Source organism: Bacteroides sp. HF-162 (genome assembly GCF_015679285.1).
Lineage (GTDB): Bacteria > Bacteroidota > Bacteroidia > Bacteroidales > Bacteroidaceae > Bacteroides > Bacteroides uniformis.
In genome coordinates, this window is record NZ_CP064937.1 from 1,038,086 (window position 1) to 1,499,458 (window position 461,373).

The following is a 461,373-nucleotide window of genomic DNA, read 5'->3' on the forward strand; positions in this document are numbered from 1 at the left end:
TTCTCGGAATGTGCAATAACCATGTATCCGAACACGTTCTGTTTGAGCGTGATCAAGAAACTACTTATCCAAAAGGAGATATTGAAATAGGCTTTTATTTGATGTATTCTGATAGCAAGGAAGTATTGCGGAATCCTTTCAAGAAGCCGTTAGAATTTATGTGGAGTCGATGGGGGCATACTGCATATGTGAAAGGTAATCCGGTGAAGGAGAGCCTGGAAAAGTATGTGCAACATACTTATAATTGGGCTTTTAATTCATGGTCAGAAAATGTGTGGCAGCAATTTGAGTTAGATGGGAAAAAAGTGGGTGCTCCCGTATTTATTGTGAATGTTACACAAAGTCCTAATTATCCGGGAGAGATTAATGAACGTGAATTTCGTTCTATCTGGAATCAGGCATGGTTCAGTTCATTGCGTTCTGCAAGTGGATTATATCGATATGCAAGAAGAATCGGTAATAGGGAGCTTCTTGCAAAAGCAAATTTGACAAAAGAACTGGCTCTGTCATTTCCGCAGAGGAATGGTTTTTTCTATGGACTTATCGGTACGGAAATGCATGAAGTAGAGATTGATGGTAAAAAGTATAATCGGAGCAAGGGGTGGAATACCTATTATTGGGGAAATTCCAACAGAAATCCTTATACCTGGAATCCGAAAGAATCTCCGTATCATATTTTTGATATGAGTTGGACAGCATTGCTGATGCTTCGGTGGTATGATGAATTAGAAAAAGATACCCGTCTTTTGGCTTATGCAGAAGATTATGCGATGGCTTTACTTGGAATACAGTATGAAAATGGTTTTTTCCCTGGCTGGCTTGACTTAAAGACAATGCAGCCGATGGACCATTTGAATGCTTCTCCTGAAACATCTTTATCAGTTACTTTTTTACTTAAACTGTATGAGCTTACACATAAGGAAGAGTATAAACGGGCAGCATTTAAAGCTATGAATGCAGTTATCCATGAAATTATCCCGGTTGGGAAGTGGGAAGACTTTGAAACCTATTGGTCTTGTTCTCGTTACGGTTCGGATAACTTGGTAGGTAAAAAGGTTTTGCGGAACAATATGCATAAACAGAATAATTTTTCAATGTTCTGGACAGCTGAAGCCTTACTGGAGTGCTATCGTCTTACCTCAAATAAAGAATATCTTGATTATGGGCAGCGTACACTTGATGAATTGCTGATGACTCAAGCATCGTGGCAGCCGCCATACATGTATGTAAATGTATTGGGTGGTTTTGGTGTGTTGAATGCCGATGGTGAATGGAATGATTCACGCGAAAGTCTTTTTTCCGAACTCATCATTCAATATGGAAAACTTCTTGATAAGCCAGAGTATATAGAACGGGGATATGCTGCACTTAAGGCATCTTTTGTAATGATGTATTGTACTGAAAATCCTCAAACCAAACAGCAATGGGAAAAAGTTCATCCGTTCTTTGCTTCAGAGGATTATGGATTCATGATGGAAAATTACGGGCATGGCGGCCGTACAAATCCGGCAGGTGAAGGTATGGGTGAGTTTACAATCTATGATTGGGGAAATGGAGCAGCAGCCGAAGCCTATAATCGTATCCTGGATAAATTCGGGAAAATAGAATAATAATACTAACTTTTAATAATTGTCATTATGGTAAAAAGGACTTTAGCTTTATTAGCCTTTTTGAATGTGGCTATGCTGTTTCCGGCCAGAACTCAGGCCCATAACAGTGGTGAGAGACTGTTTAACGATAAATACGGGCATGCATACCTGGATAAGATTGCATTCCCTATTGGTGGTATCGGTGCCGGAATGTTTTGTCTTGAGGGTACGGGGGCCATTTCCCATGTTTCGCTCAGAAACCATCCGGATGTGATGAACGAACCGTATACTTTTGCTGCTATTTGTGTGAAGGATGTACAGAACGGGGCAAAGGTGTTGGAAGGCCAAGTGCCGACTTGGAAGCTGTTCGGTCCTGACCAGAGTGGTCTGGGTAGAGGGGATAAGACATATGGCCTTCCTCGTTTTGAGGAGGCCGTTTTCCAGACACGTTTCCCCTTTGCCTTGATAGATTTGAAAGATAAGGATATGCCTTTGGAAGCCAGGATTACGGGCTGGAGTCCTTTTATCCCAACAGATGCAGATAACTCCAGTCTACCGGTGGGAGTGTTGGAATACCGTTTTACGAATACTTCGGATGAAGCCATTGAAGCAATATTTTCCTATAATACGAAGAATTTCATAGATGGGCAGGGAACTATCCAAGGCATAAGGAATGGATTTATTCTGGAATCCAATCAAGAGGGTTCCGGACTGGCAATCTATGTGGATAATGATAATGCGGTTGTAGACCATTGTTGGTTCCGTGGTGCGTGGTTTGATCCTCAGACAGTTGTTTGGGACAACATCCGTTATGGAAGAATTGCTAGTAATCAACCGGTTGACGGTGCTGTTCCAGGAGCTTCTGTTTATGTTCCGATGGCATTACAGCCAGGTGAGGCAAAGACAGTCAAAGTAAACTTCTGCTGGTATCTGCCGGATTCCAATTTATCTATCGGTTTTGCGCGAAAGGAGGGGCAGGCATTTGTTGGAAGTCCTTGCAAGGGTACAGCTTCCGGCCAGCAGCTTGTAAGCGGTTTTGTCGGTCGGCAATTGCTGAATTCATTCGATAAAGGTGGTGACGGATTGACGGGTATCATTCAGTCTTCGGAATTCAATATTGGAAAAAGATACTTGAAGTTTTTGGTAGGTGGAGGTAACCAGACAGACCGTACTTCCGTGAATCTTGTAGTGGACGGAAAGATTGTAGAAACAGCAGTAGGTAATCAGACGGAGACTCTGAATGAAGTGGTGTGGGATCTGAAGGCCTATCAGGGTAAGAAGGCCATTGTGAAGGTTATTGACCTGGATGTATATCCTTGGGGACATATTCTTGCTGACCAATTTGTCTTGACGGACAATAAGAACGAGAATCTTTATAGCTTGTCTTCCGCAGCAACATTGCTTGCTGATTTTGAGGGGGTCAATTGGGGTGATTGGCAGGTGATAGACTCTTCTGAAGAGGAAAAGCAATTTCTGGCGGATGAGGAGAATACAGAGACTGTGTACAGACCTTGGTATTCGGAACGTTTCAAGAACCTGCATGACGTTGTTGGTTATTGGGATGTGAATAGTGGAATGTTGAAGAAAAACAGTGAATTGTTCAGTGATGCATTTTACAGCTCCACTCTGCCGGCAGAAGTAGTGGAGGCAGTTGCCGCCAATCTGACTATTTTAAAATCTCCTACCGTGTTGCGTCAGTGGGACGGACGGTTCTGGGCTTGGGAAGGTTGCCAAGATTCTTTTGGTTCCTGCCACGGAAGCTGTACGCATGTATGGAACTATGCACAGGCCTTGCCTCATTTGTTCCCATCTTTGGAGAGAACTTTGCGCGAGACAGAATTCAACGTTGCACAGAATTCCGAAGGCCATCAGAACTTCAGAGTCAATCTTCCTATTTCTGCACCTCCGCATAACTTCCATGCTGCGGCCGACGGGCAGTTGGGGGGCATCATGAAGGTATATCGTGAATGGCGTATAAGCGGGGATACCCAGTGGATGAAAGAGCTCTTCCCCTTGGTGAAGAAGAGTCTTGACTATTGTATCCGTACCTGGGACCCTTTGCGTAAGGGCTATCTTGAAGAACCGCATCACAATACTTATGATATTGAGTTTTGGGGACCAGACGGAATGTGTACCAGTTTCTATTTGGGTGCTTTGACTGCATTTATTGAGATGGGAAAAACATTGAAGGAACCTGTTAAGGAGTATACAGCTATACTGGCTAAGGGCAAGAAGTATATGGAGACTTCTCTTTTTGATGGAGAGTACTTCATACAGAAAATCCAGTGGGAGGGCCTTCAGGCTCCCAATCCGGTGGAGGTAATGTCCTTTGGCGGCGGTTATTCGGAGGAAGCCATGGAACTTCTCAAGAAGGAGGGACCGAAATACCAATATGGTACCGGTTGTTTGTCCGACGGTATTTTGGGCATGTGGATGGCTTCTGTATGTGGTTTGGATGAGGTACTTGACAATGCAAAGGTAAAGAGTCATCTGGTAGCTGTTCACAAGTATAATCTGAAACATGATCTGACGGACCATTTCAATCCCCAGCGGCCAGTTTATGCTTGTGGGAAGGATGGCGGTCTTTTACTTTGCACATGGCCAAAAGGCGGCATGCTGTCATTGCCTTTCGTATATAGTAATGAGGTCTGGACCGGTATCGAGTATCAGGTTGCGAGCCATCTGATGATGAAGGGTGAAGTGGAGAAGGGTTTGGATATTGTCCGTGAATGCCGGAAGCGGTATGACGGAAGGGTGAGAAATCCGTTTGATGAGATAGAGTGCGGTCATTGGTATGCGCGTGCTATGGCCAGTTATGGCATGTTGCAGGGGCTTACGGGAGTAAGGTATGATGCTGTTGATGGTACGATGTATATAGATTCGAAGATTGGCGATTTCAAGAGCTTCATCAGTACTGATACTGGGTTTGGTACTATTGAATGGAAACATGGGAAGCCTTCTTTGGAGGTTGTCTATGGTACTATTGATGTGAAGCGCTATAGTGTTTCGGGCAAGATTATTGATTGAGTTCTCATTGGTAGAATACACTGTAAAAGTCAAAAGAAATGATACGGAATAAACTTTTTATTATATGCTCCTTTCTATTCTGCCTTGGTACCGCTTCAGCCCAGCAGAAGTTCTCTGTGGCATCTCCCGACGGGAAGCTGAAGCTTGTGCTGGACATAGCGCCTGAGAAAGTGGCTTACAGCGTGAAATACGGGAAACAGCAGTTGCTGGAGGACTCAAGGCTGGGATTCGAGTTCGACAGCGGGGAGTTCGGGGCAGGACTCAAGGCGGGAAAGGTACAAAGGAGGAAGATAGACGAGACATACGAGCTGGTAGTAGGAAAGGTCAGTAAGGCAAGAAACCACTGCAATGAGATGATAGTCCCCCTGGTGGAGAAGAACGGGAAGGAGAGAACGGTGAACCTGGCTGTAAGGGCATTCAATGATGGGATAGCATTCAGATACGAATTTCCCAAGCAGAAAACATGGAATTCATACGTGATGTACGATGAAAGGACACAGTTCAACTTACAAGGAAACCCGATGGCGTTGCTCATGTACCTGCCCGGGTATGTAAATACACACGAAGGGGTATACAGTCATGTAAGATATGACAAGGTCGCAAGGAAGAGGCTGATAGAGATGCCCGCCACATTCGAATTCGACAATGGGGTGGCCCTGGCAATAACAGAGGCGGCAATAAGGGACTACGCGGGAATGTACCTGGTGAAGGAGAAGAGTGGACTGGTGGGAAAGCTCTCGCCAAAACTCGGGCAGGAAAAAATAAAGGTTGAAATAGACAGTTTCCCACACCGTACCCCGTGGCGCGTGATATCCGTTGCAGACCGGGTAGGAGGATTACTGGAGACGAACATACTAACAAGTCTGAACGAACCATGCAGGATTGAAGACACTTCATGGATTAAGCCTTGCCGGACCACGTTCACATGGTGGAACGGGAATGTCGTGCCGGACAGCACGTTCTCTCCAGGGAACAATTTCGACACGAACAAGTACTACATTGATTTTGCTGCGCGCAATGGCTTGGATGTACATGGAATCTACGGATATGCGGAAACTCCTTGGTACTATGATGACAACTTCAATTTCGGATGGGCGGGACCCAATGCGGACATCACAAAACCGATACCATGCCTGAACATGCCAAGAATTGTGGAATATGCAAGGAGCAAGGGGGTGGGCATACATCTGTGGGTACACTGGAGACCGCTCTATGACAAGCTGGAGGAGGCATTCACGCTGTATGAGAAATGGGGGGTCAGGGGACTCATGGTGGACTTCATGGACCGCAATGACCAGGAAATGATCCGTATCCAGGAGGAGATACTGGAATGTGCGGCAAGGCACAGGCTCTTCATACAGTTCCACGGATCGAGCAAGCCCTCAGGGCTGGTGAGGACCTATCCGAATGAGTTCACGAGGGAGGGGACGCTCAACTACGAGGTATGCAAGTGGGACACGCTGGTGAATGCGGACCATGACATTGCGATACCCTTCACCAGGATGCTGGCGGGAGCGACGGACTATCACCTGGGAGGGTTCAGGGCACTGCCGCGCTCGGAGTTCAAGATACAGTATGTAAATCCTCATGTAATGAGCACACGCTGCCATATGTTGGCCATGTATGTGGTTTTGGAAAACCATCTCACCTCGTTGTGCGATACGCCAAAGGCTTATGAAGGTCAACCGGGGTTCGAGGTGCTCCGTACCGTGCCGGGAACGTGGGATGAGATAAGAGTTCCGCTGGCAAAAATGAATGAGCATGTCACGGTGGCCCGCAGGAGCGGTTCGGACTGGTGGGTAGGCTTGCTAAACAACGGTACGGAAAGGAATCTGAAATTGAAATTGGACTTCCTTAGTGAGGGGGGCTACCAAGCAACGATCTATACCGATGCGGAGGATGTGGAGCGGAATCCAAACAATCTGGACAGACTGGTGCGGAAAGTTACAAGAAAGGATATCATTGAACTGAATCTGGCAAGGGATGGAGGAGCGCTATTACATATCAGAAGGTTATAAGGGTGATGTTTATCAGTTGAAATTGTATTTCAATCAGTTGTTAGTTTGTTAGGATAAGAAGGTTGCTTCAGGATAATATTTTTAATCAATAGATTTATAACATGAACAGAAGAAGTTTTATAAAGAGAGTGGGCCTTTTGGGAGCGGGATATGCACTGAATGAAAGCTTGCTGTTTGCAAATCCAGGTTTAGCTTCGACAGCTACCTCTTTTTCATCGTTTCCAACAGTAAGAAAGCCTGAATCAGAAAGGAATTTCATGAGTGTTGCCATTGAAAAGGCCATTGCTACTTTTAAACAGAAGGTCAAGAATGAAGAACTGGGCTGGTTGTTTGGGAATTGTTTTCCGAATACGTTGGACACAACCGTTTTTTATTCAGAAAAGGATGGCCGACCGGATACATATGTGATTACCGGTGATATTGATGCCATGTGGCTAAGGGATAGTTCTGCCCAAGTATATCCGTATTTGGATTTCATGTCTGAAGATAAGAACCTGCAAAGACTGATAATTGGCGTTATCAATAAGCAGACTTCCTTTATATTGAAGGATCCGTATGCCAATGCCTTTTATGATGATGATACGAAGTATACAAGATGGAACAGCGACCATACGGAGATGAAACCGGGTATTCATGAGCGTAAATATGAGTTGGATTCGCTTTGTTATCCCATTCGCCTGGCATATGGATACTGGAAAAAGACAAATGATGCTTCTCCTTTCGATGCGCAATGGAAGAAGGCGATAGAAACCGTTTTAAGAGTCTGCAAGGAACAGCAGAGAAAAGATGGTAACGGGCCTTATAGCTTTCGCAGAACTTCGGAATGGGCTATAGATGCTGTTCCTATGGGTGGAGTGGGCTATAAAGTAAATCCGGTCGGATTGATTTGTTCTACTTTCAGGCCTAGTGATGATGCTACCATCTTTCCTTTTCTTGTCCCGTCCAATTTCTTTGCGGTGGCCAGTTTGAGGCAGGCTTCCGAAATGGTTCAAAAGATAACCAAAGACAATGTACTGGCTGATGAACTATTGGCGTTGAGTAAAGAAGTTTATAATGCTTTGCAGACTTATGCCGTGGTGAATCATCCGAAGTTCGGTAAAATCTATGCTTTTGAAATAGATGGCTTTGGATCGGCTTATCTTAGTGATGATGCCAACGTCCCTAATCTGCTGGCGTTACCCTATCTGGGTGGTGTTGATAGGGATGATGCAATTTATGCCAATACCAGAAGATTTGTATGGTCGGAATACAATCCTTACTTCTTTAAAGGTTCTTATTTTGAAGGGATAGGAGGACATCATATTGGTACGGACATGATATGGCCGATGAGCCTGATAATGAAAGCCCTGACTGCTCAAGACGATGAAGAGTTACAGCAATGTATCCAGATGCTCCAGAAAACGCATGCCGGTACCGGGTTCATGCACGAGTCGTTCCACAAGGATGACCCCAAGAAATTCACAAGGAGCTGGTTTGCATGGGCCAATACATTGTTTGGAGAATTGCTGTGGAAAACATTCAATGAGAAACCATATTTATTGGAATATTAATCATCTAATTAATCAATGTAAACAAAAATTTATGAGAAGAATTACAAAATTCAGTTTGTTACTCTCCCTTGTTCTGGGATTGTACTTTCCTACTGTTTTTGCACAGTCGAACATGACGAACGAAATGTTTGACTTGGCAAAGTTGAAGTCGGGTGTAAAAAACAAAAGAATCTCCAGTACAGATCCTACCGGAGGTAACAGAGATCACTTGGAGCCCTTCAAACCAGGTGAGAAACGCATCATTGCAGACATCAAGGGAACGGGAGTCATCAACCACATTTGGGTGACGATTGCGCCTCCACCTCCCACTTTGAGCAGAAACGACATTATCATTCGCATGTATTGGGACGGCAACGATTATCCTTCGGTAGAGTCTCCCATCGGCCCTTTCTTCGGACAAGGCTGGGATGAGAGATACAACTACGCATCCTTGCCTCTTTCGGCCGGTCCTGAAAACGGTACCGGTCTGTCGTGCTATTTCGCTATGCCTTTCGAGAAGGGCGCACGCATTGAAATTGAGAACCAGAGCGACCGCAACATAGATGCTTTCTACTTCTACGTGGATTATCTGGAGATGGCGAAGCTTCCCAAGGACATGGGCCGCTTTCATGCCTGGTATAACCACAACCTGACTGAAGCACTTCCCGAAGGCGAGACGGAGTGGGGAGTTACCGGTGCCCAGAAGCCGAACACCACCGGCGAACGCAACTATGTGTTCATGGAAACCCAAGGCAAGGGACACTTTGTAGGTATCAATTACTATGTGCATTGTCCCACTCCCATGTGGTATGGCGAAGGTGACGACATGTGGTTCATTGATGGAGAAAAGGTTCCCTCGCTGATAGGTACAGGTACGGAAGACTTCTTCAATACGGCCTGGTGTCCTAAAGAAGCCTTCTCGCATCCTTACTTCGGTTATCCCCGTGTGAACAATGATATAGGCTGGCTGGGTCGTACCCACGTTTACCGATTCTTCATTGAAGATCCCATTTTCTTTGAAAAGAGCCTGAAGGGAACCATCGAACATGGCTCCAACAACAACTTGACGTTGGATTTGTCTACCGTGGCTTATTGGTACCAAGATTCGGCTGTGGCTCTTCCCGAAGCTCCTACAAAGGCACAGCGTGCTCCGAAACCTTTCATCAACCATGTTGATATACATCGTTGGCGGGATGCCTGGCGTAAGTCCAAGGGTAACAAAGCCACTCTGTGGGGCAACGAGTAAACTTTTGTAACGCTCTTTTTTTATACGTTCATAGGCTGATATTTATATCCGGGGTTTTGCCATTATATTGGCAAAACTGTGTCTCTATATTGGCAAAACTGTGCCACTATATTGGCACGACTATGGAAAAATAGTTCTACGGAGCAGCAAATTCAATAAATCATTAATAAAGGTACGAAATGAAGAATATTCCCAAAAAGCAATTTGCGGGCTGGATGCTGATGCTACTGTTGTGCATCAGTATCTCGGCATTTGCCCAGTCGCCTAAGAAGGTGACCGGACGTGTGATGGATGCACAAGGTGAGTTACTCATCGGTGTGAATGTGACGGAGGCGGCAGACCCTTCTAATGGTGTGGTGACGGACATCAACGGTACGTATACGATTACGTTGAAAGGTAATAAGCCGTCATTAAAATTCTCTTATATTGGCTTTAAGGATAAAGTGGTAGCGGTAGGCTCCAAAGGAGTGCTTGATGTAGCTTTGGAAGAAGATGTGGCAGCCCTTGACGAAGTGGTGGTAGTGGGCTTCGGAACGCAGAAGAAAGCTTCTGTGGTCGGCTCCATTACCAATATAGAGCCGGCCAAACTTGCCGCGGCTCCCAGCCGTTCGCTTAGTAACAACTTGGCGGGTATGGTTCCCGGTGTGATTGCGGTTCAGCGTAGCGGTGACCCTTGGTTCAATAACTCCGACTTCTGGATTCGTGGTATCAGTAGCTTTACTGGCAATACCAATCCGCTGGTATTGGTGGACGGCGTCGAGCGTTCGCTCCACGACATCGACCCTGAAGAAATCGCCTCCTTTTCCGTGTTGAAGGATGCTGCCGCCAGTGCCGTCTATGGTGTGCGCGGTGCCAATGGTGTAGTGATGATTGAGACCAAGCGCGGCAAGATTGGAAAGCCGCAGGTGAACGTCCGCTTCGAACACTCCTTTACGCAACCCATCAAGATACCCGATTACATCGGCAGTGTGAAGTATCTGGAATTGATTAACGAAATGTATGCCGAGCAAGGTAGAGCCCCCTTTGCCAGCGAAGCCACCTTGCTGAACTACAAGAATCAGACCGACCCGGAACTCTATCCCGATGTGAATTGGTGGGACATCATCTCCAAAGACCATGCAGACAACACGAAGGCAAACGTTAGCGTCAACGGTGGTACGGACATCCTTCGCTATGCGTTGGTGGCAGGATATTACAATGAGAACGGTATTATTGAACGCGACAAGAACCAGGAGTGGGACTCTTCCCTGAAGGTGAGCCGATATACGGTACGTTCCAATGTAGATGTGAATGTGACTCCCACTACCTTGTTCCGTGCCAATGTGGGCGTGTTCCTGCAAACCCGTAACGCTCCTCCGGGAGACACGGAAACCAATCAGGGCATTTTCTATCAAGCCATGCGTGTACCTCCTTACGTGCATCCGGCCATCTATGCCGATGGACGCATTCCCCGTGTGATGCACAAGGAGAACCCTTGGGCGTGGGCCACACAGCGTGGATACGAAAAACTAAACCACAATAAGATTGAATCCCTAGTATCGTTGGAACAGGATTTGAAGTTCATCACACCGGGACTGAAGTTCAAGGGAACCTTCTCTTTTGACAAGTTCTCGGCAACTTCCGTGACACGTTCCAAGAACCCCTATTACTACAATCCCGCCACCGCACGCGATGCAGAGGGCAACATCATCACTGATGTGCAGACCACCGGACAAGAGTTCCTGGGCTATGAAAAAGGAGCTAAATGGGGCGATCAGTCCATCTATCTGGAAGGAATGTTCTCGTACAACCGCATTTTCGGCAAAGTGCACGATGTGAACGCCATGTTCCTCTACAACCAGAAGGAGTATGACAATGGTGATGCGCTTCCCTATCGTACCCAAGGCATAGCCGGAAGATTCTCTTATACTTACGACAGCCGCTATGTTGCCGAGCTGAACTTCGGTTACAACGGCTCCGAGAACTTTGCCAAAGGCAAGCGCTTCGGCTTCTTCCCCGCCGTGGCGTTGGGATGGATTGTATCTTCCGAGAAATTCATGGAGCCGGTTTCCGATGTCATCTCCAACTTGAAGCTGAGAGCTACTTGGGGTAAGGCCGGTAACAGTAACATTGGTGGTAACAGACGTTTCGCCTATATTTCTACCATTGTCAATACCGGTTCGTACAGATGGGGTACAGATGCGGAAATCTATCGCCTTGGACGTTCGGAAGGCGAAATCGGTGTGAACAACTTGACATGGGAAACCGTGACCAAGATGAATGCCGGTATCGACTTAGGTCTATGGAATGGTAGCGTGAACCTCGTAGTGGATGTGTTCAAGGAAAAGCGCGATGACATCTTCATGCAGCGTAAGAATGTGCCTGGTTCTGCCGGATTCAACCGCCCTGTTTGGGCCAATTATGGCAAGGTCGATAATCAGGGATTTGATGTGTCTTTGAATGTCAACCACAAGTTCAATAGCGATTGGGCCATTTCCGCTATGGCAAACTATACCTACGCACACAATAAGGTTGTGGAAATAGACGAACCTGCCGCCATCTTGGATACATACCGTTCGCAAACTGGTAAACCTGTAGGGCAATTGTTTGGCTTGATAGCGGAAAGGCTCTTTACGGAAGATGATTTCGATGAAAACGGTATGCTTAAGGAAGGGATTCCCGCACAAAAATTCAGTGATATGAGCAACCTGCGTCCCGGTGACATTAAATACAAGGATTTGAACGGGGATGGTGAAGTGACCGCAGTAGATGCAACAGCCATTGGCGGTACACGTATTCCCGAGATTGTCTATGGTTTTGGAGCTACGGTAAGCTACAAGTCGTTCGATTTGGGAGTATTCTTCCAAGGAACAGGTAAAACCTATCAGCTCTTGGGCGGAGAGACCTGGTTGCCGGGTTCCTCCTTAGGTGCTGGTAACATCTATTCGAACATTGACAACCGTTGGACACCTGAAAATCCGAGGCAAGATGTATTCTGGCCCCGTATGGGCGATAAGGCTGTGGCAAACAATGAACAAGCTTCCACATGGTGGTTGCGCGACATGAGTTTCCTGCGCCTGAAGAATCTGGAACTTGGATATACTCTTCCGCAACGTTGGACCACCAAAATCGGTATCCGCAGCTGCCGTTTGTTTGCAAGAGGAACCAATCTGCTGACGTTCTCCGACTTCAAGCTTTGGGACCCCGAACTGGAAACGACCGATGGATTGAGATACCCGCAGATGAAATCTGTATCAGTGGGCTTTAGCATCAATTTCAACAATTAATCAAGATACGAAGAAAATGAAAAAATATAAATCTATAGCAAAAGCTGTCTTATTGTCGTGCACCCTGGCATTGACAACAAGTTGTAACGATTTCTTGGACAAGGCTCCCGATGACCAGCTTACCATGGAGATGATTTTCACGGACAAGATAAGGACCGAGGACTGGTTGGCAGGTGTCTATTCATCCATTCCCAGCCCCATGTGGGGGTATTTCAAGGAACAGGGCTATAACATCATGGGCGATGATATCACCATTCCCCAAGACTGGTCGCCGTATGGGTGGGGCAATGTGTATGCCTACACCACCGGGAACTGGAGTCCTATCTCAAAATGGAACCCCTATTATTGGGTAGAATTGCACAAGCGCATACGTTCCGGCCTTATCTTCTTGCAGGAGGCAAAAGTACTTCCAGAAAAAGACCTGACGGAATCTTATGTCAACCAGATGAAGTACGAAGTCCGCTTCTTGATAGCCTACTATTACTCTTTGATGATTGAGTTGTATGGTGCCATACCGTTTACTCCCGGTGTGCTTGTTGCCGTCGATGCGCCCGAATCGGAGATGATGACGCCCCAAAGACCCTATGCCGAAGTGGTAGATTGGATTGATAAAGAGCTGCTGGAAGTGTCAGAACATCTGCCCGCTGTCTATCCCAATAATACCGATTGGGGCAGGGCCACCTCTATCATGGCTTTGGCAATACGTGCCAAAACACTGTTATTTGCTGCAAGTCCGTTGTTCAATGGCAATCCGGACCTCAAGGACTGGAAGAACTCAGAAGGAGAATTCCTTTTTGATGCCGAAGCCAAACCGGAAAGATGGGAAAAGGCTGCCAAAGCTCATCTGGACTTGATAAAGGCAGCCGAAGCAGCCGGACATAAGCTGTACTATGAATATAATGTGGATGGAAGCATTGACCCCTTCATGTCTTACTATAACATGTCGTTGAAACGCTTCTCAGAAGGTAATAAGGAGATTCTTTTCGGACGCCCCGAAAATGTGGACCTGAACTACTGGCAGGCTCATCATCTGCCGAAGGGTATCGGTGGAAATGCCGCTATGGGTGTCACTCAGGAGTTGGTGGACGCTTTCTATATGAAGAACGGTGAAATGCCTATATTGGGATATAACGAGGATGGTTCGCCCATCATCAACCCGGAATCGGGTTATGTGGAAAATGGATTCTCTACCACTACGGAGTATAGAACCACGAAGTGGCCGGGCGGAGGACCTTCGAATCTAGCCAATGAGGAAACCGGTGTAAGTCCGGTAACAGAAGAAGGTACTTACAATATGTATTGTAACCGGGAGCCTCGCTTCTATGTTTCCGTCATCTATAATGGCGCGTGGCTGGGAGTTGATAACCGTCGTGTGGACTTCCTTCAGGGTGGCCGCGATACGGATATGACTTTCGACTCGCCCCAAAACGGTTATAATATCCGCAAGCGAATCTCTTTGGATGTACTTCCCAGAGATGGGAAGCATGTATATCAGCCGGGTATCTTGTACAGAATGGCTGAGGCATATTTGGGCTATGCGGAAGCATTGAACGAGTCTTCGGCAGCTCCCACTCCCGATGTATATAAGTATGTGAATTTGATTCGTGAACGTGCTGGAATTCCCGCTTTGAAGGAAGGGCTGAGCAAGGAGGAGATGCGTGCCGCCATTCAGCAGGAGCGTCGGGTAGAGTTTAATTGTGAAGGTATCCGTTTCCATGACCTCCGTCGTTGGAAGATTGCCGACAAACACCTGGGTGGTAAGCTCTATGGTATGAATCATGACGGTTCTGAGAAGAGCGACGATGTGAACAATCCGAAGGCTTTCTATAAGAGAACCTACTACAAGAGCCGTACCTTTAACAAAAGGATGTATTTATGGCCCGTTCCACAGGCTCAGATGGACATCAATCCCAATTTGAGACAAGCTCCCGGATATTAATAAATAATTAGAGAACAAGTATGAAATCAATAAAATTCATTTTTTGTACGATGGCGTTAGCGTTTACCACATTGATGTCTTGCTCGGATGATAATGAGGTGGACTTGTCCAATCGTAAGTTTGTCCGTATCGATCAATCGGCAGTTTATGTGGAGATTGACGAGAATGTCACTGTCACCGCTTCCGTTGACACTTTGGCGGGTGATTCCTATCTGTTGAAATGGAGCGTGCTCGATTCCGATGTAGCGACCATTGAAGGTGTAGAAAACAACGCAGCCGTCATTACGCCTATTGCCGTTGGAAAAACGGTTATCAAGGTAGAGACAGCCGATGGCAAGTTGTGCTACTTTAGTGACTTGACTGTTACCAAGACTCCTAAAACGTGTTATATTGACTTTGGTGTCATTGATTCTCCGGCTCCGTTCAACAACTATCGGAATCCCAGAGACCCCGGATTGGTAAATATGCTCGACCATAGAGGTCGTCCTACTACTTTCGGCATCGAAGTGGACAAACCGTTTACTGGAGAATTGGTTCGTGGCTTGAATAATAACTTGGGCCTTCCGAAAACAGCTTCTGAAGATATGTTCTTCAGCGATGGCATTGCTATTCCGCTCAGTGGCTTCAAGGTGACAGGGCTTTCTCAGGGAACAAAGTATACGTTCAATTTCTATGGCCACATCAATGACCGTGGAACGGAGACCGAATATCATGTAATTGGAAAGAACGATGGTGTTGCTTATTTGGTCAATGACGATAATTTCGATAGAATGGTATAGATCAAGGGTATCGAGCCTAATGACGAAGGTGTGGTTTATATCGAAATGAAACCGGGTCCGAACAATGTGCAATGGGCCAGATTCTTTGGCGTAAATACCATGGTATTTACAGAAGAGGAGAATTGATGTGACTTTATGGACATAGGTAATTCTTTCTATTGAAATAATACTGTTAATGAGGAGAGATACCGTTTAAACAGGCATTCTCTCCTTGTCTTTTTAAAAAACATATAGTAAATAATTTATGAAAATAAATCTGAAAAAAATTTCTGTTTTTTTGTCTGCCATTCTGTTGGCAGGCTCGTATGCTGTGGCTCAGAACTCATATAGATGGACAGATGAGTTGGAATTATTGAAAAGAGTGGATAAACTGCCCGAGTATCGTACCGGTTCTTATGTGGAGCAGTTTTCGAGTTATGACAGAACATGGGGTAACGACGATGGTTTTGCCGGGACTTATTCTTTCCTCCGCAAGGAAGGGGATAAACTGGTGATTGCAGAAATGGAGGGTCCTGGAGTAATCAATCGTATTTGGACGCCTACACCGACAGATAATATGCTCTATTTTTACTTTGACGGAGAAAAGGAACCTGGTTTGAAAATAAAGTTCTCGGATTTATTTTCCGGTAAGGTTTATCCGTTTACAAAGCCCGTTTGTGGTAATGAAATTGGTGGTTTTTATTGTTATCTGCCCATTACGTACAAAAAGTCCTGCAAAATTGTTTTCGATGGACCTAAATTGGAATTCATTCAGATACAATACCGTAACTTGCCGGAAAAGAAGGTGGAAACCTATACCGGTGAATTCTCACAGCAGGATAAGGATTTGTTGGCTGAGGTGAATAGAATATGGGCTGACTTGTCTCCTGCTGTAACGAATTATACCTTTGGAAAATCAGCTGGTGTACAGACGGAAGAAAAGGTATTTACACTGAGTCCGGGAGAAGAAGTTTCTTTCTTTGAGATGGCAGAACCGGGACGTATTGTAGGTATGTCGATTGATGGCGGAACATCTTTCGAAGGTTTATACAAAGATGTGATTCTTTCAGCTAAATGGGATAATGAGAAGGTGGAGGCTATTTATGCCCCCGTTGCTGATTTTTTTGGATATGCCTATGGAAAAGGAGCAATGCGGAGTATCTTAATGGGTAAGCAAGGTACTTCCAACTACTGCTATCTGCCAATGCCTTTTGACAAGTCAGCTTCTATGAAGATGATTTATAAAAAGAGAGAAGGTATTCAGCAATCTCCTATTTCTGTAAACGTTAAAGTGTACTATAACAGTAATAAGCGTAATGTGAAGGAAGAGGGTAAGTTCTATTCTGTATGGCGTAGAGAGAAAACTCCTCTCGGCATTTTCCATAAGTTTGCTGCACAAAAAGGAAAAGGACATTATGTAGGAACCATCCATCAGGCACAAGGCCTGCGTCCGGGAATGACCTTGTTCTTCGAAGGGGATGACAGTACTTACGTAGATAATAAAATGCGTCTGCACGGCACTGGCTCCGAAGACTATTACAACGGTGGCTGGTATGCTTTATTGGATCGTTGGGACAGAGGAAACAGCCTCCCCCTCCATGGTTGCCTGGATTATTCGCTTCCGATGGCCAGAACCGGTGGATACCGTTTCTTCTTGGCCGACAAAATGTCCTATGAGAAGGAAATCTATCATGGAATGGAACATGGTGAAGTAAAAAATAATTTTCCGGTAGATTATACATCTGTTGGATTCTTCTATGCAGCCCAGCCATTGCAAGGCAGAGAAGAGCCTACTGCTGAATTACGCACTGTATATCAGCCGACAGAACATATCTATTTCCCTCAACTGATGCAGCTGAGTCTTGGTGGAGGTGTCCAGGTAACAAATGAGCGTGGAATCCGTATGACCACCCAGCATGGAGGAGTAGTGCGCATCATGCTGAACGATGTGCCCGAAGGAAAATATAAAGTGCTGATAAACTATTTTGAGAAACCGAATGGTGCCGACTTCCAGGTTTGGCAACGCCAGAAGCAACTGTCCGGATGGATCTCTACTAAGAAGGACAAAGAAGTGTCTAAAGACAGAGTACATGTAGGAGACATCAATTTGACGGAACAAACCAATTCAGTCACTTTCCATGTGAGAAATAATAACGGTGGGGACCAGTTTGAACTGGGACTGATTATCCTGGAAAGAATAAAGGAATAGATGTGGGAATGTGTACTTGTATATGGAATTGATAAGAATGAGAACTAAACAAATTTTACTGTTCGGGCTTGTTACCTGTAGTTTGACGGGCAATATGGCTTGTAAGGATGCTGATAGTGAAAAAACGCTGTGTATTGATAATGTACGTATGATATCCCGTGTCACGGGTGATCCTTTGCCGGGAGATACATTGCTGAATCCCAATAATACCGGACCTGACTTTGATGTATATGGAACGGATTTGGGGTTAATGTGGCATATGGATGGAAACCGTGTGGGCATGTTTTTCGGAGATACCAGTGGAGAAGGTTTTGTCGTGAATAAAAATGGTGGCAATGGTTCCAACTGGCGTTCCAACGTACTGGCTTTTTCATCGGATACAGAGCTTACAGACGGTCTTAAAATAGATTCAATGCTGCTTGATGCCGATGGTAAGGCGCTTGAGGTATGTGCGGGCGGTAAGACGAATCCGGAGGTATACCAGACTTCCATCCCTACGAGTGCTATTCGGGCCGGTAAAACGGATTGTGTCCATATTATGAACATCTATGATTGGGGAGCGCCTCATGGACGCTGGCTTACCAATTTTTCTTCTGTCTATACTTCCAATGATGACGGTCGGACATGGGAGCGGCGTGAAGAGGTGACTTTTTCTCCCGACAGTCATTTTTCGCAAGTGGCTTATGCCAAATGTGACGGATGGATTTATATGCTCGGCACACAGGCCGGACGTGGTGATGCTGCGTATCTGGCGCGTTTCCTTGAGAAAGATCTTCTGGATATGAAGGCCTATGAATACTGGAACGGTGAAAGTAAAGAGTGGATACGTGGAAATGAGGCTGCCGCTACTCCGGTATTGAGAGGTCCCGTAGGAGAAGCGTCGCTGATATGGCACAAGAAGTTTGAGCGTTGGATTCTGACTTATAATTATGATCCGAATCATGACGAGACTCCTTTGACCAAAAGGCATGCCATTCTTTATTGTACATCGAAGGATCTCGTCCAGTGGAGCGAGCCGAAAGTATTGGCGGAAGCGGACAGATATCCAGCTTTGTATTGCGCTTACATACATCCGTTGAAAGACAATGATGACCAGCTTTGGTTCATCATGTCCATGTGGGGGCCATACAATGCTTTCCTGATGTGTGCCGATATGAAGCTGGAATAATAATCACTTGACTTGAATTGGATATGAAGCTTAGGAATTTATTTTTATTAATAGCTCTCTCGTTACCGGTTTGCTTGTCTGCACAGACAAGCAAACAAATCTATCTGCAACGAGCCGATTTTTTGCTTCAGCAGATACTTACTCTCTATAAAGTGGAGAAGTATGGCCTGCTGACGGAAACTTATCCAAGAAACCCGGAGCAGAGAATTACATATACGGCCAATACCGGCGCTGTTGTTAACCAGCAGGAGGTCTCTTTCTTGTGGCCTTATTCAGCCTTGGTATCCGGTTGTGTTTCTTTGTATAAGGTTTCCGGGCAAAAGAAGTACAGAAAACTGATGGACCGGCAGATAAAGCCGGGACTGGACCTTTATTGGGACTCTACCCGGATTCCCCATTGTTACCAGTCGTATCCGGCTTTTGCAGGTCATAATGATCGTTATTACGATGACAATGACTGGGTGGCCATTGATTTCTGTGATTACTATGAACGGACTGGTGACAAGGAGTATCTGGAAAAAGCCATCCAGCTGCATGACTATATTTATTCCGGATGGTCCGAAGAGTTGGGGGGAGGAATCTATTGGTGCGAACAGAAGAAAGAATCAAAAAACACTTGTTCGAATGCTCCGGCTACTGTTCTTTGTATGAAGCTGTTTAAGTTGACTAAGGATGCAAAATACCTTGAGCAAGCTAAGAAGACCTATCAATGGACCCGTGACAATCTTTGTGACCCTTCTGACTTTGTATATTGGGACAACAAGAATTTGCAGGGAAAAGTGGATCCGGCCAAATATACTTATAACAGCGGGCAGATGATTCAGGCCGGTGTACTTCTCTATCAGGTAACTGGAGAGAAGCATTACTTGAAGGAAGCGCAGCAGACAGCCGAGGGTGCCTGCCGTTTCTTTCTGAAGGTACAGCCTATCGCAACAGGAGAGATGAAATTCTTCCCGGGAACTCCTTGGTTTAATGTAATCTTGTTCAGAGGTTTGAAGGCGCTATATCTGGTGGATAGGAATGAGGCGTACATAAAGACCATGATTGAGAATGCGGATTATGCCTGGAACTATACGCGTGATGAGAATGGCTTGTTTAGTAATGATTGGTCGGGAAACAGAAAAGAGCAGTTCAAGAGTCTACTGGAGAATGCCTGTATGATTGAGCTTTTCGCCGAGATCAGCGAATTGCAATGAATAAAACCTTTAAACACAATAAACAATAAATAAACAGAAAATGAAAAGACAGATTGCAGTATTGGTATCCGCCTTGCTAATGGGTGGCGGTACCTATGCTCAGAATGGTGCTCAGGCGTAAAGACCGAAAGCCTACATGGTGTCTGATGCACATTTGGACACACAGTGGAACTGGGATATCCAGACCACAATAAAGGATTATGTATGGAACACGATCAGTCAGAATTTGTTTCTGCTGAAGCAGTATCCGGAATACATCTTTAATTTTGAAGGTGCGGTCAAGTATGCCTGGATGAAGGAATATTATCCGGCGCAATACGAAGAGATGAAGAAATTCATAGAGAGCGGTCGTTGGCATATCAGTGGAGCCAGCTGGGATGCCACTGGTACGCTGGTTCCTTCCATAGAGTCTGCGATTCGTAACATCATGCTCGGCTAGGATTATTACCGGAAGGAATTCGGTGTGGAGAGCACGGACATTTTCTTACCGGACTGTTTCGGTTTTGGCTGGACACTTCCTGCCATTGCGTCCCATTGCGGACTGATCGGCTTCTCCTCCCAGAAGTTGCAGTGGCGCAACAAACCGTTCTACGGTAACGACAAATATCCTTTCACTGTCGGCTTATGGCAAGGTATAGACGGCTCTACCATCATGATGACCCATGGATATGATTATAACCAACGTTTTGAGGACGGGGACCTGTCGGAAAACAAGGACTTGTTGGAATTGACCGGCCACTCTCCGCTTCACATGGTCTACCGCTATTACGGTACGGGAGACATAGGCGGTTCATCTACATTGGAGTCTGTACGTGCCGTAGAGAAAGGCTTGCAAGGCAATGGTCCGTTGCAGATTGTCAGTGCCACGAGTGACCGGATATATAAAGACTTCCAGCCTTACGCAAGCCATCCGGAACTGCCCAAGTTCAACGGTGAACTGTTGATGGATGTTCACGGTACCGGATGTTATACTTCCCAGGCTGCCATGAAGCTGTACAACCGTCAGAATGAGCTTTTGGGGGATGCAGCGGAACGCTCTTCCGTTGTAGCCGAATGGCTGAACCAGGCTTCCTATCCCGGAGCTGCATTGACTGAGAACTGGCAGCGTTTCATTTTCCATCAGTTCCATGATGACCTTACGGGAACAAGTATACAGCGGGCTTATGAATTCTCATGGAATGACGAGTTGATTTCCCTCAAGCAGTTCTCCGGTATTCTTACTTCCTCCATTGACGCTGTGGCAAGAAAGATGGATACCAGGGTGAAAGGGATACCGGTGGTGCTTTACAATGCGCTTGGATTCCAGGTTTCCGATGTGGCAGAGGTAGAACTTGCCTTGCCAAAGAAACCGAAAGGGATTACCGTATATGATATGAATGGCCGGAAAGTGGCCGCCCAATTGCTGTCCTATGCTGACGGTAAAGCCAGACTCTTGATAGAGGCTATTGTGCCCGCTACCGGTTATGCGGTATATGATGTCCGTACTTCTGGTCCGTCGGCTGACACCCGGGTATCTGTGGATTCCAATGCATTGGAGAATTCCATTTATAAGATAACGCTGGATACAAAGGGTGATATCGTTTCGTTGTTTGACAAGAAGAACGGCAAGGAGCTGGTGAAATCCGGTAAATCCATTCGTCTGGCACTCTTCACGCAGAACAAGTCCTACATGTGGCCTGCTTGGGAAATCTTGAAGGAGACCATAGACCGGGAACCGGTTTCCATCACAGAGGATGTGAAGATGACACTGGTGGAGGATGGTGAGCTGCGCAAGTCACTCTGCATCGAGAAACGTTATGGAGAGTCACTCTTCAAGCAGTACATCCGTTTGTATGAGGGTAGCCGTGCCGACCGCATAGACTTTTACAATGAGGTGGACTGGCAGTTGTCCAATGCTTTGTTGAAGGCCAAATTTCCTTTGAACATGGCAAATACGGAAGCCACCTACGATTTGGGACTTGGAAGTGTGAGGCGGGGCAACAATACGGAGACTGCCTACGAAGTCTATGCACAGTATTGGGCCGATTTGACTGACCGTAGTGGAAACTATGGCGTGTCTGTCCTGAATGACAGCAAATACGGCTGGGACAAGCCGGACGACAACACCCTCCGCCTGACCCTGCTGCATACCCCCGAAACAGACAAGGATTATGCTTACCAGAACCGCCAGGACTTCGGGCATCATTGCTTTACATACAGTCTGGTGGGTCATGCCGGCGGACTTGACAAGGCTGTCACCATGGAGAAGGCGGAGATATTGAACCAGAAGCTGAAAGCTTTCCGTACCGATAAACATAGGGGTACATTGGGTAAGGAGTTCTCTTTCGTCTCTTCCAATAACCGCAATGTCATTATCAAGGCATTGAAGAAAGCCGAGAACTCGGATGAGTATGTAGTGCGTGTCTATGAGATGGGCGGTGAGAAGGTGCAGGATGCGGTACTTTCTTTTGCAGGCGAGATTGCCAGTGTCTGCGAAGCGGATGGCACTGAAAAGAGTATCGGTTCGGCCGAATTTAGTGGAAACGGGCTGTCTATAAGTATAAAGCCTTATTCTATAAAGACATTCAAGGTACGTTTGAAGTCATCGGGCGAGGACGCTTATCAATTGCAGTATGCCTCTTTACCGTTGTCCTATAACTATAAATGTTCCTCATTCAACGAGTTCCGCGGTGAAGCTGATTTTGAGTCGGGTTATTCGTTTGCGGCAGAACTGTTGCCCGAATCCCTGACTGTAAACGGGATTCCTTTCCAGCTCGGCGAGAAAGATGCCGCCAACGGAATGACGTGCAATGGTGATACTATTGTTCTACCGGAAGGTAAAAAGTATAATAAACTGTATTTTCTGGCTGCCGCTACGGACGGGGACTATGCCGCCATTTTCCGGTGCGGAGGGAACAAGAGTGAGGTCATTGTACCTTCCTATACCGGATTTGTCGGACAGTGGGGACATTCGGGACATACCAAAGGTTATCTGAAGGATGCCGAAGTGGCTTATGTGGGAACTCACCGCCACTCTCCTACAGCCGATGAGGCCTATGAGTTTACCTATATGTTCAAGTTCGGTGTTGATATTCCGGCAGGTGCTGCCAGCCTTATACTTCCGAAGAATGAAAAGGTTGTTCTTTTTGCTGCCACATTGGTGGAGGAAACTCTGAAACCCGTCCAGGTTGCCACTAGCTTGTTCCATACAGCCATCCGTGACAATGAGATGGAGTTGAACAGTGTGGAGGTGGAAAAAGAAAATCTGTTGAAGGACGCGAAGATTATCGCCTATTCCGGCTATTTTAATGATAATGAGAAGCCCGAACGCATCGTTGACGGGGATGTCGATACCAAATGGTGTGAAGTGGGAAGTGCGTTGAACTATGTGGATTTTGATTTGGGTGAGGCGAAAACTGTGAGCGGTTGGAAACTGGTGAATGCAGGCCGTGAGGACAAAGGGTACATTACTTCCGCTTGCTTCCTGCAAGGCAGAAACAGCCAGACTGAAGAATGGAAGACACTTGACAATATAGATGGAAACCGGCAGAATGTCGTATCACGTATGATTGACACTCCGGCGCAGGTACGCTATGTACGCTTGATGATAACCCGTCCTATGCAGCATGCAGGAGGAAAGGTGTTACGCATCAATGAGATGGAGATTTACTAAAATAATCGGTTATGATGAAAAAACTAGTTTTTGTAATTCAGTTGATATTTCTCTATAGCGGTTTGGCTATGGCCGACCCGGTTATCTCTCTTAAGACATTGTTGCATGAGATGACAGACCGTTCCGTGCTGGCGCGTTGGCCCGAAAATGCCTATACGTGTAAGCAGTTCAGCAGCTACGACCGTAGTTCGCATAACATGACGGATAAGCGTGCCTGGTTTGGTAATTTCGACCAAGGACAGTTTATCCGCCAGGAAGAGAACGGAGGGAGGACGGAATATGTGATGATGGATGCCGAAGGCCCCGGTGCCATAGTTCGTTTCTGGATGACTTTCTCCGGCATAAATCGGGGACAAGGGACTCTGCGTATCTACATAGACAATGAGGAAAAACCGGTAATTGAAGGCAATGTACGTGATATATTGAGCGGGCAAGTCCTTTGTGGAGAACCTCTTTCAACTTCAGTACCCGATGAGGCTCCGATGGAAGAAAGAGGGCATAATTTATATTTGCCCATACCTTATGCCAAGCGGTGCAAGGTGACTATCGAATCGCCGGACTTGAAGATTACTCCGGAGGGGAAAATTGAGAGTAAGACCATTGTATACTATGCTATCAATTACCGCACTTATACTTCTCCGGTCAAGGTGATTTCTTTCTCGGCCAAAGAGTTGAAGAAGAATGCCCGGCTGATAGCTGCTGTCAATAAGAAGCTGTCGGAAGGAACACCTGGTATTGATACTCCGCTTGCGGGAAGAGAAAGTACGCTCAATCTGGCGGCTTCTCTGGCTCCGGGTGAAAGCCGTAGTTTTACGATTGACGGCTCTCGTGCCATTCGTCGTCTTTCGATGCGGATTGATGCCGATGACCGTCGCCAAGCACTTCGCTCTACGGTCTTGTCCATTGCCTTTGATGGGGAACTAACTGTCTGGGCTCCGGTCGGTGAGTTTTTTGGGGTAGGCTATTATCCCGTTGCAACTGGTACGTGGTATACGCGGGCCGTGCAGGATGATGTGATGAGTGCGTGGTGGGTGATGCCTTTCGAGCGGAACTGTACGATTACCTTGACCAATTATGGGGAACAGCCGGTGGAGATATCCAAGGCTGCTGCAGTTAGTGGAAAGTGGCAGTGGGATGAGCGCTCCATGCACTTTGGTACCACATGGCAGCAGTTTACGCATATCCATGCCCGGGGCGATGAGTTTGCCCAGGACCTTACGTTTGCCGATCTTAAAGGTAGGGGCGTGTATGTGGGAGATGCGGTTACTGTCTATAACCCCAACTTGGGTTGGTGGGGAGAAGGAGATGAAAAGGTGTATGTGGACGGTGAAACCTTTCCGTCACACTTTGGAACGGGTACAGAAGATTATTATGGCTATGCCTGGGGGCGCTATGAACCGTGGATAAACCATCCTTTTGTTGCCCAACCCATAGGAGATGGTTGTTATGCTCACATAGGTTTGGCGCAGAATACCCGTGTTCGTAGTTTGGATGCGATTCCGTTTACCCGGAGCCTGCGCTTTGACATGGAGTTATTCGATTGGTCGAATATACACCTTAATTATGCTCCGATAACCTTCTGGTATATGCTTCCCGGAGGCGAAATACAGCCAAAACCCTTTGTGAGCGATGTACGCGAACGGGTTGCCAACCAACCGTCAGATATTTTCGGTTCAGGGATGAGTCTGGTTGTGGAGGGCGAAGTCATGCAGCCTCGTCCGGGGCATATGGGTTCCGTTGAATTGCAGACCAACTTCCACCCCTTGTGGAGTGAGGGTATGCAGCTCTACTGGAAAGAGTTTAAACCGGGAGATAAGCTGTCATTGGTTTTTGACAGTGAAGTGGAAGGAACTTATTATGCGAAAATACAGTTCACTGTGGCGCCTGATTATGGTACATTTGCCCTTCGTGTAAATGATAAGGTGATTACTCCAGAAGTCAGTCTGACCAATGGAGAAGTGTCTCTGCTTTTGGTGAATCTTGGGCGGGTCAATTTGAAAAAAGGAAAGAATGAGTTGCAGATTGAGTCGATTGCACTGGCTCCGGGACATGATACCGGTTTCTTTGGGATTGATAAGTTGACTCTTCGCAAATAATTCTGTAGACGTCTCTATCGCAGGGATTGTACTTGTATGGATAGCTTTGGATAAATAAAAGTCCAAGGCTATCTTTTTTGTATCAGTTCTTTTTCTATGATAAAATGCTATCTTTGTCCTCAAAATAATAGGTAAGATGAAACTTCGTTCACTCTATATCCTTTCTATTGTAGGGCTGCTACTGGTAATTGTGGTGCAGATTGGTGGTATGATGTATGCTTACGACAATACCAAGAAAGAGGCGGAACGCGCACTGAACGAATGTTTCCGTCTGGCTTTTATCGAAACGGTGGACAACGAGATTAATAATTTACCGTTTCCTGACATGACTATCCCTTTTTACTCGTATCTATCCAAAGACAGTATCAGGTCTTTCGAAGATGAGATGTTTTTAAACTATCAGCAGGCAGCTTCCTTTCTCGAAGATGTATATCATGTCGCCATTCCATTAGATGTGATGGCGAGGTTGGTAGAGAAGAAACTGAAATGGAAAAATATAGACCGGACTGTAAATATCCGTCCTGCGACGGACAGAAGCAAGCGTTCGGTATATGTACGGTTCAAGTCTGTTCTTTCGGAAAAAGCCTGGTTGAATGAGAAGAAAGGAGAGGCCATTGAAGCTGTCATGTTTTCTCCTTTTATACCGCTTGTCAAGGATATAGTCTTTTTGTTCCTTCCTACGCTTCTCTTGGTTGTTTTTCTGGTGTACAGTTGGGCCAGGCAAATGGATTCCATACTTAAACAAGGTAATGATATTGAGAAGCAGCGGTCTGCTTTTTATGTGCTGGCAGAGAAGATGAGGTTGCCGATAGGTGAGGTACGTAGTCAGATATCGGAGAGCCGGTGGGCAGATATAGAAGCCTCGGGGCAACATTTGCTGGACATGACAGAACATACGCTTACGGGAGCTAAGCAAAGCGAACGGCAGCGGCAGGTGCGCAAGCAATATTCTTTTAAAGTCTTTTCGATTGTCGGGTTGATTGCCGGCTGTCTGCTGATGGTAGTCTGGTTTGTCTATCTGTACCGTGCTTCTTTCAAAGAAACTGCCTATCAGGTAAATGATTGTTTTGAAGCGGCTTTTTATGACGAGGTCTTGAAACGCCGCCTTTCTTTGCTCTACGAACAGACTGATAGGGATGGAAAGGATGAATGGGAAGAGAGTGTTGAATCGCCTTTTGCAAAGGAGCAAAGGGAATTTCTGGAGAAAGAGCAGTCGAAGTATAAGGTGAACCGCTTTGGAGTGGTACATATGTACAATCCGGTCGATTTGAATTATCGACTACGCTCTGCTTTGATTATGCAGCGCAGCATCAATGAAAGCGGAATGGAACTTCCTCTCTCCGTGCAGTACCTCGATTCTGCTTTTGCTTCCAGGTTGGAAGCCTTGGGAATGACCTATAAGAGTGGTATCCGCCAGTACTACGCTCCCTCCGATAGTACAGTGGTGGAAGCAGGATATGCCTCGGCAAAATATCAGGATATTTCTTCCCGGTTTATACCGTTGAAGGAGGACAGCATCCTTTGTATACAAGGTGTGGTGAAGAATCCGTATCGCTACGTCATAAGTTCCGTATGGTATCTGTTTCTGCCTCTTTGGGTGATGTTTTTGGTGGTGTTGGACTGTATTCTCGGCCAGGTGAAAGTTTTGCGTACACAGCGGCATTTGGAGCAATTCCAGAAGGATTTTACTTATGCTATGATACACGACATGAAGTCTCCTCTGAGTTCCATCCTGATGGGAGCTCATATTCTGAATAGCGGCAAATTGTCCGGTAAGCCCGGAAAAGAAGAGAAATACCGGCAGGCGATGATGGAAGAGTGTGAGCATCTGCTTACCCTTTCCAATCGTGTACTGGTACTTACCAAGCTGGATGAGGGACATTTGGAACTCCATCAGGAAGAGGTGCCTTTGCGGCCTTTACTTGATGATATGATTGCCAAAATTTCTCTGAAAACCAGCAAAAGGGTAGAATTTACGACCGTTTATCATCGTTGTGAAATGGTGTATGCCGATGCCTTCTGTTTGCGTGAAGTGTTGGGCAATCTGCTGGACAATGCCATTAAATATTCCCATGAAGAGGTAAAGATAGATATTATTTGCGAATCGGAGAAAGGCTTCTGCAAGATAAAGGTGTGTGACAACGGATTGGGTATTCCCTTAAAAGACCAGTCTCTTATCTTCAACCGTTTTGAACGTTCTGCAGCAGTCGGGCGAAGTGGAAGGGGCGGTGCTGCAGGTTTTGGTCTGGGCCTGAATTATGTACAGCAGGTGATGCTGGCACATGGCGGCAGGGTAGAAGTGGAAAGTGAAGAGGGGCGCTTCAGTGAATTTACACTCTACTTTCCTATTGAGACTGTATAAATTTACCACACGTGGAAATTCAATCCTTCTGATTTGTCAGTAATATAGGAGTCTCCGCCGAATGAGCGTAATTGCCAGAGGATGTAAAGGTCGTCGAAACTCATGACAGCCAGTAATATTCCAAATCGTGTGACATCATAATTGCCACTTGTCATACCATATATAAGGGGCAATATACCCAGTAGCAGGAAGGGCAGCAGGCATGTGGTGCGATATTGCCACATGCGTATCGGCGAAAACAATCTGAACAACAGTTTATGTAGGAATAGATTTACCAGGACAGCTGCCAATATACACATGAAGAATCTGACCAGCGATAGATGGCTGGTTGTTTCTCCATGTATCGACTGAAACAGAATCAGCATTGGTACTGCAAATACTATGGCAGCTATGATGCCGTATTTATTAATCCTCTTGCCCGAAACTACTATCTCTGTCCCTTTTCGGCTTTTTGTTATTGAAATATCTGCTTTCATAGTGTGGATTTTTTGTATTGATGTTGCAAAGGTAGAGTGGGGCACATGCTTCATAAGTTATCGCTACGTTAATATTAGGTTAAGAGGCGTTGTTTTCCTCGTTTATTTTATAGCAATATGACTGTTGCATTCATTCTTTTCCTTATTTTTGCAATATATAATAAACGCATTATGATAAAGTTATTGTTGGTAGAAGACGATGCAAGCTTGAGATATATAGTTCAGGGCGGGTTGGAAGATATGATAGGCGGTTATGAAGTGATTGCTGCCGCCAATGGCGAGGAGGGCTTGAAACAGTGGAAAGAACAACATCCTGATGTGATAGTATCTGATATAGAAATGCCCGTTATGAACGGTTACGAGATGGTGAAGCGTATCCGCGAGACAGATGGGGAAACTCCGATTCTGTTCTCCTCTGCCCTGATATCTCCTAAAGATGTGGTAAAAGGTTATGAAATCGGTGCCAATAACTATATAAAGAAACCGTTCATTCCCGAAGAACTGGATGCACATGTCCACGCCTTATTGAAGCTTTCCAAAGGCGAAAAATCGAAAGACACGAGTCAATGCTACAAGATAGGCAAGGAATATGTGTTGGATGCCACACATGCCACTTTGAAACATGCTTCGGGTGTAAACAAGACTTTGACTGTGCGCGAGACAGGTTTGTTGCAGATGCTTTGTGAGAAGCGGGGAGACGTTATCCGCCGGGAAGCTATCTTGGATAAATTCTGGAATACGGAAGATGATTACTTTGCTTCCCGCAGCCTGGATGTATTTGTGACGAAACTTCGGAAATTTCTTTCGGAAGACGAGTCGGTAACCATTAAAACAGTGAAAGGAGTAGGATTGATACTGATAGAAAATTAATAATGTATCCTTCTATATTGCAATAATTTAGCAGTACATGTACTGTTCTTCTGGTTTATTTTCGTTATTTTTGTATAGCAGTATTATATGAATATAAAGAAGGAGGGTATATGCGTAGAAAACGGAAAGTCAGTATCTCTTGTCTTGGTGGCCGTTTGGGAATCTGCCTGCTGTTGGCTTTTGTGCCGCAATTGCTTTTTGCGCAGGAAGACAGTGTATGTTTCATTCGTGACAGTATACAGATACAGCCGGAATTCAATGAATCTCTATTCTCTCCTTTTGAGCTTCCTTCTGAAAACTCTGCCCCTTCTTCCATGTTTCATCCGGAGCACTCCTATTCCCTGCCCGATTTTTCACTGAAAGAGTCTCTTCGTCTGCCTTATCAGACCAATCCTTCCCTGCTATTTCGGGGAGATTACAGTACAAGCGGTGTATTAAGACAGTTTCCTCACGGCATGTTATTCGGTTCCGGTGGGCAGACCAGCGTACCGGGTATCGGACGTTTCAACAATGCTTCCCTGGGATATCAGCATGCCTTTAACCAAAGGCTGACGCTCCAGCTTGGCGTAGATGCCATGAAGATAAATATGATTCATTCCACCGGGCAGGCTTTCAGTACTTCGGGAGCTTTGCGGTATCAGGCTTCGGACCGTGTAGCTTTTAAGGTTTTCGGTTCGTATGCCATAGGAAATACTTACGGGATGGATACCCACCGCTACGGTGCCACCATGTCTTTGGATATGTCCGAACGTTTTGGTATGGAAGTTGGAGTACAACGTTATTACGATGCTTATCGCGGTCGTTGGGAGACGGTTCCCGTTGTGATTCCCTATTATAATTTCGACAAGTTTAAATTAAGTCTGGATGTAGGTGGAATTTTGTATGAGATTCTGCGTAACACCGTCTTTGATAATAGAGGGGGCAGTGGCGGAGCGACTATTGCCCCACCACGTTTTCAGATGCCGCCATTGAGATAAGATAAGTATAAATCAGCTTTTTGTAGGGACAATCATCAAACAATTTACTACTGTTACATAATATTATTGCTAATGTAGAAATACTTTCATGATATTTCGTTTATTTTTTGTTTTGCTGTTCGTTTTTGTGCGGACAGTTGTCCGAAAATGGACATTACTATAAAATAGTTATTCTTTGATAATCAGTGATTTAATTCTTTGGCACGCAGATTGACTATATATAGGCGAAGGCGGTTATGAAACAACAACCTCCTCAGAGAAAGAAGTAATAACAATAAAAAATAACGATTATGAAAGCAACAGTATTTTCAAAAGCAGTGGTAATGATGGCAGTGGTAATGGCAAGTGTAATGAACTTTTCTGCAAGCGCGACAACTCCTGCCGATTATGTGAAAAACGAGGAGATGACCGGAGAACTGATGACCGCCAAGACTATCTTCCGCAATGAGGACGGACACCTTTTCCGTCACCTCCGCTACACTTACACTTATGACAGTGAGAACCGTGTGACGAGCAAGGAAGCTTTCAAGTGGGATAGCGTAAAGGAAGCCTGGGTGCCTTATTTCAAGCTGGATGTTGAATACACTGACAGTGAAGTTGAGTTGAACTATGCCCGTTGGAACAGTAGAACTAATGGTTACGACAGCTATACGCAAACTACCGTTTACGAACTGAATGACAGCAATGCGGCTTTGATGTTGGCAAGTACCAAATAAAGGATAATATATCAAATACAAAAGAGCCAAGTATCGTGAGGTGACACACCTTTGATACTTGGCTCTTTTTCGTTGAGGAAATGTATTATTGTTTCTCTGTTATCAGTCCGACAGCATAATTCAGCACTGTATCTTCATCCTTCATGAAATCTGCTACGGTTTGGGATACTTGATGATGGGGCGGTATGCCTATACCTTCCATGGGGAAACCTTTAGAAGAGACGTCCGGCTGGCGGGTAGGGATACGGAAATAGGTCCGCTGTTTGGTACAGAAAGGACGGGGGCCATTGCCGGTATCCCCTCCGGTAGCTTCGCCGATGAGGGTGACATTTCCGCTTTCCTTCATGTCGAGTGTGAAGCTCTCGGCAGCAGAGAGCGTATATGTGTCGGTCAGCAGATAGATTTTACCTTTATAGGCGTCGGCTTCGGGCTGCATGATGTAGCTCTTGCTGACGCAGTGTGGTTGTGCTTCGCGGATGAAGTACTTGCAGATGTTTACTCCATTCATGCTGTTTCCTCCGCCGTTTCTACGTACGTCTATAATGAGGTATGGTAAATCCTTGACTTTGGGATAGACCGCCTTGAAATCTTCCATGACGGGGTTCATCATGGTTTTGATGGTAAGGTAACCAATGCTGTCTTGTAATATCCTGCTCTCCACAGTTTGTTCTTCGTTATCCGGAAAATAGTCCCTTTGTTTCAAGGGAAGGGTGGCGGTCAGAGTATCGCCCCCTCTCAGCAGTGTATAGTTTCTTAGGGTGTCTGCATAACTACGGAACGCATCATAGGCTGTACGGAGCCGTCTGTGGGGGACGGTAGATGCTTCGGTATATTTTTCGTTCTGTTCAATCCATTGTTTATAGGGGAGTCCGTTGATAGCTATAATCCGGTCTTTGTCCTGGAAGCCGTATTCTGTCAGATAGTCACTGGGTTTGTCAACGAACAAGGAATCCTCTATAAAGGCTACGCGCTGATTGGCTGTGTACCTCTTGTAGCAGGTAATGGCGTGGGCGCATTGTAAGGCAGAGATGTATTCCTGCACTATCAGTCCGTAGTCTGTGGTGGTCTGCGCCTGGCGAACGCGGGCGTCACAAGCTTGATACAATGAATCCATATTCAGATGCTTGGCCTGGTATAATGAATAATTCTCCATGACAATCTGGTGTATTTCTTTGAAATCTTCTTCAAACTGCGAGGGGGGTAACGGTAGTTCCGCGATGTAGAAGTTTTCTACATCAATCTGCTTGTCATTATAGAAATAGTTGGCATAAACATACAAACCACACCAAATGGTTGCCAGTACAGCCATTACGATGACTATTACTTTTGAAATTTTTTTCAGAATCTTCATGTTTTATAGAGTTTAGTCGATATTTGCTTTTTCGGCAAAAATAGTAATAATTTTTGTTAATCTTATTTTTCTAACTCCTTATTTGCCAATAATGGTAACATGGAGGTAACTAACTGAGCTTCAAGTGCCTTCTTGTACGATGTCTGGTAGTTGGCTAACTTTGCAGCCGTAAATCAAAACATACTAAGGAGAAGTGATTATGAAGAACTATCAGAAAGTAAATGTGCCTGCAGGCGAGGCACGTGTCGAGTTGCACGATTCATTGAATCTGACTGGTGCAGAAGTATCTATCAGCAATTTGCCGGCTGGTGCAGGAGTACCTTTTGTGCATTCGCACAAGCAAAATGAAGAAATTTATGCCGTCCTCTCCGGACGCGGCACCATGGTGGTTGACGGAGAAACCGTAGAACTGCAGGCGGGTGACTGGCTTCGCGTGGCTCCGGCAGGAGAACGCCAATTGTCGGCTGCGGCAGACAGCGCCATCAGTGTGATTTGTATTCAGGTGAAAGCCGGCTCTCTGGAAGGCTTTACGATGACGGACGGTGTGGTGAAGTAAGAGGAAGTCACACAAGTAGAATTAAGGTGATAGGGGATGGTCTGTGGTGCAGGCTATTCCCTATTGTCATATGATGTGCAGTGATTTATTGACTGCGATTTGTTTTAAGTCAAAATAATCATATATTTTGTACTATACCTAAGAAAACAGACTATGTCAACTGATGCAATAAAACAGAAATTATGATTAAATTGAAGAAAGAGCATTGTTTCTGTCACATAACGAGGACCCAATCAAAGAGCTTAAAACTAAAAATTGAAAACATAATATCATGACCCAGCATAATGCCATCAAGCTTTTCGAAGCGAAGAAAGTCCGAACCGTTTGGGACGACATAGAAGAAAGATGGTACTTCTCAATAGTAGATGTGGTGACAGTCTGCTGTATGCCTATCCAGTTACGTCTCCGATAGATTGGAAAAGGAAAGATATAAGAGGAAACGTGTTTTCATTTTGTTCTTGTTTTGGGCGCAAAAGTAATAAATATCTCCGTTAACCTAACATTAACGTAACGATAACCTAAAAGCTTTTTACCACCTCCTATCTTTGCAATGTCGAAAGGGAACAACTCCCCCAAAGACAAGAACTTGAAACAAAATGTATAACTTAAAAAATAGAACCATTATGAAGACTTTAGTAATTTCAGCAATCATCGCAATGACCTCTTTAGTAAACGTAGTAAGCGCAGCAGCCGTTAATCGTACAGACAACTTTGCCTATAATACCGAAACCAACGACGGCCGTGTGGAAACACAAACCGTATTCAAAGTGGAGAATCAGAAATTCCTGCACCACCACTTGAAGTACAATTACATTTACGACAACTCCGGTCGCATCTCCCAAAAAGAAGTGCTGAAATGGAACGAATCCACGCAAAGCTTTGAGAAGCACCACAGTCTTAACTTCTTCTATACGGATGACGTCACTGTGGAATACGCCCTCTGGAACGAGCAAAGCAATGCCTACACCGACATCAAGCAGAAAGCCGTCTATCGGCAGACCGACAGCAGTGTCCTGCGCTACCTCAGCTACGAATGGGACGAAAAGAACAATGACTGGAGCTTGACAGCACCATCACATGACGGGTGAATCTGTGCAGTTATTGGCAGAGAAATAAGAAAACACGATTTCTATTCTATTTATTTTAAAAACCAAGACATTATGGCAATATTATTTCGCAAACACGAACGTTTAAGTAATTTGGCACAGAATTCTGTAAAAAGGTATATCCTACAATTATATATAAATACAGCAATCCGGCAAGACTGAAAGAAGTGGCAAAGGAAATCAGCACCATGTCCAGTGGGAGTGAGGGTAATTCCTATAGTGTGCTGAAAGTTATCTGAAGAAATCACTGTTGGCAGGTCGTATCGTGACTGAGTAAATTCTGAAAATATAGAGACTATGGGCCTCCTTTCTACACTGTGTGCGGGAGGGAGGCCTTCTTCTCTTCCAAAAATAACCGGATTGCCTTTCTTGAACAAACAATTATAAATATCTTTGGAGCATTATTCACTCATTAAACTAACAGAAAACACCATGAAAGTCACAAACAAATCAACAGTGAGAGTAGGCGCGGCAGGAGTCGCAGTCATTGGAATTATAGTATTGTTCTTGGTCATGTTTGCCGTGGAGCGTATTGATTCGGGACAGACGGGCATCATCGTCAATCTGGCCGGTAGTGAGCGTGGAGTAGATGATGCCAAGGTGGAAACCGGATGGGTGGTTTACAACCGTTTTGCCAAGCAGCTATTCGAATATCCTGCATTTGCGCAGATTGTAGACTACGAACCTTTCGACATTCAGGACAAGAAGGGAACCATCTTCAAGACAGACCCTACTATAGAATACTTCATTGAGCGGGAGGATGCCAAAGTAGTTTTTCTACGCTATCGCAAGACTACCGAAGAATTGGAACAGAGTGTTATCCTGACAGAAGTGAAGAACGCTTATAAGGACGTGGCAGGACTCTATGAGACGGATTCGCTCATCAACAACCGTCCGGCTTTCGAGAAGGAGGTGGAGGCATTACTGAAGGAGCGTCTCAGTACCCGTGGCTTTACGTTTACCAACATACAGTCGTCCGTGAAACCCAACGATGTGCTGCAAGCTGCCATTGACGAAAAGAATACTGCTGTGCAGAATGCCTTGAAGGTGGAGAATGAAAAGAAAGCCGCTATAGCCGAGGCGGAAAAGGTAGTAGCTGCCGCCAAGGGTAAGGCAGATGCCAACCGTATCCTTCAACAAAGCATCACGCCGGAATTGATTCAACTAAAGGCTGTGGAGAAATGGGACGGGAAATTGCCGTTGTCTACCGGTGGAAATACGTTGCCATTCCTGAAGTTGCAATGACAATCTCTATGAGACCCCATTGGCAACTTGATTCTTTTGGGGAGGTACTGATTGTGTGCGCGGATAATCACAAATAAATCAAGCGGTAAGCCATCTATCTCTCTATTTGCTAAGATTTATTCGTCCGATACTTGTTGAATTATCGTCCGACAGCCGTTGAATTATCGTCCGACAATTGTCGGACGATAATTCAACGGCTGTCGGACGAATAAGTTTTAGTAAGCAAGAATTTAAAATGCAGTATTGCAGGAATTGTTGCTTAAATAGGGAATGTAGTAAATGGGAGACAACTGTTGCTCATCCTTGTTGGGATCGCATGAACAAGGTTTTCAAGAAGATAAAGGGCGTTTCGCCGAGTGAATATGTACTTTTGTAAGGGAAAAGGGGAAAGATACGAAAGGTATGGGCATAAAAAAAGGAGTACCGCTGTACTCCAACCTTTGTTAACCTTAAATCTAATACTATGAAAAATACATTGCAAAGGTACGAACTTTTTGCTTATCTCCAAATAAAGCAAATAAAAAAGACTGTTTTATAACATGTTTTAGGAAAATGCGTCTCTTTGTTAAGGCTTGCTAAGGTTTTGAAGCCTCTCCGTGGCTGTTTTCTAAAAAAGAATTATCTTTGTCACATTAAGTTTTGGGTCTTACTTGACGATTTCCTGCTCTCTTGGCTCAAAGCTTTGGAAATTAAAAATTAAAGACTTGTATGCACGAAGATATTGTCCTTACCCCGATGATGAAGCAGTTCCTCGACTTGAAGGCAAAGCATCCCGATGCTGTCATGCTGTTTCGTTGTGGTGACTTCTATGAAACCTATTCCACCGATGCCGTCGTCGCGTCCGAAATCCTCGGTATTACCTTGACCAAACGTGCCAATGGCAAGGGGAAAACCATCGAAATGGCGGGTTTCCCGCATCATGCGCTCGACACCTATCTGCCCAAGCTGATACGTGCCGGCAAGCGTGTGGCCATCTGCGACCAGTTGGAGGACCCGAAGCTGACGAAGAAACTGGTGAAGCGCGGCATCACGGAGCTGGTGACGCCGGGAGTTTCCATCAACGACAATGTGCTGAACTACCGGGAGAACAACTTCCTGGCTGCCGTGCATTTCGGTAAGGGTGCCTGCGGTGTGGCTTTCCTGGACATATCTACGGGCGAATTTCTGACGGCGGAAGGACCTTTCGACTATGTGGACAAGCTGCTGAACAACTTTGCCCCCAAAGAGGTGCTTTTCGAGCGTGGCAAGCGGCTGATGTTCGAAGGAAACTTCGGCAGCAAGTTCTTCACCTTCGAGTTGGACGACTGGGTGTTTACCGAGACATCTGCCCGCGAAAAGCTGCTGAAGCATTTCGAGGTGAAGAACTTGAAAGGCTTCGGTGTGGAGCATCTCAAGAACGGTATCATCGCTTCGGGAGCCATCCTGCAATACCTCATCATGACGCAGCATACGCAGATAGGGCATGTCACTTCGCTGGCACGCATCGAGGAGGATAAGTATGTCCGCCTGGATAAGTTCACGGTGCGCAGCCTGGAGTTGATGGGGTCGATGAACGACGGTGGCAGTAGTCTGCTGAATGTGATAGACAAGACCATCAGCCCGATGGGTGCCCGCCTGCTGAAACGCTGGCTGGTATTCCCGTTGAAGGACGTGCAGCCGATTAACGAGCGGCTGAATGTGGTGGAATACTTTTTCCGCCAGCCCGATTTCAAAGAGTTGATAGAAGAGCAGTTGCATTTGATTGGCGACTTGGAACGCATCATCTCCAAAGTGGCGGTAGGGCGTGTCTCTCCGCGTGAGGTGGTGGCGCTGAAGGTGGCTTTGCAGGCGATAGAACCCATCAAGGCGGCTTGCATGGATGCCGATAATGCCAGCTTGAACCATATAGGCGAGCAGTTGAATATCTGCCAGTTTATCCGCGACCGCATTGACCGGGAGATAGACAATGACCCGCCGTTATTGATTAATAAGGGAGGTGTCATCAAATCCGGTGTCAGTGCCGAGCTGGACGAGTTGCGCCGGATTGCCTACTCCGGCAAGGATTATCTGTTGCAGATACAGCAGCGCGAGAGCGAACTGACAGAGATTCCCAGCTTGAAGATAGGCTACAACAATGTCTTCGGCTACTACATTGAGGTGCGCAACACGCATAAGGACAAGGTGCCGGCAGAGTGGATACGCAAACAGACCCTTGCCAATGCCGAGCGCTATATTACCCAGGAATTGAAGGAGTACGAGGAGAAGATTCTCGGCGCGGAGGACAAGATACTGGTACTGGAAACACAACTCTATGCAGAGCTGGTACAATCTTTGAGCGAGTTCATTCCTGCCATTCAAATCAATGCGAACCAGATAGCACGGTTGGACTGCCTGCTCTCCTTTGCCACAGCGGCGCGCGAGAACAACTATATACGCCCCGTCATTGCCGACGACGACGTGCTGGAAATCCATCAGGGACGGCATCCGGTCATTGAGAAGCAGCTCCCCATCGGCGAGAAGTATATTGCCAACGATGTGATGCTGGACAGCCAGACGCAGCAGATTATCATCATTACGGGTCCCAACATGGCGGGTAAGTCCGCTTTGCTGAGGCAGACGGCGCTGATTACGCTGCTGGCTCAAATCGGCAGTTTCGTGCCTGCGGAGAGTGCCCATATCGGTTTGGTGGATAAGATATTCACCCGTGTGGGTGCCAGCGATAATATTTCCGTGGGCGAGTCTACCTTTATGGTGGAGATGAACGAGGCGGCGGATATCTTGAACAACCTTTCTCCCCGCAGCCTGGTGCTGTTCGACGAGCTGGGACGCGGTACTTCTACGTACGACGGTATTTCCATCGCCTGGGCGATTGTGGAGCATATCCATGAGCATCCAAAGGCGAAGGCACGCACCTTGTTTGCCACGCACTACCATGAGTTGAACGAGATGGAGAAAAGCTTCAAGCGTATTAAGAACTACAACGTTTCGGTGAAGGAGATAGATAACAAAGTCATCTTCCTGCGCAAATTGGAGCGCGGTGGCAGCGAACACTCCTTCGGTATTCATGTAGCCAAAATGGCGGGTATGCCCAAAAGCATCGTGAAGCGTGCCAATGACATTCTGAAACAACTGGAAACAGACAACCGCCAGCAGGGGATTTCCAGCAAACCGATGGTGGAAGTGGGAGAGACACGCGGTGGTATGCAGCTCAGCTTCTTTCAGCTCGACGACCCGGTGCTGTGCCAGATACGCGATGAGATACTGAATCTGGATGTGAATAACTTGACGCCGCTGGAGGCGCTGAACAAGCTGAATGATATTAAGCGGATAGTGAAGGGAAAGTGATTTTTACTTATAGGAGAAAACGTGGAATTTCAGGACTTGTACAAGTTTTTGCACAAGCCCTGAAACTCCATGGTTAATAGTTTTTCCTCTAAAATTATTCTTCCAAGATTATCTCTAATTCTGCTATGGCAGCTTTCTTTCCTTTGTCATGGGCCGATAATCCCAATAGTTTCACATAACGTGCCCGGCAAGGAGTAAATTCTATAGTTTGCGTTGCTGTACCTATATGGAAGGTGCCATAGATAATGGGCTGCCCCCAATTTTTTCCATCTTTGCTTGCATATACTTCATAGGAAGCTATCCGTCCTTCTTCGCTATCTTGTCGCGGAGTGTAGCGGATACCCTTTATAGTGGCCTCTTTGGATAGGGAAAGATGTATCTCATGAGGGTAGGGCTATGTAGAATTGGTTGTGTACCGTGTGCCAATAGGTGTTTATGTTACCGTCTGCCGCCAGCTTCATGCTGTTGTCTGCATCGCTGTCTACGGAGACCACTATTTGTCTCTGGGATGCTCCGCTGATGTTTTTCAGGATGCTCACATTCAGTTCGGCTGCCGAAGCCCATTTCCTGCCGTGCATTTCGGACAAGGGAACGAATTTGAAGTAACGGGCAGTGACGGGTGTTTCCAATGTTATGGTTTGGGCAGACGTCAGATTGGAGAATGTACCTTTGACGGTGCTTTCCCAATTTTTTCCGTCTTTGCTGAAGCTTAGCTCGTAGTCTTTGACGTGTCCGTTATCATTGGAATGTCGTGCTGTGTAGATGAATTTGTCCACTACCAGTAGGGAAGCCATGTCTACCACAATGCTGTGTGGAAACTCTGGAATGGGTTCGTGCCAACGGGTGTGCCAATACGTGGAAGGGTCTCCATCGATGGCGTTTTGCGCCTCTTCTCCTTGGCTGTCGCTGCTGGAGGAGACCACCTTCCATGCCGAGTGGTCTACGAATATGGGTAGTTCCATAGTATTGACCAGGCTCTTGCCTAATTTTCCAGAAACAGCGTATGTTTGTATCTTTCCACCGTCAATGAACTCGAATGGAGCTGTGTATTCCCGGTATTCGTTACCGTTAAGGCTGTAGAAGATGGTCGCGTCCGGAGTTCCGGTACTCATTTGCAGGTAACCGTTGTTATCGCGTTCTACCATTACGGGCATGCATGCAGGCATCTGTACGCGTGCTTTCTTGGTAAGCTCACTTTGCGTGTAGCTTCTTTCCAAAGGCATCATGATGAAGCTGAATGCTACGGGAGTTGCTTGCAGTTCGTATTTTTTCATCGGGCCTGGACCGCAGCTTGCGTTGCCCAGAGGACGATTGTGGGCATCAAGACAAAGAACTGTCTCCTTGCGCATCGGGATGTCGTATTTGTGAATCAGTTTTTGCAGATGGTCGGGGTCTGCCATGTCTTGTGCTCTGACATGCAGGGCAGAAGCCGCCATTTGGTCGCCTGCCACGAAAACGAAGCCCATACCGTCGGCGTTGGTGATGGAAATCCAGCGTACCTCTTCATGGTTACCCATCTCCTGAGGCTTTACATAGTTCACCCATTGGTCGGATACTGTACTTTCGTATACGCCTATTGGGGTGGCATCCTTGCGGTCTACGTAGTTTTCCCATGGGCCACGTCCATACCAACGCATACGCTCGAAGCCTTCGGGCAGTTCCATTCGATAGCCCACACGCGGAATGATTTCGCTGTCGGATACCGGGATGATGACACTGTTCACCATGATGGAACCATCGGCATTTACGGTGTATTCTATTTCTGTGCGATACTCAAAACCGAGTTTACCTTTGTGGCAGTTCCGGATGTGCAGGGTTATTCTGTCCTCTTCTTGGTGGGTTTCCCATTTGCCGGTTTCCGCTTGCAGCTGGTAAAGGCCTTTGCGTTGCCAATCGCCACTTACCTGTTTATCGTTGTCGGTGGGAGCACGGAAGAGGTTCAGTTCGAGTCCTTTACTTATCAGGGGGATATTATTCAATGTATATGCCGATAAAGTTCCTTCTTCCTTGGAGAAGACAGCTTCAAAACGTTCACCTTTCACCACCAATGCGTCGGCAGTTTCGTTTAGATTGATGTTTCCTTTTTCGGGTACGAATATAGGTTTCTCGCTGCTTGATAGCTTGAATTGTTCGGTGGCTACCTCGTAGTCGGCTTTTGCCCATTCGGTATCTCTTTTTTGGCAGAAACTGAAATTGATAAAGTATTCTGCTCCGGGTACCTTCGTTGCGGGTATGTCTGGCAGGGTGATGACTTTGCTTGCCTGTGCTTCCAGCTTCAAATCTTCCAGATTGCCTGAGCAGACGGTCCTTCCATCTTCCGTTATTTCGTATCTCCCGTAGAGGTCTTCCATATTGGCATGGAATCGCTTGTTGCTGATTCTATATTTGCCATTCCCTAATGCTTCTATGCGGATGGGTTGATGTATCTTCTTCATTTCATAGGATTTGGCAGATAATGTACGGTCGGAGAAGATGACGCCGTTGGTACAGAAGTTACCGTCGTTGGGCTTGTCACCAAAGTCACCGCCTACGGCCATGTAGAAGCCTTTGCCGTCGGGAGTGGGCATACGCAGGCTTTGGTCCACCCAATCCCAAATGAAACCTCCGATGAGTGCCGGATAGCGTTCGTAGGTTTCCCAGTATTCCTTGAAGTTTCCTATGGAATTTCCCATGGCATGGGCATACTCGCATACTACGTGAGGTTTCACGATCTCGCCCTTTTGTATTTTCTCCAATCGTTCACGGCCTACGTTTTCCAGCCAGTCCACACTTGGGTACATGCAACTGGTCACGTCGCAGAAGGAACTGTTTCCCTCGTAGTGGGTGGGGCGGGTAGTATCCAAACGTTTGATGGCCTTTTCAGCAGTGGAGAAGTTGTTTCCGTTTCCCGATTCGTTGCCCATGGACCACATTACGATGGAAGCGTGGTTACGGAAACGTTTCACTTGGTTCTCGTTGCGCTCGGTGAATGATTTTTCCCACTGTGGCTCGTGTGAGAGACGCATTTCGCCGTGGCACTCTACATTGGCTTCTGCCAATACATAGATGCCATAGCGGTCGCATAGGTCGTAAAAGTAAGGGTTGTTGGGGTAATGGGAGGTACGGACAGCATTTACGTTCAGCGCTTTCATTAGTTGTACGTCCTTTTCCATCTCTTCTTTGGAGACGGTACGGCCATTCAATGGGCTGTGATCGTGGCGGTTGACACCTTTGAAAAGAGTGGGTTTGCCGTTAATCAGCAGTTGTCCGTTTTTGGCAAACTCTATTTCGCGGAAGCCTACCTTTACACTACGTAGGTCTGTCACTTTTCCTTTCTGTTTTAGGGTCAGGGTCAGGTTGTAGAGGCTGGGTGTTTCGGCTGTCCATTTCAGTGGGTTCTTCACATCGAATTCCAGATGGGTACTACCTATTTTTGTGGCGTGGATAGTGCGTGATAGCACTTCCTTTCCTTCTGTGTCGGAGAGCTTCACTATGAGTTCGGCAGAACTTTTCTTACCGGTGATTTCCACGTCCAAAAAAACTGTAGCATTACGATAATCTCCGTCCAAGTCGGTTCGGAAGAAGAAGTCCCTAATTTGCGTGCGTGGTGCTGACCATAGGAATACATCGCGGAAGATACCGCTGAACCGCCAGAAATCTTGACATTCAAGAAAGCTTCCATCGGTGAAACGGTACACTTCAACTGCCAATGTGTTTTTTCCTTCTTGTAAATAGGGAGTCAGATTGAACTCGGCAGGTAAGTAGCTGTCTTCTGAATAGCCCACTTTTTTACCGTTCAACCAAAGATAGAAACCTGCTTCCACTCCATTGAAGCGAATAAATACATCTCTGCCCTTCCAAGATGTGGGCAAAGTGAATTCACGTCGGTAACTGCCTACGGGATTGGGCATGTTGGCAAAAGTATAGTCTGCCGGGCGAGGTTGGATGACGTTGGGTCATTGTACTCCTTTACTGTAATCACAGAAAGGGTAAATGGTATTACAATACAAAGGCTTGTCCCAGGGCTTATTATGGCGTACAGCCTCTATCTGCCATGTGGCGGGCACTTTGATGTTATCCCAGCCACTTACGTCGTAGTCGGGCTTGAAGAAATCCTTCGGCCGTTTTTCGGGATCGGCCACCCAATGGAATTTCCATGTACCGTTCAGAGTTTGATAATAGGGGGATTCCTCGATGCTCAGGCGTAGGGCTTGTCCTTCGTCGGCAAAGGGAATAGCGGTTTGGCATGCCGTTTCTTTGTTCACTCCCGAAATGTTCAGGTCATTCCATTCGGGTTGTTCGTGAGTTTGTGCTGTTGCGGTAGCAAGCAGCCCGGTGAATGCGATACTCAAAAAAGAGCTTCTTTTCATAAATACAGATGGTATAAGATGATTAAGTATTAGTGATTTCCTGTCCTTCCTTCACGTTCTTCTTTTGCTGTTCGCAGTATTGACGGGGTGGCATTCCGTAACGTTGTGAAAAAGCTTTATAGAAAGTGCTTCGGTTGGTGAATCCCGTGCGGTCCATCAGCTCTTCGATGGTGAAGTTGCTGGAGACTAACAAGCGTTCCGCCGTGGAGAGGCGGTATTCTTTGATGATGTCGGCAGGCGATTTGTCAGTAAGTGGTTTCAGTTTGCGGTAGAACTGCCGGCTGCTGTAGCCCATTTCCTTACTCAAAAGTTCTACTTGCAGGTCTGGATTGGCTAAGTTCTTTTCAATGACTTCTGTCATTTTCTCTAAGAATTCTTGTTCTTCTTTGTGCAAGCAGCTTCCTTCTTTCCAGGTAAAGGTGCTGAGTGCCGAACTATAATATTCCTTCAGGTTTTCTTCGCGGCGGATGAGATGATAGACCATCTTTTCCAAATATTTCACATTGAAAGGCTTGGTGACATAGGCATCCGCCCCCGATTCCAGTCCTTTTACTTGGTCGTCTTCGTGATGCAGTGCTGAGAGCAGGATTAGGGGAATATGGCTCCACAGCTTGTGTTGCTTGATGGTGGAGGTGAAGGATAACCCATCTATATCGGGCATCATCACGTCTGAGATGATGAGATCTGGCTGTCGTTGCTCCAGGCTGTCTAATGCCTTTTGGGCATTATTGAAAGAGAGTACGTTGTATTTCTCTGTGAATATTTCGGATACGAACCACAGCATAGAAGGGTCATCATCTATCACCATGACCGTCTGCTTGTTTGCGTCGAATTCTTGGGTGTATTTTTCGGGCAATTCTTGCACTTCTTCGGTGGGAATGCTTGGAGAAGCCGCTTCGTATGCAGTTTGCGGTACTTCTTGTCCGTTTGGGGGGAGCGAGGGAAGGCTTACAGTGAAGGTGGTCAGTTCGCCCGGTGTGCTTTCGATGTTTATGTCTCCTTCCAACAGGGTCACCATGTTTTTGCAGATGGCCAACCCCAGTCCGTTTCTTGAGTTTTTGCCGTTCATCTCCACGGAGTCGAGAATCTTATAGCGGTCGAATATCTTTCCGAGATTTTCCGGTGTGATGCCTTTGCCGGTATTGGCTATCTTCAAAATAAGACGTTCGTTTTTCGTGTACAATGTTACGCTGATGTTCCCCTTGTCGGGTGTGTACTTGAAAGCGTTGGATATGAGGTTTCCGGCTATTTTGTTGAAGCAGCTCAGGTCGGTGTTCCATGTCAGTTCGGGGGCTATGTCAAGGCAGTAGTTCATTTCTCTGTTTTCCGCCATGTCACCGAAGGATTCGGCGATGTCCCTTAACTTTTCGGAAACAGGTTGCGGCTGTATGGAGAGCATTTTGTTTTCCGTTTCCAGTCTTCTGAACTCCAGCAATTCCACAATGAGACCATTCAGCTTTTCCACATTTTGCTGAATCATCTTGGCGTAGCGGTGCGTGTAGATATCTGTCTCCTTGTGGGTGAGTATCTTCTCGCACGGTCCCTGAATCAGGGTGAGGGGGGTGCAAAACTCGTGGGTGATGTTGGTGAAGAAGCGTAGTTTTGATTCATAGACTTCCTCTTTTTTCTGTCGTTCCATTTTCTTCATCATGTGCTGCCGCTTCAGGCGGTAGGTATAGAATGCATAGGCGACTATGCCTGTACATAATAGTAACCCTAACAAAAAGTAGCCCACATAGGCCCAGGTACTGAGATACCAGGGAGGAGCGATGTAAATGGTGAAGGCTTGCGGATGGCTTTCTTTACCGTTGATGTTGTTGCGGTATTTCACAAACAGAGTATATTCTCCGGGGGAAAGGTTGGAGAAGATGGCATTGGGTGAAACTCCGTTTTCTATCCATTGGTCGCTTGCTTCCTTTAGTTTATAGGAGTAGAAATAGTCGTTTCCGTTAATGTAGTCTGTTATCCGGAAGTTGAGCTGGAAGAAGTTGTGTTTGTAGTCCAGTTGTAGCACGGGCTTCCCGTCTTTGTAATGTAAAAAGTCATGCAGGTTGTATTCCTTACCGAAGATGGAAAGTCCTTTCAGGCTGATTTCGGGCATATAGTCCGTGGTGATGTAAGAATCGGGCTTCACGGTGACGAAGCCGTTTACACCTCCAAAGAAAAGGATTCCCGTAGCATTGTCTTTGTAGAAGGCTCCATCACTAAATTCGGTCACGGCCAGTCCGTTTCCGTTGTTGTAGGTCTGCTTGGTCTGTTCTTGGGGATTGAGTCTCATTAATCCTTGATTGGTACTCACCCAGAGATTGCCTCGGTTGTCCTCCAAGATACCATGTACGGTGCTGTTGGTGTAGAGCTTTGCACTGATGCTGTCTGGGTTTCCGTCTTCGTTTGAGTAGAAGCGGAGAAGCCCTGATCCAGTGCCCAGCCAGTAGCCTTGCTCGTTTTTGTGTATGGCGAACACATCGTTGGCGGTTTGGCTGTTTACCAAGTTGTTGAAGCGGAACTGTGCCATTTCTCCAGTACGTACATCAATGCGGTAGGCTCCGAGCCCTCTGTTCCCGAACCACAGCGTAGAGCTGCTTTCACGGTAGGAGGTGAAAAAATAGTTTGATGCCATATGTCCGTTACTCACCAAAGTCCGTGTAGCATGCTTCACAATAGGATCTTTTCTCTGATTTTCTAGTGTCACCTTTACGATTCCTTCGCCCACGGTGGAAATCCAAAGTGTACTGTCATTGGTTTGATCAATGGAGTGCACATATTTCACTTTGGTTCCATTGGCTTGTACCGCCAGTTCTTTCAATTGGTGGGTAGAGTAGGAATAATAATTGATTCCGTTTTCCGTACCTATCCAAAGTCGGTCTTTTCCACCGGGTGCAAAACAGTAGACGGAGTTGTCGGTCAATGTGCTGTTACCGGTGATGAGACGATCATGTTTTTCGGGTGTATTGTTGACAAGATAATTCGGTATACGCAATATGCCACTGCCTTTGGTTCCTATCCATAAGGTTTGCTGTGGGTCGAGGTAAAGGCTGCGTACCGGGTTGTTCACCTGATATGCGGGAGTGTTGAGCAGGGTGTTGGTCATGGTGAATGTGTCATTGTAAAGCATGTATAACCCTTCTCCGTCGGTAGCTACCCATACGATATCTTGAAATTTGTCTTTCATCAGACAGAAGATGCCCGACTGTATTTCAGTGTATTCTATACGGTATTTAATCTTTTGGTTTGCTTCATATTTCAGTACTATCAAGCCGCTGCTTTTGAAACCGATACAGAAGTCATTTTCTCGTTTGATGATGGAAGATACTTCACCTCGTTTTTCTATTTCGTCTTTCAGGTCGGCAATGTAGTAACACTGTCGGTTGCTGAAACTATATTCGTAGAGGGCATAGGTTTCATCAATGAAGTAGGCTGAATCTTCTCCGATGAAGGCATGCTTCAAGCCGTGATGTCCAAATGGCTTTTCCGGAATCAGTGTCACGCTTTTTCCCGTGTGGTTCAGACGATAGCAACGAGTGTTGTTTCCAGTTGCGAATATCCAAAGCAGGTTGTTGGAATCAATGGTCATGGACAGTACTTTATTAAAATCCATGGAAGAGATGTTTAACTGGAGAAATTTCTGGTTCTCTTGTTGGTAGTGATACAGATTTCCGTCATCTTTCAGCACTAACATGCACTTGTTGTTGCTTCGTGCCAAGAAGATGTTGTCCTTGAATTCGGTAAAGGTCCGGCAGGTCTGTCGGTATGTATCCAATCTGTCTAACCCGTAGTTGGTTTGTAACCACAGTATGCCTGGCTCTGATTCTACGATCTGGCTGATAATGTTGCCTGACAATAGGTTGCGTGACACATCAACGGGCGTATATAGGTGGATATTGTTGCCGTCAAACACGTTCAGTCCGTCGCATGTTCCTATCCATAGTACACCTTGGCTATCTTGGTAAAGGGATTGGATGGCACTATTGGAAAGACCGTTTTTATTGGAGAATTGCCGTAGGCTGTAAGCGTACACAAAATCCGGAAAACAGCATAAGAGGCTGATAAGCAATAAAATCGTATGGCCTTTCCAGTATATGTCTTTCATGTGGCTTGTTGTATTGATTTTAAGTTGCAAAGATATATTTTAAGGTGGAAACAGTCAATATTTGCAATATATTTCTTTAGTTGTAGGCTTACAGTTTGCTTTGTATCTGCTCCGTATCCTTAGAAATGTATTTGTACGGAGCAGATAGGTATGGATATGATTAGCGAATGACCGCAGCGAATCCACCGTTGCGTGCCAAACGGACTGTGATATGGTCGCCTTTCTTCAAGGATTGTTCTTGCTTGCGGTAGTCCATGGCTTGGTGGTCAGCGTTGATGCCGTCTTCAAAAGAGGTCATGAGATAATTTTTTCCTTCTTGCAGGAAATCAAGGGAGATGTTAAAGACCCGTTCACGTTCGCGGTTGTTGGTCATGCCTCCTATATACCATTGTTCTCCTTTGCGTTTGGCCACGATGGCATATTCTCCTGCTTTGGCTTCGAGAGCGATGGTTTCGTCCCATGTTTGGGGTACTTGGGTGATGAAACGTGTACACTCGTCGTTGCGATAATAGAGGGTAGGATTGTCTGCCATCATCTGCAGGCCGGTTTCAAAAAGAACAAAGAGTGCCATCTGATAGGCACGTGTGCCGATGCTGGCGGAATTGGGACGTTCGGAATGGTAGACTTCAGGCTGCATGCTAAGCATGGCGCCGGGAGTATAGTCCATGGCTCCTACTGCGTTGCGTATGAAGGGGAAATAGACACTGTTGTCGGGACGGCATCCGCCCATTTGCTCCATACCTCTTACGCCTTCGTAGGAGAGTACGTTTGGGTATTTGTATTCTAATCCGGCAGGTTTGAAAGCACCGTGAAAGTCAACGAAGAGATGGTGTTTGGCGGCTTCATGTGCTACGCGTTCATAGAAGTTTACCATCCATTGGTCGCTACGATCCATGAAATCTATCTTTACGCCTTTCACACCCCACTTTTCGAAAGTTTCGAATAGGTCAAAGTGGTTTTCTACCGTAAGCCAAGTGAGCCATAACACAATGCCTACGTTTTTTTCTTTGCCGTAGCGGATGAGTTCGTGTATGTCTACCGAGGGATTGGGTTTATAGGGGTTGCGGGTGTTCATGGCCCAGCCTTCGTCCATTACTATATATTCTACGCCGTAGTGGGATGCGAAGTCGATGAAGTATTTGTAGGTGTCAAGGTTGCAACCTGCTTTGAAGTCCACGTCGGGGCCGTAGGGTGTGGCTCCGTTCCACCATTCCCAGCTGGCTAGTCCTGGTTTAATCCAAGAGGTGTTTTCTATGACATTCTTTTCAGCGAGGCGATAGGATAGAGTGTTTTCTATAAGTTTGCGGTCATCGTCGGTAATGACGAAGTAACGCCATGGATAACTGCGCTTGCCTGCGGTACGGGCTATGCAGTTGGCTTCTTTCAGAATCTTGAGACTGCGGTCACCGTCTTCTCCGAATTCAAGAGGCAGACGGGGGAAGACGGCGGTAATGCCGCCTTGTCCATCGTTTTTCAGAAACATGGCGGGATAGTCTGTCAGATTGGTTTCACTCATGAGGATTTTGTCACCTTTGGGTGTGCTGGCTAAAAGGGGAAGCAGAGCCATGCGATTGGAGTTTTTCCACTCGCTGCTTGTTTGGTGGCGATATTCTTCTTCATAGGAAGTCTTAAAGCCGTCAGGTTGCTGAAGATGTAGCAGGCAATCATCCACAAAGTTCAGGCGGAGGATTTCATTCATTATTTCTTGCTCGCCTTTCAGGTCAGTAAGGAAGCGGTAGGCGAATCCGTCATCAAAGGCACGGAACTCTACTGAATAGCCTCCTTTAAACTTCAGTAGCAATTGGTTGTAGCGGTTGGTTATAGTAGAGAATTTCAGGGGTACGATGGGAGTCAGTTCCTCGTTTACATTTTGGCGTACTACTTTGTTTAGTTTAGGATGGATGCCCAGCTGGTGGTTGGCAGTTTCCAGACCAATGACACAGTTGTCCATCAGTGTTTGATTTCCTTGGGTTACATCATATTGGATTTGATCGGTCAGCTCCACCGAGATGCGGATGTTTCCGCTGGGTGAGGCCAGTTGATGTACTTTCTGTCCGAAAGCGGTCAGTGAGAGGCAGAGAACTGCCGAGAGTAGGAATTGTTTTTTCATGTTCTTAGCTTTTGGATTTTTACAATATACAAAAGTAGTTTGTATTCTGTAGGAAATGTATGCTATTTATGACATAAATATATAAAATCATGCCACAGACGACTTTTTACATATCTATGTCGCGAATCTGTACAGTATGAGAGTGAAGGATGGGCTATTTTTGTTACCAACATTCCACATGTCAGAAAACTATTGTTGCCGGATGGAGGCTAAAGAGAGAAGGTGAAAGAGCGGTTTGCGGCTAGAGGAGGCAGCACATTTATAACAAAGAATGCGGTGGTTTATATCGAATTGACATTATCTTTTACGAAAAAACAATAATAACAAAACCATGAAAAAGAGACGAATACTGATGGGGAAGACCCATCTGATAGCGGGAGCCGTGATGTTGGCCGTTGCAGGAGGACAATTATCGGCTCAGACCGTTGCACCGAAGAAAGCAAAAGCGTACATGGTGGCAGATGCCCACTTGGACACGCAGTGGAACTGGGACATTCAGACTACTATTAAGGATTATGTTTGGAATACCTTGAATCAGAACCTTTTCCTTTTGAACCAGTACCCCGACTATATCTTTAATTTTGAAGGTGGAGTGAAATATGCTTGGATGAAGGAATATTATCCTCGTGAATATGAACTGATGAAGGCTTTTGTAAAGGCAGGTCGATGGCATGTGAGTGGGGCCAGTTGGGATGCTACCGACACTTTGGTGCCGTCTGTTGAATCGTTTATTCGCAACATTATGCTGGGGCAGGAGTTCTATCGTAAGGAGCTGGGGGTAGAAAGTACCGACATCTTCCTTCCCGATTGCTTCGGATTCGGTTGGACATTGCCTACTGTTGCTGCCCATTGTGGACTGATAGGTTTCTCTTCACAGAAGCTGGATTGGCGTAACAATCCTTTCTACGGTAAGAGCAAGCATCCCTTTACCATCGGACTGTGGAAAGGAGTGGATGGAGCGTCCGTCATGCTGGCTCACGGATATGATTACGGTCGTCGTTGGGATAATGAAGACCTTTCAGAAAATAAATATTTGATGGAACTCTCCAAATGCACTCCCCTGAATACCGTTTACCGCTACTATGGAACAGGTGATGTGGGCGGTTCACCTACCATCGCTTCTGTGGCTTCCGTGGAGAAAGGTATCAAGGGAGACGGTCCGTTGAAGATTATCAGTGCAGCCAGTGACCAGTTGTTCAAGGATTACCAGCCCTATGGCAGCCATCCCGAGCTCCCCGTATTTGACGGTGAATTGCTGATGGACGTTCATGGAACCGGCTGCTACACTTCACAGGCTGCTATGAAACTCTATAATCGTCAAAATGAACTTTTGGGTGATGCCGCTGAACGTGCTTCTGTGGCTGCTGCCCTTTTGGGGGTTGCCGAATATCCTGGCAAGAGCCTGACGGAGTCTTGGCAGCGCTTCATATTCCACCAATTCCACGATGATTTGACTGGTACCAGCATTCCCCGTGCCTATGAATTTTCTTGGAACGATGAACTTCTCTCTCTGAAACAGTTCTCCGGTATCCTGACTCATTCTGTGGGAAGTGTGGCAGGCAAGCTTGATACTCGTGTCAAGGGGATTCCCGTAGTGCTCTATAACGCTTCGGGCTTCAAGGCTGCAGATGTGGTGATCATCGAAGTGGAGGCTTCCCGTTTTCCCAAAAGTGTGGCTGTATATAACGAACAAGGCAAGTTGGTGGTTTCTCAGTTGGTTTCATATACTGATGGAAAGGTCCGCTTGTTAGTAGAAGCCACTGTACCCGCCAATGGATACGCAGTTTACGATGTCCGCCTCTCCGGCGAAGGAAAAGAGATGCCTGCTGTTGAAGCTGCAAGTGTTGAAAATTCGTTCTACAAACTGACATTGAATGAGAACGGTGACATTACTTCACTGTTTGACAAGAGAAACAACAAGGAATTGGTAAAGGCTGGTAAGGCTATTCGTTTAGCCCTCTTCACTGAAAACAAGTCATTCGAATGGCCGGCATGGGAGATATTGAAAGAGACTGTGGACGCTACTCCTATCTCCATCACCGAGGATGTGAAAGTGACTCTTTGCGAAAACGGCGCATTACGTAAGACTCTCTGCGTGGAGAAACGTCACGATGATTCTTTTTTCCGCCAGTACATCCATTTGTATGAAGGTGTATTGGCCCACCGCATTGACTTTACTAACGAAGTGGACTGGCAGTCTACCAACGCTCTGTTGAAGGCTGAGTTTCCCCTCAATTTGAATAATGAGGTGGCCACTTACGACTTGGGCGTAGGCAGCGTGCAGAGAGGAAACAACATCTTGACCGCTTACGAAGTATATGCTCAATATTGGGCAGATTTAACGGACGCTAACGGTTCTTATGGCGTTTCCATCATGAACGACAGCAAATATGGCTGGGACAAGCCTGATAACAACACCCTGCGTCTCACTTTGCTGCACACTCCGAAGACAAAAAAGAACTATGCTTATCAAGATCGTCAGGACTTCGGTCACCATACCTTTACTTACAGCTTGGTAGGTCATGTGGGCGCTTTGGATGTAGTTCAAACCCGCGAGAATGCTGAACTGCTGAACCAGCGCATCAAGGCGTTCGTTGTTGGAAAGCATCGCGGCGAATTAGGTAAGAGCTATTCATTGGCTTTTTCCGATAACCGGAATGTACTTATTAAAGCCTTAAAGAAAGCCGAAAGTTCAGATGAATATGTGGTACGCGTGTATGAAGCTGCAGGCAAGCAGGCGCAGAAAGCCTCGATTGTCTTTGCCGACAACCTTGTGGCTGCTGTAGAAGCAGATGGTACGGAAAAGACCATCGGTAAGGCTACATTCAGAGGAAATCGCTTGGAAGTGTCAGTCAATCCAAACAGCATTAAGACCTACAAGGTACGTTTCGCTTCCAATAAAAAGGTGCAGACGGTGGCCGAACCATTGCCCCTTGTTTATGATAAGAAGTGCTTCAGTTGGAACGAGTTCAAGGCTGCTGCCAACTTTGAGTCTGGTTATTCTTATGCTGCTGAATTGATACCTGCCGAGATGAATGTGCATGGAGTGCCTTTCAAATTGGAGACACGTGAAGAGCTGAATGGTATGGCTTGCAAGGGCAATGTACTGAAACTGCCCGCCGACTGTACTTATAACAGACTCTATATCCTTGCTGCTGCCGCTTCTGATAAAGATGTGAAGGGGATATTCCGCGTAGGCAAGTATGTGCAGGAAGTCATTGTTCCTTCTTATACTGGCTTCATCGGTCAGTGGGGGCACACCGGACATACGGAAGGTTATCTGAAAGATGCTGAAGTTGCCTATGTGGGTACGCACCGCCATTCCGGTGAAGGCGATCAGCCGTATGAGTTCACTTACATGTTTAAGTTCGCAATAGACCTGCCAGAAAGGGCTACTGAGGTGGTATTGCCCGATAATAAGGATATTGTTATTTTTGCCGCCACTTTGACTGATGTTGCTGCTACTTCTGTTTGTCCCGCTTCCGAACTATTCCGTACGGCAAACAAGTGCAATCGCTATCAGACGGAAAGCTCCACAGAGAGAGTGAACATTCTGAAGCAGGACATGGTAATGGGCTATTCAAGCTATGTGAACGAGAAAGAGAAGCCGGCTTTCATGGTAGATGGCGACGAAAACACAAAGTGGTGTGCTATTGCTGAAATGCCCCACTACGTAGACTTTGATTTGGGCGGTGAAAGAAGCATTAATGGCTGGAAGTTACTGAACGCTGCCGGCGAAAACCATTCCTACGTCACTTCCTCCTGCTTTCTGCAAGGTAAGAGCGACAAGAATGGTGAATGGCGCACACTGGACTATGTTTCGGGTAATGGTAAGAATGTACTGAATCGCACGCTAAATAAGTCTGAAAGTGTTCGCTACCTGCGTCTTTTAGTGACACAGCCCATGCAATCGGCTTCTGGTAAAGATGTGCGCATTTATGAAATGGAAGTATACGAATAAACAGTTATTATATTCCCATTTTTCAGATCCTTGTGTCTGTCACCACAGACACAAGGATCTGATGATTCTCAGGTGTAAGTGCTTAATGTGAGTAAGTTAACAACTCTATTGAAGTAAATTTATTGGAAATAACAAATACCTTGAAAAATGAAAATTAGAATATTTGCTGTTGTATGTTTATTAGCTGCTAATCTCTTTACAATATCTGCTCAAAAGTGGTTTACGCCTGAGGCGGAGAAACAAGTGGATGCTCTTTTGAGCCAGGTAGTAGAAGGAAACTACAAGAATAATCGCTATCCTCTACTCCGTAAGCCCTTAATGGAACTTCCTTTAGGCAGTATCAAACCTAAAGGCTGGTTGCACGAAATGCTGGTTCGTCAGAAAAATGGCGCCAGTGGTCAGATGGATGTTCTTTACCCTTCGGTTATGGGCAAACGCAATGGTTGGTTAGGTGGTGATGGAGACCAGTGGGAACGCGGTCCATACTGGATAGACGGTCTACTTCCTTTGGCGTATATACTGGATGATGATGTCTTGAAAGCCAAAGTGCAACCTTGGATAGAATGGGCTTTGCAGAGCCAGCGTGAGGACGGATTCTTCGGTCCTGAAAAAGATTATCCGGGAGAGCCTGGACTGCAACGTGATAACTCGCAAGACTGGTGGCCACGTATGGTCGTGCTGAAAATCCTACAGCAGTATTATTCGGCAACGAACGATAAGAGAGTCGTCGCTTTTATGACAAAATATTTCCGTTATCAACTGAATACCTTGCCGCAAAAACCTTTAGGACACTGGAGCAGTTGGGCAGAATTCCGTGCTTGTGACAATTTGCAAGCTGTATATTGGCTTTATAATCTTACGGGGGAGGATTTTTTGCTTGAATTGGGGCATTTGCTGCACCGGCAGAGTTTCAGTTTCATAGATATGGTAGATAGGGGAGACTTGCGCAGAACCTGCACTATACACTGTGTTAATTTGGCACAAGGCATCAAAGAACCGATTATTTATTATCAGCAAGATACCGACCGGAAATATATTGATGCTGTCAAGGAAGGCTTTCGAGATATTCGCCGGTTCCATGGACAGCCGCAAGGCATGTATGGAGGCGATGAGGCTTTGCATGGAAACAATCCTACACAAGGCTCGGAGTTGTGTTCGGCCGTAGAGTTGATGTACTCGCTGGAAAAAATGGTGGAGATTACAGGAGACATAGACTTTGCCGACCATTTGGAACGCATTGCTTTTAATGCTTTACCAGCCCAAATATCCGATGACTTTATGACTAAGCAATATTTCCAGCAACCGAATCAGGTGATGGTAACACGCCATCGTCGCAACTTCGACCAGGATCATGAAGGGACAGACCTTGCTTTTGGCACTCTGACTGGATACCCATGTTGTTTTTCGAATATGCACCAAGGTTGGCCAAAATTTACACAGCACTTATGGTATGCCACACCTGATAACGGCATTGCAGCCATTGTCTATTCTCCGTCGGAAGTAACAGCCAATGTGGGTGATAATGTACCGGTGGTTATCAGTGAAGATACTTACTATCCGATGGATCATCAGATAACTTTTACCATTAAAGAGGTGAGAAATAAGGTGAAACAAGTGAAATTTCCATTTCACCTGCGTGTTCCGAAGTGGTGCAAGCAAGCTGAAATACGGGTAAATGGAAAGATGGAGCAAACTGTCAAAGGTGGGAAAATAGCTATCGTAGACCGTATATGGAAGCGGAATGATAAGATTGAACTGTATCTGCCCATGGAGGTCTTTACTAGCACTTGGTATGAAAACGCAGTATCTATTGAAAGAGGTCCGTTGGTATATGCCCTGAAAATGGAAGAAAATTGGGAAAAGAAAGAGTTTAAGGATAGTTGGTATGGTTCTTATTATTATCAGGTGACTTCTTCGGATCCATGGAACTACGGATTGGTGGATTTTGACCGTAACAGAATGAACGAGGTGGCCCAAGTAAGTATCAATAGCCAAAAACAGCAATTGGACTTTCCTTGGAATCAGGAAAATGCACCGGTTGAAATAAAGATGAAGGCTCGTCTTATCCCTACTTGGACAGTATATAATGAAATGGCAGGGCCCCAGCCTTTCTCTTTCTGTGGCAGTGCCGAAGGAGGAGAGCAAGAAATCACGCTGATACCCTACGGTTGTACAACCCTGCGTATTTCAGAATTTCCAGTTGTTGGGAAATGATGTTTCCGAAGTATGGGGAAAACGGTGTGTCTGTTTTGTGACAAACTTGTTTTAGAATTCTGCCATGTCCGGAATGTGGACGGTTATGTCACGGATTTATAGTTGGCTTTTAACCTTACTGTCTATTTTTGCAATCGTTTTTAATAGGGTTTATATATTATATAAAAGAAGACTCCTGCAACGGAGTGAAAAACAAGTCGAACAATTTAATGCCGTAGAAAAAAGATGAAAAATTCCAAGAAAGCACTCCTCTGCCTATTGGCATGCGCCTTGGCAGTAACCGGATGCAAGACACAGAAAGAACCGGCTGTGGCAGATAACGCAATGCTGGTCAGATCTACACAAACACTTGATTCCTTATATGCTCACTATTCCGCACCGGGCACTTGTCTGTTGCGTGAGAATTATCCTTCGGACGTGGAAGGCTATACCGCTACTTATCTGGCTTCCGAGGAACAAAAGAACCGTCCCAATCTCTACTCTTATTTGTGGCCTTATTCCGGTTCCTTCTCCGCAGTGAATGCGTTGATGGAGGCCACTAAAGATAACAAGAAAGATTTCGGGAACTATCAGAAGTTGCTTGATGAGAAAGTGCTTCCGGGACTTGCTGAATATTTCGATACTCGTCGTATGCCCGAAGCGTATGCTTCTTACATCAAGGACGCTCCGTTGTCCGACCGCTTTTACGATGACAACGTGTGGCTCGGCATTGACTTCACAGACGTCTATCTGATGACTAGCCAAGAGAACTATCTGCAGAGCGCCAAGCTTATCTGGAAGTTTATAGAAAGCGGTATGGACGATTGTTTGGGAGGAGGTATCTATTGGTGCGAACAGAAGAAGGAATCAAAGAACACTTGTTCCAACGCCCCTGGTTCCGTCTTTGCCCTGAAACTTTTCAAGGCTACGCAAGACAGCTCCTATTTTGAGAAAGGGAAGAGTTTGTACGAGTGGACTAAAGCAACATTGCAGGACACAACAGACTGCCTTTACTTCGACAACATGCGTTTGGACGGTGAGATAGGACGTGCCAAATTTGCCTATAACAGCGGTCAGATGATGCAGTCGGCTGCTTTGCTCTATCAGCTTACCGGTAATGGGCAGTATCTGAAGGATGCGCAAGCGATTGCTGCTGCTTGTCATAATTATTTCTTCATGGAATTCACCCCCGGACAGGGAGAACCGTTCCATATGCTGAAGAAGGGTGATGTGTGGTTCACCGCCGTTATGTTGCGTGGTTTTATGGAACTCTATCAGGTGGACGGTAACAAGGTTTATCTTGATTCCTTTGCCCGCAGTCTGGACTATGCTTGGACGCATGCCCGTGAAGATAACGGCCTTTTCAATACTGATTTCACCGGCAAGAGCCGCGACAATCGTAAATGGCTGCTGACACAAGCCGCCATGGTAGAGATGTACGCGCGTTTGGCCGTGTTCGCTAATCAGTCTTTATAATTAAAACGAATCAGACCAAATGAAAAAGAGAAACATTACCTTGTGCGCTGTTGCCATGCTCTGTATGCAAGGCTATGCTAAGGCAGACACTTTTATCCTGAAAGGTGACAACACTTGTGTGGAGAACTATGCTCAGATGACTGCTGCTTACAAGAGCAATCGTCCAAAAATGAAGAAACGCCTTTTCACCTCAAAAGCGGTGGAAGCTGAGATTGTTCGCGTGAAGAAACTGCTTACCAATCCTAAGTTGGCGTGGATGTTTGAGAATTGCTTTCCTAATACGCTTGACACTACTGTACACTTTCGCATGCTGGACGGTAAACCCGATACTTTTGTTTATACCGGTGACATCCATGCTATGTGGCTGCGTGACTCCGGTGCGCAGGTGTGGCCATATGTGCAGTTAGCCAACAATGATGCGCAATTGAAAGAGATGCTCGAAGGTGTCATTCGCCGTCAGTTCCTTTGCATCAACATTGATCCGTACGCCAATGCTTTCAACGACGGACCTACGGGTGGCAACTGGATGACTGACTTGACAGATATGAAGCCCGAACTGCACGAGCGCAAATGGGAGATAGACTCTCTTTGTTACCCGCTTCGTCTGGCTTACCAGTATTGGAAAGTAACTGGTGACAGCAGTATCTTCGACGGTGAATGGATGAAGGCAATTACTGCTATCCTGAAGACTTTCAAGGAACAGCAGCGTAAGGACGGTGTAGGCCCTTACCGTTTCCAACGTAAGACGGAACGTGCTCTGGATACGCTGAATAACGACGGCTTGGGTGCTCCGGTCAACCCGGTGGGACTGATTGTTTCCGCTTTCCGCCCATCGGACGATGCCACTACGCTTCAGTACCTGGTCCCTTCCAACTTTTTCGCTGTCTCTTCTCTGAGAAAGGCTGCTGAAATTCTGACGGAAGTAAACAAGGAAACATCCTTGGCCAAAGAATGCACCGATTTGGCAGCCGAAGTGGAGGCAGCCCTGAAGAAATATGCCACTTACAATCATCCTGAGTTTGGGACAATCTATGCATTTGAAGTAGATGGATTCGGCAATCATCTGTTAATGGACGATGCCAATGTACCCAGCCTTCTTGCTATGCCTTATTTGGGTGATGTGGACGTAAACGATCCTATCTATCAGAATACACGCCGCTTTGTGTGGAGTGGCAGCAACCCTTACTTTTTTAAAGGTAAAGCCGGTGAAGGTATCGGAGGTCCGCACATTGGTTATGATATGGTATGGCCTATGAGTATCATGATGAAGGCATTCACCAGCCAGAATGATGAGGAGATAAAGATTTGTATCAAAATGCTGATGGATACGGATGCCGGTACGGGATTCATGCACGAGTCTTTCCACAAGGATGACCCCACTAACTTTACCCGTGCATGGTTTGCTTGGCAGAATACGCTGTTTGGAGAATTGATTTTGAAATTAGTGAACGAGGGTAAAGTGGATTTGCTGAACAGCTTGTAAAAACAGGAATTATTTAAAATCAATAAAGTGCGCTGGAAGGAGGATTAGGATACAAATTGCATGAATTGGTTGTTCGTTGGTATTATTTGTGTTCTTTTCCTTTTTTTATCGTGATTTATTATAATGTTTAATCTTAAAGAATATGAAAAAGAATCGAGTGTACACAGTAAATTCATTGCTGGCTCGGATAGGTGGGAACTATAAGTTCTGGCTTATTGCCTTGCCTGCTGTGACTATGCTGGCGCAGGCTCCTGCGGTTTATGCACATGCGGAGACTATTACTGTGGTGCAGCAAAACAATGCCACGGTGAGAGGTTCCGTTAAGGATGCCACAGGTGAAAGCCTGATTGGAGTGAGTGTTACTGTTAAGGGTAAAGAAGGTGTGGGTACCATTACAGATGTGGATGGAAACTATTCCATTGTTTGTAGTGCCCAAGATGTTCTCGTCTTTTCCTATGTGGGATATGCCACTCAGGAAATTGCTGTGAAAAATCAAAAACAATTGAATGTTGTCTTAAAGGAGGATACCAAGGTGCTGGATGAAGTTATTGTTATCGGTTATGGTACTACTACCCGCAAGAGTGCCGTAGGTGCTGTAGACCAGGTAAAGGCTTCCATGATCGAAGACCGTCCCGTGGCTAACATGACAGATGCTTTGCAAGGGGCTGCGCCCAACGTGGTTATCCAGCAGCGCAGTAGCAATCCTAATGATCGTAAGACTAACTTTAATATTCGTGGTATCAGCACTGTGAATGACAATAGTCCGCTTTTTGTCATAGACGGATTGGTAGCTGATGGCGGTAGTTTCGATAAATTGAATCCCAATGATATTGAGAACATTTCCATCTTGAAAGATGCCGGTACAGCTGCTATTTATGGTTCACGTTCTTCCAATGGTGTAGTTTTGGTTACTACTAAGAAAGGTAAGAAGAACCAGCGTGCGACAGTTCGGTTAAGTGGTATGATGGGATGGCAGAATCCGGATATCTTGTTTTCTCCGGTGAAAGGCTATCAGAACGCTACTTTGCGCAATTTAGCTGCCACCAATGCTGGAGAGGCTCCTTTGTATACACCCGATCAAATCCGTGACCTGGCTGCCCATCAAAATGAAGAAAGCTGGTTTTTTGATCAGATAGTCCGCACAGCCTTACAGCAGAATTACAATCTAAGCGTATCTGGAGGTAGTGATAAAACTACTTACATGGTGTCCATGGGTTATTATGACCAGGAAAGTAATTATGTGGGCAACAGTGATTTTGGCGTGCAGCGTTATAATTTTCGTACCAATGTTAGCACGGAAGTGGGACGTTTGAAACTGAATGCTATTTTGGCTTATACACGTAATAATAGTGTAAGTACCACCGGTGGGAGTTTGGAAGTGGATGCCGCCCGTGTACCTACTTATTATTATTACAAAATGAAATCGGAAGATGGAAGATATTTGTTAAATGATGTATTGACTGAATTTAACCCATTGGGAGCATTGGAAGCTGGTGGCCGTAACAAGTATCGTAACAATTATCTGAACGCTAATGTCAATGCTGAATTCCGGCTTATTGACGGATTGAAGTTGCGTGGAGTGTTGGGTGCGGATGTGATAAACGACATGCGTTCTACCCGCAATTTGGGCGTATCCTATTACTTGAATGAAGAGGCTACCGAACCACGTCCAGTGAAAGATACTGACTATCGGACCAGTAACTGGAATCATACGGCTTACCTTATTAATAGCCAACTTTTGTTGGATTACAACAAGACATTCGGTAAACACAATGTCAGCGGGCTTTTTGGAGTAACCAATGAATCGTTTACTTCGTCTAGCAATGAGATTGAGAAGAAGGGGGTAGATCCCGACTTGGGTATCGGTACAGACATTACCAATAGTACTGTGGGAAACATCACAGGAAAAACATTTGTAGATGAATCCAACCGTACCAGTCTGACTTCTCTGTTGGGACGTGTGGGGTATTCTTACGCTGACAGATATTATACAGAATTCAGCTTCCGTTATGACGCTTCTTCCAAGTTTCATAAAGACTACCGATGGGGTTTCTTCCCTTCTGTTTCATTAGGCTGGCGTTTGAGCGAGGAAAACTTTATGCAGGCTTACAAGGAACGTGTGGGTGACTTGAAACTGCGTACTTCTTTTGGTATCTTGGGTAACCAGTCTATTGGTACTTATGACCGTTTTACTGTTTACGAACTGTACAACAACTCTTACGCATACAACAACCAGACAGTATCGGGCGCAGGTTTTAAGTTAGGTAAGGATAATTTGACTTGGGAAAAGACCAAAACCTTCAACGTGGGTGTAGACGCCTCGTTCTTCAATAACGCTTTGAATGTGACGTTCGACTATTTCTACAAGCGTACGAGCGACATTTTAATGAAGCCCCTTGTGCCTTCGGTATTCGGTACGGATATGGCGATGGACAACATTGGTGAGATGCAGAATCAAGGTTGGGACCTCTCTATCAACTATCGTTTGAAAACGGGAGCCGCAAATCATAACTTCAACTTCAATCTTGGTGACTCTTGGAATGAAGTGCTGAAGTACCCTGGTCACGAAAGAATCTCACAAATAGAGGAGTTGAGCCGTATCACCCGTGAAGGATGTCCGTTGGAGTCTTACTACGGTTACAAGATGGACGGCTTTTTCCAAAGCTACGAGGAGATTGAGGCATCGGCTATTCCTGTAGGTGGAAAGGTACAGCCGGGTGATGTGAAGTTTGTAGACCGTAACGAAGATGGTGTCATCGACTCGAAGGATAAGTTTATCTTGGGTAATGCCTTCCCTCGTCTTACTTTCGGTTTCAACTACAATGTAGAATGGAAAGGATTCGATTTCGGTATGTTCTGGCAGGGTGTGGGCAAGCGTGACATGATGCTTCGTGGTGAATTGATTGAACCGTTCCACGCCAATTACTCTTATAATATCTATAAGCATCAACTGGATTTCTGGACTCCTACCAACACCGATGCACGTTGGCCGAGACTTACTGCCCCGGGTTCTACTTCCAACAGAAACAACTACGGAAGCGGACAAGGTTCCGACCTATTCTTGATGGATGGAAAATACCTGCGTCTGAAGAACTTGCAGATTGGTTACACATTCCCCAAAACATGGAGCCGCAAGGTGGGCATGGAAAAGGCACGTATCTATGTCAACGGACAAAACTTGCTGACTTTCAGTAATAACTCGTTTATTGACCCTGAATCTTCTGAGTTCGACTCTAAGATGGGTAATAGTGGCGCCAATTCTGGTAGAAACTATCCGACGCTCCGTTACTATGGTTTCGGTATAGACATTGAATTCTAAAAACAACAGATAACTATGAAACTAAAAAAATATATAGCTTTTGCCGGAATGGCTGTTCTGATGCTTTGCAGTTGCAACGAGATGGAGAACGCACCGACAAACAAATTTACGGATAACTCTTATTGGACTTCCACCACCAAAGCCCAGTATGTGGTGAACATGGCTTACAGCCAGATGTACAATGCAGGCCGTATGTGGAGCGATGAAAGTTTGAGTGACAATGCTTACGACGGTCGCAGTGTGGACGACCAACGTGCCATTCGCAAAGGTATGGCCACTCCCTCGCTCGACATCTTCAAGAATGAATGGAAAGACCTTTACGGAGGTATAAAGACCTGCCACGTGTTCCTTGAAAAGGTGGATCTGGTACCCAACATGGACGCATCTGTTAAAGCACGTATGATTGCCGAGATACGCTATATCCGTGCAAGCCTCTACTTCCGTCTGACTAACCTTTATGGTGCAGTACCTTTCTTTACGGAGGACATCACGCTGGAAGAATCGCGGAGTGTAAGTCGTACAGACCGCGAAACCATTATCAGCTTCATTCACCAAGAATTGGAAGACATCAAGGATGCGCTTCCCACTCGCGACCAATTGCCCGAAGAAGACAAGGGCAAAATTACTAAAGGTGCCGTTTGTGCTTTGCAGGCTCGTGTCTACTTGATGGATAGCGACTGGAACAATGTGATGCTTTATTGCGACAATCTGATGAACAAACAAGGCGAATATGGTACTTATGCTTTATTTCCTGATTATGCCGGGCTTTTTGATGAAGCCAATGAGTATAATGAAGAGATTATCATGGATCGTTCTTATGTACCCAATTTGATTACTTGGGGTGAGATGGTAGACATGATTCCTTTGTCAAGAGGCGGACGTGCCGTGAACCGTGTGCCGCAGCAATCGTTGGTAGACACTTATCTGATGCTTAGTGGAAAGACTATCAGTGAAGCCGGGACAGATTATAACCCTGCTTATCCTTACGATAACCGTGACCCACGTCTCACCGCTACTATCATTTATGATGGCTATGATTGGAGTGGCAATGTGGACGATGGCAGTAAAGACGTAGTCATCAACATTCGTCCGGGTTCGGGAACCGATGCCTACGATGGTGGTGGAAACGGCACTTCTACCGGTTATTTCACTCGTAAGTATTATAATCCGCAGGCTTCCGGTGATCAGAATTCCGGTATGAATATCATCACTATGCGTTATGCTGACATCTTGCTGATGTATGCTGAGGCTGTTCACGAAACAAGCGGTATGACTGAAGCGGTATGGAACAAGACTATCCGTCCCATCCGCGAACGTGCCGGATTCACTGCCGATGCAGCCTTGAACTTTCCTGCCGGAAAGAGTAAGGAAGAGATGAGGCAGATTATTCGCGACGAACGTCGTGTAGAAATGGCGATGGAAGGTTTGCGCTGGTATGATATTAAGCGTTGGAAGGCTGGCAACGAATACTTGTCGGGCAAGGTGCGCGGTGCAAGCTTCGTGGACGAGAATAAGCTTGACACTCGCAAGTTCGAAGAGGCAAGAGATTACCTTTGGGCAGTTCCTATCAGTGAAATCAATTTGAATCCCAATCTGGCGCCTAACAATCCGGGATATGGAAATTAACGTGTATCTAAACTCATTAAAAACAATAGAACAATGAAAACAATATTCTCAACAATAGCTCTTTTTTCGGCAGTCCTCTTTGCTACGTCTTGTACGGAAGACATGGAATACAAGGATTCCAAAGTTTCCTCAGTAAATCAGTTGTATGAACCCACTGACGGCAAGGAAGTAGTCTTGCAATCGTCGGCCAGCGCCAGTCTGTTCTTTGAATGGGAGTCGGCCAAGGCTGAAGATAGCGGTGCCCCTCTTTATGAAGTGGTATTCGATAAAGAAGGTGGAGATTTTTCTAAGCCTATTTACAAAGTGCTTTCTGACAATGGCGGTTCTTTGAGCTATGCTACCATCAGCCACAAGACATTGAACAAGGTTGGTGCGGCTGCCGGATTGAACAGTGGTGAGACGGGTACACTTGTTTGGACAGTAATGGCTTCCAGAGGTTTGAATTCTGTAATGGCAAAGGAAAGCAAGAAGCTCACCATCACTCGCTTGGTGGGATTTGAAGAGATTCCGGCACAGCTTTACTTGACCGGAAGTGCTACTGAAGGTGGTATGGATGCTTCTAAGGCCGTGGCGTGTGCTTCACCCGAAAAGGATAAGTTCGAAGTCTTTACGAAGTTGGAAGGCGGAAAGACTTACAAACTGGTAGATAGAGCAGCCGAAGGTGCCAAGGTGTTTTATATCAATGGCAATAAGATTATGGAAGGCGAAGGCGAGACAACCGTAGAAAAGACGGGAGTTTATCGCATTGAGATGGATTTCTCCATTGCATCTGTAACCGTCAGGGAAGTAAGTAAGATGGAATTCTACTTCTGCCCGAGTGGTGCCGCAACTTTTGAATTGCCTTATGTTGGAAACGGTGTGTTCTGCGGTCAGGATAAAATTGAGTTCAAGCAAGAAGGATGGGGGCGCGACCAACGCTATAAGTTCTTGATGACTTATGCTGATGGTAGTATACAGTATTGGGGAACCAAGAATACTACAGACTCTAATCCTGGTGCGGCTACTCCCGAAGATCCTTATTTCTACATTATGGAGACTCCTGATAACCAATGGGATCAGAAGTGGAAACTGAACAATGAATTCGATGGTGCGGCCGATGGCCACAATCCGGGTGCCATCACCAAGATTAGTGTGATATTCAATGTGGAGAACTATACTCATAAAGTGGAATTGGCCAACTAATTTAAGGAGAGATTATGAAAAAAATATTATTTTGTCTGCCCCTGCTTCTTTTGGCACTTCAATCGTGCGAGATAGAAGATGAGTATATGTATGATAAGGGGCTTTACACCATAGATTGGGATGCGGCTGCCGACAGCAGTTCTGTGACCCTGATAGATCGTTTCTGGAATACGGAAGAGAATTATTTCAACTACGGGAATGACGGTTCAATCAAGGATTTCCATTATTGGCCGCAGGCTCATGCTATGGATGTGATGATAGATGCTTACAATCGTACCGGAGATAGCAAGTACAGCGACTTGTTTGACAAATGGTATGTCGGTATCAAGGCAAAGAACGGTGGCAGTTATTGGAACAACTTTTATGATGATATGGAGTGGATTGCTCTCACCATGATTCGCTTGTACGAAGTTACTGATGAAAACAAGTATCTGGAAACTTCTCAAGAGATGTGGAATGAAATCAAGACCGGTTGGAACGATTACGCAGGTGGTGGCATTGCTTGGACTCACGACCAGCTATGGAGCAAAAATGCTTGTTCCAACGGCCCTGCTGCTTTGATTGCTGCTCGTCTTTACCGTATTAACGGGAATCAGGAGGATTTGGATTGGGCTGTCAATATTTATAAATGGGAGCGTGAAAATTTATTTAACCCTGCTACCGGCGCCATCTATGATAATGTGAACGGTGAGACGGGTGAGTTGAGTACACTTTCTCTTTCTTATAACCAAGGTACATTCTTGGGTGCTGCTTACGAACTGTATAAGATCACAGGAGAAGAGTCCTATTTGAAAGATGCTCGTAAGGCTGCCAATTTCGCTATCAGTAATAGCAGCATGATAGATACTGGAAACAATTTACTTCGTGATGAAGGCGATGGTGACGGAGGTTTGTTTAAGGGTATTTTCATGCGTTATTATGTGCAGCTGATTATGGAACCGAATTTGGACCCCATATATAAGAAGAAATTCATCACTTTCTTTAACAATAATGCTGAAATTTTGTGGCGAAAGGGAATCAATAAACTTGATTTGCTGTATAATACTAACTGGGCAATGAACAATAGCGGCAACAACCATCTGACTACGCAGACAAGTGGTTGTACTTTGATTGAAGCCAAAGCTCTCTTTGAAAAGAGCTTGAAATAAGTTAGCAATTAAAAGTGTGTCGAAACTCAATCTGGTTATTGGGTTTCGGCACATTTTTTTTAGAGCCATTTTTAATTGACAGTTATTTTGGAAATAATGTTTTTAGAGACAACAGTTTTTGATATAAAATAAACACAAAAGATGAAACAGAATCAATATTTATTTCTACTGTTCGCCCTGATTGTTCTGACGGGCTGTGGCGGTACGCAGAAGAAATTAACCGAATATGTCAATCCTTTCTTGGGTACGGCTACTTTGTGGGAGCCTGAGGACTTAGGGTATACGCGCAAAATAAAGTCACGTACATGGGGTGCGGAAACTTATCCGGGTGCTACCTTGCCCAACGCAATGGTGCAGCTCAGCCCCGTTACACAGTTTCGTAGCGGTGCGGGCTATCAATATGAGGACACTGTGATTTATGGTTTTTCACATACTGCTAAAGGGCATTGGAACTTGTTGCATGTCCCCATGTTGCCAGTGGTGGGAACTATCGCTCCGGGTAATTATTGCTCCGGGTTTAGTCACGAGAAGGAATCTGCGCATCCGGGGTATTACCAAGTTTATCTGGAACGCTATAAAGTGAACGCCGAGTTGACCAGTACCTTGCGTTGTGCCTACCATAAATATACTTTCGCGAAGGGCGACGATAAGTCGTTATTGGTAGACATCCGCCGTTCTAATAATGATGTCCGTGATTGGAAGATTGAGAAGGTTGACGATAATACGTTCACGGGTTATCAGGATGGCGACGGTAAAATCTACTTTTACGCTAAGACCAACTATAAAATAGGCCAAGTGGAAATGGTAAAAGACGACAAACATGAGGTGGCTGTGCTGCGTTTTATCGACAGCAAAGGTGTTGAACCTTTGGAAGTGAAGGCTGGTTTCTCGTTTGTGAGTATAGAGAATGCTCAAATGAATTTGAAGGCCGAAATGTTGAACAAAAGTTTTGCACAAGTGGCAGAAGAAGCTGATGCGGCTTGGGAAGCACTCCTCTCCAAGATTCAAGTTGCAGGTGGCACGGAACGTGAAAAGAGATTGTTTTATTCTACTTTCTTCCATGCTTTTAAATGGCCGGCTTTGCGTAGCGATGTGAATCATGAATATACTGATGTCCGTGGCGAAGTAGTGAATAACGGCTTCCACTATTACACTGACCCTTCTTTTTGGGACGATTATCGCAACAAACTGGTACTCATAGGTATGATTTCTCCCGATGTGACTACTGACATCATTAGGTCTATTATTGACAAAGGTGAGAAGCGTGACGGCTACATGCCCACCTTCTTCCATGGTGATCACGCTTCCACTTTTATTTCTGGTTCTTGGTTGCGTGGTTTGCATGATTTCGATCTAGAGCGTGCTTATAAGTTGATTCTGAAAAATGCTACGGTGCCCGGTAAAGGAGGACGTCGCTATTTGGATGAGTATATGGAGCGAGGTTGGATTGCTGAAAAAGACACAGTGAATGTACCCACATGGGACGAATACAAAGGGGCTGTGACCAAGACCCAGGAATATGCTTACGATGACTATGCCGTAGCCTTGGTAGCCAAGGAGCTGGGAGATGAAGCCAACTACAAACTGATGATGGAACGCTCCAACAACTACAAGACGCTATTCGACCCCTCTACCGGCTTTTGGAGAGGTAAGATTGACGATGGTAGCTGGATTCAGGATTTCGATCCGTATTATCCCTATTACCAGTACATGTACCGTGAGGCCAATGCATGGAACGCCCTCTTCTTCGCCCCCCACGACCCCGAAGGCATGATTAAGCTCTATCCCAGTAAAGAGGCGGTGGAGGCTAAACTGGATTCCTTATTCAGCGAACCGTGGAGAGGTTACGAGGCCCACAACCTGACCGGATTCATCGGAAACTATTGCCACGGAAACCAGCCGGGACACAGCATTCCTTACACCTATTATTTCATAGACAAACAAGAGAAAGCCCAATGCATTCTTGACAGTCTGATGAACCACTACTATGACATGGGTGCCGACAAGCTGGCTTATGCAGGGATGGATGATGCCGGCGAGATGTCTTCGTGGTATGTGCTCAATGCTATTGGACTTTACACTTATTCGCCTGCCGATCCTGAATATATTGTTACTGTTCCCTTGTTCGATAAAGTGACGTTCAATCTGAATGGTCGTCCCTTTACGATTGTGAAGAAAGGAAGCGGCAAGAAGATTATTGACATTACTTATGACGGTAAAAAGATTGACGGTTACTTTATCACCCATGACCAACTGAGGGAGGGCAAGGAACTGGTGATTACTACGGAATAGATAAACAATGGAGTTATGAAAAGAAATATACTGCTTCTATTCACATTCTTTGCTTGCATTACTGTACAAGGGCAGACTCCGGTTCGTTTGGTTGATCTGAGGAGCGAACATCTTGACAGACCTATAGGTTTGGATAATCCCGTTCCACGCCTTTCTTGGCGGATGGAAGATAGTAGGCAGGGAGCTGTGCAGACTTCCTGGCGGATTGTGGTAGACGAAGACTCGTTGAATGTGGTCAATGGCTGTGGCAGGATGTGGGATAGTGGAAAGAACGATTCCCGTAATCAGCTTGTGGCCTATGCGGGCAAAAAACTGCAGCCTTTCACTAGATATTATTGGAAAGTAATCTGCAGCGACATGGAATATAAGGAGACAGCTTCTCCTGTCTCTTACTTTGAAACGGGCATGATGGGGATGCAACATTGGCAAGGTGCTTGGATTGGCGATGGCAAGGATATTCATTATGGGCCTGCCCCTTACTTCCGAAAAGAGTTCAAGACCGGCAAAAAGGTAAAGTCAGCGCGTGCTTATATTGCCGCTGCTGGACTATATGAGCTTTACATCAATGGCGAGAAGGTAGGAGACCACTGCCTTGCCCCTCTCTATACCCGCTTTGATCGCCGCAACTTGTATGTGGCTTATGATGTGACTTCACAATTACAGAATGGTGACAACGCTATTGGCGTACTTTTGGGTAGCGGCTGGTATAACCATCAATCCAAAGCAGTGTGGGACTTCGACCGTGCCCCTTGGCGCAACCGTCCCGCTTTCTGTCTGGACTTGCGCATTACTTACACCGATGGAAGCGTGGAGACTATTCCCACCGATCTCAGTTGGCGGACAGCGTCGGGTGCAATCACTTTTAATAGTATCTATACTGGCGAGCACTACGATGCACGTCTGGAGCAGAAAGGATGGAGCACTCCGGAATTCGATGATTCCAAGTGGCGCGGAGTAGCCTATCGGAGTGTACCTTCTTCCAATGTCACTGCCCAGCAAGTACATCCCATCCGTAATGTAAAGATTTTCCCCGCCGTCTCTTTCCGCAAAGTGGACGAGAAAACATACATCTATGATTTCGGGCAAAATATGTCCGGTGTGACTTGTATTCATGTTTCGGGTGAACGGGGAACGGAGGTCAGAATCAAACATGGCGAACGCTTACATCCAAATGGCCGCCTCGATCTCTCGAACATTGATGTCTACTTTCGAGGCGATAAGGAGAAAGACCCTTTTCAGACGGACATTCTCATTCTGAGTGGAGAAGAGGATGAGTTCATGCCCCGATTTAATTACAAGGGATTTCGTTATGTGGAGGTAGTGGCAGATAAGCCTATTGAGCTTGACCAAAACAGCTTGATTGCTTACTTCATGCACAGTGATGTGCCGGCAGTAGGTAGCTTGGAATCTTCGAGTCCACTGATAGGCAAGCTGCTCCATGCTGCCAATCACTCTTACCTTTCCAATCTGATGGGCTACCCCACCGATTGCCCTCAGCGCGAGAAGAACGGTTGGACTGGTGACGGTCATTTTGCCATTGAGGCAGCATTTTATAACTTTGATGGAATTACCGTTTACGAAAAATGGTTGGCCGACCATCGTGACGAACAGCAGCCCAACGGAGTGCTGCCCGATATTATTCCAACTGGTGGATGGGGATATGGTACAGACAACGGGCTGGACTGGACTAGTACTATTGCCATCATCCCTTGGAATATCTACCTCTTCTACGGTGATAGCAAGCCCTTGAGCGATTGTTACGAGAGCATCAAACGTTATGTGGATTATGTGGAGCGTATCTCTAACAATCATCTCACTACGTGGGGGCGCGGAGACTGGGTGCCGGTGAAGTCAAAATCCAATAAAGAGCTGACTTCCTCGGTCTACTTTTATGTAGATACCAAGATTTTGGCCGCTGCTGCCAAACTCTTCGGCAAACAGGCCGATTACGAATATTATAATGCCTTGTCGGAGGAGATAAAGCAAGCTGTCAATGATAAGTTCCTGAATCGAGAAACAGGCATCTATGCCGAAGGTTCACAAACCGAATTGAGTGTTCCCTTGCAATGGAAGATTGTGCCCGAAGAGTTGATAGGAAAAGTGGCAGCTAACTTGGCACATAAGGTAGAGGAGGACGGTTTTCACTTGGATGTGGGTGTATTAGGAGCTAAAGCTATTCTGAATGCACTCAGCGAAAATGGTTATGCTGAAACAGCTTATAAGGTGGCTGTACAGGACACTTATCCTTCATGGGGTTGGTGGATGGTGAACGGTGCCACTACGCTGCTCGAGAACTGGGATTTGCAGGCTACTCGTGACATCTCGGACAATCATATGATGTTCGGTGAAATAGGTGCTTGGTTCTACAAGGGGCTGGGAGGTATTTTCCCTGATCCCGCGCAACCTGGTTTTCAAAACATTCTGCTCCGTCCCCATTTCATAAAGGGATTGAAACGGTTTGAAGCTCGTCATCGGTCGCCTTACGGTGAAATTGTTTCTCGCTGGGAATGGAAAGGGAAATGTGTGCATTATGAAGTTACAGTGCCCGCTAACAGTACAGCTACACTCACTTTACCTGACAAGGCCGAGAATGTACGGGTGGTGGAACTGGCGGCAGGAAGATATGAGTTTATTGTAAAGTGACCTTGTACTTCATTTATGCTTGCAAATATGTAATTAGCGGGTTTGCCACGTTGTTGTGGCATAACTCGCTAATTTTTATAGTCGGTATGTTAAGGGATGGCTTTTTCATTCTTATAGCCTGATCTTTCCCTCCAACCGTATATCTTCCGACGAAGCCCCTATCAGCAGCTTCACCGTTCCGGGTTCTACAACGAACATCTGCTTTCCTTCGTTCCAATAGCCGAGCTCCTCTTTGGGAACGGTAAGCGTCACTTCCCGGGTTTCGCCGGCCTTGATGGGGATACGCTTGAAGGCGCGCAACTGCTTGGAAGGACGTTCCACTTTGGAGTCCGGATAGCTGGCATAGAGCTGTACGACTTCTTCTCCGTCGCGTCCGCTGGTATTCTTCACTGATACCGTCACGCGGATGTTCTTCTTGTCTTGCTTGACGGATTCAATCTTCTCGTACGTAAAGTCGGAATAGCTCAGACCATAGCCGAAAGGATAGAGCACAGGGCCTTGGTGGTACATATACGTACGTCCGTTGCGGATGTCGTAGTCCATCATGTCGGGCAGGTCGATGATGTCTTTCACCCACGTCTGTACGGTACGTCCGGCTGGATTTACCTTGCCGAAGAGTACGTCGGCCAGTCCGTTGCCCTGCTCCTGGCTGCAGTGGGTGATGTGAACGATGGCAGGCACGTGCTCCTGGCTCCAGTTGATGGTGTAGGGGAAACTGCTGACGAGCACCAGTATGGTATTGGGATTGGCCTTGAGCACCAGCTTCACCAAGTCTTCATCGGGCAGCATCAGCGATTTGCGGTCCACGGCTTCGCGGCCGTCACTGGGGACGGGAGAGAACTTCCAGTCCGCACGCGTGCCGTAAGGATGGTTTCCTACACATACAATGGCGATGTCGGCGGCTGCGGCAGCCTTTTCTGCCTGGCCCATGCGGTTGTCTTCGGCGTGGATGATTTCGGTTCCTTCTTTCACAGCATTGCGTATGCCACTCAGAATCGTTGTTTCGTAAGGCGGGGTACCACTATACCAATCTTGCACGATTTTGTCCGAATACGGGCCTATAACGGCTATTTTACGCAGCTTTCCGGCATCGAGTGGCAGGAGTTTTTTGTTTTTCAATAACACCACGGACTTGGCGGTGACTTCCCGTGCCAGCCTGCGGGCTTCTGCTGTCATGAAAGGCGGTGTCTCCGTACTGTTCTTTCCGATAGAGAGATAAGGGTTACGGGAGTTGTCCCCGTCCAGCAAGCCGAGCTTGAGGGCGACGAAGATGTTCCCGCGGATAGCCTTGTCGATGTCGACTTCGGTCAGTAATCCCTTTTCCAGAGCTTCCTTGACGTAAGGAACGTATGCGTCGAGAAATTGTCCTGTGGTGGCTTTTACTACGGCAGCGGCACCCTCCGCAAAGCTCGGAAAACTCTTGTGCGCTTCAATCAGCAGTTTCAAGGCACCGCCGTCCGTACAGATGATACCGTTGTTGCCCCATTGCTTGCGGGTAATCTCTTCGAGGCAGGGATGGATGGACATGGGGATGCCGTTCCAACTGTTGTAGGCGGCCATGAAGGCGCGGCTGCCTCCCTCGGTGATGCCTTTATAGAAAGGATAAGCGTAGTATTCATGGAACAGCCGCGTGTCGAAGTCGGAGGAAGTGCTGTCCCGTCCGTCCTCGTTACTATTAGCAAGGAAGTGTTTCATCAGAGAGGCAGTTTTCCAGTAGCGGGGATGATTGCCTTGCAGGCCGCGTACGCTGGCAATGGTGAGTTGGGCGGTGAGGAAAGCATCTTCTCCGAAACTCTCCTCGGTACGTCCCCAGCGCGGGTCGCGGGCAAGGTCGGCATTCGGAGCGCGCATCACGAGGGCATGACGCTTGTTACCGGTGGTCTGCATGTAGTAGCGGGCTTCTTCAGCGGCTTGTTCCGCTACTTTCTGCACCAAATCGGTGTCCCATGTGGAGCCCAGACCGTAGGATTGGGGGAATATGGTGGTGGGGCAGTCTGTGGGGACTACTTTCCCATCTTCCGTTCTTTGGCGTCCGCCCCACATGGCAGGCCCGCCGAGGGTCAGCCCGTGCAGTCCTTCGTAGTGTCCGCAACGGGGAATGTTGAGGCGGGGGACACCGAGGTCGGTGGAAAGAAGGTTTATCTTTTCATCCAATGTCAGGATGGAAAGAAGATGGTCTACGCGCTGTTCGTCGGTGAGCGTGGTATCTTGGAAGGCTTGTGTTTGTTGTGCGCTTGTCTGCAGGCAAAGCAGCAGAGAGAAAATGAGGAGTAGTGACTTGTTTCTCATGGTTCATTAGGGTTTAATGGATTCAATGTAGTGAGTTGTCATAGCAAACATTCTTGGTTGTTATCTCAATCTATACCTTTTGTCTGCACGAGATGTTCATCTCATGATGTACGAGATGTATATCTCATGCAACTTGAGATGCGCATCTCGTACATGAAAGGATAGGGGATTATGGGATGGACATTCGTTGCAACCGTCCGTCCTGCGGCAGACAGAGCAACCCTTCGGCTTTCTTTTCGTCTGCCAGATACTTCTTCCACGTAATCTTGTCCCACTTCATTTGGTCTGTGCATTGTGCCACGGGGATATGGGGGATGGCCGAACCGTCCTTTACAAGAATGATGATGGGCAGGGTGCCGCACTCGATATGGTTCCATCCCGGAGCATACACCTTTCCGGTCTGGTAGTCTATCCATTTCTGCCGTCCGGGGAGGTAGACATCCCGTCCGCTGCCCTCTTCGAGCATGGGTGCCACGAGGAGATTGGAACCGAACATGTACTCGTCCTCTACCAGCCATGCACCCGGGTCGTCGGGATACTCCAGCAGCAGGGCTCGGAGCATCGGCCAGCCGTTTTCGGTGCACTCTTTGGATTGTGCATATACGTAGGGCATCAGTTTGTACTTCAGTTCGGCACAACGGCGGAAATAGTCTGTGAACTCTTTCCCGTAGTACCACGGCTCGGTGGGAGGTGCTCCGTGCACGCGGCTGTGGCTGGTGAGGAAGCCGAAGGGCAGCCAGCGGCGGTAGAGGCTTTCGGGGCTTTGGGTCACGAAGCCGCCTATGTCATTGCTCCAGAAGCAGAATCCGCTCAGTCCGATGGAGAGGCCGCTGCGGATGGTTCCCTCGAAACCGGTTTCGGTAGTGGCGGCGTCACCGCCCCAGTGCAGCGGGTAGCGTTGTGAGCCTGCCCATGCGGAACGTGCCCAGATAATGTTTTCGCCGTGTATCTTCTTGATTACCTCGGCCACGGTCTTGTTGTAGCGCAGGGGATAGAGGTTGTGTTCGTATAGTCCGCTACGGCCGTTGGCATAGATGGCATCCAGTGGGGCACCTTCGCCGAAGTCTACTTTGATGGCGCCTACACCCATTTCAATCAGGTTGCCGAGCTTCTCTTGATACCACTGCACGGTTTCGGGGTTGGTGAAGTCCAGCACCACGTCCTCGTAGGGGAGCTGTCCCTTGCCGTTGCGCACGTACAGACCGCGTTCTACCAACTCAGGGAAGAACTTGTTTTTCGGAGTGAAGTAGGGAAGTTGCCAGAGGCAGGTGCGGAAACCTTGTGACCTCAGGTCGGTGAGCATCTGCCGGGGATTGTCGAAGCGGTCGGCGGCAAAGGCGTAGTCGCATTGCCAGTCCACGCTGAACCAGCCGGTATCGAAGTGGATGACATCGCTCGGTATCTTGTTCTCACGCAGTTTCCGGGCTACGTCGCGGCCCTCTGCTTCGCTGAAGTAGGTGATGCGGCTCATCCAGGTGCCGAAGCTCCACAAGGGGGGCATTTCGGGCCGTCCTACCAGTGCGGTGTATTCGCTCAGCATCTCCTTCGGCGAACCTAGGAAGATGAAGATGTCCATCGCTTCGTCTGCCATGAAGAGTTTGGTGGCTCCGATGTAGGAACAGCCGAAGTCGCAGGTCACGGGGGCGGAAGTGTGCATGAACATGCCGTAGCCACGGTTGCTGAAGAAGAAGGGGATGGGCTTGTACATGTCCGGGGTTTCGGGGCCCTGCGGGTCGGTGACAAAGAGGTTGACCTTCTGCCCGGTCTTGTTCAGTGCGGTGGCGGACTCGCCGCAACCGTAGATTTTCTCGTTCGGCGCGAGGCTGAATACGGGATTGATGCTGCGTGAGTTATCCGAGCCGCGCTTGATGAAGCTGAATGGAGGTACCTTGACCTGCGTAGAGTCGTTGTCGCTCCAGCAACGGGTCTGTGTCAGCAGGCGTCCGTCGGCGTCTTTCAGTACCAGACGCCAGGGATAGTTCTGGATGAGCAGGCTGCCGTATCGGGAGGTGTACAGCGTACCTTTGTCCGTCTTCTCGGCTTTCCAGAAGGAGCGTCCGTCGGCGGGCTTTCCTATGAGCATGGGGTCGTCAGCATCTTCTTTCGGTACGATGGGCGAGGTGAGCATACGGATGCGGAGGGTACGTTCGCTGACCGGCTCGACGGTGAACGTCAGTTGCGGGTTATTGTCGTAGGCGGTCTCCGGGAAGTCCAGCGACTGGAGGGGCTGGTGCAGGTAAGTGTTTGCATTGAATGCCTGGCGGGGCATCAGTTGCTGGCGTTTCCACTGGACAGTTCCTTTACCGGTGGAGGTGTCGAACGATACCAGACTGTCGGCGAAGAAATAGGTGTTGCTGAGGTCCAGAAAATCCTGGCTCATGTCTTTCGACTGGGAAAGCAGGTATTGCACGCCGGCATTTGTTTTCAGTTGGGCATGCGCGGGCGGGGTGGCAGTTGCTGCCAGCAGCATAAAAGCTGCCCCTTTCATCAGTTGTCTCTCTTTCATGATAAATATATGATTTACGGTTACTGTTTCGATGCCGTAAAAGTAGAGAAATCCACACAGATGAAAGGGGCAGGTATGTTGCTTATGTGGGGCTGAAATGTTTATTTTGCTTCTATTTGTTTCCTTTAAGGATGCCGGTGTCCGTATCTTCGTTCTGTATGCGCTTGGCGGCAGTCTTGCGTTTTCGTCCGAAGTCCATGCCGTAGGTCACTTTCACCAGCAGCATACGCGAGGTTTCGTTGACGTATTGGTAGCTGGTATTCCCGGCCCGGCGGTTCCAGTTTTCGCTGCCTATGCGGTAGTTGTCCATGAAGGGATTGTTCATGGCAAGGGTAAGGCTGAAACGCTTCTTGAAGTAGGTCAGAGCGATGTCGTGCAGGTCTTCGCCCAAGGCCAGCGTTTCGCCGTAGAGGGTGGGACGGTGGGTGCGCAGGTTGAAGGTGAGAGCCATGCACTTGTAGGCAGCTTGGGCGTTGACCACGGCGTAGAGGTTGCAGTGCGTGTGGTGGTAGTCGGCGGCGCGGCTGTCAAAGTAGTCCATGCCGAGGGCGGCACGCAGCGAAATCAGTCCGTGCATCAGCTGGTAGCGGAATTCGTATTCGGCGTTCCATTTCTGCCAGCTGTCCTGGTTGGCCATCTCGCGTACAAAGAGGTTCTGCTCCTGCCGGGTCTGCTCCATGATGGGGTTGTTGCGGTAGTGGAAGCTGAGGTTGAGGGCGGTGCTCCAGTCGGTGCGGTGGTAGTCTAGGGTCAGCCGGTTGCGGTATTCGGTGGAAGGGGTGAGCAGGGCATTGCCGCGGCGCAGCTGGTAGTAGTCCAGTTGCTGCTCCACGCAGCTCAGCTCGGCCAGGGTGGGGGCGATGCTCTCCACGCTGCCCCGATATCGGATGGTGAAGCGGTCCGAGGGGGTGAATCCGGCACGGAGGATGGGGCGCAGCAGCAGGCGATGGTAAGACTGCTCTTCTTGGCTTGCCCGGAGGTAGCTGCCGCCCATACCTACGGACAGGTTCCATTTTTCCATCTTGCGGTTCCATTCGGTGTAGAGGTAGAGTTCTGAGTTGTGCAGGCGGTTCTCCGTGTTCTCGGTGCCGAAGTAGCGGTTGTTGGCGTAGCCGTAGGTCTGCTTCAGGCCGATGCTCCACGTGTCGGTGGGGGAGGCGGACTTCTCGTAGAGGGCTTCAGCGATGAGGGCGTACTTCTTGCCGTCCACGTTGTTGCTGAGGCGACTCAGGGGAGAAGAGGCATTGTCTTGGCTTATCAGATAGTCCAGGCGGCTGTCGGTGTCGGTGTAGCTGCCGGTGAAGTCGAGGATGAGCGTCTGTCGGCGGGGCAGGTTGTGTTGATAGTAGAGGTCGAGGGCGGTTGTGGCGGAGTGGTCGCGGCTGTGGTTGAGCAATTCCAAGGGGGAAGTGGAGAGTTCGGGGTTGTAGAGGCGGCTGTCCAGTTCGGACTTGGGCGTGTTGAGGTACTTGCCGCGCAAAGCCACGTTCAGCATCCGGTTGTCCGCTTTTAGGTAATTGTAGTTCAGGGTGAGCCAGTGGTGGTTATAGCGCAGGCGGCCGGGGATTCCTTCTTCTTGCTGCAGCACGTGGCGGTTGTCGTCGAAGAGGTATTCTTCGCGGTTCTCGTTGTAGAACTCTTTGAAAGCGGCATGTTGCATGTCGTAGTTTACGCTCCACTCCGATGCCTTGTGGTTGTATTTCCCGGAAACGCGGTTCACGCCATATACTGTGTTCACGGCCTCCATCAGGTCTGCCATGAATCCGCCTCCCTGCATGCTCTGTTTCAGCTTGTAGTTGATGACGACGGCTGCATCCTTGAAGCGTGCGCCGGGATTGTCGTTGTGCTCCACACGCGCCACTTCATCGGGCTTCAGGGCAAGGATGTCCTTCAGTTCCACAGGACGGCCGTTGATGCAGAAGACGGGAGTGCCGCCGCCCGATACTTCTACAGTGTTGAATAGACTGTTCACTTGCAGGCCGTTGAGCTGCATCTTCTCCAACAGTCCCAGTGCGTTGGTGGAAAGCTGCTTCTGCTGTGCGGTAGGGAAATAGATGTTCCGGTCGCCGCGCCGGAGGCAGGGAGAGGCTTGCACTACGACTTCTTGGGTTTCTACGTCTATCAGCAGACTGTCCTGATGATAGGTTTCTGTCATTTTCTGTGCGTGTGCGGCAGCGATGGTTGCTGCCAGTGCGAGGAGGATAAGTACGATTCTTCTGTTCATATAACTTTGCTTTTTAGTTTTTCGTTTTGAAATCCGTTGGCAAAGCTATGGATGAATCCCGGTAGGGGCAAGAATGTGGGACAGACGACGGCTGAAGGTGATGTGTGACGGCTGTTTGGGACGAATGGAGGGATGAATGGACTTAAATACGGATGCTCCGGTAGATGGCTGCGGCGTATTGGCGCGATACGGGGACTTGCTCTTTGGTGGCTTTCAGGGTCAGCCGATAACCTTGTCCGTTACCCGATACATGCTCTACGTGGGCTATATTCACAATGTAGGCTCGGTGGCAGCGCATGATGCCTTGCACTCCTTGCAGTTGTTCTTCCATCTGCTTCAGGGTGCAGCGCAAGGCTTTGTGTACTTCTTTTCCCTCATATAGATAGTGCACGAGGGCATAGTTCCCGTCCGACTCCACGAAGAGTAGTTCTGCAGGCGATTTCAGTTCCACTGTCTCCCGGCTGTTGCCTTCCAAATGCAGAGGGCTGTCGGCTGTTTTAATGTGTTCGGGGGAAGCGGCGCTTTCCGCGGAACCGGAAGCAGTGGGGTTACCGGAAATTCTGCAGGCTTCGGAGGAGGCTTCTTCCGGCATCTGCAGGTTCTGTTTCTTCTTTTCCTTGGCCAGTGCCTCGTTCAGTTCCATTACCTCCTGCAGGCGCTTGGCAAGCTGGCGGCTGTGTTCCATATAGTAGCTGAACAAAGTGAGGAAGAAAGAGATGATGAGTGTATATCCGCTGTTTATCCAGAACGCTTTCAGCGTGAAACGTCCGTCGGGATAAAACCAGCCTTGCCGGATGTCTCCGGCGTAGGCCCATGCAGAATAGCAACAGATGAAAGCTCCCATAATGGGGCAGATAAGCAGTCCGACGGCAATGTTGCGTTTGAAGTCCCATTCTTCCCGTCGCGGCATTCGCAGCGCGTAGGTTGTCAGCAAGCTCGCCAGCAGATAGGTGATGGCAGACAATACGGCATAGCCCACGATGATGGGGTACTTGTAGTGCTCCACCCGGTCTATGCCGAAGGGCTGTAGCAGCACCATGATAATGATGCATGCCACTCCGGTGTAGAGCGCATAGAAGAAGGGGCCGTGTTTCATTTCTTCTTCCCGTAGAAACACATGAAATACACCCCGATAATCACAAACGGGATACTGAGCCACTGGCCCATGTTCAGCGTCATGTTGTCCTCAAAGTTCACCTGGTTTTCTTTCAGGAACTCGATGAAGAAACGGAAGGTGAAAATCTCCGTCAGGCAGAGTCCGAAGAAGAAACCGCGGTGATAGGGCAGGGAGGCTTCGGCCTGCACGGTGGTTGATTTCCGCTTGGTGGTGCTGAAATCTGTTTCAAGTTTGCTCTCTTGTTTCTTCTGCCCGCGTTTGTATAGCCAGACCATCCCCAGGAAGAAAATGAAGTAGGCGATGGCTTCGTAGAGCTGTGCCGGATGGCGGGGCAACATGTCTTCCCGTTCGAAGATGAATGCCCAGGGCACGTCGGTCGGTTTGCCGATGATTTCGGAATTCATCAGGTTGGCAAGGCGGATGCAGCAGGCGGTGATGGGAGTGGCAACGGCTATCATGTCGAGCACGTCCATGTAGTGCATCTTCGTCTTGCGGCAGTACATCCAGAGGGCGATAATCAGGCCCAGCGTGCCGCCGTGGCTGGCAAGGCCGGTGTAACCCGTCATTTTCCATCCTGCGGCGGTCTGCTTGATGGGGAGAATCATTTCAACGAAGTGGTCTTGGTAGTAGGCCCAGTCGTAAAATATGCAGTGGCCCAGTCGTGCGCCTATCAGTATGCCGAAGAAGCAATAGAAGAAAAGAGGTTCGAATTTCTTTTCGTCTATTTTGCGGTCGCGGTACTGGTGTTGCACGATAAGGTAGGCAAAAGCGAGGCCGATAATCCATAACAAACCGTAGTAGCGGATGGATATGCCGAAGAAGTTGAATAGTTCGGGGTCGGGGTTCCAGTTGATGGTGAGTAGTGATAGCATATTTATGAAGAATTAAATTACTGAATTACGGGGTTGTTCGGGACAAAGGTATGAAATTATCTCGTTTGGCAGTTCATTGTGGCAGTTTATTTGAATTTCTCCGCCACCATCCTATACGTCGGCACCTCAATCCCTTGTGCCTCTGCAGCCGTAATCATGTCGAACAACAAGCCTTGTACTTCGCTCTGATGCCCTTTGGCCATATCTTTCTGCATGGAGGCGGTACTTTCGGGGGCGAGTTTGTCTATTACTTTGAGGTTATACTGCACGATGTCTTCCTTAAATTCTATACCCAACTTCCTGCCCAAAGCTGCACTCTCTTGTGACAGTCCGATAAAGGTGTCGCGCACTTTGCCCGGTTTCTGGACTTCGCCCATAGGTACGTCGTAATAGGCTCCGGTGACGGCCATAGCAGAAATGAAGGACCACTTGACGAATGTGTCCCGGTTGATGTCGTCGGAGATTTCGGCTTTGATGCCGCTTTCCTGCAAATCGCGTTGCACGGCTTCCAATGTTTCACGGGAAACAATCGTGCCGCGGTGTGCTCCGTAGACGAGCCGGAAAATCTTTCCCATCTGCGTGATTTCTCCCCGTCCGGATACGAATCCTACGATGTAGATGCAGCCGTCGAGCACTGTGACGCCGGGGACCAACCGTTGGATACGGGGACCGGTTCCGTAAACATTCAGGATGGGGATTACCACTGTACGCTCGTGTGAGGCACGTTTGATGAGTTCCGTAATGGAGTCTACGGAATAACCTTTGACGCAGACGAAGATAACATCCGCTTTGCCTTGGAATTCTTCTGCGGTAAATGTCGCCACTTTCAGACAATGTTCACCTTTCAAATCGGAGTGCAGTTGCAGACCGTTCCCGCGTATGGCGGCAAGGTGTTCGCCGCGTGCAATGCAAGTGACGTCTTTGCCGGATAATGAAAGAAAGGCGGCGATGCTTCCGCCTACGCCGCCGGTACCTGCTATGAGGTATTTCAGATTACTGTTTGCCATTTGTTGTGTATGGTTTATTGAACGTAGTTTTCCTTTTCCATATAGTAAAGCCCTTCGCCCCGGTCACCGTTCTCCATGTCTTCCAGCTCTACTTTGAAGATACGGTAGGGAAGGTCTTTTCTGGGATGCTTGGGCATGTCTACTGTCAATAGATAGGCGTTGCCATATTCGTTGCTGTCGAAATATTCTTTTATTTCCTGCTTCATCAGCACGGGGACTTTCTCGCCGTCTATCCAGACGGTGACTTTCAGTTGCCCGGGGCGGGGAGCCATCTGGCATTCTTTGGCTTCTTCGTTTTGTTCTTGTTGCTCAATGTCACTCAGGTTTTCACCGTGTACCAATGACTCGGGCTTTGTTTCTTTCATCCATTGGTAGGTACGTGTCAAGCTCATGGGACGGACGTATATCTGATAAGTAGGCATGGCTCCGGGGATGCGGAAAGCACGCAGGCCATAAGCTTCCATACGATGATAACGTATGTCGAGTGTAGTGTCGCGGTCGGCGATGAAATCCCAGGCCCAGAACTCCAGGCGGTGTTCAGTCTCGGGCAGCCCGCTTTTCATGGCAATGTGCGCATAGGAGGGCAGATAAATAGAGGCTGCACTTTGATATTTTCCTTTGGGTATACGGGCCGTGTAATGCCCGTCTTTGTCGGTTATGGCTTCTATGATGTCATTGAACTGCGGGTTTTGCCACCAGACGCTGGCACTGTCTATCGGCTGTCCGTTGTAATCAGTCACCCGTCCGTGAATGGTTACTGAGTCTTGCTGTTGTGCATAAACGGCAGTACAGGACAATAAGAATAAAAGGAAGATAATCTGTTTCATATTGTTATTGTATGGAGTTTATTAGAAAATGGCAATGTACAAAGAAAGTACATTGCCATCTGGAATGAATATCATTACACATTGAACCTGAAGTGCATGATGTCCCCATCCTGCACCACATACTCCTTGCCTTCCACACCCAACTTTCCGGCTTCGCGCACGGCTGCTTCGCTGCCATACTTGATATAATCCTCATACTTGATGACCTCTGCCCGGATAAACCCTTTCTCGAAATCCGTATGGATAACGCCGGCGCATTGCGGTGCTTTCCATCCCTTGCGATAGGTCCATGCCTTTACTTCCATCTCTCCGGCAGTGATGAAGGTTTCGAGGTTCAGCAGGCTGTAGATAGCTTTAATCAAACGGTTGCAACCGCTCTCTTTCAGTCCCAGGTCTTCGAGGAACATCTGTTTTTCCTCGTATGTCTCCAGTTCGGCAATGTCGGCCTCGGTCTGGGCGGAGATGATGATAAGTTCGGCATCCTCGCCCTTGATGGCTTCGCGCACCTGCTCTACGTACTGGTTGCCGCCGGCGGCGCTGACATCATCCACGTTGCAGACATAGAGCACGGGCTTGGTAGTAAGCAGGAACATCTGCTTGGCGCATTGTTCCTCGTCGTCGTTCTGCGGGATGACGGTGCGGGCGCTTTGTCCTTGTTCCAGGGCATCCTTGTAGCGGAGCAGGAGTTCGTACTCTATCTTTGCAGCCTTGTCGCCACCCACCTTGGCTATTTTCTCTACGCGCTTGATGCGGTTTTCCACGGTTTCGAGGTCTTTCAGTTGCAGCTCTGTGTCGATGATTTCCTTGTCGCGTACGGGGTTCACCGAGCCGTCCACGTGGACGATGTTGCCATTGTCGAAGCAGCGCAGCACGTGGATGATGGCGTCGCACTCGCGGATGTTGCCCAGGAACTGGTTGCCGAGTCCTTCACCTTTGCTGGCGCCTTTCACCAGTCCGGCAATGTCGACAATGTCGCACACGGCGGGTACGATACGCCCCGGGTGAACCAGCTCGGCGAGCTTCGTCAGTCGTTCGTCGGGTACGGACACTTGCCCCATTTGGGCGTCGATTGTACAGAACGGGAAGTTTGCCGCTTGTGCCTTTGCGCTGCTCAAGCAGTTGAAAAGAGTGGATTTTCCTACGTTGGGAAGGCCCACGATACCAGCTTTTAATGCCATAGTGTTATCTTGTTTTTTAGTTATTGTTCAGTTAATTGGATGCAAAGATAGTGCAAACCGAAGGCAGAATGAAATGAACGCGTTCATTTTTTATGCTGAGGTGCAGCCTATCTTCACTTTTTTAAGCAAAGATAGTACTTACCGGGGAAAGTGGGTATGTTAATTTGCATTAAAAGCACGAGAGTAAAATGATAAATTGATAGTTTTGTCGCAATTATAAATTTAAGTATCATTCTATAAATCAATGCGATTATGAAAAACAAAGTAAGAAAAATTCTGATGATTTTCTCATGTCTCATCGGTCTGTCTTTTACATTATCTGCACAGAATCCTTATCTGCCGCTTTGGGAATTTATTCCTGATGGTGAGCCCTATGTGTTTGAGGATCCTGACTGTCCCGGCAAGTACCGTCTTTATATTTATGGTTCGCACGATAATCTCAAGTGGATGTATTGCGGACGTGACCAGGTGGTGTGGTCGGCACCCGTAGAGGACCTGACCCGTTGGAGATATGACGGCGTGATATTTAAAGTCAATGAGTCGCCCGAACTGTATAAACTGAATGCTGATGGAACCGACGACGTGCTTTTTGCCCCTGACGTGACAGTAACTACCGATGCCGATGGTAAGAAAACTTACTACCTCTTTCCGAATAATCAAGGTGGTGGGCGCAATTCCATGATTGCCAAAAGCGACCGTCCCGATGGCCCGTTTACGGTATGCAACTGGCATAAGGAGCGTCCTCGCGAGACTTTCGGTTGTTTGGGATTCGACCCCGCAGTGTTTGTCGATGATGATGGACGTGTGTATGGTTATTGGGGATTTGGCATTTCGCATGGCGCGGAGTTGGACCCCACTACTATGTGCACGGTAAAGCCGGGTACCGAAGTGGTGGAGAACATGATTTCAGGCTATCGGCAGGAAGGTATATTCCGCTTCTTTGAGGCATCCTCCATCCGCAAGATTGAGGATAAGTATGTGTTTATCTATAGCCGTACTACCGCTGAGGGTGAAGATGGTCTGCCCAATGCAAGCAACTATACGTTGGCCTATGCCTACAGCGAGCATCCTCTGGGTCCCTGGACCTATGGCGGAACAATCATCGATGCCCGTGCGCGCGAATATGATGAAAAAGGCAATGTGATAGCTTCGGCCATGCCCGGTGGAAATACGCATGGCAGTATCTGCAAGATAGGAGGGCAATGGTACGTGTTCTATCATCGCCAGATAGGTACCGATTGCTATGCACGCCAAGCTATGGTGTCGGCCATTGATGTAAAGGTGGAAAAAGGAAAAGGCGGGAAAGTCGTGATTTCACGCGGAGAGTTCAATTCTGAAGGCTTCCTTCTTGAAGGGCTCAATCCTATGCAGCGCATCTCGGCCGGGCTGGCTTGTTGGCACACCAATCCCGGAGGAATCAAAGAGGTCTATCCCCATTATGTGTATACGGGGTCTTATATCCGGCCTGTGTACCGGGATAATAATCCCTATGCCGGCGATAACAACCACAAAATCCCGTTCGCTCCGGTGGTGAATAACACAAGTGGGTCGATTGTAGGATATAAATACTTGAATATGAATGCCGTTCCGCGAGATAAGTCTTTGCAGATGCAGTTAAGGTTGAAGGCTGAAGATACCGACGGGCGCATCCGCATCATGCTGGGTAGCCCTTGGACAACAAAAGGCGGTGTAGAGATAGGACTTGTGAATGTGAAGGCTGGCAGCACTTGCAGGGAGTTCTATGCTTCGCTCTCTATTCCGGCAAAGCTGCATAAGGGAAAGCAGCCGCTCTTCTTTGTCTTCGAATCAGAGACCGAAGGCCAGTCCATCTGTGAGTTTTATGATTTCCTCATGTTGGCACGCCTATAAGTCTTTATATTTATGGAGGCGGATACTTATCTTGTGAGACCTTCTAAATAGAGCTATTGTATTAGTTCACAGTACTGAACACTTTGTTACACCCCGTCGGAACAGATTGTTTCTCTTGTATGAAACGACTTGTTTCGACGGGATAAAACGATTTGTTCCGTTATAGGAAACACTTTGTTTCCTTATAGAGAACACTCTGTTCCATTATAGGAAACAAATCGTTTCCATAGTCGGAAATGAAATGGGGCATATGCTTCATTGATACCGCTATTACTTTTCCTCCTCGAATATTCGGTTGAAAACTTGCCGCAGCTGTCCTTCGTCTGCGATAATGGCTTGGAGCTTCTTCAGCTGTTCCGCATTCTTGCCCTCGGGAAACCAGAGCTTCAGATAACCGCCGGGTGCATATTTTGCCATGAGATGCTGATGGAACCGCTGGTAGTGCCACTCCTTGTCGGCGGCAGGATTCTGTTTCAATCCGTACTGCACGGTGCGGCGCAGGGTGATGTCCGGATCGATGATACGGTCTGCTTCGGCAACAATCTTGCCGTAGATGCTACGAGGTTCGTGGTCTGTAGAGGCCCGGTGGTCCTCTACGGCTTCTTTCATGAGGAGGATTTCCGTGTCGGAGAACCATTGCCGCAGGGTGGAGTCCGCCATCAGTATCTCGCCGGAGACAAGGTGGTGGGTGGCGCGGTCGCGGCACAGTCCCGTGTCATGGTAGGCGGCAATGACGTATGCCAGGCGTTCGTCCGCTTCGGGATATTGCCGGGCGAGGGCAAGGCTTTCTTCGATGACGGTGCGGACGTGTGAGAGGTTGTGTGCCTTGTCAAACTCCTTGTACCGGGGAATGATTGCTGTCTCGATGTAGGTAATGAGGGTCTTGGGTATCATGTGGCATTCCTTTTTCGGGTAAAGGTACGAATAATAACCGATAGCTGAATAACGAGGAGCAGGGAATGGCTCATAATCAGGTACCGATTACTATCTGTCTGTTTACTTAATGTTCCAAAGACTGCTCGTAGCTTTTCCCGTTGGCGTCAGTCACCACGATTTTTATTTTCTTTGCTTTATCGCTCGGTTTTGTAGAAAAAAAGAAATAAGCATTCTTGTTAGCTTGGCGACCACGTTCCTTCATATCCTTTCCCTCTGTGACAGCTTTGCGCTGCAGGAAGAAATCATAATCAGGATCCATGCCTTTATACTGCTTCATTTCGCCTTTCAACTTCCCGTCTTCGTAGTATTCCACTTTCCAGCGGTTATCCCAATTCCATACCTTGACGCAGAGTTCGTCTTCATGGCCGGGTACTGTACCCACGGGATAGTAACGGAACTGATAGTCACGGTCATGTCCTAATGACTTGAAATAATTTGCAATTCCGTTCTTGCCGGATTCGAATACTTGGTAGCCAATAGGGGTACCGTCTTTGCTATAGATGCCGTCCCATAACCACCACGCGCCTCCGATGGAGGCGATATTGTACTCACGAATGTTGTTTCTGATTTGTGTGTTGCATTGTACATGAGTGTGACCACTGAGAATATCTACCTTATAACCCTCGAAAAGGTCGAGTAACTCGGCTACGCGTCCCAACTTGTAGTTCTCGTTATAGAAGTATGCCGGAGCATGCATGCAAACAAACAGATGAGCCCCTTTGGGGACGTACTGCAGATAGCTCTTCACCCAATTGAGCTGCTGATCATTGAGCCCCACCTCATACTTCTTGTTTCCTTTATAAAGGATATTGTCCAAAACGATATAATAGTCTTTTCCAGCATTGAACGCATAGTAAGTGGGTCCAAAGAAATGCCGATAAAGATGTGCACTGGCATCATCGTCGCTCACCTCCTTGTCGTGGTCGTGGTTGCCGATAACCGGATAGATGGGAATTTGGATCTTTGCTATCTCTTGCTTGATGTGGGGAAACATTTCCAGGTTATCCCATAAGATGTCGCCCAAGAAGATGGCGAAAGCAGGAATATTCTGGCTCATATATTCAAAGCCCACTTGCTTGAGGTCGGGGAAAGCTTCCGTTTCAAGCCGATGGAATGCGTTCTCTCCGCGCGGTTGTGTATCGGCTGCTGCCATCATGGCGTATTTGCCTCCTACTGTTCCCCAGCGATGGAGCTGGAAATCGTGGCTGTTCTCGTTCAGAGTCTTATAGAAGACGGGAGTACCCCCGTTGCAAGGAGCCATATAGCCTGAAGGTGTCACTACATAGATAAAGTGGGCCTTCTCATCAGCATCAATCATATAGCTTCCGTCTTCACTGGTAAGAGCGAATGCGGTGCCATCGGTTACTACAACTTTGGCCAGCCCCTTGCCGTCGGCCATGACTTTGCCTTTAATCTCTTTAGCTTCTGCCCCTATTGCCATAAGCAGCAATGCGGCGTAAAAAATGTTCTTTTTGTTCATTGCTTTTCTCTTTCAATTATTTGTTGTTTGAATTGAGAGCAAAAATAGGTGAGTGAAATTACTTCGTCGTTTCTATGGGGTTACGTTCAAGTTACATATGTCGGGCTCTCATCCGGTGTCATATCAAAATCACAGAAGTGACACAAGTCTGTAATACAGCATCCATTCTTTTGCAGCCGAAATTAAAATCATCATAGAAACTAATGAAAACAAGAATGATTAAATCCTTTGTGTGTGTCTGTGGGCTGCTTGTTTCGTTGAATGTAGTCGCAGCTTCACTGAAACCCGTCAAAGGTAAAGTGGTGGACCGGTTCAATAATCCACTTCCCGGTGCTACAATTCAAGTGACCCATTCTCCCGAGAAAACCATTACCGATGTGGACGGCAACTTCAATTTTGAAACCATCGAAGACGCGGAACTCATCGTATCCTACATCGGCTTCCGTACCCTCAAGCTGAAGACTGCAGGGGAGAACTTCATTCATGTGGTACTGGATGAAGACTCACAATTGCTTAACGACGTGGTAGTGGTAGGTTATAGCACTAACAAGAAGGTTAATCTGTCAGGCTCGGTTTCTTCGCTTAACAGCGAGAAGCTTGCAAGCCGTCGAGTATCAAACGTATCTTCGGCTCTGCAAGGCATGGCTGCAGGTGTAACTGTCACTACACAGAGCGGTGAGCCAGGCGGCAATGGCGGTCATATACGTATACGTGGTATCGGAACCTTCGGTGGTGATAGTGCCGCCCCGTTGGTGTTGGTCGATGGCGTAGAAGGAACCATAGATGAAGTGGATCCTAACATCATCGAGTCAGTGTCCGTCTTGAAAGATGCTGCATCTGCATCCATCTATGGTTCACGTGCTGCCAATGGTGTCATTCTGGTGACTACCAAACGGGGTGGCAGTCAAGACAAGTTCAGCATATCCTATAAAGGATATTTTGGATTCCAAGGCGCAACGATGCTTCCTCAAAAAGTGGATGCATTGGAATATATGCAATTGGAAAATGTGGCAGCAGGTAACGACGGATCCGACCTGCCCTATAGTGATGAATATATAAGGGAATATGTGGCTGGCATGGCTACTGACCCGGACATCTATCCTAATACAGACTGGCAGGACTTGATTCTTACAGAAAACGGATTCAACCATGGGCATACGCTTACTCTGACTTCTTCATCAGAACGTATCAAGACACTTACTTCTATAGGGTATCTGGACCAGACGGGTATAGTGGTCAATTCCTCTTACCGTAAAATCTCTGTACGCAACAATATGGACATCAAGCTTAGCGACCGTCTGGACATGAAGTTTGACATACAAGTAAACAATGCCAATAAAAATAGTTCTCCCTACGAAGGACATGCCTTCAATTATATGAACACCCGAACCCCGAACATTGTCAATCAATTTACTACTGGTCTTTATAATGGGGCAAATGGTCTGATGGGCAATAACCCCGTGCTGTTGTTGCGTGAAGGCGGTATTGTGAAAAACAATGTTATCCGTGCTACCATGGCGATGGCTCTGACCTATAAGATTCTCGATGGATGGAATGTGTCAGTTCAAGCCACTCCACGTTATATCACCAAGAATAACCATAACTATAAGAATTCTGTCACCACGTATGGTGACCCGGAAGGTACTACCAGCTTCAAGAGCGGCGAAACCTACAACTCGCTTACAGAATCGGCCTACCGTTACTTCTACTGGAACACACAGGCACTGACCAACTATGAGAAACAGCTGGATGACCACTACTTCAAAGTAATGGCAGGTATGGAGTGTCAGACCTATACAGAAAAGACTCTTTCTGCCTATCGTCAAGTATTCAACTTCCCTCAATATGACCAAATTGATGCCGGTAACATTGAGAACATGAACAATGGAGGAGGGGAGTACCAATGGGCCATCAACTCCTTCTTTGGCCGCTTGAATTACAACTACAAGGAACGCTACCTTGTGGAGGCCAATATCCGTACCGACGGTTCTTCCAGATTTGCAGAGGGTAACCGATATGGCGTGTTCCCTTCATTCTCTGCAGCATGGCGCATCAGCGAGGAACCCTTTATGGAATCTATACGCGATAGAGTGGATAATCTGAAATTACGTGCCTCTTGGGGCAAACTGGGCAACCAGAATATCGGAAGTTCCTATTATCCCACTACTCAGCAACTCTCTACGGGCTCTATATCTATGGGAGGTAATCTTTACACGACCTCTGCTGTTACCTCGCTCTCCAATAGGGACCTTACATGGGAGACTTCTACCATGACTGACTTAGGCATAGATCTTTCACTGTTCGGCTGTATCAACATCACTGCCGACTGGTATAGGAAGATAACGGATGGTATCCTGATGAAGCTGGACATCCCCAACCACATTGGTATGGGTGCTCCCTTCCAGAATGCCGGCAAGGTAAGAAACCAGGGATGGGAGCTAAGCGTAGGCTACAGCAAGAAGCTGACGAGGGACTTTTCGCTGGATGCCGCCCTTACGCTGAGCGACGTGAAAAACACCATCACCGACATGCGGGGCACAAGCAGCACAAGCGGTGATATTCGTAACCAAGAGGGGTCTTCCATTAACTCCATTTACGGATTGATATGCGACGGTTTCATCAATTCACAAGAAGAAGCGGACGAAATCAATGCCAACTGTCCCCAATTCGGTACAACCGTATATCCCGGTGACCTGAAATACCGGAATGTCAGCGGAGACAACAAAATTACTACAGATGACAAGACGATTATCGGAAGTACAGTTCCACGCTATAGTTATAGCTTTAATTTAGGAGTGGGATACAAAGGAATTCGTCTTTCGGCTTTCTTGCAAGGAGTTGGCAAGGCCGACGGTTATCTCAATTCCTACTATGTGATGCCTTGCTATCAGGGAGGAACCTACCGCAAGGAACACCTTGACTATTGGACGGAGCAGAATCATGATGCATCCACGCCTCGCCTCTCTTATAAGAGCAGTAACAACACCTATACATCATCCTTCTGGATGAAGAGTGCCGCTTACCTGCGTCTGAAGAACCTGCAGCTGGGTTACGACCTGCCCTCCAAATGGATGAAAGCCATCGGACTGAAGTCTGCCTACATTTATGCCAATGCTGAGAATCTCTTGACTTTTACTGACTTTTGGGATGGCTATGACCCCGAAGTCAACTATAACGCATCAGCAACAGATGGGGTATCTCTGGGTGCGGCAAACAATTATCCCCAGACGAAAGCCTTCACTTTTGGCGTTGACATCAAATTCTGATTAGCCGGAATAGGGAAACCGTCTGTATTCAAGAAGACATAAAAAGAAAAAATGATATGAAACGAAACAATATTTATACAGCACTCCTTTCGCTGTCTCTATTAGGTCTCGGTGCTTGTTCACTCGACCTTGAACCACTCACTTCACCGTCTTCTGCCTCTTATCCTTCGAGTATGGAAGAGGCGAATTTCGGTTTGAACGCTGTTTACTCATCTCTGACAGCTTATAGTGCCAGCACCACCACCTGGTGGAAGGTGACAGACAATATTACCGATATTGGTGCTACACGTGTCAACACGGCTATGTATACGGAATTAATCACCTCCGGAGCTTCTGCTGAAAACGCGGTGGCAAACAAGCTTTATAATTGCGTGTATAAGACCGTGGCACGTATCAACCAGCTTCTCGATGCGCTGGATAATCTGCGTGGCACAGCCTCTGATACGGATATAGAGAGTATACGGGCAGAGCTGCTGTGCATACGGGCATTCTGTTATGATCAAGCTTGCCAGCACTATGGAGACTTGCCGTATGTGGTCCACACAGCGGGTATAAATGACAGCCAGACCCCACGTACACCGAGAGAGACCATTGTAGAGAATCTGCTTTCGGATCTTAGCGACGAGTGTTTGGCTAACCTTCCACTCCGCCATAAAGCAGAAAGCTATGGCAGTGCACGCATCGGACGGGTAGCAGCGTATGCGTTACGTGCCCGTATTGCCTTGAATTGGAAAAAGTATGACTTGGCTGCCAGTTCGGCCAAACAAGCCTTGAATTTGGCTAAGGAGGCAGGCTTTGAATTGGAATCCATCAATACACAGTATTGTGGAGAAAGTCATGAGGCAGGAGAGCCAACCGGTCAGACGGCTCTGTTTGGTTATGACGGTGAGGCAAGCAATGAGTGGCTCTGGTCCGTGCAGTATGATGCGGTAATATCCAGTAATAAAACCAAGGAGGCATATTACATGGCTCCACGTACACTGGGAGGATGCGCCTATTTTGGTCCTACACAAACATTTGTTGATATGTTTCAATGCAAGGATGGCAAATCGATTACGGAATCTTCTCTGTATGACTGGCAGAACCCTTGGCAAAACCGGGACCCTCGTCTGGATCTTTTCTGTTTGCGACCTGGTTCACGCATATTCAATCTAGAATTCCAGACTTCCACTACCAGTAAAAAGATTCACGACTATAGCACGGGCAAGGACGTGACAAACATGGAGTCACAGGGAACCAAGGGCGTATACGGTGCCAATGGCACTAAAGGTCCTGCTGGATATCTCTGGAGGAAATATTTGGATATAGCCGAGTTGGAAAGAGCTGCAATCTCCAACCATGAAACCAGTGATCTTAATTGCGGCTTGATGCGTTTAGCAGAGGTTTATCTAATAGAGGCAGAAGCCAATATTGAAATGGCTGATGGCAATCTGGAGTTAGCACGAACGGACATCAATATAATTCGTAATCGTGTAGGAATGCCCGATGTGGTAGTTACTTCGCAGAGCGGACTCCGAAAGGCATTACGTTACGAACGTACTGTTGAACTTTGTAATGAAGGTTTTCGTTGGTTTGATCTCCGTCGTTGGGGTATGGCTTCTACAGTGATGACAGGTAAGATTTATGCTCCCAATCAAAAAGGGCTTATGTCCAATGCCAAGCCTTCATTTGATGACAACTGGCATCCGGCATATTCAGAAGGTAGTTCTTGGGATGGGAAAGCACTGAATCTCCGTGTGTATAACACGATGAAGTATATCAAAGGAAAGGATGAACTTTGGCCGCTTCCCCAAAGTGAGATTGATACAAACAGTGCCATTATAGAAAACAATCCAGGATACTAATCGTGTAAGGTTATTGGTATCTGACGGAAAGGATTTGTTTTTCAAGATATAATAAAAGAGCCGGAATGTGCGAATCATTCCGGCTCTTTTATGAAAGGTTTCGGTTATTGTTGTTAGGAATAAGATTTCTTACTTTAAGAGAGAGTTTGTCAATTACATGTTAGGGTTGTCCATGATTACTGTCATCTCGGGAACCAGTATGTATTCGCCTTTCTTGTTGTTCCATTTGTAGTATGTGGTAGTCATCGTCTTGCCTTGGTATGCATAGCGGATGCACATGTCCTTGCCCCATGTATTCTTGGTGCTGTTCCATTTCAGGGCTTCGCTTTCCGTCATGCGGTTCTGGTCGTCGTACTTATAATTGTACTTCATATAGTTGGCAAGCGTGTTTCCGTCCATCTTGTATACGGTCTCTGCCACCTTCATGCCATTTACTTCTTCCGAATTGTAAATGAGGTTGCTCTTATTGTCGGCTGAGGCATTTAATCCGCAAACTAAGAGAAGTGCTGAAACAATCACTGTTTTTAAAGATACTTTTGCTTTCATGGTTTTATGTCTTTTTTAGTTTAACTTTCTATTTTCTATCAATATGTCATTGATTTCGCTGCAAAGGTACGTATTAAATTGACATAAATATAAATATCGGATTAAATTTTATCAATATGTCAGTAGTGAGGGTTTCGGTATGCTTTCCTTTTGGCAAGATTGGTGAATAAAAAATATCCGGCAGCGAGGTTGCCGGATATTCTGATGAGCAAACTGTATTTGGAAAGGATTGCTTCTGTTGCTTTCTGATTGTAAGTTAAATAAAGTTATTGGGCTGTTTAGTGTGCCTGCAACCAGTTGTTTCCCCACCCACAATCGGCTTTCAGGGGTACGTGCATGCGATATGCCTGCTCCATCTCTTCGATTACGATTTTCTGTACAAGCTCTTTTTCTGCCTCTGGAACGCTGAAATTTAGTTCGTCATGGACCTGTAAAATCATCTTTGCTTTCAGATTGTAAGCTTGGAAGCGCTGATAGATGTGTGCCATGGCTACTTTTATGATGTCGGCGGCACTTCCCTGGATGGGAGCGTTGATGGCATTCCGTTCGGCATAGCCCCGTACCACCCCGTTTCTTGAGTTGATGTCTGGCAGGAAGCGCTTGCGGTGGAAGATGGTTTCCACATAGCCGTTCTCGCGTGCCACTTGGATGCTTTTGTCCATATACTCCTTCACTTGTGGGTAGGTTTCAAAGTAGCCGTCTATCAGCTCTTTGGCTTCCTGGCGGGAAACGCCCATGCGTTCGGCAAGCCCGAAGACGGAGATGCCGTAGATGATGCCGAAGTTTGCCGTTTTTGCCTTGCGGCGCATGTCGGCGGTTACGTCGTTTATATCTATCTTATATATCTTGGCAGCGGTGGCGGCGTGGATGTCGTGTCCGCTGAGGAAGGCGTCTATCATGTTCTTATCTTCGCTGAGGTGTGCCATGATGCGCAGCTCTATCTGCGAGTAGTCGGCAGAGAAGAACTCGCAGCCGGTGTCGGGGATGAACGCCTTGCGGATTTCCTTTCCGTCTTCGTCGCGGATGGGGATGTTCTGCAGGTTGGGATTGCTGGAGCTGAGGCGTCCGGTAGCGGTTACCGCCTGGTTGAAGGAGGTGTGTATGCGGTCCGTACGTGGGTTGATGAGCTGGGGCAGGGCATCTATATAGGTGCTCAGCAGTTTCTTCAGTCCGCGGTATTCCAGTATCTTCCCGATGATGTCGTGCTTGCTGCGGTAGCTTTGCAGCACCTCTTCGGAGGTGACGTATTGTCCGGTCTTGGTCTTTTTCGCTTTCTCCACGATTTTCAGCTTGTCGAACAGCACTTCGCCTACCTGCTTGGCGGAGCTGATATTGAATGTCTCGCCAGCCATCTCGTAGATTTCCTTTTCAATCTCCTGCAGGCGGACAGTGAAGTGCTGGGACGACTGCTTCAATGCTTCCGTATCGAGCAGCACTCCGTTGCTCTCTATATTGACAAGTACGGGGACGAGCGGCATCTCTATTTCGTAGAACAGATGTTCGGCACCTTGCTCCTTCAGTTCCTTTTCCAGCACGTTTTTCAGTTTGAGGGTGACGTCCGCATCCTCGCAGGCATAACGGTAGACATCTTCGGGTGGAAGGTCGCGCATGTTCTTTTGGTTTTTGCCTCGCGCTCCAATCAGCTCATCGATGTGGATGGTCTGGTAGTGCAGGTAGATTTCCGCCAGATAGTCCATGTTGTGTCGCAGTTCGGGTTGAAGCACGTAATGGGCGAGCATGGTGTCGAAAAGCTTGCCTTTCACCCGGACTCCGTAATTCTGGAGGATAATCATATCGTACTTGATATTTTGTCCCACCTTCATGGATTTCTCGTTTTCGAAGAGGGGGCGGAACTCGTTTACAATTTTTAAGGCTTCCTCTCGTTCAGCAGGTACGGGTACGTAGTATGCCCGATTTTCGGCGTCACTGAAGCTCATTCCCACGAGTTCGGCATCCATTGGCTCGGTTCCGGTAGTCTCTGTATCTATTGAGAGAATTTCGCTTGTAAGCAACTTTTGAATAATTTCCTTTCTTTTCTCTTCTGTATCAATGAGTTGATAGTCTACATCGAGCATTTCTAACCGCTTCAGATTTGAATTTTCAGAAGCTCCCGTCCCCTCGCCCGCAAAATTTGCAAACAAATCGCCTTGAACGGGGGCGCTGTTTTCGGGATTGGAGGTTTGCGGCTGGGCAAACAGAGTGCCGGCAAAGAGGTCGGGTGTCGGAGAGGTTGGGGTGGGGGAGGAAGAGTTGCCGTTTCCTTTTTTGAGTATCCGGTCGATGAGTGTGCGGAATTCCAACTCTTCGAAAATCTTGCGGAGTTCTTCTTCGTTCGGTTCTTCCCGGACGAGCGAATTCATATCGAGCCGGATGGGGACATCTGTTTTGATGGTAGCAAGGAATTTGGAGAAGGTAATCATCTCCCGGTTTGTCTCCACCTTCGTTTTCAGTGCGCCTTTCAGTTGGTCGGTGTGTTCCAGCAGGTTCTCGATGCTGCCGAATTCGGCAATCAGCTTCTGTGCGGTTTTCTCGCCCACACCCGGACAGCCGGGGATGTTGTCGGAAGCATCGCCCATCAGTCCCAGCATGTCGATGACTTGCTCGGTGGTTTGTATGTTGAATTTGGCTTTTACTTCTTCGGTACCCATCACTTCGAATCCGCCGGTGTGCTTGGGGCGGTACATAAAGATGCGGTCCGATACCAGCTGGCCGTAGTCCTTGTCGGGTGTCATCATATAGGTGGTGATGCCCTGCCGCCCTGCTTCGGTGGCAAGCGTGCCTATCACGTCGTCCGCTTCATAGCCGGCCACCTCAAGGATGGGGATGCGGTAGGCGCGGATGATATCCTTTATAATAGGTACGGAAAGGCGGATGGTCTCGGGTGTCTCCTCGCGCTGTGCCTTGTATTGCTCGTAGGCCTCGTGGCGGAAGGTAGGGCCTGACGGGTCGAAGGCTACTCCTATGTGTGTGGGATTCTCTTTTTTAAGCACTTCTTCCAGGGTGTTTACAAAGCCCAGAATGGCCGAGGTGTTGAATCCTTTTGAGTTGGTTCTCGGGTTCTTGATGAACGCGTAATAGGCCCGATATATCAGTGCGTAGGCATCGAGCAAAAACAGTTTATCGATTGAATTCATACATTTAATCCTTTTTTTCATGGTAAAAGTACAAAAAAATACCGTATTAACCGTTTTATTACTATTTTTGTAGGCAAATAGCGATGCATGGACAACTCATCATTGATAAAATCTCCGATTTCTGAGGAACTGGAGGACTTCAAGAAACTTTTTGAAAGTACCCTTTCCAGTTCCAACCTTTTGCTGAACAGCGTGATTGCGCATATCCGGCAGAAGAACGGGAAGATGATGCGCCCCATTCTGGTGCTTCTGGCTGCGAAGCTTTTCGGTAAAGTATGTCCTGCAACCCTGCATGCTGCGGTTGCACTGGAACTTCTCCATAATGCAAGCCTTGTACACGATGATGTAGTGGATGAAAGTACTGAACGCCGTGGACAACTCTCCGTTAATGCCATTTTCAATAATAAGGTAGCCGTGCTGGCAGGCGATTATCTGCTTGCAACAGCGTTGGTGCAAGTGGGCATGACCCGTAACCATGACATTATCGACATCGTCTCCTGCCTGGGGCAGGATTTGGCAGATGGTGAACTTCTGCAGCTTTCCAACGTCAGCAATCTCCATTTCTCCGAGGAAGTCTATTTCGACGTTATCCGCAAGAAGACGGCCGTGCTCTTTGCAGCTTGTACGAAGGCGGGCGCTCTCTCGGTGGGAGCCAGCGATGAAAAGGCGGAATCTGCGCGTCTGTTCGGTGAATATATCGGGCTTTGTTTTCAGATAAAGGATGATATTTTCGATTACTCCGAGAGCAAGGAAATAGGCAAACCTACCGGAAATGATATGGTGGAGGGGAAGTTGACTCTGCCTGCGCTTCATGTGCTCAATACCGTGAAGGATAAAACAGCGGAAGAAATTGCCGTAAAGATAAAGAATGGGGAGGCAACGCCTGGCGAAATAGCCCATTTAATCGAATTTACCAAGCAGAATGGTGGTATAGAGTATGCTTCGCAAGTGATGTATGACTATAAGGAAAGGGCTCTTTCTTTGCTGGCTTCTTTGCCCGATACGGAGGTAAAAGCAGCGCTAGCTGGGTATCTGGATTATGTGGTAGAACGGGAAAAATGACGGAACTGTTTCCGGTGGATAATATGAGAAAGCCTGATGGAACCCACTCCATCAGGCTTTATTTATAGGTAAATACAGCTTTCTCTTAGAAGAATTTCATCTCTTCACCCTTGATTTCCGAAAGCAGCAGGTTGGCAAGACGACTGGTTCCCAGACGGAACAGCTCGTTGTTCAGCCATTCTTCGCCGAGCACTTCCTTGACGATGGTGTAATAAATCAGTGCATCGTTCACGCAGTTGATTCCTCCTGCGGGCTTAAAGCCTACCTTGATACCCGTCAGCTCGTGATATTCCTTGATGGCCTGGCACATAACCAGGGCGGCCTCCGGCGTGGCGGCAGGCTGCTGCTTGCCGGTGGAAGTCTTGATGAAATCGGCACCCGAATACATGGAAAGGATGGATGCTTTTTTGATGTTCGAAGCCGTCTTCAAGGCTCCGGTTTCGAGGATTACCTTCATGTGGTGCTCTTTGCAGGTTGCTTTGAGTTCTTGTATCTCCTCGCACATGCCTTCATAGTCTCCCGCCAGGAACTTGCCCACCGAAATAACGATGTCTATTTCATCGGCGCCTTCCATCAGTGCCATGGCAGTTTCTGCCACTTTCACTTCAATGAAAGTCTGGGAGGAGGGGAAACCTGCTGATACACAAGCTATTTTTACATCTTCCACTTCCAGCGTGTCTTTTACGACTTCTGCAAAATTGGGGTATACACAGATGGCTGCCACATTCTTCAGGTCGGGGAACTCTTCGTCGAATTTATTCACTTTCTGGGTGAATTTCATGACGCTTTCGTCGCTGTCCGTACTGTTCAGTGTGGTGAGGTCAATGCAGTTGAAAAGGAATTTCTTTACCTCCGGCGTGTTGTTTGCCGGCACTTTTTCTGCAATGATTCTGGCAGCTTGTGCAGCTATTTCCGCATCATCCAGTTGGGTGTTGTACTTTGCCAGGGCGGCGTCATACTTACTCTGGGTAGGCTCATTCTTCTCCATGGTCTTTCAATTTAGGGTTATTGATATGTCTTGTCTGGTCACGTCTGGTTTTCTTCTCAAGGTTGCGGCAGAAGGCGTCTGTCAGGTTCACTCCGGTCTGGTTCGCAAGGCAGAGAAGTACCCAAAGAACATCTGCCATCTCATCGTCGAGATTGTCTTTTTCTCCTTTCTTGAAGGATTGGTCGCCATACTTGCGTGCCATGACGCGGGCGAGTTCGCCCACTTCTTCGGTCAGTATCGCCATATTGGTGAGTTCGCTGAAATAGCGCACTCCGTATTCCTTTATCCAGGAATCCACTTGTTTCTGTGCTTCTTCTAACGTCATTATTCCTTGTTTTTTGTATCTATACAGATGGTCACGGGACCATCGTTCATCAGTTCTACTTTCATATCGGCACCAAATTCGCCGGTACCTATTTCTTTACCTAATGCTAAACTCAGTTCCCGGCAGAATTGTTCGTACAGCGGGACGGATATTTCCGGCCGTGCTGCCCGTATGTAGGAGGGACGGTTGCCTTTCTTGGTGGAGGCGTGGAGGGTGAACTGGCTGATAACCAGTATCTCGCCGTCTGCTTCAAGAATGGATTTGTTCATTACGCCGTTTTCGTCATCGAAAATGCGCAGGTTGACTATCTTCTTGCAAAGCCAGTCAATATCTTCTTTTCCATCGGATTCTTCGATGCCTACGAGTATCATGAGGCCTTTTCCAATGGAGGCTTTGCAGGTTCCGTTGATGGTGACGGAAGCGTATCCGGCACGTTGTATCACTACTCTCATGTTATTCTTGTCTTTTTGAGGGAACAAAGTTACGAATTAATTCGTTGTGTGCATGGTTTTGCAGGCTGATTTATCAGTCATTATTTCTCTGAAAAATAGGTCTGGATGATTTTGGCTTTCGCTTCTCCCACCACGGTGGCAAGCTCCTTGGCAGATGCTTCGCGGATACGCTTCACGCTTTTGAACTCCTTGAGCAATGCGCTTTTCGTCTTTTCACCGATGCCTTTTATCTCGTCCAGTGCGGAGGCAATCTGCCGTTTGCTGCGTTTGTCGCGGTGGAAGGTGATGGCGAAGCGGTGCACTTCATCCTGAATCTGTGTCAGCAACCGGAAGAGGGGGGTGTTCTGTTTCAATCCGATGGTCTGGGGAGGGAAACCGTACAGCAGTTCGGAAGTGCGGTGTTTGCCATCCTTGGCAAGCCCGGCGATGGGGATGTTCAGGCCAAGTTCGTCTATCACCTCTTTTACGGCGCTCATTTGCCCTTTTCCACCGTCGGTGATAAGAAGATCGGGCAGGGGAGTTTTCTCTTCCATGGCGCGCTGATAGCGCCGTTTTACGACTTCTTTCATGGAGGCATAGTCATCCGGTCCCTCTACGGTCTTGATATTGTACTTGCGGTAATCCTTCTTGGAAGGTTTCCCCTTGACGAAGACTACGCACCCGGCCACGGGGTCGGAACCTTGGATGTTGGAGTTATCGAAACATTCTATCTGCATGGGCAGGCGATCCAGGTGCAGCTCTTGTTGTATCTCTTTCAGCAGGCGCACAGTCCGTTGCTCCGGATTCAGCTTTTCGGCTTGTTTCAGGCGGTCGGCTTTGTACTGCTTCACGTTGAGGATGGAGAGTTCCAGCAGCTTCTTTTTGTCTCCCCGTTGCGGGATGGTGAAAACGACATCTTTCAGCTTCATATCTAGCTCAAAAGGTACGATGATTTCACGTGAAAGGCTTTTGTATCTTTCCCGCATTTCGATGATGCCGAGGGAGAGCAGCTCTTCCTTGGTTTCGTTCAGCCGCTTTTTGTACTCGAAGGTGAAAGCCTGGTTGATGGCGCCGTTCGTAATGTGTAGGTAGTTGACGAAAGCGGACTTTTCATCGCTGTCTTCTTCAATGGAGAATACGTCGATATTGTGCAGCACGTTGCTTACCACTTCCGATTTTGCCCGGTAGTTTTCCAGCAGCAGGTATTTTTCCTTTATCTTCTGTGCTTCTTCAAACTTCATTTCGGCTGCCAACTCCTGCATTTGTTGGAAGAGCATCCTTTCTATCTCTTGGGTATTCCCTTTGAGGATTTCCTTGATTTCAGCGATGTTTTTCAGGTAATCTTCCTGACTTTGCTTGCCGATGCAAGGCCCTGCACAGTTCTTGATGTGATATTCCAGGCAAACATTGAACTTTCCGGCACGTATGTTCTCTGGAGAGAGGTTCAGGTGGCATGTACGTAAGGGGTACAGATGCTTGATGAGGTCGAGTAATGCGTACATGGAAGGTATATGGCTGTAAGGGCCATAATAGGAGGAACCGTTACGGATTATCTTCCGGGTTCTGAATACGCGTGGAAAGTATTCGTTCTGCACGCAGATGCTAGGATATGTTTTGTCGTCTTTCAACAGTACGTTGTAGCGTGGCTTGTATTTCTTGATAAGATTGTTTTCCAACAATAGCGCGTCTTCTTCCGTATTCACCACGATATATCGGATATCTGCAATCTTGCTGACCAACACTCTCGTCTTTCCCGGTTCGTGCTCCCGGTTGAAGTAGGAAGACACTCTTCGCTTCAGATTCTTTGCCTTTCCTACATATATAATGGTCCCTTCGGTATTCAGATATTGGTAAATACCAGGACTTTCGGGAAGGTTGGATACAATCCCTTTGAGGTAGTCGTTAGTTCTGAGTTCTTCCATAATGGTATGATGAAAAGGTGGAGGATAAGAGGAGTAAAATGATGGATAACATCAACTCTCAGGTAAGAGTACTCTGTGCCTCTGTGTCGTTTCGTTTGACAAATTTATAGCGATAGCACCGATTCCACTTCTACATCATCCCCAAACACATCCTTGCCATGAAGCTCTTTCAGCTCGATGATGAAGTTTACATACACTTTCTTGGGGCTCATCTGCTTCACCAATTTGCAGGCAGCTTCCATTGTTCCACCGGTTGCCAGTAAGTCGTCGTGCAGCAAAACTACATCGTCTTCATTAATGGCATCCTTGTGCATCTGTACGGTATCTTTGCCATATTCTTTATCATAGCTTTCTTCAATGGTTTCTGCAGGAAGTTTTCCCGGCTTGCGGATAGGGACGAAGCCTGCTCCCAGTCTGGTGGCGAGAATGGGGCCCATAATGAAACCTCTTGATTCTATACCTACTACTTTGGTTATTCCTTTGTCCTTATACATCTCGTACAGTGTGTCCGAGAGCTCCTGCAAGGCGGCAGGTTCCTTGAACAAGGTAGTTACATCGTAGAATAGAATTCCCGGAATGGGGAAGTTGGGTATTTCCCGAATGCTTTTAGCAAGCGTTTCTTTGCTCATAATCAGTTTATTTAATAGGTTTGTTGAATTCTTTGTTTCACGTGGAACTTTGCGCTCTATCGTCCGCAAAGTACCAGTAGTACGTTGATGTCGCTCGGAGATACTCCCGGAATCCGACTCGCTTGGGCTATTGTTTCCGGATCTATCTTTACCAGCTTCTGTCTGGCTTCGGTGGAAAGGGATTGGATGGAATTATAGTCAAACTTTCCTTTTATCTTGATGCTTTCCAATCTTGCCAACTTATCCGCAATAATCCGTTCGCGTCCGATGTATCCTTCGTATTTGATGAGTATTTCTGCAGCTTCTACAATTTCTTCTTTTCTATCGGATATTTTATCCAGTTCTCGTTTAAAGGCGCTGACATGTTCGGCAATGTTCTCAATTGTTACTTGCGGTCGGTTTATCAAATCTATCAATTTGCATCCTTGGCGCAGTGGAGTAGTGCCGAGCTGCTCCAATACCGGATTGATTAATGCCGGTTTCATCGAGTAATTCCGCGTGAAGTCTATAATCCGGTTCACGGCTTCACGTTTTTCTGTCAGCAGCTTGTACCGCTCTTCCTTGGCGAGTCCTAGCTTCCAGGCTTTTTCCGTGAGTCGCATGTCCGCATCATCCATACGGAGCAGGATGCGATATTCGGCACGGGAAGTAAACATACGGTAAGGCTCGTCCACACCTTTTGTTACCAAGTCATCGATTAAAACGCCGATATATGCTTCATCTCTTGCAAGGGTGAATGGTTCTCCGCCGTGGCAATTGATGTGGGCGTTGATGCCTGCCATGATTCCTTGTCCGGCAGCTTCCTCGTAACCGGTTGTTCCGTTTACTTGTCCGGCAAAGAACAGATTCTTTATATTCTTCGTTTCCAGCGTATGTTTCAGTTGGGTGGGGTCAAAGAAGTCGTATTCGATGGCATAGCCCGGGCGGTAGATGACCAAATCTCTGAATGCCGGTATCTTTTTCAATGCTGTAATCTGGATGTTCATGGGCAATGAAGAAGAGAATCCATTCAAGTAGAGCTCCTGGGTTGTTTCCCCTTCGGGCTCCAGGAAAAGCTGGTGCTGCGGCTTGTCGGGGAAAGTTACAATCTTGGTCTCTATACTGGGGCAATAACGTGGGCCAATACTTTGGATTTGTCCGTTGAAAAGGGGAGAATCTGGCAGACCTTCCTGCAGAATCCGGTGTACCTCTTCATTGGTGAAACAAGTCCAGCAAGGGAGCTGTTTCAAATGGCGTACATGAGTATCCATGAACGAGAACTTGTGGAAGTCACATTCTCCGTCTTGAATTTCCATATCCTCATAATGCACGCTGCGTCCGTCTATGCGTACGGGGGTTCCCGTCTTCATGCGTCCGAATGTGATGCCATGTTTGGCGATGGACTCGGTTAATTGGTAGGATGCAGGTTCTGCCATACGTCCACCCGGAAGCATGGTACGTCCCACGTGCATCAGTCCGTTGAGGAAAGTTCCTGCGGTGAGTACTACACATTTGGCATGGAACGTTACTCCCCATAGTGTTACTACTCCTGTAATCTCACCGTTTTCAACGAGGATTTCCTGCACGGTATCTTGCCAGATATGCAGGTTGGGGATATTTTCCAGGATTTCTCTCCATGCCCAGATGAATTTGTTGCGATCGCACTGTGCGCGTGGGCTCCACATAGCGGGACCTTTGGAACGGTTCAGTATACGGAACTGTATGGCTGTCTGGTCTGTCACCAATCCCATATATCCTCCCAAGGCGTCTATTTCGCGTACTATCTGTCCTTTGGCGATGCCTCCCACTGCCGGGTTACAACTCATCTGTCCGATTTTGTTCATATCCATTGTGATAAGACAAGTCTTCGAGCCCAGGTTTGCGGCAGCGGCAGCGGCCTCGCATCCTGCGTGTCCGGCACCTATTACAATAACGTCATACTTAAACTCCATTCGTTCAGTGTATTTTAAAACTGTGCAAAGTTACGAAAAAAGTTGTATGCCGGGACGTGTCATATCTTAAAATCCGGATATATCTTCTTTGGCATTGCTTATATTTCCGCATTCGGTATCATACTTATTTTCTGGATTTCTTTAACTGGAGACATATTGCTTGTATTTGGTCTGTAATGTAATCAAAATAAAACTTTTTAGTGTGATTACTTTTCTTTTTGAAAAAGAGACATATCTTTGCAGTGATTGAATATTAAAAAGCGTTTTGATTGATTAATTTTAAGGAAGAGAAGCATGAGAAAGAAATTCTTCTTGTTAATCATTGTCTGTCTGGTTATGGGGGCAGTGACCGATATCGAAGGTAACTTTACAATCTTGAATGTACTGAGTACGGTATTTCTGTCAGCAGGTTGGCAAAACTGTCAGAAAGATGCCTTTGATGGATTCCTTTGATAAAATGAGACGATAATACCTTGATATTTCACAAAAATACTATTTATTGGCTCGAAATTTCTATTCTTTTTTTCTGAATCGGCTTATCTTTGCTTTCGTAGAAATCAATAAAAAAGTTATAATACTATGAGAAGACTTTTCCTCATATCGTCATTCTTGACGTTGTTTGCAATCGGAAGCTCGGCGCAATGGAAGCCGGCAGGTGATAAAATCAAAACGGACTGGGCATCCCAGATTAATCCCGCGAATGTGTTGCCCGAATATCCTCGTCCCATCATGGAACGGAGTGACTGGAAGAACTTGAACGGACTGTGGAATTATGCCGTTATAAATAAAGGTGAGCATCTTCCGGCAGAGTTCGAAGGGCAGATACTTGTTCCCTTTGCTATTGAATCCTCCTTGTCCGGAGTTGGAAAAAGAATCAATGAAAACCAGGAACTGGTCTACCAGCGCAGTTTTGAAATTCCTTCTGCCTGGAAGGGAAAACAAGTGCTGTTGCACTTTGGTGCTGTCGACTGGAAAACGGATGTATGGGTGAATGATGTGAAAGTAGGCAGCCATACGGGGGGATTTACTCCGTTCTCCTTCGATATTACTGCCGCCCTTTCTGGCAAAGGCAACAATCAGTTGGTCGTAAAGGTTTGGGACCCAACGGATAAAGGACCTCAACCCCGTGGAAAGCAGGTCAGCAATCCGGAAGGTATCTGGTACACTCCCGTAAGCGGTATCTGGCAGACGGTATGGATGGAGCCGGTTGCCGGAAAACATATCGAGAATCTCCGTATCACTCCCGATATTGACCGTAATCTGTTGACAGTGAGGGCTGAATTGAATAGTGCATGCCCTTCCGACTTTGTGGAAGTGAATGTGTATGACGGCAATCAACTGGTAGCTACCGGCAAAAGTATCAATGCAGAGCCGGTGGAGGTGTCCATGCCCCGGAATGCCAAGTTGTGGAGTCCGGATTCCCCCTTCCTTTATACGCTGAAAGTGACGCTGAAAAGCGGAGGAAAGGTAGTGGATAAGGTGGACAGCTATGCTGCCATGCGTAAGTACTCCACCCGTCGTGACGCGGATGGTATCGTACGTCTGGAACTGAATAACGAAGCTTTGTTCCAGTTTGGACCGCTGGACCAGGGCTGGTGGCCCGACGGACTGTATACAGCTCCCACAGACGAGGCTTTGCTGTACGATGTACAGAAGACGAAAGATTTCGGTTTCAATATGATTCGCAAGCATATCAAGGTGGAACCGGCACGTTGGTACACACATTGTGACCGTTTGGGTATCATCGTATGGCAGGATATGCCGAGCGGTGACCGTAATCCGGAATGGCAGAACCGTCGCTATTTCGACGGGACAGAAATGAAACGTTCTGCCGAATCCGAAGCTTATTATCGAAAGGAATGGAAAGAAATAATGGATTGCCTCTACTCTTATCCGTGTATCGGTACATGGGTACCGTTCAACGAAGCTTGGGGGCAGTTCAAGACGGTAGAGATAGCCGAATGGACGAAACAGTATGACCCGACCCGCCTGGTGAATCCGGCAAGCGGCGGTAACCATTATACTTGCGGTGACATGCTCGACCTTCACAACTATCCCCAACCGGAAATGTATCTGTATGATGCACAGCGCGCTACGGTTTTGGGTGAGTATGGCGGCATTGGCCTTGTCTTGAAAGACCATCTTTGGGAACCGAATCGCAACTGGGGATATGTTCAGTTTAACTCTTCCAAAGAAGTGACTGATGAGTACGTGAAATATGCCGATATGCTGTATCAGATGATAAAAAGAGGTTTCTCGGCGGCCGTCTATACACAGACCACGGATGTGGAGGTGGAAGTGAACGGTCTGATGACTTACGACCGCAAGGTGATAAAGCTGGATGAGAAACGCGTGAAGGAGATAAATACACGCATTTGCAATTCACTTAAGAAATAGGGGCATTTACAATTTACCATTTACAAAGTATAATTTGGCTGCGCTGTCATCTGCATAGTTAAATTATACTTTGTAAATGGTAAATTGTACATTAAAAATGTTGTTATGAAACGATTGATTATAAAGCTTTTCCTTAGTCTGTGCCTATGGGCGGTATTGCCGGTTTGTGCGCAGGATGCTGTTCATTACTATTTCAGAACGATGGATATCCGGAACGGTCTTTCGCAGAACACCGTGTATCAGATTTTGCAGGATAGGAAAGGCTTTATGTGGTTCGGAACCAAGGACGGTCTGAACCGTTATGACGGATTGTCTTTCCGTATTTACAAGAAAGAGAATTCCGGTTTAGGCAAGAATTTCATAACTGCGCTCTACGAGGACCGCCGGGGCAATATCTGGATTGGTACCGATGGGGGAGTCTTTATTTATGACCCGGTACTGGATTCCTTTACCGCTTTCGATGAGGCCAGTGATAACGGCAGTATCATCAGGGATTTCGTCACCATGATTGGAAGTGACGAGGACGATAATATCTGGATATCGGTAGAAAACCAGGGGTTGTTCTGCTATAAACCGGATGAAGGGAGGTTGCTGAACCATCTGCACGATTCGGGACTGCCCAATGTAACCCGCTTTTGGCTGAATGGGAATACGTGTTGGCTGGCCTTGTATGCGGATAATCTTTACTATACGAAAGCTGACTTTGAAACTCCTCTGCAGCCTTTCAAGGACGCGGAAGGAAATGAGATTTTCAAGAATGATATTATCAATTGGCAGGTCAGCGGACCCCATAATTGTGTGTATATCGCCTCGCTGAACGGGCTGACCGAGATAAACCAGACTACAGGCAAGACGCGGAAACTGCTGAACACCTATGTGAGGGCTTTGCAGTTCAAATCTGACGACGAGCTGTGGGTGGGCGCAGAGTCCGGCTTGTATATTTACAATCTGACGAATGACAAGATTACCCATTTGACCGTTCCCGACCAGGATGATTCGTATGCATTATCGGACAATGCTATTTATTCGCTCTGCTGCGACAAGGAGAACGGCATGTGGATAGGGTCTTATTTCGGTGGAGTGAACTATTGCCCTTATCAGTGGACTTATTTCGAGAAGTTCTATCCGAGAGACAATCTCAGGCATTTCGGCCGTCGTGTACGGGAAATCTGTGAAAGTAATGATGGCACCTTGTGGATAGGTACCGAAGACAAAGGCTTGTTCAATTACAATCCGGAAAACGGAAAGATAGAGCCTTTTGAGCATCCGGCCATTTATCAGAATGTCCACGGCCTTTGCCTGGACGGGGATGATTTGTGGGTAGGTACGTTCTCCGGTGGTCTGAACCGGGTGAATCTTCGGACCAGGCAGGTGAAACATTATGCCAAGGGTGAGAGTGAGAATTCCATGGTCGCCAATGACGCCTTTACCATTTGCAGGACCACTACGGGAGACGTGTGGATAGGCACCACGTCCGGTCTGTTGAAGTACAATCGCTCCACAGATGACTTTACCCGGATTCCTCAGCTGAAGAATATGTTTACTTATAACATTCTGGAGGACTTCAACGGAAATCTGTGGTTTGCTACTTTTTCCAATGGAGTGTTCTGCTACAATGTAAGAAGCCAGCAGTGGAGGAATTATCTGTCTAATGAGAATGATTCGACCTCTCTTCCCTACAATAAGGTAATCAGTATCTACGAAGACAGCAGGAAGCGTCTGTGGTTCATGACGCTGGGTGAGGGCTTCTGCCGCTACAATCCGGAAACGGACAATTTTACCCGTTATGACATGTCGAAAGGATTTCCGAGCAATACCATCTACAAGATGGTCGAGGACAAGCGGGGAAACTTATGGATTACTTCCAATTATGGTCTGGTCTGCTTCAATCCCGACACGGAGAGCAAGCATGTCTATACCACGGCAAACGGTCTGCTGAGCAACCAGTTTAATTTCCAGTCCGGTTACATTGACAAGAAGGGACGCATCTATTTAGGTAGTATCAACGGATTCATAGCCTTTGACCCGGAAACTTTTGTGGAGAACACTTTTCTCCCTCCCGTAGTGATTACAGATTTTTATCTGTTCAACAAACGGCTTTCGGTGGATAGTCCGGATTCTCCTTTGGAGAAGAGCATCACCTATGCGGATGAGATAGAGCTGGATGCCGACCAGAATTCTTTCTCTTTCCAGGTTGCGGCCCTGAGTTACCAGGCACCCGAAATGAATGGTCTTGAATGTAAGCTGGAAGGCTTTGACCGCGACTGGTATACGGTAGGACGGAATTCCATCATCAACTATTCAAACCTTCCTTATGGAAGCTATACATTGCGTATAAAGGGTTCCAACAGCGATGGCAAGTGGAACGCGACGGAACGTGTGCTCGACATCCATATTCATCCTCCTTTCTATCTCTCCACCTGGGCGTATGCTGTTTATACGGTATTGGCGTTATGCTCACTGGCTGCTGTAATTATCTATTTCAGAAAACGGACCCAGCAGAAGCATCAGCAGGCTATGGACAAGTTTGAGCGGGAAAAGGAACGGGAGTTATATGCTGCGAAGATAGACTTCTTCACGAATGTGGCGCATGAGATACGTACACCGCTTACACTGATAAAGAGTCCGCTCGAGAATGTACTGGCTTCTCGTTCTGTTTCGGATGACATCAGGGATGATTTGGAGACCATGGAACTGAACACTAACCGGCTGCTTGATTTGGTGAACCAGTTGCTGGACTTCCGGAAGACGGAGACGCAAGGCTTCCAATTGAATTTTGTGGAATGTGACGTGTCTGAGCTCTTACAAAAGACGTATAAGCGTTTCAAGCCTTTGGCACGTGAAAGGGGGCTGGCATTGAGTATAGAGACTCCCGAAAGCTTGTATGCTTCGGTTGATAGGGAAGGGCTTACCAAGATTATCAGCAATCTGCTGACCAATGCGATAAAGTATTCGGAGACCTATATACGCATCAGGCTATATTCGGAAGGTGAAAGACTGCTGCTTTCTGTATGCAATGACGGCCTTGTCATTCCGGTAGAGATGCGCGAGGAGATTTTCAAGCCGTTCATCCAGTATAAAACCGGTACCTTGCGCTCTGTGCCCGGCACCGGTATCGGGCTTGCACTTGCCCGTTCATTGGCCGAACTCCATGAGGGTACGTTGTGCATGGAAGATTCGATGGAGAACAACTGTTTCCTGCTGTCACTTCCGTTGAAGCACGAGCAGACGGTGGCTATGGAGCATAAAGAACCGGTAACGGGCGGGGAATCCTCTGAGGAAAGTGGTGCAGGTACTGCCTTGGAACAGCACCGGTATACTCTTTTGGTGGTGGAAGACAGTCTGGAAATGCAGGCATTTGTTGTGAAACAGCTCTCTTCGGAATATCGTGTGCTGACTGCCGTGAATGGGGTGGAAGCTTTGAAGGTGTTGAAGGAACATACTGTAAATCTTGTCATTTCAGACATTATGATGCCCGAGATGGATGGATTGGAGCTGTGCGAGCATCTGAAGTCCGAGCTTGACTATAGCCATATACCGATTATCCTGCTTACGGCGAAGACGACCCTTCAAGCCAAAATAGAGGGAATGAAGCTGGGGGCTGACGTATATATAGAGAAACCTTTCTCCGTGGAATATCTGAAAGTTTGTGTGGCCAATCTGCTGAACAACCGTGAGAAGCTACGGGCTTCTTTTGTCAATTCTCCTTTTGTGCAGACGGGCAGTATGGCAATGACAAAGGCAGATGAATCTTTCCTTAAAACATTGAAGGAAGTGGTGGTTGCCAATATGCAGAATCCGGATTTCTGTCTGGATGATATGGCAAGCCTGCTGAACATGAGCCGTTCGAGCCTGAACCGGAAGATAAAGGGCATATTGGATATGACCCCGAATGACTACATCCGCCTGGAGCGGTTGAAGAAAGCGGCGCAGCTTTTAAAGGAAGGGGAGTGCAAAATCAATGAGGTTTGCTACATGACCGGCTTCAATACTCCTTCCTATTTCACCAAGTGCTTCCAAAAACAATTTGGTATTCTGCCCAAAGACTTCGTGAAATGATAGCATGGAATGCTTGCTAAATATAACAATCCAATCAAATGCCCCTGAGAGACATCTCAGGGGCATTTTTTGGATTTATAATTGCATAGATTGAAGCGATATTTGCATTAATTTTAGCTTTATGCGGATATATTTGCATCCGAAAACCAACAATTTATAATACTATGACCCCTATGCCTATGACGTAACAAATCCTAATCAATGTTCTATGATTGGCAGAAGTGACTAATCACTTTCTGCAGTGTATTTAAAAGCGGACGTTAGTTTCCGCATAGTTTTAAAATCTAATTCTATAAAAAATGATCAAGAAAATCTTATTCTTATTCTTTGTTGTGTTTGCAGCTACCGCTTATTCACAAGATGTGACCATAACGGGAACGGTGACGGATGCAAATAGTGAGCCTTTGGTGGGCGTGAATGTATTGGTGAAGGGTACTACCACGGGTGCCATTACCGATATTGACGGTAATTTCTCAGTGAGTGGAAAGAAAGGAAGTACACTCGTTTTTTCTTATATCGGTATGCTTACGCAGGAAGTTGTCTATAAGGGAACTGCCTTGCGCGTGGTGATGAAAGATGATTCGAAAGCACTGGAAGAAGTGGTTGTCATCGGTTATCAGACCGTGAAGAAGTCCGACTTGACTGGAGCGGTTGCCGTTGTTGATACCAAGGAAATGAAGAAAAGCGCTGCAGGAACACTGGTCAGCCAGATGCAGGGTTTGGCAACCGGTATTAACGTACGCAGTAGCGGTAGGGCGGGCGAAGATGCCTCTATTGAAATTCGCGGTGTCGGTTCTTTGAGTAATAACTCTCCGTTGTGGGTTATTGATGGTATGATTACAGACCCGGGAGTTGACTTCAACCCTGCAGATGCAGAATCCATCCAGATTCTGAAGGACGCTTCTGCTGCTGCCATCTACGGTTCGCGTGCTGCCAATGGTGTGATTATCGTTACTACCAAGAAAGGTACGAAAGGTCCCATGAAGGTGAATGTAAGCGTAAAGGAAACATTGGAATGGAGCCCGAAATTTGATTTGATGAATGCGGCAGAATATATCAAGTATAATGATATTGCCTATAATGAAGCTATCAAAGATGGCATTGCTACTGTAAACAGCACTCAGAAACACTCACAGTATGATACCAACTGGCAGGATGAAGTGTTGAAGACCGCATTGGTGCAGGACTACAACGTATCACTCTCCGGTGGCGGTGACTCCGGTAGTTATTTTGTATCAGCCGGCTACTATAACAATGATGGCGTTTCTTATGGAAATACTTTCGACCGTTATAGCTTCCGTGTCAATACACAAGGTAAAAAGGGCTGGTTCTCTTTTGGTGAAAACTTGGCTTATTCACTCACAAACACAGACCCGAACCAGACAAATACCTACAATGACTTTTTGCGTATGATGCCTACCATTCCTATCTATGATGAGAATAATCCGGGTGGATATGGCTATGGTGATGCTGCCAAATACAATACTTTTGGTGTGAACCCGATTGCTCGTGAAGATTTGGAATATCGTCATTTCCGTCAGAATCGTTTGAATGGTTCTTTATGGCTGGAATTCAAGCCTTTCGAATTCCTTTCCTATAAATTCAATGGTGGTATTGACCTTTACTTTTATGAGAATTCATGGTTCCGTGGAGAAGGTAACTGGACTCAGAACCAGGAACACCGTGACCCGGAAAGCCAGAAGGCACGTGACAATACTTACAATATGCTGGTTGAACATACTTTGAACTTTAATAAGGATTTTGGCAAGCATCATGTGGATGCTGTAGTCGGTACTACTTACCAGCACCATGAGTGGGAAGGTTTGTGGGCTTCCCGTCTGAACTTCCCGATGTTGGGTAACGGTGATTACCTGACCGTATTGAATGCCGGACAGAGCAACCAGCAGAATACGAACAGCATCAGTGAAAATGCGATGATTTCTTATTTGGGACGTGCGAACTACATTTATGATGATAAATACTATTTGACTGCCACCTTCCGTCGTGACGGAACTTCCCGTCTGGCTAAGGAAAATCGTTGGGGTAATTTCCCATCATTCTCCGGTGCCTGGAGAATTTCAAAAGAGGAATTCTTTGATGTACCTTGGATTAATGATTTGAAGATTAGAGGTAACTGGGGCCGTCTTGGTAACTCTTCCATTGGCGATTGGGATTATATTGGAACTATCAATCAGAGTATTGTAACTGTATTCGGAGGTGCTATTGTTCCGGGTTCTACTCAGGTGAAACTTGTGAATGCAGGTCTTGTTTGGGAAACGAAAGAAACGGTGAATGTAGGCTTTGATGCCAGTTTCCTTAACCAGCGCTTGACTATCAGCGCAGAGTATTACAACTCAAAGACCAGTGATGTATTGGCAGAGACTCCGATTGCCATTTCTACCGGTAACCAAGGAGGTTCTCCATGGAAAAATGCTGCCAGCTTGCGCAACAAGGGCTTCGAGTTTACACTTGGTTGGAAAGATCAGATTTCGGACTTTAGGTATAGCGCTTTGCTGAATGTGACTACTATGGATAACGAAGTATTGAGCTTGGGTCGTGATGGTACTAATAGAGATTATATTGATTCTGGTCAGGCAAGAACTAAACCGGGCAGATCTTTGGCTGAATTTTATTTGAGAAAAACAGACGGTATCTTCAAGACACAAGAGCAGATTGATAATTATGTGACATCTACGGGTACCCCCATTATGATTGAGGGAAAGCGTCCTCAATTGGGAGATGTCAAGTATCTCGATTTGAATGATGATGGAGAGATTACTGATGCCGACCGTGATTATTGCGGTAGTCCCTGGGCCAAGATGCAAATGTCATTGGTATTCAATGCAGAGTGGAAGAACTTCGATTTCAGTATGATGTGGAATGGTCAGTTCGGCAATAAGATATACAACGTATCCCGCTGGCAAGGACGCCTGTTTGCAGACAACTCTAACTATATTCGCTTTGAAAAGGGTGAAGAACCTTACCAGGTAAATCCTAACTCCAATACCCCGCGTATCATTTACGGTGATTTCCGTAACTCCCGTGATGCCGACCGTTTCTTGGAGAATGGCTCTTATTTCCGCATGAAGAACATTTCTATCGGTTATAACTTCAAGCAGAAGTGGCTGACCAACCTGGGTGTTGAGAAACTCCGTCTGTTTGCTACCGGTAGCAATTTGATTACTATCACCGGATATTCCGGCTTGGATCCTGACTTCAAGGGCGCGAATTCCGTTTGGAACAGTGGTACGGACAGTTTTGCATATCCTAATACCCGTTCGGTAATGTTTGGATTGGATTTGACCTTTTAACTTATAAATCAGCTTATAAATTATGAAAAAGATATATTATGGATTAATGCTTGCAGGTGCCTTGACCTTGTGCACCGGATGCAGTTCGAGTTTATTGGATATTGATAATCCCAATGAAGTAACTAATGATACTTATTGGAATAAGCCGGAAGATGCGACAGCCGGTGTCAATGCTTGTTATAGCTTCTTCTATAAGGAAGGCACTTGGATGCGTTGGCTTTCTTTCCGCTATGATTTGACTTCGGACGAAGGATGGAGTTCTTCTCCTTGGATTGAATTGGGCGACTGGACACGTTTTCTCTATAATAACTATAATTTTTATGAAGGCAACAACATACATTGGGAACATTTCTATGTAGGTATTTTCCGTTGTAATCAGGTGTTGGCTCATGTTCCTTCTATCGAAATGGATGAGACGACGAAAAACCAGGTACTGGCACAAGCTTCTTTCTTGCGTGCATTGTGGTATTTTCAGGTAAATTTGTTGTGGGACAAAGGAACTATGCCGTTGGAGCCTAAAGATGCTTCTTATATACCGGAAGATGCTTCCGAGCAGGAAATATGGGACCAGGTAGAGAAAGATTTGACTTTTGCCATGCAGTATCTGCCGGAATCTTGGGATGCTGCCAATCTGGGACGTGCTACCAAAGGTGCTGCCAAGGCATTGTTGGGCAAGGCTTATATGCAACAACATAAGTATGACAAAGCAAAGGAACAATTGCAATGGTTGATTGATAAAGAGGGCTCTTTATACGGTCTTATCGCCAATCGTGAAGATAATTTCACTGACTTGGACGAGAACAACAAGGAAGGTATCTTTGAGATTCAGTTCGATGACCAGAACAAGGGTGGTACGGGTAATGATGCCAGTATGGCATTCGGTTTCCAGCGTACTCAGTTCTATGCTCCAAGTGGTATAGGTTGGGGAGATGGTAAGGCACGCCGCTGGTTGGTAGACGAGTTCTTGAAAGAGAAACGTGTGGATGGAAAGAATGACTTGCGCTTGTACGGCAGTATCCTTTATCGTGGATTTTCGCAAGACTTCCCCGACCAGCCGAAGAAATATTATGGATTTGAAAATGCCGATTGGAATGACAATTGGGGAACTGACCCGGAAGACTGCTATATCCGTAAATACAATACTTCTTACTATCGTAGTGCAGAAGATTATTTTGCCCGTAACAACTATCGTATCATGCGTTACGCAGATATCCTGATGAACTATGCAGAGTGTCTTGTTGAAACGGGTACTAATCCTGCCGATGCTGCTGTTTATGTGGACAAGGTGAGAGAACGTGCCGGTCTGGCCAAGTTGAAAGACAGTCAGTGGAAAGATTGCTTGAGCTCTAAAGATGCCTTTATCAAGCGTCTGCAGATGGAACGTACTTTGGAACTCTGTTTCGAAGGTTGGCGTTGGGCTGACTTGAAGCGCTGGGGATTACTTGATTCCCAGGCTGGAATTGATGAACTGAAAGCTCGTGACAAAGACTTTGATAACTTTATTGTCGGCAAGCACAGACGTCTGCCTATTCCAAGAGATGAGGTGGAAAACAGCACAGTAGGTGGTGTTGCACATCTTACTCAGAATCCTAACTATTAATAACTAAAGAAGGCTATGCCTGGAAGCCTGTTCTTATTCAGGATGCTTCCGGCATAGCCTTTTCTTTCTTAAATCTTATACCATATGCTTGTCTGTAAAAAACTACTATTATCATTCGCTTTTGCCTGCTGCGGCAGCTTGTTTGCGCAGAACATCCAGAATCCGGTACTTCCGGGAGTGGCGGATGCCGGCGTAATGAAATATAACGGCAAATATTATATTGGCGGGGTCCGTACAAACGGGGATTTCTATGTATCCGATGATCTGGTTCATTGGGGGAAACCTATCCATGTCGTGACAATGGACAATGACTGGACCAGAGGCAGCGGAGCCGGAGATGACCAGATTCATGCCAATGACATGTTCTATCTGAATGGAGATTTTCATTTATACTGGTCAGTCAATTATTGGGGGAAGGACAAGCATGCCGTTCACATTGTACATGCGCAGAGCAAAGATGTCTTGGGCGCTTATACAGAACCGAACAAGAAGACATGGATGGATAACCGTATCGACCCCAAAATATTCAGAGATGATGATGGACAACTATACATGTATATGGTACGTTTTACTGATGGAAATACCATATGGGGACGTAAAATGAAGAACCCGGCAGAATTTGCCGGCGAACCGGTGTGTCAGTTCGCCTCATTGCCGGATACATGGGAAACGATGGATAACAGAGTAGCGGAGGGACCGTGGGTCATGAAGTATAGAGACCGCTACTATATGATGTATAATGCCAACCACACCTCTACAGAGTGGGGCAATTATCAGTTGGGAGTTGCTGAGGCAGACTCTCCTTTAGGTTTTCAAAATGGTAATAAATATAGCTATCCGGTTGTAGGCTGCAATCAGACACAACTGGAGGAGAAGCAAGTGGATTTATTGCGGTATGGCCGCACGTATGAGCCGTTGTTTGCTTATACGGAGAGCAAGCCGGAGGGCGACTGGACAAAAGTGACCTACGATGACTCCGGCTGGGCGAGGGGGGAGACCGGCTTTTCGTCCCGTGAAGTGAAAGGTTCCACAACCCGGCATCTGGGTACTTGGTGGAATACGCCCTCCCTATGGTTGCGAAAGACTTTCTCTGCCGGTAGCGAAACCGGCAATCTGGCACTGCGTGTCGCTCACGACGGAGATACCCGGATTTATCTGAACGGAACAATTGTCTACGAGAAGCAGGGGCGTGATTATTGTATCGTGAACCTGGACAAGAAGCTGCGTGCTGCTTTGAAGGAAGGCACGAATCTGCTTGCCGTAGAAACAAACAAGGGACGTTCGCAATTCTTCGACGTTTCTCTGTTCGATATGAAAGACGGCATTGCCGACGATATTCTGATGACTCCCGGCCAGCCCAATATCCTGAGAGGCCCCAACGGATTTGAATGGTGGCTGATTTATATGGCAAACAAGAACAATGAGCATCGGGGACAATATATCAACCGTGTCCAGTTCTTCGACAAGACGTTGTTTGTGGATGGTATCACCGGCCCCCGCACGGCAGGTTATCATCCCGAACCTTCGATGCCTACCTTTGCGGGTAAAGGCGAGACAGCTTCGTTCGGTGTGTTGCAACAAGTACAGCCGTCCGTGGCTTACTTGTTCGAGACGGGAGTCAAGACCGAGGGTGGAGCCGGCGTCATTGCCTGGTGGAAGGATGCAGATAACTGTGCTTATGTAGGTTTGGATGCCGAGAACCGGAGCTGGTACCTGCGTACACTTGTCGGCGGTAAAGAAAATAAGGAATCCTATGCCCTGCCTGAAGATTTCCGTTGGGGTGTGTACCATCATCTGCGCATTGAGCGTAATGGTGGCTGTCTGAAGATTTGGCTGGATGAGATTCCCGCACCGGGAAAACATGTCTTTGCAGAGGCTCTTCCGGCGGAAGAAGCGGGTGTTCCCGGAGTATTTGACGAGACAAAGTCTGCCTTGTTCGAAGGGGCTACCTATACCATCGGCTTCGATGATGTGCATTTCCAGCTTTCGGGGAATGAGGAGTTGTTGAAGGGCGATTTCTTGAACGATTATGAATTCAGCTTCCAGTTGTCCGGCTTGTCCGGACAAGACAAGGCAGGAAGCTATCCGGTTTATGTGGATAAGGATAACTATGTGAAGGCTCAGTTTAATGGTGCTACCCGTATGCTTGAGGTGACAGCTGTGAAGAAGGGGAAAAACGCTTGGAAAAAGGAGTTTTCACTAGGATGCCTGCAAACATTCTATCCGGATGTGAAGTATACCGACTTCATTGAGAAAGATTATCGTTTTGCTGCACCTACGTGGCTGGATACCCTTTACCTGAACCGTCATGAAGCAGGTAACAAGTCCGAATTTGTAGATGACATGTTCGGCAAATTCGACATAGAGTACCTGAATGGCAGCGAATGGTATCCGATAGAGAGCAAAAGTGGGGGAGTAGCAGAACATCCTGCGTATAATTATTGTACCTTTACTCCGGTGAAGGCAGAAGGTATCCGGTTCATTAACAAGGAGGCGGAAGATTTGGAACGCCATATCTATAAGATAGGCGTACACGAGTTGTGGAAAGACTCCTATAATTTTCGTGCAGTACGCCGGGCAGACAAACTGTATCTGTTTGTGGACGGCAGGGAATTGGGTACGTTAGACATCCGCTACCCTGCGTCCCGCATCGGATTCTGTTCGGAGGGCGAATCTCCTGCCTATAAGGGAGTGCTGTATTATCACATAGGGCAGGTTCCCAATCAGGTGAAGCCTTGATTGGATGTTGGAACCGCATTTTGTCTTGAAATTTGCACATCGAATGATAAAACTGTAATATGTTGGTAATCAGTGTGCTTAAATTACTCTTATCTAAGTATACGACTGAGGGAACCTAAGTATATGACTGAGACCTCTTCACTATACGAGGAGATGACGAAATGAGTTTGATGTAAATATTTATTTTGAAATAGAAACCATGAGAATCATGAAAAAGAATTTTATATGTATGTATTTGTTTCTGTCGGCTACGCTGGCTTCCTGTCAGTCCTGCTCTTCAGACTATAAGGATGTGGACGATATTGTTGTCGAAGGAGTTGAAACACCGGTACCTTTGGGCGACCCGTTCATCATGTTGTACGAGGGTACTTACTATGCATACGGCACCCATGCGGATGACGGCATTGAAGTCTATACCTCCGATGATTTGCAGACTTGGAAGTATAAGGGCATGGCGCTCCAAAAGAAGGATGTCTGGGCCGACCGTTGGTTCTGGGCGCCGGAGGTCTACGAAGTGAACGGGAAGTTCTATATGTACTATTCGGCAGACGAGCATATCTGTGTGGCAACAGCCGATTCGCCCGCAGGTCCGTTCACTCAGAGCAAGAAGGAGCCCCAGATTGCCGATGAGAAATGCATTGATAACTCCCTGTTCATTGATGACGACGGCACACCTTATCTCTTTTTCGACCGTTTCAACGACGGACTCAACATTTGGGTGGCCGAATTGGAGAAAGACCTCATGACTATCAAGAAGGAGACCATGCATCCTTGCATTCACGTTTCTCAGGCATGGGAGGAAGTGTGGCCTCGTGTGAATGAAGGTCCGTTTGTCGTCAAGCACAACGGAATTTATTATATGACTTATTCCGCCAACAGTTATGAAAGTCCCTTCTACGGCATAGGTTGCGCCACGGCTACCGATTTGATGGGTACTTGGACCAAATACGAGGAGAACCCCTTGTTGCAGAAACCCGGAGAACTGGTCGGGGTGGGACACAGTGCCACCTTCACAGACAAGGCTGGCAAGCTTCGTCTTGTTTTCCATGCTCATAAGGACAAGAACAATATCCATCCGCGCGCCATGTATATCACTGATGTTTCTTTCGAGAAAGTGGACGGTGTGGACCGTATGAGAATCAGCAAGGACTATATGACCCCCAAAGTAGTAAAATAAAAGATGGATATGGAGAAAAATTGTATATGGTTGCTGTTGCTTTGTCTTTGTTTTGCCGGATGCAAGGAGAAGACGGTTGTAGAATCAGACTATCTGCCGATTGCCGACCCTTACGTGATGCTTTACGAAGGCAAGTACTATGCTTACGGCACCGGAGGTACGGTAGAAGGGGAGGGCTTTGCCTGCTTCTCTTCCGATGACCTGAAGAACTGGACGCGTGAAGGCCAGGCGTTGTCGGCCGCCGACTCCTACGGTACGTGGGGATTCTGGGCTCCGGAAGTCTGCTATATCGAGTCGAAGAAAAAGTTTTACTTGTTCTACTCCACCGAAGAGCATATTTGTGTGGCAACGGCAGATACTCCCCAAGGCCCGTTCCGTCAGGAGGTGAAGCAGCCTATATGGGATGAGAAGAGCATTGATACTTCTCTCTTCATCGACGATGACGGCACGCCTTACCTTTATTTCGTGCGTTTCACAGATGGCAATGTCATTTGGGTGGCAGAAATGAATGATGATTTGACCGGCATCAAGCAGGAAACGTTGACGGAGTGCATTAAAGTGGGAGAGCCTTGGGAACTTTCGCAGGACAAGCCTGCCAAGGTGGCCGAAGGCCCTTCCGTCCTGAAAAAAGAGGGCATTTATTACCTGATTTATTCAGCCAATCACTTTGAAAGCAAAAATTACGGAGTGGGCTACGCAACTTCAGACTGTCCTATGGGACCGTGGAAGAAATACGAGGAAAACCCGATTTTGCAACGTGCCGACGGTTTGATGGGTACCGGACACGGAGCGCCCTTCCGTTGCAAAGACGGCAGTTGGAAATATATTTTCCATGCACACTGGGATTCCACGAAGGTACAGCCGCGTACTTCGTACATCAAGGATTTTGCCATTTCCGACCAGAGAACGGTTTCTATCGGTGGCCCTCTTATCCGTCCGCAGGTATTAACTGATAATCTGACATCAAAATGAAAAAAGGACTGTTTTATTATATGCTGATAGCATGCCTCTGTGCTTGTCAAAAGAAGGCAGAAACAATCTCTACTGCTTCTTTATTGAAAGAAATGGTGGATTGTGAAGCATTGGCAAAGTATCCTGAACCTTATTATGAAACCAGGCAGTTCAGTAGTTACGACCGGGCGTCTGTCAAAAAAGATAGTGTCTCTTGGTATGCCAATTGTGACCGAAGCCAGTTTCTGCGCGTTGATTCCATTGACGGACGGAGAGAGTTTGTTCTGGTTGATACGGACGGTCCGGGAGCTATCACTCGCTTTTGGGTGACTGTAGCCGCATATTCGGATAAAGGAACCCTGCGTTTTTATCTTGATAATCAGGAGGTTCCCGAAATAGAAGGGGAGGTTCTGGGCATATTGAGCGGACATGCTCTGGTAGATGCGCCTCTTTCGGCTTCTGTATCGGAACTGACGGACTATAAGCAGAGGGGACATAATCTGTATCTGCCCATACCTTATGCCAAGCATTGCAAGATTACCTATGAAAGTCCTTCCATCAAGGAACCCGGCGAGTTTTCCGAAGAATGCTTCTATTACAACATCAATTACCGTACTTATGCAGAAGGAACGTCTGTAGCCACTTTCTCTAAGGAGGACATCAAGCAGAATGCGAAATTACTGGCAGATGTACAACGAAAACTGACTGTATCCCGGAGGGAAATAGGAGGATTGCAGAAAGAACCGATGCTTCGGAGTGTGCTGGCTGCCGGTGAAGAGCAGGATATGACCCTTTCCGGTCCGGGTGCTGTTCGCCGTCTGGACGTAAAGCTGCATGCCGGAGACTTTGACCAGGCATTGCGTTCTACGGTTCTGCGTATTTCTTTTGATGGAAACGAAACTGTATGGGTACCGGTAGGAGACTTTTTCGGAAGCGGGAACCGTCTTTCTCCGTTTCAGACTTTTTATACCGAAGTAACATCCGATTCACTGTTTTCTTGCTTTTGGGTAATGCCCTATCAGAAAGATTGCAGGATTGCATTGCAGAATGTGGGGACGGACGAGGTTGAGGCTTCTCTGACTGCATACACCTCGGCTTGGAAATGGGATGAAAGAAGTATGTACTTCGGTGCGGGGTGGACGGAGTTCTCTCATCTGCATACCCGTACAAATCCGGATAAGCCTACGACAGACGACCACTTTGAAGTAAATTTCGTGAAACTGACCGGCAGAGGAGTATATGTGGGCGATGGGGTAACCTTGTTCAACTCCTTGGCCGACTGGTGGGGCGAAGGTGATGAAAAAGTGTATGTGAACGGTGAGGAATTTCCTTCGCACTTCGGCACCGGTACGGAAGACTATTACGGTTATGCCTGGTGCATGCACAATGCTTTCAGCCATCCGTTTATTGCCGAGCCGGATGGAACAGGCTCCACTCAGTGTGGGCACGTCTCCAATGTGCGCTATCGTGGTTTGGATGCCATTCCTTTCAGCAAGTCATTGACGTTTGACATGGAGATATGGCATTGGGGCAGTACGGTCATCAACTATGCTCCTACTACTTTCTGGTATATGCTGCCCGGTGGAGAATCCAACCGCAAGGCGGAAGCTGCTAAAGCATCTGCGGATATTGCAAAGCATAAGAATGATCTGGTGAGCAATGTAGCCGTTGCCGGAAGGAAGGTGGAAGGCGAATATTTGGATATTCGGCTGACCGGAGGAATTGAAAGATCGCAAAGTATACCTGCCATGAACTGGAGTAACGGTGCCCAGTTCTTTTGGGCTGAAGCAAAGGAAGGCGATAAAGCTTCCTTAGGCTTTAAAGTCGACAAGGGAGGCAATTATCGGTTGAAAATAGCTTTTACGGTAGCACCGGATTATGGTTGTATAGATTTGTACCTGAACAACCATAAACTGAAAGAAAACCTGAATCTGTATAGTACCGGGCTGGCAACGAATGTATTGGATTTGGGGACAGTTACTTTGCAAGACGGCTCTAATGAACTGCTGATTATACAAAAAAAAGCTGATAGCCGTTCTGCGAATTCATTGTTGGGCATGGATTATTTAATAATACAATAATTAAGGATAATATGAAGAAACAAATTCTGATGTTTGCATTATGTTGCCTGACGGCATGCTCTTCGTCGTCGGCGACAAAAGAAAACGAGCCGGAAGAACAGCCGAAGAATGTCTATCGCAATCCGGTGATAAACTACAGTTTGCCCGACCCTTCTGTGATAAAGGGCGGTGACGGCTACTACTATCTGTATGCCACCGAGGACATACGTAATCTGCCGATTCACCGTTCCAGGAATCTGGTGGATTGGGAATATGTAGGTACTGCCTTTACCGACCGTACCCGACCTGATTTTGAGCCGAACGGCGGTTTGTGGGCACCGGACATCAACAAGATAGGTGATAAATACGTACTCTACTATTCCATGTCCGTTTGGGGAGGCGAGTGGAATTGCGGCATCGGTTGTGCCACTGCCGATAAACCGGAGGGACCTTTCAAGGACCACGGGAAGATGTTCCGCAGCAATGAAATCAATGTGCAGAATTCCATCGACCCTTTCTACATAGAGGAGGGAGGAAAGAAATATCTTTTCTGGGGCAGCTTCCGTGGAATCTATGCGATTGAACTGTCCGATAACGGCTTGTCTTTGAAGGAAGGCGCCACACCGCAGCAAGTGGCGGGAACCGCTTACGAGGGTACTTATATCCATAAGAAAGACGGACATTACTATTTCTTTGCTTCCATAGGAAGTTGCTGTGAGGGGTTGAACAGTACCTACACTACCGTTGTAGGGCGTTCGGACAATCTTTTCGGCCCCTACGTCGACAAGAAAGGCGGTAGCATGATGGACAACAAGCACGAAGTGCTGATTCAGAAAAGCAATACCTTTGTGGGCACCGGCCATAACTCCGAGATTGTGACGGACAATGCCGGTAATGACTGGTTCTTCTATCATGCGGTGAGCACGAAGAATCCTGAAGGCCGCGTATTGATGCTGGATAAGATTAGCTGGGAAGACGGATGGCCGACAGTAGAAGGCTCCGTTGCATCTACAGAATCGGAGAAACCTGAATTCTGACGAGTATGAAGAATTTTATTTTAGTATCCTTGTTGGCCTTGCTTATGATGGGCTGTAAAACATCGAATGGAGGTGCCTTGGAAATAGTGGAACCTACCGTCGAAATGCGGGATAATCCCGAAGGAGTAGCTTCGTTTGCTCCCCGTTTCTCATGGCAGTTGGCAACCGGCAAGCAGGATGTGATGCAGACTGCTTATCAGATTGAAGTGGCAGATTCGGAAAAGAGTTTGCAGACCGGGGCCGGGCTGGTATGGAACAGTGGTCGTGTGGAGTCCGACCAGTCGGTGCTGGTGAAATATGCAGGGGCGCCTTTGGAGTCGGGACAGAAATATTATTGGCGTGTCACGGTATGGACAAATACCGGTGACAAAGCGCAAAGCAATGTCCGGCACTGGTCAATGTCCTTGCTGGACAGTTCGGACTGGAAAGCCGGCTGGATTGGACTGAACGACAGTACAAACTTGGAACTGGACGGTGAACGGACCATCCTTCCGGCACGTTATCTGAGGAAGGAGTTTGATTTGCCGTCACAGCCGAAGCGTGCAGTCCTTTATGTTTCGGGAGTAGGCTCTTCCGTATGCTATATGAATGGCGAGAGGATTGGAAACGATGTATTCGGTCCTTTGCCTACCTGGTACGATGCTTCTGTATCTTATCTGACCTATGATGTCACCCCCTTGTTGAAGTCCGGTACCAATACGATAGGCGTGGCTCTGGGCAACGGCCGCTATCTTTCCATGCGTGCCAATGGGATGGTAGGCTTTGGCTTACCTCGCCTCATGGCGCAGTTGAATATAGAGTACGACAATGGTGAGACGGTGTCGGTAGTCAGCGATGATTCCTGGAAAGCGACGAACCACGGTCCTATAACTGCGAACAACGAATTTGACGGTGAACATTACGATGCCCGCTTGGAATTGGGTAAATGGACGGAAAGCGGCTATAATGATTCCGGATGGCAGTTGGCCGAACGGATGGAGGCTCCCAAAGGAAAACTTGTGGCACAGCTCTCTCCGAGTCTGAAGGTGATGGAGGAGATAAAGCCAATATCCGTTAAATCGGTAGGTGATGGAAGATATATCGTGGATATGGGGCAGAATATGGTAGGAATACAGCAGGTGAAACTGCGTGGCAAGAAGGACAAGCCCATTACTATGCGTTTTGCCGAAGTGCTGAAGGACAATGGTACGGAACTGTATCTTGACAACCTGCGCAGTGCCCTTGTCACGGATATTTATACTCCTGCCGCTGACGGTGAGTTTGTTTGGGAACCGCTGTTTGTTTACCATGGTTTCCGTTTTATGGAAATATCCGGTTTGGACTATGAACCGGCAGCGGATGATTTCATCGGTAAGGTGGTGTATGATGAAATGGCAACGAACGGTACGTTCGAGACTTCCGAGGAGTTGATTAACAGAATTCACAAGAATGCCTATTGGGGAATCCGTGGAAACTATCGCGGTATGCCTACCGACTGCCCCCAGCGTGATGAACGTCTTGGATGGCTGGGCGACCGCACTACCGGTGCCTATGGTGAAAGTTTCATTTTCGGCAATGCCTTGATGTATAAGAAGTGGCTGGTGGATATAGAAGAGTCCATGAATGAAAATGGAAGTATCTCTGTGGTATCTCCCCGTTACTGGACCATCTTCCATGATGACGTAACTTGGCCGGCTGCCTATTTTTACGTAGCCGACATGCTTTACCGCCAGTTTGGCGATGATAGCTCCATCAAAGAGCGCTATTCGTCCATGAAGCGCTGGGTAAACCACATGACGGAGACCAAAATGAAGGACTATATTCTGGTGAAGGATGAATACGGGGATTGGTGCATGCCTCCCGAGTCGCCGGAGCTGATTCATTCGGAGGACCCTGCCCGTAAGACGAACGGTGAAGTGTTGAGTACAACGGTGTTTTACAGTATTCTGCAACTGATGGAGAAGTTCGCGCAAATGAACGGACTTCCGGCAGATGCTGAAGAGTATGCAGCACTTGCCATTAAGGTCAAGGACGCTTATAACAAGAAATTCTTCAATACTGAGACTGCACAGTATGACAACAATACGGTGACGGCAAACCTGCTTTCCCTCAGACTGGGTCTGGTTCCCGATGGATATGAAGATAAAGTATTTGCCAATGTCGTGGAGAAGACGGAAAAAGACTGTAAGGGACATGTCAGTGCCGGTGTGCTTGGCATCCAGCATCTGATGCGCGGACTTACCGAGTACGGCGGACTGGAACTTGCCTATAAGATAGTGACCAATGACACTTATCCCTCATGGGGTTACATGATTAAGAAGGGTGCAACCACCATTTGGGAATTATGGAATGGTGACACGGCAAATCCGGCGATGAATTCAAGAAACCATGTGATGCTTTTGGGAGACCTGCTGATATGGTTCTATGAGGATCTTGCCGGTATAAAAAATGCTCCCGCTTCCGTCGGGTTCAAGCAGATTCTGATGGAACCGGTATTCCCGGAAAAACTGAATTATGTGAATGCTTCGCATGTATCGCCTTATGGCAGGATAGGGAGTTCCTGGAAACGTGACGGCAATAAGCTGGAGTGGAACGTTGAGATTCCCGCCAATACAACCGCTACGATCAAGCTGCCGCTTGACTTCCATGTACAGGTAGATGCCGGTCAGGCGGGGATTCATTCCGTGGAGGAGGCTGACGGTAAGCTGGTAGTCGAATTGGGCTCCGGCAAGTATGTATTCATGTCTGAATGATATTTTCTAACAACAATAAAACAGATGTAACTATGAGACTAAAAAGATTGTTTTTGGGGATAATGCTCTTTACGGGCATTACGGGTGCAGGAGCGGCAAATGCTGCTCCGGAAGACATCTCTGCTTCTATTTCCTTGAAAGTGCCGGGGAATGATGCCAAGCAATATCCGCTGGCCTTGCAGAAGATGCAGGATGGTATGTACAGCTGCCGGGCTTCGGAAACGTTGCCATTGGACATCATCCGCCAGGTGGTGGACAAGGATGGCAAACTGCGCATTACCGTCACACTCAAGGCACTGGAAAATGTGTATTTCAACTACGGGGAACAGATAAAGACCGGTTACAAGCATTCGGACTGCCAGTTCTACATGCCGGGCTTCTGGTATCGCCGCAACCTGCGTTCGCCGAAGGAAGCTCCTTCTTTCCACACATCGGACAGTTGGCTGGTGCGTGAGGACCGTTTGAGCACTCCGCTGACGGCAGCTTTCAATCCGGCAAGTGGTACGTCCATGTCGGTTATCCGTATTGACAAGTTCGATAAGGAAGCTTTGACCACTCATAAGGAGGGAGAGGTAATCTTGTCCGGTGAGACTTCCATCGGATATACCGGTTTCTGCAATGTGGATGGTATGACTGTCTTGGCATACGGTTTCCCCTATAAGGAAGCACCGAAGACATATATCCGCAAATTGACGCTGGCTCCTGCCGTTGAGGCTTTCCAGTTGCTTCGTAAGGGTGACAGCATCTCCATGACTTGGGAGGTGTCCGAAAGGAATGCTGCCGATTTTTCGGAATGCGTACAGCGCACCTGGGAGTATTGTTATGACACTAACCGTCCGAAACCGGTTGACACACCTTACACGGTAGACCGCATGAAGGAGGTGATGAGCAACTTCTTCGTGGAAAGCTATGTTGGCAATACCCCCACTCATTATTATTCCGGTGTAGAGTTGGAGACTGCTACTTGTGCCAATACCGATGTTGCCGAAGTGGGCTTTGTGGGACGTACATTGCTGAACGCTTTCAATGCTTTGGAGTATGGCAAACAGCAGAACCGCCAAGACCTGGTGGACAATGCCAACCATATCTTTGACACTTATCTCCAGAACGGTTTTTCGCCTGCCGGTTTCTTCAACGAAGTGGTACACTACAACCGCGGCTTCAAGGAAACCAGACATAGCATCCGCCGTCAGTCCGAGGGAGTGTATGCCATCTTGAACTATTTGAACTACGAGAAACAGCAGAAGCGTAAACACCCCGAATGGGAGAAACGCATCAAGGGCATGCTGGACAGCTTCCTCAAGTTGCAGAACGAGGACGGCAGCTTCCCGCGCAAGTTCAAGGATGATTTCTCTGTCGTGGATGCCAGCGGCGGTAGCACGCCTTCGGCAACATTGCCTTTGGTGATGGCGTCCAAGTATTTCAAGGACAAACGTTATCTGGCAAGCGCCAAGCGTACGGTAGACTATCTGGAGAAGGAACTGATATCCAAAGCCGATTATTTCTCTTCTACGCTGGATGCCAACTGCGAGGACAAGGAAGCCTCCTTGTATGCTGCTACGGCTGCTTATTATCTGGCTTTGGTTACCAAAGGAGAAGAGCGTGCGCACTATGCCGGTCTGGCGAAGAAAGCCGCTTATTTTGCTTTGTCGTGGTATTATACTTGGGATGTTCCTTTTGCCGAAGGTCAGATGCTGGGAGATATCGGCTTGAAAACCCGTGGTTGGGGAAATGTGTCGGTAGAGAATAACCATATCGATGTATTTATCTTCGAATTTGCCGATGTGCTGCATTGGCTCTCCAAGGAGTACAACGAGCCGCGCTTCTCTGACTTTGCCGAGGTGATTTCCACTTCCATGCGCCAGTTACTGCCATATGAAGGACACATGTGCGGCATTGCCAAAGTAGGCTATTACCCGGAAGTGGTGCAGCATACCAATTGGGATTACGGACGTAACGGAAAGGGATATTACAACAATATCTTCGCTCCGGGCTGGACGGTCGCTTCTTTGTGGGAGCTGTTCACTCCGGGACGTGCGGAGCAGTTCTTGTTGAAAAAATGATAGTCTAAACAGTAACCAATATTGTATTTATGAATAAGATGATGACTTTGTTGGCAAGCGTGATGCTATTGGCATCGGCTTGCACGGGCAAGCAGGCGAGTGAAAAGACTGCTTCTGGACTGGAACCTGCCAACTTCCGTACGGAAGTGGATGGCAAGCAGACAGACTTGTTTGTTTTGAAGAATAAGAATGGTATGGAAGTTTGTATTACGAATTTCGGCGGACGTATTGTATCAGTGATGGTGCCAGACAAGGATGGCGTTATGCGTGATGTGGTGCTGGGCTTCGATTCCATTCAGGACTACATCAAGTTCCCTTCGGATTTCGGCGCTACCATCGGACGTTATGCCAACCGTATCAACCAGGGTAAGATTACAGTGGATGGGGTAGAGTATCAGCTGCCGCGCAACAATTACGGTCATTGCCTGCATGGAGGTCCCAAGGGATACCAATATCAAGTGTTCGATGCCCGCCAGTTGAGCAGTCAGGTTCTGGAGTTGACTTATCTGTCGAAAGACGGAGAGGAGGGCTTCCCGGGTAACCTGACCTGCAAGGTCACTTTCTCGCTGACAGATGACGATGCCATCGACATTCGTTACAGTGCCGAAACGGACCGTACCACTGTTGTCAATATGACGAACCATTCTTACTTTAACCTGGACGGTGACCCCTCCAAGTCCAATTCGGATTATCTGCTCACTATTGATGCAGATGCTTATACCCCCGTGGACAGTACCTTCATGACTACCGGTGAGATTGTTTCCGTAGAAGGTACGGATATGGATTTCCGCACTCCTACTGCTGTTGGCGCCCGTATCGACAATGACTTTGAGCAGTTGAAGAACGGCAAGGGCTATGACCACAACTGGGTACTCAATACGAAGGGCGATGTCACCCGCCCGTGTGCCACCCTCGAATCTCCCTCAACGGGTATTGTGCTTGATGTCTATACCAACGAACCGGGCATTCAGATTTATGCCGGTAACTTCCTGGATGGCACACTGACCGGAAAGAAAGGTATTGTGTACGGTCATCGTGCTTCTGTCTGTCTGGAGACTCAAAAGTATCCCGATACGCCCAACAAGCCGGAATGGCCTTCTGCATTGCTGAAGCCGGGAGAGAAGTATGACAGCCATTGCATTTATCGCTTCTCGGTGAAGAAATAAATATAAGGCAGGCATAGCCTGCCTTTATGGGATGGATATAAATATGACAAGAAGCCTGAAGTATTGAGGCGTACGTTTGTTTGTCCCTATATCTTTGGTGACGGAGAGGAACATTCCATCATTTCCCATTGGAAGTATAATGATGGTTATGGCAGTGTTGAACTTATTAGAGTAACTATAGATGGTGTGGATGCCCGCATCGAATCAGGAACAGACAAATATCACCCGTTAGTTGTCGTTGTGTTGGCAAAGTAACTTGTTTTCCTTAAATACTCTGTCTTGGTAAAATCAGCACTTTATCAAGACAGAGTTTTTATTCTTTGGAATTACCGCATCGCCAGCGCCTTATTCTCCGCCTCCTCCATAATCTCCCGTTCTCCCGGCCCTTTGTCATTGATTCCGCAAAGGTGGAGGATGCCGTGGATGATGACCCGGTACAGTTCACGTTCGTAGTTGTTATCGGCGAACTGTTCCGCATTGGTGCGTACGGTATCGAGGCTGATGAAGAGGTCACCGCTAAGGCGGTTGCCTTCACAGTAGTCGAAAGTGATGATATCTGTGTAATAATCGTGTTGCAGATATTGGCGGTTCACTTCGAGTATCTTCTCGTCCGAGCAGAAGATATAGGCTATTTCACCGACTCTTTTTCCGTAAGTGGCGGCTACGGATTTTATCCATTCCGTTGTTTCACGCTTCTTGATGGAGGGCATTTCAACGCCGTCTGTCTGATAACTAATCATTTTATTTACAATTTTACGATTTACGATTGAAATTACATTCCTGTGATTAAGACAGTTTCTTTAGAAGAAGAACATATAACTGATAATAATCGCTGCAATGATGCCGGAGAAATCGGCAATCAGCCCACACGTCACGGCATTCCTCGTTTTGGTGATACCTACGCTGCCGAAATACACAGCAAGAATATAGAATGTGGTGTCCGAAGCGCCACGTGCCACGCAACTCATGCGTCCTACAAATGAATCGGCGCCATACTGTTTCATGGTGTCAATCATCAGTCCGTTGGCACCGCTGCCGCTCAGTGACTTCATCAGGGCAGTGGGTAGGGCACCTACAAAGCTGGTATCTACACTGAATAGTCCTACTACATAACCGATACCGTTCACCAGTATATCCATGGCGCCGGAAGTGCGGAAAACGGCGATTCCAACGAGAAAAGCAACCAGATAAGGGATGATGCGTATGGCAGTGGTGAAGCCTTCTTTGGCTCCTTCTATAAAGGCATCGTATACATTGATTTTCTTCCATAGCCCCCAGAGGATGAACAGCAGGATGATGGAGAACAGCAGTATGTTGGCAATTAAAGTGGAATATACACCCATTTCATCACGGCTAATCTGTGTGAACAGATAAATGAGTGCGGCAAAGAAAAGACTGATGCAGCCAATCAGGATAAGTATGGGCTTGTTCAGCAGGTTGATGCGTTGTGCAATGCTGACGGCAATGACACCGACAATGGTCGAGATGGCAGTCGTTATCAGTGTGGGGATAAAGATGTCCGTGGGTTGGGCGGCACCCATCTGCGAGCGATACATCATGATGCTGACGGGGATAAGTATCAGTCCCGAGGTGTTGAGGACAAGGAACATGACCATCGGATTGGTGGCAGTGTCCTTTTTCGGGTTTAGTTCCTGAAGTTCCTTCATGGCTTTCAGCCCCATTGGAGTAGCGGCATTGTCCAGCCCCAGCATGTTGGCAGAGAGATTCATGAAAATGGAGCCCATGGCAGGATGTCCTTTCGGTATTTCGGGAAAGAGACGGCAGAATACCGGACTCAGCCAACGGGAGAGGGCATTGATCATGCCGCTGTTTTCGCCTATTTTCATCACGCCGAGCCAGAGGGCGAGTATTCCTGTCAGTCCCAGGGATATTTCAAAAGCTGTCTTGGAAGAGGAGAAGGTGGAGTTGACGAGTTCTGTGAATATCTCCACATCACCCATAAAGATGAGTTTGCAGAGGGCCACGATGAATGCGATGACGAAGAATGCTACCCAGATGTAATTTAAAACCATGTATCGTTACTTTGTCCTAATGGATTAATATTTGTTTTCGTTGGCAAGATTCCAGGCGTTGAGGAAAGCTGCTTTGGTTATTTCTATCATTTTTTCCCAGTTCAGCCAGTCGGTGTGGTCCGAAGGCTGGTGGTAGTCGGGATGTCCGTCTGTGTGGTACCAGATGATGGGGATGTTGCGCAGGGCAAAAGAAGCATTGTCACTTCCTCCCGTGGGGCGGTCCCAGGCGCGGTAGTCCGGTTGCAATTGCAGGTTATAGCGTGCAATGTCCTGCTTCAGCCAGTCGCCGAATACGGGGTGGGCGGCGGTATAGAAGTACACCACGTGCTGAGGCTGTTCGGGTTTGTTGTTGCGTCCTATCATGTCGAAATTGAGATAACCTTTCACCTGGCTGATGAAAGGACAGCTTTGTACAAAGTATTTGGAGCCGAGCAATCCCTTTTCTTCTCCGTCCCAAAAGGCAAAGATGACCGTGCGCAGAGGCCTCTGCCCGGTGGCAAGAAATGCACGGGCTATCTGCAGGACGGCAGAGACACCGGAGGCATTGTCGTCCGCACCGTTGTATATCCGGTCGTTTGCCAGCGTCTCGTCCGTACCCAGGTGGTCGAAGTGGGCACCTACGATGACATATTCATCCAGTCGTTCTCCCGGGATGGTTCCCAATACATTGCTCATCTGCAGGATGCGGTGGGTGCCTTGTTCGAGGATGGCGATGGAGTCGGGATGCACTTGCCACTGTCCCCGTTGCTGGCGCTCCTTGTTGTATGCCTCGAAGGGTTGATAATAATTGTCCTTTTCCAGCGGGGCAATGCCGGCTTCTTTCAGGCAGGATGCCAGATAGCGGGCAGCCAGTCGTGAACCGTGCATGCCTGCTTCGCGTCCTTGCAGCTCATCGTCGGCCAGAAAGCCGACAATAGCCTCGGCCGAAGTGCGGCTGATGCTTTGCAACCCCTTTTCTTGTGGAGATTGTGCATGTAAGGATAGTGCGAAAGAAAGGCAGCAGATTGCTCCCAAAACAGCTTTATACATGTCGTACGGTTTTAAGGATTGGACATACCGGTTGCAAAATTAAAGATAACTTTCCATAGTTTCTATATAAATGTTATATTTTTGTCCATTGGTGGATGAATTCAAATCCGTGTAAATCAAATGAGAGAAGGATGAAAAAGAAGAATGAAGCAGTGGAAACCGTCTTGTGCGAACGTGTGCTTTCGGCAGAAGAAGTGGCGTGCATCTCGGTACAGATTCAGCAGGAATTGGAGGCGTATATCGACCCGGTGAAAAGGGAGTATCTTCCCCGTTTCTTCAAGACCGGAAAGGGGCAGTATGGCGAGGGGGATAAGTTTCTGGGAGTGGTGGTACCCAACACCCGGCAGGTGGCAAAGCAGCACAAGCACGAACCTTTTGGGGTAATGGCAACCTTGCTTCAGAGTGAATGGCACGAGTGTCGCCTTTGTGCCTTGCTGATGTTGGTGGAGCGATTCAAAAAGAGCGATGAAAAGGGGAAAAAGGAGATTTATGACTTTTACCTTTCGCAAACGGGCCGTATCAATAATTGGGATTTGGTCGATTTGTCTGCCCCCGGCATTGTGGGCGAATATTTGAAAGACAAACTTCGTAAAGACCTCTACCGGCTGGCGGATAGTCCGCTGCTTTGGGACCAGCGCATTGCTGTGGTATCTACCTATACTCTTATCAAAAATGGTGATTTCATCGATATATTAGCCCTTTCGGAACGGCTGCTCCATCATAAGCATGACTTGATGCAAAAGGCGGTAGGATGGATGCTCCGGGAGATGGGTAAGCGGGACAAGGACTTGCTGGTGCAATTCTTGGAGAAGCATTGCAGGACGATGCCCCGTACCATGTTGCGCTATGCGATAGAGAAGTTTTCGGACGAGGAGCGGAAGGAGTTCATGAAGCGTTGATGGACGAGAGGCAGTGTTTTATCATTCCTTCTATCGCTTATCTCAAAATAAATTAGTTATTTTGCAGAAAACAAAGGAATCTGGAATGGAACAAGAAGATTTTGATATACGCAACCAGCAGCCCGTCACCAGCCGAGAACGTGATTTCGAGAACGCTCTCCGTCCGTTGAATTTTGAGGATTTCAGCGGGCAGGACAAGGTGGTGGACAATCTGCGCATATTTGTGAAAGCTGCCCGCCTGCGTGGCGAGGCGCTGGACCATGTGTTGCTTCACGGCCCTCCCGGATTGGGAAAAACAACACTCAGCAATATCATAGCCAACGAACTGGGCGTAGGTTTCAAGATAACTTCCGGTCCGGTACTCGACAAGCCGGGGGATTTGGCGGGAGTGCTTACCAGCCTGGAGCCCAATGATGTACTTTTCATCGACGAAATACACCGGTTGAGCCCCGTAGTGGAGGAATATCTGTACTCAGCCATGGAGGACTACCGCATAGACATCATGATAGACAAAGGCCCTTCTGCCCGAAGCATACAGATTGATTTGAATCCTTTCACGCTGGTGGGAGCTACCACGCGTAGCGGTCTGTTGACAGCTCCGTTGCGTGCCCGTTTCGGTATCAACCTGCATCTGGAATATTACGATGATGATGTGTTGAGCGGCATTATACGTCGTTCGTCCGGCATTCTCGATGTACCCTGCTCCGTAAGGGCTGCCGCCGAGATTGCGAGCCGCAGCCGTGGCACACCGCGTATTGCCAATGCATTGCTACGGCGTGTACGCGATTTTGCCCAAGTGAAAGGTTCGGGGAGTATCGATACGGAAATCGCACAGTTTGCCCTTGAGGCTCTGAATATCGACAAGTATGGTCTGGACGAGATAGACAATAAGATACTCTGTACCATCATCGACAAGTTCAAAGGCGGTCCGGTGGGATTGACTACCATCGCCACTGCTTTGGGCGAAGATGCAGGTACGATAGAGGAAGTCTATGAACCGTTCCTGATAAAAGAAGGTTTCCTGAAACGCACTCCCCGTGGGCGTGAAGTGACGGAGCTTGCCTACAAGCATCTGGGGCGAAGCCTCTATAGTAGCCAGCGTACCTTGTTTGGCGACGAGTGATTCATTTTAAGAAAACGAATACAGAGATGCGGAGACATAAAGTCTCTCTTTCCTCTTATCCTAAAAAACTCTGTGCCTCCGTGCCTTTGTGTTCATAACAACCATTAAAGAAGTGGCCGGATTAAAATCATTGGCAAAAGAAACTGCCATTTATGGGTTGAGCAGCATTGTGGGGCGTTTCCTCAATTACCTGCTGGTGCCCGTATATACCATGGCGATGTCCGCACAGAGCGGAGGCTATGGCGTAGTGACGAATGTATATGCGTGGGTGGCGCTCATGCTGGTGTTGTTGACGTGCGGCATGGAGACCGGTTTCTTCCGCTTTGCCAATAAAGGAGAGGATGACCCGATGCGGGTGTACTCCACGACATTGCTCAGTGTGAGTGTGGGGGCGCTTACCTTTCTTGCATTGGGATTGCTGTTCCTCAACCCCATTGCCGGATGGCTGGAGTATGGTGACCATCCCTGGTACGTGGGCATGATGATGATTGTGGTGGCGATGGATGCTATTCAAAGCATTCCTTTCGCTTATTTGCGCTACAAGAAGCGTCCCATTAAGTTTGCGGCACTCAAACTGCTGTTCATCTTCCTGAACATTGCACTGAATCTGCTCTATTATGTAGGGATGAAAGGGGATGACGTGGGCTATGCCTTCCTTTTCAATCTGATATGTACCTCTACCATCATGCTTTGCATGATTCCGGAGTTGCGTGGGTTTGCCTACGTGCTGGACAGAAAACTGCTGAAGCGGATGCTTGCTTATTGTCTGCCGTTGCTGGTACTCGGCTTGGCAGGTATCCTGAATCAGGTGGCGGATAAGATTATTTTTCCTTTTGTCTATCCGGATGAGGCGGAAGCTTCCGTACAGTTGGGCATTTATGGGGCTGCCAGCAAGATTGCCATGGTGATGGCGATGCTTACACAAGCCTTCCGCTATGCATACGAGCCTTTTGTCTTCGGGAAGAGCCGGGACAAGGACAACAAGCAGATGTATGCGCAAGCCATGAAGTTCTTCATCATCTTCACACTGCTGGCATTCCTCGCTGTCATGTTCTATCTGGACATCCTGCGCCATATTATCGGTCGCGACTACTGGCCGGGGTTGCGGGTAGTGCCCATCGTGATGGCTGCCGAAATCTTTATGGGTATCTACTTCAATCTTTCCTTCTGGTACAAGCTGATTGACGAGACGCGTTGGGGCGCTTATTTCTCCCTGATAGGTTGCACGGTACTGGTAGTGATGAACATACTTCTGATTCCCCGATACAGCTATATGGCTTGTGCCTGGGCAGGCTTCTGCGGTTACGGCATCGCCATGCTGCTGTCTTACTTCGTGGGGCAGAAGAAGTATCCCATTCAGTATGACCTGAAAGCCATTGGCGGCTATGTATTACTTGCGGCAGTTCTCTACCTGGCAGCAGAGTATGTCCCGATAGATAATATCTACCTGCGTATGGCATACCGAACTATATTGTTGCTGGTCTTTGTGGTCTACATCGTGTGGCGTGATATGCCTCTCGGCAGTATCCCCGTCATCAACAAACTGATAAGGAAACAGTAAATTCAATCGTAAATCGTCAAATCGTAAATATTATGGATTCTGATAAAAGAAACTCCTTTGCCGTCAAGACCTTTCTGAAAGAGTATCTTGATTTGCGTAAAGACAAGGACAATGAACTGGAAACTGTAGACTCCATCCGTAAGGGAGTGGAATTCAAGGGAGCCAATCTTTGGATTCTGATATTCGCCATATTCATGGCTTCGTTGGGGCTGAATGTGAACTCCACCGCTGTGATTATCGGTGCCATGCTCATCTCACCGCTGATGGGACCTATTATGGGTGTGGGGCTTTCCGTGGGACTGAATGACTTTGAACTGATGAAACGTTCATTGAAGAGCTTCCTGATAACCACTTTGTTCAGTGTGACTACGGCTACCATATTTTTTCTGGTCAGCCCCGTTGCCGAAGGGCAGTCGGAATTGCTGGCACGTACATCGCCCACTATTTATGATGTATTCATCGCCTTGATGGGCGGCTTGGCAGGTGTGACTGCGCTTTCTACCAAAGAGAAAGGAAATGTGATTCCCGGCGTTGCCATTGCCACGGCGCTGATGCCACCTCTCTGTACGGCAGGTTACGGGCTGGCAACGGGCAATCTGATTTACTTCCTCGGCGCATTCTACCTTTATTTTATCAATTCCGTGTTTATCAGTCTCGCCACTTTTGTAGGGGTGCGTGTGATGCACTTCCAGCGTAAGGAGTTTGTAGACAAGAATAGGGAGAAGAAAGTGCGCAAATACATCATCCTGATTGCAGTGCTGACCATGTGCCCTGCTGTGTATCTGACGGTAGGAATCATTCAGGATACCTTCTTTGAAAGTGCCGCCAACCGCTTTGTCAACGAGCAACTCTCCTTTGAGAATACGCAGGTATTGGACAAGAAGATTCACCATGACGGCAAGGGTCATGAAATACGTGTAGTGTTGATAGGGCAGGAGGTGCCCGAAGCTTCCATTGCCATTGCCCGCAGTAAGATGAAGGACTATAAGCTCGATAACACCAAGCTGATTGTGCTTCAGGGCATGAACAACGAAGCGGTGGATATTTCTTCCATCCGTGCCATGGTGATGGAAGATTTCTACAAGAACAGCGAGCAGCGCTTGGTGGAGCAGAAACAGCAGATTGAAACTCTTGAACAGAATCTGGAAAGATATAAAACCTTCGATGAATTGGGCAAAAAGATTATTCCCGAGTTGAAGGTGCTCTATCCATCGGTGAAGACAGTCTCAATATCTCATGCGATTGAACTGACGGTAGATTCGGTACGGGTGGATACAGTGACCCTTGCCGTATTGAAGTTCGGCAAACACCCGGCTGCTCACGAGAAGGAAAAGATTGCCGAATGGCTCAAGGCACGTACGGGAGCCAAGCAATTGAGGCTGATTACGGAATGACAACATCCCCCGAGGGGGTAGAAATATACTTATTTGGCATGAAATTAAGATTTATACTGATAGCCGTCTGCTTCCTCCTCTCTCTGCCGGGACAAGCGGATGAAGGGATGTGGATGCTGGGAAACCTGAACAAGCAGACACGCCGGACCATGAAAGAGCTGGGTTTGCAGATGCCTGTTAATAAGCTATACAATACGAAACGCCCGTCGCTGAAGGATGCGGTAGTCAGCTTCGGAGGCTTTTGTTCCGGGGTGGTGGTGTCCGGGGACGGGCTGGTGTTTACCAATCATCATTGCGGTTTCAGCAGCATACAGCAGCATTCGTCTGTGGAGCACGACTATCTGAAGGATGGTTTTGTGGCACATAATCTTAGTGAGGAGCTTCCTAATCCGGAACTTTATGTACGTTTCCTTTTACGTCAGGAAGACGTGACCCGCCGCGTGCTTGGGGCGGTAAAGCCGGATATGGATGAGGCGGGGCGTACGAGTGCGGTCGATTCGGTGATGCTGGTTATCGGCGAAGAAGTTTCCCGCAAGGACTCCACGTTGGTAGGCATTGTGGATGCTTACTATGGAGGCAACGAGTTCTGGCTTTCCGTTTATCGCGATTACAATGACGTGCGTCTGGTGTTTGCACCGCCTTCCTCGGTAGGCAAGTTCGGCTGGGACACTGACAACTGGGAATGGCCGCGCCATACCGGTGATTTCTCCGTATTCCGTATCTATGCCGATAAGCATAACCGCCCTGCCGATTATTCTCCCGACAATGTTCCCTACCGTCCCGAATATGTAGCCCCGATTTCCCTTGACGGCTACCGTGAAGGTTCCTTCTGTATGACGCTGGGCTATCCGGGCAGCACGGAACGCTACCTCTCCTCTTTCGGCATCGAAGAGATGATGACTACCACCAACCAGGCGCAGATAGATGTCCGTGGTGTGAAGCAGGCCATCTGGAAGCGTGAAATGGATAGCCGCGACAGCATCCGTATCAAGTATGCTTCCAAATATGACGAAAGCTCCAATTACTGGAAGAACAGCATAGGGGTGAACCGTACCATTAAAAAGTTGCATGTGCTGGATAAGAAGCGTGCCTTGGAAACCGAACTCCGCCGATGGATACAGCAGACCCCAAAGGAACGGGAACACTTGCTGCACCTTTTCACTGATTTGGAGTTGAACTACAAGAGCCGCCGCGAAGCTTATCGCGCCAGGGCTTACTTTGCCGAGTCTTTCCTGAACGGCCCGGAGCTGATACAGCTTGCTTTGTCCATCCTTAATTTCGACTTTGAGGGCGAAGAGAAAACGGTGGTTGCCAATCTGAAAGCCATCGTTGAGAAGTATGCCAATCTGGACTTGGGCATTGACAAGGAAGTGTTCGCGGCACTGCTGAAAGAATACCGTTCCCAAGTGGATTCGACCTACCTTCCCGAGCTCTACCAGACAATTGCAACAGAATACGGAGGCAACGAGCGTGCCTATGTAAACAGCCTTTATGCCCGTTCGGAGCTGACCACGCCCCGTGGATTGAAGCGCTTCTTGGAGCAGGACACCACCTATCAGATATATAACGACTCTGCCATCAGTCTGGGTATCGATCTGATTACAAAACTATTCGAGATGAACATGGAGGTCCAGCAGGCCTCCGGTGAAATCGAGCGGAATGAGCGCTTGTTCAATGCTGCCGTGCGGCGGATGTACGCATCCCGTAACTTCTATCCCGATGCCAACTCCACCATGCGCTTGAGTTTTGGCACTGTGTGCGGCTATGCCCCGTCCGACGGAGTGAAATATGATTATTATACCACCACGATGGGCATTCTGGAGAAAGTCAGAGCCCATGCAGGCGATGTGGATTTTGAAGTGCAGCCCGAATTGGTATCCCTCCTTTCCTCCGGTGACTTTGGCAGATATGCCGATGAAAAGGGTGAAATGAGCGTTTGCTTCATTTCCAACAACGACATTACGGGAGGCAATTCCGGCAGTGCCATGTTCAATGCCAGAGGAGAGCTTCTGGGACTTGCCTTCGATGGTAACTGGGAAGCTATGAGCAGCGACATCCTTTATGAACCGAAGATGCAGCGCACCATCGGGGTGGATGTGCGTTATATGTTGTTCATGATTGAGAAATATGGAAAGGCAGGTAATCTGATTCAAGAGCTGAAGATTGCCAATCCTTAACGTGTGCTTCCCTGCCTATGCTTCTTTATGGGTGATATTTCCTAAATAACTCCGCGGATACGGTCGTCGAATGCTGAAAGCGCCGCTTTAGCCCCTTCGCCCATAGCGATGACTATCTGCTTATAAGGAACATTTGACACATCTCCTGCGGCATATACTCCCCGAAGTGTCGTACGGCAGAAAGTATCGATTTTGATTTCCCCTGCCGGAGTCGTTTCCAAGCTGTCGCGGAATGGGGCACTGTTGGCTGCCAGACCGATTTGTACGAAGATACCATCCAAGGGATAGTCGCGTTCCTCGCCGGTAAGACGGTCTTTGATGCGGATGGAAGTTACATTTTCCCCGTTTCCATCGACTTTTGTGGTCTGCGACGAGGTGAAGATTTCCACATTTGGCAGATTTCGGGCTTTCTCCTGCAACACTTGGTCGGCTTTCAGCGTATCGGCAAACTCGAATATGGTTACTTTCTTGCAGATGCCTGCCAAGTCGATGGCAGCCTCGATACCTGAGTTGCCTCCACCGATGACGGCTACGTGCTTGCCTTGATAGAATGGTCCGTCGCAATGCGGACAGAAAGCTACGCCGCGTCCGATGTACTCTGCTTCGCCTTCCACATTCAGTTTGCGCCAGCTGGCACCCGTTGAAATGATCACTGCCGGTGCGGTGAACACTTCGCCGCCTATAACGGAGATACTCTTCTCCCGGCCTTGCAATTCCACCTTCTCTATCTTCCGCTCCTCGAAAATCTCTATCGGGTAGTGCTCTATATGGGTACGGAGTGCATTGGCAAGCTCTGTTCCGGTAGTTTGTGGAACAGAAATAAGGTTTTCGATGTCCACAGTCTCTTTCACCTGCCCACCGATACGCTCGGCAACGATGGCAACCCGCAGTCCTTTACGGGCTGAGTAGATGGCAGCGGAAGCTCCGGCAGGACCGCCTCCGAGCACCAATACGTCGAATTCTCTTTGTATGGGTGTTTCGTCCGTTTGCGGAGCGCTACCGAAGGTCTGTTCCAGCTTTTGCAGCAATTCGCCGAGCGAAGCCCGACCCACGTGCAACAGTTTGCCGTTGGCGTAGACAGACGGCACGCCTTGAATCTTCAGTGCATCCACTTCCTCCTGATAGAGGGCGCCGTCCACCATCTCATGAGTGATTTGCGGATTCAGGAGTGTGATGATGTTCAGGGCTTGTACCACGTCCGGGCAGTTGGTGCAGGTCAGTGATACATACGTTTGCAGGCGGACGGGGCCTTGCAGGGCCTTGATGCGGTGGCTGATGGCTTCGTCCGGTAGATTTTTCCCCTTTCCATCGGCATTCAGTACGGCAAGCAGGAGAGAGGTGAACTCGTGTCCACTGGGTATGCCCCGAAACTTTATGCCGGTCTCCACACCTTCTTTCAGTAACGTGAATTCCAGTCCTGGGTTGTCGGTCTCGGTCAATAGGCAGGACAGCTTCTCGGAACAACTTGCCACATTATTCAAGAACCCGATGAACTCTTGGGCTTGCTCGTGTTCCGGATTATAGGTGATATGGAAGATATAGCGGGCTTCCAAATGCTGGAATACGCTCCGCACTTGATCTAAAATACTTGTTTCTAACATGATTAATATGGGCTGTTAAGGTTGGACGAGAGGGTACCGTCGGTTTCTCGTATTGGAACTAACGGTGCCAAAGTGGGAAACACATTTGGCACCGTTTAGGAATTAAATCTTTCCTACGAGGTCAATGCTCGGTTTCAAGGTTGCGGCTCCCTTTTTCCACTTGGCCGGGCAGACTTCACCGTCATGTGTGGCTACGAACTGCGCAGCTTCCACCTTGCGCAGCAACTCGTCTGCATTGCGTCCGATGTTGTTGTCTTGTATTTCGGCAATCTTGATTTTACCTTCGGGATTCACGAGGAATGTACCGCGATAGGCCATACCTTCTTCTTCAATCATCACACCGAACGCGCGGCTCAGTACGCCGGTCGGGTCGGCCAGCATCGGATACTTGATTTTGCGGATGCTTTCGGAAGCATCGTGCCATGCTTTGTGCACGAAGTGCGAGTCTGTACTTACAGAATATACTTCTACGCCCATTGCCTGGAATTGGTCATATTTCTCGGCGATGTCCACCAGTTCGGTAGGGCATACGAAGGTAAAGTCTGCCGGATAGAAGAAGAAAATGGCCCATTTGCCTTTTACGTCTTCGTGGGATACTGTTTTGAAATTTCCGTTTTGGAAAGCCTGAACTTTGAATTCAGGAAGTTGGGAATTGATAATCGGTTCCATAATTTTTCTTTTTTTTATAGGTTTAGTTCTTTGTTTTTCTCGTTGCAAAAATATAGCATTTTTTCCCGATAGAACAAGAAATCTGATTGAAAGGTTTTATGGACCGATAGATAAAATCTATACAATGGCTTGGGTTGCCTTCAGAGAGAGCATTTCCTTAGGTATAGAGGACTTAATCTCTTTAGTCAGTGCTTCCAGCAGAGTATGGCGGATAAAGTTCTTGTTAGTGAGCATCACGATTTGCCGGGTAGGGCAGGGAATGGCGAAGGGGCGTACCAGTTCTTTCTGGATATCCCCCAGTTGCAGAACGGCCAGTTCGGGGATGAAAGTCACACCTTTACCGCTTTCTACCATGCGCATGAAAGTCTCCATGCTGCCCAAGTGATAGGCAAGCTGGCTGGCGCGTGCCGACTTCATCTGGCAGAAACGCACCAGCTGATCGCGGAAGCAATGACCCTCGTCGAGCAACCAAAGCTGTTCGCCGTTCAGGTCCGAAGTACGGATTACCTCGCTGTTGAAGAGGATGTCTTTGCGCGACACGTAGACAAAGAATTGTTCATAGAACAGCGGTGTCTGCTGCAGCTCTTCCATACCTGCCAGACTCGCTACGATACCTGCGTCTATTTCTCCCGTCTGCAGGGCTTTCTTGATGTCGTTTGTTTTCATTTCGATTACCCGGATGTCGAGGTCGGGGTATTTCTTCATCAGTTGAGGAAAGAAGCGAGGCAGGAGGTAAGGAGCCACGGTAGGAAGTATGCCCAACTTGAAGGTGCCGGTCAGTGAATGTTTTTCTTCTTCTATAATATTCTTTATACGGTTGGCTTGAACCAATATCTTCTGTGCTTGTTCTATGATGAGGATACCGACGGGAGTGGGGCATATCGGTTGCTGGCTGCGGTCAAAAATCCGGGTATCCAGTTCCTCTTCCAGTTTCTGAATCATGGCACTGAGGGTGGGCTGTGTCACGCGGCAATATTCGGCTGCTTTGGCAAAGTGGCGGAACTGGTTGACGGCAAGGATGTATTCCAATTGTTGTAAAGTCATGATGAACAGGGCATTTGAAGGTTATGTATAGAATTTGTCTATGCAAAGATAGAAATTATCTGTTTGACAAGTTTTGATTTACCCCTTATCTTTGTAATACCCCAAAGAAAAATAGTATAAATATTTAAAACAATAGAATTATGAAAACTTTAGATTACTTGTATTTGAATGAAAAGAAAGTGGCTGGTGTGGCATCGGCATTGCACCAATTGTTGGCCGATTTCCAGGTACATTACACCAATCTGCGCGGTATGCACTGGAACATCAAGGGACACAGTTTCTTTGTGCTGCACGAGAAGTTCGAGAGTATGTATGACGATACCGCCGAGAAGATTGACGAAATTGCAGAGCGCATCCTGATGCTGGGTGGCGTGCCCGAAAATAAGTTCAGTGAATACCTGAAGGTTGCCAACGTGAAGGAAGTGTCAGACATCTCTTGTGGCAGTGAAGCTGTAGATCATATCCTCGGGACATATGGCTACCTGATTGGCGAAGAAAGAAAAGTGATTGAATTGGCAAATGAAGCTGGCGATGACGTGACAGCAGATTTGATGACTAGCTACTTGAAAGAGCAGGAGAAGATGGTCTGGATGCTTGTTGCATTCAGCACGAAAAGTAGCACGAAATAAAAAGTCGTAAAAAGATAATAGAGTGATAAAACCGGTAGTGGATGCTGCCGGTTTTATTTGTAGAGTATAATTAATTTCTATCGTTCTGTACCTTAGATTCAAAGATTCTGCGAACCATAATAAGACCCTTATCAGAGTGGCACGTTTGCAGGAGCATGTCGTCAACTGCCGCAAAGATAACCTTCGCAAGATCATCCATGCACTCACGTACGATAGCCAAGTGCGCACTGTCTGCATGGAGGACGTGAATGTGAAAGCAACGTAGCCATGGCCTTGCACAAGCGGTCGGGGGGGACATCTTTCGGGATGTTCCTCGTGATGCTTGAATATAGATGCAAGTGGTATGGTGCAAACCTTGTCAGGATAGACCGTTTTGCCCTAAGTTCGAGAACTTACAGTAATTTGAATGAAATTTGGTATATCCGTTTGTTTTTCGTATATTTGCAAAAATAGCAGGCTCCAATCTACTGTTTTTTAGCACATAAATTCTTTTTTGCGCATCGGATAAATTTCATCCCTTCTTAAAAATCACACAGGTCCTGCTTATAGAAATCATTTTATAAACCATTGTGGGGTATCGGACAAATATCCCTGTCAAAACGTAACTTTATGCGATATAAAGAAAGTTTGCTATTGCCATTCTTTGGGGCAATAATAGCCGTTTCACCTTTGGCGGCACAGGAAAAAACGATATTAAAGATAGGAGGCACACTCCGTTTCAACTGCAATTACTCGGATTGGAAATCCGAAAACCGGAAACATGGTGAAGAGTTCGATTTCGACGTGTTCCGCTTGAATGTGAACGCTTCTTACAAGAAATTCGATTTAGCCGCAGATTACCGCTTCTATCCCGCCTCTTTGGGAGACGGGATGCTCAGGGAGGGCTGGATAGGTTATAGCTTCAACAAATCACACTAGCTACAGATGGGGTTGACAACAGTACCTTTCGGCATCCTGCCTTATACAGGCAACAATTATTTTTTCAATCTGAACTATTATGCCGGTCTCGAGGACGATGCGGACATGGGGATAAAATACTTTTTTCGCAAGAACCGGTGGGAGTTGTCTCTCGCCTATTTCCAGAATGCTGACCTTTCCGGAACTGGTGGAGACACAGAACTGCCCGCTAGCCGTTATGCCTATGACATCGCTGGACGTGATAAGGAGGCGCATCAGGGCAATGTCCGGGTGGTATATCATTTCGGAAACTTGTGAAGACAGCGACTCGGAGGTTCGGTACTGGTGGGTGGGCTATATAATATGGACACACGGAAGACGGGGTTCCGTTCCGATTTCGCCCTACACTACGTCGTCGACTATCAATGGTGGAACCTTAAAATACACAAGTTGTTTTTGGACAGTATCTGCTTGTACAATGATTTTAGCTTGCTGAACAAACGCATTGCTGGGTTCAATGACAGCTTGGAGAACGTGACGGGATGTTCGCTGACGATGGGAAAGGTGTTCTCCTACATTGACTATGCTGTGGGAAGGAATCACGCATGGCTGGGGGATGTATAGGATGAAGCTTTTGTCCGGGGGGACGGAAGACAATTGGAGTGTCAAATTCAATATAAATATAGGATATTATTTTTAAAGAATTATGGATAAGAACAAAGTTGAGATTAGGAATTTGTATTTGATTTTCGGTTCTGAAAAAAACAAGGCTTTCAGAATGCTGAAAAAAGGAAAGAGTAAAAATGAGATATTGAAGGAGACTGGATGTACGATTGCCGTGAACAATGCCAGCCTCTCTGTCCGGGAGGGTGAGATATTTGTGATCATGGGACTTTCGGGAAGCGGAAAGTCAAGTCTGCTCAGATGTATCAACCGGTTGAATAGGCCTACCTCCGGCGAGATTCTGATCAACGGTGAGGACATCGCTGGAATACCGATGGAGCGGTTGCGTTCCCTGCGCCGGAAGGAATTGGCGATGGTATTCCAGCATTTCGGACTGCTGCCCCATTATACTGTATTGCAAAATATCGCTTTCGGACTTGAGTTGCAAGGGGTGGAGAAGAGGGAACGTGAATTAAAGGCAGCAGAAAGCATGCGTTTGGTCGGGCTAGACGGATATGCCGACCTGATGGTCAGTGAGCTGTCTGGAGGCATGCAGCAACGAGTGGGACTGGCACGTGCTCTGGCCAACGATCCGGAAGTCCTGCTGATGGACGAGGCCTTCTCAGCGCTGGACCCGCTGATACGGGTACAGATGCAGGACGAGCTGCTGGCCTTGCAGTCAAAGATGAAAAAGACCATCGTATTTATCACACACGACTTAGAGGAGGCTGTCAAGTTGGGTGACCGTATCGCCATCATGCGTGATGGGGAGATACAGCAAACCGGCACTTCCGAGGAGATTCTGACTACCCCCGCCAATGAGTATGTGAGGTGTTTTGTAGAGAATGTGGACCGCAGTAGGATTGTCACTGCCGCCTCCATTATGGTGGACAAGCCTATGGTGGCAAGATTGGGAAAAGAAGGGCCGGAGGTTCTGACTCGAAAGATGAGAGAACGGAAGACAACCGTGTTGCCTGTAGTGGACCCGGATGGTATACTGGTAGGTGAGGTTCGCCTGGAAGATCTTCTCTGGTTGCGTAAGGAGCATATCCTGAATATAGACTCTGTGATAAAGAAAGAGGTACATTCCGTATTAAGTGACACTGTGGTGCAGGATATACTTCCCTTGATGACGAAGACCAACTCGCCCATCTGGGTAGTTAATGAGCGACGTGAGTTTGAAGGGATGGTACCGCTCTCGTCACTCATTATTGAGGTGACGGGAAAAGACAAGAAAGAAATCAATGAAATCATTCAAAACGCAATAAAATTATGATAAAGATAGGAGAATATATAGAAATGGCCGTGGAATGGTTGACCGAGCACGGCGCATCATTTTTTGACCTGCTGAGTCTGGGAGTGGAAGGCGTTATTGACGGGATACTGTGTATCCTGCTCGAGATACCTTTTTACATAACCATCGTAACACTCACTTTCTTGGCGTTATACAAGAGTGGCAGGGAGACGGGGGGATTCACCCTCCTAGGGCTGTCGCTCGTCTACGGGATGGGACTCTGGGAGGAGACCATGCAGACCCTGGCTCTGGTACTTTCCTCTACCGGTATGGCATTGCTGCTGGGAATCCCTCTGGGAATCTGGATGGCGAGCAGCGGACGCTGCAACAAAGTCCTGCAGCCGGTACTTGATTGTATGCAGACTATGCCGGCCTTTGTCTATCTGATACCGGCAGTGCTCTTTTTCGGGCTGGGAACGGTGCCGGGAGCCTTTGCCACGATTATTTTCGCCATGCCTCCGGTAGCAAGGCTCACCGCACTGGGTATCTGTCAGGTGCCGAAAAATGTGGTGGAGGCCGCCCGGTCTTTTGGAGCCACTTCTTGGCAGCTGCTCTACAAGGTACAATTACCGCTGGCGTTGCCGACTATTCTTGCCGGTGTCAACCAGACCATCATGATGTCTCTCTCTATGGTAGTGGTAGCTGCTATGATATCAGCTGGAGGTTTGGGGGAAATAGTATTGAAAGGTATCACGCAGATGAAGATTGGCATGGGATTCGAAGGAGGGATTGCCGTTGTAATACTGGCTATCGTGCTTGATCGGATCACACAGGGAATAGCACGAAAAAAATAGAAGGAGTAGAACATATAATGAAAGACAGAATGATTATGAGAAACAAAACGAAATTTTTCACAGTCTCGTTGGCTGTCACGATATTCTTCTCATGCGGTAACATTTCTGACAAGAAAATCCGTATAGCCTATGCGAACTGGGCCGAAGGGATAGCGGTCACCTATCTGGCCAAGGAGATTCTCTCGGAGCAAGGATACAGAATAGAACTTTTGAATGCGGACATAGCTCCCATATTCACTTCGTTGGCAAGAGGCAAGACAGACGTGTTCATGGATAGCTGGCTGCCGGTAACCCATGCCGATTATTTCCGGAAATACAATGGTAAACTGGAAATCCTCGGGCAGATATACGACAGTGCCCGTATCGGTCTTGTGGTACCCGAATATGTCCCAGTCCATATGATAGAGGAGCTGGGCGGTCATACCGGACGGTTTTCCGGAGAGATCGTAGGAATTGATGCGGGTACCGGTATCATGAAATGCACGGAGAAAGCCATCTCTGAATACGGTCTGGACTACAAGCTCATGATCTCCAGCGGTCCCGCCATGACGGCCTTGCTGAAGAAGGCTATCGACAAGAAGGAATGGATCGTTGTGACCGGATGGACCCCGCACTGGATGTTTGATCGCTTCTGTCTGAGAGTGCTGGAAGATTCGAAAAACGTTTATGGGGAGGCCGAGCAAATCCATTCCATTGCTAGGGAAGGATTCAGTAAGGAGCATCCGTTCGTTGCCGCCCTTTTGGGAAACATCCATCTGTCCGATACCGAGATCAGCTCCTTGATGCGGACCATAGAGGAAACCCGTGAGACCGAGACAAGAGCTGTACGCCAGTGGATGGATAAGCATAGGGATTTGATAGACAGCTGGATTCCGGACAAGGAGAAATACAACCGATGAACATTACGCTGGAATGGATGACTTTCAATCCTTTTTCTTCGTAAGGTGGGTGCTAACTGTCCCGCCATATTTCTGGTAATATTTTGCAAAAGAGTATATACCTTATTATTGTCTTAATGGCATACATTGTATGGATTAAAAGACTGTTTTGCGTAATTCTATGTCTAATATTCATAACAAAAACATGGTTGTATATTCATAATTTTGCATTATCAAAGTTAACATCATAAAACAAGTATGTTTTTCCTAGTAAAACTATCAGTGACAATATGAAACAAGTCTGTTTTTTTTTCTTCCTGCTGTCCAGCCTGCAGACCTTCTCACAAAAGGTTGCGTTGAAAAACAACCTTGCCTATGACGCCTTGCTAACACCCAATCTTTCAGTAGAGTTCTCCCTAGGAAAGAAATGGACTCTGGACGCTCAGGTGGGTATGAATTTTTTCTTTTATGAGAATGATGCCACGGCAACTCGTTATAAGACAAGGAAATGGAGTCATTGGCTTGTACAACCGGAGGTAAGATATTGGACTTGTGAAACATTCAACGGCTTATTTTGGGGCATTCATACCCACGGAGGCCAAATGAATGTGGCGGGTATAAATATTCCTTTTATCATTCAGAACCATTCCAGAGAAATGAAAGGGCACCGTTACGAGGGATATTTTTACGGTGGTGGTGTCAGTGCAGGCTATCATTGGATACTGTCCAGCAGATTCAGTGTGGAGGCATCTTTGGGAGTGGGCTATGCACGTGTTAAATATGACAAATTCAGATGTACTTCTTGCGGGAAAAAGATAGGCAAGGGGAAAGCCGATTATCTGGGACCTACAAAGCTTGCAGTTTCGATAGTCTATATGATCAAATGAATGACGAGTCGCGTATATAAACATAAAAAACATAATTAATGAGACCAATAGATTATTATATAGGAATACTCTCTGTTATGGGATATGTATACTGCTTGCCACTGGCAGGACAAGCAGGGAATAAAGTTGTCAGGGGAGGGAATTCCCGTCTGGAATATACAGATCTGAAAGTCGGACGTAGTACGGACGGGAAAGTGTTTACTGCCTCTTTCAATATAGCAGGATCTGTCAAGCGGTTGGGTGCCCAGGAGATTGTCTATATCTATCCTTCCTTGGTCTCCTCTGACGGCAAAATCAAGACTGATTTCCTTCCCTTGTGTATATCTGGAAGGAAAAGATATAAGGCCGTTATCCGTAGAGAGACTCTGGGCGGTAATCCGGATACATCAGTTCCAGTGAAGGATATCCGCAAGGCCGGAGATTTGAAGGGGACTGGAATTTCTGTTCGGGAAGCATTGCCTTTTGAGCGCTGGATGGCATCCGGATATCTCTCTCTCCGTGAGGAGATGTACGGATGCGCTGAGTGCGGCAGAGGCGTGAGTCAAACGAACATGTCGGTGACCGGGATAGATCTTTTCGAACCGGAAGACTACGAATATAATTTTTATATTCCTGAAAAGGTGGAGACAAAATGTTACGAGGAAGAGTTTGACTGTAAGGTCACTTTTAAATCTGCACGGCACGAACTTCTTCTAGGCTTCGGTAAAAACCGGGAAGAACTGGCCCGTCTGGACAGCTTTGTGTCCAGGGAACTCCGGATAAAAGGGGCTCGCCTCCGTGAGGTGCACATCACCGGGTACGCCTCTCCCGAAGGCGAATCCAGCTATAATAGACATTTGTCGGAATGCCGTACTCATGCGCTTTCCTCTCATGTGTTGAGCAAGTATCCGCAGCTCAAGAGTGTTTCCGTATATAGAATAGAAGGAGCTGGCGAAGACTGGGAAGGTTTGAGAAATATCATAAAAGCATCTACTTTGGACTATAAGAATGAGGTTTTGTCTGCCATCGGGAAACATGATACGGATGTGGCCCGTGAAACGGCTATCCGTTCTCTGAATGGGGGAAAAGTCTATACTGATTTGCTATCCACGGTTTATCCTGTCCTGCGCCGCACTGTCTTCCGCATGAGCTTCGATGTACGTCCCTATATGGATGACGAACTGGAGGAAATGTTTATTACCGTTCCCGGGTGCCTGAGCTTGTACGAGATGTGTAGACTGGCACAACTGTATACTGAACAAGGAAAAAATCCGGTAAATATATATAGGAAGGCTTATGAGCAGTTTGCACCTGATCCGTTGGCGACACTTAACTATGCCAATGCGCTTTTAAAGTATGAAAAGGATGCGGACAAGGCTCTGATGATATTGGACACAATAAAGAGTGACAGCCGTTCTGTTTATCCTATGGCAATTGCCCACAATATGAAAGGTGACTGGCGGAAGGCGGAGGAATTGCTGAAAAAAGATATGGAACCTTTGTAATGAAAATTCCTTACTTTTATGATGGGGCTAACGAATGAAAAAGCATTTAATATATTAATAATTAAATTATTTATTTACTAAACAGTTTAAGTTATGAAAGTAAACAATTTATTTTTAGCAGGGGTTGTAGCCCTAAGTCTGGGCATGACAGCTTGTAATAATGAGGATGTCCCTCCGGTAAACAATCTGGGTGAGGGAACAACATTTGTGGGAATGTACATTTCCACCATGAAGGATGTCTCAACCAGAGCAGTGAATGACAATCAGGAAGATTACGGAGGAAGAACGGAAGAGAGTAAGCTTATAGATTTACAGCTTCTCTCAAATGTCCGCCCACAAGCATGGACGTTAGGAGAGACAGCTGATGAGACTGGCAAGTTTTGGGAAACGCAAACAGCCGGTACATTTAAGGTCGCTCCATGGAAAACGAATTCCGGCCCTCAAGCCATGGCGTTGTTGTTTAACAAGGGTGCCCTTTCCGCTGATATTGCAACAGCCGCGGATCAGACATATGGTAGTACAGCTGCCGCAGTAGACAATATTGCCGCTCTCGCCACAGACAACAAGTTTGTCATGACTTCGAGAGCTGAGCAGAAAACTATTGTTCCCGGCATTACCGAGGATGCTGCCAAAACGGGTACAAGTGAGGCTCAAAATGTATTCTCCTTTGATGTGGAGCGTATCGTGGCACAAGGATTGGTCGCGAAGGATGCTGCTTTGGAAGAAGCAACCGCAGATAAAAAAGGAACGGTTGATCTTGCCGACATCAAGTATACTGCCATCAACGGTGCCGCAAAGACATACCTTTTCCGTAACCATGCGGGAAAGCGTACAATTGGAGATGCCGATGGCCTTTACGATGGCTTTGCATCAGCCATTGATGGATATACCGATTTTAAGGCGGCCAAAGAACCGGAAGGTTCAGCTAAAGAAAATTTGATCCGTTTGGGGAATCTTCTGTCGAAGGACAATCCACAGCGGAATGATCTTGGTATGTATGCAGCTAAAGGCGTTGCAGAAAATGTTAATACTGCTAAAAATGTAGCAGGTATTTATTTTTTGGAAAATTCTGTAAAAAAGGAAGCGCTTACAGCTGAAAATAAAAATTACGGTTACTATCGTCTACCTTATGCCAAGGTTTATGTAACTTATATCCCTAATGAAGTATGGAAGCTTGATGATGATGGAAAAACATTGGTTAAAATGGATAATTATGCAAAAGGAACAACGTTCTATCGGGGAGAAGATGACGGTCTTATCTATGCCAGCAAAGAAGCCGCAAAGAAAAGTAAGTGGAGCCCGGACCAAAAAGCTTATACCTATACAAGTGGAAAATGTGCATATCGTGCGTTATGGAACCGTCAGACTATTACCGCTGATGGAAAGTCGATTGTGAACGCTGACACACGCCGTAATAATACCTATCTGTTGACAATCAAGTCTTTCCAGGGATTGGGTATGCCATGGGATCCTTCTGATCCTAAAGATCCGTATTTGCCAAAACCTGATGATAAGGATGAACCGACAAATCCGGAAAATCCGGATATCGAGAAAGAAGAGACCTACATGCGTGTCGAGGCTAAAGTGCTCCAGTGGAACCTTGTCTCACGTGATGTTATTCTTGAGTAATATTACTATTAAACAGTTGATAAATTCAGCAAACAATTTCTTACACAATTTTAGAGAGGGATGTGGATTTTTTCCCTTCCCTCTCCAATAACCTAAAAGTTTGACTTCAAACTATTAAATAATCCCAACATAAACTATATCAAATGAGATTTAGAAGCGTACATGCTGTCGCATTTATCTTGTTATCGGCTTACTGTCTTATAGGATGTGATTTTGCCGTATTTGATGACTTGGTCAGTTGTCCGCAAGGTGTCAGTTTTCATTTTTATAGGCAAACCCCTTGCGAACAATTTCCCAATTATCCGTCAGATATCAGGCAGGTCCGGGTATTTGCCTTTGATGCCAATGGCGTGCTGGTAGGCGAATTTTCCGACAAGAAAGTACTCCTTTCAGCGGATTATTCCTTGTCTGCCACATTACAGCATACTGGAAAACTTACATTTGTCGCATGGGGTGGCAGTGACCTAGAGTCTTATGATTTTTCAGATTTTCAAGAAGGCGTTACTACCAAGGGGGAAATGCGGGTCGCACTGCGGCTGAAAGACAGACGGACTACTTCAGTCCCCGGATCGCTGTATGTCGGTCTCGCCTCTGTATCGCTGGAGAACCGAGAGGATATGGGGAGTGTGTACGAGCGGGTGACTTTCAATATGCGGGAATTGACATACCGGATACACTTCACAATCAGCTTTATAGGTTCTTCTTTCCTCATGGACGAGGAATTTGTTATCAGGATAGAAGATGACAACGGTGTGTATGATTTCAACGGTCAGATCGCTCTTTGCGAACGCTTTGAGTATGTAACCCAAGCCGTACGTGACACTGGAGGGGCATTGAAAGCGGATTTCACGCTGATGAAACTGGAAGAGGGCAGGAACGCACTCGTATCCCTGATTGATAAGACAACCGGGGAGATTCTTTATACAGCAAATCTGGTGGATGACATCATTATGTTCCAGGGAGATGCGGGTGAGCCGCCGTATAGTCTAGAATGTGACCATGATTTTCCCATAACCCTGAAACTCAAATATGAGAAGGATACATGGATGCTGGTACAAGCTACTGTTCTGGATTGGAATGTCATTTCCCGTCCTATAGAATTGGAAAACTGATATCATGTCAGGATAGGTTTAAGACAAATGCTCCGTGTGATATCAGAAAGGATTTGAGATTATTAACAAAAAACGATAGATAATGAAATACGGAATTGTGATGAGGCTGTTGACGGTGGTCTGCGTAGCGATTGTACAATTGACCGGATGTTCGTCTGATGCGGAAGAGATGGAAAAAGCCATTCCAGATGTTCCCATCCGGATTGTAGCGGAAATGAATAGGGGGGCCGTTACTTCCCGGGCGGCAGAAGCTTCTGCACATTTATTTGGAGAATGGAAGGAGGACTATATTGGTGCAGAAGAATACGAGAAAACTGTCAAGCATATCCTCCTTTTTGCTTACAAGAACATCGGGAACTCCTTGGAAAAAGTCCTTTTCTATTATCCCCAAGGAACGGCCAATCCGCTGGCAGATGTAACTGGAATTGACCGTTTTGAGATGAGAGAGATGGGTGGGGTGAATGCAGGGGATTTCGATATTGTCCTGGATCTGGAGCTGACTGGTGGTAATTATACTTTTGTTTTACTGGTCAATTGCGAGTCTGGATTGAAAAAGATCCGGGAGGAACATACAATTCCTGATCCTAAACGGCTGACAGAGAAAACCGAAATTTTCACATCTGACGATCTAAAAGGAGAAAACCGGAAGTACCTTCCCATGGTAGGCCAATGCAACTTCCGCGTTCCGTACAATACGAGCGGTAATAATAGAGTAACCCTTTCACCCTGCATACTTCTGGAACGTATGCATGCCCGTGTCGAGTTTATTCTTACTACGGTTGATAACGGGGGAAACTACTTGTCTCCTTTATTGCCGTTTTCCAGAGTGACGAAACTCTCTCTGAACAATGAGACCAGCGGTTATTCCGTCCTTCCTTCCGTCGGGGAATACACCGCCACTGGGAATGGTGACCCAGATATCAGAGGAGTCAACTATATGGAAGATCCCCTATTGCTACCGGAAAGGCCCAGTTTCCATGAAGGCGCCAACGAGGGCCCCGGAGAATCCGCTTTTGTGGCCAAATGTAAAGAGAGACTGCTTCCATATACGGGAGAGGCACCTAATTATATTTATGTGGCTCCGGGGGTCTATGGTAAAGGAAAAGAGGGGGCGCTGGCCTTGGTCTTATCTATCGATTATCTGATGGAAAACCTCGATAAGCAGTATAGGATCGAGCTCTATAATCCGGATCTTTCCGAGAATGACAAGGGTTATTACAATATCCGGCGTAATACGATTTACCGTGTCTTCGCCACACTGAAAGGACCCGGAAACATGGAATATGACATAGTTGTGGACGAATGGAAGGATACGGAGGTGGCTATTCCTTGGTAACAAGGTATGACCAGTCATGCCATCACGAAGAAAAACAGTTTAAAGAATAGATACATATGAGAATCAAACATTACACTTTGATAGTCGCTTTTCTGGCGATATCTATGGGAATCCCTCTCGTGCAAGGGTGCAGTGATCCCTTCGATGAGTATGGAAACGGCGGGACAGAAATGCCTATCAGGGACGGCTGGACGTCTGTCAGCATGTCTGTCGAAGGACTTGGTCTTCGAAATCCCCTGACACGGTCCCTTACACCGGAGGGGGAGAATTCCACGGCAGCGGAGAGGATTAGGGTACTTGTGTTTGACAAGGACAACAAGTTTTCATATGAGGCCAAAGTGACCTCCTATATTCCTTCCGGTAATCCGGCTGACAAGAAAGGCAAGGGTACCATGACCTTGTTGGCGAAAAATACTCCTTCAGGCGATACCAGTACATTCGTGATGCTGGCCAATGTCACCCGGTCAGCTAATACAGACGCAGACGGACTGGCTGGAAAGACACGGGAGGAAGTCATGCAACTTTTCACTTTCTCCATGCCGGACAAGGGGGTATGGAAAGACGGGGAGTTGCCGATGTGGGGTGTCTCGGACCCGGTCAGGGTGGATCACAGTGCCGGTGCTGTTCCCAAACTTGGAACTGTCTATCTGGTCCGTGCCGTAGCACGTGTGGACGTGGGGCTTAACTTGAGCAACATGTCGGAAGGGGCCTCTACATTCGACGAGAAAGCCGGGGGGATTGAAGGGATAACGCTGACTAAAGTGTTTTTTTATAATACCAATACGACGGGACGGGTCTCCCCGTTCGAGAACGGGATTTACTGGGATGAGGCCAATAGAAAGGCGAAACAGCCTTCTATTCCTGATCCGGCTCCGGCTGTGACAGGAAAGATTGATAGAACATCTTCCATAGTGGATGAGAAAATCTTGTTACGTGAGGTATATGTTCCGGAGGCGGTCAATGCGCCGACGGCTGCCACGCAAGGAGCCAACGGAGAAACTCTTCCTGAGAATAATACGGAAAATTACTTGAAACGTCCTTATATCGTTGTCGGACTGACCGGTGCAGATAAGAGCCGTCCTGACAAGGAAACTTTCTTCCGGATAGACTACCTGAAACGTACTGGAGCCGAGGCTGATGCGACATACGAGTACCTTCCCTTGCTGCGTAACCACCGTTATCTGGTGAATATCAAGGCTGTAGGTGGTCCGGGATTCGATACGGAAGAGGATGCTAGGAAAGGACCGGCCGCCAACATCATGTATAATGTTGTGGTATGGAATGAGTCCATGATGTCTGATGTATTGTATGACGGGCAATATATGCTGGGAGTCAGCGCTGACCATTTCACTTTTTATAGGGAGGGAGGTAGCCTAACGGCAAAAGTGCAGACTTCTTGGCCGGAGGGGTTCACGATAGAGGGACTGCCTGCATGGATCGGTTATTCTATAAAACCTTCGGATCCAGATAAGACCGCACCGACCGATGAGAAAACCGTGACCTTTACGGTCACAGAACATGTGGATGCATCCCGAATGTGGCCGGAAAAGCCGGAAGATGCCCAGGATGCGCTGAAAGCCGCTTATGTGAAGGCGGGGCGTATGAAATGGTTTCTTGGCTTTGAACAGTCTAAGGATATCAATGTCACCTTACAGATTTTTGCGGACGAGGCCTGCAGCCGGCCGCTGGAGTTTATTGAGGTCAATCAGTATGGCGAGAGCTATGGGCAGGCAGATAAGGTGATAACGAAAGACGGGCAGACGCTTACGGCAGAAGAGGCAGGTGCCAGGGTTACTTTCTATGTAAAGACAGAACCGCATGATTTGGAACCCGTTTTCCATGCTGAAGCTGCCAATCCGTTCAAGATAGAGAAAGCGGGTCAACTTGCCGGGGGAATATGGAAGTACACGGTGACGGCTCCCGACATTACAGGAAATACGGAGTATTTCGATAATTTCAATACCACTTATACTTTGACCGTCACACATGTGGGAACCGGCAAAAGTGCGTCGGGGAAACTCAGCCTCCTGCAGAAGGAATATAATGCCATCCCCTTCTTTGACAAATTCCTGCATCAGTCATTGCTGGTATCTAGTAACAGTATCTATCTGATGGATGGCAAACAGAAGCAATATTATGTCAAAGCCAACAGCGAATACAAAATTGAGTTGGTTTCGGCTTTGTCTGACAACAATGCTGGTAATGTGATAGAAGACTTTGCGCTTTTCTATGAGAAGGATCCTTCCCTTTCGGGAAAACCTGTGCCTTTCATAGCTGTTGACGATATGGTGTCTCCGCGTCTTTACTCCGGTAAGGCGAAATTCAAGATTTATTCCCCTGATGGTCTTTTTCCGGAAAGAGAATTTGAGTTGGAGCTGGTTTCCGGAATTGTGCAGCCTGAAGCGAATACATATATGCTTAAAGCGGGAGCAAAGCAAGGGATCTTTATTCCTGTTTCCCGGGTAAATACTGCCTATGAGTATTACAAAAAGCTTCTGGATCATGACGCTGTTTTAAGTGATAAGCAGGGACTTCCCGGTAGCAAAGAGGATTTCATGTTGAATAAGTTGGATGCAGATGATGATTGGAGAGTCAATATCGTGTGGACGGACATTAAAGAGGCTGGCGGACATAATGATATAGAAAAAGCGGGACTCAGTGAATTGTCCGAACAGGGAGGTTCCGGTCCGGGATCATATATTTATGTCAAGCCAGGGCAGACTCCGGGAAATGTGTTGATAGAAATTAAATCTGGAAAGATCAAGGGGAATCCGACACTCTGGTCCTGGCATATCTGGATTGTTGACAAGTATCCGACAGTCTTGGATGTTGCGAGTCAGGGAGGTGATGGTCCGAAAACGGTTCAATTGATGTCGCATCTGTTGGGAGCATACGAAAGGGTCCAATCACAGTATAGTGCAGATGCATATAGGGAATTTGGTATGCAATATCAATGGGGCAGGAAAGACCCGTTCCCGGCACATGATGTTCGTGTCAATAAAAACTTTTATGACGGCAGTGGCAAGCTATTTGATTTCCTTTGGGAACAGAGAGGAAATGATGTGGATTATGGAAAAACAGATGCTCAGCAAGCGAGAGGGGCTGCTCTTACGATGAAACAGAGCATCGAACATCCAAACGCTATCGTCTCTCATCAAAGTTTCTGGCTGTATGAATGTTTCCCGCATGGGTTTGTTAGTTATTTCAAAGACCGCTGGGTATTCCTGTATCCATGGAACCAGCCTTCCCAGACAGGGAATCCGGAGGATGTAGGCGGGAAAACCGTATTTGACCCTTCTCCTTACGGATTCCGGATTATGTCGCAGAAAGAGGCTGTAACTTTGAGGTTTGCATATTATTATGCAAGTCGTTCCGGCCTTAACACACCGCTGCCTGGAAGTATTTATGACGGCAGTTTTACAGATGGCAAGTCTGGGGGTAATGAAGTCATTTTCGCCGTGGCACAAGCCAGAAGCGATACTCATGCAGGGCGTTATCTGCTTAATTCCACTGGAGGTCCTGCCGGTTGGGCGCCTACTTCTAATACAAGCGCTGTTTACAGGCGTTGCATGACTTATTCCGTACGTCCAGTCGTCGATCCAGATGTAAAGGATGATTATGAGAAATATTTACCCCAATAAGTTATATCCCGTGCAGACGAAAACTTGCACGGGACATAAAAAATGACAAGAAAGTTTCTCATATACTTTTGTTTTGAGACATTCCGGTGTTTTTTGTATAAGCCACATATTCATGATGTGGAAGTTGCGAGAGTCTTGTTTCGTATTACTTTTATATAGTATTGGGAGGGACTCAAATATATATCATGATGAATCCTATTTTAGTGACCTGTATGTAAACCTTTATATCTAAGGGATTGTCAAAATCAGAGGTTGATTGATTAATCAGCATACATCTTGTATGTTAAATTTGTCTGTTTCAATTAATAAATTGTCCATTTTGTTAAAAACAGACGTGCTTTAATTTTTGTTGTAATAAAAAACAAAAAACATGAAATTGCTATATCTGAATGAACATTTATCTTGCCTGAATTACCAGATGAATTCGGACGTGGGATTTTCTTGTCAGCAGCTGGAGGAGAATGAGGTATATCGGATTGATAACAGCAGGTCATCATGTACTCTTTTTATGATTGAAGGGGAGGTGATTTTTGATTTGGGTAAATATAAAGGTTTGCGGATTTTACAAAACCAGATGGTGTTTATTCCGCAAAGCATAGGAACCCGGATGAAGTCTATAATCGGTTCGAGATGCATGCTTTTATTTTGGGACAAGAATGTGAGTGTGTGCGACAAATTGTTTTTGGGCTCGTTGTCTGTCAGAGGTAAGGAGCAAACGGCTGATAATTTTATTCTTCCCATCAGGAAACCTCTTGTTAAAGTACTGAATTCTGTTGGAACGTATCTGGAGGCAAGGCTGCTTTGCAAACATATGCATTTGCTGAAACAGCAGGAGCTGCTCTTGGTGCTGAAGGGCTTCTATACAAAGAAAGAACTATCGGCGTTTTTTTCCGCATCGACTGGTATTCGGCGGCATTTTGAGAAATTTGTTATGGAGAACTATAAGAGGGTGAACTCTGTCAAGGAATTCGCTGATTTATATTATGTTTCCGAGCGTTCCTTCAGCAGAAAATTTCACTCCAGCTTCGGGGAAAGTCCCTATAAATGGATGCAGAGGAAAAAGGCAGAACAGATGTTGGACATGATTAGTGATCCGGAACTTTCCTTTCAGGAAATATCCGATAAGTTAGGTTTTAGCTCGCCCTCCCAGTTTACGGCATACTGCCGGAGAATATACGGGATATCCCCTTCCAAGTTGAGAGAAAAAAATAAAGAATAAACAGATTTTTATAATTGCATTATAACGGAGGAATTATGGAATATTCGAATGCAGATCTGTCCGTTGGGCAAACAGATCTTTCTTATGTGGAATTACCGAAGATCTGTATATCTGTCTACAAGGAGATTGTTAAGGAAATGGCAGAAGTGATAAAGGATGCTCGGATTCGAGATATTTTTTACTCCCTTTCTATCGGGGGAGACGTATCGGCTGTCTCCAGGAGAACAAATATTTCTCCCAGAAATCTGGCATATATGTATAAGAAAGCGGGTAGGCAGGTTCGCTTGGAATGGAAGCCCTATTCTGAATGGAAAAAGGAATTGGACCGTTTATATATCAGATGCCGGAATTATGAGGCTTTGCTGGCACATTCCCAAGAGGATGCTGGACAGAATTTAAAGAATGTAGTGATAGTTGTAAGGGAACAGGATGTTCCATCGGAATATGTGCACCTGCTGGCTACACCTTTAGGAAATCTGGATATAAATTTCAGGACTTTACGTGCACTTAGAAAATACAATATCTGCCAACTTGAGGATCTTTTACGGTTTATAAAATATAATGGGTTTGATGCGCTGTGCAGACTTCCTGGTATGGGAACCAAATCCGTAGGACAGTTGTATAAAATTTTAAAAGAGAAAGGTATTTTGGAAGATAAGGAGACTTGCACTCTATTTCCCTATTTGTTTGTGTAGGATATATGGGAAATAAGATATTCATGCTTGAAAAGAATGGATATTCTATCAATCACCGTTTATCAGAATTGGAACAGACGGTAGCTAATTATTCAAAGAAGAATGATTCCTTTGTGTGTACCTCGTTGCTGTTGGTTGAAGGGTATCTTCTTCAACGTCCAGATTTTCGATTCTTACACATTCGCCACGGGTTTGATCAAGTTTGTTAAAGAGTTTTTTGTTCGCATTGACAACTACATTGATAAGGTTCATATTGAGTAAACGGTAACCGGGAGTAACGGCCACCATCTACACGTAACGTATTACTCCGCAGTTCCAGCCTAATGTTTATACAACACGCGCAATACTATCATTGATGAAATTTTTATTGGCTATGTACTGCGCTCCTCATCTTTTATGCAAATTAAGTATAACAACCTCTATCTCATTGTCTTTTTCGGTGTCCGTTTTGCCCAGCCTTCTTCACTGAAGTCAGGTTCTGGGTTCTTGAAGTCATTGCTGCCTTGAAAGAACTGTTTCCAATCGTCTTTTTTGCCACGGGCTTTGGTATAACCGCGTTCCTCGCGGCTGGGCTTGCCTTTCTTCTTGTCGTTTGCAGGGTTTTCGGCTCTGTCTCTACGTCTGCTGGCAGCATCGTTCCGTTTGCCGTCTTCCTTGTTGCTGCGCTTCTTGCCGTCGGAATCTTTTTTTCCATAGCTTCCGGCTGTACCCGTGCGTCTGCCTTTCGGGACATTCTTACCTTCGTTTCCGGCAATCTCTACAGATACTTTGCGACCGTTCCAGTTGGTACGGTTCAAGGCTTTCATTACATTGTTGGCTTCTTTTTCCTCTACTTCGAAGAAAGAGAATTTCTGCATCAAGTCGATGCGTCCTAGCTCAATGCGTCCACGGGTGTTTTTGTTCAGCAGGCTGATAAGCTCACTGGGAAAAAAGTTGTCCATTTTGCCCAGATTTATGAATAGGCGTTTGTAGCCCGGTTCGGCTTGATGATTGCCACTGCTTCGGTGTTCACTCCGCTCACCGTTTCTTGTTCCGCGTTCACTGCCGGTTGCTGTCTCTATCTCTTCACGGTCGCGGTAGTAGTCTAGAAAACGGTTGAATTCATGCGAAACCATCCGCTTAATCAAATCTTCCTTACTTAGCCAGTCCAGCTTGCGGTAGATATCAGTCATAAAGTCAGCGATTTCCTCCTCGTTTACTTTCACTTTTTCAAGGTCGTCTATCACTTTGAGCAGTTGTTTTTCGCATATCTGTTTGCCGGTAGGCATTTCGCCTGCAATGAATTTCTTGCCGATGATGCGCTCAATCTCGCGCATCTTGCCTTTCTCGCGCAGGTTGATAATGGCGATGGAAGTCCCGGTTTTTCCAGCACGTCCCGTACGGCCGCTGCGGTGGGTATAACTTTCGGTGTCATCGGGCAATCCGTAGTTGATGACGTGGGTTAGGTCGTCCACATCGAGGCCGCGTGCGGCAACGTCCGTGGCAACCAGCAGTTGTAGGTTGCGGATGCGGAACTTCTGCATCACGGCGTCACGCTGCGCTTGACTCAGTTCGCCGTGCAGCGAGTCGGCATTATAGCCTTCCTGCATCAACTTGTCAGCTATTTCCTGCGTTTCTTTGCGGGTACGGCAGAAGATGATGCCGTATATCTGCGGATAGTAGTCCACAATACGCTTCAGGGCAGCATACTTGTCTTTGGCATGTACACAGAAGACTACGTGTTTCACGTTGCTGGTGCTTTCATTTTTGCGCCCGATGGTGATTTCTTTGGCATCGCGCAGGTACTTCTTGGAAATGCGTGCGATTTCCGGGCTCATGGTAGCGGAGAACAGCAAGGTATTGCGCTCTTGCGGAACGTCGGCAAGAATAGCGTTGATGCTGTCCGTGAATCCCATGTTCAGCATTTCGTCCGCTTCGTCCATAACCACGTTCTGTATGGTGGCGAGGGACACGGTTTTGCGTTCCATCAGATCCAGCAGTCGTCCTGGTGTGGCTACGATGATGTGTACACCCCGTTTCAGGGCACGTATCTGGCTTTCAATGGACGAACCGCCATATACGGGCAATACCCGTAAGCCATCAATGTATTTGGAGTAATCGTTCAAATCGCCGGCTATCTGCAAACAAAGTTCACGGGTAGGGCAGAGAATAAGTGATTGGGGAATTCGGTTGTTGACGTTAATCTTCTGTATGAGCGGCAGACCGAACGCTGCGGTTTTTCCTGTTCCAGTTTGTGCCAGTGCTACTACATCATTGTTTTCTCCTAAAAGGTATGGAATTACTTCCTCTTGTACCGGCATGGGCTGCTCGTAACCCATTTCTTCGATGGCGCGGCGTATCTCCGGCGACACACCGAGCTCTTCAAATGTCTTCATTAAATCTTTTGTATATCTTTATATTTCGGACGCAAAGATAGTGCTTTTCAATGGATATTTGATAATTGATGGTTGATAATTATGTAATTACATGATAAAATCGTTTTTTATTGACTACTGATTATCCATTATGCATTGTCAATTATCTACTAAAAGAATGTCTTGTAGTCTCTTTCTTTCTTCTTTCGTCAGGCCGATGCCTCTTTGCAGGTAGGTGTCGGTATCTCCATACCTTCGTTCCATTTCTTCGATGGCGGCATTTAGGAAATCTGCGCGTGCTGAGAATATGGTGGTGATAGCCTCTTGCGAACGTGCCGGAAGCTGGTAAGCGTACCGAGAGGCAGCCGGGATGTTGAAGTAGTCGTTGCTGAGGCGGTAGTCTTCCATGATGATGTCTTCGCCCACTCCAAGGGAGGCAAGCACAAGCGCCGATACAATGCCTGTGCGCCCTTTGCCTGAAGAGCAATGGATTATGAGGGGATAATTGTTCTTATCCAGTAGGATATCGAAAATCTGACGGTATTCTTTAGTATAGTTGCTGATGAGCTCGCGGTTCATTCGCTCCACTATCCGGTGGACGGTATCACTCTTGATTGTCCGCTCCTGCACACCTTTCAGGATGTGCTCCATATCACCAGTAGGAATAGGGATGTGCACCACTTTGAATTCTTGCTGCAAGGGGCTTTGTCTGTGTGCTTCATCGAATGAGCGCAGGTCGATGATAGTCCTTATTCCTATATTCTTGAGCTCCTTGCGCGAGCACGGTTCCAATTTGTCTATTTCGGCAGAGCGATATAGCATGCCCCAATGTACTTTCTTTTGGGTAGGATAGGACGTATAGCCTCCCAAGTCGCGGAAGTTCTGTATGCCGGGGATATTGATGTTGCGGGTGGCAATCTTTACCCGGTATTTGTCACCGAATACAAGCATGTAGTAGTATCGCTGTGTAGGGTCGGTAGTGATGACGGTCATCTTCAGATCGGAGATGTTGGCAATGGCAATAGGAACGTCTTCGGGGATGTCCTCCGGGTTAGTCGAGGCATATACTTTAACATTCCCTTTGATAAGAGGGGCCATTTCCCATTTCACAATGCAGTTGCCCACATTGTTTTCTTCGCATACAACGGAAATGTGAGGGGCAGTGCCGCTACAAGAAGGGAGCAGCACTGCCAAAACAAGCAAGTTCAATAAATTCCTATACATAATTCGTAACCTCTCTGATGTCGTTAATCACAAATATATGTAATTTATCCACAGAGGGTAACGTCAATGTCAGGCTTTTATATTTCTTTTTTGAACTTTAAAATTATCTGTGCTTCTCTGCAAAATCCTTTGAAACGGAGTTGTTGAAACTTTTGCATACCTCAGCGGCAAACTCAATGCCGCATTGGATAACTTGGTCCCAAGTAGCTTCGTCCATGGTATCGAGGTCCTTGTAGCGTACATTATGTTTCAGCAGCCCGAAGATGATGCCTGCGTTGAAATTATCTCCTGCACCGATGGTACTGACCGCTTCTAACGGAGGAATGGAATATTCCTTGGAAATCGTGTCGGTGCGCAATGATACCTGCTCTGCGCCGGCAGTACAGAGGAAGTTACGGCAGTAGAACTTTACTTTGTCTTTGTATATCTTGTCAGCCTCCTGCAGGCCCCACATATAGAAGAAATCCTCTTGCGAGCCGCGTACAATGTTGGCGTATTCTAGATTTTCGATGATGGTGGGAGCCAGCTTGATGGCCTCCTCTTTATGGGACGAACGGAAATTGGGGTCGTAATAGATAATGGCATGCATGTCGTGTGCGCGTTCCAGCAGTTCTAATACTTTGTCGCGCAATACGGGGTTTAAGGCATAATAAGACCCTATTATAACGATGTCGTCCTCTTGAATTTGTGGATACTCTATATCTAATCGTTGTTTGGGATAATCTTTATAGAAGATGTATTCCGCATCACTCCGGTCGTTAAGGAAAGCGAGTGATACGGGGGATTTCCCGTCAGGGAAGACATTAACATGGTCTGTGGGGATATTGTTCTCGCGCATGAAGTTGAGTATGATATTGCCCACGTGGTCATTGCCTGTTTCACTGATAAAGCAAATGGGAACGCCGATACGTCCCAGCGAGACGATGCCGTTGAATACTGAACCGCCTGGGACAGCTGCTGTGGGCTGTTCGCCACGGAATATGATGTCTAGTATGGTTTCTCCGATACCTATTACTTTACGCATAGCGATCTTGATTTTTCTCCGAGGTAACCGCCGTGATGGCGCTTGGAGTAGTCTTCAATGGTGAATCCAGTTTCTTTCATGGTCTGTACAACCAAAATGTCACCGATGACGGTCATGGCAGTGGTTGAAGTCGTGGGCGTCATGCCCAATACGCATACTTCTTGGGGGTTCCCGGTGCTGAGGCATACATCGGATTCGTGTGCCAGGGGGCTATCAGGGTTTCCGGTGATGACGATAAACTTCAGTTCCGGACTTAGGTTATGTGCCAACTGTGTCAGCTCCACGATTTCACGAGTTTTGCCCGAATTGGAGATGAGTAGCAACAGATCATTCCCCTGAAGGATGCCGAGGTCACCGTGCTGTGCTTCGCTGGGGTGCAGGAAAACGGACGGAATACCGGTGGAGCAGAAGGTAGTAGCGATGTTCATGGCTATTTGTCCGGCCTTGCCCATACCCGAAGTTACCAGTTTCCCTTTTTTGCGGTGCACTTGTTCTACGATGAGTTCTACAGCTCTTTCATAAGCGTCCGTCACTGGAATGTTCAGTACGGCTTGTGCCTCTTTCTGCAAAAGCTCTTGAATGGATGCAATCATACTCTTAATGTATTTAATGTGCTAATATGCTAATGTGCTAATTGGCTGCGCTGTGATGCCGCATGGTCATTGGCATATTAGCACATTAATCACATTAGCACATTATAGCAATATGCAAATATCTGCAATTTTCTATAAACGGCAATAAGTTTTATTGTATTTTTGTCGCCTCAAATAGTTTGAAACGTCAGAATGAAGAAGTTAAAAGAGAATTTACCGTCGGCTTTCAACCAACATATCTTGTCCAACGGCTTGCGCATCATTCATGAACCTTCAGTCTCCAAGGTGGCTTATTGTGGTTTTGCTGTAGATGCGGGTACGCGCGATGAGCTTGAAAACGAGCAAGGTATGGCGCATTTTGTGGAGCACCTTATATTTAAAGGTACCGCCAAGCGTAAGGCATGGCATATCCTGAACCGTATGGAGAATGTGGGCGGAGACCTTAACGCCTACACCAACAAGGAAGAGACGGTGATTTACTCTGCTTTCCTGACCGAGCATTTCGGCCGTGCCTTCGAATTGTTAACGGATATTGTATTCCACTCCACTTTCCCGCAACGCGAAATCGAGAAGGAGACGGAGGTGATTATCGACGAGATACAATCCTACGAAGACAACCCTTCCGAGCTCATCTTCGATGATTTCGAAGACTTGATATTCAGAGGGCATCCCCTGGGACGCAACATTCTGGGCAATCCCGGGCAACTGAAGCTGTTTCGCAGTGAGGATGCCGCTGCATTCACTTCTCGCTTCTACCATCCCGGCAATATGGTCTTTTTTGTTCTGGGCAATCTGGACTTTAGGCAGGTGGTGCGCTGGGCGGAAAAACTCCTCGCGGATATACCTGCCATGGCAGTGGACAACCGCCGTATGCCACCGCCCCTCTATGTACCCGAGCATCTTGTAGTGCATAAGGATACTCACCAGGCACATGTCATGATTGGCAGCCGGGGATATAATGCATACGATGACAAGCGCACCGCACTTTACCTGCTGAACAATGTTTTGGGTGGCCCGGGCATGAACAGCCGATTGAACGTTTCTCTCCGTGAACGTCGTGGGCTGGTCTATAACGTAGAATCCAACTTGACTTCCTATACCGATACGGGAACTTTCTGCATCTACTTCGGTTGCGACCCTGCAGATTTGGACTACTGCACCCGCCTGGTATATAAGGAATTGAAACGCTTGCGTGATGTCCGGATGACTTCCTCGCAGCTTGCGGCTGCCAAGAAGCAACTTATCGGACAAATCGGTGTAGCTTCGGATAATAATGAGAACAATGCGTTGGGCATGGGCAAGACTTTCCTGCATTATAATAAATGCGAAACTTCCGAAGCCGTGTTCCATCGCATTGAACAGCTCACTTCGGAAGCTCTGTTGGAGGTGGCAAACGAGATGTTTGCCGAGGACTATCTTTCGACGCTCATTTATCGCTGATCGCTTTTTTTATTTGAAAACCTGCAACATAGGACGTCTTATCCATACTTGTGGCTGTTTCAGTCCGAGGATGTGGACAATGGTGGAGGCAACGTCATACTGCATCATGCTTTCGTGGAATTCGCCTCCTTTCTTAATGTTCTTTCCGGAGCCTGCATTTCCTGCATGGTCTTGTTGCCATGGCCGTTTTCAATGCCTCCGTGGTTGGCAGTAACGATGAAGATGGTAGGAAATATGCTATGATGGTTCAATACACGTGACTGAAGTTCGGGAGTCTTAGAGCCTCATTGTAGGCACCCCAGCCATCAAGACCGATGAAAACTACGTGTTTGGCTCTTCACTTAGCATTGCAGGGAACAGAAAAGAGGTATACCGCTGTCGGAGTGATGAGTAATGTAAAAGTCAGTTTCTTCATGTTTTCTTTAGTTTTTATTTATTCTTTTCCAGTCGTTGCATGCTGAATTCACAGCCGCAATACTGCTGGTTATAGAAATCATACTCTTTCAGCAGTTGGTTGCGTCGCTCCTGGAGCCCGCCCTTCCGCCAATTCTGTTCCCAGAAGAGGGTGCCCGGATAGAGTGCGGCGGCACGGCATCCTGCTTCATTGATTTGTTCCAGGCTTTTCCAGCGCGAAGAGGCAAGGGTGGTAGTGAATACGGAGAAACCATGCTCGGAAGCGTAGCGGGCTGTTTCTGTCAGGCGCAGAGTGAAGCACTTCAGGCAGCGGCTGCCGCGTTCCGGTTCATGCTCCAGGCCCTGCATGGTATGTAACCAGTGTGCATAATCATAGTCTGCATCGATGAAATCGATGTTTTTGGAGGTTACGAAACGGATAGCCTCGTTTTTCCTTGTCTCATATTCTGCCTGCGGATAGATGTTGGGATTGCAGTAGAATACGGTCGGGCGTATGCCGTTGGCCAGCATGCACTCGATGATGGCGGAAGAACAAGGTGCGCAGCACGAATGCAGCAGCACCTTGTTGTCACCGTTGGGTGTCTGAACTTTCAACATTATACTTTCAGTTTAATCTTGCCTTTCACCAGCAGGCCGGTCAGCCCCACAATGACAAGCGAGAACACGAGGGACTTGAGCAGTCCCGGTACACCGCTTCCCAATGCCTCGGGATAGTGCAGATGCAGCAGTTGCTGGACAGCATACCAGATGTAAGGGATAATATAGCAGGTCAGCGTTGCCGTACCTGCAGGTTTGATGATATCGAACCAGTTGGTTTTGCCTTTCACGTCCGTCAGCCAGTAGAAGAAACCGAACAGCGGGAAGAACATGGCGAGGCAGTAGAACAACCATGTCGGCGTGGCTTGTATTTTGGATATAATCCAGAATGGGTGTGAGACGAGGGCGAGGACAAGCATTCCTACGCCGAGGGCACAAAGCATGCCGATGAATCGTCCCGGCCGTTCCCGGTCGGCATAACGCTGCATGAGCAGGGAGGTCAATACGCCGGACATACCGAAGGCATGCAGTGTCCAGTCACTCGGGATAAAGGGAAGCAGGATAATCCGGCTGCCGTACTCTCCCGGTATCAGGTCTGAATGGCTGACTACGGCAAGCAATACGACCACGAACCAGGCAATGGCATTCTTCCGCAGGCTTTCCCGGGTGAACAGATAGATGCCTGCACATACCGCATACGTCCAGCCGATAAGTCCGAGGATGCCCCACCAGCTTATCTGGAACGGTTTCCCGTTCATGTCCTTGTAGATGACGAGGAAGGCGAGCAGCAGCACGCCTGCTGTTTTCATTGCAGTGAAAAGGGTCTTTTTCGTTCCTTCCGCTTTGGGATATACCCCCCAGGTGAGGAAGAAACCGATGACCATCAGGATGGAAAACCATTGGTGCGATAGACCGCCTTCGATGCCTCCGCTGTTCAGTGAAAACAGTCCCATGGCAATCAGCGCCACTGTCCGCCAGAAGATATGGGCCACGACTTGCAGGGTGTTGTCTCCCTTTTTGTACCGGTTTTGTATGGCAAAGGATACGGACATGCCCATACAGAAAAGGAAAGCGGGGAAGATGGTGTCGGAGAATCCCATCATGTCTTCGTCCATCCTGGCATGCATCAGCCAGTGGGGGACGTTTTTCAGTCCGGGAATGTCGTTGACAAAGAGCATGAAGAACATGGTGAGTGCGCGGAATACGTCTACCGCGGCAATCCGTTGGGGTGTTAAGCTTTTCATGATAGATAATTTGTTTGGGGGTTTAGAACGCAAATATAGGAAACTATTTTTTCCGATGCTACTGCTTTGCAGGATTTCTTGCTATATTTGCATGAACTTTATGGTCATGGAAAGGAGATTGTTCACTTTTTGTTTTCTTGCCGTCGTGGTATGGCAAAGTGTGGTTTTTGCTGCCGGCACGCCCTCTTTTACTGCGCTGACGTCCTCTTTGGATGAGGCTATCGAGGCGCACCGGCACTATGTCGCCGTGCGTGAAGGACGCATTGCCCGGCTGAAGCGCCAAGTGCTGGATACCGATACCGCCAATATCTCTTTTTTTCGATGGAATGGGGAAATCTATAAGGAGTATAAGACATATATCTGCGATTCGGCCATCCATTATCTTCGTGTCAATCTGGATTGGGCAGAGCGTTATGGCCGGCAGGATGCGGTACTCGAAACAAGGCTGGAGCTTGCCCACCTGATGGCTTCGGCAGGTATGTACGAGGAGGCTGCCGAACTCTTGAGGCAGACGGACAAAGCTTCCCTTCCCTCCCATCTGCTGCCGGACTATTACAATGCCTGTCATAAACTTTACACAGAACTGAGTTTCTATACGCTGGACGATTCTTTCAAGAAGCATTATCAGGCTTTGGCTACCCATTATGACGATTCTTTGATGCAGGTACTTCTGCCTTCATCCTCCCTCTACCTGGAACGAAGAGAGGCGCGGGAGGCCGCTGCAGGCCATCCGGACGAAGCCTTGAGCATCAATGATACGCGTCTGGCACATGCCAAGCCCAATACTCCCGAATATGCGCTGGTGACCTATCAGCGCTCATTGCTCTACCGCCGGCTCGGGAACCGGGAGGAGGAGAAGCGCTATCTGGCTTTGTCGGCACTGACCGATATTCGCCTGAGCATCACAGACCATGCCTCACTCTGGAACCTGGCGGAACTTCTTTATGAGGAAGGGGATATGGAGCATGCCTACCGTTACATCCGTTTCTCGTGGGACGAAACCAACCGATACAACGCCCGTAGCCGCAGCCTCCAGACTGCCGGCATCCTTTCACTGATAGACCTCACTTATCAGGCCATGCGCGAGAAGCAGAATGACCGGCTCCGGCTGTACCTCTGGCTCATCAGCACTTTGATTGTGCTGTTGGTGGTGGCAGTGGGCTTTATCTACCGGCAGATGCAGCGACTCTCTGCCGCACGGAACAAACTGGAGCATGCCAACGAGCAACTGCAACTCTCAAACAACATCAAGGAGGAGTATGTGGGCCGTTTCATGAATCTCTGCTCCGTTTATATCAACCGGCTGGATACCTACCGGCGGATGGTCAACAAGAAAATCTCTGCCGGGCAGATGGAAGAGCTGCTGAAGATGGTGCGTTCCCGTGAGGTGCTGGACACCGGACTGAAGGAACTCTATGATAACTTTGATACTGCCTTCTTGCACCTTTTCCCCGATTTTGTCGATAAATTCAATGACTTGCTGCAGCCCGAAGAACGCATCGTGCTCCGTAAAGGCGAGTTGCTGAATACGGAACTCCGCATTTTCGCCTTGATTCGTCTGGGCATCGACGACAGTTCGCAGATTGCAGAATTCCTCCGTTATTCTGTAAACACCATCTATAATTACCGTGCCAAAGTGAAGAACAAGGCCCGCATTTCGCGCGAGGACTTTGAAATACGGCTGATGCAGATACGCTGACAATACGTCAAACCGGTTTTTTGAATCCACTTTCTGCCTTTCTCTTCTTCTACTTATATTTCTGATTATTAGTTGTTTGTTTGTTTGTGCTTCTTTACTTCTTCCACCTATTCCCGATTCGCCGGTACGAGGTGTTCTTATCTTTCCTAACTTTGGGGAAGTAAAAGCGAATATCGCAACTGATACCATAACCAAAATTATTGCCATGAAACATTTATTAGCGACAAGCATTTCCATCGCCTTGCTGTCTTTGGGCCTTGCGGGATGCGGTGAGAAACAAGCGACAAAAGAAGTAACTTCGGATGCATTCGTAACCATTCAGGGTCAGGACTTGATAAAGCCCGACGGTACCAAACTCTTCATCATGGGTACCAACCTGGGTAACTGGCTGAATCCGGAAGGATACATGTTCAAGTTCAACAAGACCAATTCCGCTCGTTTCATCAATGAGATGTTCTGCCAGCTGGTGGGACCGGACTTTACGGCCGACTTCTGGAAAGCATTCAAGGACAATTATGTAACGCGCGAGGACATCCGCTTCATCAAGGAGCAGGGTGCCAACACCATCCGCCTGCCTTTCCATTACAAACTGTTTACGGACGAGGACTATATGGGGCTGACTGCCGACCAAGACGGCTTTGCCCGCGTGGACAGCCTGGTAGAGTGGTGCCGCGAATCGGACTTGTACCTCATCCTCGACATGCACGACGCCCCCGGCGGACAGACGGGCGACAACATCGACGACAGCTACGGCTATCCCTGGCTGTTCGACAGCGAAGTCAGCCAGCAACTTTACTGTGACATCTGGCGCCGGATAGCCGACCACTACAAGAACGAACCGGTCATCCTCGGTTACGAACTCTTCAACGAGCCCATTGCCCCTTACTTCGAGAACATGGAGGAGCTCAACGGCAAGCTGGAAGATGTATATAAGAAAGGTGTAGCCGCCATCCGCGAGGTGGACAGCAACCACATCATCCTGCTGGGCGGTTCGCAATGGAACGGTAATTTCAAGCCTTTCAAGGACTCCAAGTTCGACGACAAGATAATGTACACCTGCCACCGTTACGGAGGCGAACCTACCCAAGCTGCCATCCAGACGATTATCAACTTCCGCGACAGTGTGAACCTGCCCATGTACATGGGTGAGATAGGCCACAATACGGACGAATGGCAGGCCGCTTTCTGCCAGACGATGCGCGAGAACAACATCGGCTATACCTTCTGGCCCTACAAGAAGATGGACGGTTCTTCTTTCGTCGGCATCACTCCGCCGGAGAACTGGGCAAACATCGTGTATTTCTCCGAAGCACCGCGTGCCACGTACAAGGAAATCCGTGAGGCACGTCCCGCGCAGGCCATGTCCCGCAAGGCGATGATGGACTTTATCGAGGCATGCAAACTGAAGAATTGTGTGGTTCAGGAGGGTTATATCCGGTCATTGGGAATGAAGTAGCGGGTACTGCCTCGCTGCAAACAGTACGTATCAAGTCCTAGAGGATGAGATGCCGGGACTTAGCATGAAAGAGGTAGGGACTGAGCTGTACACACCATAGGACTGAGAACCCAAAACATCCGGATGTTTTAAGGCAAAACATGGGGATGTATTGGGATAAAACATCCGGGTGTTTTGGGGTAAAACATGGGGATGTTTTGGACAACAACATCCGGATGTTATGGATACTCACTATACGGCTGTAAGGATTTCAGTTCCTATGTGTGGGGGGATAAGTCATATTCCCTTGTCTGCTGGGGATTGTCAATAGTACGGACTGATTATGAGTACTTACTTAAATTATATAACAACTTAAATTGTACAACAATGAAAAAAGTATTATTCGGTTTGGTTCTGGCTGCTGTCGCGCTGCCTCTTTCAGCCCAGCAGAAGCCCGTCTATCTGGACGCAAGCAAACCTATTGAAGAAAGAGTGGAAGACGCTTTGAGCCGTCTGACCCTGGAAGAGAAAGTGAAGTTGACTCATGCGCAAAGCAAGTTCAGCAGTGCGGGTGTACCCCGTCTGGGCATTCCCGATGTATGGACGGATGACGGCCCTCACGGTATACGTCCCGATGTGTTGTGGGACGAGTGGGAACAAGCCGGATGCACCAATGACTCCTGTGTGGCTTTCCCTGCCTTGACTTGTCTGGCAGCAACCTGGAACCCCGAAATGTCTCTCCTTTACGGACAGAGTATCGGTGAAGAGGCGCGCTACCGCAACAAATCGGTCTTGCTGGGCCCTGGTATCAATATCTACCGTACACCGCTCAACGGACGCAACTTTGAGTATATGGGTGAGGACCCTTATCTGGCCGGAAAGATGGTAGTGCCCTATATCCGGGGCGTGCAGCAGAATGGTGTGGCTGCCTGCGTGAAACACTTTGCCTTGAACAACCACGAAGTGAACCGTCACACCACCAATGTCATCGTGGACGACCGCGCCCTTTATGAAATCTATCTGCCTGCCTTCAAGATGGCTGTGCAGGAAGGTGGAGCGTGGAGCATCATGGGTGCCTACAACCTTTACAAAGGCCAACATCTTTGCCACAACCAATACACATTAAACGATATATTGAAGGGCGAATGGGGATTCGACGGCGTAGTCATTTCCGACTGGGGCGGCACGCACGATACTCGGCAAGCCATTACCAATGGGCTGGATATGGAATTCGGCAGTTGGACTAACGGACTTTCAAATGGTGCCAGCAATGCATACGACAATTATTATCTGGCGAATCCCTACCTGAACCTCATACGCGAAGGCAAGGTCGGTACTAAGGAGCTGGACGACAAGGTACGCCGCATTCTGCGCCTTATCTTCCGTACGGTGATGAATCCCGACCGTCCGTGGGGAAGTATGCTTTCTCCGGAGCATTACGAGGCTGCCCGCCGCATCGGCGAGGAGGGCATCGTACTGTTGCAGAACAAAGGCAATGTGCTCCCGATAGATTTGGACCAGACTAAAAAGATTCTGGTAGTGGGCGAAAATGCTATCAAGATGATGACTGTAGGTGGTGGCAGTTCTTCGCTGAAGGTGCAGCGTGAGCTTTCTCCGTTGGACGGTATCAAGCAGCGTGTGGCTGGCAAGGCTGAAGTGGTGTATGCTCGTGGCTACGTGGGCGATGCAAGCGGTGAGTATAATGGTGTGGTGACTGGACAGAACCTGAAGGATGACCGCACTCCCGAAGAACTGATAGCCGAAGCCGTGAAAGAAGCCCAGGATGCCGATTATGTAATCTTCATCGGCGGTTTGAACAAAAGCAACGGCCAGGACTGTGAGGATTCAGACCGTGAAGGTCTGGGTTTGTCTTACGGACAAGATGCTGTTATCTCTGCACTGGCAAAGGCAAACAAGAATCTGATTGTTGTCAACATTTCCGGCAATGCCATTGCCATGCCGTGGGTGAACGAAGTGCCTGCTATCGTTCAGGACTGGTATCTGGGTTCCGAAGCCGGTAGTGCTCTCGCCGCTATCCTTATGGGGGATGTGAATCCCAGTGGCAAGCTTCCGTTTACCTTCCCCGTGAAGTTGGAGGATTGCCCGGCCCACAGCCTGGGTGAATATACCGGCAAGCGGAGCAAGGACATCATCGACATCAAATACAATGAAAGTATTTTTGTAGGTTACCGTTGGGCCGATAAGCAGAAGAAGGTGAAACCGTTGTTCCCCTTCGGCCACGGTTTGAGCTATACCACTTTCGAGTATGGCAAGCCCACAGCCGACAGCAAGACCATGCAGGCCGACGGTACGCTGACCGTGAAGGTTTCTGTAAAGAATACCGGAGCGCGCGAAGGGCAGGAAGTTGTCCAACTGTACATCAGTGACAAGAAGTCCTCTCTGCCTCGTCCCGTCAAGGAACTGAAAGGTTTCCAAAAGGTGAAACTGGCTCCGGGCGAAACAAAGGAAGTCACATTTACCATTGATAAGGAGGCTCTTAGCTTCTTCGATGACACCCAGCACGCTTGGGTGGCCGAGCCGGGTAAGTTCGAGGCTGTCATAGCAGCTTCGGCAGCCGATGTGAAGGGAACGGTTCCTTTTGAATTGAAATGATGTAGGGAAATAAAGTTTCCTTTTAGGTTATTATCAAAGATAGTGTAGATGGAGGGTGTGGCCGTGAGGTTGCACCCTTTCTTTGTACTCTTTACAAGCCAATATGTTTTCTTATATTTCTGAGTTTCTTCGGGTTGGCTAAAGAAGATGCAGATATGCTGGATGTTAGAGTCAAAGCAGTGATGTTTTGTAGTAATGGGTGAGTTTTTACCGCCGTGTTTAGGCAGATTTTCATCTTTTATATTTATTTTTGCAGAAATCAATGTTTGATAAAACTATCATGAAGAAGTATTTAGCAGAAATGATCGGGACAATGGTTCTTGTCCTGATGGGATGTGGTAGTGCTGTCTTTGCCGGAAGTGCGGCGGGGGCGGTTAGTGCAGGTGTCGGAACGCTGGGAGTGGCTTTTGCTTTCGGCTTGTCCGTTGTGGCGATGGCATACGCTATCGGAGGAATCTCGGGATGTCATATTAATCCTGCCGTTACCCTGGGCGTTCTGTTGTCCGGCAGGATGAGCGGGAAAGATGCAGCCATGTATATGGTGTTTCAGGTTATCGGGGCGGTTATCGGTTCTGCCATTCTTTATGCATTGGTGTCTACGGGCGCTCATGGCGGTCCTACGGCTACCGGTTCCAATGGGTTTGCTGACGGAATGATGTTGCAGGCATTCATTGCAGAGGCTGTGTTCACGTTTATCTTTGTGCTGGTTGTCTTAGGTTCTACGGATTCCGAGAAGGGGGCGGGTAATCTTGCAGGATTGGCCATTGGTCTTACGTTGGTATTAGTGCACATTGTTTGTATTCCTGTTACGGGAACTTCTGTCAATCCTGCCCGTAGCATCGGTCCGGCACTGTTCCAGGGTGGCGAGGCTCTCTCTCAGTTGTGGCTGTTCATTGTAGCTCCGTTTGTGGGTGCTGCGCTGAGTGCCGTTGTATGGAAAGTGCTTGCTGCAAAAGAAGGTAAATAAATGCCGGCAGACAGTGCCTTAAGAAGAGGCGGCTGATGGCAAAAAACTTATAAAGGGAAGCCCTCCGTCCGAAACTTCAAAGTTTCGGACGGAGGGCTTCCTGTTCTTTCCTTATGCTTGCTATTTCTTGTGCCTTATTCGTACAGCGATTTGGCTATACCCATTTCCAGTCCACGAAGTTCTGCCAGTCCACGCAGGCGGCCGATACAGGAATAGCCGGGATTGGTTTTCTTCTTCAAGTCGTCCACCATCTGGTGCCCATGGTCAGGGCGCATTGGGATGGAGACGCCACGATGTTGCTGCAGTTCAAGGAAGGCTTTCATCACGTGATACATGTCCACGTCTCCTTCCAGGTGGTTGGCTTCGTAGAAGTTGCCTTCGGCGTCGCGTTGCGTACTGCGCAGGTGGACGAAGTTGATGCGGTCGGCAAACTGCTGCATGATGGCTGCACAGTCGTTGGCACTGCTTACACCGAGTGAGCCGGTGCAGAGGCAAAGGCCGTTGCTCTTGTTGGGAACAGCGTCAATCAGTGCCTGGAAATCGGCAGCACAGCTCATGATGCGTGGCAGGCCGAGGATGGAGCACGGTGGGTCGTCTGGATGGATAACGAGCATGACACCTGCTTCGTCGGCTACCGGAGTGATTTCTTGCAGGAAATAGATCAGGTTGGCACGCAGGCGTTCCGGAGTGATGCCTTTGTAGCGGTCCAGTTCCTGCTGGAACTGTTCCAAGGTGAAGCTTTCTTCTGAACCGGGAAGTCCGGCAATCATGTTGCGTACAAGCAGTTGTTTGTCTGCCTCCGTCATCTGTTCGAAGCGGGTACGGGCCTTGGTCTTTTCCTCGTCAGTGTATTCGGCTTCTGCACCGGGGCGATGTAGCAGGAAGAGGTCGAAGGCGATGAAGGCGGCACGTTCAAAGCGGAGGGCACGACTGCCGTCGGGTAGTTCGTAGGCGAGGTCGGTACGTGTCCAGTCCAGTACGGGCATAAAGTTGTAGGTGACAATGTGAATGCCGCATTTGCCCAGGTTACGCAAGCTCTCTTTATAGTTGTCGATATACTTCTGGAAGTCTCCGGTTTGGGTCTTGATATGTTCGTGTACGGGTACACTTTCTACTACAGACCAGCGCAGACTGACGGCTTCAATCATTTCTTTCCGTTTCTTGATTTCCTCTACTGTCCATATTTCCCCGTTTGGAATATGATGCAAGGCGTTTACAATGCCGGTAGCCCCGGCTTGTTTGATGTCCCAAAGGCTTACCGGGTCGTTGGGACCGTACCAGCGCCAGGTTTGTTCACAAAGAATCATGTTATTTATTGTTTGATGATTTGCAATTTACTATTTACATCGCGAATGCGTTGAACCCTCCGTCCACTACAGCCACCGTACCGGTGACAAAGCTGGAAGCATCGCTGATGAGGTATTGGATGGTTCCGCAAAGCTCTTCTGCACGGCCCATACGTCCGAAGGGAGTTTGGCGGATCACATCTTGCCCACGTTCCGTGTAGCTTCCATCCGGGTTCGTCAGCAGGGCACGGTTCTGCTCTGTGAGGAAAAATCCGGGTGCGATGGCATTTACACGAATACCTTCGCCAAACTTTTTGGCAACTTCTGTAGCCATGAAAGCTGTGAAATTGGAGATACCGGCTTTTGCGGCAGCATATCCGGCTACGCGCGTCATGGGGCGGAAAGCAGCCATGCTGGAGAAGTTGACAATAGCGCCTGCCTTCTGCTCCACCATTGGTTTGAGGAAGACTTGTGTAGGCAGTACGGTACCGGTCAGGTTTAATTCCAGCACCCGTTGGAATTCTTCTATCTTCAAATCGAAGAATGTACCCGTAGGCGCGATGGTGGCACCCGGCATATTTCCACCGGCTGCATTCAGCAGGGCATCTATGCGTCCATAGGTTTTCAGAATATCAGCCAGGTTCTGTTCCAGCAGTTCACGGTTCGTCACGTCGGTTGTCAGGAACATGGCTTCTCCACCGTTTGCCTTGATTTCTCTGGCAATGGCGTCCCCTGTTTCTGCCTTGCGTCCTAAAACAACAACCTTTGCACCTTCTTCTGCCAGATGAAAGGCGATGGCTTTCCCCAATACTCCCGTTCCACCGGTTATAACCACTACTTTGTCTTTGATGTCAAATAAGTTTTTCATGATTCATTCATTTAAAATTACGTTGTGTTTTATTTGATTAACATTGCAAAAATACGGAATAATCTGTTGCACTGCATTTACAATCGTACAGAAAATATGTGCTTATTGTTTAGGTGATGGACTTCTGTAATATCAATAAACTCTCCGGTCCCATATTGAACAGCAGGTCTATGATGCTCAAGTTGGGCAGAAACCCGAGTCTCTCTTGAAACACCTGATAATAAGGTTGTGGTGAGAATTCTGTATCTTCCAGGGCAAAATCCTTTTTCGGATGAATGCGTTCGCGGAAATCTGTCTCATGCGGAGCAAACTCAGTCCGGTATCCGGTAGTACGTGTCATATCCGGTTGCAAGTCTATCAAGGAACAGACGAGGTGGCAAAGTTCTTCGTTGAAATCGGCTAAAAATTCATATTTCTGTTCATAGAAGGGACGGAAGTCATCCTTGTAGTATTCGAAGAAGGGAGTGTGGTTATAGGCAGATTCTATGGCATTCCAGTGCAGATGCCTCCAGTTACCGTGGTCTGAAATACGTATATCGCGCATCGGGCATTTCAGGGTGCTCGGTTTGACGGTGGGGATGGAAAGGGCCAGTTCACCGTCCGGTGCAGCAATGGTACAACGGTTCCGGTAAGTCTGCTTCATATAGTGGTCATGCTGTTCGATGAATACTTTATCGTATGCCAGTAGTTTGGTATAATATTCTATGGGAGCCAAATAGGCGGAAGAAAGAAAAACTGTTTTCATCAGTATATTTACGATTAGATGATTTGCGATTTACGATTGAAGTTACTGTTCATTGTTTGTATTTTCATTTTTATTCTTTCATTTGTTTGTCATTCCACTTTTTTCCATATCCTACCCCATCGGTAACCGCTGAAAGGTCCTGTTCCCTTTTCTTTGGAGAACCAGATGACAGACGCCTTGCCTATGATGTGGTCTTCGGGGACGAAACCGAAAAGGCGGGAGTCCGAAAGATTGATGGCATTGTTGGCACCTACCCAGTAGTAGTCTTTGGTAAAATGGCAGTGCTGCACGGGCTTGCCTTCCACATAAAGGGTGTCGTTCTTGATTTCGGCCTGTTTCTTTTCGTGAAGTACCAGGGTATTCCGCAGCAAAGTCTTGTTCCACGGATATACGCGTACGGTTTTGCCTTTGCCGGGGATTATCAGAGGTTTCAACATCTCCATGGAGTCTTCCTTGACAATCGGTTCTATCCAGCAATTCCCGTTCATGGCTTGTTCCAGCAAGTAGTGTTCATAGCGGCTGAAACTACGTATATTCTTTATTGAGTCCTGTCCCAATAGTTGGTTGGGAGCGATGGAAAGGATGGAAAGCAATGAATCCAACTGTCGTTCCCGTTGCCTGGGGTAAGAATAAAGAAACTTCTGGTCGGGTGCATTCTTTTCGGAAGGAATCACTGAAAAAAGCGAATCTATCAGTAAGGTATCTCCGGGAGTACCGATGCAACGGCTGATAAAGACTTCCCGTCGGTCGATCACGGGTTCTGAAAGATTGGCAGGATTGTTGAATACAAGAATATCCTCTTTCTGCACCGGACTGTCCGCCCAGCGATGATATCCCCATAACTTCATAAAAGGAAGTCGTAGACCGTAGCTCCACTTGTTTACAAGAATACGTTCACCCTGATACAGTGAGTTCTCCATACCGGAAGAAGGGATAAGATAGGAAGTTGCCACACAACCCCGAAGCAGCACTACGACGAGTGCCACTCCAACGATTGTAATTGCTATCTTCCACCCTTTTTTCATTTAATGTTGTCCACCCACTTGAATATCCGGTTCCAGCGTATCTTGCCATCAAACCAGCTGCGGTCTTTGTCCAGTGACAACCATACTACGATAGGCTTTCCTACGACATGGTCTTCCGGCACAAAACCCCAGTATCGGGAGTCGGCGGACTTGTCGCGGTTGTCGCCCATCATCCAGTAGTAGTCCATATTGAAAGTATAGGAGTCGGTCTTTTCACCGTTGATGTAGATGCCGTCTTCCTTGACTTCCAGTTTGTTGCCTTCATAGGCAACGATGCAGCGTTCGTAGATGGGCAGGTTATCCTCGGTCAGCTTGATGGTGGCGCCTTTGGCAGGAATCCAGATTGGGCCGTAGTTGTTGCGGTCCCATTGGGTGTAAAGGTTCAGCGGATACATCTGTCCCGAGAATTCTCCCGGTTCGATGATAATACTACTGATGAGTTTCTTGTTGCCCGAAAGGGTCTCGTACATCTTTTTAGTGAGCGGAAGATGATAGACCGGTGCCAGCCTGCCTTGGGCATCCCGGCGGTCCAATCCCATTTCAATCAGATTCTCTTCCCAGCCCAGACCGTCAGTCATCAGTGTCTGGTCCTCTTTGCTGATGCCCAGTTCACGGAACATATCATCGGTGATATAGGGCCCCGTTGTTTGTACAAAGTAGTTGAACTGCATTTCTGTAGGGTTCTCGATAGCTTTGCCGTCGATGTATACTTGTCCCTTCTTGATTTGCAATGTATCGCCGGGTAGGCCTACGCAACGTTTTACATAGTTTTCACGACGGTCGACGGGACGTATGACAATGTCACCGTACATTCTCGGATTGGAACGGATGAGGTTACGTCCGGCATTGTAGTACAAATCATAGACGGTACGTTGCTGTTTGCGTGTCAGACTGTCCATATTCACTTTGTTGGGATACACGCGTTTTCCTTCTTCGTAAGCAAGGGTATAGAAATCTGTCTGCTGGAAGTTGGTGGCTACCGTGTCGCCTGCCGGGAAGTTGAACACCACAATGTCGTTCAGTTTCACTTTGCCGAAGCCCGGTACACGTTTATATTTCCATTGGGGCCATTCGATGTACGATTTGGTGTTGAATACCGGCAGTGTATGTTGTGCCAGCGGCATGGAAAGCGGCGTATTCGGTACGCGCGGGCCATAACTCATCTTGCTGACGTAAAGGAAATCGCCTACCAACAAGGATTTCTCCAATGAGGAAGACGGTATCTGATAATTCTGGAACACATAGATATTTACGAAGTAGACGGCTACCAGCGCAAATACGATGGCATCCACCCAACTCATGATGCTGCGTACGGCAGGATTCTCCGATTTCTTCCAGAACCCCCAGGGTATCTTCTTACTGATGTAGATGTCAAAAATGAAAGGTAGTACAATCAGCCCCAGCCAGCTTTTTACCCAAACCAGAAAGGCAAGGTAGAGCAGGGTGACTATACTGAATTTAATCCATTGGGTGCGTGTTGCTTTTCTCATGATGTCTTAGTCTTTTAAAAATGGAAACAAGTCACTCATTCCCAAAGCACCTTCGTGCTTGGCGGTATATTCGGCAGCAAGGACAGCTCCCAAGGCAAATCCCCTGCGATTCTTGGCATCGTGGGTGATGGTGATGCTGTCGGCTTCGGAGTCGTAGCGGATGCTGTGGATGCCCGGTACTTCTCCTTCGCGGATAGAACTTATGGGCAGCTCATTGGCTGCACATTCCGTAGAGCCCGAGACAGTCCCGTCGGGAGCCTGGAAAGTTCCTTCTACCCATTTGTCCTTACGGTCGAGATTCTCCAGAATACCTTCGGCAAGCGTGATGGCCGTACCGCTCGGAGCGTCCATCTTGTGGATGTGGTGCGTTTCGCTCATTGTCACATCATAGGCAGGGAACTGGTTCATTATCTTTGCGAGGTACTTGTTGACAGCAGAGAATATGCTTACTCCCAAGCTGAAGTTGGACGACCAGAACAGTGTTTTGCCACCTTCGGTGCAAAGCTTCTTCACTTCGTCTCCATGTTCCGCCATCCATCCCGTACTGCCGGATACCAATTTGACTCCGGCCTGGAATGCCTTCATATAGTTATTGTATGCAACCATGGGATTGGTGAACTCTATGGCAACGTCGGCGCTCTTGAAGGCTGCCGATTCAAAGTCTTCCTGATTGTCGACATCGATGATGCTTACAATTTCGTGTCCGCGGCCAAGGGCTATTTTCTCGATTTCCTTGCCCATTTTTCCGTAGCCGATTAATGCGATTTTCATTGTTTCTATCTGTTTTTATTTAGTTTATCAACAAACTATAGGTCGCAAAGATAATCTTTTTCTTACATTTGTACTCAACATTAACGTCTTGTTAACATGGAACAACTACTGCATTATGTTTGGAAGCACAAAATATTTCCTTTGTCAGCACTCCAAACAACCTCCGGCCGGCCGGTAGAAGTGATAGATCCCGGTTTGCCGAACATGAATGCAGGCCCCGATTTCTTTAATGCCAAACTGAAAATAGACGGTACGCTTTGGGTGGGCAACGTCGAAGTGCATACGCAGGCATCAGAGTGGCTGCTCCATAGGCACGACTGTGACAAGGCGTATGATACTGTCATTCTGCATGTAGTGGGCGAATCGAATTGTGATGTGTACCGCACGAACGGTGAGCTGGTTCCCCAGATGGTGCTCACCTGCCCCGACACTGTCCGTTTGCGCTATGAAGAGCTTCGGCAGACAGAGATTTATCCTCCCTGTTATTCCATCCTTGCCTCCCTTCCGAAGCTGACCGTCCACTCCTGGCTGTCCGCTTTGCAGGTAGAGCGTTTTGAGCAGAAAGCACATGTCATATCCCAGCGGCTCGAACGCTGCAATCATCATTGGGAGGATGTTTTCTTCATTACTCTTGCTCGTAACTTCAGCTTCGGGCTGAATGGGGATGCTTTCGAGGCATGGGCAAACCGCCTTCCATTCCGCGCCGTAGACAAGCATCGGGACAGTCTGTTTCAAGTGGAGGCTTTCTTCCTGGGGCAGGCAGGCCTGCTGGAGGAGGTCCCAGCGGAGGCGGATGATTATTATTTGAAACTTCAGAAAGAATTCCGCTACCTGCAACGCAAGTTCGAGCTGCCAGCTCCCATGTCCGTTGAGCAGTGGCGATTTCTGCGTCTTCGTCCCGATAACTTTCCGCATGTACGTCTGGCGCAGCTTGCCAGTCTATATCATAAGGAGCAGGCACTCTTCTCACGTATCATGGAGGCGGAAACGCTGGAAGCGGTGAAGAAGATACTGGCTGCCAATACTTCCGTGTATTGGGAAGAGCACTTCAATTTCAGAAAAGTTTCACCCCGGAGGGAAAAGCGGGTAGGGGACGGTGCTTTGAATCTGATTGCTATCAATACGGTCATCCCGTTTCTTTATGCATACGGCCTGCACAAGGCCGATGACGTTTTGTGTGACCGTGCCACCCGTTTCCTTGAATCCTTGAAGGCCGAAAACAATCACGTGACCCGTCTTTGGGATGGTGCCGGTTTGCCGGTATCTACCGCTGCCGACTCGCAGGCATTGCTCCAACTTCAAAAGGAATATTGTGACAGGAAAGACTGCTTGCGTTGTCGGTTTGGTTACGAGTATTTGCGGCGTAGATGATAATAATTATCGCCTCATGGCCTTAGCATTTTATCACTTTTATATTATCTTTGTGCGTTGAAAAATAATCCGAGTATATGAAGGCTATCCGCTTTGTTTTTTGTCTGTTTGCGGCACTCATGCTGACGACTTTCAATGGTCTGGCTGCCGAAGAGGAGGATTTCAAGACATTCCTCCAGAAATTTACGTCCAGTGCCTCATTCCAGTATTCCCGAATCAAGTTTCCTTTGAAGTCTCCCATCGTCCTTTTGAAGGATGACGGCGAGACGGAACAGACTTTTCCCTTCACGCGCGAGAAGTGGGCATTGCTGGACGAGGAAACGCTGAAGGAAGGACGTACTACCGAAGAGGAGGGAGGTACCTATATTTCTCACTTTACTGTCAATGAGCCTGCCCATAAGGAGTTCGAAGCAGGCTATGATGAATCAGAACCTTCCCTTCGTGTGGTCTTTGAACTGACGGATGGCAAGTGGTATGTCACCGACTGCTATAACGACTGGTACAACTTCGACCTCCCTATTAGTGAACTGGAAGAAACCATTCAGGCGGTACAAGAGGAAAACAAGGCTTTCGAAGAACTTCATCCCTGATGAAGCTGGGGCAGAAATCCGCCTCAATCATTATTTTATCCTTCTTCTGTACGATTTATGCCCCCCCTTTTCCAAAAAGAGGGGTTTCTTTGTGCCGTACTAATGCATTGGAATATGCAGTTACAACTTCTTTTGCAGATTTCCAAGTAGCAAATATCGATAACCTTAAATAAACAGCCATGATGCAATTCAGTAAATGGAAAATAGGAGCGGCAGCGCTCGTTTGCATGTTGCTGCCGGGCAGTGTACATGCGCAAATCGTGAAGAATGAGCGTTTGCTTTCTTTTGAGGAGAGACAGGTTCCGGCGTTTGTCACTACGGCAGCCGGTTCGCAGTTGGGCATTAGCGACGAACATTATAGGGACGGCGACTACAGTTTGAGCTGGACTTTCGAGCCGGGTGCCGCACTGTCCATCAAGAAAGACTTGAAGTTTGAGAAGAAAGACCCGACGGGGAAAGACACCTATCTTTCGGCTTTCATCGTATGGGTGTACAATGAGCAGGCCCAGGACAAGCAGATTCGGTTTGAGTTCTTGAAGGATGGCAAGGTATACACCTCTTTTCCTTTTGGCATCAACTTCACCGGTTGGCGCGGAGCATGGGTATGTTATGAACGCGATATGCAAGGTACCCCGGAAGAAGGGATGGACGAAATCCGAATTGTAGCCCCCGACGTGAAGGGGAAACTCTTTTTCGACCATCTGATTACTGCCAGCAAGGTGGATGCCCGCCAGCAGACTGCCGACTTACAGGTACCGTTTGTAAATAAGGGAACCACCAACCACTGGCTGGTTATCTACGAACACTCCTTGTGGAAACCGGACATCCCTCTGACAGACGTGACCGAGGCGCAGAAGCAGGATATACGGATTATGGAGAAACGTTTCCGCGACATGCTCTACACGCCTTCCGCACTTTCGGAGAAGGAGATGCAGTCCATCCGTAAGAAGTATGATTTTTATCGGATTACCTACAAGAACGGCAAGGTAGCAGGACGTCCTATCTATTTCGTACGTCACTCCGAGGCATACGAACGTATGGTACCCGATTGGGACAAAGATATGTTCTCCAGACTGGGGATAGAGATAAGCGACTATTTCAACCTGATGAAACGCGTCGCCATCGCCTACAACAATGTGGAGGATGCGGCGCTGAAACACGAGTTGAAGCAGAAATTCATCGCCATGTACGATAACGCCACCGACCAGGGTATTGCCTACGGCAGTTGCTGGGGAAATATCCACCATTACGGATATAGTATGCGCGGTCTGTTTTTGGCTTATTTCTTGATGAAGGACGTGTTGCGTGAGGCAGGTAAGCTGGAAGAGGCGGTACGTACGCTCAACTGGTATGCCATCACCAATGAGGTATATCCCGAACCTGCCGTCAACGGTATTGATATAGATACGTTTAACACCAAGTTGCAAGGCCGCATAGCCAGCATCCTGATTATGGAGGATACACCGGAGAAACTGCAATACCTGCGTTCCTTCTCCCGTTGGCTGGACAAAGGCTGCCTTCCTGCGCCGGGACTGGCCGGTTCTTTCAAGCCGGACGGTGCCTGCTTCCATCATTGCAACAATTATCCTGCCTATGCAGTGGGCGGTCTGGACGGTGCCACTAATATGATTTACTTGCTGAGTGGTACCGAGTTCCGCCTGTCCGAGCAGGCACACGAGACGGTGAAGAAAGTGCTTCTCACCATGCGTTTCTATTGCAACCTGAAGCAATGGTCTCTCTCCATGTCCGGGCGCCATCCCAACGGGGGAGGAAGTCTGATACCTATCCAATATGCCACGATGGCCATTGCCGGTACGCCGGATGGCAAGCAGAAATATGACCCCGAAATGGCTGCTGCCTATCTGCGCCTGGTTGCCTATACAGAAGCTCCGGACAAGAATGCGCCCGACTATCTGCCGAAGGCTTCCACCCGCCACGAATTGGAGATGAAGAAGTTGCTCGAAGCCCAGGGCTTCCGTCCGGAACCCGACCCACAAGGCAATCTGGCCTTGGGTTACGGCTGCGTGTCCGTACAGCGTCGTGACAACTGGGCTGCCGTAGTACGCGGACATTCCCGTTATCTCTGGGCTGCCGAGCACTATCTCCCCGCCAACTTCTATGGCCGTTATCTGGCACATGGCAGCATGCAGATTCTTACCGGAAAACCCGATGAAATGGTTACTTTTGCCACCAGTGGCTGGCAGGAAGCCGGTTTCGACTGGAATCGTATTCCGGGTGTCACGAGCATCCATCTGCCTTTCGACCAGTTGCGTGCCCGGGTATTGAATGTCGATACCTTCTCCGGTATGGAGGAGATGCTCTATTCCGATGAGGCTTTTGCCGGCGGTTTGTCCCAGGCACATCTGAACGGTAACTTCGGTATGGTGCTGCATGAACATGATAAGTATAACGGTTCTCACCGTGCCCGCAAGTCGTTCCACTTCTTCGACGGCACCATTGTATGCCTCGGTACGGACATCGAAAACCTGAATACCGAATATCCCACGGAAACCACCGTGTTCCAGCTTGCCGCCACCACTCCCGAAACCCGTCAATACTGGGAGTCCTATCAGAGTGACGGACAGACTTATATAGACCCTAACGGCGTAGGTTATTACATTTCCAAAGCCTCCCGCCCTGATGCCCGGTACGAGAAGAACTTCCCGCAAGTGACCGTGGGCGAGCGTAGCACCAAGCCTACTTCCGGTGATTGGGTGTCCTTGACATTGCAACATGGCAAAGCCCCGAAAGGCGCTTCCTACGAATATGCAGTGCTGCCCCACACGGATGCTGCCGCTTTGAAGGCATTCGCCAAGAAACCCACTTACAAGATTCTCCGACAAGACCGCAACGCCCATATTGTACGCTCTCCGGCAGACGGTCTTACTTCTTACGTCTTGTTCGAGACTCCGCAGGCGCTGCCCGACGGTGGATTGTTGCAGAAAGCCGATACATCGTGCCTTGTCATGATACGTGAATATAAGGACAAGCTTCTTCTGACTGTCTCCCAGCCCGACCTGGCCTTGTATCGTGGTCCGAGTGACGAGGCTTTCGACAAAGACGGAAAACGTATTGAGCGCAGTATCTATTCACGCCCGTGGACTGACAATGAGAGTCAGGAGATTCCCGTAACCGTTACTTTGAAGGGACAGTGGAAGGTTGCCGAGACGCCCTATTGCAAGGTGGTGTCGGCAGACAAGAAGCAGACAGTGTTGCGCTTTACTTGCCGGGATGCTGCAAGCTTAGAGGTAGAGTTAAAGAGGTAGGGAGAGTATAGGTTAGACATTGATACTGAATACCCACAACACCCGGATGTTTTACCCCATAACATCCGGGTGTTTTACTATAAAACATGGGGATGTTTTGGGGTAATACATCCCCATGTTTTGGGTGAATACATCCGGGTGTTGTGGGTATTCGGTATAGGAGTCTTAGCCTTTCTCTCCTATAGAGAAAGATACTGGAAACGGTTGTTTAATATGTTCCGAGCAGATTGCTTACTGCTGACTGATAGTTTGCCAGTTTACTGGTCTTATGAATGGTCTTTCTCGCTTTGCGGTCTCCGTCCGGTAACAGATACTCCCAGAAACTTTTCATTTTCATTAATAACTGTGCCTCACCGCCTTGTAGTAGCTCTTGATAGGCGTTGAAGACCTCGGTGTGCAGTTGCCCCACCTTTTTCGCCATTTCATCGGAAGAAATCGGGGTTCCTTGCTTGTATTCCAGCGCCAGAGCAGGATTGGCTAGCAGCCCGCGGCCGATGACGATACCTGCCAATCGGGGGAACCGTGTGGTGATAGAACGGATATCTTCCACGGTATGCAGGTCGCCGTTGTAGAACAGAGGGCGGGTGCACTCTTTGTAGAAAGCTTCAAACCCCTTCAGGTCTACCTCTCCTTTGTATTGCTGCTTGCCCAGACGCGGGTGCAGGATGATGTGTGCGAGGGGGAGTTCGTTGAATAGCGGTAGCAGGGCAAGACACTCCTCCGCCTGCTCCCAACCCAGACGCAGCTTCACGGAGAAACGGATGTCGGGATGCCGGTCGATGGCTTCGGAGAGCAGCGCTTTCACTTCTTCGGGATAGGGCAGCATGCCGGAGCCATTGTGGCGCCGGGCCAGCATCGGAAAAGGACAACCCAAATTGATGTCCGCTTCCCGGTATCCTTTTTCGATGAAAAGGGACATTATGTGCTCCAGCTTGTCCGCATCCGGAGCAATGAGCTGGGGGATGAGGTGCAGGCCCGGATTGTGGTCCGGCTCAATGTCACGGGTATCTTTCCGCCGGATTTCTCCGTGTTCCATGCGTACGAAAGGAGAGTAATAGGTCTCTATGCCGCCGAAGATGCGTGCATGCACCCGCCGGTAGACGGCATCGGTGTAGCCTTGTAGCGGGGCGAAGTGGATAGGTAATATGTTCTCGTTCATGGCTGCAAAGATACATATTTTTCTTTCTAGTAGGAAGCTGTGCTACTTTTTCCGGCTTCTTCTTTTTGCGGCATTTCAAGCAATATTTGTTTGGATTGTCCGTTTTGAATCAGTGTTATTGTTGCTTTTTCAGGATTTTCCGATTCACAACGTGGATTTGCGATATGTATTCTTTTTTCTTTTTCCTTCCACAAAAGGGCACAAGGGGTATCTGTCGCAAGGATGTCACCATTTTCAAGTTTCAGTTCCCCTGGTTGATAGAAGATGATTTCTGTTATTCTTAATTTTTCATGACGTACAGCTTGTATTTTTTCCGTATTGGCAAGTACTTTTATCGGCAGCTTTGCAGCATATTTATCGGCAGCGGATGTGCTAGGGATGCTTGGGTGTACCACGTAGGCGTATTTCCCTTGCTGCGGGCGGATGCCGTGATTGGCGTTCAAACTGAACAGTGCCGTATCACAAGTTATTTTGTACTCGGTTTGGGGCAGCAGATTGAAGTAGGCGGTCTGTCCGTGGAGTATCCAGTCTGCAACGGTCTGTATGGAGCCGTTCTTCAGAGTCTGTTTTTTCCCATTTGTCATGTACTGTACCTTCCCGTTGCGGTTACATTGGTTGAGAGTGGTGAATACTTCGGCTTTTCCTTTGGCGTTGCAGATGCCTGCCCCAAGGCATACAAATTCTTCATCGAAATAGAACCAGGCTTTGTGAGCTTGTAATCCGCGGCGGTCTAAAATCATGCCGCAGGTTCCATAAAGACTGTCGCTGACACCTCCGGCAAAACAGTTTCCGTTATTGCCGCCTTCACCCCAATCGGGAATGGGAAGGGGGGCATTGTCTTGTTCGGCAGTAATGCCGGGATATTGGCGGTTGTTGAATATCTTAAAGAAATTGCCGTCATACTCGTGTCCGGTGACAAAAAGATAATTTACTCCGTTGGAGGCATAATAGTTGAACTCACCATCACCGTTGCCGGCCTCGTTGCCTACGGTACGGGTGGAGGTCATGCGTGAACTGGTCATATAATTGTTGCGGCGGTGTACCATGTAGTCGAAACGCCAGAACATGCGGTTACCCGTCAGGCTGTTGTCTCCACCGATGTGTTGCAGTGCTTGCTTCATGTTGTTGCGTGCATCGGAGTTGCTCAACTTGCAGATTCTTTCGGCCAGAACTTTTATGGCAGAGGAGTATTGGTTGCTGCTGATAAAGCGTCCTGCATTGTTGGGGTCATGCTGCTTGTTGTAGAATATCCATTGTACGCCGTCGGTGAAGAGGCGTTGCAATAATTCCAGTCCGGGGCTTTGGAAACGGGTATCCTTGCAGAGTTCCAGATAAGCGAGGGTGGAGTTAACGAATTCTTTGCCGTAGCTGGTGAAGTAAAGTTGCCGTCCATGACCGCAATGTTGCCCGAAGAGATAGTCAGGTTGTATGCCTTCGGAGGGTTGTATGGTGAGCAGTTGCGTCATCCGTTCTTTGAAGTCTTCCATCTGGCTTTCGTTCTCGGTCAGGATGCTGGCGGCAAATGACCCCATGATGATGTCGGCGCCGTTGGCTCCTGTCATGTGTGAGGGGGCGGCATTCTCGTAGCTCCAGCGTAGGTATTTGATGGTCTTGTCAAAAAGTTCTGGATTTTCATTGATTTCGCGGCTCATCAGCACTACGCTGGTAGATAGTTCTTTGGGATAGGGAATGTAACGATACCACCAGTTTTTGGCTTGATGGTTGGTGTCTATCCAGAAGCGGAGCGCTTTAAGATAAGACTCTTTCAGCGTTTTGTCATGGTAGAATGTGTTCTCTGGATGTTGGTAGGCGCAGGCCAGGGTGATGAGGTTTTGTACATGCTTGCGTGGGGAACCATCGGTAGCGCGATAGTTGAGGGTGACGAATGCTCCTTCTGGTGAGAGGGATTTCATCAGTCCGCCAATAGTTTCTTTCGATGGGTTCCGGTCGAGGTACTTTTCGTACATCCGGTTGTAGATGGTCTTGAAGTCGGAGGCATGGGCACGAATACCTGTCAATGTAATGCACAAGGCAATTGCTGCAATGAGTTTGATGTTATGGGTTTTCATGTTGATATTCTTTGTTATATTAGGGGATTTATGAATCAGGGAAGAGCCTCGCGGTTCCTCCCTGACAAAGTTAATTGATTAAGGTCTATAAAAATACTTAAGGTTAGAAGTTTTGTGTTGATAGAACGTTTTTATTTCATTATTCGGTTACCATCACTTTATATTCACGTACCACGGAAGATTCTTGTTTGTAGTTTCCATTGGTGGCTACAAAGGTGGCTGTGTAGGTACCGGGAGTCTTGTAGGTATATTGATAAGAGTCAAGACTTTGGGTAACGTTCTTCAATCCGGTGCCTGCGTCGGGGGAACATGCGTTGACAACAAACAGATTGGAAACCAGCCAGCTATATTTTAATTCAGTATTGGCGTTGGAACTATGAATGAAGAAAGCGTTCATGTCCTTGAAGTTCCAGATGCCGGAAGTGTTGTTGGTGACTGTGCCATAGGCACGGTTGGAAGTCATACTCTTCTGGTCGCTCAGGTTATGACGGTGCAACATATTGATAGGGGTGAAGCCGAAAGATCCGGCGGTGAAAGTCGTCTCTTGTCCCTTGGACATTTGGTTCAATATCTGCATGTTGCTAAAAGTAAATCTCGTTTGTGCCACACTGTTGGTTTGACCGCGATAGCAGATGGCTATGGCAATACGTTTGCCCAAATAGGGCTTCATGTCTATGGCAAAGTCTTGTGCTTTGGTTGCAGTAGGGAAATCGGAAGCCGGGATCAATGTTTCCCAAGCGTGTTGCTCCACCAGTACGGAGTCGGCTTCAAAGTTCCCTTTTTCTATGCCGGGAAAGTCGGAGGATACATACATGGTGAGTATGTTTGCTGGATTTCCATATTGTGGGGTCAGCTTGAATTTCAAAGTTGAAGTTTCCACCTCACTTTCGTCTACTGTAGTACGTTCTCTGTATTTATATTCTTTTCCGGCTTCACCGCTGTAAAAAGTGAGGAAGTCCGGGTCACCCTTGAAATGAAACTCCACCGGAGTTCCGTTTTTTACGGTGATGGTCTGACCGTCGAAACTGATACCGTTTCCGGTTGCCACATTTACATCCAGTTCTGCATCTTTAGTGAATTCGCTTTCGCAGGAGGCAAAAGTGAAACTTGCAATGCTGATAGCTATCAATAGTTTATTTAGTTTCATGATATGATTTATTTATTTGGAACGATTATCTTTGTTTTACTCATTCGATTACCAACCAGGATTATTCTGGGTGATGGCTTTGTTTACTGACATTTCACTGTCCGGTATGGGGAAGTAATTGTAAGCGTCTGTTATCTGGAAGAAGGTATAGACGCTGTAGCTAGGTCCCGTAGCCCAGTTGGCATTGGCGCCTTGAAGGGCACGGGGAGCTAATTCATTCATGTTTTTCACATATTCACCCCAGCGGATAAGGTCGTAGCGGCGGGTATGTTCAAAGCAGAGTTCCATAGCACGTTCATCTTTCACTGCCTGACGGAAGGCTTCTTTGCTGAGGCTTCCTTCTTCATAGGGAGCGATGCCGGCACGATTACGCACGTCGTTCAAACATTTGTAAGCCAGTGTAGTGGGAGAGGAGCTAATTTCATTCTCTGCTTCGGCCACCATCAGTAATACGTCCGAATAGCGTAACAATGGGAAGTTGAGTGAAGTGTAGTTCTTGTTCTTTTTGGTGCCGTATGCCTCATATTCTCTGCGGTATTTTCCGCAAGCACGTGAGTAGTTCTTTTCTGAGTCGGCTTCGGTTTTCTCGTAATCTCCCGTTTTCTTGGAAGAATCACCTTCGCCATAGCTGTAAGACACATCCCAATATTGGTTTTTCACTTCTTCCAGCTTACCGTACTCGAATTGGCGTCCTGTAACGCCTTTCTTGCTTACGGCCTCCACGTATTCGAATGGCGCAATATTCCAGTTCATACGGTTGATGTCTCCATTATCCTTGTAGAGTTCATATAGTTTCGGAGTTGACCAGAAGTATGCGTAGCCAAATCCGGGATCTTTAGCGTCTATTAAAGATTGATCGTTGGATTCGTCAGGACATTTGATGCCTATCAGGTTTCCGATACGTCCTTCTGCTCTGACTTCGGAAGTATAGTCTCCGGCAAACTCTGCCTCCCAGATACTTTCATTGGCTGTAGTATTGTATTGGTTAGAACAAAGGTCGATGAATACATCCCAGTAGTTGGCTGCTAAGCCATGTCCTTCGCCCATTACTTTTTGGGCATAGGTGCTGGCTTGCTTGAAATAATTTTGAATGGCTGTAGCGTCTCCGTTGGCATTGTCTCGGAAATGCTCGCCGGCACGGAATAAATAGACACGTGCCAGAATACCCCATGCTGCAGAGCGTGAAACATGTCCCGGCTTGTAGCCTAGTTCTGCGGCTGTAGCAAGACCCTCAGCGCATTCAGACATTTCGGTGGTGATGAAATCATAGATAGTCTGCTTGTCTGTACGGGGAATGTCAAGTCCCGTTACACTACTGGTGGAAGTTGTCTTGAAGGGAACGTCTCCCCAGCCTTGTACCAGTGTGAAGTAGTAGTAAGCGCGCATGAAACGTGCTTCTGCTGTGTACTGCAGGAGCAATTTGTCGGATATGTCTTTGCTTTTGTCAATATTCTCAAGAAACGTATTGGCACGGTCGATACCCGTATAGAGTGTTTGCCAAAGATTGCTGAATTGCGGTGAACTTGAATTGGCATTGTTACAGGCAATCGCACCGCTGGTTTGCGGATTGCGACCACCACCATAATGGGACAAGTCATCAGCACCCGTCATGAACATGTATTCGTTTCCGTAGAAGTTCTGTGAGGTCAGTGGGGCGTATACAGAGGTCAGGAATGAGAGAGCTTCATCCGCATTATTAAAGTAATTGTCGGGAGTCAGCTTAGTAGGTTCTTTGTCCAGAAAATCGCAGGAGACCATAGCCAGACAAGTCAAAGATAGTATTATTGTTTTTATTGTTTTCATATTATATTTCAGTGCTTTAATGGGATTAGAAACCTAAATTGATACCGAAACTTACGGAGAGTGCACGTGGGTAAGACGAGAAGTCGAGTCCCGGAGTCAGACCTCCGCTACGGATAGATACTTCAGGGTCGTACCCGGAGTATCCGGTGATGGTCCAAAGATTTTGTGCAGCTACATAAAGGCGTGCATTATCAATCTTATACTTCTTCAGGAAAGTTTTTGGTACGGTATAGCCCAATGTTACAGTTTTCAGTCGCAGGAATGAGGCATCTTCTACTACACGTGAAGAAATCACGAGGTTAGAACTTGAGTTGGTGGCTGCCGGAATATCACTGTTCGGGTTTTCCGGTGTCCAGCGGTTGGTATAGCTGGCATATTGGTTCAGCTCACGTTTCTTTTGGAAACCGCTATCGAAGAACAGACGGTTGGCATTCAGAACGTCATTGCCATAGCTCCATTGGAAAAATACGCTTAAGTCAAAGCCTTTATATTCGAAGTTGTTGGTGAAACCTCCGGTATGGATGGGCAGACCGCGTCCTATCATGGTACGGTCGTTAGTGTCGATGATGCCGTCACCGTTCAAGTCTTTGTACTTTGGCATACCGGGCTGTGTATTGCTTTCGCTCACGTAGTGGGGAATGTTACCTTTCAGCGTATAACTGCTACCGCTTTTGTCAAAGTCATCGTACTTGTAAGTGCCTTCGTAGATATAGCCGTAAATCATACCCATCGGTTGGCCTATCTTAGCAATGTAGTTGGGCTGGCTGTTAAAGTTCTGATCAAAAGTGGCAGTGCTCAATAAACTGGTTTGGTTTTCAGCGAGTTCCAACACTTTGTTCTTGTTAAAGGAGATATTGAAGTTGCTGCTCCATTTGAAGTCTTTATTGTCTATATTCACTGTGTTCAAAGTCAATTCAATACCGTCATTGCGCACCTTACCGATGTTTTTCATGGCTGTCAGATAACCCGAAGAGTAAGGAAGAGTGGCATCCAGCAACAAGTCGCGCGTAGTTTTGCGATAGAGGTCGGCAGTAAAGCTGATACGTTCGTCAAAGAATCCCAGGTCAAGACCCAAGTTCCACTGTTCGGTGGTTTCCCATTTTAAGTCCTCATTGGGTAGAGAGATGGGGGCTACACCGACGTTGGCGTTATTGCCGTCAAAAGGATATACTGTGTTATTCATGCTGGTAGTGGCATGGCTTTTAATCATGTCCAGCAAGGCAAGGTAGTCGTATTCACCGATACGGTTGTTACCCGTAAGCCCCCAGCTCAGGCGAAGCTTACCACTTGAAAGCCATTTCTTGTAGTCCTTCATGAATTCTTCTTCGGAGAAGCTCCATGCCAGTGAGCCTGAGGGGAAGTAGCCGTAACGGTTTTTCTTACTGAATTTAGAGGAACCGTCGGCACGGAATGAAGCAGTGGCATAATATTTGGATTTATAGTTGTAGTTCACACGTCCCAGATAAGACAGCATAGACCAGGAAGACAACGTGGAAGTACTCTTGTCAAAAGTACCTTGGCTCATGCCTGCCATACCTAGTGATTCGTTGGGAATCTGCTTCATGCGTAATGAGTAATATTCATAGTCAGAGTTCTGTAATGTCACACCGAGCAATGCATTCAGGAAGTGCTTGCTTTTGAAGTTAGTCTGATAGGTCAGGATGTTTTCATTCAACCACGTCAAACGTTGCTGGCGCACTACTTCTGCATTCACTTTGTCGGTAGATGTAGGACCACCGTAACGGGTCTTGGAATTGTTGAAGGTATCTGAATGGCGGTTGTCATAAGTCCATCCACCGGACACTTTCAGTTTCAGCCCCTTGATAAACTCATATTCTACGTAGCCATTTAGCTGAAGATTGTTGACGTAGTACTTGCGGTAAGCGTTCTTCAGGTCGGCGATGGGGTTGAAACGGTAGTCGTTCGATGCATCTATGTCATCGTCCACAAGATCATTCAGCAGAGAGTCAAGAGACTTACCGGGGTAGTTAACCGGACGATACCCCCATACACTATAGAAGAGGTTATTCATGCCGGAGTAAGAACTTGAAGAAGGAGATGAGCCACTCTGGATGGAACGAGAGAAGTTGGAATTGAAGTTTATGGTCAGCTTACCGCGTTTTACCAAAGTATTCAGACGGCTTTGCAGACGCTCGTAATTGGAGTTGAGCAGGATACCATCTTGGTCGTAATAAGAAAGGGATGCATTGTAGCGTATACCTTCCGAACCGCCGGACAGACGAACATTATGGTTTTGCTGCCATGCAGTGCGGAAAATTTCGTCTTGATAGTTGTTTTGGGCAATGCCTTGGTAGTCGTCCAGCGTCCATTGATGTCCCTCGTATAGCGGAAGGTATTTTTCAGTGGCACGGGTAGGATCTACTTCGAGTTGTAGTTTCACGTAATCATAAGCATCCATCATGTCCAGCTTTTTAGTAACGGTGGAGATACCGAAGCTGCCGTCATAGCTGAGTTGTGGTTTACCTACTTTTCCCTGCTTGGTGGTGATGATAATGACACCGTTGGCACCACGCGCACCATAGATGGCTGTGGCCGATGCATCTTTCAATACATCAGTCGATTCGATGTCGTTTGGGTTGATAGCAGCTGCTACGCGTGCATCTTCCACTGGGAAACCATCGATGATATAAAGTGGGGTATTGTCTTGTGTTAGCGAGTTGTTACCGCGGATGGTGATGGTCATCGTACCGCCAGGCATACCTTCACCTGAGCTTACGTTTACACCAGCGATACGGCCGCCCAATGTCTGGTCGAAAGACGCAGAAGGAGTCTTGAGCAAGTCGCTCATGTTGACTTTGGATACAGAACCGGTCAAGTCTTTCTTACGAACTTCCTGGTATCCCACAACAACCACCTCATCCAATGCCTGGGCATCTTCTTCCAATGTGATATTGAATGTCCGCTGCTCACCTACTTTGATGTCTTGGGTCTTGTATCCAATAAAAGAAAATTGAAGGATATCGGAGGATTTTACGTTACCCAATGTGAACTTTCCTTCCAGGTCAGTAGTAGTTCCGTTGGTGGTTCCTTTCACAACAACGCTGACACCGGGTAATTCTCCCATGGCGTCAACAACTTTACCGCTTACTTGGCCTCCAGTCTGTGCGTGTATACCGAGTACACAGCAAAAGAGCATTGCAAGTAGCATAAAGGTTACTTTCTGTTTCATAAATATTAATTTAATTAGTTATTAATAAAGGCTGTTTCTTCGTTTTGTACTCACTTTAGAGTTGAATCACATCGCAAATGTAGGAGATGGAATATACAAATGCCTTAGTTAATAGTTCGCAAAAAGTACGAATTCGTACAAAACTTGCGAGCAACCACACTCTTGTACTTTTATCTCCTTTCGCTTTGATTCTTTGCTTCCTTCACCTCTTTCAGTAGGATGGAGAGGGCTTTTACCTTGTCCGGATGAGCTTCTGCCACATTGTCTTTTTCGGACGGATCGATGGAAAGATTGTACAGTTGAGGCTGTGGGGCGTTTCCCATTTCTGTTTTCGTCCAGTACTCCAGTGCCGGTTTGTTGCTGGGCTCTATGTATTTCCAGTCTCCCTGGATAATGGAGAGTGTATTGTCCAGATTCTGTTGTACAATATAGTCACATCCGGCAGTATCGGTTCCCAGGAAGTTGTTGAGCTGGTCGCGGCTGTCGGGAGCGATGCCTGCTTCCAGCGGATGGTTCAGCAGGGCGGCGAATGAAGCGTATACATCAATCATGGAGAAGAGGGCTTGTTGTTTGCCGGGCTTGATGCCATTGGGCCAGCGTACAATGAAGGGAATGCGGGTACCGGCATCGAAAGCGCTGTACTTCCCACCGCGGTAGTGCTTCATGGGAGTATGGCCATTCAGCAGTTCGTGTGCCTGGTCCTGATAGCCGTCGTCTATGACGGGCCCGTTGTCACTGCAGAATACAAAAATAGTGTTGTCGGCAATGCCGAGGCTGTCCAGGGTGTGCATGATTTCACCCACAGTCCAGTCCAGCTGGAGGATGACGTCGCCACGTACGCCCAAACCGCTCTTGCCGGCGAAACGTGGATGTGGCACGCGGGGAACATGTACATCTTGCGTACCCATATAAAGGAAGAAAGGTTCGTCTTTATGGGCTGTGATGAAGTTCTTGGCCTTGTCTGTAATCACGTCGGCAATGTCTTCGTCTGTCCAAAGGGCGGATTTACCGCCGGTCATCCAGCCGATGCGGGGGATGCCGTTGATGATGGTGTTATTGTGCCCTTGGCTGGGTTTCATCTTGACGAGTTCGGGGTTTTCGAGACCGGTGGGCCAGTCACCGACCTTGTGGTCGTAGCTCACCGTGATAGGGTCTTTGGGGTCGAGGCCCACTACATGTCCGTTCTCTACAAAGACGCAGGGAACGCGGTCGACGGTAGCGGGGATGATGTATTCATAGTCAAAGCCGATGTCTTGGGTGTTCGGTTTGATGGAGTGGTTGAAGTCTGTACCGCCTTTAGGACCCAGGCCGAGGTGCCACTTGCCCACTGCTGCAGTGGCGTAGCCTTCTTCCTTGAACATATCGGCCATAGTGACGCAGGCGGTATCGATGATGAGTTCGGAATTGCCCGGAGCAATGCCGGTATTCTTCTGTCGCCAGGGATACATGCCTGTCAGCAGGCCGAAGCGGGAAGGGGTGCTGGTGGAAGAAGTGGCATAAGCGTTGGTAAACTGCATGCCTTGTCCGGCAAGGCGGTCAATGTTGGGAGTGCTTACTTTGGTGGCACCGTAACAGCTCAGGTCGCCGATACCCAGGTCATCAGCGATCAGATATACTACATTGGGCTTCTGCGGCAAGTGCTCCGAAGTCTTGTCTTTAGGTTGGCTTCCGCATCCCGCTATCAGGGCTGCACCGGGAATCAGAGACCACAAGGGGGAAAAATGCTTCATAGTTCTTTGACTTTAGATTGTAATTCTGAGGTCAAAGGTAAGAGGTTTTGTGGAATCGGGTGTATGAGGAAGTACAAGGGAAGGGAGAAAAAGTACAAACCGTATCATGCGATGGCTTGATGTACAATATTAAGATGTCTCTTCACTGTCTTCCGTACTTTCCTCTCCTCCATTCTCTCCTTTGCGGTAGGCCAGCGGGCTGACATGGTAAATGTCCTTGAAGCATTTGGAGAAATAGCGTGAAGAACTGAAACCTATCCGGTCCGCAATTTCAGTGATATTCAGTTCCGGATTGTTGCGCAGCATCAGAGCGCCTTTCTTCAGGCGGATGGTCAGGATAAAGTCATTCGGAGTCTGTCCGGTGATAGCCTTCAGCTTGGTGAACAGATTGGTGCGTGCCATTGCCATTTCACGGGCAAAGACGTTGACGTTGAACTCCGTATCGTCCAGATGTTGCTCGATGACTGTCATGGCGCGGTCCAGAATCTCTTTGTCTATGGGGTTGGTGGCAAGCATCTGTACAAAGGCTTGCGGTTGCTTGCTGAATTTCTCCTGCAGAAGGATGCGCGAGTTTACGAGGTTGTTGCAACGAGAAATCAATAGATTGGTGTTGAATGGCTTGGTGATATAGTCGTCCGCACCGATGCGCAGTCCCTCGATATTCTGTTCGATGGCAGTACGTGCCGTGAGCAGTACCACGGGAATGTGGCAGGTGTTGAAGTCACTCTTTATCTGTTTGCACAGTTCCGTTCCCGACATGTTGGGCATCACTACATCGCTGACTACGATATTGGGCATTTCGCTACGCACCAGTGTAAGTCCTTCCGCTCCGTCGGCCGCAGTCAGTACTTCGTAGAACGGCTTGAAGATACCTGCCAGCATGTCGCGGATGGAGTCGTTGTCTTCCACTATCAGGATTTTTGCATCCGGGAGCCGTTTGATGGGAGCATTCTCTTCCAGCTCTGCCTTGAGCAAGGCATCGTTTTCCGGTTTGGGAATTTCTATTTGTTGCACACTGTCTGCATTCTTATTTATTTGCTCTTCGTCAAACTGTGCGTTCCCCAATTGCAGGTTTACGATGAAGCTGCTGCCTTTGCCCAGTTCGCTTTCCACACGGATGGTGCCGTGATGGAGCTCCACGATACCCTTTGTCAATGCCAGGCCGATACCCGTACCCGTCTTGCTTGCATCCGTAGAGTCCATTGGGTCTATCTGGTAGAAGCGGTCGAATATCTTGTCCACTTCCCGGGCATCTATGCCGCTGCCGGTATCGGTCACACGGATGACGGCATTGCTGCCTTCGGTCTTGATGCTGAGGGTGATGCTGTCTTCCGCCTTGGTATGCTTGACGGCGTTGGACAGCAGGTTGTTTATCACTTTCTGCATCTGTTTTTGGTCATACCACACTTCGAGGCTGTCTGTTTCCTTTTCGAAGTAGAGGCTGATTTGTTTGGCGCTGGCATATTCCAGGAAAAGCAGATAGTTTTCGTATAGGAAGTTCACGATGTTGTGTGGGCTTACCTTTATCTTCATGTGCCCTTGTTCCTGCTTGCGGAAGTCGAGCAGCTCGGTGATGAGTTCCCGTAGCTGTATGCTGTTCTTGTAGATGCCCAACACCTTGTTATATATGGCAGGCGTGAAGTTCTGGAGTTGCATCAGCGTTTCCACTTGTGCCACGATGAGCGTCAGCGGGGTGCGGAATTCATGGGAAATGTTGGTGAAGAAACGTAGCTTTGACTGGTTTAGGGCCTCTACGTCACGGATGTGCTTCTGTTCGTACTTCAGTGATTCACGCAACTTGATTCTCGACTTGTAGGTACGCACCAGATACCAGAGCAGGATTCCCGTCACTATCAGGTAGATAAGATAGGCAAGGGGAGTCTTGTAGTAGGGAGGCAACACGTGTATGGTCAGGTGGACTTGCGGACAAAGGCTCTCGTCTTTTCCGTTGGGCTTTATAATCAAGTTATAGGTTCCTGCGTTTAGGTTGGTATAAGTGATGTTGTGTAGTCCACGAGTGCTGTTCCAATCGTTGGAGAAGCCTTCCAGTTTATAGATGATGTCGTCTTTGTTGGCGGCTACATAGTTTGAAGTGGCGAACTCTATGCTGAACATGGACTGGTCAGCGTTGAGCGTAATCTCGGGGGTGCAGTACAAGGCTTGCTGCAGGATACCGGTCTCATCTCCCACTTGTATTTCCGTTCCGTTCACAATGAGGCGGGAGAGGATGATTTTGTAGGGTTTCGGCGTGAAGTTCAACTCCATTTCATGGAAGGAAATCATTCCCTGCGTGCCTCCCAGGAATATTTCTCCGTCACGGGTCACGCAAAGGGCATTCTCATTGACGGCAGTCATTGGGAAACCGTTTTCGGCACTGTAGTTCAGGAATGCCTTCTGCCGGTAGTCGAAGATGGAGAAGCCTTCGTTGGTGATGAGCAGCAGTTTGCCGCTGGTGGGGGATTCCTGCGTCTCGTAGATGCAGTTGCTGGAAAGACCGTTCTTCGCTTGGTCAAAGTTCTCGAAGTCGTTGCTGGCAGGGCGGTATAAGTCCAGTCCGCTGCCCGAAGTGGCGAACCACAGATTGCCTTTGCTGTCTTGGGTAATGTTGTTTACATTGTTGTTGCTGATGCTGTGTGGGTTGGCAGTATCATGGCGGTAGTTGGTCAGTTTGCCGGTATCGAAACGGTAGCTGAACACACCTTCGCCCGTGGCTGCAATCCAGAGCGTACCGTTGCTGTCGAAAGTGATGTCTGCCACCATCTTGATTCTTTTGCCTTCTTTGCTGTCCTGGAACAGTTGTTGGCATTTCCCGTTGGCAGGGTCGAAGAGGCAGATTCCGTTTTGGGTGGCCACTACCAGCTGGTGCTGATAAGGCACGATGTCGCGGATGATGTCGGAAGGCAGGGTTTCCGGATTGTCTGCTTCCATGCGGTAGTGTGTGAATCGGCCTGAGTGTATGTCCAGTCTGTTCAGTCCGCCCAGATGGGTTCCTATCCAGATGATGTCTTTGGAGGCATCATAATAGAGAGCCTTGATGTTGTTATGGGAAATGCTGTTGGGACCGCTTCCCGGGCGGAACCATTTGAATTCACGGGTACGGCGGTTGTAATAGTTCAGTCCGCCCCCTTCGGTGCCAATCCACAGATTGCCGTTCTTGTCTTCGATGGTGCGGCCTACAACCGGATTGCTCAGTCCTTTCTTTTCGATGGGCGAATACATATAGCGGCTGTATATCTCGTACTCGGGGTTGAAATAGTTGACGCCGCCAAAGTAGGTTCCTAGCCACAGCGTTCCTTGGTTGTCCTTTACGATGCACCAGATGGAAGAGTGTGTCAGTCCGTCGCTCTGGGCATCACTGGCAGTGTGGTTCTGGAAGAGTCCCGTACTTTTGTCATACCGGTTCAGACCGTTGAAGGTTCCAATCCAGATGTTTCCCAGATTGTCTTCACAGCAGGCTCGCACGAAGTTGGAAGAGATGCTGTAAGGGTTCTTTGCGTCGTATTCAAAGATTTCGATGGTTCCGTCGGTTTTTACATGGTGCAGCCCTTCTTTCCAGCTGCCAATCCATAACTCGCCTTCGCTGTCTTGGTATATGCTGGTGATGTTGCCTTTCAGGATGGGGTGGGTCAGCTCGTTCTTGTCCAGTTGCAGGCGGTATGCTCCGTTGGTGGTCGTTCCAATCCACATTTGTCCTTTGTCCAGATGCATACAGCAGATTTCCAGACTTTTTCCGGGAAGCTGGTAATAAAGGTCAAAGTTTCCGGTCTGCTCGTTATAGCGGTAGATTTCATTCTGTTTTCCGATGAAAAGGGCCTCTTTGTAATATATGCTGTGCACATTTCCTTGCAGCAGGGTGGTGAATCTTTGGGTGGCGAAATTGAACTCGGCTACTCCTTCCGTACAGAGCAGGTAGATTTTTCCGTTACGGTTGCCGGCCATGCGTAGCACGGTGTTGCAGAAAAGGCTGTAAGGGTTGTTCTTCTGCAGCTTGTAAGTTTGTATGTCTTCTCCGTCATAACGGTTCAAGCCTTCTCGGGTTCCAATCCATAAAACACCGTTTTCATCGATGTAAAGACTGTTCACGGAGAATTGTGACAGACCGTCGTCGGTCGTCAGATGGTTGAAGGTGATGTTCTGCGCCTGCAGGGTTGCAGCAATCATGCTTACTGAAACAAGAAGCAGCCGGATGATAAACGTTCGCACTTTTCGGGTAGTTTTTAAGGTTTCAGTTACAAATATAGGTATATTTTGTACAAGACTTCTTATTTATTAGGCGGTTTTTGTGGTTATGTTTGGATAAATGTATAATTTTGGAAGCGCGCCGAACGATACTTGCCTTTTGGTATAAGGCTATCAGCGTATCTTTGTAAACAAATTAATTCATTTATTATCATGAAAGACCTTTTATCTATTGTATCTCATTTTCAAATGCAGGGTACAGTTCGTGAAATCAAGCCTTTAGGCTCAGGCCTGATTAACGATACGTACAAAGTGACCACCGCTGAGGCCGGTGCGCAGGACTATGTTCTGCAACGTATCAATCATGCCATTTTTCAGAATGTAGAGATGTTACAGTCCAATATCGAGGCTGTGACCAGGCATATCCGTAAGAAACTGGAAGAGAAAAGAGAGGCCGATGTCGAGCGCAAAGTACTTCATTTCATCCCCACGGCCGAAGGGAAAACCTATTGGTATGACGGTGAGAACTACTGGCGTATCATGACTTTTATTCCTCGTGCCAAGACTTACGAGACGGTAAATCCGGAATATTCCTATTATGCGGGAGCTGCCTTCGGTAATTTCCAGGCTATGCTTGCCGACATTCCAGATACATTGGGCGAGACAATTCCCGATTTCCACAACATGGAGTTCCGCTTGAAGCAACTCCGTGACGCTGTGGCTGCCGATGCGGCGGGACGTGTGCAGGAGGTGCAGTATTTTCTGGATGAGATAGAAAAACGTGCTGATGAAATGTGTAAGGCAGAACGCTTGTACCGTGAAGGCAAACTGCCCAAACGGGTATGCCACTGTGATACGAAAGTAAACAACATGATGTTCGACGAAGACGGTACGGTGCTTTGTGTCATCGACCTGGATACGGTGATGCCCAGCTTCATCTTCTCCGATTATGGCGATTTCCTTCGCTCAGGTGCCAACACGGGGTTGGAAGATGACAAGAATCTGGATAATGTGAACTTCAATATGGAAATATTCCAGGCATTTACCAAGGGTTATCTGGAATCGGGCAAATCCTTCTTGTTGCCGATAGAGATTGAGAATCTGCCTTATGCGGCTGCCTTGTTCCCATACATGCAGTGCGTACGCTTCCTGGCAGATTATATCAACGGTGATACTTATTATAAAATCCAGTATCCGGAGCACAATCTTGTTCGTACCAAGGCTCAGTTCAAACTGTTGCAGAGCGTGGAGGAACATACACCGGAGATGAAAAAGTTCATTGACTCATGTATCTGAAAAAGTATCTGATGACGATAGCAGCAGCTCTTTGCATGCTGCCGTTGTCTGCAATTAATCCCCAAAATAGTAAAATGAAAGAATTGAATGTAAAGAAAGTAAGTGTGGCCAATATACCGGTAGAGTCGGTTCCGGCTCTTCTGGATGAAGAGAAAGTGGCGTTTCAGCCCGTAAATACAGTGAATTGGGCTGCTTTTCCTTATGCTCCCAGTGTGGAGTTCCGCATAGCGCATACGGAAGATGCCATTCTGCTGCATTTCAAGGTAAGGGAAGCGAGTGTACGCGCAGTGGCAGGACACGATAACGGTCCGGTCTGGGAAGATGCGTGTGTAGAGTTCTTCTCTGTGCCTGCCGGTGACGGAGTGTACTACAATATGGAGTGTAATTGTGCCGGAACGCTGCTTATCGGGGCAGGTGCCGGACGTGGAAACCGCCAGCATGCCCCGCAAGAGGTGCTCGATAAAGTACAGCGTTGGGCTTCTTTGGGACGTGAGGCTTTCGACGAAAGAGTAGGTGAGTGTGCCTGGGAAGTGGCTCTGGTCATCCCTTATTCCGCTTTCTTCCTGCATGACATCACTTCGTTGGATGGAAAGACGCTCCGTGCCAATTTTTATAAATGCGGCGATAAGCTCCAGACTCCCCATTTCCTCTCATGGAATCCGATAGGTCTGGAGAAGCCGAACTTCCATTGTCCGGAGTTTTTCGGTACCCTGCATTTCGAGTAGTAGTAGAACAAAAAGTTACTCAACCTGCCCTCACCACTATCACTGTTTTCCTGAAACTCCCTATTCGTCGCCCTTCCAGGGGTGAGTGAGGGCAAATAAAAAGAGTGAGGGCAAATTTTACCCTCACCCTTCCGGGCGTACCCGGTTGCTTCCTGCTTCTTTCCCCGTCTTTTATAGGACAAGACAAACCATTGTCTACAGAAACAGTATAATAAATACCCTTTATATACTTAATCCGTTAGTTCACAACACTGAACACTTTGTTCCAGCATAGAGAACACTTTGTTTCAGTATAGAAAAACACTTTGTTTTCATATAATGGAACGAACTGTTTTGTTAAGGGAAACAAAGTGTTCTCTATAAGGAAACAAAATGTTTAGTTAAAGGAAACAGTTTGTTTTACTTAGCATACTGCTTGGAATGAGTGTGCATTAAAAAAGGATAAAGACTATGCAGGAACTATTGTAGAGGTATATAGAAAATGGCACGAACTACGCAGACTTGCAGAAAAGAATCTGTCCATCCATGATTGTCTGCGTGATTCGTGCCCGAAGAAGGGTGTTTACTTCACGATTCCTTTGGAATTCTTGATGAAGTTGATGATATTGTGTATCTCGTCACTCATCGGTACTTGGTCTTCAATCTTCTGCAAGGCATCCTGCACGCTGAAGTTTCCCTGGTATACCAGACGGTAGGCATTTACGATATGGCGCAATACACGTTCACTCACCTGGTGTTTGTGTTGAAGCACAGCAGCGTTGATACCGTGGTATTCTGCTGGATTACCGTTCATGATGATATAGGGCGGCACATCCTTTGATATGCGGCAGCCAGCTTGAATCAGTACCCAACTTCCAATGTGGCAGTATTGGTGCAGAATGACGTTGCTGCTCAGAATGGTGCAGTCGTCTATCTGACATTCTCCGGCTACGGTAGTCTTGATACCCAGTACACAATGGTTGCCTATCTGCACGTCGTGGCAGAGGTGTACACCATCCATCAGGTAGTTCTCATTACCGATGCGGGTAGCGCTTCCTGCATGGGTAGCACGGCTGACAACCACGTTCTCGCGGATGTCGTTATTATCACCGATAATCAGCATACTGCTCTCTCCCGTATAATGGAAGTCTTGCGGTTCGGCACCCAGAACGGCATTGTGATGTACCTTGTTCCCTTTTCCCATGCGGGTACCGTGCAGAATTTTTGCACCCGACATAATAATACAGTCATCACCGATTTCCACGTTCCCTTCGATAAATGCAAAGGGCTGGATGGTTACATTCTTGCCGATTTTTGCGGCAGAATCTACATAAGCTAACGGACTTATCATAGTAATTAGCGATTAATGATTAATGATTAGTGATAAATGGTCAGTGATTAGGATTTACTATTTCATTAATCGCTAATCACTAATCACTTATCGCTCATTTTATTCTCTTCCTCCTCCAAGCGCTTGATACAGGCTGATGACTGCCTGCATGCTGCTGAAGGTGTCGGATACTTCTGCAAGCTGTGCGCTGAGATAAGACTGCTCGGCAGACAAGACTTCCAGATAGGTCGACGTGCCTAAGTTAAACAATTCTTTTGTATCTGAGGCAGCTTGGCGGGCAGAATTTACTTGAATAGTGCGTGAAACGGCTTTGTCCTTCTCCATTTGATACAGGTGCAGGGCGTTGCTCACTTCATTTCCGGCATTCAGCAGGGCGGTTTGGAACTGAATCTTAGCCTGCTCCTCTTGTGCCTTGGCTTGTTTCAGACGGGCAATGTTGGCACCGCGATAGAACAAGGGTTGCGTCAGCGAACCGATGGCAGAAGCCAGCAGTTTGCCCGGGTTGACGATACCTGCACCGGAGTTATTGGTCCAGCCTCCCGAACCGCTCAATGTAATCTGCGGGTAGAAGGCGGCACGGGCGCTATTGGTGTTATAGTAGTTGGCAGCCAGTGACATCTCGGCAGCTTTCACGTCCGGACGGTTGGATAGCAACTGCAAGGGGATACCTACTGAAAATTCCGTAGGAAGCTGTTGATCTTCCAGTACACCGCGTGCGATGCTCTGTGCCGGTTGGTGCAACATCAGGCAGAGAGCGTTTTCGGTTTCGCGTATGCTCTGGCGTATGTCGGGCAGTGATGCCATGACTTGAGCGTAGGCGGTGCGGCTCTGCTCTACGGCAGCAGAAGTGGTTCCGTAGATGCCTGCATCTTTCATGGCTTGCACGGTCTCCAAGTTCTTTTTCAGAATCTCGACGGTGCCTTCGGTGATTTGCAGTTGGCGGTCCAGCATCAGCAGGGTGTAGTACATGTTGGCTACACCGGCGATGACTTGCGTCTGAACGGCTTGTTCGTAGAATTGCGTCTGCTTCAAGCTAACCTTTGCTTGTCGCTTCGGGTTCAGCAATTGACCGAAGAGGTCGATTTGCCAGCTTGCGGTAACGGGCAGGGAGTAGATTTGTGTAGCCTTTCCCTTGTCCCAGCTGCTGACGGTTCCTTGCGGAGACAAGGCAAGCGTCGGAGCATAGGCAAGACGGGCAGACATCAGTGCGGCTTGTGCTTGTTTCACGTTCAAGGCGGCACTGCGCAGGTCACCGTTGTTGGTGAGTGCTTGCTCGATAAGTGTCTGCAGCTGCGGGTCTGTGAACACTTCTCTCCAAGGCAGATTACCGAAGTTGGCTGTATCTGCGGCTAATGTATCGTTCACGGACGCCGTGTCGCGATACAGTCCGGCAGTTGTTATGTCTTCGGGTCTGTCGTATGATTTGTAGATGTGGCAACTGCTCAATAAAGCAGTTGCGCACATCAGGCATATTATTTTCTTCATAATCGCTAATCGTTAATCACTATTTTGTATATTGTTCAATCTCAGGTTCTGCATCCGAGTTGTCCACATCTTCCCATTCCATCGGTTTGAATTTCTCCTGCAAGTACTGGAATGCCACGAACAGTGCGGGCACTATGAAGATTTGCAGAATCATACCGATTAACATACCGCCGATGGCAGACGTACCCAGCGTACGGTTACCGTTGGCACCCGCACCGGAAGCAAACATCAGCGGAAGCAGGCCGACAATCATTGCCAATGACGTCATCAAGATAGGACGCAGACGGGCTGCAGCACCCAATACGGCTGCCCAGGTGATACTCATACCCATTCTGCGGCGTTCGAGGGCAAACTCTACAATCAAGATGGCATTCTTGGCCAACAGACCCATCAACATGATGAGGGCAATCTGCATATAGATGTCATTGGACATCGTGCCCAGAATCATCTTCAGTGCCGGGATACTGCCCAATGTACCTATACCGCTTACAAAAAGGAAGCTACCCAGCAGACCGAACGGCACGGACAGCAATACGGATAAAGGTAGGATGTAACTTTCGTACTGGGCACTCAGCAACAGATAAACGAATACGAAGCACAATATGAAGATGAGTCCCGTAGTGCTTCCACTCGTTTCGGCCTCTTCACGCGCCATACCTCCCAGCTCGTAACCGAAACCGGCAGGCAGGTTTTCCTGCGCCACTTCGGCAATGGCTTGCAGAGCTTGACCGGAAGTGTAGCCTGATGCGGGAGCCACCATCACTTTCATGGAGGTGTAAAGGTTGAAACGGCTGATGACGTCAGGACCATATACTTTCTTGATGGAGATGAATTGCGTGATAGGTGCCATTTCGTTGCCGTTGCGCACCTTGATGCTCTGTAGTGTTTCCATATTCTTGGTAGCGTCAGGTTCGGCTTGTACCATTACGCGGTACATCTTACCGAAGCTATTGAAGTTGGAAGCATACAAACCACCGTAATATCCCTGCAAGGTAGTCAAGATGTCATTGGGGCTGATGCCTGCTTTCTTACAAGCGGCAGCATCAATGTCCAGCTGGTATTGCGGGAAGTGGGGGTTGAAGGATGTCTTGGCAGAGTTGATTTCAGGGCGTGCTTCCAGGGCTGCGGTATAGTTGTTCACCACGTCGAAGAAGTGGTTCAAATCACCACCCGTCTTGTCCTGCATGTTCAACTCGATGTCACTTGAAGCCGAGTAACCCGGAATCATAGGTGGAGCGAAGAACAATACCTGCGCTTCCTTGATAATCTTCTGGGCACGCATGTATAATGTGGCATAGACAATGGTAGAGTTCTGCATGGTGGAGCGTTCTTCCCAGTTCTTCAGCTTGATGATGATAGAACCATAGGAAGGACCTTGTCCACCCAGAAAACTATAACCGGAAATGACGGTACGCGATTCTACTGCAGGGTCGGCAGCAACCAGACTGTCTACGCGATTCAGAACCTCTTGAGCACGTTCTTGTGAAGTGCCGGGAGGCAAAGTAACGGCACCCATAATGGTACCGGTATCTTCGTTGGGCACCATACCGGTAGGAGTAATCTGCATGAAAACACCCAGCAATACGATGGAACCGATAACCAATCCTGCCGATAGCCATCGTTTTTGGATGAAGAACAGCACTTGTTTCTTATACTTGCCCAAGATACCGTTGTATGAGTCATTGAAGGAGTGTTTGAACTTGTCGGTAGTCATGCCTGCCAACGCCAGCACACTGATGATAATCATCAAGCTGCACAGAATGGGGTGTTCGCTGAAGCTGAACAGACCGAAAATCATGCCCAGAATAGCTACCGTCACGAAGAGCAACGTGATACCTGGGCGCATCAACCGACCGAGAGAGTCGACATAACGAGCAAGCATAATCTTGCGCGCTTCCTTGGCGGCAACGCCTACACGCTCTTTCAGACTTTCGTGTCCTCCATTATGAGGTTTCAAGAAGATAGCACACAGAGCAGGACTCAGGGTCAAGGCGTTCAAAGCCGAGAAACCGATAGCAATAGCCATGGTCAAACCGAACTGACGGTAGAAAGTACCTGCTGTACCTCCCATGAAGCTCACAGGGACGAATACGGACATCATGACCAGCGTAATGGAGACGATAGCGCCGCCCAACTCACTCATGGCGTCAATGGAAGCTGTACGGGCTGATTTGTAACCCTGGTCCAGCTTGGCATGGACGCCCTCGACGACGACGATGGCATCATCGACCACAATCGCAATGGCAAGTACCATGGCCGAAAGGGTCAGCAAGTTGATACTGAAACCGATCAGCTTCAATACGAAGAAGGTGGCAATCAATGCCACGGGAATGGCGATGGCGGGAATCAACGTAGAACGCATATCCTGCAGGAAGATATACACCACGATGAACACCAGGATAAAGGCTTCGATCAATGTCTTGATTACCTCATGGATAGAGGCGAAGAGGAAGTCGTTGGCACTCTGTGCAATGTTTATCTTCAAGCCGGCAGGCAGTTTGCTGGAATAGTCGTCCAGCAGGGCCTCGATATCCGAGATGGTTTGTGTGGCATTACTGCCTGCCATCTGGAAAATGATGCAACATACGGCTTTATGTCCGTTAACCATATTGTTGAATCCATATGACAGACGACCCAGTTCCACATTTGCTACATCCTTCAGACGGAGTATTTCACCGTTTTCCAAAGCTTTGATGACAATGTTCTCGAACTCTGTAGTCTGTTGCAGACGTCCTTTATAGCGCAGGGTATATTGGTAAGTTTGGTTACCGCGCTCACCCAACTGGCCGGGAGCCGCTTCGATGTTCTGTTCGCTCAAGGCGGCAACCACATCGTTGGGGATAAGTTTGTATTGGGCCATTACATCAGGTTTCAGCCAGATACGCATGGAGTAGTCCTGTCCCAATACCATGGCATCACCCACACCGTTGACACGTTTCACCTCAGGGATAAGGTTGATGTTGGCGTAGTTTTCCAGGAACTCGATGTTGTACTGGTCTTTTTCATCATAGATGGAGAATACCATCAACATGGAAGTCTGGCGTTTACGGGTGGTTACACCGATTTTGGTAACTTCGGCAGGCAGCAAGCCTTGTGCCATGGAAACGCGGTTCTGCACGTTCACCGCTGCCATATCGGGGTCGGTACCTTGCTTGAAGTAGATGGAGATGTCGCCCGAACCGCTGTTGGTGGCGCTCGAACTCATGTACATCATATTTTCCACACCGTTAATCTGGTCCTCCAACGGAGCGATAACGGAGTTCAGCACCGTTTGGGCATTGGCACCTTGGTAAGTTGCACTTACCGATACGGTAGGGGGGGCAATGTCCGGGTATTGGGTGATAGGCAAGGTCGCCAGACCAATAACTCCTAAGATTACTATCAGGATGGAAATTACCGTTGATAGTACCGGACGGTTAATAAATCTATCTAGTTTCATTTTATTTAGTGATTAGGGGTTAGTGATTAGTGATAAGCTCGTGTGATATAATGGCGCAGCCGCTTATCATTAATCACTAACCGTTAAACATTAATTGAATGCCGTTTGAATGTTACCTTCTTTCTGGTCTTTCAAGGCCTTCTGGTATTCGGCTTCCTTTTCAGCAGGCGTAATAGGTGTGATGGATTGTCCGTCCTTCAGGTTCTGTACCCCTTCGATAACGATTTTATCGCCTGCTTTCAAACCTTCCGTCACGTAATAATACTTGCCATCGTCTAAGCTGAACACTTTGACTTCGGTATTTTTCAACGTATTGTCCGGTTGCAGAACGAAAACGAACTGCTTGTCCTGGATTTCGGTAGTGGCGGCCTGTGGAATCATGATGACATCATGCAAAGGGTTGGGGAATACCACATTGCCGGTGCTTCCGCTACGCAACACGTTGTGCTTGTTGGGGAAGAGGGCACGCATGGTTACCGAACCGGTAGTTTGATCAATGACTCCGCTGATTGTCTCCACGCGGCCACTGTCGGCATACATGGTTCCGTCGATGAGCTGCAACTGTACATCCGGCATCTTTTCCAGAATTTCCTTGATGCTGCCGCCTTCACGAATTTGTGACAAAAGTTGGCGTTCGGTCATGGAGAAATAGGCGTACATTTCGGAGATGTCGGCAACGGTAGTCAGCGGGCTGGCTACGGAAGGACTAACTAGGCTACCTACGCGGTAGGGAATGCTACCTACTACACCGTCACTGGGGCTGGTTACACTAGTGTATGACAAGTTGTTCTTGGCATTGACCAATTGGGCATTGGCTTGTGCTAGTTGCGCCTTTGTCTGTGCCAGTTGGTTTTCGGCCATTTGCAAATCGTAGTCACTGATGATGTTTTTCTTGTTCAGTTCACGTTTGTTGTTTACAGTCAGTTCTTGTGTGTTTACGGCAGCTTTGGCTGTTTCAACAGCAGCTTTGGCCGAATTTACGGCTGCCTGATACTGTACGGGGTCGATGCTGAACAACACTTGTCCTTTGCGTACTGTTGCGCCTTCGTCGACGTGCAATTTTGTGATGAAACCGCTCACCATCGGGCGAATTTCTACATCTTGTTTACCCTTGATAGTAGCAGGGTAGCTGTTTGTCAAGTTGGCAGTGGTGGTTTTTGCCTCAATCACTGCAAATTCGGGAGCTTTACCCGTTCCTTTGTCGCCTTGTCCGCAACTGCTGAGCAGTGCCAGGCAACATGCCAATAATACTAATCTACTCTTCATACTCTTTTTGTTCTCTGTATAATTTTATATTCTTCTTTTTTCGATTCTTGAAAGGCGTTTTGGTGTGCAATTCATAATTTAGAAATAAGGCAGGAAAAAGAAAACTGAATACTCCTATTCAGTTTTTCGTCTGCAAAAATATTCTTTTCTTAGTATATAAGGTGTGAAACAGTTCCTTTTTTAACTATGTTTCATACATAGATGAGAACAAAAGGACATTTTTTGATTAAAATACTGTAAAGCATACCGCTAATTGGCAGATAACCTTTATTTTTGCAGCATGTTAGAACGTAAACGCCATACTAAAATGAGGCCGCTTTTCCGCAGGTTGTTGGGGGGTGTTGCCATAGCTGCCGCACTGTATTCTTGTGCCAGTGTGGGCCGTATTGAAGGAGGACCTTATGATGAGACTCCTCCGCGTTTTATTTCCGGTACTCCCACGCCCGGTGCACTCCATCACAATAAAAATAAACTTTCCATTGAGTTCGATGAATTTATCAAGCTTGACAAGCCGAATGAGAAGATTGTAATATCCCCTCCGCAGGTGCAGCAGCCCGAAGTTAAGTCTAATGGGAAGAAGGTGGTCATCACCCTGCAGGATACATTGAAACCCAATACCACTTATACATTCGATTTTGGTGATGCCATCCAGGACAATAATGAGGGGAATCCCTTAGAGAATTTTTTCTATTCTTTCTCTACGGGCGACCGCCTCGACTCTATGGCTGTGGCCGGCACAGTGCTGAATGCGGCTAATCTTGAACCGGTGAAAGGGATGCTGGTCGGCCTGCATGCCAATCTGACCGACTCTGCTTTTACCAAACTTCCTTTTGAGCGGGTGGGGCGCACGGACAGTCGCGGACGCTTCTCTATCCGTGGAGTGGCTCCCGGCAAGTATCGCATCTATGCCTTGCAGGATGCCGACCAGAATTTTACCTATTCTCAGCCGACGGAAGTGATAGCTTTCAATGATTCCATCATCATTCCTTCCATGGAAGAACGCATGCGCCAGGATACGACCTGGATAGACTCGCTGACAGTAGATACGGTTGTAGAACGTCAATATACCCACTACCTGCCAGACGATATCCTGTTGCGTGCTTTCAAGGAGCTTTCCTTCTCGCAGCGTTTCTTGAAGGCCGAACGGTTGACTCCGGAGAAGTTTTCGCTCTATTTCACTGCTCCGGCAGACACGTTGCCTTTATTGAAAGGATTGAACTTTAATGAGGAAGATGCGTTTGTTATAGAACAGCCTACCGGCCGGAACGATACGATTCATTATTGGATAAAGGATTCCCTGCTCTATAAGCAGGATTCCCTGAAAATGAGTATCACCTATTTGTATACGGATAGCCTGAAACAACTGGTGCCCCGTACCGATACTTTGAATGTGTTGGCGAAGTTGACATACGACAAGCAGCAGAAACAGAAGCAGGAAGCGAAGGAAAAGGAACAGAAAGAGCGTGAGAAGAAAAAGAAGAAGTTGAAAGAAGGTGAGGTGGAAGAGCCCGAGCCGACGGAATTCCTGGCTGTAGATGTGTATGCCCCTTCTGCAATTGATGTATATGATTATCTTACTCTGTCGTTTACGGAACCGGTGGCAAGCATAGATACCGCCGCTTTCCATCTGAAACAGAAAGTGGACTCGTTGTGGCAGGATATCCCGTTCGACTTTATGCGCGACTCTTTGGACTTGAAGCGTTATAATCTGTTTGCCGAATGGGTACCCGGTGAAAGCTATACATTTGAAGTGGATTCTGCTGCCATACGTGGGTTGTACGGGTTGTTTTCCGATAAGATAAAGAAGGACTTCAAGGCCAAGAAGCTGGAAGAGTACGGGCAGATATTCTTTAATGTGCATGGAGCAGACTCTCTGGCTTTTGTGGAACTGCTGGACGGTCAAGACAAAGTGCTGCGCACGGTGCCGGTGGTGGATGGGAAAGCCGATTTCTATTTTCTCAATCCGGGCAAATATGGAGCGCGGCTGATAAATGATACGAATGGGAATGGCGTCTGGGACACAGGGAATTATGCCGAGAAGCGCCAGCCTGAAATGGTTTACTATTATCCGATGGTTTTGGAGCTTAAGGCAAACTTTGATTTGACGCAGGAATGGAATATTAAGGCCAAGTCTCTGGATAGGCAGAAACCGGACGAACTAAAAAAACAAAAGCCAGATGAAGACAAGAAAAAGCAAAACAGGAACAAAAATAACCGCAGTGGCAATAGCAGCCGCAATAGTGGTAGGGGCTATAGCTATTAGGCGGAAGCAATTGTTCGTTCTATTGATGGTGGGAGCAGTCTGTTTGGGAGCCTCCCAGTCTGTTCAGGCCCAATGTGCTGCAAAGAATGAAGCTTTTCAGTCGGGCGAGCACGTCATGTACGATTTATATTTCAATTGGAAGTTCATTTGGAAGAAGGTGGGGCTGGCAAGCCTCACTACCAATGCCACGACTTACCATTCCGAGCCTGCATTCCGCTTTAACTTGCTTTGTGTAGGCAGTAAAAAGACCGATTTTTTCTTCAAGATGCGCGATACGCTAACTTGTTATGTCAGCGACAAGTTGGAGCCACTCTATTTCCGCAAAGCGGCAGAGGAGGGAAGCCGCCATACGGTGGACGAGGCCTGGTTCTCCTACTCGGACGGACTGGCGAATGTAAAGCAGAGACGCACTTGGCACAATCCCGTGCGTGAAGCTCAGGAGATGGAATACAGTGATAGTCGCTGCATCTTCGATATGTTGAGCATTTTGGCGCAGGCACGCTCCTATGACCCTAAAGACTACAAGGTAGGGCAGAAGATACTCTTTCCCATGGCCACGGGGCGCAGGGTAGAAGAGCAGACGTTGATTTACCGCGGCAAGGAGGAGGTCAAGGCGAATAACGACACCATTTACCGCTGCTTGGTATTCTCTTTTGTAGAGTACAAGAAAGGTAAGGAGAAGGAGGTCATCACCTTCTTCGTATCCGATGATAAGAACCACCTTCCCATTCGCCTGGACATGTATTTGAATTTCGGTTCGGCCAAGGCATTCTTCAAGAGTGTCCGGGGCAACCGCTATCCGATGACGTCTGTGGTAAGGAAAAAGTGATGTTATCCCCTTTTCTAAATACACTGGATTCGAAAGTGGCAATCAGTTTTCCCTCCTGGTTGGTGACGTCGATCTGGTAATATCCGGTGGTGCGGCCGATGTAGCGTTCGCGCGCTTCGGCATACAGCACATCGCCCGGTCCGCTGCTGCGCAGGAAGGTGATATTGGACGAAAGAGAGAAGGCCAATGTTCCGTGGGAGTTGGCTGCTGCTGCCAGTGCCAGGTCGGCAAGGGTGAAGATGGCACCCCCTTGCGTACGGCCTCCCGCATTGAGATGCTCTGCCGTGATAACCAGGCGTGCCTTGCTGTATCCTTCCTTTATTTCTATCAGTTCTACGCCTGCATTCGTGGCGAAGCGGTCGTTCTTGAAAAACTCTTGTGCGGTCATGAGGGGTAATGATTAATGTTTAGTGATTAGTGATTAATGGGTGGAAAATATGTGCTTCCGGACGCAAAAGTAACGATTTTAGCCATTAATTGAATTATTTAGGCGGGTCAAATCTGTACGCTTGCCCTACTTTTGCAGCAGGAAAAATCATAAACTCTTAATAAATAAATCCCTTATTATGAAAACAGTCCTCACTACATTGGGAATCTCCCTCCTTGTATTGGCAGGTTGCGCAGGGCAAAAGCAGGCTGAAAGCAACTTTATCCAAGAAAACATTGATAATGCTGTGGCTCAGGAGACAATTCAGACAGACATTATCGAGAAATCTGGTAAAATCCTTAATCCCCGCACCATTGATAAGGATGGGAACATTGTCTATGTACCTATCGACGATTGGTGTTCCGGTTTCTTCCCCGGTAATATCTGGCATATGTACGAGCTGACCGGTGACCAGAAGTGGCTGCCGCTGGCAGAGAAGTATACCGAGGATTTGGATTCGGTACAATACCTTACCTGGCACCATGATGTGGGATTTATGATTGGCTGCAGTTACCTGAACGGATACCGTTTTGCGGGTAAGGAAGAGTACAAGCCGGTCATCATACAGACGGCCAAATCGTTGTCTACCCGTTTCCGCCCTGCAGCAGGCGTACTTCAATCATGGGATGCAGATAAGGGATGGCAGGCTGAACGTGGCTGGAAATGTCCCGTTATCATTGATAATATGATGAACCTCGAACTGCTGTTCGAAGCTTCCAGGCTGTCCGGCGACTCCACTTTCTACAACATAGCCCGGAAGCACGCCGATACGACTATGGCTAACCATTTCCGTGAGGACAACAGCTGCTATCATGTGGTGGATTATGACCCCGAAACCGGTGAAGTCCGTAAGAGACAGACTGCACAAGGCTATGCCGACGAGTCTGCTTGGGCACGTGGACAAGCGTGGGCCTTGTATGGCTATACCATGTGCTATCGCTATACACACGATGCCAAATACCTGGAACAGGCTGAAAAGGTCTACAACTTTATCTTCAACAACAAGAATCTTCCGGAAGACTTGGTTCCCTACTGGGATTTCGATGCCCCCAATATCCCGAATGAACCTCGCGATGCTTCGGCAGCTGCCTGCACGGCGTCCGCCCTTTACGAGCTGAGCACTTATCTGCCGGATAAGGGATACAAGGAAACCGCTGACCGGATTATGGAAAGCCTCGCTTCTCCTTCTTATCGTGCTAAGGTGGGTACCAACGGCAACTTCATCCTGATGCACTCTGTGGGCAGTATTCCTCACGGTGCGGAGATTGATGTACCGTTGAACTATGCCGACTATTACTTCCTGGAAGGATTGATGCGTAAAAGAGACTTGGAAAAATGAAAACTCAATTAAATATTTTGTTAGGTGGTTTAGGTTTGTTCGCCTTGCAGGGCTGTAAAGCCCCGCAGGCAGAACAATCCGTCCGGTCGAATGTCATTTACGTTTTTCCCGACCAATACCGTAACCAGGCGATGGAGTTCTGGGGCCAGGAAGGTTTTCGGGAGAAAGTGAACTTTCGGAATGACCCGGTGCATACCCCACGCTTGAATGATTTTGCCCGGGAGTCGGTGGTATTGACATCTGCCATGAGCAACTGCCCGTTGAGCAGTCCCCACCGTGGTTCTCTGTTGACGGGAATGTATCCTAATAAGAGTGGTATTCCATTGAATTGCAATTCGAGCCGTCCCATCAGCTCCCTGCGTGAGGATGCTGTGTGTGTGAGTGATGTTTTCTGCAATGCCGGATATGACTGCGCCTACTTTGGCAAACTGCATGCCGACTTTCCTACCCCCAACGACCCCGAACGTCCCGGACAGTATGTGGAAGACCGCGTACCTGCATGGGATGCCTATACGCCGAAAGAACGTCGTCATGGGTTCAATTACTGGTATTCTTACGGTACCTTCGACGAACACAAGAATCCGCATTACTGGGATACGGAAGGCCGTCGCCACGACCCGCGCGAGTGGTCACCGTTACACGAATCGGGCAAGGTGGTGTCTTATCTGAAGAACGAGGGGAATGTACGCGATCCGAAGAAACCTTTCTTCATTATGGTAGGCATGAATCCTCCCCATAGTCCGTACCGTTCTTTGGACGACTGTATGGAGGAAGATTTCAGTCTCTATAAAGACCAGCCTCTGGACAGCCTGCTCGTCCGTCCGAATGCCGACTCCAAGATGCTCAAGGCAGAGAGTGCACGTTACTACTTTGCTTCTGTGACGGGTGTCGACCGTGCTTTCGGTCAGATACTTGATGCCTTGAAGGAACTCGGGCTGGACAAGAATACCATTGTCGTGTTTGCCTCCGACCATGGAGAGACCATGTGTAGCCAGCATACGGAAGACCCGAAGAATTCCCCGTACTCCGAGTCCATGAACGTTCCTTTCCTGGTGCGTTTCCCCAATAAGATTAAACCCCGCGTGGACGACTTGATGCTTTCCTCGCCGGACATCATGCCTACCTTGTTGGGCCTTGCCGGCCTTGCCGACTCTATTCCGGCTGAGGTGCAGGGACGCAACTATGCACCGCTTTTCTTCGATGAAAAGGCAGATATTGTACGTCCTACCGGTGCTCTTTACATCCAGAACTTGGATGGTGAGAAGGATGCGGAAGGTATGGTCCGTTCTTATTTCCCTTCATCGCGCGGCTTTAAATCGGCGCGCTATACGCTGGCGCTCTACATTGATCGCGAAAACCATACGCTGGTCAAAAGCTTGTTGTTTGACGATGAAAAGGATCCGTATCAGATGAATAACCTTTCTTTGGAAGAAAACCAAGAAGTCGTAAAAGACCTTTGCGCAGAGATGGGCAAAGTATTGAAAGAGATTGATGACCCTTGGTATAAGGAAGGCATCTTGAAGGATATGATACCTTATTGATTGGAAATGGGTTATAGATAATCCTCCATAAATTGTTTGAACGTTTTTTGCGACCCGCTTCGACTGATAGTGAACTATTTGTCGGAGCGGGTTGTTTGATTCAGAATAGAATAAATTTACCAATACGTATTTAAGTAAATGATGGAGATGAAGTATAGACTATGGGCTTGTCTGTTGTTTTTGCCGATGGTTCTTTGGGCGTCCGGGCGTCCGAAAGTGGCTGTCGTACTCAGTGGGGGTGGCGCCAAAGGGACGGCGCATATCGGTGCTCTGAAAGTAATTGAAGAAGCGGGTATCCCTATAGATTATGTGGTAGGTACCAGTATGGGGGCCATTGTGGGAGGTTTGTATTCTATCGGATATACCCCGCAGCAATTGGACAGTATGGTGAATGCCCAGAACTGGAAATTCCTACTCTCGGATGCACCCAATCCTAAGGATGTGTTGCTGGACGACCGGTTGAAGTCGGAGCGCTATGTACTCTCTATTCCGTTTTCTTTGAAATCTGCCGCTGTTTCGGATGCGGGTATCATAAAAGGGAAGAACCTGGCACGTTTGTTCTCCACGTTGACAGAAGGTTACCGGGATTCCGTGGATTTTAGCCGTTTTCCTATTCCGTTTGCCTGCGTATCGGAAAATCTGGTGAATGGTAGTGAAGTAGTGTTCCGTGAGGGAATACTGGCTACTGCCATGCGTTCCAGCATGTCCATTCCCGGTGTGTTTGCTCCGGTAGACCTGGATGGAATGGTGTTGGTGGACGGTGGAATGGTGAATAACTATCCGGTAGATGTGGCGCTTGCCATGGGGGCCGACTACGTTATCGGGGTGGATGTGCAGAGCCCGCTGCTTAAGGCTTCCGAGCTGAAATCGGTGAAAGACATCTTCGGGCAAATCATCAATCTGCAAGGAGAGAAGAAATACCGTGAGAATTTGCGTAATACCGACGTATTGATAAAGGTGGATGTCACCGGCTATTCGGCTGCAAGTTTCACCAAAGAGGCCATCGACACTTTGATGGTGCGGGGAGAACGTGCTGCCATGGACAGTTGGGACGGACTGCTTGCCCTGAAACGGAAGCTGGGACTTGCAGACGATTATCAGCCTCGCCGTCCGGGACCTTTCCGCTTGCCCGGCGTGGCTGTTGATAGGGAGATTCCCGTTGATTCCCAAATAGCCGTCCCTGCTGTGCGGGAGAACAAGCTGAATGTCGGTTTTCGCTTTGATACAGAAGAACTGGCGGCGTTGCAGGCAAATACGGACTTCTATTTCGGCCGGCAGCGCGAGTCGCTGGTCAGCCTTACTGTCCGTCTGGGCAAGCGTACACTGGCACGACTCGGATATAGTTACCAGTGGGACGGTGGATGGCAGGCGGGACTTGCCTATCAGTTCGACTATAAAGATATGAATATTTACAATGAAGGCAAACGGGCGCTGGATTTGACTTTTACACATCAACTGGTCCGTATGGGGGCGGCGAAGGACTGGAACAATATCCAGGTCAGTCTGGGCATTGACTTTGATTACTACCACTATCATGATTTGCTGTCGCTCGATCCGTTAGCTTCGGCACTGTTTGAGAATTCGTCCTTATTCAGTTACTTTGCCGGACTTGTGTTCAACAACTTGAATGAGAGGAGCGCCCCTACAAAAGGCATGTCGTGGGCGGTATCCTATCATCTCTATACGGATAACTTCTTCCAGTATAAGGACAACAATCCTATTTCTGTTTTCGATGCCCGTTGGCAGGGATGTTTCTCTCCCTCGAGTAAGTTCACTGTCACTCCTTCGTTTTATGGACGCGTATTGTCCGGAAGCGGTAATTATCCTTTTGCCATCATTAATATGGTGGGGGGAACCATACCGGGGCGCTATATGCCACAGCAGATACCGTTTACGGGCATCAACCGTGCGGAACTGTCACAAGCCGCACTGCTGGTTGCAGGGCTGAACCTCAGACAGCGTATCTTGAAAAACCAGTATATATCAGTGATGGGCAGTTATGGGCGAAACTCCGGGAAGTTTCATCAGATTCTTGACTCTTCCAAATCGGCTGATATGGCAGGGGTAGGCATCGGCTATATGTACAAGAGTTTTCTGGGACCAGTGGAGATACAGTTGAACTGGTCTAATCAGACGAAGAAACTAGGGTGGTATGCTGGGTTCGGATTCGTATTCTAACGAGGATATATCAAAATATTACATGGATTTTATTTTCAGACAAAAGAACAGAAGAACAAGAGAAAAATATATTCTTTTGTTCTTCTGCCTAAAACTTACCCCAATCTGTATGATTCTGCGGTGAGTTATGATACTTTCATTATTTATTCAGCTTCCATTCGCTTCCGTCCTTACCGTCTTTAATCTCGAAACCGAGTGCGGTGAGTTCATTACGGATTTTGTCGGATGTGGCCCAATCTTTGTTGGCTTTTGCCTTTGAACGCTCTTCCAATAGCATGTCCACTACTTTGCCGAAGGCGGCTTCACGCTCTTCGTTGGAGGCGTTGTCTTCTTGTAATCCTAAGATGTCGAAGCAGAAGAGGTGGAAGGTTTCCTTCAATTCTTTCAGGTCTTCGGCTGTGATGGAATCGTTTCCAGCCAGGATATTGTTTACCATCTTGGCGCCGTCGAAGAGGTGGGCGATGACAATCGGTGAGTTCAAGTCATCATTCATGGCTTCGTAACACTTGGCACGCAGGGATTTCACATCTATGGTGGAGGTTGCAGCAGGGGTAATCTTGTCCAGTCCATGTACAGCATCCATCAGCCTTGCCAATCCCTTTTCGGCGGCTTGCAGCGCTTCGTTGCTGAAGTCTACCGTACTGCGGTAGTGGGCTTGCAGGGTGAAGAATCGGATGGTCATTGGGCTGTAGGCTTGCTCCAGCATGGGGTGCGTGCCTTTGAAGAGCTCTTCCAATGTGATGAAGTTACCGTAAGACTTACCCATTTTCTGTCCGTTCACGGTCAGCATGTTGTTGTGCATCCAATAATGTACCATATCTTCTCCTTGGGAAGCTACGGATTGTGCAATCTCGCATTCGTGATGCGGGAAGATAAGGTCCATACCGCCACCATGAATGTCGAAGTGCTCGCCCAAGTATTTCTTTCCCATGGCTGTACATTCGGCGTGCCAGCCGGGGAAGCCGTCGCTCCACGGGGAAGGCCAACGCATGATGTGTTCCGGTTGCGCACATTTCCAGAGGGCAAAGTCTGCGGGATTGTGCTTCTCGCTCTGTCCGTCCAGTTCGCGGGTGGTGTTGAGAACATCATCCAGGTTGCGTCCGGAGAGCTTGCCGTAGTGATGGTCCTTGTTGTATTTTTCTACATCGAAATAAACGGAACCTTCACTTTCATAGGCATATCCATTCTTCAATATCTCCTTTACAAGTTCTATCTGTTCGATGATGTGGCCGCTGGCATGTGGCTCGATACTGGGAGACAGCACATTCAATGCATCCATCGCCTTATGATAGCGGTTGATGTAGTACTGTGCCACTTCCATTGGTTCCAGTTGTTCCAGACGGGCTTTTTTCGCAATCTTGTCTTCACCTTCGTCGGCATCGTGCTCCAGATGGCCCACGTCGGTAATGTTGCGGACATAGCGCACCTTGTAGCCGATGTGCGTCAGGTAGCGGAACAGCAGGTCGAAAGTGATGGCAGGGCGTGCATGTCCCAAGTGCGGGTCACCGTACACGGTCGGTCCGCAGACATACATGCCTACATGCGGTGCATGCAGCGGTACGAACAGCTCTTTTTTTCTATTTAAAGTGTTGTAAATGGTCAGTTGATGTTCCATAACAGTTGATTATTAGTTCTTTTAGGAGTACAAAGGTATAATAAATCTGTGAAAATCTATAATGATATTCTGTTTTATAAGAGTAAATGCAACGGATTTCACCTTCGTTTATTACTTTTGTATCCATGAAGTCAGATAAACGTGTATTGCTTGGCATGAGTGGCGGCACGGATAGTTCCGTGGCCGCCATGAGGTTGCAGGAAGCCGGTTATGAGGTGACTGGCGTGACTTTCCGTTTCTATGAGGCAGGAGATGAGACCGGGTATTTGGAAGATGCACGGGCTCTGGCCCTGAAGCTGGGGATGAAACACATTACCTATGATGCACGCGAGCTTTTCCGTTCGCGTATTATCCGCTATTTTGTGGAAGAGTATCTAATGGGGCGTACTCCCGTTCCTTGCACGGTCTGCAATAATGAGCTGAAGTGGGCGTTGTTGGCTAAAATAGCCGATGAAAAGGGGATTTATTGGATTTCTACCGGACATTATGTGCGTAAAGTCTTGTCCGGAGGAAAGTATTATATAGCTCCTGCTGCAGATAAGGACAAAGACCAGACTTTCTTTCTGTGGGGATTGAAGCAGGACATCCTGCAGCGTATGTTGCTTCCGATGGGAGATATTACGAAAAATGAGGCGCGCTCGTATGCGGCAGAGCGTGGTTTCGGGCAGGTGGCTGCGAAGAAAGACAGTATAGGTGTGTGCTTTTGCCCTTTGGATTACCGTTCCTTTTTGAAGCGTGAGGTTCCTGAAACACTATTACCCGGTAAAGGTAGATTCGTCGATGAAAAGGGGGATTTCTTGGGATGGCATGAGGGCTATCCGTTTTATACCGTAGGGCAACGTAGGGGCTTGGGTATCCATCTGAACAAGGCTGTTTTTGTGAAAGAGACAAGAGTGGAAAGCAATGAAGTCGTTTTAGCTCCGCTCTCTTCCCTCTACAAGCAGGAAATGTGGCTGGGAGAGTGGAACCTGGTGGAGAATAGCCGTGTGCTGGGTGCAAACGAGGTTATTGTGAAGATACGCTACCGTAAGCAGGCAAACCACTGCAAGGTAAGTCTTACAGTGGAGGGACTACTGCATGTCCGCTTGATAGAGCCGCTGGAATCTATTGCGCCAGGGCAGGCAGCGGCTTTTTATGATGAAAGCGGTCTGCTGCTGGGCGGTGGAATTATTTTGTGATAAAATCTGCTTTTATATTTTGTTATTTATTAAGCTTCAGCATTTCTTCTATGTATTCCCTTGTGTTGCTGAGTCGGGGTACTTTATGTTGTCCACCGAGTTTCCCCTTGCTATCCAGCCAATCGTGGAAGAGGTTGGGACGGGCAACGATGATTTCCAGCGGTTGCAGTGCCAGGTTATTCTGTCTTTTAGCTTCATAGTCGGAGTTTACCTCTTTCAGGGTGTCGTCCAATACTTTGGCGAACTTCTCCAGGCTGTCCGGCATTTGTGCAAATTCTATCAGCCACTGGTGGCGACATTTAGCATTCCGGTCCATAAAGACTGGGGCGGCAGAATAATCTATGACCCGTGCATCGGTTTCGGCACATGCTCTGGCAAGTCCTCTTTCCGCATTGTCCACAATCAGCTCCTCGCCGAATGCGTTGATAAAGTGCTTGGTACGTCCGGTGATGACGAACTTATAGGGGTTCTTCGATGTGAACTTCACTGTATCCCCAATCATATATCGCCATAAACCGGCAGAAGTGGAGATTACCATGGCGTAGTTCTTGTTCAGTTCCACCTCTTCGAGGCAGAAGGTACGCGGATTCTCCTTGCCTACATCTTCCAGCGGGATGAACTCGTAAAATATACCGTAGTCAATCATCAGTAACATGGCAGGATCGGTAGGGTCGTTCTGAGTTCCGAAGTAGCCTTCGGATGCATTGTAAGTCTCTACATAATGCATCTTGCTGCTGCGAATCACGTCTTTGTATTGCTCGCGGTAAGGAGTGAAGGCAACGCCGCCGTGGAAGAACACCTCCAGATTGGGCCATATCTCCTCAAGGCTCTGCTTTCCTGTCTTTTCCAATATATGTTTGATGAGTACAAGCATCCAGGACGGTACACCGGAAAGGTTGCTGACGTTTGCATGGATGGTTTCGCGGGCGATGGCCTCCATTTTGGGCTCGAAGTGCTCCATTAGGGCCGTCTGCTTGCTGGGTACGCGGACAAAGTTTACCAGCGGGTTGATATTTTCTATGAGGATGGCGGAGAGGTCGCCTACAAGACTGTGGTTGGTGTTCAGGTTGGGAGCGTGGCTGCCTCCAAGGATAAGCCCTTTACCTGAAAAGAAACGGCTTTCGGGATTCTGTCCCAGATAGATGGCAACGGCATCCCGGCCTCCCTTGTAATGCGTGTCGTGCAAGGACTCCCGGCTGACGGGCAGGAACTTGCTCTTGTCGTTGGTGGTACCCGATGATTTGGCAAACCAACGTATTTCCGAAGGCCAAAGCAGATTCTGCTCACCGGCACGCAGGCGAGTTACATAAGGCTTTACTTCTTCGTAAGTTTGTATGGGAAGGCGCTTCTTGAAATCTTCATAAGTACGGATAGAGGCATAGTCATACTTCTTTCCCCATTCCGTATTTGCCGCTGTCCGGATGAGACGCTGCAATACAAGCTGTTGCAATTCACCTGCATGGCTGGTGTATTGTTCGATTTCTTTCAGACGGGGAGCAAAATATACCTTATTCAGAAACTTTGTAATATTCATCGTTCTTTGTGAAATCTTATTTTAAACCGCAAAAATAATCTTATTTATCGGCATCTCTATCTTTTTTCTCTTTTTTTTCTATCTTTACGGACCTATAGAACAATAATTCAAACAAAAATATCATGAGAATAGGTATTTTGACTTCAGGGGGCGACTGTCCCGGCATCAACGCTACCATTCGCGGTGTATGCAAAACAGCTATCAACCATTATGGAATGGAAGTAATTGGCATTCACAGCGGTTTTCAGGGGCTGCTGACCAAGGATGTGGAGTCGTTTACCGAAAAGTCCTTATCCGGTTTGCTGAACTTGGGAGGTACGATGCTCGGTACTTCGCGTGAGAAGCCCTTTAAGAAGAACGGCGTGATGTCCGACGTGGACAAACCGGCACTGATAGTGCGGAATATCAAAGAGATGGGACTTGATTGTGTGGTCTGCATCGGTGGAAACGGTACGCAGAAGACAGCCGCCAAACTCTCCGCTATGGGGCTGAACATCGTATCCGTGCCAAAAACAATAGACAATGACATTTGGGGAACCGATTTTTCCTTCGGATTCGATTCTGCCGTCAGTATTGCTACGGATGCCATCGACCGGCTGCACAGCACGGCCAGCTCGCACAAACGGGTGATGGTGATTGAGGTGATGGGGCACAAGGCAGGTTGGATAGCCTTATACTCCGGTATGGCGGGCGGTGGTGACGTGATTCTGATTCCGGAGATTCCCTATAATATCCACCGTATCGGAGAGACGATTCTGAATCGGCTGAAGAAAGGAAAGCCTTACTCCATCGTGGTGGTGGCCGAAGGCATACAGACGGACGGGCGGAAGCGTGCAGCCGAGTACATCGCTCAAGAGATAGAGTATGAGACGGGTATTGAGACCCGCGAGACTGTGTTGGGTTATATTCAGCGGGGCGGCTCACCCACACCTTTCGACCGTAATCTTTCCACACGTATGGGCGGACATGCCACGGAACTGATTGCCAACGGGCAGTTCGGGCGGATGATTACCTTAAAGGGAAATGAAATAGCTTCTGCACCGCTGGAGGAGATTGCGGGTAAGTTAAAGCTGGTGACGGAAGACAATGACTTAGTTGTCCAAGGACGTCGGATGGGAATCTGTTTCGGCTAATTTTTCTTGTGAGGATTCTTCAACAGTTTCTGCCATGGGATTATCTTCTGTGGCGGTTTCTGTTGAATGGTTTCGCTCTTTGGCTGCCTGGACTTCCTCCTTGAAAGCGGCATCCTTAATTTTTTTCAATGCCATCTGTGCCGCATTTTGTTGCGACTCCTTCTTGGAATAACCGGTGCCGGTGCCTGCCGATATCCCTTCGATGCGGACTTCGGTGTGGAACATCGGATTGTATTCTTCGTCGAGAAACTGCTCGATAAGCTCGAATGACACCTCCATTTTGTTCTTCTGGCTCCATTCGATGAGTTTTGACTTGAAGTTGACCTCTTTGCGAGACATCTTGTCGAGGTCGATATAGTTTTTGAAAATCTTCTCTTCCATGAACTGCTTGCAGCGGTCGTAGCCCTGGTCCAGATAAATGGCGCCGATGAAGGCTTCGAATGCATTGCCGTACATGTAGCTGTTGTGGGATGAGGAGCGGGTGGAGTATTTCACCAGTTTGTCCAGTCCGATTTCCACGGCCAGTTTGTTGAGTGTTTCCCGCTGTACAATTTTGGAACGGGTATTGGTAAGGAAACCTTCGCGGCGTCCTTCGAAATGGCGGTAGACAATATCTCCTACAATGGCGTCGAGGATAGCATCGCCCAAGAATTCCAGCCGTTCGTTGTTGATGGGACGTCCTTTTTCGGAGCGCATGGAGATGGATTTATGCAGCAAAGCCTGCTGATAGACCTTGATGTCACGTGGAAAGAAGCCGAGAATTCTGTAAAAACAAAAATAAGACTCTCTATCCTTGCGGAACAAGAGCCTTATTTTATCTATTTGGTTACGTAACACGACCTTATTATTCTGCGTATTTCTTGAAAATGACACACGCATTATGACCACCGAATCCAAAAGTATTGGACAAAGCTACGTTCACTTCGCGCTTTTGTGCTTTGTTGAACGTGAAGTTCAGGTCATAGTCGATGTTTTCGTCGTTATCACCCTCTTCGTGGTTGATGGTCGGAGGAACAATGCCATTCTTGATGGCGAGGATGCTTGCAATGGATTCTACCGCACCGGCAGCGCCCAGCAAGTGGCCGGTCATGGATTTTGTCGAACTGATGTTCAACTCATACGCATGCTGTCCGAATACCTCTTTGATTGCTTTTGCTTCCGAAATATCACCTACGGGAGTAGATGTACCGTGAACATTGATATAATCTACTTCTTCGGGTTTCATTTCTGCATCTTCCAACGCATTCAGCATCACTAACTTGGCTCCCAAACCTTCGGGGTGAGAGGCTGTCAGGTGATGAGCGTCGGCAGACATTCCTACGCCGGCAACTTCCGCATAGATTTTGGCACCGCGTGCCTTGGCGTGTTCCAGTTCCTCGAGAACGAGACAACCGCCACCTTCACCCATGATGAATCCGTCACGGCTTGCGCTGAACGGACGGGATGCAGTTTCGGGAGAATCATTGCGGGTTGACAATGCATGCATGGCATTGAAACCACCTACACCGCAAGCGGCGATGGCAGCTTCCGAACCACCGGACACGATAACATTTGCCTTACCCAAACGGATGAGGTTAAACGCATCGGCAATAGCATTTGTGGAAGTGGCACATGCAGAACAAGTTGCGTAGTTGGGACCATGGAAACCATACATGATGGAAATTTGTCCGGCAGCAATGTCCGAAATCATCTTGGGGATGAAGAACGGATTGAATTTGGGGCCGTTTTCCTTACCGGTCAGGGCATAGTTGCCCGCCTCTTCTTCGAATGTACGGATGCCACCGATACCGGCGCCGAAGATGACACCGATTCTGTTTAAATCCTCATTTTCGACGTCAAGCCCAGAGTCACCTACCGCTTCTTTGGCTACTGCAATGGCATATTGTGTGTACAAGTCCATCTTGCGGGCCTCTTTGCGGTCTATATATTTGGTAGCATCGAAGCCTTTTACTTCGCATGCAAACTGAGTCTTGAAAAGCGATGCATCGAAATGAGTAATAGGTCCTGCTCCACTAACCCCATTCACAAGATTTTCCCAGAATTCGGGAACACTGTTGCCAATGGGAGTAATGGCGCCGAGACCTGTTACTACAACTCTTTTTAATTCCATGTTATAAACGAATGGATAAGATTACTTAGCGTGTTCTTCGATGTAAGATACAGCATCACCTACAGTACCAATCTTTTCAGCCTGGTCATCGGGAATAGAGATACCGAATTCCTTTTCGAATTCCATGATAAGTTCTACAGTGTCAAGAGAATCAGCTCCCAGGTCGTTAGTGAAGCTAGCTTCGTTAGTAACTTCTGATTCTTCTACGCCTAATTTATCGACGATAATCGCTTTCACTCTTGATGCAATTTCAGACATAACTTTAAGTTTTTAATTAATAATTAGTTTTATTTCTTTAAATTTGCGGTGCAAAGGAATGAATATTTATCATTCCTCGCAAATATTTGATGAATTAAATGCACCTTTTTGCACATTTTTCACGGTTTTGTGCAGTAATTGGAGGGATTATGGGAAAAAATATCGCAGTTTTAGCGTCGGGAAGTGGTACGAATGCCGAGAATATCATCCGTTATTTCCGGGAAAAAGGTTCGGCACGTGTGGCTCTGGTTTTGACTAACCGGCAGAATGCGTTTGTTTTAGAGCGTGCCAAGGGGCTGGGAGTGCCTTGTGTCTGGTTTGCCAAGAGCGATTGGGAAAGTGGAGAGCTTGTTTTGTCGACGCTTCGAGAGCATGATATTGATTTTGTGGTATTGGCAGGATTCCTGGCACGTGTGCCGGACAATATTCTGCATGCTTATCCCAATAAAATGATAAATATACATCCTTCGTTGCTGCCCAAGTTCGGTGGAAAGGGAATGTACGGCGACCGTGTGCACGAGGCAGTGATTGCTTCCGGCGAAAAGGAAAGCGGTATTACCATCCATTATACGAATGAGCATTATGACGAAGGCGGCATTATCTGCCAGCAGAAATGCCCCGTATTGCCGGGCGATACGCCGGAGGAGCTGGCGCAACGCATCCACCGGCTGGAGTATGAATACTATCCGAAGGTGATAGAGGAGTTGGTGGAAGGCCTCTCTCCCAGTTATTTATAGAATCGGTTAAGGGAGAGGATGGCCTCGTTCAGCTTACGGTTGTCTATCTTGTAGTTTTCCAGGGGATTCAATGCACTGTCGCTGATCTCTATATATCCGGAAGGGTGTTTTTCCAGAATAGTATGATTTTCTACGATAAAGGCATAATTGAGATTGTCGCCCACGATATGCCAGTTCCGTGGACAAGTATCGGTTATTAAATGCCCCATACTGTAATCGGAAGGCGGATTGGTTACACCCAGCACTTTATTCATTAGGGTTGGTGCAAAATCATAGTGCGTGGTACGGTGATGGTAGGTATGTGGCTGTTCTCCCGGTTCATATAATAGGAAGGGGATATGTGTTTGTACCGGTGAATAATTACTGCCGTGGCCCCAATAATTTTTATGATTCTCATTGAATTCTTGTCCATGGTCTCCGGTAATGATGACCAGGGTATTGTCTAGCAGTTTCTTTTCCTCAAGTTTGTGGAGGACGCATCCCACCAGTGAGTCGGCTTCTGCCACGCAGTTGTAGTAGAGGTTCAGGAAAGGAGTAGGGTCTATGTCGTTGTTCAGTTTCATATAGTCGGCGAACTCCCAGGACGGTTGGAAACGATAAAGCTTGTCCTTCGGTACTTCATATCCGTGTGCCAAATCATAGAAGAGAAAGGAAAAGAAAGGTTTTGTACCGCTGCCCAGCGTATCGAGTGCTTGCAGATAATCTGCTGTAATACGGCAGTCGCGGTCATAAACGGTTTTTCCTTCGGTATGGGTACGCAAGTCGGGTACCTTTGAGAAAAGTATTTTGGCAAATGGCGGGTTGACGATTGTAGCACTGGGATAAATACCTATCTGATAATTCTGCTTCAATAGTTCTTCTATGAGCAGGGGCTGTATGCCCGATACCTCAAAATCAGTCCAGTAGATGGATGAGAGGCTGAAGAAAAGCCCGAAGATACTTCCACGTGTGCCATTGCTGCTGCTTAGATGGGAGGTGAATCTGCTGCAACTGTCGGCAAAGTGGCTGATATGAGGTGTAATGTCCTGGTTAAAGGCGCGGTAGTTCCATGAGTCTATGGCTATCAGCACTACATTCTTGGGGTTGGAATGGACTTCGTATTTCAAAGAATCTATCGGATAGTTGAGGTCAGCAGACTGCTTTTTGTTGTTGAAGTTCATTTTAATGACATCCTTGGATGAGACCACTCCTAACTTCATCATCAGGCGGGTTGCCGTAAGCGGGAAGTAATAGGGCAGGCAGGGGGCGCTGCGAATCACTGAAGTCTTTTGCGCTACAGCGGCATAGGCATGATAAAAGTTAGAGAATAGTGCAAACAAAATCAGAGTGGCAAGTACAGGACGGAAGCCACAGCGGTGAAAGCGGGTATAACAATGGCCTGCAAGTATTCTTAGCAAAGTATTGGCGGCAAATATACCCACTAATACTCCTGCAATCTTCAGATAAAGCCAGAAGCTGAATGTGAAAATCTCACTGTTGCCCTCTCCAACCAGGAGATTCAGTACAAAACCATTGATATGGAACTTGTAAAGACTGTACACACTGCCGTCTATGTAAGCAAGTATATTGAGTAATGATACAAGAATAATGTGTGTGATGGCGGCGGCTTGATGGCGCCGGACGGTAATGGCTACGATTAAGGATATGATGTAAGGAATAAGTGCCCACAAGGCGGCATGTGAGCAAGCGGCCGTTATATAAAACATCCAGCCTCCCACGTCCATCATGGCGAGCCGGGGACTGTGAATCAGATAAAACAGAAATTGTATGGCAATCGTCAGAGTTGAAATTGCATAAAAAATAAATCCTTCACTGAGTGATTTCTCTAACTGTATTTTTTGCATTGATATTGTAATGTTTTGCCTATAGTTTCCTCTGATTCGGCATTGATAGTAAAGGCGTGAGGAGCTTATATAGTGACGTCTTTTGTATTATCGGGCTGTATCTCTAAATGTATGTGCTACTTTGGGATATAAGTGTAAGCATCTTTTTCTCTTCGTAGCGGGTAGTCTCCCCGCAATTTTTCAAATTGTTCGGGATGTGTTTTCAGTGCTTCGCTGTCCCTTCTCGGGTCATACATTTGCAGATATGCTTCTGCCAGGCTGTCGGCGGTAATAATCGGGTTCCAGGGTTGGGGGGGAGCGATGCGGTAGTCGGCTTTGATGTGAAAGAAACGGCAAAGGGCATCCAGGGACATACGGGTGGCATTGGCTTTTCCGTCGGCTGAATAACCGGCTATATGGGGAGTTCCAAGGAACACTCTATTTAATAAGGTAAGATTGATATCAGGCTCATTCTCCCATACATCAATGATGGCATCGGAAATCAGTCCGTCTTCTAAGGCATTCAGGAGCGCATTGGTTTCAATCACCTCTCCACGTGAGGTATTGATAATGACGGGACAGCGTTTTAATGACCGGAAGAAAGTATGGTCTGCCAAATGGAATGTTTTGTATGGCCCTTCCTTATATAAAGGTACGTGGAAGGTGAGGATATCACATTCTGCTGCGAGTGCTTGCAAGGAACTGAAATCGCTCTCTCCTTCCTTGTCTTGCCGGGGCAGGTCATTCTTCAGGACACGCATGCCTAGTTCTTGCCCTACTTGGGCTATTTTGCTACCCACATTGCCTACGCCGATGATGCCTAATGTCAATTCGGACAGTTGTACTCCTTTGAGTTGTTGCAATAATAGTAAGGCTGATTGCACGTATTGGGCTACGGATGCTGAATTGCATCCGGGGGCATTGGTCCAAGCGATGCCTGCTTCACGGCAATATTCCGTATCTATATGGTCGAAGCCTATGGTGGCGGTAGCAATGAAGCGGACTTTACTGCCTTCCAGCAATTCCTTGTTGCAGCGGGTGCGGGTACGTATAATCAGTGCATCGGCATCTTTTACCAACTCCGGAGTGAAGTCTCTGCCGGGAGTATAAATCACGCTGTCGGCTATTTTTTCGATGGCTTCTTTAATGAAAGGTATTTTGTTGTCAACAATGACTCTCATAATGCTGCTGTTCTTTTCGACGATTTTCCATCGTGCGAAGATACGACTAATCCGTCAAAGTGGCTAAGTAATGCCCGGAAAATAATTTGACTCTTTCCGTTTTTAAGTTTGCATTTCTGCCCTCACCGCTCTCACTCTTTTCTTCAACTTCCCTATTCATCGGCATTGCAGGGGTGGGTGAGAGCAATCGAAAAGGGTGAGGGTAAATTTTGCTCTCACCCGTGTTTTCTTCCGTTCCGTATCCTTCTTTCTTCTGTTGCATCCTTTTCATTCTTTCGTTTTACTTTTGGATTCTTCAGCAGCCCACGTTAGTGAGCCGTAATGTTCACTTGAGTGAACTAAATAGCTCACTAGTGTGGTTGAATTGGTTCATAACAGTGGGCCGATGATGAATAAAGTAGTTTTCGGGAAGGAGATAAGGTGTTTGAAGGATAAAACAATGGGCCAGTACGGATTGAACAATGGGGATGTGCCCGATTCCGTACTTGGTTTTTGTAACAGACAGCAAGTGATTGCTCATCTCTATCTTATGTTTTATAGGTGAATTTGTGTTTTTGTCAAAAAAGGAAAGCGAAATAGACTGCTATATGAGGATTATCTTGTACATTTGCAGCTGAAACTTTTTAGAGATGAGAATAGGATACGACGGAAAACGGGCTGTGCAGAATTTTACGGGATTGGGCAATTACAGCCGGTATGTGGTGCAGTCATTGTCAGCCTTTGCTCCGGAAAACGAGTATTGGTTGTATGCTCCGGTACACCGTGAAAATCAGCAACTCTCGTCGATGGTGGCCGAAAGCCGGGGAACGGTATCGGTACATTATCCATCTTATTGGCTCTGGAGAGGAATGACTTCGTTGTGGCGCGTGGGAGGTATACGCAGGACTTTGAAACGGGACAACATACGGCTGTTCCACGGATTGAGTAACGAACTTCCCCTGACCATCCATCGGGTACGGGAAGTAAAGAGTGTGGTGACTGTTCACGACCTTATTTTCCTGAGACTTTCACATTGTTTTTCGTTGGTCGACCGCTTGATTTATAACTACAAATGCCGCTATGCATGCAAGCATGCAGACCACATCATTGCTGTGAGTGAGTGTACCAAGCGTGACATCATACATTATTATGGAATTCCTGCGGATAAAATTTCCGTTATTTACCAAGGGTGTAGTTCTCTGTATGCCTGTCGTGTCGGTAAGGATAAGCGCAAGGAGGTGATGCGGAGTTATCGGTTGCCCGAACGCTATATCTTGTCGGTGGGCACCATTGAGGAGCGTAAAAATGCGCTGGCCATTGTGAAGGCTTTGGAGTATCTGCCCGATGAACTGCATTTTGTTCTGGTAGGGAGACCCACAGCCTATATCCATCAGCTGAAAGAGTTTATGACAAAAGCCGGATTGCAAGACAGAGTACATTTTCTGCATGGTATCCCTTCGGACGATTTACCTGCCATTTATCAGTCGGCCGAGACTTTTGTATACCCATCCGTTTACGAAGGTTTTGGCATCCCTATTCTTGAGGCTTTGCATTCCGGCATTCCGGTGGTTGCAGCAACCGGCTCTTGTCTTGAAGAAGCGGGGGGGGAGCATTCATTGTATGTGAGTCCCCACGATGTGGAGGGATTGGCAGCGGCGATTGCCCGTACACAAGAGCCTTCTTTGCGTGCCACCATGATTGAGGAGGGATTGAAGTGGGCACAGCGTTTCACGCAGGAGCAGATGGCGTGTGAGACGATGGAGTGTTATCGGAAAGTACTAACAAAAGAAACCTAAGATATGAATTATTTGGACCGCAATGAGTTTAACTACGCACCTTCGCAAGAGGTGGTGGAGGCTCTAAAGAATTTTGATATAAACAAACTCTGTTTCTATACCCGTATCTACGACGAAGGCAAGAAGAGTATTCTGTCTGTTTATCTATCTGAATCTTACGGAATTGATGAACCGCAGGTACTGTTGGGTTATGGTGGAGAAGATATATTGAAACAAGCAGTCCACTATTTCCTGACCCAAGAGGATGGGAACAAGACGATGCTCATTCCTAAATTCTCGTGGTGGTACTATAAATCCATTGCTGATGAAGTGGACGGGCATACGTTGCAGTATCCATTGTATGAGGATGGCAATACCTTTAAATATGATTTCGCTGCCATGAAAGAGATGGTACAGCGTGAGAATCCCAAGGTCTTATTAATCGCTTCGCCCAATAATCCCACCGGTAACGGTCTGACCTCTGCAGAATTGGACGCTTTGTTGGCTGAGTTGCCCGTAACAACCATCGTTTTGGTGGACGAAGCCTATGCCTCTTTCGTATCTACTGATACGGACTATATTAAGATGCTGGTTGATAAATATCCCAACCTGATTATTTCACGCACGCTTTCCAAGTTCTACGGATTGCCCGGATTGCGCATGGGTTTTGGGTTTATGAGTAAGGAGTTGGCCAACTTTGGCAAATACAGCAACAAATATCTGGGTTATAACCGTATCTCTGAGGATATTGCTATTGCCGCACTGAAATCGGATGCGCATTACCGGAATATAGCACGGCTGATGAATGAGAGTCGCGCCTGCTTTGAAGCGGAGATAGGGACGTTGCCTGGTTTCAAGGTATATGAGTCGGTGGCGAACTTTGTCCTTATAAAATATCCGATTGTCTTGAAAGAACGCTTACAGAAAGCTTTTGCCGACGAGGATTATAAGGTGAAGTTCATGAATGAACCAGACATCAATACCCATTTGCGTATTACCTTGGGGCGTCCTGAACAGAACCGTATTGTCATTGACACCATTAAAAAAATTGCATTACAATGAAAGCGGTTATATTGGCTGCAGGGATAGCTTCGCGTTTGCGTCCGTTGACTGATACCACTCCAAAATGTCTGTTGAAAGTTGGAGAGCGTTGTTTGCTGCAAAGAGCCTTTGATGCATTGCTGCAGAATGGCTTTCGGGAGTTTGTCATTGTCACCGGTTATAGACAGCAGCAGATTGTGAACTTTCTGGAAGCTCATTATCCGGCATTGGAGGTTACGTTTATCTATAATGAGAAATATGCTTCTACCAATAATATCTACTCTTTATGGCTTACACGGCCTTATGTAGATAAAGAGGACATTCTGTTGCTGGACAGCGATATCCTTTTTGACCCGCAGATTGTAGCCAAGTTGCTTGGATATGGTCAAGCGGATGCGTTGGCTCTGAACCATCATACATTGGGGGAAGAGGAAATCAAGGTAATAGCGGACAATGATGGCAAGGTGTTGGAAATCAGTAAGACGTGCTCCATATCCCGAGCTATTGGCGAGTCTATTGGCATCGAGAAGATGTCTGCCGCTTATACAGAAGCGCTTTTCCGGGAATTGGAGGTTATGATTACCAAAGAAGGTTTGGATAATATCTTCTATGAACGTGCTTTTGAGCGTCTCATACCGCAAGGACACTCTTTCTATGCGCTTGACACTACCGAATATTTTTCTGTGGAGCTTGATACGGTGAATGACTTTGAACAAGCACAGCGGTTGATTCCTTCACAACTTTATTAATTAATGGGCTGATTTTTATGGCAGATTATGATATACGTCCTTTGCAGCTTCGTATTTTGAAGATATTGCTTGCTGTGGATAAAGTTTGTAAAGAACATGGTTTGCGCTATTATATAATGGCCGGTACTATGCTTGGTGCAGTCCGTCATAAGGGATTTATCCCTTGGGACGATGATTTGGATATCGGTATGCCGAGGGCTGATTATGATTTGTTGATGTCTCATTCCAAGGAATGGCTTCCCAAGCCTTATGAGGCTGTCTGCGCAGAAAATGATCCGAATTATCCATTACCTTTTGCCAAGATACAAGATGCGGATACGACTCTTATCGAGCGTATGCATTTGAAATACTTGGGAGGTATCTACTTGGACGTATTTCCATTGGATGGTGTACCGCAAAGCAACCTGAAACAGAGGATTCATTTTGCTCGGTATGAATTTTACAAGCGGGTGCTCTATTTTATCTACCGCGACCCTTATAAACATGGAAAAGGTCCCGGCTCATGGTTGCCGCTGCTGTGCCGGAGACTTTTTACTACTGCCGGCGTACAGAGGAGTATCAGAAATGTGATGACCACCTATGACTTTGACAAGTCTTCTTTAGTCTGTGATTATGACGACGGTATGCGCGGTATTATGCCCAAGGCAGAGCTGGGAGCTCCGACTCCCGTTTCGTTTGAGGGCGAAACAGTGTGGGGAGTACAAGATTATGACGCCTATCTGACCCGAAAATATGGAGACTACATGGTTATACCGAAACAAAGCGGGCAGAGACAGCATAATTTCCACTATTTGGATTTGGATAAGCCCTATTCTTCGCAAGAAAGTTCCAATTCTATTTTATAATTTTGCTCTTTTAGGGAAATGTTAGACAAATGTTTTTTTCCAAAATTTCCATAAGGGACCGAAATCTTTGGTTAATAAATAAAATATGGCTTTTAGGCGGCCGCGTATTAGGCTTATTTTGAATCTATTTCCTGTTTTGAAAGTTCCTATCTTTTGGGATTTGAAATCTTTTCCTTTGTAAGTGAAAACTTTGCGGAATGTGGATGAAGTCATGCCCCATTTTAATAGAAATTGCATTTGACCACAATTCTTGCGTATGCGGGTAGTTGATTTTGTTTCAAAATGATAGATGCGACTGGCTTGTAGCCCTTTCATGAATCTGACTCCACACATATATAATTTTGCGGTGAAATCTGGGTCGCTGTACATTCCGGGTGAGTATTCTATACTATAACCGCCTACTAAATCCCAAATGTCCCGGTGTACGATATTGGGAGGAATGGTAGCTCCCATCCAGTCGTTTATTTTGTAGTTCATGTATTCTTTCAGTAATTTATCTTCTTGAAAAGCTTCGATACTGTCTCCATAATTGGCTAAGATGGTTGATGCGCTTTGTGTATGTGGTTGTATTGATGTAGCTGAAAGAAAGAAATAATTGTCAGACAGTTTTTCTATTTCGTCATAGAGAACCTTGTCCCAAAAAGGGAGTACATACATATCATCATTCAAAAATAGAATATAATCAGTTTTGACTTTAGTGCGCATCATATTCATAGCAAAACATACTCCGATATTCTGCTCAGAATGTGTGTAATCAATACCTGCTTTTTTTATCCACTCTAAGGTTCCGTCACTTCCATCGTTTACGTGTACAATGATTTGGTGATTGTAGTAAGAGTTTCTTTGGATACTTTGTATGCATAGTTTTAGGAAAGCAAGGTTATTCCATGTAGGTATAACGATTGAAAATAATCTGTTTTGAGATTTTATAGCTGTCATCTTTTGCTAATTGAGAAAATAAGTACAAAGATATTTATATAAATGGAGTTTTTGATTATAATTACTTGAAAACATTTATATTTTATAATATGCAAAAACAATATTGGTGTGAAATATACTGTTTTATGAGTGATATATAATACCTCTAGATTTCTTGTAGACAATAGTTTGGACTTGGATTGAATTTTTATGTTTGTGTTTTGTGTAGGCTGATGTTCTATATTGTATGATTAGCCTATATCGCTATTTGCGAAACTTGAATTAAGTTATTACTTTTGTGCCGAATCAGCAATTCTAATAAATTTGTTATGACCAAATTCTTAATTATCCGTTTCAGTTCGATAGGGGATATTATCCAGTGTATGGGAATTATCGGTGGAATACGTGAACGGTTTGCAGATGTGGAAATTCATTGGATTACCCGGAAAGATATGGTGGGGACCTTGTCGATGGATGGCAGGATTGATAAAATCTGGGCGTTTGACAAGGAGACCGGACTTGCCGGGTTGTTGAAAATGGCGGCTGATTTGAGAAAAGAGCATTTCGACTACATTTATGACGCTCATAGTAATATCCGTTCCAACATATTGAAGCTGATAGTGTCTCCATTGCCTTTTGTGAAACCTTACGTTGCTCTGCGGAGCAAAGAGAGAGGCAAACGCTTTTTGTTGTTCAAACTGGGAATCAACCATTTCGACAAGCCTTTCAGGGGGATGGTGTCTTTTCAGAAACCATTGAAGAAATGGGGAATTACGCATTTTCCGGACAACTATCACGACTGGCATTTCCCGATGCAAATACGTAGCAAGTATGAGAACTTTGTAACCAAAGATATGATTACGCTGGTGCCGTCTGCCAACTGGGAAATGAAACGCTGGCCCGTTTCCTATTGGAAAGAATTGGTTGCCCTTCTTCCTGAGTCTAGATTTGTTATTCTGGCTGGTCCGAAGGATACTTTCTGTGAGGAAATCAGAAGTGCTGCACCGGAACGGGTAGTTAACCTTGCGGGACAAACCTCATTGATGGAGTCTTCTTACATAGTGTTGCGTTCCAATCTGGTAATCAGCGCTGATACGGGTTTTATGCATGCCGCTGATTTGTTCCGTGTTCCTGCTTTTGCCTTGATGGGGCCTACAGCCTTCGGTTTCCCTACGGGACCTACGGTGGAAATACTCGAAACAGCCCTGCCTTGCCGTCCGTGCACCAAAGACGGACGGGGTAAATGCAAGCTGGCTGTTTATCAGAAGTGTATGGTGGATATTACCCCCCAACAAGTCGCTGAAAAGATTATTGCTTCTCTTGGTTGATGGCGCCTATCGTCTTTGTAGTGGAATAACCGTCTACGAAAGGGATAGTTACTGTTTCTTGGGCGTACTCCCTGCCTACAATGTTTTCTATGGCATAGTCGCCACCTTTTACCAACACGTCCGGTGCAACTGTCTTGATGAGATTCAGAGGGGTGTCTTCCGTAAAAATCACTACGTAGTCCACTGCTTCCAAGGCTGCCAGGACTGTGGAGCGGGCGTTTTCATCATTGATGGGGCGCGATTCCCCTTTCAGACGTTTTACCGAGCTGTCCGAATTCAATCCTACGATAAGTACGTCCCCCAGTCTTTTGGCCTTTTCCAGATAGCACACGTGTCCTTTGTGCAGAATGTCGAAGCAGCCGTTTGTGAATACGATTTTGCGCTCCTGCGCACGCAGTTGTTTTATAGTATCTGCAAGTTGGGGAATAGGAATAAGTTTGCTGGCCGGTTTCCCGATTTGTAGCTCGTCCTGCAACTCTTTGAACAGAATGGGGCTGGTGCCTATTTTCCCGACTACAATGCCGGCCGCTTTATTGGCAAGATAAATGGCATCTGCAATAGGGATACCGGCTGCCAGCGCAGCTGCTAAAGTTGCCACGACAGTATCGCCTGCACCTGAAACGTCATATACTTCCCTTGCTTCGGTAGGAATGTCTTGTGAGGCTTCCGGAGCTATATATGACATACCTTTTTCGGAACGTGTCACTAATAGAGAAGTAAGGTTATACTCCTTCAGTATCCGGTTTGCCGCGTTATGTATTTCTTTATCCTCATTTCTCACATCCATTCCCGAAACGGCTGAAAGTTCTTTCAGATTGGGGGTGATGATGGTTGCGGAACGGTATTTCTCCCAATTTGTCCCTTTGGGGTCTATAATGACCTTCTTCCCTTGCCCGGCAGAGGCGGATATAACCTGCTGGCATACTGTATCATTGCATACTCCCTTGCCATAATCCGAAATCACGACAATGTCCACTTCGGGGAGTGCACGCTTCACGGCATCCAGCAATTTCTGCTCAGTCTCTTCGTTCAGGCATTCATTTTCTGTTTCAAAGTCCAGCCGTACTACTTGCTGGCTGTTGCCTATTACGCGGGTTTTGGTGATGGTTGGGTGTTCTGTATGAAACAGTTCGTTTCTGATACCCAAATCAGCGAACATCTCCTGCATTGTGTTTCCGTTGTGGTCGTTGCCAAGCAGGCTGACGACATACGGCGAGCAACCCAGTCCCAACAGATTTCTTGCAACATTGGCCGCTCCTCCCAATACATTGTAGGTACGGGTGACACGGACCACTGGTACGGGTGCTTCGGGAGAAATCCTTTTCACGTTCCCTATATGGTAAGTATCCAGCATCACGTCTCCGATAACGAGTACCTTCTTTCCCTTTATACTGTTTAATTCTGTATTCATAATAGGTTGTTTTTTAATTGGTTGGCCCAATATAGAAGTGAATGCTCAGAGGTGACCCGGAAGGACTTGACACCACTTCTTTCGCCGCATTCCGTATCCGATTTCTTATCTCCGAACATATAGGATTGGGATGGGTCGATTTCATATTTCTTCATCGCTTCCGTCACCATGAAAGGAGAAGGCTTACGGCATTCGCAATGTTCTTCCGGAACGTGAGGGCAAGTATAGAAATCGTTCAGTATAACTCCATGTTTTTCCAACTCTTGGGCGAGTGCCTGGTTGAACTGTTCGGCGTCCTCCAGTGTAAAGTAGCCACGTCCAATACCGGATTGGTTCGTGATGACAATCAGCAGATAACCCAATTCCTGAAAAATACGGAGTGCTTCGGCTACACCGGGCAATAATTCAAGCTCTTGGGTCTTATAAACGTAGCCGAAATCAACATTGATGGTACCGTCCCGATCAAGGAAAATCGCTTTATTCATGGGAGAACAGTTTATTGTCGACGATGCCGCACAAGATATGTCCGATGGTAATGTGCACTTCTTGAATCCTGGCAGATTCGGCGTGCTGTATAATCAACGGGTAATTGCAAAGTTCCTTGCACCTTCCTCCATCCCTTCCCAGGAGCCCTATGGTGGTGATGCCCATAGATTGTGCCTTCTGCAAGGCATGCTCTACGTTGGGAGAGTTGCCGCTGGTAGAAAGGCCTATCAGAATATCACCTTTCGTTCCCAAAGCTGCAGTCTGCCGTTCGAAGACACGGTCGAAGCCATAATCATTGCTGACTGCGGTCAGGATGGAAGTGTCGGTTGTCATGGCGATGGCGGGCAGGCCTTCCCGTTCGGTCACGAAACGTCCGACGAGTTCGGCAGCGATATGCTGGGCATCGGCTGCACTGCCGCCGTTACCGCAAAGCAAGACTTTGTGCCCTTGTCGAAGGGCTTGTACTATCAGATTGCCGACGGTTTCGATGTCGGTAAGCATTTGCCGGTTGTTCAGGATATTTTCTTTGAGCCTGATACCTTCTTGGATGGACTGGATGATATAATCTTGCATAAATTTCTAATCTCGTTGGTACAAAGATACGACATTTCAGAAATGAAGCTTGCTTTTGACGAAATTTTTAAATTGTCTTTGCTTTCTCCATTTCAGTCTGCTGAAGAGAGTGAAGAATATGCATTCTTCAATATCGAATCCTCTTTGCTCGGCATATAGAGGTATTATTTTCATGAAGTCATCGGCGGGAATACCCAGTTGGCTGAAGGCATTCATGGACATTCTGATACCGGGCACTTTACCGAGCTTCAGGCGGTTGATGTCAATGAGGGCGAAGTGATATTTGCCGTTTGTCTTCCGGTAAAATATATTCTTGGGATTATAGTCCAGTGGCAAGACCTTGTTCAGATGTAATTGGAGAGTGAAGTCTACGAGGTCATGTCTTAGCCGTTTTTTCTCTTCTTCCTCCATTTCCATACCGAACATATCCGTTACAAGCGGGTAGGGGAGGTATTCGGAAATAAAGTATCCGGTGTGGAAGAAACCATTCTTTTTGATTTCTATATAAGCTACCGGAGGGGCGGTCTCTATTCCCCGTTGCAGAAAAAGTTCTGCATATTCAAAGGCGCGCTGCGCTTTGCTTTTGCGAAACCAAGTGTAAATGAGACAGTTTATGAGGGCAGGTCTTTTGTATTTTTTGATTACGAAGTCCTTGTCTCCGAACCGCACTCTTTCGACTGTGTTTCTTCGGTTACAATAAACCTCTTCCCGTTCATATTCTTCCGATGGGATGGCTCGGATATAACTCTCGTAGGCGGCATAATGCGGATGAATATGTACCTTCATTGTTTTTATTTACATTTTACTTCTTTTGAACGGTGCAAAGATAGTGCAAACCGAAAGCAGAACAAAATGAACTTGTTCATTTTTTATTTTGAGGTGCCGCTTATCTTCGCTTTTGAGCAAAGATAATCAAAATGTATCATCTGGTCGGAAATATCGTATGCTTTTTGGGCGAACTCGGCTTCTGCCGGGGTGGGCTCTTCACCTACCACCTCCATTTGGGGGCTGATGGCGAATCCTTTCTTGCATGGGTCGAGGATGCTTTGGCCCAATCCGCTCCAGTAGTAATCATCCAGTTGGAGCAGGTTCAGTAAGGTGGGGTACATATCGATTTGTCCCATCACTTTATCATAACGCATGCCTACCGGAGAGTTTACTATGATGAAAGGGGTGAATGTCTTGTCGGATACGATACCCTTGCCACCGGGGGCGTTGCACAATTCTTCACGGTAGGTAGCCAGTCCTTCGTGGTCACCGGTGATGACGATAAGGGTCTCGTCGTATTGTGGGAGTGTTTTCAGGTACTCTACGAATTTTCCTATCGCCTTGTCCGTATAGCGTGCAGTGGTCATGTAGTCATTCATTTTCTGTGGAATGGCCGGAGAGAAATGAATCTCTTTCAATTCTTCTGGCAATTTGAAGGGAGCATGGCCGGAGTAGGTCACCAGCTGCATGTAAACATTCTCCCCCTTCTTCCAGATTTCCCCCTTCTCTATTTTTTGGCGGCATTGCGCCAGGAAGGAGCCGTCTCCGGTACGTTTGTGCGTGCCAAAGGCTTCTGTCAGTTCAAAGTCATGATAAGCAATGATGGTGTCGGTCCCGAAACTGTAGGCTATGACGCCTTGGTTCCAGGTCGATACTTTATCAATGGTCAGGAGGTAGTTGCGCGAGTTCTTCTGCTGATGCATGGCTTTCTGCAGGGTTCCGTAGGTGTGGTCAGGATATTGGCTGCTGTATGTGCCGCTGTTGATAGGCAGCATACCGGCGCAAAGCAACAGCTGTGCATCAATGGAGCGCCCTCCTTTCACTTGCGTTAGTACGTGGGGAGCGTATAAGGTGGTGGAGTCTTGCAGCAGTTTGTTGAGATATGGAGTAATCTCTTGCCCTTCCACTTCCCTTTCGAGTACCCAGCTTTCCAGAGATTCTGCCAGGATGACGATGCAGTTGTTGCGGATTCCGATACGTCCGGCCAAAGGGTGATGTCCGGGTTTCTGGCTCAGCCACTCCTTTATCTCTTGCTGTATCTGTGGGGTGGCCTCCTGCTTCTGGTTGATGAGGTCATAGCATAGGCTTCCGAAGACGGTATACATGGAAGTGGTGCTTGCACACAGATAGGCTTTCTGGCGGACGGTGTTGTATGCTTCCTTGAATCCTCCTTTGGCCAGGGTGGTGATGGCAAACAGCAGGATACCGATTCCCAAAGCCCCTCCGTAATACTTGTATGATGTTCTTCCGGCGGTATTTCTTTTGTAATGCCAATAAAGGGGGATACTGGCAATGGTAGATAGAGGGAAGAAGATGTCGTACCAGCGGAAAGAGTCATAAACGCTTCCGGTGAAATCGGCTAGGTTTCCAGAAAGTCCATAGCTGTTAAGTGGAATGGCAGTATAGTAGGTGCGGAAATACATCAGGTTGACAATCAGTAGTATATCCAGCAAAAGCATGATGACTATCTCTGTTTTCCAGAACCGGAAGAACTTATAGGGGACGAGAAGTACGAGGGTGGCTATTATTTTGGTCGCATAAAATTCGATGGTAGAGAATGAAGCGAATGTGGTGGGTATGCTCCAGATGAAATCGAATAGCAGGAATTTGAAAAAAATGGTGATTCCGAATAAAAGAGTCACTTTATCTGTTGCTCCTTGTTGGCTGTTGGAGCAATGAAAAAGATTTCTTCTCATAAAATAGTACTTTTAAAATAGTGGGGTGCAAAGATAGATATTTTAGAGAAGAAAAAGCTTCATAAACAGCAACTTTTGGAGAAAAGTTGATAAAAGTCATTTTTTTTTCTGGATTGATGCAGTATATGCAGAATTCTTGTATTTACTTTGCAGACGTTTAAAGCAAAGAAAGCAAAACTGTTACAAACTAAGGGCTGAATTTTATTGTTCTATTGGTAAAATGAGGTGACGATTGTGTCGTTGCCGTGATATTTTGAGTGTATGAAGAAGCATTATTTATTTTTCGTTTCGGTAGCCTATTCCTATCCTATACTTCGCCCGCTTCAGGACGAAATCAGGCGTAGAGGGGATGATGTTGCATGGTTTATCGAGTCAGACTGCCCGGTTCTGTTGGCCCAGGATGAGAGGTGGCTTCAATCCGTCCAGGAAGTGATGGATTATCAGCCTATTGCTGTTTTTGCACCGGGCAATTATATTTATGATTTCTTCCCGGGAGTGAAAGTCTCCCTTTTCCATGGCTACCCCATCAATAAGCGTGGCGATGAAAAGGATGACCATTTTTCTGTTCGTGGATGGTTCGATGTCTATTGCACACAAGGAGAAACGAGCACTCTTCCCTTCAAGGAGCTTGAGAGGAAATACGGCTTCTTTAAGGTATATGAAACTGGCTGGTGCAAGGCGGATACTTTCGTGAAGGAACGTGCACATACTCCTCATAATGCACGTCCGGTAGTCTTGTACTCTTCTACGTTTACAAAAAATATAACTTCTGCTCCTCATCTGTTTGATACCATCAAGAGACTGGTACGCGAGAAGAACTGGGATTGGATAATTTCGTTCCATCCGAAATTTTCGGATATGGAAGTCCTCAAGAAATACAAGGAACTGGCCGCTTCCTACCCCAATATTACTTTCCACGAGAGTGGACTTGTTGATGCCAAGCTGCTGAACAGTGCGGATGTGTTGTTGTCCGATGCTTCGTCTGTGATTGTTGAGGCGATGATGTTGGACAAGCCGGTTGTGACCTATTGTAACACCATGCCAGGGGATCATTTGCTGAATGTCACTGAAACGGATGCTGTAGAGGGAGCCATTGAAAAAGCCATTTCCCGTCCGGCAGAGCTGATGGAGCGGATGCGTGCTTATGTGCACAAGCATGAAGCCCATCTGGACGGTGAATCCTCTTCACGGGTACTGGATGCTGTAAACAACTACATCTGGTATTTTCAAGGTAAGACCAGAACCAAGCCTTGGAATCTGGTACGTAAGTTTAAATTGCGATGGCGGGTGGGCTATCCGTTGATGGCCACTTTGCGGTTGTGGTAATTGTCATAGCTTATGGAGAACACTGAGACACTACCTCTGATAAGTATTATTGTACCGGTCTATAATGTAAAGAATTACTTGGAGAAAAGCCTGCAATCCATTTGCGGGCAGACTTATAAGAATCTGGAAATAATATTGATTGACGACGGCTCTTCCGATGGTTCGGGAGAGCTTTGTGATTTATTTGCCCAAAGGGATGGACGGATAAAGGTTATCCATCAGGCAAATGCAGGTCAGAGTGCAGCTAGGAATAGAGGTTTGGCGGTAGCTCAAGGTGAATTCCTTGGTTTCGTGGATAGCGACGACTGGATTGAACCGGATATGTACGAATTCTTGTATCACTTACTGAAAGAGAATGGGGCGGATATATCCATTTGCTCGCATTATATAGAAACTGCCGTAAAGACCAGAGTGAAGCACTCTTCTGGGCAATTCTCCAGCTTTTCTCGTGAAGAAGCTATCCGAACATTGGTAGAAGATAAGCGTATAAGAAATTATATGTGGGATAAGTTGTATAAGCGTCAATTATTTGCTGGAATATATTTTCCGGTAAATAGAGTTTTTGAAGATATTGCAGTTTCTTATCAGATATTTTATAAAACGCAGAAAGTCGTTATGCAAGACTGTCCTAAATATCATTATTTGAAACGTGAAGGAAGTACTACTCAAGGTAAATTGTACAATTACGAAAAGGAATATCTGCTCTTTCAAACTGTCTATGAACAAGTGAAATTTGTGCGAGAAAAAGAAATATGGGATAAAGCTCCTTATTGTGTACATGAACGGGGAATTCATTTGATTGACCATTTGATGATGCTTCCTCAATCTTCTTTGATAGATGATGTTATCAATGATGTATTAGCCAGAATGCAGGAGTTTGATAATGTGTCGTGGCCGCAATTGGGTGTTATGCATATATTTAAGCGCCGTATGATGTATTGTCATCTAAAGGTTTATAGATGTATTTACCGTTTAGTGAGGACATTCTTCAAATCTAAACGGTATAAATTCCAAACATTATAACTTTAATTGAATCTCAATAATGAATAAAGCAAGGGTTATAGCTTTTTATCTACCTCAATTTCATCCAATACCAGAAAACGACAGATGGTGGATGAAAGGTTTTACGGAATGGACTAATGTAGGAAAGGCACGTCCATTGTTTCCTGGACATTATCAACCTAAGGTGCCGGCAGATTTGGGATATTATGATTTGCGAGTGCCGGAAACACGTAAAGCGCAAGCTGATATGGCAAAAGAATATGGTATCGAAGGCTTTTGTTACTGGCATTATTGGTTTGGAAATGGAAAGAGACTCTTAGAGCGTCCGTTTAATGAAGTATTGTCTTCTGATGAACCGGATTTTCCTTTTTGTCTGGCTTGGGCTAATGAGTCATGGAGGGGCTTTTATCACGGCATAAAGAGCAAAGATACTTTGATAAATCAGCTTTATCCGGGAGAACAAGATTATATAGCTCATTTCCACGAGGTATTACCTGCTTTTAAAGACCATCGCTATATTACAGTGGATGAGAAACCGTTGTTTATGGTTTATCATCCTTTGGATCATCCGGAGATGAAAGAGTTCATTGAACTCTGGCGTACTTTAGCTGTGCAGAATGGCTTGAAGGGGGTTTATTTCATAGGACAAACCTATCATTTGAAAGAAGAAAAAGAGAGACTTATGAAAATGGGGTTTGATGCTATTAATGTTGTACGCTTGTTTGACTTTGAGAAGAAAGCTGCTCTGACTTATAAATATGCGAAATGGAAACATAAAATATTTCGTATTCCTAAGGTTGTGGAGTATAAGAAGGCCAGTTCTTTCTTTGTGGGTGATGAAGAATATGAAGAGAATATTATACCTACCATCATTCCTAACTGGGATCATTCTCCACGTTCCCGTGGTAAATCGTTGGTCTTGAATCACGCTGAACCTTCTTATTTTGCCCGACATATGAAAGAAGCGATAAAGCGTATTGAGAATAAGCCTTTAGACCATCGGCTTGCATTTGTAAAATCATGGAATGAGTGGGCTGAAGGGAACTATCTGGAACCGGATTTACATTATGGAAAACGTTATCTGGAAGTGATAAAAAAGAATGTTGTAGAGGGATGATTTCTATGGAAGAAAAGATAGCAATTGTTATTCCGGCATATAAGTGCCGCTTCCTCCGGCAGACTTTGGATTCTATTGTCGTACAGACTTGTCGGAGTTTTACTGTTTACATAGGTGATGATGCAAGTCCTCAGAATCTGAAGGAAATTGTTTCTGATTATGCGGATAAAATGAATATTGTCTATCGACGTTTTGATACTAATCTGGGTGGAGTGGATTTGCCGGGGCATTGGGACCGTTGTATAGCACTTGCAAAAGAACCGGTTATTTGGTTCTTTTCAGATGATGATTTGATGCCGCAGGACGGGGTAGAGCGTATAATAAAAGCATTAGAATGCTATGGTACGAGGCATGGGATGTTCCGTTTTCCCCTTGCTGTGATAGATGAAAATGGCAAGATAATACATAAAAATCCTTCATTGCAGGAATATCCGGTTTCGGGCTATCAGTTTTTGTTGGATAAATTGGAAGGAAGAATTTATTCGGCTGCTTGTGAATATGTTTTTACTCGTGATATATATGAACGGATAGGCGGTTTTGTGAAGTTTCCATTGGCGTGGTGTTCAGACGATGCAACGTGGACAAGCATAGGTGAAAATGCAGGTGGAATGATTCCTTTGCCTGGTAAGCCGGTTTGTTGGCGAAATGTGATGGGCGAGAATATAAGTTGTTCCTTCAATTATGATGAAGAGAAGATAGTAGCTACAAGGCAATTTATAAAATGGGTTTCAGTTTTTTACTCGGACAGACTTCAAGATAGAAAACTACAGCATGCGATAAAGAAATATGCCCATACGATATTGCATTACAGTTTGCAAGATCGTTATAAATTACATGATCTTATGGGTATTTGTCGTAGTTTATGGTATATTTGCCCTTCTGTATCATTAAGTGTGGCATTCCGCATGTGTAAGTTGAAACTTAGAAATCGAAAGAGATAATGAAGAAAATTCTTTTTATACTTCCTTGTGTGCCTTATCCGTTGACTGCTGGAGGTAATCAGGCCTTTTTCAATATGGTGGAATATATCCGGCACAAAATGTCTGTGTCTTTGTTGCTTTCGCCGGGAAATAAGGAGATGAATGATGTCGAAAGTTTAAGGGCTTTATGGACAAATGTTGATTTCTATCTTTTTAGGGAAGAAGATGCAGAACCTAAGACTCGTTGCCCCCGATATTACCGTTGGTTAAAAAAGATGTCTGAATCCATTTCCCGCAAGATGCAACGGCAACTGTATTCTTTTCAGCAAGAGCATCCGTATAAGAATATGACGTTGAAGAATTCTTGTTTTAAACCTTTTCCCAAGGCATACGTAGAGTATGTGTCTGACATCTCACGTCGTGGATTTGATATTATTCAGGTTGAGTTCTATCCATTGATAACCTTGGGGTATCTATTGCCAAAAGATGTACAAACAGTGTTTGTGCATCATGAACTGAGGTATATACGTAATGAAAATGAAATGGAATGCCTTACTCATGTAACAGATGAAGACAAGATGCTCTATGGCATTGCTAAGGATATGGAGAAAGCCGCTTTACGTCAATATAAACATGTAATTGCATTGACGGATATTGACCGTTTATTGTTGGCAGACTTGGTTGGACAAGAATGCAATATTTATGTTTCTCCGGCAGTGGTACAGATAGAGTCTGTTTATGACAGAATTGTGAAGCCGGCCTCTGTTCGTCTGACATTTGTTGGAAGTGAAAATCATTACCCGAACCAGGATGCAGTAGATTGGTTTTGTCATGAAGTAGCCCCTTGTTTGCGTGCTCAGGGGTTTAAATTTGTTTTTCAAGTGATTGGGACATGGAAGAGCCGTTACGTGAAAAGTCTTCAGGCAGTATGTCCGGAAATGGAGTTAGTGGGTTATGTGGAGGATTTGCGGGAATACTTGAATGGAAGCATCGTTCTGGTGCCAATTCGTATTGGTAGTGGTATGAGGATGAAAATATTGGATGCGGTTTCCTCTATGGCTTCTTTTGTAACTACGACAAAAGGAGTTGAGGGAATTGACCTACGTCACAATGAAGAGTGTTTGATTGCTGATAGCGCAACTGATTTTGCAGCAGCAGTCATTCGTTTGGAGGCGGATAAAAAATTGCAAGTCAGGCTGGCGACGCAAGCATTGAAGCGTTTGCGTGAACTTTATAATCCTCAGGAAATGTTGGAGAGAAGACTGGCTGTTTATGATGAGATATTGCAAAATAATACAAACTAATAGCATCAGATTATGCTTTCAATCATAATTTGTTCGGTATCTCCCGAACGTTTGGAGCAAGTAACCCGGAATATTCATGATACTATTGGTGTTGATTATGAAATCATTGCTATTGATAATCGTGAAAAACAATGGCCGATAGCACGTGCGTATAATGAGGAGCTTCTCGGGCACATTATCCCTTTCTGTTTTTGTTCATGAGGATGTAAAGTTTCATTCGGTAGGCTGGGGAAAGTGCATTGAGAAGAAACTTAAGGAACCGGATTGTGGTATAATTTAAGTATTGTGACATAAATAGACTATATAAAATTTGACTGTTATGAATGGAAATAAGATTACCTTTTGGAGACGTAAATTTTTGTCATTTATATATGAGAAGAAGATTCGTGGAAATGGTATATACACTATTGAAAAATATAGAATACTGAAAGTAACTTTGCTTAAAAAGGTGATTTCTTATGATGAAGTTAATTTTACATATTTAAAATTCCTTCATTTTACTAGGAAAGTTTCAGAAAAAGAACTATTGTTTAAAGTGAATAATCGTTGTTTTGATGTTCTTGATATTCCTTTGGATCAGGATAGTTTACCTTTAGTTAGTATTATTGTTCCAAATTATAATCATGCTCTATATTTAAGAGAACGTTTGGATTCAATTTATAGCCAAACGTATAAAAAGTTTGAGGTAATTCTATTGGATGATGCATCTTCTGATAATAGTGTTGAAATATTGACTGAATATGCTCAGAAATATCCACAAAAAACCCGTTTAATAGTCAATGAGAAGAATTCGGGAAAAGTTTTTGCTCAATGGAATAAGGGATTGAGTTTGGCCAAAGGAGAGTATATATGGATAGCTGAAAGTGATGATTATTGTGATAAAGGTTTTTTAAAAGAAGTACTTTTAGGGTTGCGCCACCAATCGGTAATGCTTTCCTTTGCAAGGAGTGTATTCATGAAAGATGGTAAAAAAATATGGTCAATAGAGAGATATCTAAAGGATTCGTCAATATCTTGGAATGCTCCTTTTGTTATGTCGGCTCACATGCTTGTGAATAAGGCTTTTGGGATTAAAAATGTAGTCCCAAATGTCAGTAGTGCGGTTTTTAGAAATGTGGGTACTATACCTGATGAGATTACTGCTATCTGGAAAGATATGTCCTTATGTGGTGATTGGTTATTTTATCTATGGTTGATTCGAGGAGGAGCTGTCAGCTATACTAATAAAGTGACCAATTATTATAGAATACATGAGAATAGTACTTCATTGAAAGTTCAAGATACATTGGATTATTATATTGAAACTTTTCGTGTTTCTTGTTTTGTAGCCCAGAACTATGCAGTAGATTTATCGATTTTTGATACTGTTAAGAATAACTTAGTACGGCATTGTATAGATAGAAAACATGAAAACAAGGTAGAGGAGGTTGAGAGAATATACGATCTTAATCAGATAAAAGAGTGTGCAAAATGTCGGCGTCCGAATGTTGCTATTTGCGGCTATTCTTTAATTCAAGGTGGGGGAGAGGTATTTCCCATTTATTTGGCAAATGAATTGAAAAAGCAGGGGATAGCAGTAACTTTTGTTGATTTTAGAAGAGCAAATTATGACGAAGGAATCAGGAAAAAACTGGATAGAGATATACCATTAATCGAACTTAGTGACGTTAAATTCTTTAATGGTGTAATTTCTGCTCTTGGAACGGAGATCGTTCATACTCATGAAGGGACTGTGGATTACTTTGTAGCTCGCGTTATAAGGAATAAGGAAGGTGCTTGTAAGCATATTATTACACTTCATGGTATGTATGAAGCTATTTCTAAAAAGAACTTGGATGGAATATTGGAGTTTGTGATCCCAAGCTGTTCTTGTTTTGTATATATTGCTGATAAAAACTTGCTTCCGTTTAAGGGCCTATTTCAAAACTTGCAATTTCGGAAAATAGGAAATGGGCTTCCGCAAATACCTATTGTTCCCCACAAAAGACTTGAGTTGGGTATTGAAGAAAATGCTTTTTGTTTGACATTGGTTAGTAGAGCTATTTTTGAGAAAGGCTGGATAGAAGCGATAGAGGCTGTAAAAATAGCAAGGAGGAAGTCAGAGCGACCGATTCATTTGATATTGATTGGGGAAGGAGAATGTTATGACTTTTTAAAAGGTAAAAACCTTCCTTCTTATATTCATTTGCTGGGACGCAAAAGTGATGTCAGGAATTATTTTGCTATGTCTGATGTGGGATTGTTACCTTCTCGGTTCAAGGGTGAGAGTTTCCCTTTAGTTGTGATAGAAAGTTTGATGAGTGGTTCTCCAGTCGTGGCGAGTGATATAGGAGAAGTTCGTAATATGTTGGCTGATGAAGCTGGTAATATGGCTGGTATGTTATTTAAACTTAGGGAGGGTGAAATACCAGTTGATGAATTGGCGCAGATTATTTTGCTTTTGGCTACAGATAATGAAAAGTACATGCAGTTGAAGAGGCGGACTAGTGAGGTTACTAAAAAAATGAATATTACTCATACTGCAGAACGGTATATTGGTGTGTATAATGAAGCCTTGAATACTTTGCCAAAGGAATGAAGTTGTAGTAGTAAGCCTATGATAGAAGCATTTTGACTGCTTTATATGATTAATTGTTATAACTAAAGATGGAGAAAAAACTGGCAATAATTATACCTGCTTATAAAGCTCGTTTTTTGAGAGAAACTCTGGATTCAATACTTAAGCAGAATAGTTCAGAATTTATTGTATATGTGGGTGATGATGCGAGTCCGGAGAATATAGAAGGGCTTGTCCATGATTATGATGAGAAGTTAGATATTGTTTACCATCGGTTTAGTACGAATCTTGGAGGCGTAGATTTGCCTGGGCAGTGGGATAGATGTATTGCTTTATCCAATGAGCCGTTGGTTTGGCTTTTTTCTGATGATGATATAATGCCGTTTGATGGGGTTAAAAGAGTAATGCAGGCTGTTGGGAAATATGGAGATAAGCTGGTGTGTATGCGTTTCCCTTTAATGGTAATAGATGCTTGTGGTAACATGAAATATCAGAATCCTCCTTTTGAAACGGAACGGATTTCTGGATATGAGTTTTTATTGGATAAGTTATCAGGAAAGATTAGTTCGGCTGCTTGTGAGTATGTTTTTAGCCGTGATGTTTGGAAACAAATAAAAGGTTTTGTGAAGTTTCCGTTTGCATGGTGTTCGGATGATGCTACTTGGGCAAGTTTTGCCGATTTAACAGAAGGAATTATTTCTCTACCTGGGAGGGCTGTGTGTTGGCGAAATGTAGAAGGTGAGAATATTAGTAATTCTGTAGGTTTTGATAAGGAAAAGCTTAGAGCAACAGGCCTTTTTTTTAATTGGATAAACAGACATTATCCTTGCAATCTTAGAGATGCTAGATTGAGAAAAGCTTTAGAAGCTTATACTCATACGATTTTGTCTTGCTCAGTTCGTGGTAACTTCAGTTTGTGTGATCTTGTCCGTTTATGTTATGCTCTTGGTAAAATAGATTATGTTGCCGCTTTACACGTGGCGTATCGCCATTTGTTGAAAAAATGAGTTTTTGAGAAAATATGAAAAAGATACTTTTTATAATTCCCTATATTCCATATCCTTTAGATTCAGGAGGTAATCAGGCCTTTTTTAATATGGTTAATTATATCCGTAATCGAATGTCGGTGTCAATTTTGCTTTGCTCAAAATCCGAAGAACATGATAAAAATATAGTGGCCCTGAAAAAATTGTGGGCAAATGTAGATTTTTTTGTATATAAATGGCCTAAAAAGAAATCTGTACATATTGAAGTCCTTAATCCATTATATTACAATGTTTTGAAAAGAGTGAAGGCTTCTGTGGAGCGCAAAATGAGAAGGCAGATTGTGAATATGGGGGTAGATATGGAATCAGGTTTAGATCCAGTTCGCGAGAATTCTGCTCTTTTAAGATCGGTTTTTGAGCCCCTTGAATCTGGATATGCTCAATATATTTGTCAGGTTATAAAGCAAGGATATGATATTATTCAGGTTGAATTTTATGAATTGATTTCTGTAGGATATTTATTGCCGGAAAATGTACAAACGATTTTTGTGCATCATGAATTAAGATATGTCCGTAATGCTAATGAAATGTCTTTGTTTGAAGAGATGACAGATGAAGATCGCATGCTTTTCTCTGTGGCAAAGGACTATGAGCGAGCTGCCTTGCTAAAATATAAGCATGTAATTGCTTTGACTGAAGTAGACAGACAACTGCTGATTGATTTTCTTGGTCGTAAAGAACGTATTTATGCTTCTCCAGCGGTGGTGCAGATGTCAGATACTTCTATTGAAGAATTTACTCCGGCAATTACTCATAGATTAACGTTTGTTGGAAGTGGAGATCATTATCCGAACTTAGATGCGATTACTTGGTTTTGCAAAGAGGTGGCTCCTTATTTGCATAAGCAAGGATTCTCTTTTGATTTTAGGGTTGCAGGACGGTGGGATTGCTCTCATATAGTAAGACTTTCTTCTGTTTGTCCAGAAATAAAATTTGTAGGTTATGTGGAGGATTTGAGTGATTTTCTTAAAGGTAGTATTGCTCTTGTTCCTATACGCATCGGTAGTGGGTTGAGAATGAAAATATTAGATGCTGTATCTTTGGGCATTCCTTTTGTTACTACTTCTAAAGGAGTAGAGGGGATTAGTTTTAATGATAATGAAGAGTGTTTAAAGGCGGATACAGCTATGGATTTTGCAGATGCGATTATTAGGTTGGCTAATGATAGTAACATGCAGTGTAGACTTGTTTTACAAGCTAAACGTAAATTAGAAGATTTATATGATTGGAAAAAGATGTTAGAACAGCGTATGGCTATTTATTCTCATATTCTGAATTTTTAAAATTTTTATTTTGAGTATTTAGGTATTTTCGTGTAATTTAGCAATTTAATTATAATCAAAACTTATGGTAAAACAGTTTTTCTCTTTGATGAAGCGATATATCATGCCGTATCGCAAGTATTTAACGTGGGCATTGATACTGAATTTCCTTTCTCAATGGCTGAACGTTTTTTCTTTTATGGCTATTATTCCTATTTTAAACATATTGTTTAAGATTGACACTAAAGTGTATGAATATATGCCCATGGACTGGGGAAACTTTGACAAAGATGTTCTTATTAATAATGCTTATTATTGGATCAGTAATTTTGTTTTGGAACATGGCGCTTTTCTTACACTTGTTATGATGGGATGTATATTGGTTTTTATGACGTTATTGAAGACTGCAGGTTACTTCGCTTCTTCTGCAATTATGGTCCCTCTTCGTACAGGTATTGTTCGTGATATCCGTATTCAAGTATATAATAAAGTATTGGAGTTGCCTCTTAGTTTCTTTTCTGAGGAGCGTAAAGGGGATATTATTGCTCGTATGAGTGCGGATGTTACTGTTGTTGAGAATTCTTTAACCAGTTCCATTGACATGTTAATTCGTAATCCGATAGCTCTTTTGGTTTGCTTTGTCACTTTGTTTACTGTAAGTTGGGAGATGACTTTGTTTGTCCTTATAATTCTTCCATTGGCTGGATGGCTCATGGGAATAATCAGCCGTAAATTGAAAAGACAATCATCAGCGGCACAAGCCCAATGGGGAGATATAATGTCTCAATTGGACGAAACCTTGGGAGGATTACGTGTGATTAAAGCTTTTCTTGCAGAAAAGAAAATGTCTGCGCGTTTTGCAAAGACCAATAATGAATTTAGAAATGCTGTGAATGAAATGGTAATCCGTCAGAGTTCAGCTCATCCGATGAGTGAATTTTTGGGTACTTGTATCATCGTTATCGTATTGCTGTTTGGTGGTTCATTGATTTTGAGTAATACTTATTCTCCCATGGATGCAGCCACTTTTATTTTCTATTTAGTTATTCTTTATAGTATCATTAATCCCTTAAAAGAGTTCTCTAAGGCTTTTTATAATATACCTTTAGGGCTTGGCAGTATGGAACGTATTGACATGATATTAAAGGCTGAGAGCCATATAAAAGATCCTATGCAGCCCTTATCATTAAATGGCTTTGAGAATAAATTGGAATTTCGTGATGTAAGTTTCAGTTATATAGAGGGAAGACCAGTTTTGAAACATATTAATTTGACGGTTCATAAAGGTAAGACTATTGCTCTGGTAGGACAGTCAGGATCAGGAAAATCCACTTTAGTAGATTTGGTTCCTCGTTATCATGATGTCACAGAAGGAGCCTTATTGATAGATGGTAAGAATGTGAAGGATGTTTCCATAAGCAGTTTAAGGTCATTAATAGGCAATGTGAATCAGGAAGCTATTCTGTTTAATGATACTTTTTTTAATAATATTACATTTGGTGTCGAGAATGCTACGATGGAGCAGGTTGTTGAAGCTGCAAAGATAGCTAATGCACATGATTTTATTATGGAAACTGAGAAAGGATATGATACTATGATTGGTGACCGTGGTGGGCGTTTGTCTGGTGGGCAAAGACAACGTGTCAGTATAGCGCGTGCGATTTTGAAGAATCCTCCTATTTTGATTTTGGATGAGGCCACTTCTGCACTTGATACAGAGAGTGAACGTTTGGTGCAAGAAGCTTTGGAACGTTTGATGAAATCACGTACTACCATTGCCATTGCCCACCGTTTGTCTACAATCAAAAATGCAGATGAGATATGCGTACTTTATGAAGGTGAAATTGTGGAACGTGGAACGCATGATGAGCTTATAGCTCTTAATGGATATTATAAGAAACTGAATGATATGCAGTCACTTTCATAAATATATTTTGTGAGGAATATATGACTATTGATGGTCAGTGATTTTTTATGTAGACAGCGGATTAGTTAATAGTCCGCTGTCGTTTTATATTTAGAGATAAGCATCGAACTTAGATGTTTTTCATTTTATTCTTGTACCTTTGCAACCTTATAATTCACTTAACTACAATCAATGAAGGAATTCCTACAACTGATGCGGCGCTTTGTGTCGCCTTACAAGAGATATATCGGTTGGGCAATCGTGCTCAATGTGCTGTCCGCTATATTCAACGTCTTTTCATTTACATTGTTAATTCCTATCCTTAACATCCTTTTCAAGACTGGGGCGAATACCGAGGTATATCACTTCATGGAGTGGGGAAACGGCAGCTTGAAGGAAGTGGCGGTGAACAACTTCTACTACTACGTCACCCAGATGATTGAGACACACGGGCCGCAGATGACACTGCTGTTCATGGGGCTCTTCCTTGCTTTCATGACCATGCTGAAGACCTCCTGCTACTTCGGTTCTTCTGCTATAATGGTTCCTTTGCGTACGGGAGTAGTACGCGATATCCGTGTGATGGTCTATTCCAAAGTGATGCACTTGCCACTTGGTTTTTTCTCTGAAGAAAGAAAAGGGGACATCATTGCACGTATGAGCGGTGACGTAGGCGAAATTGAAAACTCCATTACCAGTTCACTGGATATGTTGCTCAAGAATCCTATCCTGATTCTGCTTTATTTTTCCACTTTGATTGTAACCAGTTGGCAGCTGACCTTGTTTACTGTCCTGGTATTGCCGGGTATGGGCTGGCTGATGGGAAAGGTCGGCAAGAAGCTGAAACGCAAGTCGCTGGAAGCCCAGGGGAAATGGAGCGACACGATGTCGCAACTGGAAGAGACGTTGGGCGGACTGCGCATCATCAAGGCTTTCATAGCCGAAGACAAGATGGTGGACCGTTTCAAACAATGTAGCAACGAGCTGCGTGATGCCACCAACAAGGTAGCCATCCGTCAGTCGTTGGCACATCCTATGAGCGAATTCCTCGGTACGTTGCTCATTGTATTGGTTCTGTGGTTTGGTGGTCTGCTTATTTTGGGCGATGGTACTTCCATGGAAGCTTCAACGTTCATTTTCTATATGGTGATTCTGTACAGTATCATCAATCCGTTGAAAGACTTTGCAAAGGCAGGATACAACATTCCAAAGGGTCTGGCATCCATGGAACGTGTGGACAAAATACTGAAAGCCGAGAATCCCATTAAGGAACCGGTAAACCCGTTGCCGCTGCACGGGATGAATGACCGGATTGAATTTAAGGACCTCTCCTTCAGTTACGACGGCAAGCGCGAAGTGTTGAAGCACGTCAATCTGATGGTGCCCAAAGGACAGACCATTGCACTTGTCGGCCAGTCCGGTTCCGGCAAGTCGACATTGGTGGATTTGCTGCCGCGCTATCACGATGTGCAGTTGGGTGAGGTTACAATTGACGGTGTGAATATTAAGAATTTTCGCATCCACGACTTGCGTGCGTTGATAGGAAACGTGAACCAGGAGGCCATCCTGTTCAATGACACCTTCTTCAACAACATTGCCTTCGGTGTGGAAAATGCAACTATGGAGCAGGTGATCGAAGCGGCAAAGATTGCCAATGCCCACGACTTCATCATGGAGACCGAACTCGGTTATCAAACCAACATCGGCGACCGTGGCGGCAAGCTTTCCGGCGGACAGCGCCAGCGCATCAGTATTGCCCGTGCCATCCTGAAGAATCCGCCCATCCTGATACTCGATGAGGCTACTTCCGCACTCGATACCGAAAGCGAACGACTGGTGCAGGAGGCTCTGGAACGGCTAATGAAGACCCGTACCACGATTGCCATCGCCCACCGCCTTTCCACCATCAAGAATGCGGATGAGATTTGTGTTCTTTATGAAGGTGAAATCGTGGAACGTGGTAAGCACGAGGAACTCCTTGAGAAGAACGGCTATTATAAGAGGCTGAATGATATGCAGTCTCTCTCATAGAAATAAAATTCTGCGTACTTTGCTTCCACCCGCTTGTGCTATGTTGTTATGACTAAAATAGGAAGTTAATTCATTGTAAGGCAATGTGTTGATTTCGTGTATCCCTTCTTGTTGATACTTTGTAAATAGGAAGTTAATTTCCTGCAAACAGCATATTAATTCTTCTTTCTCTTCTATACTTCTTACGCAGAATCTATGATGTAGGTGGGTGTTGATGGCTGCCGGCAGAGTGTTTCACGGCTTGTTAGGCAATGATGAATAAAGGGCGTTCTTTTGCCTTTTACGCTTTTTTAATATCTGCTTGCTTCCATTCTATCACTAATTATCCTATTTTTGCAAAGAACACATACATAAACATTGCAAATATCATGAAAAAATTATATCCAACGTCTACGACGACAGCTACTATGACTATCAGTCCAAGTACTCTTAATCATGTAATTCAATTGACCCCGATAATACTATAACTGTAAATATTTAATATTCGCCTACCATGAAAATAAAAGTTGGTTTGATAGGGTTCGGTAGAATGGGGCAAATGTATTGGGAGGAAATGCAAAAAAGCGGTCGATGGGACATCGCATATATCTGCGATACCGATCCGGACTCCCGAGAATTGGCAAGAAACCTTTCCCCTTCATCCAGAATCATATCTGATGAACAAGAAATCTTTGACGACCAGAGTGTAGAAGCTGTTGGTCTTTTTGCATTGGCAAATTCCAGAAAAGAACAAATAGAGAAAGCTGTCCGAAGCCATAAGCACATCCTGACGGAGAAACCCATTGCCGATACCATTGACAAGGAATGGGAAATTGTGGATCTGATTGAAAAGTATGACCGTATTGCTGCTGTCAACCTTTATCTGCGCAACTCCTGGTATCACCAGGCTATGAAGCAGTTTATCGATGAAGGCGAAATTGGCGAACTGGCCATCTTGCGCATCTGCCACATGACTCCGGGATTGGCGCCGGGCGAGGGACACGAATATGAGGGTCCCGCCTACCACGACTGCGGCATGCACTACATAGACATTGCCCGCTGGTATGCCGACAGTGAATACAAGACCTGGCATGCGCAAGGCATGCGGATGTGGGACTACAAGGACCCTTGGTGGGTACAGTGCCACGGTACGTTCGAGAACGGCATCGCCTTCGATGTTACACAAGGATTCGTCTACGGACAACTCTCCAGAAACCAGACTCATAATGCATATACGGACATTATCGGTACAAAAGGTATCGTGCGCATGACGCATGATTTCCGGACTGCCGTGGTGGAGCTTCACGGCGTGAACCGTACGCTTCGCCTGGAGAAGCCGTTTGGCGGGAAGAACCTGGATAAGCTATGCAATATTATGGCCGACTCCATCGAGAGCGGGAAACGCGATCCGAGATTGCCGCAGATGCGAGACTCGGCCATTGCTTCCCAATACGGATGGACCTTCCTGGAGGATGCGCGCCGCCACGACCTGCCCGTCATAGGCGACTTGCAGACGCTGGAGGAAATTAGGGAGCGCCGGAGGCATATGAAGGAAGGTTACGGACTGCTCCGTCCGAAGAAGACGGTAGTCTGATGCCTATTGTAATAAGAAGTGTTTTAAAACTTAATTATATTAACCGATTTTAAAATCTAAAGAACCATGTCGAAATTTACAAGAAGAGAGTTTCTTAAGACCGGAGGTTTAGCTTTGGCGGGTCTTACCATTGCTCCAAGCAGCATTTTGGGTAAGAGTCACGGACACGTACCTCCCAGTGACCGTTTGAACATTGCTGCCGTAGGTATCGGTGGTATGGGACACACTAACATTAATCATGTGAAGGCTACGGAAAATATCGTGGCGCTGTGTGACGTAGATTGGCGCTACGCGAAAGGTGTGTTCGATGAGCTTCCCAATGCGAAGAAGTATTGGGATTATCGTAAGATGTACGATGAGATGGGCAAGGATATCGATGCCGTTATCATCGCTACGGCCGACCATACACATGCCATCATCACTGCTGATGCCATGACGATGGGCAAACATGTATATTGCCAGAAACCGTTGACGCACTCTGTATACGAGTCCCGTCTGCTTACCCGCCTGGCCGCTTCTACGGGAGTAGTTACTCAGATGGGTAACCAGGGTTCTTCGGACGAAGGTACCGACTTGGTATGCGAGTGGATATGGAACGGCGAAATCGGTGACGTGACAAAGGTGGAATGTGCTACCGACCGGCCCATCTGGCCGCAAGGATTGAATGTTCCCGAGAAGGAAGACCGCATTCCCAAAACTCTGAACTGGGATTTGTTCACCGGTCCTGCCAAGATGAATCCGTATAACGAAATCTATCATCCCTGGAACTGGCGCGGATGGTGGGATTATGGTACGGGTGCTTTGGGCGATATGGCTTGTCACATCCTGCACCAGCCGTTCAGAGCTTTGAAGTTGTTGTATCCTACCAAGGTAGAAGGTTCGTCTACATTGTTGCTCAATGCCTGCGCTCCGCAAGCACAGCACGTGAAGCTGACTTTCCCCGCACGTGAAAATATGCCGAAGGTGGCTATGCCCGAAGTGGAAGTTCACTGGTATGATGGCGGCATGATGCCCGACCGTCCGAAAGGCTTCCCCGAAGGAAAGCAACTGATGCAGAGCGGTGGCGGTCTGACTATCTTCCACGGAACGAAGGATACGCTGATTTGCGGTTGCTACGGACAGAACCCGTGGTTACTTTCTGGCCGCGTGCCCAATGCACCGAAGGTTTGCCGCCGTGTACCGAAGGCTATGAATGGCGGTCATGAGATGGACTGGGTACGTGCTTGTAAGGAAAGTCCTTCCAGCCGCGTAATGCCTAAGTCTGACTTCTCCGAAGCAGGACCGATGAACGAAATGGTGGCAATGGGTGTATTGGCCATCCGTCTGCAGGGCCTGAACAAGACACTGGAATGGGACGGAGCCAACATGCGCTTTACCAATATTGGCGACGACGAGACATTGCGTACAGTCATCAAGGACGGCTTCAAGATACACAACGGCCATCCAAGCTTCGACAAGACATGGACAGATCCGGTAAATGCCAAAGCTTTTGCAGAAGAGCTCATCAAGCATAACTACCGCGAAGGCTGGAAGTTGCCCGATATGCCCAGATAAACATTAAAAGGGGCATCAGAACTTGTTTTCTGATGCTCATAAACGAATACTAATCATTTAATTTTTCAGATTATGAAGAAAATATATTATCCTTTGGCTTGTTGCCTTATCGGAGGTATGCTCGCCTCTTGCGGTGGCGGTGCAAAGAAATCGAACGCTACGGAAGAAGCCGCAGCTCCTACTACTACTGCGGTGTCTTACTCCAAGTCTTTGAAAGCGCCTGAAACGGACAGTCTGAATCTGCCGATTGATGCGGACGGTTATATTACTATTTTTGATGGAAAGAGCCTGGACGGATGGCGTGGATACGGTAAGGATAAAGTGCCTTCCAGGTGGATTATTGAGGATGGTTGCCTCAAATTCTGTGGAACCGGTACCGGTGAAGGACAGACCGGTGAAGGTGGTGACTTGATTTTCGCCCATAAGTTCAAGAATTTTGAGTTGGAACTGGAATGGAAAATTTCGAAAGGTGGTAACTCCGGTATCTTCTATCTGGCTCAGGAAGTTACTTCAAAGGATAAGGACGGCAACGAAGTGCTGGAACCCATCTATATCTCTGCTCCTGAATTCCAGGTGTTGGACAACGCCAATCATCCGGATGCCAAGCTGGGCAAGGACAACAACCGTCAGGCTGCTTCCTTGTATGATATGATTCCTGCTGTTCCGCAGAACGCCAAACCTTTCGGTGAATGGAATAAGGCCAAGATTATGGTATACAAAGGCACTGTAGTTCACGGACAGAACGATGAAAATGTACTGGAGTATCACTTGTGGACCAAGCAGTGGACTGATATGCTCCAAGCCAGCAAGTTCAGCGAAGAAAAATGGCCTTTGGCTTTTGAACTGTTGAACAACTGTGGTGGCGAAAACCATGAAGGCTTTATCGGTGTACAGGATCATGGTGATGATGTTTGGTACCGCAACATCCGTGTAAAGGTTCTCGACTGATTCCTTCTAAAAAGATAGTACTATGAGAATCAAACATATGATGATTTTGTCAGCACTGTGTTTATCCATGATGGCCACAAGCTGTAGCAGCCAGAGTAGGGAAACGACGCCGGAAACGACGAAAAAGGAAGTTGCCATACAGCTCTACTCTGTGAGAGACTTGGTGAAAGACGGTAGTAACCTTGACCAGATTTTGAAGGACTTGGCTGATATGGGATATACCAGTGTGGAGGCCGCCAACTACAATGACGGTAAGTTCTACGGCAAGACTCCCCAGGAGTTCAAGCAGATGGTGGAAAAGAGCGGTATGACCGTGCTTTCTTCGCACACTACCCACGGGTTGTCGGACGAGGAACTGGCTTCGGGCGACTTTACGGAAGCCTTGAAATGGTGGGATCAGTGCATTGCTGCCCATAAGGAGGCCGGTATGGAGTATATCGTGACTCCGTATCTCTCCGTTCCCAAGACATTGAAAGACTTGCAGACCTACTGCGACTATTACAATGAGGTGGGCAAGCGTTGCCAGGCTGCCGGTCTGAAATACGGTTACCACAATCATGCCCATGAATTCCAGAAAGTGGAAGACAAGGAGCTGATGCTGGACTACATGCTGCAACACACCAATCCCGAATATGTATTCTTCCAGATGGACGTTTACTGGGTAGTACGTGGCCAGAACAGCCCGGTGGATTACTTCAACAAGTATCCCGGACGCTTCACCATGCTCCATATCAAGGATCACCGCGAGATTGGGCAGAGTGGTATGGTAGGTTATGATGCTATCTTCAAGAATACGGATACTGCTGGCGTGCGCCACATCGTAGCTGAGATTGAGAAATACAGCTGCCCCGTAGAAGAGAGTGTGAAGCAGAGTCTTGACTACTTGCTTGATGCTCCTTTCGTGAAGGCATCGTATAGCAAATAAAACATGATGGCGGCTATTCATTCATAAGCTCGGCCGCATCATTTTCTTGACGCGGGCACAACCGGATGAAGAATCCGGGGTGCCCGCGTTTTTTTACTTCCTTCCGAAGTCGGCCGGAATTTCCCCCCATTGCTTTGTCTCCCATTTTAGGATGCGGGTGGTGTAGGTGTTTTCGCGCAACCACTTCTCCGCACGTTCTATCAGGCAGAAAAGCTCTTCGGTCTTGGCGTCGCGCGGCAGTTTGGTCTTGCATTTTTTCTGTTTTATCCAGTTGATGGCGTTCACGCTGTCACTGTAGATGGGCATGTCGAAACCTTTCTGTTTCAACAAGGCAAGTCCGTGGACAATGGCGAGGAATTCGCCGATATTGTTGGTTCCATACATCGGCCCGAAGTGGAAGATTTCCTGACGGCTGGCGACGTGTACTCCCCGGTACTCCATGGCACCGGGGTTTCCGCTGCAAGCCGCGTCTACGGCAAGGCTGTTTTCCGCGACGGCGGTGGGAAGGGGAGCGTCGGCGCCGGGAATAGTCTTGGCAGGAGAAGGGGCTGACCGCTTGATGTACGCGTACGGCGAAGAGGCAAAGGCTTTTTCCGCTTCCTCGCGTGATTCGAATGACTTGTATTTTGCTCCTTCGTAGCCTTTGGTCTGCAGTTGGCAGTCTGTCCAGGAAGTGTAGATACCCGGGCTGACTCCCGCCCATACGACGTAATATTTTTCTTTCTTCATAACTGCGGACAAAGGTAAAAAAGAAAATCCGAACAACTTAACTCTTTCATTTGTTTCTTTGTATGGCGGATATAAAATAAAGAAGAGAAGACTCAATAAAAAAAGAAAGGACAAAAAATGAAGAGAACATTTGCAGAAGCCATGGCGCATCGCCGTAGTTATTACTCTATCGGCAGCGATTCGCCAGTACTGGATGAAGAAATAGTACACATTATTCGTGAAGCCGTAAAGAATGTGCCGTCAGCTTTCAATTCACAGTCTACAAGAATTGTATTGTTGCTGGGCGACGAACATAAAAAATTGTGGAACATCGTGAAGGAAACCCTGAAAGCACGCATCTCTGCCGAGGCTTTTGCCAAGACGGAAGCCAAGATTGACGGCTGCTTTGCCAGCGGACACGGTACTGTGCTCTATTTTGAAGACACTTCTGTAGTCAAGAAGCTGCAGGAAGCATTCCCTTCCTATAAGGATAATTTCCCCACTTGGTCACAGCACACCTCCGCTATGCACCAGTTTGCCATCTGGACTATGCTGGAAGATATGGGGTTGGGCGCCTCCCTGCAACACTATAACCCCTTGATTGACGACGAGGTACGCCGCACCTGGAACCTGCCCGGCGACTGGATGATGATTGCACAGATGCCCTTCGGTACACCCACTGGTGAACCAGGAGAAAAGGAATTCGAAGATTTAAGCAAGCGTATCAAAATTTTTCTCTGATACAGAGGCGTTTTCAGCTTGGAATTGCTACCTTTGCAGGAAACCTGTAACTCGTAGCAGATATGATGCGTATTTTCTTGACCGGCTACATGGGAGCCGGTAAAACTACTTTAGGAAAGGCTTTTGCCCGCGAAATGAATGTGCCGTTCATTGATTTGGACTGGTACATCGAAGAACGTTTTCACAAATCAATCCGTGAATTGTTCACCGAGCGGGGAGAAGCCTCTTTTCGTGAATTGGAGCGAAACATGCTGCATGAAGTAGGGGAATTTGAGGATGTCGTGGTTTCTACCGGTGGCGGTACTCCTTGTTTTTTTGACAATATGGAGTATATGAACGGTTGCGGGCAGACGGTGTTCCTGGATGTACACCCCGATATTCTGTTCCGCCGGCTCCGGGTGGCGAAGCAGCAGCGCCCCATCCTGCAAGGCAAGACGGACGAAGATTTGCGCACCTTCATTGTGGAGGCGCTGGATAAGCGTGCGCCTTTCTACTCGCAGGCCCGTTATCGCTTTGATGCCGGTTATCTGGAGAGTCGCAGCCAGATTAGCGAATCCGTGCAACGGTTACGCCAACTTTTAGGACTTTAATCCCTTGTAAATGTGTATTTTTCAGTCCGATGAGCTGGATGTATTAGATTTATGTGTATTTTTGTCGCCCCTTTTATAAAACACACTATAGTGGGAAAATAGTAAATTGTAAATAGTCTAATAGTAAATGTACTGATGAGAAAATGGCGTATTGAAGATTCAGAAGAGCTGTACAACATAACTGGTTGGGGCACTTCGTACTTTAGTATCAATGACAAAGGTCATGTTGTGGTGACACCGCGTAAGGATGGGGTTGCCGTCGATTTAAAAGAGTTGGTGGACGAGTTGCAGTTGCGCGATGTAGCGGCTCCGGTATTGGTGCGTTTTCCCGATATTCTGGACAACCGAATCGAGAAGGTGTCCTGCTGCTTCAGACAGGCCGCCGATGAGTATGGGTATAAAGGAGAGAACTTTATTATCTATCCCATCAAAGTGAATCAGATGCGTCCTGTGGTGGAAGAGATGATTAACCATGGGAAGAAGTTCAATCTAGGTCTGGAAGCGGGTTCAAAGCCGGAGTTGCATGCTGTGATAGGGGTCAATACAGACCCGGACTCCCTCGTGGTCTGTAACGGATATAAGGACGAGAGCTTCATTGAATTGGCACTGTTGGCGCAGAAAATGGGCAAACGCATTTTTCTTGTTGTAGAGAAACTTAATGAGTTGAATCTTATTGCCAAGATGGCGAAGCAATTGAAAGTGAAACCCAACATTGGAATTCGCATAAAATTGGCTTCCAGTGGAAGTGGCAAATGGGAAGAAAGTGGGGGAGATGCCAGCAAGTTCGGACTGACATCCAGTGAACTGCTTGAAGCGCTGGACTTCCTGGAGAAAAAGGACATGAAGGACTGTCTGAAGCTGATACATTTCCATATCGGCAGTCAGATAACCAAGATACGCCGCATCAAGAATGCCTTGCGTGAAGCTTCGCAATTCTTTGTGCAGCTGAACAAGATGGGATTCAACATCGAATTCGTGGATACCGGTGGCGGTATGGGAGTTGATTATGACGGTACACGTTCTTCAAGCAGCGAAAGCTCCGTCAACTATTCCATCCAGGAATATGTCAACGATGTGGTGTCGACATTTGTTGATGCTGCCAACAAACACGGCTTTCCTCATCCCAATATCATTACCGAAACGGGACGTAGCTTGACTGCCCATCACTCCGTGCTTATCTTTGAAGTACTGGAAACGGCTTCCCTGCCCGAAATGGATGACGACTGGGAACCGGGAGAGGATGCCCACGAACTGGTGAAGGAACTGTATGACATCTGGGACAACCTGAGTCAGCGCAGCATGCTGGAACCCTGGCACGATGCACAGCAGATACGCGAAGAGGCACTCGACCTTTTCAGTCATGGCATCGTCGACTTGAATACGCGCGCGCAGATAGAGAAACTCTATTGGAGTATCTGCCGCGAAATTAACTCCATTGCCAGCGGCATGAAGCATTGCCCCGAGGAATTCCGCAAGTTGAGCAAGCTGCTTGCCGACAAGTATTTCTGTAATTTTTCGCTGTTCCAGTCATTGCCCGATTCCTGGGCCATCGACCAGATGTTCCCCATCATGCCCATACAGCGGCTGGATGAAAGACCCGACCGCGAGGCTACTTTGCAGGATATGACTTGCGACTCTGACGGTAAAATAGCTAATTTCGTCAGCTCGCGTGCCGATACGACGACCCTGCCGCTGCACTCGTTGCGCGACAAGGAGCACTATTATCTGGCGGTTTTCCTCGTAGGGGCCTATCAGGAGATTCTGGGAGATATGCACAATCTGTTCGGTGATACGAATGCTGTGCATGTGTCTGTCAATTCCAAAGGCTACACCATTGACCAACTGATTGATGGAGAGACGGTGGCAGAGGTGCTGGACTACGTGCAATATAATCCTAAGAAACTGGTACGTACGCTGGAAACTTGGGTGACGCAATCCGTCAAGGAAGGGCGTATCTCTGTGGAAGAAGGAAAGGAATTCTTGTCTAATTACCGTTCCGGACTGTACGGATATACTTATTTGGAATAAAATGGAGAAACTGACTGTAATAAAGGTGGGTGGCAAGATTGTAGAAGAGGAAGCCACCCTCTATAAGTTATTGGATGACTTTGCAGCCATCGAAGGCTACAAGGTCTTGGTACATGGAGGCGGACGCTCAGCTACGAGGCTCGCCGCCCAACTGGGGATTGAAAGCAAAATGGTGAATGGCCGTCGTATCACTGATGCCGAAACGCTGAAAGTGGTAACAATGGTGTATGGCGGGCTGGTGAATAAGAATATCGTCGCTGGCTTGCAGGCGCGCGGTGTCAATGCACTGGGCTTGACGGGAGCCGATATGGATGTAATCCGTTCGGTTAAGCGTCCCGTGAAGGAGGTGGACTATGGGTTTGTGGGCGATGTGAAGCAGGTGAATGCTGCTTTTTTGGCAGACCTCATTCATAAGGGTGTGGTTCCCGTGATGGCTCCGCTGACGCACGATGGAGAGGGGCACATGCTGAATACGAATGCCGACACCATTGCCGGAGAGACTGCCAAGGCTTTGGCGGGCTTGTTCGATGTTACTTTGGTATTCTGCTTTGAGAAGAAAGGGGTGCTGCGTGACGAGAACGACGATGATAGCGTGATTCCACAGATAACACCGGAGGAATTCAAGCAATATGTAGCCGATGGAGTGATTCAAGGTGGCATGATTCCAAAATTGGAGAACTCTTTCGAGGCGTTGAATGCGGGTGTGTCCGAAGTCGTAATCACTTTAGCATCAGCCATCGACGGGAACAGTGGAACCCGTATCCGAAAATAATTCAAAAAAAACGGCAATAGGCTGTAACTTTCTGAATACTTAACCGTCAATTTATTAGAGATGCAAGAACTCAGCTTTCGCAATGACATTCTCCCGCTGAAGGATAAGCTTTTTCGGTTAGCCTTAAGAATTACGTTTGATAGGGCAGAGGCAGAGGACGTTGTGCAGGAAACGCTGATAAGGGTTTGGAACAAGCGTGACGAGTGGTCGCAGTTTGGTTCTATTGAAGCCTATTGCTTGACTGTGGCAAGAAATCTGGCGATAGACCGTAGCGAGCGAAAAGACTCCCGTACCGTGGAGCTACTCCCCGAAATGGAGCAAGTCTCCGATGCATCGAGCCCTTACGAAAAGCTGGTGAACAAGGAACGGATGGCGTTGATACATCGGTTGATGAGCAAGCTTCCCGAAAAACAGCGGTTGATTATGCAGCTTAGGGATGTGGAAGGTAAGAGCTATAAAGAAATAGCAGCGGTCCTGAACTTGACCGAGGAGCAGGTAAAAGTGAACCTCTTCAGGGCGCGGCAAAAAGTAAAACAAACGTTTATTGATATAGAAGGTTATGGACTCTAAATATATAGAACAACTCTTGGAACGCTACTGGCAGTGCGAAACTTCTTTGGAAGAGGAAGCATGCCTGCGTGCTTTCTTTAGCGGTAACGATGTTCCCGGACACTTGCTTCGCTACAAGGACTTGTTCGTATATCAGCAGCTTCAGCAGGAAGTGCATTTGGGTGAGGATTTTGATGCCCGGGTGCTTGCCGAAGTAGAAGTTCCGGTGGTCAAGGCAAAGCGCATGACATTGACCGCACGTTTCATGCCGTTGTTCAAAGCCGCTGCAGTAGTGGCAGTGGTCCTTTCTATGGGGAATGTGATGCAACATTCATTTTTCTCGGATGTAGAGGAGGTGGCCGCAGCCGATACTATCGGTAAACAGATTTCCGCACCGTCGGTAGCTCTTTCGGGAGATGTGCCCGTGTCTCATGAAAAGCAGGTAATGGATAGCCTGCGTCGGGTGGACAAGGGTCTGGAAATCAGTGAATAGATATTTTCATTTGCTTTTAAAATAACATTTTCATTTGCTTTAAACATAATAGTTAGTGTGCTTTATTAAAACAACTTGAGGCTGTGAAGTTTCAATTCTCTCAAAATCTTATAAAAACTAACTAAAATAGAAGGGACGCTGCGTGATGCAGCGTCCCTTTATTGTTTGTACGCCCAGCATGGGTGGATGCACAAAGAACGAAGAACTTCCTCGCGGGAGTCCTTCGTCATCTTTATAGGTAATTATTTGAGAGAGAATTTAGTTTAGGTTCATTAATCTTAAAGTCTATATTTTCCAATGTTAAAGCTTATACAGTCCTTTTTTCGGATAGTCCAGTTCCGGATTACCCTTGTAGCCCACACTGCCGCTTCCGCTAGTGCGTACTTTTAGGAAATCTGTGGCATGGCACTTGATGTCGCCTGAACCGGCAACACTGGCGGATGCTTTCTTGGCAACGAAATCGGAAGCAAACAAATCACCTGAACCTGCCACGCTGTATTCAGCTTCTTGGGTGCTGCCGCTCAGGATAGCGGTACCCGAACCGGCAACGGATGCTTTGGTGAAGTTGGCCGTTACGTTGTTCAGCTTCATGTCACCTGAACCTGCAACGGATACTTGGAGGTCATTGCAAGTGATGTCGCTGCTGTTGATGTCTCCCGAGCCTGCGATGGAAATATCGAGGTCTGTGCAGGAGATGTTGTTCCCATTGATGTCACCCGAACCTGCCACAGAGATTTTGAGGTTGTCTGTCTTCAGTCCGTTTTTCAGTTCCACGTCTCCCGAACCTGCAACGGCAATGCCGTTCAACTTTTCTGCGGACACACGTACTTCCAGTTTATTATAGGATACGCTGACATTCTTCTTGAAGCCGATGTAGAGGGTATTGTCCTTGACACGGATATCCAGTAAGTCTACAATGTTGTCCGAGGTGTATACTTCCACTGTCGGTTTGCCGGACTTCTGTGTGTAGGTCACGTCGGGGCTGCCGGCTACACTCAGCTTGGTGAAATTGTCCACTTTTATGTCTTTGGTTACATAGTTCTTGCTTGCCTTGACTGTTTTGCTGCCGAAGCCTCCGGAACGGTATGTGTGTTGTTGTGAACAAGCGGTTGTACTGAATGCCAATAAGGCGATTGCGATAAATGTTGTTAGAGCTTTCATATTCTTTTGTTTTTTGTGATTTAGTGTTTATTAGTTAGACGTGAACTGCCTTGAAAAAGTTGCATGTAGAAATGCTTTTTTCAAAAGAAACCAGTTCAGCATACTTTAATCAATTATTGTGCCATAAGTGTAAAATGGTGATTGTTAAAGGATAGCCGTTTTTGTGCAGTGTTCATTATCGGACACTCCGTCCGCTTTTGTCAGGTATTTGCTTGCGTTTTTGGATGATTCTTTGTTCATTTGCAAAGCCTCTTCCCACCCCTTTCCTATGGGAGAGGCTTTGATTTATGACAGTAAACCGCATTATAGAAGATAAAGAGCTTGGCCCTTTGTTTGTCCGGGTCAATGCCCGGGCACGGCGTCTTACTTTCCGTACAAAGGAAGATGGAATTTACGTGACTGTGCCTCCCCGGACTTCTCTTGCCGAGATAGAGAATGCCATCGAGCAGCTTCGTCCGCGTCTGAAGGCTGCCAGACAGAAGCAGGTCAGAAAGCTGATTGATTTGGATTACCGCATTGATACGGAGTTCTTTAAACTGACATTGGTCAGCGGACAACGGGAACGGTTCTTGTCCCGTTCGGAATTGGGGGAAATGCAGATAATCTGTCCTCCTGATGCCGATTTCTCGGATGAGAAGTTGCAGGCTTGGCTACGCAAGGTAATTGAGGAAGCTTTACGGCGAAATGCGAAAATTGTTCTTCCGCCCCGTTTGTATATGCTTTCCATGCAGCACAACCTTTCTTACAAGAGTGTGAAGATAAATTCCAGCAGTGGGCGTTGGGGAAGCTGTTCGGCACAAAGCAATATCAACCTTTCCTATTATCTGGTACTTCTTCCCAAGCATCTGATAGACTACGTGCTACTGCACGAACTGGCACATACCCGCGAGATGAATCACGGGGAGCGTTTCTGGGATTTGCTCGATCGGATGACTGATGGAAAGGCACAAGCATTGAGAGCGGAGCTTCGGAAATATCAAACGAAAATAAATGATTAGAGATTAGTATGGGTGTATCACGGTAAGTAGTTCCTTGTTTTGCAGACAGTGATACTGCAAAACCACTGCATACCTTTTGCACTGTCACTGCACTCCTTTTGCAGTGCTGCTGCAACACCTTTGCAGTGACACTGCAACTGTTTTGCAGTAACGCTGCAAAAGGTATGCAGTATCGCTGCAGTGTCACTGCAGGAGTTGTGTAATGTCTTTGCAGTGCCACTGCAAAAGTTATGTGGTGTCTTTGCAGTGGCTGTTGGTAAGCCAGGAAACAGCTTGTCGACTCCGAAATATGAGAGCAAAATGCCTCAAACTTTTTATCCCTAATTTTTTGCTAACTGCTTTACCTCTTCCCCTTCCTTCTCGAACCGGTATTCTCCTCCTTTTTCGCTTAGCTCAAATAAGGAAAGCTTTTCAGTTGCATTGTTTACAATCATGAGTGCGTTTTGCTCGGCAAAGCGTTTCACTTCGATGGTGAAAGGTTCTTCTGCAATGGTACGGTTCACCAGCAGGCTGTCGTTGATGAATATGGAAGTGGAATCTCCGGCAAATCCTTTCGTCAGTGTGATGGTGTATGTCTCGATGAATTTGCGTTCTCCTTCTTTCCGTTGTTGCAGCCTCATGCTCATGTAGACAAAGATGACAACTACAAAAATCACGGCGAAAGCAAGGATGCCGTTGCCTATCATAAACTGTTTGTTGGTGTTCAGTCGGTGTGCCATGGATAAAAAGGTTTTTTAAGAATGGTACAAATGTAATGAATAAATTTGAACCGACCGGCTTTTTACTTGCTGTATTCGCTCGGACTCACACCGAACTGTTTCTTGAAGCTTGTCGAGAAATGGGACAGCGTACTGAATCCCGTCATGTCCGCTATCTCTGAAATAGTGTATTTTCCTTCTTTGAGCAATTCGGCGGCACGGTTCAGCTTGTAGGTCTTGAAGAATACGCTGGGGTTCTCACCCGTCAGCCCCTTTACCTTATAATAGAACTTGGTACGGGAGATTTTCAGTAGCTCGGTCATGCGCGCCACGTCCAGCTCCGGATTGGAGAGTTCGTTCTCCATCAGGTGGTAAAGCTCGGTCATGAAAGTGTTGTCCTGCGGCGAAAGCACATTTCCCTCAATCTTATCCGTTTGGGTGGACTGGCTCAGGAGGCTGCGCACTTTCTCGCGGTTTTTCAGTTGGGATTTGATAAGCGCCAGCAGGTAGTTGGGCTCGAAAGGTTTCGTCACGTAGGCATCTGCACCGGTATTCAGACCTTCCACCTGATTCTCTACAGTAGCTTTGGCCGTTACCAGTATCACGGGGATGTGGCATAGTTGCAAGTCCTCTTTTATCTGGCGACAGAGGTCGTAACCGTTTCTTCCGGGCATCACTACATCACTCAGTACGAGGTCGGGCGCTTCTTCGTTCATGGCTTTGAAGGCGCTGTCGGCATCGAAGCGGCAGACGATTTTGTAGATGGGAGAAAGCAGGGCTTTCAGGTAGTGAGCCACTTCCGTATCGTCGTCTACTACCAGAAGAGTTTGCTTTTGCTGCCGGATGCTCTCTGTATTTTCCAGTTGATATTGTTCTTCCGTTTGTATCGGAAATGCCTTGTTCTGTTCCTCTTCGGGGAGAGTGCATTCTTCGGGGGTATAAGAGAGATCATTCACCGGTAGCAGTAGGGTGAAGACGGCTCCGTTTCCTTCGGTACGGTTGCCGGCTTTCAGATAGCCATGATGCAGCAGCGCCAGGCTACGGGCATAGTACAGACCGATACCGGTTCCCCAGTTATAGGTACCTTTGGATTGATTGTCCAGTTGGTAATAGCGTTCGAATACTTTCTCCAACTGTTCCTCGGGGATTCCGTGGCCACTGTCTGCCACGGCAACTTTGACGTACTGTGTGTCGATGTCTTTGTCCGTCAGCGTAAAGAGGCGTGCAGCCTCTTCGCGGGTAATGACGTCGAAGCACAGTTCCACTTTTCCGCCGTTCGGAGTGAACTTCAAGGCGTTTGAAAGCAGGTTTCCTACAATCTTGTCCAGCTTGTCCACGTCCAGCCACATGAGGAAAGTATCCTCCAGGCCATAAGTGTTCAGTGCGATGCCTTTCTCGTTGGCGTTGATGCGGAAAATGTCTACAAAACGTTGCAGTTGCGAGATGATGTCGGTCCGTTTCACCCGCAGTTTTAGGGTGTCATTCTCCAGCTTGTTGAAGTCCATCAGCTGGTTCACCAGACGGAGCATGCGCCCCACACTGCGTTGTACAATGTAGAGTAGCTGCTTGTTCTCTCCCTCTATCTTGGGGCTTTCGCAAAGTTGTGTCACCGGACCCGAAATCATGGTGAGTGGGGTGCGGAACTCGTGCGAGATGTTGGCAAAGAAACTCATGTTCATACGATTCACACGTTGTTCCTGGTCCTTCTCCAGTTTGGCGCGTCGGGCGGTTTCTTTTTCCTGCTTAATGCGTAGCCAGGCACGGATGAAGATACCGATGATGGCGGCGGCAATGAGCAGATAGGTGCACCATGCCCACCATGTTTGCCAAGGGGCGGGCTTTACGATGACGCGTATGGAATTTTCCCTTTCTACAATGCTCTTGTCGTTATTCGTTATTTTAACTTTGAAAGTGTAGGTACCGGCAGGCAGATTGGCATAGTAGGCCTCGCGGTTGTTGCGGGCATCAATCCAATATTTGTCGAAACCGTCCATCTTGTAATAATAATGTACGCGTTCGTATTCGCAGTAGTCCAGTGCGGCAAAGGAGATGCTGAAACCATTCTGATTGTGGTCCAGGCAGATGTCCGGTCGGTAGGAGAGGTGCTTGTCTACACTTTTGCTGTCTTGTGGGCGTGCCAACCGGTTGTGTATCTTCAAATCCTCGAAGAGCAGTGGAATTTCCCGTTTGGTACTTACGTCCATAGGGTTGAAGAAAGTCAGCCCGTGCGTACCGCCAAAAACCAGTGTCCCGTCGGGCAGGCGGCATGAAGAACGGTCGTAAAACTGATTGCCGCCTATGCCGTCGGCGGCATAGTAGTTGGTAAATTTCCCTACGGTGCGGTCATATTTGCCCAGCCCGTATTGTGTGCCTGTCCATATATTGCCTTGTGCATCTTCCTCAATGCAAGAGATGTCCCGGCAGGGTGTACCCTCTATGGTCTCGATTTTTCCGGTGGCGGCAGAATAGTGCAGCAGTCCGTTGCTGACGGTTCCAATCCATACATCTCCACGACTGTCTTCGAAGATGTCGGTAGGGATGAATACTGAACGTTGGATACAAGCTTGCCAGTCGGTGTTCTCGAATGGTACTCCAGCGCTTTCCCAATTGTCGGGATTGATTTGCATGACTGGGTTCATGAAGGCAGTGGCCCACATCTTTCCGTTGTTGAGTGGAAGGAGTCCGGGTATGAAGGTTCCCGTCCAGGAAAATACTTTTGTTTGGACAAATTCTTTTTCTTCACGCTTTTTGGCATAAAGTTTAGGGCTGTGTGTACCCACCCAAATTGTTCCACGGCTATCTTGTGCAAACGACAGCGGTAGGAAGATGTCATGAATAGCCTCTGTCTTCAGTATGCCGTTTTTATAGCTGCATTTCATCACCTTGCTCGCATAGAGGGCCGCCAGCCAGATGTAGCCCTCGTCATCTACGAATACGCGTGTGATGTCCGGTTTGTCGGTAGCGCTTTTCCCCGGAAGTCCAGGCTGGTCCACTTCTTTCACTGCGTGGCTGTCCATGTTGTAAACGTACAGCCCGTCTATCATGGTGGCCATCCAGAGATTTCGCTCCTTGTCCACTGCCACGGACAGCACTGACTTCCGGTTCAGGTATGAGCTGAGATGGTTGTTGGTGTTGAAACGTTCTTTGTAGTTATAGCGCACAACATACCCTTGGTCTACAGAGCCTATCCATAGGTTTTTCTGTGAGTCGGTAAACATGGTGCTTATCTTGAAGTGAGGTACTTCGAAGGGAAAACCGTTTTCGCTTTGATGTATCATGTATTCTTCCACGTAGTTGTAGAGGAACATTCCTTGTTGGTCGGTATTCAGTAGCAGGCTGTTGCTGCCGTAGGGATGGATGTAGTTGACGTTGGCATGCAGCAGCAACGGATGGCTCCGGAGGGCTTGGGGTGTTTCCTTGAATTTGTGCGTATGTGTGTCGAACAGTGCTATCTGGCGGTTTCCAGCCAGCCATAGGATTCCGTTAGCCTGCATGAAGAAGTAGGTGGGAGAAAAGCCCTGCATTGGGATGGAGTCTTCCAGCGCCAGTGTGGAGGAGTTGTAGCGGCGCAGAGACAGTGGGGTCACTGCCCACAGTTTGTTGCTCTGGTCTATGAAACAGCGGTTGTTGAAGGTATAGTTCGGGTCGAATATCTTGATGGGCACATCAAATTTGTGTGTTTGCGGATTATATACGGCAAGGTTGTGCATCATGTTCAGAAAAATCTTTCCGTCTTTGTTCTCAAGTATCTGGATGCCGTTCTTGTTTGGGAAGTCCAGTGGGATATTTTGGAAATTATCTTTGTCTGTGTATAGGCTGGTCCCATTTACGGTGACTACCCACAACCGGCCTTGTGAATCGCGGAAGAGGTCGTTGATTTGATTATCGGGTATATCCAGTGAGTCATCCGTACAGTAATACTGATGATATTCGTGTACATTATATTTGTTTACCCCTCGTGAAGTTCCTATCCAAATGTGTCCTTGTGCATCTTCGGCAAAGGCGGTGACCTTCTGGTTGGAGAGGTCATTGGTGATGACAGGGCTTTCGATGCTGCCTTCCGGTGCGGTCTTTGTGTCCGACGGGTTGCATGCGGTGATTAAACACAATAGAAGTAGGTATTTAATGTATTTCATAATATATAGTGTAGACTAAAAGCATTGATATGTCATCCATTTGTTTTGTTCAACAAATCTCTGCATTGTGATGCGAAAGTACTCATAAAAATTGAGAGAGAGACTGCCGGAGAGCATGTTTTGAACAAATCTGCAAACATTTGAACATTGGAGAAAGCCGTTTTGAACATCGGGGAAAGCCGTTTGGATAGCGTAGAAAATACTTCTGGGGAGAATGTGCTAATATTGCAATCATAAAAACATAAAACTAATACATTATATGAAAAAGCAATTCTTGTCTGTGTTAGCATTCTCCGCCATCCTACTTTCCTCGTGCGGAGGGACAGCTAAAATAGAGAGAGTATCTGCTTGCGGGCAGAAGGGGGAGATAACGGCTTCCTCTACGGTTGCTGTTGCCGAAACCGAATCGGGCAAAGTAGCCGGATATGTGGAGAACGGTATCTATATATATAAGGGTATCCCGTATGCCAAAGCCGAACGTTTTATGCCGCCCGTGGCAGTTGACAAATGGGAAGGTGTCCGCAGCAGTCGTGCCTATGGCCCTACTTGTCCGCAAGGCAAGCGCATGGGATGGTACAGCGACGAACAGGCGTTTGCCTTCAACTGGGATGACGGTTATTCTGACGAGAATTGTCTGCGGGTGAATATCTGGACACCGGGACTGAAAGACGGGAAGAAACGCCCCGTCATGGTGTGGCTGCATGGTGGAGGTTATTCCGCCGGCAGTGGTCAGGAGCTTCCCTCGTATGACGGAACAAATCTGGCAAAGAAAGGGGATGCAGTGGTTGTGACACTGAATCATCGTCTCAACGTCCTGGGTTTTCTCGACCTTTCCGCCTATGGCGATAAATATGCAAAATCGGGCAATGCCGGACTGCTTGACTTGGTGGCGGCACTGCAATGGGTGAATAAGAATATAGAATCTTTTGGCGGAGATGCCCGGAATGTTACCATTTTCGGTCAGTCCGGTGGGGGAGGCAAGGTCTCTACGCTGCTTGCCACACCGTCGGCGAGAGGCTTGTTCCATAAAGCCATTGTACAAAGCGGATCTATGCTTCGTACGATGGAGCAGAAATACTCTCGTCGCATTGGCGGTGCGGTTATGGAGGAGCTGGGACTGAATGCTTCGCAGATAGATGAATTACAGAAAGTACCTTACGACAAATTGCTTGCCGCAGGCGAAAAGGCCGTTGCCAAAATGCGTGTAGAGGCTGATAAAGAAGGAGTGGCTTCTTTTATCTTTGGCTGGGCTCCCACGGTAGATGGCGATGTGCTGCCAGTACAGCCTTTCGACCCTCAGGCTCCGGTGCAAAGCAAGGACATTCCGGTGATGATAGGCACTACCCTGCACGAGTTTACCGCAAGCACTTACTTCCCGCCTTTGCGGAGCATGACGAAGGAGCAGGTTGTGGAGCAGATTAAAAAGAAATATGGTGAACGTACGGATGATTTTCTGAAAGCTTTTGAGCAGGCCTACCCCGGTTATCAGCCCAAGGACCTGGTGGATGTGGACTTCATTTTCCGCCCCGGCGCAGTGGAGCAGGCCAAACTGAAGTCGGCACAGCAAGGTGCACCGGTCTATATGTATATGTTTGCTTGGGAATCACCCGTGATGGACGGAATACTCCGCAGCACGCATTGTATGGAGATTCCTTTTGTGTTCAACAATGTCGTGCGCCATGCTTCGATGACCGGAGGCGGAAAGGCGGCACAAGTGCTGGCGGACAAGATGAGCAGTGCGTGGCTGAACTTTGCCCGTACGGGGAATCCCAATACTGAAGGTTTGCCCGAGTGGGAACCTTATACAGCTGATAAGGGAGCAACGATGATTTTCGATAATGATTGTGGCATGAAGTACAATCATGACAAGGAACTGCTTGAGGTGGTGATGACCTTTCCGGTGCGTGGATTCTGACATTTTTTTAAGAGCCCTTTTTATTATTAACATAAATCTAATATTTAATCAAATGAAACAAAATCTGAAACAAACAGCTCGGGAGAGATTTGCGGCTATGACACTCTTCCTATTGATTTGTCTCCCTTTCAGTCTGGTACAAGCCCAGACGGTGAAGGTGAATGGTAGAGTTACTGATGACCTGAACGAACCGATGATTGGTGTGAGTATCGTTGAGAAAGGTACTGCCAACGGTTGTATTACCGACATTGATGGTAACTATACTCTGAATGTGAAGCAAGGGGCTACCCTTGTGTATTCTTATATCGGCTATGTCGCTCTTGAACGGAAAGCCGTAGCGGGAGTAATGAACATCATCTTAAAAGAAGATTCTCAGGCATTGGACGAAGTAGTTGTAGTGGGATATGGTGTACAGAAGAAAAGTTCAGTGACGGGTGCCATCTCGCAGGTGAAGTCCGAGGATATCCAGAATCGTTCTATAACCCGTGCCGAAGAAGCCTTACAAGGCAAGACGGCCGGGGTACAGCTGGTGTCTACTACTTCTCAGCCGGGTTCATCACCTACTATCCGTATCCGTGGTTTCTCTTCCAATGGAACATCTGACCCCTTGTATGTAGTGGATGGACTTATCGTCAACGATTTAAGCTCTATCGACCCTAATAATATCAAGAGTATGGAGGTATTGAAGGATGCCGCTTCGGCAGCCATCTATGGTGCCCAGGCTGGTAATGGTGTTGTATTGATTACGACCAAAAGTGGAAGTCAGGGTACTAGTAGTATCTCTTACGATTTCCAGTATTCTATCAACAGCCTAGCACGTCGTCCTGAATTGTTGAATTCTCAGGAGTACCTTACACAGATGAAGGAAGCTGACCCTACTTTTACTGACGTTAATATTCGAGAGTTGATAAGCAATGGTGTATGGGATGGAGTGTCGTCAACAGATTGGTATGATGTGGCATTTAATGCTTCTCCTGCTTCCCGTCATACAGTCACCTTTCAAGGTGCCAATGACAAAGGCTCATATTTCTTGTCACTTAATAATTTGTATGATAATGGTATCATTCGTGAGGACCGTGATACCTACAAGCGCCTTTCTGTCATGCTGAATGCTGACTACAAGATCAAGCCTTGGCTGAAAGTGGGTACTACTGCCAATTATGCCAATTATACGAGCAAAGCCATCAGTGATGGTAGTGGTGGAACTTCTTATGTAAGTATGATAGCTACTGTTATGACCTTGGCTCCTTACATTGCTGATACTTATCCGGCTGACGCTTTGCCCACACAGATGCAAGCACAGATAGCTAATGGTTTTACACTTTTACAGAATGCCAATGGTGATTATTACAGCTGTTTGGGTACAATGGAACAAGTACATCCGATGGTGGCTATCCGTATGAACGACAAGAAGAATACGGGCAACAGCCTGATGGGTACCCTATATGCCAATTTTACTCCGATTAAGGATTTAGTGTTCACCACTCGTTTGGGTTATCGTATTGCCACGGATAATACTTACACTCACAACAATTTGTATTATGGTTCTGCCTCAGCTTCAAATAAAGACAGAAACGGCGTAACTCGCACCAGCTTATCTACTACTTATTACCAATGGGAGAACTTTGTCAACTATAATACCACCTTGTTGGATACACATAATATCTCTGCCATGTTGGGTATGTCTTATTCGCAGTCTGACCAGATTTATGTGTCTGCTGGTGTAGACAAGATAGCCAAAGATAACCTTTTGTATGCGGATGTGGACTGGCCGGCCGGCGATGCGGTAAAAAGTACCGGTGGACATAATTATATTTACCGCAAACTGTCTTACTTTGGTCGTGTGGGTTATGACTATAAGAACCGCTACATGGCTCAGTTTGCCATGCGTGCTGACGCTGCTGATGCTTCTGTATTGCCTCCGACGAATCGCTGGGGATACTTTCCTTCTGCTTCGGTGGGATGGACTATATCCAATGAAGACTTTTTTGCAGAGAACAATCACACTCCTATTACATTTCTGAAAGTGAGGAGCAGTTGGGGACAGAATGGTAGTACAAGTAATCTGAGTGGGTATAAATATTCTAATGCCTTGATTACGAATGCAGCTGGGTATCCTTTCAGCAATAGTAAAATAAATTATATGACATCTGCTCAGCCTTCCCAACTTTATAATCCTGATTTGAAGTGGGAAACTTCTGAGCAATTGAATATTGGTCTTGACCTTCGCGCTTTCAAGGACCGCTTTTCTTTGAGTATGGATTGGTATAAGAAGAAAACGAAAGATTTGATTGTATCTAACATTATTATTCCGTATGAGGCAGGAAATTCTGCTGCTCCTATGAATGCTGGTAATGTAGTAAATGAAGGTTTTGAGCTGGAAGCTTCTTGGCGCGATAATATTGGAGATTTTAGCTATTCGGTTTCAGGAAACATCGCTACGTTGAAGAATGAAGTTACTTACCTTGATCCACACGTTAGTGGTGGACGTATTGAAGGAAGTACTACAATGGCTTCCAATGGTTCATTCTCTGCTTTTGAGGAAGGTTTTCCGGTATGGTATTTCCGTGGTTATCAAGTAGACCATTTGAATGAAAACGGTGATCCCGTATTCAGAGATAATGATGGTAATGGTTCTATCAATGCCAATGACAAGGCTATGATTGGCAAACCAATGCCGGATTTTACTTATGGTCTTACGTTGACAGCCAGCTACAAAAACTTTGACTTGTCGGTATTTGGTAATGGTTCGGTAGGTAATGATGTGTTTATGTCCTACAGCTATAACCGGATTCTGTATTCGTTGAAAGAGATGTACGATCAGCGTTGGACGCCACAAAATCTTTCTGCCAAATATGCTCGTCCGCAACTGACGAATGCGGATAAATACGGTTTGTCTGATGCTTATGTTTTCGATGGCTCTTATTTCCGTATCAAGCAAATTCAGTTGGGATATACCTTCCCAAAACAATGGACAAAGAAAATCATGATAGACAACTTACGTGTCTATGCATCTTTGGATAACTTTTTCTTGTTTACCAAATATCCTGGACTCGATCCTGAAGTGTCTTCTACTACCACAAGTGGTATGGGGGTAGACTATGGTAACTATCCGACAACAAAAAAGGTAGTATTTGGATTATCGGTAACATTTTAATATATAACCTTTTGAATATTAATAAACTTATGAAAAGAGAAATATTATTGGGATTAATGGCAGGTGTGATCTCGTTTACATCTTGCGACGTTGACTTATTGGACATTCCACAGCAAGGTGTGACAAATGAAGAGGCTTTTTATAAAACTGACCAGGATTGTGAAGAGGCTATTGCTGCCGTTTATCGTTCGTGGCGTACGGCTTTCTCCGGAGGTCATGGAGGAGCTTCGCAATATGCCAACGGCTTTTTCGTGAAGAATCTTTTGGCAGATGATTTTAATACAGGAGGTTCACGATCAGACCAGACTTATGCACAGGAAATATTTGAAAGTGCAGCCATGCCTACTAATGGCTGGATAGAGACTTATTATAAGGATCTGTATACTACGATCTATTTATGTAACCTGGTGATAGAAAAATTCAATTCAGAGGACAGTGTCATTAAAGCTCGCAACATTGCTGAAGCTAAGTTCTATCGTGCGCTTTGCTATTTTGAACTGACTACTCTTTGGGGTAATCCTCCTTTGGTAGATAGGGTGTTGAAGAATTCGGAAGAATATAAAGTGTCTAATTCTACACGTGAAAAATTGTGGGAGTTTATTGAAACAGATTTGACGGAAGCTATTAATTCCGGTGTGCTTACTTCGAAAACTAGTGTGGATGATAAGGATGGATGTACCCGTGCTACTTTGGAAGCAGCCAAAACATTATTGGGCAAGTCTTACTTATACCAACAAAAATTTACTGATGCTAAAAGTCTGTTCAAGGATGTTATTGGTTCTGGTAAGTATGATTTGGAAGACGATATCAATATTTTCTATCATACAGCAGGAAATGGAAGTAAGGAATATGTATTGGAGTGTACCCGTCATTATGATACTGCTAATATGTATGCACAAGGTGGCTGGTATGGTATTTTGGCTAACTGGGCGTTTGGTTATGGGTTTATAGCAGGTCCGGAATCGTCCTCTCATTTTAGATTTAATGCAACCAGTGGCTATAGTTATTTCAATCCTACTAAATCGTTGTATGAGGCTTATGTAGCAGAAGAAGGAGTGGATGGGTATCGTGTAAGTAGCTGGATTCGTACCTTTGAACAAGTTGTAGGAATGAACATTGGTATAAATTCTACAGCAAATAGATATGGCAATGAGGGCTATTTCCGTTTGAAATGGTTGGCAAGCTTAGATGACGAAAATGTGTCATATTGGTGCGGTAATCAGAGCTGTACACCGGTTATTCGCTATGCTGATGTCTTGCTGATGATGGCAGAATGCTGTATTCAAACAAACGATCCTGATGCCGATATTTATCTGAATAAAGTACGTACAAGAGCTCAATTGCCTTCTAAGTCAAATGTTACGATGGATGACTTAAAGCTGGAACGTCGGTTAGAACTTGCTATGGAAGCAGTGCGTTTCCAAGACTTGATACGTTGGGGAGATGCACCTATTGTGTTGGCTGATAAAGGTAAGAAATTGCCAAACTTCCTTATAGTTCCTAAAGAAGGAAATGATTTGACTACTGCTAAAGGTATATATAATGCTCAGTATGATACTTCTGTATCTTATACAGAGAATGAAAGAGAATTGGCAGGTTGGACACCTAATCGTGATGAATTACTGCCATATCCGGAAAATGAGATTGAGGTAAATCCTAATATTGTTCAAAACCCGGGATATTGATGTGGATTGATGATATAGCCTCTCTCTTTTTGCTGGGGGGAGGCTGTCTCTAGTTTATATGAAAGTTGATTATGTAGTTTATAATGTATTATCTGTGTCAAGAGATTCTTAAATATATGATTATGAAGAAAGGTTTATTATTTATAGTTGTTCTATTTTCTTTTGTGGGAACATGGTCACAAGTTGTTTTCAAGAATGATGAGGTGACTGTATCTAAGCTGAAAGATAAAACATGGGTGTTTGAAACATGGGATTTTACTACTATGTATTTGTTGGAGGGTAATGATAAAGCTGCATTGATTGATGCGGGTACTCGTTGCGCTGATTTGGATAAGATTGTAGAGAGTATCACTAATAAACCTTATGATGTCATTATCACTCACGCACATCCGGATCATGCTGGGTGTATCGGCTATTTCGACGAGGTTTGGATGCATCGTAACGATAGTATACTTATCAAGGAACGAACAGTGAACTATACTGGTAAGGTACGTTATATGGAGGAAGGACAAGTTTTTGATTTGGGAGGACGTAAACTGGAAGTTATGCTGATGGCAGGACATACACCGGGTTCTATTGTTCTTCTTGACCGTGAACAAGGAGATTGTTATTCGGGTGATGCTTTCGGCTCAGGAGAGGTATGGTTGCAATGTGTACCAATGTCTCCAATAGAAACTTTTTATCAATCTTGTTGTCGTATGGAGAAACTGATGACGGATGGAAGTATCAGTAGAATATGGTGTGGACATTATCCATATTTAAAGAATTATCTGTCTCTAAGCTATGTTCAGACTATGAAAAAAATGTCCCGCCGGTTGGCTGATGGAGAACAAAATGGAGCCAGACCATACAATAATTTTGCAATTCCGCAACCCTCTACAACTCGTAGTATATCTGACGGTTTTTGCAAGATTGTTTATGATGTCAGAAACATTGTCATTAAAAGGAAAAGTATTGACCCGCATCATGCAATTATATTGGATCGTCTCCCCAAAGTAGAGCAAGAAGCATATATGTATCGTGATACTTGTACGCAGGTTGATGGCCGTTTTGCGGGCTTTTCTCCTTTTTTCCTTATATATCCGGATAAACGTTGTGACGTAACTCAAGCTGAATCCTTGATTAAGGAGATGGGGATGGATAGTATTCTACATAAATTTTCTGCATCGGTATGTGTTATGAATCCTTTGGGTAATACTTATGATATGGAAAAAGATTTGTCGGCTTTCCAAACTTTTTTTAAAGGTATGCGTGTTGTTAATAATCTAAAAGTTATAGGTATTGGACAAGGAGCAACTTTTGTGAACAAGGCCATAGCACGGAACGCTGAGGCTGTGGCTGGTATAGTTACTATTGGCGGTAATCCTGGCAAGTATGAACTAGATGATTGTCCTGTACCGACATTCGTTGCTGGTGCTAGAAGTAAACAGGTGACCAACTCTTATGTAAAACTTAATAAGGCTGTTAAGACTGCAGTAAAGGGCAACCTAACATTCTATGTCAATACAGATGAAGAACTGTTGCAAGTAGTTTCATCGAGCGATACAAGTGCGTCGTTGAAAGAGATTTTTTTGGAAGCTTGGGTTCAAGTGTTGTCTAAAAACTATCGTTTTAATAATTATAAACATACATGGTATATGGGAGGTACTCCTGAAAAGTATGGAACTTATGAGCTTGAACCATATATCATGCCTGAAGAGTGGGGGATAACTCGGCGGGTTATGGAAACGAATTTGCTGGGTACTGGAACTTTTTTGTGGTATGAATTTCATCCTGAAGCAACATTGAAAGCGCCTAGAGGAACTGTACCTTTATTGCTCTTGCTGCATGGCAATGAGAATGATCCGCGTACACAAGCTGAGACCTCTGGTTTCATTGAACTCTGCGCAAAAGAAAATTTTGTAGTTGTGGAACTTGAATGGCAGGGTAGTAAAGATTATGCCCGGATGGGTATGGATGGTATTGAACAGGTTGTATATTATTTGTTGAAGACTTATCCTCAGCTTGATGCTTCACGTGTCTACACAGAAGGTTTGTCTGCTGGATCTGCCACTTCTACAGGATTAGGAATACGAAAATCATATCTGTTTGCTGCGGTAGGTGGCTTTTCGGCAGGTATATTGCCTGGAAGTTACCGGTTTGATTGTGATCGGCAATCTTTGTTGGGTGAAGCGATCCAAAAGAGTGGTGCAGTAGAAATGCCCTATTTTTCTGCAACAGGAACCAGTGATACTGTAGTACCATTTATAAATAAAGATAATTGGCAGAAGAATGCTTTTTTTGCTGCATGGCAAATATATCAGATTATGAATGGTATGTCGGTTACAGAACGTCCAGATTTTAGTAAGGACACTATTTTTGGTATTACTCTTGAGAATCGTGAAACAATTTGGACGAATAAAGGTATTTCGATGGAAACTGGTGTGTTGAGTAAAAATGGGGTACCTCTTATTCAGATGGTTGCGGTCAATGATTATGGACATTGGAATTTTAAACCTGCAGCAAAAATGATGTGGGATTATTTTATGCAATTCTCACGTGATCCACAAACGAAGGAGCTTATTTATCATGGAAGAAAATAATAAAGTTGATGTCTTGATATAATATATAGTGAAGCATTAGAGATGTTTTATAAAAATGATGCGAAATAGGTATCTTTTTTATTGAAACAACGGTCTTCCCTCCCACCTAACTTAGATTGCTTGTACGTGAATGTATGGGTGACGGCGATGAACGATGGTACGAAGCTAAACTAATAATTAAATTAATTTGTAAATGAAAAAATAAAGAATATGAACTTGAGGCGGTATATGTTATTTGCCGTACTGCTTCTGTATTGTCTCTCTTTCAGTTAGGCGCAAACCTAAGCCTTGAAAGTGGCAGGTATAGTGACAGACAACCTAAATGAACAGATGATTGGTGTAAGTATTCTGGAGAAAGGCACTACTAACGCTTGTATTACCAATATTGACGGTGATTACTTTTTGAATGTGAAGAATACTGGTAAGCTAATGGAACGTGAAGCTGTATAGTTATATGTTAAGGCTCCCAAGAGTGGTATGGGCAAGCCTGCCAAGGAGTTGAAGGCCTTCGGCAAAACTGCCTTGCTCCAGTCGGGCGAGAGCCAGGCACTGATTCTGACTTGGAACGTGATGGGCATGGCTTCCTTCAACGATAAAATCAATGCTTGGGAATTGGCAAAAGGTGAATACAAGTGGATGGTAGCTGCCTCCTTTGCAGACATACGTTGTATCGTCACCCAAAAGGTTGCCAAAGCACGCAAGGATAAGGCAAACGATGCAATGAAGTTGCTGTTGTCTTGAATGAAGTTAGAGCTAGCGGTAAGTATAAACTTTATGATGGAAATTATGAGGATATCTTGACCTACAAGGCTGAGTATAATTGTGAAAGTATGCTCGAAAGTAACCGTATTTTTGATGCAAGTAATTCTATGGATGAGTTCAGTTTCTTTGAGGTGATGAATCATTGGCGCACTGATAAGTTGGATATGTCTGGCTCTAACAATCAGTTTAATGGTACCGGATGGGGATTTATGGTTCCTCAGAAAAAGTTGTATGATGCATTTGTTCAGGAAGAGGGTGTAGATGGTTATCGGTTGAATCAGACAATGAAAACCTATGACCAAATTTCTCAATTGGGTGTCAAGGTTGCCAAAGGGCAGAGTTTGATTAATGAAGGTTATTTCATGTGGAAACGTCGCTTCTCGAATGTAGAATCTCCTGCTGGGTTCTGGTGTTCATATAATAACTATCGTTGGATGCGTTATGCTGAAGTCTTGTTACTGGCAGCTGAAGCAAACCTGAAGGATGGCAATCAATCCGAAGCTGATGCTTGCTTGAATGAGGTGCGTCAGCGTGCAAGATTGGATGCCAAGACAGCTACCCTGGATGCCATTAAATTGGAAAAGAGACTGGAACTCTGTTCTGAATATACCCGTTATCAGGATATTATCCGTTGGAAAGATGCGGAGGCTTTGCTTAAGGATCAGGGTGAAAGAACACCTATCTTGTCAAATAAGGCAGGAAAAGATGAGCCGGATAATGTAGCGGTAGAATACATTCAGTATAACAAGGATAAAACGCGTTATGGTTTCAAGGAAAGACATTATTTGTTGCCTATTCCGGCAAAGGAGATCCGCTTGAATCCGAATATGGAACAAAATGCAGGTTGGTAAAGCGTATAAAGAATCAAAATCTAACTTCGTCGTCTGATGCAGATAAACAAAATTAGATTTTTCTAACTGATTAATTGTTTGTAGAAGAAGTCCCCCGTGGGAATCAGCTAATTGTACGGGGGCTTCTTTTGTGGCTTTTTAAATATAATATATATGAGAAGATTGTCAATTACTTTATTTTCACTCTGTTTGGCATCTGCCTTGACTGCACAGACGACCGGTTCGAATCAGTCAGTCAGACTGCGTGCCGACAATATCGACGAAGTGGTCAGTGCTATGACCCTCGAAGAGAAGGTACACCTCGTCATCGGTTGTGGGATGTCGATGGGAAGTGATACCAAGTTTCCCGGAACAGCGGGACGTACTTACGACATTCCCCGACTGGGTATCCCTTCCGCCTATCTTGCCGACGGACCGCACCGGTTGGCGATGGCTGCCAAGCGGGAATTCGACAGCCGTACTTATCATGCTACGGAATTTCCTTCCAGCACCACGGTGGCAGCTACTTTCAATCCGGATGCAGCCCATAAGGTGGGACGTACTTTGGGTATGGAAGTGAAGGATTATGGTTTGGATGTGTTGCTGGCACCGGGTGTCAACCTGATGCGAAATGTGCTTTGCGGACGTAACCATGAATATTATTCGGAAGATCCGGTGTTGGCTGGTAAAATGGCTGCTGCCTATATCAACGGAATCCAGAGCCGGGGGACAGGTACCTGCCTGAAACACTTTGCCGTAAACAACCAGGAGACCAACCGCAATAACAACGACTCTCGCCTGACACAGCGCCCCTTGCGCGAGCTGTATTTGAAGTGCTTCGAGATTGCTGTCAAAGAGTCTCAGCCCTGGAGCGTGATGACCGCCTACAATAAGGTGAACGGCAAATATACCTGCGAGGACCGCGAACTGACAGAGGACATCCTCCGCGACGAATGGGGATTCAAGGGACTGGTGATGTCCGACTGGAATGCCGGAAAAGATGCCGTGACCTCCATCGTAGCAGGAAACGACATGCTGCAACCGGGGCAAGACCGCCAGTATAAAGCTATTTTGGAAGCCGTAGAGAACGGTACACTGGATTTGGCACTCCTCGACCGCAGCGTGAAGCGTGTGCTGGAGTTTGTGGTCAAGAGCCATACCTTTGCCGGCTACGAGTATCCCAATAAAACCGACTTGGAGGCTCATGCGCAAGTAGACCGTGAGATAGGTGCGGAAGGTATCGTGCTGCTGGATAACAAGCAGGCGCTACCCATGGCTGCCGGCATCAAAAAAGTGGCCCTTTATGGAACTACTTCCTATGACATGGTTCCTGCCGGCATGGGCTTTGGCAGTACGGGCATCGGTTATTACACGGTTTCTATGGTAGAAGGTTTGCGCAATGCGGGCTACACCGTGGACAAAGAATTGCTGAACCGCTACAAGAAGCATATGGCCGACGAGCAGAAACGGCTTTTTCCTCACGGAAAACCGCCTTTCGCCTTTACTCCGCTGCCCCGTGCCGAGGAGTTCCTGCCCACTGCCGAGGAACTGGCTGCACAAGTGAAAGCCAACGACATTGCCGTGCTTACGCTGGGGCGTGTCAGTGGCGAGGGCTGTGACCGCCGTGTGGAAGATTTCCTCCTGAAGGAGAACGAATTGGCTCTGATTAAGCAAGTGTCTGCCGCTTATCATGCTGCAGGCAAGAAACTGGTGGTGGTTCTCAACATCTGCAGCCCGGTGGAAACTGCTTCTTGGAAGGGACTGGCAGATGCAGTGGTTTGTGCCTTCCAGCCGGGACAAGAGGTGGGCAATTGTATCACGGATATCCTGACCGGAGAGGTGAATCCTTCGGGCAAGTTACCCATGACGTTTGCCGTGAAATATGGCGATGCGCTGTCGGATGCTAACTTCCCTTTTGATTACGAGTTCAAGATGCCGTCGTTTGCTATGGGTACCGGTATGAATTTCAAGTCGAACAAGAAAGAGGAGAAACCGAAGGAACCGGAAAAAAATGTGGATTTCACTAACTATGAAGAGGGAATCTATGTGGGTTATCGCTATTTCGACACTTTCGGTAAAGAGGTTTCCTATCCGTTCGGTCATGGTTTGAGCTATACTGCTTTTGAATATGCGGTAGAGAGCGCCAAAATGGATGCCGACCGCTGCGAGTTGAAGGTGAACGTGAAGAACATCGGCAAGGTGGCAGGGCGTGAAGCCGTACAACTCTATGTGAAAGCTCCGAATGGGGGACTTGACAAGCCTGCCAAGGAGTTGAAGGCCTTCGGCAAAACTGCCTTGCTCCAGCCGGGCGAGAGCCAGACACTGATTCTGACTTGGAACGTGATGGACATGGCTTCCTTTAATGAGAAAAACAGCTCTTGGGAGTTGGCTAAGGGTGAATATCAGTGGATGGTTGCCGCATCTTCGGCCGATGTGCGTTGTACAGCGGTACAGAGGGTGACAAAGGCACGCAAGCAGAAAGTGCATGATGCCATGCGGGCGCAAGTGCCTGTGGCTGTGCATCCGATGGTGAAGAGATGAGGGGTATATGCGTGAAAAACTGATATATATCAATTAGTTTTAGAATGGAAAACGCTTATTTTGTAGTACATTTTTAAATCGATACCATGAAAAGATTGATACTCTCTCTTTTAGCCGTCTGCTTGCTGTGGATGGCAAATGCACAAAATCCTGCATGGGGACCGCAAAGCAAGGTAGTGACCGACAGCATTTACAGCCAGGTATTGAAAGCACACCGTGCCTACACCATCTATCTGCCGCAAAGCTATAGCAATGAAACGGATAGGAAATATCCTATCCTTTATTTGCTGCACGGCATGTCGGGGGTGAATACCAGTTGGTTTACAGACCAACGTGTGAAGGACGTGATGGACCAGTTGGTGGCATCGGGCGAGGCTTGCGAGATGATTATCGTCAGCCCCAATGCAGGAGGTAATCCGGCCACTTGCTGGAACGGCTACTTCAACATGCCGGGATGGGCTTACGAAGATTTCTTCTATAAGGAGTTCCTTCCTTATATAGAGAAGACCTACCGGGTGAAAGGTGATAAGCAGCATCGTGCCATTGCCGGACTTTCTATGGGCGGAGGTGGAACGACGAGCTATGCACAACGCTATCCGGATATGTATTGTGCTGCCTATGCCATGAGTGCTTTGATGAACATCCCCGTCAGTGGTGAGGAGGTGGGAAAAGATCCCGACCCCACAAACAAGATGGCTGTGCTGACGCGTTCTGTGCAGGAACATAGTTGCATCAGGTATGTGGTTGAGGCAGATGATGCGCGTAAGGCACAGCTTCGTACAGTACAGTGGTTTGTGGATTGCGGAGATGATGACTTTCTGCTGGACCGTAATATAGAGTTTTTCCAAGCGATGCGTAATGCCGGTATCCCTTGCCAGTTCCGTGTGCGGGACGGCGGACATACTAGCGAATATTGGCATTCGGCACTTTATATGTGCCTGCCTTTTGTAAGTCGCAGCTTTGCTAAATAACAAGAAGCTAATTCATTTAATATAAGAAATTATGAAAAGATTATTAAGTTTGGCAGCGATGCTGCTGGTCTGCTGTGTCACCCTTTTTGCACAGCAAGCTCTTTGGGGAGGTGCGGCGGTTGTCTCTCCTGATATTCATGATGACAACACGGTTACTTTTCGCTTGAAAGCTCCTAAGGCTGTAAGGGTGCAGATTACTGGTGATTTTCTGCCTCCACAAACTATTAAGACTCCTCGTGGCGATTATGATGCACCGGGCATTGCCGATTTGACAGAGGGGAAGGACGGCGTTTGGGAATTTACTACTCCCGAACCATTGAAGCCGGAACTTTATGGATACTCCTTTATTGTAGACGGATTGAGAATGATGGACCCGAGCAATGTTTACATGATTCGGGATGTGGCTACCGTGACCAATGTATTTATCATCGGTGGGGACCGTGCCGATTTGTATAAAGTGAATAAGGTACCTCATGGAACGGTAAGTCGCATGTGGTACAATAGTCCTTCGCTGGGAATGGACCGCCGTCTGACGATTTACACTCCGGCTGGTTATGAAACCAGCGGCAAGCGTTATCCGGTATTCTATCTGCTTCATGGTGCAGGTGGTGATGAGGAAGCTTGGATTGCTCTTGGCCGTACTTCGCAGATATTGGATAATCTCATTGCACAGGGCAAGGCTAAACCTATGATTGTAGTGATGACTAACGGCAATGCTTGGCAAGATGCTGCTGCTGGTGAGTCTCCCAAGGGTTTTGTTGCTCCGTCCATGCGTCCCGACGAAAGAGCGAAAGTGGCAGAAGGTGCTTTTGAACTCTCGTTCCCCGAAATCGTGAAGTTCGTAGAGAAGAATTTCCGCACTCTTGCCAATAAGAAGAACCGTGCCATTGCCGGGCTTTCTATGGGTAGTTTCCACTCTTGCAATATTTCCAAGTATTACCCGGACATGTTCGATTATGTAGGTCTTTTCTCCGGTGCAAGTACCGGAAACGATAAATCAACTTGTCCGGTCTATACCGACTTTGAAGGTAAGCTGAAGACTCAGTTTGCCAAGAAACCGGCCCTTTACTTCATCGCATGCGGCAAGACGGACTTTGTTTATAAAGGTGTGGCCGACTTTCGCAAGTTGCTTGATGACAATGGTTATAAGTACGAGTATCTTGAAACGGGCGAGGGCCATATCTGGAGGAACTGGCGCATCTATCTGACGGAGTTCGTGCCGAAGTTGTTCAAATAAGAGGATTCGGTATAACTAATTTAATAACAAAATAACATACGTATCATGAAAAGAATTTCTATTTTGTCAGCTCTGTTGCTGATGTGTGCGATGACTTTCGCGCAACAAGCTCTCTGGGGAGGCGCTCCTGTGGTCTCACCTGAGATACACGACAACAATACAGTAACTTTCCGCTTGAAGGCGCCGAAAGCCGTAAAGGTGCAAGTAACCGGCGACTTCCTGCCTACGCAGAAAATCAAGACTCCTTTTGGTGAATTTGATGGTCCGGGTGTGGCAGATTTGAAAGAGAACAAGGACGGTGTGTGGGAATTCACTACTCCCGAACCGCTGAAACCGGAACTCTACAGCTACACTTTTCTGGTAGACGGACTGAAGATTAATGACCCTGCCAACGTCTATATGATTCGAGACGTGGCAAGCGTGACGAATGTATTCATCATCGGTGGTGACGAGCGCATCGACCTCTACAAAGTGAATAAGGTTCCTCATGGAACGGTATCTAAGGTATGGTACAACAGCCCTACGTTGGGTATGGACCGCCGCCTGACTGTCTATACGCCTGCCGGATATGAGACAAGCGGCAAGCGCTACCCCGTCTTCTACCTGCTACACGGCATGGGTGGCGACGAGAACGCATGGAGCGAACTGGGACGTACGGCACAGATTCTGGATAACCTCATTGCCCAAGGCAAGGCCAAGCCGATGATTGTAGTAATGACCAACGGTAACGCTGCGTTGGAAGCTGCTCCGGGTGAATCGTCACTGGGTTTTGCCGTTCCCAGCATGAATCTGCCCAAGACGATGGAAGGTTCTTTCGAAACGGCTTTCCCCGACGTGGTGAAATTAATTGATAAGACTTACCGTACACAGGCCAACAAGAAGGGGCGTGCCATTGCTGGTCTCTCTATGGGAGGTTTCCACTCCATGCACATCTCCAAGCAATATCCGGACATGTTCGACTATGTAGGGCTGTTCTCGGCTGCCATCATGCCCAACAAAGATGTGAAGTCTCCGATTTATGACAACCTTGAAGCCAAACTGAAAACCCAGTTTGCCAAGAAACCGGCACTCTATTACATCGCTATCGGTAATAAAGACTTCTTGTTCCAAGCCAACAGCGACTACCGCAAGATGTTGGACGAGAAGGGTTACAAATATGAATATTATGAAACCGGAGAAGGTCATATCTGGAAGAACTGGCGTATTTACCTGACAGAATTCGCACCGAAGATATTTAAATAAGATTATGAAGAAGAATATCATATCCATGGCAGCAGCAATGGCTGTTTTGTCAGCTTGCGGACCGGGTGTGCCGCAGCTTGGAAAGTCCTCTCTGGATGAGGTGATTGGCGCCATGACCTTGGAAGAAAAGGCGCATCTGGTAGTGGGTACCGGTATGGCAGGTTTCTCGGGTGACAGTGCCGTAATCGGTGCAACGAGAAAGCTAGTGCCGGGTGCGGCAGGAACCACATACCCGATTGAACGCCTCGGCATTCCCGCTGTGGTGCTGGCTGATGGTCCCGCCGGACTGCGTATCGCCCCCAAGCGTGAGGGGGATTCGGCTACGTACTATTGTACTCATTTCCCTATCGGAACTTTGCTCGCCTCTACCTGGGACCAGGAACTGGTGGAAAGTGTAGGTCAGTCCATCGGTAACGAAGTGCTGGAATACGGTGCGGACGTGCTGTTGGCTCCGGCGCTGAACATTCACCGTAACCCGCTTTGCGGACGTAACTTCGAGTATTATTCTGAAGACCCGTTGGTGTCGGGTAAGATTGCCGCCGCCTACGTACGTGGTGTGCAGAGCAACGGTGTGGGTACCAGTATCAAGCACTTTGCTGTGAACAACCAGGAAACCAACCGTATGGCTACGGATGCGCATGTATCTCCACGCGCCTTGCGCGAAATCTACTTGAAAGGGTTCGAGATTGCCGTGAAGGAATCCGCTCCTTGGACCGTGATGTCCTCATACAACTACCTGAACGGTGTCTACACTTCGGAAAACAAGGAGTTGCAGACAACGATGTTGCGCGACGAATGGGGCTTCAAGGGCATGGTGATGACCGACTGGTTTGGCGGCAAGGATGCCGTGGCACAGATGGTGGCAGGCAACGACATGTTGCAGCCCGGTCTGCCCAAGCAGTACGAAGCCATCGTGAAGGGTGTGCAGGACGGAGCGTTAGATGAAGCCATCCTCAATCAGAATGTGAAGCGTATTCTGGAGATGATTCTCCAGACTCCCCACTTCAAGGGATATAAATACTCCAACAAGCCTGATTTGAAGGCGCATGCTGCCGTAACCCGCCAGTCGGCAACGGAAGGCATGGTATTGCTGAAGAACGATAACGGTGCTCTGCCGCTGGCTGCCGACGTGAAGAACGTGGCACTCTTCGGTTGCACTTCCTACGATTTCATTGCAGGCGGTACAGGTTCGGGCAACGTGAACCGCGCTTATACCGTTTCGCTATTGGACGGCTTGAAGAATGCCGGCTATGTGGTGGATGAAGCGCTGAAGAATAGCTATGAAGCTTACCTGAAAACCGAGAAAGAACGTCTGTCCAAAGATAAGAAAGAGTGGTTCATGCCCGATACCCGTCCGGCTGAGATGGCTGTTTCCGCACAAGTCATCCGCGAGCAGGCTGCCAAGGCCGATGTGGCACTGGTGACGCTGGGACGTACCTCCGGTGAGTTCCTTGACCGTATGGTAGCCGACTTCAACCTCACCAAAGAGGAACAGAACATGTTGAAAGCTGTGTCCGATGCTTTCCACGCTGCCGGAAAGAAGGTAGTGGTGGTGCTCAATATCGGTGGTGTGATTGAAACTGCTTCTTGGAAATCTGCTCCCGATGCCATTCTTTGTGCATGGCAGGCAGGCCAGGAGGGAGGAAACAGTGTGGCTGACGTGCTGAGTGGCAAGGCTTCTCCTTCGGGCAAGCTGACAATGACTTTCCCGGTGAAGTTTGAAGATGCCGCTTCTTCCGACAACTTCCCGATAGACATGCGTGTGAGCACCGACCTCATGAACAAAGGCGGGAAGAAGAACGACGTGAAGGATGTGGATTATACCAATTATGAGGAGGATATCTACGTAGGTTACCGTTACTTTGACACCTTTGGCAAGCAGGTTTCCTATCCTTTCGGTTACGGTCTTTCCTATACCACTTTTGCTTATGACAAGGCTGCTGTCAAGGCAGACAACGGCGTCTATACCGTATCTGTGGAAGTGAAGAACACCGGTAAGGTAGCAGGTAAGGAAGTGGTTCAGCTTTATGTATCCGCTCCCGATGCTGCAGACGCCAACAAACCCGAAAAGGAACTGAAAGCTTTTGCCAAGACTAAGGAACTGAAACCGGGCGAAACTACTGTGGTGACGCTGAAAGTGAATGCTGCCGACCTGGCTTCCTATGATGAGGCTGCATCGGCATGGGTGGTAACTCCCGGAAACTACAAGTTCCTCGTCGGGGCTTCCTCACGCGACATCAAGGCTACGCTGGAGGCTGAAGTAGCTGCCGCAACACAGAAGACGAACGACATCCTGAAACTTCAGGAACCGATGAGCCTCTTGAAGAGATGAGAGTAGGATTGTCTGAAAAAATAACAAATCATACCCTAAAAAACATCCTGTTGTATCCTTTGGTATGGCAGGATGTTCTTATCTTTGTGCCTCGTATAAACAGATAGTGCAACTATTATAAACCAATATCACAACCATGAGTAAAAAGTTAATCTTATCTTTAGCCCTATCAGGGTTAGTACTTACTGCTACGGCGCAGACCACTGTTGCGCCTGCCATTCCAAGAGACGAGAAAATAGAACAGCAGATTGAGACTTTGCTGAAGAAGATGACGCTTGACGAGAAAGTCGGTCAGATGTGCGAACTCACTATCGACCTCCTGCAGAAACGCACCAATCCCTTTGCCGGCCTTGACCCGAAGAACATCACGGTGAAGGACCTGCAAAAAATCATCAAGAGATACAAGCTTGAAAAGGAATTCAAGCTGGGCAAGGAGATGCCTTCGCAGGATGTGATGATGAAGCTCTATATGCGTATCCAAGGCATTGAGAATGCCAAGGGTTTCCAGTTGGACGAGGCGATGCTCGACTCTGTCATCGGAAAATACAAAGTAGGCTCCATCTTGAACGTGCCCAACGGTGTGGCACAGAGCGTGGAGAAGTGGCAGGAAATCATCAAACGCATTCAGGAGAAATCCATGGAGGTGATGGGTATTCCTTGTGTGTACGGTGTAGACCAGATACACGGAACTACCTATACGCTGGGCGGTACTTTCTTTCCGCAAGGCGTCAATATGGGAGCTACCTTCAATCGTGAACTGACACGTGAGGGTGCACGTATCTCTGCCTACGAAACAAAGGCGGGAAGCATCCCCTGGACGTATGCCCCGGTGACTGACCTCGGGCGTGACCCGCGCTGGCCGCGTATGTGGGAAAACTATGGTGAAGACGCCTACGTCAATGCCGAAATGGGACGTGAAGCCGTTATCGGTTTCCAGGGAGAGAACCCCAACCTGATTGGCGGGAACAACGTTGCCGCTTGTATGAAGCACTATATGGGTTATGGTGTTCCCGTTTCCGGTAAGGACCGTACGCCGTCTTCCATCACCGAGCAGGATATGCGTGAGAAGCATTTCGCTCCTTATCTGGAAATGGTGAAGGCAGGTGCCCTCTCCGTGATGGTGAACTCCGCCATGAACAACGGTCTGCCTTTCCATGCCAACTATGAGCTGCTGACCAAGTGGCTGAAAGAAGACCTCAACTGGGACGGTATGATTGTGACCGACTGGGCGGACATCAACAACCTTTATAGCCGCGACCACATTGCTAAGGACAAGAAGGAAGCCATCAAGCTCGCCATCAATGCCGGTATCGACATGTCTATGGACCCGTACGACTGGAAGTTCTGTACACTCTTGAAAGAACTGGTGGAAGAAGGTGAAGTTCCCATGAGCCGTATAGACGATGCTGTGCGTCGTGTGCTGCGTTTGAAATGCCGTCTCAACCTATTTGAAAAGCCCTATTATGACTTGAAAGACTTCCCGTTGTTCGGTAGTGCGGAACATGCCGCTGCTGCATTGCAGGCTGCCGAAGAGTCTTTGGTACTCCTGAAGAATACAGACGGTATATTGCCGTTGGCAAAAGGCAAGAAACTGCTGGTTACCGGTCCGAATGCCAACTCCATGCGTTGCCTCAATGGCGGCTGGTCTTATTCATGGCAGGGCGACAAAGCCGACGAGCATGCAGGTCAATATAATACCATTCTCGAGGCTTTCACCAATAAATTCGGTGCGGACAATATCATCTACGAAGCCGGTGTCACTTATAAGCAAGGTGGCAACTGGTGGGAAGAAAACACTCCGGAGATAGAGAAAGCTGTAGCAGCCGCTGCCGGTGCCGACTACATCGTTGCCTGCATCGGTGAGAACTCTTACTGCGAGACTCCGGGTAACCTGACGAACCTCTTCCTCTCCCAGAACCAGCTCGATTTGGTGAAGGCTCTTGCCAAAACCGGGAAGCCCATCATTCTGGTGTTGAATGAAGGCCGTCCTCGCCTGATTGCTGACATCGAGCCTTTGGCTAAGGCTGTTGTCAATACTATGCTTCCGGGCAATTACGGCGGTGATGCGTTGGCAAACCTTATTGCCGGCGACGCCAACTTCAGCGGAAAGATGCCTTTCACTTATCCGAAGGAAATCAACTCTCTGATTACGTACGACTACAAACCGTGCGAACACATCGGAAAGCAGATGGAAGGCGCTTATAACTACGATGCGCAAGTATCTGTACAGTGGGCGTTCGGTTATGGATTGAGTTATACTACTTTTGCATACAGTAACCTCAAGGTGGATAAGTCGGACTTTACCGCTGATGATGTGCTTACTTTCACTGTAGATGTGAAGAATACTGGTGACCGTGTCGGCAAGGAGAGCGTGTTGCTCTTCAGCAGTGACCTCGTTGCCTCCCTTACTCCCGATACCCGCCGTCTTCGCGCTTTCGAGAAAGTGGAACTGAAACCGGGCGAGACAAAGACCGTGACTCTGAAACTGAAAGGCTCCGACCTTGCTTTCGTAGGCTATGATGGCAAGTGGATTCTGGAGAAAGGTGACTTCCGCATCCAGACGGGTGACCAGACTGTGAACGTGGTTTGTACGGATACCAAGAAGTGGGAGACTCCGAATAAGTGATACGACAAGGGCTTTTAGACCTTTAGAACCATAGTAAAAGGGCCGATAGCATGAAACAAGCTATCGGCCTTTTATTTTTCCGCGTTGTCTTTCAACAGTATCTTTTTTCCGCTTGTACCTCCTTACTTCTTTTCCTGAAACAATAGAGATTGTACGCATGAGATGTACATCTCATGTTGTTCGAGATGCACATCTCGTTGTGCTTGACATGTGCATCTCATGCAGTATGGAACGTGATAATTCATTTCATAAAGTATAAGCTTCTGTCTCATAAGATTATATGTTTTACCCCTTATCTTGAAGTGTTGAAAGGGCGTGTCTGTAATATAATTCCCGTTTGAACCGTTAAATCAATCTTTTTTTCTCTAATATTTTGTAGTCGAACAGATTATTTATATCTTTGCAAGCGAAAACGGATGAAAGGTGGAGGGGCGATTAAGCTCCTCTTTTTTGTTCCTAATGGTTAATCTATGATAGAAAAGAAAACTGTTTGTCAGATTGTTGACGAGTGGCTGGCAGGAAAGGACTACTTCCTTGTGGAGGTGACAATCAGCCCGGATGACAAGATTTTGGTGGAAATAGACCACAAAGAAGGTGTTTGGATTGAGGACTGCGTAGAGCTGAGCCGCTACATCGAGTCCAAGTTGAACCGTGAGGATGAGGATTATGAGTTGGAAGTCGGTTCGGCCGGCATCGGACAGCCCTTCAAGGTACTGCAGCAGTACATTAACCACATCGGCAAGGAAGTGGAAGTGCTGACAAAGGACGGCCGCAAGCTCAGCGGCGTGTTGAAGGAAGCCGACGAACAGCATTTCGTCGTGACCATTCAGAAGAAAGTGAAAGAGGAAGGTGCCAAGCGTCCCAAGCTGGTGGACGAGGACTTGACCTTTACGTATGAAGAGATAAAATACACTAAATACTTAATCAGTTTTAAATAAGACTATGGCCAAAAAAGTAGAAACTGTCAGCTTGATAGATACATTTTCGGAATTTAAGGAACTGAAGAATATCGACAGAACCACGATGGTAAGCGTACTCGAGGAGTCGTTCCGTAGTGTGATTGCGAAAATGTTCGGTACCGATGAGAATTACGACGTAATTGTAAACCCGGACAAGGGTGATTTCGAAATATGGCGTAACCGTGAGGTAGTGGCAGACGAGGATTTGGAAAACCCGAACCTGCAGATTGCATTGTCCGAAGCACAAAAGATTGATGCTTCTTATGAGGTGGGCGAGGAAGTGACGGATGAAGTTATTTTCGCGAACTTCGGTCGCCGTGCCATCTTGAACTTGCGCCAGACGTTGGCCTCCAAGATATTGGAACTGGAGAAAGATAGTATTTACAACAAATACATTGATAAGGTGGGTACCATCATCAATGCGGAAGTCTACCAGATTTGGAAGAAGGAGATGCTGCTGCTCGATGATGAAGGCAACGAACTGTTGCTGCCCAAGACCGAACAGATACCGAGTGACTTCTACCGCAAGGGCGAGACAGCTCGCGCCGTAGTGGCACGTGTGGACAACAAGAATAATAATCCGAAGATTATCCTGAGCCGTACGTCGCCCGTCTTCCTGCAACGTCTGTTCGAAATGGAAGTACCCGAAATCAATGACGGACTGATTACCATCAAGAAGATTGCCCGTATCCCCGGCGAGCGTGCCAAGATTGCCGTTGAGAGCTACGATGACCGTATCGATCCGGTAGGTGCTTGCGTGGGTGTGAAGGGTAGCCGTATTCATGGTATTGTCCGCGAGCTTCGCAACGAGAATATCGACGTTATCAACTATACGTCCAATATCCAGTTGTTTATACAGCGTGCCTTGAGCCCTGCCAAAATTTCTTCCATCCGCTTGAACGAGGAAGAACGCAAGGCTGAAGTGTTCTTGAAACCCGAAGAGGTGTCGCTGGCTATCGGTAAAGGCGGTTTGAATATCAAGCTTGCCAGTATGTTGACTGAGTACACCATCGACGTGTTCCGTGAGTTGGATGAGGCCATAGAGGATGAAGACATCTACTTGGACGAATTCCGTGATGAAATAGACGGTTGGGTTATCGATGCCATCAAGGCTATCGGTATCGATACGGCTAAGGCTGTGTTGAACGCTCCCCGTGAGATGTTGATTGAGAAGACGGACCTCGAAGAAGAGACGGTGGACGAGGTATTGCGCATTTTGAAACAGGAGTTTGAAGAGGAGGAGCAGTAATGTGGTAATGTGGGTAATATGCTAATGTGCCAATGCAGATAGCATATCGGATGAAGTGCACACTCCTTTTTTCTCAGCCAATTAGCACATTAGCATATTGGCACATTAATTCATTAAATTAGTATGACGATAAGGTTAAACAAAGTAACAAGAGATTTAAATGTAGGAATTACGACGGCTGTCGAGTTCCTGCAAAAGAAGGGATTTACCGTTGAGGCAAATCCGAACACAAAAATTACGGATGAACAGTTCGAACTGCTCAAAAAGGAGTTTAGTACAGATAAGGACCTTAAGATAAAGTCGGAGCGTTTCAGCCAGGAACGTCAGAGCAAGGACCGCAACAAGGCGTCCGTGTCTATTGACGGCTATAAGGAAACGCAGGAGAAAGCGAAGCCCGAGGAGATTAAGACGGTTGTTCCGGAAGACGTACGTCCGAAGTTCAAGCCGGTAGGCAAGATTGATTTGGACAAACTGAACCGTAGACCTGCTCCAGCTCAAGAAAAAGAGAAAGAAACGGAAAAAGCGATAGAAGAGAAAAAGGTGGAGGAACCGGCAGTTGTAGAAACGCCGAAACCGGAACCAGCTCCTCAACCGGAGATACAGCCGGCATCTGAACCCGAACTGCAGTCCGTTTCGGAACCGCAGCCCCAACCCGTTGTCAAGGAAGAGCCTGCTCCGGTGTCAGAGGCTCAACAAGAATCTAAAAAGGAAGAAATGATAGAAGCGCCTGCTCCCGCACCGGCGGCTGAAGAAGCACCGGTTGAAAAAGAGGGGAAAGAAGAAGGGGAAGAAATCTTCAAGATACATCAGCCTGAGTTTGTTTCGAAGATTAATGTCATCGGACAGATAGACCTGGCTGCCTTGAACCAGTCCACACGTCCGAAGAAGAAATCGAAAGAGGAGAAACGCAAGGAGCGTGAAGAGAAGGAAAAGATTCGCCAGGATCAGAAGAAGCAGATGAAGGAAGCTATCATCAAGGAAATCCGCCGTGATGATAGCAAGCTGAAGGATACCGCTGCCGGCGATGCCAATGGCAAAAAGAAACGTGTCCGTATCAATAAGGAGAAAGTGGACATCAACAATGCTTCCAACTTCCAGCGTGGTGGCAACGATCGTGGACACGCAGGTGCCCAGCAAGGTCAGGGGGGCCGCCCGCAAGGTGGAAACCAGCCTGGTGGAAACAATGCCAATAATAACCGCAACCGCAATAAGGACCGCTTCAAGAAGCCGGTCATCAAGCAGGAGGTTAGCGAGGAAGATGTAGCAAAGCAGGTAAAGGAAACTTTGGCACGCCTCACTTCCAAAGGAAAGAACAAAGGTGCCAAGTATCGTAAGGAGAAACGTGACATGGCTTCCAGCCGTATGCAGGAATTGGAAGACATGGAGATGGCAGAAAGCAAGGTACTGAAGATTACGGAATTCGTGACGGCCAATGAGTTGGCAAGCATGATGGATGTTTCAGTTACTCAGGTCATTGCCACTTGTATGAGTATTGGTATGATGGTATCCATCAACCAGCGTCTGGATGCCGAGACCATCAACCTGGTGGCTGAGGAATTCGGTTTCAAGACAGAATATGTAAGTGCAGAAGTGGCGCAGGCCATCGTAGAGGAAGAGGATGATGAGGAAGATTTGGAACCTCGCGCTCCGATTGTAACGGTGATGGGTCACGTAGACCACGGTAAGACTTCATTGCTCGACTATATCCGTAAGGCGAATGTGATTGCCGGTGAAGCGGGTGGTATCACACAGCACATCGGTGCCTACCACGTGTCGCTGGACGACGGGCGTAAGATTACATTCCTCGATACTCCGGGTCACGAAGCGTTTACTGCCATGCGTGCCCGTGGTGCCAAAGCTACGGATATTGCCATTATCATTGTGGCTGCTGACGACAACGTGATGCCGCAGACAAAGGAAGCCATCAACCATGCCATGGCTGCGGGTGTTCCCATCGTATTTGCAATCAATAAGATTGATAAACCGACTGCCAACCCCGACAAGATTAAGGAAGAGCTGGCTGCCATGAACTTCCTGGTGGAAGAGTGGGGCGGTAAGTATCAGTCGCAAGATATCTCTGCCAAAAAGGGTATCGGTGTACCCGAGCTGATGGAGAAAGTGTTGCTCGAAGCGGAAATGCTGGAGCTGAAAGCAAACCCGAACCGCCGTGCTACCGGTTCCATCATTGAGTCCTCATTGGATAAGGGGCGTGGCTATGTGGCTACGGTGCTTGTTTCCAACGGTACTTTGAAGATGGGCGACATCGTGCTGGCAGGTACTAACTACGGTAAGGTAAAGGCTATGTTCAACGAGCGTAACCAGCGCATGAAGGAAGCCGGTCCTTCTACACCTGCCCTGATATTGGGCTTGAACGGTGCGCCTGCTGCTGGCGACACGTTCCACGTAATCGAGACGGAGCAGGAAGCACGCGAGATTGCCAACAAGCGCGAACAATTGCAGCGTGAACAAGGTCTGCGTACGCAGAAGATGCTGACGCTCGACGAAGTGGGCCGCCGTCTGGCATTGGGTGACTTCCATGAGCTGAACGTGATTGTGAAGGGTGACGTGGACGGTTCTGTGGAAGCGTTGAGCGACTCTTTAATCAAGCTGTCTACGGAGCAGGTGCAGGTAAACGTAATTCACAAGGGTGTCGGTCAGATTTCCGAATCGGATGTCTCGCTGGCTGCCGCTTCGGATGCGATTATCGTCGGTTTCCAGGTACGTCCTTCGGGTGCTGCCGCCAAGATGGCAGAGCAGGAGGGCGTGGATATCCGCAAGTACTCCGTCATCTACGATGCCATCGAAGAGGTGAAGGCTGCCATGGAAGGTATGCTGGCACCAACATTGAAGGAGCAGGTTACAGCAACCATCGAGGTGCGCGAGGTGTTCAACATCACGAAGGTGGGACTGGTGGCAGGTGCCATGGTCAAGACCGGAAAGGTGAAACGCAGCGACAAGGCCCGCTTGATACGCGACGGTATCGTAATCTTTACGGGTGCCATCAATGCCTTGAAGCGCTTCAAGGACGACGTGAAGGAGGTAGGTACCAACTTCGAGTGCGGTATCAGCCTGACAAATTGCAACGACATCAAGGTGGGCGATATTATCGAATCTTACGAAGAAATAGAAGTGAAGCAAACATTATAATTGAATAATGTGCAAATATGCTAATGTGCCAATTGGCTGCGCGTAAAGAAAATGCCGCAGGGCAATTGGCACATTTTGCATATCAGCCATTTGCTCATTAGCATATTGGCACATTACCACATTATCACATTAATCTATGGCAATTATAGATATCATCATATTGGTAGCTTTTGGCTTGGGCGCAATCATTGGCTTCATGAAAGGTTTTGTGAAGCAATTGGCCTCTCTGCTGGGGCTGATTGTCGGTCTGCTGGCAGCAAAGGCTTTGTATGCCTCGTTGGCAGCGAAGCTGTGCCCCACATTGACAGACTCTATGACAGTGGCGCAAGTACTGGCATTTGTCCTCATCTGGCTGGCTGTTCCCTTGCTCTTCTCCCTGGTGGCTTCTCTGCTGACCCGGGCAATGGAGGCCGTCTCGCTGGGCTGGCTCAATCATTGGTTGGGAGCCGGTCTGGGGGCTTTGAAGTACCTCCTGTTGACGAGCCTGCTGATTGGTGTCATCGAATTTATAGACGGAGACAATACGCTGATTGGCAAAACAAAAAAGAAAGAATCAGTGTTATATTATCCTATGGAAGAGTTTGCCGGGATATTCTTTCCCGCGGCAAAGGCGGTTACGGAGCAGATTGTAAACGGAGACTTTGACTGATACCGTGAGCCGTGATTTTGTAATTCATAATTTGTAATTATAGAAGTGATGCAACAAGAAGAACCCAATAAATATGTAAAGGAACTCACTCAGGAAAAGTATAAGTATGGTTTCACGACCGACGTGCATACGGACATCATTGAGCGTGGGCTGAATGAAGATGTTGTGCGGCTTATCTCTGAGAAGAAGGGAGAACCGGAATGGTTGCTGGAGTTCCGCCTGAAGGCATATCGCCACTGGCTGACGTTGGAGATGCCTACATGGGCACATCTCCGCATTCCCGAAATAGATTATCAGGCCATATCCTACTATGCTGACCCTACGAAGAAGAAGGAGGGCCCGAGGAGCATGGATGAGGTGGACCCTGAGTTGATAAAGACTTTCAATAAACTGGGCATTCCGCTGGAAGAGCAGATGGCATTGAGCGGTATGGCTGTGGATGCCGTTATGGACTCGGTGTCTGTAAAGACTACCTTCAAGGAGACGCTGATGGAGAAAGGAATCATCTTCTGCTCATTCAGTGAGGCTGTACGCGAGCATCCCGATTTAGTACAGAAATATCTCGGTTCGGTGGTGCCTTATCGCGACAACTTCTTTGCGGCACTGAACTCGGCGGTGTTCTCCGACGGCTCTTTTGTCTATATCCCGAAGGGGGTACGTTGTCCGATGGAGTTGTCCACCTATTTCCGCATCAATGCCCGCAATACGGGGCAGTTCGAAAGAACCTTGATTGTGGCGGATGATGATTCGTACGTTTCCTATCTGGAAGGGTGTACGGCTCCGATGCGTGACGAGAACCAGTTGCACGCGGCCATTGTGGAAATTGTGGTGCACGACCGTGCAGAAGTGAAATACAGCACCGTGCAGAACTGGTATCCCGGTGATGCCGAGGGCCGGGGTGGTGTCTATAACTTTGTGACGAAGCGTGGCCATTGTAAAGGGGTGGACAGTAAACTGTCTTGGACACAAGTGGAAACAGGCTCAGCCATTACCTGGAAGTATCCGTCTTGCATCCTTTCCGGCGACAATTCGACAGCGGAGTTCTATAGTGTGGCAGTAACCAATAACCATCAGCAGGCAGACACGGGAACAAAGATGATTCATCTGGGCAAGAATACCCGTAGCACTATTGTGAGCAAAGGTATCTCTGCCGGTAAGAGTGAGAACTCTTACCGTGGTCTGGTACGCGTGGCACAGAAAGCGGATAATGCCCGTAATTACAGCCAGTGCGACTCCTTGCTGCTTGGCGACAAATGCGGTGCGCACACTTTCCCTTACATGGACATCCGAAACGAAACGGCCATCGTGGAGCATGAAGCCACCACCAGTAAGATTAGTGAGGACCAGATATTCTACTGCAACCAACGCGGTATCTCTACGGAAGATGCCGTGGGGCTGATTGTGAATGGTTATGCCAAGGAAGTGCTGAACAAGTTGCCGATGGAGTTTGCCGTAGAAGCGCAGAAATTGCTTGCCATTTCGCTGGAAGGAAGCGTGGGGTGATTAAATTGTAAATTGTAAATAGTCAAATAGTAAATATAAAGATGTTAGAGATAAAAGACCTACATGCCAGCATCAATGGCAAAGAAATATTGAAAGGCATCAACTTGACCATACGTGATGGAGAAGTACATGCACTGATGGGACAGAACGGTGCCGGTAAAAGTACGTTGAGTAATGTGTTGGTAGGCCATCCGGCTTACGAAGTGACACGCGGCTCCATCACCTTTAATGGCAAGGACTTGCTTGCCATGAGCCCTGAAGACCGTGCGCATGAAGGAATTTTCCTTTCTTTCCAGACTCCGGTAGAGATTCTGGGTGTTTCGATGGTAAACTTCATGCGTGCGGCCGTGAATGAGCAACGCAAGTACCGCCATCTGCCGGCTTTGTCGGCCAGTGAGTTCCTGAAGCTGATGCGCGAGAAGCGTGCCATTGTGGAACTGGACAATAAGCTGGCCAACCGTAGCGTGAACGAAGGTTTCAGTGGCGGTGAAAAGAAGCGCAACGAGATATTCCAGATGGCTATGCTGGAACCGACTTTCGCCATTCTGGACGAAACGGACTCCGGTCTGGATGTAGATGCTCTGCGCATTGTGGCCGATGGTTTCAATAAACTCAAGACTGCGGAAACCAGTGCTATGGTCATTACCCACTACCAGCGCTTGTTGGACTATATCAAACCCGATACGGTACATGTATTGCTGGGCGGACGTATCGTAAAGACCGGTGGACCGGAATTGGCGAAGGAGATTGAGACACGTGGCTTCGATTGGATAAAGAAAGAAGCAAGTGAATTATAAACTCATAATCTGAAAACATGAGTGTAGAGCAACAATATATAGACCTTTTCTCCCAAACGGAGGCGATGATATGCCGGCATAGTGCCGAGGTGCTGAATGCGCCGCGTGCAGCTGCTTTTGCCGACTTTGAGCGCTTGGGCTTTCCTACCCGTAAGGAGGAGAAATATAAATATACGGATATCAGTAAGTTCTTTGAGCCGGATTATGGCTTGAACTTGAACCGGTTGGAAATCCCGGTGAATCCTTCTGAAGTGTTCAAGTGCGATGTTCCCAATATGAGCACTGCTCTTTATTTTGTGGTGAACGATGCTTTCTATGGCAGAGCTTTGCCCAAATCCCATCTGCCTGAGGGGGTTATCTTCGGTAGCCTGAAGGAAGTGGCCGAACAGAATCCTGAATTGGTGAGGAAATACTACGGTAAGCTGGCTGATACGGCAGAGGATGGTGTGACGGCGTTCAACACTGCTTTTGTACAAGACGGCGTTCTGTTTTATGTTCCTAAGAATGTGGTGGTAGAGAAACCTATTCAGTTGGTGAATATCCTGCGTGGTGACGTCAATTTTATGATAAATCGTCGTGTGCTGGTTATCCTGGAGGAGGGGGCGCAAGCCCGCTTGCTAGTATGTGACCATGCAATGGACAGTGTGAACTTCCTGGCAACGCAGGTAATAGAAATTTTTGCCGGTGAAAATGCTGTTTTCGATTTTTATGAACTGGAGGAGACCCACACCAGTACGGTGCGTATCAGCAATATGTATGTAAGGCAGGAAGCCAATAGCAATGTACTGCTGAATGGTATGACCCTGCACAACGGAACTACGCGGAATACAACCCGTGTGACGCTCGCCGGTGAACATGCGGAACTGAATCTGTGCGGTATGGCCATTGCAGACAAGAACCAACATGTGGACAATCATACGACTATCGACCATGCTGTGCCCAACTGTACCAGCAATGAGCTTTATAAGTATGTCCTTGACGAGCAGGCTGTAGGTGCCTTTGCCGGTCTTGTTTTAGTGCGCCCTGACGCACAGCACACCAGTTCGCAACAGACCAACCGCAATCTTTGTGCTACCCGCGATGCGCATATGTACACCCAACCTCAGCTGGAGATTTATGCAGATGACGTGAAGTGCAGTCATGGTGCTACGGTGGGGCAGCTCGATGAAAGCGCTCTCTTCTATATGCGGCAGCGTGGTATCCCGGTGCGTGAGGCGCGCCTGCTGCTGATGTTCGCTTTTGTCAACGAAGTCATCGACACCATCCGTTTGGATGCTTTGAAGGACCGTCTGCATCTGCTGGTAGAGAAGCGTTTCCGGGGAGAACTGAACAAATGCCAGGGATGTGCCATCTGCAAGTGATAGCTTATAATTTCGATTCATTATGAACAACGATATAAATAAGAGTAGTATCTTGGCTCCCCTCCCTACGGGGGAGGGGCTGGGGGAGAGGCTTCGAGCTGATTTCCCCATCCTTTCCCGTGAGGTATATGGCAAGCCGTTGGTCTATCTGGACAACGGCGCGACTACGCAGAAACCCCGCCAGGTAGTAGATGCCATTACGGACGAATACTATTCGGTGAATGCCAATGTGCATCGCGGGGTGCACTTCCTTTCGCAGCAGGCTACAGAGCTGCACGAGGCCTCGCGTGAGACGGTGCGACGTTTCATCAATGCCCGTAGTACGAATGAGATTGTCTTTACCCGTGGTACGACGGAGAGTATCAATCTGCTTGTCTCCAGCTTTGGTGAGGAATTTATGCAGGAGGGGGATGAGGTGATTCTTTCTGTGATGGAGCACCATAGTAACATTGTTCCCTGGCAGCTGCTTGCCGCCAAGCGTGGAATAGCCATCAAAGTGATTCCGATGAATGACAAGGGCGAACTCTTATTGGACGAATATAGGCAGTTGTTCTCCGAACGTACCAGGATTGTCAGTGTGGCACATGTTTCCAATGTGCTGGGCACGGTCAATCCCGTCAAGGAGATGATTGCTTTTGCCCATGAGCAGGGTGTTCCGGTGCTTGTGGACGGTGCCCAGTCCATTCCCCACATGCCGGTGGATGTGCAGGACTTGGATGCCGACTTCTTCGTTTTCTCCGCTCACAAGGTGTATGGTCCTACGGGAGTAGGCGTACTTTATGGTAAAGAGGAGTGGCTGGATAGGATACCTCCCTATCAGGGTGGTGGAGAGATGATTCAGCATGTCTCTTTTGAAAAGACTACCTTCAATGAATTGCCGTTCAAGTTTGAAGCCGGTACGCCGGATTATATCGGTACTACCGGACTTGCCAAAGCTTTGGACTACGTTTCGCTGGTTGGGATGGACAAGATTGCCGCCTATGAACACGAATTGACCCAGTATGCCATGCAACGGCTGAAAGAGATTCCCGGTATGCGTATCTTCGGCGAGGCAGAAGACAAGGGTAGTGTCATATCGTTTTTGGTAGGTGATATCCATCATTTTGATATGGGTACATTGCTCGACCGTCTTGGCATTGCCGTACGCACGGGACATCATTGTGCCCAACCATTGATGCAGCGTCTTGGTATCGAAGGAACGGTGCGTGCATCTTTCGGACTTTACAATACCCGGGAGGAGATAGATGCGCTGGTGGCAGGTATAGTTCGTGTCAGCCGGATGTTCTGACCCAAGCAAAGCTTTGCAACCTTTCTTCCATTCCTTGCGTCTAATATATCAACAACTAAAAAAAATGAATTATGTTAGTAACAACAACCCCGACTATTGAGGGTGGACGTATCACCCGCTATTATGGCATCGTTTCCGGTGAGACGATTATCGGTGCCAATGTATTCCGCGATTTTTTTGCCAGCATCCGTGACGTGGTAGGTGGGAGAAGCGGCTCTTATGAAGAAGTGCTACGCGAAGCTAAGGAGACAGCTTTGCGTGAGATGCAGGAAAATGCCCGTGCTATGGGTGCCAATGCCGTGATTGGTGTAGACCTGGATTATGAAACGGTAGGAGGTAGTGGCAGCATGCTGATGGTTACAGCCTGCGGTACGGCTGTAACGGTGGAATAATAAAATACATCATCTATTTTAATCGAACAGATGATGTATTTGACCTGAACAGATGATGTGTTTCCCAAGAATAAACGATACATTTTAGGGGGATACATCATCTATTTTTTTATAGATAGAGGTCTTTATTATTTATAGAAATGGAACTAGTGCATAAAATAGCCTAATTGTTTGCATATTTCGCTTCAAATCAATAATTTTAGGCTTTCGTTCAACCTTTTAATATGAATAAATGCTATGGACCAAATCCTATTTTGGCTGGTTCCAGCCGCTTCCGTTCTGGCACTTTACTTTGCCTGGTATTTCCATTGTCAGATGATGAAAGAAAGTGAGGGTACCCCTCAGATGATTAAGATTGCCGCTGCTGTGCGCAAAGGTGCTATGTCTTACCTCCGCCAACAATACAAGATTGTGGGCTGGGTATTTCTGGGGCTGGTTATCCTTTTCTCCATTATGGCATACGGTTTCGGAGTGCAGAACTCCTGGGTACCGGTTGCTTTCCTTACCGGAGGATTCTTTTCCGGACTTTCCGGTTTTCTGGGTATGAAGACGGCCACCTACGCATCGGCTCGCACTGCCAATGCGGCACGCACATCGCTGAATGCCGGACTACGCGTGGCTTTCCGTAGCGGTGCGGTGATGGGACTGGTAGTGGTTGGCCTTGGCTTGCTTGATATATCTTTCTGGTATCTGTTGCTGAATGCTGTAATTCCGGAAGAGGTAATGACTCCCACCCATAAACTCTGCATCATTACCACTACCATGCTGACTTTCGGCATGGGCGCTTCCACGCAGGCATTGTTTGCACGCGTAGGTGGCGGTATCTATACAAAAGCTGCCGATGTAGGTGCCGACCTTGTGGGAAAGGTGGAAGCCGGTATCCCCGAAGACGACCCGCGTAATCCTGCCACGATTGCGGATAATGTAGGCGACAATGTAGGCGACGTGGCAGGTATGGGGGCTGATTTGTACGAAAGTTATTGCGGTTCTATCCTTGCTACGGCTGCCCTCGGTGCTGCGGCTTTTATCCACTCGGGTGATACGCTGATGCAGTTTAAGGCCGTAATCGCTCCGATGCTGATTGCAGCCGTTGGTATATTGCTTTCCATTATCGGTATCTTCTCCGTGCGTACCAAAGAGAATGCGAAGATGAAGGACTTGCTGAACTCACTGGCTTTCGGTACTAATCTCAGCTCTATTCTGATAGTCATTGCCACTTTCTTTATTTTATGGTTGCTGAAACTGGACAATTGGCTGTGGATTTCCTGCTCCGTGATAGTAGGTTTGATAGTAGGCATTATTATTGGGCGTTCTACGGAATACTATACTTCCCAATCCTACCGTCCTACCCAAAAGCTGAGTGAAAGCGGAAAGACTGGTCCGGCAACAGTTATAATTTCCGGTATAGGCTTGGGAATGCTATCTACGGCTATTCCGGTGATTGCCGTGGTGATGGGTATTATTGCTTCTTATCTCTTTGCTTCGGGCTTCGACTTCTCTAATGTGGGTCTGGGGCTCTATGGTATTGGCATTGCTGCGGTAGGTATGCTTTCTACATTGGGCATCACGCTTGCTACAGATGCTTACGGACCGATAGCCGACAACGCGGGTGGCAATGCGGAAATGTCCGGTCTGGGTGAGGAGGTGCGTAAGCGTACCGATGCGCTCGACTCTTTGGGTAATACTACAGCTGCTACGGGCAAAGGCTTTGCCATCGGTTCCGCCGCTTTGACGGGATTGGCTTTGCTGGCCTCTTATGTCGAGGAAATCCGTATTGGGCTGACCCGCCTCGGGGCTACCGAATTGTCGCTTCCTCATGGCGATGCCGTGGCTCTTCAAGATGCCACTTTCTTCGACTTTATGCATCACTATGATGTGACGTTGATGAATCCAAAAGTTCTTTCCGGTATGTTCCTGGGTTCGATGATGGCATTTCTTTTCTGTGGATTGACGATGAATGCGGTAGGTCGTGCGGCGGCCCATATGGTAGACGAAGTGCGCCGCCAGTTTCGCGAAATTAAGGGAATCCTTACGGGAGAGACGGAGCCTGATTATGAGCGTTGTGTGGCAATCTCGACGAAAGGGGCGCAACGCGAGATGGTGGTTCCGTCACTGATAGCTATCATTACTCCGATTGCGACGGGACTTATTTTCGGTGTTCCCGGTGTGCTCGGCCTGCTGATTGGCGGATTGAGTAGCGGTTTCGTGCTTGCTATCTTCATGGCAAATGCCGGTGGTGCATGGGATAATGCCAAAAAATATGTGGAAGAAGGCAACTTTGGCGGCAAAGGCAGTGAAGTCCACAAAGCTACAGTCGTGGGTGACACCGTAGGAGACCCGTTCAAGGACACATCCGGTCCGAGTTTGAATATCCTGATCAAGCTGATGAGCATGGTAGCCATTGTGATGGCAGGGCTTACGGTTGCGTGGAGTCTGTTCTAAAAAGAGTTTTTCCCCGTATCCCACCAAAGGCGGGTGGCGCCATTGTCTGCGCCACCCAGTTTTTCCGTGAGGGTAGCGTATTGTGCCGGGTCGGCAGTGGCGGCATCCGTCGAGAACGGAAGGCGGCGGATCATGATATCCGTATCAATCACTTTTCCGGTGTTGCTTTGGACCTTGAAAAGTTTGGGGTATCCGGTACGGCGTTGCTCGGCCCATGCCTCATAACTTTCGGGCCAGCATGCCAGCCACTTCTGGGTAATAATCTTTTCGAGTTTTGTCTCTATGTCTGCATCTTCTTCCCATTTTGGGGAGATGGTAATCAAGGCTTTCATGTCCTTGCCCACCTTGCCGCCTGAGACTACATCTTTATAATCGGCAGGGGTTTTATTGCTTTCCAGATATTCGGAAGCACCGGCACAGTCCCACTGTGTAAATGAAGTACTTACACCGTATTCATAGCATGTGCGGGGATTTTCTTTGGTATAGCCGCGGAGGGCTGCTTCGGCCCTGAGTAGCCAGACTTCTGCCGCACTCATCAATACGGCTCCGGTCTTTTCGCCGATGGTGCTTGTGTTGAGGGAAGAGCAGGAACTGTAAATGTTGGCGTCACCGTCTTTCATGGGTAAGCCGATGGGAATGCCTAACAATTGCTCTCTACAACCTTCGAGCAGGGCGGTGTTATACCATTTCTTGCCACGCGGGTCCTCATAACCGTTGACAATGGATTCCATCGAGGCATTCATGTAGACTTCACCCCAACCGGCAACGGCACACAAAGGATTGATATAGTTCTTGCCCATTACAGCGATGGTTTCCCTTGCACCTTCCAGTACACCTTGATTGTCATTCAGTGCTTTGGTTGCTTGGTCTTTGGCAAGTGTTGCATCCACATTGGAGATGCGCATGGCAAGGCGCAAACGCAGTGAGTTGGCAAACTTCAACCAGTCCTTCAAGGTCTTGCCGTTGGTCAGCATATCATACTCTTTGAATTTGTTGTTGTCACCTCCTTCGTCCAGGTATTCCCTTATCAATTGCTGCCCTTCGTCCAGGTCTGCAAAGAAACGTGTATAGGCTTCCTGCAGTCCGTAAACCCGGGGTACCTCACCCAATTGGTGGTAGACCAGCGGACCATATGTATCGGCAATGCGGTGCATCAGTTCTACTTTCAAGATTTCAGTAATGCCGAGATAGCCTTTCAGGTTGTCATTGCCATAAAAGTTCTTTTCTGCCTTCTGCACTTCCGTGTAGACATATCCGTAAGTACATTGCCATGCAGCATTGGTCCAGCCGGAGTTCAGGTTGTAGCAGGCGTTGGATTTCATGAATTTAGGAATAGGGTCCATGAAGTAGCCGGAGAACATGTCGTGGTTTAGGGATTGTGTCATCTGCCATACCCAGTTCAAGCCTACAGAACCTATATTGAAGTAGATACCCGACTGTATGGGTTCGAATGGAGCAGTCAAGTTCTGGAAGTCTATTTCCTTTTTGTCATCCGAGAAACCTCCTTTGATTTCGTTGTCATTCTCAAAACCACCGGTACAAGCTGTAAGCAGCAGCATGCTATGGCAGAAAAGGAATATGATGCACTTGTTTTTCATAAGGTATTCATTTTAAAAGGTAAATCTTAGGTTAAAGCCGATATTCCGGGTAGTAGGCATGCCAAACACGTCTACTCCTTGATTGTTGTTGCCTACGGACATCACTGCATCGGGGTCGAACGGTGCTTCCTTCTTGAAAAAGCACAAGTTGCGCGCTGCCAATGATACGTCGATTCCCTTTATGAATCTGCTATTTTCCAGTATCGTTTTCGGGAAAGAATAGCTCAGTGATACTTCACGGAGTCTGATGCAGGTTGCGTCGTACATATAATATTCGGAGATGGCATTTCTGCCGCCTACTGCACTGTAGAATGCTCTCGGGTCGTTGAACTTCTGTCCTTGGTATTCTACATATCCCCGGGTTCGGGCCTCTTCGGTGACTTTGGTCACGCCGTTGGCATCCAGTTCGGACTGTGTCAGTGACATGACTTCGCCGCCGAAGCGGAAATCTATCAGGAAATAGAGCTCCAGGTCTTTGTAGGTAAGTGTATTGCTCCATCCCATAGTGAAGTCAGGATTGGCATTCCCAAGCAAATCCTTGTTTCCGGTATTTCCCAAAGGCCTTTTGCTGGTTTCATCAACCATGATGCTGCCATCCTCATTACGGCGGAAAGCATTTCCATAAATATCCCCCAGGCTACCTCCTTCTTTGACGTGCATCTGATAGCCAGCATTGAAACCTTCTTCGTAGTAGGAAAATTCCGGATAGTCAGGATGCAGGGTCACTACTTTGTTTTTGTTGGCGGACATGTTGATGAGACTCTTCCACGAAAAGTTTCTGTATAGTAGCGGAGTGGCGTCTACCGTCAGCTCAAAGCCTTGGTTGCGTATTTTTCCGGCATTGACATACCGGTATTTGTAGGTGGAGCCCGTGGGGTTGTCCATTCTCAATAACTGATTCTTGGTATTGGTCTGATACCAAGTGAAGTCCATCCCGAATCGGTGGTGGAAGAAACGCCATTCTGTACCGAATTCGATGGAGCTGCTGATTTCCGGTTTTAGGTCACCACGCTGTTCTACGGTATTTACATTGATACTGCCGCCTACCATGATGATGTCTACCGGATTGGTGATTCCTATCGGAAGGTCATTACCGACTTCCGCCCACGAAGCGCGCACTTTGGCAAAACTTATCCATTGGGGTAGGGAGCAGGCTTTGTTAAGAATCCAGGTAGCCCCTATGGAGGGATAGAAGAATCCGGTATTCTTGCTGTCTGTGTAGGCCAGTGTGGATGACCAGTCGTTACGTGCGGTAATGTCCAGGTATAGTAATCCTTTCCAGCCCCACTGCATGGTGGCAAATACTGATTGGAGCGTGCGTTTGCTGTCGATGCTCTGGTTTACGGCTGCTTTGGAGTCCATCACTACATTGGGGACGGTAAATACATTCGGTTTGTAGAGGGAAGCAAGCCTTGAGTCTATTGTCAGGGAGTTGACTTTACTCATGTTGATGCTGGCACCCAGTGCCGTGTTGAGGGAGAAGTCATCAAATTCCTTGTTGAACAAGGCCATTACGTCACCGTAGACTTGGATTTCTTGGCTGTCCGACCAGATGTAACGTCCGTTTTCCTTGTCCTCGTATTTGCCGGCGATGTTGGGAGCTGTAGTGGCATACATCTTATTGTCGAATTTATCACTGATATAATCCACATTACCCCGTGCCTGCAGGCTGAAATAATCCGTAATGTGCAGATTGGCGCTGGCCGATGCGATAGCGCGATATCGCTTGTTGCTACTGAGCACGCGGTTTTTCAACCAGTAGGGATTCTGTCCCCATTCACTGACGGTACCATCTCCATTCTTTTCAATCCAGTTTTGTGTCATCATATTGCGGTCGGCATTCCACGTTTCAAAGTTTTCTCTGTAAGTGCTCATATCTACGCCACGTGGGAAACTGTACAAGCTGACCAGCGGATTCAGATAATAGCCGCCGGTAGCAGGGGAGTTCTTGACGGTTTGGGTCATTAGTGTTGCAATGCCGTCCAGTTTCAGCTTGTTGTTGAAGAGGCTGGCCGTTTCGTGTAGGTTCAGGTTATTTTTCTGTAGCTTGTTGTTGTCTACAATTCCTTTAGCCGTGGTGTTGGCGTATGAGAAATAAGTTTGTACTTTTTCATTTCCGGTAGTGATGGCCAGCGAATTGAAAGTCGTGATGCCATTGCTGAAGAACTCGCCTATGTTGTCATAGTCGGTTACATTGCTTTTTGTACCCCAGCTTGCCGTACCGCCATCTTCGTTGCGACCGTATGTATTTTGGAATTCGGGGGTACTGATGGCGTGACTCACGGTCAGGTTGGAGGAGAATGTAACGCGCTGCAGTCCGGCTTTTCCCTTTTTAGTGGTGATCAGAATGACACCATTAGCTGCCTGCGAGCCATAAAGTGCGGCGGCAGAAGAACCTTTCAGGATGTTTATGCTTTCTATATCGTCCGGATTCAGGTTGGAAATCCCATCACCGGCATCACGGTTCAATCCATCGTTGTTACCGCCGATTACGGTGGAGGTGGATTCTGTTGAGCTGTTCAGCATAGGAACACCGTCAATTACGTACAAGGGCTGGTTGTTGCCGCTGGCAAATGCAGAGCGTGCACCGCGGATGGCGACTTTGGCAGAACCTCCTAAATTGGCGGTTTTGTTGATTTGTACTCCGGCCGTCTTTCCTGCCAGTGTATTAATCATGTTCGGTTCTTTGGCACGGGTCAGCTCACTGCTGCTTATCTGTTGGGTAGAATAGGTCAATGAGGACATTTTCTTCTGGATACCCATGGCGGTTACCACTACCTGCTCCAGGGTGAGGTTCTTTTCTTCCATCCGGATGTGGAGATTGTTTCTACCGTTCAGGGCAATGGTTTGCGGTTCATAACTGATGTAGGATACGACAATAGTGGCATAAGGAGGGATATTCATGCTAAATTCTCCTTCGGTATTGGTGATAACACCATTGGCGGTCCCTTTTTCAAGAATGTTGGCACCGATAATCGGTTCACCTCTGGAGTCCGTCACCTTTCCTCTTACAGTAGCCATTTCCTGCAGAGTGTCTGTCTTATCCTCAGCACTCCTGCTGTTTTTGGTTAAAACGATGTTTTTGCCTTCCATCACATACTTGATGTCTGTCCCTTTGAACATTTGGTCAAGTACTTTGGAAACAGTTTGGTTACTTGCATGGATGTCGACGGTACGGTGTACATCGACGTTCTGTTTGTTATATACAAATAAGTATTCTGTTTGCGACTCAATTTGCTCGAGAACTTGCCCTACCCTCAGCCGGGCATTTTGAATGCTGACCCTGGCATTCTGAGAGTAGCAGTTCCCGCTGTATACCTGAAATATAACAAGCAGGAGAAGGAATAATGTGATTTTCATAGGTTTGCAATAATTGCTTAAAATCTAATTTTTTTAGATAAAAAAGCCTCATCAACAAAATTTTTCTCATATCTTTGTCACTGTGTTAAGTTAATAAATTGATTAAGGTCGATTTTTGACTGTTTCGGATCGGAAAGTATGGGGGTACTTTCCGATCTTTTTTCTTACTCATATATAACAATTGAGTCCTTTTCTTCGTTGATGCGGAACTTGAAAGGATGGTCTTTCGAGATGGTCCGCAGTATGTGTTCGATACCGTCCTGCTCTCTGAACTTGCCGGTAAAGCTGCTGTAGTTCAGCAGTTGGGGACTGGCAACGGTTATTTTTACGTTATAGTATTTCTCCAGTCTACTGAGGATGCCGCTGAATGGGGCGTCGTCAAAACAGTATAGTCCCTCTTTCCAGCGTAGATATTCATAGGAAGGAAGGACGGTCTTTCTGCATTTTCCATTTTCATTGAGAAATACCTCGTCTTTCTGCAACCTGGTGATTATCTGGCTGCTGTTGGCCGGATAGATATCGACGACACCTTCTACCAATGTGGTTCCGAACTCATGGCTCCCACTATAGGCACAAACATTGAAACTCGTTCCTACAACTTTTACCTTGTTCGTTTCTGTATGTACATAGAATGGGATACTCTTGTTTTTGGCTACTTCAAAGTAGGCCTCTCCGTCCAGCTCCACATTCCGTTCGTTGCGTCCGAAGTTGGCGGCATATTTCATGGTAGACTTGGAGTTCAGCCATACGCGCGTTCCATCGGCAAGGGTAATCTGCGCCCGTTGTCCGGCAGGCACGGTGACTGTTTGCAATTGTACCTCCTTGTTATATAGAAAGTCGGAGGTGATGAAATAACCGGCTATGGCGACAATGGTGACGGCGGCTATGCGGGCCGTCCAGCGGAGCATCGGCATGATGCGCACCGTTTTCTTTTCATTGTTGTCCTGTTTGTCCGAGAACAAGGAAATGTCATATATCATGCGCTCTTTCAGGAAGGTGTCCCGGTTTTCATCCGAGGCGTCTACCCAGTCGAGTATCATCTTTTCTTCTTCAATGGAAGTAATACCTTTGAAATATTTATATAATAGCTCTTGGTTCATTGTCAATAATTTGTTTCTTTTCTAAAATGTGCTCTTTTTACCTTTTGTATATATAACCGGAAAGTGGGCGGTAACCCTATTCCGTAGAGGCATCTTTTTAGGATATTAATATAATGAGTATAGTTATAAGATAATCTTTCAGTCTCAGCCGGAGAATTCGCAGCACTTTGGTGATGTGTGCCTCTACGGTCTTAAGTGATATGTTCAGGCTATCGGCAATCTGCTTGTTTGCCAGGTTCTGGTATCGGCTCAACATGAATATCCTCCGGCTTTGTTCGGGCATTTCCTGCAAGGTCTTATTTACGATATGTTGTATTTCCGTATTGAATATCTTGTCTGGTTCGCAGGCTTTCAGGGTGGAGATACGTAAGTCCAATTCGCGCAGGTTGTGGCTACTGATGGTTTCTTCCGCCCGTAGACGCACCTGCTTGTGCTCGAGTACGTGCAGGGCTTTGTTCTTTATGATGGTCAGCAGCAGGGCATGCAGGTTACTATTTTCTTCCCAGCGGTCTCGATTTTCCCATAGGGCAATCATGGATTCCATCACAACGTCTTCCGCTTCCGCTTTATCCCTGAGATAAGAATAAGCAAAGGCCAAAAACTTTTCTTGGTTTTCCTGGAAAAAGCGTGAGAAAAGATTCATAGTATGTAGGCTCCTTAAACCGGACATTAATTGAGGTTCTTTATGGAATATAAGGCTTTATATAGCAAAAAAACATAATCTTTTTGGAATATGCAAGCATTGTGCCTTGTTTTTTCGGAGCCATTCTGGCTGTATGGACAAAAAGAAAGCCTGATGGAGCTCCACCAGGCTTTATATGCTTAAAGAATAAGAGATTTCTTATTTCTTTTCCGGTCTTTCTTGTCTTTCCGGTCTTGGAAGCAATACTTTACGTGACAGCTTGAATTTTCCGGTCTTCGGGTCGATGTCGAGAAGTTTTACGTCGATTTCGTCACCTTCCTTGATACCGGCTTCTTCCACTGTTTCCAGACGTTTCCAGTCGATTTCGGAGATATGGAGCAAACCGTCCTTACCCGGCAGGAATTCAACGAATGCGCCGTAAGGCATAATGGAGCGTACCTTGCCTTTGTAGACTTCGCCTACTTCAGGGACAGCCACAATGCCTTTGATGATACGCATAGCATCATCGATGCTCTTCTTGTTGGTACCGGCGATTTCGATTCTACCGATGTTGTCCACTTCTTCAATTGTGATGGTGGCACCGGTTTCTTCCTGCATACCTTGGATAATCTTTCCACCAGGACCGATGACAGCACCGATGAATTCTTTAGGAATGGTCATTGTCTCGATACGCGGAGCGTGAGGTTTCAGGTCTTCGCGAGGCTCGGCGATGCACTCGGTAATTTTTCCCAAGATATATTCGCGGCCTTCTTTAGCCTGCAGCAAAGCCTTTTCAAGGATTTCGTATGACAGACCATCCACTTTGATATCCATCTGAGTGGCGGTGATACCGTCTTTTGTTCCGGTCACTTTGAAGTCCATGTCGCCCAAGTGGTCCTCATCACCGAGGATGTCGGACAATACGGCATATTTGTCTTCGCCTGCATTCTTAATCAATCCCATGGCGATACCTGATACCGGTTTCTTAATTTTCACACCTGCATCCATCAATGCCAGAGTTCCGGCACATACGGTAGCCATGGAAGAAGAACCGTTTGATTCGAGGATGTCGGATACTACGCGTACTACGTACGGATAGTCTGCGGGAATCTGCCCCTTCAAGGCACGCCATGCTAAGTGCCCATGACCGATTTCACGGCGGCCTACACCGCGTTGTGCCTTAGCTTCGCCTGTAGAGAACGGAGGGAAGTTATAGTGCAGAAGGAAACGTTCTTTTCCGTGTTCCAATACGTCGTCGATAATCTTCTCGTCCAACTTGGTACCTAAAGTCACTGTAGACAAAGACTGTGTCTCGCCACGTGTGAAAATAGCGGAGCCGTGAGGACCGGGCAGGTAGCTGGTCTCACACCAGATAGGACGGATTTCGGTGGTCTTACGTCCGTCAAGGCGCTTGCCTTCGTCCAGAATGGAACGGCGCATCGCCTCTTTTTCCACATCATGATAGTAACGGTCGATGAGGGCTGCCTTTTCTTCCAATTCTTCTTCGGAGAACTGTGCCTTGAATTCTTCGCGGATGGCATCGAAAGCATCCATGCGTTCGTGCTTGTTCTTGTTTCCGGAAGCGGCGATGGCATAAGCCTTGTCGTAGCAAGCGTCGTGAACGGCTTTACGAAGTTCTTCGTCGTTCACTTCGTGGCAATATTCGCGTTTCACGGTAGAGCCTACTTCCTCTGCCAGTTCCATCTGTGCCTTACACTGAATCTTAATGGCTTCGTGTGCGGCCTTCATAGCTTCCAGCAAGTCCTGCTCGGAAACTTCGTCCATTTCGCCTTCCACCATCATGATGTTTTCATAAGTGGCGCCCACCATCAAATCCATATCGGCTTGCTCCAGTTGTTCAAAGGTAGGGTTGATGACAAATTGTCCGTTGATGCGTGCTACGCGTACTTCGGAAATAGGTCCGTTGAAGGGGATATCTGAAACTGCAAGTGCGGCAGAAGCAGCGAGTCCGGCCAGAGCATCGGGCATATCTACGCCGTCTGCCGAGAAAAGAATGATGTTTACGTATACCTCTGCATGGAAATTATCAGGGAATAAGGGGCGGAGAGCACGGTCAACGAGGCGGCAAGTGAGGATTTCGTAGTCAGAAGCGCGTCCTTCACGTTTTGTGAAACCGCCGGGGAAACGTCCGAATGCGGAGAATTTTTCTTTGTACTCTACTTGTAATGGCATGAAATCTGTTCCGGGAACTGCGTCCTTGGCGGCACAAACAGTAGCTAAAAGCATGGTATTGCCCATACGAAGCATTACAGAACCGTCTGCCTGTTTTGCCAGCTTTCCCGTTTCGAGCGTGATGGTTCTGCCATCAGGAAGCTCGATCGTCTTAACAATTGGGTTAATCATAAAAAATGTTTTATATCTAATTTTCTTTCAAAATTCGTGCAAAGATACATAATTTATTCATGTAAAATGGTGGGAATGAGATAAAAAGTTTGTATTTAGTTGTTTTTTGCTGTTTTCTATATGTAAGAACGTGGGAAAATGCTTTGACTGAACTTGAAAAGAAGTATATTTGCAGGCACGTTTGCAAAACAAAACTGAAGATACGATATGAAGAAAATCTTTTTTATGGCACTTGCTGCAATAGCATTGGGTGCATGTAATTCCGAACCTAAATTCAAAGTAGAGGGTGAAGTGTCTGGTGCCGACGGCAAGATGCTTTATTTGGAAGCCTCGGCATTGGAAGGTATTGTTCCTTTGGATTCTGTAAAACTAAAAGGGGATGGTTCTTTCCACTTCAAGCAGGTACGTCCGGTGTCTCCGGAATTCTACCGTTTGCGGGTAGACGACAAGGTTATTAATTTCTCGGTAGATTCGACGGAAACGGTTTTGGTAAGGGCACCTTATACCGATTTTGCCACTGCCTATACGGTCGAAGGTTCTCCGAACAGCTCGAAGATAAAGGACTTGACGTTGAAGCAGATGAAGCTTCAGGACAATGTGAATGCATTGCTGCAGTCGGTGCAGGCACATAAGATAGGCGCTGATGTTTTTGAGGATAGTCTCGCCTCTTTATTGAAGAACTATAAGGATGAAGTGAAAATCAGCTATATTTTTGCCGCTCCCAATACGGCTGCCGCCTATTTCGCCTTGTTTCAGAAGTTGAATAATTATTTGATTTTCGACCCTCTGAACAATAAGGAAGACGTTAAGTGTTTTGCAGCCGTGGCAACCAGCCTGAACAATTATTATCCGGATGCAGACCGTTCCAAGAACCTCTACAACATTGTAATAAAGGGAATGAAGAATACCCGTACTCCGCAACAGAAGGTGGTGGAAATCCCTGAAGAGGCAATTTCCGAAACCGGCATCATCGACATTAACCTACGTGACATGAAGGGCAATACACGTAAGTTGAGCGAATTGAAGGGCAAGGCTGTTATTGTGGACTTCACTGTTTATCAGAGTGCCGTTTCTGCTACACATAATTATATGTTGCGTGACTTGTACGACAAGTATGCTGCCCAGGGATTGGAAATTTATCAGGTTTCTCTGGATGCAGACGAGCACTATTGGAAAACAACTGCCGACAATCTACCTTGGATTTGTGTGCGCGACGGCAATGGTATTTATTCGTCTATAGCGGCTTCTTATAATGTGAAGAATGTGCCTTCTGTGTTCCTGGTTAACAAGAACAATGAGTTGAGTGCCCGTGGAGAGAGTGTTAAAGACTTGGAGGCGGCAGTGAAAGCATTGCTGTAACATGTTATAAATAAGAAGTTTTCGTTTAAATATGTTACAAAGCAGCCTTTTATGCTTGACACGCATTGCATAAAAGGCTATCTTTGCAAAGGAAAATCGGAAAGAGGGTTCCAGCATGCTGACCATGTTGGAATTCTTTTTTGTTTATAGTACCATTAAAAACTAACATAACATTTAAGGAGGAAAAAGTATGGCTTATATGTCAGAAGACGGCTACAAGAAATTAATGGCCGAATTGAAACACCTGGAGACAGTGGAACGTCCCAAAATATCGGCTGCCATTGCCGAAGCGCGTGACAAAGGTGATTTGTCGGAAAATGCAGAGTATGACGCTGCCAAGGAAGCTCAAGGTATGCTTGAGATGAAAATTAACAATTTGAAGCTGACCATTGCCGACGCCAAGATTATTGATGAGTCGAAGTTGAAAACCGATTCTGTACAGATTCTTAATAAAGTAGAGCTTAAGAACGTGAAGAATGGCATGAAGATGGTTTATACCATCGTTTCCGAAAGTGAAGCCAATCTGAAGGAAGGAAAGATTTCCGTGAATACTCCGATTGCACAAGGTCTGCTTGGCAAGAAAGTAGGTGACATCGCAGAAATCAAAGTTCCGCAGGGCATGATTAACCTGGAAGTAGTGAACATATCCTTTTAAAGGAAGGCAGGTCCGCATACGGGCTTGCCTTATTTTATAATTTATAGCTATGGCAACAATATTCAGTAGAATTATCGCAGGTGAAATACCTTGCTACAAGGTGGCGGAGGATGACAGATTCTTTGCGTTCCTTGACATCAATCCGTTGGTAAAAGGTCATACATTGGTCATTCCCAAGCAGGAAGTAGATTATATTTTCGATTTGAATGATGAGGATTTGGCGGCGATGCATGTTTTCGCCAAGAGAGTGGCGCTTGCCATTGGCAAGGCCTTCCCGTGTAGAAAGGTAGGAGAAGCGGTATTGGGGCTGGAAGTGCCTCATGCGCACATACATCTGATTCCTATGCAGAACGAAAAAGATATGCTTTTTTCCAATCCCAAACTGAAACTGACGGACGAAGAATTCAAAGCTGTGGCGGAAGCCATCCGTGCAGCGCTTTAACCGGTTTATTTTCCTCCCCTAAATAAACGGAAGCGGGAGTTGGAACTCATCCAACTCCCGCTATTTTTACCTTCGGCACCTATCCTTTAATTCTTAATTTAAATGTATTTTTCTCCCAATTTTATCTGGGCGTCATTCACATATTTGCGGATGGTATGTTCTTCATCCTTCTTGCAAATCAGTAATACATTGTCCGACTCGGCTATGAGATAACCTTCCAAACCGTCGATAACTGCAAGTTTGTTGTCGGGCAGCACCACGATATTGTCCTTGCTGTTATAGATGAGTGATTTACATTTTAGAGCTACATTGCCTGCCTCATCTTTAGGAGACAAATCATACAAAGACCCCCAGGTTCCTAAATCAGACCAACCGAAATCGCCTAATGATACATATACATTGTCAGCCTTTTCCATGATGCCGAAGTCTATAGATACATTGGGGCAAGCCGGGAAGTTCTCATCAATGAATTGTTTCTCCTGGGCTGTTCCGTACACATCTTTGCCAGGGGCCAGTTTGGATGTCAGCTCGGGCAGCAGGGCTTCGTTTGCCTTAATGATGGTATTTACGTTCCACATGAACAGACCGGAGTTCCAATAGAATTCTCCGCTTTCCACGAATACTTTTGCCAGTTCCAGTTCGGGCTTTTCAGTGAAGGTTTTTACCTTGTAGAAGTTATCACCAGCGGTTTCGGCTATTTGTATATAACCATATCCAGTTTCTGGACGGTTGGGCTTGATACCGAGTGTCAGCAGATTATCCGATTGGGAAACGAAGTCCAGTCCTTTTTCGATAGCGGCCAGAAATTCGCCTTCCTTCAGAATTAAGTGGTCCGAAGGAGCTACCACTATATTGGCGTCCGGATTCAAGGCGCGGATATGATAGGAAGCCCACGCGATGCAGGGAGCTGTATTCCTGCGTGTCGGCTCCAGTAGAATCTGTTCGGGTTTAAGTTCGGGAAGCTGTTCTTTTACAAGGTCGGCATATAAGTCGTTTGTTACGATAAGTATATTTTCCATGGGGATTACCTGCTTGAAGCGATCGAAGGTTTGCTGCAGCAAGGAACGTCCCGTACCAAAGAAATCCAGAAACTGTTTTGGAAGTGTCTTGCGGCTGAATGGCCAGAAACGGCTGCCGATTCCTCCGCCCATAATTACACAGAAATTATCCTTATTGGTTACCATGCTATTGATTTTAAAAGTTTCTGCTAATGTACTGCATATTTTACAAACAAGGAATGATTCAAGTCGGTTTTATCGTTTTTTTCGCCTTTTTTTAGGAAAAGTATTGCAGGTTTAGAAAAAAGCTGTATCTTTGCACCGCATTTGAGAAATCAAACTTGCCCAGATGGCGGAATCGGTAGACGCGCTGGTCTCAAACACCAGTGGATTCACTTCCATCCCGGTTCGACCCCGGGTCTGGGTACTGAAACGGAGAAAGTTGAAAAACTCTCTCCGTTTTTCTTTTCTACTCCTCGTAACTCGTTGGTTTGCTGATGGGGGGGCAAGGGTCAACGTAACAATCTGAGGGATTTTATATTTAAGCCTATAATTTAGCAAGTCTATATAAAAAAAAACTCTATCTTTTACTCCTCTGAACTGTGCTCTAAATGCTTTGATTTTAGCATTGAATGACTCTGCTGCAGCATTGGTTGCCCTCCTTTCAAAAAAATTGATTATATTCAGATAATGTGTTTGTATAGAACGTGCGACCCTTCCAAAGGTGAGGAACCCTGATTTATCTACCTCATCATACCACCTTGCCAGCCTTGTCAAAGCAATATCCTTAAACTTACACTGATGATAGATTAAGCCTAACCGCATAGACAGATAATATCCTTTCTTTATATCGGGATATTCCTTGAAAAGAATTTCAGCTCGTATTCTTTGAGACTGAGTCCATAAGGATTCCTTCTTGTAAAGCAGATAAATACTTCTCGCTAACAACTGCTTTCTTGTATCTCCATTAGCGAAAACAGGTGCATGATACATCTTTCCACAGGCCTTTGCATAAGCAATCTGAGTGGACTCTTCATCCAAAGCCTCCCAGCGAGCTTTTACACGCGTCTCCTGCACCGCTTCATAAGCTAACTTCTGTACGTGAAAGCGATCGGTAACACGTTTGGCCGCAGGAAAGCAGATGCGGGCAATCTGCTCCATGTTAGGAGCCATATCCAAAGTAATCTCGCGCACTTGGTAACGGCGGCGACGGGATAGCTTAAGCAGGACAGAAGTGACCGTATGAACGTCCGTACCTTTAATGATAGCAATCATACTACCTTTACCACCGTGAGCTTCTTTATTGATCAGTACAGTATAGAGTTCTCCACGCGAGAGGGCTACCTCATCAATACAGATATAAGCACCGATATTCTTTTCGAATAGTAGCCAATCCTCTGCATGAACAAGTTGGTCCCAATGGAGATAACCACTTAGATGGTTACGGTATTGACGCTCCAATAAATCTCCGTCAACTCCATATAAAACACCTAAGAGCTTGCAACTGATCGGATAGCTATCAATATAGTTCTTTTAAAAAAGACGCAAAATCTTGCGTCATACGAGTACCTTCAGCCACCATACGCCAGTTACGAGAGATATACTCATTATGCTTCTTTAAGAGCCAGCGACGACGACGAATGTTAAGGAAGACCTTCTTGCCACGAAGAGGGAAATCCTGAACAATAACAGGATCATAAAAGCCTTTACTCTCAGTATCCTGATCTGTATACTTCTCAGGAACGATATTTTTTTCCTCAAGGTAGATCACAACTTCATTTACGCTTTCCTTCACATCAACAAGATCAAAGTACTCTAAAGTGCCTTCAGGAAGAAGAAGGCGATAACCGTTTAACTCCATAAGCTATGAATTTGGAGACAAAGATAATAACTTATAAATTTACCCCTCAGGTTTTTACATTGACCCATCTTATTGTTGTTGTACACTCCCATATTGGTATAAGTGCGCTGTATGCGTACTATTTCGGAAGCTTCCTGTTCAAGCAATCCATTGGTGTATATAATAACTTAACTCAAGTTTCGGATTTAGACTTAGGCTGTCATAGCGTAGGCTTTAAGAGCAGCCAACCTCTTGTCGTTTTCAATGACCTGCATATTCAAATCTTCAGATTCAGCCCCAGCCTCAGTGATTTCAGCCACAACCGTCACGACTTCTAAATACTCAAATAGAACTTTGTTTCGTATGGTGTACATGTGAGAAAATTTTTCTAATGTCTTCCATGTGAAAGCCTGCCTTAGGAAGGTCTGTGTCATCTGCTATCAGTACTGTCGGCAATTTGCTTTTCTTGTGATCGTTCCGCATTGTCACTTTCATTAGAAGCCAATTGGTTATGCGGTATATCACCTTTCGCCAGTTGATGTCGTCTTGTGACAAATAGGAATACAGTGCATCCTTTTTTCGACCAAACATCCGGCTTAGGACAGAACCATCGTAATGTGAGAGCCCTTTTATTGCAAAGAATGGAAGCAACACTAATATTGGGAACACCTGGTGGTTTGTGAGCTGACAGTTGTCACGCTTCATTCCACCAAGACTACGACAGTCCAAGTTGACATTTTCAAGTAGGTGTGTAAATGAGTCCATAACGGCACTGCGACGTTTCTCACTGAAAAAATTGCGGATTTCTAACGGAATTTTTGTAATTTTGCTCATGGCTTTGAGTAATGTTTTTTATCACATCTAATTTGCTCATTTCCCATGATATACGGAAATACTCAAAGCCTTTTTTATGCGATATACTCAACCTCAAAGTCTAAATCATTAAATAAATAAGACGATTATGGATTTATATGCAGACGATTTGGCGGATTACATCTATCAAGAAAATGATGTGGACAAGAAACGGGCATTGTTATTGGAAGTGGAAGCGGAAATCAAAAAGCTCATGGGCGAACAGGAAAAGGGTAGCCTTGATTTAAGGCACATTGGTGCAGTACAGATAGAAAAGATACAAGATCTGATAGGTACAAGAAGTTTGCTTCTCAACCAGATGTTTCAAGCCACTTCGCAGGAAATCAAACGCTTTGAAGCGGTAAACGAATTGCTGAATAGTTTGACCAAGAAGATGTATCATCGCATGGCAAATCTCTATCGTACATTGATTAATAGCCCCAAAGATGAATCTTTTGATGACGATTATGTCATTTGTGGTACACTGAGGTATGTGTTCTGTGGGGTGGAGTCTATATTGAAATTGCCGGAAGACAGCTATTATGGCTCCGATTTTGCTTACATGATAGAACTAATTTGTTGTTGTTTACTTGAAGAATACAATGGGGGACTTCCCGAAATCGAAGAATGTTCTTGTAATTATTCACCCAAAAACACATCGGATATGACAGATGAGCAGTTACAATGTGTGGATGTATGGGATGATGGAGTGACATGGGCAGAAGGACATTTACGCCGTCCGGAACTGAAGCATATTATCGTGTGTCATGCCATACATGACATTTGCACTCACAAACCTTACTCCATTCCGGACTTATTGCGGTTAAATGATTTTTGGGTAGAAGCCCATCTGGTATGTCAACATATTATAGACCAAAACGGGAAACGCTATAACTCGGATTAATCATTTGTTTTGCAAAGTGCCTGAAAGGTGGAGACATTGCCAAACTTTGTGCTCCACTTTTCTTCCCATAGTCCTCCTGTATAATGCACATGGCCGAAAAGATGAAATTTCGGTTGGCGCTCTAAAATTATTTGTTTCAATATCTCGCTACCCGTATCTTCATCCAATATACCTTTCGGGGGAATGTGGGTAATCAAAAAATCCGTTTTATAAGACAATCCACATTCTTCTCCCAACCATTGCATTTGCTGAATCATCCTACAGGAAATAGCGTAGAAGGTAATGCCGTCATATTCTATGCCGCAATCTTCAAGCAAAGTTATATTTGCAGGTATCAACCGGCGGGCTTCTTCCGGACAAAGGTCATATGAGAATCTTTCTCTTTGGATTTCAATTTCAGGATAATCTTCACGAGATTTTCTGCGCTTTTTGTAGAACACGTTTATTTCCAATACAAATAATGCTTCTATAATTGATAGTTTTAGTAAAAAAATATCCCGATGCAAATGAATGAACCGGGAGTTTGACAAATAAAATAGATTACAAAATCAGTAGGGAGGTGCCCAATCTTTTTCGGATAATCCAATGTACTTGGGCAAAATTGTCTTGCTTCAAAAGTAAAGTCAAGCGTCTTTTACCTATGCGTTTATCGCACGCTATCAGTATGGGTACTAAGTGCCATCGGTCTTCAAATGAATGAGTGAGTAATTCCCAATCAGGACAATCAATATATTCTCTAATTAAGCAAGAAATATCGGATGTATCTCCCATCCAAGGATAAAACTGTTCTCTCAGTTCTTCTTTGGTGAATATTTGGGGATAGTCCCATATGATTTTTTTTCCTATGGTAATCCAATAACGTGGCATGTCGTCGTTAGCATATCCAGTCTTGCTACGCATTGGGTATGTTATGCAATGTATCTGAAATCCTACATTTGGGTCAATTATGCGGTATAGAGCTGTTTGGAGTTTGCTCCAGGGACGGTATCGTATTCTCATTTTCTTGTTGTTTTGATATAAAAAACGGTTTAATCTGTTTCAATCGTACAATTATTTCTTTTTTGAAACGCGATTCGGAGTACTCATCTTCTGTCCAGATAAGCCACGAAAAGTAGTCCCACGAATTGTTAGGATTGAGCGTAAATCCTTCTATATCCAGTTGGCTTACATCGCGTCCATATATATACGTACAAACAGCATATATATTATTGCGGAAATAGAACCCAGCTCCTACGATGTACCCGTTCTTTCGGGCTTCAATGGTGTATTTGCGGCTGTAATCCCAATTGGGTTCACTGAACTCAAACTGAGGAAGCTCTGATTTTATGTCAAGCAGGCAATGTTTCATGCTTTCCCAGTCCAGTTTCTCTAAGTCTTCAGGGGGAAACCGCTTCAGGGCTTTTTCTCTACAGGAGCTCTTTATTGCAGATGGTATATAGACCAAAAAGGCAATGCCCATGATTATTATAACTAAAAGCATCGGTAAATAAGGGATTAATATAAACTTCCACGGCATGACAATCAGATTGTTATAGCGTAGAAACATTAAGGGAAATGTAAGAAAATACGGCAAGGAAGATATATAACTTTCACCATCAAATATTTCATCTACAGAAGTATCTCTTGAAGTTAATACATTACGTATAAATATAAAAAGACTGGTAATTATAAAATATGCAGGTATTGCACACCATATAGGGATAAATACCTCCCACCATTCCCTTTGTATTGCACCATCCAGTTTTTGAGTTACCAGAAAAGCGCTTAAACATCCTGCGCTGGCTACAATAAATTTATAAGATCTTTTCATGCTATTCTTTTAATATCATGTTTATATTTTCAATAATATCTTTGCTTATGCTTTCTATCGTTTCCTTCATCCTACTTAAATGTCGTTGGCTATCTCCGTCATTCAGATTTCGGAAATTGATAGTCGGATGGGTATATTCCCATAAAAGCCAAGAATCACTCGAATGATATCTGTTGTCATTATGAAAATCTTCTATAATCTTATTAATTTCATTTATAACTTTCTGTATTTCTTCGTTTTGTATTTCTTTGGCGATTGAGAGTCTGACTGTTTTCCCCTCTTTATCTCTCAGTATAACACCGCTATATGTACGCCAGTCAACTTGAACGGCATACATCAATTGGTAATCATCACCGATTGTCTTTAGCTTAAATTCAAGAGACTGGTATTTATTGTTACTTTCATAATATCTGCGTATGTAGTCTTCATGATTGTCGAGAGCATATTTGTAGTCACTAAAAGATTCTTTAATTACTTCATAACCTTTTTCTTCAATGACCGCTTCCAGTTGACTCCAAAAATCGATTTGCAGACTAATTTCTACTTCTCGTATGGCATCCTTGTATTGAGATATACAACTGATATACTTCGGGTTACTTTTAATCAAATTGATTAATTCATTCTTTTCTTTATCCATTTGGTGTGTCAATATTTTGATTAAGTTCAAATAGTGTGCTATTCCTTCCCGTATCAGAGACTTGTCTATTGCTTTGTGGCGACAATCAGTCAGCCAGTTTAATATAAAATCGGCATAGGATATGGTAAAGAAAGTTATTTCTTCGCCACCTGTGGTTTTATCAATATCGTGTACTTCACCGTCTAAAGACAAGTATAGCAACAGTGTATCATTCTTATTTTTTGAACATCGTTTCAGAAAATTATGATACCGAAGAAGTTGATTCTCTTGGTCAGTCGCATAAATCTTGTTTTCAATGACAATATGGTTTATCCCGTCCGTGAGGTAAATGTCGAGTCTTCCTCCATCTGTATCTGTTTTAGGACCGATATATTTTTCACATTCCACTTTGGCATTATCGCAAGTGAAAGAAACAATATGGTCTGTTTGCCCATTCAGACGCTCAATGAATAATTTGAGAAACACATCTTTCATTTGGTGCTGTCCATTCGGATTCAGCAAATCCGCTATCATGGCTGAATGTACTCTTGTTTCGTCACTGGTCATATTGATTACTTTGAAAAGATTATAATTGTCTCCTTTCTCTTTCCGTATATATTCATGTTTTTCAATGATTAGATGTATTTCATTGAATAGTTGTATCAATTTCTTCATTTTCTCCTGTAGTTTTATACTTATAAAATTCAGATGTTTGTCTTTTGTACATTCTTAATTGGCTGATAAGAGGATAACTTATTCTTGCTTCTCTGAAAAATCAGCAAATGCAATTACATCTCCCTCGATGTCTATAATTGATTGTGTATAATTCTCACATAAGCAATAAGAGTCTATTTTTAATATCATGCAGATGTCTTTCATGATAGAAGTAACTTCTAAGTGTTTTCTATTTTTGAAAGTTATATATATTCCATGAAACCATTTTCTTCCTGTAAGTGTGGCGTAAAATTTCCATTCAACCTTTTGAGAAAAAAGATAATCCAGTAATTTATCAAGATCCTTTTTGTCTGAAGGCATTTCTACACAATATCCATTTCCAAAATCCAAAAAGAAATAGTTGATGTTAAAGCAGTTCAAAATCATATTGTGGCTCATAGCTTTTAATGAATATGTGGTTGATAAATGTTTTGTTTACCTCTTTAATTTATTTCAGGAGTTTGTCGGATATGAATAATACATGGTTAAAATGTTTGTGTTTGTTTTATTTTTAAGTTTTAACATAATTAACATTGAAATACAAATAGGAGTCCTCAATGAAAGATTAAAAATTTACTCCTAATATAAACCTCTTGATTTCTTCCTCGCTCGGCAATTCTATCATATATTTCTGTACGAAGATATTCGGGTCTAATCCGGCAGTGGCATATTTTACTAATGTATCTCCCTTTTCCGTACAAAGCAGAATACCGATAGGTGGATTGTCGTCCGGCTGCATTATCTCTGCCTTGAAATAATTAAGGTACATATTCAGCTGTGAAGCGTATTCATGGCAGAACTTGTCTATCTTTAATTCCACAATGACATGGCATTTCAAGATGCGATGATAGAATACAAGGTCGGCAAAGAAGTAATCTTCATCAATCAAGATACGTTTTTGTCGGGCTTCAAAGCAGAATCCATGCCCCATTTCTTATGCCAACAAATTTATTATGCAAAGTGACTTAAACTAAATCACAGCTACAAAAGTAATTATAAAAAGATTTATCTCCATCACTTTGCATAATATTTTCATCAGAAAGACTTTAAAAAATCCATTAACTTTTCATTTCCTTGCCACATAGGTTTAGTATCCACCTCCTGAACAACTTTAATATAAGCTTTTTCTATAGCCTCCCGTTTCACTTTTGAGTCCGCTCTTGCATAAATTTCTGTAGTTTGCACATTCACGTGCCCCAAAATATCTCTAATATAAACTAAGTTAACCCCAGCTTGTAACAGATGCATTGCCTTACTATGCCTAAGACTATGACAGCTTATTTTCCCCTTCATTAACGTGGGATGAAGTAGCTTTGCCTTTTTGATGTATCTATCCAGTATATTCGCCACCCCTGCTCTTGTCAGCTTTTCGCCCCAACAGTTTGTAAATAGCGGATGTTGTAGACATTCTGATCTCAACAATCCATTCTCTTTCATATATATTTTCAGTATATCCAACTGTTCTTCAAGCATTGGTACAACTCTATTTTTATTCCCTTTTCCCGTGATTATTACAGTATATGGTTCATCTAATCGAACACATTGCGGAGTTAGGCTTATTACTTCTGACACTCTACACGCTGTATCATACATAAGTGACAATAACGCCAGATCCCTACGACCTTTAGGTTTGGTCGTATCTGGTTGTTGCAGAAGAATCTTCATCTCTTCTACCGTTAGATAGTTCATAATAGGCTTGACACTCTTTTTATTATTTATAGCCATTATTTCTTGATATTCGTATAGATGGTCTGAACTCTGATATTGGAGGTACTTAAAAAATGATTGTATGGCAGCAAGGCGAAGATTACGTGTTGATGTACAGCAACTTCTTTTTGTTTCCAACCAATCAAGGAAGGACAAGATATTCTCTTTTGTTATACTTTCCATTGTCAGTTTTTCAGCTTTTACACCTTTACTTTCCATGTATACCAGATATAAGGTAAATGTGTCCCTGTATGAATGGATCGTATTAGTACTTGCTCCTCTTTCATGGGGCAAATACCGGAGAAGGAAGTCTGTTAGATATTTTGAAAAATTTGTAGGTTTCATAAATGTCACATTTTAGGGAAAATATCAAAACCAATGATATCTATTTTTCTAATTAATTCGGGATACATCTCTGACGTAAGCCGAACATAGTTATTCGTCGCCCGCAAAGATTGATGTCCAAGGTAAGTTGATAGGATCGGCAAAGAACAATATAAATCCATACCTTCTTCAGCCATTTTAGCAAGAGAGTGAACGGCAAATGTATGTCTCAAGTCATGCAGACGTATGCGGTCTTTGGGAATGTTTGCTTGAATGAGTATTTTGCAAAATCGACGATATATGCTATCCCTGTCACAAGCCCTTCCTTTAAGTGTGATAAAAAAGGGAGTAGTATCTGATATCTTTACGGGTAATCTGTTTCTATGTACAACATAATCTTTAAGAACCTCTGCTAAAGAAGTGGAAAATGGGACAATCCTGTCTTTGCCGTTTTTTGTATCTCGTAAAATGAAGTATTCTTCCTCAAGATTAATATCTTCATTGAGCAGAGACAAGGCTTCACCTATGCGTATTCCTGTTCCGTATAACATGCGAAGCAGTGAAGGCATTATAAAAAAAGAGGATCTCATATCATTATTTCCACTTTGCATATTATCACATGTCGTAAAAATTCGTTCTATCTCTTTTGATGAAAAGATATGAGGGATAAAGGTATTTCTCAATGACGGGGTTCTTGGTATATATGAGCGGATTCCTTTTTTGTTAAGAAACGAAGAGAAAGCACCTAAAATATAGCACCTACGATAATGGTAACTATTGGATTCATTGTCACGTTCCTTGCACCATGCATCTGACAACTCCTTGGTAATACCTATTGCAGTCTCATTTCTTTCAATAGTAAATCTATCAAATAAAGTCAGGACAAACTCTCCCCCAATATACTTAAATCCCATACTGCGCTTCAAGCTCACAAACTCTCTTATCAATGAGGCGTAAATGCCTTTAAAATTTCTATTCATAAAAATAGCCTCCTTTCTGGGTATAAAAGTTTTCACATACAGGTGATACATCAAGGGAGCATTTTTTCAGTGATTGGATATCTATTCTTAGATAATAACTTGTTGATTCCGTGTTCTCATGCCCTAAAACTTCGCTTATAACAGGGAGCTTTACCTGCTCTTCTAAAAGAAGTGTCGCTAAGGAATGTCGAAGGGCATGTGCGCCATGATGCTTGTTCTTTATATTTACGTTGGCTTTAAGAAAATATTTCTTGGCTATCTGGGATATGACCGGTTGGTTTATGTGAGTATAGGGAGAACGTGCCAAGAGAAATATATATGATGACTGGGACTTTGGACGTCCATACCGTAGATATTCAATAATAGCATTGCCTATTTCCGGTAGAAGTGGCAGTTCTAATTCCTTATTTGTTTTATGCTGGATTAAACGTATGGCATTATCCTCCCACAATATATTTTCAAACTTTAAATTTGCTATATCAGAAGCCCTCAAACCAAGCATTGTGGCTAATAGAATAATTGAGTAATTACGTTTTCCTGTAGTCGTACTTCTATCCACAGAAGACACTATCTTTTTTATTTCTTCAGAAGTGTAAGCTGACGGTAGCTTAGGCTGTTTCTTATAATTATCTTTTGGAATAAATGCCGCTAAATCCATATCTATAATTTTGTGTTCATATAGATATCGGAAAAAGTTACGTAGAATATGGATGGATATACTTGCTACAGATTTATATTTAGTACCAATGGTATTAAGATATTTAATGATGTGGGTAATCTCAACTTGTTCTATGGAGGCTACTTTTGCAGATGTTAGAAAATCAAGGAAACGATGGAATATTTGTTTGTGATTGTAGATAGTGTGTCCGGACAAGCGTTCTTGACTTCGAGATAATATATATTGCATCATCAAACTGCCAATCTCTCCTTTCAATTCTACCGGAACTTTTCTTGGAATAACTTGGCCTGTAATGAGGTAATTTTTCAGGAGTAAGATAGCGGATAAAAATTTCTTGTCACCAGATTTTAATGAAGTTAAATCTTTAGAACCATAAAGAGAAGATAAAAAATCATCGCAGACTTTAGGGGTGAGGGAATGCAAATCATTGTTCTCCATGAACTGCCTTAATTGATTCCATTTCCATGCATAGCCTTCCAATGTACTATCTGTACGAGAAAAATCCTCTTTTAAGATTTTCAGCATAGAGGATGTGACTGCTTCAAAAGTTGTTGAGTGATCATTCATACGTCATTAATTTAAGTTGTGGCAATATCACCGCACTTAAATTAATGAAATTCTTATGTAAAGAAATAAATGATTATATTTTTATAATTACTTTTGTAGCTGCGATTTAGTTTAAGTCACTTTGCATAATAAATTTGTTGGCATAAGAATTGTTATGTAAAGGTTTGCATAAAAGTTCCAGCAGGAAGTGTTGTAAGTTATCAAGAATAGATTGCTCCAGATCGTTTTCTGTTACTAAGGCACGTTCATTCAATTCTAAGAACTCTAAGGTAACAGGGGTGTTGATAACATCTTTAGGCTGTAATAAGGTCGCTTGTTGCTGTACTAAAGCGGAGAGGGCTTCTTTATTTTTGGATAGTCCGCTACGCTCATAGTATAAAGACGCTATTTGTTGTTCCAATTCTTTGACAGACCAGCAGCTACGAATTGTTTCCATTTCATAGAAAGCACGTTTTACCGGGTTGTCTATTTTTGCGATATGTTTTAAGTGGGTATAAGGTATTTTATTGAATATCTTTGTTGCTGGATTTATCCATTTATTATACTCTTTATCAGATTGTTGTAATTCGGCACTTGCCGAGTGCCGAATTTCATTTCCTGCCATGATGTAGTGTAATACTTGTTCTTTCAGATGTGGATAAACAAGGTATAACCGTCTAAATTCACGGAATCTACGTTCATTCAGACCTTTTGTTTTCAGCCGTTGTTCCTGCTTTTTCAACAGTTGTTCACCGTATGTGGCACGGTCTTCTCCGTTCTGTTCGAATTCCACGATATAGCAACCCATAAACCAGTTACGGGAAGTAAGGGCAAGGTTTACAGCGTGTGCGGCTTGTGCCTGCAACGTGTTCTGTATCGTGCTGATATGTTTTACTAATGCTTCAAAGTTCATAGTCGCAAAGATAATCTTTTGTGGTTAAAACTTTAGTTCAGGCAAGCTGTTTATTGCTTCCTCTTTCAATTTATCCACCACACGGGTGTATTTCTCTGTATGCTTCAATCCGCTGTGTCCTAAAAGATTGGCTAAGATCTTGATATTTGCCCCATTGTTCAGAATGTTCACGGCAAAAGAATGCCGGAAGCAATGCCAGCTTATATGCTTGTCTATTCCGGCTCTTTTTACCCAACGCTTAACCGATTTGCAGCAGCTTTCGTATGTAGGCAAATCGAATATCAAACAGTTCTTATCTGCCGGAGCTTCACCAATGATAGACAATAGAACGTCATTCAAAGAAATAACCACACCTACTGGCAGAATGTCCCTTGGCCTTGCTTTGCTCGAACTTCAATAATCAGTTAGCATAATCCACATTTTTAAAAGTAAGGTCTTTTACATCGCAGAAGCGCAGACCGCAATACAGGCAAAAGATAAACGCTCGTCTGGCTGTAGGGTTTTCGTTGTTATAATGAAAAGCCACCAACTTTTGTATTTCTTCGGGCGAAAGCACATCTTTCCGAAGCATCTGACTATCCACTTTGCAGGTAACATCTTTGCAAGGGTCTTCCAGCATTACATCATGCTCTATTGCATAGCGAATAACTTTCTTGAAACGCTGGTAAATGCTTTTAGCACCTTCACCAATGCTTCGGGATTGCAGATAAGCTACAAACTGTTCCATCATTTCTTTGGTGATGAGTTCCGGTTTAATGCTACACTCATTCATGGGGTATTTCTCTTTCAAGAAGTCTTTGAAACGGCTAAGTGCAATTTGCACCATGCGAATGTCTTTCTTTGTATAACTGTTTATGTATGCTTGATAATAATCCAAGAAATTAACCGTCCTGTCTTTCTTTAAGCGGTAGCCAAGCATACTCTCCTTAAACTCCTGCTCACGCTCTGCGCGTATTTTTGAAGCGAGTTCCAAAGTTTCCTTGTTCTGTTGTCATTCAGCTGGAGTATGTGGCTTGTCTATCAGATACAGGCTAAGGTTTTCTTTTCGCCTGTGATGCTTGACTGCGAACTTTGGCTTTCCTTGCATCTTGCCACTTTCGTAATATACCTGATTGCCGTTTTCATCTAATACGGGCTTTTCCTCTCTACCTAAATAATACTCCAACTAAAGGCTGATTCTGCCATCCGAAAGTTTATTTTGCTCCAATTTCGGATTTTCTTTCGTTTTCCTATGATTTCTATGGTTTGTACCTGGTCTGGGCATGAAAGGATGTAGACAAATCTATTATAAATCAAAATTTTACAAGGGTTTTGTCTTTTTCTACTGAAACATAGCTGAAACATTTTTGTTTTGGGTTTCAATCCCAGTAGATGGGACCAACGTAAAAAGAGGCGGATGAAAAAAATGAGGGAAAGGAACCGGGAGAGGGGTATCCGCAATATTGGAAGGCATTCTTGATAATCTTCTCATTACAACAAAAGTGAAGAATGTAAATGATGAGATGCGCTATACTTTTGGGAATAAAAAGGCAGAGGAACTCTTTGAATATTCGGCCAAAGAGGCTATAGACTAGACGGATTTTGAAACAATGCCAGAGGCTGTAGCTTTAATTAGGAAAGAGGATGAAGAGCAGCTGGTCAAGGCGGGGATTCCGCAAGAGGGTATACGACGTTTTTTTACCAAGAAGAGCAAGGAGTGGTTTTCCTTCCAGAACAATAATTTTGATGGTCGCAAGTGGATTGTTTATACTGCTTAGGACATTACTGATTTGAAAATCATGGAGTGCAAGCTGTGTCTGGCCGAAGAGGAGGCTGAGGAATCCAACCAGATAAAATCGACTTTCCTAGCCAATATAAGTCATGAGATGCGTACTCCGTTTAATGCAATAGTCGGTTTTTTGAGTATTCTGGCCACGGGAGTGTCCGAGGAAGAACGGGTGGAGTATCTCAATATTATAGAACGGAATAATGAACTGCTGTTGCAGCTCATCAATGACATTCTGGATTTGTCGAAGATAGAAGCCAGCACATTGGAATATGTCTATGCCAATGTGGATATCAATAAAATGGTGTTCGAGATAGAGCAGGCCACAAGTATTAGGCTGACCAATAAAGACGTGCGTATGGCCACGGTTACGCTATTGCCCGGTTTGCTGCTGTATACCAACCTGCGCAGAATTATGTAGGTATTTAATGACTTCATCAGCAATGCGTTGAAGTTTACTGCTGCCGGTAGCATTACTGTTGCTTACGGGATGCCCGAAAATGGGTATATCCTTTTTTATGTTACTGATACCGGGACGGGGATATCATCTTATAATGCGCAGGGGATTTTTAATCGCTTTGTAAACTGGCTTCCTTTAAGCAGGGTATCGGACTGGGAGTGGCCATTTCGCAAAACATTGCGAGGGAACTGAAAGAGGAGATAGGGGGACGCAGTTAGGCACGGGCTCCACTTTCTGGTTCACGTTGCCTTTTTATAAGATGGGCGCACACCGTTCTATCTTTCCTTGATGCGGTAAGCTCAATCCAATGAAGGGACATCGATTGTCTGGCTTTCCTCGTTCCAGTTGTCAATGGTGAATTCTCCGGATGATTCTTCGGAAAAGATGTCTCCCAGAGTAAGGGTCAGAGTCAGTTTGGAGTTTGCTTTCAAAGGTTCGTTCAATGTTTGTTTGAAACTTTTTACGTTTCCGTTTTTCAGTATGATGTTCATCTGGAATTCTGATTTCCCGAAAGAAGGGAAAAGCATGACGGTGGCATTGCTCATTTGCGTACCGTCGATGGAACGGACTAGAGGGAAGGCTACTGTGCGCGGGCTTCCCTGAGGAACGGCAGTGTAGAAATTTAGTTCTCCGGCAATATTAGTGATACGCACCACCATGCTGTCGATGCTCGAACTGAGGATGCCGTTATTCTTGTCCTTGATGATTACCTTCAGTCCGGTCACTACCCGTTTAAGGGATGCTTTCAGGTTTTCACTTCCGACGTTGGCAGGTTGGACGGTATGTACCAAGTCGAATACCGGATAATAGGTTGTGTCCGCTTCCATTTTGAATAAGGAAAAGTGTTGCTGGGACATGTCTTCGCCTAAGATGTAGGCCGGGTCCCTCATAAGAGGATGTGCATAAATCGGCTCCTCGTATTTAGGGGTTCCCCAGTAAATCATGTTATAGGGACCTGCGGGTAAGGATAATTCCCGATTGACGCCATCGTTATAGAAAGTTCCGTCTTTAACTTGGTAGTAACCGTAAAAAGGTGTCAGCTTTCGGTTTACATAGTTCCCATAATAAATAGAGGTGCCCGCCTTACAGGGCATGATGGTCAGTATGCCGGTCAGCGGGCTTTGTCCGCTTTCTGTGGACACGTCCATCAAGAGTCGTGGTGATACCAACTCACTGCTTTTTTCTATCTGGGGCGGATTGTCATTGGTGCAGCTTGCCACGATTGCGGCAAGTACTGCAAATACTACTAATTTTTTCATTATCTGTTAAGTTTTAGGTTGTACTTTCCTGAGAACGTTTTTAGAAAGAAATGGTTCTTTGTATTCCGGAGAAAGTATATTGGGGATGGAAAAGTGAGATGAAATCAATTCCAGCATTGAGGGGGATGGGAAGAATCTCCCCCCCCCTCTTTAAAAGGTTTAGAGAAGGGATGGAAAACAAATTATACCTTTTTTAGTAACATTTTAGAAGCCTTGATTAACGAAATCATATACTTTTCGTAACAATTTCTCGACACTCTTTCCTTGTTCCTCCATACTTTTGTGTCCAGGTTCTTTGCATTGACAAAGAGCGTTATAAAATCTTTGATATTAACTATTAAACAATGTACAATGAGAAAAACATTCTTGGAAAAGTGCATAAATTTGCATTTGTGCCGCATTGCATGGGTACTGTTGCTATTGGTACCTGCAATCAGTAGCCTTCAGGCTAATCCTTCTCAAAACAAGGCCGTTACAGGAGTTGTGACATCGGCTACGGACAATGAACCGTTGATCGGTGTCAGTGTGCAGGTGAAAGAAACTGCTACAGGTGGTATTACCGATATTGACGGTAAATTCTCTGTGAATGCAGAACAAGGGCAGACGCTGATTTTTTCGTATATCGGTTATCAAACCCAGGAAATTCAGGTTGGTGCTTCATCCGTTATCAACGTGGTTCTGAAAGAAGATACGGAAATGCTAGATGAAGTAGTAGTAGTAGGTTACGGTGTCCAAAAGAAGAAACTGGTAACTGGTGCTACGGTTCAGGTAAAAGGTGATAACATCGCCAAACTAAATACAAACAACCCGTTGCAGGCTATGCAGGGACAAACTCCGGGTGTGAATATCACTTCAACTTCAGGACAACCAGGTGCTGATATGAAGGTGACCATTCGTGGTTTGGGAACTGTAGGTAATTCTTCTCCTCTTTATTTGATTGATGGTGTAGGTGGCGATATCTCCACGCTAAATCCTGCCGATATCGAGAGTATTGACATCCTGAAAGATGCTGCCTCTGCAGCTATTTATGGTGCGCAGGCGGCCAATGGTGTAGTGTTGATTACTACAAAATCGGGTAAGGAAGGTAAGGCTGTAGTTTCATTGGATGCTTATTATGGTATTCAGAATGTGGCACGTAAAGCAAATATGCTGAATGCGGAACAGTATATGGCCATCATGGATGAACAAGCATTGAATAGTGGCAATGCCGCTTATGATTGGAACAGCTTCAAGTCAATTCGCGATGCTAATGGTAACATATATGACACGGATTGGATTGATGCTATGCTCAAGGATGATGCCAAGACGCAAAGTTATACATTAGGTGTGACAGGGGGAACTGCCACTTCTACGTATGCACTTTCTTTAGGTTATATGCAGCAAGAAGGTATTGTTGGTGGTGCTGACGTATCCAATTACGAACGTTATAACTTCCGTATCAACTCCGACCACCAGGTCATCAAAAACCTTTTGAAGGTGGGTGAACAAGTGAGTTTCGTATATAAGAAAAATAATGGTACAAATGTAGGTGACTTGTATAACAATACGTTGCGCAGCGCATTTGCCACTTCCCCGCTGAGTCCTATATATAGTGATAATAATCTGTATGATAGTCCTTACAATGACACTAGTAGTAGCGATTGGCACAATTCTGATGGTAACCCTTATGGTTCCATGATGACCAACACTAATAATGAGAACAAGGCTGCCACTTTCGCCGGTAATGTATATGCGGAGTTGACTCCGATTAAGAATTTGAAGATACGTACTGTATTCGGTGCTACTTATGGTTCCAGTGAGTATCGCAGTTATACTCCCCTTTATCAGTTTGACATCTATACTAAGAATACGGAGAATACAAAAGTAAACCAGAACATGACTCATGGTTTGACGATGGTTTGGACAAATACTGCACAGTATGATTGGACCTTGGGTGAACATTCCTTCAATGCCTTGATTGGTATGGAATCCAGCCGCTATGAAGGCACTTATGTAGGGGCGAGAAATGGTATCCTGAAAGAAGGATTTGATGATTGGGACCACGCTTTTGTCAGCAACGGGTCAGCCACTACTCCCGAGCAGGGATTGGGTGCAGATGGTAAACCGAATGATGAAACACGTACCGTTTCCTACTTTGCCCGTTTGGGATGGAATTGGAAAGAGACTTATATGATTAATGCTACTGTGCGTGCCGATGGTTCTTCCAAATTTGCCAGTGGTCACCGCTTTGGCTACTTCCCTTCTGTATCGGCAGGTTGGACACTGACGAACGAGGCATTTATGGAAAGTACCCGCGAGTGGCTCGACTTCCTGAAACTCCGTGTCAGCTGGGGACAAGTAGGTAATCAGAATATTGATAACTACCAATATACAGCTCCTATCAAGAGCTCTACTACCAATTACTTGTTTGGTACGGGCCTTGGCTCTGCCAATCATGTCTGGGGTGCTTATCCTAGCCGTCTAGCCAACGAGAATGTGAAATGGGAAACTTCCGAGCAATATAATATCGGTATCGATGCCCGTTTCCTCAATGGATGCTTGGGTATGAATGCAGATTTTTATATAAAGACAACCAAAGATTGGCTGGTACAGGCTCCTATCCTTGCCACTGCCGGTACAGGTGCTCCTTACATCAACGGTGGTGATGTAAAGAATACCGGTATTGAACTGGCGCTGACTTGGAATGATGAAATAGGTAAGGATTTCCACTACAACATTGGTGTCAATGGTACTTACAATAAAAATAAGGTAGGAAATATTCCTACTGAAGATGGCATTATTCATGGTAATACAAACCAGCTGTATGACAACTCTCCTGAGTTCTATCGCGCTTCCAACGGCCATGCCATCGGTTACTTTTGGGGGTATAAAACTGCCGGTATCTTCCAGAACCAGCAAGAGATTGACGACTGGATTGCTGCCAAGAACGGTGTGTTGCAAAGTGATGTGAAGCCGGGTGATGTGAAGTTTGTAGATGTAGACCATAACGGAATTATCGATGACAACGACAAGGTGGACTTAGGTAATGGTATGCCGGACTTTACTTATGGTTTCAATTTGGGCTTCGACTATAAAGGTTTTGACTTCTCGCTGAATGCTAATGGTTCTGTAGGTAATAAGATTGTGCAGAGCTATCGTAACCACACTAATAAGAAATCAAATTATACAACTGCTATCCTCAACCGTTGGACCGGAGAAGGTACAAGTAACCGTATACCGCGTGTGACTGATACTAACGTCAACTGGCAATTCTCTGACCTTTATATTCAGGATGGTGACTTCCTGCGTATTAGTGCCATTACGCTGGGTTATGATTTCTCCCGTCTTTGGAAGGGCAAAGCTATTTCGCAGTGTCGTGCCTATATACAAGTACAGAATGCACTTACTTTCACCAAATATGATGGTATGGATCCTGAAATAGGTTTTGGTCCGGAAGACAGCAATAAAAAGAGTTGGGTATCGGGTATTGACTACGGTTACTATCCTCGTCCGCGTACTGTGCTTTTCGGCGTTAATCTTAAGTTTTAATAGAAAAGAGTTCTTATGACTCATAAACCCAAAAACAAGAAAGAAATGATGAAATTCAAATTAAATATACTGGCTTTGGCATTGTTCGGCTTTGGGCTGGCATCCTGCACAAACAGCTTCTTGGATGTGGAATCGAAGACGGAATCTTCCACCGGAAACTATTACAAGACAGAAAGTGACGCTTATCGCGCTTTGGTAGGCTGTTATGACGGATGGCAATGTACTACATCTAATAAGGGAGTAGGTTTTTATCTGACTTCAGAGATGATGTCGGATGAGTGTTTTGGTGCTACCGGTGTTGCTGATGGACGTAATTATCAAGTAATCGATCGTTTTGATCAGGCACAGTCTACATCTGATTTGAACATATACGAAACAGATTGGAAAAATTATTATGCCGCTGTTTATCGTTGTAACGAGTTGATTTCCCGTGCAGATGACATTAACTGGACGAGTGAAGCAACAAGAGGCACTTATATAGGAGAGGCACGTGCTATCCGTGCACTTTGTTATTTTGATATGGTTCGTCTATGGGAAAATATCCCTTTGTTGGATATTCCTACTACTGATAATATTTCGCAAGCAAATCCGGATGACGTTTACCAGCTCATTATCAGTGATTTGAAATATGCTGCCGAGAATATTCCGGCCAATGCCTATCCGAAAGCACAAGCTGCATCTAACGACGGACATATTACGAAGTATGCTGCTGAGGCTCTTCTGGCACGTGTTTATCTGTTCTATTCCGGTTATTATGGTAAAGAACCTGCTGGGCTTACTAGAGCTGAAGCTTTAGCAGGAGTGGAAGATGTGATTGCTTCCGGGGAATTTGGTTTGATAGATGAGTTCAAGAATCTTTGGCCTGCTGCTTCCGTGACTTGGACAACTAATAATGATGGTAGCCATACCAAGACAAATACGTATGCAGGGCGTGGCAATGTAGAGACAGTACTGGCTCAAAAATTCAACTATACATCAGACTATAATGGTAATGCTGATGGTAATGCTTGGCAGGTGATGATTGCACTCCGTAATTTGATTGCGGTGCCTTATGGACAAGGCTGGGGAGGCTGTACAGTCAATCCGAAATTGGTGAATAGTTTTCAATCTGGTGACACTCGCAGTACGGCGTCCATTATTGACTGCGAGGCTGAGGGCCTTGTAGATCACGATAATTTCTCGTTGCTCTATAATGACCAACGTGAGTATACGGGTTATGCTATCAAAAAGTATTCGCCACTTGCTATTTGGCAACAAGCTGAAGATGGTACTTGGAGTGAAATAAATGAAGTAATGGGAAAGGACATAGGTGCAGGCGAGTATCAACTTAGTCCATATCAGGATTTCATTGTAGTTCGTTATTCGGATGTATTACTGATGGCTGCAGAGCTCGGTAGTCCTAATGCCCAGAGTTATTTGGATGCAGTGCGTGATCGCGCTTTTGGTGGTGATACCAGCAAGCGCGTGACAGCAACAAAGGAGAACATCCTGAAAGAACGCATGTACGAGTTTGCTTTTGAAGGATTGCGTTACTGGGATCTGCTTCGTCAGGGTGTGGAAGTTGCTGCTTCCGAAATTGCCGAAACTCGTACTGTGCTCAGTGGTGGCGTGGAAGACGTAGTGACTATACAGAGTAGTAAGGTTGTATCAACAAGAGGTTTGTGCCAAATACCTTATAACCAGATAAACCTTTCAAACGGTGTGCTGAAACAGAATGCCGGTTGGTAAATGGATGTATAACAAATAAAAAAATCTAAGGTATGAAATTAAACTATTATATCTATTCGCTTATAGCAAGTGTGATGCTAATATTCAGCGCTTGTTCCCCCGATGAATATGATCTGGGTGACAAAGGAGTGACATCTGATGATCTTGTGGAGGGTATTGCCTATACGATTACTCATGACTCGAAGAATCCGAACATTGTTTATTTGGAAAGTAAGTTAGGTGCCAATTACACTGCTTTGTGGGAGCATCCCCAAGGACGCAGCCAAGAACAGAAAGTGACACTAAAGATGCCTTTTGAAGGTACTTATACTGTGAAATTTGGTGTAGAGACACGGGGTGGTGTTATTTACGGTGAACCTACAACTTTTGATATCAGTACTTTTTGTGCGGACTTTGTAAACGATGAATTGTGGTCATTCCTTACCGGAGGTGTAGACAGTGAGAAAGTTTGGATATTTGACGATGGTTCCTATGGCTATGCGGCAGGTGAGATGACTTATGCTGACCCTTCAAAAACTACTGAATGGAATAATTGGGAAGCTAACTGGGATCCGGGCAAGGGACATACTGGTGATGATGCTATTTGGGCAAGTACAATGACCTTTGACTTGAAAGGTGGAGCTAATGTAAATGTACATTCCGAGTCGGTTTCAGGTACTACGGACAGTAAAGGAACCTTTATGCTGAACACAGAGAACCATACCATCACTTTCACAGATTGTGATTTACTACACACTCCTGGCTGGACTGATAGAAGTACAAACTGGAGAAAAGACCTGAAGATACTGGAACTGGATGAAAACCATCTGCGTGTGGCTGTCATGCGTGATAATAGTGAGGGTGCTTGGTGGTTGATATGGAACTTTGTCTCTAAAGAGTTTGCTGACAACTATGTACCCGAGGATCAGCCTGATCCGGAGCCCACATTGCCCGACGGATGGAAAGATGCTGTATCTCAAACAGTAAGTACCACTATTCAGTGGAATATGTCTGCTGATGTTCCTTTTGACTGGGCAAATCTGGATGGTAGTTTGATGAATAACTTTACAGCAGGCAATTATCCTGACTGGGCAACTCCAGTAGCAGACCTTGATAAACTCTCTCTGACTATGGATTCAAAGGCTATGACCTATGAATTCTCCATGCCCGACGGAACAACCGTAAGTGGTACATATACACTGGATGAAAAAGGTATTTATTCTTTTGAAAGCGGTGTGCCTTCTTATCATATCGGTGGTGGAGACATCATGTTCTTTGCCAATTCTGATAACCAGCTCCGTATTCTTCGCCTGGAGACTATGGCAGGAAATGTGACAAGTATGTGGTTGGGAGTACGTAATGGTGATAAGGAGGAATATGTTGCCTATCATTTTATTCCCAATGCAACAGGAGGCTCTTCTACTCCCGAACCCAAGGTGGTGGTAGTAGATAACAGTAAGCTGGTGTTCGGACATCTCGAAGGAGAGAAGAATAACTTCCGTATTGAAATCTACAATGATTTTGGTAGTACTAAAAATGATAGTCCGGTAGACCTTTCTGCTCTGACGTTTGATTATTCTATGAAGCTGACTTTCAGTATCAGCGGATTGAGTGGAGATGCACTGACAAAAGAGTATAATGCAGGGTTGATGTACACTGCTCCTGGATGGTGGCCTTCTTACAGTGGTGAGTCCGATGTTAAAATTAAAGGAGATGGTACTTATACTATTACTTATAAGCCGGAAGCAGCCATTAATGGTGCAATCGTATTTGTGATTGATATCTTTGATATCTTCAGTGATATTGCCGAACCGGATGCTGTAAAGATAACAATAGATAACTTGGAGATTTTGTAATCTCCTATGGTGGACGATGCTTTCGTGGCGTCTGTTGTAATAGGTATAAAAGGAAAGGCTACCCGTGAAGGGTAGCCTTTCCTTTTAAATGGAGGATTATTGATCAGTTCAATTTCTGAAAAACGGGTATATGCTTATTTCTCGTAGTCGAAATATTCAAAATCTGCGTACGCCTCTGATCCAGTCGAGCCGGAAGCTGCATATAGGCCCAGCGTGATTCCCGTAAAGTCACCTGGGGTTTCGGTACTGATATAGCAGGCATTCATGCGTCCCATCTCCTTGAAATTCTTTCCGTCCGTAGCATATTCAAAGGAATATATGTCTTTGTCGCCTTTTACACGGAGTTGCACTTTACCTTGAGGCAAAATCACCTCCTTTTCTATATGGGTCATTGCTCCGAGACGGTAGCGTAATACTACAGCTTGTTTCCCGTCTTCCTGCTGTTTGACGAAAAGGTCATAGTGTGCAGGTTTAAACATATAGACCGTCAATCCGGTTTCATCTCCTGCAGAGGCTTTCTGTAGCCGCATGGAAGTAGTAGCGGTAAAATCGATATGTTCTTGTCGGCGGCCGACGAAGATGGGGCTTTCCTTGCTGTTATCCAAATTGACGGGAGTCGCTTTCAGCCGTAACTTGCCGGATGAGAAAGTGTAGTGTTCCGGATGTGCACCCATTCGGCTCCTAATTTACCATCTTTGAATTCTGTGCGGGTAGGTTTTTCTGCAAACGTTTGTTGCGGCAGGGTGGGAACATCCATTTGCAGGGCAATGGTCCCGTCTCCATTCACTTCAGGCCAGGCGTTGGTGGCCCAGCGCACGGGAGCGAGGAAGGTTTCGCGTCCTAATAGATGGTGGGAACCCGTTTGTGGGCGGAATGCCAAGTAGACCATCCACCAGCTTCCGTCGGGAGCCTGAACAAGGTCAGCATGCCCGGTGCCTTGAATGGGGCTGTTCTGGGCGTTTTTGTTAATGTGTGTCAGAATCGGGTTGGTGGGGGTGCTTTCGTATGGGCCGTCTATCGTGCGGCTGCGGGCAATCGTCACCTTATGGCCATATTCCGTACCGCCTTCAGAAATCAGCAGATAGTACCAGCCGTCTTTCTTATAGATATGCGGACCCTCCGGACGGCGTCCTCCCGTACCGTTCCAGATGTGCTTGGATTTACTGAGCTGTTCGCCGGTCATCGGGTTGATTTCGCATAGAAAGATACCTATGTCGGGGTTGTTGACCAGATAACATTTACCGTCTTCGAAATAGAGGGAGGGGTCAATGCCACCTTGTTTCAGCCAGATAGGATCAGACCATTCACCAAGCGGGGCGGTGGTATGGACGATGAAGTTGCCTTTGTCCGATACATTGGTGGTAATCATGTAGAATGTTCCGTTGTTGTAGCGGATGGTTGGCGCATAGATACCTCCCTACTGTTGACCAAGTAGAAGTCATCGCCTACGCGGCAAACGCTTGAGTCGGGATGGTAGCCCGGAATAACCGGATTTTGATATCCCTGCTTGTCTTGTGAATTCCAGGATGGACAAACAGGCTAAGCCTGATGTCAGCTATTGATTACTTTCTGACCCTATTCGGTAACAAATCATACTGTTTGGCATAACATGCTGTTTGGCTATTTCTCACTTTTTCCGCTACTTTTGCTATTACTTTTAACCATTATTTAATACCTAAAAACAACATGAAGAATATTATTAAAAGATTCCAGATTAGCTTGGTGCTATTGGCACTTTTCCTCTCTTCTTTTGTGAGTGCGTGCTCCAGTGATGACGAAACAGTGACTCCGGAAATTACTATTCCTGAAAAAATTCTGATGAATGGAATGACTTTCTCCAAGGTCGGAGGAACAAGTACATTGAACATCAAATCGAATGTTGCGCTGGAAGTAACCAGCAGTGCGCCGGATTGGTGTAAAGTCACTGCCGAGAACTCCACATCGAGCACTATCCTTAAATATGCGGTTACAACTGAAGCCAATACGGAACCAAGTGACCGGGAAGCAAATGTGATGGTGAAGTCCGGAGGTAGTGAGGTTGGCCATTTTATTGTGAAACAGACGGCTGCGGATGGACTGGTAGTTGAGTCGACTACTTTCCCGGAAAAGGTACCGGCTGAAGGAGGCAATTATATTGTGACACTGATAACAAACGGTGATGTACAAGTGGCGGTCGATAGTGATTGGATAAAAGAGGTCAGTACACGTGCTGCAATGTCAGAAGCTGTTAAGAGTTTTATCGTTTCAGTTAATTATGGAACTGCTCGTTCGGGACTTATCACTTTGACTTTAGGAACTTTGACAGAGACGGTTGTTGTCAGTCAAATGGCCGGTCAACTGCCTGATGAGGGTATGGAAAGTGATGCAATGACATTGGCGGCAAAGATGTATGCAGGCTGGAATCTCGGAAATACGCTGGAAGCTATTGGAGGTGAAACTGCATGGGGAAACCCGAAGGTTACGGCGGAACTTATCAAGAGTGTGAAAGAGCTTGGTTTCAATGCGGTACGCATACCTTGTTCCTGGGATCAGTATATAGAAGACGGAGGGACATACAAGGTAAAAGATGAATGGCTGAACCGTGTTTATGAAGTGGTAGGCTATTGTGTATCCAATGATATGTATGCCATTGTAAATATCCACTGGGATGGCGGTTGGCTTGAAAACAATTGTACTGCCGACAAGCAGGAAGCTAATAACAAGAAGCAAAAAGCTTTATGGACTCAGATAGCGAATAAATTAAATGTCTATGATGAGCATTTGCTTTTTGCCGGATGTAACGAACCCAATGTGGAAAATACTGCCCAAATGGCTGTATTGAAATCTTATGAGCAGACTTTTATTGATGCTGTGCGTGCTACGGGAGGTAACAATGCTGTGCGCAATCTTATTGTACAAGGACCGTCTACAGATATCGGCAAGACCGACAATCTCTTTGGCGACATGCCTACTGATGTGGTGAAGGACCGTCTAATGGTCGAGGTACATTACTATACCCCTTGGACATTCTGTGGTTTGGAGAAGGATGAAGATTGGGGGAGGATGGCCTACTTTTGGGGAGACTATAAAGTCGAAGGTTCCAACCGTAATGCTACTTCTGGTGATATGACTGAGATGAGTGAATTATTTGCTAAAATGAAATCTCAGTTTGTGGACAAAGGAATTCCCGTTATCCTTGGCGAGTATGGTGCAATGGTGCGTACCGGACTTGGAGAAAATCAAGAGGCTCATAATAAATCTCGCGAACAATTTAATGAGGTAGTAACTCGTGAAGCGAAAAATCATGGTATGGTTCCGTTTTTTTGGGATGGTGGTACGTTTGCTATGATTAAGCGTGCTGATGGAACGATAGGTGATAAATATACCTATGATGGCATTATGAGAGGTGCTAAAGAGGGTAAGTATCCATTTTGATAGAATATAGAACAGTTTTCTAAGTTTCATATAGATAGTTTTTATTAGGTTACAAAATTGTTAATATAGTTTTTTTTTGATTGGTTATGGAGAAGTCTGTCCGTGAGGAATGTACTTCTCCTTCTTTTTTCTGCCCATGAAACAAATGAGGGGGATAAAATGATAAAAAAAGACGGGCTTTTCTTGTTTTTTTATCGGCTTTTTGCTTCATTTGCAATAAAATATGTGTTCCTTATCTCCGATAGAATGAAAAGATTGCTATTACTTGTCTTATGGGTTTGGGTAGCTTGCTTCACTGCCGCTTCGCACAACTACATGTTTAAACATTTGGAAGTAAAAGACGGGCTTTCCAATAACCAGGTTAATGCCATTTATAAAGATTCACATGGATTCATGTGGTTTGGCACAGCTTCCGGGCTGAACCGTTATGACGGCTATGATACCAGGATATACCGCAGCCTGAAGGATGACGGCAATTCGCTGCCGGATAGTTATATTGAGGACATTCAGGAAGATGCTACTGGAAATTTGTGGGTACGTACAGGAGCGGGATATGCCATTTATAACTCTGTATCCGATATTTTCGACCGCAATGTGGAGGGCTGGATGTGGCATATTGGGATAAGTGGGAATCCTTCCACTGTGTATATTGATAGCGAAAAGATTTTCTGGATTTATGTGGCGGGTAAAGGTATTTACTGTTATAAGCCGGGACAAGAGAATGCGGTGATGGTGGCTGGTACTGATACCTTGTTGACAGAGATGAACATAACAGACATGACGGAATGTAGTGAGGGAATCTTGTTGGCTTTCGGCAATGGAGTTCTGGCTTGTCTGGATAGGGAGAAGTTGAATGTAAAATGGACTTTCGACGGTATTGCCAGTCAATGGGGGAAAAATCAATCAGAAACTTTCACTTTGTTCGTTGACAGTCATGAACGTGTCTGGATGTATAGCGTTGAAGGAATGTGGGTTTACCATCTGCCGAAGAAAAGCTGGGAGGTGCGTTCTGTCAGGAGCGATCGCTCTAACATGGTACGGGCCATTTCGCAGGATAAGTATGGAAACATTTGGATTGGTAGAGACCAGGATGGAATTGAAGTGATAGGTCTGGATGGAGAGAGCGTGCGATTGATGAATGACCCTAATAATGAGCGTACGATTTCCAACAATACGGTGACTGTTCTCTATGAAGATAATGTTGGTACCATGTGGGTGGGCACTTATAAGAAAGGTGTTTCATTTTACAATGAAAGTAGCTTCAAGTTTGGCATTGTCGATTTGGGTGACATTAATTGTGTGGAGGACGGACAAGGGGATATTGTGTGGTTGGGGACCAATGACCGTGGACTGGTGCGCTGGAATATGGTGACGGATGAACGGAAAACCTTTTCGCATACGGCAGATCCCCGTTCCATTTCAAGCGATGTGATTGTCTGTCTTCTTCAGGGTCGTGACGGCCGGTTGTGGGCAGGAACTTTTTGGGGCGGACTGAATTGTTATGACGGTAATCGCTTTATCCATTACCGTGCCAACAAGGATGACAAGAACTCACTGGCTTATGACAATGTATGGGCACTGGCCGAAGACGCTGACCGGAATATCTGGGTGGGGACTTTGGGGCAGGGATTGCAATGCCTGAACCCTAAAACGGGAATTTTTACAACCTATTCTACTGGGAATTCCAATCTGGTGTCGGATTATATCTCATCCCTTTGTGTAGGGCGCAACAATACATTATATATTGGAACTGCAGCAGGCATAGCTGTCATGGATTTGTCCACCAGGAAAATTGCGAACTTTACCGGTACAAAGTCCGGTAAGACCACTCTCTCAAATTTGGTCATCAATCAGGTGTACGAAGACAGTAGAGGACTGCTTTGGCTGGCTACACGCGAGGGACTTAATGTATACGATCCGCAACGGGATGAAATACATGAAGTCCCCATAAAATCCGATTTCTCGAAACTACTGATATTAGGTATCACGGAAGATGATAATAAAGGAATGTGGGTCAGTACGGGAGGGGAGCTGATAAATGTGGTTCTGCTGTCGGACAATAAGACGGGACAGATTTCTTTTCGTTGTTATACTTATAACGATAAGGACGGATTGCAGACTTGTGATTTTAATCAGCGTTCTCTTAAACGCCTGCATACAGGTGAAATCGTAGTAGGAGGACTGTATGGACTGAACCGTTTCAGACCTGATAACATAAGGTACAACCGTACACTACCTAAAGTAATGTTTACCGGATTTCAACTGTTCAATGAGGATGTAAAGGTGAACGAAGAGTATGCAGGCCATGTGATATTGAAGGAAGCGCTGAATGAAACGAAGGAAGTGGTGCTGACTTATAAGCAGAACGTATTTACGGTGTTTTTCGCTTCGGACAATTATGTGTTACCGGAAAAGACGAGGTATCTTTATAAGTTGGAGGGATTCAATGAGGACTGGTTGACGAGCATGTCCGATATGCACCGTGTGACCTATACGAATCTGGCTCCCGGTACGTATGAGCTGAAAGTAAAGGCTACGAATAGCGACGGATATGCAGGTACTGAAGAGGCTTGCTTGAAGATAGTGATTCTTCCGCCTTTTTGGATGACTCCATGGGCATACACTTGTTATGTGCTGTTATTGCTCGGTAGTTTGTTTCTGGCTTTCTATACGGTGCAGCGTAGGGAGCGTAACAAATTCAAGATACGCCAGATGGAGCGGGATGCCAAAAAGAACGAGGAAGTTAACCAGATGAAATTCCGTTTCTTTACTAATGTCAGCCATGAATTGCGCACTCCGTTGACGCTGATTATCTCGCCGTTGGAGAGTATGATGAAGGAGACGGCAGATGAAAAATGGCAAGACAAACTGGGTATGATTCACCGCAATGCATTGCGTCTGCTGAATTTGGTGAACCAGCTGCTTGATTTCCGTAAGAATGAGATGGCGGGTTTGCACCTTACTCTTTCCGAAGGAGACATTGTGGCGTATGTACGTAATATCTGTAGCTCTTTTCTGATGCTTTCGGAAAAAAAACATGTGCACCTTACTTTCTTTTCGGCGGTGGAATGGCTGAATATGTCCTTTGACGAAGACAAGGTGGGCAAGATTGTGATGAACCTTCTGTCCAATGCCTTTAAGTTTACTCCTAATGGCGGGAGGGTGGATGTTTCGTTGGAAGTGCTGAAGGGCTCTCCGGAAACTCTGGAAATCAAAGTATCCGATACGGGGATAGGAGTCAAGGATGAAGACAAGGAAAGGATATTCGAACGGTTCTATCAAGCGGAGCACGAAGGGGAGGATAATCATTCCACCGGAAGCGGTATCGGGCTAAGCTTGGTGCGTGACTTTGTGACGCTCCATGGTGGTGCTGTGCGTGTGTTCGACAATGTGGGTTCGGGCAGCGTATTTGTAGTGGATATTCCTATCAAGCATTCGGTGGTGAATGTTGCTACGCCTTTGTCGGAAGAAGCGGCCGAAGAAGATGCGGTTGCGCTGGAAGTGATTGGGGGGACAAATCGGGAAAAGGAAGAATCGGCCGGAGAAAAGAAGAAGCCCTTGGTGCTTATTGTGGATGATAACGAAGATTTTGTTGCCTTCATGAAAGACAGCTTGAGTCTGTATTTCTCCATTCAAGTAGCTGCCAACGGACAAGAAGCATGGAATGTCATCCCGGAGCTGAAGCCCGACCTTATTGTCAGTGACTTGATGATGCCCGTAATGGATGGCAACGAACTTTGCCGCAGGGTAAAGACGGACAAGCATACGGAGAATATACCTTTTGTGTTGCTGACTGCCAAACAGTCGGTAGAGAATAAAGTAGAGGGCTTGACTATCGGTGCGGATGATTATGTGACGAAGCCGTTTAATATGGAAGTACTGATATTGCGTATGCGCAAGCTGATAGACCTTAGCGGTAAGAATAGGCTGCGTACAAAGATTGACCCCGAACCAAGTGAAATAGCCATTACTTCGTTGGATGAAAAGCTGGTGGAAAATGCTATCAAATATGTGGAAGCGAATATTGCACGTAGTGATTTGTCCGTAGAGGAGCTGAGCCATGAGTTGGGTATGAGCCGGGTACATCTTTACAAGAAACTCTTGCAGATAACCGGTAAGACACCCATTGAATTTATCCGTGTCATCCGTCTGAAAAGAGCGGCGCAGATGCTGCGCGAGAGTCAGCAAAATGTATCGGAGATAGCGTATCAGTTGGGCTTTAACAACCCCAAGTATTTCAGCAAATATTTCAAGGATGAATTCGGCGTTTTGCCCTCTGTTTATCAGGAAAGAGAGGGTAAATAACAAAAGATACCCCTTACGGAAACATATTGTCTTTTAGGGTAATCAAAAGCGCCCTTGTGTTTCAACATCGGGGGGACCCGTTTTTGAAGGAAACTTTCTATTTTTACATCGGAGAAAATTCACTTTAAAAACAGTAATATGAAATTGAAAAACACTTCAGTTTATTTGCTTGCCGGATGGATGCTCGCCGCATGTTCCGGAGGCGGATTCCAAAAGACCGAGAACGGTGTTGTTGTGGAAGTCAAGCAGCAGCAACCGACGGATGTGCGTAAAGTAAGATTAGAAGTAATGGGCGAGAAGCTCATTCATGTATCGGCTACTCCTGAGAAGGAATTTTCAAAGGAGCAGAGTCTCATTGTGATCCCTCAACAGAATAAGACCGACTTTAAGGTCGAAGAGCAGGGCGATGAAGTGACTGTCAAGACATCGGAATTATGTGCCATTGTGTCTAAGACAACGGGTGAGGTACGCTTCACGGATGCTGGCGGCAAGCAGATTCTGGCTGAAGACTCTGACGGGCGGACCTTTACTCCGGTGGAAGTGGAAGGTACGAAAGGATATACAGTACGTCAAGTATTCCAGTCGGCAGGCAATGATGAGGCTTTCTATGGCTTGGGCCAGCACCAGGCGGATGAGTTCAACTATAAAGGTAAGAATGAGGAACTGTTCCAGTATAATACAAAGGTGTCTGTACCCTTCATTGTGTCTAATAAGAACTACGGTGTGCTTTGGGACAGCTATTCGCTCTGCCGTTTCGGTGACCCGCGCGATTACTCACAGCTGGGTGATGTCTTCAAACTTTATGATAAAGAGGGCAAGGAAGGTGCTTTGACCGGTACATATATTCCGGGCAAGAAAGACGTGGAAACCCTTGTACGTCGTGAGGATTCTCTTTATTTTGAACATCTGGACCGTGCCGCACATCTGAGTAAGGTGATTAATTTGCCTGAGGAGTTCCCGTTCGGAGGGTCCGACGTAGTTTATGAGGGAGAAATAGAACCGGCAGAAAGCGGCTTGTTCCGCTTCATCCTTTACTATGCAGGCTACATGAAAGTATATATTGATAATGAGTTGGTGGTTCCCGAACGTTGGCGTACGGCTTGGAATCCTAATAGCTATAAGTTTGCTGTCAATCTGGAAGCGGGCAAGCGCGTTCCGTTGAAGATAGAATGGAAGCCTGACGCCGGAATTTCTTACTGCGGTCTGCGGGCATTGAGTCCGGTGGCTGATGAAGAACAGAACAAACTCTCCTGGTGGGGTGAAATGCAGAATGAAATAGACTACTATTTCGTTTATGGTGATGATATGGACGATGTGATTAGCGGCTACCGTACATTGACAGGTAAATCCCAGATTATGCCGAAATGGGCGATGGGTTACTGGCAGAGCCGTGAGAAGTACAATACGCGTGAGGAGGTTCTCTCCACCTTGAAGGAATTCCGTGAACGTCAGATTCCTATCGACAATATCGTAATCGACTGGCTGCATTGGAAGCAGGATTCTTGGGGAAGCCATGAGTTCGACCCCGAACGTTTCCCCGATCCGAAAGGAATGGTCGACTCCATCCACGCCATGAATGGACGTTTGATGATTTCCGTATGGCCCAAGTTCTATGCTACGACCGAACACTTCAAGGAATTTGACGAAAAAGGCTGGATATACCAGCAGGCTATTAAAGACAGTATTAAAGACTGGGTAGGTCCCGGCTATCTGGGCTCTTTCTATGACGCATACGATGCCGATGCACGCAAGCTCTTCTGGAAGCAGATGCAAGACCATTACTATCCTCTCGGCATAGATGCCTGGTGGATGGATGCCAGCGAACCGAACATACGCGACTGTACGGATTTGCAATACCGCAAGGACCTTTGCGGTCCGACAGCACTCGGCCCCTCTGCCAAGTTCTTCAATGCATACGCGCTGATGAATGCCGAAGCTATCTATGACGGACAGCGCGGCGTGGAACCGGATAAACGCGTCTTCTTGTTAACACGTTCCGGCTTTGCAGGATTGCAACGCTATTCTACTGCCACCTGGAGTGGTGACATCGCTACCCGTTGGGAAGATATGAAAGCACAAATCTCTGCCGGCCTGAACTTTGCTGTCAGCGGTATCCCTTATTGGACTATGGACATCGGCGGATTCTGTGTAGAGAACCGTTATGTGGCTGGTCAGATGGAATTCAACAAGACTGGACGTGAAAATGCTGATTATAAGGAATGGAGAGAGTTGAATACCCGTTGGTATCAGTTCGGCGCTTTCTGCCCGTTGTTCCGTGCACACGGCCAGTATCCGTACCGTGAGGTTTGGAATATCGCTCCGGCAGGACATCCGTGCTACAACTCCATCGTTTATTATACGAAGTTGCGTTACAACATGATGCCGTATATCTATTCTTTGGCAGGTATGACTTATTTCAATGATTATACCATCATGCGTCCGCTCGTAATGGACTTCACAGCTGATGCAAACGTCAACAATATAGGTGACCAGTTCATGTTCGGTTCTGCCCTGATGGTGGCTCCGGTTTACGAATACGGTGCACGCAACCGCGAGGTTTATTTCCCGGCAAGCTGCGGTTGGTATGACTTCTACTCCGGCAAGTATGTGGACGGTGGCCAGAAGCTGACAGTGGATGCTCCTTATGAACGTATTCCGCTCTACGTTTGCGAAGGTGCCATTGTACCTTATGGTCCGGATATGCAATACAGTGATGAAAAACCGGCTTCGGAAATCACATTCTATGTCTATACGGGTAAGGACGGTGCATTTACACTCTATGAAGATGAAGGTGTGAACTATAATTACGAGAAGGGACAATATGCCACTATACCCTTTGCTTATAACGATGCTGAAGGTACACTGGTTATCGGTGACCGTACGGGTGACTTCCCTGGTATGCTGAAGGAACGTACTTTCAATGTAGTGAAGGTAAGCAAAGATCAGCCGCAACCGTTCGATTTAAAGGCGAAAGGCACAACAGTGAAGTATGCCGGAAAAGCGCAAACTATAAAATTATAATCAGAATGATAGACGACGGTGCCAGGGAGAGAAATCTTCCGGGTGCCGGTCTCGTTGTTCCCCGGTGCCAGAAACTTCCCTGCTTCTGAATAGCTGTAAGAGAGGAATAGGCACTCGATAATCTTTTAGATATTTATTACCATGAATAAAATCATATTGTCTTTGGCCATCGGGCTGTCCCTGCTGGTTGGTTGCAATGCTCCTAAAGAGGTAGCTGGCGATGACCGTAGCTTGGATTTTACTGCCGACTGGGCCTTTCGCTTGGGAGACGATACAGCGGCATCCCGTTCAGATTATAATGACGCAGACTGGCGGAAACTGAACTTGCCCCACGATTGGGCTGTTGAAGGAGAGTTCAGTCGGGACAATCCGTCAGGAACAGGGGGAGGTGCTCTGCCTGGTGGTATAGGTTGGTATCGTAAGACTTTTATTGCCGATAAGGTCGATGAGGGCAAGCGCTATCGCATAGATTTCGATGGTGTCTATATGAACTCCACCGTTTATATTAATGGGCATGAACTGGGAACACGCCCCTATGGATACATCTCGTTTAGTTATGATTTGACTCCTTATATTAAATGGGGGGAGAAGAATGTGATTGCTGTAAGAGTGGACAATGCCGAACAACCCAATTCACGTTGGTATTCCGGTTGCGGTATCTACCGTAATGTGTGGTTGACGAAACTGAATCCGGTGCATGTGGCACAGTGGGGTACCTACGTGACGGCAGAAGAAGTGTCGAAGAACAGTGCCCGGTTGAAGATACGTACCAGTTTACAGTACGATGTAGAGACGCAGACGGAAGATTCCGTGCAGCAGGCCGACGGTACATATGTTGTGTTCGATTCGGAAATTATTCCTCTGATTGATGTCGTCCTGCAAACCCGGTTAGTGGATGCCGACGGTCATGTGGTAGGTGAGGCTGTGTCGGAAGCTCAGCTGATGCCTGTCGCTCCGGCAGAAATGGAGCAGGAAATAGAATTGAAGAATCCTAATCTCTGGAGTATTGATGCACCTTATATGTATAAGGTAGAAAGCATCCTCAAGAATAAAGAGACCGGCGAGGTACTCGACCGTTATTATACTCCTACCGGCATCCGTACTTTCCGCTTCGATGCACAAAAAGGATTTATCCTGAATGGTGAACAAGTGAAGATAAACGGTGTCTGCATGCATCATGACCTGGGTTGCCTGGGAGCTGCGGTGAATACGCGCGCCATCGAACGCCAGTTGGAGATTCTGAAAGAAATGGGTTGCAACGGAATCCGTTGTTCCCATAACCCTCCTGCACCGGAGCTGCTCGACTTTTGCGACCGTATGGGCTTCATCGTGATGGACGAGACTTTCGACATGTGGCGCAAGAAAAAGACCCGCCACGACTATTCACGCTATTTCAACGAATGGCACGAACGTGATTTGACTGACCTTATCCTGCGTGACCGCAATCATCCTTCCATCTTCATGTGGAGTATCGGCAACGAAGTGCTGGAGCAGTGGACGGATGCCAAAGCCGACACCTTGAGTCTGGCAGAGGCCAACCTGGTCTTGAACTTCGGCCATAGTGCGGATATGCTGGCAAAGGACGGAGAAATGTCCGTCAACTCACTGCTGACAAAGAAACTGGCGGATATGGTGAGAAAGCTCGATGCCACGCGCCCCGTGACGGCAGGCTGCAACGAGCCGAATCCGAACAATCATTTGTTCCGTTCCGGTGCGCTTGATATTATCGGCTTCAATTACCATGACGACTGGTTTGCAGGTGTTCCCGAGAACTTCCCCGGTAAGCCGTTCATCGTAACGGAAAGTGTTTCCGGCCTGATGACACGCGGTTACTACCGGATGCCGAGTGATTCGATGTTCATCTGGCCCGAACGTTGGGACAAGCCTTTCTATGATGCCTCGTTCTCTTGCTCCTCCTACGACAACTGTCATGTTCCTTGGGGCAACCGTCACGAAGGTACTATGCGCCATGTAAAGAACAACGACTTTATCAGTGGACAATACGTCTGGACGGGCTTCGATTATATCGGTGAGCCTACTCCTTACGGTTGGCCGGCACGTAGCTCTTACTTTGGCATTATCGACTTGGCTGGCTTCCCGAAGGACGTCTACTATATGTATCAGTCCGAGTGGCGTCCGGACAAGGCGGTGTTGCATCTTTTCCCACATTGGAATTGGACGGAGGGACAAGACATAGATTTGTGGGCATATTATAACAATGCCGACGAAGTGGAGCTTTTCGTGAATGGAAAGTCGCAGGGTGTGCGCAACAAGGGAAAAGACGATTTCCACGTCATGTGGCGCGTGAAGTATGAGCCGGGTACGGTAAAGGCTGTTTCCCGCAAGGAAGGAAAGACTGTGGCCGAGCAGGAAATCCGGACAGCGGGTGAACCTGCACAGATTCGTCTCAGCCCTGACCGCAGTACCATTCAGGCAGATGGCAAAGACTTGAGTTTCATTACGGTTGAGATTCTGGACAAAGATGGAAATTTGTGTCCGAATGCCGAAAACGATGTGACCTTTGCCGTAGAAGGTGCCGGCTTCATAGCCGGAGTGGACAACGGAAGCCCTATTTCTATGGAGAAGTTCAAGGACAACCACCGCAAGGCTTTCTACGGGAAGTGCCTGGTGGTACTGCAGAACAACGGTGAACCGGGTGGTGTCAAGGTGACGGCTACGGCTGATGGACTGGAGAAGGCGACGACAACGATTAAAATTAAATGATAATTTAATGTGCCAATTAAGATATGAAGAATAAATTTTTAGCAACCCTATTATTGACATGCTCCATCAGTACCGTGTCTGCACAGACACCGGTCTATATGGACGATGCACAACCTATTGAAGCACGTGTAAAGGATGCCCTTAGTCGGATGACGCTGGAAGAGAAGGTAGCCCTTTGCCATGCGCAGAGTAAATTCAGCAGTGCGGGTGTTCCGCGACTCGGCATTCCCGAGCTTTGGATGAGCGACGGCCCTCACGGTGTCCGTGCCGAAATCAACTGGAATGACTGGGGATATGCCAACTGGACCAATGACAGCATTACCGCTTTCCCGGCCTTGACTTGTCTGGCCGCTACCTGGAATCCGGACATGTCTGCCAAGTATGGCAAGGCCATCGGTGAGGAAGCGCGCTATCGTGAAAAGGATGTGTTGCTGGGCCCCGGCGTCAACATCTACCGCACTCCGATGAACGGGCGTAATTTTGAATATATGGGCGAGGACCCTTATCTGGCCAGTGTGATGTGCGTACCTTACATCCAGGAGTTGCAGAAGAACGGAGTGGCAGCTTGTGTCAAGCACTATGCGCTGAACAACCAGGAACTGTGGCGCGGACATATTGATGTGAATCTTAGCGACCGTGCTTTGCATGAAATCTATCTGCCTGCATTCAAGGCTGCGGTAGAAGAAGGAGGTGCCTGGAGCATTATGGGCGCTTACAATAAGATTCGCGGCCAGCACGCCTGCCATAACGATTTCACACTGAACAAGATTCTGAAAGATGACTGGAAGTTCGATGGCTGTGTCATTACCGACTGGGGCGGTGCCCACGACACCTATGAAGCTGCCGTCAACGGTCTGGATATTGAAATGGGTTCTTACACCAACGGTCTGACGTCCGAGAGTGTATTTACCTATAACGATTATTACCTTGCCAACCCTTACCTCCAGATGTTGAAAGATGGCAAAGTGCCGATGTCTACAATAGACGACAAGGCTTCCCGTATTCTTCGTCTGATATTCCGTACGGCGATGAACCGTCAGAAACCCTATGGTTCGGTAGCTACGGAAGAGCATTATGCCGCTGCCCGCGAGATAGGCAATGAGGGCATTGTGCTCTTGAAGAATGTTCCGGTGGTAAAGAAAGGTGCTCCGTTGCTGCCGATTGATGCAGCCAAGTATCAGAATATCCTGGTGGTGGGCGATAATGCCGTACGCTTGCTGAATCAGGGAGGAGGCTCTTCCGAACTGAAAGTGAAGGATATGGTATCTCCGCTGGATGGCTTGCGTGCCGCTTATGGCGATAAGGTAGCCTATGCGAAAGGCTATGCCGCCGGTCGTCCGATGTACGGCCGTGCAGATGAAATTCCGCAGAATGTGGTAGACTCACTCCGTGCAGAAGCTGTGGAAATGGCGAAAAAGGCAGACTTGGTGGTATTGGTAGGCGGATTGAACAAGAACCACTTCCAGGATTGTGAAGGCGGCGACCGTCTGGAATACGGCTTGCCTTTCGGGCAGGATGAACTGATTGAAGCTTTGCTGGGTGTAAACAAGAATCTCGTTTTGGTACTTCTCAGCGGCAATGCGGTGGAAATGCCGTGGGTATCCCGGGTCCCTGCCATTGTGCAAGGTTGGTATTTAGGCTCCATGGGTGGCAAGTCTCTGGCTGACATCTTGAGTGGTGCGGTAAATCCAAGCGGAAAGTTGCCCTTCTCTTTCCCTGCCAAGTTGACGGATTGCGGTGCACATGCTTTCGATGAACTCAGTTATCCGGGCGACAGCATTAAGCAGGAGTACAAGGAAGATATTCTGGTGGGCTATCGTTGGCATGACACCAAGAAGATTCCGGCACTCTTCCCCTTCGGTCATGGCTTGAGCTATACTACTTTTACATATGGCAAACCGGTGGCTTCTGCCAAGACCATGGCTGCCGACGGTACGCTGACGGTGACAGTTGCCGTGAAGAATACGGGTAGCATTGCCGGAAAAGAGATTGTACAGCTTTATGTAGGCGATGATAAATGCAGTGTGCTTCGTCCTGTAAAGGAGCTGAAACATTTTGCAAAAGTCGCTCTGGCACCGGGCGAGGAGAAGAGTGTGACTTTCACCCTTACTCCGGATGATTTGAAGTTCTACGATGAGGCTTCCGCAGCTTGGAAGTACGAATCGGGTAAGTTCAAGGCATACGTTTGCGCTTCGTCTGCCGACGTCCGTGGTGTAGTTTCGTTCGAAATGCAATAAACTTATAATCAGTGCGTAACCACTGCAAAATCAGTGCAACTATTTTGCAGTGGTACTGCATACCTTTTGCAGCGCTACTGCAATTGCTTTGCAGCGTCACTGCAAAAGGTATGCAGCAATGCTGCAAAGTGTATGCAGTAATGCTGCAAAATGTATGCGGTAAGTTTGCAGCCTGAAATCAGAATCAAAAAACAATATGAAGACACTTGCCACTCTATTTCTGCTTGCAGCCTCGTTGCTGCTTCGTGCAGCCGATGCGCCTGCCGACAGTTGTAATCATCAGCTATACTATACATCGCCCGCCGCTATCTGGGAGGAGACTCTTCCTTTGGGTAACGGACGCTTGGGCATGATGCCCGACGGAGGCATTCTCCGTGAGCACATTGTGCTGAATGAAATTTCATTATGGAGCGGAATGGAGGCGGATTATAGCAATCCGGATGCCTCGAAGAGTCTGCCTGCCATTCGGCAACTGTTGTTTGAGGGAAAGAACCGAGAGGCACAGGAACTGATGTACAGCAGTTTTGTTCCGAAGAAGCAGGAGACTGACGGGAGATATGGAACCTATCAGGTATTGGGTGATTTGGATATAGATTTTACCTACAATTCTTCATTATCCATTCTCAATTCTCCATTAAACAACTATCGCCGTTGGCTCAACTTACGCGATGCGGTGGCATACACGGCTTTCAGGCTGGAAGATGTCGATTACCGCCGTGAGTATTTTGTTTCCCGTGACCGTGATGTCATGCTGATTCATCTGGTTGCCGGACATGAAGGGACTCTGAACTTCTCTGCCCGTTTGAGCCGTGCAGAACATAGCCTGGTGACTGTCCAAGGGAACACCCTTTTGATGGACGGCATGTTGGAAAGCGGTAAACCCGGTTTGGACGGTATGAAATACCGTGTGGCGATGCAACTCGTGCAGAACGGTGGTGAATCATCTGTCAGCCCGGGAAATGGTATCTGCTTGAAGAACGGGCAGGAAGCCTGGTTGATACTTTCTGCCACTACCTCCTATGCCGCTGCCGGTACAGACTTCCCGGGCGAACGCTATGCGGAAGTCTGCGACAGCTTGCTCCGTCCTTTCACCACCCCCGCTAATTCTCCATGTTCCATTTTCCATTCTTCATTATCCAACCATGTCACTGCCCACCGTTTCCTCTACGACCGTGTTTCCTTGACGCTTCCTGCCACGCCGGATGATACGCTCCCGACGAACGAGCGCATCCTCCGCTTCACACAGCAGGAGTCGCCGGCATTGGCTGCTTTGTACTATAACTACGGACGCTATCTGCTCATCAGCAGTACACGCCCCGGCAGTCTGCCGCCCAATCTGCAAGGACTCTGGGCAAATGGAGTATCGACTCCTTGGAACGGGGACTATCATACGAACATCAATATCCAGATGAACCACTGGCCTTTGGAACAAGCCGGTCTTTCCGAACTCTATCAACCGTTGACAACGTTGATGGAGCGCCTTGTCCCTTCGGGAGAAGCAAGTGCGCATACTTTCTATGGCGATGAGGCAGATGGCTGGGTACTCCACATGATGACCAACGTATGGAATTATACCGCTCCCGGTGAACACCCCTCCTGGGGAGCTACCAATACCGGTGGCGCTTGGTTGTGTGCCCATTTGTGGGAACACTATCTGTATACGCAGGACAAGAATTATCTGCGTCGTATCTATCCCGTCTTGAAAGGTGCCGCCCGGTTCTTTAGTTCCACCACCGTGCAGGAGCCTTCGCATGGCTGGCTGGTAACTGCTCCCACTTCTTCTCCGGAAAACAGCTTCTATGTGCCGGGTGACAGCGTGACTCCCGTCAGCATTTGTATGGGTCCCACTATGGATGTGCAACTGCTTACCGAGCTTTATACCAATGTCATTACCGCCGCCCGCCTGCTGGATTGTGATGCGGACTATGTGGCGAAGCTTGAGGCAGACCTGAAGAAGTTTCCGCCCATGCAAATCAGTAAGGAAGGATACTTGCAGGAATGGCTGGAAGACTATAAGGAAGTGGATGTGCAACACCGCCACGTTTCCCATCTCTACGGCTTGCATCCGGGAAACCTGATTTCGCCGGAGTCCACCCCTGAGCTTGCCGAAGCCTGCCGGATGACCTTGAACCGTCGTGGAGATGAGGGTACCGGTTGGAGCCGTGCTTGGAAGATAAACTTCTGGGCTCGTTTGGGCGACGGAAACCGTGCTTGGAAACTCTTCAAGAGTTTGCTGCATCCTGCTGTCGATACTGCGACGGGAGGTCATGGTAGCGGCACTTTCCCTAATTTGTTCTGTTCGCATCCTCCTTTTCAGATTGATGGCAACTACGGTGGCGCGGCGGGAGTCGGCGAAATGCTGCTGCAAAGTCATGAAGGCTTTATCCATCTGCTTCCTGCCCTGCCGGATAGCTGGACTACCGGCAACTTCCGTGGAATGCGCGTACGTGGCGGTGCTTCCATAGACCTGGACTGGAAGGATGGACGGGCAACGAGGGCTGTTGTTACCGCTCTTGTTCCGGGTAAATTCATCCTAAAGATGCCCACAGGCGCCGTCCGTGCCCAAGTGAAGATAGGAGGACGTACGCATACTTACAAAGAACCGGTATTTCCGTTGGATTTGAACAAGGGAGAGGCGGTGACCATACATTTCTTATAGGAACGTTCCCCTCCGACAAAATTATCAAGTTATTTGTCTTTCGCGTCCGAATACTGTACATTTGCAGTGCATGTAGAACAAATATCTTAGATAATTATGAAAAATAGAGTACGTTTTTTCTTCTTGTTTCTCGGCTTGCTGGGAACGTTGGCAGTTCATGCACAAATCAATGAGTTGCCACGTTCCACACCCGAGGCAGAAGGAGTCCCTTCCAAGGCTGTCACTGCCTTGTTTGATTCACTGATGGCATTGCCGAAAACAGACATCCACAGCGTGGTGGTGGTGCGTCACGGCAAGGTCATCGGAGAAATCTATCCGGCTCCGTTCGCACCGGAATATCGCCATACCATGTATTCCTGCTCCAAGACCTTTGTCGGGGCTGCCGTAGGGCTGGCCATTGCAGACAACCGCTTGCGCTTGACAGACCGTGTCGGTGCTTTCTTCCCGGAGCTTCTTCCGGATTCGGTTTCCGCTAATCTGGCAGACATGACTGTCCGCGACCTGCTTACCATGACATCGGGTGTCACTCCCGACTGGAATATGCGCAATCTCACTCCCGACTGGATACGTACCTTCCTTGCCAAACCGGTGAAAACTCCGGGCAAGAAGTTTGAATATGATTCGATTAGTACCTATATGCTTTCTGCCATTGTGCAGAAGGTGACGGGCATGACCTTGCTGGATTATCTGAAGCAGAAGCTTTTCATCCCAATGCATATCACGGACGTTGCGTGGGAACTAAGCCCCGAAGGCATCAATACCGGTGGCTGGGGGCTGCATATCCAGAGCGAGTCATTGGCAAAATTCGGATTGCTGCTGCTGAACCGGGGTGTTTGGGAAGGCAGGCAGTTGCTTCCGGCTTCCTGGGTGGAGCAGATGATGACCAGACAGATAGGAGATTATGGCTATCAGATGTGGCTTTGCGAATATCCGGGTGCTGTACGTGCTGACGGGGCTTTGGGACAATACATTCTGATTGTTCCGGATAAGGATATGGTAGTGGTCATTACCGAATGTACATTGATAGACGGTCGTCGGCAGCGTCGTTTGGTCTGGAACCGCTTGTTGCCGGAGACAGGTGACCAGGCATTAGTGCCCGGTAAGGACTACAAGCGCCTGCAGAAGAAACAGCGTTCTTATCAACTGCCGTTAGTGCAAGGAAAGGCTGCTTCCTCCCTTTCACAGAAATACGCAGGCAAGCGCATCCTGCTCGGAGAGAACAAATACGGATGGCAATCCATCGAGCTGCAATTTAAGCAGCAAGAAGTGGTGATGACTGTGGTGGAGAAAGACGGAAAGACATACAGTCTTCCGTTTGGCTATAAGCAATGGTCGAAAGCGGCAATTGATGGCTATCCTCCGTATTCGGTTGCTGCAAAGGGGCGTTTTAAGGGTATAGAAGGCCCTTTCCAGGTAGCAGGCAGTTATGCGTGGGCGTCACCTGATGCTTTGCAACTGAAAGTACATTATGTCAGCTGGATAAGCGCCCTTGGGCTTACGCTCCGCTTTGAGGATAACAAGGTACTCCTGACTGTTACGGAGAATTATTCTTCGGGTGAAGGGGTGACTTTCGAAGGTACATTAGCACATTAAAATAATGAATCATATTTTGCTTACTCTAAAACGGCCTTTTATCTGGCTGTACCGTTTTCGGCACCGTTGCGGCTACGGTGTACATTCTCCTTTTGCCTTTAACCTAATTACGCATGTAATTTACGAAAGTACGGCTTATTATAAATATGAAGAGCTGGCCAAGGCACAGAAGCAACTGGAGCTGGAGAAAGATAGACGTTGGAAGTACGAATCGAAGAAAGTAAAACGTCTTCTGTTCCGTCTGGTAAACTATACCCAGCCGGAGACCATTGTAGATGCCGGTACGCTTGCCGCTTCTGCCCTCTATCTGAAAGCGGGGAAGGAGGGGGCGGATTATACCTCGGCTTCCGACCTTTCCGAGCTCTTTCTGGAGAGTGGCGTTCCCGTTGATTTTCTTTATTTGCACGATTATCGTCGTCCCGGTTTTGTAGAGGAGGTCTTCCGCATCTGTTCCGCCCGTACCAGGGGAAAGTCTGTTTTTGTGATTGAGGGTATCCGTTACACTCCGCAGATGTCTGCCCTCTGGAAACGTATGAAGCAGGACGGGCGGGCGGGTATTACGTTCGACCTTTATGACCTTGGTATCCTATTCTTCGATAAAACAAAGATAAAACAAGACTATATTGTCAACTTTTGATTATCTTTAGGCGTTTCAATAGTGATTAGCGGTTAGTGATTAGTGCTTAGCTCCACTTACTGGCTGCTAAACATTAATCCCTAACCCCTAAACATTAATTCCTTATGAAGATATACACTAAAACCGGAGATAAAGGAACCACCTCTCTTGTAGGTGGAACCCGTGTACCCAAAACCCATATCCGCCTTGAGGCGTATGGTACGGTGGATGAACTGAATTCCAATCTGGGTCTTCTCATCACGTACCTGCCTGACGGGAAGGATAAGGATTTTCTGCAGCAAGTACAAGACAGACTTTTTGCCGTAGGCTCTCATCTGGCCACAGACCGGGAGAAAATGGAGCTGAAAGAAGCCAGTATCATCGGCCCGGAGCAAGTGGAAATGGTGGAGCGGGAGATAGACCGTTTGGATACTCTTTTGCCCCCTCTATCGGCTTTTATTCTTCCCGGTGGAAGTCGCGGTGCGGCAGTTTGTCACGTTTGTCGTACGGTTTGCCGCCGTGCAGAGCGTCGGATTCTTGCTTTGGCCGAGCAGGTGGAAATCGCTTCGGAATTACTGGCTTACGTGAACCGCTTGTCTGATTATTTGTTCGTCCTTTCCCGTAAAATGAATCAAGACGACAAAAAAGGTGAAATATTTTGGAATAATAGTTGCAAGTGAAATAAATTGTTATACTTTTGCCGAAAAATAGAAATAGGACTTAATATTCACAATTTTAATACTAGAGACTATGTATTGGACATTGGAATTAGCATCTAAACTGGAAGATGCTCCTTGGCCGGCAACTAAGGATGAATTGATAGATTATGCCATGCGTTCGGGTGCTCCGCTTGAAGTGATTGAGAATCTGCAGGAAATGGAAGATGAAGGCGAGATTTATGAAAGCATAGAAGATATTTGGCCCGATTATCCCAGCAAAGAGGACTTTTTCTTCAACGAGGAGGAATATTGATACGCTTTAAAAGAAAAAACTTACCGGTATGTCTGGTAATATTTTGAAACATAGGGAGAAGTAATTCCAAGACCGATAACTATGGTTGAAGAATTACTTCTTTTCTTTTAATCCCCCCTACAATAATAATGGATGTACAAGAAGCAACAACATGTCGGTTGCCGGATTTGAAGGAAAGGCATCTGCCTGAAAACTGCCGCGAAGCCGTGAACACGATTTTAAAGGAGACTTACGGCTACGAACAGTTTCGTAATCTTGAGATTTACGATGATTTGTTCAAGGGAAAGGAAAAGCTTTGCATTTCGCAGGGACAGCTGATAGAGAACGTTATACTGGAGGCTGAAGAGGCTTGGAAAGGTGAAACGAAGATAGACAATATATTGTTGACTGCCCCTACCGGTTCCGGAAAATCCATGTTGTTCCAGCTTCCTGCTATCTATCTGGGGAAAGAATATAATCTGCTTACCATCGTGGTCTCCCCTTTGAAGGCGTTGATTGTAGACCAGGTGGAAAGTCTGCAAGAACTGGGGTATATGCGTGTGGCATATGCCTCGTCCGATTTATCGCCGGAACAGAAGATGGAGGTTTATCGGCAGGTGCGTGAGGGGGAGATTGATTTGTTCTATCTCTCGCCGGAATTGCTTCTCTCTTACGACATCAAGCATTTTGTAGGCGAACGCCGCATCGGTCTGGTAGTGGTCGATGAGGCACATACGGTAACGACATGGGGCAAGGAGTTCCGTGTGGACTATTGGTTCTTGGGACGTTACTTGAATACGCTGAAACAGACTCTCGGTTATAGTTTCCCGTTGTTTGCATTGACTGCTACGGCTGTCTGGAACCCGAAAGGGGGTACTGACATGATATTCGAGACTATCCGTTCTTTGCAGATGGAGCCTTGTGTGCTTTATGTAGGTACGGTGAAGCGCCGGAATATTGGCTTTGACATCCGTCAGATGGAGATGGAGGACGGGGAGACATACGACAAGGCAAAGCAGCGCGTAGTTGCTGCGCGGGTCGAAAACTTCCTGGACGGTCACAAGACACTGCTCTATTATCCTTTTGCGGGTGGCATCGACATGCGCTTGAAGACGTGGGTGAAGCCGGCAGACTGGCGTCTGGTCGCCTCCTATTATGGCAAGAAGGACAAGGAACAGAAAGCTGCCATTGTGCAGGAGTTCAAGGAAGGAACCAAGAAACTGATTGTGGCTACGAAAGCCTTTGGTATGGGAGTAGATATCAGTGATATAGACCGTGTATATCATGTGGCGCCATCCAGTACGTTTGTCGACTATATTCAGGAGATAGGGCGTGCCGCGCGTGATACGGAGATACAGGGTATTGCCGCTACCGACTACCATGAGCGTGACTTCTATTATATGAAGCGTCTGCATCAGACGGGGAACATTGCCCAGGAACAGCTGGTGCTTATTCTGAGAAAGCTCATGGAAGTGTACCGCATGAAAGGGGAAAAACCGGAAATCATGGTGTCTTTGTCTGATTTCGAGTTTGTGGTGAAACTGCCGCGTACAAAGAACAAGTTGGAGTATGAAGCAGAGTTGGGACAGCTCATCAAGACCGCCTTGCTTTGGCTGGAAGACGATTTGATGCAGCGTTATGGAAGGCATCTGCTTGAAATCAGCCCCAAGAATCTGTTGACTGAAGGATATGTCCAGGACAAGACGGGTGATGTCTTTGCCCGTGAATTCCAGAGCTATCTGACAAAGGTAGAAGGGGAGGACGGGGTTTACGTCGCACGTCTGGAAGCGCTTTGGGAAGAGCGTTTCCCGGAGCTTGGCTACAAGGAGTTCAAACAGAAACTGAATAATGGAACGTTGTGGGAGGGAGCCCGTGCCGTGTCTGTAGGCAAGCATGAGGTGCTGTTGAAGGAAGATGCCTCCGTCATCCGTGAACGGATGGATGCCTTGTTCAAGAGCTTGACAACGATGCTGAAAACGGCATTGATAAAGTCGAAAGGACGTTTTGATGAAGAAGAACTGCGGGCTGTCTTTGCCGAGCATGGCATGGACGTGCGCTCTGCCAAACGCTTTATCGGTTCCCTGCTGGAGAGTCGCACGGAGGAAGGCCGCAGTGTAAGCTATATCAGCAGCGTGAAAAAGAAGGATTCCAATGAACTCTCTTTTACGGTGACCAAAGGTTTTGATTTGCTTTTGTCGCGCTATCAAAAACTGTTCAGCCAACGCATAGTGGGCAGTAAGGGAGACCGCCTGGTGTTTTATTGCACTCCTTTCTCGGACTTGAATATGCTGCTTAATCTGCTTTCTATGCTCGACTGCCTTTCGTTCAGTGTGGAGGGTGGCGGTACGCCTTGCGTATTTGTCCGTTTCAATGACCCCGAAACTCTGCAGGAACTTGCGCTTGGCGATGATTACCGCAATCTGATTCTGGACACCAACGAGCAGGTATTCCAGGAACAGATAGCTTTATTCTCCTTCTTCTTTGGAACGGATAAACTGACGGATGAACAGCGTTGGGACTTTATCGAGGATTATTTTACGGGAATGGGAGTGGACGACTTGAAGGTGAAGTTTGCGTAAGCTATCGTTCTGTTTTCTGGAATGCCAGCCGTTCGTCCCCATTGGCCAGAAAAATGATGCCGCAATACTGGAAACCATGTTTCTTCAGTATGTATTGCAGGATGCGGTTGTCCCGGTGGGTATCTGCACGTAGGTTGGGGATTTGTTCGTAGCACCATTGCAGGCAGGCATTGGCCACTCCTTTGCTGTGCTCTGTGCTTGCCAGCCGGTGGATGACTCCGTAAGGCTGTGTGTTTTCCAGCCATTCTCCTTCGTGGATATGTGCATATGTAGGGTCGTTTCCACGGATAAAGGCGAAAGTCCCGATGATTTCTCCGGTATCGTCGGTGCATACGTAACTGTTGCCTTGTTCGATGTCTGCCATGACGAGTTCGCGGGAGGGATAGTTGCCCGTCCATTGGTGCATGTTGCCATCTTTCCGCATGATGCGCTTGGCCTGCTCAAAGATGTCCATAAGGACTTCCAGTTCTGTGGGTAGTGTCTTTCTGATTTCTATCATAGTTTTTATTTTGTCAGCGTGACATTTTCCTTGATTTATGTTGCAAAGGTAATGTGTTTTGTGATTCATTGTTCTCGTAAATGAACAAATGCTGACATATGTTGTTTCTTTAGGAAGAATTTGCATATATTTGTCCCGTAATATTAAACACAATTGATTATGAAAAAGATTTTTAGTGCTTTCATGATAGCTGTATGCTGTATGCTTATGGCTATGCCTGTCCAGGCCCAACTATTGAAGTGGGGTGTTAAGGGTGGTGTGAATATGACGAAAATAGATTGGGATGGCGGATATAAGGGAAACAAGGATAATTCTACCGGTTTCTTTATTGGTCCGATGGCTGAGTTTACCATTCCCATTGTAGGTTTGGGTATCGATGGGGCTTTGCTGTTCTCTCAGCGCGGCAAGGACGAGGTGAAGCAGACAGGACTGGAAGTACCCGTAAATCTGAAATATACCATTGGCTTGGGTAGTTTGTTGGGTATTTATGTGGCAGCCGGTCCCGATTTCTTCTTCGATTTTAAGAAGAAAGACTACGTAGACCGTAAGAAGGCTCAAGTGGCACTTAATTTGGGTGCCGGTGTGAAGCTGCTGAAGCATCTCCAGGTTGGAGTGACCTATCAGCTCCCGATGGGCGACTCATTTACGTGGAAGAATGCGGGTGATGCCATCGGTGCCAAGAATAAGACTTGGCAGGTGTCTGCGGCGTATCTTTTCTAAATGTAGTAAAACGATTTGTGGAATATAATATAAGAAAGGCTCTCCTACAAAAGGAGGGCCTTTCTTGCGTTTTTGATTACTTTTCTATAATTACATCTACTGGGGCAGGTGCATCATCGTGGAGTGGGGTAGCGGCTTCGCGACTAGGCTGTCTGCCGTCTTTGATGGGAATTGAAAAGTTTATCAGATGGCTTTATCACCCATTCCTGAATCTTTCATGCATAATTTCCAATTCCCTAGATAGCGTACTGGTTTAAAGTACCAATTGGTCTTTCTAGTTTCGGTAAAGTAAACGGTGCATCTTACTTCATTATCTTCAGCTTCTTTAAATTGTATATTATCAATTTTATATCTATAGATAGGAAAGAGTTCAAATAATGTTTTAATATGTTGCATGTCTTCATTATCTAAAGGTTCTGGTGCTTGATTAGGAATTTTAGCATCCATTTTGTATAGCATGGCTACAGCTTCGGCATACTCTTTATTTTGGGCTAAAGTCATGAATCGGTTTACAAGCTCAGTCACAGTTGTTGTATCTCGCTGTGAGAGTACCATGATAGAGGATGTTTTGGGGGCAATACTTCCTACTCTTTTCTTTTCTTGTTTACAAGCTGTCATCAAAACAAGTACATACAACAGTATACTTAAAGACTTTATCGTTTTCATTCTTTTATCTACTTTTGTTAGGTGATTTTGGAGGCATATTATTATGATTGGTATCAATAGGCTGGAGCTATATTAAAATATATAGCGAAAAAATGAAAGAGAAATAGCTTCTTCACTTCACTCCAAGTGAACTGACCACATAATTTCAATATGTAGACGTCTTTATAGATTAAAAAGAGTGCCCTCTTTTGAAGGCACTCTTTCTATTGGAGATTTCTATTTAATCTAATGATTAGACAGTTCCGTGAACATCAATAACAATATTAACTTCAATAACACCCCATTTATAAGTTACTTTTACAGGAACTTGAATTTGGTAGCTACCAACTTCATTACCATTGTTCTTATAGTTCAGGATACCCATATGTGTACCATCAATAGGCTCTGTAGACGGAGTATATGTTATTTTAATCTTATTACTCTTAGAGCTCAATAACGTTTCACCCAATGTTCCACCATTCAAATTAGTTGTGATATTAGCTTCATCTACTTCAATCTTCTCAACTCCATAGTAAATATAGTAGTTATATCCTTCCGGACTGAACTCATTTTGTTCCTTGTTATTACGCCAGTCCGTAAATGCTAATACCTTGCTGAAGTCAAGCTTGTCACCGTCATTAATAGCATCTTTCAAGCCTTCATTATCCTTAGAAGTTACATTAATAGGGCGTATAAATTTCACATCAAATTCATAATTGCTCAATTTCAAGTCCTTTTTGCATTCGTTTGTTGCAACAACTTTAACACGACCGCAAAGAGTTTCACCATCTTTCATTTCAGTGCGACCAGCATAGTTCAAGATATCTTTTGCGTAATCAGTTTCTTGATATGTCACAGCAGTATTGCTAATTACTGCTATCTTTTGAGAAGCTCCGGTTGGTTGATTGTTCTCCAACTTAGTTGCAGATAAAGTTAATCCATCCGTAGAAACAGATAATCTGTACTTGTTATGTTTAGAAACGCCATAAACATCCTTTATGCGCGGAGTAACGAACTGGAATGTTTTAGTTAATTTATTATCTTGGAAATCTGCATAAACTGCATCTACTCCACTGATAGTAACCTTATTGCCTTCAAATACATTCAAAAGGTCATTTACATAAGTACACTTATCTGCGCCTTCACCCTTATTGGGTACTTTTACGTTCTGATGGATTTCATCATAACCGCTCTTAGCTTCTGTACTACCACTTGCAAACCAAGCATAGTCAAGTTTTGTAGTATTGGCAATAGTACCAGCTGGAGTAACATTGCGTGGACTCGGTGTCCAGTTGAATGTTACATACACATAGTGTGCAGTTTTATTGCTATTCTCCTTAACAAAACGAACGACAGCATTTATACTTGCTTTTTCTGTGAAAAGTTCATAAGCGTCATTAGCTCCTATTGTCCACTGCAATACTTCTGTCATATGGCCTTCCGTATCAGCAGTTGTTTTAGAAACTACCCCAATCTTCTTCGCAACTTCTACTGCATCTGCACTTGCCCCAGTGAATTGCTTTGCATCGCTATCCGTAGCGTCAAGTTTGTAAGTATTTTCAAACTCTTCCTTAGAAATATCAAGTTTAGCTAAAATTTGTTCTTCCACTTGATCCCAAGTTAATTTCTTAATCAAATTATCTTCAGAGCAATTAACGGTATATCCTTCAGTAAAGTTGAACGGATCAATAACAGTAATTTCATTCTCTTCCGGAGTTGTTGTAATTTCAGCTTTAATATAACCAACGGCTACATTTTGGTTCTGTACAGTATCTTTCAAGATGACACGAATCAACGGCATACGACCTATGGTTGCTTTGCTTTGTTCAGCACCAAATGCCTGTTGCTTACCACCTTTGGTTATTTGAGGTCTCAATATAGCACCCTTCCAATTTGCATGGGCACTTTCTGAAGTCTCATTTTGTCCGGCAAAATAACCTACCAATTCATAAATATACTTGAAACCATCTTTCTCAACAAGACCTTCATTTGCATTTTTATCCCAAGCGATATCTTTATTGGTAGTTGTTGTATAGTGTGTTTGAATATATTCAGCAACATCTACACCTTCGCTGTTCCATGCAACTTGAATTTGAGGTTCATTCTGAATAGCTTCAGCAGCAGTCGTATACAAGTGACCTTCTCCGTCAGCATGATTAGGTTGTACTTTTGCGTTTGCCAATACTAAATCTTTGATTTCTTGCGCTTTTACAGCAGCGTAATCAGAAGTAATTATAGTATCTACTTTGGCATCTTTATAATGAGCTTGCAAAGCCAATACTGTTACGAGTCCATCTTTGTCAATGTCTTTAATGTTACCGTCAGTCAATTTTGCTTTTACTCTCAAAACACCTGGTTGGTTTGGAGCTAAGCTTTTACCAATAACTTCAGCTTTCACTACTGCACCTGCAGCTTTAGTGTATTTCTTATCATCGGAGATAAATGTCAGTTCTGCGATATTATTTATATCTACAGTAGACGGATTCATGTGATAATCTGCAGTCAATCCTGGAGTCAAATAAGACAGCGTAGCTGCAATTGTTGCCGCATCTTTAGAAAAATCCGCATCAGCATTAACAACTTTCAATGTCAAAGCATTATATGCAAATGTAGACGCAGACATAGCTTCAATACCTTGATAGTAGAAATCAGGCTTAAACACTAAACTAGTCAATTGACGGCCGATCAGATTTAATGCCTCATTTTGTAATTTAGCCACCTTTTCTGCAAGAGCCTTCAATTCTTCTTGACTTGCTTTACCTGCAATAGCATTGGTCAGTTCAGATTTAAGGTTGGCAATTTGTTCCTCAACATCTTTTAAAGCTGCTAACTTAGCTATTTTAGCTTCTAAATCAGTTTTTAGAGCTTCCAAGTCAGCATCTGTAACAGTACCAGCTCCTGTAGCTTTATCTAAAGCTTCTTGAGCTTTTTTCGCTGCATCTTCTGCACTTGACTTAGCAGCAGCAATTTCACTTTCCAATGCGCTTACTTTGCTATTCAAGTCTTCAGCTGTAGCTTTTTTGTCCAATTGCTCCTGCAAATTATCGATGTCATCATCATAGTCCTTGCAAGACGTGAACGTACTTGTAGTAGCCGTCATCAAGGCCCCAAACAAGATTACACTTAAAAACTTTTTGTTCATAATGAAAACTTTAAATTTATAAATTTAAAAAATGAAAAATAATAAAATCTACGATTACAGTATTTTTCCTCACATTTTTATATATGATTTTTTCCGTTACTTCGCAGGTAATGAAATCTTGTTAATTTCATTAATAATCAGGGAATAAGGAGAAAATAGACCGGTTTTGTTTGGAATAGTAAAAATCTGTTCGTTGGGATATTGGAAAGAGGATTGGAAGTCCAGAAAAGTGACAATGGGAAAGTAATGAAATGAGGCCTTCAAAAAATGGAAGTGTGTATTTTCAGCTCAAAAGGTTGAATAACAGCATATTGATAGAACCGATGTGAGCTCCGTAAAGACAACACCATTCCGTTCCTCAAAACTCTGTTTGAAGATTCCGGAAAATGTGCGACAAATCTATTCTATCCTATCAAAAGAAGTAACGTCTTTTACACCGTACACACTCCACTTCTTACAAAAGAAATTACCCTTTGATTGGCCTCGTCAATTTTTCTGTTGCTGAAAGGCTTCAGATAGGTTTCCGTCACCGTGATGGAGGAGTGCCCCATGGCTTCCGATATGATTCCGGGGTGTATCTCGCAATGGTAAGCCATTGTGGCCCAGGTATGTCTCGCCGCATAGGTGCTGAGTGCCGACTGCATTCCCAGACACTGCCTGAGTATTGCCAAACGCTGGTTGAATGCCCTGAGTGCCGACTGGTATTCCCGGTATGCGGCTTCCGTACCTTCCTCGCTCTGCAGGATGGGAAACAGATAGGGGGAGTCGGGGTTCCTGTCCGCCACCATCCTGACCATCTGCATGGCTTCGGGTGTGAGTGACACGGTTAGTGCCCGTCCCGTCTTCCTGCGCCTATAAGACAAGGTGTTTCCTTGTAAATCCCTCTTATGCAAATAGGCGAGGTCCACAAAAGGAATCCCTCTTAGCATAAACATCAGTACAAAGAAAATTTTTGTTTTCTGTCGGGTGTTGGGAGAATTATCGGTCTGCAGGCTCATCTCCGTCTCCCGCACCAAAGAGCCTATGTCAAAAGCTTCGAGCGCCTTTTTCCTATCTGCCCGTGTGCCGGTATACACATGCTCAAACAGCCTGGGTACATATCGCACCAGCTTTCTGTCCACCGCCTGGTTGTAAACCGAACGTATTGCTTTAATATAGGTGGATACCGTATTCCAACTACAATTCCTCTGCCTGAGGAAGTTTTCGAATCTCTTCAGTACGGTCGGGCTCAGTTTGCACATGGACATCGGTTGCCATTTGGTGAATGCCGAGAATGCATTCACCGTTGACTGGTAGATGTGTGCCGTCCCCCACCTGCCGCTTTCCCGGAGTTCCCCGATGACTGAGGAGAACATCTCTTGTAAGGTAATTTCATTTCTGCTCATTTCTAAATTATTTATAAATGGTTTGCCCTGCAATTACAAATAAATTGAATGAATATAAGATTCAAGAAAGAAACCATTAAAGCTTGTTCCTTTGCAACCAAAGTTGGAAGAACTGATCATATACCTGGTAAATACCTTTATCATACGTAATAAAGTCTTTTTCTAGCAGTCCTTTTACAGCTGAAGAGACAGAACTTGCAGATTGCAACTTGTATTTACGTACAAAGCCACCACTTGAGATAGCCTTAGCTTTTCCCTCTGCTGCTATTGCCATAAATACAATACGCTGCTTTTCGGGCATCTGATATAATAAGGCATCATAGGTGTCGGCAGAAAAGTCTAGAAGGTCGTTAATGGCAGTATCTATCATTGAGGGAATACATATTTCTCCAGTTCCGGTCATGGAAAATAAAATGTTCATAACCTTCTGCATATACGAAGTTATACCATTGAAGCGTTCATATAACTCTGTTACTACCAATGTATCTAAGAGTTTGCTTGCCCGCTCAAAGTGCTTAAGGCAGAACTCCGCGTATTTATCAACAGAAATGGGAGGCAGGTTTATCAATGTAACTGATTGATAGAATGGACGTGTCGGAGAAGTAAACATTGCCCCCATCAGATGCCTATGGGACCCGGAGAAGACAAAGTGGGCATTGGAACAGCGTTGTATATGTGTCCGTAATGCCGCTTCTATGTTGGGATCGTCTGCATATTTGGTTATTTGCTGGAATTCATCGATGGCGATTAGGCATGGTTTTCCGGCATTGTTCAGATAGGAGAATATCTCATCCAATGTTGCAGAGGGATTGGTTATAGCTCCCAGACCGATTCCCCACGTAGGCTGCCCATTCATGTCGAATGTTATTTCGGAGCGAAGAGAGGCCAGGACATTCAGGAAGGTACTCCATACGGATTTACCTTTTGGACGTAATTCATCCAGTACAGCCTTGCCGAAAACATTCACAAAATCGCGTACAGAGCTTGTGGCATAGATGTCGATGATAAAAGTGTGATAATGCTCCTTGATTTCCGGCTGTCCAAAACAATGCCGCAACAAGTCTGTTTTGCCTAATCTGCGTGGGGAAATCAAGGCTATGTTATTCTCATTCGTCAAAAGTGAGACGATTTTAGCCGTTTCTTTCTCTCTGTCACAGAAATATTCTGGTGACACATAGCCGTTCGTAACAAATGGATTTTTCATATGATTATTGAGTTTACACGCAAATATATAGAAAATATCACAATAATCATTAGATGATAATCATAAAATGATTATTAATAGAAGTGTGTGGTTAACTATCATATGAAATGGCTATTCTTTTCCTCATCCAAAGAATAGAGGAATAGCAATAGCCATTTTCTGTTTTAATCTTGATATTCAATTTCTTCACCAAGAACTTGACGTATCATATTATGTTCATTGCGATAGAGTTTACCATTACGCAGATAATAATAGTTAAAGTAACCGGCAAACTCAATAGTGGCATACTTTAATGTGTCTCCTTGATTATAGGCTCTCCATGTACCCTCGTAAGAGCTGGAATCATCATATTGAATCAAGGTGGTGGAGTCGGATCGAAGGTTGAATTGGATACCGGTTTCAGTGATGAATTTGCCTGGAAAAGGATGTGTAGCTGCTGACTTCTTACATGAAGAAAAGCAGATGAGTGAAACTGACACGGTCAAAATGAATAGTATTTTCTTCATATCTGATATTTATAAATGAAAGATTGAAAAAAAGGACGTCCTGCAAGAGGACGTCCCTTTTATTAAATTATATCAAGAATCTCTTCTTAATTATTTGGCACTCGGTGTACCGGCAGCCTTCTTAACGATGACTTTCAGGTTATCCTTGCTCAATACACCCCACTTGTAGTTGACATTTACAGTCAGGAACATGTTGTAGTCAACGTTAACCGGAGTACCATGGTTGTTGAAGTATGCCAAGTGAGTCGGGTCAGCTTTAGCTTCTGTAGCAGTAGACTTAGCTTTTGTCTCATCCCAGTTCATCATCTTCAACGAAGCATTGGTCGGCAACTTACCGTCAGTAGTACCCTCCTTATGCTCATAAGTGCTGGTTGCAGCATTCCAAGCCAAGCTGGTAGTGGTCTTATCAGTCAAGAACTTAACTTCACGCACAGCATAGTAGTCATACAAAGCATGTGCATAAACTTCATCACCAGTGGCCTTGTCAGCTACAGCAGCAGCTACCGGCTTATTATTCCAGTCAGTGAATGTGAAGTTCTTGGCAACGCTCAAGAAGCTACCGTCAATTTCAGCATCAACGAAGTTGTCGCTGATAGAACCGTCAATAGTCAACGGGTTGATGAAGTGTACCTCAAATTCTTGAACTGGAATAACATTGAAGTCATTGTATGCAACAACTAGCTGTACAGGAACTTCCTTGCCAATCAACTTGAGGGCGGCATCAGTACCGTTCAAGTCATCTTTTTCGTGGAGACGGATGATACTGGAGCATTCATTTACGCTATTACCTAATTTTTCATCATAATTCCAAGGCAAGTTCTTTTTGTTTTCTGTAGCATCAGCACCCATCAGGTTATTGATAGTGGCAGCCAAATCGTTAGATTGTATATAATCATTAATTCCTGCATCCGTTCTACCGATGTTGCTGTTGTCACCTACAACTTCGTCTTTTGCTGTACCTTTAGTCTTATACCACAATTGGGTTTGGTCATCGCTTGTGACAAAGTCTTTCAAATGCGGATAAGTAGTCAGGTCTTTCATACGTGTTTCGTCAAAGATAAACTTAACCTCTGCACACTCACGAATATACTGGATGAATTGGGCCAAGTTGGCTGGTTTTTCTTTGGTCGGTTTATATACAAAGCCATTAACCAAGTCAGCTTCGATGTGGCTATAGTCTTTAAGCTCACAACCGTCTGGAGTACCCGGATATACATGCGGGTCTTTCTGTGTTCCACCGTCATTTGCAGTAGTGTAAACAATCGGATTCACATTGAAGACACCTTCACCCTTACCATTCTTCCAGAAAGTACCTTGGTATGCAAACTTCTGTGCAGGAACAACAATTGTCTGCTTGATGTCATCATTCAAACCAGTTCCGTCAACGTACTTAACATCAATTTCAAATGTAGAAGCATAAGTCTTGTTTGCAGCATTGTAAGCCAATGTACCAACAGTCTTCGGATTCATAGCCAAACCAAGTTGAAAGAAGTATTGTCCTCAGCATCCTGTAAGAAACCGAATACAAGTTCTTTGTTATTATTGATGAGTTCACCGCCGTCTTTACCAACTTTATTTGCTCCTTCTTCCCAGTCATTCAAAGCATCTGTAGACTCTGCCAATGTGCTGAGGTCAATCTTCTTACCATCTTTTCTAAGTTCAAGGATTTCGATGTCCTTGTAGATGTTATGGAACTGAGTTTTACTCATACTCTGTCCACTATCGAACTTAACCATATGATAGATCTTCTCGTTCATTTCCTTAGAGAACAGCTGCTGGAACATGTCATGACAAGTTACAGTGTCGTTCGGGAATGTGATAGCAGCAATAGTCTGATCCTTTTCACCAGTCCAACAGATCTTAATGTAGCGAACTGCAATCATGTTACCATTGTTCTTATCCCACAACTCAGCGCGAATGATAGGCTCACGACCGATAGAAGTTTTGGAATATTCGTTGTCTCCCAACTCTACGTCATAAACTTCAGGCTTCAGAGTATAACCATCAGACAAGATACGGCCGAATTCTTGTTCGTCTGTCTTCCGGTCACCCTGCAGATACTTGGCTTTTGCCAAAGCAAAACGGAACTCCAGACCATAGTCGGGGTAGTTGCTCAATTCCTTGTGGCTACCATGTTCGTCTTCTGCATAAGTATAGCATACTGTTACCAGTGTTCTCAAATCAAGCGGTTCGTCATACGCTTGCTTAACGTCTACCAGCTCTTCATTTCCTGATTTGTACAAGCAAATAGAGTCATGATAGTGAACATATTTGCCATTTTGTTCTTCGTCAGCAAAATTGCCAGATATTTTTGAGAAGTCAATATGCTTGTTAGCCAAATAAGGGAATACTATAGATTCTTCGATACGGCTGTATTCAGAACTTACATACACTTCTTTACCGGCCTTTTCTTCTTCATCTGTCAGATTCTTGTCAGCAATAGGGGGGGCAGAGAAGCCATCCAGAATGTTTCAAGCTTACCTTCTCCATGTGCAGAGCCATATGTACTGATTTTTTCATTCAGATATCCCTTGTTCTCCTTGTATTGTATAGTCAAAATGCCACCATCTACACTATAATCTACTACTTCGATAAGTGCATTCTCCAAGACTCCAGGAGTAGACTTGGTTACATTCTGAGATTTGATGCCTTCGAACTGCGAGAGTTTAATATCATCTTTCAATACACCGATGCTTGGACTCATTTTGTAGCTAACCTTGTTCTTTTCTGTAGAGATATTAAGGGATTTGGCATTAGCTACTGGTTTGTGGTCCAAAACAGGGCGAAGTTGCCCGTGATCTCTCGGGTTCGCATTGTCTTGATGGCCTGTTACAGCAGTATAAACCTGCGGAGTATACTGCAATGACAGTAATTCAATAGAAGGAATACCATTGATGTATGTAGTCGGAATCAATGTGAGACTTGTCAAACGATGACCAATCAAGGTCATCACTTCTACGCTCAATTTTTCAACCTTAGTTGCGAGTTCCTTCAAATCTACATCGGAGATGAAATCTTTCTGTAATTCCGTCTTCAGATCTGCAATATTTTTGTCTACAGCATCCAGAGAAGCCAGCTTGTGATTTGTTTCTGTAGAGCTGTATTTGCATCCTCTAAAGCTTACTTCAAGGCTGCAACGTCCTCAGAAGAAGCCCCACCTTGTCCTGCTTTGTCCAATGCTTCTTGTGCTGCTGTTTTAACATTAGAAGTTCAGTTTTGGCTTCAGCGATAGAAGTCTCCAAAGTACTTATTTAGAGTTCAATTCATCAAGTGAAGCTTTCTTATCCAATTGTCCCTGCAAGTCCTTGATGTCGTCATCATAGTCCTTACAAGACGTGAAAGTTCCTGCAGTACCGGCCATTAAGACACTGAACAAGAACATACTTATGTTTATAATTGAAAACTTTAAATTTATAAATTTTAAAAAATAAAAAGTGAATAATCTCGCATATTTGGTATTACTTTCTCTTATTTTTTTGTTAAAATTTTCCGTTACTTCGCAGGTAACGGGAATCTATATTTAATCAATTGTATAAAAATATGTTTAATACAGTTTCGATACATCTATAATTGTTTATAATATTTTAAATGAATAAAGATAAGGAGGGGCTTATAGGTGGAATTCTTATAATAGGACTAAGAAATAAGATTGAGGTGAAAGAGACTCAAAAGGTTTGCAAGACAGGGGAAAATATAAAGTCTTATTTTGTAGTACTTTGACATAAGAAAAGGTGGTTGAGAAACAAACAAGGCGATCCTTCCCTTCAAGAGAAGTCTCTTGCGGGAGGAATAAATAAGTACATATTTAGACTATTCTATCAATAAAAAGCAAAAAAACTATGCCGAAATTCCATTGCTTTTCACAAAAGAAATTACCTTCTCATTTGCCTCATCAATCTTCTTGTCGTTGAAGGGTTTGAGATAGGTTTCAGTAACATTTATCGATGAGTGTCCCATCGCTTCGGAAATAATTCCAGGGTGAATCTCGCAATAATATGCCATTGTAGCCCATGTGTGTCTTGCCGAATACGAGCTAAGATGTGAACTCATGTTTAAATGTGTTTTTAAAGTTGATAACTGATAGTTAAAACGTCTCAGAGCTGATTGATACTCTTTATAAGCCGCTTCGGTACCCTCCTTGCTATGTAATATTGGAAATAAATAAGGTGAGTTTTCGTCCTTATTGGACACCATGCGTACCAACTGCAAGGCTTCAGGGGACAGAAGTACCCGCAAGGTGTGACCAGTTTTTCTTCTACGATAGGATAATACGTTACCTTGCAAGTCTTTCTTACGCAAAAAAGCCAAATCGACAAACGGAAGACCACGCATCATAAACATAAACACGAATAGCATTTTTGCTTTTTGAAGTCTCGAGGAGGGAATCCTTTTGGACAAATCCATCTCTGTCTCGCAAACTAAAGCTCCTATATCCGAAGCTTCCAATGCTCTTTTCTTGTCCGCTTTAGTTCCCGTATACACATGTTCAAACAACCTGGGAATATAACGGACATATCGTAAATCTACAGCTCGGTTATAAGCCGAACGGATGACTTTCATATAGGTGGAAACGGTATTCCAACTACAATCCCGTTGGCGCAGGTACATTTCAAAACGTTTTAAAACCACTGAATTCAGTTTGCGCAGATGCAAATTCTGATAGTTGTTGAATACGGAAAACACATTCAATGTGGATTGGTAAATATGGGCTGTTCCCCATCTTCCATTTTTCCGAAGCTCTCCAATAATAGTTGACAGCATTTCTTGTAAGGTAATCTCTTTCATCTTCAATTTTAATTATACATTTCTTATTTATAATATGTATAAGGGTAACTCCTCTGTAATACAGAACACACGTACAAATACGCTAATAGCTGGGGCAACAACAATTCCATTAACAAAAAAGTGCGCTTAAATGCAGATTTTTCGATTAATTATAAAAAAACAGCATTATTATTTGCTCATTTATAGAAAAACGATTATGTTTGCACGGAAAATTCCTCCGTTACCTGCGAAGTAACGGAAAATTTTAACAAAAAAATAAGAGAAAGTAATACCAAATATGCGAGATTATTCACTTTTTATTTTTTTAAATTTATAAATTTAAAGTTTTCAATTATGAACAAAAAGTTTCTAAGTGTGATCCTGTTCAGTGCCTTAATGGCTGGTACTGCAGGAACGTTCACGTCTTGTAAGGACTATGATGATGACATCAAGGACTTGCAGGGACAACTGGACAAGAAAGCTTCACTTGATGAATTGAACTCTAAAGTAAGTGCTTTGGAGACTTCTATCGCTGAAGCCAAAACTGAAGCTTCTAATGCTAAAACAGCAGCACAAGAAGCACTGGACAAAGCTAAAGAAGCATTGGACAAAGCAGGACAAGGTGGATCTTCTTCTGAAGAAATTGCAGCCTTAAAAGCCGCTCTGGAGAAAGCGCAGGCAGACTTGCAGAAGCAAATTGACAAAATGGCCTCATTGGAGACTGTGGACAAGAAAATTGCAGATTTAAAGAAAGAGCTTGAAGGAGGCTTTGTTACAGACGAAAAATTACAAGCTTTGGCTGCAAAGGTTGATGCCCTGACCGCTGAGGTGGTTAAATTGATTGGACACCGTCTGACTAGTCTAGCTCTGATCCCGACTCAGCATATCAACGGTATTGCTGCTATGACTTTTACCACTTTGCAGTATACTCCTCAGAAGTATGAGGCAATGCCTACACATACGTCTGATCCTTCGGGCCACACTAACCGTCCTGTGTTAGACCACAAAGATGCCGGTACAGCCCGTTACATCGCTACTGAGAAGAATAAGGCTTATTTCCATGTAAGCCCGAGTGTAGGTGTTCGTACTCAAGATATCCTGACTCCGTCATTTGACTGCATCAAGTCTGAAAATATAATGACAAAGAATGCTGACGGTACAACAATTACAAACAATAGCCCGATTGAAGTTACAGGTCACAATATTGACAAGGAAGGTGTACTGGAAGTTACATTCAAAAAACATTCTGATTTCTTAGGTCAACAGCTCTCTACCACTAAGGAAGGCAATAAGGAGAAATTCTATATGGCTTCTTTGAAAGCTCCTATTTCTGCAGAAAACTATACAGAAGACGAAGCTAAGGATGTTGAAGCTGGTACTATTGATGGCGTTTATGTAAACTCTGAATATGCTCGTATTGAAGAGCTTATCAAATTGCCGTATTTGGCTAACAGCAGAACTGATTTTGGAAAAACCATAACAGGTGAATTCGCAGACGAAATACAGAATGATGGAAACGGTGATTTCTATGTTCACTATCATGACTCAGTATGTCTGTATGAATCAAATGCAAATGCTTTAGTTGACTATTACCAAGCTTATGACCAACCTCTTGATTTAAAGAAATTGGTAAAAGTTTGTGTTAGTGACAAAGCCAATGATCATGCCGCACATGAGGATTTGGTAGACTACAAGGACTATGGTCTGACATTCCGTTTCCGTCTGGCAGAAGCCGCTTATATTCCTGAAAACGACAATGACAACAAGACTGACCAACAAAAATTTGCAGAAATCGATTCTCCGATGAATGGTAAAATGTCTGCTAAAGTATATGACATCTCTGGATCTGCAACAGCCGTAGGTCGTGAGCCTATTGTTTGCGTAGAATTGATCGACTCTGTAAATGGCAATGCATTGGTTGCTCAACGTTACTTGAAGGTTAAATGGACAATGGAAGGAAAAGAACTGGCAGTTCCGTTCAACCCGGTATTGTTCTCTTGTAAAGTTAAGAACCTTGTCGATACAGAAATGATGAATACCATGATTTACGACAAGGCTAAAGAAGGTGGTATGACAAAGAACGAATTCCATGCTATCTATACTGAATTCATTGTAGGTGAGGGAGCTGGTACAGCTGAAGATTTGAAAGATCCGGAAGAAGGCGTTGAGTCTCACAATATTTTGTGGACATTAAACGAAGAAGATCTTGGTGTGTTCTGGCCTGGTCAGCAAGAGAAGACGTTCACGAAGACTGTTATCTACAAAGATCCTAAGGGTATCAATGCTGATATTACCGTTGTGATGACAAGAACTGTCTATATGCCTGCTTTAAATGTATGGGGCCACATGGGTACATACTGGAAAGGTGAAAAGGAATATAAGATATTCAACATCAACCCGATCGTTTATGGAACCAAAGAATCTAATCCGGCATGGAATGTTGTTGACGGTACTAACCCGACATGTAACATCTATACTGACTTGTTGAACGGTTTCTTGGATGACAGAGGTGTGAAACCTACTGAAGGTGCTGCTGGCGCTATCTATTATACAGATAAGAATGTAGCTAATACGAAGTTCTATTATCCTGCTTTTGGTCCGATGCAACCTGACCACACTATGCCTGAAAATGCTAACGGCATTTACTATGCAGAAGAAGGCGTAAGATTCGTATTCGATAAGGCAAGAATCGCCAACTATACTTATATTTGGAACGATGGTACTGAAGTGAAGGCTGAGTTGAGAAACAATGATACAGAATTGTGGATTAAGGGAGAATTAGCAGCAACAATCGTAAATCACAAGGCTAACCTTTTGAACGCAGACGAGCTGACGTACAACATCAAGTTGCAAGAAGCTGTTCCTGATCATGCTGTTACAGATTTCACTAATCAACCGACAGAAGCTGCTAAGGCATTGGTTGGTAAGATGGTTCCCATCAACTTGGTTGCTGATCTCTGCAATAATGCAAAGAATGTAGGCATTGTTAAGCAATACGAAGCAAATATTATTGAGCCGTTGCAAGTTAAGAAGGGCGAAATCGACAACTTCGTTGACGCCAAGAACGAAGGTAGCTCAATTGATGTAACTGGTGCATTCACTTACTACTCTTGGAATGACAACAAGCAGATTGTGGAAAACACAACTGGTCTGCCAAAAGCATTGTATGACTTCTATCAAGTAAGAGAAGCTGTTTGGCCGTTGAAGGCTGGTTCTGACAATATTCTGGATGTTACTAAGATCAAGACTAACTTGAAACTGACTGACGGTAACTTGGAACCAGAAGAAGGTTATACAAATGGTAAGTTGCCTGCAAACATTGAAATCAGATATGAAGAAAAAGATATCGATGGTGACGGTGACAAAGAAAAAGTCTTGACTTATTACAACTATAGCGGTACTCCGGTTAACAAAGCTTATAAGCTGTTTATCCCGGTTGAATACGGTTATAAGTGGAAAACTCTCATCAATGTTTATGAGATTACTGTAGCTCCTAACTCTGGAACTCCTGGTACACGATAAGTAAAGATCGTTAGATACTGATATATTAAAGGGTATTCCTTAATGGGATACCCTTTATTGATTAAATAAAAACAGATGAAGATGAAAAGATTTATTTATTCTTCAATGCTCTTGATGGGTATCTGTGTGTTAGTAGCCTGTACCGGAAAAAGCAGTAGCCATCCCTTTGGCGGCACTTTTTTTACGGAAGAAGGAGTACGCTTTGAACTTAAAGCGGATTCAACCACACTTATCCAGTTTAACGACTCGCTGACTTATGAAGGTACTTGGCAAGTCTGTAAAAGTGCAGATAATTTGGAATATGCTACAATTGAGTTTGCCGGATATCCTGCTTACTATTTCCTGAAAGACGGGAAGCTCTATCGTAGTGAACGGGAAATGCGCAATGACGTATTGGGCAGAAGAATCAATTACCCAAAATGATATAAGCTAGATATTCCATACTAGAAACGGCTATTTCCATTTTCCTTCTTAGGAAAACGGAAATAGCCATCTTTGTATATATCGACAAGAAAGAAAGGAGCATCCAGTTCATACTCTTCGTTGCGTATCACATATCTTGTTGCCCAAGCAGCTTTAAACTGCCAAAGGCAGTACTTGGAGAATCAATGCCGACACCTTGTAGAAAAGGAAGACTGGAACCCTCATCTCTACAGCTAAGCCTATCAATACCTTCTTGTCTGTTTCATCCATTGACGGCTGAAATGAAACTTCTATGCCATCTGTCATGGATTGGTTGAAATGGTGGGAATAAAATGAAAGTGAGTGATGAGATACTCCAGGCGTTCCATAGGATATTGCTGAAGCATAATCCACAATAATCGTGCGGCAAAGTCGGCAGTGCCTGTTACCAACTGCAGGTTCAACTGAAAAACGGGACGTGACAATCCTTTCGTTACTTTGGTCTTGCCGAAACGTCGTGGACTAATAAATATCAGGCGATTTTCACTTGCAAGTATCTCTCTTACTCTTCCCTATTCCGCTACTCTATCCGTAAAGTATTCACCGTCTACAATGGTACTGAATTTAAATGGATTATTCATATTGCGATTTTTTTTCAATGCGACTTTTTTCACAAATATAAGAAATATATTTGGGGGCATTCTGAAAGACTGGCTAAAATGAAAAATACATTATAAGCTTCTGTTTTTCTTCATTTTATTGTATATACTTGTAAGATAAACTCTTTATAAATAAATTGGAAATGAGCAGAAATGAAATTACCTTACAAGAAATGTTCTCCTCAGTCATCGGGGAACTCCGGGAAGGCGGCAGATGGGGGACAGCACACATCTACCAATCAGCGATGAATGCATTCTCGGCATTCACCAAATGGCAACCAATGCCCATGCGCAAGCTGAGCCCAACCGTACTGAAGAGGTTCGAAAACTACCTCAGGCAGAGGAACTGCAGTTGGAACACCGTGTCCACCTACATCAAGACGGTACGCTCGGTGTATCATCGGGCGGTGGACAGAAAGTACATACGGTATGTACCCAGACTGTTCGAGCATGTGTATACCGGCACACGGGCAGACAAGAAGAAGGCGCTCAAGGCATCCGACATCAGCAGCCTGGTAAGGGAGACGGAAAGGAGCCTGCAAGGAGGGACGCTCCCAAACGCACAGCAGAGAACAAGGATTTTCTTCGTACTCATGTTCATGCTCAGGGGCATACCCTTTGTGGACCTGGCGTACCTGCACAAAAGGGACCTGCAGGGGAATGTACTGTCTTACAGAAGGCGGAAGACGGGACGGGCACTGACCGTGTCACTCACACCCGAAGCCATGCAGATGGTCAGGATGGTGGCGGACAGGAACCCCGACTCCCCCTATCTGTTTCCCATCCTGCAGAGCGAGGAAGGTACGGAAGCCGCATACCGGGAATACCAGTCGGCACTCAGGGCATTCAACCAGCGTTTGGCAGTACTCAGACAGTGTCTGGGAATGCAGTCGGCACTCAGCACCTATGCGGCCAGACATACCTGGGCCACAATGGCTTACCATTGCGAGATACACCCCGGAATCATATCGGAAGCCATGGGGCACTCCTCCATTACGGTGACGGAAACCTATCTGAAGCCTTTCAGCAACAGAAAGATTGACGAGGCCAATCAAAGGGTAATTTCTTTTGTAAGAAGTGGAGCGTGTATGGTGTAAAAGACGTTACTGCTTTTGATAGGATAGAATAGATTTGTCGCACATTTTCCGGAATCTTCAAACAGAGTTTTGAGGAACGGAATGGTGTTGTCTTTACGGAGCTCACATCGGTTCTATCAATATGCTGTTATTCAATCTTTTGAGCTAAAAATACACACTTCCATTTTTTGAAGGCCTCATTTCATTACTTTCCCATTGTCACTTTTCTGGACTTCCAATCCTCTTTCCAATATCCCAACGAACAGATTTTTACTATTCCAAACAAAACCGGTCTATTTTCTCCTTATTCCCTGATTATTAATGAAATTAACAAGATTTCATTACCTGCGAAGTAACGGAAAATCATATAACAAAACGGATATAGGAATGGAATATAAAATGAGAGATTATTCACTTTTTTATTTTTTAAATTTATAAATTTAAAGTTTTCAATTATGAACAAGAAGTTTCTAAGTGTGATCCTGTTCAGTGCCTTAATGGTTGGTACTGCAGGAACGTTTACGTCTTGTAAGGACTACGATGATGACATCAACAACTTGCAGGAACAAATCGACGGTCAAAATGGTCTGATTGCCAAGATTACTGCTGTAGAGAGCTCAATCAGCAATTTGCAGTCTGCACAAAGTGGTTTGCAGAGTGAAATCGCTGCTGCAAAAGACGAGGCTTCAAAGGCTGCCCTTGCAGCACAAGAAGCTGTTATTGCTGCAGCAAAGGCTGAATTGGAAAAAGTCAAAGCCGAGTTGCAAGAGGCCGACAAAGCCGGTATAGCAGCAATAGAAGAAAAACTGGCTGAAATTTCAGGTAGAATCCAGACTTTGGAACAGTTCAAAACTACTACTGAAGCAACATTGGAAAAATTGGCAGCAGCAGATGTAGCTTTGCAGAGCAGCATCACTACCTTGAAAGCTGATGTCGCTGCCAATGCAGAACAGATTGGTAAGAACAAAGCTGCCATTGAAGCACAAATTGCCGCTTTGGATGAATATAAAGGAACCAACGATGCTGCCATTGCTGCTTTAAAAGCTGATTTGGAAAAATTGCAAGCTGGCGAGCTGACAGAAGAAATGGCTGCAAAAATTGCAGCACAAGTAACAGAAGTTGTAGGCGCTAAATTAGACTTGATTTCTGCTGCATTCAGTAAAGCTGTTACTCATGTAGAATTGTTGAATTATTCATTCGGCAGCAAAACTGACAATATTATTGAAGGTGAGCCTTCTATAATGGATTTGCGTACTGCTGAAGCTGTAGAAGACCGTGTGTTTGGTAAAGGCAGCTCCGACGAAGTAGAGGCAAATTCTTATGAAATCATTAATCAAAAGGAGTTCAAAAAAGGTGAAAGAGCATTCATCAGCGACTCTGTATTGATTCGTGTGTCACCGGCTAATGCCACCTTGACCGAAGGACAGATTTCATTTGTCAATTCTGCACTGGGCAATCTAGATGAACTGGTGACTGTTGAGAAAGTGGAGCAGTTTAAAGGCACAGTAACCACCAGAGGTGTATCTTCTAATGGTCTGTGGAAAGTCGTATTCAAGTTGAACAAGGATAACTATACAGAAGAGAATTTGCTGAAAGCTGCAAAGTTTGACTATAAGAGCGGCAACGCTGAAGACGAACCGGTGAAGAAACTGAAGGATATTCTCTACGCAGTAGCAGTAACAGACAAACCGGGCGACGTGGAACGTAGTGTGACAACCGGTTATGAATTGACACTGGGTTCTGTATATACACCGCAGTATGAACTGAATTTCAAGGTCAACGACAAGGATGTGAATGATCTGCGTAACCGTTTCCAGTATGCTGAAGATGGAACTTTAACTGCTGATGCAAGCAAAAAGCTGTTCTATGACTATAAATGGAATGTTGATAGAAACGGAAACCGTATAGAGGAAAACGGCTCTTATGTATCTATTGATGCTACTACTAAATATGGCACATGGAGAGACCAAGACCTTTGGAGGGGTGGCGATAACCGTGACAAAGAAGGTTCTAGCAAATCTTTCTTCTCTACAAAAGTGGGTGAAAAGTTTACCGTAGAATTGAGTTATAGTGATGAGGATATCAGTGGTATCTATGGTTTCTATGTAGTGCTCGACGCGCAACGTGCCGTAGAAAGTGCTCCGTCTGAAATCACGGCATGGAACTCTTATGAGGCAGATATCGAAGGACTGAATACAATTACGACAAACCGTAAGATTGAAATGTCTATCAATGCAGAGAAGGCTGATGGTGACATTATCGGTTTCCGCGTATATGCAGTAAATAATAACGGTTCTTTGGTTGACCCGGACGGTAAGGCATTCTATGTAGCAGTAGGCGACATCGATGCTATGACTACTACGTTGAAGGCTGATTACGTACCGGTATGGAATGCTCCTGATGGTGATTACGAACGTGATGTTGAGATTGATTTGGACGAAGAACTTCTGAAACTGTTTGAAGATAAATATAATGAATATGAGGAAGGTAATTTGATATTTGACATAGAGAATAATCCGAATGACAATGAAAATTTCGTCAAATACTTCGACAGCCAGGAAGGCAAGTTAGTTATTTCATTGAAGGGTAATTTGAATAAGTTCAAGGATAATGGTACTTATAAGATGTATTTCAACTTTACCGATAGTAAGAAGAATGTAATAGTTAAGAAAGTTGCCATTGAAATAACCAAGAAGATGCCAGAATTCCCTGCTGCATTCTCTGCTAAGGCCAACCAACTTGACAAAGAAGGCGCAAAGGTTGTTGAAGTAACAGAAGCTAACTGGAATACTACTATCCATAATCTGGGTACAGCATTCAATGGCGTTTCTGATCCTACCAACGCAATCATCGACTTCAACTATACATTCACTTGCGCAGAAAAGCAGATTGTATTCTACTCTGATAAGGCAAGTGCTGCTAGATATGGATTCTATCTCGATGTAAACAATGACAAGGATAAAGCAGCAGCTCTGTTTGCAGATAAACCAGAAGGAAAGATGTACGATGTAACCGTATCCTATAAGTACAGCAATGTTTCATCAGAAACGGCAGACTACTCTTACACTGTAAAAGCCCCGGCTGCCCAGAACTTCAAACTGAGACTTGTATGTGGTGAAGGTTTCACTTCTGAATGGAAGAACTTTGATGACAAGAAGAATCCAATTAAGGAATCCTTAATCTATAACGTTTCTGAAACAAGAATTGCTCTTGCTAATATTCTGAAGTTCAAGAAAGGTGATATAGATTACACGCCTACTTTTGTTGCTGCAAATATCAAAGAATGCCACTTGGCTTCTAACAATGTGGATGACGAATACTTTACTGTAACATTTGATGCGGTTACTCAAGAATTTGTATTTGTTTCAAGATTGGGACAAAATCCACCGACTTCTGATGTTATTGCAACCTTGAAGTTCACAATGGTAGACTTCTTCGGACACGAAAATCCTGAGGAATATCCATACTTCGTTATTAAGAAATAATTTTTTCATTCTTAGTAATTGATGAAAGAGAAGCCTAACTGAAAAAATAAGCTTCCGTACTTTATGAGGGTAGGAGAAAACAAAATTGTTTTCTCCTACTTTTTTCTCCCTACTTTGCTTCCACACTTCCACCCACCTCCTGCATCCCCCTGTCCATCGGCATTTACCCCGCTGTGGAAGTAACTCCCAAAAGTGGAAGCAAAATTTGCTTCCACCTATTCAAGACGCCATAGTTTTACCATAACTAACTCATTCTTATTTTAATACATCGAACAAAGTTTATAAAACACTTGCACCAGTTTCCCCATACTTCTACACCCATCCTACCCATAAAATCTGCAATACCCATATCCCCCCTTATCTTCATCCCAAATCCACAACAGCCTCCTCCCCCTCCTCAGCATAAAAAATGCCCCCGTTCATTTCATTCTCCCTCCACTTTCCACTATCTTTGTCCCCGCGATGAAAAAGTTTGCCGACGTCATATTGCCTTTGCCTTTGCACAGCTGCTTCACCTACTCCCTGCCCGACGAGTGGGCGGATGAAGTGCAGACCGGTTGCCGGGTGGTAGTGCCATTCGGACGGAAGAAATACTATACAGCCATCGTGCGCAACGTGCACTATTGTGCCCCCACCGAATACGAAGTAAAGGAAGTGTCCGCCTTGCTGGATGCCCGCCCCATACTGCTCCCGCGGCAGTTCAAGTTCTGGGAATGGCTCTCCGACTACTACCTCTGCACACAAGGAGACGTCTACAAAGCCGCCCTACCCTCCGGCCTGAAGCTGGAAAGCGAAACAATCGTAGAGTACAACCCCGATTTCGAGTCCGACGTCCGCCTGCCGGAGAAGGAACAGAAGATACTGGATATGCTCTCTGCCGACCCGGAGCAATGCGTGACGAAACTGGAGAAAGAGACCGGCATCAAGAACATACTTTCTGTCATCAAGTCACTGCTCGACAAAGAGGCCATCTTCGTAAAGGAAGAATTGCGCCGTACCTATAAGCCTAAGACCGAAAACCGAGTGCGCCTTACCACTGCCGCCCGCAACGAACACCGCCTGCACATCTTCTTCGACGAGTTGCAGCGCCGTGCCCCCAAGCAACTGGACCTGCTGATGAAGTACCTGGAACTCTCCGGCTACCTCAGCGGACGAGATATAAAAGAAGTCTCCAAAGCCGAACTGCTGCAACGCACCTCCGCCACCCCTGCCGTATTCAACGGTCTTGTGGACCGTGGTGTATTCGAAGTCTACCAGCAGGAAATAGGCCGCATAGACAAAACACTCCTCAAAGAAGTCATCCCCGTCAACCCGCTGAACGAGCACCAGCAACGCGCTTATCACTCCATCTTAGAGAATTTTCAAAGCAAGAACGTCTGCCTGCTGCATGGCGTCACGGCAAGCGGCAAGACCGAAGTCTATATTCATCTGATAGAAGAAACCATCCGGCAAGGAAAGCAAGTGCTCTATCTCCTGCCCGAAATAGCTCTCACTGCACAAATCACAGAGCGCCTGCAACGCGTATTCGGCTCCCGACTGGGCATCTATCACTCCAAGTTCCCCGATGCCGAACGGGTGGAAATCTGGCAGAAGCAGCTGTCGGAAGCAGACTATGACATTATTCTCGGCGTCCGCTCCTCCGTCTTCCTTCCTTTCCGCAACCTCGGTCTCGTGATTGTGGACGAGGAGCACGAAAACACCTACAAGCAGCAAGACCCCGCCCCTCGCTATCATGCTCGCAATGCAGCCATTGTACTCGCCTCCATGTACGGCGCCAAAACTCTGTTGGGTACGGCAACCCCTTCTGTAGAGACTTGGCACAATGCCACATCCGGTAAGTATGGCCTCGTGGAACTGAAAGAACGCTATAAAGAGATACAACTGCCGGAGATTATCCCCGTAGACATTAAGGAGCTGCACCGCAAGAAGATGATGAAAGGTCCGTTCTCTCCACTGCTCCTGCAATACATCCGCGAAGCGCTGGAACAGAAAGAACAAGTCATCCTTTTCCAGAACCGCCGCGGCTTCGCCCCCATGATAGAGTGCAACACCTGCGGCTGGGTACCCAAGTGCAAGAACTGCGACGTCAGCCTCACCTACCACAAGGGGCTGAACCAACTGACCTGCCACTACTGTGGCTACACCTACCAACTGCCCCGTATCTGCCCCGCCTGCGAGGGCACTGACCTGCGCAACCGCGGCTTCGGCACGGAGAAAATAGAAGATGACATCAAAGCCCTTTTCCCCGACGCTCGAGTAGCCCGTATGGACTTGGACACCACCCGCACCCGTACCGCTTACGAGCGCATCATCTCCGATTTCCAGCAAGGCAAGACGGACATCCTGATAGGCACACAAATGGTGTCCAAGGGTCTGGACTTCGACCACGTCAGCATTGTGGGCATACTCAATGCCGACACCATGCTGAACTATCCCGACTTCCGCGCCTACGAGCGCGCCTTCCAGCTGATGGCGCAGGTTGCCGGACGCGCCGGACGGAAGAACAAGCGCGGCAGGGTGGTGCTACAAACCAAAAGCATCGACCATCCCATCATCCCGCAAGTCATTGCCAACGACTACGAAGCCATGGTAGGCGGGCAGCTTGCCGAACGCCAGATGTTCCACTACCCGCCCTACTACCGCCTGGTGTATGTTTACCTGAAGAACCGGAACGAGACCCTGCTCGACCTCATGGCACAGACTATGGCCGCCAAGCTCCGCACCGTCTTTGGCAACCGGGTACTGGGACCGGACAAGCCGCCCGTAGCACGCGTACAGACCCTGTTCATCCGAAAGATTGTCTTGAAGATAGAAACCAATGCCCCGATGGCCCGTGCCCGCGAACTGCTCGTCCAGGTGCAAAAGGAGATGGTAGCGGAAGACCGCTTCAAGTCGCTGATAGTGTATTATGATGTAGACCCGATGTAAATAACTCGTAACTATAGAAATATGAAGAAGATACTTTTCGTTTGCCTTGGCAACATTTGCCGTTCCTCCTCGGCAGAGGGAGTCATGAAGCATCTGGTAGAAGAAGCCGGACGTGCGGATGAGTTTTTAATCGATTCTGCAGGCATTCTGTCTTATCACCAGGGCGAACTGCCGGACAGCCGGATGCGTGCCCATGCTGCCCGCCGTGGATACAATCTGACGCATCTTTCGCGCCCCGTACGTACCGAGGATTTTTACAACTTCGACCTGATTATCGGTATGGACGACCGCAACATCGACGACCTGAAAGACCGCGCCCCTTCAACCGCCGAATGGAGCAAGATACACCGCATGACGGAATACTGTACAAAGTTTACCCATGCCGACCATGTACCGGACCCCTACTACGGCGGTTCCGAAGGTTTTGAGTATGTGCTGGACATTCTAGAGGATGCTTGTGCCGGGTTACTGCAGAGCATTTAATCCAGCGGCATTACATGATACAGTGTCCCCTGCCTTGACTTCTTGTTCGGTATTTCAAGCTTCTTGAGCGTCCGTCCGAATACGGCAACCTTGTTGATTGCCAGACGGTCCCGCGTCTTTGTCTGCAAGGCGGAAAGAATCTGCATGGGCATCATCCATTGCCCCTTTTCATCCTCTTCTGCCGCACGGAAATGGCTGTGGAAGAGTTGTTCCAGTGGGGTGAGCTGTTCAAATTCCCGGTTCGTCCGCTTCAAGATGGCTTCATCGGCATCATCCAGCCAGTAGCGCTCACCTTTGGCTACGGCATTCAGAGCTTGTGCATAGAGCTGGCGGTAGTTGATGGTGACATTCGTATCAATGGGGCCGGTGACCTCAATGTAGATGAAACGGCGGCTGCCACTGGGGTCTGACAACAAGTCCTTCTGGTTGCTGGTGCCGATGAAGGAGGCATACCGCCGCATCTCCCGGATGGTGCTGCCGTAGGGTTTGCGCAGGTTGGCAACCGGTTTCTGCAGCAGATGCTTCAGAAAGCCCTGCTGGTTGATGTTGATTTGGTCGAACTCGTCGATGTTGACGAGCAGAAAGCGTCCCAGGCTGCGTTCCGCTTCCTGCCTGCTCTTGAAGTCAATGCTGTCCGTATAGCCGAAACGCAGCTCCGGTGGCAGCAAAATGCGGCAAAAGGTGGATTTCCGGAACCCTTGGGAACCGACAAGCAGAGGAGAAGTATTGTTTCCGTGTTGCCGGTCCATTCCACGCCAGTGTGCCACCATGCCTAGGAACCAGCGGTAGAACAACTCCCGCCAATGAGGATTGTGGCACGGGACGAGGTCGGCCAACGCCCGGATGCGGTCTTTCCCGTCCCAGCGGCCGGTATCGTAAAGGTATTCTTCGACGGGATTATAGAGTGGCACATGGTCTGAAGTAAGGAAACGGTTGATGTCGCGGTCCCATACGCGGATACCCTCCTTCAGGGCATTCATGGAGACCGTACTGCGGGCACGCTGGTCAGCAGGCTTGAAATAGAAATGGACGGAGTCGCGCTGACGGTATTCCAAATCATCCAGAACGGTGTTGTAGCGGAACTCATACCGGCGGCCCATAAACTCTTCCAGCCGGAAAACGCTCTCCTGCTCTTGCGTCAGACTGCTCTTTTTCCCGAAGCCTTTAAGCTCTTGATATAGGTTATGAATCGTTTGACGAACAATGAATTCATCCGCTTCCCGGTAATAGTGCATCAATGTCTGGCGGACTACTTCCTCTTCGGGGATGCCTGCCTTGAAACAATGTTCGGCCAGAGGCACCAGCAGTATCCGTAAATCCTCGTCCCGTTTCCAGCCGTCCAATTCGCGAAATGCACGGTCAAGGGCCGATTCGAAGAGTATGGCGAAGGTGTCCGAGGCTTTACTGTCCGGATGCAGCCGCAACAGCGGGTTCTTTTCTGCGAGTTTTCGTTGCCGGAAGTTCTCTTCCTCGGGCATGCCGAGGGGTTGTTCCAAGCAGAAAGGCACAGCGGCAGGATTGTAGTAAGGATATCCATCCAGAGTCATGCGGCAACTCTGTGTAAGGGAAGGTTCTTTCAATGTAATGGCAAACGGCAGTAAGGGCTGGTAGCACTTCACCGCCATACGGTAGGCGTGGGCATGAAACAAGGCGGCATCGCTCTCCCGCTTCGGCGTTGTGCCGTCGGGCAGGGCAAACAATACCCATATCTTGGCACTCCGTCCGCTGGAACCGCAGAAAGCGGCAAAGGTCTGTGGCAGCAGGGCGGCTTGTCGCTTTACATATTCCGCTTCGGCAATGCCCGACAGACGGTTTACTTCCAGTTGTACGAGTCCGTTATAGTTCTTCATCTGCCGTTCTCCCTCTTGCGTACGGCTATATTCCACGGCAGGGTAGATGCGTGGCAGTTTGTCTATATGTTCGTATTGGGCGCAAGTACCCTCCAGTTGAGGAAGGATGGCCCGGAGGGTCGATACATGTCCGGCTTTGGTTTCGGTTTTCAGTTTTTTAATCAGTGCATCCACTTCCAGGGTGCTGAGGGCTTCCTTTCCGCTCTCTTTTTCTGCTCTAATCAAGGTAATTTTCATTCTGTTTGTCAGCTTGTTTAAGTAAATATAATTCTCGTAAAGATACGATATCAGAAGGCGGAAAACAAGTATTCAGTAGAATAATTATTAAATAAATCCCTGCTTCCACAAACTATACAGCGTGGTATCGGAAACCTTTGGATTTCTTTTTTAAAACATAGGCATTCCTTTGTTTTTCTCCCTTTGTTTGTCTACTTTTGTATAGGGAATAGATGACGCCTAACGACCATGAACAGCTCTGCTTACGGCCATGAAGCAATCGCTTGACGACCGTAAGCAGAGCTGTTCATGGTCGTTAGGCGTTTCTCTTCCCAAAGCTTTTACGGATGAAGTACGTAACCCGCACCTATTCCGCATAGGGCGCGAACGTATTGTACAACAACTTAAAAGACATTGAACTATGGCAATTTTATTCGATTGGTATGAGCTCCCGGAACCTAAAGACAAACAGCGGGAAGAAAAGATACTTCATCCGCGCATCCGCTTGAACGGCTCTACCAGTACTGCCGAACTGAGACGTCGGATTCAGGAACGCTGTTCGTTGACGAAGACTGATGTTTCGGCGGTGCTGGATGCCTTGTCGCACGTCATGGGGGAAGACCTTGCCGAGGGGCGGCAGGTGCATCTGGACGGTATCGGTTACTTTCATCCCGTACTGACTAGCACGGAGCCGGTGACCGCTGCGACCAAACGTAAAACCACCAAGATTAAGCTGAAGGGCATCAAGTTTCGTGCCGACCAGGTACTGAAGAATGAGATAGGCGCTATCAAAGCTAAACCACTGGGGCTGAATGAGCATTCCCAAAAACTGAGTGACAAGGAGATTGACAGGCGGCTGACGAGCTACTTCTCTACGCATCAGTTCCTTACGCGCAGTGATTTTCAGAGCCTCTGCGGAATGATGCGCTCTACGGCACAGCTTCATATTCGCCTGCTTCGCAGCGAAGGCAAACTCGAGAATGCAGGAAAACTCAACCAACCGATTTATGTACCTTGCACGGGGTATTATGGTAGAGACGAGTAGGTTACGGTAAAACTATAGCGTTTTGAGTAGGTGGAAGCAAAATTTGCTTCCACCTTTTTTGTTGCTTCCACAGCAGCTCAAATGCCGATGGATAGGGGGATGCAGGAGGTGGGTGGAAGTGTGGAAGCAAAGTGATGGAAAATAAATTTCTGGAGAAAAAAAGAGGGCATTCCGTTTTATCGGAATACCCTCAAGTCTATCTATGTACTATATATCTTACTTCTTCAAAGTAATTGTTACAGTAGTGGTTGTGGTAGCACCCCACTTATCAAGTACAACGAGAGAAACCTTACATGGAACATCGTTCTGCAATGCAGTTTCTGCGCTCTTCTTCACTACTGAGAAGTAAGAGTAAGCATCAGTCTCAGTCGGAGCAAACTGACTTCCACTATGGTCTTCAATAGCCAGATATTCTTTGGCATTGTCATCAGCCAAAACAACTCTCACGCTTTGGATTCTACTATCCATAGGCTCAGTTGTATCCGCTACATAATTAGCACCTGATTTCTTATACATCTGAGTCAAGTTATAAGCCTCTCCGTAAACATCCTTAGCAGTGATGTTCTTCAAGCTAACCTTGATAGGACTAACACCATTGCCAGAAGCATTTGCAGCTGCAGTAGCTTCCAAGGCACCTTCCTTGATTTCAGACTTAACTGTCAAGTTGAATTTATCTACAATCTTAGCGATGTGAACGTTGCCGAATACAGTGTAAGCAGCCTGGATTTCACGAGTTGAGTAAACATTGTCTCTGTTGTCTGCATTCTGAGCATTGTCGTATACCTTAACGCTGATATCACCCGCAACACCGGTTGTTGTAATCCATGGTGTACAAGTGTGTCCATCAATTTCGTGAAGCGTTTCAGTAAACGCTACATTGGTCTTTTCAGCACCCATGTCTTTGTACAGCTTGAACAAGTTATAAGTAACATCTGTACCATCTGCTGAACCGTAAGCTACAGCGTTGTCACCAACGAAGTAAGCAGACAGTCTGCTGAACGGAGTTACAGCTGACTCAGCCGGAGACTTGATAGTAACCTTAACAGGAATTTCAAAGGCGTTTACTGTGGCTCCCTTCTTCTTCAAGCCCAATACAATTTGATAGCTTTCTTCTGCTGGGAATGCTTTAGTGTAATCGAAACTGAACTTGATGTACAACGGGGTCTGAATCTTAGAGCCAGCCGCTGAAACATATTGACCTGCACTGTTTTTAACATAAAGAGTGCTTGCATCAATTGTTGTAATCCAGCTTTCATCGAATGCAGTTCCATCCTTACCATATTTCACACCGTTTACTGTGATTGTCTTTTCAGTAAGAGCCTTGCCGTCTGCCCAAGTAATGCTTCCAACCTTTGCAACAGAAGGCAGGTCAGTGTCAGTTGAACCAGCCAAAGCTGCTTGAATATCACCCAATGGCAAGAAGAAATCAGCATTAGTTTTATTTACTGTCCATTCTACATCACCTAAAGTTGTTGAAGGAGCAACATATTTAAAGGTTACTGTAATAGTCTTGGCAGTTGCAGCTTCTGCAACAGTTCCATTTACTAACAGATAATTTACTTTAATATTAAGACTACCAGCCTTTTCAGCCTTAATCGTATTTCCAGATATAGTTGCACCAAGATTTGCTGCAGCAGTCTTATCGGCAATTTCAAAATAGTAATCAACGATATAAGGAGTCAAATCGGCAACAGCAGTACCATCAACAGTAGCAACAGCAGTATTTTTGAAGCATCCGATTAAATCAAGTTCCTTATTGATGTCAACAGAAAGAGCTTTCAGGCTAGTTACAGAAATTGCACTAACAGCCTTTTCTGTCACTTTTACATCATATGTGGAAGCGACCAAACCATCGGCAGTTTCAGTCGTTAAAGCATAAGTTCCTGCAGATTTACCACAATTTGCTGTAGAAAGATACTCTACAGTCATATCGAATACACCCTTGTTCACTGAAGCTGCACGAGTCAATGCATCTTCAGTCATGTTAGCTACCGGATTAGTCACCTTGAAAGGCATATTACCTTTTGAATCGGACAAAACATAAGCATATTTAGTGGCATCGGCATCCTGAGGATTTACAATAGCACTTAATGTACTAGTCTGTGAAAGCAAAATAGCGTCTTTCTTATATGTTACATTATTAAATTTCACATCAGCACCCAATGCCTTACCATAGCTCATTGTAACATTAGCAGCTTCAATCTTACCGTCATTAATAGAAACCGCTTTCAAGCTTGTAATAGATGCGGCTTTGGGTAATTTGATGACAGCAGGTTCGCCTTCACCATTTTCACTTGTTGCAACGTGCAGTTCCCAATAGCTGGTCTTATCTACGACATAAGTACTTGCTCCCATGGCAGAAATGCCAGTATCAGTGCCGACATAGTCATTCTTTTCAGCATCCCATTCGTAAGTCACCCAATTACCGGTTTCCTTACTGATAGAAGGAGCTTTAGCATTGATGCCGTTTACTCCATTCTTACCTTCAGAGCAAATACCGGTATCTTCGTTGTTGATGATGAAATTTTTAGTAACTGGATCGATGGTGATTGTAGCAGCATCACCCTTATCCCCTTTATCGCCTTTAATGGTTCCAATGGTGCTAGTAGTATTATCACTCCAAGTGATTGTAATACCATCACCATTTTTCACAACGTTGGTAACAAACTTACCATCGCCCACTTTTGCCTGTAAGTCGCTGATTGAAGCCTTGATACCAGTCAACTCATTGTTGATCTGATCAATGTCATCATCATAGTCCTTACAAGACGTGAAAGTTCCTGCAGTACCAACCATTAAGGCACTGAACAGGATCACACTTAGAAACTTCTTGTTCATAATTGAAAACTTTAAATTTATAAATTTAAAAAATAAAAAAGTGAATAATCTCTCATTTTCATTCCCTTTCACATAGCTGTTGATTACATGATTTTTTCCGTTACTTCGCAGGTAATGAAATCTTGTTAATTTCGTTAATAATCAGGGAATAAGGAGGGAATAGGCTGATTTTGTTCAGAATAGTAAAAATCAGTCCGTTAGGATATTGGAAAGATAATATATAGTCTTAATCCCCAACATCATAGAAAAGCTACAATAGAAATTATGAAGTGAAAAAGTGCCTAATTTTCAATCAAAGCTTCTATCTTTCAGTTTATTGCTTACGTTGGGAATTTTTTTGTAAAGTCGATATCAATCCGTTCCTCAAAACTTTGTTTGAAGATTATAAAAAAGAAACAACAAGTTTGCTCTACTTCCTCAAAAGAAGTAATCTCTTTTATACTGGATATCCTTCGTTTTTTACAAAAGAAATTACCTTCTGATTGGCTTCGTCAATCTTTCTGTTGCTGAAAGGCTTCAGATAGGTTTCCGTCACTGTGATGGAGGAGTGCCCCATGGCTTCTGATATGATTCCGGGATGTATCTCGCAGTGGTAAGCCATGGTGGCCCAAGTATGTCTCGTGGCATAACTACTGAGTGCCGACTGCATTCCCAGACACTGCCTGAGCACTGCCAAACGTTGGTTGAATGCCCTGAGTGCCGACTGGTATTCCCGGTATGCCGCTTCTGTGCCTTCCTCACTTTGTAATATGGGGAATAAATAAGGAGAGTCCTTGTCCTTGTTTGCTATTATTCTCACCATCTGCATGGCTTCGGGTGTGAGTGACACGGTTAGTGCCCGTCCCGTCTTCCTGCGCCTATAAGACAAGGTGTTTCCTTGTAAGTCCCTTTTGTGCAGATACGCTAGGTCTACAAAAGGAATCCCTCTTAGCATAAACATCAATACAAAGAAAATTTTTGTTTTCTGTCGGGTGTTGGGAGAATTACCGGCCTGCAGGTTCATCTCTGTCTCTCGCACCAAAGAGCCTATGTCGGAAGCTTCGAGCGCTTTCTTCCTATCTGTTCGTGTACCGGTATACACATGTTCAAACAGTCTGGGTACATATCGCACCAGCTTTCTGTCCACTGTCCGGTTGTAAACCGAGCGTATTGCTTTAATATAGGTGGACACCGTATTCCAACTACAATTCCTCTGCCTGAGGAAGTTTTCGAATCTCTTCAGTACGGTCGGGCTCAGCTTGCGCATGGGCACCGGTTGCCATTTGGCGAATACCGAGAATGCATTCACCGTTGACTGGTAGATGTGTGCTGTTCCCCACCTGCCGCTTTCCCGGAGTTCCCCAATGACTGAGGAGAACATCTCTTGTAAGGTAATTTCATTTCTGCTCATTTTCAAATTATTTATAAAAAGGTTTATCCTGCAATTATAAATAAATTGAGAGCAAGTGCAAAGGCATCATTCTGAAATCTGCGAAACGGGAATGATGCCGTATCCGGCAGCTTATTTGTTGGCTAACGTCTGTTTAGTGGCTGATATACGTATCCTGGAAGAACCGTTTGTTGTCGTTTAGGCTGCAAGTGGCATCCACTCCGGCTTGTTGCAGGCGTTCGGTAATCTCATTCAGCTTTTTCCTCGAAACCCTTCCGATATAAAACAGACGATAGCGGTAATCGTTGTCCAACAATTCCATGACGTGCGTGAAATTCTGTTCGCGGGCAAAGTCGAAGTTTACTTTTCTTAGGTTTTGGTACGGATAGCGGATGTTCCTGCCTACGCTGTGTATGATGAGGCCGTCATTGTCCAGCGTCAGGTAACAGAAGCGGGTCATCAGCATGCTGATGAAAAAAAGACTTAATGCAAACGAAATGATAGCCGGGATGAAGCCCCACCATACGTTGCCACTGACGGAATAATATCCCAAGATAAGGGACACTAGGAATAAGACAAAGAACCAGAACATATAGAGTGACGGGCGCTGGTATGTTTCTGTGGGAATCTTTGCGGCTGTCCGTTCCCTCGGTGCGTAGTTGTCGAAGGGGATTTCTTGGGAGACCAGGTAGCGGATGACCGAGGAAGGGTGACGGAAAGGAGGCAGATAGATTGCTTTTTCTTTCCCTTCCTTTAGATGTAAAGTCAGTATGCCCGGACCGTATTTGTCTTTTGCAGCCAGGTTGCTTTTGCGGGGAACCTGGTGGTAACGCTTCATGAAACTGAAACTCTTGATTTGGTGCAGTCCGATGTGCTGGCTTTGCAGCAGTTGTTCGGCTCTTTTCTGTTCTTTACTGGTCACTTCCATAGTTCTTATTTTTTAAGTTCGGGATAACTGATGCGGGTATGGTATATAGTCTTCAGCTTCTCCTTGAATACGTTCTTCACGGTGGCGATATCCTTGAAGGTGATGGGGCATTCCTTGAAATAGCCTTCTGCCACTTGCGAATCGATAATCTTGTCTACCAGGTTGCTGATGCTCTCTTCCGTATATTCGGGCAGACTGCGTGAAGCGGCTTCCACCGAATCGGCCATCATCAGGATAGCCTGCTCTTTGGTGAACGGGTTGGGACCGGGGTAAGTGAATGCCTCCTCGTTGGGGGCTTCACCGGGGTGTTCGTTTTTCCAGGAGATATAGAAATACTTCGTTTTTCCACGACCATGGTGAGTGGTGATGAAATCCTTGATTACTTTGGGGAGATTGTTCTTCTCGGCCAGCTTCAGCCCGTCCGTCACATGGCTGATGACGACTTGGGCACTTTGCTCATAGCCCAGATTCTTGTGCGGATTGACTCCGCCCGACTGATTCTCGGTGAAGAACACCGGATTCTCCATCTTGCCGATGTCATGATACAGCGCTCCGGTACGTACCAGCTGGCTTTTGGCTCCGATGCGGTTGGCCGCTTCTGCCGCAAGGTTGGCAACCTGCATGGAATGCTGGAAGGTGCCGGGAACTGTCTCGGACATGCGGCGCAGCAGGCTGTTATTGATGTTGGACAATTCGACCAGGGTGACATTGGAGGTAAAGCCGAACGTCTTTTCCACCAGGAAGAGCAGGGGATAGGTGAACAGCAGCAACACTCCGTTGATGACGAAATAGGTGTACATGCTTCCGTTGATTTTTGTCAAGTCGTTTTCTGTAATCAGCTCAAAAGCAAAGTAGACGGCAGCGTAGGTCAATATGACGAGGAAGGCTGTTCGGAACAGTTGCGACCGTTGTGAAAGCTCCCTCAGACTGAAGATGGCAACCAGTCCCGCCGAGAGTTGCAGAAGAATGAATTCATGCGGATAGCGCAGGCAGATGGAGCATATCAGTATGGTGGTGACTTGTGCGATGAAGGCCGTGCGTGAGTCGAGGAACACCCGGATGATGACCGGCAGCATGGCATACGGGATGATATAGACATTGAATATGTTGTTGGCAACCATGATGGCTGTCACCACGCAATAGAACATGATGAGGGCGAAGAGCAGGGAGAGGCTGCCCTTGCGCTTGTAGTAATCTTTACGGAACAAGTCGAGGTAGAGCATGAAACACAGCATGAAGATACTGGCAAACAGTACCTGCCCCGCCAGCATTAACCGTTTTTGCCCGATGGACTCACTGCGTTTGATGGATTCTTTCCGTAGACTTTCAAGGATGTTGTATGTCTCCTGGCTGACAATCTCGCCGCGGTCGATGATTTTCTGTCCGCTCAGTACGATGCCGTTGGCCCATGAATAGTTGTCGAGCATCTCCTTCTTGGCGGTCTCTGTCCGCTGCTCGTCATAGGTTAGATTAGGAAACAGATATTCGTTCAGCGAGCATTGCCGTAGAATGTCCGGGCGGTAGTGGGCGGTATCGGCCGTGAGTATATAGTTATAGGCATCCTTCACCGAATATACCTTGTTGATGTCCTGCTGGTTGGCCAGTTTGTCGTTAATGACCATGATGGCGGTTGTGCTGTCCTTATGCAGTTGGTTCAACTCTTCGGTGGAAACGATGCCGGCGCGATATACTTCAGAGAGTTTCCTTTCCAGAAAGCGGACGTAGTCGGTGGAGGGAAGCAGGCCGCGCAGGTGGGTCTGATAGTCTGCCTTCAACTTGGCGAGCACACTTTTCTCAATGCTTTTGTCCAGCTGGAAATACGGCTGGAAGGCGGCGAGGATACTGTCCTGCTCGCGTTTCACCACTTCGTCGGCCTTATAGATGGGGAAGTCGAAGGTGGCCATGAGCTGTCCGTACTTCCAGGGCTTGTCAATGTCGAACTGGTAGTTGAATTTACCGTCACGTGGCAGAAAATAGACAATAATCCCCACAGTGCCGATGAATATCAGTGCTCTGTATAGCAAATCTCTGAGTGAGAACTCTTTTTGGGTATTGAAATAACTCATATCGGCTGAAATTTTTGCGAAAAGTACAAAAAAAAACATTAGTGTGGAAAAAAAGGTTTAATTTTGCCGTCTAAAATATTCATAAGTAAGGTAGATTATGACAGAAAGAAAGGTCAGAGTCCGTTTTGCCCCGAGTCCTACGGGGGCGTTGCACATCGGCGGTGTGCGTACAGCTTTATACAATTATCTCTTTGCGCGTCAGCATGGAGGAGATTTGATATTTCGTATTGAAGATACTGATTCCAACCGGTTTGTACCGGGTGCGGAAGAATATATCCTGGAGTCTTTCAAGTGGTTGGGCATCCCGTTTGACGAGGGCGTGAGTTTCGGTGGAGACCATGGCCCGTACCGTCAGTCGGAACGTCGGGAAATATACAAGAAGTATGTTCAGATTCTGCTGGAGGCCGGAAAAGCCTACATCGCTTTCGATACTCCTGAGGAGCTGGAAGTAAAGCGTGCGGAGATTGCGAATTTCCAGTACGATGCTTCTACCCGCATGCAGATGCGCAATTCACTGACCCTTCCTAAAGAAGAGGTAGACGCGCTGATTGCTGCCGGTAAGCAGTACGTGGTGCGTTTCAAGATAGAGCCGAACGAAGATGTGCATGTGAACGACTTGATTCGTGGGGAAGTGGTGATAAACTCTTCCATTCTTGATGACAAGGTTCTTTATAAATCGGCAGATGAACTACCTACTTACCATCTGGCCAATATTGTGGACGACCATTTGATGGAAGTGTCCCATGTGATACGTGGTGAGGAATGGTTGCCTTCCGCACCGTTGCATGTATTGCTCTACCGTGCCTTTGGGTGGGAGGATACCATGCCTGCCTTTGCGCATTTGCCCTTGTTGCTGAAGCCCGAGGGTAACGGCAAATTGAGTAAGCGTGACGGCGACCGTCTGGGCTTCCCGGTTTTCCCGTTGGAGTGGCATGACCCCAAGTCGGGAGATGTCTCTTCAGGTTACCGCGAATCTGGTTATCTGCCCGAAGCGGTCATTAATTTCCTGGCTCTGCTGGGCTGGAATCCGGGCAATGACCAGGAACTGATGTCTATGGATGAATTGGTGAAATTGTTTGATTTGAGCCATTGTAGCAAGTCGGGTGCCAAATTCGACTATAAGAAAGGTATCTGGTTCAACCATGAGTACATCATGATGAAACCGGATGCGGAGATAGCTTGTCTTTTCAGGCCGGTGCTGGAGTCTAACGGCATAGACGCCTCCAACTATAGCGACGAGTTCCTTACGAAAGTGATTTCACTGGTGAAGGGACGCGTCAACTTCGTAAAGGAACTGTGGGACCAGACCCGTTTCTTCTTCGTAGCTCCCACGGAATATGCGGCAAAGGATGTGAAGAAACGTTGGTCGGAAGATACTCCCCGCATCATGGCTGAATTGATGGATGTGCTGCGCGGTATCGGGGATTTCTCCTCCAAGCCTTCCGAAGATATTGTGATTGGCTGGATTACCGAGCGTGGCTATCACATGGGAAATGTGATGAATGCCTTCCGCTTGTCAGTGGTGGGCGAGTGTAAAGGTCCGCACATGTTCGACATTACCGAGCTGATTGGCAAGGAAGAGACGTTGGTCCGTATACAGCGTGCTGTTGATGCTTTAAAGTGAATAAATCTTCTTCATCCTTAATCCATATAGTATGCTATATGACTTGGCAATAGCCATCTACGATATTCTGGTGCATCTGGCTGCTCCATTTAGCCGTAAGCCCCGAAAGATGATGAAGGGACACTGGGTGGTTTATGAACTTCTCCGGCAGCAGTTGGAGAAGGACGTGCGCTATATATGGTTCCATGCCGCTTCTTTGGGGGAGTTCGAGCAGGGACGGCCGTTGATTGAGAAAATTCGTGCCAAATATCCGGATTACGGTATTCTGCTGACTTTCTTCTCGCCGTCGGGCTATGAGGTCCGCAAGAATTATAGGGGGGCAGACGTTGTCTGCTACCTGCCTTTCGACAAGCCTCGAAATGTGAAGAAGTTCCTGGATATCGTGAATCCCTGCATGGCATTCTTCATCAAGTACGAGTTCTGGAAGAACTATCTGGACGAACTGCATAAGCGTCGTATTCCGGTGTACAGCATTTCCTCCATTTTCCGTCGCGGGCAAGTATTTTTCAAGTGGTATGGCGGTACGTACAGACATGTGCTGCGCGACTTCGACCATTTGTTTGTGCAGAATGAACGCTCCAAACGCTATCTGGCGAAGATAGGCATCAGCCGTGTCACGGTGGTGGGGGATACCCGTTTTGACCGTGTGCTGCAGATTTGTGAGGAAGCTAAGCGTCTGCCTTTGGTGGAGCTTTTCAAGAACAATACGATGACTTTTGTGGCAGGAAGCTCTTGGCAGCCGGACGAGGATTTATTTATTGAATACTTCAACCAGCATCCGGAGGTGAAGTTGATTATCGCTCCGCATGTCATCGACGAGAACCATCTGGTAGAGATTATCCGTAAACTGAAACGCCCTTATGTGCGCTATACCCGTGCCAACGAGAAGAATGTCCGTAAGGCCGATTGCCTGATTATTGATTGCTTCGGGCTGCTCTCTTCCATTTACCGCTATGGCGAGATTGCCTATATCGGAGGTGGTTTCGGAGTGGGAATCCACAATACCCTTGAGGCTGCAGTTTATGGCATTCCGGTGATTTTCGGACCGAAGTATCAGAAATTTCAGGAGGCCATCCAGTTGCTGGAGACAAAAGGCGCTTTCTCGGTGAAGGATTATGAGGAGCTGAAAACTTTGCTCGACCGTATGCTGACAGATGAAGTCTTTTTGCGCGAATCAGGCATGAATGCAAGCAATTATGTGACCAGCAATGCCGGTGCGACGGATAAGATAATGAGTATGATAAACTTTTAGAAGAGTAAAGAGTGATAACGATAGAGCGATAAAGGTGATGGAATGGCATCCCTTTATCGCCCTGTTTTTTAGGGGGGCCTTGCCTCCCTTTATTTGTACCAGTCGGAATACATCAGATAGTTGTGTGCAATCTTCTGGTTCAGCTCCTTGGCCTGCTTCGGGTCCACTTTCTTGATGAACTTGGCGGGGACTCCTCCCCAAATGCTTCCCGGCTCGATGACCGTATTACTCAATACCAGGGAACCGGCGGCGACAATGGCCCCTTCGCCCACTACTGCGTGGTCAAGGATGGTGGAACCCATCCCTACCAAAGCATAGTCCTTGATGGCAGCTCCGTGGATGGTCACGTTGTGCCCCACGGATACGTGGTCTCCTATCTCTATGGTCGATTTCTCGTACAAGGTATGGAGTACGCTTCCATCCTGGATATTTACTCCGTTTCCTATGCGGATTGAATTTACGTCACCTCGCAGCACGGTGCTGAACCAGATGCTGCAATCCCGTCCCATCTTGACGTCACCAATGATAACCGCATTGTCCGCCAAAAAACAATTCTCCCCGATTTCGGGAGTGAATCCTCTTACTGATTTTATTAATGCCATTTTTTAGTGATTAGTAGTTAGGTTACTGCATGCTTCCTTCAGCCATTCCCGTTCTTCTTCGTTCAGGCTTGGCGAAAGTTTCTCGTATACATGCTGGTGATAGTTGTCCAGCCATGCCGTTTCCTCTGCCGTCAGCATCTCTTTGATGATACCTTTCTTGCAGATGGGGCAGAGGGTAATGGTTTCGAATTTCAGGTAATTTCCGAACATGCCTTCACGGTCCTTCACGGTCAGCATCAGGTTTTCTGTGCGTATTCCATGACTTCCTGCTTTATAGACGCCCGGTTCGTTGGAAGTGACCATTCCCGGCCGGAGGGTTACCGGATTCTCGTTCATACGGATGCTTTGCGGACCTTCGTGCACATTGAGGAAATGACCTACGCCGTGTCCGGTACCATGCAGGAAGTTCATGTGGTGCTGCCATATCGGCATGCGGGCCAGTACATCCAGTTGCGCTCCTCGCGTACCTTCCGGGAAGACAGCCATGGCAAGGTTGATATGTCCTTTCAGTATCAGGGTGTAGTCCGTCTTCTCTTCTTCGGTCAGTTCCCCCAGTGCGATGGTGCGGGTGATGTCGGTAGTGCCGTCCAGGTATTGCGCACCCGAGTCCAGGAGCAGGAATCCCTCGGGTTTCAGTGGCACGTCCGTTTCCGGAGTGGCTTCGTAGTGTACAATGGCTCCATGCTCCTTGTACCCGGCAATGGTGTCGAAGCTTTCCCCCATGTAGAGTGGCTGTGCGGCACGGAATTCGTGTAGTTTCTTGTCTACGCTGATTTCTGTCTCGTTGCCTGCGGGAACGGCCTCCTCCAGCCATTTCAGGAATTTCACCAGTGCCACTCCGTCGCGTTGCATGGCTGCGTGGATGCCGGCTATTTCCCGGTCATTGCGGACTGCTTTCAGCAAGGCTATCGGTGAGCGCTCGTCAAGTACCCGGCAGGAAGGGGGGAGGGCAGAATAAACGGCATAATTCGTCCTTCCCATGTCGAGCATGATGCTGCCGTCCGGTATTTTTGTCACAAAGGATTCGGTGTCCTCATAAGCGTGGATGGTGACGCCGGCTTCTTCCAGATAGGCTGAAAGCTCTTCCGTTACTTTCTCGGGCTGGATGAAAAAGTGTGTTTCTTGTTCGTTGATTATCAGATAGCTCACTACTACGGGGTTGCAATGCACATCGTTGCCGCGTATGTTGAGTGCCCATGCTATCTCGTCCAATGCCGACACCAATAATACGTCTGCTTCGCTTTTCTTCATTTCCCGGCGGATATCAGCCAGTTTGTCCGGGCAGCTTTTCCCGGCGTATTTCATCTCGTGGATAAAGGCGGGTGCTTCGGGCATGGGAGGGCGGTCTGTCCATATCTCATTCATCGGGTCGGCAATGCTCTTTATGGTGATGTCGTTTTTTGCCAAATCCTCTTGCAGGGCTATGGCTTGTGTGGTGGAAAATACCTTTCCGTCTATACCTACAACTGAATTCGCTGTAAGGTTCTCCCGCAGGAAATCGAGGATGCTGGGCGTTTCGGGCAACATTTCCTTGTATAAGTCGATGCCGCTGCCTTCCAGCTGCTGCTCGGCTTGGAGAAAATAGCGGGAATCTGTCCACAGCCCCGCCTTGTCGGTGGTAATCACTACCGTGCCTGCCGAACCGGTAAAACCTGATATCCATTCTCTTGATTTCCAGTACGGTGCTACGTACTCGCTTAGGTGCGGGTCGGTACTGGGGATAATGAAAGTGTCTATGCCTTCTCTTTTTAACAATGCCCGTAAAGCATCTATACGTTGATTGATTGTCTGAGCCATATTTTTATAAATGTAATTAAGTAGGCGTGTAAATGAGTTTATAATCTCTCCATTCTCTGCTTTCAAAGTTACACATTCTCTTTTAAAAAATTGCCATGCTTCACGGATTTTAGCGGATTGGCTCAATAAAAACATCTTTCCCTCTGCTCATTCGTTTGATAATTAGGAATTATGGGTAATTTTTTTGCAGAAAGTTTTGTGAATAAAGAAAGTATGTGTAATTTTGCCGCTCAATTTGATCGTGAGATTTTTAAACCATTAACATTTAATTAAAAGAAAATGATTGTAGTACCTGTAAAAGAAGGCGAAAACATTGAAAAAGCGCTGAAGAAATTCAAAAGAAAGTTTGAAAAAACTGGCACAGTTAAGGAATTGAGACGCAGACAACAGTTCGATAAACCGTCTGTGACTAAAAGACTTAAGAAAGAACGTGCTGTTTACGTTCAACAACTTCAGCAAGTAGAAGATTAATAATTCGTAAATTCCTTTGAATTATTGAATTCTTTTTCATACATTCGTTGCATGATTTTAGATATGTAGCGATATGTTGTTGACAGATTCTTTTCTTGACTATCTTCTGTACGAGCGGAACTATTCCAAAGGTACGATTGAGTACTATCGGACAGATATTCTTGAACTGCAGAGGTTTGGAGAAGAAATGTGGGGGGACTTGACTCCATCGGATGTAGATGCAGAACTTGTTCGTGAATGGATTGCTTCCTTGATGGACAAAGGACTTGCTTCTAATACGATAAACCGAAAGCTGAGCTCTATCCGGACATATTATAAATTCCTTTTGAGGAGAGGTGAGGTTGCGGTAGATCCGTTACGAAAAGTTACGGGGCCCAAAAAGAAAAAACCGCTTCCAGTATTTCTGAGAGAAGGTGAGATGGATAGGTTGTTGGATGATATGGATTTTGGTGAAGGTTTTGAAGGGTGTCGCGACCATATGATTGTTGAAATGTTCTATGCTACCGGCATGCGACTTTCAGAATTGATAGGGTTGGATGACAAAGATATTGATTTTTCGGCTTCTCTCGTTAAAGTGACAGGAAAGCGGAATAAGCAACGTCTTATACCTTTTGATGAGGAGCTGGGGCGCTCGATGAGGGAATATGTCAATGTGCGGAATGAGGCTGTTCCGGTTCGCTCGGATGCTTTTTTTATCCGGAAGAATGGAAAGAGGCTTTACCGCGGTATCGTAGCATGCCTTGTGAAACGAAACCTTTCGAAGGTAGTGACTGTAAAAAAAAGAAGTCCCCACGTGCTGAGGCACACCTTTGCAACGGCTATGCTGAACAATGGTGCTGATTTAGGTTCGATAAAAGAACTCCTCGGGCACGAGAGTCTGGCGACAACGGAAATTTATACGCATACTACTTTTGAAGAGCTTAAAAAAGTGTATAATCAGGCTCATCCCCGAGCCTAAAGTAAAAAGGAGGTAAGTATGGAAGTAAGAATTCAATCGATTCACTTTGATGCGTCAGAGCAATTGCAGTCTTTCGTTCAAAAGAAAGTTGCTAAGTTGGAGAAATTTTACGACGATATAAAGAAAGTAGAGGTGTCATTAAAGGTAGTAAAACCAGAAACAGCCGAAAATAAAGAAGCCGGAGTGAAAGTGTTGGTTCCCAATGGTGAGTTTTATGCAAACAAGGTTTGTGATACGTTTGAAGAAGCGGTAGATTTATGTCTGGAAGCTTTGGGAAAACAGCTGGTTAAGTACAAGGAAAAGCAACGGAGCAAATAATTTTCCGCTAAAATTTTGCGGGTAAAAAATAAATGTCTAAATTTGCAGCCGTTTCGCTCACGCTATGAACGTTACGGTTGCATTTTTTAGCTTGCCTCTTTAGCTCAGTTGGCCAGAGCACGTGATTTGTAATCTCGGGGTCGTTGGTTCGAATCCGACAAGAGGCTCGCTCAAGGATGAGTGGAATAAGTCTTTCTTCACGAGGTGGAGGTGATATGAAAACGGAAATCGTTCGGGTAAAGTTTACTCTGCGATGATTTAGTAAGGAAAAGAGTTCTTTTTATAATGTAGGGGCAAATACCAGAGTGGCCAAATGGGGCAGACTGTAAATCTGCTGGCTTACGCCTTCGGTGGTTCGAATCCATCTTTGCCCACAACTCTTATTCTCCTTGCTGTTATAGCTCAGCGGTAGAGCACTTCCTTGGTAAGGAAGAGGTCCCGGGTTCAAGTCCCGGTAACAGCTCACAAAAATGTAAAAGCTGATTATTAATCAAATAAATAACAAGTAAAGCTATGGCTAAAGAGAAATTCGAACGTACCAAACCGCACGTAAACATTGGTACAATTGGTCACGTTGACCACGGTAAAACCACGTTGACAGCTGCTATCACTACAGTGTTGGCAAAGAAAGGTCTTTCTGAACTGCGTTCTTTCGATTCTATCGATAACGCTCCTGAAGAAAAAGAAAGAGGTATCACTATCAATACTTCTCACGTAGAGTATGAAACAGCTAACCGTCACTACGCTCACGTAGACTGCCCGGGTCACGCTGACTACGTAAAGAACATGGTAACTGGTGCTGCTCAGATGGACGGTGCTATCATCGTAGTTGCTGCTACTGATGGTCCGATGCCTCAGACTCGTGAGCATATCTTGTTGGCTCGTCAGGTAAACGTACCGAGATTGGTTGTATTCATGAACAAGTGTGATATGGTAGACGACGCTGAAATGTTGGAGCTCGTTGAAATGGAAATGCGTGAACTGCTTTCAGCTTACGAATTCGATGGCGACAACACTCCGTTTATCCAGGGCTCTGCTCTTGGTGCGTTGAATGGCGTTGAAAAGTGGGAAGAGAAGGTTATGGAGCTGATGGAAGCTTGTGATACTTGGATTCCTCTGCCTCCGCGTGATGTTGATAAACCGTTCTTGATGCCGGTTGAAGACGTATTCTCAATCACTGGTCGTGGTACTGTAGCTACTGGTCGTATCGAAGCTGGTGTTATCCATGTAGGTGACGAAGTTGAAATCCTTGGTTTGGGTGAAGACAAGAAGTCAGTTGTAACTGGTGTTGAAATGTTCCGCAAGTTGCTGGATCAGGGTGAAGCTGGTGACAACGTAGGTCTGTTGCTCCGCGGTATCGACAAGAACGAAATCAAACGTGGTATGGTTCTTTGTAAGCCCGGTCAGATTAAACCTCACTCTAAGTTCAAAGCTTCTATCTACGTTTTGAAGAAAGAAGAAGGTGGTCGTCACACTCCGTTCCACAATAAATACCGTCCTCAGTTCTATCTGCGTACTATGGACTGTACAGGTGAAATCACTCTTCCGGAAGGAACTGAAATGGTAATGCCTGGTGATAACGTAGAAATCACTGTAGAACTGATCTACCCGGTAGCATTGAACGTAGGTTTGCGTTTCGCTATCCGTGAAGGTGGTCGTACGGTAGGTTCTGGTCAGATTACTGAAATTCTTGACTAATAACCAATATAATCTTAATCAGTTCCCGGTATACATCGGGAACTGATTATGTACAAACGGGAGTAGCTCAGTTGGTAGAGCACCGGTCTCCAAAACCGGGTGTCGGGAGTTCGAGCCTCTCCTCCCGTGCTAATATTTTTGAAATGAAGAAGATTGTAGCTTATTTTAAAGAAACTTACGACGAACTTGTTCATAAAGTGTCGTGGCCTACGTATTCTGAACTTACTAACAGTGCAGTAGTTGTTTTATATGCTTCCCTACTAATTGCAGTGGTAGTATTTGCGATGGACTTCTGTTTCCAGCATCTGATGGAATTTGTTTATCCACATTAAAAGTAAGAAGAAATGTCTGAGATTGAAAAGAAATGGTACGTTTTGCGTGCTATTAGCGGAAAAGAAGCTAAGGTAAAGGAATACCTTGAAGCTGATATTAAAAACAGCGACCTTGGTGATTACGTATCTCAGGTATTGATTCCTACCGAAAAGGTATATCAGGTTCGCAATGGTAAGAAAATTGTGAAAGAGAGAAGTTATCTCCCTGGTTACGTTTTGGTGGAGGCTGCTCTGGTGGGTGAGGTTGCTCATCATCTGAGAAATACTCCTAATGTGATAGGGTTCTTGGGTGGTTCGGAAAAACCCGTACCTCTGAGACAGTCGGAAGTGAATCGTATACTTGGTACGGTTGACGAATTGCAGGAATCAGGTGAAGACTTGAGTATCCCGTATGTAGTCGGCGAGACTGTAAAGGTGAATTACGGTCCGTTCAGTGGATTCAGTGGAATCATTGAAGAAGTGAACACCGAGAAGAAGAAACTGAAGGTCATGGTCAAGATATTCGGACGGAAGACTCCGCTCGAATTGGGCTTTATGCAAGTTGAAAAAGAATAGTGCAGGTGTTACGCTGTAGTATTCTTCATTAATGTTTATATATAAATCAATTAGAAAATGGCTAAAGAAGTTGCTGGACTAATCAAATTACAGATTAAAGGAGGCGCGGCAAATCCATCTCCCCCAGTAGGACCTGCTTTGGGTTCCAAGGGTATCAATATCATGGAGTTTTGCAAGCAATTCAACGCCAGAACCCAAGACAAAGCAGGAAAGATTCTTCCTGTGATTATCACTTACTACGCAGACAAGTCTTTCGATTTTGTAATCAAGACTCCTCCCGTGGCTATCCAGTTGTTGGAAGTGACGAAGCAAAAGAGTGGTTCTGCTGAGCCTAACCGTAAGAAGGTTGCCGAGATTACTTGGGAACAAGTTCGTACGATTGCTCAGGACAAAATGGTTGACTTGAACTGTTTCACTGTAGAAGCTGCCATGAAAATGGTTGCCGGTACAGCTAGAAGTATGGGTATCGCTGTAAAAGGGGAGTTCCCGGTTAATAATTAATAAACTTCAATTAGAATGGGTAAACTGACAAAAAATCAAAAGTTGGCTGCAGAAAAAATTGAAGCAGGGAAAGCATACTCTCTCAAGGAAGCTGCTCAGTTGGTAAAAGAAATCACTTATACCAAGTTTGACGCTTCTCTGGATATCGACGTACGTTTGGGCGTTGACCCGCGTAAGGCCAACCAGATGGTGAGAGGTGTTGTATCACTTCCTCACGGTACTGGTAAGGTTGTACGCGTTTTGGTGCTTTGTACACCAGATGCTGAAGCTGCTGCAAAAGAAGCCGGAGCTGACTATGTTGGTCTTGACGAATATATTGAAAAGATCAAAGGTGGATGGACTGATATTGATGTGATTATCACTATGCCGTCCATCATGGGTAAGATTGGTGCACTCGGTCGTGTGCTCGGTCCTCGTGGATTGATGCCTAACCCCAAGAGTGGCACTGTAACTATGGATGTTGCTAAAGCTGTAAGAGAAGTAAAACAAGGTAAAATCGACTTCAAGGTTGACAAGAGCGGTATTGTTCATACTTCTATCGGTAAAGTTTCATTTAGCGCTGAGCAAATTCGCGACAATGCGAAAGAATTCATCTCTACTTTGAATAAATTGAAACCGACTGCAGCCAAGGGTACATATATTAAGAGTATTTATCTTTCTAGCACGATGAGTGCGGGCATCAAGATTGACCCGAAAACAGTAGAAGAAATCTAATAAAACGGAGTAATAATGAGAAAGGAAGATAAAAGTACGATTATTGAGCAGATTGCTGCTACAGTGAAGGAATACGGTCACTTCTATTTGGTGGATACCACTGCCATGAATGCTGCTACAACCAGCATGTTGAGAAGAGAATGTTTCAAAGCTGACATCAAATTGATGGTAGTTAAGAATACATTGCTTCACAAGGCATTGGAAAGCCTGGAAGAAGACTTTTCTCCGCTTTATGGTTCTCTGAAAGGTACAACTGCCGTAATGTTCAGCAACGTTGCTAACGCACCGGCCAAGTTGATCAAAGATAAGGCTAAGAATGGTATTCCCGGACTGAAGGCTGCATATGCAGAAGAAAGCTTCTATGTTGGTGCTGACCAGTTGGATGCTCTCGTAAGTATCAAGAGTAAGAATGAAGTTATTGCCGATATCGTTGCATTGCTGCAGTCACCGGCCAAGAATGTTATTTCTGCTCTGCAATCAGGTGGTAACACCCTCCACGGAGTTCTCAAGACTCTTGGTGAACGTCCCGAAGCGTAAATTTCGGAAAAAGAATTATATCAATTTATTTAGTATTTAAACAATTAAAAATCATACAAAAATGGCAGATTTGAAAGCTTTTGCAGAACAATTAGTTAACTTGACAGTAAAAGAAGTTAATGAACTTGCAACAATCCTGAAAGAAGAATATGGTATTGAACCTGCTGCTGCAGCTGTAGCTGTTGCTGCTGGTCCTGCAGCTGGTGGTGCTGCTGCCGCAGAAGAAAAGACTTCTTTCGACGTAGTATTGAAGAGCGCTGGCTCAGCTAAACTTCAGGTAGTTAAAGCCGTTAAGGAAGCTTGCGGTCTTGGCTTGAAGGAAGCTAAGGACATGGTAGACGGTGCTCCTAGCGTAGTAAAAGAAGGTTTGGCTAAAGACGAAGCAGAATCATTGAAGAAAACATTGGAAGAAGCTGGAGCTGAAGTTGAACTTAAATAACATTAGCCTGTAAATCAGGTAATTCGGTTAGGAACCCTTCGTGAAAAGGGTTCTTAACCTTTTTGTGTATATATTTAAAATTAAGTTCTACAAATCCATTAACAGATGTCTTCAAATACTGTAAATCAAAGAGTTAATTTTGCTTCGACTAAGAATCCGCTTGAATATCCGGATTTTCTGGAAGTACAATTGAAGTCATTCAAAGACTTTCTACAACTGGACACCCCACCCGAGAAGCGTAAGAACGAGGGACTGTATAAAGTATTTGCTGAAAACTTCCCCATTGCCGATACAAGAAATAATTTTGTTCTTGAGTTTTTGGACTACTATATTGATCCGCCGCGCTATACCATTGATGAATGTATAGAGCGAGGGCTTACATATAGCGTGCCTTTGAAGGCAAAATTGAAATTATATTGTACCGACCCCGACCACGAAGATTTTGACACGGTCATTCAGGACGTGTTCCTAGGTCCCATTCCTTACATGACGGATAAGGCGACATTCGTCATCAACGGTGCGGAACGTGTGGTTGTATCCCAACTTCACCGTTCACCGGGCGTATTTTTCGGACAGAGCGTACATGCCAACGGTACCAAGTTGTACTCAGCCCGTATCATCCCGTTCAAGGGTTCGTGGATTGAGTTTGCCACCGACATCAACAACGTCATGTATGCTTACATTGACCGTAAGAAGAAATTGCCGGTTACTACTTTGCTGAGAGCCATCGGTTTTGAGAATGACAAGGACATTCTCGAGATCTTTAATTTGGCGGAAGACGTGAAGGTAAACAAGACGAATCTCAAGAAGATGGTGGGACGTAAGTTGGCCGCACGTGTGTTGAAAACATGGATTGAGGATTTTGTAGACGAAGATACCGGTGAAGTTGTTTCCATCGAGCGTAACGAAGTCGTTATCGATCGTGAAACTGTAATCGAGCCGGAACATGTTGATATTATATTAGAGTCGGGTGTTCAGAATATCCTCGTACACAAGGAAGAACCGAACCAGTCTGACTATTCTATTATATATAATACTCTGCAGAAGGACCCGAGTAACTCGGAAAAAGAAGCTGTACTCTACATCTACCGCCAGCTGCGTAATGCAGACCCAGCCGATGATGCCAGTGCACGCGAAGTTATCAATAACTTGTTCTTCTCAGAAAAGAGATATGACCTGGGTGATGTAGGCCGTTATCGTATCAACAGAAAGTTGAACTTGACGACCGATATGGACGTGCGTGTCCTTACCAAGGAAGATATTATCGAAATTATCAAATATCTCATCGAGTTGATTAACTCGAAAGCGGATGTGGATGATATCGACCACTTGAGCAACCGTCGTGTGCGTACAGTGGGCGAACAGTTGTCCAATCAGTTTGCCATCGGTCTGGCACGTATGTCGCGTACTATCCGCGAACGTATGAACGTCCGTGACAATGAAGTCTTTACTCCTATTGACCTGATTAACGCCAAGACAATCTCTTCCGTTATCAATTCATTCTTTGGAACGAATGCTTTGTCACAGTTCATGGATCAGACCAACCCGCTGGCCGAGATTACTCACAAGCGCCGTATGTCTGCCCTGGGTCCTGGCGGTTTGTCACGCGAACGTGCAGGCTTCGAGGTTCGTGACGTACACTATACTCACTACGGGCGTCTTTGTCCTATCGAGACTCCTGAAGGTCCGAACATCGGTTTGATTTCTTCACTCTGCGTATTTGCGAAAATCAACGAGCTCGGCTTCATTGAAACTCCGTACCGTAAGGTGGCAGATGGTAAGGTTGACCTTTCTGACGAAGGTTTGGTTTACCTCACCGCAGAAGAAGAGGAAGCCAAGATTATTGCGCAGGGTAATGCTCCTTTGAACGATGACGGTACTTTTGTACGTGATAAAGTAAAATCCCGTCAGGATGCCGACTATCCGGTGGTTCCTCCTTCCGAGGTGGAATTGATGGACGTATCTCCCCAGCAGATTGCTTCTATTGCAGCTTCTTTGATTCCGTTCCTGGAGCATGATGACGCCAACCGTGCATTGATGGGATCAAACATGATGCGTCAAGCTGTTCCTTTGTTGAAGAGCGAAGCTCCGATTGTAGGTACTGGTATCGAACGTCAGCTGGCACGCGATTCCCGTACGCAGATTACTGCCGAGGGTGACGGTGTGGTTGAATTCGTGGATGCAACGACTATCCGTATTCTGTACGACCGTACGGAAGAGGAGGAATTCGTAAGCTTCGAGCCTGCATTGAAAGAATATAATATCCCGAAATGGCGCCGTACCAACCAGAACATGACGATTGACCTCCGTCCGATTTGCGAGAAGGGCCAGCGCGTTACTGCAGGTCAAATTTTGACAGAAGGTTATTCAACCGAAGACGGAGAGCTTGCATTGGGTAAGAACCTGCTGGTTGCTTACATGCCGTGGAAGGGCTATAACTATGAGGATGCTATTGTACTGAACGAACGCGTGGTTCGTGAGGACCTTTTGACTTCTGTACACGTGGAAGAATATTCTTTGGAAGTTCGTGAAACGAAGCGTGGTATGGAAGAGTTGACTTCTGACATTCCCAATGTAAGTGAGGAAGCGACTAAAGACCTTGACGAAAACGGTATTGTTCGTGTGGGTGCCCGCATCGAGCCGGGGGATATCCTTATCGGTAAGATTACTCCGAAGGGTGAATCAGATCCTTCTCCGGAAGAGAAACTGCTCCGTGCCATCTTCGGTGATAAGGCCGGTGATGTGAAGGACGCTTCTTTGAAAGCTTCTCCTTCTTTGAAAGGTGTTGTTATCGGTAAGCGTCTGTTCTCTCGTGTTATTAAGACTCGCAGCTCCAAGCTGGCCGACAAGGCTCTGCTGCCGAAGATTGACGACGAATTCGATGCCAAGATAGGTGATCTCAAGAAAGTATTGATAAACAAACTGTTGAAGCTTACAGAAAACTATACATCGGAAGGTGTGAAGGATTACATGGGTGCCGACATAATTTCCAAAGGCGCCAGATTCTCTGCTTCCGACTTCAGTGATTTGGACTTCACTGCTGTTCAGTTGAGCAACTGGACGAAGGATGAACATACCAACGGACTGATTCGTGCGTTGGTGATGAACTTCATCAAGAAGTATAAGGAACTCGATGCCGAGTTGAAGCGCAAGAAGTTTGCCATTACTATCGGTGACGAGTTGCCCGCAGGTATCATTCAGATGGCCAAGGTATACATTGCCAAGAAACGTAAGATTGGTGTCGGTGACAAGATGGCTGGTCGTCATGGTAACAAGGGCATTGTTTCCCGCGTGGTACGCCAGGAAGACATGCCGTTCCTTGCTGACGGTACTCCGGTAGACATCGTGCTGAATCCGTTGGGTGTGCCTTCACGTATGAACATCGGTCAGATATTCGAGGCCGTTCTCGGTCGTGCCGGAAAGAACTTGGGCGTGAAGTTTGCCACTCCTATCTTTGACGGTGCATCTTTGGACGATTTGAACGAATGGACCGATAAGGCCGGCTTGCCCCGTTACGGCAAGACAACGCTGTATGATGGTGGTACCGGTGAAGCATTCGAGCAGCAGGCTACGGTAGGTGTGACCTACATGCTGAAGCTCGGTCACATGGTTGAAGACAAGATGCACGCACGTTCCATCGGTCCGTACTCACTCATTACGCAACAGCCGTTGGGTGGTAAGGCACAGTTCGGTGGTCAGCGTTTTGGAGAAATGGAAGTTTGGGCTCTCGAAGCATTCGGTGCCGCACACATTCTGCAGGAAATCCTGACTATCAAGTCTGATGACGTTGTAGGACGTTCCAAGGCTTATGAAGCAATCGTGAAGGGTGAGCCGATGCCTGCTCCGGGTATCCCCGAGTCACTGAACGTATTGCTGCACGAGTTGAGAGGTTTGGGCTTGAGCATCAACTTAGAATAATGGATAATTGATAATTGAGAATGGATAATGCAAGTTACCATTCTCAATTATCGGTTTTCAGTTTTTCAATTTCAATTTTCCATTGTCAATTATCAATTAAATAAATTTATGGCTTTTAGAAAAGATAACAAGATAAAGAGTAATTTCTCGAAAATCTCTATCGGTTTGGCTTCTCCTGAGGAAATCCTTGAGAATTCGAGTGGTGAAGTATTAAAGCCTGAAACCATCAACTATCGTACGTATAAGCCCGAACGCGACGGATTGTTCTGCGAGCGCATCTTTGGTCCTATCAAGGATTACGAGTGCCATTGCGGTAAGTACAAGCGTATCCGTTACAAAGGCATCGTCTGCGACCGTTGTGGTGTGGAAGTGACTGAAAAGAAAGTGCGCCGTGAGCGTATGGGACATATCCAGCTCGTTGTGCCCGTGGCTCACATTTGGTATTTCCGTTCACTTCCCAACAAAATCGGTTACTTGTTGGGCCTGCCCACCAAGAAACTGGATGCCATTATCTATTACGAGCGTTATGTTGTCATTCAGCCAGGTGTACTGTCCGACGAAGTGGCACAGTACGACTTGCTGGAAGAAGGAGAATACCTGGACTTACTGGAAAAGTTGCCGAAAGACAACCAATTCCTCGAAGATTCAGACCCCAATAAGTTCATTGCCAAGATGGGCGCGGAAGCTATCTACGATTTGCTGTCACACCTCGATCTTGACTCTTTGTCTTACGAACTGCGTAATCGTGCCGGAAGCGATGCTTCACAACAACGCAAGACCGAAGCCCTGAAACGTCTTCAGGTAGTTGAGTCGTTCCGTGCATCACGTGGACGCAACAAGCCTGAGTGGATGATTGTACGCATTGTGCCGGTTATTCCACCCGAACTTCGTCCGTTGGTTCCGTTGGATGGAGGGCGTTTCGCAACTTCTGACTTGAACGATCTTTACCGTCGTGTCATCATCCGTAACAATCGTCTGAAGAGATTGATTGAAATCAAGGCTCCTGAGGTGATTTTACGTAATGAAAAACGTATGTTGCAGGAAGCTGTCGACTCTCTGTTCGACAACTCTCGTAAATCGAGTGCTGTGAAGACTGACGCTAACCGTCCGTTGAAGTCACTTTCTGACAGTTTGAAGGGCAAGCAAGGACGTTTCCGTCAGAATTTGTTGGGTAAGCGTGTCGACTATTCCGCACGTTCTGTAATCGTTGTAGGTCCAGAGTTGAAAATGGGTGAATGCGGTATTCCAAAACTGATGGCAGCTGAGCTTTATAAGCCGTTCATCATCCGTAAGCTCATTGAGCGCGGTATCGTGAAGACAGTAAAGAGTGCCAAGAAGATTGTAGATCGCAAGGAACCTGTTATCTGGGATATTCTGGAACACGTGATGAAGGGTCATCCGGTGCTGTTGAACCGTGCTCCGACACTTCACCGTCTCGGTATTCAGGCATTCCAGCCCAAGATGATCGAAGGTAAGGCAATCCAGCTGCACCCGTTGGCATGTACGGCGTTTAATGCCGACTTCGACGGTGACCAGATGGCCGTTCACTTGCCGCTGAGCAACGAAGCGATTCTGGAAGCACAAATGCTGATGCTCCAGTCACACAATATATTGAACCCTGCTAACGGTGCTCCTATCACTGTGCCCGCCCAAGATATGGTACTCGGTTTGTACTACATCACTAAGTTGCGCAAAGGTGCCAAAGGTGAGGGGTTGACATTCTACGGTCCAGAAGAAGCACTGATTGCCTATAATGAAGGTAAGTGCGACATTCACGCTCCGGTAAGCGTCATAGTGAAAGACGTTGATGAGAATGGCAACATTGTGGACAAGATGATGCACGATACCTCCGTGGGCCGTGTCATTGTCAACGAAATTGTTCCGGCAGAAGCAGGATATATCAATACGATTATCTCCAAGAAGTCACTCCGCGATATCATCAGTCACGTAATCAAGGTGTGTGGTGTTGCCAAGGCAGCCGACTTCCTCGACGGGATCAAGAACCTCGGTTACTACATGGCCTTCAAGGGTGGTCTGTCGTTCAACTTGGGGGATATCATCATCCCGGAAGAGAAGGAAGCATTAGTACAGAAAGGTTATGATGAAGTAGAGCAGGTAATCAATAACTATAACATGGGTTTCATCACCAACAACGAGCGTTACAATCAGGTAATCGATATCTGGACACACGTGAACTCAGAGTTGTCCAACATCTTGATGAAAACCATTTCAAGCGACGACCAGGGTTTCAACTCTGTATACATGATGCTGGATTCCGGTGCCCGTGGTTCTAAGGAACAGATCCGTCAGCTCTCCGGTATGCGTGGTTTGATGGCAAAGCCCCAGAAAGCAGGTGCCGAAGGCGGTCAGATTATTGAAAATCCGATTCTTTCTAACTTTAAGGAAGGTCTGTCCGTGTTGGAATACTTTATCTCTACTCACGGTGCCCGTAAGGGTCTTGCCGATACCGCTTTGAAGACGGCTGACGCCGGATACCTGACCCGTCGTCTGGTTGACGTATCGCACGATGTGATTATTAATGAAGAAGACTGCGGCACGCTCCGCGGATTGGTTTGTACAGCATTGAAAAACAATGACGAAACCATCGCCACTCTGTATGAACGCATCCTCGGTCGTGTATCCGTACATGATATTGTTCATCCTACAACTGGCGAACTGATTGTGGCTGGCGGTGAGGAAATTACCGAAGACATTGCGCAGAAGATTGAAGATTCCCCGATTGAGAGTGTTGAAATCCGTTCCGTATTGACCTGCGAATCCAAGAAGGGTGTTTGTGCCAAGTGTTACGGACGTAATCTGGCTTCCAGCCGCATGGTTCAGAAAGGTGAGGCAGTCGGCGTAATTGCTGCACAGTCTATCGGTGAGCCGGGTACACAGTTGACACTGCGTACATTCCATGCCGGTGGTACGGCAGCCAATATCGCTGCCAACGCAAGTATCGTGGCTAAGAACCCTGCCCGTTTGGAATTCGAAGAACTCCGTACGGTAGACGTTATTGACGAAGCAGGCGAACCTGCAAAGGTAGTGGTAGGCCGTCTGGCTGAAGTGCGTTTCGTGGATGTCAACACGGGTATTGTTCTTTCTACCCACAACGTACCTTACGGTTCTACGCTCTATGCTGCTGACGGTGAAATGGTAGAGAAGGGCAAGATGATTGCCCGTTGGGATCCGTTCAACGCAGTTATCATTACCGAAGCTACCGGTAAGATTGAATTTGAAGGCGTTATTGAAAACGTGACTTATAAGGTAGAGTCTGATGAATCTACCGGTTTGCGCGAAATCATCATCATTGAGTCTAAGGATAAGACGAAGGTGCCTACCGCACACATCATGACAGAAGACGGCGAACTGATCCGTACATACAACTTGCCGGTAGGTGGCCACGTGGTGGTTGAGGACGGTCAAAAGGTAAAGGCCGGTGAAGTTATCGTGAAGATTCCGCGTGCCGTAGGTAAAGCGGGTGATATCACGGGTGGTCTTCCCCGTGTCACTGAGCTGTTTGAGGCACGTAACCCGTCTAATCCTGCTGTGGTTTCAGAAATCGACGGTGAGGTTACCATGGGTAAAGTGAAACGCGGTAACCGCGAAATCATCGTTACTTCCAAGACCGGCGAAGTGAAGAAGTACCTCGTACCGTTGTCCAAGCAGATTTTGGTTCAGGAGAACGACTATGTACGTGCCGGTACTCCGTTATCAGACGGTGCTATCACACCTGCGGACATCCTGGCCATCAAAGGTCCTACAGCCGTGCAGGAATATATCGTGAACGAGGTTCAGGACGTTTACCGTCTGCAGGGTGTGAAGATTAACGATAAGCACTTTGAAATCATCGTACGTCAGATGATGCGCAAGGTGGAAATTGACGAGCCGGGTGATACCCGCTTCCTGGAACAGCAAGTTGTTGACAAGATGGAATTCATGGAAGAGAACGACCGTATCTGGGGAAAGAAGGTGGTAGTGGATGCTGGAGATTCCCAGAGTTTGCAGGCTGGTCAGATCGTGACGGCCCGCAAGCTGCGTGACGAGAACTCCATGTTGAAACGCCGCGACTTGAAACCCGTGGAAGTGCGCGACGCTGTACCTGCGACTTCTACTCAGATTCTTCAAGGTATCACCCGTGCTGCATTGCAGACTTCAAGCTTCATGTCGGCTGCTTCCTTCCAAGAAACGACGAAGGTGCTGAACGAGGCTGCCATCAACGGAAAGGTGGACCGTCTGGAAGGTATGAAGGAGAACGTAATCTGCGGTCACCTGATTCCTGCCGGTACCGGACAGCGCGAGTTCGAGAAGATTATTGTTGGCTCCAAAGAAGAGTACGACCGTATGCTTGCTAACAAGAAGACGGTACTTGATTATGCTGTAGACGAGAAAGTAGAGGGATAACCTTACAACGTCAATATAATTCTATTAAATAGAGAGAGGGAATATCCTATAAGAAGGAGTATTCCCTCTCTGTTTTATCTTTGCCTCTTCCTTCTGTATTGCAACGCTTCTGCATGTTTGTTATAGTGCTACTGCAAAACGATTGTAGTGGCTTGCTTCTTTTTCTGGACGGATTATTATGTGTCTTTTGGGGACTTAAATGTATATCGTCCGAAAAAAAAGAGTACTTTTGGTCTATCTTTTAAGAACATTTTAAAAATAATTGTGCAACATGGAAAATCAAGAAAACAACAACGGTCAACTTCAGATAGAATTGAAGGAAGAAGTGGCGCAAGGTACATATGCCAATTTGGCTATTATAACTCATTCCAGTTCGGAATTTATTCTCGACTTTATTCGCGTGATGCCTGGAATGCCAAAGGCTGGTGTGCAATCGCGCATAGTTTTGGCACCCGAACATGCCAAGCGTTTGCTGCGTGCACTCGAAGAGAATATTGGGAAATACGAACGCTCTTTCGGACCGATTCACATGCCGGACGAACAAACATTTCCGCCTCTTCCCAACATCAAGGGTGAAGCGTAAAATTAAAAAAAAACTTGTAGTGCATTGATTATTCAAAACTTATTAGTATCTTTGCAGCCCAAAAGTGTATAGTTCTGAATTAATATAAACAATAATATATAACTAAAAACAATTAAAATGCCTACAATTCAGCAATTAGTAAGAAAAGGACGCGAAGTGCTGGTGGAGAAATCAAAGTCTCCAGCCTTGGACTCTTGTCCTCAAAGACGTGGCGTTTGCGTGAGAGTGTATACAACCACTCCGAAAAAACCGAATTCAGCTATGCGTAAAGTAGCTCGTGTACGTTTGACCAATGGTAAAGAGGTGAACTCTTATATTCCGGGAGAAGGTCACAATTTGCAAGAACACTCTATTGTATTGGTACGTGGTGGTCGTGTAAAAGACCTTCCGGGTGTGCGTTATCATATCGTACGTGGTACTTTGGATACAGCAGGTGTTGCAGGTCGTACACAAAGACGTTCCAAATACGGCGCAAAACGTCCGAAACCGGGTCAAGCAGCTCCTGCTAAGAAGAAATAATCTGGTGGCCTGATACCCAAAAACAGAAAAATTAAAAGTAATAACTTACGTTTTAGTTTGTTGGAAATGCTAAAGGTTGAGTAAATTCTCCGGAGGGAGAGTTGAAGAAGACAGAAGTAAACAACCAAGAACGAAAAACATTATTCTTTCAGACAAATGAGAAAAGCAAAACCGAAAAAACGCGTTATCCTTCCGGATCCCGTGTTCAATGATGTAAAAGTTTCCAAGTTCGTGAATCATTTGATGTACGATGGAAAGAAGAATACTTCTTATGAAATCTTCTATGCTGCGTTGGAAACAGTGAAGAATAAAATGCAGAACGAAGAGAAATCCGCTCTTGAAATTTGGAAAAAAGCTCTGGATAATGTGACTCCTCAGGTGGAAGTGAAGTCTCGCCGTGTGGGTGGTGCTACTTTCCAGGTTCCTACAGAAATCCGTGCTGACCGTAAGGAGTCAATTTCAATGAAGAACTTGATTATCTTTGCACGTAAGCGTGGTGGCAAGTCAATGGCTGACAAGTTAGCCGCTGAAATCATGGATGCTTTCAACGAACAGGGTGGTGCTTACAAACGTAAAGAAGACATGCACAGAATGGCAGAAGCTAACCGTGCGTTTGCTCATTTCAGATTCTAATACAATAAGAGACTAACCAATTAGAAGATTAAAAACTTAAAGTAAGGGAATTAGAAAATGGCAAAGCATGATTTACATTTGACACGTAATATCGGTATCATGGCCCACATCGATGCCGGAAAGACAACGACCTCTGAACGTATTTTGTTTTACACGGGTTTAACCCACAAAATCGGTGAGGTGCACGATGGTGCCGCTACAATGGACTGGATGGAGCAAGAACAGGAACGTGGTATTACTATCACTTCTGCTGCTACTACCACTCGTTGGAAATATGCCGGTGATACTTATAAAATTAACTTGATTGACACTCCGGGACACGTTGACTTTACCGCTGAGGTAGAGCGTTCTTTGCGTATTCTTGATGGCGCTGTTGCTGCTTACTGTGCAGTAGGTGGTGTTGAACCGCAATCTGAGACAGTTTGGCGCCAAGCTGACAAATATAACGTACCGCGTATCGCTTACGTTAATAAGATGGACCGTTCGGGCGCTGACTTTTTTGAAGTAGTTCGCCAAATGAAGGATGTTTTGGGAGCTAATCCGTGTCCTATCGTCGTTCCTATCGGTGCTGAGGAATCTTTCAAAGGCCTGGTAGACCTTATCAAAATGAAAGCTATCTATTGGCATGATGAAACAATGGGCGCTGACTATACAGTAGAGGAAATCCCTGCAAATCTGGTAGACGAAGCTAACGAATGGAGAGATAAGATGCTCGAAAAAGTGGCTGAGTTTGATGATGCTTTGATGGAGAAATATTTCGATGATCCTTCTACCATTACAGAAGAAGAGGTTTTGAGAGCTCTCCGTAACGCAACAGTGCAAATGGCTGTCGTTCCGATGCTTTGCGGTTCTTCATTCAAGAACAAAGGTGTACAGACATTGCTTGATTACGTTTGTGCATTCTTGCCTTCTCCGCTGGATACAGAGAATGTTGTCGGTACAAATCCCGAAACTGGTGCTGAAGAAGATCGTAAACCGAGCGAAGACGAAAAGACTTCTGCTTTGGCATTTAAGATTGCAACTGACCCGTATGTAGGTCGTTTGACTTTCTTCCGCGTTTATTCCGGTAAGATAGAGGCTGGTTCTTATATCTATAACTCTCGTTCTGGTAAGAAAGAACGCGTATCCCGTTTGTTCCAGATGCACTCAAACAAGCAGAATCCGGTAGAAGTTATCGGTGCTGGTGATATTGGTGCTGGCGTAGGTTTCAAGGATATACATACTGGTGATACATTGTGTGACGAAACTGCACCGATTGTATTGGAATCTATGGACTTCCCGGAACCGGTAATTGGTATCGCTGTTGAGCCTAAGACTCAGAAAGATATGGATAAGCTGTCAAATGGTTTGGCTAAGTTGGCTGAAGAAGACCCGACGTTCACAGTTAAGACTGACGAACAGACTGGTCAGACAGTTATCTCTGGTATGGGTGAGCTCCACTTGGATATTATTATCGACCGTCTGAAACGTGAGTTCAAGGTTGAATGTAACCAAGGTAAGCCTCAGGTTAACTACAAGGAGGCTATCACTAAGACAGTTAATTTGCGTGAAGTTTACAAGAAGCAGTCTGGTGGTCGTGGTAAATTCGCTGATATTATCGTGAATATCGGCCCGGTTGATGAAGACTTCAAGGAAGGTGGATTGCAATTCGTTGACGAAGTGAAGGGTGGTAACATCCCTAAGGAATTTATTCCGTCTGTACAGAAGGGCTTCACTACTGCTATGAAGAACGGTGTGTTGGCTGGTTATCCGCTGGATTCACTGAAAGTAACTTTGATTGACGGTTCTTTCCACCCGGTTGACTCTGACCAGTTGTCTTTCGAAATCTGTGCTATCCAGGCATATAAGAACGCTTGTGCTAAGGCGGGTCCGGTATTGATGGAGCCTATCATGAAGCTGGAAGTTGTTACTCCGGAAGAAAACATGGGTGATGTTATCGGTGACTTGAACAAGCGTCGTGGCCAGGTGGAAGGTATGGAATCTAGCCGTTCCGGTGCACGTATCGTGAAGGCAATGGTTCCGCTGGCAGAAATGTTTGGTTACGTAACAGCATTGCGTACCATCACTTCTGGTCGTGCAACCTCTTCAATGGTATATTCTCACCATGCCCAGGTTTCCAACTCTATTGCCAAGGCAGTATTGGAGGAAGTGAAAGGCCGTGCTGACTTAATCTAAAAAACTTGAAGTCCCGTAGGCTAGCGAATGACTCTTAGCCTGCGGAACTTCATCTTATATAACTATTTAATAACTAAAAACAGTAATGAGTCAAAAAATTAGAATCAAACTGAAATCTTACGACCACAACTTGGTTGACAAGTCAGCTGAGAAAATTGTAAGAACGGTGAAGACAACGGGCGCTATCGTTAGCGGTCCGATTCCTCTTCCTACGCACAAACGTATCTTTACCGTGAACCGTTCGACTTTCGTTAACAAGAAGTCGCGTGAACAATTCGAACTCTCTTCTTACAAGAGACTGATTGACATCTATAGCTCAACAGCTAAGACAGTAGACGCTCTGATGAAGTTGGAGTTGCCGAGTGGTGTGGAAGTAGAAATTAAAGTGTAAGTATTAAAAATTAAGTGAAATGCCAGGATTATTAGGAAAAAAAATCGGAATGACATCCGTTTTCAGTGCCGAGGGTAAGAATGTACCATGCACTGTTATCGAAGCAGGTCCTTGTGTTGTTACTCAAGTGAAAACTGTAGAAAAGGACGGTTATGAAGCTGTTCAGCTGGGCTTCCAAGATAAGAAGGAGAAGCACACTACAAAGCCTTTGATGGGGCACTTTAAAAAAGCTGGAGTAACTCCCAAGAAACACTTGGCTGAGTTCAAAGAATTTGAAACAGAGTTGAATCTGGGTGACACTGTTACTGTAGAACTGTTCAATGACACAACTTTTGTTGACGTTGTAGGTACCTCTAAGGGTAAGGGGTTTCAGGGCGTGGTAAAGCGCCACGGTTTCGGTGGTGTAGGCCAGACTACTCACGGTCAGCACAACCGCGCTCGTAAGCCGGGTTCTATTGGTGCTTGTTCTTACCCCGCAAAAGTATTCAAGGGAATGCGCATGGGTGGACAGCTTGGTGGCGACAGAGTAACTGTTCAAAACCTGCAGGTATTAAAGGTAATCGCGGAGCATAATCTTCTTTTGATTAAGGGGTCTGTTCCTGGTTGCAAAGGTTCAATCGTAATAATTGAGAAATAATGGAAGTTAACGTATATAACATTAAAGGTGAAGACACTGGGAGAAAGATTACGTTAAACGAGTCTATCTTCGGAATTGAGCCCAACGACCACGCTATCTACTTGGATGTTAAACAGTTTATGGCTAACCAGCGTCAGGGTACACACAAGTCAAAGGAAAGAAGCGAAATCAGTGGTTCTACTCGTAAAATCGGTCGCCAGAAAGGTGGCGGTGGTGCACGTCGTGGTGACATGAACTCACCGGTACTTGTTGGTGGTGGACGCGTATTCGGTCCGAAACCGAGAGATTACTACTTCAAATTAAACAAGAAAGTAAAGGCTCTGGCTCGTAAGTCAGCTTTGTCATACAAGGCTCAGAACAACGCGGTTGTAGTGGTAGAAGACTTCTCTTTTGAAGCTCCGAAGACTAAAGATTTCGTTGCAATGACAAAAAATCTTAAAGTTTCTGACAAAAAGCTGCTTGTGATTTTACCAGAAGCAAATAAAAACGTATATTTGTCGGCTCGTAATGTAAAGGGTGCTAATGTGCAGACTATCTCAGGGTTAAATACTTATAGAGTATTGGACGCTGGGGTTGTTGTGTTTGCTGAAAGTGCACTTTCTGCTATCGACAATATCTTAATGTAAAAAGGAGGCTTAAATAATGGGAATTATTATTAAACCGTTAGTGACAGAGAAGATGACTGCAATTACTGATAAAACGAACAATCGTTTCGGCTTTATCGTGCGTCCTGAAGCTAATAAACTGGAAATTAAGAAGGAAGTTGAAGCCCTTTACAACGTTACAGTAGTTGATGTGAATACGATGAAGTATGCCGGCAAAAATAAGAGCCGCTATACTCGTGCCGGTATCATCAACGGACGTACGAATGCGTTCAAGAAAGCTATCGTTACGTTGAAAGAAGGAGATACTATTGATTTTTATAGCAATATTTAATAAAAATGGCAGTACGTAAATTTAAGCCCACAACACCGGGGCAAAGACATAAAATTATTGGTACTTACGAAGAGATTACTGCACGGGTACCAGAAAAGTCTCTTGTATTTGGTAAGAAATCTTCAGGTGGTCGTAACAATGAAGGTAAGATGACTATGCGCTACATCGGTGGCGGTAGTAAGAAGATTATTCGTATCGTAGATTTCAAGAGAAATAAAGACGGTGTGCCTGCAGTGGTTAAAACAATTGAATATGATCCGAATCGTTCGGCTCGTATTGCTTTGTTGTTTTATGCAGATGGAGAAAAAAGATATATTATTGCTCCCAACGGATTGCAAGTTGGTATGACTTTGATGTCAGGTGAGGCTGCTGCTCCGGAAATCGGAAACGCACTTCCACTTCAGAATATTCCGGTCGGTACTGTAATTCACAACATCGAATTACGTCCGGGACAAGGCGCTGCCTTGGTTCGCTCGGCCGGTAACTTCGCTCAGTTGACTTCCAGAGAAGGTAAGTACTGCGTTATCAAGTTGCCTTCAGGGGAGGTTCGTCAGATCCTCAGTACTTGTAAGGCTACTATCGGTAGTGTAGGTAACTCAGATCATGGATTGGAAAGTTCGGGTAAAGCTGGACGTTCTCGCTGGTTAGGACGTCGTCCGCGTAACCGTGGTGTTGTTATGAACCCGGTTGATCACCCGATGGGTGGTGGTGAAGGACGTGCTTCAGGAGGACACCCGAGATCTCGTAAGGGATTGTATGCTAAGGGTCTTAAGACAAGAGCTCCGAAGAAACAATCGTCTAAGTATATTATTGAGAGAAGAAAGAAGTAATCTGATTAATTGAGTAAATTATGAGTCGTTCATTAAAAAAAGGTCCGTATATTAACGTTAAGCTTGAGAAGAAAGTGCTTGCCATGAATGAATCGGGCAAGAAAGTGGTAGTTAAGACCTGGGCCAGAGCTTCAATGATTTCGCCTGATTTCGTAGGCCATACTGTTGCAGTTCACAACGGAAATAAATTTATTCCTGTTTATGTTACCGAAAATATGGTAGGACACAAGTTGGGAGAATTTGCTCCAACTCGTACTTTCAGAGGACACGCTGGTAACAAGAAAAAATAAAACAGGATTTATCTGAAATAATAAAGTAATAATATAATGGGAGCAAGAAAAAAAATATCGGCTGAAAAAAGAAAAGAAGCCCTTAAGACCATGTATTTTGCGAAATTGCAAAATGTTCCTACTTCCCCCCGTAAAATGCGTCTCGTGGCTGACATGATTCGTGGGATGGAGGTGAACAGAGCACTCGGCGTTTTGAAGTTCTCTTCAAAAGAGGCTGCCGCAAGAGTGGAAAAGTTGCTGCGCTCTGCAATTGCTAACTGGGAGCAGAAAAACGAACGTAAAGCTGAAAGTGGCGAGCTGTTCGTAACCAAGATTTTTGTTGATGGTGGTGCCACACTCAAAAGAATGAGACCGGCTCCGCAGGGTAGAGGTTACAGAATTCGTAAACGTTCAAACCACGTAACGTTGTTCGTTGGTTCTAAAAGTAATAACGAAGATCAAAATTAAGGTAAATGGGACAAAAAGTTAATCCAATAAGCAACCGTTTAGGAATTATCAGAGGATGGGATTCCAATTGGTATGGTGGAAAGAATTACGGCGACTCTCTGCTGGAAGATAGCAAGATTCGTAAATATTTGAACGCTCGTCTGGCAAAGGCTAGTGTGTCAAGAATTGTAATTGAACGTACACTGAAACTCGTGACTATTACCGTTTGTACTGCACGTCCGGGTATCATTATCGGTAAAGGTGGCCAAGAAGTTGACAAGTTGAAGGAGGAGTTGAAGAAGGTTACGGATAAGGATATTCAGATTAATATCTTCGAAGTTAAAAGACCTGAGTTGGATGCTGTTATCGTGGCTAACAACATTGCCCGTCAGGTTGAAGGCAAAATTGCCTACCGTCGTGCCATTAAGATGGCCATTGCCAATACAATGCGTATGGGTGCGGAAGGTATCAAGATTCAGATTTCAGGACGTTTGAATGGTGCAGAAATGGCTCGTTCTGAAATGTATAAGGAAGGAAGAACTCCGTTGCACACTTTCAGAGCAGATATCGACTATTGTCATGCAGAAGCATTGACTAAGGTTGGTCTTCTCGGTATTAAAGTTTGGATTTGTAGAGGTGAAGTTTATGGTAAGAAGGAGTTGGCTCCGAACTTTACGCAAAGCAAGGAAAGTGGTCGTGGAAGCAATAGCGGAAACAATGGCGGAAAGAACTTCAAAAGAAAGAAAAATAATCGCTAACGAATTTGATTTTTAGGAATTATGTTACAACCGAAAAAAACAAAATTCAGAAGACAACAAAAAGGCCGTCAAAAGGGTAATGCCCAAAGAGGAAACCAGTTGGCTTTCGGATCTTTTGGTATTAAGGCCTTGGAAACGAAATGGATTACAGGCCGTCAGATTGAAGCTGCGCGTATTGCAGTGACAAGATATATGCAACGTCAAGGACAGATTTGGATTCGTATTTTCCCCGACAAGCCTATTACCAGAAAGCCAGCTGATGTGCGTATGGGTAAAGGTAAGGGTGCACCGGAGGGATTCGTTGCCCCAGTTACACCGGGTAGAATTATTATCGAAGCCGAAGGAGTATCTTATGAAATCGCTAAAGAGGCTTTGCGCTTAGCTGCACAGAAGCTTCCTATCACAACCAAGTTTGTGGTTAGACGTGATTATGATATTCAAAATCAAAATGCGTAAGGAGTATGAAAATAGCAGAAATTAAAGAGATGCCTACCAACGACTTGGTAGAAAGAGTTGAAGCAGAAGTAGCTAATTACAACCAAATGATTTTAAATCATTCTATTTCTCCTTTGGATAATCCTGCTCAGATCAAACAATTACGCAGGACTATTGCGCGTATGAAGACTGAATTACGCCAAAGAGAACTTAACAATAAATGATGAGCTTGATGGAAGCAAGAAATTTAAGAAAAGAAAGAACTGGGGTTGTGCTGAGCAACAAGATGGATAAGACCATTACAGTAGCAGCTAAGTTTAAGGAGAAACACCCCATATATGGTAAGTTCGTTAGCAAGACGAAGAAGTACCATGCTCATGATGAAAAGAATGAGTGCAATATCGGCGATACTGTACACATCATGGAAACTCGTCCTTTGAGCAAGACTAAGAGATGGAGATTGGTAGAAATAATTGAAAGAGCTAAGTAATTATGATACAAGTAGAATCCAGACTTACAGTATGTGATAATAGTGGGGCAAAAGAGGCTCTCTGTATCCGTGTTTTGGGTGGTACAGGTCGTCGCTATGCTTCAGTAGGGGACGTGATTGTCGTTTCTGTTAAGAGCGTTATCCCTTCAAGTGATATTAAAAAAGGTGCAGTGTCTAAAGCTTTGATCGTACGTACTAAGAAAGAAATCCGTCGTGCTGATGGCTCTTACATACGTTTTGATGATAATGCTTGCGTGTTGTTGAACAATGCAGGTGAAATTAGAGGTAGTCGTATTTTCGGTCCGGTAGCTCGTGAACTTCGTGCTACTAACATGAAAGTTGTGTCACTCGCTCCTGAAGTACTTTAATATTGTAAAAGATTTGAGTAATGAGTAAATTACATATTAAAAAAGGCGATACAGTTTATGTAAACTCCGGTGAAGACAAGGGTAAGACTGGTCGTGTATTGAAGGTTCTTGTTGATAAAAACCGCGCAATCGTTGAAGGTATCAACATGGTGTCTAAGAGCACAAAACCGAATGCTAAAAACCCACAAGGTGGCATTGTGAAGCAGGAAGCTTCTGTCCACTTGTCAAACTTGAACCCCGTTGATCCAAAGACTGGTAAAGCAACGCGTGTTGGTAGAAAAGTAAGTGCTGAAGGCACTTTAGTGCGTTATTCTAAAAAATCAGGAGAGGAGATTAAGTAATGAGTAATACTGCTAGCCTTAAGAAAGAATATGCAGACCGTATTGCGCCTGCATTGAAATCACAGTTCCAGTATTCTTCTTCTATGCAGATACCCGTACTTAAGAAGATTGTTATCAATCAAGGTTTGGGTATGGCTGTTGCTGACAAGAAGATTATTGAAGTGGCAATTAATGAAATGACTGCTATCACTGGTCAGAAAGCCGTGGCAACCATTTCTCGTAAGGATATTGCAAACTTTAAGTTGCGTAAGAAAATGCCGATTGGTGTTATGGTAACTCTGCGTCGTGAGAGAATGTACGAATTCCTTGAAAAGTTGGTTCGTGTAGCTCTGCCTCGTATTCGCGACTTCAAGGGTATTGAAAGTAAGTTCGATGGTAAGGGTAACTATACCCTTGGTATTCAGGAACAAATCATTTTCCCTGAAATTAATATCGATAGTATTACTAGAATTCTCGGAATGAATATTACCTTTGTAACCTCTGCGCAAACAGATGAAGAAGGGTATGCCTTGTTGAAGGAATTCGGTTTACCGTTTAAAAACGCTAAAAAAGATTGATAATATGGCAAAGGAATCAATGAAGGCACGTGAAGTAAAGCGTGCTAAATTAGTAGCCAGATATGCCGAGAAGAGAGCTGCGTTGAAGCAAATCGTTAGAACTGGTGATCCTGCTGAAGCTTTTGAAGCTGCACAGAAATTGCAGGACCTGCCTAAGAATTCTAATCCGATTCGTATGCACAACCGTTGCAAGCTGACTGGTCGTCCTAAAGGATATATCCGTCAGTTTGGTATCTCCAGAATCCAGTTCCGTGAGATGGCTTCTAACGGTCTTATTCCCGGTGTAAAGAAAGCAAGCTGGTAATTTTGTTTTTTAAATATTGTCAGGGTAGGCCTGATTAATTTAATTTATTTTTTATATGACTGATCCAATAGCAGATTATTTGACGAGGTTGCGGAACGCTATTCAAGCGAAGCACAGAGTTGTGGAAGTTCCGGCTTCAAATTTGAAAAAAGAAATCACTAAGATTCTTTTTGAAAAGGGCTACATTCTTAATTATAAGTTTGTAGAAGATGGTCCTCAAGGTACAATTAAAGTTGCCTTGAAGTATGATCCGGTAAACAAGGTTAACGCTATCAAGAAGCTGGAGAGAATCTCTTCTCCGGGTTTGCGTCAATATACCGGTTATAAAGACATGCCGCGTGTTATTAATGGTTTGGGTATTGCTATAATATCTACTTCCAAGGGTGTAATGACCAACAAAGAAGCCGCTGAACTAAAGATTGGTGGTGAAGTTTTGTGTTATGTATATTAATAGGAGGAATTAGCAATGTCAAGAATAGGAAAATTACCCATTAGTATTCCCGCTGGAGTAACAGTTACTCTGAAAGATGACGTGGTTACCGTTAAGGGACCCAAAGGCGAAATGAGCCAATATGTAAATCCTGCTATCAATGTTACCATCGAAGACGGTCATGTTGTTTTGGCTGAGAATGAAAATGCAATGCTGGATAATCCTAAGCAAAAGCATGCATTCCATGGATTATACCGTTCATTGGTACACAACATGGTTGTTGGTGTATCAGAAGGATATAAGAAAGAATTGGAACTTGTCGGTGTAGGTTACCGTGCCTCTAACCAGGGAAATATCATTGAACTGGCTTTAGGTTATACTCACAGTATCTTTATACAGTTGCCTCCTGAAGTTAAAGTTGAGACTAAGTCTGAAAGAAACAAGAATCCTTTGATTATATTGGAATCTTGCGACAAGCAGTTACTTGGTCAAGTTTGCTCTAAAATACGTTCTTTCCGTAAGCCTGAACCGTATAAGGGTAAGGGTATTAAGTTTGTTGGCGAAGAAATTCGTAGAAAGTCTGGTAAATCAGCTGGTGCTAAATAATCATTTAAATTGATATTATTATGACAACAAAAATAGAAAGACGAATTAAGATCAAATATAGAGTACGCAACAAAATTTCAGGTACTACTGAATGCCCGCGTATGAGTGTATTTAGAAGTAACAAGCAAATCTATGTTCAGATTATCGACGACTTGTCCGGTAAGACATTGGCTGCCGCTTCTTCTTTGGGTATGACTGAAAAAATGCCTAAGAAGGAACAAGCTGCTAAAGTAGGTGAACTGATTGCGAAAAAAGCTCAGGAAGCAGGTATTACTACTGTTGTTTTCGACCGTAATGGTTACTTGTATCATGGGAGAGTAAAAGAGGTGGCTGATGCTGCCCGTAACGGTGGACTTAAATTTTAATCATTATGGCAGGACTTAATAATAGAGTTAAGATTACAAACGATATAGAGCTGAAAGACAGATTGGTTGCTATTAATCGTGTAACCAAAGTAACCAAAGGTGGTAGAACTTTTAGTTTCTCTGCTATTGTGGTAGTAGGAAACGAAGAAGGCATCATCGGTTGGGGCCTTGGTAAAGCTGGTGAAGTAACCGCTGCTATTGCCAAAGGTGTTGAATCTGCAAAGAAAAACCTGACAAGAGTGCCTGTACTGAAAGGTACAGTTCCTCACGAACAGTCTGCAAAGTTCGGTGGCGCTGAAGTATTTATTAAACCGGCTTCTCACGGTACCGGTGTTGTTGCTGGCGGTGCAATGCGTGCCGTATTGGAAAGTGTTGGTGTAACAGACGTTTTGGCTAAGTCAAAAGGTTCTTCCAACCCGCACAACTTGGTAAAGGCTACTATCTTGGCATTGAGTGAAATGCGCGATGCTCGTATGGTTGCCCAGAACAGAGGAGTTAGTATGGAAAAAGTATTTAGAGGATAAGGAGGAAGAATATGTCGACTATAAAGATTAAACAAGTTAAAAGTAGAATTGGTGCTCCTGCTGATCAGAAGAGAACTCTCGATGCACTGGGGCTTCATAAGTTGAATCGTGTGGTTGAACACGAATGTACTCCTTCAATTCTTGGAATGGTGGATAAGGTTAAACACTTGGTTACCATTGTTAAGTAATTATTTGTTGAATATAAAACGAATTACAATATGAACTTAAGTAATTTAAAACCTGCAGAGGGATCTACTAAAACAAGAAAGAGAATTGGACGTGGTCCGGGTTCTGGCTTGGGAGGTACTTCTACTAGAGGTCATAAAGGAGCTAAATCAAGATCTGGATACTCTAAGAAAATCGGTTTTGAAGGTGGTCAGATGCCTCTTCAACGTCGTGTTCCTAAGTTTGGCTTTAAAAATATCAATCGTGTAGAGTATAAGGCTATCAACTTGGATACAATTCAGAAATTGGCTGAAGCAAAGAACTTGCAGACTGTAGGTATCAGTGACTTCATTGCTGCTGGTTTCATTTCTGCAAGCCAGTTGGTAAAAGTATTAGGTAACGGAACTTTGACTGCTAAGTTGGATGTACAGGCACATGCATTTTCTAAGACTGCTGTTGCTGCCATCGAAGCTGCTGGTGGACAAGTAGTAAAACTCTAATTCAATGAGAAAAGCTATTGAAACATTAAAGAATATATGGAAAATTGAGGATCTGAGACAACGGATCCTCATTACCATATTGTTTGTGGCAATCTACCGTTTTGGTTCGTATGTCGTTTTGCCGGGGATCAATCCGTCAATGCTGACACAATTGCATCAACAGACAAGCGAAGGTCTTTTAGCCTTGTTAAACATGTTTTCCGGAGGAGCATTTTCCAATGCTTCTATTTTTGCATTGGGTATCATGCCGTACATCTCTGCCTCCATTGTGATTCAGCTGCTGGGTATTGCGGTTCCGTATTTCCAAAAATTGCAGCGCGAAGGTGAGAGTGGTAGAAGAAAAATGAATCAATATACTCGTTATCTGACGATTCTTATTCTTTTGGTTCAGGCTCCTTCTTATTTGCTCAATCTTAAGATGCAGGCTGGTCCTTCTTTAAATGCTTCATTAGATTGGACTCTGTTTATGTTTACTTCTACCATTATTTTAGCGGCTGGAAGTATGTTTATTTTGTGGCTTGGTGAGAGAATTACGGATAAGGGTATCGGTAATGGTATTTCGCTGATTATCATGATTGGTATCATCGCCCGTCTGCCGCAGTCCTTATTCCAGGAATTGATTTCCCGTATGACGGACAAGACTGGTGGTCTGGTAATGTTCCTGATTGAGCTTGTTGTGTTGCTGGTTGTTATTGCATTCGCTATTCTTTTGGTTCAGGGAACTAGAAAGATTCCTGTTCAATATGCGAAGAAGATTGTGGGTAACAAGCAATATGGCGGTGCTAGACAGTATATTCCTTTGAAGGTGAATGCTGCTAATGTGATGCCTATCATTTTTGCTCAGGCTATCATGTTTATTCCTATCACTCTTGTTGGGTTCTCGAATGTGAATGATGCAAGCGGTTTCGTACGTGCATTGACTGATCATACAAGCTTTTGGTATAATTTGATTTTTGCAGTGTTGATTATATTGTTTACGTATTTCTATACTGCAATTACTATTAATCCGACTCAGATGGCTGAAGATATGAAGAGAAACAATGGTTTTATTCCGGGTATCAAGCCAGGAAAGCAAACTGCCGAGTATATTGACGTGATTATGTCACGTATTACTTTGCCTGGTTCTTTCTTCTTGGCCTTGGTTGCCATTATGCCTGCGTTTGCCGGCATATTCGGTGTGAAAGCTGAGTTTGCTCAATTCTTTGGCGGTACATCTTTGTTAATCCTTGTGGGTGTGGTGCTTGATACTCTCCAGCAGGTAGAAAGTCATTTGTTAATGAGACACTATGACGGTTTGCTGAAATCCGGACGTATTAAAGGCCGCAGTGGTAATGTAGCTGCATATTAATCTTTTTTGAAGAATGATATTTCTTAAAACAGAAGATGAAATAGAGCTGCTCCGCAGAAGTAATTTGCTTGTTGGAAAGACGTTGGCTGAGATAGCTAAGGTTATAAGGCCCGGAGTGACAACAAAAGAACTGGATAGGGTAGCGGAAGAGTTCATCAGAGACAATGGTGCTGTTCCAACCTTTAAAGGTTTTCCTAATCAATATGGTGATCCGTTTCCAGCTTCTATTTGCACATCTGTAAATGACCAAGTGGTACATGGTATTCCGGGAGATAATGTGGTATTGAAAGACGGTGATATCGTGTCTGTTGATTGTGGTACTTACATGAATGGCTTTTGTGGCGACTCAGCTTATACGTTTTGTGTAGGTGAAGTTGACGAAGAGGTCCGCAAATTACTGAAGGTTACTAAAGAAGCATTGTACATAGGGATACAGAATGCCGTTCACGGCAAGCGGTTGGGTGATATCGGCTATGCGATACAGCAGCACTGCGAATCTAATTCTTATGGTGTGGTGCGTGAGTTTGTGGGTCACGGAATAGGCAAGGAAATGCATGAAGATCCTCAGGTCCCCAATTACGGAAAACGTGGTTATGGGACAATGCTGAAGAAAGGCTTGTGCATTGCCATTGAACCGATGATAACTTTAGGTAACCGACAAATACTCATGGAGCGTGATGGCTGGACGGTGAGGACAAAAGACCGCAAGTGTGCAGCTCATTTTGAACATACGATAGCAGTCGGTGCTGGTGAAGCTGATATATTGTCATCATTCGAGTTCATTGAAGAAGTATTAGGAGATAAAGCAATTTAAGAAATTAATATGGCAAAGCAATCTGCAATAGAACAAGATGGAGTTATAGTTGAAGCATTGTCTAATGCAATGTTTCGTGTTGAATTAGAAAACGGACATGAGATTACTGCACATATTTCCGGTAAGATGCGGATGCATTACATCAAAATCCTGCCAGGGGATAAAGTAAGAGTCGAAATGTCTCCTTACGATTTATCGAAAGGAAGAATTGTATTTAGATATAAATAAAATTAAGATATGAAAGTAAGAGCATCCTTAAAGAAACGTACGCCAGAGTGTAAGATCGTTAGACGTAATGGCCGTTTGTATGTTATTAACAAGAAAAATCCTAAGTATAAACAACGTCAAGGATAATATTATTATTTTTGCAAAAAAAATAATTTAGTATATGGCTATAAGAATAGTTGGTGTCGATTTGCCTCAAAACAAGAGAGGTGAAATTGCGTTGACCTATGTATATGGTATAGGTCGTAGTAGTTCAGCAAAAATTTTGGATAAAGCAGGTGTTGACAGAGACCTGAAAGTAAAAGACTGGACGGATGATCAGGCTGCCAAGATTCGTGAGATCATTGGTGCAGAGTATAAGGTTGAAGGTGATCTTCGTTCTGAAGTTCAATTGAACATTAAGCGTTTAATGGATATCGGTTGCTATCGTGGTGTTCGTCATCGTATTGGTCTTCCAGTAAGAGGTCAGAGCACAAAGAACAATGCCCGTACTCGTAAGGGTAGAAAGAAAACCGTTGCTAATAAGAAAAAAGCTACTAAATAATAATTGTTGATATGGCAAAAAAAACAGTTGCAGCAAAAAAGAGAAATGTGAAGGTTGATGCTAATGGACAGTTGCATGTTCATTCATCTTTTAACAACATTATTGTTTCTCTGGCAAACAGCGAAGGTCAGATCATTTCTTGGTCTTCTGCCGGAAAGATGGGTTTTAGAGGTTCAAAGAAGAACACTCCCTACGCAGCACAGATGGCTGCTCAAGATTGTGCTAAGATAGCATACGATCTTGGCTTGAGAAAGGTAAAAGCATATGTGAAGGGCCCGGGTAACGGACGTGAGTCTGCTATTAGAACTATCCACGGTGCAGGTATCGAGGTTACTGAAATCATTGACGTAACTCCGCTTCCGCACAATGGTTGTCGTCCTCCGAAAAGACGTAGAGTTTAAAATTTACCTTTAATAGAAGTGAGACTTGATTTTGTTATTGGATTGTAAACTTTCTCTCTGCAATCGCGGCTGCAACAAACCCAAGTTCATGAATAAACAATTAAATATTTAAAAGAAATGGCTAGATATACTGGACCAAAATCAAGAATAGCCCGTAAATTCGGTGAAGGTATCTTTGGAGCAGATAAAGTATTGTCAAAGAAAAACTATCCTCCCGGACAGCACGGTAATTCCAGAAAGAGAAAGACTTCTGAATACGGTGTTCAACTTCGTGAGAAACAGAAGGCTAAATATACTTATGGCGTTTTGGAAAAACAATTCCGCAACTTGTTTGAGAAGGCTGAGACTGCTAAAGGTATTACTGGTGAAATCCTTCTCCAATTGTTGGAAGGTCGCCTTGACAATATCGTATTCCGTTTGGGTATTGCTCCTACTCGCGCAGCTGCTCGTCAGTTGGTGAGCCACAAGCACATTACTGTAGACGGTGAGGTTGTGAATATTCCTTCTTATGCAGTAAAACCGGGTCAGGTGATCGGTGTTCGTGAAAGATCCAAATCATTGGAAGTTATCGCTAACTCACTGGCTGGTTTTAACCATAGCAAATATCCTTGGTTGGAATGGGATGATAACTCTAAGGTTGGCAAATTGCTGCATGTACCTGAAAGAGCAGACATTCCTGAAAACATTAAAGAGCATTTGATCGTAGAATTGTATTCTAAATAATAATTAATTTCATGGCGATATTAGCATTTCAAAAACCTGATAAAGTATTAATGTTGGAAGCGGACTCTAGATTCGGAAAATTCGAATTTCGTCCGTTGGAGCCCGGTTTCGGTATTACCGTGGGTAATGCACTGCGCCGCATCCTGCTTTCTTCATTGGAAGGTTTTGCTATCACTACTATCAAGATAGACGGTGTTGAGCATGAATTTTCCAGTGTTCCGGGGGCAAAAGAGGATGTTACTAACATTATCTTGAATCTGAAACAAGTGAGATTCAAGCAAGTAGTTGAAGAATTCGAGAGTGAGAAAGTAAGTATTACGGTCGAGAATTCAAGTGAATTTAAAGCAGGTGACATAGGTAAGTATTTGACTGGATTTGAAGTGTTAAATCCTGAATTAGTTATTTGTCATTTAGATTCAAAGTCAACTATGCAGATAGATATTACGATCAACAAAGGTCGTGGTTATGTTCCTGCTGACGAAAACCGCGAATATTGCACCGATGTGAACGTAATTCCTATCGATTCTATTTATACTCCGATACGTAATGTGAAGTATCAGGTAGAGAACTTCCGTGTAGAGCAGAAGACCGACTACGAGAAACTGGTACTTGAGATTACTACCGACGGTTCCATTCATCCGAAAGAAGCCCTGAAAGAAGCAGCAAAGATTCTGATTTATCACTTCATGCTTTTCTCTGACGAGAAGATTACGCTGGAAACAAATGATGCTGACGGCAATGAAGAGTTTGATGAAGAAGTATTGCACATGCGTCAGTTGCTGAAGACCAAGCTCGTTGATATGGATCTCTCTGTACGTGCCCTCAACTGTCTGAAGGCTGCAGATGTAGAGACTCTTGGTGACTTGGTACAATTCAACAAGACGGATTTGCTGAAATTCAGAAACTTCGGAAAGAAATCGCTTACCGAGCTTGATGATTTGCTGGAAAGTCTGAATCTGTCGTTTGGAACTGATATTTCTAAATATAAATTAGATAAAGAATAAAAAATGAGACATAATAAGAAATTCAACCATTTGGGTCGTACTGCCTCTCATAGAAACGCTATGTTGGCTAATATGGCGTGTTCTTTGATTAAGCACAAAAGAATCACTACGACCGTTGCAAAGGCTAAAGCTCTGAAGAAGTTTGTTGAGCCTTTGATTACAAAGGCTAAAGACGATACGACTAATTCCCGTCGTGTTGTATTTAGCAATTTGCAAGACAAGTATGCTGTAACTGAACTGTTTAAAGAAATCTCTGTGAAGATTGCTGATCGTCCGGGTGGTTACACTCGTATTATCAAGACTGGTAACCGTTTGGGTGACAACGCAGAAATGTGCTTCATTGAACTCGTTGACTACAACGAAAATATGGCTAAGGAAAAGGTTGCCAAGAAGGCTACTCGTACCCGCCGTTCAAAGAAAGCCGCTGCTACTGAAGCTGCTCCTGCTGCAGAAACATCTGCACCGGTTGCCGAAGCTCCTGCTGCTGAGGAAGCTAAAGCTGAATAATTCAACTATTCTTTTTATATATAGAAGCCGTTCCAATTTGTTTGGAACGGCTTTTTTTTCCTATAAATCATCCAAGAAACATTAAAAGATGTGTGCACAAAACAAATTCCTGGTAGAAACTGTTATATTTGCACATAGATATGGCTAAATTCTTAAGATTCATAGGATTCATGGTGCTTGCATTGGCTTTATGGCAGACTGCAAGCGATGCATTTGCAAATAAAGCGGCAAGTGGGGGGAATGTTGTGAGTGAGAATACTATTGCCGTACATGAGCAGACTGATGCCTATATTGCGATGCCTCAATTACCTTATCTGCCGGATGCAGAGCTGGCGGGCATGGGTGGACAATTACATTCGCTGACGTACTCCCGTATACAGCGTATTTCTACCACGGAATATATATTTTCTTTAAAGGACTGGATTGACAAACTGGCCCAGCGAGCGGCTGTTTTGTCTCTGCATCGTGAGAAACTCTATGATGCCACTGCCTATTATCGTTGCCAGCCGGTGTGCGAATATTACATTTTCACACTAAGGCGTATTCTCATTTAGTGTTTTATTGAATCTTCCTTTTTCCCTTGTGTATGGTCAGACTATGTGTTTTTGCAGGGGAATACTGTATTTTCTATTTCTAATAAATTCATTAAAACATATTATAATTATGGCAACTCAAACTATTGACGCAACTCTTTTTGCGTCTTCACATCCCGATATTGTAAAGCGTACCAGTGTTTCAGGACTTATCTTTTCAGTAGCTATGCTGCTGGTCGGTGTTTTTATTTTTGCATCCATTTTTGAGATGAGTGATAAATCTTCCACTCTCAGCATGGCTTTGATGGTGCTGGGTACGGCATTCGTCTTGCTTGGCGTGTTCCGTCTGTTTTGGAAATCGAAGGAAGTGGTCTATTTGCCGACGGGCAGTGTGACCAAGGAACGCAGTGTTTTCTTCGATTTGAAATATTTGGGCAAACTTACAGATATGATTGAGAATGAACAGCTGAATGGCGAGACTGAAATAAAAAGTAGCGGCAGTGGAAATGTGCGCATGGATGTCATGATTTCTCAGGACAATAAATTTGCGGCTGTACAGTTGTATCAGTTTGTGCCTTACACGTATACTCCGGTAACTTCCGTACGCTACTATACGGGTAGCGATGCGGTTGCAGTGTCTACTTTCCTGGAGAAATGTAAAACAGCATAATAAGTCAAAGCGTTAGACTTGACTTTAACTGTGGTGGGGATTAGTCGGCAACGGCAATCCCCATTTTTTTCATCAGGAAGCAGGCGTTCATATTCTGGGCGATGCCTGGGCACAAGCGGTAGGAGAATGTCAGTTCATTGTCCGTAATGTCTGCTTCGAAGCGATAGTTGCGGATGTCATCGGGGAAGAGGTCGATGAGTGTTCCCAGCAGTAGGTCGTGGGTGGCAATGATGCCATTGGCCTGCAAAGTCATGAATTGCTTGATAAGGGCAAAGGAGCCTTTCTGCTTGTCCATGGAGTTGGTACCTTTCAGAATTTCGTCGAGGATGATGAACAGTTCCTCACCTGCCTGCAGCTTGTCTATGATGAGTTTCAGACGTTTGAGTTCGGCAAAGAAGTAGGACTCGTTGTCGTTCAGTGAATCCGAGGTACGCAGGCTAGTGATGAGCCGGGCCGGGCATATTTCCATTTGGCGGGCACAGACGGGGGCGCCGATGCAGGCAAGGAGGTAATTGATGCCCACCGTACGCAGATAGGTGCTTTTCCCTGCCATGTTGGCGCCGGTGATGATGATGAAAAACGGTCGTTTCACCATGTCGATGTCATTGCGGACACAGCGGTCACGGTTCATCAGCGGATGGCCTAGGGCTTCGGCACGGAGACGGAAGGAGGAAGGGGCATTGATGGGTGCTTCCGTTTCAGAATTGCTTTCTTCTTCTTTATTTAGGTTTCCTTTCCCCTTTCTTTCCGCTTGAACTATCTTTGGGTAAATATAGTCCGGATGATTATAGGCAAATGTTGCCAGTGAGTTGAGCGCATCCATTTGTCCGATGGCATCGAGCCACCCGGGCAGTTCAGCGGCATATTGCTCTTTCCAGGCTTCAATGCGCATGATTTGACGCAGTTCCCAGAAGAAGAGGCCGTTCAGAATGACGTACATAAAGACATTGTTGCGTTGGTCGAGTTCATCCATGAGCTTGTTCAGCCTGCTGATGGAGTGGGAGGCTTTCCGTTTTTCTCCGTCAATCTGTTGTCTTATCTCTTTGAGCAGGGTGGCTTGTGCAGGCTGCTTTTCCATGAGGTGGAGCAGGGCGGCGTAGGTGGAGAGAATTTGCAGTTTTTTGCCATAGATGGCCTGCATCTTGGTGACTTTGCCAGTGAAGCCGAAGCCGGCGATGACGAAGCAGGTCCAGATGATGCCGTAGATACTTGCGGACAGAATTCCTGCCATGACGAGTGCGAGGCAGATGAGGTTGGCTCCCGTCACCAGTACCGGCAGGAGGCGCAGTAATTTCCGGCTCCGGAAGATGCTCGGACTTTCCGCCCATTGGCACAGTTCTGTTTCATCGGCGGCTTTTCCTTTGTACAGCAGGCCGAGGATACGGAAGCGCTGACGGAATTTCAGTTCCGGAGCCAGTTCACTGACGGCTTCTTGTCGGCGGATGATTTCTTCCTTTCTCTCGAGATGTTTCCCCAGCCAGTGGGCGAGGCGGTGTTTCCCGGGCTGTGTGCAGGTACGGTTGATGTACTGGAAAAGGGAATGCGGACCGAAAACATCCAAATCATAGGTGTAGAGATGGGTGGGGTCGATGTATGCTTCGCCGTCATCGAAAGAAGACGTATCGTAATCCAGAGCGGCGAGTTCCTGCTCGTTGATTTCCATCTTCTTTTCTAGATAGTCCTTGCGATGGAACAGCCGGTTGTGGTATTTCATTAAAAATAGGAACGGCAGTAGGGTGATGAGGGCAATGCAGGCCAGTATACCCCAGCTCTCGCTCCAGAAATAGATAATTCCTACTACTCCTGCCACAAATAGCAGCAGGCGCAGGCTGCCGATGCGGTAAATCTTCTGTTGTACTTTATTCAGTTCTTGTCTTGCCTCTTCTGCCGTGTTGCGGTAGACGGCGCTGATTTTATCTATCGTATTTATTTGCTCCATACATGTTAAGTTTAAGGCAAAGATATACATTTCCAATTGTTTTTTCCGCGATTTTTTGTCTACTTCCGATAAAAAATGTACCTTTCGCTCACTAAAACAAAGTTTCAGAAAAGAGGAGGTTGGGATATGAAGAAGAGTTGGTTGTCAGGCGTTCTGATGTTGCTGGCGGTTTTGCCGGTGGGGGCGCAACAGGTAATGTATTCCAATCTGAAAGAGTTGGTGGAGAACCGTGGCGATACGGTTACCACACTGAAGATTGAGAAGCGTACAAAGAACCAGATTTACCTCATGGGCGGTGCCGATTATCGTATTACGGTAGACGACAATCCCGGTCTTTGCCGTTATTTGAAGTCCCGTTGTTATGCTGTACGGGTAGATACCTCGCTTTATGTCAATTGCCGTAAGATGCGCTATAAGCGTTATCGCTTCGGGCAGTGGTATGCACCTGCCATGTGGCTCGGTGGAAAGGTTTACTTCTGTGCACAGCCTGTGGGACAAGCAGCCACCAGTACCATGACTCCCGATGATGCCACACGATTGGGCGGTGAAGTGGGAGACGCCATCAATGCTTCGGGACTGGTGCATGCCCGCGTCTATTACGAACTGAATCCCGAAACTGGAAAGTCCGAGTTCGTGGGACGTGAGCGAATGATGCAATTGCTTGCCGGATACCCGACACTGCACGCCGAATTCGAGAAAGAAACAAGCGAGTCGGCAGAGGTCATCGGCAAGTATCTGCGTGCACTCCGTCCATTAATCACTAACCATTAATCATTAATAAGATGATATTATTGCAAGACGTGCCCGATGGGTACGAATACTGCTTTGCGGGTAACGGAAAGTGCCCCAAAGCCTCTTCCTGCCTGCGGGCGATAGCGGCACAACTGTTGTCCGAGAGTGACCCCCCCCAACCACAGTCCGTTCGTGCGGTGAATCCTTTTTATGTCAGCAGCTTGTCCGGGTCCTCCACCTGTGCCCGTTACCGCTCCAGCGAGCAGCTGCACTATGCCCGCGGTATGACGCATCTTTTCGACGAAGTACCCACCAAGCTGCTTTTCACCGTGCGCCATCGCGTGATGGGATGCTTCTCTTGCGAACGCTATTACTATCATTGCCGCAAGGGCGAGCGGCCTATCTCTCCCGAAGAACAGCAACGGATAGCCCGGGTATTCAAGGCGGTAGGCATAAGCACCAAGCCTAAGTTCGACCGCTACGAGTATGCGGTAGCTTGGTGACCGGCTGCAAAGTCATTGCACGCCTTTTGCAGCGTCACTGCAAACCCGTTGCAGTCGCGCTGCAAAGCAGTTGCAGTATCACTGCAAAAAGCATGCACTCACTTTGCAGTGAGAAGTCGCTGTTGTTCACGTTGTTAAAGTATGAATACAATGAGGCCTTATCCTCCTTTTTCGGCCCGCTGTTTACAGATTGCAGAAGAAGGATACGAATACCGGTACACTCATATCAATTAATATTCCGTGGAATATAGCGATAGGAATCACATCCTTTCCGGAATATTGGGTGATGGAGGGTAGAAGTACATCCATCGAATTGACCCCTGCCGCCGATATAGGTGCCAGTTTGCCGAAATATTTCCGGATGAGCGGTGCACCCAGCAAAGCCATCATTTCACGGAAGATATTGGCAAGCAGGGCGATGGTGCCCAGTTCCGTGGCGAGTTGCAGACCTATGGAAGGTTCCTTGAATTGCGTAATCAGAATGGAGGAAAGCGAATAATAAGCAAATCCGCTACCCACCGCCATGCAGTCGAACACACTCCATTGGCTCAACAGCAGACTGGCGAAGGCGGAGAACAACAGTGTTCCCACAATGGTGGCCATCGGCACCAAAAGCATTTTGGGCCGCAGACTCTTGACCAGCTCCTTCAATTGCTTGTTGCTCCCGATGCCGATGCCCACCTGGAACATCAATGCATAGAGCACATACATGGATAAGTCGTGCAAGTCGAACTGAAAATCATTGGCTACTCCCATCAGGCAGCCGGCACAGAAAAATGCAACAACCATCAAACTTCCCTTCATCTCTTCTCTCCTTTCTTAAAAAATAGGTGAAACACCATCAGTGAGGCTAGCATGCTGCCTGTAATGCTCAGTGAGGCCAGTACGGCGGCCTGCCACCCGAATCTTCCCAGATTGTCAACAATCAGACGGTTGGAACCGATGGATACACCGAGTACAAAGAGCAGCAGTAAGATGGTGAGCGAGGCGCTTTTCTCCACTTTTTGCAACATCTGTACATTACGCATTAGGTATCCGATACCGATTCCTATAAACATGATGGATATAATTGTAAACATAAGTTTTTTTCTTTTTTGGGTGAATACATAGGTTAGTCCGGTTTTTCCGAACGGAAACTCCATACACGGCATCTCTCCCTCCTTTTCTCGGTAAGGGAAGTGCAAAATAGTAAGATGCAAATTGCAGGATAGTTAAATGAATCCGCTGAACCAATGTACGTGCACTATGAAGTGGCCGCATAAGGTCTTGTTGCCCCATGCAGCATTGCGCGTATTGTATCTTGTAGTTAAGTACTGGTTCATATCGTTTTTGAATTTCGGTGCAAAGGTAATGCTAGTTTGAATAATTTCCAAATAAATATTCATAATTTGTTTCGTGAAAAGATTCTTTGATGCGTGGAAGTTCCCGTAAAAACATTATTTTTGCAAGAGAATAGAGGAAAAACAAGAGCTCCTTTGTTTAGAAATATAGTTTTAAAAAGAGAAGAGATATGAAAAGATTGAGAGATTTAACTGCTGTTCTTGGCATGGTTGCTTTGGCTGCTTGCAACAATGCCTCCATTGAAGGCTCCTGGGTGGAGCCGGTTCCGGGAATGCCCGGCATGCAACAAGGTTTCGTTCTTGATAGGGACGGAAGCGCCTCTTCCATTAACATGGCCACCTTGAAATATGAGGCATGGAAAAAAGTAGGAAACCGGTTGTTACTTTCAGGTACCAGCATCGGCAATCACCAGAATATTTCTTTCACGGATACGCTGACAATAGAAAAACTGACGCAGGACAGCCTGATTCTCAAAAGAGGAGAGTTGCTCTTGAAATATGCCAGGAACAATGAAGCTCTGAATCAAAAAACAATACCTGCTGCGGTGCTTACCCCTGCCAAGAAACTTCTGTCGGTAAGAGGCGAGCTGGTCATCGGCCATGAGGTGCGTTCCTTCAAAGCCGAAGGAGATTCTGCCGATTATTGGATTGTGGATGAGACCGGAGAACTCATGCAAAAATATGATGATATGACGAAAGGAGTTAAAAACGGAAAACCGGTATACGTAGAGTTGGAAGTAATCGATATGGGCAAAGCCGATGACGGATTTGCCGCCGATTATGAGGGTGTCTATCAGATAATGAAAATCAATAAAATGGCTTTAAAATAGAAATCCTCTTTGTTGGTTTCTGACTAAAAGATAAATAATCCCGGCATTCCATTGCGAATGTCGGGATTTATTTCTATATTGCGGCAAATATAGCCCTCGTGGGCTGACATTTTGTAAATCCTTAATCTTTATAGGACATGGAGATAACCTTAAGTAAAACATTGCCTTCCTATCCTTCCTTTGTCGAGGGTATCCGGCGGGCACCCGACCGTGGCTACACCCTTACCCCTGCGCAGACGGCTACGGCATTGAAGAACGCTTTGCGCTACATCCCCAAAGAGCTGCACGAAACCCTCGCTCCGGAGTTCATGGAAGAACTGCGTACACGTGGACGTATCTATGGCTACCGCTACCGCCCGCAGGGCGACCTCAAAGCGAAACCTATCGATGAGTACAAAGGGAACTGTATTGAAGGCAAGGCCTTCCAGGTGATGATTGACAATAATCTTTGTTTCGACATCGCCCTTTATCCGTATGAATTAGTTACCTATGGTGAGACGGGACAGGTCTGTCAGAACTGGATGCAATACCGGCTCATCAAGCAGTACCTCGAAGTGTTGACGCGCGAGCAGACACTGGTTATCGAAAGCGGGCATCCGTTGGGACTGTTCAAATCCAAGCCCGAAGCGCCCCGTGTCATCATTACCAATGCGCTGATGGTGGGGCTCTATGATAATCAGAAGGACTGGCACACCGCTATGCAGATGGGCGTTGCCAACTACGGCCAGATGACTGCCGGAGGCTGGATGTACATCGGTCCGCAGGGCATTGTGCACGGCACCTTTAATACGCTGCTGAATGCGGGCCGTCTGAAGCTGGGCATTCCGCAGGATGGTGATTTGCGCGGACGCTTGTTTGTTTCTTCCGGTCTGGGAGGCATGAGCGGTGCGCAGCCCAAAGCTGCCGAGATGGCAGGGGCGGCGGCAATCATTGCCGAGGTGGATGCTTCCCGCATCGAAACCCGCCATACCCAGGGTTGGGTGGGACACGTTACGGATTCTCTGGAAGAAGCCTTCTCGCTGGCTCAAAAAGCGATGGATGAGTGCCGCCCGGTTTCTGTGGCCTATCACGGCAATGTCGTCGATTTGCTGGAATATGCGGTGCAGAAGCAGTTGCACATAGATTTACTTTCCGACCAGACTTCCTGCCATGCCACCTACGAGGGCGGTTACTGTCCCGTCGGACTGACGTTTGAGCAGCGTACCCGTATGCTGCATGAAAATCCGTCGGAGTTCCGGTGCCTGGTGAATGTTTCCTTGGAGCGTCATTTCAAGGCTATAAAGAGGCTGGTGGAACACGGTACATACTTCTTCGATTATGGGAACTCCTTCATGAAAGCCGTCTACGATGCCGGTGTGAGCGAAATTGCGCGAGACGGGGACGATAAGAACGGCTTCATTTTCCCCAGCTATGTGGAAGACATTATGGGACCGGAATTGTTTGATTATGGTTATGGTCCGTTCCGCTGGGTGTGTCTCAGTGGAAAACATGAAGACTTGGTGAAGACCGACCGTGCGGCGATGGAATGTATCGACCCTACACGTCGCGGGCAAGATTTGGATAACTACAATTGGATTCGTGATGCGGAGAAGAACAATCTGGTAGTCGGCACGCAGGCTCGTATTCTCTATCAGGATGCCGTGGGACGCATGAATATAGCTTTGCGCTTCAATGAAATGGTGCGTAAGGGAGAGGTCGGCCCCATCATGTTGGGACGCGACCATCACGATGTCAGCGGTACAGACTCTCCATTCCGTGAAACATCCAATATCAAGGACGGCAGTAATGTCATGGCAGATATGGCGGTACAGTGTTTTGCCGGAAACTGTGCGCGTGGCATGAGCTTGGTGGCCTTGCACAATGGAGGTGGCGTAGGTATCGGAAAAGCCATCAACGGCGGTTTCGGCATGGTGTGCGACGGTAGTGAGCGGGTAGACGAAATCTTGCGTTCCGCCATGCTGTGGGATGTGATGGGTGGTGTGGCACGCCGTTCGTGGGCGCGTAACCCTCATGCCATGGAGACGAGTGAAGAGTTTAACCGTACGCATGCAGATGGCTATCATATCACGATGCCGTATGTGGCAGATGAGGATTTGATTAGAAGCATGTGTATATTCTCTCATTAGCATATTACTCACATTAGCATATTAGAATATTATGGACAGAATTATGGAATGCGTCCCCAATTTCAGTGAAGGGCGCGATTTGCAAAAGATAGATAAGATAGTGGCTCCTTTTCGGAGCAAACAAGGTGTGAAACTGTTGGATTACAGCAACGATGAAGACCATAACCGCCTCGTGGTGACCGTAGTGGGTGAGCCTGAACCGCTTCGTGATGCTGTGCTCGAAGCTATCGGCGTAGCGGTAGAGCTGATAGATCTCAATCACCATCAGGGACAGCACCCTCGTATGGGTGCTGTAGATGTAGTACCTTTTATCCCCATCCGGAATGTGACGATGGAAGAAGCTGTTGCCCTCTCCAAAGAGGTGGGCGAGGAGGTTGCAAAACGTTACAATCTTCCTGTCTTCTTATATGAAAAGTCTGCTTCTGCCCCTCATCGGGAGAATCTGGCCGCTGTCCGTAAAGGAGAGTTCGAAGGTATGGCCGAGAAGATAAAGCAACCGGAATGGCATCCCGACTTTGGACCGGCTGAACGTCATCCCACCGCAGGCACAGTAGCTATCGGTGCCCGCATGCCTTTGGTGGCCTATAACATCAACCTCAATACTCCCAGTCTGGAGATAGCCCATGACATCGCTAAGAAAATCCGTTTCATCGGCGGCGGACTGCGTTATTGCAAGGCAATGGGAGTGGAGTTGAAAGATCGCGGCATCACGCAGGTATCCATCAACATGACGGACTATACCCGCACCGCCCTCTACCGTGCTTTCGAACTGGTGCGTGTGGAAGCCCGCCGCTACGGTGTCAGCATTGTGGGCAGTGAGATTATCGGTCTGGTGCCGATGGAGGCCTTGATAGATACAGCGTCCTACTATCTGGGATTGGAGAACTTCTCCATGGAGCAAGTTTTAGAAGCACGAATGTAACCGAATTAAATAGTACTAACTTAATTCCCCTCCTTACGGGGGAGGGGTTAGGGGAGAGGCTTTATGACAGAGAACCTTATTATATTCAATGCCCGTGTCGTGACCCCCCTCGGTTTTTCCGCCCGTCGCGGCAGCGAGATGGAGCAACTGAGCATCATCGACAATGCTACGGTGGAAGTGACCGACGGTGTCATCACCTACGTCGGTCCCAACCGTGGAGAGGAGCGTGACGGCTATTATCAGCACTACTGGCATTACAATGCCCGCGGCAAGTGTCTGCTGCCCGGCTTTGTGGACTCACACACACATTTTGTGTTTGGTGGCGAGCGTGCCGAGGAGTTCTCCTGGCGTTTGAAGGGAGAGAGTTACATGTCCATCATGGAACGTGGAGGAGGCATCGTGAGTACGGTGAAGGCTACCCGTGCATGCAATTTCATCCAGCTGCGCAGCAAGGCGGAGGGCTTTCTGAAGCAGATGAGTGCTATGGGAGTGACTACCGTAGAGGGAAAGAGCGGCTACGGTCTGGACAAGGAAACCGAACTCCTGCAGCTTCGGGTGATGCGTAGCCTTAATAATGACGAGCACAAGCGTGTAGACGTTGTCTCCACTTTTCTCGGCGCACATGCTGTGCCTGCAGAATACAACGGGCGGACGGACGAATACGTGGACTACATTATCCGCGAAGTGATGCCCGTAGTGGTTCATAATAATTTGGCAGAGTTCTGCGATGTCTTCTGTGAGCAGGGTGTTTTCTCCATCGAACAGTCTCGTCGCCTTTTGCTAGCAGCCAAGGAAATGGGACTTGCCTTGAAACTCCATGCCGATGAAATTGTACCATTAGGTGGTGCTGGACTGGCTGCTGAACTTTCTGCCGTCTCTGCCGACCATCTGCTGCATGCTTCGGATGCGGACATCCGCGCCATGGCCAATAAAGAAGTTGTGGCGACCCTTCTTCCGCTGACAGCCTTTGCTTTGAAGGAACCCTATGCCCGTGGACGCGAAATGATTGATGCCGGTTGTGCCGTGGCTCTTGCCACCGACCTCAATCCGGGCAGTTGTTTCTCCGGTTCCATCCCCCTGACATTTGCCTTGGCGTGCATTTATATGAAAATGAGTGTTGAAGAGGCCATCACTGCCCTGACCTTGAACGGTGCAGCCGCCTTGAACCGTGCGGACAGCATTGGTAGTATCGAGGTGGGCAAAAAAGGGGATTTTGTAGTCCTCGATACGGACAATTATCATTTTTTGCCCTATTACGTCGGGATGAATTGTGTCAATACCACCGTGAAGAACGGAGTTCTTTATCCGGGACTTTAGAGCTCCTTGAACATTAATATTTAATCCTTAATAATTTATTACCATGTTAGTTGATTTGACAGTAAAGGAATTTTTGAATAAAGTGGCGGGTAGTGATCCCGTCCCCGGTGGCGGTAGTATTGCCGCTTTGAACGGTGCCATTGCTTCTGCTCTTGCCGCTATGGTTGCCAACCTCACCATCGGCAAGAAAGGTTATGAACTTCACGAAGAGCTGATGCGCCATGTCTCCGGAGTTGCCTTGCAGCAGAAGGGAGCTTTTGTGGAAGATATAGACCGCGACTCTGAGGCCTACAACAAGGTGTTTGCCTGCTTCAAGATGCCGAAAGCTACGGATGAGGAAAAAGCGGCGCGCAGTGCTGCCATTCAGGAGGCTACCAAGTTTGCTGCCCTTGTTCCTATGCAGGTGGCACGCAATGCGTATGAGTTGATGACAGTCATCATGGATATAGCCCGCATGGGCAATCGCAATGCCGTTACGGATGCTTGTGTAGCCATGATGTCTGCCCGTTCGGCTGTGCTGGGCGCACTGATGAATGTACGCATCAACCTGGGTTCGTTGAAGGACAAGGAGTTTGTGTCCAAGCTCCAAAGTGAAGCCGATGAATTGGAACACTTGGCTTGTGCGAAAGAAAAGGAATTGTTGGACGAAATCAATCAAGAGCTGAAAGTATGAACAATGTCTATTACGTAGGTTCCGGTGAGCTGACCTTCGACCTCATCGAACGCATCATTAATGAAAACTTGAAACTGGAGCTGGCTCCGGAAGCCAAGCTGCGGATACAGAAGTGCCGCGATTATCTGGACAAGAAGATTGCGGAGTCGGAAGAACCCTTGTATGGCATTACCACCGGTTTCGGCTCGTTGTGCAGCAAGAGCATTTCGTCGGACGAGCTGGGCACCTTGCAGGAGAATCTCATCAAGAGCCATGCTTGCAGTGTGGGCGAGGAGATACGTCCCGTCATCATCAAGCTGATGATGTTGCTCAAGGCGCATGCCCTCTCTTTGGGGCATAGCGGTGTGCAGGTTATTACCGTGCAGCGTATCCTCGACTTTTTCAATAACGACGTGATGCCTATTGTGTATGACCGTGGTTCACTGGGCGCCTCCGGCGATCTGGCTCCTCTGGCCAACCTCTTCCTGCCGCTTATCGGTGTGGGCGATGTTTATTATAAAGGAAAGAAGCGCGAGGCTATCAGCGTGCTCGACGAGTTCGGCTGGGAACCGGTGAAGCTGATGAGTAAAGAGGGATTGGCATTACTCAACGGCACCCAGTTTATGAGTGCCAACGGTGTCTTTGCCATTCTCAAAGCCTTTCGTCTCTCCAAGAAAGCCGACTTGATTGCCGCCCTTTCCCTGGAAGCTTTCGACGGACGTATCGATCCCTTCATGGACTGTATCCAGCAGATTCGTCCACACAAGGGACAGATAGAAACGGGTGCCAACTTCCGCAAGCTATTGGAAGGCAGCGAGCTGGTAGCTCGTCCCAAGCAGCATGTGCAAGACCCTTATTCGTTCCGTTGCATCCCTCAGGTGCATGGGGCAACGAAAGACGCCATCCGTTACGTGTCTTCCGTTCTGCTGACGGAAATCAATTCCGTGACTGACAATCCCACTATCTTCCCCGATGAGGACCGTATCATTTCGGGCGGTAACTTCCACGGCCAACCGCTTGCCATCTCCTACGACTTTCTCGGCATCGCCCTGGCAGAACTGGGCAATATATCCGAGCGGCGCATCGCCCAGCTTATCATGGGGTTGCGCGGACTTCCGGAATTCCTTGTTGCCAATCCCGGTCTGAACTCCGGTTTCATGATTCCGCAATATGCCGCCGCATCTATGGTGAGCCAGAACAAGATGTACTGCTATGCCGCCAGTAGCGACTCCATCGTTTCCTCCAACGGGCAGGAAGACCACGTCAGCATGGGTGCCAATGCAGCTACTAAGCTTTATCGTATTATGGATAATCTGGAGCATATCCTTGCCATCGAACTGATGAATGCCGCTCAGGGCATTGACTTCCGCCGTCCGGCAAAGACTTCTCCCGTTTTGGAGCGTTTCCTGCACGAATACCGCAAGGAAGTTCCCTTTGTGAAGGAGGACATCGTGATGTATAAGGAAATCCATAAGACAGTCGCTTTCCTCAACCGGACAAAGTTTGATTATTAGGAACTTCCCAATAAATCTGCCAGAAACATAATAATTATTAATCTGTTAACAATAAGAAAGGAAACTTAATTGGTAAATTGAGTTTTCTTTCTATATTTGTCTCGTTTTATTCCGATAATGAATAAAAATAGTTTTAGTTTAGAAAGGGAAGAAAAATGGGCGAACACACGAAGCATTCAACATCACGGGTGGAACTAAGGGAACGTATCATTCTGGCCGCTGTAGAATTATTTACAACAAATGGAATAAAAAGTATCACGATGGATGAGATTGCAGCATCTTTGGGTATCTCTAAGCGCACTCTTTACGAAGTTTTTCCGGATAAGGAAACCTTGCTGGAAGAATGTATCCTGAAGTCCCAGAAGGATGGTGATATTTTTGTGAAAGGAGTCATAGAGACTTCCAACAACGTATTGGAAGTTTTGTTGAGATGTTATCAGTGGAGCATAGAGCGTTTTCATGCCACGAACAAGAAGTTTTTCGAGGATATCAAGAAATATCCCAAGGCTTATCAGTTGATGAAGAACAATCGGAACCGAAGCTCGGAAGATACAGTGAACTTCTTCAAAGAGGGCGTGAAGCAAGGCATTTTTCGTGATGATGTGAATTTCGCCATTATCAATCTGCTTGTGCGCGACCAGCTCGATTTGCTGATGAATTCGGACATCTGCAATGAGTATTCTTTCCTTGAAGTGTACGAATCTATCATGTTCACTTTCTTGCGCGGTATCTCTACGGAGAAGGGTGCCCGTGTCCTGGAGGACTTTATCTGCGAATATCGCAAGAATCAGGTAAAGCCGGATGAAACGAAGGAGTAGTTTTAATAAATAATCTATTTTTGATTTATGAAGATGCAGAGATTTTGGGTAGGCAGAGCACTACTGTTGGCAGTTGCTGTGCTGTATGCCGGCGGCTATGTGCGCGCACAAGAGGCAAAGGATACCCTGACCCTGACCCTTGACCGTGCCTTGGAGATTGCTTTAAGCGACAATCCTACCATAAAGGTGGCGGAGGAAGAAATTGCTTTGAAGAAAGTGACTCACAAGGAAAACTGGCAGAACTTGCTTCCGCAGGCAAGCATTGACGGTACGTGGAATCATACCATCAGTGCGGCACAGATGAATCTTGGCGGACAGTCGTTCAAGATGGGTATGGACAATTCGAATACGGTAAGCGGGGTGCTGAATATCAGTTTGCCCATATTCGCCCCTAGCGTATATAAGGCCATGTCGATGACGAAGACAGACATTGAACTGGCTGTGGAAAAGTCACGGGCTTCTAAGCTGGACTTGGTGAACCAGGTAACTAAGGGTTATTATCAGCTGATGCTGACACAAGACTCCTACGATGTGTTGCAGAAGAGCTATAAGCTGGCGGAAGACAACTACAACATTGTCAATGCCAAGTATCAGCAGGGGGCCGTCAGTGAGTTCGATAAAATCAGTGCCGAGGTGCAGATGCGCAGCATTAAGCCGAATGTGATTTCGGCGGGTAATGCCGTGACGTTGTCCAAGTTGCAGTTGAAGGTACTGATGGGGGTAACGGCTGATGTGGATATAGAGATTGCCGACAATCTCGGCAACTATGAGACGGAGCTGTTTGCCAATGAACTGAATCAGCCCGCTGCCAATCTGAACAATAATACGACGATGAAGCAGTTGGACTTGAACCGGAAGATGCTCAATCAGAACATCAAGTCACTCCGTGCCAACTTCATGCCTACTTTGGGTATGAACTATTCTTACCAGTACCAGTCACTCTACAACGAGGATTGGAACATCCTCGATTATAATTGGAGCGGAAGTTCCGCACTGATGTTTACGCTGAGTATTCCTTTGTATAAGGCAAGCAATTTCACCAAGCTCAAGTCCAACCGTATTCAGATACGTCAGTTGGAGCAGAACCGTCTGGACACAGAGCGAAAGCTGAACATGCAGATTATCAGCTACCAGAACAACATGGCTGCCAGTTCCGAGCAGGTTGTCAGCAACCGCGAGAATGTGATGCAGGCACAGAAAGCTGTGCAGATTGCCGGTAAACGCTATGAGGTAGGCAAAGGTACGGTGTTGGAACTGAACACATCACAAGTGCAGCTTACGGAGGCTGAACTGACTTACAATCAGTCCATCTATGATTATCTGGTAGCGAAGGCTGACCTTGACCAAGTGCTGGGAAAGGATTATATTGCAGAGAACGAAGAATGAAGAACTAAGAATGAAGAATAGAAATAAGAACAACGATATGAAAAAAGGTTTTCAATGGATGGCCCTGCTGGTTGTTGCCATGTTGGGGGCATGTAGCGGAGGTAGTGATAAAGCTGCTGCTGAGAAGGTGGACGAAAAGCCGAGGGTGAAACTGGCCGAGGTGTCGTCCCGTCCCGTGGAACAGATTCAGGAATACACCGCTACGGTGGAAGCCGAAGTAAAAAACAATATTGCTCCCTCTTCTCCGGTGCGTATAGACCGCATTTTTGTGGAGGTGGGCGACCGCGTGTCGAAAGGCCAGAAGCTGGTCAGCATGGATGCTGCCAATCTGAAGCAGATAAAATATCAGTTGGACAACCAGCAGATAGAGTTCAAGCGTATTGACGAGTTGTATAAGGTAGACGGTGCCTCCAAGTCGGAGTGGGATGCCGCCAAGATGAATCTCGACATTCGTGAGACTTCCTATAAGAATCTCTTGGAGAACACCTCGTTGCTCAGTCCCATTAACGGGGTGGTGACGGCACGCAATTACGATAACGGAGATATGTATAGTGGTGGAGAACCGGTACTGGTAGTGGAGCAAATCACTCCGGTAAAACTATACATCAACGTATCCGAAGGCTACTTTACCAAAGTGAAGAAGGGCGCTCCCGTATCCGTGAAAGTAGATGTCTATGGTGACGAGGAGTTTGAAGGCAAAATCAGCCTTGTTTATCCTACCATCGACCCGGCTACCCGTACTTTCCCGGTAGAGATACAGCTTGTCAACCGTGATCAGCGCGTACGTCCGGGAATGTTTGCCCGCGCCACGCTGAACTTCGGAACACAGGACCACGTGGTTGTTCCCGACCTGGCCATTGTGAAGCGTGCCGGTTCAGGCGACCGCTATGTCTATGTCTACAAGGACGGCAAGGTGTCTTATAATAAGGTAGAGCTTGGCCGTCGTATGGATACGGAGTATGAGTTGATTTCCGGTGTAGACAATAACTCTCGAGTTGTTATTGCCGGGCAGTCTAAATTAGCCGATGGTGTGGAAGTCGAGGTAGAAAAATAATATGGTAATGTGATAATATGCTAATGTGCCGATGTAGCTACATTGCGCAGCCAATTAGCATATTAGCACATTGGCAAATTAAAGAATTAATCTTATGAGTTTATACGAAGGAGCGGTTAAGAAACCGATTATGACCTCGCTCTGCTTCCTGGCAGTGGCTATATTTGGTCTGTTCTCTCTGTCGAAATTGCCGGTAGACCTTTATCCGGACATCGAGACCAACACCATTATGGTGATGACGACCTATCAGGGTGCCAGTGCCTCGGACATTGAGAACAACGTGACCCGTCCGTTGGAAAACGTGCTGAACTCGGTCAGTAATCTGAAGCATATCACTTCCCGTTCGTCGGAGAATATTTCCGTGATTACGCTGGAATTGTTATGTAAAGGTTTGCATAACATTTCTTATGCCAACAAATTTATTATGCAAAGTGACTTAAACTAAATCACAGCTACAAAAGTAATTATAAAAAGATTTATCTCCATCACTTTGCATAATATTTTCATCAGAAAGACTTTAAAAAATCCATTAACTTTTCATTTCCTTGCCACATAGGTTTAGTATCCACCTCCTGAACAACTTTAATATAAGCTTTTTCTATAGCCTCCCGTTTCACTTTTGAGTCCGCTCTTGCATAAATTTCTGTAGTTTGCACATTCACGTGCC

General features: G+C 46.2%; 334 protein-coding genes, 5 tRNA genes and 11 pseudogenes (2 of these 350 only partly in view). 233 read left to right on the forward strand and 117 right to left on the reverse strand.

Annotation, left to right across the window (positions count from 1 at the left end):
- From ITJ87_RS04160 to ITJ87_RS04225, 14 genes and pseudogenes are all read left to right on the forward strand, one after another.
- On the forward strand, positions 1-1,610 hold the 3' portion of the coding sequence (locus ITJ87_RS04160) for a hypothetical protein (protein ID WP_117967120.1). 487 nt of this gene lie to the left of the window's left edge; 1,610 of the gene's 2,097 nt are visible here — the last part of the coding sequence; the start codon falls outside the window, past its left edge; the stop codon is at positions 1,608-1,610.
- Positions 1,611-1,637: 27 nt separating this feature from the next.
- Positions 1,638-4,616 carry a GH116 family glycosyl hydrolase gene (locus ITJ87_RS04165; RefSeq protein ID WP_117967123.1) on the forward strand — a complete coding sequence of 993 codons (2,979 nt, stop codon included), beginning with the start codon at positions 1,638-1,640 and terminating at the stop codon, positions 4,614-4,616.
- A 38-nt stretch (positions 4,617-4,654) separates the two neighbouring features.
- Positions 4,655-6,634, forward strand: coding sequence for a glycoside hydrolase family 97 protein (locus tag ITJ87_RS04170; protein WP_131225656.1), 1,980 nt, complete (start codon positions 4,655-4,657; stop codon positions 6,632-6,634).
- A gap of 101 nt (positions 6,635-6,735) precedes the next feature.
- Positions 6,736-8,184: a glycoside hydrolase family 125 protein gene (locus ITJ87_RS04175; RefSeq protein WP_117967096.1), complete on the forward strand. Its 1,449-nt coding sequence runs from the start codon at positions 6,736-6,738 to the stop codon at positions 8,182-8,184.
- A gap of 31 nt (positions 8,185-8,215) precedes the next feature.
- Positions 8,216-9,409, forward strand: a complete 1,194-nt coding sequence (locus tag ITJ87_RS04180; RefSeq protein WP_022400938.1) for a glycoside hydrolase family 172 protein — start codon at positions 8,216-8,218, stop codon at positions 9,407-9,409.
- A gap of 179 nt (positions 9,410-9,588) precedes the next feature.
- Positions 9,589-12,675, forward strand: a complete 3,087-nt coding sequence (locus tag ITJ87_RS04185) for a TonB-dependent receptor (protein WP_117967098.1) — start codon at positions 9,589-9,591, stop codon at positions 12,673-12,675.
- 16 nt (positions 12,676-12,691) lie between these two features.
- Positions 12,692-14,614, forward strand: a complete 1,923-nt coding sequence (locus ITJ87_RS04190; RefSeq protein WP_117967101.1) for a RagB/SusD family nutrient uptake outer membrane protein — start codon at positions 12,692-12,694, stop codon at positions 14,612-14,614.
- 20 nt (positions 14,615-14,634) lie between these two features.
- The gene (locus ITJ87_RS04195) at positions 14,635-15,393 is read left to right on the forward strand and encodes an Ig-like domain-containing protein (RefSeq protein ID WP_229135124.1); all 759 of its coding nucleotides are present in this window, start codon (positions 14,635-14,637) and stop codon (positions 15,391-15,393) included.
- A 244-nt stretch (positions 15,394-15,637) separates the two neighbouring features.
- Positions 15,638-17,581 (forward strand): glycoside hydrolase family 172 protein, encoded by a 1,944-nt coding sequence (locus tag ITJ87_RS04200; protein ID WP_117967104.1) that lies wholly within the window; start codon positions 15,638-15,640, stop codon positions 17,579-17,581.
- Between the two features lie 22 nt (positions 17,582-17,603).
- Positions 17,604-18,749 (forward strand): DUF4185 domain-containing protein, encoded by a 1,146-nt coding sequence (locus tag ITJ87_RS04205; RefSeq protein ID WP_022400933.1) that lies wholly within the window; start codon positions 17,604-17,606, stop codon positions 18,747-18,749.
- 23 nt (positions 18,750-18,772) lie between these two features.
- Positions 18,773-19,945 carry a glycoside hydrolase family 76 protein gene (locus tag ITJ87_RS04210; protein WP_117887579.1) on the forward strand — a complete coding sequence of 391 codons (1,173 nt, stop codon included), beginning with the start codon at positions 18,773-18,775 and terminating at the stop codon, positions 19,943-19,945.
- 40 nt (positions 19,946-19,985) lie between these two features.
- Positions 19,986-23,597 (forward strand): annotated as a pseudogene (locus ITJ87_RS04215) (glycoside hydrolase family 38 C-terminal domain-containing protein).
- An 11-nt stretch (positions 23,598-23,608) separates the two neighbouring features.
- Complete coding sequence (locus tag ITJ87_RS04220) at positions 23,609-25,693, forward strand: DUF2961 domain-containing protein (protein ID WP_008662208.1); 2,085 nt, start codon at positions 23,609-23,611, stop codon at positions 25,691-25,693.
- 136 nt (positions 25,694-25,829) lie between these two features.
- A complete protein-coding gene (locus tag ITJ87_RS04225) occupies positions 25,830-28,055 on the forward strand; it encodes a sensor histidine kinase KdpD (protein WP_009037489.1) in 2,226 nt (741 codons plus the stop codon).
- 2 nt (positions 28,056-28,057) lie between these two features.
- Here the strand turns inward: ITJ87_RS04225 and ITJ87_RS04230 are convergent, their stop codons facing one another.
- Complete coding sequence (locus ITJ87_RS04230) at positions 28,058-28,531, reverse strand: metalloprotease family protein (protein WP_227187434.1); 474 nt, start codon at positions 28,529-28,531, stop codon at positions 28,058-28,060.
- Positions 28,532-28,702: 171 nt separating this feature from the next.
- Between ITJ87_RS04230 and ITJ87_RS04235 the strand changes: the two genes are divergently transcribed.
- From ITJ87_RS04235 to ITJ87_RS04245, 3 genes are all read left to right on the forward strand, one after another.
- Complete coding sequence (locus ITJ87_RS04235; protein ID WP_009037487.1) at positions 28,703-29,401, forward strand: response regulator transcription factor; 699 nt, start codon at positions 28,703-28,705, stop codon at positions 29,399-29,401.
- A 110-nt stretch (positions 29,402-29,511) separates the two neighbouring features.
- The gene (locus ITJ87_RS04240) at positions 29,512-30,378 is read left to right on the forward strand and encodes a hypothetical protein (protein ID WP_117964353.1); all 867 of its coding nucleotides are present in this window, start codon (positions 29,512-29,514) and stop codon (positions 30,376-30,378) included.
- Positions 30,379-30,668: 290 nt separating this feature from the next.
- The gene (locus ITJ87_RS04245) at positions 30,669-31,094 is read left to right on the forward strand and encodes a DUF3836 domain-containing protein (protein ID WP_005824804.1); all 426 of its coding nucleotides are present in this window, start codon (positions 30,669-30,671) and stop codon (positions 31,092-31,094) included.
- A gap of 85 nt (positions 31,095-31,179) precedes the next feature.
- On the opposite strand, the gene ITJ87_RS04250 is transcribed toward ITJ87_RS04245, so the two are convergent.
- Positions 31,180-32,445 (reverse strand): S41 family peptidase, encoded by a 1,266-nt coding sequence (locus ITJ87_RS04250; protein ID WP_117964352.1) that lies wholly within the window; start codon positions 32,443-32,445, stop codon positions 31,180-31,182.
- A gap of 199 nt (positions 32,446-32,644) precedes the next feature.
- On the opposite strand from ITJ87_RS04250, the gene ITJ87_RS04255 reads away from it, so the two are divergent.
- From ITJ87_RS04255 to mutS, 5 genes are all read left to right on the forward strand, one after another.
- Positions 32,645-33,001, forward strand: a complete 357-nt coding sequence (locus ITJ87_RS04255) for a cupin domain-containing protein (RefSeq protein WP_005824807.1) — start codon at positions 32,645-32,647, stop codon at positions 32,999-33,001.
- A 271-nt stretch (positions 33,002-33,272) separates the two neighbouring features.
- Entirely contained in the window at positions 33,273-33,413 is a 141-nt protein-coding gene (locus tag ITJ87_RS04260) for a hypothetical protein (RefSeq protein ID WP_005824809.1), read from the forward strand.
- A gap of 211 nt (positions 33,414-33,624) precedes the next feature.
- A complete protein-coding gene (locus ITJ87_RS04265) occupies positions 33,625-34,089 on the forward strand; it encodes a DUF3836 domain-containing protein (protein WP_117599908.1) in 465 nt (154 codons plus the stop codon).
- A 450-nt stretch (positions 34,090-34,539) separates the two neighbouring features.
- Positions 34,540-35,352: an SPFH domain-containing protein gene (locus tag ITJ87_RS04270; RefSeq protein ID WP_005824816.1), complete on the forward strand. Its 813-nt coding sequence runs from the start codon at positions 34,540-34,542 to the stop codon at positions 35,350-35,352.
- A 708-nt stretch (positions 35,353-36,060) separates the two neighbouring features.
- Positions 36,061-38,676 carry a DNA mismatch repair protein MutS gene (gene mutS / locus ITJ87_RS04275; RefSeq protein ID WP_005833942.1) on the forward strand — a complete coding sequence of 872 codons (2,616 nt, stop codon included), beginning with the start codon at positions 36,061-36,063 and terminating at the stop codon, positions 38,674-38,676.
- 94 nt (positions 38,677-38,770) lie between these two features.
- On the opposite strand, the pseudogene ITJ87_RS04280 reads toward mutS, so the two are convergent.
- From ITJ87_RS04280 to ITJ87_RS04290, 3 genes and pseudogenes are all read right to left on the reverse strand, one after another.
- Positions 38,771-43,025: pseudogene (locus tag ITJ87_RS04280) on the reverse strand (glycoside hydrolase family 2 TIM barrel-domain containing protein).
- Between the two features lie 22 nt (positions 43,026-43,047).
- Positions 43,048-47,115 carry a hybrid sensor histidine kinase/response regulator transcription factor gene (locus ITJ87_RS04285; protein ID WP_117599906.1) on the reverse strand — a complete coding sequence of 1,356 codons (4,068 nt, stop codon included), beginning with the start codon at positions 47,113-47,115 and terminating at the stop codon, positions 43,048-43,050.
- 160 nt (positions 47,116-47,275) lie between these two features.
- Positions 47,276-49,225, reverse strand: a complete 1,950-nt coding sequence (locus ITJ87_RS04290) for a glycoside hydrolase family 97 protein (protein WP_098031903.1) — start codon at positions 49,223-49,225, stop codon at positions 47,276-47,278.
- A gap of 331 nt (positions 49,226-49,556) precedes the next feature.
- Here ITJ87_RS04290 and ITJ87_RS04295 point away from each other — a divergent pair, with 331 nt between their 5' ends.
- The 10 genes from ITJ87_RS04295 to ITJ87_RS04340 all read left to right on the forward strand — a co-directional run bounded on the left by ITJ87_RS04295 (position 49,557) and on the right by ITJ87_RS04340 (position 70,548).
- Positions 49,557-53,186 carry a glycoside hydrolase family 38 C-terminal domain-containing protein gene (locus tag ITJ87_RS04295; RefSeq protein ID WP_117964350.1) on the forward strand — a complete coding sequence of 1,210 codons (3,630 nt, stop codon included), beginning with the start codon at positions 49,557-49,559 and terminating at the stop codon, positions 53,184-53,186.
- Positions 53,187-53,333: 147 nt separating this feature from the next.
- Complete coding sequence (locus tag ITJ87_RS04300) at positions 53,334-55,400, forward strand: beta-L-arabinofuranosidase domain-containing protein (RefSeq protein WP_016272161.1); 2,067 nt, start codon at positions 53,334-53,336, stop codon at positions 55,398-55,400.
- Positions 55,401-55,625: 225 nt separating this feature from the next.
- Positions 55,626-56,855: a glycoside hydrolase family 76 protein gene (locus ITJ87_RS04305; protein ID WP_117964349.1), complete on the forward strand. Its 1,230-nt coding sequence runs from the start codon at positions 55,626-55,628 to the stop codon at positions 56,853-56,855.
- Between the two features lie 19 nt (positions 56,856-56,874).
- Complete coding sequence (locus tag ITJ87_RS04310; RefSeq protein ID WP_117964348.1) at positions 56,875-58,338, forward strand: glycoside hydrolase family 125 protein; 1,464 nt, start codon at positions 56,875-56,877, stop codon at positions 58,336-58,338.
- Positions 58,339-58,480: 142 nt separating this feature from the next.
- Positions 58,481-61,657 carry a TonB-dependent receptor gene (locus tag ITJ87_RS04315; RefSeq protein ID WP_117964347.1) on the forward strand — a complete coding sequence of 1,059 codons (3,177 nt, stop codon included), beginning with the start codon at positions 58,481-58,483 and terminating at the stop codon, positions 61,655-61,657.
- Between the two features lie 15 nt (positions 61,658-61,672).
- Positions 61,673-63,283 carry a RagB/SusD family nutrient uptake outer membrane protein gene (locus tag ITJ87_RS04320; protein WP_117964346.1) on the forward strand — a complete coding sequence of 537 codons (1,611 nt, stop codon included), beginning with the start codon at positions 61,673-61,675 and terminating at the stop codon, positions 63,281-63,283.
- 33 nt (positions 63,284-63,316) lie between these two features.
- Entirely contained in the window at positions 63,317-64,465 is a 1,149-nt protein-coding gene (locus ITJ87_RS04325; protein WP_005833935.1) for a SusE domain-containing protein, read from the forward strand.
- Between the two features lie 14 nt (positions 64,466-64,479).
- Positions 64,480-65,613 (forward strand): glycoside hydrolase family 76 protein, encoded by a 1,134-nt coding sequence (locus ITJ87_RS04330; protein ID WP_005824849.1) that lies wholly within the window; start codon positions 64,480-64,482, stop codon positions 65,611-65,613.
- Positions 65,614-65,754: 141 nt separating this feature from the next.
- Positions 65,755-67,905, forward strand: a complete 2,151-nt coding sequence (locus ITJ87_RS04335; protein WP_117964345.1) for a GH92 family glycosyl hydrolase — start codon at positions 65,755-65,757, stop codon at positions 67,903-67,905.
- Positions 67,906-67,920: 15 nt separating this feature from the next.
- Complete coding sequence (locus ITJ87_RS04340) at positions 67,921-70,548, forward strand: glycoside hydrolase family 78 protein (protein WP_117974556.1); 2,628 nt, start codon at positions 67,921-67,923, stop codon at positions 70,546-70,548.
- A gap of 111 nt (positions 70,549-70,659) precedes the next feature.
- On the opposite strand, the gene ITJ87_RS04345 is transcribed toward ITJ87_RS04340, so the two are convergent.
- The 8 genes from ITJ87_RS04345 to ychF form a co-directional block, all read right to left on the reverse strand.
- Entirely contained in the window at positions 70,660-72,837 is a 2,178-nt protein-coding gene (locus ITJ87_RS04345) for a glycoside hydrolase family 3 C-terminal domain-containing protein (protein ID WP_117964343.1), read from the reverse strand.
- Between the two features lie 169 nt (positions 72,838-73,006).
- The gene (locus ITJ87_RS04350) at positions 73,007-75,343 is read right to left on the reverse strand and encodes an alpha-xylosidase (RefSeq protein ID WP_117964342.1); all 2,337 of its coding nucleotides are present in this window, start codon (positions 75,341-75,343) and stop codon (positions 73,007-73,009) included.
- Positions 75,344-75,455: 112 nt separating this feature from the next.
- The gene (locus tag ITJ87_RS04355) at positions 75,456-77,567 is read right to left on the reverse strand and encodes an outer membrane beta-barrel protein (protein ID WP_117599898.1); all 2,112 of its coding nucleotides are present in this window, start codon (positions 77,565-77,567) and stop codon (positions 75,456-75,458) included.
- Between the two features lie 142 nt (positions 77,568-77,709).
- Positions 77,710-78,663 carry a LytTR family DNA-binding domain-containing protein gene (locus ITJ87_RS04360; RefSeq protein WP_117599897.1) on the reverse strand — a complete coding sequence of 318 codons (954 nt, stop codon included), beginning with the start codon at positions 78,661-78,663 and terminating at the stop codon, positions 77,710-77,712.
- Positions 78,660-79,556 (reverse strand): prolipoprotein diacylglyceryl transferase, encoded by an 897-nt coding sequence (gene lgt / locus ITJ87_RS04365; protein WP_117964341.1) that lies wholly within the window; start codon positions 79,554-79,556, stop codon positions 78,660-78,662. The genes ITJ87_RS04360 and lgt overlap by 4 nt, the downstream gene beginning before the upstream one ends.
- A gap of 86 nt (positions 79,557-79,642) precedes the next feature.
- Positions 79,643-80,563 carry a ketopantoate reductase family protein gene (locus ITJ87_RS04370; protein WP_117599895.1) on the reverse strand — a complete coding sequence of 307 codons (921 nt, stop codon included), beginning with the start codon at positions 80,561-80,563 and terminating at the stop codon, positions 79,643-79,645.
- A 14-nt stretch (positions 80,564-80,577) separates the two neighbouring features.
- Entirely contained in the window at positions 80,578-81,390 is an 813-nt protein-coding gene (locus ITJ87_RS04375) for a carboxypeptidase-like regulatory domain-containing protein (protein WP_117964340.1), read from the reverse strand.
- Between the two features lie 74 nt (positions 81,391-81,464).
- Positions 81,465-82,568, reverse strand: coding sequence for a redox-regulated ATPase YchF (gene ychF / locus ITJ87_RS04380; RefSeq protein ID WP_057097379.1), 1,104 nt, complete (start codon positions 82,566-82,568; stop codon positions 81,465-81,467).
- Between the two features lie 252 nt (positions 82,569-82,820).
- On the opposite strand from ychF, the gene ITJ87_RS04385 reads away from it, so the two are divergent.
- The gene (locus ITJ87_RS04385; protein ID WP_117964339.1) at positions 82,821-84,437 is read left to right on the forward strand and encodes a family 43 glycosylhydrolase; all 1,617 of its coding nucleotides are present in this window, start codon (positions 82,821-82,823) and stop codon (positions 84,435-84,437) included.
- A 270-nt stretch (positions 84,438-84,707) separates the two neighbouring features.
- Here the strand turns inward: ITJ87_RS04385 and ITJ87_RS04390 are convergent, their stop codons facing one another.
- Together ITJ87_RS04390 and ITJ87_RS04395 are read right to left on the reverse strand one after the other, a co-directional pair.
- Positions 84,708-85,331 carry an HD domain-containing protein gene (locus ITJ87_RS04390; protein ID WP_117964338.1) on the reverse strand — a complete coding sequence of 208 codons (624 nt, stop codon included), beginning with the start codon at positions 85,329-85,331 and terminating at the stop codon, positions 84,708-84,710.
- Positions 85,332-85,437: 106 nt separating this feature from the next.
- Positions 85,438-86,853: a calcineurin-like phosphoesterase family protein gene (locus tag ITJ87_RS04395; protein ID WP_005833924.1), complete on the reverse strand. Its 1,416-nt coding sequence runs from the start codon at positions 86,851-86,853 to the stop codon at positions 85,438-85,440.
- Between the two features lie 215 nt (positions 86,854-87,068).
- Here ITJ87_RS04395 and ITJ87_RS04400 point away from each other — a divergent pair, with 215 nt between their 5' ends.
- Together ITJ87_RS04400 and ITJ87_RS04405 are read left to right on the forward strand one after the other, a co-directional pair.
- The gene (locus tag ITJ87_RS04400) at positions 87,069-90,119 is read left to right on the forward strand and encodes a TonB-dependent receptor (RefSeq protein WP_229135101.1); all 3,051 of its coding nucleotides are present in this window, start codon (positions 87,069-87,071) and stop codon (positions 90,117-90,119) included.
- 56 nt (positions 90,120-90,175) lie between these two features.
- Entirely contained in the window at positions 90,176-91,963 is a 1,788-nt protein-coding gene (locus ITJ87_RS04405) for a RagB/SusD family nutrient uptake outer membrane protein (RefSeq protein WP_022401916.1), read from the forward strand.
- A gap of 153 nt (positions 91,964-92,116) precedes the next feature.
- Here ITJ87_RS04405 and ITJ87_RS04410 read toward each other — a convergent pair whose 3' ends face one another.
- Positions 92,117-92,509, reverse strand: coding sequence for a DUF3836 domain-containing protein (locus ITJ87_RS04410; RefSeq protein WP_005826180.1), 393 nt, complete (start codon positions 92,507-92,509; stop codon positions 92,117-92,119).
- Positions 92,510-92,787: 278 nt separating this feature from the next.
- Positions 92,788-95,643, reverse strand: a complete 2,856-nt coding sequence (gene polA, locus ITJ87_RS04415) for a DNA polymerase I (RefSeq protein ID WP_117964335.1) — start codon at positions 95,641-95,643, stop codon at positions 92,788-92,790.
- Positions 95,644-95,730: 87 nt separating this feature from the next.
- On the opposite strand from polA, the gene ITJ87_RS04420 reads away from it, so the two are divergent.
- Positions 95,731-96,705, forward strand: coding sequence for a polyprenyl synthetase family protein (locus ITJ87_RS04420; protein ID WP_117964334.1), 975 nt, complete (start codon positions 95,731-95,733; stop codon positions 96,703-96,705).
- Positions 96,706-96,790: 85 nt separating this feature from the next.
- Here ITJ87_RS04420 and deoC read toward each other — a convergent pair whose 3' ends face one another.
- The 6 genes from deoC to mnmG all read right to left on the reverse strand — a co-directional run bounded on the left by deoC (position 96,791) and on the right by mnmG (position 102,931).
- The gene (gene deoC, locus ITJ87_RS04425; RefSeq protein ID WP_035447524.1) at positions 96,791-97,693 is read right to left on the reverse strand and encodes a deoxyribose-phosphate aldolase; all 903 of its coding nucleotides are present in this window, start codon (positions 97,691-97,693) and stop codon (positions 96,791-96,793) included.
- Positions 97,680-98,018 carry a nucleotide pyrophosphohydrolase gene (locus tag ITJ87_RS04430; protein ID WP_117964333.1) on the reverse strand — a complete coding sequence of 113 codons (339 nt, stop codon included), beginning with the start codon at positions 98,016-98,018 and terminating at the stop codon, positions 97,680-97,682. Before ITJ87_RS04430 ends, deoC begins: the two co-directional genes overlap by 14 nt.
- Entirely contained in the window at positions 98,018-98,470 is a 453-nt protein-coding gene (gene dtd, locus ITJ87_RS04435) for a D-aminoacyl-tRNA deacylase (protein WP_117964364.1), read from the reverse strand. Before dtd ends, ITJ87_RS04430 begins: the two co-directional genes overlap by 1 nt.
- An 80-nt stretch (positions 98,471-98,550) precedes the next feature.
- A complete protein-coding gene (uvrC, locus tag ITJ87_RS04440) occupies positions 98,551-100,371 on the reverse strand; it encodes an excinuclease ABC subunit UvrC (RefSeq protein WP_117964332.1) in 1,821 nt (606 codons plus the stop codon).
- Positions 100,372-100,475: 104 nt separating this feature from the next.
- Complete coding sequence (locus ITJ87_RS04445) at positions 100,476-101,000, reverse strand: adenine phosphoribosyltransferase (protein WP_165491370.1); 525 nt, start codon at positions 100,998-101,000, stop codon at positions 100,476-100,478.
- A 56-nt stretch (positions 101,001-101,056) separates the two neighbouring features.
- On the reverse strand, positions 101,057-102,931 hold the full coding sequence (gene mnmG, locus ITJ87_RS04450) for a tRNA uridine-5-carboxymethylaminomethyl(34) synthesis enzyme MnmG (RefSeq protein ID WP_117964331.1): 1,875 nt from the start codon (positions 102,929-102,931) through the stop codon (positions 101,057-101,059).
- Positions 102,932-103,225: 294 nt separating this feature from the next.
- Here mnmG and ITJ87_RS04455 point away from each other — a divergent pair, with 294 nt between their 5' ends.
- The 14 genes from ITJ87_RS04455 to ITJ87_RS04520 all read left to right on the forward strand — a co-directional run bounded on the left by ITJ87_RS04455 (position 103,226) and on the right by ITJ87_RS04520 (position 128,478).
- Positions 103,226-103,384 carry a hypothetical protein gene (locus ITJ87_RS04455; RefSeq protein ID WP_158562799.1) on the forward strand — a complete coding sequence of 53 codons (159 nt, stop codon included), beginning with the start codon at positions 103,226-103,228 and terminating at the stop codon, positions 103,382-103,384.
- Positions 103,385-103,510: 126 nt separating this feature from the next.
- Positions 103,511-105,328, forward strand: coding sequence for a glycoside hydrolase family 2 protein (locus ITJ87_RS04460; RefSeq protein WP_117964330.1), 1,818 nt, complete (start codon positions 103,511-103,513; stop codon positions 105,326-105,328).
- A gap of 105 nt (positions 105,329-105,433) precedes the next feature.
- A complete protein-coding gene (locus tag ITJ87_RS04465; protein ID WP_117964329.1) occupies positions 105,434-109,387 on the forward strand; it encodes a hybrid sensor histidine kinase/response regulator transcription factor in 3,954 nt (1,317 codons plus the stop codon).
- Positions 109,388-109,686: 299 nt separating this feature from the next.
- Positions 109,687-112,698 (forward strand): TonB-dependent receptor, encoded by a 3,012-nt coding sequence (locus ITJ87_RS04470; protein ID WP_117964328.1) that lies wholly within the window; start codon positions 109,687-109,689, stop codon positions 112,696-112,698.
- A 22-nt stretch (positions 112,699-112,720) separates the two neighbouring features.
- Positions 112,721-114,298 carry a RagB/SusD family nutrient uptake outer membrane protein gene (locus ITJ87_RS04475; protein WP_009037458.1) on the forward strand — a complete coding sequence of 526 codons (1,578 nt, stop codon included), beginning with the start codon at positions 112,721-112,723 and terminating at the stop codon, positions 114,296-114,298.
- A gap of 84 nt (positions 114,299-114,382) precedes the next feature.
- Positions 114,383-117,037 carry a family 43 glycosylhydrolase gene (locus ITJ87_RS04480; protein WP_117964327.1) on the forward strand — a complete coding sequence of 885 codons (2,655 nt, stop codon included), beginning with the start codon at positions 114,383-114,385 and terminating at the stop codon, positions 117,035-117,037.
- A gap of 208 nt (positions 117,038-117,245) precedes the next feature.
- Positions 117,246-118,214 carry a glycoside hydrolase family 43 protein gene (locus ITJ87_RS04485; RefSeq protein ID WP_117964326.1) on the forward strand — a complete coding sequence of 323 codons (969 nt, stop codon included), beginning with the start codon at positions 117,246-117,248 and terminating at the stop codon, positions 118,212-118,214.
- Between the two features lie 3 nt (positions 118,215-118,217).
- Positions 118,218-119,186: a glycoside hydrolase family 43 protein gene (locus ITJ87_RS04490; protein ID WP_181980934.1), complete on the forward strand. Its 969-nt coding sequence runs from the start codon at positions 118,218-118,220 to the stop codon at positions 119,184-119,186.
- Positions 119,183-121,246, forward strand: a complete 2,064-nt coding sequence (locus ITJ87_RS04495) for a glycoside hydrolase family 172 protein (protein WP_227186998.1) — start codon at positions 119,183-119,185, stop codon at positions 121,244-121,246. The genes ITJ87_RS04490 and ITJ87_RS04495 overlap by 4 nt, the downstream gene beginning before the upstream one ends.
- Positions 121,247-121,257: 11 nt before the next feature.
- Positions 121,258-122,262, forward strand: a complete 1,005-nt coding sequence (locus ITJ87_RS04500; RefSeq protein ID WP_117964325.1) for a family 43 glycosylhydrolase — start codon at positions 121,258-121,260, stop codon at positions 122,260-122,262.
- 5 nt (positions 122,263-122,267) lie between these two features.
- On the forward strand, positions 122,268-124,994 hold the full coding sequence (locus ITJ87_RS04505; RefSeq protein ID WP_117964324.1) for an alpha-L-rhamnosidase: 2,727 nt from the start codon (positions 122,268-122,270) through the stop codon (positions 124,992-124,994).
- Between the two features lie 32 nt (positions 124,995-125,026).
- Positions 125,027-127,057 carry a hypothetical protein gene (locus ITJ87_RS04510; protein WP_117964323.1) on the forward strand — a complete coding sequence of 677 codons (2,031 nt, stop codon included), beginning with the start codon at positions 125,027-125,029 and terminating at the stop codon, positions 127,055-127,057.
- 29 nt (positions 127,058-127,086) lie between these two features.
- Positions 127,087-128,223 (forward strand): aldose epimerase family protein, encoded by a 1,137-nt coding sequence (locus ITJ87_RS04515; protein WP_005826133.1) that lies wholly within the window; start codon positions 127,087-127,089, stop codon positions 128,221-128,223.
- A gap of 63 nt (positions 128,224-128,286) precedes the next feature.
- Complete coding sequence (locus ITJ87_RS04520; protein ID WP_226791286.1) at positions 128,287-128,478, forward strand: hypothetical protein; 192 nt, start codon at positions 128,287-128,289, stop codon at positions 128,476-128,478.
- Between the two features lie 71 nt (positions 128,479-128,549).
- On the opposite strand, the gene ybeY is transcribed toward ITJ87_RS04520, so the two are convergent.
- The 3 genes from ybeY to ITJ87_RS04535 are packed head-to-tail and all read right to left on the reverse strand — an operon-like array spanning position 128,550 to position 131,285.
- Positions 128,550-128,963, reverse strand: coding sequence for an rRNA maturation RNase YbeY (ybeY, locus tag ITJ87_RS04525; protein ID WP_005826129.1), 414 nt, complete (start codon positions 128,961-128,963; stop codon positions 128,550-128,552).
- A gap of 60 nt (positions 128,964-129,023) precedes the next feature.
- The gene (locus ITJ87_RS04530) at positions 129,024-130,256 is read right to left on the reverse strand and encodes a nucleoside recognition domain-containing protein (protein ID WP_117964322.1); all 1,233 of its coding nucleotides are present in this window, start codon (positions 130,254-130,256) and stop codon (positions 129,024-129,026) included.
- A 24-nt stretch (positions 130,257-130,280) separates the two neighbouring features.
- Complete coding sequence (locus tag ITJ87_RS04535; protein ID WP_117964321.1) at positions 130,281-131,285, reverse strand: M28 family metallopeptidase; 1,005 nt, start codon at positions 131,283-131,285, stop codon at positions 130,281-130,283.
- Between the two features lie 131 nt (positions 131,286-131,416).
- Here ITJ87_RS04535 and ITJ87_RS04540 point away from each other — a divergent pair, with 131 nt between their 5' ends.
- From ITJ87_RS04540 to ITJ87_RS04560, 5 genes are all read left to right on the forward strand, one after another.
- Positions 131,417-132,184, forward strand: coding sequence for a DNA alkylation repair protein (locus tag ITJ87_RS04540; RefSeq protein WP_117964320.1), 768 nt, complete (start codon positions 131,417-131,419; stop codon positions 132,182-132,184).
- Positions 132,185-132,269: 85 nt separating this feature from the next.
- Positions 132,270-133,307, forward strand: a complete 1,038-nt coding sequence (ruvB, locus tag ITJ87_RS04545) for a Holliday junction branch migration DNA helicase RuvB (protein WP_034525480.1) — start codon at positions 132,270-132,272, stop codon at positions 133,305-133,307.
- Positions 133,308-133,419: 112 nt separating this feature from the next.
- Positions 133,420-134,868: a lipopolysaccharide biosynthesis protein gene (locus tag ITJ87_RS04550; protein ID WP_117964361.1), complete on the forward strand. Its 1,449-nt coding sequence runs from the start codon at positions 133,420-133,422 to the stop codon at positions 134,866-134,868.
- A 32-nt stretch (positions 134,869-134,900) separates the two neighbouring features.
- Entirely contained in the window at positions 134,901-136,262 is a 1,362-nt protein-coding gene (locus tag ITJ87_RS04555) for a TIGR00341 family protein (RefSeq protein WP_117599877.1), read from the forward strand.
- A 38-nt stretch (positions 136,263-136,300) separates the two neighbouring features.
- A complete protein-coding gene (locus tag ITJ87_RS04560; RefSeq protein ID WP_117964319.1) occupies positions 136,301-138,439 on the forward strand; it encodes a S46 family peptidase in 2,139 nt (712 codons plus the stop codon).
- Between the two features lie 41 nt (positions 138,440-138,480).
- Here ITJ87_RS04560 and ahpF read toward each other — a convergent pair whose 3' ends face one another.
- The 3 genes from ahpF to ITJ87_RS04575 all read right to left on the reverse strand — a co-directional run bounded on the left by ahpF (position 138,481) and on the right by ITJ87_RS04575 (position 141,753).
- Complete coding sequence (ahpF, locus tag ITJ87_RS04565; protein ID WP_117964318.1) at positions 138,481-140,040, reverse strand: alkyl hydroperoxide reductase subunit F; 1,560 nt, start codon at positions 140,038-140,040, stop codon at positions 138,481-138,483.
- Positions 140,041-140,142: 102 nt separating this feature from the next.
- Complete coding sequence (gene ahpC, locus ITJ87_RS04570) at positions 140,143-140,709, reverse strand: alkyl hydroperoxide reductase subunit C (protein ID WP_117599875.1); 567 nt, start codon at positions 140,707-140,709, stop codon at positions 140,143-140,145.
- 117 nt (positions 140,710-140,826) lie between these two features.
- A complete protein-coding gene (locus tag ITJ87_RS04575) occupies positions 140,827-141,753 on the reverse strand; it encodes a hydrogen peroxide-inducible genes activator (RefSeq protein ID WP_117964317.1) in 927 nt (308 codons plus the stop codon).
- A 140-nt stretch (positions 141,754-141,893) separates the two neighbouring features.
- On the opposite strand from ITJ87_RS04575, the gene ITJ87_RS04580 reads away from it, so the two are divergent.
- The 15 genes from ITJ87_RS04580 to ITJ87_RS04640 all read left to right on the forward strand — a co-directional run bounded on the left by ITJ87_RS04580 (position 141,894) and on the right by ITJ87_RS04640 (position 158,911).
- Complete coding sequence (locus tag ITJ87_RS04580; RefSeq protein ID WP_117964316.1) at positions 141,894-142,382, forward strand: Dps family protein; 489 nt, start codon at positions 141,894-141,896, stop codon at positions 142,380-142,382.
- A gap of 609 nt (positions 142,383-142,991) precedes the next feature.
- Complete coding sequence (locus ITJ87_RS18585; protein WP_229135081.1) at positions 142,992-143,300, forward strand: hypothetical protein; 309 nt, start codon at positions 142,992-142,994, stop codon at positions 143,298-143,300.
- Between the two features lie 6 nt (positions 143,301-143,306).
- The gene (locus ITJ87_RS18590; RefSeq protein ID WP_227204187.1) at positions 143,307-143,597 is read left to right on the forward strand and encodes a hypothetical protein; all 291 of its coding nucleotides are present in this window, start codon (positions 143,307-143,309) and stop codon (positions 143,595-143,597) included.
- A 45-nt stretch (positions 143,598-143,642) separates the two neighbouring features.
- On the forward strand, positions 143,643-143,903 hold the full coding sequence (locus ITJ87_RS18595; RefSeq protein WP_226791289.1) for a hypothetical protein: 261 nt from the start codon (positions 143,643-143,645) through the stop codon (positions 143,901-143,903).
- 82 nt (positions 143,904-143,985) lie between these two features.
- Positions 143,986-145,218, forward strand: a complete 1,233-nt coding sequence (locus ITJ87_RS04590; protein WP_117964315.1) for a glycine betaine/L-proline ABC transporter ATP-binding protein — start codon at positions 143,986-143,988, stop codon at positions 145,216-145,218.
- A complete protein-coding gene (locus ITJ87_RS04595) occupies positions 145,215-146,030 on the forward strand; it encodes a proline/glycine betaine ABC transporter permease (RefSeq protein WP_117599872.1) in 816 nt (271 codons plus the stop codon). The genes ITJ87_RS04590 and ITJ87_RS04595 overlap by 4 nt, the downstream gene beginning before the upstream one ends.
- A gap of 35 nt (positions 146,031-146,065) precedes the next feature.
- Positions 146,066-146,929, forward strand: a complete 864-nt coding sequence (locus tag ITJ87_RS04600; protein ID WP_117964360.1) for a glycine betaine ABC transporter substrate-binding protein — start codon at positions 146,066-146,068, stop codon at positions 146,927-146,929.
- 269 nt (positions 146,930-147,198) lie between these two features.
- The gene (locus ITJ87_RS04605) at positions 147,199-147,795 is read left to right on the forward strand and encodes a DUF3575 domain-containing protein (protein WP_117964314.1); all 597 of its coding nucleotides are present in this window, start codon (positions 147,199-147,201) and stop codon (positions 147,793-147,795) included.
- 38 nt (positions 147,796-147,833) lie between these two features.
- Positions 147,834-149,279 carry a hypothetical protein gene (locus ITJ87_RS04610; protein ID WP_117964313.1) on the forward strand — a complete coding sequence of 482 codons (1,446 nt, stop codon included), beginning with the start codon at positions 147,834-147,836 and terminating at the stop codon, positions 149,277-149,279.
- 93 nt (positions 149,280-149,372) lie between these two features.
- A complete protein-coding gene (locus ITJ87_RS04615; RefSeq protein WP_117964312.1) occupies positions 149,373-150,908 on the forward strand; it encodes an Mfa1 family fimbria major subunit in 1,536 nt (511 codons plus the stop codon).
- 143 nt (positions 150,909-151,051) lie between these two features.
- Positions 151,052-152,020: a FimB/Mfa2 family fimbrial subunit gene (locus ITJ87_RS04620; RefSeq protein WP_117599868.1), complete on the forward strand. Its 969-nt coding sequence runs from the start codon at positions 151,052-151,054 to the stop codon at positions 152,018-152,020.
- 82 nt (positions 152,021-152,102) lie between these two features.
- A complete protein-coding gene (locus ITJ87_RS04625; protein WP_117964311.1) occupies positions 152,103-153,356 on the forward strand; it encodes a hypothetical protein in 1,254 nt (417 codons plus the stop codon).
- A 56-nt stretch (positions 153,357-153,412) separates the two neighbouring features.
- Positions 153,413-156,997, forward strand: a complete 3,585-nt coding sequence (locus ITJ87_RS04630; RefSeq protein WP_117964310.1) for a hypothetical protein — start codon at positions 153,413-153,415, stop codon at positions 156,995-156,997.
- Between the two features lie 370 nt (positions 156,998-157,367).
- Positions 157,368-158,216, forward strand: coding sequence for a helix-turn-helix transcriptional regulator (locus ITJ87_RS04635; RefSeq protein WP_117599865.1), 849 nt, complete (start codon positions 157,368-157,370; stop codon positions 158,214-158,216).
- A 35-nt stretch (positions 158,217-158,251) separates the two neighbouring features.
- Positions 158,252-158,911: a hypothetical protein gene (locus ITJ87_RS04640; RefSeq protein ID WP_117599864.1), complete on the forward strand. Its 660-nt coding sequence runs from the start codon at positions 158,252-158,254 to the stop codon at positions 158,909-158,911.
- A 419-nt stretch (positions 158,912-159,330) separates the two neighbouring features.
- Here ITJ87_RS04640 and ITJ87_RS04645 read toward each other — a convergent pair whose 3' ends face one another.
- The 4 genes from ITJ87_RS04645 to ITJ87_RS04660 all read right to left on the reverse strand — a co-directional run bounded on the left by ITJ87_RS04645 (position 159,331) and on the right by ITJ87_RS04660 (position 164,106).
- On the reverse strand, positions 159,331-161,286 hold the full coding sequence (locus tag ITJ87_RS04645; protein WP_117974560.1) for a DEAD/DEAH box helicase: 1,956 nt from the start codon (positions 161,284-161,286) through the stop codon (positions 159,331-159,333).
- Between the two features lie 138 nt (positions 161,287-161,424).
- Positions 161,425-162,489 carry a tyrosine-protein phosphatase gene (locus ITJ87_RS04650; protein ID WP_117599862.1) on the reverse strand — a complete coding sequence of 355 codons (1,065 nt, stop codon included), beginning with the start codon at positions 162,487-162,489 and terminating at the stop codon, positions 161,425-161,427.
- A gap of 103 nt (positions 162,490-162,592) precedes the next feature.
- Positions 162,593-163,513 carry a carbohydrate kinase gene (locus ITJ87_RS04655; protein WP_117974562.1) on the reverse strand — a complete coding sequence of 307 codons (921 nt, stop codon included), beginning with the start codon at positions 163,511-163,513 and terminating at the stop codon, positions 162,593-162,595.
- Positions 163,501-164,106, reverse strand: coding sequence for an SIS domain-containing protein (locus ITJ87_RS04660; RefSeq protein WP_117599860.1), 606 nt, complete (start codon positions 164,104-164,106; stop codon positions 163,501-163,503). Before ITJ87_RS04660 ends, ITJ87_RS04655 begins: the two co-directional genes overlap by 13 nt.
- Positions 164,107-164,298: 192 nt before the next feature.
- On the opposite strand from ITJ87_RS04660, the gene ITJ87_RS04665 reads away from it, so the two are divergent.
- Positions 164,299-165,546, forward strand: a complete 1,248-nt coding sequence (locus ITJ87_RS04665; protein ID WP_117964307.1) for a pitrilysin family protein — start codon at positions 164,299-164,301, stop codon at positions 165,544-165,546.
- Positions 165,547-165,555: 9 nt separating this feature from the next.
- Here the strand turns inward: ITJ87_RS04665 and ITJ87_RS18950 are convergent.
- From ITJ87_RS18950 to ITJ87_RS04675, 3 genes and pseudogenes are all read right to left on the reverse strand, one after another.
- Positions 165,556-165,773 (reverse strand): annotated as a pseudogene (locus tag ITJ87_RS18950) (alkaline phosphatase); the annotation flags it as partial.
- Between the two features lie 202 nt (positions 165,774-165,975).
- Positions 165,976-166,557: an epoxyqueuosine reductase QueH gene (locus ITJ87_RS04670; protein ID WP_117964306.1), complete on the reverse strand. Its 582-nt coding sequence runs from the start codon at positions 166,555-166,557 to the stop codon at positions 165,976-165,978.
- Entirely contained in the window at positions 166,557-167,741 is a 1,185-nt protein-coding gene (locus ITJ87_RS04675; RefSeq protein WP_117964305.1) for a DUF5009 domain-containing protein, read from the reverse strand. Before ITJ87_RS04675 ends, ITJ87_RS04670 begins: the two co-directional genes overlap by 1 nt.
- A 55-nt stretch (positions 167,742-167,796) precedes the next feature.
- On the opposite strand from ITJ87_RS04675, the gene ITJ87_RS04680 reads away from it, so the two are divergent.
- The 4 genes from ITJ87_RS04680 (at position 167,797) to ITJ87_RS04695 (ending at position 174,455) form a co-directional block, all read left to right on the forward strand.
- Entirely contained in the window at positions 167,797-169,440 is a 1,644-nt protein-coding gene (locus ITJ87_RS04680) for a DUF6377 domain-containing protein (RefSeq protein ID WP_117599856.1), read from the forward strand.
- A gap of 205 nt (positions 169,441-169,645) precedes the next feature.
- Positions 169,646-170,896 (forward strand): glycoside hydrolase family 5 protein, encoded by a 1,251-nt coding sequence (locus ITJ87_RS04685; RefSeq protein ID WP_117964304.1) that lies wholly within the window; start codon positions 169,646-169,648, stop codon positions 170,894-170,896.
- 366 nt (positions 170,897-171,262) lie between these two features.
- Positions 171,263-173,488 carry a glycoside hydrolase family 3 C-terminal domain-containing protein gene (locus ITJ87_RS04690; protein ID WP_117964303.1) on the forward strand — a complete coding sequence of 742 codons (2,226 nt, stop codon included), beginning with the start codon at positions 171,263-171,265 and terminating at the stop codon, positions 173,486-173,488.
- A gap of 280 nt (positions 173,489-173,768) precedes the next feature.
- Positions 173,769-174,455, forward strand: coding sequence for an MIP family channel protein (locus ITJ87_RS04695; protein WP_117599853.1), 687 nt, complete (start codon positions 173,769-173,771; stop codon positions 174,453-174,455).
- A gap of 134 nt (positions 174,456-174,589) precedes the next feature.
- On the opposite strand, the gene uxuA is transcribed toward ITJ87_RS04695, so the two are convergent.
- The 6 genes from uxuA to dapB all read right to left on the reverse strand — a co-directional run bounded on the left by uxuA (position 174,590) and on the right by dapB (position 180,640).
- The gene (uxuA, locus tag ITJ87_RS04700; RefSeq protein ID WP_117964302.1) at positions 174,590-175,762 is read right to left on the reverse strand and encodes a mannonate dehydratase; all 1,173 of its coding nucleotides are present in this window, start codon (positions 175,760-175,762) and stop codon (positions 174,590-174,592) included.
- A gap of 34 nt (positions 175,763-175,796) precedes the next feature.
- Entirely contained in the window at positions 175,797-176,609 is an 813-nt protein-coding gene (locus ITJ87_RS04705; RefSeq protein WP_117599851.1) for an SDR family oxidoreductase, read from the reverse strand.
- A 109-nt stretch (positions 176,610-176,718) separates the two neighbouring features.
- On the reverse strand, positions 176,719-177,354 hold the full coding sequence (locus tag ITJ87_RS04710; protein ID WP_117599850.1) for a WbqC family protein: 636 nt from the start codon (positions 177,352-177,354) through the stop codon (positions 176,719-176,721).
- 89 nt (positions 177,355-177,443) lie between these two features.
- Positions 177,444-178,379: a signal peptidase I gene (gene lepB, locus ITJ87_RS04715; protein ID WP_117599849.1), complete on the reverse strand. Its 936-nt coding sequence runs from the start codon at positions 178,377-178,379 to the stop codon at positions 177,444-177,446.
- Positions 178,376-179,869: a signal peptidase I gene (lepB, locus tag ITJ87_RS04720; RefSeq protein ID WP_117599848.1), complete on the reverse strand. Its 1,494-nt coding sequence runs from the start codon at positions 179,867-179,869 to the stop codon at positions 178,376-178,378. Before lepB (ITJ87_RS04720) ends, lepB (ITJ87_RS04715) begins: the two co-directional genes overlap by 4 nt.
- 6 nt (positions 179,870-179,875) lie before the next feature.
- Positions 179,876-180,640 (reverse strand): 4-hydroxy-tetrahydrodipicolinate reductase, encoded by a 765-nt coding sequence (gene dapB / locus ITJ87_RS04725; RefSeq protein WP_117599847.1) that lies wholly within the window; start codon positions 180,638-180,640, stop codon positions 179,876-179,878.
- Between the two features lie 96 nt (positions 180,641-180,736).
- On the opposite strand from dapB, the gene ITJ87_RS04730 reads away from it, so the two are divergent.
- The 3 genes from ITJ87_RS04730 (at position 180,737) to ITJ87_RS04740 (ending at position 185,867) form a co-directional block, all read left to right on the forward strand.
- Positions 180,737-182,011, forward strand: a complete 1,275-nt coding sequence (locus tag ITJ87_RS04730) for a DUF2851 family protein (RefSeq protein WP_117964301.1) — start codon at positions 180,737-180,739, stop codon at positions 182,009-182,011.
- 77 nt (positions 182,012-182,088) lie between these two features.
- Positions 182,089-182,601, forward strand: a complete 513-nt coding sequence (locus ITJ87_RS04735) for a DUF4348 domain-containing protein (RefSeq protein ID WP_117599845.1) — start codon at positions 182,089-182,091, stop codon at positions 182,599-182,601.
- Positions 182,602-182,780: 179 nt separating this feature from the next.
- A complete protein-coding gene (locus ITJ87_RS04740) occupies positions 182,781-185,867 on the forward strand; it encodes a chondroitinase family polysaccharide lyase (protein WP_195690910.1) in 3,087 nt (1,028 codons plus the stop codon).
- A gap of 208 nt (positions 185,868-186,075) precedes the next feature.
- On the opposite strand, the gene ITJ87_RS04745 is transcribed toward ITJ87_RS04740, so the two are convergent.
- The 7 genes from ITJ87_RS04745 to ITJ87_RS04775 form a co-directional block, all read right to left on the reverse strand.
- Positions 186,076-187,026, reverse strand: a complete 951-nt coding sequence (locus ITJ87_RS04745) for a tRNA-dihydrouridine synthase family protein (RefSeq protein ID WP_165491373.1) — start codon at positions 187,024-187,026, stop codon at positions 186,076-186,078.
- A gap of 26 nt (positions 187,027-187,052) precedes the next feature.
- On the reverse strand, positions 187,053-189,095 hold the full coding sequence (locus ITJ87_RS04750) for a polysaccharide lyase family 8 super-sandwich domain-containing protein (protein ID WP_117964299.1): 2,043 nt from the start codon (positions 189,093-189,095) through the stop codon (positions 187,053-187,055).
- 139 nt (positions 189,096-189,234) lie between these two features.
- Positions 189,235-190,242, reverse strand: coding sequence for a DUF5017 domain-containing protein (locus ITJ87_RS04755; protein ID WP_117599841.1), 1,008 nt, complete (start codon positions 190,240-190,242; stop codon positions 189,235-189,237).
- Positions 190,243-190,290: 48 nt separating this feature from the next.
- On the reverse strand, positions 190,291-192,045 hold the full coding sequence (locus ITJ87_RS04760) for a RagB/SusD family nutrient uptake outer membrane protein (protein WP_117599840.1): 1,755 nt from the start codon (positions 192,043-192,045) through the stop codon (positions 190,291-190,293).
- Positions 192,046-192,070: 25 nt separating this feature from the next.
- Positions 192,071-195,214, reverse strand: coding sequence for a TonB-dependent receptor (locus ITJ87_RS04765; RefSeq protein WP_227186469.1), 3,144 nt, complete (start codon positions 195,212-195,214; stop codon positions 192,071-192,073).
- Between the two features lie 191 nt (positions 195,215-195,405).
- Positions 195,406-196,965 carry an arylsulfatase gene (locus ITJ87_RS04770; protein ID WP_117964297.1) on the reverse strand — a complete coding sequence of 520 codons (1,560 nt, stop codon included), beginning with the start codon at positions 196,963-196,965 and terminating at the stop codon, positions 195,406-195,408.
- A 129-nt stretch (positions 196,966-197,094) separates the two neighbouring features.
- Positions 197,095-201,168 (reverse strand): hybrid sensor histidine kinase/response regulator transcription factor, encoded by a 4,074-nt coding sequence (locus ITJ87_RS04775; protein ID WP_117599837.1) that lies wholly within the window; start codon positions 201,166-201,168, stop codon positions 197,095-197,097.
- A 189-nt stretch (positions 201,169-201,357) separates the two neighbouring features.
- On the opposite strand from ITJ87_RS04775, the gene ITJ87_RS04780 reads away from it, so the two are divergent.
- Together ITJ87_RS04780 and ITJ87_RS04785 are read left to right on the forward strand one after the other, a co-directional pair.
- Entirely contained in the window at positions 201,358-202,440 is a 1,083-nt protein-coding gene (locus tag ITJ87_RS04780; protein ID WP_117599836.1) for a phosphotransferase enzyme family protein, read from the forward strand.
- A complete protein-coding gene (locus ITJ87_RS04785; RefSeq protein ID WP_117599835.1) occupies positions 202,431-203,165 on the forward strand; it encodes a carbohydrate-binding family 9-like protein in 735 nt (244 codons plus the stop codon). The genes ITJ87_RS04780 and ITJ87_RS04785 overlap by 10 nt, the downstream gene beginning before the upstream one ends.
- 562 nt (positions 203,166-203,727) lie before the next feature.
- Here ITJ87_RS04785 and lpxA read toward each other — a convergent pair.
- The 4 genes from lpxA to ITJ87_RS04805 form a co-directional block, all read right to left on the reverse strand.
- Positions 203,728-204,495 carry an acyl-ACP--UDP-N-acetylglucosamine O-acyltransferase gene (gene lpxA, locus ITJ87_RS04790; RefSeq protein ID WP_117680839.1) on the reverse strand — a complete coding sequence of 256 codons (768 nt, stop codon included), beginning with the start codon at positions 204,493-204,495 and terminating at the stop codon, positions 203,728-203,730.
- A gap of 99 nt (positions 204,496-204,594) precedes the next feature.
- Complete coding sequence (locus tag ITJ87_RS04795) at positions 204,595-205,980, reverse strand: TolC family protein (protein ID WP_117964296.1); 1,386 nt, start codon at positions 205,978-205,980, stop codon at positions 204,595-204,597.
- Between the two features lie 19 nt (positions 205,981-205,999).
- Positions 206,000-209,419 carry an efflux RND transporter permease subunit gene (locus tag ITJ87_RS04800; RefSeq protein WP_117599832.1) on the reverse strand — a complete coding sequence of 1,140 codons (3,420 nt, stop codon included), beginning with the start codon at positions 209,417-209,419 and terminating at the stop codon, positions 206,000-206,002.
- 90 nt (positions 209,420-209,509) lie between these two features.
- Positions 209,510-210,685, reverse strand: a complete 1,176-nt coding sequence (locus tag ITJ87_RS04805; RefSeq protein ID WP_117599831.1) for an efflux RND transporter periplasmic adaptor subunit — start codon at positions 210,683-210,685, stop codon at positions 209,510-209,512.
- Positions 210,686-210,992: 307 nt separating this feature from the next.
- Here ITJ87_RS04805 and ITJ87_RS04810 point away from each other — a divergent pair, with 307 nt between their 5' ends.
- Both ITJ87_RS04810 and ITJ87_RS04815 read left to right on the forward strand, forming a co-directional pair.
- Entirely contained in the window at positions 210,993-212,948 is a 1,956-nt protein-coding gene (locus tag ITJ87_RS04810; protein WP_117599830.1) for an Ig-like domain-containing protein, read from the forward strand.
- Positions 212,863-213,777, forward strand: a complete 915-nt coding sequence (locus ITJ87_RS04815; RefSeq protein WP_174646490.1) for a DUF3108 domain-containing protein — start codon at positions 212,863-212,865, stop codon at positions 213,775-213,777. The genes ITJ87_RS04810 and ITJ87_RS04815 overlap by 86 nt, the downstream gene beginning before the upstream one ends.
- Here ITJ87_RS04815 and ITJ87_RS04820 read toward each other — a convergent pair.
- Positions 213,722-214,165, reverse strand: coding sequence for a PaaI family thioesterase (locus tag ITJ87_RS04820; protein WP_005826009.1), 444 nt, complete (start codon positions 214,163-214,165; stop codon positions 213,722-213,724). The two genes, ITJ87_RS04815 and ITJ87_RS04820, sit on opposite strands and share 56 nt — an antisense overlap.
- A gap of 178 nt (positions 214,166-214,343) precedes the next feature.
- On the opposite strand from ITJ87_RS04820, the gene ITJ87_RS04825 reads away from it, so the two are divergent.
- From ITJ87_RS04825 to ITJ87_RS04835, 3 genes are all read left to right on the forward strand, one after another.
- A complete protein-coding gene (locus tag ITJ87_RS04825) occupies positions 214,344-215,543 on the forward strand; it encodes a glycoside hydrolase family 88 protein (protein ID WP_117599828.1) in 1,200 nt (399 codons plus the stop codon).
- A complete protein-coding gene (locus ITJ87_RS04830) occupies positions 215,540-217,084 on the forward strand; it encodes a sulfatase (RefSeq protein WP_117964294.1) in 1,545 nt (514 codons plus the stop codon). Before ITJ87_RS04825 ends, ITJ87_RS04830 begins: the two co-directional genes overlap by 4 nt.
- 147 nt (positions 217,085-217,231) lie before the next feature.
- A complete protein-coding gene (locus tag ITJ87_RS04835) occupies positions 217,232-219,262 on the forward strand; it encodes a patatin-like phospholipase family protein (RefSeq protein ID WP_181980935.1) in 2,031 nt (676 codons plus the stop codon).
- Positions 219,263-219,401: 139 nt separating this feature from the next.
- On the opposite strand, the gene cysS is transcribed toward ITJ87_RS04835, so the two are convergent.
- A complete protein-coding gene (gene cysS / locus ITJ87_RS04840) occupies positions 219,402-220,877 on the reverse strand; it encodes a cysteine--tRNA ligase (protein ID WP_008662079.1) in 1,476 nt (491 codons plus the stop codon).
- A 125-nt stretch (positions 220,878-221,002) separates the two neighbouring features.
- Here cysS and mnmA point away from each other — a divergent pair, with 125 nt between their 5' ends.
- Positions 221,003-222,055 (forward strand): tRNA 2-thiouridine(34) synthase MnmA, encoded by a 1,053-nt coding sequence (mnmA, locus tag ITJ87_RS04845; RefSeq protein WP_117964359.1) that lies wholly within the window; start codon positions 221,003-221,005, stop codon positions 222,053-222,055.
- A gap of 22 nt (positions 222,056-222,077) precedes the next feature.
- Here the strand turns inward: mnmA and ITJ87_RS04850 are convergent, their stop codons facing one another.
- Positions 222,078-223,589 carry a GH3 auxin-responsive promoter family protein gene (locus ITJ87_RS04850; RefSeq protein ID WP_117964292.1) on the reverse strand — a complete coding sequence of 504 codons (1,512 nt, stop codon included), beginning with the start codon at positions 223,587-223,589 and terminating at the stop codon, positions 222,078-222,080.
- A gap of 122 nt (positions 223,590-223,711) precedes the next feature.
- Here ITJ87_RS04850 and ITJ87_RS04855 point away from each other — a divergent pair, with 122 nt between their 5' ends.
- On the forward strand, positions 223,712-224,722 hold the full coding sequence (locus ITJ87_RS04855) for an ATP-dependent 6-phosphofructokinase (protein ID WP_035447667.1): 1,011 nt from the start codon (positions 223,712-223,714) through the stop codon (positions 224,720-224,722).
- Here ITJ87_RS04855 and rnc read toward each other — a convergent pair.
- From rnc to ITJ87_RS04870, 3 genes are read right to left on the reverse strand one after another with little or no spacing between them, the layout of a single operon-like run.
- Positions 224,681-225,559, reverse strand: coding sequence for a ribonuclease III (gene rnc / locus ITJ87_RS04860; RefSeq protein ID WP_230391791.1), 879 nt, complete (start codon positions 225,557-225,559; stop codon positions 224,681-224,683). The genes ITJ87_RS04855 and rnc overlap by 42 nt on opposite strands.
- Positions 225,560-225,566: 7 nt before the next feature.
- The gene (gene fabF / locus ITJ87_RS04865; protein ID WP_005825984.1) at positions 225,567-226,832 is read right to left on the reverse strand and encodes a beta-ketoacyl-ACP synthase II; all 1,266 of its coding nucleotides are present in this window, start codon (positions 226,830-226,832) and stop codon (positions 225,567-225,569) included.
- 21 nt (positions 226,833-226,853) lie between these two features.
- On the reverse strand, positions 226,854-227,090 hold the full coding sequence (locus tag ITJ87_RS04870) for an acyl carrier protein (RefSeq protein ID WP_004291965.1): 237 nt from the start codon (positions 227,088-227,090) through the stop codon (positions 226,854-226,856).
- A gap of 149 nt (positions 227,091-227,239) precedes the next feature.
- On the opposite strand from ITJ87_RS04870, the gene purN reads away from it, so the two are divergent.
- Positions 227,240-227,827 carry a phosphoribosylglycinamide formyltransferase gene (gene purN, locus ITJ87_RS04875; RefSeq protein WP_016272085.1) on the forward strand — a complete coding sequence of 196 codons (588 nt, stop codon included), beginning with the start codon at positions 227,240-227,242 and terminating at the stop codon, positions 227,825-227,827.
- Here purN and ITJ87_RS04880 read toward each other — a convergent pair.
- From ITJ87_RS04880 to ITJ87_RS04890, 3 genes are all read right to left on the reverse strand, one after another.
- Entirely contained in the window at positions 227,818-229,671 is a 1,854-nt protein-coding gene (locus ITJ87_RS04880) for a sulfatase-like hydrolase/transferase (protein WP_005825980.1), read from the reverse strand. The genes purN and ITJ87_RS04880 overlap by 10 nt on opposite strands.
- Before the next feature lie 116 nt (positions 229,672-229,787).
- Entirely contained in the window at positions 229,788-230,831 is a 1,044-nt protein-coding gene (gene pdxB / locus ITJ87_RS04885; protein WP_117964290.1) for a 4-phosphoerythronate dehydrogenase PdxB, read from the reverse strand.
- 46 nt (positions 230,832-230,877) lie between these two features.
- Positions 230,878-231,093, reverse strand: coding sequence for a hypothetical protein (locus ITJ87_RS04890; protein ID WP_229075254.1), 216 nt, complete (start codon positions 231,091-231,093; stop codon positions 230,878-230,880).
- 367 nt (positions 231,094-231,460) lie between these two features.
- On the opposite strand from ITJ87_RS04890, the gene ITJ87_RS04895 reads away from it, so the two are divergent.
- From ITJ87_RS04895 to ITJ87_RS04910, 4 genes are read left to right on the forward strand one after another with little or no spacing between them, the layout of a single operon-like run.
- Positions 231,461-232,606, forward strand: a complete 1,146-nt coding sequence (locus tag ITJ87_RS04895; protein ID WP_057087397.1) for a glycosyltransferase family 1 protein — start codon at positions 231,461-231,463, stop codon at positions 232,604-232,606.
- A 3-nt stretch (positions 232,607-232,609) separates the two neighbouring features.
- Complete coding sequence (locus ITJ87_RS04900; RefSeq protein ID WP_117964289.1) at positions 232,610-233,647, forward strand: histidinol-phosphate transaminase; 1,038 nt, start codon at positions 232,610-232,612, stop codon at positions 233,645-233,647.
- Entirely contained in the window at positions 233,644-234,375 is a 732-nt protein-coding gene (locus ITJ87_RS04905; RefSeq protein WP_005825963.1) for an NTP transferase domain-containing protein, read from the forward strand. Before ITJ87_RS04900 ends, ITJ87_RS04905 begins: the two co-directional genes overlap by 4 nt.
- A gap of 17 nt (positions 234,376-234,392) precedes the next feature.
- Positions 234,393-235,220, forward strand: coding sequence for a phosphorylcholine transferase LicD (locus ITJ87_RS04910; RefSeq protein WP_005833794.1), 828 nt, complete (start codon positions 234,393-234,395; stop codon positions 235,218-235,220).
- Positions 235,221-235,241: 21 nt separating this feature from the next.
- Here the strand turns inward: ITJ87_RS04910 and ITJ87_RS04915 are convergent, their stop codons facing one another.
- Positions 235,242-236,159: a glycosyltransferase family 2 protein gene (locus ITJ87_RS04915; RefSeq protein WP_117964288.1), complete on the reverse strand. Its 918-nt coding sequence runs from the start codon at positions 236,157-236,159 to the stop codon at positions 235,242-235,244.
- A 308-nt stretch (positions 236,160-236,467) separates the two neighbouring features.
- Here ITJ87_RS04915 and ITJ87_RS04920 point away from each other — a divergent pair, with 308 nt between their 5' ends.
- The gene (locus ITJ87_RS04920; RefSeq protein ID WP_117599816.1) at positions 236,468-237,466 is read left to right on the forward strand and encodes a glycosyltransferase family 9 protein; all 999 of its coding nucleotides are present in this window, start codon (positions 236,468-236,470) and stop codon (positions 237,464-237,466) included.
- On the opposite strand, the gene hldE is transcribed toward ITJ87_RS04920, so the two are convergent.
- The 5 genes from hldE to ITJ87_RS04945 form a co-directional block, all read right to left on the reverse strand.
- Positions 237,447-238,877 (reverse strand): bifunctional D-glycero-beta-D-manno-heptose-7-phosphate kinase/D-glycero-beta-D-manno-heptose 1-phosphate adenylyltransferase HldE, encoded by a 1,431-nt coding sequence (gene hldE / locus ITJ87_RS04925; RefSeq protein ID WP_022401855.1) that lies wholly within the window; start codon positions 238,875-238,877, stop codon positions 237,447-237,449. The two genes, ITJ87_RS04920 and hldE, sit on opposite strands and share 20 nt — an antisense overlap.
- Positions 238,874-239,362 carry a D-glycero-beta-D-manno-heptose 1,7-bisphosphate 7-phosphatase gene (locus ITJ87_RS04930; protein ID WP_061411034.1) on the reverse strand — a complete coding sequence of 163 codons (489 nt, stop codon included), beginning with the start codon at positions 239,360-239,362 and terminating at the stop codon, positions 238,874-238,876. The genes hldE and ITJ87_RS04930 overlap by 4 nt, the downstream gene beginning before the upstream one ends.
- On the reverse strand, positions 239,355-239,936 hold the full coding sequence (gene gmhA / locus ITJ87_RS04935) for a D-sedoheptulose 7-phosphate isomerase (RefSeq protein ID WP_022401853.1): 582 nt from the start codon (positions 239,934-239,936) through the stop codon (positions 239,355-239,357). Before gmhA ends, ITJ87_RS04930 begins: the two co-directional genes overlap by 8 nt.
- A gap of 36 nt (positions 239,937-239,972) precedes the next feature.
- The gene (locus ITJ87_RS04940; RefSeq protein WP_117599814.1) at positions 239,973-240,722 is read right to left on the reverse strand and encodes a lipopolysaccharide kinase InaA family protein; all 750 of its coding nucleotides are present in this window, start codon (positions 240,720-240,722) and stop codon (positions 239,973-239,975) included.
- An 83-nt stretch (positions 240,723-240,805) separates the two neighbouring features.
- Complete coding sequence (locus ITJ87_RS04945; protein WP_117964287.1) at positions 240,806-242,620, reverse strand: LTA synthase family protein; 1,815 nt, start codon at positions 242,618-242,620, stop codon at positions 240,806-240,808.
- Between the two features lie 261 nt (positions 242,621-242,881).
- Between ITJ87_RS04945 and ITJ87_RS04950 the strand changes: the two genes are divergently transcribed.
- The 15 genes and pseudogenes from ITJ87_RS04950 to ITJ87_RS05020 all read left to right on the forward strand — a co-directional run bounded on the left by ITJ87_RS04950 (position 242,882) and on the right by ITJ87_RS05020 (position 262,091).
- Complete coding sequence (locus ITJ87_RS04950; RefSeq protein WP_117964286.1) at positions 242,882-243,946, forward strand: CDP-glycerol glycerophosphotransferase family protein; 1,065 nt, start codon at positions 242,882-242,884, stop codon at positions 243,944-243,946.
- A gap of 12 nt (positions 243,947-243,958) precedes the next feature.
- The gene (locus tag ITJ87_RS04955; RefSeq protein ID WP_117974567.1) at positions 243,959-244,969 is read left to right on the forward strand and encodes a glycosyltransferase; all 1,011 of its coding nucleotides are present in this window, start codon (positions 243,959-243,961) and stop codon (positions 244,967-244,969) included.
- A 19-nt stretch (positions 244,970-244,988) separates the two neighbouring features.
- The gene (locus ITJ87_RS04960) at positions 244,989-246,065 is read left to right on the forward strand and encodes a glycoside hydrolase family 99-like domain-containing protein (RefSeq protein WP_005825939.1); all 1,077 of its coding nucleotides are present in this window, start codon (positions 244,989-244,991) and stop codon (positions 246,063-246,065) included.
- Positions 246,062-247,006 carry a glycosyltransferase family 2 protein gene (locus ITJ87_RS04965; RefSeq protein ID WP_117599810.1) on the forward strand — a complete coding sequence of 315 codons (945 nt, stop codon included), beginning with the start codon at positions 246,062-246,064 and terminating at the stop codon, positions 247,004-247,006. The genes ITJ87_RS04960 and ITJ87_RS04965 overlap by 4 nt, the downstream gene beginning before the upstream one ends.
- Positions 247,006-248,289, forward strand: a complete 1,284-nt coding sequence (locus ITJ87_RS04970; RefSeq protein ID WP_117964284.1) for a glycosyltransferase family 4 protein — start codon at positions 247,006-247,008, stop codon at positions 248,287-248,289. Before ITJ87_RS04965 ends, ITJ87_RS04970 begins: the two co-directional genes overlap by 1 nt.
- 12 nt (positions 248,290-248,301) lie before the next feature.
- Positions 248,302-248,566, forward strand: a pseudogene (locus ITJ87_RS04975) (glycosyltransferase); the annotation flags it as partial.
- A 42-nt stretch (positions 248,567-248,608) separates the two neighbouring features.
- On the forward strand, positions 248,609-250,867 hold the full coding sequence (locus ITJ87_RS04980) for a glycosyltransferase (RefSeq protein WP_117964283.1): 2,259 nt from the start codon (positions 248,609-248,611) through the stop codon (positions 250,865-250,867).
- A 68-nt stretch (positions 250,868-250,935) separates the two neighbouring features.
- Complete coding sequence (locus ITJ87_RS04985; RefSeq protein ID WP_117964282.1) at positions 250,936-251,853, forward strand: glycosyltransferase; 918 nt, start codon at positions 250,936-250,938, stop codon at positions 251,851-251,853.
- A gap of 14 nt (positions 251,854-251,867) precedes the next feature.
- Positions 251,868-253,175 (forward strand): glycosyltransferase, encoded by a 1,308-nt coding sequence (locus ITJ87_RS04990; protein WP_117964281.1) that lies wholly within the window; start codon positions 251,868-251,870, stop codon positions 253,173-253,175.
- Between the two features lie 64 nt (positions 253,176-253,239).
- The gene (locus tag ITJ87_RS04995) at positions 253,240-255,081 is read left to right on the forward strand and encodes an ABC transporter ATP-binding protein (RefSeq protein ID WP_117599806.1); all 1,842 of its coding nucleotides are present in this window, start codon (positions 253,240-253,242) and stop codon (positions 255,079-255,081) included.
- A 171-nt stretch (positions 255,082-255,252) separates the two neighbouring features.
- Positions 255,253-257,091 (forward strand): ABC transporter ATP-binding protein, encoded by a 1,839-nt coding sequence (locus ITJ87_RS05000; RefSeq protein ID WP_117964280.1) that lies wholly within the window; start codon positions 255,253-255,255, stop codon positions 257,089-257,091.
- A gap of 493 nt (positions 257,092-257,584) precedes the next feature.
- Positions 257,585-258,664 carry a Gfo/Idh/MocA family protein gene (locus ITJ87_RS05005; RefSeq protein WP_117964279.1) on the forward strand — a complete coding sequence of 360 codons (1,080 nt, stop codon included), beginning with the start codon at positions 257,585-257,587 and terminating at the stop codon, positions 258,662-258,664.
- A 66-nt stretch (positions 258,665-258,730) separates the two neighbouring features.
- Positions 258,731-260,218 (forward strand): Gfo/Idh/MocA family protein, encoded by a 1,488-nt coding sequence (locus ITJ87_RS05010; protein ID WP_005825899.1) that lies wholly within the window; start codon positions 258,731-258,733, stop codon positions 260,216-260,218.
- Positions 260,219-260,290: 72 nt separating this feature from the next.
- On the forward strand, positions 260,291-261,166 hold the full coding sequence (locus tag ITJ87_RS05015; protein WP_117599803.1) for a DUF1080 domain-containing protein: 876 nt from the start codon (positions 260,291-260,293) through the stop codon (positions 261,164-261,166).
- A gap of 22 nt (positions 261,167-261,188) precedes the next feature.
- Positions 261,189-262,091 (forward strand): sugar phosphate isomerase/epimerase, encoded by a 903-nt coding sequence (locus ITJ87_RS05020; RefSeq protein ID WP_117599802.1) that lies wholly within the window; start codon positions 261,189-261,191, stop codon positions 262,089-262,091.
- A 93-nt stretch (positions 262,092-262,184) separates the two neighbouring features.
- Here the strand turns inward: ITJ87_RS05020 and ITJ87_RS05025 are convergent, their stop codons facing one another.
- On the reverse strand, positions 262,185-262,820 hold the full coding sequence (locus ITJ87_RS05025) for a viroplasmin family protein (protein WP_057281933.1): 636 nt from the start codon (positions 262,818-262,820) through the stop codon (positions 262,185-262,187).
- Between the two features lie 117 nt (positions 262,821-262,937).
- Here ITJ87_RS05025 and ITJ87_RS05030 point away from each other — a divergent pair, with 117 nt between their 5' ends.
- The 6 genes from ITJ87_RS05030 to ITJ87_RS05055 all read left to right on the forward strand — a co-directional run bounded on the left by ITJ87_RS05030 (position 262,938) and on the right by ITJ87_RS05055 (position 267,972).
- On the forward strand, positions 262,938-263,540 hold the full coding sequence (locus tag ITJ87_RS05030; RefSeq protein WP_117964278.1) for a nitroreductase family protein: 603 nt from the start codon (positions 262,938-262,940) through the stop codon (positions 263,538-263,540).
- A gap of 62 nt (positions 263,541-263,602) precedes the next feature.
- Complete coding sequence (locus ITJ87_RS05035; protein ID WP_117599800.1) at positions 263,603-264,130, forward strand: shikimate kinase; 528 nt, start codon at positions 263,603-263,605, stop codon at positions 264,128-264,130.
- Between the two features lie 135 nt (positions 264,131-264,265).
- Entirely contained in the window at positions 264,266-266,158 is a 1,893-nt protein-coding gene (speA, locus tag ITJ87_RS05040) for a biosynthetic arginine decarboxylase (protein ID WP_117599799.1), read from the forward strand.
- A 1-nt stretch (position 266,159) separates the two neighbouring features.
- Complete coding sequence (gene argB, locus ITJ87_RS05045; RefSeq protein WP_117964277.1) at positions 266,160-266,930, forward strand: acetylglutamate kinase; 771 nt, start codon at positions 266,160-266,162, stop codon at positions 266,928-266,930.
- 60 nt (positions 266,931-266,990) lie between these two features.
- Positions 266,991-267,500 carry an RNA polymerase sigma factor gene (locus ITJ87_RS05050; protein ID WP_117599797.1) on the forward strand — a complete coding sequence of 170 codons (510 nt, stop codon included), beginning with the start codon at positions 266,991-266,993 and terminating at the stop codon, positions 267,498-267,500.
- Complete coding sequence (locus ITJ87_RS05055) at positions 267,490-267,972, forward strand: hypothetical protein (protein ID WP_117599796.1); 483 nt, start codon at positions 267,490-267,492, stop codon at positions 267,970-267,972. The genes ITJ87_RS05050 and ITJ87_RS05055 overlap by 11 nt, the downstream gene beginning before the upstream one ends.
- A 300-nt stretch (positions 267,973-268,272) precedes the next feature.
- Here ITJ87_RS05055 and ITJ87_RS05060 read toward each other — a convergent pair whose 3' ends face one another.
- Complete coding sequence (locus ITJ87_RS05060) at positions 268,273-269,133, reverse strand: head GIN domain-containing protein (RefSeq protein WP_117599795.1); 861 nt, start codon at positions 269,131-269,133, stop codon at positions 268,273-268,275.
- Positions 269,134-269,420: 287 nt separating this feature from the next.
- Here ITJ87_RS05060 and ITJ87_RS05065 point away from each other — a divergent pair, with 287 nt between their 5' ends.
- The gene (locus ITJ87_RS05065; protein WP_117964276.1) at positions 269,421-270,131 is read left to right on the forward strand and encodes a SprT family zinc-dependent metalloprotease; all 711 of its coding nucleotides are present in this window, start codon (positions 269,421-269,423) and stop codon (positions 270,129-270,131) included.
- A gap of 320 nt (positions 270,132-270,451) precedes the next feature.
- On the opposite strand, the gene ITJ87_RS05070 is transcribed toward ITJ87_RS05065, so the two are convergent.
- Complete coding sequence (locus ITJ87_RS05070; RefSeq protein WP_117599793.1) at positions 270,452-270,850, reverse strand: hypothetical protein; 399 nt, start codon at positions 270,848-270,850, stop codon at positions 270,452-270,454.
- 62 nt (positions 270,851-270,912) lie between these two features.
- Positions 270,913-274,965, reverse strand: coding sequence for a two-component regulator propeller domain-containing protein (locus ITJ87_RS05075; protein WP_117964275.1), 4,053 nt, complete (start codon positions 274,963-274,965; stop codon positions 270,913-270,915).
- Between the two features lie 259 nt (positions 274,966-275,224).
- Between ITJ87_RS05075 and ITJ87_RS05080 the strand changes: the two genes are divergently transcribed.
- The 22 genes and pseudogenes from ITJ87_RS05080 to ITJ87_RS05190 all read left to right on the forward strand — a co-directional run bounded on the left by ITJ87_RS05080 (position 275,225) and on the right by ITJ87_RS05190 (position 310,632).
- On the forward strand, positions 275,225-276,880 hold the full coding sequence (locus ITJ87_RS05080; RefSeq protein WP_117964274.1) for a carboxylesterase/lipase family protein: 1,656 nt from the start codon (positions 275,225-275,227) through the stop codon (positions 276,878-276,880).
- A 52-nt stretch (positions 276,881-276,932) separates the two neighbouring features.
- Entirely contained in the window at positions 276,933-280,037 is a 3,105-nt protein-coding gene (locus tag ITJ87_RS05085) for a TonB-dependent receptor (RefSeq protein ID WP_117599790.1), read from the forward strand.
- Positions 280,038-280,066: 29 nt separating this feature from the next.
- Positions 280,067-281,722: a RagB/SusD family nutrient uptake outer membrane protein gene (locus ITJ87_RS05090; RefSeq protein ID WP_117599789.1), complete on the forward strand. Its 1,656-nt coding sequence runs from the start codon at positions 280,067-280,069 to the stop codon at positions 281,720-281,722.
- Between the two features lie 122 nt (positions 281,723-281,844).
- A complete protein-coding gene (locus ITJ87_RS18605) occupies positions 281,845-284,304 on the forward strand; it encodes an MBL fold metallo-hydrolase (protein ID WP_229135082.1) in 2,460 nt (819 codons plus the stop codon).
- A 402-nt stretch (positions 284,305-284,706) separates the two neighbouring features.
- Positions 284,707-285,045: pseudogene (locus ITJ87_RS18615) on the forward strand (fibronectin type III-like domain-contianing protein); the annotation flags it as partial.
- Positions 285,042-285,917, forward strand: coding sequence for a RagB/SusD family nutrient uptake outer membrane protein (locus tag ITJ87_RS05110; protein ID WP_229135085.1), 876 nt, complete (start codon positions 285,042-285,044; stop codon positions 285,915-285,917). The pseudogene ITJ87_RS18615 and the gene ITJ87_RS05110, both read left to right, overlap by 4 nt.
- A 153-nt stretch (positions 285,918-286,070) precedes the next feature.
- Positions 286,071-288,437 (forward strand): glycoside hydrolase family 3 N-terminal domain-containing protein, encoded by a 2,367-nt coding sequence (locus ITJ87_RS05115; protein ID WP_117964272.1) that lies wholly within the window; start codon positions 286,071-286,073, stop codon positions 288,435-288,437.
- A gap of 86 nt (positions 288,438-288,523) precedes the next feature.
- Entirely contained in the window at positions 288,524-289,408 is an 885-nt protein-coding gene (locus tag ITJ87_RS05120) for an esterase family protein (RefSeq protein WP_057097462.1), read from the forward strand.
- 31 nt (positions 289,409-289,439) lie between these two features.
- Entirely contained in the window at positions 289,440-290,645 is a 1,206-nt protein-coding gene (locus ITJ87_RS05125) for an esterase (RefSeq protein ID WP_117964271.1), read from the forward strand.
- Between the two features lie 45 nt (positions 290,646-290,690).
- Positions 290,691-291,887, forward strand: a complete 1,197-nt coding sequence (locus ITJ87_RS05130; protein ID WP_196096314.1) for an esterase — start codon at positions 290,691-290,693, stop codon at positions 291,885-291,887.
- A gap of 4 nt (positions 291,888-291,891) precedes the next feature.
- Positions 291,892-294,219, forward strand: a complete 2,328-nt coding sequence (locus ITJ87_RS05135; protein WP_117964269.1) for a glycoside hydrolase family 3 C-terminal domain-containing protein — start codon at positions 291,892-291,894, stop codon at positions 294,217-294,219.
- Positions 294,220-294,355: 136 nt separating this feature from the next.
- Entirely contained in the window at positions 294,356-296,845 is a 2,490-nt protein-coding gene (locus ITJ87_RS05140) for a glycoside hydrolase family 3 N-terminal domain-containing protein (RefSeq protein WP_117964268.1), read from the forward strand.
- A 470-nt stretch (positions 296,846-297,315) separates the two neighbouring features.
- Entirely contained in the window at positions 297,316-297,783 is a 468-nt protein-coding gene (rimP, locus tag ITJ87_RS05145) for a ribosome assembly cofactor RimP (protein ID WP_087332882.1), read from the forward strand.
- A gap of 4 nt (positions 297,784-297,787) precedes the next feature.
- Entirely contained in the window at positions 297,788-299,053 is a 1,266-nt protein-coding gene (nusA, locus tag ITJ87_RS05150; RefSeq protein ID WP_005824354.1) for a transcription termination factor NusA, read from the forward strand.
- Between the two features lie 123 nt (positions 299,054-299,176).
- Positions 299,177-302,200: a translation initiation factor IF-2 gene (gene infB, locus ITJ87_RS05155; protein WP_117964267.1), complete on the forward strand. Its 3,024-nt coding sequence runs from the start codon at positions 299,177-299,179 to the stop codon at positions 302,198-302,200.
- Positions 302,201-302,336: 136 nt separating this feature from the next.
- Positions 302,337-302,849, forward strand: a complete 513-nt coding sequence (locus tag ITJ87_RS05160) for a CvpA family protein (RefSeq protein WP_016272036.1) — start codon at positions 302,337-302,339, stop codon at positions 302,847-302,849.
- Between the two features lie 48 nt (positions 302,850-302,897).
- Entirely contained in the window at positions 302,898-304,352 is a 1,455-nt protein-coding gene (gene sufB / locus ITJ87_RS05165; RefSeq protein WP_117964266.1) for a Fe-S cluster assembly protein SufB, read from the forward strand.
- A gap of 41 nt (positions 304,353-304,393) precedes the next feature.
- A complete protein-coding gene (gene sufC / locus ITJ87_RS05170) occupies positions 304,394-305,149 on the forward strand; it encodes a Fe-S cluster assembly ATPase SufC (protein ID WP_117964265.1) in 756 nt (251 codons plus the stop codon).
- Between the two features lie 17 nt (positions 305,150-305,166).
- A complete protein-coding gene (gene sufD, locus ITJ87_RS05175) occupies positions 305,167-306,510 on the forward strand; it encodes a Fe-S cluster assembly protein SufD (RefSeq protein WP_117964264.1) in 1,344 nt (447 codons plus the stop codon).
- A 22-nt stretch (positions 306,511-306,532) separates the two neighbouring features.
- Positions 306,533-307,798 (forward strand): cysteine desulfurase, encoded by a 1,266-nt coding sequence (locus ITJ87_RS05180; protein ID WP_165491374.1) that lies wholly within the window; start codon positions 306,533-306,535, stop codon positions 307,796-307,798.
- A gap of 71 nt (positions 307,799-307,869) precedes the next feature.
- Positions 307,870-308,190, forward strand: a complete 321-nt coding sequence (locus tag ITJ87_RS05185; protein WP_117599782.1) for a heavy metal-binding domain-containing protein — start codon at positions 307,870-307,872, stop codon at positions 308,188-308,190.
- Positions 308,191-308,427: 237 nt separating this feature from the next.
- Positions 308,428-310,632, forward strand: coding sequence for a sodium-translocating pyrophosphatase (locus tag ITJ87_RS05190; RefSeq protein ID WP_195690913.1), 2,205 nt, complete (start codon positions 308,428-308,430; stop codon positions 310,630-310,632).
- Here the strand turns inward: ITJ87_RS05190 and ITJ87_RS05195 are convergent.
- From ITJ87_RS05195 to pnp, 5 genes are all read right to left on the reverse strand, one after another.
- Positions 310,629-312,230 (reverse strand): SusD/RagB family nutrient-binding outer membrane lipoprotein, encoded by a 1,602-nt coding sequence (locus ITJ87_RS05195; protein ID WP_117964263.1) that lies wholly within the window; start codon positions 312,228-312,230, stop codon positions 310,629-310,631. The genes ITJ87_RS05190 and ITJ87_RS05195 overlap by 4 nt on opposite strands.
- A gap of 12 nt (positions 312,231-312,242) precedes the next feature.
- Positions 312,243-315,590, reverse strand: coding sequence for a SusC/RagA family TonB-linked outer membrane protein (locus ITJ87_RS05200; RefSeq protein ID WP_196096315.1), 3,348 nt, complete (start codon positions 315,588-315,590; stop codon positions 312,243-312,245).
- A gap of 164 nt (positions 315,591-315,754) precedes the next feature.
- Positions 315,755-316,690, reverse strand: a complete 936-nt coding sequence (locus ITJ87_RS05205; protein WP_117599778.1) for a FecR family protein — start codon at positions 316,688-316,690, stop codon at positions 315,755-315,757.
- A 97-nt stretch (positions 316,691-316,787) separates the two neighbouring features.
- Positions 316,788-317,360, reverse strand: coding sequence for an RNA polymerase sigma-70 factor (locus tag ITJ87_RS05210; RefSeq protein WP_117599777.1), 573 nt, complete (start codon positions 317,358-317,360; stop codon positions 316,788-316,790).
- A gap of 171 nt (positions 317,361-317,531) precedes the next feature.
- A complete protein-coding gene (gene pnp / locus ITJ87_RS05215) occupies positions 317,532-319,676 on the reverse strand; it encodes a polyribonucleotide nucleotidyltransferase (RefSeq protein ID WP_117599776.1) in 2,145 nt (714 codons plus the stop codon).
- Between the two features lie 207 nt (positions 319,677-319,883).
- On the opposite strand from pnp, the gene ITJ87_RS05220 reads away from it, so the two are divergent.
- The 3 genes from ITJ87_RS05220 to ITJ87_RS05230 all read left to right on the forward strand — a co-directional run bounded on the left by ITJ87_RS05220 (position 319,884) and on the right by ITJ87_RS05230 (position 322,132).
- Positions 319,884-321,035, forward strand: coding sequence for a thioredoxin-like domain-containing protein (locus tag ITJ87_RS05220; RefSeq protein WP_117599775.1), 1,152 nt, complete (start codon positions 319,884-319,886; stop codon positions 321,033-321,035).
- A 190-nt stretch (positions 321,036-321,225) separates the two neighbouring features.
- A complete protein-coding gene (gene greA / locus ITJ87_RS05225; RefSeq protein ID WP_005824394.1) occupies positions 321,226-321,690 on the forward strand; it encodes a transcription elongation factor GreA in 465 nt (154 codons plus the stop codon).
- 49 nt (positions 321,691-321,739) lie between these two features.
- On the forward strand, positions 321,740-322,132 hold the full coding sequence (locus ITJ87_RS05230) for an HIT family protein (RefSeq protein ID WP_117599774.1): 393 nt from the start codon (positions 321,740-321,742) through the stop codon (positions 322,130-322,132).
- 98 nt (positions 322,133-322,230) lie between these two features.
- Here ITJ87_RS05230 and ITJ87_RS05235 read toward each other — a convergent pair whose 3' ends face one another.
- Entirely contained in the window at positions 322,231-323,316 is a 1,086-nt protein-coding gene (locus ITJ87_RS05235; RefSeq protein ID WP_117599773.1) for a mannose-1-phosphate guanylyltransferase, read from the reverse strand.
- 157 nt (positions 323,317-323,473) lie between these two features.
- Here ITJ87_RS05235 and ITJ87_RS05240 point away from each other — a divergent pair.
- Positions 323,474-323,557 (forward strand) — tRNA-Leu (locus ITJ87_RS05240).
- Positions 323,558-323,677: 120 nt separating this feature from the next.
- Here ITJ87_RS05240 and ITJ87_RS05245 read toward each other — a convergent pair.
- The 3 genes and pseudogenes from ITJ87_RS05245 to ITJ87_RS05255 form a co-directional block, all read right to left on the reverse strand.
- Positions 323,678-324,591 (reverse strand): annotated as a pseudogene (locus tag ITJ87_RS05245) (transposase).
- A 58-nt stretch (positions 324,592-324,649) separates the two neighbouring features.
- Complete coding sequence (locus tag ITJ87_RS05250; RefSeq protein ID WP_117964259.1) at positions 324,650-324,991, reverse strand: hypothetical protein; 342 nt, start codon at positions 324,989-324,991, stop codon at positions 324,650-324,652.
- 191 nt (positions 324,992-325,182) lie between these two features.
- The gene (locus ITJ87_RS05255) at positions 325,183-325,344 is read right to left on the reverse strand and encodes a hypothetical protein (RefSeq protein WP_158562817.1); all 162 of its coding nucleotides are present in this window, start codon (positions 325,342-325,344) and stop codon (positions 325,183-325,185) included.
- A gap of 587 nt (positions 325,345-325,931) precedes the next feature.
- Between ITJ87_RS05255 and ITJ87_RS05260 the strand changes: the two genes are divergently transcribed.
- Positions 325,932-326,726 (forward strand): hypothetical protein, encoded by a 795-nt coding sequence (locus tag ITJ87_RS05260; protein ID WP_117599770.1) that lies wholly within the window; start codon positions 325,932-325,934, stop codon positions 326,724-326,726.
- Here ITJ87_RS05260 and ITJ87_RS05265 read toward each other — a convergent pair.
- The 10 genes and pseudogenes from ITJ87_RS05265 to ITJ87_RS18620 form a co-directional block, all read right to left on the reverse strand.
- Positions 326,723-327,166 carry a hypothetical protein gene (locus ITJ87_RS05265; RefSeq protein WP_147327323.1) on the reverse strand — a complete coding sequence of 148 codons (444 nt, stop codon included), beginning with the start codon at positions 327,164-327,166 and terminating at the stop codon, positions 326,723-326,725. The two genes, ITJ87_RS05260 and ITJ87_RS05265, sit on opposite strands and share 4 nt — an antisense overlap.
- 500 nt (positions 327,167-327,666) lie before the next feature.
- Positions 327,667-328,536 (reverse strand): hypothetical protein, encoded by an 870-nt coding sequence (locus ITJ87_RS05270; protein WP_117964257.1) that lies wholly within the window; start codon positions 328,534-328,536, stop codon positions 327,667-327,669.
- A 1-nt stretch (position 328,537) separates the two neighbouring features.
- The gene (locus ITJ87_RS05275) at positions 328,538-329,827 is read right to left on the reverse strand and encodes a PD-(D/E)XK nuclease family protein (RefSeq protein ID WP_117599767.1); all 1,290 of its coding nucleotides are present in this window, start codon (positions 329,825-329,827) and stop codon (positions 328,538-328,540) included.
- A 78-nt stretch (positions 329,828-329,905) separates the two neighbouring features.
- Positions 329,906-330,265, reverse strand: coding sequence for a hypothetical protein (locus ITJ87_RS05280; protein WP_117599766.1), 360 nt, complete (start codon positions 330,263-330,265; stop codon positions 329,906-329,908).
- Between the two features lie 166 nt (positions 330,266-330,431).
- A pseudogene (locus tag ITJ87_RS05285) lies at positions 330,432-330,800 on the reverse strand (PDDEXK nuclease domain-containing protein); the annotation flags it as partial.
- A 101-nt stretch (positions 330,801-330,901) separates the two neighbouring features.
- Entirely contained in the window at positions 330,902-331,918 is a 1,017-nt protein-coding gene (locus tag ITJ87_RS05290; RefSeq protein WP_008024684.1) for a site-specific integrase, read from the reverse strand.
- Between the two features lie 5 nt (positions 331,919-331,923).
- Positions 331,924-332,877: a tyrosine-type recombinase/integrase gene (locus ITJ87_RS05295; RefSeq protein WP_229091420.1), complete on the reverse strand. Its 954-nt coding sequence runs from the start codon at positions 332,875-332,877 to the stop codon at positions 331,924-331,926.
- Complete coding sequence (locus ITJ87_RS05300) at positions 332,870-334,123, reverse strand: site-specific integrase (RefSeq protein ID WP_008024682.1); 1,254 nt, start codon at positions 334,121-334,123, stop codon at positions 332,870-332,872. Before ITJ87_RS05300 ends, ITJ87_RS05295 begins: the two co-directional genes overlap by 8 nt.
- A gap of 172 nt (positions 334,124-334,295) precedes the next feature.
- Positions 334,296-335,015: pseudogene (locus tag ITJ87_RS05305) on the reverse strand (DUF1016 N-terminal domain-containing protein); the annotation flags it as partial.
- A 24-nt stretch (positions 335,016-335,039) separates the two neighbouring features.
- Positions 335,040-336,279: pseudogene (locus tag ITJ87_RS18620) on the reverse strand (tyrosine-type recombinase/integrase).
- Between the two features lie 514 nt (positions 336,280-336,793).
- Between ITJ87_RS18620 and ITJ87_RS18625 the strand changes: the two are divergent.
- Together ITJ87_RS18625 and ITJ87_RS18955 are read left to right on the forward strand one after the other, a co-directional pair.
- Positions 336,794-337,201: a sensor histidine kinase KdpD gene (locus ITJ87_RS18625; protein WP_227186442.1), complete on the forward strand. Its 408-nt coding sequence runs from the start codon at positions 336,794-336,796 to the stop codon at positions 337,199-337,201.
- A 27-nt stretch (positions 337,202-337,228) separates the two neighbouring features.
- Positions 337,229-337,432 carry a hypothetical protein gene (locus ITJ87_RS18955; protein ID WP_323802001.1) on the forward strand — a complete coding sequence of 68 codons (204 nt, stop codon included), beginning with the start codon at positions 337,229-337,231 and terminating at the stop codon, positions 337,430-337,432.
- A gap of 107 nt (positions 337,433-337,539) precedes the next feature.
- Here the strand turns inward: ITJ87_RS18955 and ITJ87_RS05325 are convergent, their stop codons facing one another.
- Positions 337,540-338,499, reverse strand: coding sequence for a FimB/Mfa2 family fimbrial subunit (locus ITJ87_RS05325; RefSeq protein WP_117599765.1), 960 nt, complete (start codon positions 338,497-338,499; stop codon positions 337,540-337,542).
- A gap of 351 nt (positions 338,500-338,850) precedes the next feature.
- Here ITJ87_RS05325 and ITJ87_RS05330 point away from each other — a divergent pair, with 351 nt between their 5' ends.
- The 3 genes from ITJ87_RS05330 to ITJ87_RS05340 are packed head-to-tail and all read left to right on the forward strand — an operon-like array spanning position 338,851 to position 345,590.
- A complete protein-coding gene (locus ITJ87_RS05330) occupies positions 338,851-342,027 on the forward strand; it encodes a TonB-dependent receptor (RefSeq protein WP_117964255.1) in 3,177 nt (1,058 codons plus the stop codon).
- A gap of 45 nt (positions 342,028-342,072) precedes the next feature.
- Positions 342,073-343,755, forward strand: coding sequence for a RagB/SusD family nutrient uptake outer membrane protein (locus ITJ87_RS05335; RefSeq protein ID WP_117964355.1), 1,683 nt, complete (start codon positions 342,073-342,075; stop codon positions 343,753-343,755).
- Positions 343,756-343,787: 32 nt separating this feature from the next.
- Entirely contained in the window at positions 343,788-345,590 is a 1,803-nt protein-coding gene (locus ITJ87_RS05340) for a hypothetical protein (RefSeq protein WP_117964254.1), read from the forward strand.
- Between the two features lie 134 nt (positions 345,591-345,724).
- Here the strand turns inward: ITJ87_RS05340 and ITJ87_RS05345 are convergent.
- Positions 345,725-347,075: pseudogene (locus tag ITJ87_RS05345) on the reverse strand (glycoside hydrolase family 43 protein).
- 201 nt (positions 347,076-347,276) lie between these two features.
- On the opposite strand from ITJ87_RS05345, the gene ITJ87_RS05350 reads away from it, so the two are divergent.
- From ITJ87_RS05350 to ITJ87_RS05400, 11 genes are all read left to right on the forward strand, one after another.
- Entirely contained in the window at positions 347,277-349,004 is a 1,728-nt protein-coding gene (locus tag ITJ87_RS05350; RefSeq protein WP_117964253.1) for a cellulase family glycosylhydrolase, read from the forward strand.
- 246 nt (positions 349,005-349,250) lie between these two features.
- Complete coding sequence (locus ITJ87_RS05355; RefSeq protein WP_117964354.1) at positions 349,251-353,309, forward strand: hybrid sensor histidine kinase/response regulator transcription factor; 4,059 nt, start codon at positions 349,251-349,253, stop codon at positions 353,307-353,309.
- Positions 353,310-353,447: 138 nt separating this feature from the next.
- Positions 353,448-356,330, forward strand: a complete 2,883-nt coding sequence (locus ITJ87_RS05360) for a TIM-barrel domain-containing protein (RefSeq protein ID WP_117964252.1) — start codon at positions 353,448-353,450, stop codon at positions 356,328-356,330.
- Positions 356,331-356,471: 141 nt separating this feature from the next.
- On the forward strand, positions 356,472-359,054 hold the full coding sequence (locus ITJ87_RS05365) for a glycoside hydrolase family 2 TIM barrel-domain containing protein (RefSeq protein ID WP_117974587.1): 2,583 nt from the start codon (positions 356,472-356,474) through the stop codon (positions 359,052-359,054).
- Between the two features lie 23 nt (positions 359,055-359,077).
- Positions 359,078-361,291, forward strand: coding sequence for a glycoside hydrolase family 3 C-terminal domain-containing protein (locus ITJ87_RS05370; protein ID WP_117964250.1), 2,214 nt, complete (start codon positions 359,078-359,080; stop codon positions 361,289-361,291).
- A gap of 196 nt (positions 361,292-361,487) precedes the next feature.
- On the forward strand, positions 361,488-363,950 hold the full coding sequence (locus ITJ87_RS05375; protein WP_117964249.1) for a glycoside hydrolase N-terminal domain-containing protein: 2,463 nt from the start codon (positions 361,488-361,490) through the stop codon (positions 363,948-363,950).
- 96 nt (positions 363,951-364,046) lie between these two features.
- On the forward strand, positions 364,047-365,543 hold the full coding sequence (gene bas-suc, locus ITJ87_RS05380) for a 3-succinylated cholic acid synthase (protein ID WP_117964248.1): 1,497 nt from the start codon (positions 364,047-364,049) through the stop codon (positions 365,541-365,543).
- A gap of 4 nt (positions 365,544-365,547) precedes the next feature.
- Positions 365,548-366,180, forward strand: coding sequence for a hypothetical protein (locus tag ITJ87_RS05385; RefSeq protein ID WP_117964247.1), 633 nt, complete (start codon positions 365,548-365,550; stop codon positions 366,178-366,180).
- Positions 366,181-366,284: 104 nt separating this feature from the next.
- Positions 366,285-366,839 carry a cob(I)yrinic acid a,c-diamide adenosyltransferase gene (locus ITJ87_RS05390; RefSeq protein WP_117964246.1) on the forward strand — a complete coding sequence of 185 codons (555 nt, stop codon included), beginning with the start codon at positions 366,285-366,287 and terminating at the stop codon, positions 366,837-366,839.
- A 70-nt stretch (positions 366,840-366,909) separates the two neighbouring features.
- On the forward strand, positions 366,910-367,131 hold the full coding sequence (locus tag ITJ87_RS05395; protein WP_002558131.1) for a DUF2795 domain-containing protein: 222 nt from the start codon (positions 366,910-366,912) through the stop codon (positions 367,129-367,131).
- A gap of 128 nt (positions 367,132-367,259) precedes the next feature.
- Entirely contained in the window at positions 367,260-369,689 is a 2,430-nt protein-coding gene (locus ITJ87_RS05400) for a DEAD/DEAH box helicase (protein ID WP_117964245.1), read from the forward strand.
- Between the two features lies 1 nt (position 369,690).
- Here ITJ87_RS05400 and ITJ87_RS05405 read toward each other — a convergent pair whose 3' ends face one another.
- Entirely contained in the window at positions 369,691-370,188 is a 498-nt protein-coding gene (locus tag ITJ87_RS05405; protein WP_117964244.1) for a GNAT family N-acetyltransferase, read from the reverse strand.
- Positions 370,189-370,347: 159 nt separating this feature from the next.
- Here ITJ87_RS05405 and ITJ87_RS05410 point away from each other — a divergent pair, with 159 nt between their 5' ends.
- Positions 370,348-370,908 carry a porin family protein gene (locus ITJ87_RS05410; RefSeq protein ID WP_117964243.1) on the forward strand — a complete coding sequence of 187 codons (561 nt, stop codon included), beginning with the start codon at positions 370,348-370,350 and terminating at the stop codon, positions 370,906-370,908.
- 183 nt (positions 370,909-371,091) lie between these two features.
- On the opposite strand, the gene ITJ87_RS05415 is transcribed toward ITJ87_RS05410, so the two are convergent.
- The 10 genes from ITJ87_RS05415 to ITJ87_RS05445 form a co-directional block, all read right to left on the reverse strand.
- Positions 371,092-371,574: a hypothetical protein gene (locus tag ITJ87_RS05415; protein ID WP_117964242.1), complete on the reverse strand. Its 483-nt coding sequence runs from the start codon at positions 371,572-371,574 to the stop codon at positions 371,092-371,094.
- A 232-nt stretch (positions 371,575-371,806) separates the two neighbouring features.
- Positions 371,807-374,695 carry a hypothetical protein gene (locus ITJ87_RS05420; protein ID WP_118696460.1) on the reverse strand — a complete coding sequence of 963 codons (2,889 nt, stop codon included), beginning with the start codon at positions 374,693-374,695 and terminating at the stop codon, positions 371,807-371,809.
- Positions 374,696-375,126: 431 nt separating this feature from the next.
- A complete protein-coding gene (locus tag ITJ87_RS05425; protein WP_195690932.1) occupies positions 375,127-376,080 on the reverse strand; it encodes a site-specific integrase in 954 nt (317 codons plus the stop codon).
- Positions 376,081-376,156: 76 nt separating this feature from the next.
- Positions 376,157-377,284 (reverse strand): ATP-binding protein, encoded by a 1,128-nt coding sequence (locus ITJ87_RS05430; protein WP_117601697.1) that lies wholly within the window; start codon positions 377,282-377,284, stop codon positions 376,157-376,159.
- A gap of 164 nt (positions 377,285-377,448) precedes the next feature.
- Positions 377,449-377,790, reverse strand: a complete 342-nt coding sequence (locus tag ITJ87_RS05435; RefSeq protein WP_117601698.1) for a hypothetical protein — start codon at positions 377,788-377,790, stop codon at positions 377,449-377,451.
- Between the two features lie 90 nt (positions 377,791-377,880).
- Entirely contained in the window at positions 377,881-379,260 is a 1,380-nt protein-coding gene (locus ITJ87_RS18630; protein ID WP_227186450.1) for a hypothetical protein, read from the reverse strand.
- On the reverse strand, positions 379,257-380,183 hold the full coding sequence (locus ITJ87_RS18635; RefSeq protein ID WP_227201673.1) for a hypothetical protein: 927 nt from the start codon (positions 380,181-380,183) through the stop codon (positions 379,257-379,259). The genes ITJ87_RS18630 and ITJ87_RS18635 overlap by 4 nt, the downstream gene beginning before the upstream one ends.
- A gap of 29 nt (positions 380,184-380,212) precedes the next feature.
- Complete coding sequence (locus ITJ87_RS18640) at positions 380,213-380,704, reverse strand: hypothetical protein (protein ID WP_229135098.1); 492 nt, start codon at positions 380,702-380,704, stop codon at positions 380,213-380,215.
- Between the two features lie 333 nt (positions 380,705-381,037).
- Positions 381,038-381,172 (reverse strand): hypothetical protein, encoded by a 135-nt coding sequence (locus tag ITJ87_RS18890; protein ID WP_255425174.1) that lies wholly within the window; start codon positions 381,170-381,172, stop codon positions 381,038-381,040.
- Between the two features lie 455 nt (positions 381,173-381,627).
- The gene (locus ITJ87_RS05445) at positions 381,628-382,575 is read right to left on the reverse strand and encodes a site-specific integrase (RefSeq protein WP_117964240.1); all 948 of its coding nucleotides are present in this window, start codon (positions 382,573-382,575) and stop codon (positions 381,628-381,630) included.
- Between the two features lie 333 nt (positions 382,576-382,908).
- Between ITJ87_RS05445 and ITJ87_RS05450 the strand changes: the two genes are divergently transcribed.
- Both ITJ87_RS05450 and ITJ87_RS05455 read left to right on the forward strand, forming a co-directional pair.
- The gene (locus ITJ87_RS05450) at positions 382,909-386,076 is read left to right on the forward strand and encodes a hypothetical protein (RefSeq protein ID WP_117967191.1); all 3,168 of its coding nucleotides are present in this window, start codon (positions 382,909-382,911) and stop codon (positions 386,074-386,076) included.
- Positions 386,077-386,157: 81 nt separating this feature from the next.
- Entirely contained in the window at positions 386,158-386,499 is a 342-nt protein-coding gene (locus ITJ87_RS05455) for a hypothetical protein (RefSeq protein WP_008661937.1), read from the forward strand.
- 153 nt (positions 386,500-386,652) lie between these two features.
- Here the strand turns inward: ITJ87_RS05455 and ITJ87_RS05460 are convergent, their stop codons facing one another.
- Together ITJ87_RS05460 and ITJ87_RS18645 are read right to left on the reverse strand one after the other, a co-directional pair.
- Positions 386,653-386,805, reverse strand: coding sequence for a hypothetical protein (locus ITJ87_RS05460; RefSeq protein WP_158562867.1), 153 nt, complete (start codon positions 386,803-386,805; stop codon positions 386,653-386,655).
- Entirely contained in the window at positions 386,802-386,963 is a 162-nt protein-coding gene (locus ITJ87_RS18645) for a hypothetical protein (RefSeq protein ID WP_005825763.1), read from the reverse strand. The genes ITJ87_RS05460 and ITJ87_RS18645 overlap by 4 nt, the downstream gene beginning before the upstream one ends.
- A 317-nt stretch (positions 386,964-387,280) precedes the next feature.
- On the opposite strand from ITJ87_RS18645, the gene ITJ87_RS05465 reads away from it, so the two are divergent.
- The 4 genes from ITJ87_RS05465 to ITJ87_RS05480 all read left to right on the forward strand — a co-directional run bounded on the left by ITJ87_RS05465 (position 387,281) and on the right by ITJ87_RS05480 (position 395,109).
- The gene (locus tag ITJ87_RS05465) at positions 387,281-388,234 is read left to right on the forward strand and encodes a site-specific integrase (protein ID WP_117967188.1); all 954 of its coding nucleotides are present in this window, start codon (positions 387,281-387,283) and stop codon (positions 388,232-388,234) included.
- A 434-nt stretch (positions 388,235-388,668) separates the two neighbouring features.
- A complete protein-coding gene (locus ITJ87_RS05470) occupies positions 388,669-391,698 on the forward strand; it encodes a cell surface protein (protein WP_117974774.1) in 3,030 nt (1,009 codons plus the stop codon).
- 462 nt (positions 391,699-392,160) lie between these two features.
- On the forward strand, positions 392,161-394,626 hold the full coding sequence (gene priA, locus ITJ87_RS05475) for a primosomal protein N' (RefSeq protein ID WP_117600986.1): 2,466 nt from the start codon (positions 392,161-392,163) through the stop codon (positions 394,624-394,626).
- Between the two features lie 21 nt (positions 394,627-394,647).
- On the forward strand, positions 394,648-395,109 hold the full coding sequence (locus ITJ87_RS05480) for a low molecular weight protein-tyrosine-phosphatase (protein WP_005825832.1): 462 nt from the start codon (positions 394,648-394,650) through the stop codon (positions 395,107-395,109).
- Here the strand turns inward: ITJ87_RS05480 and ITJ87_RS05485 are convergent.
- A complete protein-coding gene (locus ITJ87_RS05485; protein WP_117967128.1) occupies positions 395,106-397,196 on the reverse strand; it encodes a BT4734/BF3469 family protein in 2,091 nt (696 codons plus the stop codon). The genes ITJ87_RS05480 and ITJ87_RS05485 overlap by 4 nt on opposite strands.
- Before the next feature lie 250 nt (positions 397,197-397,446).
- Here ITJ87_RS05485 and ITJ87_RS05490 point away from each other — a divergent pair, with 250 nt between their 5' ends.
- Entirely contained in the window at positions 397,447-397,593 is a 147-nt protein-coding gene (locus ITJ87_RS05490) for a hypothetical protein (RefSeq protein WP_155517626.1), read from the forward strand.
- Between the two features lie 3 nt (positions 397,594-397,596).
- Entirely contained in the window at positions 397,597-398,220 is a 624-nt protein-coding gene (locus ITJ87_RS05495; protein WP_117967131.1) for an HU family DNA-binding protein, read from the forward strand.
- Between the two features lie 216 nt (positions 398,221-398,436).
- Here ITJ87_RS05495 and ITJ87_RS05500 read toward each other — a convergent pair whose 3' ends face one another.
- From ITJ87_RS05500 to ITJ87_RS05515, 4 genes are all read right to left on the reverse strand, one after another.
- A complete protein-coding gene (locus tag ITJ87_RS05500) occupies positions 398,437-401,130 on the reverse strand; it encodes a hypothetical protein (RefSeq protein ID WP_230391792.1) in 2,694 nt (897 codons plus the stop codon).
- A gap of 364 nt (positions 401,131-401,494) precedes the next feature.
- Complete coding sequence (locus ITJ87_RS05505) at positions 401,495-402,448, reverse strand: site-specific integrase (protein ID WP_117974771.1); 954 nt, start codon at positions 402,446-402,448, stop codon at positions 401,495-401,497.
- 133 nt (positions 402,449-402,581) lie between these two features.
- The gene (locus tag ITJ87_RS05510) at positions 402,582-403,355 is read right to left on the reverse strand and encodes a hypothetical protein (protein WP_117600992.1); all 774 of its coding nucleotides are present in this window, start codon (positions 403,353-403,355) and stop codon (positions 402,582-402,584) included.
- Positions 403,356-403,360: 5 nt separating this feature from the next.
- Positions 403,361-405,421 (reverse strand): HD family phosphohydrolase, encoded by a 2,061-nt coding sequence (locus ITJ87_RS05515; protein ID WP_117600993.1) that lies wholly within the window; start codon positions 405,419-405,421, stop codon positions 403,361-403,363.
- A gap of 97 nt (positions 405,422-405,518) precedes the next feature.
- On the opposite strand from ITJ87_RS05515, the gene gltX reads away from it, so the two are divergent.
- Together gltX and ITJ87_RS05525 are read left to right on the forward strand one after the other, a co-directional pair.
- A complete protein-coding gene (gene gltX / locus ITJ87_RS05520) occupies positions 405,519-407,045 on the forward strand; it encodes a glutamate--tRNA ligase (RefSeq protein WP_117966494.1) in 1,527 nt (508 codons plus the stop codon).
- A 31-nt stretch (positions 407,046-407,076) separates the two neighbouring features.
- Positions 407,077-408,297, forward strand: coding sequence for a 3-deoxy-D-manno-octulosonic acid transferase (locus ITJ87_RS05525; protein WP_117600995.1), 1,221 nt, complete (start codon positions 407,077-407,079; stop codon positions 408,295-408,297).
- Positions 408,298-408,386: 89 nt separating this feature from the next.
- Here the strand turns inward: ITJ87_RS05525 and ITJ87_RS05530 are convergent, their stop codons facing one another.
- Both ITJ87_RS05530 and ITJ87_RS05535 read right to left on the reverse strand, forming a co-directional pair.
- Positions 408,387-408,899, reverse strand: coding sequence for a gamma carbonic anhydrase family protein (locus ITJ87_RS05530; RefSeq protein WP_117600996.1), 513 nt, complete (start codon positions 408,897-408,899; stop codon positions 408,387-408,389).
- Positions 408,900-408,902: 3 nt separating this feature from the next.
- Positions 408,903-410,696 carry an aminopeptidase P family protein gene (locus ITJ87_RS05535; RefSeq protein WP_117966496.1) on the reverse strand — a complete coding sequence of 598 codons (1,794 nt, stop codon included), beginning with the start codon at positions 410,694-410,696 and terminating at the stop codon, positions 408,903-408,905.
- A 279-nt stretch (positions 410,697-410,975) separates the two neighbouring features.
- On the opposite strand from ITJ87_RS05535, the gene rpsU reads away from it, so the two are divergent.
- From rpsU to ITJ87_RS05795, 52 genes are all read left to right on the forward strand, one after another.
- Positions 410,976-411,167 (forward strand): 30S ribosomal protein S21, encoded by a 192-nt coding sequence (gene rpsU, locus ITJ87_RS05540; protein ID WP_005825735.1) that lies wholly within the window; start codon positions 410,976-410,978, stop codon positions 411,165-411,167.
- 73 nt (positions 411,168-411,240) lie between these two features.
- Positions 411,241-412,125, forward strand: coding sequence for a tyrosine recombinase XerC (gene xerC, locus ITJ87_RS05545; RefSeq protein WP_117966499.1), 885 nt, complete (start codon positions 411,241-411,243; stop codon positions 412,123-412,125).
- A gap of 18 nt (positions 412,126-412,143) precedes the next feature.
- A complete protein-coding gene (gene hpf, locus ITJ87_RS05550) occupies positions 412,144-412,443 on the forward strand; it encodes a ribosome hibernation-promoting factor, HPF/YfiA family (RefSeq protein ID WP_117600999.1) in 300 nt (99 codons plus the stop codon).
- Positions 412,444-412,536: 93 nt separating this feature from the next.
- Positions 412,537-412,610 (forward strand) — tRNA-Thr (locus ITJ87_RS05555).
- Between the two features lie 124 nt (positions 412,611-412,734).
- Positions 412,735-412,817, forward strand: a tRNA-Tyr gene (locus tag ITJ87_RS05560).
- 17 nt (positions 412,818-412,834) lie between these two features.
- Positions 412,835-412,906 (forward strand) — tRNA-Thr (locus ITJ87_RS05565).
- A gap of 50 nt (positions 412,907-412,956) precedes the next feature.
- On the forward strand, positions 412,957-414,141 hold the full coding sequence (gene tuf, locus ITJ87_RS05570) for an elongation factor Tu (RefSeq protein ID WP_117601000.1): 1,185 nt from the start codon (positions 412,957-412,959) through the stop codon (positions 414,139-414,141).
- A gap of 56 nt (positions 414,142-414,197) precedes the next feature.
- A tRNA-Trp gene (locus ITJ87_RS05575) sits at positions 414,198-414,270 on the forward strand.
- Between the two features lie 14 nt (positions 414,271-414,284).
- Entirely contained in the window at positions 414,285-414,473 is a 189-nt protein-coding gene (gene secE / locus ITJ87_RS18960) for a preprotein translocase subunit SecE (RefSeq protein ID WP_005825726.1), read from the forward strand.
- A 12-nt stretch (positions 414,474-414,485) separates the two neighbouring features.
- Positions 414,486-415,028 (forward strand): transcription termination/antitermination protein NusG, encoded by a 543-nt coding sequence (gene nusG / locus ITJ87_RS05585; RefSeq protein WP_005825724.1) that lies wholly within the window; start codon positions 414,486-414,488, stop codon positions 415,026-415,028.
- Between the two features lie 57 nt (positions 415,029-415,085).
- Positions 415,086-415,529, forward strand: coding sequence for a 50S ribosomal protein L11 (rplK, locus tag ITJ87_RS05590; RefSeq protein ID WP_005825722.1), 444 nt, complete (start codon positions 415,086-415,088; stop codon positions 415,527-415,529).
- A 15-nt stretch (positions 415,530-415,544) separates the two neighbouring features.
- A complete protein-coding gene (gene rplA / locus ITJ87_RS05595) occupies positions 415,545-416,243 on the forward strand; it encodes a 50S ribosomal protein L1 (protein ID WP_005825721.1) in 699 nt (232 codons plus the stop codon).
- Between the two features lie 15 nt (positions 416,244-416,258).
- Positions 416,259-416,780, forward strand: a complete 522-nt coding sequence (rplJ, locus tag ITJ87_RS05600; protein WP_005825719.1) for a 50S ribosomal protein L10 — start codon at positions 416,259-416,261, stop codon at positions 416,778-416,780.
- Between the two features lie 61 nt (positions 416,781-416,841).
- Entirely contained in the window at positions 416,842-417,219 is a 378-nt protein-coding gene (gene rplL / locus ITJ87_RS05605) for a 50S ribosomal protein L7/L12 (protein ID WP_004291279.1), read from the forward strand.
- Between the two features lie 105 nt (positions 417,220-417,324).
- Positions 417,325-421,137, forward strand: coding sequence for a DNA-directed RNA polymerase subunit beta (rpoB, locus tag ITJ87_RS05610; RefSeq protein WP_117601001.1), 3,813 nt, complete (start codon positions 417,325-417,327; stop codon positions 421,135-421,137).
- A 108-nt stretch (positions 421,138-421,245) separates the two neighbouring features.
- Positions 421,246-425,541, forward strand: a complete 4,296-nt coding sequence (gene rpoC / locus ITJ87_RS05615) for a DNA-directed RNA polymerase subunit beta' (protein ID WP_117601002.1) — start codon at positions 421,246-421,248, stop codon at positions 425,539-425,541.
- Between the two features lie 271 nt (positions 425,542-425,812).
- Positions 425,813-426,124: a DUF3467 domain-containing protein gene (locus tag ITJ87_RS05620; protein WP_117601003.1), complete on the forward strand. Its 312-nt coding sequence runs from the start codon at positions 425,813-425,815 to the stop codon at positions 426,122-426,124.
- A gap of 117 nt (positions 426,125-426,241) precedes the next feature.
- Positions 426,242-426,643: a 30S ribosomal protein S12 gene (rpsL, locus tag ITJ87_RS05625; RefSeq protein ID WP_005825712.1), complete on the forward strand. Its 402-nt coding sequence runs from the start codon at positions 426,242-426,244 to the stop codon at positions 426,641-426,643.
- Between the two features lie 156 nt (positions 426,644-426,799).
- On the forward strand, positions 426,800-427,276 hold the full coding sequence (gene rpsG, locus ITJ87_RS05630) for a 30S ribosomal protein S7 (RefSeq protein WP_005825710.1): 477 nt from the start codon (positions 426,800-426,802) through the stop codon (positions 427,274-427,276).
- A gap of 57 nt (positions 427,277-427,333) precedes the next feature.
- Positions 427,334-429,451 carry an elongation factor G gene (fusA, locus tag ITJ87_RS05635; RefSeq protein WP_117601004.1) on the forward strand — a complete coding sequence of 706 codons (2,118 nt, stop codon included), beginning with the start codon at positions 427,334-427,336 and terminating at the stop codon, positions 429,449-429,451.
- Between the two features lie 85 nt (positions 429,452-429,536).
- Positions 429,537-429,842 carry a 30S ribosomal protein S10 gene (gene rpsJ / locus ITJ87_RS05640; RefSeq protein WP_004291244.1) on the forward strand — a complete coding sequence of 102 codons (306 nt, stop codon included), beginning with the start codon at positions 429,537-429,539 and terminating at the stop codon, positions 429,840-429,842.
- Positions 429,843-429,861: 19 nt separating this feature from the next.
- Positions 429,862-430,479, forward strand: coding sequence for a 50S ribosomal protein L3 (rplC, locus tag ITJ87_RS05645; protein ID WP_117601005.1), 618 nt, complete (start codon positions 429,862-429,864; stop codon positions 430,477-430,479).
- Positions 430,479-431,105 carry a 50S ribosomal protein L4 gene (gene rplD / locus ITJ87_RS05650; protein ID WP_005825707.1) on the forward strand — a complete coding sequence of 209 codons (627 nt, stop codon included), beginning with the start codon at positions 430,479-430,481 and terminating at the stop codon, positions 431,103-431,105. The genes rplC and rplD overlap by 1 nt, the downstream gene beginning before the upstream one ends.
- A 16-nt stretch (positions 431,106-431,121) precedes the next feature.
- A complete protein-coding gene (gene rplW, locus ITJ87_RS05655; RefSeq protein WP_005825706.1) occupies positions 431,122-431,415 on the forward strand; it encodes a 50S ribosomal protein L23 in 294 nt (97 codons plus the stop codon).
- Between the two features lie 5 nt (positions 431,416-431,420).
- Complete coding sequence (gene rplB, locus ITJ87_RS05660) at positions 431,421-432,245, forward strand: 50S ribosomal protein L2 (RefSeq protein WP_117601006.1); 825 nt, start codon at positions 431,421-431,423, stop codon at positions 432,243-432,245.
- 20 nt (positions 432,246-432,265) lie between these two features.
- On the forward strand, positions 432,266-432,535 hold the full coding sequence (gene rpsS, locus ITJ87_RS05665; RefSeq protein WP_002558070.1) for a 30S ribosomal protein S19: 270 nt from the start codon (positions 432,266-432,268) through the stop codon (positions 432,533-432,535).
- A gap of 36 nt (positions 432,536-432,571) precedes the next feature.
- Complete coding sequence (gene rplV, locus ITJ87_RS05670) at positions 432,572-432,982, forward strand: 50S ribosomal protein L22 (protein ID WP_004291236.1); 411 nt, start codon at positions 432,572-432,574, stop codon at positions 432,980-432,982.
- 5 nt (positions 432,983-432,987) lie between these two features.
- Complete coding sequence (gene rpsC / locus ITJ87_RS05675) at positions 432,988-433,719, forward strand: 30S ribosomal protein S3 (protein ID WP_004291235.1); 732 nt, start codon at positions 432,988-432,990, stop codon at positions 433,717-433,719.
- Between the two features lie 21 nt (positions 433,720-433,740).
- Positions 433,741-434,175, forward strand: coding sequence for a 50S ribosomal protein L16 (rplP, locus tag ITJ87_RS05680; RefSeq protein WP_004291234.1), 435 nt, complete (start codon positions 433,741-433,743; stop codon positions 434,173-434,175).
- A gap of 5 nt (positions 434,176-434,180) precedes the next feature.
- The gene (rpmC, locus tag ITJ87_RS05685; protein WP_117601007.1) at positions 434,181-434,378 is read left to right on the forward strand and encodes a 50S ribosomal protein L29; all 198 of its coding nucleotides are present in this window, start codon (positions 434,181-434,183) and stop codon (positions 434,376-434,378) included.
- Complete coding sequence (gene rpsQ, locus ITJ87_RS05690; protein ID WP_005825701.1) at positions 434,375-434,644, forward strand: 30S ribosomal protein S17; 270 nt, start codon at positions 434,375-434,377, stop codon at positions 434,642-434,644. Before rpmC ends, rpsQ begins: the two co-directional genes overlap by 4 nt.
- Before the next feature lie 2 nt (positions 434,645-434,646).
- Entirely contained in the window at positions 434,647-435,012 is a 366-nt protein-coding gene (gene rplN, locus ITJ87_RS05695; RefSeq protein WP_005825700.1) for a 50S ribosomal protein L14, read from the forward strand.
- A 20-nt stretch (positions 435,013-435,032) separates the two neighbouring features.
- The gene (gene rplX, locus ITJ87_RS05700; RefSeq protein ID WP_117601008.1) at positions 435,033-435,353 is read left to right on the forward strand and encodes a 50S ribosomal protein L24; all 321 of its coding nucleotides are present in this window, start codon (positions 435,033-435,035) and stop codon (positions 435,351-435,353) included.
- On the forward strand, positions 435,353-435,910 hold the full coding sequence (rplE, locus tag ITJ87_RS05705) for a 50S ribosomal protein L5 (RefSeq protein ID WP_117601009.1): 558 nt from the start codon (positions 435,353-435,355) through the stop codon (positions 435,908-435,910). Before rplX ends, rplE begins: the two co-directional genes overlap by 1 nt.
- 4 nt (positions 435,911-435,914) lie before the next feature.
- Positions 435,915-436,214 carry a 30S ribosomal protein S14 gene (gene rpsN, locus ITJ87_RS05710; RefSeq protein ID WP_005825697.1) on the forward strand — a complete coding sequence of 100 codons (300 nt, stop codon included), beginning with the start codon at positions 435,915-435,917 and terminating at the stop codon, positions 436,212-436,214.
- Positions 436,215-436,269: 55 nt separating this feature from the next.
- Complete coding sequence (gene rpsH / locus ITJ87_RS05715; protein ID WP_004291226.1) at positions 436,270-436,665, forward strand: 30S ribosomal protein S8; 396 nt, start codon at positions 436,270-436,272, stop codon at positions 436,663-436,665.
- Between the two features lie 15 nt (positions 436,666-436,680).
- On the forward strand, positions 436,681-437,250 hold the full coding sequence (rplF, locus tag ITJ87_RS05720) for a 50S ribosomal protein L6 (protein WP_005825696.1): 570 nt from the start codon (positions 436,681-436,683) through the stop codon (positions 437,248-437,250).
- 20 nt (positions 437,251-437,270) lie between these two features.
- Positions 437,271-437,615 carry a 50S ribosomal protein L18 gene (gene rplR / locus ITJ87_RS05725; RefSeq protein ID WP_005656518.1) on the forward strand — a complete coding sequence of 115 codons (345 nt, stop codon included), beginning with the start codon at positions 437,271-437,273 and terminating at the stop codon, positions 437,613-437,615.
- Positions 437,616-437,620: 5 nt separating this feature from the next.
- Positions 437,621-438,139, forward strand: coding sequence for a 30S ribosomal protein S5 (gene rpsE, locus ITJ87_RS05730; protein WP_005825693.1), 519 nt, complete (start codon positions 437,621-437,623; stop codon positions 438,137-438,139).
- An 11-nt stretch (positions 438,140-438,150) separates the two neighbouring features.
- On the forward strand, positions 438,151-438,327 hold the full coding sequence (gene rpmD / locus ITJ87_RS05735) for a 50S ribosomal protein L30 (RefSeq protein ID WP_004291222.1): 177 nt from the start codon (positions 438,151-438,153) through the stop codon (positions 438,325-438,327).
- 30 nt (positions 438,328-438,357) lie between these two features.
- A complete protein-coding gene (gene rplO, locus ITJ87_RS05740) occupies positions 438,358-438,804 on the forward strand; it encodes a 50S ribosomal protein L15 (RefSeq protein WP_005825692.1) in 447 nt (148 codons plus the stop codon).
- Positions 438,805-438,808: 4 nt separating this feature from the next.
- Entirely contained in the window at positions 438,809-440,152 is a 1,344-nt protein-coding gene (gene secY, locus ITJ87_RS05745) for a preprotein translocase subunit SecY (protein WP_005825690.1), read from the forward strand.
- A gap of 13 nt (positions 440,153-440,165) precedes the next feature.
- On the forward strand, positions 440,166-440,966 hold the full coding sequence (gene map, locus ITJ87_RS05750) for a type I methionyl aminopeptidase (protein WP_117601010.1): 801 nt from the start codon (positions 440,166-440,168) through the stop codon (positions 440,964-440,966).
- Positions 440,967-440,975: 9 nt separating this feature from the next.
- Positions 440,976-441,194, forward strand: a complete 219-nt coding sequence (gene infA / locus ITJ87_RS05755) for a translation initiation factor IF-1 (RefSeq protein ID WP_002558052.1) — start codon at positions 440,976-440,978, stop codon at positions 441,192-441,194.
- A gap of 9 nt (positions 441,195-441,203) precedes the next feature.
- The gene (gene ykgO / locus ITJ87_RS05760) at positions 441,204-441,320 is read left to right on the forward strand and encodes a type B 50S ribosomal protein L36 (RefSeq protein WP_002558051.1); all 117 of its coding nucleotides are present in this window, start codon (positions 441,204-441,206) and stop codon (positions 441,318-441,320) included.
- A gap of 34 nt (positions 441,321-441,354) precedes the next feature.
- The gene (gene rpsM / locus ITJ87_RS05765; protein WP_005941839.1) at positions 441,355-441,735 is read left to right on the forward strand and encodes a 30S ribosomal protein S13; all 381 of its coding nucleotides are present in this window, start codon (positions 441,355-441,357) and stop codon (positions 441,733-441,735) included.
- 11 nt (positions 441,736-441,746) lie between these two features.
- Complete coding sequence (gene rpsK / locus ITJ87_RS05770; protein WP_002558049.1) at positions 441,747-442,136, forward strand: 30S ribosomal protein S11; 390 nt, start codon at positions 441,747-441,749, stop codon at positions 442,134-442,136.
- A gap of 117 nt (positions 442,137-442,253) precedes the next feature.
- Positions 442,254-442,859 (forward strand): 30S ribosomal protein S4, encoded by a 606-nt coding sequence (rpsD, locus tag ITJ87_RS05775; RefSeq protein WP_005825685.1) that lies wholly within the window; start codon positions 442,254-442,256, stop codon positions 442,857-442,859.
- 11 nt (positions 442,860-442,870) lie between these two features.
- Positions 442,871-443,863, forward strand: coding sequence for a DNA-directed RNA polymerase subunit alpha (locus tag ITJ87_RS05780; RefSeq protein WP_117601011.1), 993 nt, complete (start codon positions 442,871-442,873; stop codon positions 443,861-443,863).
- A gap of 3 nt (positions 443,864-443,866) precedes the next feature.
- Positions 443,867-444,370 carry a 50S ribosomal protein L17 gene (gene rplQ, locus ITJ87_RS05785; RefSeq protein ID WP_117601012.1) on the forward strand — a complete coding sequence of 168 codons (504 nt, stop codon included), beginning with the start codon at positions 443,867-443,869 and terminating at the stop codon, positions 444,368-444,370.
- A 140-nt stretch (positions 444,371-444,510) separates the two neighbouring features.
- Entirely contained in the window at positions 444,511-444,924 is a 414-nt protein-coding gene (locus ITJ87_RS05790; protein ID WP_117601013.1) for a hypothetical protein, read from the forward strand.
- A 109-nt stretch (positions 444,925-445,033) separates the two neighbouring features.
- The gene (locus ITJ87_RS05795; protein WP_005833536.1) at positions 445,034-445,573 is read left to right on the forward strand and encodes a hypothetical protein; all 540 of its coding nucleotides are present in this window, start codon (positions 445,034-445,036) and stop codon (positions 445,571-445,573) included.
- A gap of 40 nt (positions 445,574-445,613) precedes the next feature.
- Here ITJ87_RS05795 and ITJ87_RS05800 read toward each other — a convergent pair whose 3' ends face one another.
- Positions 445,614-447,512: a MutS family DNA mismatch repair protein gene (locus ITJ87_RS05800; RefSeq protein ID WP_117966533.1), complete on the reverse strand. Its 1,899-nt coding sequence runs from the start codon at positions 447,510-447,512 to the stop codon at positions 445,614-445,616.
- A gap of 126 nt (positions 447,513-447,638) precedes the next feature.
- On the opposite strand from ITJ87_RS05800, the gene ITJ87_RS05805 reads away from it, so the two are divergent.
- Both ITJ87_RS05805 and ITJ87_RS05810 read left to right on the forward strand, forming a co-directional pair.
- A complete protein-coding gene (locus tag ITJ87_RS05805) occupies positions 447,639-448,283 on the forward strand; it encodes a DUF6563 family protein (protein ID WP_034529315.1) in 645 nt (214 codons plus the stop codon).
- Positions 448,284-448,294: 11 nt separating this feature from the next.
- Entirely contained in the window at positions 448,295-448,747 is a 453-nt protein-coding gene (locus ITJ87_RS05810; protein ID WP_117966502.1) for a DUF6078 family protein, read from the forward strand.
- Positions 448,748-448,930: 183 nt separating this feature from the next.
- On the opposite strand, the gene ITJ87_RS05815 is transcribed toward ITJ87_RS05810, so the two are convergent.
- Both ITJ87_RS05815 and ITJ87_RS05820 read right to left on the reverse strand, forming a co-directional pair.
- On the reverse strand, positions 448,931-449,551 hold the full coding sequence (locus ITJ87_RS05815) for a lysine exporter LysO family protein (RefSeq protein ID WP_117966505.1): 621 nt from the start codon (positions 449,549-449,551) through the stop codon (positions 448,931-448,933).
- The gene (locus ITJ87_RS05820) at positions 449,548-449,826 is read right to left on the reverse strand and encodes a LysO family transporter (RefSeq protein WP_005825664.1); all 279 of its coding nucleotides are present in this window, start codon (positions 449,824-449,826) and stop codon (positions 449,548-449,550) included. Before ITJ87_RS05820 ends, ITJ87_RS05815 begins: the two co-directional genes overlap by 4 nt.
- A 431-nt stretch (positions 449,827-450,257) precedes the next feature.
- On the opposite strand from ITJ87_RS05820, the gene ITJ87_RS05825 reads away from it, so the two are divergent.
- The 10 genes and pseudogenes from ITJ87_RS05825 to ITJ87_RS05870 form a co-directional block, all read left to right on the forward strand.
- A complete protein-coding gene (locus ITJ87_RS05825) occupies positions 450,258-450,917 on the forward strand; it encodes a lipocalin family protein (RefSeq protein ID WP_117966508.1) in 660 nt (219 codons plus the stop codon).
- 137 nt (positions 450,918-451,054) lie between these two features.
- Entirely contained in the window at positions 451,055-453,043 is a 1,989-nt protein-coding gene (locus ITJ87_RS05830; protein WP_117966510.1) for a urocanate hydratase, read from the forward strand.
- 31 nt (positions 453,044-453,074) lie between these two features.
- Positions 453,075-453,965: a glutamate formimidoyltransferase gene (ftcD, locus tag ITJ87_RS05835; RefSeq protein ID WP_117966513.1), complete on the forward strand. Its 891-nt coding sequence runs from the start codon at positions 453,075-453,077 to the stop codon at positions 453,963-453,965.
- Between the two features lie 63 nt (positions 453,966-454,028).
- Entirely contained in the window at positions 454,029-455,282 is a 1,254-nt protein-coding gene (gene hutI / locus ITJ87_RS05840) for an imidazolonepropionase (protein ID WP_117966516.1), read from the forward strand.
- 43 nt (positions 455,283-455,325) lie between these two features.
- Positions 455,326-455,955 carry a cyclodeaminase/cyclohydrolase family protein gene (locus tag ITJ87_RS05845; RefSeq protein WP_117601029.1) on the forward strand — a complete coding sequence of 210 codons (630 nt, stop codon included), beginning with the start codon at positions 455,326-455,328 and terminating at the stop codon, positions 455,953-455,955.
- Positions 455,952-457,448: a histidine ammonia-lyase gene (gene hutH, locus ITJ87_RS05850; protein WP_117601030.1), complete on the forward strand. Its 1,497-nt coding sequence runs from the start codon at positions 455,952-455,954 to the stop codon at positions 457,446-457,448. Before ITJ87_RS05845 ends, hutH begins: the two co-directional genes overlap by 4 nt.
- Before the next feature lie 155 nt (positions 457,449-457,603).
- Positions 457,604-458,266 (forward strand): TetR/AcrR family transcriptional regulator, encoded by a 663-nt coding sequence (locus ITJ87_RS05855; protein WP_117966519.1) that lies wholly within the window; start codon positions 457,604-457,606, stop codon positions 458,264-458,266.
- Positions 458,267-458,293: 27 nt separating this feature from the next.
- Positions 458,294-459,652 (forward strand): TolC family protein, encoded by a 1,359-nt coding sequence (locus tag ITJ87_RS05860; RefSeq protein WP_117966522.1) that lies wholly within the window; start codon positions 458,294-458,296, stop codon positions 459,650-459,652.
- Between the two features lie 37 nt (positions 459,653-459,689).
- The gene (locus ITJ87_RS05865; RefSeq protein ID WP_117974776.1) at positions 459,690-460,706 is read left to right on the forward strand and encodes an efflux RND transporter periplasmic adaptor subunit; all 1,017 of its coding nucleotides are present in this window, start codon (positions 459,690-459,692) and stop codon (positions 460,704-460,706) included.
- 94 nt (positions 460,707-460,800) lie between these two features.
- Positions 460,801-461,082 (forward strand): annotated as a pseudogene (locus ITJ87_RS05870) (efflux RND transporter permease subunit); the annotation flags it as partial.
- A gap of 130 nt (positions 461,083-461,212) precedes the next feature.
- Here ITJ87_RS05870 and ITJ87_RS05875 read toward each other — a convergent pair.
- A protein-coding gene (locus ITJ87_RS05875) for a site-specific integrase (RefSeq protein ID WP_008024684.1) crosses the window boundary here: on the reverse strand, positions 461,213-461,373 show its 3' end. The gene runs 856 nt beyond the window's last position; only the last 161 of its 1,017 coding nucleotides appear in the window; the start codon falls outside the window, past its right edge; it ends in the stop codon at positions 461,213-461,215.

Coding starts and splice junctions, on each gene's coding strand:
- ITJ87_RS04980 (WP_117964283.1), top strand. CDS start 248,609: ATGAATGGAAATAAGATTACCTTTTGGAGACGTAAATTTTTGTCATTT.
- ITJ87_RS04600 (WP_117964360.1), top strand. CDS start 146,066: ATGAGAAACAAAACGAAATTTTTCACAGTCTCGTTGGCTGTCACGATA.
- ITJ87_RS04335 (WP_117964345.1), top strand. CDS start 65,755: ATGAAACAGAATCAATATTTATTTCTACTGTTCGCCCTGATTGTTCTG.
- ITJ87_RS04195 (WP_229135124.1), top strand. CDS start 14,635: ATGAAATCAATAAAATTCATTTTTTGTACGATGGCGTTAGCGTTTACC.
- ITJ87_RS05250 (WP_117964259.1), bottom strand. CDS start 324,991: ATGGAGTTAAACGGTTATCGCCTTCTTCTTCCTGAAGGCACTTTAGAG.
- ITJ87_RS04970 (WP_117964284.1), top strand. CDS start 247,006: ATGAAGAAAATTCTTTTTATACTTCCTTGTGTGCCTTATCCGTTGACT.
- ITJ87_RS04740 (WP_195690910.1), top strand. CDS start 182,781: ATGATGCAATTCAGTAAATGGAAAATAGGAGCGGCAGCGCTCGTTTGC.
- fusA (WP_117601004.1), top strand. CDS start 427,334: ATGGCAAAGCATGATTTACATTTGACACGTAATATCGGTATCATGGCC.
- ITJ87_RS04870 (WP_004291965.1), bottom strand. CDS start 227,090: ATGTCTGAAATTGCATCAAGAGTGAAAGCGATTATCGTCGATAAATTA.
- sufD (WP_117964264.1), top strand. CDS start 305,167: ATGAGTGTAGAGCAACAATATATAGACCTTTTCTCCCAAACGGAGGCG.
- rplB (WP_117601006.1), top strand. CDS start 431,421: ATGGCAGTACGTAAATTTAAGCCCACAACACCGGGGCAAAGACATAAA.
- rpsQ (WP_005825701.1), top strand. CDS start 434,375: ATGATGAGCTTGATGGAAGCAAGAAATTTAAGAAAAGAAAGAACTGGG.
- rplJ (WP_005825719.1), top strand. CDS start 416,259: ATGAGAAAGGAAGATAAAAGTACGATTATTGAGCAGATTGCTGCTACA.
- deoC (WP_035447524.1), bottom strand. CDS start 97,693: ATGGAGAAGAATGAGCCTACCCAGAGTAAGTATGACGCCGCCCTGGCA.
- ITJ87_RS04325 (WP_005833935.1), top strand. CDS start 63,317: ATGAAAACAATATTCTCAACAATAGCTCTTTTTTCGGCAGTCCTCTTT.
- mnmA (WP_117964359.1), top strand. CDS start 221,003: ATGAAGTCAGATAAACGTGTATTGCTTGGCATGAGTGGCGGCACGGAT.
- ITJ87_RS04900 (WP_117964289.1), top strand. CDS start 232,610: ATGAATTATTTGGACCGCAATGAGTTTAACTACGCACCTTCGCAAGAG.
- ITJ87_RS04895 (WP_057087397.1), top strand. CDS start 231,461: ATGAGAATAGGATACGACGGAAAACGGGCTGTGCAGAATTTTACGGGA.
- ITJ87_RS05020 (WP_117599802.1), top strand. CDS start 261,189: ATGAGAATCAAACATATGATGATTTTGTCAGCACTGTGTTTATCCATG.
- secY (WP_005825690.1), top strand. CDS start 438,809: ATGAGAAAAGCTATTGAAACATTAAAGAATATATGGAAAATTGAGGAT.
- ITJ87_RS05365 (WP_117974587.1), top strand. CDS start 356,472: ATGAATAAAATCATATTGTCTTTGGCCATCGGGCTGTCCCTGCTGGTT.
- ITJ87_RS04635 (WP_117599865.1), top strand. CDS start 157,368: ATGAAATTGCTATATCTGAATGAACATTTATCTTGCCTGAATTACCAG.
- ITJ87_RS05470 (WP_117974774.1), top strand. CDS start 388,669: ATGAACAAGAAGTTTCTAAGTGTGATCCTGTTCAGTGCCTTAATGGTT.
- ITJ87_RS05485 (WP_117967128.1), bottom strand. CDS start 397,196: ATGAAAATTACCTTGATTAGAGCAGAAAAAGAGAGCGGAAAGGAAGCC.
- ITJ87_RS04180 (WP_022400938.1), top strand. CDS start 8,216: ATGAGAAGAATTACAAAATTCAGTTTGTTACTCTCCCTTGTTCTGGGA.
- ITJ87_RS04535 (WP_117964321.1), bottom strand. CDS start 131,285: ATGTATAAAGCTGTTTTGGGAGCAATCTGCTGCCTTTCTTTCGCACTA.
- ITJ87_RS04530 (WP_117964322.1), bottom strand. CDS start 130,256: ATGGTTTTAAATTACATCTGGGTAGCATTCTTCGTCATCGCATTCATC.
- ahpC (WP_117599875.1), bottom strand. CDS start 140,709: ATGGAACCGATTATCAATTCCCAACTTCCTGAATTCAAAGTTCAGGCT.
- ITJ87_RS05525 (WP_117600995.1), top strand. CDS start 407,077: ATGCTATATGACTTGGCAATAGCCATCTACGATATTCTGGTGCATCTG.
- ITJ87_RS04410 (WP_005826180.1), bottom strand. CDS start 92,509: ATGAAAGCAAAAGTATCTTTAAAAACAGTGATTGTTTCAGCACTTCTC.
- rplK (WP_005825722.1), top strand. CDS start 415,086: ATGGCTAAAGAAGTTGCTGGACTAATCAAATTACAGATTAAAGGAGGC.
- ITJ87_RS04430 (WP_117964333.1), bottom strand. CDS start 98,018: ATGACGTTAGAAGAAGCACAGAAACAAGTGGATTCCTGGATAAAGGAA.
- ITJ87_RS04850 (WP_117964292.1), bottom strand. CDS start 223,589: ATGAATATTACAAAGTTTCTGAATAAGGTATATTTTGCTCCCCGTCTG.
- rpoC (WP_117601002.1), top strand. CDS start 421,246: ATGGCTTTTAGAAAAGATAACAAGATAAAGAGTAATTTCTCGAAAATC.
- ITJ87_RS04630 (WP_117964310.1), top strand. CDS start 153,413: ATGAGAATCAAACATTACACTTTGATAGTCGCTTTTCTGGCGATATCT.
- argB (WP_117964277.1), top strand. CDS start 266,160: ATGGAGAAACTGACTGTAATAAAGGTGGGTGGCAAGATTGTAGAAGAG.
- ITJ87_RS04915 (WP_117964288.1), bottom strand. CDS start 236,159: ATGACAGCTATAAAATCTCAAAACAGATTATTTTCAATCGTTATACCT.
- ITJ87_RS05535 (WP_117966496.1), bottom strand. CDS start 410,696: ATGGCTCAGACAATCAATCAACGTATAGATGCTTTACGGGCATTGTTA.
- ITJ87_RS04500 (WP_117964325.1), top strand. CDS start 121,258: ATGAAGAAACAAATTCTGATGTTTGCATTATGTTGCCTGACGGCATGC.
- ITJ87_RS04810 (WP_117599830.1), top strand. CDS start 210,993: ATGAGGCCGCTTTTCCGCAGGTTGTTGGGGGGTGTTGCCATAGCTGCC.
- ITJ87_RS04385 (WP_117964339.1), top strand. CDS start 82,821: ATGAAAAACAAAGTAAGAAAAATTCTGATGATTTTCTCATGTCTCATC.
- ITJ87_RS04555 (WP_117599877.1), top strand. CDS start 134,901: ATGGATTCTGATAAAAGAAACTCCTTTGCCGTCAAGACCTTTCTGAAA.
- nusG (WP_005825724.1), top strand. CDS start 414,486: ATGTCTGAGATTGAAAAGAAATGGTACGTTTTGCGTGCTATTAGCGGA.
- ITJ87_RS05235 (WP_117599773.1), bottom strand. CDS start 323,316: ATGGTAACCAATAAGGATAATTTCTGTGTAATTATGGGCGGAGGAATC.
- infB (WP_117964267.1), top strand. CDS start 299,177: ATGACGATAAGGTTAAACAAAGTAACAAGAGATTTAAATGTAGGAATT.
- ITJ87_RS05065 (WP_117964276.1), top strand. CDS start 269,421: ATGACAGTAAACCGCATTATAGAAGATAAAGAGCTTGGCCCTTTGTTT.
- rpsH (WP_004291226.1), top strand. CDS start 436,270: ATGACTGATCCAATAGCAGATTATTTGACGAGGTTGCGGAACGCTATT.
- ITJ87_RS05200 (WP_196096315.1), bottom strand. CDS start 315,590: ATGAAAATCACATTATTCCTTCTCCTGCTTGTTATATTTCAGGTATAC.
- ITJ87_RS05390 (WP_117964246.1), top strand. CDS start 366,285: ATGAAGATATACACTAAAACCGGAGATAAAGGAACCACCTCTCTTGTA.
- ITJ87_RS04205 (WP_022400933.1), top strand. CDS start 17,604: ATGGAATTGATAAGAATGAGAACTAAACAAATTTTACTGTTCGGGCTT.
- pnp (WP_117599776.1), bottom strand. CDS start 319,676: ATGATTAACCCAATTGTTAAGACGATCGAGCTTCCTGATGGCAGAACC.
- ITJ87_RS04185 (WP_117967098.1), top strand. CDS start 9,589: ATGAAGAATATTCCCAAAAAGCAATTTGCGGGCTGGATGCTGATGCTA.
- ITJ87_RS04495 (WP_227186998.1), top strand. CDS start 119,183: ATGAAAAAAGGACTGTTTTATTATATGCTGATAGCATGCCTCTGTGCT.
- ITJ87_RS04920 (WP_117599816.1), top strand. CDS start 236,468: ATGACCAAATTCTTAATTATCCGTTTCAGTTCGATAGGGGATATTATC.
- ITJ87_RS18590 (WP_227204187.1), top strand. CDS start 143,307: ATGGGGTTGACAACAGTACCTTTCGGCATCCTGCCTTATACAGGCAAC.
- rplV (WP_004291236.1), top strand. CDS start 432,572: ATGGGAGCAAGAAAAAAAATATCGGCTGAAAAAAGAAAAGAAGCCCTT.
- ITJ87_RS04985 (WP_117964282.1), top strand. CDS start 250,936: ATGGAGAAAAAACTGGCAATAATTATACCTGCTTATAAAGCTCGTTTT.
- ITJ87_RS04265 (WP_117599908.1), top strand. CDS start 33,625: ATGAAGACTTTAGTAATTTCAGCAATCATCGCAATGACCTCTTTAGTA.
- ITJ87_RS05455 (WP_008661937.1), top strand. CDS start 386,158: ATGAAAAGATTTATTTATTCTTCAATGCTCTTGATGGGTATCTGTGTG.
- ITJ87_RS05295 (WP_229091420.1), bottom strand. CDS start 332,877: ATGAATAGAAATTTTAAAGGCATTTACGCCTCATTGATAAGAGAGTTT.
- ITJ87_RS04910 (WP_005833794.1), top strand. CDS start 234,393: ATGGCAGATTATGATATACGTCCTTTGCAGCTTCGTATTTTGAAGATA.
- ITJ87_RS04905 (WP_005825963.1), top strand. CDS start 233,644: ATGAAAGCGGTTATATTGGCTGCAGGGATAGCTTCGCGTTTGCGTCCG.
- ybeY (WP_005826129.1), bottom strand. CDS start 128,963: ATGATTAGTTATCAGACAGACGGCGTTGAAATGCCCTCCATCAAGAAG.
- polA (WP_117964335.1), bottom strand. CDS start 95,643: ATGAATTCAATCGATAAACTGTTTTTGCTCGATGCCTACGCACTGATA.
- ITJ87_RS05810 (WP_117966502.1), top strand. CDS start 448,295: ATGATATTATTGCAAGACGTGCCCGATGGGTACGAATACTGCTTTGCG.
- map (WP_117601010.1), top strand. CDS start 440,166: ATGATATTTCTTAAAACAGAAGATGAAATAGAGCTGCTCCGCAGAAGT.
- ITJ87_RS04210 (WP_117887579.1), top strand. CDS start 18,773: ATGAAGCTTAGGAATTTATTTTTATTAATAGCTCTCTCGTTACCGGTT.
- ITJ87_RS04540 (WP_117964320.1), top strand. CDS start 131,417: ATGAAAAAGAAGAATGAAGCAGTGGAAACCGTCTTGTGCGAACGTGTG.
- greA (WP_005824394.1), top strand. CDS start 321,226: ATGGCTTATATGTCAGAAGACGGCTACAAGAAATTAATGGCCGAATTG.
- hutI (WP_117966516.1), top strand. CDS start 454,029: ATGACAGAGAACCTTATTATATTCAATGCCCGTGTCGTGACCCCCCTC.
- ITJ87_RS04355 (WP_117599898.1), bottom strand. CDS start 77,567: ATGAACAGAAGAATCGTACTTATCCTCCTCGCACTGGCAGCAACCATC.
- ITJ87_RS05795 (WP_005833536.1), top strand. CDS start 445,034: ATGGCAACTCAAACTATTGACGCAACTCTTTTTGCGTCTTCACATCCC.
- ITJ87_RS04175 (WP_117967096.1), top strand. CDS start 6,736: ATGAACAGAAGAAGTTTTATAAAGAGAGTGGGCCTTTTGGGAGCGGGA.
- ITJ87_RS04615 (WP_117964312.1), top strand. CDS start 149,373: ATGAAAGTAAACAATTTATTTTTAGCAGGGGTTGTAGCCCTAAGTCTG.
- ITJ87_RS04510 (WP_117964323.1), top strand. CDS start 125,027: ATGAGACTAAAAAGATTGTTTTTGGGGATAATGCTCTTTACGGGCATT.
- rpsK (WP_002558049.1), top strand. CDS start 441,747: ATGGCAAAAAAAACAGTTGCAGCAAAAAAGAGAAATGTGAAGGTTGAT.
- ITJ87_RS05325 (WP_117599765.1), bottom strand. CDS start 338,499: ATGAAAAAATTAGTAGTATTTGCAGTACTTGCCGCAATCGTGGCAAGC.
- ITJ87_RS05510 (WP_117600992.1), bottom strand. CDS start 403,355: ATGGAAGTGACCAGTAAAGAACAGAAAAGAGCCGAACAACTGCTGCAA.
- rplQ (WP_117601012.1), top strand. CDS start 443,867: ATGAGACATAATAAGAAATTCAACCATTTGGGTCGTACTGCCTCTCAT.
- ITJ87_RS04320 (WP_117964346.1), top strand. CDS start 61,673: ATGAAACTAAAAAAATATATAGCTTTTGCCGGAATGGCTGTTCTGATG.
- ITJ87_RS18605 (WP_229135082.1), top strand. CDS start 281,845: ATGAAGAAAGGTTTATTATTTATAGTTGTTCTATTTTCTTTTGTGGGA.
- ITJ87_RS18625 (WP_227186442.1), top strand. CDS start 336,794: ATGGAGTGCAAGCTGTGTCTGGCCGAAGAGGAGGCTGAGGAATCCAAC.
- ITJ87_RS05480 (WP_005825832.1), top strand. CDS start 394,648: ATGAAGAAGATACTTTTCGTTTGCCTTGGCAACATTTGCCGTTCCTCC.
- ITJ87_RS04830 (WP_117964294.1), top strand. CDS start 215,540: ATGAAAACTCAATTAAATATTTTGTTAGGTGGTTTAGGTTTGTTCGCC.
- uvrC (WP_117964332.1), bottom strand. CDS start 100,371: ATGGAAGAACTCAGAACTAACGACTACCTCAAAGGGATTGTATCCAAC.
- ITJ87_RS04640 (WP_117599864.1), top strand. CDS start 158,252: ATGGAATATTCGAATGCAGATCTGTCCGTTGGGCAAACAGATCTTTCT.
- ITJ87_RS04580 (WP_117964316.1), top strand. CDS start 141,894: ATGAAAACTTTAGATTACTTGTATTTGAATGAAAAGAAAGTGGCTGGT.
- ITJ87_RS05000 (WP_117964280.1), top strand. CDS start 255,253: ATGAAGGAATTCCTACAACTGATGCGGCGCTTTGTGTCGCCTTACAAG.
- infA (WP_002558052.1), top strand. CDS start 440,976: ATGGCAAAGCAATCTGCAATAGAACAAGATGGAGTTATAGTTGAAGCA.
- ITJ87_RS05845 (WP_117601029.1), top strand. CDS start 455,326: ATGTTAGTTGATTTGACAGTAAAGGAATTTTTGAATAAAGTGGCGGGT.
- ITJ87_RS05355 (WP_117964354.1), top strand. CDS start 349,251: ATGAAAAGATTGCTATTACTTGTCTTATGGGTTTGGGTAGCTTGCTTC.
- rplC (WP_117601005.1), top strand. CDS start 429,862: ATGCCAGGATTATTAGGAAAAAAAATCGGAATGACATCCGTTTTCAGT.
- rplF (WP_005825696.1), top strand. CDS start 436,681: ATGTCAAGAATAGGAAAATTACCCATTAGTATTCCCGCTGGAGTAACA.
- uxuA (WP_117964302.1), bottom strand. CDS start 175,762: ATGATTCTTTGTGAACAAACCTGGCGCTGGTACGGTCCCAACGACCCG.
- ITJ87_RS04515 (WP_005826133.1), top strand. CDS start 127,087: ATGAATAAGATGATGACTTTGTTGGCAAGCGTGATGCTATTGGCATCG.
- ITJ87_RS05620 (WP_117601003.1), top strand. CDS start 425,813: ATGGAAAATCAAGAAAACAACAACGGTCAACTTCAGATAGAATTGAAG.
- ITJ87_RS05780 (WP_117601011.1), top strand. CDS start 442,871: ATGGCGATATTAGCATTTCAAAAACCTGATAAAGTATTAATGTTGGAA.
- ITJ87_RS04300 (WP_016272161.1), top strand. CDS start 53,334: ATGAAAATTAGAATATTTGCTGTTGTATGTTTATTAGCTGCTAATCTC.
- ITJ87_RS05220 (WP_117599775.1), top strand. CDS start 319,884: ATGAAGAAAATCTTTTTTATGGCACTTGCTGCAATAGCATTGGGTGCA.
- rpsN (WP_005825697.1), top strand. CDS start 435,915: ATGGCAAAGGAATCAATGAAGGCACGTGAAGTAAAGCGTGCTAAATTA.
- ITJ87_RS04760 (WP_117599840.1), bottom strand. CDS start 192,045: ATGAAAACAATAAAAACAATAATACTATCTTTGACTTGTCTGGCTATG.
- ITJ87_RS05130 (WP_196096314.1), top strand. CDS start 290,691: ATGAAAAGAATTTCTATTTTGTCAGCTCTGTTGCTGATGTGTGCGATG.
- ITJ87_RS04695 (WP_117599853.1), top strand. CDS start 173,769: ATGAAGAAGTATTTAGCAGAAATGATCGGGACAATGGTTCTTGTCCTG.
- ITJ87_RS05080 (WP_117964274.1), top strand. CDS start 275,225: ATGAAAAAGCAATTCTTGTCTGTGTTAGCATTCTCCGCCATCCTACTT.
- ITJ87_RS05260 (WP_117599770.1), top strand. CDS start 325,932: ATGGATTTATATGCAGACGATTTGGCGGATTACATCTATCAAGAAAAT.
- ITJ87_RS05190 (WP_195690913.1), top strand. CDS start 308,428: ATGGACCAAATCCTATTTTGGCTGGTTCCAGCCGCTTCCGTTCTGGCA.
- ITJ87_RS05160 (WP_016272036.1), top strand. CDS start 302,337: ATGGCAATTATAGATATCATCATATTGGTAGCTTTTGGCTTGGGCGCA.
- gmhA (WP_022401853.1), bottom strand. CDS start 239,936: ATGCAAGATTATATCATCCAGTCCATCCAAGAAGGTATCAGGCTCAAA.
- rplP (WP_004291234.1), top strand. CDS start 433,741: ATGTTACAACCGAAAAAAACAAAATTCAGAAGACAACAAAAAGGCCGT.
- ITJ87_RS04670 (WP_117964306.1), bottom strand. CDS start 166,557: ATGTTGAAAGTTCAGACACCCAACGGTGACAACAAGGTGCTGCTGCAT.
- ITJ87_RS04835 (WP_181980935.1), top strand. CDS start 217,232: ATGAAGTATAGACTATGGGCTTGTCTGTTGTTTTTGCCGATGGTTCTT.
- dapB (WP_117599847.1), bottom strand. CDS start 180,640: ATGAAAATCGCATTAATCGGCTACGGAAAAATGGGCAAGGAAATCGAG.
- ITJ87_RS05140 (WP_117964268.1), top strand. CDS start 294,356: ATGAGTAAAAAGTTAATCTTATCTTTAGCCCTATCAGGGTTAGTACTT.
- ITJ87_RS05050 (WP_117599797.1), top strand. CDS start 266,991: ATGCAAGAACTCAGCTTTCGCAATGACATTCTCCCGCTGAAGGATAAG.
- ITJ87_RS05180 (WP_165491374.1), top strand. CDS start 306,533: ATGAACAACGATATAAATAAGAGTAGTATCTTGGCTCCCCTCCCTACG.
- rpsE (WP_005825693.1), top strand. CDS start 437,621: ATGGCAGGACTTAATAATAGAGTTAAGATTACAAACGATATAGAGCTG.
- ITJ87_RS04190 (WP_117967101.1), top strand. CDS start 12,692: ATGAAAAAATATAAATCTATAGCAAAAGCTGTCTTATTGTCGTGCACC.
- xerC (WP_117966499.1), top strand. CDS start 411,241: ATGTTGTTGACAGATTCTTTTCTTGACTATCTTCTGTACGAGCGGAAC.
- ITJ87_RS04730 (WP_117964301.1), top strand. CDS start 180,737: ATGGAACAACTACTGCATTATGTTTGGAAGCACAAAATATTTCCTTTG.
- ITJ87_RS05290 (WP_008024684.1), bottom strand. CDS start 331,918: ATGAAACCTACAAATTTTTCAAAATATCTAACAGACTTCCTTCTCCGG.
- ITJ87_RS04705 (WP_117599851.1), bottom strand. CDS start 176,609: ATGAAAAACTTATTTGACATCAAAGACAAAGTAGTGGTTATAACCGGT.
- ITJ87_RS04330 (WP_005824849.1), top strand. CDS start 64,480: ATGAAAAAAATATTATTTTGTCTGCCCCTGCTTCTTTTGGCACTTCAA.
- ITJ87_RS04660 (WP_117599860.1), bottom strand. CDS start 164,106: ATGATTGCATCCATTCAAGAGCTTTTGCAGAAAGAGGCACAAGCCGTA.
- ITJ87_RS04595 (WP_117599872.1), top strand. CDS start 145,215: ATGATAAAGATAGGAGAATATATAGAAATGGCCGTGGAATGGTTGACC.
- ITJ87_RS04655 (WP_117974562.1), bottom strand. CDS start 163,513: ATGCGTAAAGTAATAGGTATCGGAGAAACCATACTAGACATCATATTC.
- rpsC (WP_004291235.1), top strand. CDS start 432,988: ATGGGACAAAAAGTTAATCCAATAAGCAACCGTTTAGGAATTATCAGA.
- ITJ87_RS04470 (WP_117964328.1), top strand. CDS start 109,687: ATGATCAAGAAAATCTTATTCTTATTCTTTGTTGTGTTTGCAGCTACC.
- rplX (WP_117601008.1), top strand. CDS start 435,033: ATGAGTAAATTACATATTAAAAAAGGCGATACAGTTTATGTAAACTCC.
- dtd (WP_117964364.1), bottom strand. CDS start 98,470: ATGAGAGTAGTGATACAACGTGCCGGATACGCTTCCGTCACCATCAAC.
- ITJ87_RS04370 (WP_117599895.1), bottom strand. CDS start 80,563: ATGGCAAACAGTAATCTGAAATACCTCATAGCAGGTACCGGCGGCGTA.
- ITJ87_RS04785 (WP_117599835.1), top strand. CDS start 202,431: ATGTATCTGAAAAAGTATCTGATGACGATAGCAGCAGCTCTTTGCATG.
- ITJ87_RS04735 (WP_117599845.1), top strand. CDS start 182,089: ATGAAGGCTATCCGCTTTGTTTTTTGTCTGTTTGCGGCACTCATGCTG.
- ITJ87_RS04235 (WP_009037487.1), top strand. CDS start 28,703: ATGATAAAGTTATTGTTGGTAGAAGACGATGCAAGCTTGAGATATATA.
- rpsL (WP_005825712.1), top strand. CDS start 426,242: ATGCCTACAATTCAGCAATTAGTAAGAAAAGGACGCGAAGTGCTGGTG.
- hldE (WP_022401855.1), bottom strand. CDS start 238,877: ATGAATACAGAATTAAACAGTATAAAGGGAAAGAAGGTACTCGTTATC.
- ITJ87_RS04200 (WP_117967104.1), top strand. CDS start 15,638: ATGAAAATAAATCTGAAAAAAATTTCTGTTTTTTTGTCTGCCATTCTG.
- ITJ87_RS04965 (WP_117599810.1), top strand. CDS start 246,062: ATGATTTCTATGGAAGAAAAGATAGCAATTGTTATTCCGGCATATAAG.
- ITJ87_RS04560 (WP_117964319.1), top strand. CDS start 136,301: ATGAAATTAAGATTTATACTGATAGCCGTCTGCTTCCTCCTCTCTCTG.
- ITJ87_RS05530 (WP_117600996.1), bottom strand. CDS start 408,899: ATGGCATTAATAAAATCAGTAAGAGGATTCACTCCCGAAATCGGGGAG.
- hpf (WP_117600999.1), top strand. CDS start 412,144: ATGGAAGTAAGAATTCAATCGATTCACTTTGATGCGTCAGAGCAATTG.
- ahpF (WP_117964318.1), bottom strand. CDS start 140,040: ATGTTAGAAACAAGTATTTTAGATCAAGTGCGGAGCGTATTCCAGCAT.
- ITJ87_RS04620 (WP_117599868.1), top strand. CDS start 151,052: ATGAGATTTAGAAGCGTACATGCTGTCGCATTTATCTTGTTATCGGCT.
- priA (WP_117600986.1), top strand. CDS start 392,161: ATGAAAAAGTTTGCCGACGTCATATTGCCTTTGCCTTTGCACAGCTGC.
- ITJ87_RS04315 (WP_117964347.1), top strand. CDS start 58,481: ATGAAAAAGAATCGAGTGTACACAGTAAATTCATTGCTGGCTCGGATA.
- ITJ87_RS04770 (WP_117964297.1), bottom strand. CDS start 196,965: ATGAAGCATTTTTCCCCCTTGTGGTCTCTGATTCCCGGTGCAGCCCTG.
- ITJ87_RS05860 (WP_117966522.1), top strand. CDS start 458,294: ATGAAGATGCAGAGATTTTGGGTAGGCAGAGCACTACTGTTGGCAGTT.
- ITJ87_RS04675 (WP_117964305.1), bottom strand. CDS start 167,741: ATGAAAAGCTTAACACCCCAACGGATTGCCGCGGTAGACGTATTCCGC.
- ITJ87_RS05830 (WP_117966510.1), top strand. CDS start 451,055: ATGGAGATAACCTTAAGTAAAACATTGCCTTCCTATCCTTCCTTTGTC.
- ITJ87_RS05185 (WP_117599782.1), top strand. CDS start 307,870: ATGTTAGTAACAACAACCCCGACTATTGAGGGTGGACGTATCACCCGC.
- ITJ87_RS04240 (WP_117964353.1), top strand. CDS start 29,512: ATGCGTAGAAAACGGAAAGTCAGTATCTCTTGTCTTGGTGGCCGTTTG.
- ITJ87_RS05350 (WP_117964253.1), top strand. CDS start 347,277: ATGAAGAATATTATTAAAAGATTCCAGATTAGCTTGGTGCTATTGGCA.
- ITJ87_RS05015 (WP_117599803.1), top strand. CDS start 260,291: ATGAAGAAAATATATTATCCTTTGGCTTGTTGCCTTATCGGAGGTATG.
- ITJ87_RS05230 (WP_117599774.1), top strand. CDS start 321,740: ATGGCAACAATATTCAGTAGAATTATCGCAGGTGAAATACCTTGCTAC.
- ITJ87_RS04340 (WP_117974556.1), top strand. CDS start 67,921: ATGAAAAGAAATATACTGCTTCTATTCACATTCTTTGCTTGCATTACT.
- ITJ87_RS04650 (WP_117599862.1), bottom strand. CDS start 162,489: ATGTATAGGAATTTATTGAACTTGCTTGTTTTGGCAGTGCTGCTCCCT.
- rpsU (WP_005825735.1), top strand. CDS start 410,976: ATGATTGTAGTACCTGTAAAAGAAGGCGAAAACATTGAAAAAGCGCTG.
- ITJ87_RS05195 (WP_117964263.1), bottom strand. CDS start 312,230: ATGAAAAACAAGTGCATCATATTCCTTTTCTGCCATAGCATGCTGCTG.
- ITJ87_RS04690 (WP_117964303.1), top strand. CDS start 171,263: ATGAAAAAAGTATTATTCGGTTTGGTTCTGGCTGCTGTCGCGCTGCCT.
- ITJ87_RS05450 (WP_117967191.1), top strand. CDS start 382,909: ATGAACAAAAAGTTTCTAAGTGTGATCCTGTTCAGTGCCTTAATGGCT.
- ITJ87_RS05360 (WP_117964252.1), top strand. CDS start 353,448: ATGAAATTGAAAAACACTTCAGTTTATTTGCTTGCCGGATGGATGCTC.
- ITJ87_RS04665 (WP_117964307.1), top strand. CDS start 164,299: ATGAAGAAGTTAAAAGAGAATTTACCGTCGGCTTTCAACCAACATATC.
- speA (WP_117599799.1), top strand. CDS start 264,266: ATGAGAAAATGGCGTATTGAAGATTCAGAAGAGCTGTACAACATAACT.
- ITJ87_RS05820 (WP_005825664.1), bottom strand. CDS start 449,826: ATGTTTACAATTATATCCATCATGTTTATAGGAATCGGTATCGGATAC.
- ITJ87_RS04260 (WP_005824809.1), top strand. CDS start 33,273: ATGACCCAGCATAATGCCATCAAGCTTTTCGAAGCGAAGAAAGTCCGA.
- ITJ87_RS04795 (WP_117964296.1), bottom strand. CDS start 205,980: ATGAAGAAAATAATATGCCTGATGTGCGCAACTGCTTTATTGAGCAGT.
- ITJ87_RS05420 (WP_118696460.1), bottom strand. CDS start 374,695: ATGAACAAAAAGTTTTTAAGTGTAATCTTGTTTGGGGCCTTGATGACG.
- ykgO (WP_002558051.1), top strand. CDS start 441,204: ATGAAAGTAAGAGCATCCTTAAAGAAACGTACGCCAGAGTGTAAGATC.
- ITJ87_RS05330 (WP_117964255.1), top strand. CDS start 338,851: ATGAGAAAAACATTCTTGGAAAAGTGCATAAATTTGCATTTGTGCCGC.
- ITJ87_RS05790 (WP_117601013.1), top strand. CDS start 444,511: ATGGCTAAATTCTTAAGATTCATAGGATTCATGGTGCTTGCATTGGCT.
- ITJ87_RS05010 (WP_005825899.1), top strand. CDS start 258,731: ATGTCGAAATTTACAAGAAGAGAGTTTCTTAAGACCGGAGGTTTAGCT.
- ITJ87_RS05120 (WP_057097462.1), top strand. CDS start 288,524: ATGAAAAGATTGATACTCTCTCTTTTAGCCGTCTGCTTGCTGTGGATG.
- ITJ87_RS05375 (WP_117964249.1), top strand. CDS start 361,488: ATGAAGACACTTGCCACTCTATTTCTGCTTGCAGCCTCGTTGCTGCTT.
- lgt (WP_117964341.1), bottom strand. CDS start 79,556: ATGCTATCACTACTCACCATCAACTGGAACCCCGACCCCGAACTATTC.
- ITJ87_RS04285 (WP_117599906.1), bottom strand. CDS start 47,115: ATGAAAGACATATACTGGAAAGGCCATACGATTTTATTGCTTATCAGC.
- rplD (WP_005825707.1), top strand. CDS start 430,479: ATGGAAGTTAACGTATATAACATTAAAGGTGAAGACACTGGGAGAAAG.
- ITJ87_RS04455 (WP_158562799.1), top strand. CDS start 103,226: ATGAGAAAGAAATTCTTCTTGTTAATCATTGTCTGTCTGGTTATGGGG.
- ITJ87_RS05135 (WP_117964269.1), top strand. CDS start 291,892: ATGAAGAAGAATATCATATCCATGGCAGCAGCAATGGCTGTTTTGTCA.
- rplL (WP_004291279.1), top strand. CDS start 416,842: ATGGCAGATTTGAAAGCTTTTGCAGAACAATTAGTTAACTTGACAGTA.
- rplO (WP_005825692.1), top strand. CDS start 438,358: ATGAACTTAAGTAATTTAAAACCTGCAGAGGGATCTACTAAAACAAGA.
- ITJ87_RS05025 (WP_057281933.1), bottom strand. CDS start 262,820: ATGAAGAAAGAAAAATATTACGTCGTATGGGCGGGAGTCAGCCCGGGT.
- ITJ87_RS05855 (WP_117966519.1), top strand. CDS start 457,604: ATGGGCGAACACACGAAGCATTCAACATCACGGGTGGAACTAAGGGAA.
- ITJ87_RS04270 (WP_005824816.1), top strand. CDS start 34,540: ATGAAAGTCACAAACAAATCAACAGTGAGAGTAGGCGCGGCAGGAGTC.
- ITJ87_RS04490 (WP_181980934.1), top strand. CDS start 118,218: ATGGATATGGAGAAAAATTGTATATGGTTGCTGTTGCTTTGTCTTTGT.
- rplN (WP_005825700.1), top strand. CDS start 434,647: ATGATACAAGTAGAATCCAGACTTACAGTATGTGATAATAGTGGGGCA.
- ITJ87_RS18595 (WP_226791289.1), top strand. CDS start 143,643: ATGGACACACGGAAGACGGGGTTCCGTTCCGATTTCGCCCTACACTAC.
- purN (WP_016272085.1), top strand. CDS start 227,240: ATGGGAAAAAATATCGCAGTTTTAGCGTCGGGAAGTGGTACGAATGCC.
- ITJ87_RS05800 (WP_117966533.1), bottom strand. CDS start 447,512: ATGGAGCAAATAAATACGATAGATAAAATCAGCGCCGTCTACCGCAAC.
- gltX (WP_117966494.1), top strand. CDS start 405,519: ATGACAGAAAGAAAGGTCAGAGTCCGTTTTGCCCCGAGTCCTACGGGG.
- ITJ87_RS05400 (WP_117964245.1), top strand. CDS start 367,260: ATGGATGTACAAGAAGCAACAACATGTCGGTTGCCGGATTTGAAGGAA.
- ITJ87_RS04745 (WP_165491373.1), bottom strand. CDS start 187,026: ATGAACGAGAACATATTACCTATCCACTTCGCCCCGCTACAAGGCTAC.
- ITJ87_RS04390 (WP_117964338.1), bottom strand. CDS start 85,331: ATGATACCCAAGACCCTCATTACCTACATCGAGACAGCAATCATTCCC.
- ITJ87_RS04880 (WP_005825980.1), bottom strand. CDS start 229,671: ATGCAAAAAATACAGTTAGAGAAATCACTCAGTGAAGGATTTATTTTT.
- ITJ87_RS04225 (WP_009037489.1), top strand. CDS start 25,830: ATGAAACTTCGTTCACTCTATATCCTTTCTATTGTAGGGCTGCTACTG.
- ITJ87_RS05805 (WP_034529315.1), top strand. CDS start 447,639: ATGAAGAAGAGTTGGTTGTCAGGCGTTCTGATGTTGCTGGCGGTTTTG.
- rpmD (WP_004291222.1), top strand. CDS start 438,151: ATGTCGACTATAAAGATTAAACAAGTTAAAAGTAGAATTGGTGCTCCT.
- ITJ87_RS04605 (WP_117964314.1), top strand. CDS start 147,199: ATGAAACAAGTCTGTTTTTTTTTCTTCCTGCTGTCCAGCCTGCAGACC.
- ITJ87_RS04590 (WP_117964315.1), top strand. CDS start 143,986: ATGGATAAGAACAAAGTTGAGATTAGGAATTTGTATTTGATTTTCGGT.
- ITJ87_RS04820 (WP_005826009.1), bottom strand. CDS start 214,165: ATGACCGCACAAGAGTTTTTCAAGAACGACCGCTTCGCCACGAATGCA.
- rplE (WP_117601009.1), top strand. CDS start 435,353: ATGAGTAATACTGCTAGCCTTAAGAAAGAATATGCAGACCGTATTGCG.
- ITJ87_RS05385 (WP_117964247.1), top strand. CDS start 365,548: ATGAATCATATTTTGCTTACTCTAAAACGGCCTTTTATCTGGCTGTAC.
- ITJ87_RS04290 (WP_098031903.1), bottom strand. CDS start 49,225: ATGAAAAAACAATTCCTACTCTCGGCAGTTCTCTGCCTCTCACTGACC.
- pdxB (WP_117964290.1), bottom strand. CDS start 230,831: ATGAGAGTCATTGTTGACAACAAAATACCTTTCATTAAAGAAGCCATC.
- ITJ87_RS18890 (WP_255425174.1), bottom strand. CDS start 381,172: ATGTTCTTGTTCAGTGTCTTAATGGCCGGTACTGCAGGAACTTTCACG.
- ITJ87_RS04755 (WP_117599841.1), bottom strand. CDS start 190,242: ATGAAACTAAATAAACTATTGATAGCTATCAGCATTGCAAGTTTCACT.
- ITJ87_RS05030 (WP_117964278.1), top strand. CDS start 262,938: ATGAAGAGAACATTTGCAGAAGCCATGGCGCATCGCCGTAGTTATTAC.
- ITJ87_RS05340 (WP_117964254.1), top strand. CDS start 343,788: ATGAAATTAAACTATTATATCTATTCGCTTATAGCAAGTGTGATGCTA.
- secE (WP_005825726.1), top strand. CDS start 414,285: ATGAAGAAGATTGTAGCTTATTTTAAAGAAACTTACGACGAACTTGTT.
- sufB (WP_117964266.1), top strand. CDS start 302,898: ATGCAACAAGAAGAACCCAATAAATATGTAAAGGAACTCACTCAGGAA.
- ITJ87_RS05300 (WP_008024682.1), bottom strand. CDS start 334,123: ATGAATGATCACTCAACAACTTTTGAAGCAGTCACATCCTCTATGCTG.
- ITJ87_RS05085 (WP_117599790.1), top strand. CDS start 276,933: ATGAAACAAAATCTGAAACAAACAGCTCGGGAGAGATTTGCGGCTATG.
- ITJ87_RS04995 (WP_117599806.1), top strand. CDS start 253,240: ATGGTAAAACAGTTTTTCTCTTTGATGAAGCGATATATCATGCCGTAT.
- ITJ87_RS04825 (WP_117599828.1), top strand. CDS start 214,344: ATGAAAACAGTCCTCACTACATTGGGAATCTCCCTCCTTGTATTGGCA.
- ITJ87_RS04685 (WP_117964304.1), top strand. CDS start 169,646: ATGAAACATTTATTAGCGACAAGCATTTCCATCGCCTTGCTGTCTTTG.
- ITJ87_RS04780 (WP_117599836.1), top strand. CDS start 201,358: ATGAAAGACCTTTTATCTATTGTATCTCATTTTCAAATGCAGGGTACA.
- ITJ87_RS05465 (WP_117967188.1), top strand. CDS start 387,281: ATGAGCAGAAATGAAATTACCTTACAAGAAATGTTCTCCTCAGTCATC.
- ITJ87_RS05005 (WP_117964279.1), top strand. CDS start 257,585: ATGAAAATAAAAGTTGGTTTGATAGGGTTCGGTAGAATGGGGCAAATG.
- ITJ87_RS04400 (WP_229135101.1), top strand. CDS start 87,069: ATGATTAAATCCTTTGTGTGTGTCTGTGGGCTGCTTGTTTCGTTGAAT.
- mnmG (WP_117964331.1), bottom strand. CDS start 102,931: ATGGAGTTTAAGTATGACGTTATTGTAATAGGTGCCGGACACGCAGGA.
- ITJ87_RS05415 (WP_117964242.1), bottom strand. CDS start 371,574: ATGAAAACGATAAAGTCTTTAAGTATACTGTTGTATGTACTTGTTTTG.
- ITJ87_RS04940 (WP_117599814.1), bottom strand. CDS start 240,722: ATGAAGGTACATATTCATCCGCATTATGCCGCCTACGAGAGTTATATC.
- rpsM (WP_005941839.1), top strand. CDS start 441,355: ATGGCTATAAGAATAGTTGGTGTCGATTTGCCTCAAAACAAGAGAGGT.
- ITJ87_RS18585 (WP_229135081.1), top strand. CDS start 142,992: ATGCGATATAAAGAAAGTTTGCTATTGCCATTCTTTGGGGCAATAATA.
- ITJ87_RS05410 (WP_117964243.1), top strand. CDS start 370,348: ATGAAAAAGATTTTTAGTGCTTTCATGATAGCTGTATGCTGTATGCTT.
- ITJ87_RS04460 (WP_117964330.1), top strand. CDS start 103,511: ATGAGAAGACTTTTCCTCATATCGTCATTCTTGACGTTGTTTGCAATC.
- rpoB (WP_117601001.1), top strand. CDS start 417,325: ATGTCTTCAAATACTGTAAATCAAAGAGTTAATTTTGCTTCGACTAAG.
- ITJ87_RS04395 (WP_005833924.1), bottom strand. CDS start 86,853: ATGAACAAAAAGAACATTTTTTACGCCGCATTGCTGCTTATGGCAATA.
- ITJ87_RS05035 (WP_117599800.1), top strand. CDS start 263,603: ATGATGCGTATTTTCTTGACCGGCTACATGGGAGCCGGTAAAACTACT.
- ITJ87_RS05445 (WP_117964240.1), bottom strand. CDS start 382,575: ATGAAAGAGATTACCTTACAAGAAATGCTGTCAACTATTATTGGAGAG.
- ITJ87_RS04255 (WP_005824807.1), top strand. CDS start 32,645: ATGAAGAACTATCAGAAAGTAAATGTGCCTGCAGGCGAGGCACGTGTC.
- ITJ87_RS05405 (WP_117964244.1), bottom strand. CDS start 370,188: ATGATAGAAATCAGAAAGACACTACCCACAGAACTGGAAGTCCTTATG.
- ITJ87_RS04610 (WP_117964313.1), top strand. CDS start 147,834: ATGAGACCAATAGATTATTATATAGGAATACTCTCTGTTATGGGATAT.
- ITJ87_RS04930 (WP_061411034.1), bottom strand. CDS start 239,362: ATGAATAAAGCGATTTTCCTTGATCGGGACGGTACCATCAATGTTGAT.
- ITJ87_RS04750 (WP_117964299.1), bottom strand. CDS start 189,095: ATGAAAACCCATAACATCAAACTCATTGCAGCAATTGCCTTGTGCATT.
- ITJ87_RS04345 (WP_117964343.1), bottom strand. CDS start 72,837: ATGAGAAACAAGTCACTACTCCTCATTTTCTCTCTGCTGCTTTGCCTG.
- ITJ87_RS04295 (WP_117964350.1), top strand. CDS start 49,557: ATGAAAAAGAGACGAATACTGATGGGGAAGACCCATCTGATAGCGGGA.
- rplA (WP_005825721.1), top strand. CDS start 415,545: ATGGGTAAACTGACAAAAAATCAAAAGTTGGCTGCAGAAAAAATTGAA.
- ITJ87_RS04375 (WP_117964340.1), bottom strand. CDS start 81,390: ATGAAACAGATTATCTTCCTTTTATTCTTATTGTCCTGTACTGCCGTT.
- ITJ87_RS04625 (WP_117964311.1), top strand. CDS start 152,103: ATGAAATACGGAATTGTGATGAGGCTGTTGACGGTGGTCTGCGTAGCG.
- ITJ87_RS04310 (WP_117964348.1), top strand. CDS start 56,875: ATGAAAAAGAGAAACATTACCTTGTGCGCTGTTGCCATGCTCTGTATG.
- ychF (WP_057097379.1), bottom strand. CDS start 82,568: ATGGCATTAAAAGCTGGTATCGTGGGCCTTCCCAACGTAGGAAAATCC.
- rpsG (WP_005825710.1), top strand. CDS start 426,800: ATGAGAAAAGCAAAACCGAAAAAACGCGTTATCCTTCCGGATCCCGTG.
- ITJ87_RS05270 (WP_117964257.1), bottom strand. CDS start 328,536: ATGAAAAGATCTTATAAATTTATTGTAGCCAGCGCAGGATGTTTAAGC.
- ITJ87_RS04575 (WP_117964317.1), bottom strand. CDS start 141,753: ATGACTTTACAACAATTGGAATACATCCTTGCCGTCAACCAGTTCCGC.
- ITJ87_RS04505 (WP_117964324.1), top strand. CDS start 122,268: ATGAAGAATTTTATTTTAGTATCCTTGTTGGCCTTGCTTATGATGGGC.
- nusA (WP_005824354.1), top strand. CDS start 297,788: ATGGCCAAAAAAGTAGAAACTGTCAGCTTGATAGATACATTTTCGGAA.
- ruvB (WP_034525480.1), top strand. CDS start 132,270: ATGGAACAAGAAGATTTTGATATACGCAACCAGCAGCCCGTCACCAGC.
- ftcD (WP_117966513.1), top strand. CDS start 453,075: ATGGACAGAATTATGGAATGCGTCCCCAATTTCAGTGAAGGGCGCGAT.
- ITJ87_RS05815 (WP_117966505.1), bottom strand. CDS start 449,551: ATGAAGGGAAGTTTGATGGTTGTTGCATTTTTCTGTGCCGGCTGCCTG.
- ITJ87_RS05460 (WP_158562867.1), bottom strand. CDS start 386,805: ATGACAGATGGCATAGAAGTTTCATTTCAGCCGTCAATGGATGAAACA.
- ITJ87_RS05825 (WP_117966508.1), top strand. CDS start 450,258: ATGAAAAGATTGAGAGATTTAACTGCTGTTCTTGGCATGGTTGCTTTG.
- lpxA (WP_117680839.1), bottom strand. CDS start 204,495: ATGATAAGTCCGTTAGCTTATGTAGATTCTGCCGCAAAAATCGGCAAG.
- ITJ87_RS04230 (WP_227187434.1), bottom strand. CDS start 28,531: ATGAAAGCAGATATTTCAATAACAAAAAGCCGAAAAGGGACAGAGATA.
- ITJ87_RS05275 (WP_117599767.1), bottom strand. CDS start 329,827: ATGAAGAAATTGATACAACTATTCAATGAAATACATCTAATCATTGAA.
- lepB (WP_117599848.1), bottom strand. CDS start 179,869: ATGAGAAAAGCAACACGCACCCAATGGATTAAATTCAGTATAGTCACC.
- ITJ87_RS04475 (WP_009037458.1), top strand. CDS start 112,721: ATGAAAAAGATATATTATGGATTAATGCTTGCAGGTGCCTTGACCTTG.
- ITJ87_RS05395 (WP_002558131.1), top strand. CDS start 366,910: ATGTATTGGACATTGGAATTAGCATCTAAACTGGAAGATGCTCCTTGG.
- fabF (WP_005825984.1), bottom strand. CDS start 226,832: ATGGAATTAAAAAGAGTTGTAGTAACAGGTCTCGGCGCCATTACTCCC.
- ITJ87_RS04445 (WP_165491370.1), bottom strand. CDS start 101,000: ATGAGCAAAGAAACGCTTGCTAAAAGCATTCGGGAAATACCCAACTTC.
- ITJ87_RS04765 (WP_227186469.1), bottom strand. CDS start 195,214: ATGCTACTTGCAATGCTCTTTTGCTGTGTACTCGGTATACACGCACAG.
- ITJ87_RS05205 (WP_117599778.1), bottom strand. CDS start 316,690: ATGAACCAAGAGCTATTATATAAATATTTCAAAGGTATTACTTCCATT.
- ITJ87_RS05495 (WP_117967131.1), top strand. CDS start 397,597: ATGGCAATTTTATTCGATTGGTATGAGCTCCCGGAACCTAAAGACAAA.
- ITJ87_RS05090 (WP_117599789.1), top strand. CDS start 280,067: ATGAAAAGAGAAATATTATTGGGATTAATGGCAGGTGTGATCTCGTTT.
- ITJ87_RS04350 (WP_117964342.1), bottom strand. CDS start 75,343: ATGAAAGAGAGACAACTGATGAAAGGGGCAGCTTTTATGCTGCTGGCA.
- ITJ87_RS04680 (WP_117599856.1), top strand. CDS start 167,797: ATGCTACTGCTTTGCAGGATTTCTTGCTATATTTGCATGAACTTTATG.
- ITJ87_RS04360 (WP_117599897.1), bottom strand. CDS start 78,663: ATGAAACACGGCCCCTTCTTCTATGCGCTCTACACCGGAGTGGCATGC.
- ITJ87_RS04645 (WP_117974560.1), bottom strand. CDS start 161,286: ATGAAGACATTTGAAGAGCTCGGTGTGTCGCCGGAGATACGCCGCGCC.
- ITJ87_RS04245 (WP_005824804.1), top strand. CDS start 30,669: ATGAAAGCAACAGTATTTTCAAAAGCAGTGGTAATGATGGCAGTGGTA.
- ITJ87_RS04250 (WP_117964352.1), bottom strand. CDS start 32,445: ATGAAGATTCTGAAAAAAATTTCAAAAGTAATAGTCATCGTAATGGCT.
- ITJ87_RS04890 (WP_229075254.1), bottom strand. CDS start 231,093: ATGCAACAGAAGAAAGAAGGATACGGAACGGAAGAAAACACGGGTGAG.
- ITJ87_RS05490 (WP_155517626.1), top strand. CDS start 397,447: ATGAAGCAATCGCTTGACGACCGTAAGCAGAGCTGTTCATGGTCGTTA.
- ITJ87_RS05430 (WP_117601697.1), bottom strand. CDS start 377,284: ATGAAAAATCCATTTGTTACGAACGGCTATGTGTCACCAGAATATTTC.
- ITJ87_RS04805 (WP_117599831.1), bottom strand. CDS start 210,685: ATGAAGAGTAGATTAGTATTATTGGCATGTTGCCTGGCACTGCTCAGC.
- ITJ87_RS04945 (WP_117964287.1), bottom strand. CDS start 242,620: ATGAGAAGAAATCTTTTTCATTGCTCCAACAGCCAACAAGGAGCAACA.
- rimP (WP_087332882.1), top strand. CDS start 297,316: ATGATAGAAAAGAAAACTGTTTGTCAGATTGTTGACGAGTGGCTGGCA.
- ITJ87_RS04950 (WP_117964286.1), top strand. CDS start 242,882: ATGAAGAAGCATTATTTATTTTTCGTTTCGGTAGCCTATTCCTATCCT.
- ITJ87_RS04960 (WP_005825939.1), top strand. CDS start 244,989: ATGAATAAAGCAAGGGTTATAGCTTTTTATCTACCTCAATTTCATCCA.
- ITJ87_RS05060 (WP_117599795.1), bottom strand. CDS start 269,133: ATGAAAGCTCTAACAACATTTATCGCAATCGCCTTATTGGCATTCAGT.
- ITJ87_RS05125 (WP_117964271.1), top strand. CDS start 289,440: ATGAAAAGATTATTAAGTTTGGCAGCGATGCTGCTGGTCTGCTGTGTC.
- ITJ87_RS05115 (WP_117964272.1), top strand. CDS start 286,071: ATGAGAAGATTGTCAATTACTTTATTTTCACTCTGTTTGGCATCTGCC.
- ITJ87_RS04405 (WP_022401916.1), top strand. CDS start 90,176: ATGAAACGAAACAATATTTATACAGCACTCCTTTCGCTGTCTCTATTA.
- ITJ87_RS04220 (WP_008662208.1), top strand. CDS start 23,609: ATGATGAAAAAACTAGTTTTTGTAATTCAGTTGATATTTCTCTATAGC.
- rplR (WP_005656518.1), top strand. CDS start 437,271: ATGACAACAAAAATAGAAAGACGAATTAAGATCAAATATAGAGTACGC.
- ITJ87_RS04305 (WP_117964349.1), top strand. CDS start 55,626: ATGAAAAATTCCAAGAAAGCACTCCTCTGCCTATTGGCATGCGCCTTG.
- ITJ87_RS05075 (WP_117964275.1), bottom strand. CDS start 274,965: ATGAAATACATTAAATACCTACTTCTATTGTGTTTAATCACCGCATGC.
- rpsS (WP_002558070.1), top strand. CDS start 432,266: ATGAGTCGTTCATTAAAAAAAGGTCCGTATATTAACGTTAAGCTTGAG.
- ITJ87_RS05280 (WP_117599766.1), bottom strand. CDS start 330,265: ATGAGCCACAATATGATTTTGAACTGCTTTAACATCAACTATTTCTTT.
- rpsD (WP_005825685.1), top strand. CDS start 442,254: ATGGCTAGATATACTGGACCAAAATCAAGAATAGCCCGTAAATTCGGT.
- ITJ87_RS05055 (WP_117599796.1), top strand. CDS start 267,490: ATGGACTCTAAATATATAGAACAACTCTTGGAACGCTACTGGCAGTGC.
- bas-suc (WP_117964248.1), top strand. CDS start 364,047: ATGAAAAATAGAGTACGTTTTTTCTTCTTGTTTCTCGGCTTGCTGGGA.
- ITJ87_RS05370 (WP_117964250.1), top strand. CDS start 359,078: ATGAAGAATAAATTTTTAGCAACCCTATTATTGACATGCTCCATCAGT.
- ITJ87_RS05515 (WP_117600993.1), bottom strand. CDS start 405,421: ATGAGTTATTTCAATACCCAAAAAGAGTTCTCACTCAGAGATTTGCTA.
- ITJ87_RS05335 (WP_117964355.1), top strand. CDS start 342,073: ATGATGAAATTCAAATTAAATATACTGGCTTTGGCATTGTTCGGCTTT.
- ITJ87_RS04990 (WP_117964281.1), top strand. CDS start 251,868: ATGAAAAAGATACTTTTTATAATTCCCTATATTCCATATCCTTTAGAT.
- ITJ87_RS04815 (WP_174646490.1), top strand. CDS start 212,863: ATGAAGACAAGAAAAAGCAAAACAGGAACAAAAATAACCGCAGTGGCA.
- ITJ87_RS04465 (WP_117964329.1), top strand. CDS start 105,434: ATGAAACGATTGATTATAAAGCTTTTCCTTAGTCTGTGCCTATGGGCG.
- ITJ87_RS05505 (WP_117974771.1), bottom strand. CDS start 402,448: ATGAGCAGAAATGAAATTACCTTACAAGAGATGTTCTCCTCAGTCATT.
- rpsJ (WP_004291244.1), top strand. CDS start 429,537: ATGAGTCAAAAAATTAGAATCAAACTGAAATCTTACGACCACAACTTG.
- ITJ87_RS05425 (WP_195690932.1), bottom strand. CDS start 376,080: ATGAGCAGAAATGAAATTACCTTACAAGAGATGTTCTCCTCAGTCATC.
- mutS (WP_005833942.1), top strand. CDS start 36,061: ATGCACGAAGATATTGTCCTTACCCCGATGATGAAGCAGTTCCTCGAC.
- ITJ87_RS05435 (WP_117601698.1), bottom strand. CDS start 377,790: ATGAAGAAAATACTATTCATTTTGACCGTGTCAGTTTCACTCATCTGC.
- ITJ87_RS18630 (WP_227186450.1), bottom strand. CDS start 379,260: ATGAATCCGAAGACTGTTGGTACATTGGCTTACAATGCTGCAAACAAG.
- ITJ87_RS05865 (WP_117974776.1), top strand. CDS start 459,690: ATGAAAAAAGGTTTTCAATGGATGGCCCTGCTGGTTGTTGCCATGTTG.
- ITJ87_RS04710 (WP_117599850.1), bottom strand. CDS start 177,354: ATGAAAACAGTTTTTCTTTCTTCCGCCTATTTGGCTCCCATAGAATAT.
- hutH (WP_117601030.1), top strand. CDS start 455,952: ATGAACAATGTCTATTACGTAGGTTCCGGTGAGCTGACCTTCGACCTC.
- tuf (WP_117601000.1), top strand. CDS start 412,957: ATGGCTAAAGAGAAATTCGAACGTACCAAACCGCACGTAAACATTGGT.
- lepB (WP_117599849.1), bottom strand. CDS start 178,379: ATGAAAAAAGGGTGGAAGATAGCAATTACAATCGTTGGAGTGGCACTC.
- ITJ87_RS04170 (WP_131225656.1), top strand. CDS start 4,655: ATGATACGGAATAAACTTTTTATTATATGCTCCTTTCTATTCTGCCTT.
- ITJ87_RS04855 (WP_035447667.1), top strand. CDS start 223,712: ATGAGAATAGGTATTTTGACTTCAGGGGGCGACTGTCCCGGCATCAAC.
- ITJ87_RS04480 (WP_117964327.1), top strand. CDS start 114,383: ATGCTTGTCTGTAAAAAACTACTATTATCATTCGCTTTTGCCTGCTGC.
- rplW (WP_005825706.1), top strand. CDS start 431,122: ATGGGAATTATTATTAAACCGTTAGTGACAGAGAAGATGACTGCAATT.
- ITJ87_RS04800 (WP_117599832.1), bottom strand. CDS start 209,419: ATGAAACTAGATAGATTTATTAACCGTCCGGTACTATCAACGGTAATT.
- cysS (WP_008662079.1), bottom strand. CDS start 220,877: ATGGAACATCAACTGACCATTTACAACACTTTAAATAGAAAAAAAGAG.
- ITJ87_RS04165 (WP_117967123.1), top strand. CDS start 1,638: ATGGTAAAAAGGACTTTAGCTTTATTAGCCTTTTTGAATGTGGCTATG.
- ITJ87_RS04485 (WP_117964326.1), top strand. CDS start 117,246: ATGAAAAAGAATTTTATATGTATGTATTTGTTTCTGTCGGCTACGCTG.
- ITJ87_RS05210 (WP_117599777.1), bottom strand. CDS start 317,360: ATGTCCGGTTTAAGGAGCCTACATACTATGAATCTTTTCTCACGCTTT.
- ITJ87_RS04955 (WP_117974567.1), top strand. CDS start 243,959: ATGGAGAACACTGAGACACTACCTCTGATAAGTATTATTGTACCGGTC.
- ITJ87_RS04420 (WP_117964334.1), top strand. CDS start 95,731: ATGGACAACTCATCATTGATAAAATCTCCGATTTCTGAGGAACTGGAG.
- rpmC (WP_117601007.1), top strand. CDS start 434,181: ATGAAAATAGCAGAAATTAAAGAGATGCCTACCAACGACTTGGTAGAA.
- ITJ87_RS05070 (WP_117599793.1), bottom strand. CDS start 270,850: ATGGCACACCGACTGAACACCAACAAACAGTTTATGATAGGCAACGGC.
- sufC (WP_117964265.1), top strand. CDS start 304,394: ATGTTAGAGATAAAAGACCTACATGCCAGCATCAATGGCAAAGAAATA.
- ITJ87_RS05255 (WP_158562817.1), bottom strand. CDS start 325,344: ATGTACACCATACGAAACAAAGTTCTATTTGAGTATTTAGAAGTCGTG.